Source organism: Megalodesulfovibrio paquesii, assembly GCF_054653055.1.
Genome location: NZ_BAAIGQ010000005.1, coordinates 279,110 through 726,621 on the forward strand (window position 1 = coordinate 279,110; position 447,512 = coordinate 726,621).

At 63.5% G+C, this 447,512-nt stretch carries 414 protein-coding genes, 3 tRNA genes, 1 pseudogene and 2 riboswitches (2 of these 420 running past the window's edge); of the genes and pseudogenes, 231 read left to right on the forward strand and 187 right to left on the reverse strand.

What is annotated here, in order from left to right:
* The 4 genes from ACYQ00_RS07770 to ACYQ00_RS07785 all read left to right on the forward strand — a co-directional run.
* A protein-coding gene (locus tag ACYQ00_RS07770) for a hypothetical protein (RefSeq protein ID WP_460031568.1) crosses the window boundary here: on the forward strand, positions 1 to 96 show its 3' end. 141 nt of this gene lie to the left of the window's left edge; only the last 96 of its 237 coding nucleotides appear in the window; the start codon falls outside the window, past its left edge; the stop codon is at positions 94 to 96.
* 27 nt (positions 97 to 123) lie between these two features.
* Positions 124 to 762 (forward strand): hypothetical protein, encoded by a 639-nt coding sequence (locus ACYQ00_RS07775; protein ID WP_460031569.1) that lies wholly within the window; start codon positions 124 to 126, stop codon positions 760 to 762.
* Positions 759 to 2,045, forward strand: a complete 1,287-nt coding sequence (locus ACYQ00_RS07780; protein ID WP_460031570.1) for a phage terminase large subunit — start codon at positions 759 to 761, stop codon at positions 2,043 to 2,045. Before ACYQ00_RS07775 ends, ACYQ00_RS07780 begins: the two co-directional genes overlap by 4 nt.
* Before the next feature lie 150 nt (positions 2,046 to 2,195).
* The gene (locus tag ACYQ00_RS07785) at positions 2,196 to 3,572 is read left to right on the forward strand and encodes a phage portal protein (RefSeq protein ID WP_460031571.1); all 1,377 of its coding nucleotides are present in this window, start codon (positions 2,196 to 2,198) and stop codon (positions 3,570 to 3,572) included.
* A gap of 98 nt (positions 3,573 to 3,670) precedes the next feature.
* On the opposite strand, the gene ACYQ00_RS07790 is transcribed toward ACYQ00_RS07785, so the two are convergent.
* Together ACYQ00_RS07790 and ACYQ00_RS07795 are read right to left on the reverse strand one after the other, a co-directional pair.
* A complete protein-coding gene (locus ACYQ00_RS07790; RefSeq protein WP_460031572.1) occupies positions 3,671 to 4,063 on the reverse strand; it encodes a Ros/MucR family transcriptional regulator in 393 nt (130 codons plus the stop codon).
* A 436-nt stretch (positions 4,064 to 4,499) separates the two neighbouring features.
* Positions 4,500 to 4,901 (reverse strand): Ros/MucR family transcriptional regulator, encoded by a 402-nt coding sequence (locus ACYQ00_RS07795; protein WP_460031573.1) that lies wholly within the window; start codon positions 4,899 to 4,901, stop codon positions 4,500 to 4,502.
* Between the two features lie 454 nt (positions 4,902 to 5,355).
* Here ACYQ00_RS07795 and ACYQ00_RS07800 point away from each other — a divergent pair, with 454 nt between their 5' ends.
* A complete protein-coding gene (locus ACYQ00_RS07800; protein WP_460031574.1) occupies positions 5,356 to 5,853 on the forward strand; it encodes a hypothetical protein in 498 nt (165 codons plus the stop codon).
* Positions 5,854 to 5,936: 83 nt separating this feature from the next.
* On the opposite strand, the gene ACYQ00_RS07805 is transcribed toward ACYQ00_RS07800, so the two are convergent.
* Genes ACYQ00_RS07805 through ACYQ00_RS07815 form a run of 3 tightly spaced genes read right to left on the reverse strand, consistent with a single transcriptional unit; the run spans position 5,937 to position 10,859 of the window.
* Positions 5,937 to 9,428: an ATP-binding cassette domain-containing protein gene (locus ACYQ00_RS07805; RefSeq protein WP_460031575.1), complete on the reverse strand. Its 3,492-nt coding sequence runs from the start codon at positions 9,426 to 9,428 to the stop codon at positions 5,937 to 5,939.
* Between the two features lie 10 nt (positions 9,429 to 9,438).
* Positions 9,439 to 10,005, reverse strand: coding sequence for a hypothetical protein (locus ACYQ00_RS07810; protein ID WP_460031576.1), 567 nt, complete (start codon positions 10,003 to 10,005; stop codon positions 9,439 to 9,441).
* The gene (locus tag ACYQ00_RS07815) at positions 10,002 to 10,859 is read right to left on the reverse strand and encodes a hypothetical protein (RefSeq protein ID WP_460031577.1); all 858 of its coding nucleotides are present in this window, start codon (positions 10,857 to 10,859) and stop codon (positions 10,002 to 10,004) included. The genes ACYQ00_RS07810 and ACYQ00_RS07815 overlap by 4 nt, the downstream gene beginning before the upstream one ends.
* A gap of 322 nt (positions 10,860 to 11,181) precedes the next feature.
* Here ACYQ00_RS07815 and ACYQ00_RS07820 point away from each other — a divergent pair, with 322 nt between their 5' ends.
* The 4 genes from ACYQ00_RS07820 to ACYQ00_RS07835 all read left to right on the forward strand — a co-directional run bounded on the left by ACYQ00_RS07820 (position 11,182) and on the right by ACYQ00_RS07835 (position 14,238).
* On the forward strand, positions 11,182 to 11,880 hold the full coding sequence (locus tag ACYQ00_RS07820) for a DUF6651 domain-containing protein (RefSeq protein WP_460031578.1): 699 nt from the start codon (positions 11,182 to 11,184) through the stop codon (positions 11,878 to 11,880).
* A gap of 36 nt (positions 11,881 to 11,916) precedes the next feature.
* The gene (locus ACYQ00_RS07825; RefSeq protein ID WP_460031579.1) at positions 11,917 to 13,071 is read left to right on the forward strand and encodes a major capsid protein; all 1,155 of its coding nucleotides are present in this window, start codon (positions 11,917 to 11,919) and stop codon (positions 13,069 to 13,071) included.
* Between the two features lie 49 nt (positions 13,072 to 13,120).
* A complete protein-coding gene (locus ACYQ00_RS07830) occupies positions 13,121 to 13,576 on the forward strand; it encodes a hypothetical protein (RefSeq protein ID WP_460031580.1) in 456 nt (151 codons plus the stop codon).
* Positions 13,577 to 13,761: 185 nt separating this feature from the next.
* Complete coding sequence (locus tag ACYQ00_RS07835; protein WP_460031581.1) at positions 13,762 to 14,238, forward strand: hypothetical protein; 477 nt, start codon at positions 13,762 to 13,764, stop codon at positions 14,236 to 14,238.
* Positions 14,239 to 14,311: 73 nt separating this feature from the next.
* On the opposite strand, the gene ACYQ00_RS07840 is transcribed toward ACYQ00_RS07835, so the two are convergent.
* On the reverse strand, positions 14,312 to 14,755 hold the full coding sequence (locus tag ACYQ00_RS07840) for a hypothetical protein (protein WP_460031582.1): 444 nt from the start codon (positions 14,753 to 14,755) through the stop codon (positions 14,312 to 14,314).
* Between the two features lie 197 nt (positions 14,756 to 14,952).
* Between ACYQ00_RS07840 and ACYQ00_RS07845 the strand changes: the two genes are divergently transcribed.
* The 17 genes from ACYQ00_RS07845 (at position 14,953) to ACYQ00_RS07925 (ending at position 32,316) form a co-directional block, all read left to right on the forward strand.
* On the forward strand, positions 14,953 to 15,357 hold the full coding sequence (locus ACYQ00_RS07845; RefSeq protein ID WP_460031583.1) for a hypothetical protein: 405 nt from the start codon (positions 14,953 to 14,955) through the stop codon (positions 15,355 to 15,357).
* Positions 15,354 to 16,784 (forward strand): hypothetical protein, encoded by a 1,431-nt coding sequence (locus ACYQ00_RS07850; RefSeq protein WP_460031584.1) that lies wholly within the window; start codon positions 15,354 to 15,356, stop codon positions 16,782 to 16,784. The genes ACYQ00_RS07845 and ACYQ00_RS07850 overlap by 4 nt, the downstream gene beginning before the upstream one ends.
* 11 nt (positions 16,785 to 16,795) lie before the next feature.
* Positions 16,796 to 18,676, forward strand: coding sequence for a serine/threonine-protein kinase (locus ACYQ00_RS07855; protein WP_460031585.1), 1,881 nt, complete (start codon positions 16,796 to 16,798; stop codon positions 18,674 to 18,676).
* Between the two features lie 2 nt (positions 18,677 to 18,678).
* Entirely contained in the window at positions 18,679 to 18,936 is a 258-nt protein-coding gene (locus ACYQ00_RS07860; protein WP_460031586.1) for a hypothetical protein, read from the forward strand.
* The gene (locus ACYQ00_RS07865) at positions 18,929 to 19,471 is read left to right on the forward strand and encodes a hypothetical protein (protein ID WP_460031587.1); all 543 of its coding nucleotides are present in this window, start codon (positions 18,929 to 18,931) and stop codon (positions 19,469 to 19,471) included. The genes ACYQ00_RS07860 and ACYQ00_RS07865 overlap by 8 nt, the downstream gene beginning before the upstream one ends.
* On the forward strand, positions 19,468 to 20,268 hold the full coding sequence (locus ACYQ00_RS07870; protein ID WP_460031588.1) for a peptidase associated/transthyretin-like domain-containing protein: 801 nt from the start codon (positions 19,468 to 19,470) through the stop codon (positions 20,266 to 20,268). Before ACYQ00_RS07865 ends, ACYQ00_RS07870 begins: the two co-directional genes overlap by 4 nt.
* Positions 20,269 to 20,275: 7 nt before the next feature.
* On the forward strand, positions 20,276 to 22,624 hold the full coding sequence (locus ACYQ00_RS07875) for a hypothetical protein (RefSeq protein WP_460031589.1): 2,349 nt from the start codon (positions 20,276 to 20,278) through the stop codon (positions 22,622 to 22,624).
* Positions 22,625 to 22,821: 197 nt separating this feature from the next.
* On the forward strand, positions 22,822 to 23,547 hold the full coding sequence (locus tag ACYQ00_RS07880; RefSeq protein ID WP_460031590.1) for a hypothetical protein: 726 nt from the start codon (positions 22,822 to 22,824) through the stop codon (positions 23,545 to 23,547).
* On the forward strand, positions 23,544 to 25,580 hold the full coding sequence (locus ACYQ00_RS07885) for a hypothetical protein (RefSeq protein WP_460031591.1): 2,037 nt from the start codon (positions 23,544 to 23,546) through the stop codon (positions 25,578 to 25,580). Before ACYQ00_RS07880 ends, ACYQ00_RS07885 begins: the two co-directional genes overlap by 4 nt.
* Positions 25,581 to 25,762: 182 nt before the next feature.
* A complete protein-coding gene (locus ACYQ00_RS07890; protein WP_460031592.1) occupies positions 25,763 to 26,344 on the forward strand; it encodes a hypothetical protein in 582 nt (193 codons plus the stop codon).
* Positions 26,345 to 26,429: 85 nt separating this feature from the next.
* Positions 26,430 to 27,281 (forward strand): hypothetical protein, encoded by an 852-nt coding sequence (locus ACYQ00_RS07895; RefSeq protein ID WP_460031593.1) that lies wholly within the window; start codon positions 26,430 to 26,432, stop codon positions 27,279 to 27,281.
* Positions 27,278 to 29,062 carry a hypothetical protein gene (locus ACYQ00_RS07900; protein ID WP_460031594.1) on the forward strand — a complete coding sequence of 595 codons (1,785 nt, stop codon included), beginning with the start codon at positions 27,278 to 27,280 and terminating at the stop codon, positions 29,060 to 29,062. Before ACYQ00_RS07895 ends, ACYQ00_RS07900 begins: the two co-directional genes overlap by 4 nt.
* Before the next feature lie 178 nt (positions 29,063 to 29,240).
* On the forward strand, positions 29,241 to 29,621 hold the full coding sequence (locus ACYQ00_RS07905) for a hypothetical protein (protein ID WP_460031595.1): 381 nt from the start codon (positions 29,241 to 29,243) through the stop codon (positions 29,619 to 29,621).
* Complete coding sequence (locus ACYQ00_RS07910) at positions 29,618 to 29,860, forward strand: hypothetical protein (RefSeq protein ID WP_460031596.1); 243 nt, start codon at positions 29,618 to 29,620, stop codon at positions 29,858 to 29,860. Before ACYQ00_RS07905 ends, ACYQ00_RS07910 begins: the two co-directional genes overlap by 4 nt.
* Before the next feature lie 27 nt (positions 29,861 to 29,887).
* The gene (locus ACYQ00_RS07915) at positions 29,888 to 30,340 is read left to right on the forward strand and encodes a hyaluronate lyase N-terminal domain-containing protein (RefSeq protein ID WP_460031597.1); all 453 of its coding nucleotides are present in this window, start codon (positions 29,888 to 29,890) and stop codon (positions 30,338 to 30,340) included.
* Entirely contained in the window at positions 30,340 to 31,668 is a 1,329-nt protein-coding gene (locus tag ACYQ00_RS07920; RefSeq protein ID WP_460031598.1) for a tail fiber protein, read from the forward strand. Before ACYQ00_RS07915 ends, ACYQ00_RS07920 begins: the two co-directional genes overlap by 1 nt.
* Before the next feature lie 165 nt (positions 31,669 to 31,833).
* A complete protein-coding gene (locus ACYQ00_RS07925; protein ID WP_460031599.1) occupies positions 31,834 to 32,316 on the forward strand; it encodes a hypothetical protein in 483 nt (160 codons plus the stop codon).
* A 129-nt stretch (positions 32,317 to 32,445) separates the two neighbouring features.
* On the opposite strand, the gene ACYQ00_RS07930 is transcribed toward ACYQ00_RS07925, so the two are convergent.
* Positions 32,446 to 32,577: a hypothetical protein gene (locus ACYQ00_RS07930; RefSeq protein WP_460031600.1), complete on the reverse strand. Its 132-nt coding sequence runs from the start codon at positions 32,575 to 32,577 to the stop codon at positions 32,446 to 32,448.
* A gap of 785 nt (positions 32,578 to 33,362) precedes the next feature.
* Here ACYQ00_RS07930 and tsaA (ACYQ00_RS07935) point away from each other — a divergent pair.
* Together tsaA (ACYQ00_RS07935) and ACYQ00_RS07940 are read left to right on the forward strand one after the other, a co-directional pair.
* Positions 33,363 to 33,893 carry a tRNA (N6-threonylcarbamoyladenosine(37)-N6)-methyltransferase TrmO gene (tsaA, locus tag ACYQ00_RS07935; RefSeq protein WP_460031601.1) on the forward strand — a complete coding sequence of 177 codons (531 nt, stop codon included), beginning with the start codon at positions 33,363 to 33,365 and terminating at the stop codon, positions 33,891 to 33,893.
* Between the two features lie 115 nt (positions 33,894 to 34,008).
* Positions 34,009 to 35,061, forward strand: a complete 1,053-nt coding sequence (locus ACYQ00_RS07940; protein WP_460031602.1) for a hypothetical protein — start codon at positions 34,009 to 34,011, stop codon at positions 35,059 to 35,061.
* Positions 35,062 to 35,192: 131 nt separating this feature from the next.
* On the opposite strand, the gene serB is transcribed toward ACYQ00_RS07940, so the two are convergent.
* The 4 genes from serB to ACYQ00_RS07960 all read right to left on the reverse strand — a co-directional run bounded on the left by serB (position 35,193) and on the right by ACYQ00_RS07960 (position 39,881).
* Positions 35,193 to 36,413 (reverse strand): phosphoserine phosphatase SerB, encoded by a 1,221-nt coding sequence (serB, locus tag ACYQ00_RS07945; RefSeq protein ID WP_460031603.1) that lies wholly within the window; start codon positions 36,411 to 36,413, stop codon positions 35,193 to 35,195.
* 59 nt (positions 36,414 to 36,472) lie between these two features.
* The gene (locus ACYQ00_RS07950) at positions 36,473 to 36,871 is read right to left on the reverse strand and encodes a hypothetical protein (protein ID WP_460031604.1); all 399 of its coding nucleotides are present in this window, start codon (positions 36,869 to 36,871) and stop codon (positions 36,473 to 36,475) included.
* Between the two features lie 209 nt (positions 36,872 to 37,080).
* Positions 37,081 to 37,494 (reverse strand): cytochrome c3 family protein, encoded by a 414-nt coding sequence (locus ACYQ00_RS07955; protein ID WP_460031605.1) that lies wholly within the window; start codon positions 37,492 to 37,494, stop codon positions 37,081 to 37,083.
* A 272-nt stretch (positions 37,495 to 37,766) separates the two neighbouring features.
* Positions 37,767 to 39,881, reverse strand: coding sequence for a two-component system sensor histidine kinase NtrB (locus ACYQ00_RS07960; protein ID WP_460031606.1), 2,115 nt, complete (start codon positions 39,879 to 39,881; stop codon positions 37,767 to 37,769).
* A gap of 161 nt (positions 39,882 to 40,042) precedes the next feature.
* Here ACYQ00_RS07960 and ACYQ00_RS07965 point away from each other — a divergent pair, with 161 nt between their 5' ends.
* The gene (locus ACYQ00_RS07965; RefSeq protein ID WP_460031607.1) at positions 40,043 to 40,870 is read left to right on the forward strand and encodes a dienelactone hydrolase family protein; all 828 of its coding nucleotides are present in this window, start codon (positions 40,043 to 40,045) and stop codon (positions 40,868 to 40,870) included.
* Positions 40,871 to 40,929: 59 nt separating this feature from the next.
* On the opposite strand, the gene ACYQ00_RS07970 is transcribed toward ACYQ00_RS07965, so the two are convergent.
* The 5 genes from ACYQ00_RS07970 to ACYQ00_RS07990 form a co-directional block, all read right to left on the reverse strand.
* A complete protein-coding gene (locus ACYQ00_RS07970; RefSeq protein ID WP_460031608.1) occupies positions 40,930 to 41,274 on the reverse strand; it encodes a hypothetical protein in 345 nt (114 codons plus the stop codon).
* 84 nt (positions 41,275 to 41,358) lie between these two features.
* On the reverse strand, positions 41,359 to 43,098 hold the full coding sequence (locus ACYQ00_RS07975) for a YeiH family protein (protein WP_460032495.1): 1,740 nt from the start codon (positions 43,096 to 43,098) through the stop codon (positions 41,359 to 41,361).
* A 277-nt stretch (positions 43,099 to 43,375) separates the two neighbouring features.
* Complete coding sequence (locus ACYQ00_RS07980; RefSeq protein ID WP_460031609.1) at positions 43,376 to 44,170, reverse strand: class I SAM-dependent methyltransferase; 795 nt, start codon at positions 44,168 to 44,170, stop codon at positions 43,376 to 43,378.
* 24 nt (positions 44,171 to 44,194) lie between these two features.
* Positions 44,195 to 45,499 carry an FAD-dependent oxidoreductase gene (locus ACYQ00_RS07985; RefSeq protein WP_460031610.1) on the reverse strand — a complete coding sequence of 435 codons (1,305 nt, stop codon included), beginning with the start codon at positions 45,497 to 45,499 and terminating at the stop codon, positions 44,195 to 44,197.
* A gap of 12 nt (positions 45,500 to 45,511) precedes the next feature.
* Complete coding sequence (locus ACYQ00_RS07990; RefSeq protein ID WP_460031611.1) at positions 45,512 to 46,984, reverse strand: NAD(P)/FAD-dependent oxidoreductase; 1,473 nt, start codon at positions 46,982 to 46,984, stop codon at positions 45,512 to 45,514.
* A 132-nt stretch (positions 46,985 to 47,116) separates the two neighbouring features.
* Between ACYQ00_RS07990 and ACYQ00_RS07995 the strand changes: the two genes are divergently transcribed.
* Positions 47,117 to 48,736, forward strand: a complete 1,620-nt coding sequence (locus tag ACYQ00_RS07995) for an FmdE family protein (RefSeq protein ID WP_460031612.1) — start codon at positions 47,117 to 47,119, stop codon at positions 48,734 to 48,736.
* Positions 48,737 to 48,911: 175 nt separating this feature from the next.
* Here ACYQ00_RS07995 and ACYQ00_RS08000 read toward each other — a convergent pair whose 3' ends face one another.
* Entirely contained in the window at positions 48,912 to 51,008 is a 2,097-nt protein-coding gene (locus ACYQ00_RS08000) for a molybdopterin-dependent oxidoreductase (RefSeq protein ID WP_460031613.1), read from the reverse strand.
* Positions 51,009 to 51,317: 309 nt separating this feature from the next.
* Here ACYQ00_RS08000 and ACYQ00_RS08005 point away from each other — a divergent pair, with 309 nt between their 5' ends.
* The 16 genes and pseudogenes from ACYQ00_RS08005 (at position 51,318) to ACYQ00_RS08080 (ending at position 65,631) form a co-directional block, all read left to right on the forward strand.
* Complete coding sequence (locus ACYQ00_RS08005; RefSeq protein ID WP_460031614.1) at positions 51,318 to 51,695, forward strand: NADH-quinone oxidoreductase subunit A; 378 nt, start codon at positions 51,318 to 51,320, stop codon at positions 51,693 to 51,695.
* A gap of 41 nt (positions 51,696 to 51,736) precedes the next feature.
* A complete protein-coding gene (locus tag ACYQ00_RS08010; protein ID WP_460032496.1) occupies positions 51,737 to 52,300 on the forward strand; it encodes an NADH-quinone oxidoreductase subunit B in 564 nt (187 codons plus the stop codon).
* A pseudogene (locus tag ACYQ00_RS08015) lies at positions 52,293 to 52,691 on the forward strand (NADH-quinone oxidoreductase subunit C); the annotation flags it as partial. The gene ACYQ00_RS08010 and the pseudogene ACYQ00_RS08015, both read left to right, overlap by 8 nt.
* Positions 52,692 to 52,841: 150 nt before the next feature.
* Entirely contained in the window at positions 52,842 to 54,014 is a 1,173-nt protein-coding gene (locus tag ACYQ00_RS08020) for an NADH-quinone oxidoreductase subunit D (RefSeq protein WP_460032497.1), read from the forward strand.
* Positions 54,014 to 54,997, forward strand: coding sequence for an NADH-quinone oxidoreductase subunit NuoH (gene nuoH / locus ACYQ00_RS08025; protein WP_460032498.1), 984 nt, complete (start codon positions 54,014 to 54,016; stop codon positions 54,995 to 54,997). Before ACYQ00_RS08020 ends, nuoH begins: the two co-directional genes overlap by 1 nt.
* Before the next feature lie 2 nt (positions 54,998 to 54,999).
* On the forward strand, positions 55,000 to 55,650 hold the full coding sequence (locus ACYQ00_RS08030; RefSeq protein WP_460031615.1) for a 4Fe-4S binding protein: 651 nt from the start codon (positions 55,000 to 55,002) through the stop codon (positions 55,648 to 55,650).
* Positions 55,647 to 56,180 carry an NADH-quinone oxidoreductase subunit J family protein gene (locus ACYQ00_RS08035; protein ID WP_460031616.1) on the forward strand — a complete coding sequence of 178 codons (534 nt, stop codon included), beginning with the start codon at positions 55,647 to 55,649 and terminating at the stop codon, positions 56,178 to 56,180. Before ACYQ00_RS08030 ends, ACYQ00_RS08035 begins: the two co-directional genes overlap by 4 nt.
* Entirely contained in the window at positions 56,177 to 56,518 is a 342-nt protein-coding gene (locus ACYQ00_RS08040) for an NADH-quinone oxidoreductase subunit NuoK (RefSeq protein WP_460031617.1), read from the forward strand. Before ACYQ00_RS08035 ends, ACYQ00_RS08040 begins: the two co-directional genes overlap by 4 nt.
* A 9-nt stretch (positions 56,519 to 56,527) precedes the next feature.
* Complete coding sequence (locus ACYQ00_RS08045; RefSeq protein ID WP_460031618.1) at positions 56,528 to 58,006, forward strand: monovalent cation/H+ antiporter subunit D family protein; 1,479 nt, start codon at positions 56,528 to 56,530, stop codon at positions 58,004 to 58,006.
* Positions 58,006 to 58,278 (forward strand): hypothetical protein, encoded by a 273-nt coding sequence (locus ACYQ00_RS08050; protein WP_460031619.1) that lies wholly within the window; start codon positions 58,006 to 58,008, stop codon positions 58,276 to 58,278. Before ACYQ00_RS08045 ends, ACYQ00_RS08050 begins: the two co-directional genes overlap by 1 nt.
* Positions 58,268 to 60,106: a Na(+)/H(+) antiporter subunit D gene (locus ACYQ00_RS08055; protein ID WP_460031620.1), complete on the forward strand. Its 1,839-nt coding sequence runs from the start codon at positions 58,268 to 58,270 to the stop codon at positions 60,104 to 60,106. The genes ACYQ00_RS08050 and ACYQ00_RS08055 overlap by 11 nt, the downstream gene beginning before the upstream one ends.
* Before the next feature lie 22 nt (positions 60,107 to 60,128).
* Complete coding sequence (locus ACYQ00_RS08060) at positions 60,129 to 61,679, forward strand: complex I subunit 4 family protein (protein ID WP_460031621.1); 1,551 nt, start codon at positions 60,129 to 60,131, stop codon at positions 61,677 to 61,679.
* Position 61,680: 1 nt separating this feature from the next.
* On the forward strand, positions 61,681 to 63,108 hold the full coding sequence (locus ACYQ00_RS08065) for an NADH-quinone oxidoreductase subunit N (RefSeq protein WP_460031622.1): 1,428 nt from the start codon (positions 61,681 to 61,683) through the stop codon (positions 63,106 to 63,108).
* Positions 63,109 to 63,216: 108 nt separating this feature from the next.
* On the forward strand, positions 63,217 to 63,726 hold the full coding sequence (locus tag ACYQ00_RS08070; protein WP_460031623.1) for a 4Fe-4S dicluster domain-containing protein: 510 nt from the start codon (positions 63,217 to 63,219) through the stop codon (positions 63,724 to 63,726).
* 101 nt (positions 63,727 to 63,827) lie between these two features.
* Positions 63,828 to 64,940, forward strand: coding sequence for a sulfite exporter TauE/SafE family protein (locus ACYQ00_RS08075; RefSeq protein WP_460032499.1), 1,113 nt, complete (start codon positions 63,828 to 63,830; stop codon positions 64,938 to 64,940).
* Between the two features lie 64 nt (positions 64,941 to 65,004).
* The gene (locus ACYQ00_RS08080) at positions 65,005 to 65,631 is read left to right on the forward strand and encodes a hypothetical protein (protein ID WP_460031624.1); all 627 of its coding nucleotides are present in this window, start codon (positions 65,005 to 65,007) and stop codon (positions 65,629 to 65,631) included.
* A gap of 59 nt (positions 65,632 to 65,690) precedes the next feature.
* Here the strand turns inward: ACYQ00_RS08080 and ACYQ00_RS08085 are convergent, their stop codons facing one another.
* From ACYQ00_RS08085 to ACYQ00_RS08165, 17 genes are all read right to left on the reverse strand, one after another.
* Positions 65,691 to 66,755, reverse strand: a complete 1,065-nt coding sequence (locus tag ACYQ00_RS08085; RefSeq protein WP_460031625.1) for a protein-tyrosine phosphatase family protein — start codon at positions 66,753 to 66,755, stop codon at positions 65,691 to 65,693.
* 2 nt (positions 66,756 to 66,757) lie between these two features.
* On the reverse strand, positions 66,758 to 69,262 hold the full coding sequence (locus ACYQ00_RS08090) for a PEP/pyruvate-binding domain-containing protein (RefSeq protein ID WP_460031626.1): 2,505 nt from the start codon (positions 69,260 to 69,262) through the stop codon (positions 66,758 to 66,760).
* Between the two features lie 84 nt (positions 69,263 to 69,346).
* Positions 69,347 to 69,706: a response regulator gene (locus tag ACYQ00_RS08095; protein ID WP_460031627.1), complete on the reverse strand. Its 360-nt coding sequence runs from the start codon at positions 69,704 to 69,706 to the stop codon at positions 69,347 to 69,349.
* A gap of 31 nt (positions 69,707 to 69,737) precedes the next feature.
* On the reverse strand, positions 69,738 to 71,852 hold the full coding sequence (locus tag ACYQ00_RS08100; protein ID WP_460031628.1) for an ATP-binding protein: 2,115 nt from the start codon (positions 71,850 to 71,852) through the stop codon (positions 69,738 to 69,740).
* On the reverse strand, positions 71,849 to 72,802 hold the full coding sequence (locus ACYQ00_RS08105; RefSeq protein ID WP_460032500.1) for a phosphate/phosphite/phosphonate ABC transporter substrate-binding protein: 954 nt from the start codon (positions 72,800 to 72,802) through the stop codon (positions 71,849 to 71,851). The genes ACYQ00_RS08100 and ACYQ00_RS08105 overlap by 4 nt, the downstream gene beginning before the upstream one ends.
* Before the next feature lie 132 nt (positions 72,803 to 72,934).
* A complete protein-coding gene (locus ACYQ00_RS08110; protein ID WP_460031629.1) occupies positions 72,935 to 75,715 on the reverse strand; it encodes a PEP/pyruvate-binding domain-containing protein in 2,781 nt (926 codons plus the stop codon).
* A 168-nt stretch (positions 75,716 to 75,883) separates the two neighbouring features.
* Positions 75,884 to 76,582, reverse strand: coding sequence for a hypothetical protein (locus ACYQ00_RS08115; RefSeq protein WP_460031630.1), 699 nt, complete (start codon positions 76,580 to 76,582; stop codon positions 75,884 to 75,886).
* A gap of 9 nt (positions 76,583 to 76,591) precedes the next feature.
* Positions 76,592 to 77,872 (reverse strand): sulfite exporter TauE/SafE family protein, encoded by a 1,281-nt coding sequence (locus tag ACYQ00_RS08120; protein WP_460031631.1) that lies wholly within the window; start codon positions 77,870 to 77,872, stop codon positions 76,592 to 76,594.
* Positions 77,873 to 77,922: 50 nt separating this feature from the next.
* Entirely contained in the window at positions 77,923 to 78,939 is a 1,017-nt protein-coding gene (locus tag ACYQ00_RS08125) for a response regulator (protein ID WP_460031632.1), read from the reverse strand.
* Positions 78,940 to 78,975: 36 nt separating this feature from the next.
* Positions 78,976 to 79,350 carry a response regulator gene (locus ACYQ00_RS08130; RefSeq protein ID WP_460031633.1) on the reverse strand — a complete coding sequence of 125 codons (375 nt, stop codon included), beginning with the start codon at positions 79,348 to 79,350 and terminating at the stop codon, positions 78,976 to 78,978.
* Positions 79,351 to 79,359: 9 nt separating this feature from the next.
* The gene (locus tag ACYQ00_RS08135; protein WP_460031634.1) at positions 79,360 to 79,638 is read right to left on the reverse strand and encodes a hypothetical protein; all 279 of its coding nucleotides are present in this window, start codon (positions 79,636 to 79,638) and stop codon (positions 79,360 to 79,362) included.
* A 205-nt stretch (positions 79,639 to 79,843) separates the two neighbouring features.
* Complete coding sequence (locus ACYQ00_RS08140) at positions 79,844 to 80,206, reverse strand: NifB/NifX family molybdenum-iron cluster-binding protein (protein WP_460031635.1); 363 nt, start codon at positions 80,204 to 80,206, stop codon at positions 79,844 to 79,846.
* 69 nt (positions 80,207 to 80,275) lie between these two features.
* Complete coding sequence (locus ACYQ00_RS08145) at positions 80,276 to 81,703, reverse strand: sigma-54 interaction domain-containing protein (protein WP_460031636.1); 1,428 nt, start codon at positions 81,701 to 81,703, stop codon at positions 80,276 to 80,278.
* A 146-nt stretch (positions 81,704 to 81,849) separates the two neighbouring features.
* Positions 81,850 to 83,016 carry an ABC transporter permease gene (locus ACYQ00_RS08150; protein WP_460031637.1) on the reverse strand — a complete coding sequence of 389 codons (1,167 nt, stop codon included), beginning with the start codon at positions 83,014 to 83,016 and terminating at the stop codon, positions 81,850 to 81,852.
* A complete protein-coding gene (locus ACYQ00_RS08155) occupies positions 83,016 to 84,173 on the reverse strand; it encodes an ABC transporter permease (RefSeq protein WP_460031638.1) in 1,158 nt (385 codons plus the stop codon). Before ACYQ00_RS08155 ends, ACYQ00_RS08150 begins: the two co-directional genes overlap by 1 nt.
* 10 nt (positions 84,174 to 84,183) lie before the next feature.
* A complete protein-coding gene (locus ACYQ00_RS08160) occupies positions 84,184 to 84,987 on the reverse strand; it encodes an ABC transporter ATP-binding protein (RefSeq protein WP_460031639.1) in 804 nt (267 codons plus the stop codon).
* A 3-nt stretch (positions 84,988 to 84,990) separates the two neighbouring features.
* On the reverse strand, positions 84,991 to 86,220 hold the full coding sequence (locus ACYQ00_RS08165) for an efflux RND transporter periplasmic adaptor subunit (protein ID WP_460031640.1): 1,230 nt from the start codon (positions 86,218 to 86,220) through the stop codon (positions 84,991 to 84,993).
* Between the two features lie 232 nt (positions 86,221 to 86,452).
* Here ACYQ00_RS08165 and ACYQ00_RS08170 point away from each other — a divergent pair, with 232 nt between their 5' ends.
* Positions 86,453 to 86,791 (forward strand): EF-hand domain-containing protein, encoded by a 339-nt coding sequence (locus ACYQ00_RS08170; protein ID WP_460031641.1) that lies wholly within the window; start codon positions 86,453 to 86,455, stop codon positions 86,789 to 86,791.
* Between the two features lie 84 nt (positions 86,792 to 86,875).
* Here the strand turns inward: ACYQ00_RS08170 and ACYQ00_RS08175 are convergent, their stop codons facing one another.
* Genes ACYQ00_RS08175 through ACYQ00_RS08200 form a run of 6 tightly spaced genes read right to left on the reverse strand, consistent with a single transcriptional unit; the run spans position 86,876 to position 91,652 of the window.
* Positions 86,876 to 87,703, reverse strand: a complete 828-nt coding sequence (locus tag ACYQ00_RS08175) for an ATP-binding cassette domain-containing protein (protein ID WP_460031642.1) — start codon at positions 87,701 to 87,703, stop codon at positions 86,876 to 86,878.
* On the reverse strand, positions 87,693 to 88,454 hold the full coding sequence (locus ACYQ00_RS08180; protein WP_460031643.1) for a GTP-binding protein: 762 nt from the start codon (positions 88,452 to 88,454) through the stop codon (positions 87,693 to 87,695). The genes ACYQ00_RS08175 and ACYQ00_RS08180 overlap by 11 nt, the downstream gene beginning before the upstream one ends.
* A complete protein-coding gene (locus ACYQ00_RS08185; RefSeq protein WP_460031644.1) occupies positions 88,451 to 89,479 on the reverse strand; it encodes an ABC transporter substrate-binding protein in 1,029 nt (342 codons plus the stop codon). Before ACYQ00_RS08185 ends, ACYQ00_RS08180 begins: the two co-directional genes overlap by 4 nt.
* A 51-nt stretch (positions 89,480 to 89,530) precedes the next feature.
* Positions 89,531 to 90,826 carry a patatin-like phospholipase family protein gene (locus ACYQ00_RS08190; protein ID WP_460031645.1) on the reverse strand — a complete coding sequence of 432 codons (1,296 nt, stop codon included), beginning with the start codon at positions 90,824 to 90,826 and terminating at the stop codon, positions 89,531 to 89,533.
* Positions 90,823 to 91,146, reverse strand: a complete 324-nt coding sequence (locus tag ACYQ00_RS08195; RefSeq protein WP_460031646.1) for a hypothetical protein — start codon at positions 91,144 to 91,146, stop codon at positions 90,823 to 90,825. The genes ACYQ00_RS08190 and ACYQ00_RS08195 overlap by 4 nt, the downstream gene beginning before the upstream one ends.
* Before the next feature lie 2 nt (positions 91,147 to 91,148).
* Complete coding sequence (locus ACYQ00_RS08200; protein WP_460031647.1) at positions 91,149 to 91,652, reverse strand: hypothetical protein; 504 nt, start codon at positions 91,650 to 91,652, stop codon at positions 91,149 to 91,151.
* A gap of 225 nt (positions 91,653 to 91,877) precedes the next feature.
* Here ACYQ00_RS08200 and ACYQ00_RS08205 point away from each other — a divergent pair, with 225 nt between their 5' ends.
* The 3 genes from ACYQ00_RS08205 (at position 91,878) to ACYQ00_RS08215 (ending at position 94,737) form a co-directional block, all read left to right on the forward strand.
* Complete coding sequence (locus tag ACYQ00_RS08205; RefSeq protein WP_460031648.1) at positions 91,878 to 92,102, forward strand: hypothetical protein; 225 nt, start codon at positions 91,878 to 91,880, stop codon at positions 92,100 to 92,102.
* Between the two features lie 257 nt (positions 92,103 to 92,359).
* Positions 92,360 to 92,539, forward strand: a complete 180-nt coding sequence (locus tag ACYQ00_RS08210) for a hypothetical protein (protein WP_460031649.1) — start codon at positions 92,360 to 92,362, stop codon at positions 92,537 to 92,539.
* A 404-nt stretch (positions 92,540 to 92,943) separates the two neighbouring features.
* The gene (locus tag ACYQ00_RS08215) at positions 92,944 to 94,737 is read left to right on the forward strand and encodes a serine/threonine protein kinase (RefSeq protein WP_460031650.1); all 1,794 of its coding nucleotides are present in this window, start codon (positions 92,944 to 92,946) and stop codon (positions 94,735 to 94,737) included.
* 129 nt (positions 94,738 to 94,866) lie between these two features.
* Here ACYQ00_RS08215 and ACYQ00_RS08220 read toward each other — a convergent pair whose 3' ends face one another.
* Positions 94,867 to 97,194, reverse strand: a complete 2,328-nt coding sequence (locus ACYQ00_RS08220) for an exopolysaccharide transport family protein (protein ID WP_460031651.1) — start codon at positions 97,192 to 97,194, stop codon at positions 94,867 to 94,869.
* A 4-nt stretch (positions 97,195 to 97,198) separates the two neighbouring features.
* Positions 97,199 to 98,095, reverse strand: coding sequence for a polysaccharide biosynthesis/export family protein (locus tag ACYQ00_RS08225; protein WP_460031652.1), 897 nt, complete (start codon positions 98,093 to 98,095; stop codon positions 97,199 to 97,201).
* A 112-nt stretch (positions 98,096 to 98,207) separates the two neighbouring features.
* Between ACYQ00_RS08225 and ACYQ00_RS08230 the strand changes: the two genes are divergently transcribed.
* Positions 98,208 to 100,727, forward strand: coding sequence for a glycosyltransferase (locus ACYQ00_RS08230; protein WP_460031653.1), 2,520 nt, complete (start codon positions 98,208 to 98,210; stop codon positions 100,725 to 100,727).
* 128 nt (positions 100,728 to 100,855) lie between these two features.
* Here the strand turns inward: ACYQ00_RS08230 and ACYQ00_RS08235 are convergent, their stop codons facing one another.
* The 6 genes from ACYQ00_RS08235 to ACYQ00_RS08260 all read right to left on the reverse strand — a co-directional run bounded on the left by ACYQ00_RS08235 (position 100,856) and on the right by ACYQ00_RS08260 (position 107,790).
* Positions 100,856 to 101,629 (reverse strand): hypothetical protein, encoded by a 774-nt coding sequence (locus ACYQ00_RS08235; RefSeq protein ID WP_460031654.1) that lies wholly within the window; start codon positions 101,627 to 101,629, stop codon positions 100,856 to 100,858.
* Positions 101,630 to 102,011: 382 nt separating this feature from the next.
* Entirely contained in the window at positions 102,012 to 102,740 is a 729-nt protein-coding gene (locus tag ACYQ00_RS08240; protein WP_460031655.1) for a phosphoribosylanthranilate isomerase, read from the reverse strand.
* On the reverse strand, positions 102,724 to 104,370 hold the full coding sequence (locus tag ACYQ00_RS08245) for an ATP-binding cassette domain-containing protein (protein ID WP_460031656.1): 1,647 nt from the start codon (positions 104,368 to 104,370) through the stop codon (positions 102,724 to 102,726). The genes ACYQ00_RS08240 and ACYQ00_RS08245 overlap by 17 nt, the downstream gene beginning before the upstream one ends.
* 87 nt (positions 104,371 to 104,457) lie before the next feature.
* On the reverse strand, positions 104,458 to 104,952 hold the full coding sequence (locus ACYQ00_RS08250) for an acyl-CoA thioesterase (RefSeq protein WP_460031657.1): 495 nt from the start codon (positions 104,950 to 104,952) through the stop codon (positions 104,458 to 104,460).
* Positions 104,949 to 106,811: a bifunctional lysophospholipid acyltransferase family protein/GNAT family N-acetyltransferase gene (locus ACYQ00_RS08255; protein WP_460031658.1), complete on the reverse strand. Its 1,863-nt coding sequence runs from the start codon at positions 106,809 to 106,811 to the stop codon at positions 104,949 to 104,951. The genes ACYQ00_RS08250 and ACYQ00_RS08255 overlap by 4 nt, the downstream gene beginning before the upstream one ends.
* A 151-nt stretch (positions 106,812 to 106,962) precedes the next feature.
* Complete coding sequence (locus ACYQ00_RS08260; protein WP_460031659.1) at positions 106,963 to 107,790, reverse strand: histidinol-phosphatase; 828 nt, start codon at positions 107,788 to 107,790, stop codon at positions 106,963 to 106,965.
* Between the two features lie 141 nt (positions 107,791 to 107,931).
* On the opposite strand from ACYQ00_RS08260, the gene ACYQ00_RS08265 reads away from it, so the two are divergent.
* The 3 genes from ACYQ00_RS08265 (at position 107,932) to ACYQ00_RS08275 (ending at position 110,085) form a co-directional block, all read left to right on the forward strand.
* Complete coding sequence (locus ACYQ00_RS08265) at positions 107,932 to 109,068, forward strand: sensor histidine kinase (RefSeq protein ID WP_460031660.1); 1,137 nt, start codon at positions 107,932 to 107,934, stop codon at positions 109,066 to 109,068.
* A 29-nt stretch (positions 109,069 to 109,097) separates the two neighbouring features.
* Positions 109,098 to 109,502 carry a hypothetical protein gene (locus ACYQ00_RS08270; protein ID WP_460031661.1) on the forward strand — a complete coding sequence of 135 codons (405 nt, stop codon included), beginning with the start codon at positions 109,098 to 109,100 and terminating at the stop codon, positions 109,500 to 109,502.
* A gap of 106 nt (positions 109,503 to 109,608) precedes the next feature.
* Positions 109,609 to 110,085 (forward strand): hypothetical protein, encoded by a 477-nt coding sequence (locus ACYQ00_RS08275; protein ID WP_460031662.1) that lies wholly within the window; start codon positions 109,609 to 109,611, stop codon positions 110,083 to 110,085.
* An 89-nt stretch (positions 110,086 to 110,174) separates the two neighbouring features.
* Here the strand turns inward: ACYQ00_RS08275 and ACYQ00_RS08280 are convergent, their stop codons facing one another.
* Entirely contained in the window at positions 110,175 to 110,939 is a 765-nt protein-coding gene (locus ACYQ00_RS08280; RefSeq protein ID WP_460031663.1) for a PP2C family protein-serine/threonine phosphatase, read from the reverse strand.
* A 187-nt stretch (positions 110,940 to 111,126) separates the two neighbouring features.
* Here ACYQ00_RS08280 and ACYQ00_RS08285 point away from each other — a divergent pair, with 187 nt between their 5' ends.
* From ACYQ00_RS08285 to ACYQ00_RS08310, 6 genes are all read left to right on the forward strand, one after another.
* A complete protein-coding gene (locus ACYQ00_RS08285; protein ID WP_460031664.1) occupies positions 111,127 to 113,193 on the forward strand; it encodes a SpoIIE family protein phosphatase in 2,067 nt (688 codons plus the stop codon).
* Between the two features lie 8 nt (positions 113,194 to 113,201).
* Complete coding sequence (locus ACYQ00_RS08290; protein WP_460031665.1) at positions 113,202 to 114,233, forward strand: alanine racemase; 1,032 nt, start codon at positions 113,202 to 113,204, stop codon at positions 114,231 to 114,233.
* A gap of 73 nt (positions 114,234 to 114,306) precedes the next feature.
* A complete protein-coding gene (locus ACYQ00_RS08295) occupies positions 114,307 to 115,497 on the forward strand; it encodes an ABC transporter substrate-binding protein (RefSeq protein WP_460031666.1) in 1,191 nt (396 codons plus the stop codon).
* A 93-nt stretch (positions 115,498 to 115,590) separates the two neighbouring features.
* On the forward strand, positions 115,591 to 116,826 hold the full coding sequence (locus ACYQ00_RS08300; RefSeq protein ID WP_460031667.1) for a hypothetical protein: 1,236 nt from the start codon (positions 115,591 to 115,593) through the stop codon (positions 116,824 to 116,826).
* 10 nt (positions 116,827 to 116,836) lie between these two features.
* Positions 116,837 to 118,033: a hypothetical protein gene (locus ACYQ00_RS08305; RefSeq protein WP_460031668.1), complete on the forward strand. Its 1,197-nt coding sequence runs from the start codon at positions 116,837 to 116,839 to the stop codon at positions 118,031 to 118,033.
* Positions 118,034 to 118,042: 9 nt separating this feature from the next.
* On the forward strand, positions 118,043 to 119,248 hold the full coding sequence (locus tag ACYQ00_RS08310) for a glycosyltransferase family 2 protein (protein ID WP_460031669.1): 1,206 nt from the start codon (positions 118,043 to 118,045) through the stop codon (positions 119,246 to 119,248).
* Here the strand turns inward: ACYQ00_RS08310 and ACYQ00_RS08315 are convergent.
* Together ACYQ00_RS08315 and ACYQ00_RS08320 are read right to left on the reverse strand one after the other, a co-directional pair.
* On the reverse strand, positions 119,226 to 120,815 hold the full coding sequence (locus ACYQ00_RS08315) for a hypothetical protein (protein WP_460031670.1): 1,590 nt from the start codon (positions 120,813 to 120,815) through the stop codon (positions 119,226 to 119,228). The two genes, ACYQ00_RS08310 and ACYQ00_RS08315, sit on opposite strands and share 23 nt — an antisense overlap.
* 1 nt (position 120,816) lies before the next feature.
* A complete protein-coding gene (locus ACYQ00_RS08320) occupies positions 120,817 to 123,327 on the reverse strand; it encodes an MFS transporter (RefSeq protein ID WP_460031671.1) in 2,511 nt (836 codons plus the stop codon).
* A 128-nt stretch (positions 123,328 to 123,455) separates the two neighbouring features.
* Here ACYQ00_RS08320 and ACYQ00_RS08325 point away from each other — a divergent pair, with 128 nt between their 5' ends.
* Entirely contained in the window at positions 123,456 to 123,896 is a 441-nt protein-coding gene (locus tag ACYQ00_RS08325; protein WP_460031672.1) for an ATP-binding protein, read from the forward strand.
* Positions 123,897 to 123,911: 15 nt separating this feature from the next.
* Here the strand turns inward: ACYQ00_RS08325 and ACYQ00_RS08330 are convergent, their stop codons facing one another.
* The 4 genes from ACYQ00_RS08330 to ACYQ00_RS08345 form a co-directional block, all read right to left on the reverse strand.
* Complete coding sequence (locus tag ACYQ00_RS08330) at positions 123,912 to 124,322, reverse strand: hypothetical protein (protein ID WP_460031673.1); 411 nt, start codon at positions 124,320 to 124,322, stop codon at positions 123,912 to 123,914.
* Positions 124,319 to 124,543: a hypothetical protein gene (locus ACYQ00_RS08335; protein WP_460031674.1), complete on the reverse strand. Its 225-nt coding sequence runs from the start codon at positions 124,541 to 124,543 to the stop codon at positions 124,319 to 124,321. Before ACYQ00_RS08335 ends, ACYQ00_RS08330 begins: the two co-directional genes overlap by 4 nt.
* A gap of 134 nt (positions 124,544 to 124,677) precedes the next feature.
* The gene (locus ACYQ00_RS08340; RefSeq protein WP_460031675.1) at positions 124,678 to 124,896 is read right to left on the reverse strand and encodes a hypothetical protein; all 219 of its coding nucleotides are present in this window, start codon (positions 124,894 to 124,896) and stop codon (positions 124,678 to 124,680) included.
* 207 nt (positions 124,897 to 125,103) lie between these two features.
* A complete protein-coding gene (locus tag ACYQ00_RS08345) occupies positions 125,104 to 125,871 on the reverse strand; it encodes a S24 family peptidase (protein WP_460031676.1) in 768 nt (255 codons plus the stop codon).
* A gap of 100 nt (positions 125,872 to 125,971) precedes the next feature.
* On the opposite strand from ACYQ00_RS08345, the gene ACYQ00_RS08350 reads away from it, so the two are divergent.
* Positions 125,972 to 126,223: a helix-turn-helix domain-containing protein gene (locus ACYQ00_RS08350; protein WP_460031677.1), complete on the forward strand. Its 252-nt coding sequence runs from the start codon at positions 125,972 to 125,974 to the stop codon at positions 126,221 to 126,223.
* A 156-nt stretch (positions 126,224 to 126,379) separates the two neighbouring features.
* Here the strand turns inward: ACYQ00_RS08350 and ACYQ00_RS08355 are convergent, their stop codons facing one another.
* The gene (locus ACYQ00_RS08355; protein WP_460031678.1) at positions 126,380 to 126,583 is read right to left on the reverse strand and encodes a hypothetical protein; all 204 of its coding nucleotides are present in this window, start codon (positions 126,581 to 126,583) and stop codon (positions 126,380 to 126,382) included.
* Between the two features lie 146 nt (positions 126,584 to 126,729).
* Between ACYQ00_RS08355 and ACYQ00_RS08360 the strand changes: the two genes are divergently transcribed.
* On the forward strand, positions 126,730 to 127,173 hold the full coding sequence (locus ACYQ00_RS08360; protein WP_460031679.1) for a hypothetical protein: 444 nt from the start codon (positions 126,730 to 126,732) through the stop codon (positions 127,171 to 127,173).
* Between the two features lie 7 nt (positions 127,174 to 127,180).
* On the opposite strand, the gene ACYQ00_RS08365 is transcribed toward ACYQ00_RS08360, so the two are convergent.
* The 12 genes from ACYQ00_RS08365 to ACYQ00_RS08420 form a co-directional block, all read right to left on the reverse strand.
* Positions 127,181 to 127,636 carry a Fur family transcriptional regulator gene (locus ACYQ00_RS08365; RefSeq protein WP_460031680.1) on the reverse strand — a complete coding sequence of 152 codons (456 nt, stop codon included), beginning with the start codon at positions 127,634 to 127,636 and terminating at the stop codon, positions 127,181 to 127,183.
* 67 nt (positions 127,637 to 127,703) lie between these two features.
* A complete protein-coding gene (locus tag ACYQ00_RS08370) occupies positions 127,704 to 128,525 on the reverse strand; it encodes a metal ABC transporter permease (protein WP_460031681.1) in 822 nt (273 codons plus the stop codon).
* On the reverse strand, positions 128,522 to 129,382 hold the full coding sequence (locus ACYQ00_RS08375; protein ID WP_460031682.1) for a metal ABC transporter ATP-binding protein: 861 nt from the start codon (positions 129,380 to 129,382) through the stop codon (positions 128,522 to 128,524). Before ACYQ00_RS08375 ends, ACYQ00_RS08370 begins: the two co-directional genes overlap by 4 nt.
* Positions 129,383 to 129,475: 93 nt before the next feature.
* Positions 129,476 to 130,414: a metal ABC transporter solute-binding protein, Zn/Mn family gene (locus tag ACYQ00_RS08380; RefSeq protein ID WP_460031683.1), complete on the reverse strand. Its 939-nt coding sequence runs from the start codon at positions 130,412 to 130,414 to the stop codon at positions 129,476 to 129,478.
* 95 nt (positions 130,415 to 130,509) lie between these two features.
* Positions 130,510 to 131,709, reverse strand: a complete 1,200-nt coding sequence (locus ACYQ00_RS08385; protein ID WP_460031684.1) for a PhoH family protein — start codon at positions 131,707 to 131,709, stop codon at positions 130,510 to 130,512.
* 214 nt (positions 131,710 to 131,923) lie between these two features.
* Entirely contained in the window at positions 131,924 to 133,096 is a 1,173-nt protein-coding gene (pstA, locus tag ACYQ00_RS08390; RefSeq protein ID WP_460031685.1) for a phosphate ABC transporter permease PstA, read from the reverse strand.
* A 22-nt stretch (positions 133,097 to 133,118) separates the two neighbouring features.
* Positions 133,119 to 134,369, reverse strand: a complete 1,251-nt coding sequence (gene pstC / locus ACYQ00_RS08395; RefSeq protein WP_460031686.1) for a phosphate ABC transporter permease subunit PstC — start codon at positions 134,367 to 134,369, stop codon at positions 133,119 to 133,121.
* A gap of 130 nt (positions 134,370 to 134,499) precedes the next feature.
* Positions 134,500 to 135,546, reverse strand: a complete 1,047-nt coding sequence (locus ACYQ00_RS08400; RefSeq protein ID WP_460031687.1) for a PstS family phosphate ABC transporter substrate-binding protein — start codon at positions 135,544 to 135,546, stop codon at positions 134,500 to 134,502.
* A gap of 381 nt (positions 135,547 to 135,927) precedes the next feature.
* Entirely contained in the window at positions 135,928 to 137,322 is a 1,395-nt protein-coding gene (gene gltA, locus ACYQ00_RS08405) for an NADPH-dependent glutamate synthase (RefSeq protein WP_460031688.1), read from the reverse strand.
* Between the two features lie 49 nt (positions 137,323 to 137,371).
* Entirely contained in the window at positions 137,372 to 138,220 is an 849-nt protein-coding gene (locus ACYQ00_RS08410; protein WP_460031689.1) for a sulfide/dihydroorotate dehydrogenase-like FAD/NAD-binding protein, read from the reverse strand.
* A gap of 177 nt (positions 138,221 to 138,397) precedes the next feature.
* Positions 138,398 to 140,575, reverse strand: coding sequence for a methyl-accepting chemotaxis protein (locus ACYQ00_RS08415; protein WP_460031690.1), 2,178 nt, complete (start codon positions 140,573 to 140,575; stop codon positions 138,398 to 138,400).
* Between the two features lie 119 nt (positions 140,576 to 140,694).
* A complete protein-coding gene (locus ACYQ00_RS08420; protein WP_460031691.1) occupies positions 140,695 to 142,125 on the reverse strand; it encodes a sensor domain-containing diguanylate cyclase in 1,431 nt (476 codons plus the stop codon).
* Between the two features lie 242 nt (positions 142,126 to 142,367).
* Here ACYQ00_RS08420 and ACYQ00_RS08425 point away from each other — a divergent pair, with 242 nt between their 5' ends.
* Positions 142,368 to 143,663, forward strand: a complete 1,296-nt coding sequence (locus ACYQ00_RS08425) for a class II fructose-bisphosphate aldolase (protein ID WP_460031692.1) — start codon at positions 142,368 to 142,370, stop codon at positions 143,661 to 143,663.
* 66 nt (positions 143,664 to 143,729) lie between these two features.
* The gene (locus ACYQ00_RS08430; protein WP_460031693.1) at positions 143,730 to 144,425 is read left to right on the forward strand and encodes a hypothetical protein; all 696 of its coding nucleotides are present in this window, start codon (positions 143,730 to 143,732) and stop codon (positions 144,423 to 144,425) included.
* Between the two features lie 77 nt (positions 144,426 to 144,502).
* Here the strand turns inward: ACYQ00_RS08430 and ACYQ00_RS08435 are convergent, their stop codons facing one another.
* The 7 genes from ACYQ00_RS08435 to ACYQ00_RS08465 form a co-directional block, all read right to left on the reverse strand.
* On the reverse strand, positions 144,503 to 144,838 hold the full coding sequence (locus tag ACYQ00_RS08435; protein WP_460031694.1) for a NifB/NifX family molybdenum-iron cluster-binding protein: 336 nt from the start codon (positions 144,836 to 144,838) through the stop codon (positions 144,503 to 144,505).
* 113 nt (positions 144,839 to 144,951) lie between these two features.
* Complete coding sequence (divK, locus tag ACYQ00_RS08440) at positions 144,952 to 145,305, reverse strand: DVU0259 family response regulator domain-containing protein (protein ID WP_460031695.1); 354 nt, start codon at positions 145,303 to 145,305, stop codon at positions 144,952 to 144,954.
* A 3-nt stretch (positions 145,306 to 145,308) separates the two neighbouring features.
* Positions 145,309 to 145,722, reverse strand: coding sequence for an acidic tetraheme cytochrome c3 TmcA (tmcA, locus tag ACYQ00_RS08445; RefSeq protein ID WP_460031696.1), 414 nt, complete (start codon positions 145,720 to 145,722; stop codon positions 145,309 to 145,311).
* 2 nt (positions 145,723 to 145,724) lie between these two features.
* Positions 145,725 to 147,062, reverse strand: a complete 1,338-nt coding sequence (tmcB, locus tag ACYQ00_RS08450; RefSeq protein ID WP_460031697.1) for an electron transfer complex ferredoxin TmcB — start codon at positions 147,060 to 147,062, stop codon at positions 145,725 to 145,727.
* Between the two features lie 17 nt (positions 147,063 to 147,079).
* Positions 147,080 to 147,739, reverse strand: coding sequence for a TmcC family electron transfer complex membrane anchor subunit (gene tmcC, locus ACYQ00_RS08455; RefSeq protein WP_460031698.1), 660 nt, complete (start codon positions 147,737 to 147,739; stop codon positions 147,080 to 147,082).
* A 23-nt stretch (positions 147,740 to 147,762) separates the two neighbouring features.
* Positions 147,763 to 149,022 carry an electron transfer complex subunit TmcD gene (gene tmcD / locus ACYQ00_RS08460; RefSeq protein WP_460031699.1) on the reverse strand — a complete coding sequence of 420 codons (1,260 nt, stop codon included), beginning with the start codon at positions 149,020 to 149,022 and terminating at the stop codon, positions 147,763 to 147,765.
* Between the two features lie 194 nt (positions 149,023 to 149,216).
* The gene (locus tag ACYQ00_RS08465) at positions 149,217 to 150,542 is read right to left on the reverse strand and encodes a sigma-54 interaction domain-containing protein (RefSeq protein WP_460031700.1); all 1,326 of its coding nucleotides are present in this window, start codon (positions 150,540 to 150,542) and stop codon (positions 149,217 to 149,219) included.
* 301 nt (positions 150,543 to 150,843) lie between these two features.
* Here ACYQ00_RS08465 and ACYQ00_RS08470 point away from each other — a divergent pair, with 301 nt between their 5' ends.
* From ACYQ00_RS08470 to ACYQ00_RS08495, 6 genes are read left to right on the forward strand one after another with little or no spacing between them, the layout of a single operon-like run.
* Complete coding sequence (locus ACYQ00_RS08470) at positions 150,844 to 153,186, forward strand: PAS domain S-box protein (RefSeq protein ID WP_460031701.1); 2,343 nt, start codon at positions 150,844 to 150,846, stop codon at positions 153,184 to 153,186.
* Positions 153,179 to 154,414, forward strand: coding sequence for a response regulator (locus ACYQ00_RS08475; protein ID WP_460031702.1), 1,236 nt, complete (start codon positions 153,179 to 153,181; stop codon positions 154,412 to 154,414). The genes ACYQ00_RS08470 and ACYQ00_RS08475 overlap by 8 nt, the downstream gene beginning before the upstream one ends.
* Positions 154,402 to 154,950: a hypothetical protein gene (locus ACYQ00_RS08480; protein ID WP_460031703.1), complete on the forward strand. Its 549-nt coding sequence runs from the start codon at positions 154,402 to 154,404 to the stop codon at positions 154,948 to 154,950. The genes ACYQ00_RS08475 and ACYQ00_RS08480 overlap by 13 nt, the downstream gene beginning before the upstream one ends.
* Before the next feature lie 3 nt (positions 154,951 to 154,953).
* Entirely contained in the window at positions 154,954 to 155,913 is a 960-nt protein-coding gene (locus tag ACYQ00_RS08485; RefSeq protein WP_460031704.1) for a universal stress protein, read from the forward strand.
* A gap of 2 nt (positions 155,914 to 155,915) precedes the next feature.
* Positions 155,916 to 156,326 (forward strand): response regulator transcription factor, encoded by a 411-nt coding sequence (locus ACYQ00_RS08490; RefSeq protein WP_460031705.1) that lies wholly within the window; start codon positions 155,916 to 155,918, stop codon positions 156,324 to 156,326.
* Positions 156,327 to 156,368: 42 nt separating this feature from the next.
* The gene (locus tag ACYQ00_RS08495) at positions 156,369 to 158,090 is read left to right on the forward strand and encodes a hybrid sensor histidine kinase/response regulator (RefSeq protein ID WP_460031706.1); all 1,722 of its coding nucleotides are present in this window, start codon (positions 156,369 to 156,371) and stop codon (positions 158,088 to 158,090) included.
* A 7-nt stretch (positions 158,091 to 158,097) separates the two neighbouring features.
* On the opposite strand, the gene ACYQ00_RS08500 is transcribed toward ACYQ00_RS08495, so the two are convergent.
* The 3 genes from ACYQ00_RS08500 to ACYQ00_RS08510 all read right to left on the reverse strand — a co-directional run bounded on the left by ACYQ00_RS08500 (position 158,098) and on the right by ACYQ00_RS08510 (position 160,904).
* The gene (locus ACYQ00_RS08500) at positions 158,098 to 159,705 is read right to left on the reverse strand and encodes a hypothetical protein (protein WP_460031707.1); all 1,608 of its coding nucleotides are present in this window, start codon (positions 159,703 to 159,705) and stop codon (positions 158,098 to 158,100) included.
* A 65-nt stretch (positions 159,706 to 159,770) separates the two neighbouring features.
* Positions 159,771 to 160,283 carry a hypothetical protein gene (locus ACYQ00_RS08505; RefSeq protein ID WP_460031708.1) on the reverse strand — a complete coding sequence of 171 codons (513 nt, stop codon included), beginning with the start codon at positions 160,281 to 160,283 and terminating at the stop codon, positions 159,771 to 159,773.
* Positions 160,284 to 160,448: 165 nt separating this feature from the next.
* Positions 160,449 to 160,904, reverse strand: coding sequence for a pyridoxamine 5'-phosphate oxidase family protein (locus ACYQ00_RS08510; RefSeq protein ID WP_460031709.1), 456 nt, complete (start codon positions 160,902 to 160,904; stop codon positions 160,449 to 160,451).
* 208 nt (positions 160,905 to 161,112) lie between these two features.
* Here ACYQ00_RS08510 and ACYQ00_RS08515 point away from each other — a divergent pair, with 208 nt between their 5' ends.
* From ACYQ00_RS08515 to ACYQ00_RS08540, 6 genes are all read left to right on the forward strand, one after another.
* Positions 161,113 to 162,084: a deoxyhypusine synthase family protein gene (locus ACYQ00_RS08515; RefSeq protein WP_460031710.1), complete on the forward strand. Its 972-nt coding sequence runs from the start codon at positions 161,113 to 161,115 to the stop codon at positions 162,082 to 162,084.
* A gap of 178 nt (positions 162,085 to 162,262) precedes the next feature.
* Entirely contained in the window at positions 162,263 to 163,117 is an 855-nt protein-coding gene (locus tag ACYQ00_RS08520) for a hypothetical protein (RefSeq protein WP_460031711.1), read from the forward strand.
* Between the two features lie 156 nt (positions 163,118 to 163,273).
* The gene (locus tag ACYQ00_RS08525; RefSeq protein WP_460031712.1) at positions 163,274 to 163,786 is read left to right on the forward strand and encodes a ferritin; all 513 of its coding nucleotides are present in this window, start codon (positions 163,274 to 163,276) and stop codon (positions 163,784 to 163,786) included.
* Between the two features lie 87 nt (positions 163,787 to 163,873).
* Complete coding sequence (locus ACYQ00_RS08530; protein WP_460031713.1) at positions 163,874 to 164,359, forward strand: ferritin family protein; 486 nt, start codon at positions 163,874 to 163,876, stop codon at positions 164,357 to 164,359.
* A 61-nt stretch (positions 164,360 to 164,420) separates the two neighbouring features.
* The gene (locus ACYQ00_RS08535; RefSeq protein ID WP_460031714.1) at positions 164,421 to 166,121 is read left to right on the forward strand and encodes a 2-oxoacid:acceptor oxidoreductase subunit alpha; all 1,701 of its coding nucleotides are present in this window, start codon (positions 164,421 to 164,423) and stop codon (positions 166,119 to 166,121) included.
* Between the two features lie 9 nt (positions 166,122 to 166,130).
* Positions 166,131 to 166,982 (forward strand): 2-oxoacid:ferredoxin oxidoreductase subunit beta, encoded by an 852-nt coding sequence (locus tag ACYQ00_RS08540; RefSeq protein WP_460031715.1) that lies wholly within the window; start codon positions 166,131 to 166,133, stop codon positions 166,980 to 166,982.
* 107 nt (positions 166,983 to 167,089) lie between these two features.
* Here the strand turns inward: ACYQ00_RS08540 and ACYQ00_RS08545 are convergent, their stop codons facing one another.
* The 4 genes from ACYQ00_RS08545 to ACYQ00_RS08560 are packed head-to-tail and all read right to left on the reverse strand — an operon-like array spanning position 167,090 to position 171,832.
* Positions 167,090 to 168,148 carry a polysaccharide deacetylase family protein gene (locus ACYQ00_RS08545; protein WP_460031716.1) on the reverse strand — a complete coding sequence of 353 codons (1,059 nt, stop codon included), beginning with the start codon at positions 168,146 to 168,148 and terminating at the stop codon, positions 167,090 to 167,092.
* Positions 168,145 to 169,218, reverse strand: coding sequence for a glycosyltransferase family 2 protein (locus ACYQ00_RS08550; protein ID WP_460031717.1), 1,074 nt, complete (start codon positions 169,216 to 169,218; stop codon positions 168,145 to 168,147). Before ACYQ00_RS08550 ends, ACYQ00_RS08545 begins: the two co-directional genes overlap by 4 nt.
* Positions 169,215 to 170,648, reverse strand: a complete 1,434-nt coding sequence (locus ACYQ00_RS08555; protein WP_460031718.1) for an oligosaccharide flippase family protein — start codon at positions 170,646 to 170,648, stop codon at positions 169,215 to 169,217. The genes ACYQ00_RS08550 and ACYQ00_RS08555 overlap by 4 nt, the downstream gene beginning before the upstream one ends.
* Complete coding sequence (locus tag ACYQ00_RS08560) at positions 170,645 to 171,832, reverse strand: glycosyltransferase (RefSeq protein WP_460031719.1); 1,188 nt, start codon at positions 171,830 to 171,832, stop codon at positions 170,645 to 170,647. The genes ACYQ00_RS08555 and ACYQ00_RS08560 overlap by 4 nt, the downstream gene beginning before the upstream one ends.
* A gap of 161 nt (positions 171,833 to 171,993) precedes the next feature.
* On the opposite strand from ACYQ00_RS08560, the gene ACYQ00_RS08565 reads away from it, so the two are divergent.
* A complete protein-coding gene (locus tag ACYQ00_RS08565; protein ID WP_460031720.1) occupies positions 171,994 to 174,165 on the forward strand; it encodes a polysaccharide lyase family 8 super-sandwich domain-containing protein in 2,172 nt (723 codons plus the stop codon).
* 100 nt (positions 174,166 to 174,265) lie between these two features.
* Here ACYQ00_RS08565 and ACYQ00_RS08570 read toward each other — a convergent pair whose 3' ends face one another.
* From ACYQ00_RS08570 to ACYQ00_RS08590, 5 genes are all read right to left on the reverse strand, one after another.
* Positions 174,266 to 174,910 carry a carbonic anhydrase gene (locus tag ACYQ00_RS08570; protein WP_460031721.1) on the reverse strand — a complete coding sequence of 215 codons (645 nt, stop codon included), beginning with the start codon at positions 174,908 to 174,910 and terminating at the stop codon, positions 174,266 to 174,268.
* Between the two features lie 105 nt (positions 174,911 to 175,015).
* Positions 175,016 to 175,177: a YqaE/Pmp3 family membrane protein gene (locus tag ACYQ00_RS08575; RefSeq protein WP_460031722.1), complete on the reverse strand. Its 162-nt coding sequence runs from the start codon at positions 175,175 to 175,177 to the stop codon at positions 175,016 to 175,018.
* A 106-nt stretch (positions 175,178 to 175,283) separates the two neighbouring features.
* Positions 175,284 to 175,808: a YeeE/YedE thiosulfate transporter family protein gene (locus ACYQ00_RS08580; protein WP_460031723.1), complete on the reverse strand. Its 525-nt coding sequence runs from the start codon at positions 175,806 to 175,808 to the stop codon at positions 175,284 to 175,286.
* Between the two features lie 22 nt (positions 175,809 to 175,830).
* A complete protein-coding gene (locus tag ACYQ00_RS08585) occupies positions 175,831 to 176,367 on the reverse strand; it encodes a YeeE/YedE thiosulfate transporter family protein (RefSeq protein WP_460031724.1) in 537 nt (178 codons plus the stop codon).
* 99 nt (positions 176,368 to 176,466) lie between these two features.
* Positions 176,467 to 177,135 (reverse strand): peroxiredoxin, encoded by a 669-nt coding sequence (locus tag ACYQ00_RS08590; protein WP_460031725.1) that lies wholly within the window; start codon positions 177,133 to 177,135, stop codon positions 176,467 to 176,469.
* A 219-nt stretch (positions 177,136 to 177,354) separates the two neighbouring features.
* Here ACYQ00_RS08590 and gltX point away from each other — a divergent pair, with 219 nt between their 5' ends.
* Positions 177,355 to 178,740, forward strand: coding sequence for a glutamate--tRNA ligase (gene gltX, locus ACYQ00_RS08595; RefSeq protein WP_460031726.1), 1,386 nt, complete (start codon positions 177,355 to 177,357; stop codon positions 178,738 to 178,740).
* A 327-nt stretch (positions 178,741 to 179,067) separates the two neighbouring features.
* Positions 179,068 to 179,175: riboswitch (cyclic di-GMP riboswitch) on the forward strand.
* Between the two features lie 251 nt (positions 179,176 to 179,426).
* Positions 179,427 to 180,683, forward strand: coding sequence for an EAL and HDOD domain-containing protein (locus tag ACYQ00_RS08600; RefSeq protein WP_460031727.1), 1,257 nt, complete (start codon positions 179,427 to 179,429; stop codon positions 180,681 to 180,683).
* 467 nt (positions 180,684 to 181,150) lie between these two features.
* Here ACYQ00_RS08600 and ACYQ00_RS08605 read toward each other — a convergent pair whose 3' ends face one another.
* Genes ACYQ00_RS08605 through ACYQ00_RS08620 form a run of 4 tightly spaced genes read right to left on the reverse strand, consistent with a single transcriptional unit; the run spans position 181,151 to position 184,764 of the window.
* A complete protein-coding gene (locus tag ACYQ00_RS08605) occupies positions 181,151 to 182,161 on the reverse strand; it encodes a hypothetical protein (protein ID WP_460031728.1) in 1,011 nt (336 codons plus the stop codon).
* A gap of 32 nt (positions 182,162 to 182,193) precedes the next feature.
* Positions 182,194 to 182,493, reverse strand: a complete 300-nt coding sequence (locus ACYQ00_RS08610) for a hypothetical protein (RefSeq protein WP_460031729.1) — start codon at positions 182,491 to 182,493, stop codon at positions 182,194 to 182,196.
* 19 nt (positions 182,494 to 182,512) lie between these two features.
* On the reverse strand, positions 182,513 to 183,460 hold the full coding sequence (locus tag ACYQ00_RS08615) for a polysaccharide deacetylase family protein (protein ID WP_460031730.1): 948 nt from the start codon (positions 183,458 to 183,460) through the stop codon (positions 182,513 to 182,515).
* Entirely contained in the window at positions 183,457 to 184,764 is a 1,308-nt protein-coding gene (locus tag ACYQ00_RS08620) for a zinc-dependent alcohol dehydrogenase (protein ID WP_460031731.1), read from the reverse strand. The genes ACYQ00_RS08615 and ACYQ00_RS08620 overlap by 4 nt, the downstream gene beginning before the upstream one ends.
* 322 nt (positions 184,765 to 185,086) lie before the next feature.
* Here ACYQ00_RS08620 and ACYQ00_RS08625 point away from each other — a divergent pair, with 322 nt between their 5' ends.
* The 3 genes from ACYQ00_RS08625 (at position 185,087) to ACYQ00_RS08635 (ending at position 188,623) form a co-directional block, all read left to right on the forward strand.
* Positions 185,087 to 186,304, forward strand: coding sequence for a radical SAM protein (locus ACYQ00_RS08625; protein WP_460031732.1), 1,218 nt, complete (start codon positions 185,087 to 185,089; stop codon positions 186,302 to 186,304).
* Between the two features lie 88 nt (positions 186,305 to 186,392).
* The gene (locus ACYQ00_RS08630; RefSeq protein ID WP_460031733.1) at positions 186,393 to 187,595 is read left to right on the forward strand and encodes a glycosyltransferase; all 1,203 of its coding nucleotides are present in this window, start codon (positions 186,393 to 186,395) and stop codon (positions 187,593 to 187,595) included.
* Complete coding sequence (locus tag ACYQ00_RS08635; RefSeq protein WP_460031734.1) at positions 187,595 to 188,623, forward strand: glycosyltransferase family protein; 1,029 nt, start codon at positions 187,595 to 187,597, stop codon at positions 188,621 to 188,623. The genes ACYQ00_RS08630 and ACYQ00_RS08635 overlap by 1 nt, the downstream gene beginning before the upstream one ends.
* Positions 188,624 to 188,719: 96 nt before the next feature.
* On the opposite strand, the gene ACYQ00_RS08640 is transcribed toward ACYQ00_RS08635, so the two are convergent.
* Positions 188,720 to 190,162, reverse strand: coding sequence for a lipopolysaccharide biosynthesis protein (locus ACYQ00_RS08640; RefSeq protein WP_460031735.1), 1,443 nt, complete (start codon positions 190,160 to 190,162; stop codon positions 188,720 to 188,722).
* A 417-nt stretch (positions 190,163 to 190,579) separates the two neighbouring features.
* Here ACYQ00_RS08640 and ACYQ00_RS08645 point away from each other — a divergent pair, with 417 nt between their 5' ends.
* The 7 genes from ACYQ00_RS08645 to ACYQ00_RS08675 all read left to right on the forward strand — a co-directional run bounded on the left by ACYQ00_RS08645 (position 190,580) and on the right by ACYQ00_RS08675 (position 198,696).
* Positions 190,580 to 191,845: an aminotransferase class I/II-fold pyridoxal phosphate-dependent enzyme gene (locus tag ACYQ00_RS08645; RefSeq protein ID WP_460031736.1), complete on the forward strand. Its 1,266-nt coding sequence runs from the start codon at positions 190,580 to 190,582 to the stop codon at positions 191,843 to 191,845.
* Positions 191,846 to 191,966: 121 nt separating this feature from the next.
* Positions 191,967 to 193,151 (forward strand): ABC transporter permease, encoded by a 1,185-nt coding sequence (locus tag ACYQ00_RS08650; RefSeq protein WP_460031737.1) that lies wholly within the window; start codon positions 191,967 to 191,969, stop codon positions 193,149 to 193,151.
* Between the two features lie 37 nt (positions 193,152 to 193,188).
* On the forward strand, positions 193,189 to 193,839 hold the full coding sequence (locus ACYQ00_RS08655) for an ABC transporter ATP-binding protein (protein ID WP_460031738.1): 651 nt from the start codon (positions 193,189 to 193,191) through the stop codon (positions 193,837 to 193,839).
* Positions 193,840 to 194,167: 328 nt separating this feature from the next.
* Positions 194,168 to 195,355 carry a TolC family protein gene (locus ACYQ00_RS08660; RefSeq protein ID WP_460031739.1) on the forward strand — a complete coding sequence of 396 codons (1,188 nt, stop codon included), beginning with the start codon at positions 194,168 to 194,170 and terminating at the stop codon, positions 195,353 to 195,355.
* Positions 195,345 to 196,265 carry an efflux RND transporter periplasmic adaptor subunit gene (locus ACYQ00_RS08665; protein WP_460031740.1) on the forward strand — a complete coding sequence of 307 codons (921 nt, stop codon included), beginning with the start codon at positions 195,345 to 195,347 and terminating at the stop codon, positions 196,263 to 196,265. The genes ACYQ00_RS08660 and ACYQ00_RS08665 overlap by 11 nt, the downstream gene beginning before the upstream one ends.
* A 168-nt stretch (positions 196,266 to 196,433) precedes the next feature.
* On the forward strand, positions 196,434 to 198,209 hold the full coding sequence (locus ACYQ00_RS08670; protein ID WP_460031741.1) for a hypothetical protein: 1,776 nt from the start codon (positions 196,434 to 196,436) through the stop codon (positions 198,207 to 198,209).
* Positions 198,210 to 198,228: 19 nt separating this feature from the next.
* The gene (locus tag ACYQ00_RS08675) at positions 198,229 to 198,696 is read left to right on the forward strand and encodes a hypothetical protein (protein ID WP_460031742.1); all 468 of its coding nucleotides are present in this window, start codon (positions 198,229 to 198,231) and stop codon (positions 198,694 to 198,696) included.
* A gap of 87 nt (positions 198,697 to 198,783) precedes the next feature.
* On the opposite strand, the gene ACYQ00_RS08680 is transcribed toward ACYQ00_RS08675, so the two are convergent.
* Positions 198,784 to 199,554 (reverse strand): glycosyltransferase family 2 protein, encoded by a 771-nt coding sequence (locus tag ACYQ00_RS08680; protein ID WP_460031743.1) that lies wholly within the window; start codon positions 199,552 to 199,554, stop codon positions 198,784 to 198,786.
* Positions 199,555 to 199,772: 218 nt separating this feature from the next.
* Complete coding sequence (locus ACYQ00_RS08685; protein WP_460031744.1) at positions 199,773 to 201,797, reverse strand: FapA family protein; 2,025 nt, start codon at positions 201,795 to 201,797, stop codon at positions 199,773 to 199,775.
* Positions 201,798 to 202,107: 310 nt separating this feature from the next.
* Here ACYQ00_RS08685 and ACYQ00_RS08690 point away from each other — a divergent pair, with 310 nt between their 5' ends.
* The gene (locus ACYQ00_RS08690) at positions 202,108 to 202,614 is read left to right on the forward strand and encodes a hypothetical protein (protein ID WP_460031745.1); all 507 of its coding nucleotides are present in this window, start codon (positions 202,108 to 202,110) and stop codon (positions 202,612 to 202,614) included.
* 18 nt (positions 202,615 to 202,632) lie between these two features.
* Positions 202,633 to 204,525, forward strand: coding sequence for a tetratricopeptide repeat protein (locus tag ACYQ00_RS08695; protein ID WP_460031746.1), 1,893 nt, complete (start codon positions 202,633 to 202,635; stop codon positions 204,523 to 204,525).
* 138 nt (positions 204,526 to 204,663) lie between these two features.
* Here the strand turns inward: ACYQ00_RS08695 and ACYQ00_RS08700 are convergent, their stop codons facing one another.
* The gene (locus ACYQ00_RS08700) at positions 204,664 to 205,530 is read right to left on the reverse strand and encodes a purine-nucleoside phosphorylase (RefSeq protein ID WP_460031747.1); all 867 of its coding nucleotides are present in this window, start codon (positions 205,528 to 205,530) and stop codon (positions 204,664 to 204,666) included.
* Between the two features lie 105 nt (positions 205,531 to 205,635).
* Here ACYQ00_RS08700 and ACYQ00_RS08705 point away from each other — a divergent pair, with 105 nt between their 5' ends.
* The 13 genes from ACYQ00_RS08705 (at position 205,636) to ACYQ00_RS08765 (ending at position 218,151) form a co-directional block, all read left to right on the forward strand.
* On the forward strand, positions 205,636 to 206,397 hold the full coding sequence (locus tag ACYQ00_RS08705) for a motility protein A (RefSeq protein WP_460031748.1): 762 nt from the start codon (positions 205,636 to 205,638) through the stop codon (positions 206,395 to 206,397).
* Positions 206,390 to 207,127 (forward strand): OmpA/MotB family protein, encoded by a 738-nt coding sequence (locus ACYQ00_RS08710; RefSeq protein ID WP_460031749.1) that lies wholly within the window; start codon positions 206,390 to 206,392, stop codon positions 207,125 to 207,127. The genes ACYQ00_RS08705 and ACYQ00_RS08710 overlap by 8 nt, the downstream gene beginning before the upstream one ends.
* Before the next feature lie 133 nt (positions 207,128 to 207,260).
* On the forward strand, positions 207,261 to 207,653 hold the full coding sequence (locus tag ACYQ00_RS08715) for a PilZ domain-containing protein (RefSeq protein ID WP_460031750.1): 393 nt from the start codon (positions 207,261 to 207,263) through the stop codon (positions 207,651 to 207,653).
* 160 nt (positions 207,654 to 207,813) lie between these two features.
* Positions 207,814 to 209,247 carry a biotin carboxylase N-terminal domain-containing protein gene (locus ACYQ00_RS08720; protein ID WP_460031751.1) on the forward strand — a complete coding sequence of 478 codons (1,434 nt, stop codon included), beginning with the start codon at positions 207,814 to 207,816 and terminating at the stop codon, positions 209,245 to 209,247.
* 63 nt (positions 209,248 to 209,310) lie between these two features.
* Positions 209,311 to 211,575, forward strand: a complete 2,265-nt coding sequence (locus ACYQ00_RS08725) for an acetyl-CoA carboxylase carboxyl transferase subunit alpha/beta (protein ID WP_460031752.1) — start codon at positions 209,311 to 209,313, stop codon at positions 211,573 to 211,575.
* A gap of 12 nt (positions 211,576 to 211,587) precedes the next feature.
* Positions 211,588 to 212,238, forward strand: a complete 651-nt coding sequence (locus ACYQ00_RS08730; protein ID WP_460031753.1) for a biotin attachment protein — start codon at positions 211,588 to 211,590, stop codon at positions 212,236 to 212,238.
* Between the two features lie 21 nt (positions 212,239 to 212,259).
* On the forward strand, positions 212,260 to 212,616 hold the full coding sequence (locus ACYQ00_RS08735) for a hypothetical protein (protein WP_460031754.1): 357 nt from the start codon (positions 212,260 to 212,262) through the stop codon (positions 212,614 to 212,616).
* 120 nt (positions 212,617 to 212,736) lie between these two features.
* Positions 212,737 to 213,381 carry a single-stranded DNA-binding protein gene (locus ACYQ00_RS08740; protein ID WP_460031755.1) on the forward strand — a complete coding sequence of 215 codons (645 nt, stop codon included), beginning with the start codon at positions 212,737 to 212,739 and terminating at the stop codon, positions 213,379 to 213,381.
* A gap of 44 nt (positions 213,382 to 213,425) precedes the next feature.
* Positions 213,426 to 213,941 carry a crossover junction endodeoxyribonuclease RuvC gene (gene ruvC / locus ACYQ00_RS08745; protein ID WP_460031756.1) on the forward strand — a complete coding sequence of 172 codons (516 nt, stop codon included), beginning with the start codon at positions 213,426 to 213,428 and terminating at the stop codon, positions 213,939 to 213,941.
* Positions 213,938 to 214,549 (forward strand): Holliday junction branch migration protein RuvA, encoded by a 612-nt coding sequence (gene ruvA / locus ACYQ00_RS08750; protein WP_460031757.1) that lies wholly within the window; start codon positions 213,938 to 213,940, stop codon positions 214,547 to 214,549. The genes ruvC and ruvA overlap by 4 nt, the downstream gene beginning before the upstream one ends.
* Before the next feature lie 3 nt (positions 214,550 to 214,552).
* Positions 214,553 to 215,518, forward strand: coding sequence for a Holliday junction branch migration DNA helicase RuvB (gene ruvB / locus ACYQ00_RS08755; RefSeq protein WP_460031758.1), 966 nt, complete (start codon positions 214,553 to 214,555; stop codon positions 215,516 to 215,518).
* A 1-nt stretch (position 215,519) separates the two neighbouring features.
* Positions 215,520 to 216,251, forward strand: a complete 732-nt coding sequence (gene thyX, locus ACYQ00_RS08760; protein ID WP_460031759.1) for an FAD-dependent thymidylate synthase — start codon at positions 215,520 to 215,522, stop codon at positions 216,249 to 216,251.
* A 442-nt stretch (positions 216,252 to 216,693) separates the two neighbouring features.
* Positions 216,694 to 218,151 carry a chromosomal replication initiator protein DnaA gene (locus ACYQ00_RS08765; protein ID WP_460031760.1) on the forward strand — a complete coding sequence of 486 codons (1,458 nt, stop codon included), beginning with the start codon at positions 216,694 to 216,696 and terminating at the stop codon, positions 218,149 to 218,151.
* A gap of 85 nt (positions 218,152 to 218,236) precedes the next feature.
* Here the strand turns inward: ACYQ00_RS08765 and ACYQ00_RS08770 are convergent, their stop codons facing one another.
* The 4 genes from ACYQ00_RS08770 to ACYQ00_RS08785 form a co-directional block, all read right to left on the reverse strand.
* Positions 218,237 to 219,046 (reverse strand): UPF0280 family protein, encoded by an 810-nt coding sequence (locus tag ACYQ00_RS08770; protein ID WP_460031761.1) that lies wholly within the window; start codon positions 219,044 to 219,046, stop codon positions 218,237 to 218,239.
* An 11-nt stretch (positions 219,047 to 219,057) separates the two neighbouring features.
* Positions 219,058 to 220,215: a hypothetical protein gene (locus tag ACYQ00_RS08775; protein ID WP_460031762.1), complete on the reverse strand. Its 1,158-nt coding sequence runs from the start codon at positions 220,213 to 220,215 to the stop codon at positions 219,058 to 219,060.
* Positions 220,216 to 220,309: 94 nt separating this feature from the next.
* Positions 220,310 to 222,436, reverse strand: coding sequence for a two-component system sensor histidine kinase NtrB (locus tag ACYQ00_RS08780; RefSeq protein WP_460031763.1), 2,127 nt, complete (start codon positions 222,434 to 222,436; stop codon positions 220,310 to 220,312).
* Between the two features lie 188 nt (positions 222,437 to 222,624).
* The gene (locus ACYQ00_RS08785) at positions 222,625 to 223,809 is read right to left on the reverse strand and encodes a trans-sulfuration enzyme family protein (RefSeq protein WP_460031764.1); all 1,185 of its coding nucleotides are present in this window, start codon (positions 223,807 to 223,809) and stop codon (positions 222,625 to 222,627) included.
* A 239-nt stretch (positions 223,810 to 224,048) separates the two neighbouring features.
* Between ACYQ00_RS08785 and ACYQ00_RS08790 the strand changes: the two genes are divergently transcribed.
* Both ACYQ00_RS08790 and ACYQ00_RS08795 read left to right on the forward strand, forming a co-directional pair.
* Positions 224,049 to 225,359: an O-acetylhomoserine aminocarboxypropyltransferase/cysteine synthase family protein gene (locus ACYQ00_RS08790; RefSeq protein WP_460031765.1), complete on the forward strand. Its 1,311-nt coding sequence runs from the start codon at positions 224,049 to 224,051 to the stop codon at positions 225,357 to 225,359.
* Positions 225,360 to 225,398: 39 nt separating this feature from the next.
* A complete protein-coding gene (locus ACYQ00_RS08795) occupies positions 225,399 to 226,649 on the forward strand; it encodes an HDOD domain-containing protein (protein ID WP_460031766.1) in 1,251 nt (416 codons plus the stop codon).
* Between the two features lie 242 nt (positions 226,650 to 226,891).
* Here ACYQ00_RS08795 and ACYQ00_RS08800 read toward each other — a convergent pair whose 3' ends face one another.
* From ACYQ00_RS08800 to ACYQ00_RS08860, 13 genes are all read right to left on the reverse strand, one after another.
* Positions 226,892 to 227,095, reverse strand: coding sequence for a cold shock domain-containing protein (locus ACYQ00_RS08800; RefSeq protein WP_460031767.1), 204 nt, complete (start codon positions 227,093 to 227,095; stop codon positions 226,892 to 226,894).
* Positions 227,096 to 227,671: 576 nt separating this feature from the next.
* Positions 227,672 to 228,166, reverse strand: coding sequence for a Crp/Fnr family transcriptional regulator (locus ACYQ00_RS08805; protein WP_460031768.1), 495 nt, complete (start codon positions 228,164 to 228,166; stop codon positions 227,672 to 227,674).
* Between the two features lie 147 nt (positions 228,167 to 228,313).
* Positions 228,314 to 230,107 (reverse strand): Na(+)/H(+) antiporter subunit D, encoded by a 1,794-nt coding sequence (locus ACYQ00_RS08810; RefSeq protein ID WP_460031769.1) that lies wholly within the window; start codon positions 230,105 to 230,107, stop codon positions 228,314 to 228,316.
* A 1-nt stretch (position 230,108) separates the two neighbouring features.
* Entirely contained in the window at positions 230,109 to 230,354 is a 246-nt protein-coding gene (locus ACYQ00_RS08815; RefSeq protein ID WP_460031770.1) for a hypothetical protein, read from the reverse strand.
* Between the two features lie 90 nt (positions 230,355 to 230,444).
* Positions 230,445 to 231,959: a monovalent cation/H+ antiporter subunit D family protein gene (locus ACYQ00_RS08820; RefSeq protein WP_460031771.1), complete on the reverse strand. Its 1,515-nt coding sequence runs from the start codon at positions 231,957 to 231,959 to the stop codon at positions 230,445 to 230,447.
* A gap of 39 nt (positions 231,960 to 231,998) precedes the next feature.
* Positions 231,999 to 233,525 carry a proton-conducting transporter transmembrane domain-containing protein gene (locus ACYQ00_RS08825; RefSeq protein ID WP_460031772.1) on the reverse strand — a complete coding sequence of 509 codons (1,527 nt, stop codon included), beginning with the start codon at positions 233,523 to 233,525 and terminating at the stop codon, positions 231,999 to 232,001.
* Complete coding sequence (locus ACYQ00_RS08830) at positions 233,522 to 233,911, reverse strand: cation:proton antiporter subunit C (protein ID WP_460032501.1); 390 nt, start codon at positions 233,909 to 233,911, stop codon at positions 233,522 to 233,524. Before ACYQ00_RS08830 ends, ACYQ00_RS08825 begins: the two co-directional genes overlap by 4 nt.
* Positions 233,912 to 233,929: 18 nt before the next feature.
* On the reverse strand, positions 233,930 to 234,757 hold the full coding sequence (gene mbhE / locus ACYQ00_RS08835; protein WP_460031773.1) for a hydrogen gas-evolving membrane-bound hydrogenase subunit E: 828 nt from the start codon (positions 234,755 to 234,757) through the stop codon (positions 233,930 to 233,932).
* Positions 234,754 to 234,999, reverse strand: coding sequence for a Na(+)/H(+) antiporter subunit B (locus tag ACYQ00_RS08840; protein ID WP_460031774.1), 246 nt, complete (start codon positions 234,997 to 234,999; stop codon positions 234,754 to 234,756). The genes mbhE and ACYQ00_RS08840 overlap by 4 nt, the downstream gene beginning before the upstream one ends.
* Positions 234,999 to 235,367 carry a monovalent cation/H(+) antiporter subunit G gene (gene mnhG / locus ACYQ00_RS08845; protein WP_460031775.1) on the reverse strand — a complete coding sequence of 123 codons (369 nt, stop codon included), beginning with the start codon at positions 235,365 to 235,367 and terminating at the stop codon, positions 234,999 to 235,001. The genes ACYQ00_RS08840 and mnhG overlap by 1 nt, the downstream gene beginning before the upstream one ends.
* Before the next feature lie 34 nt (positions 235,368 to 235,401).
* A complete protein-coding gene (locus tag ACYQ00_RS08850; RefSeq protein ID WP_460031776.1) occupies positions 235,402 to 235,704 on the reverse strand; it encodes an MrpF/PhaF family protein in 303 nt (100 codons plus the stop codon).
* A gap of 2 nt (positions 235,705 to 235,706) precedes the next feature.
* Positions 235,707 to 236,264 (reverse strand): Na+/H+ antiporter subunit E, encoded by a 558-nt coding sequence (locus ACYQ00_RS08855; RefSeq protein ID WP_460031777.1) that lies wholly within the window; start codon positions 236,262 to 236,264, stop codon positions 235,707 to 235,709.
* Positions 236,265 to 236,577: 313 nt separating this feature from the next.
* Positions 236,578 to 237,456, reverse strand: coding sequence for a universal stress protein (locus ACYQ00_RS08860; protein ID WP_460031778.1), 879 nt, complete (start codon positions 237,454 to 237,456; stop codon positions 236,578 to 236,580).
* Between the two features lie 91 nt (positions 237,457 to 237,547).
* Between ACYQ00_RS08860 and ACYQ00_RS08865 the strand changes: the two genes are divergently transcribed.
* Positions 237,548 to 238,156 carry a TrmH family RNA methyltransferase gene (locus ACYQ00_RS08865; RefSeq protein WP_460031779.1) on the forward strand — a complete coding sequence of 203 codons (609 nt, stop codon included), beginning with the start codon at positions 237,548 to 237,550 and terminating at the stop codon, positions 238,154 to 238,156.
* Positions 238,157 to 238,236: 80 nt separating this feature from the next.
* Here the strand turns inward: ACYQ00_RS08865 and ACYQ00_RS08870 are convergent, their stop codons facing one another.
* Positions 238,237 to 239,901 carry a glycosyltransferase gene (locus ACYQ00_RS08870; protein ID WP_460031780.1) on the reverse strand — a complete coding sequence of 555 codons (1,665 nt, stop codon included), beginning with the start codon at positions 239,899 to 239,901 and terminating at the stop codon, positions 238,237 to 238,239.
* A gap of 96 nt (positions 239,902 to 239,997) precedes the next feature.
* Here ACYQ00_RS08870 and ACYQ00_RS08875 point away from each other — a divergent pair, with 96 nt between their 5' ends.
* The 36 genes from ACYQ00_RS08875 (at position 239,998) to selD (ending at position 262,732) form a co-directional block, all read left to right on the forward strand.
* Positions 239,998 to 241,758 carry a glycosyltransferase gene (locus tag ACYQ00_RS08875; RefSeq protein WP_460031781.1) on the forward strand — a complete coding sequence of 587 codons (1,761 nt, stop codon included), beginning with the start codon at positions 239,998 to 240,000 and terminating at the stop codon, positions 241,756 to 241,758.
* A gap of 344 nt (positions 241,759 to 242,102) precedes the next feature.
* On the forward strand, positions 242,103 to 242,474 hold the full coding sequence (rpsL, locus tag ACYQ00_RS08880) for a 30S ribosomal protein S12 (protein WP_460031782.1): 372 nt from the start codon (positions 242,103 to 242,105) through the stop codon (positions 242,472 to 242,474).
* 27 nt (positions 242,475 to 242,501) lie between these two features.
* Positions 242,502 to 242,975, forward strand: a complete 474-nt coding sequence (rpsG, locus tag ACYQ00_RS08885) for a 30S ribosomal protein S7 (RefSeq protein ID WP_460031783.1) — start codon at positions 242,502 to 242,504, stop codon at positions 242,973 to 242,975.
* Positions 242,976 to 243,029: 54 nt separating this feature from the next.
* The gene (gene fusA / locus ACYQ00_RS08890; protein WP_460031784.1) at positions 243,030 to 245,099 is read left to right on the forward strand and encodes an elongation factor G; all 2,070 of its coding nucleotides are present in this window, start codon (positions 243,030 to 243,032) and stop codon (positions 245,097 to 245,099) included.
* A 53-nt stretch (positions 245,100 to 245,152) separates the two neighbouring features.
* Positions 245,153 to 246,346, forward strand: coding sequence for an elongation factor Tu (gene tuf / locus ACYQ00_RS08895; RefSeq protein ID WP_460031785.1), 1,194 nt, complete (start codon positions 245,153 to 245,155; stop codon positions 246,344 to 246,346).
* A gap of 6 nt (positions 246,347 to 246,352) precedes the next feature.
* The gene (gene rpsJ / locus ACYQ00_RS08900; protein WP_021761593.1) at positions 246,353 to 246,670 is read left to right on the forward strand and encodes a 30S ribosomal protein S10; all 318 of its coding nucleotides are present in this window, start codon (positions 246,353 to 246,355) and stop codon (positions 246,668 to 246,670) included.
* A 10-nt stretch (positions 246,671 to 246,680) separates the two neighbouring features.
* Positions 246,681 to 247,307 (forward strand): 50S ribosomal protein L3, encoded by a 627-nt coding sequence (gene rplC, locus ACYQ00_RS08905; protein WP_460031786.1) that lies wholly within the window; start codon positions 246,681 to 246,683, stop codon positions 247,305 to 247,307.
* A gap of 11 nt (positions 247,308 to 247,318) precedes the next feature.
* Positions 247,319 to 247,957, forward strand: coding sequence for a 50S ribosomal protein L4 (gene rplD, locus ACYQ00_RS08910; protein WP_460031787.1), 639 nt, complete (start codon positions 247,319 to 247,321; stop codon positions 247,955 to 247,957).
* A 66-nt stretch (positions 247,958 to 248,023) separates the two neighbouring features.
* A complete protein-coding gene (gene rplW, locus ACYQ00_RS08915; protein WP_460031788.1) occupies positions 248,024 to 248,314 on the forward strand; it encodes a 50S ribosomal protein L23 in 291 nt (96 codons plus the stop codon).
* A 2-nt stretch (positions 248,315 to 248,316) separates the two neighbouring features.
* Positions 248,317 to 249,147: a 50S ribosomal protein L2 gene (gene rplB / locus ACYQ00_RS08920; RefSeq protein WP_460031789.1), complete on the forward strand. Its 831-nt coding sequence runs from the start codon at positions 248,317 to 248,319 to the stop codon at positions 249,145 to 249,147.
* 33 nt (positions 249,148 to 249,180) lie between these two features.
* Positions 249,181 to 249,465: a 30S ribosomal protein S19 gene (gene rpsS / locus ACYQ00_RS08925; RefSeq protein ID WP_460031790.1), complete on the forward strand. Its 285-nt coding sequence runs from the start codon at positions 249,181 to 249,183 to the stop codon at positions 249,463 to 249,465.
* A gap of 29 nt (positions 249,466 to 249,494) precedes the next feature.
* Positions 249,495 to 249,830: a 50S ribosomal protein L22 gene (gene rplV / locus ACYQ00_RS08930; RefSeq protein WP_460031791.1), complete on the forward strand. Its 336-nt coding sequence runs from the start codon at positions 249,495 to 249,497 to the stop codon at positions 249,828 to 249,830.
* A 15-nt stretch (positions 249,831 to 249,845) separates the two neighbouring features.
* Positions 249,846 to 250,487 (forward strand): 30S ribosomal protein S3, encoded by a 642-nt coding sequence (gene rpsC / locus ACYQ00_RS08935; protein WP_460031792.1) that lies wholly within the window; start codon positions 249,846 to 249,848, stop codon positions 250,485 to 250,487.
* On the forward strand, positions 250,487 to 250,903 hold the full coding sequence (gene rplP, locus ACYQ00_RS08940; RefSeq protein WP_021761584.1) for a 50S ribosomal protein L16: 417 nt from the start codon (positions 250,487 to 250,489) through the stop codon (positions 250,901 to 250,903). Before rpsC ends, rplP begins: the two co-directional genes overlap by 1 nt.
* Positions 250,904 to 250,913: 10 nt before the next feature.
* Entirely contained in the window at positions 250,914 to 251,111 is a 198-nt protein-coding gene (rpmC, locus tag ACYQ00_RS08945; protein ID WP_460031793.1) for a 50S ribosomal protein L29, read from the forward strand.
* Between the two features lie 4 nt (positions 251,112 to 251,115).
* Positions 251,116 to 251,391, forward strand: coding sequence for a 30S ribosomal protein S17 (rpsQ, locus tag ACYQ00_RS08950; protein ID WP_460031794.1), 276 nt, complete (start codon positions 251,116 to 251,118; stop codon positions 251,389 to 251,391).
* Positions 251,392 to 251,401: 10 nt separating this feature from the next.
* Entirely contained in the window at positions 251,402 to 251,770 is a 369-nt protein-coding gene (gene rplN, locus ACYQ00_RS08955; RefSeq protein WP_460031795.1) for a 50S ribosomal protein L14, read from the forward strand.
* 9 nt (positions 251,771 to 251,779) lie between these two features.
* Positions 251,780 to 252,106, forward strand: coding sequence for a 50S ribosomal protein L24 (rplX, locus tag ACYQ00_RS08960; RefSeq protein WP_460031796.1), 327 nt, complete (start codon positions 251,780 to 251,782; stop codon positions 252,104 to 252,106).
* Positions 252,107 to 252,110: 4 nt separating this feature from the next.
* Positions 252,111 to 252,656 carry a 50S ribosomal protein L5 gene (gene rplE, locus ACYQ00_RS08965; protein ID WP_460031797.1) on the forward strand — a complete coding sequence of 182 codons (546 nt, stop codon included), beginning with the start codon at positions 252,111 to 252,113 and terminating at the stop codon, positions 252,654 to 252,656.
* 30 nt (positions 252,657 to 252,686) lie between these two features.
* On the forward strand, positions 252,687 to 252,872 hold the full coding sequence (locus tag ACYQ00_RS08970; protein ID WP_021761578.1) for a type Z 30S ribosomal protein S14: 186 nt from the start codon (positions 252,687 to 252,689) through the stop codon (positions 252,870 to 252,872).
* A gap of 24 nt (positions 252,873 to 252,896) precedes the next feature.
* A complete protein-coding gene (rpsH, locus tag ACYQ00_RS08975) occupies positions 252,897 to 253,280 on the forward strand; it encodes a 30S ribosomal protein S8 (RefSeq protein ID WP_460031798.1) in 384 nt (127 codons plus the stop codon).
* A 10-nt stretch (positions 253,281 to 253,290) separates the two neighbouring features.
* Positions 253,291 to 253,830 carry a 50S ribosomal protein L6 gene (gene rplF, locus ACYQ00_RS08980; protein ID WP_460031799.1) on the forward strand — a complete coding sequence of 180 codons (540 nt, stop codon included), beginning with the start codon at positions 253,291 to 253,293 and terminating at the stop codon, positions 253,828 to 253,830.
* A gap of 8 nt (positions 253,831 to 253,838) precedes the next feature.
* A complete protein-coding gene (gene rplR / locus ACYQ00_RS08985) occupies positions 253,839 to 254,180 on the forward strand; it encodes a 50S ribosomal protein L18 (protein ID WP_460031800.1) in 342 nt (113 codons plus the stop codon).
* A 24-nt stretch (positions 254,181 to 254,204) separates the two neighbouring features.
* Positions 254,205 to 254,705 carry a 30S ribosomal protein S5 gene (gene rpsE, locus ACYQ00_RS08990; protein ID WP_460031801.1) on the forward strand — a complete coding sequence of 167 codons (501 nt, stop codon included), beginning with the start codon at positions 254,205 to 254,207 and terminating at the stop codon, positions 254,703 to 254,705.
* Positions 254,706 to 254,747: 42 nt separating this feature from the next.
* Positions 254,748 to 254,927, forward strand: a complete 180-nt coding sequence (gene rpmD / locus ACYQ00_RS08995; protein WP_460031802.1) for a 50S ribosomal protein L30 — start codon at positions 254,748 to 254,750, stop codon at positions 254,925 to 254,927.
* Positions 254,917 to 255,366 carry a 50S ribosomal protein L15 gene (rplO, locus tag ACYQ00_RS09000; protein ID WP_460031803.1) on the forward strand — a complete coding sequence of 150 codons (450 nt, stop codon included), beginning with the start codon at positions 254,917 to 254,919 and terminating at the stop codon, positions 255,364 to 255,366. The genes rpmD and rplO overlap by 11 nt, the downstream gene beginning before the upstream one ends.
* A gap of 8 nt (positions 255,367 to 255,374) precedes the next feature.
* Complete coding sequence (secY, locus tag ACYQ00_RS09005; protein ID WP_460031804.1) at positions 255,375 to 256,691, forward strand: preprotein translocase subunit SecY; 1,317 nt, start codon at positions 255,375 to 255,377, stop codon at positions 256,689 to 256,691.
* A complete protein-coding gene (gene map / locus ACYQ00_RS09010) occupies positions 256,688 to 257,452 on the forward strand; it encodes a type I methionyl aminopeptidase (RefSeq protein ID WP_460031805.1) in 765 nt (254 codons plus the stop codon). The genes secY and map overlap by 4 nt, the downstream gene beginning before the upstream one ends.
* An 87-nt stretch (positions 257,453 to 257,539) precedes the next feature.
* Positions 257,540 to 257,653: a 50S ribosomal protein L36 gene (gene rpmJ, locus ACYQ00_RS09015; protein ID WP_021761569.1), complete on the forward strand. Its 114-nt coding sequence runs from the start codon at positions 257,540 to 257,542 to the stop codon at positions 257,651 to 257,653.
* Between the two features lie 12 nt (positions 257,654 to 257,665).
* Positions 257,666 to 258,037, forward strand: a complete 372-nt coding sequence (rpsM, locus tag ACYQ00_RS09020; protein ID WP_460031806.1) for a 30S ribosomal protein S13 — start codon at positions 257,666 to 257,668, stop codon at positions 258,035 to 258,037.
* Positions 258,038 to 258,105: 68 nt separating this feature from the next.
* On the forward strand, positions 258,106 to 258,495 hold the full coding sequence (gene rpsK, locus ACYQ00_RS09025; RefSeq protein ID WP_460031807.1) for a 30S ribosomal protein S11: 390 nt from the start codon (positions 258,106 to 258,108) through the stop codon (positions 258,493 to 258,495).
* Between the two features lie 28 nt (positions 258,496 to 258,523).
* Complete coding sequence (gene rpsD, locus ACYQ00_RS09030) at positions 258,524 to 259,150, forward strand: 30S ribosomal protein S4 (protein ID WP_460031808.1); 627 nt, start codon at positions 258,524 to 258,526, stop codon at positions 259,148 to 259,150.
* A gap of 15 nt (positions 259,151 to 259,165) precedes the next feature.
* Positions 259,166 to 260,209, forward strand: a complete 1,044-nt coding sequence (locus ACYQ00_RS09035) for a DNA-directed RNA polymerase subunit alpha (protein WP_460031809.1) — start codon at positions 259,166 to 259,168, stop codon at positions 260,207 to 260,209.
* A complete protein-coding gene (rplQ, locus tag ACYQ00_RS09040; protein WP_460031810.1) occupies positions 260,199 to 260,639 on the forward strand; it encodes a 50S ribosomal protein L17 in 441 nt (146 codons plus the stop codon). Before ACYQ00_RS09035 ends, rplQ begins: the two co-directional genes overlap by 11 nt.
* 99 nt (positions 260,640 to 260,738) lie before the next feature.
* Positions 260,739 to 261,644 (forward strand): selenium metabolism-associated LysR family transcriptional regulator, encoded by a 906-nt coding sequence (locus ACYQ00_RS09045; RefSeq protein ID WP_460031811.1) that lies wholly within the window; start codon positions 260,739 to 260,741, stop codon positions 261,642 to 261,644.
* 32 nt (positions 261,645 to 261,676) lie between these two features.
* Positions 261,677 to 262,732, forward strand: coding sequence for a selenide, water dikinase SelD (gene selD, locus ACYQ00_RS09050; RefSeq protein WP_460031812.1), 1,056 nt, complete (start codon positions 261,677 to 261,679; stop codon positions 262,730 to 262,732).
* Positions 262,733 to 262,791: 59 nt separating this feature from the next.
* Here the strand turns inward: selD and ACYQ00_RS09055 are convergent, their stop codons facing one another.
* The 3 genes from ACYQ00_RS09055 to ACYQ00_RS09065 form a co-directional block, all read right to left on the reverse strand.
* The gene (locus tag ACYQ00_RS09055) at positions 262,792 to 263,358 is read right to left on the reverse strand and encodes an HD domain-containing protein (RefSeq protein ID WP_460031813.1); all 567 of its coding nucleotides are present in this window, start codon (positions 263,356 to 263,358) and stop codon (positions 262,792 to 262,794) included.
* Positions 263,355 to 264,563 carry an MFS transporter gene (locus ACYQ00_RS09060; RefSeq protein ID WP_460031814.1) on the reverse strand — a complete coding sequence of 403 codons (1,209 nt, stop codon included), beginning with the start codon at positions 264,561 to 264,563 and terminating at the stop codon, positions 263,355 to 263,357. The genes ACYQ00_RS09055 and ACYQ00_RS09060 overlap by 4 nt, the downstream gene beginning before the upstream one ends.
* Positions 264,564 to 264,656: 93 nt before the next feature.
* On the reverse strand, positions 264,657 to 265,214 hold the full coding sequence (locus ACYQ00_RS09065; RefSeq protein WP_460031815.1) for a DUF2148 domain-containing protein: 558 nt from the start codon (positions 265,212 to 265,214) through the stop codon (positions 264,657 to 264,659).
* Positions 265,215 to 265,354: 140 nt separating this feature from the next.
* On the opposite strand from ACYQ00_RS09065, the gene ACYQ00_RS09070 reads away from it, so the two are divergent.
* Positions 265,355 to 266,323 (forward strand): chromate resistance protein ChrB domain-containing protein, encoded by a 969-nt coding sequence (locus ACYQ00_RS09070; RefSeq protein ID WP_460031816.1) that lies wholly within the window; start codon positions 265,355 to 265,357, stop codon positions 266,321 to 266,323.
* Here the strand turns inward: ACYQ00_RS09070 and ACYQ00_RS09075 are convergent.
* The 3 genes from ACYQ00_RS09075 to ACYQ00_RS09085 all read right to left on the reverse strand — a co-directional run bounded on the left by ACYQ00_RS09075 (position 266,310) and on the right by ACYQ00_RS09085 (position 268,457).
* Positions 266,310 to 266,630, reverse strand: coding sequence for a DsrE family protein (locus ACYQ00_RS09075; RefSeq protein WP_460031817.1), 321 nt, complete (start codon positions 266,628 to 266,630; stop codon positions 266,310 to 266,312). The two genes, ACYQ00_RS09070 and ACYQ00_RS09075, sit on opposite strands and share 14 nt — an antisense overlap.
* Before the next feature lie 60 nt (positions 266,631 to 266,690).
* Positions 266,691 to 267,386, reverse strand: a complete 696-nt coding sequence (locus ACYQ00_RS09080) for a nitrite/sulfite reductase domain-containing protein (RefSeq protein WP_460031818.1) — start codon at positions 267,384 to 267,386, stop codon at positions 266,691 to 266,693.
* Positions 267,387 to 267,458: 72 nt separating this feature from the next.
* A complete protein-coding gene (locus ACYQ00_RS09085) occupies positions 267,459 to 268,457 on the reverse strand; it encodes a diguanylate cyclase domain-containing protein (RefSeq protein ID WP_460031819.1) in 999 nt (332 codons plus the stop codon).
* A gap of 211 nt (positions 268,458 to 268,668) precedes the next feature.
* On the opposite strand from ACYQ00_RS09085, the gene typA reads away from it, so the two are divergent.
* The 5 genes from typA to ACYQ00_RS09110 all read left to right on the forward strand — a co-directional run bounded on the left by typA (position 268,669) and on the right by ACYQ00_RS09110 (position 273,908).
* Complete coding sequence (typA, locus tag ACYQ00_RS09090; RefSeq protein WP_460031820.1) at positions 268,669 to 270,510, forward strand: translational GTPase TypA; 1,842 nt, start codon at positions 268,669 to 268,671, stop codon at positions 270,508 to 270,510.
* 222 nt (positions 270,511 to 270,732) lie between these two features.
* On the forward strand, positions 270,733 to 271,461 hold the full coding sequence (locus ACYQ00_RS09095) for an amino acid ABC transporter ATP-binding protein (protein ID WP_460031821.1): 729 nt from the start codon (positions 270,733 to 270,735) through the stop codon (positions 271,459 to 271,461).
* A gap of 87 nt (positions 271,462 to 271,548) precedes the next feature.
* A complete protein-coding gene (locus ACYQ00_RS09100) occupies positions 271,549 to 272,364 on the forward strand; it encodes an ABC transporter substrate-binding protein (protein WP_460031822.1) in 816 nt (271 codons plus the stop codon).
* Between the two features lie 135 nt (positions 272,365 to 272,499).
* Positions 272,500 to 273,201, forward strand: coding sequence for an amino acid ABC transporter permease (locus tag ACYQ00_RS09105; RefSeq protein WP_460031823.1), 702 nt, complete (start codon positions 272,500 to 272,502; stop codon positions 273,199 to 273,201).
* A gap of 11 nt (positions 273,202 to 273,212) precedes the next feature.
* Complete coding sequence (locus ACYQ00_RS09110; protein WP_460031824.1) at positions 273,213 to 273,908, forward strand: amino acid ABC transporter permease; 696 nt, start codon at positions 273,213 to 273,215, stop codon at positions 273,906 to 273,908.
* 100 nt (positions 273,909 to 274,008) lie between these two features.
* Here ACYQ00_RS09110 and ACYQ00_RS09115 read toward each other — a convergent pair whose 3' ends face one another.
* Complete coding sequence (locus ACYQ00_RS09115) at positions 274,009 to 274,890, reverse strand: RDD family protein (protein ID WP_460031825.1); 882 nt, start codon at positions 274,888 to 274,890, stop codon at positions 274,009 to 274,011.
* A gap of 306 nt (positions 274,891 to 275,196) precedes the next feature.
* Here ACYQ00_RS09115 and ACYQ00_RS09120 point away from each other — a divergent pair, with 306 nt between their 5' ends.
* Complete coding sequence (locus tag ACYQ00_RS09120; RefSeq protein ID WP_460031826.1) at positions 275,197 to 276,786, forward strand: hypothetical protein; 1,590 nt, start codon at positions 275,197 to 275,199, stop codon at positions 276,784 to 276,786.
* Between the two features lie 136 nt (positions 276,787 to 276,922).
* On the opposite strand, the gene ACYQ00_RS09125 is transcribed toward ACYQ00_RS09120, so the two are convergent.
* The 6 genes from ACYQ00_RS09125 to ACYQ00_RS09150 all read right to left on the reverse strand — a co-directional run bounded on the left by ACYQ00_RS09125 (position 276,923) and on the right by ACYQ00_RS09150 (position 283,683).
* Positions 276,923 to 277,519, reverse strand: a complete 597-nt coding sequence (locus tag ACYQ00_RS09125; protein WP_460031827.1) for a flavin reductase family protein — start codon at positions 277,517 to 277,519, stop codon at positions 276,923 to 276,925.
* 463 nt (positions 277,520 to 277,982) lie between these two features.
* Positions 277,983 to 280,598 (reverse strand): AAA family ATPase, encoded by a 2,616-nt coding sequence (locus ACYQ00_RS09130; protein WP_460031828.1) that lies wholly within the window; start codon positions 280,596 to 280,598, stop codon positions 277,983 to 277,985.
* Positions 280,599 to 280,607: 9 nt separating this feature from the next.
* Complete coding sequence (locus ACYQ00_RS09135) at positions 280,608 to 281,384, reverse strand: hypothetical protein (protein ID WP_460031829.1); 777 nt, start codon at positions 281,382 to 281,384, stop codon at positions 280,608 to 280,610.
* A 23-nt stretch (positions 281,385 to 281,407) separates the two neighbouring features.
* Positions 281,408 to 281,617, reverse strand: coding sequence for a hypothetical protein (locus tag ACYQ00_RS09140; RefSeq protein ID WP_460031830.1), 210 nt, complete (start codon positions 281,615 to 281,617; stop codon positions 281,408 to 281,410).
* 396 nt (positions 281,618 to 282,013) lie between these two features.
* Positions 282,014 to 282,089, reverse strand: a tRNA-Ala gene (locus ACYQ00_RS09145).
* 16 nt (positions 282,090 to 282,105) lie between these two features.
* Positions 282,106 to 283,683, reverse strand: a complete 1,578-nt coding sequence (locus tag ACYQ00_RS09150; RefSeq protein ID WP_460031831.1) for a glycosyltransferase family protein — start codon at positions 283,681 to 283,683, stop codon at positions 282,106 to 282,108.
* A gap of 36 nt (positions 283,684 to 283,719) precedes the next feature.
* On the opposite strand from ACYQ00_RS09150, the gene ACYQ00_RS09155 reads away from it, so the two are divergent.
* From ACYQ00_RS09155 to ACYQ00_RS09165, 3 genes are all read left to right on the forward strand, one after another.
* On the forward strand, positions 283,720 to 284,319 hold the full coding sequence (locus ACYQ00_RS09155; RefSeq protein ID WP_460032502.1) for an SAM-dependent methyltransferase: 600 nt from the start codon (positions 283,720 to 283,722) through the stop codon (positions 284,317 to 284,319).
* A gap of 48 nt (positions 284,320 to 284,367) precedes the next feature.
* Positions 284,368 to 285,114, forward strand: coding sequence for a YebC/PmpR family DNA-binding transcriptional regulator (locus tag ACYQ00_RS09160; protein WP_460031832.1), 747 nt, complete (start codon positions 284,368 to 284,370; stop codon positions 285,112 to 285,114).
* A gap of 222 nt (positions 285,115 to 285,336) precedes the next feature.
* Positions 285,337 to 286,581 (forward strand): uracil-xanthine permease family protein, encoded by a 1,245-nt coding sequence (locus tag ACYQ00_RS09165; RefSeq protein ID WP_460031833.1) that lies wholly within the window; start codon positions 285,337 to 285,339, stop codon positions 286,579 to 286,581.
* Between the two features lie 133 nt (positions 286,582 to 286,714).
* Here ACYQ00_RS09165 and hisA read toward each other — a convergent pair whose 3' ends face one another.
* The 5 genes from hisA to ACYQ00_RS09190 all read right to left on the reverse strand — a co-directional run bounded on the left by hisA (position 286,715) and on the right by ACYQ00_RS09190 (position 291,091).
* Positions 286,715 to 287,446, reverse strand: coding sequence for a 1-(5-phosphoribosyl)-5-[(5-phosphoribosylamino)methylideneamino]imidazole-4-carboxamide isomerase (hisA, locus tag ACYQ00_RS09170; RefSeq protein ID WP_460031834.1), 732 nt, complete (start codon positions 287,444 to 287,446; stop codon positions 286,715 to 286,717).
* A 3-nt stretch (positions 287,447 to 287,449) separates the two neighbouring features.
* Complete coding sequence (locus ACYQ00_RS09175; RefSeq protein ID WP_460031835.1) at positions 287,450 to 288,175, reverse strand: hypothetical protein; 726 nt, start codon at positions 288,173 to 288,175, stop codon at positions 287,450 to 287,452.
* Positions 288,175 to 288,762 (reverse strand): imidazoleglycerol-phosphate dehydratase HisB, encoded by a 588-nt coding sequence (gene hisB, locus ACYQ00_RS09180; protein WP_460031836.1) that lies wholly within the window; start codon positions 288,760 to 288,762, stop codon positions 288,175 to 288,177. The genes ACYQ00_RS09175 and hisB overlap by 1 nt, the downstream gene beginning before the upstream one ends.
* 105 nt (positions 288,763 to 288,867) lie before the next feature.
* Positions 288,868 to 290,523 carry a hypothetical protein gene (locus tag ACYQ00_RS09185; protein ID WP_460031837.1) on the reverse strand — a complete coding sequence of 552 codons (1,656 nt, stop codon included), beginning with the start codon at positions 290,521 to 290,523 and terminating at the stop codon, positions 288,868 to 288,870.
* A gap of 1 nt (position 290,524) precedes the next feature.
* Positions 290,525 to 291,091 (reverse strand): HD family phosphohydrolase, encoded by a 567-nt coding sequence (locus ACYQ00_RS09190; protein ID WP_460031838.1) that lies wholly within the window; start codon positions 291,089 to 291,091, stop codon positions 290,525 to 290,527.
* A 324-nt stretch (positions 291,092 to 291,415) separates the two neighbouring features.
* Here ACYQ00_RS09190 and ACYQ00_RS09195 point away from each other — a divergent pair, with 324 nt between their 5' ends.
* From ACYQ00_RS09195 to ACYQ00_RS09210, 4 genes are all read left to right on the forward strand, one after another.
* Entirely contained in the window at positions 291,416 to 293,023 is a 1,608-nt protein-coding gene (locus ACYQ00_RS09195) for a PSP1 domain-containing protein (protein WP_460031839.1), read from the forward strand.
* 53 nt (positions 293,024 to 293,076) lie between these two features.
* The gene (metG, locus tag ACYQ00_RS09200) at positions 293,077 to 295,041 is read left to right on the forward strand and encodes a methionine--tRNA ligase (protein WP_460031840.1); all 1,965 of its coding nucleotides are present in this window, start codon (positions 293,077 to 293,079) and stop codon (positions 295,039 to 295,041) included.
* 74 nt (positions 295,042 to 295,115) lie between these two features.
* Positions 295,116 to 295,192, forward strand: a tRNA-Met gene (locus tag ACYQ00_RS09205).
* A gap of 141 nt (positions 295,193 to 295,333) precedes the next feature.
* Positions 295,334 to 295,410, forward strand: a tRNA-Met gene (locus ACYQ00_RS09210).
* 103 nt (positions 295,411 to 295,513) lie between these two features.
* Here ACYQ00_RS09210 and ACYQ00_RS09215 read toward each other — a convergent pair.
* Positions 295,514 to 296,917: a KAP family P-loop NTPase fold protein gene (locus tag ACYQ00_RS09215; RefSeq protein ID WP_460031841.1), complete on the reverse strand. Its 1,404-nt coding sequence runs from the start codon at positions 296,915 to 296,917 to the stop codon at positions 295,514 to 295,516.
* Positions 296,918 to 296,989: 72 nt separating this feature from the next.
* Positions 296,990 to 298,114 (reverse strand): non-hydrolyzing UDP-N-acetylglucosamine 2-epimerase, encoded by a 1,125-nt coding sequence (gene wecB / locus ACYQ00_RS09220; RefSeq protein ID WP_460031842.1) that lies wholly within the window; start codon positions 298,112 to 298,114, stop codon positions 296,990 to 296,992.
* Between the two features lie 277 nt (positions 298,115 to 298,391).
* On the opposite strand from wecB, the gene ACYQ00_RS09225 reads away from it, so the two are divergent.
* The 5 genes from ACYQ00_RS09225 to ACYQ00_RS09245 all read left to right on the forward strand — a co-directional run bounded on the left by ACYQ00_RS09225 (position 298,392) and on the right by ACYQ00_RS09245 (position 304,994).
* Entirely contained in the window at positions 298,392 to 299,627 is a 1,236-nt protein-coding gene (locus ACYQ00_RS09225) for a DUF2325 domain-containing protein (RefSeq protein ID WP_460031843.1), read from the forward strand.
* Positions 299,628 to 300,050: 423 nt separating this feature from the next.
* Entirely contained in the window at positions 300,051 to 301,046 is a 996-nt protein-coding gene (locus tag ACYQ00_RS09230) for a PhoH family protein (RefSeq protein ID WP_460031844.1), read from the forward strand.
* Entirely contained in the window at positions 301,012 to 303,462 is a 2,451-nt protein-coding gene (locus ACYQ00_RS09235; protein ID WP_460031845.1) for an HD family phosphohydrolase, read from the forward strand. The genes ACYQ00_RS09230 and ACYQ00_RS09235 overlap by 35 nt, the downstream gene beginning before the upstream one ends.
* Positions 303,463 to 303,495: 33 nt before the next feature.
* Positions 303,496 to 304,056: an rRNA maturation RNase YbeY gene (gene ybeY / locus ACYQ00_RS09240; RefSeq protein WP_460031846.1), complete on the forward strand. Its 561-nt coding sequence runs from the start codon at positions 303,496 to 303,498 to the stop codon at positions 304,054 to 304,056.
* A gap of 284 nt (positions 304,057 to 304,340) precedes the next feature.
* Positions 304,341 to 304,994 carry a flavodoxin family protein gene (locus ACYQ00_RS09245; RefSeq protein WP_460031847.1) on the forward strand — a complete coding sequence of 218 codons (654 nt, stop codon included), beginning with the start codon at positions 304,341 to 304,343 and terminating at the stop codon, positions 304,992 to 304,994.
* Positions 304,995 to 305,102: 108 nt separating this feature from the next.
* Here ACYQ00_RS09245 and ACYQ00_RS09250 read toward each other — a convergent pair whose 3' ends face one another.
* Positions 305,103 to 307,601 carry a glycogen/starch/alpha-glucan phosphorylase gene (locus ACYQ00_RS09250; protein WP_460031848.1) on the reverse strand — a complete coding sequence of 833 codons (2,499 nt, stop codon included), beginning with the start codon at positions 307,599 to 307,601 and terminating at the stop codon, positions 305,103 to 305,105.
* 209 nt (positions 307,602 to 307,810) lie between these two features.
* Here ACYQ00_RS09250 and ACYQ00_RS09255 point away from each other — a divergent pair, with 209 nt between their 5' ends.
* From ACYQ00_RS09255 to ACYQ00_RS09265, 3 genes are all read left to right on the forward strand, one after another.
* Positions 307,811 to 309,019: an AlbA family DNA-binding domain-containing protein gene (locus tag ACYQ00_RS09255; RefSeq protein WP_460031849.1), complete on the forward strand. Its 1,209-nt coding sequence runs from the start codon at positions 307,811 to 307,813 to the stop codon at positions 309,017 to 309,019.
* Between the two features lie 36 nt (positions 309,020 to 309,055).
* Positions 309,056 to 309,940, forward strand: a complete 885-nt coding sequence (locus ACYQ00_RS09260; protein ID WP_460031850.1) for an L-2-amino-thiazoline-4-carboxylic acid hydrolase — start codon at positions 309,056 to 309,058, stop codon at positions 309,938 to 309,940.
* A gap of 201 nt (positions 309,941 to 310,141) precedes the next feature.
* A complete protein-coding gene (locus ACYQ00_RS09265) occupies positions 310,142 to 311,920 on the forward strand; it encodes a methyl-accepting chemotaxis protein (protein ID WP_460031851.1) in 1,779 nt (592 codons plus the stop codon).
* 39 nt (positions 311,921 to 311,959) lie between these two features.
* Here the strand turns inward: ACYQ00_RS09265 and ACYQ00_RS09270 are convergent, their stop codons facing one another.
* Entirely contained in the window at positions 311,960 to 314,122 is a 2,163-nt protein-coding gene (locus ACYQ00_RS09270; protein ID WP_460031852.1) for an EAL domain-containing protein, read from the reverse strand.
* Between the two features lie 207 nt (positions 314,123 to 314,329).
* Positions 314,330 to 319,216, reverse strand: coding sequence for a CheR family methyltransferase (locus ACYQ00_RS09275; protein WP_460031853.1), 4,887 nt, complete (start codon positions 319,214 to 319,216; stop codon positions 314,330 to 314,332).
* Between the two features lie 228 nt (positions 319,217 to 319,444).
* On the opposite strand from ACYQ00_RS09275, the gene ACYQ00_RS09280 reads away from it, so the two are divergent.
* Genes ACYQ00_RS09280 through ACYQ00_RS09290 form a run of 3 tightly spaced genes read left to right on the forward strand, consistent with a single transcriptional unit; the run spans position 319,445 to position 322,634 of the window.
* On the forward strand, positions 319,445 to 319,951 hold the full coding sequence (locus tag ACYQ00_RS09280; protein WP_460031854.1) for a MarR family winged helix-turn-helix transcriptional regulator: 507 nt from the start codon (positions 319,445 to 319,447) through the stop codon (positions 319,949 to 319,951).
* 5 nt (positions 319,952 to 319,956) lie between these two features.
* Entirely contained in the window at positions 319,957 to 321,042 is a 1,086-nt protein-coding gene (locus ACYQ00_RS09285; protein WP_460031855.1) for an HlyD family secretion protein, read from the forward strand.
* Positions 321,039 to 322,634 (forward strand): DHA2 family efflux MFS transporter permease subunit, encoded by a 1,596-nt coding sequence (locus ACYQ00_RS09290; RefSeq protein WP_460031856.1) that lies wholly within the window; start codon positions 321,039 to 321,041, stop codon positions 322,632 to 322,634. Before ACYQ00_RS09285 ends, ACYQ00_RS09290 begins: the two co-directional genes overlap by 4 nt.
* Positions 322,635 to 322,816: 182 nt before the next feature.
* Here ACYQ00_RS09290 and ACYQ00_RS09295 read toward each other — a convergent pair whose 3' ends face one another.
* Positions 322,817 to 325,003, reverse strand: a complete 2,187-nt coding sequence (locus tag ACYQ00_RS09295) for a malate synthase G (RefSeq protein ID WP_460031857.1) — start codon at positions 325,001 to 325,003, stop codon at positions 322,817 to 322,819.
* Positions 325,004 to 325,353: 350 nt separating this feature from the next.
* On the opposite strand from ACYQ00_RS09295, the gene ACYQ00_RS09300 reads away from it, so the two are divergent.
* The 12 genes from ACYQ00_RS09300 to ACYQ00_RS09355 all read left to right on the forward strand — a co-directional run bounded on the left by ACYQ00_RS09300 (position 325,354) and on the right by ACYQ00_RS09355 (position 335,259).
* A complete protein-coding gene (locus ACYQ00_RS09300) occupies positions 325,354 to 326,229 on the forward strand; it encodes a DUF4115 domain-containing protein (RefSeq protein WP_460031858.1) in 876 nt (291 codons plus the stop codon).
* A gap of 100 nt (positions 326,230 to 326,329) precedes the next feature.
* On the forward strand, positions 326,330 to 327,166 hold the full coding sequence (locus tag ACYQ00_RS09305) for a substrate-binding periplasmic protein (protein WP_460031859.1): 837 nt from the start codon (positions 326,330 to 326,332) through the stop codon (positions 327,164 to 327,166).
* A 140-nt stretch (positions 327,167 to 327,306) separates the two neighbouring features.
* Positions 327,307 to 328,068 (forward strand): substrate-binding periplasmic protein, encoded by a 762-nt coding sequence (locus tag ACYQ00_RS09310; protein WP_460031860.1) that lies wholly within the window; start codon positions 327,307 to 327,309, stop codon positions 328,066 to 328,068.
* 136 nt (positions 328,069 to 328,204) lie between these two features.
* A complete protein-coding gene (locus tag ACYQ00_RS09315) occupies positions 328,205 to 328,645 on the forward strand; it encodes a DUF134 domain-containing protein (RefSeq protein ID WP_460031861.1) in 441 nt (146 codons plus the stop codon).
* A 58-nt stretch (positions 328,646 to 328,703) separates the two neighbouring features.
* Complete coding sequence (locus ACYQ00_RS09320) at positions 328,704 to 328,901, forward strand: hypothetical protein (protein WP_460031862.1); 198 nt, start codon at positions 328,704 to 328,706, stop codon at positions 328,899 to 328,901.
* Between the two features lie 99 nt (positions 328,902 to 329,000).
* Entirely contained in the window at positions 329,001 to 329,732 is a 732-nt protein-coding gene (locus tag ACYQ00_RS09325) for a DUF134 domain-containing protein (protein WP_460031863.1), read from the forward strand.
* 13 nt (positions 329,733 to 329,745) lie between these two features.
* The gene (locus ACYQ00_RS09330; RefSeq protein ID WP_460031864.1) at positions 329,746 to 330,657 is read left to right on the forward strand and encodes a nucleotide-binding protein; all 912 of its coding nucleotides are present in this window, start codon (positions 329,746 to 329,748) and stop codon (positions 330,655 to 330,657) included.
* Positions 330,658 to 330,661: 4 nt separating this feature from the next.
* The gene (locus ACYQ00_RS09335; RefSeq protein ID WP_460032503.1) at positions 330,662 to 331,588 is read left to right on the forward strand and encodes an ATP-binding protein; all 927 of its coding nucleotides are present in this window, start codon (positions 330,662 to 330,664) and stop codon (positions 331,586 to 331,588) included.
* Entirely contained in the window at positions 331,585 to 331,965 is a 381-nt protein-coding gene (locus ACYQ00_RS09340) for a NifB/NifX family molybdenum-iron cluster-binding protein (RefSeq protein ID WP_460031865.1), read from the forward strand. Before ACYQ00_RS09335 ends, ACYQ00_RS09340 begins: the two co-directional genes overlap by 4 nt.
* Positions 331,962 to 332,456, forward strand: a complete 495-nt coding sequence (tsaA, locus tag ACYQ00_RS09345; protein ID WP_460031866.1) for a tRNA (N6-threonylcarbamoyladenosine(37)-N6)-methyltransferase TrmO — start codon at positions 331,962 to 331,964, stop codon at positions 332,454 to 332,456. The genes ACYQ00_RS09340 and tsaA (ACYQ00_RS09345) overlap by 4 nt, the downstream gene beginning before the upstream one ends.
* Positions 332,457 to 332,484: 28 nt before the next feature.
* Positions 332,485 to 333,279 carry an iron-sulfur cluster assembly scaffold protein gene (locus ACYQ00_RS09350; RefSeq protein ID WP_460031867.1) on the forward strand — a complete coding sequence of 265 codons (795 nt, stop codon included), beginning with the start codon at positions 332,485 to 332,487 and terminating at the stop codon, positions 333,277 to 333,279.
* A 135-nt stretch (positions 333,280 to 333,414) separates the two neighbouring features.
* A complete protein-coding gene (locus ACYQ00_RS09355) occupies positions 333,415 to 335,259 on the forward strand; it encodes an ATP-dependent nuclease (protein ID WP_460031868.1) in 1,845 nt (614 codons plus the stop codon).
* A 71-nt stretch (positions 335,260 to 335,330) separates the two neighbouring features.
* On the opposite strand, the gene ACYQ00_RS09360 is transcribed toward ACYQ00_RS09355, so the two are convergent.
* From ACYQ00_RS09360 to ACYQ00_RS09375, 4 genes are read right to left on the reverse strand one after another with little or no spacing between them, the layout of a single operon-like run.
* Positions 335,331 to 336,473 (reverse strand): ABC transporter permease, encoded by a 1,143-nt coding sequence (locus tag ACYQ00_RS09360; protein ID WP_460031869.1) that lies wholly within the window; start codon positions 336,471 to 336,473, stop codon positions 335,331 to 335,333.
* Positions 336,470 to 337,423 (reverse strand): ABC transporter ATP-binding protein, encoded by a 954-nt coding sequence (locus ACYQ00_RS09365; protein ID WP_460031870.1) that lies wholly within the window; start codon positions 337,421 to 337,423, stop codon positions 336,470 to 336,472. The genes ACYQ00_RS09360 and ACYQ00_RS09365 overlap by 4 nt, the downstream gene beginning before the upstream one ends.
* Before the next feature lie 2 nt (positions 337,424 to 337,425).
* Positions 337,426 to 338,418, reverse strand: a complete 993-nt coding sequence (locus ACYQ00_RS09370; protein WP_460031871.1) for an HlyD family secretion protein — start codon at positions 338,416 to 338,418, stop codon at positions 337,426 to 337,428.
* Positions 338,419 to 338,428: 10 nt separating this feature from the next.
* Positions 338,429 to 339,031 carry a TetR/AcrR family transcriptional regulator gene (locus ACYQ00_RS09375; protein ID WP_460031872.1) on the reverse strand — a complete coding sequence of 201 codons (603 nt, stop codon included), beginning with the start codon at positions 339,029 to 339,031 and terminating at the stop codon, positions 338,429 to 338,431.
* A 243-nt stretch (positions 339,032 to 339,274) separates the two neighbouring features.
* On the opposite strand from ACYQ00_RS09375, the gene ACYQ00_RS09380 reads away from it, so the two are divergent.
* Complete coding sequence (locus ACYQ00_RS09380) at positions 339,275 to 340,231, forward strand: cache domain-containing protein (RefSeq protein ID WP_460031873.1); 957 nt, start codon at positions 339,275 to 339,277, stop codon at positions 340,229 to 340,231.
* A 68-nt stretch (positions 340,232 to 340,299) separates the two neighbouring features.
* Here ACYQ00_RS09380 and ACYQ00_RS09385 read toward each other — a convergent pair whose 3' ends face one another.
* Complete coding sequence (locus ACYQ00_RS09385) at positions 340,300 to 343,515, reverse strand: DEAD/DEAH box helicase (protein WP_460031874.1); 3,216 nt, start codon at positions 343,513 to 343,515, stop codon at positions 340,300 to 340,302.
* Positions 343,516 to 343,807: 292 nt separating this feature from the next.
* Here ACYQ00_RS09385 and ACYQ00_RS09390 point away from each other — a divergent pair, with 292 nt between their 5' ends.
* Genes ACYQ00_RS09390 through ACYQ00_RS09405 form a run of 4 tightly spaced genes read left to right on the forward strand, consistent with a single transcriptional unit; the run spans position 343,808 to position 350,267 of the window.
* Positions 343,808 to 346,012, forward strand: a complete 2,205-nt coding sequence (locus tag ACYQ00_RS09390) for a RelA/SpoT family protein (protein ID WP_460031875.1) — start codon at positions 343,808 to 343,810, stop codon at positions 346,010 to 346,012.
* A gap of 4 nt (positions 346,013 to 346,016) precedes the next feature.
* The gene (locus ACYQ00_RS09395) at positions 346,017 to 347,549 is read left to right on the forward strand and encodes an O-antigen ligase family protein (RefSeq protein WP_460031876.1); all 1,533 of its coding nucleotides are present in this window, start codon (positions 346,017 to 346,019) and stop codon (positions 347,547 to 347,549) included.
* The gene (locus ACYQ00_RS09400; protein WP_460031877.1) at positions 347,522 to 349,180 is read left to right on the forward strand and encodes a hypothetical protein; all 1,659 of its coding nucleotides are present in this window, start codon (positions 347,522 to 347,524) and stop codon (positions 349,178 to 349,180) included. The genes ACYQ00_RS09395 and ACYQ00_RS09400 overlap by 28 nt, the downstream gene beginning before the upstream one ends.
* A 4-nt stretch (positions 349,181 to 349,184) precedes the next feature.
* Entirely contained in the window at positions 349,185 to 350,267 is a 1,083-nt protein-coding gene (locus ACYQ00_RS09405) for a TIGR00341 family protein (RefSeq protein ID WP_460031878.1), read from the forward strand.
* Positions 350,268 to 350,393: 126 nt separating this feature from the next.
* Here ACYQ00_RS09405 and ACYQ00_RS09410 read toward each other — a convergent pair whose 3' ends face one another.
* From ACYQ00_RS09410 to recA, 6 genes are all read right to left on the reverse strand, one after another.
* Entirely contained in the window at positions 350,394 to 351,101 is a 708-nt protein-coding gene (locus ACYQ00_RS09410; RefSeq protein ID WP_460031879.1) for a substrate-binding periplasmic protein, read from the reverse strand.
* Between the two features lie 140 nt (positions 351,102 to 351,241).
* Complete coding sequence (locus ACYQ00_RS09415) at positions 351,242 to 351,976, reverse strand: substrate-binding periplasmic protein (protein WP_460031880.1); 735 nt, start codon at positions 351,974 to 351,976, stop codon at positions 351,242 to 351,244.
* The gene (locus tag ACYQ00_RS09420) at positions 351,973 to 352,395 is read right to left on the reverse strand and encodes a hypothetical protein (RefSeq protein WP_460031881.1); all 423 of its coding nucleotides are present in this window, start codon (positions 352,393 to 352,395) and stop codon (positions 351,973 to 351,975) included. Before ACYQ00_RS09420 ends, ACYQ00_RS09415 begins: the two co-directional genes overlap by 4 nt.
* 162 nt (positions 352,396 to 352,557) lie before the next feature.
* On the reverse strand, positions 352,558 to 353,322 hold the full coding sequence (locus ACYQ00_RS09425) for a DUF3800 domain-containing protein (protein WP_460031882.1): 765 nt from the start codon (positions 353,320 to 353,322) through the stop codon (positions 352,558 to 352,560).
* Between the two features lie 228 nt (positions 353,323 to 353,550).
* A complete protein-coding gene (alaS, locus tag ACYQ00_RS09430) occupies positions 353,551 to 356,199 on the reverse strand; it encodes an alanine--tRNA ligase (protein ID WP_460031883.1) in 2,649 nt (882 codons plus the stop codon).
* A gap of 69 nt (positions 356,200 to 356,268) precedes the next feature.
* Positions 356,269 to 357,366: a recombinase RecA gene (recA, locus tag ACYQ00_RS09435; protein ID WP_460031884.1), complete on the reverse strand. Its 1,098-nt coding sequence runs from the start codon at positions 357,364 to 357,366 to the stop codon at positions 356,269 to 356,271.
* 260 nt (positions 357,367 to 357,626) lie between these two features.
* Here recA and ACYQ00_RS09440 point away from each other — a divergent pair, with 260 nt between their 5' ends.
* The 3 genes from ACYQ00_RS09440 (at position 357,627) to ACYQ00_RS09450 (ending at position 361,142) form a co-directional block, all read left to right on the forward strand.
* Positions 357,627 to 358,487, forward strand: a complete 861-nt coding sequence (locus ACYQ00_RS09440; RefSeq protein ID WP_460032504.1) for a DMT family transporter — start codon at positions 357,627 to 357,629, stop codon at positions 358,485 to 358,487.
* Between the two features lie 471 nt (positions 358,488 to 358,958).
* Positions 358,959 to 359,939, forward strand: a complete 981-nt coding sequence (locus tag ACYQ00_RS09445) for a BMP family ABC transporter substrate-binding protein (protein WP_460031885.1) — start codon at positions 358,959 to 358,961, stop codon at positions 359,937 to 359,939.
* 45 nt (positions 359,940 to 359,984) lie between these two features.
* Positions 359,985 to 361,142: a diguanylate cyclase gene (locus ACYQ00_RS09450; RefSeq protein WP_460031886.1), complete on the forward strand. Its 1,158-nt coding sequence runs from the start codon at positions 359,985 to 359,987 to the stop codon at positions 361,140 to 361,142.
* A 67-nt stretch (positions 361,143 to 361,209) separates the two neighbouring features.
* Here ACYQ00_RS09450 and ACYQ00_RS09455 read toward each other — a convergent pair whose 3' ends face one another.
* Positions 361,210 to 362,967, reverse strand: coding sequence for a methyl-accepting chemotaxis protein (locus ACYQ00_RS09455; RefSeq protein ID WP_460031887.1), 1,758 nt, complete (start codon positions 362,965 to 362,967; stop codon positions 361,210 to 361,212).
* Positions 362,968 to 363,287: 320 nt separating this feature from the next.
* Between ACYQ00_RS09455 and ACYQ00_RS09460 the strand changes: the two genes are divergently transcribed.
* From ACYQ00_RS09460 to ACYQ00_RS09480, 5 genes are all read left to right on the forward strand, one after another.
* Entirely contained in the window at positions 363,288 to 364,466 is a 1,179-nt protein-coding gene (locus ACYQ00_RS09460; RefSeq protein WP_460031888.1) for an adenine nucleotide alpha hydrolase family protein, read from the forward strand.
* Positions 364,467 to 364,739: 273 nt separating this feature from the next.
* A complete protein-coding gene (locus tag ACYQ00_RS09465) occupies positions 364,740 to 365,738 on the forward strand; it encodes a DnaJ C-terminal domain-containing protein (RefSeq protein ID WP_460031889.1) in 999 nt (332 codons plus the stop codon).
* Between the two features lie 15 nt (positions 365,739 to 365,753).
* Positions 365,754 to 366,074 (forward strand): chaperone modulator CbpM, encoded by a 321-nt coding sequence (locus ACYQ00_RS09470; RefSeq protein WP_460031890.1) that lies wholly within the window; start codon positions 365,754 to 365,756, stop codon positions 366,072 to 366,074.
* 37 nt (positions 366,075 to 366,111) lie between these two features.
* Positions 366,112 to 368,727, forward strand: a complete 2,616-nt coding sequence (clpB, locus tag ACYQ00_RS09475) for an ATP-dependent chaperone ClpB (protein WP_460031891.1) — start codon at positions 366,112 to 366,114, stop codon at positions 368,725 to 368,727.
* Positions 368,728 to 368,828: 101 nt separating this feature from the next.
* On the forward strand, positions 368,829 to 369,224 hold the full coding sequence (locus tag ACYQ00_RS09480; protein WP_460031892.1) for a HEPN domain-containing protein: 396 nt from the start codon (positions 368,829 to 368,831) through the stop codon (positions 369,222 to 369,224).
* 139 nt (positions 369,225 to 369,363) lie between these two features.
* Here the strand turns inward: ACYQ00_RS09480 and ACYQ00_RS09485 are convergent, their stop codons facing one another.
* Together ACYQ00_RS09485 and ACYQ00_RS09490 are read right to left on the reverse strand one after the other, a co-directional pair.
* A complete protein-coding gene (locus ACYQ00_RS09485; RefSeq protein ID WP_460031893.1) occupies positions 369,364 to 370,392 on the reverse strand; it encodes a polysaccharide deacetylase family protein in 1,029 nt (342 codons plus the stop codon).
* 84 nt (positions 370,393 to 370,476) lie between these two features.
* Complete coding sequence (locus ACYQ00_RS09490) at positions 370,477 to 370,830, reverse strand: nuclear transport factor 2 family protein (protein ID WP_460031894.1); 354 nt, start codon at positions 370,828 to 370,830, stop codon at positions 370,477 to 370,479.
* A 186-nt stretch (positions 370,831 to 371,016) separates the two neighbouring features.
* On the opposite strand from ACYQ00_RS09490, the gene ACYQ00_RS09495 reads away from it, so the two are divergent.
* A complete protein-coding gene (locus ACYQ00_RS09495) occupies positions 371,017 to 372,012 on the forward strand; it encodes a zinc-binding dehydrogenase (protein ID WP_460031895.1) in 996 nt (331 codons plus the stop codon).
* Positions 372,013 to 372,035: 23 nt separating this feature from the next.
* Here ACYQ00_RS09495 and ACYQ00_RS09500 read toward each other — a convergent pair whose 3' ends face one another.
* From ACYQ00_RS09500 to ACYQ00_RS09515, 4 genes are read right to left on the reverse strand one after another with little or no spacing between them, the layout of a single operon-like run.
* A complete protein-coding gene (locus tag ACYQ00_RS09500) occupies positions 372,036 to 372,977 on the reverse strand; it encodes a helix-turn-helix transcriptional regulator (protein WP_460031896.1) in 942 nt (313 codons plus the stop codon).
* Positions 372,978 to 373,014: 37 nt separating this feature from the next.
* Positions 373,015 to 373,680 carry a thiamine phosphate synthase gene (thiE, locus tag ACYQ00_RS09505; RefSeq protein WP_460031897.1) on the reverse strand — a complete coding sequence of 222 codons (666 nt, stop codon included), beginning with the start codon at positions 373,678 to 373,680 and terminating at the stop codon, positions 373,015 to 373,017.
* 50 nt (positions 373,681 to 373,730) lie between these two features.
* Positions 373,731 to 374,543, reverse strand: a complete 813-nt coding sequence (gene thiM / locus ACYQ00_RS09510) for a hydroxyethylthiazole kinase (RefSeq protein ID WP_460031898.1) — start codon at positions 374,541 to 374,543, stop codon at positions 373,731 to 373,733.
* A 23-nt stretch (positions 374,544 to 374,566) separates the two neighbouring features.
* Entirely contained in the window at positions 374,567 to 374,863 is a 297-nt protein-coding gene (locus tag ACYQ00_RS09515; protein ID WP_460031899.1) for an MTH1187 family thiamine-binding protein, read from the reverse strand.
* A 251-nt stretch (positions 374,864 to 375,114) separates the two neighbouring features.
* Between ACYQ00_RS09515 and ACYQ00_RS09520 the strand changes: the two genes are divergently transcribed.
* From ACYQ00_RS09520 to ACYQ00_RS09550, 7 genes are all read left to right on the forward strand, one after another.
* On the forward strand, positions 375,115 to 376,242 hold the full coding sequence (locus tag ACYQ00_RS09520) for a type IV pilus twitching motility protein PilT (RefSeq protein ID WP_460031900.1): 1,128 nt from the start codon (positions 375,115 to 375,117) through the stop codon (positions 376,240 to 376,242).
* A gap of 87 nt (positions 376,243 to 376,329) precedes the next feature.
* Positions 376,330 to 377,502, forward strand: a complete 1,173-nt coding sequence (locus tag ACYQ00_RS09525) for a type IV pilus twitching motility protein PilT (RefSeq protein ID WP_460031901.1) — start codon at positions 376,330 to 376,332, stop codon at positions 377,500 to 377,502.
* Positions 377,503 to 377,526: 24 nt separating this feature from the next.
* Positions 377,527 to 378,138: a zinc-ribbon domain-containing protein gene (locus ACYQ00_RS09530; RefSeq protein WP_460031902.1), complete on the forward strand. Its 612-nt coding sequence runs from the start codon at positions 377,527 to 377,529 to the stop codon at positions 378,136 to 378,138.
* 65 nt (positions 378,139 to 378,203) lie between these two features.
* Positions 378,204 to 379,040 (forward strand): potassium channel family protein, encoded by an 837-nt coding sequence (locus tag ACYQ00_RS09535; RefSeq protein WP_460031903.1) that lies wholly within the window; start codon positions 378,204 to 378,206, stop codon positions 379,038 to 379,040.
* Positions 379,037 to 379,774, forward strand: a complete 738-nt coding sequence (locus tag ACYQ00_RS09540; RefSeq protein ID WP_460031904.1) for an MBL fold metallo-hydrolase — start codon at positions 379,037 to 379,039, stop codon at positions 379,772 to 379,774. The genes ACYQ00_RS09535 and ACYQ00_RS09540 overlap by 4 nt, the downstream gene beginning before the upstream one ends.
* Before the next feature lie 15 nt (positions 379,775 to 379,789).
* Complete coding sequence (gene tssH, locus ACYQ00_RS09545) at positions 379,790 to 382,672, forward strand: type VI secretion system ATPase TssH (protein WP_460031905.1); 2,883 nt, start codon at positions 379,790 to 379,792, stop codon at positions 382,670 to 382,672.
* A gap of 388 nt (positions 382,673 to 383,060) precedes the next feature.
* Complete coding sequence (locus tag ACYQ00_RS09550) at positions 383,061 to 383,243, forward strand: hypothetical protein (RefSeq protein ID WP_460031906.1); 183 nt, start codon at positions 383,061 to 383,063, stop codon at positions 383,241 to 383,243.
* A 176-nt stretch (positions 383,244 to 383,419) separates the two neighbouring features.
* Here ACYQ00_RS09550 and ACYQ00_RS09555 read toward each other — a convergent pair whose 3' ends face one another.
* Positions 383,420 to 383,785 (reverse strand): molybdenum cofactor biosynthesis protein MoaE, encoded by a 366-nt coding sequence (locus ACYQ00_RS09555; RefSeq protein ID WP_460031907.1) that lies wholly within the window; start codon positions 383,783 to 383,785, stop codon positions 383,420 to 383,422.
* Between the two features lie 63 nt (positions 383,786 to 383,848).
* On the opposite strand from ACYQ00_RS09555, the gene ACYQ00_RS09560 reads away from it, so the two are divergent.
* The 4 genes from ACYQ00_RS09560 (at position 383,849) to ACYQ00_RS09575 (ending at position 390,288) form a co-directional block, all read left to right on the forward strand.
* Complete coding sequence (locus ACYQ00_RS09560; RefSeq protein ID WP_460031908.1) at positions 383,849 to 386,635, forward strand: tetratricopeptide repeat protein; 2,787 nt, start codon at positions 383,849 to 383,851, stop codon at positions 386,633 to 386,635.
* A 107-nt stretch (positions 386,636 to 386,742) separates the two neighbouring features.
* Positions 386,743 to 387,024 carry a 30S ribosomal protein S20 gene (gene rpsT, locus ACYQ00_RS09565; protein ID WP_460031909.1) on the forward strand — a complete coding sequence of 94 codons (282 nt, stop codon included), beginning with the start codon at positions 386,743 to 386,745 and terminating at the stop codon, positions 387,022 to 387,024.
* A 322-nt stretch (positions 387,025 to 387,346) separates the two neighbouring features.
* A complete protein-coding gene (gene trkA / locus ACYQ00_RS09570; RefSeq protein WP_460031910.1) occupies positions 387,347 to 388,747 on the forward strand; it encodes a Trk system potassium transporter TrkA in 1,401 nt (466 codons plus the stop codon).
* Positions 388,748 to 388,788: 41 nt separating this feature from the next.
* Positions 388,789 to 390,288, forward strand: a complete 1,500-nt coding sequence (locus ACYQ00_RS09575) for a TrkH family potassium uptake protein (RefSeq protein ID WP_460031911.1) — start codon at positions 388,789 to 388,791, stop codon at positions 390,286 to 390,288.
* Positions 390,289 to 390,386: 98 nt separating this feature from the next.
* On the opposite strand, the gene ACYQ00_RS09580 is transcribed toward ACYQ00_RS09575, so the two are convergent.
* The 6 genes from ACYQ00_RS09580 to ACYQ00_RS09605 all read right to left on the reverse strand — a co-directional run bounded on the left by ACYQ00_RS09580 (position 390,387) and on the right by ACYQ00_RS09605 (position 395,607).
* Positions 390,387 to 391,058, reverse strand: coding sequence for an adenylate kinase (locus tag ACYQ00_RS09580; protein ID WP_460031912.1), 672 nt, complete (start codon positions 391,056 to 391,058; stop codon positions 390,387 to 390,389).
* A gap of 73 nt (positions 391,059 to 391,131) precedes the next feature.
* Positions 391,132 to 392,214 carry a tRNA lysidine(34) synthetase TilS gene (gene tilS / locus ACYQ00_RS09585; RefSeq protein WP_460031913.1) on the reverse strand — a complete coding sequence of 361 codons (1,083 nt, stop codon included), beginning with the start codon at positions 392,212 to 392,214 and terminating at the stop codon, positions 391,132 to 391,134.
* A 59-nt stretch (positions 392,215 to 392,273) separates the two neighbouring features.
* Complete coding sequence (locus ACYQ00_RS09590) at positions 392,274 to 392,609, reverse strand: hypothetical protein (RefSeq protein WP_460031914.1); 336 nt, start codon at positions 392,607 to 392,609, stop codon at positions 392,274 to 392,276.
* A 3-nt stretch (positions 392,610 to 392,612) separates the two neighbouring features.
* Positions 392,613 to 394,025: a glutamyl-tRNA reductase gene (hemA, locus tag ACYQ00_RS09595; RefSeq protein ID WP_460031915.1), complete on the reverse strand. Its 1,413-nt coding sequence runs from the start codon at positions 394,023 to 394,025 to the stop codon at positions 392,613 to 392,615.
* Complete coding sequence (locus ACYQ00_RS09600; protein WP_460031916.1) at positions 394,022 to 394,852, reverse strand: cytochrome C assembly family protein; 831 nt, start codon at positions 394,850 to 394,852, stop codon at positions 394,022 to 394,024. The genes hemA and ACYQ00_RS09600 overlap by 4 nt, the downstream gene beginning before the upstream one ends.
* Positions 394,849 to 395,607: a precorrin-2 dehydrogenase/sirohydrochlorin ferrochelatase family protein gene (locus ACYQ00_RS09605; protein ID WP_460031917.1), complete on the reverse strand. Its 759-nt coding sequence runs from the start codon at positions 395,605 to 395,607 to the stop codon at positions 394,849 to 394,851. Before ACYQ00_RS09605 ends, ACYQ00_RS09600 begins: the two co-directional genes overlap by 4 nt.
* Here ACYQ00_RS09605 and ACYQ00_RS09610 point away from each other — a divergent pair.
* The 3 genes from ACYQ00_RS09610 to ACYQ00_RS09620 all read left to right on the forward strand — a co-directional run bounded on the left by ACYQ00_RS09610 (position 395,606) and on the right by ACYQ00_RS09620 (position 399,721).
* Positions 395,606 to 396,973 carry a glycosyltransferase family 9 protein gene (locus ACYQ00_RS09610; protein WP_460031918.1) on the forward strand — a complete coding sequence of 456 codons (1,368 nt, stop codon included), beginning with the start codon at positions 395,606 to 395,608 and terminating at the stop codon, positions 396,971 to 396,973. The two genes, ACYQ00_RS09605 and ACYQ00_RS09610, sit on opposite strands and share 2 nt — an antisense overlap.
* Positions 396,973 to 398,268 (forward strand): CgeB family protein, encoded by a 1,296-nt coding sequence (locus ACYQ00_RS09615; protein ID WP_460031919.1) that lies wholly within the window; start codon positions 396,973 to 396,975, stop codon positions 398,266 to 398,268. Before ACYQ00_RS09610 ends, ACYQ00_RS09615 begins: the two co-directional genes overlap by 1 nt.
* Before the next feature lie 190 nt (positions 398,269 to 398,458).
* Positions 398,459 to 399,721 (forward strand): phenylacetate--CoA ligase family protein, encoded by a 1,263-nt coding sequence (locus ACYQ00_RS09620; RefSeq protein WP_460031920.1) that lies wholly within the window; start codon positions 398,459 to 398,461, stop codon positions 399,719 to 399,721.
* Between the two features lie 167 nt (positions 399,722 to 399,888).
* Here the strand turns inward: ACYQ00_RS09620 and ACYQ00_RS09625 are convergent, their stop codons facing one another.
* A complete protein-coding gene (locus tag ACYQ00_RS09625; RefSeq protein ID WP_460031921.1) occupies positions 399,889 to 400,230 on the reverse strand; it encodes an IscA/HesB family protein in 342 nt (113 codons plus the stop codon).
* A gap of 325 nt (positions 400,231 to 400,555) precedes the next feature.
* Positions 400,556 to 400,876 (reverse strand): IscA/HesB family protein, encoded by a 321-nt coding sequence (locus ACYQ00_RS09630; protein ID WP_460031922.1) that lies wholly within the window; start codon positions 400,874 to 400,876, stop codon positions 400,556 to 400,558.
* Between the two features lie 277 nt (positions 400,877 to 401,153).
* Between ACYQ00_RS09630 and pyrR the strand changes: the two genes are divergently transcribed.
* Positions 401,154 to 401,690, forward strand: coding sequence for a bifunctional pyr operon transcriptional regulator/uracil phosphoribosyltransferase PyrR (gene pyrR / locus ACYQ00_RS09635; RefSeq protein WP_460031923.1), 537 nt, complete (start codon positions 401,154 to 401,156; stop codon positions 401,688 to 401,690).
* Between the two features lie 94 nt (positions 401,691 to 401,784).
* Here pyrR and ACYQ00_RS09640 read toward each other — a convergent pair whose 3' ends face one another.
* On the reverse strand, positions 401,785 to 402,117 hold the full coding sequence (locus ACYQ00_RS09640; protein WP_460031924.1) for a hypothetical protein: 333 nt from the start codon (positions 402,115 to 402,117) through the stop codon (positions 401,785 to 401,787).
* Between the two features lie 173 nt (positions 402,118 to 402,290).
* Positions 402,291 to 402,469: riboswitch (cobalamin riboswitch) on the forward strand.
* 203 nt (positions 402,470 to 402,672) lie between these two features.
* Between ACYQ00_RS09640 and ACYQ00_RS09645 the strand changes: the two genes are divergently transcribed.
* The 6 genes from ACYQ00_RS09645 to ACYQ00_RS09670 are packed head-to-tail and all read left to right on the forward strand — an operon-like array spanning position 402,673 to position 409,063.
* Positions 402,673 to 403,764, forward strand: a complete 1,092-nt coding sequence (locus ACYQ00_RS09645) for a FecCD family ABC transporter permease (RefSeq protein WP_460031925.1) — start codon at positions 402,673 to 402,675, stop codon at positions 403,762 to 403,764.
* The gene (locus tag ACYQ00_RS09650) at positions 403,761 to 404,585 is read left to right on the forward strand and encodes an ABC transporter ATP-binding protein (RefSeq protein ID WP_460031926.1); all 825 of its coding nucleotides are present in this window, start codon (positions 403,761 to 403,763) and stop codon (positions 404,583 to 404,585) included. The genes ACYQ00_RS09645 and ACYQ00_RS09650 overlap by 4 nt, the downstream gene beginning before the upstream one ends.
* The gene (locus tag ACYQ00_RS09655; protein WP_460031927.1) at positions 404,551 to 405,423 is read left to right on the forward strand and encodes an ABC transporter substrate-binding protein; all 873 of its coding nucleotides are present in this window, start codon (positions 404,551 to 404,553) and stop codon (positions 405,421 to 405,423) included. The genes ACYQ00_RS09650 and ACYQ00_RS09655 overlap by 35 nt, the downstream gene beginning before the upstream one ends.
* Positions 405,420 to 406,154 carry a precorrin-2 C(20)-methyltransferase gene (gene cobI, locus ACYQ00_RS09660; RefSeq protein WP_460031928.1) on the forward strand — a complete coding sequence of 245 codons (735 nt, stop codon included), beginning with the start codon at positions 405,420 to 405,422 and terminating at the stop codon, positions 406,152 to 406,154. Before ACYQ00_RS09655 ends, cobI begins: the two co-directional genes overlap by 4 nt.
* A gap of 12 nt (positions 406,155 to 406,166) precedes the next feature.
* A complete protein-coding gene (locus tag ACYQ00_RS09665) occupies positions 406,167 to 407,495 on the forward strand; it encodes a glycosyltransferase family 2 protein (RefSeq protein WP_460031929.1) in 1,329 nt (442 codons plus the stop codon).
* Positions 407,471 to 409,063, forward strand: a complete 1,593-nt coding sequence (locus ACYQ00_RS09670; protein WP_460031930.1) for a glycosyltransferase family 2 protein — start codon at positions 407,471 to 407,473, stop codon at positions 409,061 to 409,063. Before ACYQ00_RS09665 ends, ACYQ00_RS09670 begins: the two co-directional genes overlap by 25 nt.
* 78 nt (positions 409,064 to 409,141) lie before the next feature.
* On the opposite strand, the gene ACYQ00_RS09675 is transcribed toward ACYQ00_RS09670, so the two are convergent.
* The gene (locus tag ACYQ00_RS09675; protein ID WP_460031931.1) at positions 409,142 to 410,278 is read right to left on the reverse strand and encodes a hypothetical protein; all 1,137 of its coding nucleotides are present in this window, start codon (positions 410,276 to 410,278) and stop codon (positions 409,142 to 409,144) included.
* Positions 410,279 to 410,533: 255 nt separating this feature from the next.
* On the opposite strand from ACYQ00_RS09675, the gene ACYQ00_RS09680 reads away from it, so the two are divergent.
* Positions 410,534 to 411,907: a TrkH family potassium uptake protein gene (locus ACYQ00_RS09680; protein WP_460031932.1), complete on the forward strand. Its 1,374-nt coding sequence runs from the start codon at positions 410,534 to 410,536 to the stop codon at positions 411,905 to 411,907.
* A 26-nt stretch (positions 411,908 to 411,933) separates the two neighbouring features.
* On the forward strand, positions 411,934 to 412,596 hold the full coding sequence (locus ACYQ00_RS09685; protein WP_460031933.1) for a potassium channel family protein: 663 nt from the start codon (positions 411,934 to 411,936) through the stop codon (positions 412,594 to 412,596).
* Between the two features lie 59 nt (positions 412,597 to 412,655).
* On the opposite strand, the gene ACYQ00_RS09690 is transcribed toward ACYQ00_RS09685, so the two are convergent.
* Genes ACYQ00_RS09690 through ACYQ00_RS09700 form a run of 3 tightly spaced genes read right to left on the reverse strand, consistent with a single transcriptional unit; the run spans position 412,656 to position 414,704 of the window.
* Positions 412,656 to 413,090, reverse strand: coding sequence for a PqqD family protein (locus tag ACYQ00_RS09690; RefSeq protein WP_460031934.1), 435 nt, complete (start codon positions 413,088 to 413,090; stop codon positions 412,656 to 412,658).
* Positions 413,068 to 414,102, reverse strand: coding sequence for a hypothetical protein (locus ACYQ00_RS09695; protein ID WP_460031935.1), 1,035 nt, complete (start codon positions 414,100 to 414,102; stop codon positions 413,068 to 413,070). Before ACYQ00_RS09695 ends, ACYQ00_RS09690 begins: the two co-directional genes overlap by 23 nt.
* Complete coding sequence (locus ACYQ00_RS09700) at positions 414,102 to 414,704, reverse strand: hypothetical protein (protein ID WP_460031936.1); 603 nt, start codon at positions 414,702 to 414,704, stop codon at positions 414,102 to 414,104. Before ACYQ00_RS09700 ends, ACYQ00_RS09695 begins: the two co-directional genes overlap by 1 nt.
* A 247-nt stretch (positions 414,705 to 414,951) precedes the next feature.
* On the opposite strand from ACYQ00_RS09700, the gene ACYQ00_RS09705 reads away from it, so the two are divergent.
* The gene (locus ACYQ00_RS09705) at positions 414,952 to 415,287 is read left to right on the forward strand and encodes a hypothetical protein (RefSeq protein ID WP_460031937.1); all 336 of its coding nucleotides are present in this window, start codon (positions 414,952 to 414,954) and stop codon (positions 415,285 to 415,287) included.
* 17 nt (positions 415,288 to 415,304) lie between these two features.
* Here ACYQ00_RS09705 and ACYQ00_RS09710 read toward each other — a convergent pair whose 3' ends face one another.
* A complete protein-coding gene (locus ACYQ00_RS09710; protein ID WP_460031938.1) occupies positions 415,305 to 415,556 on the reverse strand; it encodes a hypothetical protein in 252 nt (83 codons plus the stop codon).
* Between the two features lie 137 nt (positions 415,557 to 415,693).
* Positions 415,694 to 418,261 (reverse strand): alpha-glucan family phosphorylase, encoded by a 2,568-nt coding sequence (gene glgP, locus ACYQ00_RS09715; RefSeq protein ID WP_460031939.1) that lies wholly within the window; start codon positions 418,259 to 418,261, stop codon positions 415,694 to 415,696.
* A gap of 192 nt (positions 418,262 to 418,453) precedes the next feature.
* Here glgP and dut point away from each other — a divergent pair, with 192 nt between their 5' ends.
* The 3 genes from dut (at position 418,454) to ACYQ00_RS09730 (ending at position 420,708) form a co-directional block, all read left to right on the forward strand.
* Complete coding sequence (gene dut / locus ACYQ00_RS09720) at positions 418,454 to 418,930, forward strand: dUTP diphosphatase (protein ID WP_460031940.1); 477 nt, start codon at positions 418,454 to 418,456, stop codon at positions 418,928 to 418,930.
* A 25-nt stretch (positions 418,931 to 418,955) separates the two neighbouring features.
* A complete protein-coding gene (locus tag ACYQ00_RS09725) occupies positions 418,956 to 420,155 on the forward strand; it encodes an aspartate aminotransferase family protein (protein ID WP_460031941.1) in 1,200 nt (399 codons plus the stop codon).
* Between the two features lie 109 nt (positions 420,156 to 420,264).
* Positions 420,265 to 420,708, forward strand: a complete 444-nt coding sequence (locus ACYQ00_RS09730) for a VOC family protein (protein WP_460031942.1) — start codon at positions 420,265 to 420,267, stop codon at positions 420,706 to 420,708.
* Positions 420,709 to 420,946: 238 nt separating this feature from the next.
* Here the strand turns inward: ACYQ00_RS09730 and ACYQ00_RS09735 are convergent, their stop codons facing one another.
* The gene (locus tag ACYQ00_RS09735; protein WP_460031943.1) at positions 420,947 to 421,264 is read right to left on the reverse strand and encodes an RNA-binding regulator; all 318 of its coding nucleotides are present in this window, start codon (positions 421,262 to 421,264) and stop codon (positions 420,947 to 420,949) included.
* A 374-nt stretch (positions 421,265 to 421,638) separates the two neighbouring features.
* Here ACYQ00_RS09735 and ACYQ00_RS09740 point away from each other — a divergent pair, with 374 nt between their 5' ends.
* From ACYQ00_RS09740 to proC, 7 genes are all read left to right on the forward strand, one after another.
* The gene (locus tag ACYQ00_RS09740; protein ID WP_460031944.1) at positions 421,639 to 422,514 is read left to right on the forward strand and encodes a 50S ribosomal protein L11 methyltransferase; all 876 of its coding nucleotides are present in this window, start codon (positions 421,639 to 421,641) and stop codon (positions 422,512 to 422,514) included.
* Positions 422,515 to 422,643: 129 nt separating this feature from the next.
* Positions 422,644 to 423,303: an endonuclease III domain-containing protein gene (locus ACYQ00_RS09745; protein WP_460031945.1), complete on the forward strand. Its 660-nt coding sequence runs from the start codon at positions 422,644 to 422,646 to the stop codon at positions 423,301 to 423,303.
* The gene (locus ACYQ00_RS09750; RefSeq protein WP_460031946.1) at positions 423,300 to 424,625 is read left to right on the forward strand and encodes a murein hydrolase activator EnvC family protein; all 1,326 of its coding nucleotides are present in this window, start codon (positions 423,300 to 423,302) and stop codon (positions 424,623 to 424,625) included. Before ACYQ00_RS09745 ends, ACYQ00_RS09750 begins: the two co-directional genes overlap by 4 nt.
* 145 nt (positions 424,626 to 424,770) lie before the next feature.
* Positions 424,771 to 426,036, forward strand: a complete 1,266-nt coding sequence (locus ACYQ00_RS09755; protein WP_460031947.1) for a S41 family peptidase — start codon at positions 424,771 to 424,773, stop codon at positions 426,034 to 426,036.
* Between the two features lie 80 nt (positions 426,037 to 426,116).
* Positions 426,117 to 427,760: a divergent polysaccharide deacetylase family protein gene (locus ACYQ00_RS09760; RefSeq protein ID WP_460031948.1), complete on the forward strand. Its 1,644-nt coding sequence runs from the start codon at positions 426,117 to 426,119 to the stop codon at positions 427,758 to 427,760.
* Between the two features lie 132 nt (positions 427,761 to 427,892).
* The gene (gene ndk, locus ACYQ00_RS09765) at positions 427,893 to 428,312 is read left to right on the forward strand and encodes a nucleoside-diphosphate kinase (protein WP_460031949.1); all 420 of its coding nucleotides are present in this window, start codon (positions 427,893 to 427,895) and stop codon (positions 428,310 to 428,312) included.
* The gene (gene proC / locus ACYQ00_RS09770; protein ID WP_460031950.1) at positions 428,312 to 429,112 is read left to right on the forward strand and encodes a pyrroline-5-carboxylate reductase; all 801 of its coding nucleotides are present in this window, start codon (positions 428,312 to 428,314) and stop codon (positions 429,110 to 429,112) included. Before ndk ends, proC begins: the two co-directional genes overlap by 1 nt.
* A gap of 92 nt (positions 429,113 to 429,204) precedes the next feature.
* On the opposite strand, the gene ACYQ00_RS09775 is transcribed toward proC, so the two are convergent.
* From ACYQ00_RS09775 to ACYQ00_RS09805, 7 genes are all read right to left on the reverse strand, one after another.
* A complete protein-coding gene (locus ACYQ00_RS09775) occupies positions 429,205 to 429,918 on the reverse strand; it encodes a Smr/MutS family protein (protein WP_460031951.1) in 714 nt (237 codons plus the stop codon).
* 106 nt (positions 429,919 to 430,024) lie between these two features.
* The gene (locus tag ACYQ00_RS09780; RefSeq protein WP_460031952.1) at positions 430,025 to 431,272 is read right to left on the reverse strand and encodes an EAL and HDOD domain-containing protein; all 1,248 of its coding nucleotides are present in this window, start codon (positions 431,270 to 431,272) and stop codon (positions 430,025 to 430,027) included.
* 40 nt (positions 431,273 to 431,312) lie between these two features.
* Positions 431,313 to 431,957 (reverse strand): flagellar brake protein, encoded by a 645-nt coding sequence (locus tag ACYQ00_RS09785; RefSeq protein WP_460031953.1) that lies wholly within the window; start codon positions 431,955 to 431,957, stop codon positions 431,313 to 431,315.
* 125 nt (positions 431,958 to 432,082) lie between these two features.
* The gene (locus tag ACYQ00_RS09790; protein ID WP_460031954.1) at positions 432,083 to 433,291 is read right to left on the reverse strand and encodes an MFS transporter; all 1,209 of its coding nucleotides are present in this window, start codon (positions 433,289 to 433,291) and stop codon (positions 432,083 to 432,085) included.
* Between the two features lie 120 nt (positions 433,292 to 433,411).
* Complete coding sequence (locus tag ACYQ00_RS09795) at positions 433,412 to 434,578, reverse strand: YibE/F family protein (RefSeq protein ID WP_460031955.1); 1,167 nt, start codon at positions 434,576 to 434,578, stop codon at positions 433,412 to 433,414.
* Between the two features lie 75 nt (positions 434,579 to 434,653).
* The gene (locus tag ACYQ00_RS09800) at positions 434,654 to 436,186 is read right to left on the reverse strand and encodes an alkaline phosphatase (RefSeq protein ID WP_460031956.1); all 1,533 of its coding nucleotides are present in this window, start codon (positions 436,184 to 436,186) and stop codon (positions 434,654 to 434,656) included.
* Positions 436,187 to 436,304: 118 nt separating this feature from the next.
* Positions 436,305 to 437,582 (reverse strand): AI-2E family transporter, encoded by a 1,278-nt coding sequence (locus tag ACYQ00_RS09805; RefSeq protein ID WP_460031957.1) that lies wholly within the window; start codon positions 437,580 to 437,582, stop codon positions 436,305 to 436,307.
* A gap of 114 nt (positions 437,583 to 437,696) precedes the next feature.
* On the opposite strand from ACYQ00_RS09805, the gene ACYQ00_RS09810 reads away from it, so the two are divergent.
* The gene (locus ACYQ00_RS09810; protein WP_460031958.1) at positions 437,697 to 437,939 is read left to right on the forward strand and encodes a ferredoxin; all 243 of its coding nucleotides are present in this window, start codon (positions 437,697 to 437,699) and stop codon (positions 437,937 to 437,939) included.
* Positions 437,940 to 438,039: 100 nt separating this feature from the next.
* Here the strand turns inward: ACYQ00_RS09810 and ACYQ00_RS09815 are convergent, their stop codons facing one another.
* From ACYQ00_RS09815 to ACYQ00_RS09850, 8 genes are all read right to left on the reverse strand, one after another.
* The gene (locus ACYQ00_RS09815; protein ID WP_460031959.1) at positions 438,040 to 438,675 is read right to left on the reverse strand and encodes a peroxiredoxin; all 636 of its coding nucleotides are present in this window, start codon (positions 438,673 to 438,675) and stop codon (positions 438,040 to 438,042) included.
* Positions 438,676 to 438,923: 248 nt separating this feature from the next.
* Entirely contained in the window at positions 438,924 to 440,003 is a 1,080-nt protein-coding gene (locus ACYQ00_RS09820; RefSeq protein ID WP_460031960.1) for a hypothetical protein, read from the reverse strand.
* A gap of 501 nt (positions 440,004 to 440,504) precedes the next feature.
* The gene (locus ACYQ00_RS09825) at positions 440,505 to 441,509 is read right to left on the reverse strand and encodes an OmpA family protein (protein ID WP_460031961.1); all 1,005 of its coding nucleotides are present in this window, start codon (positions 441,507 to 441,509) and stop codon (positions 440,505 to 440,507) included.
* 309 nt (positions 441,510 to 441,818) lie between these two features.
* The gene (locus ACYQ00_RS09830; RefSeq protein WP_460031962.1) at positions 441,819 to 443,204 is read right to left on the reverse strand and encodes a dihydrolipoyl dehydrogenase family protein; all 1,386 of its coding nucleotides are present in this window, start codon (positions 443,202 to 443,204) and stop codon (positions 441,819 to 441,821) included.
* Between the two features lie 163 nt (positions 443,205 to 443,367).
* A complete protein-coding gene (gene gcvPB / locus ACYQ00_RS09835; protein WP_460031963.1) occupies positions 443,368 to 444,813 on the reverse strand; it encodes an aminomethyl-transferring glycine dehydrogenase subunit GcvPB in 1,446 nt (481 codons plus the stop codon).
* Positions 444,810 to 446,141 (reverse strand): aminomethyl-transferring glycine dehydrogenase subunit GcvPA, encoded by a 1,332-nt coding sequence (gene gcvPA / locus ACYQ00_RS09840; protein WP_460031964.1) that lies wholly within the window; start codon positions 446,139 to 446,141, stop codon positions 444,810 to 444,812. The genes gcvPB and gcvPA overlap by 4 nt, the downstream gene beginning before the upstream one ends.
* A gap of 27 nt (positions 446,142 to 446,168) precedes the next feature.
* Positions 446,169 to 446,546, reverse strand: a complete 378-nt coding sequence (gcvH, locus tag ACYQ00_RS09845) for a glycine cleavage system protein GcvH (protein ID WP_460031965.1) — start codon at positions 446,544 to 446,546, stop codon at positions 446,169 to 446,171.
* Positions 446,547 to 446,789: 243 nt separating this feature from the next.
* Entirely contained in the window at positions 446,790 to 447,203 is a 414-nt protein-coding gene (locus ACYQ00_RS09850; RefSeq protein ID WP_460031966.1) for a response regulator, read from the reverse strand.
* A gap of 224 nt (positions 447,204 to 447,427) precedes the next feature.
* On the opposite strand from ACYQ00_RS09850, the gene ACYQ00_RS09855 reads away from it, so the two are divergent.
* Positions 447,428 to 447,512, forward strand: partial view of a hypothetical protein gene (locus tag ACYQ00_RS09855; RefSeq protein ID WP_460031967.1) — the 5' end (the start) only. Its footprint extends 248 nt past the window's final position; only the first 85 of its 333 coding nucleotides appear in the window; the start codon lies at positions 447,428 to 447,430; its stop codon lies beyond the right edge, outside the window.

Consider the following 447,512-nt stretch of genomic DNA (forward strand, 5'->3'; position numbering starts at 1 on the left):
GAGCAGGTGCGCGGGCGGGTGTGGTGGTTTGCAGGGGCCTCCTCCGCGGCGGCGTTTGTTGTCTCCAGGCTGTGGCCCGCCGGTTTTGGCAAATGAGACCAATATCAGGAGGAAATGCGGGGCATGAGTCCTCAACATTCCCATGACCGCGAGTCGTCCCGCCAGTCGAAGCCAGGGGCCATGGCGGCTCCGGTCGCTGAGCAGATCGACACCGTGACCCGCGTACTGCAAAGCGGCGGCAGTCTGGACACGGCGGCAGCGGCGGCCAATGTGTCCAGAGAGACGCTCGATGCCTGGCTGACCCTGGGCGAGGAGGCGATCCGGCAGGCCCAGGCCGGCGGGAAGCGTGCCCGGCCCCCGCGCCGCAGCGGCGCCCGGGCGTTGCTGGAGCAGGCCTGCCAGGAACTGGCCACCCGGGCCCGGACCGAGGTGGCCCGCACCGAAGCCGCCTGTCTGGAAGCCATCCGCCGCAGTGCCGTGGAGGGCGAGACGGTGCGCGAGACCGTGCGCGTGGTGGGGGAAGATGGCAGCGTGCTCAAGGAAACAAGCACCACCAAACAGGCCGCGCCGCAGTGGAAGGCTGCCGTCTGGTGGCTGGAGCATGTCCTGCCCGGCATGTGGGGCGACAAGAGCGAACAGCCGGAAGGTGGCGGTCCGGTGTATCTGACCATCGTGCCCGATGAAACGTCAGAGGGGGACGGCGCACAGGACGGCGACGCCCAGCACGCGTTCACCGCGGAAGGCGATGACGAATCCGCATGAAAAAAAGTCCCTTGTACAAAAAGCTGACCGCCTTGCCGCATCAGCGGGCGGTACTGGCCTCGAACAAGCGGTACATCTTCCTGGGGGGCGGGGTGGGCTGCGGCAAGACCGAGGCCGGGTCGCTCTGGGTGGTCAAGCAGGCGCAGCAGACGCCGCCGGGCGTGCTGGGCTGCATCGCGGCCAACAGTTACACGCAGCTCACGGACTCCACCCTGCGCAATCTCTACCGTACCTGCGAGCGCGTGGGCATGAGCATCACCCCGGCCACGCTGCCCTTCGCCAAAACGGCCCTGAACATCGTCATGCCTGGCCCGGCGGCGCACAAGGTGGTGGTGCTGTGCCGCTCGCTGGAATCGTATCACCTGTTGGCCGGGGTGGAGTTCGGCTGGGTGTGGGTGGACGAGTGTTTTCTGGCCCGGCGCGAGGCCGTGGAAGTGCTCATGGCCCGGCTTCGGGATACCCGCATGCCCTGCCAGATGCTCTTCACCACCACCCTGGACGAACCCGGCAGCTGGATGCACTCGCTCTTTGTGGAGCAGTATGATCCTGAATTGATGGAGGTGATCTACGCCACCACTTTTCAGAACCGTCATTTGCCGCCGGGCTATGTGGACAGCCTCAAACGCATGTACCCGGCGCGGTTGTATGACCGCATGGTCCTGAGCAAATGGGTGGCCCTCTCGGCCCAGGCCATCTACCACAGCTTTGATCGTGGCAGGAACCTCTGGGATGGCGTGGCTCTTGCGCCCGAGCTGCCTCTGCTCTGGAGCCACGATTTCAACCTGGCGCCGGGCAAACCCATGAGCTCGGTGCTGGCCCAGCTCCGTCGCGGCGAGCATGGCATGGAACTGCACGTGCTTGACGAAATCGTCATGGAAACCGCGGATACCAATCACGTTATCGCAGAAATGAAGGCCCGGCCCTGGCAGGCTCTGGCTCGCGCCGGGGTGATTGTCTATGGCGACGCCTCTGGTCGTGCCCGGGACACCCGCTCCGGCATGACCGATTACTCACTCCTCGCCGCGGCCGGGTTTGCCCAGCAGAAAGTGCCACGAGCCAACCCGCCCGTGCGCGAACGCCACAATCTGGTCAACTGCCTGCTCTGCGATGCCGAGGGGCGGGTGCGGCTGAAGATCCATCCCCGCTGCGCCACCCTGGCCCGCGGCCTGGAACGCGCCGCCCTCAAGCAGGGCGCCCAGTACGTGGAGGACGACTCCCTCTACGAACAGCACGTCACCACCGCCCTGGGCTACCTGTGCTGCGCGGAGTTCAAACGTGGATGACCAAAATGAAGGAAGACGGGAGAAGGGAGGACGCGGCTCCCCTGGCCTCCGGAGTCCCGTCTTGTGTTGCCGGAACACCATTGCAGGGGGCCGGGGGAAGTCAGTTCCCCCGGTTCTTTGCCTTTCCTTTTTTTTCCAAGGAGTTCTTCAATGACACGAGAGGATCTCTTGCAAGTGCATCCGCAGCATGCGGCCATGGCGCCGCGGTGGCGGTTTTGGATTGCGGCGTACGAGGGGCTGGACGCCTTGCTGGCCCATGGGGTGCTGGGTCGCCATCCTCGGGAACAGTTGCATGAGTTCGAGGATCGGTTGCGCGAGGCCGTGGGCTTCAACTACTGCCGGTCCATCGTCAACTGTTTCAATTTTTATCTGTTCGAAAAGCAGCCCCGGCGGGAGCTGGGCCTGCTGGCCGAGGATCCGCTGTGGCGGACCTTTGCCTCAGACTGTGACCTGTACGGGACGGATTACGACAACTTCCTGCTGGAGCAGCAGAAATACGCCAGCATCTTCGGGCACGTGGGCATTCTGGTGGACAAGCCTGGCCGGGGCGCGGCCACGCGGCAGGAGGAGCGCGAGGCCCGGCTGCATCCCTATCTGGCGGCCTATCATCCTGAGGCCATTCTGGACTGGCGCTGGGAGCGCGACGCGAATCACCGGCCGTTTCTGGCCATGGTCAAGTTGCTGGAAGAGGACGGCACCGTGCTTGTCTACCGCACCGACGGTTGGGAACGTTGGCGGGTGGAGGAGGGGGCCGAACTGATCGGCGCCGGGGGCCATGGCCTGGGGCGGGTGCCGTTTGTGTGGCTGATGAATCTCACGGGCCGGGAACGCTGCATCGGGGTTTCGGACATTGCGGATGTGGCGCCGCTGGATGCGAGCATCATCCGGGACTTGTCTCTGGGCGGGGAGGTGATCAAGAACTGCGCCTTCCCCATGTTCCGTACGCCGCGGCAGCCGCCGGACGCCACGGGTCTGCGGGAGGAAGTGGCCACAGGGCCGCGGGCGGTGCTGGAATGGGATCCCGAGGCTGGGGCCGAGGCCCGGCCGGACTGGCTGCAGGCCGCAGCGCGCGAGCCGGTGGAGGCGATTCTGTTGTGGGTGGAGCGCAAGACGCAGGAAATCTACCGGATGTCCAACGCCGGCGGGCTGCACGGTGTGGATACCCAGGCCAAGAGCGGGGTGGCGCTGCGGCAGGAGTTTCAGCTGCTCAATGCCGTGCTGGCCTCCAAGGCGGCCAATCTGGAAGAGGCGGAGCGGGCCATCCTGGGCCATTGGCTGGCCTGGCAGGGACGGGGCCGGGATGTGGAGCAGATGCGCCTGGAACGGCCGCGGCACTTTTCCGTGGAGGATCTGGCCGCGGACCTGGACAATGCCATCAAGGGAGCAGGCTTTATCGAGAGTCCGACGTTTCAGCGGGAACTGAAGATGAGCCTGGCGCGGCGGCTGCTGCCCGGCGGGGAAGGAGTGCTGGGCTCGGTGCGCGAGGAACTGGAGCAGGCACCGGCCGGCAGTGTGGGGGAGGGATAGCCGGGGGGTGCAAATAAAGACGGCGTTGGAACGCGGCGCAAAGTCGGGTTCCAACGCCGTCGAAGCGAGGCAGGCAAAGTCCCGGGAACAGGAAGGGGCTAGCCCTTCATGCGTTTTTCCCAGAGCTTCATGTCTTTCATTTTTTTGCGACGTTCGCGCTGCAGGGCCTTGCAAACCAGTGGCTGGTTCTTTTGGTAGCCCCACTTGGCACGGTATTCGTCAGGGGTGAGGCCGAATTTGGCCAGCGTCTTCTTGGTGAGGATCTTGTAGGATTTACCATCTTCCAGGCAGGTGATGGTTTTTTCCTTGATGGCTTGCAGGGGATCGCCCGCAGCAATGGGCGCTTCAAAAGCGGGCATGTCACCAGCATGCATGCTCTTGATCCCTCTGGCCAGGGAGCGGACCATGGACGTAATTTCTTCTTCCGTCATGGTACGGACGCCAGCCTGGGCCCTGACGATCTCCAGAGCTTCCTTGATGTAACTTTCCACGAAGCGCCTCCAGAATGGGTATGGCGTATGATCCTGCGTAAGAGGTGTATACAGTGATGCGTGTGCAGTGTCAAGCGGAACTGGTGTTGCACTGCGTTCGCGCTGCAGATTTTTCATGTGGTGTTGCGGGGCTGTTGCTGTATGTCAAAGCGATGTTGCAATTAAAAATATTGATATAAAGTCTAGATAAAGTATAATAAGCGAATATGAAAGAGTAATTAGAAAGAGAATGCGGAAAAGTGAAACGCGCTGCGTCCTGATGGAGCGCAGCGCGTGGTGTTGCATCTGGCGAAGGGAGCTGGCGGGTCTGGCGTGGCCTGCCGGCGTCGGAGGCGGGTGTTTTGTCTTTGCGACCCTGTTGCGGCACTCTCCCCAGTAGTGCGGCCGTAAAGGAACACCGTCTCTGCGCGGCGGGACTGCAATCCGCCTGTGGCAGCTAGGAATGCGCCTGCTTCATGCGCTTTTCCCAGAGCTTCATGTCCTTCATCTTCTTGCGGCGTTCCCGCTGCAAGGATTTGCAGACCAGGGGCTGGCCCTTCTTGTAGCCCCATTTGGCACGGTATTCATCCGGAGTGAGACCAAATTGCGCCAGGTGGCGCTTGGTCAGGATCTTGTATGGCTTGCCGGATTCCAGGCAGACAATGGAATTCTCCTTGATCGCGTCCATGGGATCCTGGGCGATTCGTGGCGCAGCAAGTTTGACGTGGGTCCCCTCGCTGATGGTACGAATGCCGTGGCTCAGCTTCTGGACCATGGAGGTGATTTCCTCCTCGGTCATATTGCGGACGCTTGCCTGGGCCTTGACAATCTCCAGTGCTTCCTTGACGTAGCTCTCCATCCCTCATTCCCCTTGTAAAGTGCTGTTGCGGCAACAGTAAACGCACTATGTCCCAGAACAGGAGTCTTTGTCAAGGTGGTATGTCAAAACTGTGGTTCATCTGGTCTCTTGTGTGGCCAGGGTACTGTATTTTTGCTGGGATACAACAGTATGATAAATAGTCTAATAAAAGTCTAAAAAAGTTTTAACAGACTGACATGCAATGCAATTGCAGTCATTCTGCATTGCGCTGCCGATTGTAAAACTCCTGTAAGCTTCCTGCGGATTCCGGATTCGGCTTGCGTTGCCCAGGGGGGCGGCGTAGAATTCGGCCCTTGGCTGCATGCCTGCGGAGTGGTCTGCGGGCATGCCTTGTCCCGTCATCACGCCTACTGGCAGGAACCGTATGCATCATTTCCTCTTGTGGCCCCGCAGTGTTGCGGATCATCTGTTGCGGAAGCGCGTCCTGGTTGTCATGAGCTGTCTGGTTGCTTTGCTGGCGCTTACGGCTGCGCCGCAGGCCCGGGCGCAGTCGCGCGATCCGTTCACCCCGAGCATTCCCGAGGAGGCTGTGCGCAAGTGGTTTGCCACGGTTAAGCTCCCGGGATTCAAGCAGGTTAGTCTGTATCACGAGTTTCACCCCGTGGATGGCAGTCTGGTGGCCCGCTATGAAGGCGGAGGCAAGGTCGTCTATCTTTCCTTTATCGATAATGTCCGCAAAGATCCCACCTATGGTTTCCGGCGCGACGCCAAAACCATGGCCCAGGTAGGGGGCAAGCTGCCTCCTGCAAGCAAGGAGATCGCCGGCGCCAGATGGCATGGCAACGACAGCACCCCCTCGCCCGTGGTGGCGCTGGACGTGTCGCAGGATGTGAAGATTCTGCTGGTGGGTTATGAGCACGTGAGCCTGGACGAGTTGTACGCCCTGGCCGGGAGCCTGACGTTCGACATTCTGAAGCAAGCGCATCGCTAGCGCTGCTGCACAGGGAACGGCCCGCGGGGAACCTGCCGGAATGGCGGCGGGTTCCCCGTTCTTTTTTTGCGCAGATGGTGCGATCAGACCTTGCGCCAGAGGCGGGCCGGCCGCCAGCGGCCCGTGAGCAGGGCCTCACGCCAGTGCAGCAGCCCCAGGGTTGCCAGGTGCAGGATGAGGGAGAAGCTCAGGAGCATCAAGGCATTGTAGAGCGGTGTGGCCACCGAGGCCTCACGGGCTCCCGGCAGCCAGTGCAGAAAGGCCGGCAAGGGCTTGCGCCGTACGAAGAGGGGCTGGGAGAGATGGCTGCGGCCTTCGGCCTGGAGATCCTTGCGACGTTGCTCGCCCAGGCTCACGGCGTCGTGGATGTTCTTGTTGCCAAAACGATGCTTGGTGGATTGGCGGAAGGCTTCCAGCTCCTGCTGCAGGGCGGCTTCCCGGGCGAGGTACCAGGCCTCGCCATGGCGGAGGATGAGGTTGTCCCGCTGGTATTTGAAGGCCTTGAGGGAGGTGGTCATGATGTCGTGGGTGGTGTCGTAGCTGTTCAGGGTCTCCTGCATGACCACCAGGCCTTCATACGCCCAGCGCGAGGGCATGATCTGGCAGATTTCCGGCACCGGGGAGGCGTCCGAGAAGCGCAGGTCGCGGTTCATGCGTTCATATTCGATGAGCGCGCCGCCGAGGATGATTTGCGGGATGAGGGCCAGGGGGGCGGTATTCAGGGCGGCACGGGAAGTGAGCCTGGGCACGGAGGAAATGCACAGGCCCAGGGAAACGCCGCAGAGTGAAAGGCAGGTGAGGGCCAGGATGTGTTCCCAGTACAGTTCCTGTACTTCCAGAATAAGAAAACTGCAGAGCACAAACAGTATGTTCTGCACCACGGCAAAGCACATCAGCACCAGCAGTTTGGCCGACAGGTACGAGCGACGGGGAATGTGCAGCATGCGCTCGCGCAAAAAGAGTGCGCCATCGCCAATCACTTCATCCACACTGTTGGTCAGGGACAGGAACAACGTGGAGATGACAGCCACGAAGAGGAAGGAGGGGAAGAGATCGTTGGTGTACAGGGAATACGCGTTGCCGGGGGTGTACTTCATGATGAAGCTGGCCCCCAGGGCCAGGAGCGGCGCGGCCAGGAAGGTGATGCCCAGGTTGGCGCGGTCGCGCATCTTGTGACGGAAGGTGCGGCTGGCCAGGGTGCGGAACTGGGTCCAGCGTTCGGCGCTGCTGGCCACGCGGGCCGGGGGCAGTTCGTGCCGGGTGGGCAGCTGCACATTACGCACCCAGGAACTGACCACGGTGCGGCGGAAACGGCGTTTCCAGTACAACGGAGAGAACTTGCGCTCGCCCAACAAGGCCCCGTCTATATCACGCAGGCTTTCTTCCATGGCCTGGAGCAGGCTTTCGGGCTGCACTCGCTTGCAGTGGGGGCATTCCACCTCGCTTAAAATGCCTTCTTCCAACGAGATATCATGGTGTTGGAAATACTCCAGCGCGCGCGAGGGTGGGCCGAAAAAGGCCAGCCGGCCGCCGTGGTCCAGGATGCAGGCTTTATCGAAGCTCTTGTAAATTCTTGAACTTGGCTGATGGATGACGGCGACGACGATTTTGCCCGACAGGGCAATGTCCGCCAGCAGTTCCATGATGTTGTCCGAATCCGAGGAAGAGAGGCCCGAGGTGGGCTCGTCCAGGAAATAGACCGCCGCCCCGGCCAGCAGTTCCAGCCCGATGTGCAGGCGCTTGCGTTCCCCGCCGGAGAGCACGGCATCTTCCAGCGAGCCGACGCGGAAGTCCTTTTTGTCACGCAGCCGGATGGCCGCGAGCACGGCTTCCAGGCGGGCCTCGATTTCCGGGCGGGGCAGTTCGGGGAAGCGCAGCCGCGCATGGTAAAACAGGTTTTCCCATACGGTGAGGTTGGCCAGAAGCAGGTCTTCCTGGGGGACGTAGCCGATGTAATCGCGCAGGCGGGGGAACTGGTGGTGCAGGTCGAAGCTGTCCAGCTTCACAGCACCGGAGTCCGGTGTCAGCAGGCCGCACAGGGCTTTGAGCAGGGTGGACTTGCCACAGCCACTGGGGCCCATGATGCAGGCCATCTCGCCGTAATCAACAGAAAAGCTGATTTCGTCCAGGGCGGGTTTGCCATTGCCAAAGCGGTAGCTGACGCGATCGGCCACCAGATGGCGGAAGGTGAAGAGCCTGGTGCTGACGTGGCGGCCGTCGGGTTGGGGTGTGAGAAAGGCGTTATGGATGAAGAGGGTCTGGCCGGGCTCCAGATGCAGGCTGCCCACGCGGGCGTGGCCGTCCACATAGGCCTGATAGGGGCAGGTGTGGGGGTAGAACCGCCAGCCTTCATTTTCCTTGTACAGGCGGGCCACCCATTTATCTGGTAGGTTGTCCTGAATGAAGATGTCGCCCTTGATGTCGTTGGTCAGCAGCAGGTAGGGGGGGCCGCCGTCGGCGTCAGGGGACTCTTCCGGCAGGGCGGCTTCCTGGTTGCCATTGACGGAATAGAACAGTTCGCGGGGGTCCAGGCGAAAGCCGTTGCAGTGGACCACATCGTTCAGGGTCAGGTGCCGCCAGGTGTGCACGGGCTGGCCATTGCGGGTGATGACGCCGCTTTCCGCATTGATCAGGGAGAGAATGATGTGAGAGCCGTGGATATCCACGCGGGCCAGGGCATTGTCTGGCCGCTCGGCAGTGACGTGCAGCTCCACGCCGCGCTGAGCCAGGAAGAGGGAGGACTCCAGGGGGCGGACCTTGTTGCGGAAATGCAGGAGCAGGTCGTGGTAACGCAGGGGGTGATCCTCAATGCGCAGGCCGACGTGCTGGGAGATTCGGGTGGAAAAGTTGTGCCGCAGGTTGATGCCTTCGGCGGTGACTTTGTAGAGATCGTTTTTTTTGTGAATGCAGTAGGTTGTCTGGATCTTGTACACCACCAGATCCAGACCGGGGAAGGGCAGGTACACGTCGGCGGAGTCCGGATCGCCGGAGATATTCAGGGCCAGGATGTTGGAGCGTTCCAGCACACGGGCCGGGGCTTCGGTAAGGCCGAAGTGATGCTCGATGAAGGCGAGGTCCCGGCTGTCTATCTGCATCAGGGCGGCCATGGAACGCACGGCCCGCAGGGGCAGTTCCTGGGTGCGCTCGGAGGCGAGAAAGCCATAGAGGGTGAGCAGGCAGAAGATTTTTTCCGGATAATCCAGACGCTTGTTCAGGTGACGGGCGAAATCCTCGGCTGTTTCGCCCGTGGCCTCTGCGCTGGCCTGTTCGCGGCGGCGTTCCTCGAACCGGGCCAGAAAGAAGGCCGTGACATCGCGGGGGAAGAACGTTTCGAAAAAGCCGACGATGAAGGCGCGTTCCTGGGTGGTGACGGCACTGGCCGGGCCGTCTGCCCCGGCAATGAAGGCAAAGAGCCGTAGCACTTCCATGGCCAGGCTGTTTTCCAGGGCCTGGCGGGTGGCGGCGTCTGGCAGCACCTGTACGGAAGAGGGGCCGACCGGAACGTGCGGGGCAGGGGTGTCTTCGGGGATAAGGTCGGCAAGAGGGTGCGGTGGCAGGTCTGAAAAAGAGCTCATGCCGCGTGCGCTATTTGTAGCCGGAGACGAGGAACCACTCGGCGCCGTAGTCGTTGCAGTCTTCCACAGTCACCTTGAGGTGGTAGGCGCCGCTCCATTCAATGAGGTACTGCAGGGTGGCGGTGGTACCGTGGCGGGTGTCTGCGGTGACGAGCTGCCATTGCTCATCATAGAGCCGGAGGTCGATGGCATGGAGATCCGGATCGCCGGCGGCAAAGAAATAGTATTCCACGCCAGCGGAAAGCTGGGTGGTGTAGAAAAAGGACTGACCCTTGAAGAGGCGGCCGTTCTGCATCTCGCGCATCTGGAAGCCGTCTTCGTTGAGGGAGCGGACCACGGCGAAGGCGTACCGCAGCATGTCCTCGTTATGGGGGCGGCCCTGGATGGTGGGGGGTGTGTCGGGTTGAAAGGGCACACCGGCGTGCGCCTGGGCCAGGACCGCCCCAGGGGCATCCGCCTGCGAGGGCGCTGCCGGGGCCTGGGAGGGCGACGTCAGCAGCGGCAGGCTGAGGAGGAGCAGCAGGCCCAGGGCGACGGGGCGGTTGACGAGGCGCCTGGCAAGATGGCTGGCGCTCATGATGCGCCTCCTGCCTCGGTTGCAGGCGGTGTGGGTGGCGCGGACGCGCCGCCTTCGATGCCGCGGACCAGGGTGTCGCTGATGAGCGCCAGCTTGCGGATGTTTTCCGGAGAAATGGGCTGGCGGTAGCCGACGTTGATGCAGGCGTCTATTTCGTCCAGACGGGCGATGATGGCAGCCACGGCCGGGGTGCTGCGGGTTCTGTCCGGCAGGGCGTTCAGGCGCTTGCGGAAATATTGCAGCAGTTTGGGCTGATACAGCAGGGTGGAGGCGCGTTCGGAGTAGTGCTCGTCCAGGGTTTTGGCCGTGGCGCGCAGGCCTTCAAGCCAGCCTCCGGTGGAAACGAGGAGGGCTGTGTCCTTGTCGCCCATGCGTTCCATCTCGTGCAGCACTTCGTCGCGCAGGGAGTCGAGTTCGCCGTGGAGCTCCTCCCATTGCCCATTGCGGGACATCTCCTCGAAGGTCTTCCCTTTTTTGAGGATGGTCTCCTCCACCAGCAATTCTTCGGCCAGGGTCATGATGGCCGAGATCATCTTGCCCAGCTTGTCGTGGTCCCGGGCCTGGATGGCCAGGAAGCCATCGGCGGCGCGGATGCCCAGGTTCAGGGCGCGCTGGGCGTTGTCTGCATAGTCGTAGCGGGGGTTGAAGCTGGCCATGGCCGTCCAGTCCACGGGACCGGCTTTTTCCAGGGCCAGAAAGACTTCCGCTGGCGAGGGCAGCAGATAGTTCTCCCCAAAGGCCTGTTTTTCCCCGTCTGAAAGGGGGGGCTCCATGGCCGCGGCTGCCGGCCGGGGGAGCCAGCCTGCGCAGAAAAGGGCGGCGCACAGCGCCAGCCTGAGGAAAGATGCTCTCATGGGACGCGCTCCGTGGGCGAACACCGTGGGCGGAACGGGGAACAGAGGGACAGGGGGAAGAGGCCGCCGCCGCACCGGGATAATTCGCGCATTTCGCTTCAGTAAGCCATCTCCGGGATTCTGGCAATCTGGCCCGACCCATCCGACTGGCCCCGCTCTGGCCCCTTTCTGGCCCGTTCTGCTTGGCCCGGAGCATGGAGAGAAGCGGCGCAGGCGGAAGCGTTTCCCTCCTGCGGAGGGTGCAACGCTGCGGGTAGGGTGGCCTGAAGGTCATTGCTGCCGTCAACGTGGCCTGCACGCATCATACAGGAGGAACACTTGCATGTCTGAATACGTCCCCGCCCGGCCCGGTCCCGTGGGCCAGACTGGCGAACCGCCGCGCGACCCCGGCCTGGAGCTGGCGGCTCTGGTCCGCCGCCTGGAACAGCTGGAGCAGCGCCTGACTGCACCCGTTGAGGTGGATCCCGCGCAGCCCCCGGCATCCCCGGCACCGGCGACACCGTCCGCACCGTCGGCGGCTGTGCCCGCACCTCAGCCGGTATCCCAGCCCGTTTCCCTGGCCGTCCTGCAGGGGCGCGTCAAGGAGCTGGAGGCCGCCCTGGCTGCCCGCGAGGGGCAGATCAAGACCCTGCTTGTCTCCAACGTCATCCTCAATTCCACGTTTTTGCGGGAAAAAACCGTGCTGCCGGCCACCATCGCCCTGGAAGTCTTCGGCCGCATCTTTACCGTGGAAGAAGTGGATGGCACGCCCACGGCCGTGGCCCATGCGCCCGACGGCTCGCCCATCATGTCCCGCGAGGATCCGAGCCGCCTGGCCTCGCCGGACGAAGCCCTCGAACTCTACATCCTGCAGCATTATCCCGAGCGCGATGCCATTCTGCGGGCCAGTCATGCCGGCGCCGGCGCAGGCGGCAATGCCGAGCGCCAGTCCCGCACGGCCACGAGCATCCCCCGCAATGACGCCAAGGCCTTTGCCGCCAACCTGGAAGCCATCGCCCGCGGCGATGTTGCCGTTCGCTAATCCTGATATCCCCCTGCATTGCAAGGAGAATAATCCATGCCTATCGATTTGTCCGCCATCACTCCCAAGCTTCTGGCCCAGGGCGCGCTGACCCTGCGTCAGCACAGTGTCATGCCCCGGCTGGTGAATGCCGACTTTGGCGTGGAGGCCGCGCGCAAGGGGGCGGTGATCGACGTGCCCGTGCCCACGGCCATGAGCAGCGCCGCTGTGGAGCCCGCGGCCTCGGCCCCGGCCCTGAACGGCCCTGGCGCCTCCAGCGTGCCCATTGCCATGGACCAGTGGCGGGAAGCGCAATTCTATCTGACGGACAAGGACGTCCTTTCCGTGATGGATGGGGTTATCCCCATGCAGGCGGCCGAGGCCATCAAGGCCCTGGCCAACTACGTGGACGCCTACCTGCTCGGCCTGTACACCGGCGTGTCCCAGTGCGTGGGCACGGCCGGCAGCACGCCTTTTGCCGAGGACCTGGCGGCCATCACCGCCGCGCGCAAAATCCTCTCCGGCCGCAGCGCACCCAAGACCGACCGCCGCTTTGTCATGGATCCCGAAGCCGAAGCCAACGCCCTGATGCTGCGGGCCTTTCAGGACGCCTCCTTTGCCGGCTCGGCCGAGACCATCCAGGAGGGCGAAATCACGCGCAAACTCGGCTTCGACTGGTTCATGGACCAGAACGTGCCCCTGCATGTGGCCGGCAGTGTGGGCGGAGAGGCCGGTACGCCCACCACGCTCAAGGCCGGCGTGGTGGAGCCCGTGGGCGAGACGATCCTGGCCGTGACCTGCGGCACGGGCGCGGGCCTGGCCCTCAAGGCCGGGGATCTGCTCCAGATTGAGGATGATCCGGCTACCTATGCCGTGGCCGAGGACGTGAACATTGCCCCTGGCGTGGAGGGCGTGGTCCGTCTTGCCACCGGCCTGGAGCTGGCCACGAACGGCGGGGAGGCGCTGAGCGTGCTCCCCAGCCACACCGTGAATCTGGCCTTCCACCGGGATGCCATCGCCTTTGCCAACCGGCCCCTGGTGGATGCCGCCGAGGGCCTGGGGGCGATGATCCAGTCCGTCACCGACCCTGTGAGCGGGCTTTCGCTGCGGCTGGAGGTGTCCCGCGAATACAAACGCACCCGCTGGAGCTACGACATCCTCTTTGGCGCGGCCCTGGTGCGGCCCGAGCTGGCCTGTCGCGTGCTGGGCTAGCCCAGCCCAAACAGTCCAGACAGTCCAGACAGCCAATACGGGAGGACGCATGGCAGTGTCATTCGCCACGGATGTGGATATCGAGCTGGCCTTTGCCGCGGCGCCGTCGCTGCTTGTGCCGGGAGAGGCCGGGTACCACCGCCAGCGGGAACGGGCCACGGCACAGCTGCTGGAGGATCTGGCCCGGCGCTGGTATCGCCGCGAGGCGCGGCGACGGGGCCTCTCCTGGCTGGCCCACCCGCTGGAGCCCGAAGCCCTGGACCCGGAACAGCTGCGGGCCTGTTGCGTCCAGAAGACCCTGGAACTGCTCTTCGACGCCGCCCGGGCCGTCTCGCCCGAGGCTGACGGCTTTGAGCGCAACGCCCTGCGCTGCCGCGAGGCGTACGAGGCGGAGTTGTCCCGCGTGCTGCAGGCCGGGGTGCGCTATGACTGGAATCGCTCCGGCGGCGTTGACGCCCGCGACGGCATCCGTCCGCTCCAGCCCCTGCGGCTGGTGCGGAGCTAGTGTTGTGTCCTCTAACATGCTCCATCAACAGAATAGACGCAACACTGGGCCGCTGGCACAGCGGCCCCGGAGCAGCATGCTCCGTGAGTCAGCCGCAATCCCCGCATTTCGGCTGACGATCTTCCACGAAATCTGATGACATTCTTATCACCTTATTTCGTGGACATCACACTAGGGAGGTGGGCATGACGCAGGGGGAGCAGATCATCCGGTCATTGGAAGAGACTCTGGGCAGGCTGGCCGGGCTGCGGACAGTGCTGCGCCTCGACGCGCTCACGCCTGAAGCGCTGGCCGCCATCCCGGCCACGCAGCTGCCCTGCGCCGTGCTCGTGATCGGGCCGGCGGCCCTGGCCGGGCGCTGGCGGGGGAGTGGCGGGGAATATGCGCTCTGGGATCTGCCGCTGACGGCGGGGGTGCTGGAGCTGCTGCCGGCCGGTTCGCTGGCCTGGGACGGGCTGGATCATTGGAGCCGGCGGCTGGTCTCGGTGCTGGAGCAGGACGCCGGCTGGACGGCCCTGGTGGCGGAGGTCCGGCGCGAGGGGCCGCCCGGCGTCTTGCGAGTGGGGCGGGCGGGGTGCGTGCATCAGGCCCTGAGCCTGCGCCATGTCTGCCATTTCTGCCATGTCTGCCAGGGCTTGCCGGAAATGTCCGGTGCATTCTGACGCGGGCTATTGACTCATCGGCCAGCCACGCTAATCACGCCGCCCGTCCGGATTGTCCGGATGGGCGGCGTTGTTATTTGCGGGTGATTTTGCGGGGGGCGGCAGGTCGTCCTCCACCCACCTGCGAGGCAATCAGAAAGCCCATGGCGGACAGGCCCCAGATGGCGTTGAAAAAGAGCACCATGTATGGCGCGCCAGCCCCGGCGCCCAGGCCGAACAGGCCTTTGCCCATGTCTGGAAACACCTTGAAGAGCATGTACGCCGTGGGCGCCAGGGAAATGACCAGGGCCTTGGGCCAGGGGCGGGATTTCCAGAAGGGCAGGAGCAACAGCAGGCCCCACAATCCGCCGAAGAGCAGACGCGGCCCCAGCCAGGGCCAGGTCAGGGCCGGCGCCATGGCGAAATCCAGGGCCTGGTTGATGCCCAGGATGCCAAAGCCCCAGACGGCCACGCTGTTCACCAGGCCCCCGACCGCCCCGGACACGAGGCAGGCAAGGATACGGGAGAGGATGTTCATCGGCTGGCGCACTCCTCATTGGCTGCAATGCATGACGGCGGTGCTGCCGTCTTGCGCGGAAAAACCGACTGTAGCCGGTGACGAGCCATCTGCCAAGCCGCCCCGGGGTTCTTAGGCGGAAACGCTTCCCTCCTGCGGACCGGGCCGGCTGGCGGGTACGGTGGCTCAAGAGACGAACACCGCCAAGGAGCCTCGCCATGCAGCTGGATGATCTGTTTTTGCCCGAGCTTGAAATTCTGCCCGCCCCCAAGGCCTCCCTGCAGGCCGCCGTGCAGACAACAGTGCGGCGCACCCTGGACGGCCGCACGGTGATTCTGGAGCAGGGTCCCGCGCCCCGGGCCTTTGATCTCGCAGGTGGCGAGGATTCCGGCTGGGTTTCGCGTGGTTGCCTGGAACGCCTGCTGGCCATGGCCGCGCTGCCCGGCGCGGTCTATCGCCTTACCCCTTCCGCAGGTCCTGCGCTCCAGGTGCGCTTCCGCCACGAGGACGGGCCGGCCGTGGCTGGCGAGGCGGTGTTCGTCTCCATTCCCTCCTCCGGCATTCCCGCCGAGGACGATCCCATCAAAAACCTGCGCCTGAAGCTGATGGAGGTGACGGCGTGAGCATTCAAATTGAAGACATGATCTTCCGCAAGGCCCAGCGCATGACCGATACGGGCCTCAACGGCGGCCCCAAGGGACGCGAACAGGTGGTTCCCGGCGCGCGGCACAATCTCTTCCCGCGAGTGACCCGGGCCGAGCGCGAGACCGGTATCGTCCGCCATCGCAAGCAGTTTTTCGTCAACGAAAATCCGGACAGTGAAACGGCCTGGGGGGTGCTGCTCTTTCTGGAACATCCTTCCGCTGCCGAAGATGCCTTTGCCATCGCCCTGGGCACGCAGCAGGACACCCAGGAGCAGTTGTTGTCCGGCTCTCCGGTCTGGCTGGGCGTGGGCCGCCTGGCCCAGGGGCTCACGGGCGGGGAAACGGAAGTCCGGCTGCTCATGGAAGATGCGGGAACGGTCTTCGAGAATGGCGGTATCCTGCATCTTTCCAGCCGGTTCATGGTCCAGCAGACCCTGCATTCGGCCGTGCGCCCCGGCGATACCGTGCGTTATGAGGGCGGGGTCTGGCGCGGGGTGGATCGTCTGGATGCCGGCGCGGAGCTGGCCTATCCCTACGGGCTCGCCCTTGATGCAGACACGGTCCTCACTGTGACTTCGGCCAGCCGGGAGGAATGGCTGCACATCGCCGAACGGCTGCAGGAAAACGAAACGCTGGGCACGGGCGACGGGGCCAGCCATGCTCCCGCCCTGGGCTCGCTGGCCCATGCCTCGGACGGTATCTGCCGCATTCCCGGTAAGTTGCCCGTGCTCACGACGCGCTGCGGCGGGCAGGTCCGGACTGTGACGGTGCAGGCGAACGGCCTGTGCAGCGGCTATTGCACCGCCGGGACCCTGCAGCTGGACACCGGCGCCTGGACCATGCCCGTTTCCTGGACCACACCGCCGGACGATGGCGCGCCAGTCACCATCACCTATCGCGAACGGGCTTATCGGTATGAGGGCACACAGGCCACGGTGCTGCTCGACGAGCAGGTGGGCGGGGCCTACGACCCGGCCAACAGCGTGGGCGCGGGGTGCCTGCTGGTGGAAACACTCAGGGCCTCGGCCGACGGCTGGATCGTCTCCAGCGCCAGCGGCAGCTACGACCATGCCGGGCATCCGCCCGCGCTTCCGCATGATGGAGTGGAAGAGGACAGCTGGACCCTGACCTTCACCTCGGCCACGACCTTTTCCTGCAGCGGGCTGCTTCAGGGCGAGGTGGGCGTGGGCAATGTGGCCTCGCCGTTCTCGCCCATGAACATGCAGGCCGGTACGCCGTATTTTGTACTTGATGCCGCGGGGTTCTCGGGGATTTTCCAGGCCGGGGACGTCATTGCCTTTGCCACGCATCCGGCCGCGGTGCCGGTCTGGATGCGGCAGACCGTGCCTGCCGGTGCGCCGGAAGCCTCCCACAACCTGACCGTGCTCGGCTGGTACTGCGAGTAAAGGAGGCTGGCATGCTGCTGTTGTTCTCTCCGAAAACCGATCTGGTGGGCGGGCTCGCCTGGGATGCACCCCTGGGGCAGACGGCCCGGCAGGATCTGCGCACCGGGGCCGGCCTGCGGCGACAGGCGACTGCGGCCCTGGATCTGGCCGGGGGCAGTCGGGAAGCCCTGCCCCTGCGCCAGGCCCTGTCCCGCGGACAGGCAGCGCGGCGCGGCGCAGCGGCGCTTCCCTCGTCCATCCTGACGGGCGGGGTGCGCAGCCGGCTGGAAGCCTCCTTGGATTTGGCGGTTGGCAGGGCCTCGCGGCTGACCCTGGGATGGTCCAGGACCGCCAGCCGGCTGCGGACAATGCAAACGCTCGGTGGCCGGATTCCACGGGGAGTGCGCGGTAGGCTGCGCTGTCCGACAACGTCGCTGCCGCCCCTGGTGCGCACAGCCGAGACGCGGCGTCTCCTGTTGCATGGAGAGGATATCACCTCGCGTGTGGCGGCCTGCACCCTGACCCGCGATCAGGACGATCCGCATTTGCGGCTCACCCTCACTGGCGTGGACGTTGCGCTGGCGCCGGCCTTCGAGCAGGCCTGCGGACTCGCCCAAATCTCCCAGAACTCCCAAGTCGCCCAGAACTCCCAAGTCGCTCTGGTACTGGAGCTTGGCGATGCGCCTTGCCTGCGGCAGTGGCGATTCGTGATCATCGACGTCAGCGTGGAGGATCATCTGGCCGAGGTCCACGCTGCCGGGGAGAGCATTCTGTCCGACGCTCCATATGCCCCTACCACCGGCTTCGGCCCCCTGGACGGGCCGGCCAGCGCCCGGGAGATGGCCGCCGAGCTCCTGGCCCCGGCGTCCGTGGATTGGGAGATGGAAGACTACCTGCTTCCGGCCGCGGCCTCGCTGCAGGGCTCGCCCGTGGTGCTGGTGGCACGTCTCGCCGCGGCAGTGGGCGGGGTGCTGGAAGGTGACGGCACCGGGTTCCGGGTCCGGCGGCGTTTCCCCTTCGGCCCGGCACTCCTTCCCCGCGCGGCCGCTGGTCTGCAGGCCAGGGCGGACGAGAACCTGTTGCAGCTGACCATCACTGACGAACCCGGCGAGCCCTTCGGGGCGGTGCAGGTGGTTGGGGCCTCCCTGGACGTGCGGCTGCCACGCCTGGAGCTGGAGAGCGCTGCCTGGCCCCCGGCGCGGGATGCGGACGGCGGGCTGGCCGTGGTCCGGGCCTATTGGCAGGACGTGGGCCCGGAACGTCTGCGACTGACGCCCTGGGTCTCCTCCGGCCTGGTCCGGCCGCTGGGGCAGGCCGAGGAGGCTGTGTTGGAGCGGCTCGACTTTGTGCAGGGCATGGCCACGGCCTCGTGCCCTGTGCTGCGGCTGGAGCAGCCTCCCGTCTGGCTGCAGGGGGGAGACGAGCCGATTGCCGACGGCGACCTGCAGATCCAGCAGCGCAGCGAGATTCTTCAGGCGGCAGATGGCCGGCACGGGCTGGCGGATGTCCGATACATCACGGGCTTTGGCCGTTACCTGCTGCGCGGCGTGGCCAGGTCCGAGGCCTTGTTTGTCCTGGGCGTGGCGCCGGCAGACGCTGTTTCGGTCACGGTGCGCAGCGCCGCCCTGCCGGATCTCCCGGTACATCCGGAGATTCTGGAAGAGCCTTTGGCCGGCAGCCGCCGCGCTGCCGTCCTGGCCGGGGAAGCCTTTCTGCTGGAGCGCTGCCTGCCTTCACGGCGGGTGGAGGCGGCCATTCCCTTTGACCCGGCCATGGAAATCCACACTGGTGAGCCCTTTGCGGTGCAGGAGGCCAGGACAGGCCTGGAGCGCAGGTTTCTGTGCACGGGATGGACGTTACGCTGCGAGGGGCCGGCAACCATCCAGACCTTGCGGGGTCGCGCATGGCGATGAGCATGACAACCCAGACCACAGCAGTACAGGCCACTGCGGCCTCGGCGCGGCGCGGGGTGGTGGCGCGGGTGCTCGGCGCGGGACGGGTGGAGGCCCGGGTTGGCGAGGCGCGGGTGCAGGCCATGACGGACGCAGCCCTCGTCCCCGGGCAGCACGTGTTGGTCATGGACTGGCCCGGTGGTGCGGTGGCCCTGCCCCTGTCCGGCCTGGGCGGGGCGGAACACATGCAAGCCGATGAGGTGATTTGCAATCATGTCTGATTCCATTGCCAATGCCTGGCTGCGGGTTTCCCTGGCAGCTTCCGTGGACCATGCCGCCGCGCATCTGTCCCTGGCGCTGGACGACGCCATGCATCAGCGGCTCTACGGCGAAGTCCGCACCACCTTTCAATATGGCGAGGCCGTGTACCTGCGACTGCATGCCTGGCCGGCGTCCATGAGTCTGGCCTTTGCCCTGAGCGATGGCACGCTGGACTATGCCCTGCACGGCACGGAGACGCGCGTGGAACGGCTGGTCTTTGCCAATGGTCCTTCCGCTTCCCTGAGTCTGCCCGCCGTGGATGGCTCCCTGCAGGTGCGGCGCTGGCTGGGGGCAAGCCTGCCCGGCGCCCTGCGCTGCCGGGGAACCAGAGTCACGGCTGCCGCCCTGTCGGCGGACGCCCTGGCCGCGGCCGTGGCCGAGGTGGAATACCGCGTGGCCTGGCAAGGGCGGCGCTTTGTCCTGCCCGTACGAGAAGCAGAGGACTGGACCGTCTGCCTGGCCGTGCGCGGCACGGTGGAGGAGGGTATCCTGTGAGCACTTCCCAGACCAAATCCCAACAGCTGCAGCTGGGCCGGCGGGTGGCCGCTCCCGTGGTGAGCCTGGTGGAAGAGGAAGACTTTGCCCAGAGCGGCATCTTCCGCTGCTATGCGGACTGCGAGGCTGTGGTGCTTTCCAGCGCCGGGGAGCCGCCCCGGCTTTTGGGCCGGGACATTCCCGAAGACGTGGTGGAGTATCTCGAATTTGCCTTCACCACCCGCGCCGCGCTTTCCAGACCTCAGGCCGGGCCGGTGGAGATGGCCTGGGTGGGGCGGGACTGCGGGGAGATTACCGTGCGCCGCGGCGAGGCCGTGTTGCCCGCGCCGACCCTGGGCGTGGCCCGTGTCAGCTACCGGACGCGCTATTCGCGCTGGCGGCTGCCGGTTTCTTCCCTGGCCCTGGCCCATGTGCTGGTCATTGCCGTGTGCCGGGAAACGCTGGAGCGCCTGGGCTACACCCCGGATACGGCCCGCCGGCCCGAGAGCGCCGGCGAGACGGCTGTCCTGGAGTGGGACGCCGAAACCTCGGCCGCGCGGCTGGCGCTGGTGCAGGCCTCGGCCGAAAACGCCGCCGGACAGACGCGCTACGTGCTCACCGTGGTGGACTACTGCACCGGCGATCCCGTGCCCGGCGCGCAGGTCCTCACCACCTACGGCCGGGGGACGGCGGATGCCAACGGGCAGGTGGAGATCGGCCCCGTCCCCACGGGCGCCCGGGTGCAGTTGCGCGTCACAGCCGAGGGGTATCAGGATACCCAGCTGGATTCCTTGAATAACGAGCATTTCATCGCCTGAGGTCCGCATGCCCAGATTGTCCGTCTATTGCTGTCCGATGCAGGCCACGGCCGCTGGCGTGCGCGTGGCCTCCCGCGGGGAGTGCCCTGGCGCCGGGCCGGGGGTGGAGGTGGCGCCGGGGAAGGTTCTGGTCCGCCTGCGTTCGAAACAGCTGCCGCGCGGAGAGGTGATGATCCGCCTGCTGCCTGAGGATGAGACCGTGTTTTGCGACGCCGGCACGCCGACCCTGCGGTTTGGCCGGGCCATCCGCACCTCCGAAACCGAGTCCACGGTGGCGATGCTCGACGAGCTGGCCCTGCTGCTCAAGCACCCGGACCATTGCCGCTGGCTGGCCACCACGGCCCATGCATCGGGCCCCGAAACCCACGAGCCGCGCCGCATCGGGCCGCTTATCATTCCTGGCACCCCGGAGGGCAACGCCCGGAGCCGGCCGGTGCTGCCGGCGGCCAATGGGCGGTCCGTGGTCCACATCACCGGGGCGGAAGCCGTGCCCGGCGACCAGTTGCAGCTGGTCTGGGATTTTGGCGGCGGGGCAGAGGAAAAGGTGGTCACCCGTGTGCATGCCGGCGGCTGGCTGGAAACGCCCTGCCTGCGCGGCGGCCGCATTGTTGAAACGGCCGGGGAAATCGGCTCCGAAGACAGGCGGTTCCTCGTCCGCGGACATGGCCTGTGGACCATCTGCTCGGCCTCGGACCATGTGCCCTACGCCGTGGGGGACTGGGTGTTTTTCAGCCTCGTGAACTCGGCCTGCACCCGCGGCCAGTGGTGGGAGCGTTACATGACGTTGGATCTGCGCGACCTGAGCGGGGGATCGCAAACCCTGCCCGAAGAACAGCCCAGGCCGGCCCTGGAAGCTGGCATGGCGCCCCAGGGGCTCATCCTGCCCCTGGAATGCGGCGGCTTCTCCGCGCAAAGCCCGGCGTTCGAGCCCTATGCGCCGCCGGTTGTCTCTGGCTCACGCATGGGGGACATACTGGATTTGTGTCTCAGGCGTGGCACGGTCATTGAGGTCCGGTCCGATGGAACCCTGGCCGTGGAACTGCCCTGGGGGCGGGAGAACGGGTTGCCGGCGCATTATCATTGCCCCGGCGCGGCCACCATTGCCGGCGGGCATACGGCATTTCAACCTGAGGATGAAGTCCTGGTGGTCTCCACCCGTGGCCGGGAGCTGGCCCATGCCGTCATCGGCTTTGCCGACAAGCGGCCGCGGCCCTGTGCCGAGTATCTGGTCATCGCCACAGGCATTCCAGAACACAACGGCCGGCAGTTCTATCTGGTCTGGGACGCCCTTCTCGGCGGTCCGGCCGAGGACCTGCCCGACGGCCACGGCGGGCTGCTCTCTCCCCTGGTCTTTCCCTGCACGCGCGAGGTCATCCAGCACTGGCTGGACCAGAGCCGTGCTGTGCCCGTTGCGGATCAGATGCCCGGCCTCCTTGACGCCGAACGCCTGGGGTTTGTCGATTCTGTGAATGGACGCTACGACGACCGGCCCTCGCCGGCCCGGCAGTGCGCCGGCCTGTCCTGCAATCCGCCCGGTGGCTGCCTTGAGCTTCCCTTCACCGTGGGCGGGGACGTGCTGGGCGGCCATTGCGGCGCATGTCAGGACGAGGATCGCCAGCCCAATGCCTACGCCGGCCAGGACGTGGCCACCCTGACCCGCGAGACGAGCCACAGCCGGGTCGAGGAGGAAGACCATGTGTACGACTACCGGGCCTGGCGCGAGGAGCATCCTTATCTCCAGTGTGAGCGTCGGGCTGCCGGGCCGCATCCGGCCACGTCCCTGCGCTGTGTCTGGGGCGGGTTCGAAGCAGCCGTCCAGGTTTCCCGACGGTATGATGCCTGGCGCGAGGTGCGCTTTGCCACGGATTATTCCGAGAACAGCGTGATCTTTGAAGAGGCCGTCACCGACCGGATCGTTTTTCCCGGCATCGCGCATCGTTCGTCCTTTGAGTGGACCGACGTCACCCGCTCCAGCCGGCCCGCGGCCTCTGTTCCTGGTGGGGGTTCCGGGGCGCGTGAATGGGTGTGGAACGACCGCACCGTCACCGTGAACGGCTTTGGCCTGCGGACCCAGCGTTCCTGGCTCTTTGCCTACGTGCTGGTCAGTCGGCGCTGGCAGATCGCACCGTACGCGGGCACGGGCAAGGTACCTGCACCCGGTTTTGATATCAGCGTGGCCGCCGGCGCAGGCAGCGTGCTTGAGCATCCCCTGGGCGGCTCGCCCTTTGCCCTGCCTACGGACGCCACCCTCGAAGCCGCCCTCGCAGCACTGGTCCAGGCGGCCTTTGATGATGCGGACTTCTCTCAAGGCATCATCCACTCGGAAAACGCGTTTGTGTGGGAGGTCAGGGTGTGAGGAAGCGGGAATGAAGAGGAAACGTCAATCGGGGGAACACTGCCCCGACTTTTCAGGAACTGGCCCCCCAAACTTTCCGGAGAAGGGGCGAACACACAAAGGCGTCCGGTTCGGTAACCGACAATTGGAAGGGGTTTGGGGAAACTCAGTTTCCCCAAAAAGATCTTCTTCTCTCCCTCTCTGCAAGGAGCCTGTACATGGAGCACTCCATCACCCTCCCGGCCGTGCCCCCGGCCGATACTGCCGCCACACTGGCCCTGCGGTCCGCGCTCCAGCCTGACATGCAGCTTCGCGCGCGTGGTGTGCTGTTGCTGGACCGGGCCGGGCGGCAGGTGGAGGCAACGGCCGTGGTGCGGGACTGGGTGTTTGAGGACGACGTGGATTCCCTGGCCTGGCCCGGCACCGGGCTCCTGGCCTCCCGGCTGCGGGTGGGCGCGGCGCGGCGGTTGTGGTTGAACGCGCGGTTCCTGACCCCTGACGGGACGGCCACCGTCACGCCGCTGGTGCTGACCCCGGACGGCTCGCAGGTGGTGGGGCTGCTGGCCTCGCAGGTGGCAACGGCCGCGTTCCGGGAATCCACCCTCGGCGGGGCCTGGCGTTCCCGCCGGTTGGACTGGGCCACCTGTGGCGCAGCCTGCCTTGCCCTGCATGTGTCCGGCCTGACGGCAGGGGCTGGCGAATCACCCGGTGTGCAGCTTTTGGGCGGCGTGGCCCGGCCCACGGGTGCAGTGGCGCTTTCCGGCCCGCTGTTGGCCAAGTGGGCGCCCGTTCCCGAAACCGCCCCCAACCAGAACCAGACTACGCCAGACTGGGCCGGCGCCGCATCCGCCGCCAGCACCACAACGGCGACGGCCAGTGCGGCCGCAGCCGCCAGTGCTGCCAGCGCCACGCTGAAATTTACCGTGCCCGAGGTGCAGGCATGAGCATGCGACGTGTGGAACAGGTGGCCGAATCACAGTCCCTGACCCTGCTCAAGGCCACGGGGGCGACCATGGTCATGGCCGGGACCAAGCAGACCGGCGGCCAGGACACGGGCCGTCCGGCCCTGGTGGTGGCTGTGCCTCAAAAGCGTCCCCTGGCGGATATTCCCGAAGCCGCCCGCGTGCCCGGCACCGTGGCCGGCGTGGTCACGGACGTCATTGAATTGCCGCGCCCGGCAGCCAGGCCCAGACTGGGATGCCCCACGGCGGAAGGCCTGGGCTGTGACCGGGCCATCGAACGCCACCGGCCGCTCACGGGTGGGGTCAGCATGTTTCACACCCGCTGGCCCTGGGCGCTGGCCGCTGCCGGCACCCTGGGAGCCATTGTGCGCGATGCCTCCCCGGACGGGAATGGCGCGCTCATGGGTCTCTCCAACAACCATTGCCTTGGCCTGGCCTATGACCCGGCCTACGGCGTGCCCTGGTACGGTCTGCCGCAATCGGGACTCGCCCCCGCCGAACAGGTGGAAGTGCTGCAGCCAGCGGGGCTGGACCTGGGCAACCCGGCCACGGACCGCATTGGCACCGTGGCCCGGCTTCAGCCCTTGGCCTTTTTTGAGTCCACCAGCCTGACAGACCCAGGCGGCGTGCCCCTGGTGTATCTGGACAATCCGGCTGCCCTGCGCCGCTTTCCCCAGGCACCGGCCAATGCCGTGGACGCCGGGCTGGTCCGTCTGGACCCGGGCCTTGAGGCCGGGTGGGGCATGCTGGAAATCACCCCCGGCCCACTGCCCTTTGCCACCAAATCCGAGGTGACCTTGGGCCTGCCCATCTACAAGGCTGGCCGATCCACGGGCCGCGTGCCCAATGCCGCAGCCGGCATCCTGGGAACCATTGCCAGCCTGGCGGTCACGGTGGACGTGGATTACGGCGGCCAGTACGCCCGTCTTCCCGGCTGGGAGGAGGATGGTCCGCGTCTGGCCGGCCTCAACAGTGACACCCGGCCCTACAAGGAGACATTGGCCGCCACCCTGGCCGGGCAGATGCTTTTTGTGCCGGCCTCAGGTTCGGCCAGCACGGTCACAAACCTGCCCGGTGATTCGGGCAGCGTGGTTCTGGGCCTCATCGGCGGCCAGTTCAAAATCATCGGTCTGTACCATTCCGGCGTCAGCGAAGGCGCTGGCGCGGGCTACGGCTTTTTCACCCCCATCTGGACCGTGGCTAATCGCCTGAAGATCGAGGCCTGTGACTACCTCCTGTCCCCACCGGCTCCCGGCGAACAGGTTTTTTTCGGTGTGGCCTGCCAGATGAACGCCTCCGGCGGTCTGGTGACCCCAAGTGCACTGCGCCCCCCCGATGCCACGCCCGGCGCACCGGCCCCCCTGATCCCGGACACCATCTCCGCCCCGGCCGCCGGCTCCCTCACCCGTCTGGTGCGCCACGCAGGGGATTGCATGCAGATTAGCATGCCAGGCAAGACCCTGGCCCACAACGCAGCCCTGTTGCGCCTGGGCTCCTGGCCCGAGCCTCCTGCAACCTGCTCCTGGTTCGGCTGCCTCATCTTTGAATCCCTGGCCATCCCCCAGGGGGCACACCTTGTCAGTGCCTCCCTGGTGTTGACCATCGCGACAGACCCGGTGGCGGAATGCACTGCCGCCCAGGGCCTGGACCGTGCATTTTTCAATCCCGAAGGCGCGATCACCTGCCGGGTTCAGGCCGGTGCTGTTGACGATGCCGTCCGCCCCCGGACCTATTCCGCACTGAGCAACACCCCCCGCACGCAGACCTTCGTTTCCTGGACCATTCCCGCCGGACCACCCGGCAGCGCCACCCCAGGCCCCAGACCATTAGAATCATTCACATCTCCGGACCTGGCCGCCATGCTCCAGGAAGTCGTCAACCGGCCTGGCTGGCAGCCTGGTCACAGTCTCATGCTCCAGCTGACCACACAGACCACGGCCGACGTCTCCATGGTTGCCGTTGGATTGGGAGACAAGGCCCCGGTCCTGCGCGTGGCGTGGGGGGAAGATGTGTAGGGAGAAACGGTGAGGGAAGAAAGAGGAAGAGAGAATCGGGGGAACACCGTCCCCCCGAACCCCCCGGATGGGGGGTGAAGCGCCGGGCGTCAATGTGCCCATAACCCACAGTGGGAAGGGGTTTGGGGAAACTCAGTTTCCCCAGGAAATTCTGCCCCTCCCCTTCTTTAAGGAGCATCTCCATGGAACTTGGCACACGCATCCGCAGCGCTGTGAGCGGCGGGGATGTCATCGCCACCCGCTCGGCAGTGCAGGCCACGGCCACGGGCGATGCGCGGGTGATCCAGCTGGTGGACCTGGCGTCCCGGCAGCTGGCGGACTGGCAACGGCGGTTGCGCGCGGATGTCAGCGCGGATGATCCCACGGCCTTGGAAGCGGTCAATCTGCCGCTGGTGGCCGCTGGATCGGCCACGGCCTGGTTCGCGTCGGGGAGTGACCTCTCCGGCCTCATCCGCGTGGGCGACTGCGACCGGCTGGTGGTGGCCCCGAGCCACACTGCGGCCGGCGGCCAAGCCACCATTACGCCCGTGGTCTGCGAACTGGACGAAGGCGAGGAGTGGATGACCCCCGTGGCCCTGCTCGAACCCCAATCCAGCACGGCCACCGCCCTGCAGGACCGCAATTTCCGCTATATGGCCCCGGTCCTGGTCTGGGACACCCAGGGCGCGTCCGTGCTGGTGCTGCACGTCAGCGGCCTCTCCAGCGGCAACACCCTCCACCTCCACGGCGGAGCACTGGCCGAAGTGGGCGACGAGGACGTGTAGGGAGAAACGGCGCAGGAAGAGAAGAAACGGCTCTCGGGGGAACACTGTCCCCCCAACTCTCCCCCTCTTCAAGGAGCTTTTTCCCATGATCCAATCAATATCCCAGGCGCACCCGTGGGACGCGGGGCAGGTGGAGCGGCCGGTGGAAGCGGTCTGCGACTGGGCGCTGGTCGGGCCGCACCCGGACGTGACCGTGTCCCTCGACGGGGAAACGGCGCCCGGCGGCTGGAAGGGGCCGCGGGTGTGGTGGTGCTTCCGGGGGCTGCAGATCCCGGCCGGGGCGGTGGTGACGGCCGCCCGGCTGGAGGGGCTGGCCGTGCCGGGACGCGCGGCGTTCCGGGTGCAGCTGCCGGAAGGGGGCGATGCGGACCCGCCGGGCGGGGTGGAGGCCGTGCTTCAGGCCTGGGCCCAGGCCGGCACGGCGGCGGCAGAGAAGGCGGGCTTCACGCTGGCGCAGCAGAAAGCGGTGGATGCGTTTTGGTGGCAGGCCACCAACGGCGGGTGGCTTTCCCCGGAGACACCGGAGGGCATGGCGCAAATAATGGCCCAAGTGGCTTTTTTGTATGACGAGTTCATTGTGCAAGGGAATGATTGGATAGGGCCGGGTATGATGACGGAGGCCTTTGGCCCATGGGCCACGAGCTGGCCATACAATTGGACCGGATGGACGCCTGAGGGAGGGTGGGACCTGGACGTGCCGACGCCGACCTCAGACACCCCGCCGGACCTGACGCCACTGCTGCAGGAGCTGGTGGCGGCCGAAGGCTGGCAGCCGGGGAATGCCGTCTTGCTGCTGGCGGACGCGTCGGATGGCGAGAGCGAGGTGCAGGCCATGGTGACCGAGGCGGTGTCCGGGGATCCTCTGCATCCAGGTTGGCCGCCAACAGTGCATCCAGTGCCCCCGCGGCTGGTGGTGGAATGGGAGACAGGAATATGACGCAGCCTTCATTGCAGTGGCTCCCGGCCATGGACCCGCGGATTGAGGCAGAGAACACCTGCACCGTCCCCTTGCGGGATGAGGCCACGGTGCGCGTGGTCATCCCTGGCGTGCGCGTCAAGCGGTCCGGAAACCTGATCCGGCTGGGGCTGCAGGCCCTGCCCAAGGGGTTGCTTACTCCGGTGAGCGGCCACGGCTATATTCTGGGAAGGGTGGCCATCGGACATCAATCCCCTGCGGCCGCGGCCGGGGAACCCGGTGCGGAACCCTGGGACACGGATGGCCCGCCCATCCCCCTGAGCTTTGGCGGGGATGCCTCGGCCGTGGTCCGGGCCGGGGAGCCGCTTCTTTCCGATGCGGCGGCCTTTGCGCTGGAATCCGGCCGCACCCTGGTGCTCAGTCTGGTGTTGTCCGGGCATGGCTCGCAGACGGCCCGGCTGCCGGCGGTGGATGTGAACTCCCATGTCCCCGCGGTGTACATCGGGCCGGGCCGGGCCGCTCAGTCCGACGCCGCCCCGCGCGGGCTGGCCCTGGCCCCGGTGGTCTTCCAGCAGCTGCCTTTTCTGGCCGCCCTGGAGGTGGCCATGGATGAAGACGGGCTGCCCCTGACCATGCCGCCCCTGGCCCGGCGCACGCCAGACCTCCGGCAGTGGGATGGCCAGACGGACATTCCCGCCGGCACGGAAGTGCGCTGGCGCATTCCGGCCACGGCCATAGGCCATGCGGCAGCATTCGTCCGGCTCTGCCTGCAGCGCGGGGACGCGGCCTGGAGCGTGGCCGGTGCGGCCGTGGGGCTGGCCGCCGCAGACGAGGGCTGCGAGACTGCCGGCGAGATGGCGCCGGTGCTGTTCGATGGCGCGGCCGGGGTGACCGTGCCGGCGGCCGGCGAGGGCGACACCAGCCCCCTGCGATCCGATGCCGTGGGATTGAATATCCGGGAAGGCGATGCGCTGGTGGTGGCCCTGCAGTTTGATGCGGCGGCTGCCGTGCCCTGGCATGCGCGGGGGCTGGCGGATGCTCCCGCGGAGCAATGGCCCTGGTGGCATCGGCCTTCGGCAGCCTCGCCATGGACGCCCGGCAGTGGCGCGCCCCTGGCCCTGGCCGGCCTGGATGGAATGGGAGCACTGGCGGACGATCCCGCCCGGACTGTGCGCACGGTGTACGAGGTCCTCGGCGGCAACGCAGCCCCGGCCCGCAACTATGAAGTCACCACCCTGCCGGCCGGCAGCACCGTGCGGCTGCTCCTGCCCCGGCAGCAGCCACCCGGACTGGCGGGACTGGCGGGACTGGCGGGACTGGCGGGCCTGGAATCCGGCAGCAATCCCGTTCTGGCCAGCGCCACCCAGGCCCGGCTGACCCTCTTCTGGCATGACCTGCCCTGGACCTTTGGCCGACCGGACAGCGATGGCCACACCCGCTGCTGGAGCCTGGAGGCCCTGCGTCTGGGCTTTGCCGCCCGGCCCACGGGGGAGGGCAGCCCCTTTGCCTTCGAGGCCGGCACCGAACCCGCGACTGTGCCCTTTCCGGGGCGGGCGTTCCCTGCGGCCCCGCTGGTGGTGGACGGGCCGCTGGTTTCCGACTGGTGCGGCCTGCCCAGGCCCTGGACTCCGGCCGACCGGCTGCTGCTGGAACTGACCCTGCGTCAGCCCCTGGCCCTCTGGCCCGTCAGCGGCGGATATCAGGCCCTCTGGACCCTCTGGCCTGCCGCTCATCCCGTCACCACCGCGCCGGCCCCCTGGCCGGGCTGCCAGCCCTTTGTACGGACAGTGGAGGTGCGATGAAGGAAGAAAAGAAACGGTGGAAGAAGAATAATCGGGGGAACACCGTCCCCCCGAACCCCCCGGATGGGGGGTGAAGCGCCGGGCGTCAATGTGCCCATAACCCACAGTGGGAAGGGGTTTGGGGAAACTCAGTTTCCCCAGGAAATTCTGCCCCTCCCCCTCTTCAAGGAGCATCTCCATGCGTGAACAATTCCTCCTCGGCTCCCCGCAGGCCCCTGTCTTCCGGGGGGATGCGCGACGGTGGGCCATCACAGTCCAGGCCGGCACGCCCGCGCAGCCGGTGGACCTGACCGGGGCGCGGCTGGTCTTCACCGTGGCCGGCGGACCAGGGGAGACTCCATTGGTGCAGGTGCAGGTCACCGAACACGAGGACGCCGCGACCGGCAAAACGGCGGTGACGCTCACGCCGGAACAGACGACCGCCATCCCGGCCGGCAGCTGGGGATGTGAGCTGCGGGCGGTCTGGGACGGCGGGGAAGGGCCTCGCGTATGGGCGCGTGGGCGGATGGTGGTCGCTGACGCGCTGAGCGGCGACACGCTGCCGGAGGTGACGCCATGAGCGAGGCTACCATTTGCATCACGGAGGAGCCCATCGCCATCACCATTGGGGAGACGCTCGTGCAGAACGTCTTTCCTGGCGGGGTCACGGATCATGGCTCGCTCACCGGCCTCTTGGACAACGACCACCCCCAATACCTCCAGACCGCCGCCCGGCTGGCGGAATTCGACACCGAACAGGCCCGCATCGAGGCCCGGCAGTCCCTGGGGCTGCAGGTCATCGACGGCGGGACGTTTTAATCAACCTGACGCACACAGGAGCACACCATGCCTCGCATTCAGATGAAACGCGGCCTCAAGGCCAACCTGCCCACCTCCGACATGCTGGCCGGCGAACCGCTGGTGACCACGGATCGCGGCACCCTGCACGTGGCCACGGACGCCACGACAAAACTGCCGGTGGTGCCGGCCCTTGACGACCTGGCCACCCTGGCCGCCGTGGACGGCGCGGCGGATTTCCTGCTGCTGCACGATGCCGATGCCACGGGCCAGAAGGAAAAGAAGATGACTGTGGCTGCCTTCAAGACGGCATTGAACATCCCGGCGGACAGCACCGACGAGAAGGTGGCTGTGGTGTCTGGCGGCAGCTCCGGCTACCTCTACGGCACCGACGGCACCGACGGTGTGCTGCGCATGGGGCCGTCCATGGCCTGGACCAAGGACGCCGGCAACGCCTTTGTGACCCTGGCCGTGGACGTGGTGGACGGGGGCACGTTCTAGTGGCCGGCCTTCGCGTCAAGCGGGGAACCCGGGCGCAGCTGGAGGCCGCGGCCGCCGCGGCCCAGCTGCACGCGGGCGAACCCTATCTGGTCACGGATGAAGGCCGGCTGGCCGTGGGGCTTGGCGCGGACGGCTTCCAGGCCATGGCCCTGGAAACGGAACTGGCCGAAGCCGCGGCCTCTCGCGAGGTCTGGGATGTGTGGGTCTGGAACCACTGCCTGGACGTCGACGCCATGAGCCTGTGGGGCAGCGCCATCGGCGGTGGCGGGTTTGCCAGCCCCACCCTGGCCCTGACCCAACCGGAGCGCCATCCCGGCGTGCTCCTGCTGAAGAGCGCGGCCACGGCCAACAGCGGCTACCGGATCACCTCCCGCGCCCCGCACCTCTCCCTGTCCAGGCAGGCCTGCGTGCAATGCATCCTGGCCGTGTCCGGCCTGGCCACGGGAACCATCCGGGCCGGACTCCTCGACGCCACCAGCGCCAGCGATGTGACCGACGGCCTCTACTGGGAGATCAACGGCCTGACCCTGCGCGGCAAGACGGCGGCCAACGCCAGCCGCAGCCAGACGGCCACGGCCTGTACCTTGCTGGCGGATACCATGTACCGCCTGGAGCTGCGGGCCAATGCCGACTACACAGCCGTGACCTTTACCGTCTACGACCTGGACGGCGGCCTGCTCTGGACCGACACCCTGGCCACGAACCTGCCAGTAACCACGGACCCCGCGCACTGGAGCGCCTTGGGGCTCGTCGCCACCAACAGTGCCGCCGCGGCGGCGAACCTCTGCCACCTGGACTACCTGGGGGGCGGAACCTGGAACGGCTGGCTGCACCACTTGGGCCAGGGCCTGAAGGGCGAAAAGGGCGATCCCGGTCCGGTGGGCGACGCCGTCCCGGCCGGCGCGGTGCTGGCCTTCGCCATGCCCGCCGCCCCGGCCGGCTGGCTCAAGTGCAACGGCGCGGCCGTCAGTCGCACCACCTACGCCGCCCTGTTCGCGGCCCTGGGCACCACCTTCGGCGCGGGCGACGGCTCCACCACCTTCAACCTGCCCGACCTGCGCGGCGAGTTCGTGCGGGGCTGGGATGACGGCCGCGGGGTGGACGCCTCCCGCACGCTGGGCAGCGCCCAGGGGCATGCGGTGCAAAACCATACGCACCCAAGCAATGCCTATTGCCTCAACACCTCCGGGTATGAGGCCAATAACTATCTGCTCTTTGGGAAGGGCGGCAACTACGGCAGTTTCAACACCGGCACCATGGCCAGTGGCAACATGGCCGCCGAAACCCGCCCCCGCAACGTCGCGTTGCTGTACTGCGTGAAATACTGAGGAAACGGCGCAGGAAGAGAAGAAACGGCCATCGGGGGAACACTGTCCCCCCGAACCCCCCGGATAGGGGGGGTAAGGAAAGGCAAGTATTGCACATGAACCCAAAGTTGGAAGGGGTTTGGGGAAACTCAGTTTCCCCAAGAAACTCTTAAAAAGGAGCCTCTTGTGATCGTCTATCAATTGGACGCTGCCGGCTACTACCTCGGCGAGGCGGTGGCCGACGAATCGCCCCTGGAGCCTGGCGTATGGCTCATCCCGGCCGGCTGCGTGGAAACACCCCCGCCGGTGATCCCCGAAGGCCAGCGGGCACGCTGGGAGGCCGGGGAGAATGGGGAGGCCGGAGAGGACGGCGGGGCCTGGATCCTGGAGGCCATTCCAGAGCCGGATCCAGAGCCCGAAACGACCGCCCCAGAACCCGCAGACCGCTCGCGCATTCTGACGCGCGTGGAATTCATCCGCCGCCTGTCGCCCCAGGAATGGGCCACGGCCAAGACGAGCAGCGTCCCGGAGGTGATGTATTTCACTGACTTGGTGCTGGCAGCAGCGGAGATTGACTTGGACGACGCCCAGACCCGCGCCGGCCTTGATGTGGCCGTACAGGCGGGCGTGCTGACAGCGGATCGGGCCGCGCAGGTGCTGGCAGGGTGACGGCAAGGCCGTCCCCCCGGGATTGAGCAGAATCGTGGCGGAACGCTGGTGTTGCCACAGAGTTCGAGAACCCGCCAAAATCCATGCATTTTGGCGGACGGTCCTCCCCGAAATAAGATGATGAGCACATCACCTTATTTCGGGGAGGACACTCTCATTAATGGCGAGCATGACGTTGGAGGCTTTGATCATGGCTTTCACGGCGCCGGTGGTGATTGATTTGACCTTGCCGGGTAGCATGTTGCTGGCGCTGACTTGCATTGCGATTCCTCCTGGCCCCTGGGGGCGGTTGCAAGGCGGGTGGCTCCCTGACGTGGAGATACAGGGTTCCGCACAACGGAGGGAGAGCGAATGTCCATCCTGACGAGAAATCAGCGGTAGGTCAATTAATCTAGTAATAATAGTGCATTATCACGAATGTTCTGGAAGTCGTGATGTTTTCTCAAGCCGTTCGCAGTGGTACCTGCCACACTCTCTGCCCATCAGTCTGAAACCCTACCATTTGGTCGCCTCAAGACGTTAATGCGACAAAATGGTAGGGTTCTGGTCTGCCAGGTTGCCGAAATGGGGTGTTTTATGCTTTTTTTCAGTGTATTGTGCAAATGGCACGCTTCTGGCTATGTACGTTCCAGCGCTGCATGAACGAATCTCCTCCACACGCCTTGGTTTTCAGGACCTTCTCGCCGTTCTGTCGCGGACGGCGAGAAGCCTGAAACCCCTCAGACCAAACCGCTCCCTCCGTGATTCCAGGAGGATTCAGTCCTCCCAGGCACGATAATCAGGGGAATCGTGTGGTGATTGCCTGCGACCTCATTTTGGGTGCAGGGTGCATCGCAAACGACCTCCGGGAGGTGGATTATGTATGTGGTGGTCGCCGTGCTCGTCATCGTGTTGAATGTGTATCTGCATCGCCGGTTCGGAGCCCAGGTGGAGCCATGCTTATGGGATTCGGAGATCGGCGAGCCCCGCCCCTGAGGGCCAGCCCTTGCCCCGCGCCGCTCCAGCGCATTGCCCCGGGGAGTGCCGGGAATGGAATCGACCTGCTCATGAACATCACCTACATGCCCATTGGTTTTATCCGCTCACCGCATGCCTGTGTCACCGGCATGCCCATCCAGCCCACCGGCGCCCTGGGCGTGCAGGGGCACATTGAAGTCCTGCCAGGATTTGCCAAGGGCCTGGAAGATCTGGGTGGCTTCTCCCACGTCATCATCCTGTACCACCTGCACCAGATTTGCGGCTATGAACTCTCGGTAACGCCCTTTCTGGATACCAATTCCCACGGCATCTTCGCGACTCGCTCGCCCAAGCGCCCGAATCCCATAGGCCTTTCCGTGCTCAAGCTCACGGGCGTGTCCGGCCGGTGCGTGCACCTCGAAAATGTGGACATTCTGGACAACACCCCCGTGCTGGACATCAAACCCTACGTGCCCGATTTTGACCACTGGAACGCCGACCGCATCGGCTGGTTTCAGGGCAAATCCCCCAACGCCACAGGCACGCGCAGCGATTCCCGATTCGCCTGCCTCACGACTCCTGCGTGCACCATCCCGGAAAACGCTGGCGCAGAAGGCTGATCTCTTGTTCGCTTCCGTCTCGCGCTGATCCGCCCGTGCCACGTGACGCCATGCCCGCAATGGCATATGTTGCAGCCTCCTTATTCTTGCACAACTGAAGGTGTTGGAGGTTTGCATGGGCTTCACGGTGCCGATGTTCGCCAGCTTCTCGGAATGGTTGACGTTGTCCGGATGGCGACGCGCCCGGAGTCGCCGGCGCATCTGGGACATGGCGGAGGATCTGTTCCTCTCAGGCCCGCAGGAACTCCGGCTGGCCCGGCGCTGGCGGTTGCGGCTGGCCCTGGCCTGTCAGACGGCCGAGGCCAGGGTAGGGGCCGTGCTGGCCGATCTGGATGTGCATCATGTCTGTCGGGGGCAGTGGACCACGGAGCCCGCCGCCAATGCCCTGTTCGCCACGGCCGAGGAGCTGGAGGCCTTTCTGCTCTCCCCGGCCGCAGGCCTGCGCCAGTATTTCCTCGCGCACCAGACGCAGGAGGCCTTTTTTGCCATCACGGCCACGCCGGACCTCCGGACCTCTTTCGGAACCCGCATGCAGGGCGACATCCTGTTGCGTGACGAACGCGTGGAAACCCTGACCTTTCGCGACCATCGCCTCCTGGAGCCCCAGTCCTCGCTGTCGGAAACCCGTGCGGCCTTGCGCCGGGGCGGGTTGCGTTTTCTCGTGTCCGCCGCCCTGCATCACATCATTCAGGAAAAGCTGCACCGCAAGGAATTGGCCGAGACGCGCGCGGTGCTGGCAACCAAGCACAAGGCGCTTTCCCTGCAACTGCGCGCCATGCATGGCCTTATCGGTGCCAGCAAGGAAAGCCAGGCCGCGCTGGATGACCTGGCCACGCTGGTTGCCGAGCTGGACCACGATATCCGGGAAGTTGACGTGACCCTTGGCCGCCCGGAAGATGTCTTGCAGGAGGTGGATGGGTTCCTGCGCGCCCCGCGGCAGTTTCTGCATGTTGAAACCGTGCAGCTGCGGCTGACGCGTGATGGCGAGGTGGTGCCTCCGGAGACATCGGACGCGCCGGATTCGTCGGGAGAAAGCTGGCCCCTGACCTTTACCCGCTTTGCACCCGTTGACGGCCGGCCGCCACGGGCCATGTTCCTGTGCATGGCCAGACGGGAGGAGGTGCTGGGCAAAGAAGAGGAGCAGAAGGTGGAACCGCGGGAGAATTGAGTTCCACCGCGCCCCTCAAAAGCTACGAGCGGCCGCCGCCTTCCGTGAATGGAGGGCGGCGGCCGCTCATTTCTAAACATATCCAGGGGGGAGCCCCCCACGGCCAGAGGCGGCGGCCTTTCCGCCGGCGCTTAGGCCGACAGCGTGTCCTGATCGCGCAGGCCGAGGAGGTAGAGAATGGAATCCAGCCCCAGGGTGCTGATGGCCTGGCGTGCGCCTTCCTTGACCTTGGGTTTGGCATGGTAGGCGATGCCCAGGCCGGCGAGGTTGAGCATGGGCAGGTCGTTGGCACCGTCGCCCACGGCCACCACCTGCTGCAGACTGATCTTCTCGCGCTCGGCAATGGTTTTGAGCAGAAAGGCCTTGCGCTCGGCGTCCACAATCTCGCCCACCACCTCGCCGGTCAGCTGGCCGTCCCTGATTTCCAGCTCATTGGCAAAGACGTAGTCCACGCCGAGCATCTCCTTGAGATGATTCCCAAAATAGGTGAACCCGCCAGAGATGATGGCAATGGTGTAACCCAGGGACTTGAGGGTGGAGATGAGGCGTTCCGCGCCTTCATTGAGGGGGATGCGGGCGGCCACCTCGGGCAGGCAGGCCTCGGGCAGGCCCTTGAGCAACGAGAGCCGCTTGCGCAGGGAAGCCTTGAAGTCCAGCTCGCCGCGCATGGCGGCGGCGGTGATGGCCGCCACCTCGTCGGCCTTGCCGGCCTCGCGGGCCAGCTCGTCGATGAGTTCGCCGGCCACCAGGGTGGAATCCATGTCAAAGGCCACCAGACGGCGGTTACGGCGGAAGGCGTTATCCTGCTGAAAGGCAATGTCCACGCCCATGGCCCCGGCCACCGCCAGGAACTCGCGTTTGAGGGCAGAGGGGTCTTCGGGCGCCCCGCTGACCTTCAGCTCCACGCAGGCCCGGCCGGGCAGGGCCGCGTCGAGGTTCAGGGCCGCGGGATCGGAAAGCCGGGTGATGACCTCAATGTTCAGCCCGTGCCGGGCCAGGATTTCCGCCATGGCCTGGACATGCGCCGCCACAATGCGCCGTCCGAGCAGGGTGACGATGTGCCGGCGGCGGCCCTGGGTTTCGGTCCAGTGGGCGTAGTGCTCCTTGCTGATGGGCGTCAGCTTGCAGCTTACGCCCAGCTCGTGGGCTTTGAAAAGGATGTCCTTGAGCACCGGGGCGCGGTCGGCCTCGGGCGGCAGGCGCACCAGCATGCCCAGGTTCAGGGAGTCGTAAATAACCGACTGGCCCAGGTCCAGAATTTCCACATCATTCTGGGCCATGGCCTCGCACAGGCCGGCAAGCAGGCCGGGCCGGTCTTCGCCGGAAATGCGGATGAGGACGATGTCTTGCACGGCGGTAATGGTTCCGAGGCGTTAAGGGTGGGGCAGGATGCTGCGGGCCAGGAGCGGAGCTAGGCGGCTTCGCCCTTTTTCTTGTTCACCGGCGGGGTGTGGGTGGCAGCATACTCGCACAGGTCGTCGTAAATTTCCTGCACCACGGCAGCGGGCACGTCTTCCGCCCCGAGGAGCATGGGGAATTCCTGGGAGAACCGGGAGGCCCAGGGCTTGTGCTGCAGATCTTCCCAGGCGCCCCAGGTGCCATGGATGATCACGCCGCCCTGGGTCATCAGGGAAACGCTGAAGCTTTCGCCCGCCGTGGGATCCAGGGGTTCGACCGGAGAATCGTCAAAGAGGGGCCGGCTTTGGATGGAAAGAATGAACCATCCGCCAATCTGAATGTCATCGAAACGGCGGGTGGAGGGGTCTTCCGCATCAAGCACAACAAGCTGGGAACGAAAATCGGCTGCCATGGGCGTCTCCTGGGTGGAATGGTCGGGCTGGTGATACCGGGAACACGCCCGCCGGTCAAATGCCGGGCTACCTGTTGGCGCAGAGGCCCGGGAACACGCCCGGGAACCGCCACACCCAGCCCGCACAGAGCACCACGGCCGGCAGGACCGTGTGATCCTGCCGGCCGGGAATGGATTCGACAACACTGCGGGCAGGGCCCGCGGTCAGGCTAGCTGTGGCAGGCGGAGCCTTTGCAGCCGGTGAGCTTCTTCTTGAGTTCCTTGTCGTCGCCAGCCTTTTCCTTGTGGCAGCCAACGCAGGTGGGCTTGGCGGTGTCGCCCTTGGCATTGTGAACAACCTGCATCCAGGAGGTCTTTTCCTTGCTGGCCTTGTCCACATCGGCGTGGCAGCCGGAGTCGGTGCACTTGGCGTACTGCTTTTCACCGGCTTGGTGGTGGCAGTCTTCGCACTTGATGTCCTTGTGCGCGGAGTGGTTGAACGGAACAGCCATGTTCTTTTCGCCGCCAGCGACGAAGTCCAGCTTCATGCCGTCCGCAGGGGCATCCACGGCGTGCAGGGAAGGCAGGGCAACGGCGCAAACCAGGCAGGCGCCAGCCAGGGTGGCCAGGACAGTACGTTTCATGGGATTCGACTCCTTCTTTCAGTTATGGTGCTGCAATAAGGGTCGGCAGCAGTTGCCTGCTGGCCGTCCCGGGGCTTTCAGTGTCGCAGTCCGGGATGCAGTTTCCGCCTGGATTCTGCAATCAACCGAGAGCATTGCGCAAACCAACGGCGACGGCAAGGAGTGCGCGGCCAAAAAACTACGTCTTACGTAGCACGCCGGCGGGTCGTGCTGTCAAGGCCGTATGTTGGAAAAATGTCCTTGAAATTTGGGAATAACCGTCCGAACCGGTCTCAAAACGCCCCGACCGGCCCCTGCCAGACGGGCAGGGTGGCCTGGGCCAGCACTCCCCGGCCCGGGCCTTCCTGCTGGCTGGAGAGATTGGAGATCATCAGCTCCCCACAGTGCGCTTCCACTATGGCCCGGCTGATGGACAAGCCCAGGCCGGTGCCGTGTTCCTTGGACTTGGTGGTGAAAAAGGGCAGCATCACCTTTTGCAAACTTTCCGGCGCAATGCCGGTGCCCGTATCCTCCACCTGCAGGGCCACCCGGTCAGGTCCGGCAAATGTGGCGCGGATGCTGCATCGCAGGGCGGCTTCCGGTTCCTGTCGTCTTCGCTCCTGCAGGGCGTGGGAGGCGTTGGAAAGCAGATTCAGCAGCACCTGCTGCAATTCCCTGGCGCGCCCCCGGGCCAGGGGCAGTTCCGGGGCAATCAGCACCTCCACCCGCACCCCGGCTTTCTCCAGGCGATAGCGGGTCAGGGAAAGGCTGTCGGTGATGAGATCTTCCAGATTCACCGGTCCCAGGGCTTCCTGTTCCGATCTGGAATAGGACAGCAGGCTGCGGACGATGGCGGCCACTCGTTCCGCCTGTTTGATGATCAGTGACAGCAGTTCACGATGCGCAGGCGTCACCTCATCGAGCATCAGTTGGGAAAAGTTGATGATCCCATTGATTGGATTGTTGATTTCATGCGCCACCCCCGCAGCCAGCTCGCCAATGCTGGCCAGTTGCCCCGCCCGGACAGCCTCGGCTTCCAGGCGCTTGTGCCGGGTCACGTCCATGGCGATGAAACAGGCCGCCCAGATCTGCCCCCAGGCGTCGCGCAACGGAAAGCTCGTGGTCAGCAGGCTGGTGTAGCCTTCCCCGCCGATGACCTCCCGGGGCAGGGTTTCTTCCTGTGTCTGCGGCAGGCCGGTGGCGCGCACGGTGTTGCAGGTGCGCAGGATGTTCTCGGTGACGATTTCCTCAAACAGCGTCTGCACCCGTCTGCCTTCCACATTCTCCTCCACCAGACCGTACAAGGCGGTAAAGCGGGCGTTGTGCAGCACCACAGTGTGCCGTGCATCAACCACAAAAATGGCCGTGGGAGAGTTGTCCAGCACGCCCTGCAGGCGGCAGTTGGTATCCCGCAGAGCCGCTTCGGTGACGTTGCGCATGGCCATTTCGCGGCTCAGGCGGGCATTGAGTTCCTCAAGCTCGCGGGTGCGGGACTGCACGCGCAACTCCAGGCTTTCGTTGCCCTGGCGCAGCTGTTCCTCGGCCTGGATGCGGTGGGTGATTTCATTGACCAGCCGATCCACTGTTTCCTCCAACGACCGGGCCATGGCGTTGAGTCCGGCCTGCAAGGCGCCGAGCTGGTCATTCTGCAGCGGGCCTTCCACGCGGGCGTGCAGCTGGCCGGATTTGAGCCGCCGCAGGGCCTCGGCCGTGTTGCGAATGGGCAGAAACAACTGAAAATGCAGCACCAGAAGCAGCAGGCAGGAGGTGAGGAAAACACCCAGCCCGCCGCCAAGCAAGAACAGTTTGCCCATCTGGCTGGCCGCCAGGGAACTGTTGGCCATGCGCAGCTTGAGGAACGTATAAAAAAGGGGGGGATGCGCTCCGGCTGCCTGGAGTGGGGCCAGGCAGATGAGCCGGGGCTCCCCCTGCCCATCAGGGTCCGCATGCTCCTGCACCGTGCGTACGACCGCACCACGGCGGGCCTCGGCAAGCCAGGCTGGATCCGCGCCGGGCAGGGAGGAGAAATTCCGTCCGATCAGCTCTGGCTCCATGGCGTTGTACACGTGGCCATCGGCGCCAAGCACCAGGGTCATGACAGGTTCTTCCCCGAGCAAGGCCCTCAACGTGCCCGGGGCGGCCAGACTTTCCACGCTCAGGAGCCCCTGCCCCATAAGCGCGCTGACGGCGTTAATGCGCTCCAGAAACTGCGCATTGTAGCGCCGCTCCAGGTAGCCGTGCTGCCAGAACGCCACCAGGGCAAAGGAAACCAGCTCCACCAGCACAACCACCGCGCCAATTTTCACGCCCAATCCGCGCGAGATGGTGGCCCGGTCCCCAGCACGGGCCGAGGGCGAGGGGGGGGATTCATCTTTCGACACGGCAGGCACTTCCAACAAACACAACACGCATAACGACATCCTTGGCGGATGAATGCTGATAACGGTTCAGCTACATATCTCATCAAGTCGCCCCATGCCGCAAGGGTGTTGCGGGGGGAATGCGACAAGATTGACCCGGCCCTTCCTCGTGCCGTATGGGAATGGCAATGCCTAAAAAGGAGAACCCCATGACTCAGCAACCCTCCGCGCTCGCGCAGTCTGCGCGGGCCTTGGTCCGGCTGGCAGTGTGCTGCAGCCTGCTGTGGCTTGGTCTGCCCGGTACCGGCCATGCCGCCACGGTCGAAGAGCCGTTGGCCTATGCCCATGGCGACGTACAGCTGGAAGGCTGGCTCGGCTATGACAACGAAGCCACCGGCCCCATGCCCGGGGTGCTTGTGGTGCACGCCTGGAAGGGACTGGACGAGCAGAGCCGCAAGACCGTGACCCGGCTGGCAGCGCTGGGGTACGTGGTGCTTGCCGTGGACATGTATGGCAAGGAGGTGCGCGCAGCGGACGCCAAGGAGGCGGCGGCGCTTTCCAAACCCTTCCGGGAAGATCGCCTCCTCATGCGCAGCCGGGCCGAGGCCGGACTCAAGGCCCTCCTGGCCACGGGCAGGGTGGACCCGGCCAGGGTGCTGGCCCTGGGCTTCTGCTTTGGTGGCACCACGGTGCTGGAGATGGCCCGGGCCGGCATGCCGCTCCTGGGGGTTGCCTCGTTCCACGGGGGGCTGGCCACCTCGCTGCCGGCCGAACCCGGCGCGGTGAAAGCAAGTGTGCTTGTGCTGCACGGGGCCGTGGACCCGCACGTGCCAGACGCCGAACTGCTCGCCTTCAAGGATGAAATGGAAGTTGCCGGCGCAGACTGGCAGGCCCTGCTCCTGGCCCATGCCGTGCACAGCTTCACGGATCCGGCCGCCGGGAACGACCCTTCCCGCGGGGCAGCCTACAATGCCGTGGCAGCCAAACGGGCCTGGAAGGCCATGCTCGACTTGTTTGAGGAACTGCTGGGGGAATAGCCGCTCCGGGTGCTGCGAGCCGGGCCGGCGCGGCGCCTCCAGACTGCTCCCTTGCGCCGCTATTGCGAATCCGGCTGCGGCCCGACGGGACGGTATTTGATGCTGGCCCGGGCGTTCTGCTCGGCCCAGGCGGTTTCGGGCACGTCGGTATAGTAAATCATGTTCGACTGCATGCCCGTGCTGTCGATGAAGTCTGCCAGGGCCTGGGCTTCCGGGATTTGCCGGCGCAGCCATGGTCCCACGACGAACATGAACAGGACGATGGCCAGAAGGCAGCCAACCAGCCTGAGCCAGGCGACAAGGCCCGGGCCTTGATGTGCGGGGGAGCCGGATGCTCTTGGCCCGGATGCATTCGGCAGGGATGCTTCTGCCGGCGCGGTGGCAAGGCGGTGCGCCTGTTCCATGTCTTCTCTCCTTGTTCAGCAACAACAGGAACAGCCCGGAGCGCGGCAAGACCGTCCGCCACGCCCCGAGACTGTGAGTGGACGTTAGATGCTGGCCGTGATGTCCGGGAAGACGACGTAGAACATCAGCCAGGCCATGAACAGCGTCAGGGCCAGGTTGAAGCTCTGCCCGCACACGTACAGAATCACCGGCTTGCCGCCCTTGAAATAGTGCGCCAGCTCACGGAAGTTCGTGGCCAGGCCGATGGAGACAAAGGCCAGACAGAAGGCCCAGCCGCGGACATGGCTGGTCAGACCGCGCAGCACGCCATGGTCGATGGTGGCGTTGGCCACATCCGGCCCCAGCGCGGAAAAGATCAGCGAAAACACGATGGACGCCGTGAGGAAGCCCAGCACGAACTTGGGGAAGCGGTGCCAGATTTCCCAGAGGTTCACCTTGTGGCCGGGAATGCAGTCCACACGCGTGCACCAGTACACAGCCACCCCAAAGGCCGTGACGCCGATGAGCACGTTCTGGATCATCTTGATGGTGGCGGCGGCGTACAGGGCCTGCTCGGAAAGGAAGGCCCCGGCTGCAGCCACGGCGCCGGTGGAGTCGATGGTCCCGCCCATCCAGGCCCCGCCCAGCACGTGTGGCATGCCCGTGGCCTTGATGACCATGGGCATGACCACCATCATGATGGCCGTGAACACCAGGGAAATGCCGATGGAAAGGGTCAGCTCTTCCTTCTTGGCCCGGCAGGCGGCTGCCGTGGCGATGGCGGCAGAGACGCCGCACACGGACATGTCCGCGGAGATGACCATGTTCAGGGTCTTGGAGGGAATCTTCAGTATCTTCTGACCAAAGATGAAGGTGGCGATGAGGACGATGGGGGTGACCACCCAGGCCACGAAAATGCCCGGAATGCCGATGGCCACGATCTTGTTGAAGAGCACTTCCGCGCCCAGCAGTACCAGGCCGGTCTTGATGTAATATTCGGTCTGCACTGCCGGCATGATGAACTTGGGCGTGCCCACGGTGTTGGAGATGATCAGGCCCAGCAGCACGGCCCAGGCGGCATACTCAATCCCATAGTGCTTGATGGTGGCCTGACCGGCAATGATGTAGGCCAGGCAGGCGATGGCAAAGATGCACACAAAACCGGGAAGGAACTTGGGCGGGCTCACTCCCATGAAGGCCATGCCGATGGAAAAGAAAATCCCCAGCGCAATACATAGCCCGATGAGATTTGGAATTCGGTTATAGGCCTTGGCCGTGGTCTTGCTCTTGGCGCTGGAGGCCACCTTGGCGGACTTGCGCCAGTCGTCGATGCTGGCCTTGGCGGCGCTGTTGAGGGTGGCATCCTTGAACTGGGCTTCGGCCGCAGCCTGCTGCGCAGCCTTGGCCTTTTCCAGCATCTCCGTTTCCTTGGCCTTGGCTCCTTCAAAGTTGGGCATGGCCTTGGCGTTCTTCTGGTCTGCAATCTCCTTGGACTGCATCAGGCTGTCCAGGGGATTTGAAGTCCAGCTGCCGGGCGTGGCCAGGAAGCTGGCGATGCTTTTGGCAAAGGGGAGATCCGTGCCCTTGACCTTGGCCTTGGCGTCGTTGGCCTGATGCCACTCAACAGTCTTGAACGGCGCCCGCTGCGCTTCGGCAGCCATGATGGCGTTGTTCTTGTCGAAGGTGGCCTCCATGTTCTCCGGCGTGGTTCCGCGGAACAGGATCAGACCGGCGGCAAGCAAGGAAAACGCAAGCCAGATGGCCCAGTAGTCTTCCTTCTTCCAGAGATCAGACCAGCTCGATTTTGCTTGGTCGACGACCACATCGCTGTCAGCGGGTGGCATCGGGTTGCGTTGTGGATTTTCGGCCATGGGGTCCTCCTCGAGTATGGAAGGTGGTGATAATGTGGTTGCCACTGCAACAGTATCCTGCAACCCTTGGGAAAAAACGAACAAGACAGCAATGTGAGCAAAGCAAAAAAAGCGCAGCTCTTCAACAAAAAAAATGCCTGGAATGGCAGATAACCTACCACGGACGTGGAAAAACCTGCAAGCAGCGCGGAGTACTCCTGAAAAGGGGCTCCGAAGTGGTGATGCGGTTGTCGTTGCAATAAATAGGCAGCTATCTTCTGGCGATGAATCGATGGTTCACCGCCAGCAATTCCAGGGCATCATAGGGCCGGGCCAGCTGGGCCCGAATGGCTGGTGTCAGGAGCGAGGCATCGTCAAGTACCAGAGCATTCACGAGAGCGCGGGCCGGCAAGGTGGCGGCAAGACGCAGATACTCCCTGGCCGGGCGCATGTTCAGCCGCGTTGGGTCAAACATTTCCGCAATGTGGGCGTCCATTGCCTCCAGATCCTGGGGCATGCTGTCCTGGGTGTGCCGCAGGAACCAGTCGAGAATCTCATCCTGGGAGAGGCACAGGTGAATCCAGGGGAAGCTCTGGAACAGATTGGCCTTGTGATGCCCGTACCGGGAATGCCACAGCGGCCCGGAGGTTACGTGCAGCAACCCACCGGGCCGCACTGCGCGGTACAGCCCCGCGAAGGCGCCTTCCAGGTCGGCCACATGTTCCAGGGTGGCGTGGCTGAACACCAGGTCGCACGGGGGCAGGTCCGTTGCCTCTGATGCCTCAATGCCGATCTGATGATAGCGCACGCGTGGATGCCGGAAGGCCCTGCCGAGCCGGGCGGAAGGATCCACCCCATGCACCACCGCAGCGCCGGCCTGGAGAAACAGACCGCATTCGCGCCCGTCGCCACAGCCGGCCACCAGCACCGTGCGGCCTCGCACATCCTGCAGCCGCACTGCCTCCTGGGCGGCGATGGCGGCATAATCGTGCCCGTGGGCCGGGGTGATAGCCTGGCTGGACCGCAACTTCCCCAGCAGCCGCTGCCACAGGTGCTGCAGGTACATAGGCAGACACTCCGCGAAGGAGGATCAGAACGGCCCGTCGTCTGGATGTTCCAGGGTCACGGTCAGCCTGGAGCCGGCCCGCAGGACGGGCAGCATGGCCGGTGGCGGCTCCAGCACTTCCAGCTTGCCGGGGATGGCCTGGGGCAGAAACCGGTCTGCCACCTTGCGGCCGTCGGAGCGCAGGGCCAGCACCCCGGAACACGGTTTGTGAAAATCCACATAAAATTTGGGTGATTGTTCCCCCTGCTCAAAGACATGCCGCTGGGGCCAGACATATTTGAGAGGCGGAGAGATATGGACCGGCACCCCCGGCGCCGCTTCCAGCTCGCCGGCAATGTCCCTGGCCAGCAGGGTGGCCGCGGTTTCGCCCTGCTTGGAACAGACCCAGGAACTCTTGGCCAGGCCCAGCAGGTTGCCGCAGGCAAAGACCGGCGTGGGCATGTCTCCCTCGTACACGCGGTGGAACTGGTCCGTGGCCGGGCCGCGGGAGCCGGCGTCCACCTCCAGAAACCCGCCGGCCAGATACGGGGCCTCGGGCTTGAACCGTCCGGTGAGCAGCACCCCGTCGCACACCTGCAGGGTGCGCTTGCCCTGATGTTCCAGGACCACGGCCTCCACCTTGTTCCGGCCAATGATCCGCTCCACCCGCGTATCGGCCTGGAAGGTCATGCCGTATTTTTTGCACAGTCCTTTCAAGACCATGGCTGGTGCAGCCGGAGCCGGCCATTCATCCACCAGAATGGGCGGCTCCATGCCGGCCTTGTGCATGGTGACGATGGAGGCCAGGGAAACCCACTCCGAACCAAGCATCACCGGCCGGGAAAAGGGCAGCACCCTGGTCAGGGCCATGTGCCGCAGCAGCGCCCCGGAGGTCATGATTCCCAGCGGCCGCGAGCCGGCCAGGCGGCGCGAAAACTGCGAGGACTCCCAGGCTCCCGTGGCCAGCAGCACCCGCCGGGCCTTGACCGCAAAGGAGCCCTGTGGCCCCACGACCTGGATTACCGCATGGTCTGCACCATCCCGCTCGATGGAAAGCGCCTGCACGCCGCCGAGAATCTCCGTGCGCTTGGCGCCGGCGAGCATCTTTTTGGCATAGGTCGGCCCCTGCATGGGGCGCTTGTATTCCCGCCAGCCGAACGAATAATTGTCGATGTGCTGGGGGGCGCCGCCGGGTTCGACCTCCTTTTCCAGCACCACCACCTCCAGCTCGGCCACGCGGGAGAGCTGGGCGGCAGCGGCCAGGCCGGACACGCCACCGCCAATGATGGCCACGTCGAACTCATAGCGCGAGGGCTTGGCCGGAAAGCGGATTCGCTTCTTTTTTGCCATGATGGTAGTGCCTTATCCCTTCTTGCGCTCGGAGGTGTCCAGGGATTCGTAGGGCGGTTTGACCCGCAGGGGAGGCTTGGCCAGCCCGGCGAGCAGGGCGGTCACGTGGGCGCAGCCGTCACCCTGGCACAGTCCCATGCCGGCCCGGGTGCGGCGTTTGAGGCCTTGCAGATCGCCCGGGGGCAGGGGGGAGGTGAAGGTTGCTTCAATCTCGGCCTGGGTCACGCGTTCGCAGTGGCAGACGATGTCCCCAGGCGTGCGCTGCTGCCAGGGGCGCGGCAGGTGCCCGGCCAGCATGGGCAGGGCCGGCCATTGCGGGTTGGCCAGCGGCCGGGCCGGCTTGAATTCCCGGGCAAAGGCCTCCACGGCCATGGCCGCCGCGCCCAGGGCTCCGGCCATTCCCAGGGCGGCTGTGCGGGCAATGGTCATCCAGCCGCCGTCCTTGTCCACGTCAAACAGTGGATCCTGCTCGTTGCCGGCTGGCCGCACGCGGGCGTAGGAGGCCAGCAGTTCCTCCCCGGCCAGGGCCGGCAGGCGGGAGACGGCCAGGCGCTCCAGCCGGGCCAGTTGCCGGGACACGGTCTCCACATTGCTCCGGTCCTTGACAGTGGACGTGAACGGACCGGCCATGACGTTGCCGAATACGGACGGGAACAGCGCCACATCGCCCGAGCCGGGGCAGGGGAGGATGATGTGCCCGAGCAGCCGGGCGGCGTTCTTGGCAAAACACAGGTACTGTTCCTTGCGCGCGGCCAGGGAAAAGGAAGACGACGTCTGCGGGCGGGATTCGGCGGCAGCCCCTTCGTCCGCTGGCGCTTCGGGCGCGGCGGCCTGCAGTCGCAACGCATCCAGCACATCGGCCTGCATGCCGGCGCAGTTGATGACCACCCGGCCGCGCAGGGTGCCGCGGGAGGTGTGCAGAATCCACACGCCATCCTCGCGCACCAGCTGCTTCACCGTGGTGAGAAACCGGAATTCCGCCCCATGCAGCGCGGCCTGCCAGGCCAAAGCCAGGGGGGTGGACCAGGGGTCGATCACTGCCTCGTCCTCCACCAGCAACGCCGCCAGGATGCCGGGCGCAAGACCCGGTTCCAGGGCCTGCACGGTGGGGCCGTCCAGGAGTGATGCCGCAGTGCCGGCAGTCCGGGCCCTTTCCAGCAGCGCCGGCAGCAGGGCCTCCTGCTCCCGGGAATAGGCCGGCATGAGGGCTCTGGTGGGGAGAAGCGGCAGGCCGAATTTGTCCTTGATGGCGGCAAAGGTCTCGCGGCCGCGGCGCAGGCAGGCCAGCGCCGGGCTGTCCGCGGGCAGATCAAAGCCGCTGCGCAGGATGCCGGGGTCACCTTTGCTGGCGCCGCCGGCCAGAATGTCCGCCCCGGCCTCGGCCACGCAAACGTCCATGCCGATCAGGGTCAGGGCCCTGCCCACGGCAACGCCGGTGGCGCCGGCGCCTATGACCACAGCGTCATGGATGACTGGTTTTTTCATGGAAATACACTGGCGTTACAGGAGAAGGCGGTGTGGCCGAAAGTATCAAACCCTGCCGTAGCGGTGCGCGTCTTGTCAAGCTGGCCGCCGGCGGGTAAGGTGCGCTCTCCAAATAAACCCCAAGGGGGCGCAATGAAAATCGAACAATACACCTTCCAGGAGTTCAAGGAAAAGGCTGCCGCCTTCCATGGCTATCCTGCCCCCGGCCTGCTCATTGGCGGATACATGGTGGCCTGGAACAAATCCTTGCTTCCCGAAGGGACCATCTTCGATGCATTGGTGGAATCACCCAAATGTCTGCCCGACGCCGTCCAGCTCCTGACTCTCTGCAGCGTTGGCAACGGCTGGATGCAGGTGCTCAATCTCGGCCGCTATGCCGTGTCCCTCTATGACAAATACACCGGCGAGGGCTGGCGGGTCTATCTGGACGCGGACAAGCTTGCCGCCTGGCCCAACATCCACAGCTGGCTTTTCAAAACCAAACCCAAGCGCGAGCAGGATTCCGACGCGCTGTTCGGCGAAATCGAAGCAGCCGGGCACACCATCTGCTCGGCCCAGCGGATCTGTATTCCCGAACGCCTGCGTGGCCACAAGCACATGGGCCCGGTGGGGGTCTGTCCTGTCTGCCGCGAGCCGTATCCGATGCACGACGGCGCCGTCTGCCGTGGCTGCCAGGGAGAGGCTCTCTGGGAAATGGCCTCCATCATCGCCCCTGCGCCGGAACTGAAGGCCGTTCCCGTGGAGGAAGCTGTGGGCAAGACCGCCCTGCACGACATGACCGAGGTCATCCCCGGCAGTTCCAAGGGACCGGCGGTGCAGGCGGGGCAGGTGATCGGCCTGGAAGACGTCTGCCGCCTGCAACGCATGGGCCGGCGCAACATCTATCTGCAGGAACAGATTGAGCAGTTGGAAGGCTTTGTCCACGAGGACGTGGCCGCCATGACCTTTGCCACTGCCCTGGCCGGTGAGAATGTCGCCCCCGCGGCCGCGCCCTGTGAAGGCAAGATCAACCTGTCCGCCACCATTCCAGGATTGCTGACCATTGATGTTGCCGCCCTGGAGCGGTTCAATACCATTCCCAACGTGGCCTGCGCCTCTCGCCAGCAAGGCACCCTGGTGGAAGCCGGCAAGCCCTTTGCCGCCTGCCGGGCCATCCCCCTGTACCTGACCAAGGAAAACGTGGCCCGCGCCCTGGCCACCATCGATGAAGGGCCGGTCTTTGCCGTGCATCCTTTGCGCGCCGCCAAGGCTGGCGTGCTGGTGACTGGCTCCGAGGTCTTCCAGGGGCTGGTCCAGGACAAATTCGCGCCCCTGCTGACTCATAAAATGGAAGCCCTGGGCGGCTCGGTCGTCGCCTCGCGCATTGTCCCCGATGACCGCCAGGCCATTGCCGACGGGGTGCGCGAACTGCTGGATGCCGGCATTGACCTGCTCCTGACCACCGCCGGCCTCTCCGTGGATCCCGACGACGTGACCCGGCACGGCCTGCTTGACGCCGGCCTGACCGATGCCCTGTACGGCGCGCCCGTGGTTCCCGGCAACATGATTCTCATCGGCCGCATCGGTACGGTGCAGGTCATGGGCGTGCCTGCCTGCGCCCTGCACGCCAAAACCACGGCCGTGGATCTCCTGCTGCCCCGCCTCCTTGCCGGCCTGCCCCCCACCCGCGCCGACCTTGCCCGCATGGCCGAGGGCGGCTTCTGCCTCCAGTGCCGGACCTGCACCTTCCCGAAGTGCCCGTTTGGGAAATAGAGACGCAACAGCGAAGAAAAGCCAGGGGGAATAATTCCCCCCCCCCCGGCCCCCTTTATAGTGAAGGCCCCGCTGCCCGGTGCACGCACCAGCCAGCGGGGCCTTGCCTATTTGAAGGAGTGCCGGGGGCACTGAGTTCCCCCGGCGCTCTCAGCTGTCTCTTCTTTTTCCGCCGTTACGCCTTCTGCACGGTGATGAAGTGCTCCTGCATGGCGACGCCGCCGCCGGCGGGGTCTTCAATCTTCAGGCCGCCGATCATGAATTCCTGGTCGGCCACCCCCTTGCCAAAGGCCCGGGATTCGGGGGGCAGCTTGTGGCCAAACCCGTGGATCATGAACGCAGCCTCGGGGTGGATGAAGTCGGTGACAAAGGCTTTGGTCGTGCCCTCAACCTTCTTGCCATTCCCGCCCTGGATGCGCACCGTGTCGCCATCCTTCACGCCCAGTTCCTTGGCCCTGGCGGTATTCAGCCAGATGGTATTTTCGGACATCTTCTGGGAAAGCAAGGAGTTGTTCACCGTATGCCCCTGGGTGTGCAGGGCGCAGCGACCAAAGGCAATGCGGAAGGCATTGTCTCCCGCAGGCTTGGCCGGCGAGACATACGGCTTGAGGGAGGGCAGGCCCATGCCTTCCCACTTCTCATTGATGACTTCCAGCTTGCCCGAGGGCGTCTTGAACTTGAACTCGGCCATGTCCTTATAATGCGGCTTGTCGGCCAGGGCCACCTGGCCGCTCCTGGCAAAGTCCTCGCGGGTGACGCCGGTATCCTGCAGCTGATAGTCGTGCAGCGCTTCCAGGGAATCGAAGGCCAGCTTTTCAATGCCAAGGGCCTTGGCCAGCCCGCAGATGATTTCCCAGTCGGCCTTGGTGTCGTAGCGCGGTTCAATGGCCCGGGCCCGGTAGAAGATGGTCGGCTTGAGGCCAGACCCGCCGGCAATAATGGAATCGCGTTCCAGGTATGGCGAGATGGGCAGGATAACGTCCGCATACCAGGCCGAGTCGGACCAGGAGAAGGTATTGGCCACAATCAGGTCCAGGTTGTCCCAGGCACGGCGCATGGCGTCGGGGTCGGGCAGGGCCATGAGCGGGTCGTGGCGGTGAATGATATAGGCCTTGACCGGGTAGGGCTGCCCGGAAACCATGGCCTCGTACGCCTTGTGGATCAGGCCCGGGCCGGCGTCGATGTGCTTGAGCACGGAGCCGGCGCCATCGGCGCGGGGAATGGCCGGCTTTTCAAAGAGGTCCACGAACTTCTTCAGTCCCTTGCGGCCAACGTCTTTGGGCGTGTTGGTGATGGCCAGGCCGCCCTTGGCGCCGATGGAGCCGAGCAGGGCGTTAATGAAATACGCTGTGCGGGAGACGTAAAACGAGTCCGAATAGCGGGCGACCATCCAGCCAGGGTGCCAGATGACCGCCGGCGCAGCCTGCACCAGCTGCTTGACGAATTTGCGCAGGGCGGCAGCGCTGACGCCGGTTTCACCCTCGGCCCATTCCGGCGTGTACGGCTCGACAAACGCGCGCAGCGCCTCGAAATTGTTCACATGCCGATCCACATACGCCGCATTGTACTGCTTGGAGGCGATGAGCTCATTCAGCACGGCCAGGTTGAAGGCATAGTCCGTGCCGGGGCGGATCATGAAGAAGTTGTGGGCCTTGGATGCAGACACCGTGGCGCGGATGTCAATGACGGAAAGCTGGCCGCCGGCGTCCAGGGAATCCAGCACGCCATTGACTTCCTTGACGTTGATGGCTTCCAGGATGTTGCGCGTCTGCAGCACGATGTGCTTGGCGTTTTTGTAGTCGTAAATAAAGTCCTTGCGTCCGGAACCGGCAACGGAAAGCGCGGCGTGCTGGACGTTGCGGGCGCAGGAAGAATCATGATTGCAGTAGTTTGGTGACCCGATTCCACGCATGAAGGCCTGATGGAGATCGACAAAAGGGCCGCCGCGGTCAGACCACAGGACACTCTGCGGACCATGCTCCGCCATGATGGCCTTGAGCTTTTCCGCCACATGGGCAAAGGCTTCGTCCCATGTGACGCGGCGCCACTTGCCTTCACCGCGTGCGCCTTCACGGATCATTGGGTACTGGGGGCGTTCGCTGTCCTGCGTCAGCGCGTAGCCTGCCGCCCCGCGGGGGCACAGGGCGCCTCGCATGCCGGCGTCCTTGGGGTTGCCTTGGATGAAGCGCACTGCGCCGTCCTCCACTTCCACCATGATCGGACAGCGCACGGTGCACATGCCGCACAGGCTGTAAACATCTTTTCTGGCCATGAGTTTGTCCTCTGGGGGTGCCCGGGACAGGCGGTAGCGCCGCCCGCATGAGGGTCATTGAAGTATACGTGTTCGTATCAGGATGTACGATCAGGAGGCAAGAAAAGCCAGGGCTTTGTGAAATAATGGACACGAAAAGACTAACTTGCGGGGGTTGTTTTGAAATCGGAAAGAAAGAACATGGGAAATAATGAACAAACGCGTGATTTCTTGACATTTTGTCTACAAAGGTGTTTTGCAATCATAGGGAATAGGTAGGCGTCTGGGCGCGTGACGAGACGAACATGACCTAAAGAAAGGGGACGGCGCATGGTCTTCACATGGTTGAACATCGCCATTCTGGCCGCGCTGGGATTGGGTGTTGCCTTTGCCGGGGCACCTCTGGCGGGGTCGGTGCTACTGGCTCCCAGGGCATCAGGCGGGGATTTGCGTATGCCGTATGAGTGCGGCATGCCCCCGCACGGCTCGCCCTGGATTCGCTTCGGGATCAACTATTATTTCTATGCGTTGTTATTCCTGGCCTTTGACGTGGACGTTCTCTACCTCTTTCCCGTGGCCACGGCGTATGTGGCCGAGGCAGGGGTGGTGGCGCTGGTGAAGGTGTGTATCTTCCTGGTCGCGCTTGGGCTTGGCGTCCTGTATTTCTGGAGGAAGGGGGTCTTCACGTGGCCGAAAAAGATCGCCTAGATTCCTGGCTCAAGCCGGCCGAGACAGCCCAGGCCCCTGGCGTGCTGGAGGTCGGACCGGTCAAGCAGATCACCGACCTGTGCCGGGCCATGAGTCTGTGGCCCATGACGTTTGGTCTGGCCTGCTGTGCCATTGAGATGATGGCCGTGGGCATGGCCCGCTTCGATATTTCCCGCTTTGGCGCGGAAGTCTTCCGCCCCTCGCCGCGGCAGTCGGACCTGATGATTGTGGCTGGCACGGTCTCCAAAAAGATGGCCCCGGCCCTGGTCCGGCTCTACGAGCAGATGCCCTCGCCCAAGTGGGTGATGGCCTTGGGCAACTGCGCCATCTCCGGCGGGCCGTTCTCCTTCAAGGGGCAATATGGCATCGTGGAAGGCGTGGACCAGCTCGTGCCTGTGGACGTGTACGTGCCGGGCTGTCCCCCGCGTCCCGAGGGACTGCTCGAAGGCCTCTTCCAACTGCAGCACAAGATCACCGGCCGACGCTGGTGGCCGGTGCCCGAAGGCCTGGAGGTGGTGGAAGGTGTGGCGCCAGGAGCTGCGGCAGCGGTAACCCCGGCCGCCGCACAACCCGCAGCGGAACAGGAGCAGGGCGGCCATGCGTGAACAAGTGCTTGAAGCCCTTGCGGAATCTCCCCGGTTGGTAGACTGGCCCTGCGGTGGGCGGCAGGTGTTTCTGGAGCCTTCGGCCCTGCCTGCGGCCATGTGCCGGCTCAAGGCCGACGGCCAGCTGCTGGAAGACGTCACCGTCTCCGAATATGCCGAAGGCTGTGAGGCGGTCTATCACCTGAGCAACCCCGAGACCATGGAACGCGTGACGCTCCATGCCCTGGCCGGCGTCAATGGCGATGGCAAGGCCGCGTTCCCCACCGTCTCCCACATCTTCCAGGGCGCGGACTGGCACGAGCGCGAGGCCATGGACTTCTTCCCCGTGACTTTCGTCGGCCATGGCACCCCCCTGCCACTGCTGCTGGCCCCGGAACAGGCGGACGAGACGCCCCTTTCCCGCCCGGAAGACAAGCGCAGCTCCATCTTCGGCATCATGGAGTATTCCGGAGTGGTCGGCGCGCCCTCGGCCCTGCCGCTCATCGGCTGGGAGGGCGAGGTGCCAGCTCCGCCGCCCCTGGCCAAGGTCTTCACCGAAGGCCTGCCGCCCGAAGCCACCACGCCTGACGCGCCGGGGGATTATTACACCCGGCATTTCCAGGCCACGGGTGAGCCGGACCGGCTCATCCTTAATATGGGTCCGCAGCACCCCTCCACCCATGGCGTATTGCGGGTCATCCTGGAGCTGGATGGCGAATACATCGCCCGCGCTGAGCCGGTGCTGGGGTACATCCACCGCATGCACGAGCTCATGGGCCAGAACCGCAAGGCCGGGCAGTTCCTGCCGAATATGGGTCGTGTGGACTATCTGCACGCCCTGGGCTGGAACCACGCCCTGGTCCTGGCCGTGGAAAAGCTGGCCGGCATCGAGGTTCCCGAACGGGCCGAGTTGTTGCGCATCCTCACGGTGGAACTGAACCGTATCAGCTCGCACCTGCTGTGGTGGGGAGCCTATCTGCTGGACCTGGGGGCCTTCACGCCCATCATGTACGGCTTTGACGACCGCGAAACCATCATGGATCTGTTGCAACTGGCCACAGGTTCGCGCCTGACCTACTGTTACCATCGCTTTGGCGGCGTTTCCCACGAGCCCATGCCGGGCTTTTATGAAGGGGTGAAGGAATTCATCGACGGCTTCGACGCCCGCCTGGCCATGTACAAGGATCTCGTCACCGAGAACGTCATTCTCAGAAAGCGCGTGGAAGGGGTGGGCGAGATGGACCTGGACGTCTGCCGCCGCTACGGCTGCACCGGCCCGGTGATCCGCGGCTCGGGCCTGGCCTTCGACGTCCGCCGCGCCTGGCCATACTCGCTGTATTCCGAGCTGGACTTCAACATCCCCACCCGTACCGAGGGCGACGCCCTGGCCCGCTACCTGGTGCGTATGGAGGAGATGGTGGAAAGCGCCAGAATCATTAAACAAGTATTGGAACGCATCCCCGGCGCCGAGGGCGGGCACCTCCATGCCAAAGCCCCCAAACAGGACTTCACCCTGCCCAAGGGTTCGGCCCGGGCCATGGTGGAGGCGGCGCGCGGGCTGGTGGCCGTGGAGGTCATCAGCGACGGTGGCAAGACGCCGTACCGCATGCGCCTGCGCTCGCCGTGCTTCTCGAACCTGTCGTGCTTTGCGGAGGTCTCCCGTGGGACACTCCTGGCGGACGCCGTGTCCACCCTGGGGAGCCTGGACCTTGTGATCCCGGAGATTGACCGATGATGGCCCTCGCCGATCTGCAAATTCCCGGCGCGCTCGTGCGTCTGGTGGTGGCTTTGGCGGCGCTGGCGGCGTTTGTCGGCCTCAACGGCATGCTGCTGGTCTATCTGGAACGAAAGGTCGCCGGGCACATCCAGCGGCGGCCCGGCCCTTTTGAAGTCGGCCCGCATGGCATTCTGCAGGCTGTGGCCGACGCCCTCAAGCTGGTGGGCAAACAGCTGATCACACCCAAGGGAGCGGACTGGCTCCTCTTCTGGGGTGCGCCGGTGGTGTCGTTCATGCCGGTGTTCCTGCTCTTTTTGCCCATCGAATTCGGTCCCGGACTCTACGGCCTGGACATGAACCTGGGCCTGCTGCTGATCCTGGCCTTTGCCGGGCTGAACGTGGTGGCCCTGTGCATGGCCGGCTGGGGCTCGAACAACAAATGGGCGCTCCTGGGCGCAGCACGCGCCGTGGCCCAGAGCGTGGCCTATGAAATTCCGCTGCTTCTGGCCGTGTTGGCCATCGCGGCCATGGCCGGCACGCTGCACCTGGGCGAGATCGTGGCCCAGCAGGGCAGCTGGCCCTGGCAGTGGAACATGGTGCTGCAGCCTGTGGCTTTCTTCATCTATTTTGTCTGCAGCGTGGCCGAGACCAACCGCGCGCCCTTTGACCTGCCCGAAGCCGAAAGCGAGCTGACCGCCGGCTTCCACACGGAATATCCCGGCATGGGCTTCGGCCTGTTCTTCCTGGCGGAATATGCGGAAATGATCGTGGTCAGCGCCGTGGGGGCAACGCTCTTTCTGGGCGGCTGGAAAGGCCCGCTGGTGGATGGCGTCTGGTGGTTCCTGCTCAAGATTTACGCCTGGCTGCTGGTGATGATGTGGATCCGCTGGACGTATCCGCGCGTGCGCTTCGACCAGATTCTCAACCTGTGTTGGAAGTGGCTCATCCCCCTGGCGTTGTTGAATCTTTTGGCCACGTTCGTGGCATTGGCGGTGGTGTGATCATGTGCGCTTCCATGCTCAAACCGTTGGTTGAGGCCGCGCAGGGGCTGAAGAGCCTGCTGGTGGGCCTCAAAATTACCGGCAAGGAGTTCGCCAAACCCCAGCGCACGGTGCATTACCCCCGCCAGGTGGTGGGGGCAGAGGCCCTCAAGGGCTTCCGGGGGCACATCGAGCTTGTCCCCCTGGAAGACGACCCACACTCGGCGCGGTGCATCGCCTGCCTGCAGTGCGAGCGGATCTGCCCCTCGAACTGCATTCTCATCAAGGTGGATAAACCGGCCAAGCCGGCCAAGCCTGTGGCCGAAGAAACCGTGGATATGGACGCGGTGACGCCCAAAGTGAAGGCCGAGGCCGCCATGCCCAAGGACGGCGGCCGCAAGAAGCTGGCCAGCTTTCAGCTGGACTACACCTTGTGCAGCTTGTGCGGCTTGTGCGTGCAGGTCTGCCCGGTCACCAGCCTGAGACACTCGGAAAATCTGTACCTGGCTGGAGCAACGCGGGAAGAATTCGTGTTCGACCTGTTGGCCCGGTTGCGGCGACAGTCTGAACCACCACAACCAGGCGAAGGCCCCCGCGGTGGTGGCAAGCCCGAAAAACTGGCTCCGCGCAAGCCGTTCGTCAAAAAGGACGCACAAGGAGGGGAGGGCGCATGAACCTGGACTTCCTGACGGCGGACCTGACCGCCAAAGTGCTGTTCATCCTGTATTTCCTGGCGATTCTCGTCGGTGGGATCATGGCTGTGTGGGCCAGGAGTCTGGTCAAGGCCATGCTGGGGCTGATCAAGACACTCTTTGGTGTCTCGGGGATGTACCTGCTGATGCAGGCGCCCTTTGTGGCCCTGATGCAGCTGCTGATCTACGTTGGCGCGGTGTCGGTGCTGATCTTCTTCGCCATCATGCTGACCAGGGGCGAGGAAGACACCCGGCGTGTTCCCGGCCAGAGCCGGGCCGGCAAGACACTGCTGGCCATCCTGGCCGCGGCAGCTCCGGCGGCCTTGCTGGGAGGGCTTCTGATTCGCCACGTGCCCGCTCCCCTGGGGCTCCCGGTGGAGATCAGCCTGCAGGCCCTGGGCCGGCTGCTGCTGACCGACTATGTGCTGGCTTTTGAAGCCATTTCCCTGGTGTTGTTTGTGGCCATGGCCGGGGCAGTGATCCTCGGCTTTGAGCGGAGGCTGTCCAGATGAGCACGCTCTTCGGCAATCCCCTGTTGTGCTACCAGCTTGCGGCCCTGACGCTGCTGGCTCTGGGGCTGCTTGGCTTCTGCATGCGCAGGACGTTGGTGGGCATGCTCATCAGCGTGGAACTGATGCTCAACGGCGCGGGCCTGTCCATTGTGGCGGCCACGCAGCTCTCGCCGGCGACCGCGGAAAATGCCACCCAGGCCGGCCTGGGCCAGCTGGGCGCGCTCCTCATCATGGGCCTGGCTGCAGCCGAGGCCACGCTGGTGCTGGCTATCGTGCTGGTGCTGGCCAAACGCTTCGGCACGGCCTCCTCGGACGCCGTCTCGGAACTCAAGGGGTAGGGGGAAATCATGCAGACGCCTGCCTTGCTCCTGCCGCTTGTCATCACCCTGGTGGCGCCGTTTGTCATCTATCTCTTGCGTAAGAACATCAACCGGCGCGAGGGCGTGTCCTTCGCGGCCGCGGGCCTGGCCAGCCTGGCCGTGTTCCAGTTCATCCCCGATGTGTTGGACGGGCAGGTGCTGCGTTACACGCTGGTCACGCTGTATCCCGGCATCTCCATCTCCTTTTGCATGGACGGCCTGGCGCTGATCTTCGCCTGCATCGCCCCGTTCCTGTGGATTCTGGTGACCAGTTACAACATCGGCTACATGCGCGGTCTGAACGAGCACGCTCAGACGCGTTATTACTTCTGCTTTGCCGTGGCCATCTTTGGCGCGCTTGGCGTGGCCATGGCCGCGAACATCTTCACACTGTACCTGTTCTACGAAATCATCTCCATCTTCACCTATCCGCTGGTCGCGCATCATGAAGACGACGCAGCCTGGGCCGGAGCGCGCAAGTATTTCATCTACCTGATCGGCACCTCCAAGCTCTTCTTCCTGCCGGCCATGGTGCTGACCTATGTGCTGGCCGGCACCCTGGACTTCAACCTGCACGACGTGACCACGGGCATCTTCCCGGCCACGGCCAACCCACATCTGGTGCAGCTGACCTACGTGCTGTACATCGCCGGCCTGGCCAAGGCGGCCATCATGCCCTTCCACAACTGGCTGCCCTCGGCCATGGTCGCGCCCACGCCGGTCTCGGCCCTGCTGCACGCCGTGGCCGTGGTCAAGGCCGGGGTCTTCTCGGTCTCACGGGTGGTGCTCTCGGGCTTTGGACTGCAGGCCATGGACTCGCTGTTCCTGGGCATCCCCACGGCCTATCTGGCGGCCTTCACCCTGGTGGTGGCCTCCATCATCGCCCTGACCAAGGACGACCTCAAGGCCCGACTGGCCTATTCCACGGTGGCGCAGCTCTCCTACGTCATCCTGGGCGTGACCATGCTGGCCCCCCTGGCCGTGCAGGGCGGGCTGATGCACATCGCCCACCACGCCTTCTCCAAGATCACCCTCTTCATGGGCGCCGGCGCGATCTATGTGGCCACGCACCTGAAGCAGATCAGCAAGATGAATGGCCTGGGGCGGAAAATGCCCTGGACCTTCGGGGCCTTTGCCATTGCCTCGCTCTCCATGATCGGGGTGCCGCCGGTCTGCGGTTTTGTTTCCAAATGGTACATGCTGCGCGGGGCCATGCAGACGCACGAGGTCATCCTCATGTGCGCGCTCCTGGTCTCGACAATCCTGAACGCCGGCTACTTTGTGCCCATCATCTACACGGCTTTCTTCAAGAAACCCGTGGATGGCGAGGCCGAGGCAGCCCTGGCCCACTTTGGCGAGGCCTCGGCCACCATGGTGGTGCCCTTATGCCTGACGGCGGCGTTTTCGGTGGCGCTGGGGCTGTTCCCCGTCTTCCTGCAATTCATCAACACCTTGCGGGGGTTGTGATGGCCTGGGACGAGATGCAGAACTCCCTGGGGAGCTGGTTTGCCCGGCAACGCGCCAAGGCGGCGGCCTGGAAACTGGCCTTCTTCGTGGCCCTGGGCGTGATGGTGGCGGCCAATTTCTTTCTGCGGCCGGCGCACCCCCACTTTGGCTACGACGCCTGGCCCGGTTTCTGGGCAATCTTTGCCCTGGTCACGGCCGTGCTCATGGCTCTGGTGCTGAAGAAATTCGTGGCCAAACTCATCGGCCGTCGGGAGGACTACTATGACCGCTGAGTCCGGGTTCTTCTTCCATCCCGCGGCGCTCTTCGCCGTGGGGGCGGCCGGGGCAGCGCTGTTGCCTCGGGCCATCCACCGCTGGCTGCTGCCTGTCGTGGCTGCGCTGGCCTTCCTGGTCATGGTCGGCATCAGCCGTAGCGAGGGGGGGGCCAACCTGCACCTTCTCTGGCTGGGGCTGGACCTGAATCTGGCCCGTGTGGACCGGCTCTCCATCATTTTTGCCCACATCTTTGCCTTGCAGGCCATTCTGGGATGCATCTACGCCATGCACCTCAAGGACCGCTGGCAGCACGTGGCCAGCATGACCTACGTGGGCGGGGCCTTCCTCTGTGTCTTTGCCGGGGATTACCTGACCCTGTTCCTGGGGTGGGAGCTGATGAGCGTGGCCTCCACACTGCTCATCTGGTTCCGCCGCCGGCCACAGTCCACGGCCGCGGGCTTCCGTTACTTCCTGATGCACACCCTGGGCGGCCTGATCCTGCTGGCCGGCATCATGCTGCGCTATCAGGCCACCGGGAACTTCGATTTTGACCCCGTGGACCCCAATGCCATGCAGCTGTACGACTGGCTGGTGCTGCTTGGCTTTGCCGTCAACGCTGCGGTGGTGCCGCTGCACGCCTGGCTGCCGGACGCCTACCCCGAAGCCACGGTCACGGGTGCGGTGTTCATGAGCGCCTTCACCACCAAGACGGCGGTGTACGTCCTGGCCCGGGCCTTCGCCGGGGTGGAAATCCTCGGCATTCTCGGCGTGGTCATGTGCCTGTGGGGCGTGTTCTACGCGACCATGGAGAACAACGCCCGGCGCATCCTCTCCTATCACATCGTCTCCCAGGTGGGATACATGGTGGCCGGCATCGGCATCGGCACGGCCATGACCGTGAACGGCGCCTGCGCCCACGCTTACGCCCACATTCTCTACAAGGGCCTGCTCTTCATGGGCGCGGGCTGCCTGCTGCATGCGGCGGGCACGGCCAACCTGAGCGAGCTGGGCGGTCTGGCCCGGCGGCTGCCGCTGGTTTTTGTGCTCTACATGGCCGCGGCGGTGTCCATCTCCGGCATGCCCTTCTTCAATGGCTTCATCTCCAAAACCATGACCATCGCCGGCGCGGCCGAATCGCACCATACCTGGCTGGCCCTGGGCATGGAAATCGCCGCGGTGGGGACGTTCCTTTCCGTGGGCATCAAGCTGCCGTACTTCGCCTTCTTTGCCAAGCCGGACTCCAGCAGGGTACTGGAGCCGATTCCGGTAAACATGTATGTGGCCATGTTTGGCGGGGCTGCGCTCTGTCTGTTGACGGGCCTGTTCCCCAACCTGCTGTACTCGCTCCTGCCATTCCCCATGCATGGTGAACATGCTGCAGCCTACACTTCCTTTGTGACCGAGCTGCATCATGTGGAGTTTCATCCCTACGAACTGTTCAACATCCTTCAGGCCTTCACACTGCTCGGCTTTACGGGCCTGGGCTTCTACCTGCTGCGCAACGTGCTCACCCCGCATGCCCAGCGGAACATGGACTTCGAGTGGATCTACGTGCTTGTCGGCAAGGCCTTCTACCAGCTGATCAGCCGGCCGGCGGCCTGGATCGACAGCATCTGGAGCGAGGTGTACCGCACCATCGGCCTGCCGGGCCTGAAGGCCGGCGCCAGGGGCTCCAGCGTGTTTGACGTGAAGGCCATTGACGGCGTGGTGGACGGCACAGCCGAAGTGGTCGGTGTGACCGGACGGCTCGCGGCCCGGCTGCAGTCCGGGGATCTGCAACAGTATGCCGCCCTGGCAACGGTGTTCGCCCTTGGCGTCGCCGGCTGCCTGTGGTGGCTGGGATAGGGGGATGGTGATGGAACAGCATATGCTCGCCTCGTTCCCGTATCTCACGAACCTGATCTTTTTACCCATCGTCGGGGCCATCATACTGATGGTCCTCAAGGTGGACGACACGGCCTCCCGGTTTATCACCCTGTGCATCGGGATCGTGGAAACCCTGTTGGCCCTGACGCTCCTTGGCGGCTTCGTCATCGGCAATGCCGGCTGGCAATTCGTGGAGTTGCACCCCTGGATGCCCGAGGCCGGGCTGACGTATCATCTGGCCGTGGATGGGCTCTCCCTCTTCATGGTAGTGCTCTCCGCGGTGCTGCTGCCCCTGTGCACCCTGTGCTCCTGGACGTACATCTCCAAGCGGGTCAAGGAGTTCCATGTTTGCCTGCTGCTGATGACCGGGGCCTGTGTGGGCGTGTTCGTGGCCATGGATCTGGTCCTCTTCTATATCTTCTGGGAAGCGATGCTGGTGCCCATGTACCTGCTCATCGCCGTGTGGGGCGGGCCGCGGCGGCGCTACGCCTCCATCAAGTTCTTCCTGTACACCCTGGCCGGCTCCACGCTGTTGCTGGCGGCCATCGTGGCCCTGTACGTGCATGAGGGCACCTTCTCCATCCCGCAGCTGATGCAGGGGCAGTACGGGTTCGACTTCCAATGCTGGGTGTTCCTGGCCATGGCCCTGGCCTTTGCCATCAAGGTGCCCATGTTCCCCTTCCACACCTGGCTGCCCGCGGCCCACGTGGAAGCGCCCTCGGCCGGCTCCGTGCTGCTGGCCTCGGTGCTGCTCAAGATGGGGACTTACGGCTTCCTGCGGTTCTGCATCGGGCTCACCCCCATGGCCGCGGACCACTACGCGCCCATGTTCCTGGCCATCAGCATTGCCTCCATCCTTTATGGCGGCTTTGTGGCCCTGGGCCAGCAGGATATGAAGAAGCTCATTGCCTACTCCTCCGTGGCGCACATGGGCTTCGTCACCCTGGGCATCTTCGCCTTCACCCAGGCCGGGGTCGAAGGCGCGCTGATGGTCATGCTCAATCATGGCATCGTCACCGGCGGGCTGTTCATGATGGTTGGGGCCATCTACGAACGCAGCCACAGTCGCGAAATCGACGACAACATGGGCCTGGGCAAACACCTGCCAGCCTTCATGGGCTTTTTCGGGCTGTTCTCCCTGGCGTCCCTGGGCTTTCCAGGTCTGAACAGCTTTGTGGGCGAACTGCTGGTGCTCATCGGGACCTTTGAAATGAACACCTCCATCGGCCTGGCCGCCATTCCCGGAGCCATGCTGGCCGCGGCTTACATGCTGCGGCTGGGGCTGCGGATGGCCTACGGACAGCCAGCCTCGCCGGCAGGAAAGGGCTGGAGCGACCTGAACCTGCGGGAGTGGATTTACCTCGCCCCCCTGGCCGTGCTGACGCTCTATCTTGGTCTGGCGCCGGCCCTGGCTCTCAAGGTGGTCACGCCTTCGGTGGAAAAGCTCCTGGCCGACTACCGGGCCAAGACCTGCGTGATTCTGCAGGCCGAAGCAGAACCGGCATCGGCTGCGATCGAACTGTCCGGCAAGACCCAAGGGGAGGTCCGCTGACATGAGCCAGTACAACCTCGCACTCTGCCTGCCAGAGCTGGCCCTCTTTGGTGTGATGGCCATCCTCTTTGTGCAGTCCCTTTCGCCGGACGGCTCCAGGCGCTGCCTGTGCTGGCTGCCCTGGGGCGGCGTGGCGACCATTGCCGCAGCCCTGGCCGGTATCAACGATAGCGGCAGCCTGTTCTACGGCGCCTACCAGATCGACGCCCTCTCCCAGTTCTTCAAACTGGCCGTGGCCGTGGGCTTCACCATCGCGGCCCTGAACGCGGCCAATCCCCCGCAGCTGGATACCGCCAAGAAGCCTGATTTCTACTTCTTCCTGGCCTCTTCCGCCTGGGGGCTGATGCTCCTGGCCTCCTGCGTGGAATGCGTGACCATCTACGTGGCCCTGGAAATCTCTTCGTACAGCCTCTACGCGGTCGTTCCCCTTCGGGCCAAGGAACGCCAGGCCGCCGAGGCTGGCATCAAGTACATCCTCTTCGGCGCAGTGGCCACGGCCATTGCGCTCTACGGGCTCTCCTACCTTTGGGGCAGCCACGGCACCACCTACCTGGCCACCCTGGCCGGCAAGGATTTCTCCCTGGCCGGCGCCCCCCTGGCTGCGGCCGGGCTGGCCATGTTCCTCTGCGGCATGTTCTACAAGCTGGCGTTGTTCCCCTTCCATTTCTGGGCACCGGACGTGTACCAGGGCAGCGCCAACGAGACCTCGGCCTTCCTGGCCACCCTGCCCAAGCTGGGCGCTGCCGTGGTGCTGGTGCGCTTTGCCGCGCTCCTGACGCCGAACCTGGAAATCACGCTGCTCCTGGCGGTGCTCGGCGCCATCTCCATGACGTACGGCAATCTGGCTGCCCTGGCCCAGCGCGATATCAAACGCCTGCTTGGCTACTCCAGCGTGGCCCACGCCGGCTACCTGATGCTCGGCCTGGTCTCCGGCACGGCCGACGGGCTGGCCGCCGCGAGCTTCTATGCGCTGGTCTACATCCTGATGAACCTGACCATCTTCTGGGTGCTCTGCCGTCTGGCCCCGGACGGCAGGAACGTCACCCTGGAAGATCTGGACGGCCTCTCCCGGCGCGAGCCCGTGCTGGCCCTGGTGCTGGCTGTGAGCGCTTTCGCCCTGGTGGGCCTGCCCCCCACGGCGGGCTTTATGGGCAAGCTGATGCTGCTGAAGAGTGCCTGGGGCCACGGGTATAACTGGCTGGTGATCGTGGCGGTGCTGAACACGGCCATCGCCATCTACTACTACCTGTCCCTGGTGCGACATGCCTATACGCATGACGGCGAAACTGTGTCAGGCTCTCCGCGGGTCCGGCCCGTGGGCGAGGTGCTTTGGGGATTGGTCCTGGCCATCACCCTGCTGGCATTGGGAACCGTACCTGGAGTCTTTTTCGACCTGGCTGTGGCGGCAGGACACGCAGTGAAACCATAGTGGTTGGAAGTGGAGCGCGGGCAAAACCCCGCTCTTCCGGGGCGTTAATCACACTATTTTGGTAGACAAACAGAATTCGGATGCTCGATTCTGGATCAGGAGGAAGATATGGGCAAGAAAATCATTAAGTTCAACCCGAACCGCTGCATCAGTTGCTATGCCTGCGAGATGCACTGCAAGGCCAAGAACAAGGTGCCCGAGGGCGCGTGGCTGGGTAAACTGGTCAGCAAGGGTCCGGTGAACCGCGCCGGCAAGCCCAAACTGCAGACCATGTACATGACCTGCTTCCACTGCGCCAAGGCCTGGTGCGTGGCTTCCTGCCCCACGGGCGCCATGACCCGCGATGAAGACGGGCTGGTGTTTGTGCAGAGCGATCTGTGCGTGGGCTGCAAGGCCTGCATCCAGGCCTGCCCCTGGAGCATCCCGCAGTGGGACGATGCACAGGGCAAGGCCATCAAATGCGATTTTTGCCGGGATCGTCTTGCGGAAGGGCTGGAGCCTGCCTGTGTGACGGCCTGTTGCGCGCATGCCCTTGAATTTGTGGACGTAAACGAAAATTCCAACAAAAACCGCGAAGCCTATGCGCAAACAGTCCTTGCGCGCCAGGAACGCGCCTGATTTAGCCGGGAACACGCCTGAGGCCCCGCGGGGAATCCAGGGGAATCAGGAGTTTACTTATCACCAGACTCAAGTCGAGAAGGAGTGAAGTTGTGAAGCACATGAAACTGTTCGGATTGGTTCTTGTCGCTGCGATGGCCCTGTGCGTCGCCCTGCATGAACCCGCCATGGCTGACAAGCTGTCCGATGCCATCCAGCAGGCTGTGGAAGCCGGCAAGGTCGATCCCTCCCAGCCTGCCGGTTTTCTGGGCATTCCCGGCGGCCCGGTGATTGACTGGTGGAAGGGCCTGCTCTGGGCCATCTGGGTTGGCTGGATCTTCTCCACCGTTGGCGCGTTCGGTGGCGTTATGGCGGCCATCGGGCATATGACCGTGTTCGGCTTTGGCGGCTATGCCAAGAGCTTTGGCAAGGATCTGCAGCTGAACAAGATCGTGACCGACTCCATCCGTACCTCCAACCAGTATCTGGTGGGCACCTCTGCCGGTATCTCCACCTTCAACTACTGGAAGATGGGCCGGCTGGTGCTGCCCCTGGGTCTGGCCCTGGGCGTGGGCACCATCATCAGCTCCTATCTGGTGCCTGTGCTGACTGCCGGCAAGATCAACCTGAGCTCCTACCAGGGCTACTTCGGCCTCTTCGTGCTGATGCTGGGTCTGTATCTGGTGTATGAAGTCACCCCCGCGGGCAAAGCCAAGAAGAAGGCTGCCTCTGCTGCTGCCAAGGCCTTCCAGGAAAGCGTGAAGAAGGGTGGCGACCTGAAAGACCAGGGCGTGAAGATCACCACCTTCAGCGCCACCAAGTGCGTGTTCACCTTCTTTGGCGTGGAATTCCAGTTCAATCCCATCGTGCCGGTCATCGGCGCTTTTGTCATCGGCGCCATCGCCTCCTTCCTGGGTGTCGGCGGCGGCTTCCTGCTGGTGCCCTTCCTGACCTCCATGGCCGGCCTGCCCATGTATCTGGTGGCTGGCACCTCGGCCATGGGCGTTTTTGTGGGGATGATCACCTCCATCTTCTCCTATATGATGCAGGGCACGCCCATTGAATGGCACTTCATCGGTGCGGAAATGGTCGGTATTGTGATCGGCTCCATCGTGGGCCCCCGTACGTCCAAGTACCTCCCGGACACCGCGCTGAAGGTGCTCTTTATCATCCTCGCCTTCTACACTGGCGTGGATTACATCCTGCGCGGCTTCTTTGGCATGAAGCTTCTGTAACCAGCAATCCTGATGCAGGGGCCGTCGCGTGACGGCCCCTGCGTTATTTGGTAGGTATCATCGCATGAGTAGTTTTGCCGATCTGAACACCTTTCTGGATCCACACCTCATCTGGGCCTTCCGTCTGGTCCCGGATGCCCAGTGGGGATTTTTTGTGGGATGTGTGTACGTGGCCTTGTGCACCATCCTTCTTGGCGACGTGGCCATGGTCCTGGCATACCGCATCAACCGCAAACCATATCTGGCGCAGCGGCGTGAGATGCAGCGACACAACGACCTGAGCTTTCAGGCCCTGCTCGAAAAGGACAAAAAAGCCTTCAAGGCCTGCAATATCCTGGCAAACGAGTCCTTTGGCAAAAACTTTTTCCTGGGTGCGACCATGTTTTGCGCCTCCATCTGGCCCATGGCGATCGCCTTGGGGTGGCTGGATTACCGTTTTGGCCGGGTGGAGGATCTGACCGCACCATTCATCGGCGCGGTGCGGCCGGAGTTCTGGTTCATTCCGATTTATATTGGAACCCGCTTTCTTTTTTCCAAAATCAAGCATTACATTCCGCTGTATTCTCGCCTGCATGCGCTGGCCCGGGCCGATGAGGCCGCTCTGGAAAGCGAGCAGCTGCTGCGCGCCGCCGAGGCCAAGGCCGCCCGGCAGGCCGCTCCGGAAGCCACCCCCTGCGAAAAACCGGCCTGAGGCGGCGGCACGTTCCGCAGATCTTCCCAATTGCGGCCGTTGCCGGCTGCCGCGCCTGTCTATTGCGCGGCCAGACGCAGCTGGTGGAAGAACCGTTGCACGTAGCGGCCGGAGACAACCTCGGCAATGGAGAAGGCCAGGGGAGCGTCAGGCAGAAAGGACCCGGACAAGGCCAGAAAGGCCTGGCCGGAAAGCCGGTTGAGCGCGGGAGAGATGCGCTGCCAGAGGGATTCCGCCACCTCGGCGGGCATGCCGTAGGTGCGGCATTGCAACGGCCGCATGTAGAAAAGCATGCAGCGGCCGTGCTCCAGGAGCGGGCAGGCGAAGTCCATGTCCGCCAGGCAGCTTTCCCCCTGGGCGGCCCGCGTCTCCTGCGATTGCTGGCGGATCTGCCGTTCGTGTCGTGACGCCTGATTGGCCCGCTCCATCAGTGCCTGGCGGGTTTCGCTGGTCAGTTCCTCGTTGATCATCGTGGCCAGATCCACCGCTTCAATGAAGGTCAGCTGCACCGGGCGGGTACAGCAGCGGGAATGCTCGCGGCCGCAGCGGGGCAGGGTGGTGCAGGCGTCGGCGATGCTCTGTTCCACCTCAATGGCCAGTTCCTCGTAATCGTGAATAAAGGGATGCAGATCCACCAGCCGTTTGAACTCCAGCCGGGGTTCGCGGATGGTCAGCTTGCCTGCGGCCTTGCCATAGCGCTTGACAGCGCGCCACTGGCAGAAATTCGTCGGCTTGCTGCGCAGTTTGGCCAGGATGCGGTCGGCCATCTTGTGCCCCAGCCCGCGACGCAGGAGATAGGCATTGAGCACGGTGCCGGTGCGCCCGATACCGTGGCGGCAATGGATGTAGACCCGTTTGCCCAGGTAAATGGCCTCATCCAGCCAGGCCAGGGCGGCTTCCAGGGCGGCCATGTCCGGCGCTTCCTCGTCTGGGATGGGCAGGTAGTGGACTTCGAAGCCGTGGTCGCGTTCGATTTCGTGCAGGTCGCAAAACTCGCCGCACAGGTTCAGGATGGCGGAAACGCCTTCGTCGTGGAGCCTGGCCAGCTGGGCGTAGGAGAGCGGGGCCGCGCCCACTGCCAGCTGGTCCGACACCCAGACGAAGGGCGACTCGCGCCGCGCCATGGCTAGTCCCCTTGTTCCTGATCCACGGCGGCCAGGAACTCCTCCGCCAGGGTTCTGGCCTGTTCCGACGATTCCAGGGCAACGTCCATCAGCCGGGTCATGGCCAGGAGCCGTCCGAGAACCACCAGCCGCCGGCGCAGGGTGTTGCAGTCCAGCCCGGCCAGGCGGCCCTCGAACAGATCGCCCATGATCTGGATGGAGAAGCCCTGCGCCTCCAGCACATGGCGCAGGAACTCCAGACGCAGCAGGCGCTGATGATATTGCCCGCCGCCGCCCTTGAAGCGGACGGCCACATGGTTCTTTTCCCCACCCTGGACGCACAACGCGTCTACCACGCAGAAATGATAGCCAAACCGCAGCATGAGGTGCGCGTAGGCATCGTCAATGACGGCAAAGCTGGCCAGCAGTTTTTCATCCAGCAGCAGGCCGCCGCTGTGTCGGTCCAGAGCCTCCCAGTCGGCCATGGGCAGGGACGCGGCGGGGATGGGCGCGCTGGACATGCCCCACCACAGGGCCCACATGGGGGTGCTGGTGATGTCGTCGGGGAGTATCTCGGTCTTGTCCCGTGCGCCGGCAAAGAGCCCGTCGCCCAGGTCCAGCACATACATGGTCATGGGCAGGCGGGTGTGCAGCTTTTTGGCGCGGGCCATGCCGCGGGCGGACTTGCCCACCAGGGAGAACATCTCCTGCACCGCGCTTTCGTGGGCAAAGCGAACCACGTCATGCACCGAGCGGCAGCTCTCCGGCTTGAACTGCGGGGATTGCGGGTCGGTCAGGTTGAGGGTGGCCACGTGGGGCATGAGCTTTTCCAGCCGGGCCTGGGCCGCATCCACCAGGGATTTGCGCGGCAGCCCCGCGGCTTCCACCACTGCCTGTACCAGACCGGGAAACACGTGCCCATGCACGGCATCCAGGGTGACCGGCTCGCCTTCGGGGAGCCGGTCAAACACGTGCTCCCCGCCCACAATCACCGGCAGCCCGAATTCGCGGGCCACGGAGGCGAAGTGCGAGGCCCGGCTGCCGCGCAGGCTGATCACCCCGGCCACCTGGCTCATGATCTGGACCAGGGAAGGCGGCATGGACTCAGTGATCAGGATGCAGCCGGGCGGGGCCGAGCGGATGGCGGCCTCGGTGCGGGCGTGCACCACCGGCCCGCTGGCGCCGCCAGGGGAGACGGACACGCCGCCCGAAAGCAAAGGCTCTGGCAATTGCTCGGCAAGGGGGCGAGGCAGCGGGGCCTCGGTCTGGCCTTGCTGCATGGGACGGGTCTGCAGAATCCACGGCGCACCCTGACGGTCCACGGCCCATTCCACATCCTGCGGGCTGCCGAAATACTGCTCCAGCTGCCAGGCCATGCGCGCCAGACGGCGAATCGTCTCATCCGGCAATCCGGCAAAGCCGGCGGGGCGTTGCAGAATGGCCGGCGGATGCGCCGGCGGCGCGCCAGGGTCAATGCAGAACACGCCGGGAGAGAGCCGGCCGCTGACCAGGTTTTCCCCCAGGCCCGGCACGGCGTACAGCGCCATCATGCCACACAGGCTGGCCGAGCGGTCGGCATCCCGCGTGTAGCAGACGCCCGCATAGGCTGCGTCCACCATGGGCATGACCAGCACGGCCATGGGCGTTTCCATGTCTGACAGGCCGGTGAGGATCCGATAAATGAGCGCCCGGGGCGAATACTTGCCCATGACCACAGTGCGCCAGGCTTCGGGAAGATCCTCCGGGGCCACATCCAGGATGCTGTCGTACTGGCCGGCAAAGGAGTTGGCCGCATCCTCGGCCACGGCGCTGGAACGCACAGCCAGACGGGCCTTGGGATCTGGCAGGCGGGTTCTGGCAGCAAGCAGTTCTTCCAGCACGGCGGCCGGAAGTTCCGCCTGCCGCACCAGGGCCTGCATGGCCGCACTGGCGGCTTCAAGGCCTTCGGGATCGTCCAGACGCAGCCCGCGCAGGCGTTCGTCCAGCTCCTCCCGCAAGTTGTTGGCTTCCAGAAAATAATGAAAGGCGCTGGCCGTGACGACAAACCCCGGCGGTACCGGCAGGTCCGGGAGCTGTTTGGCCTGGAGGAGATTGGCCGCCTTGCCGCCCAGGCTCTGCCCGAGCGGGGCGGCGGGTGCACTGCCTGCCGCCGGCATAAGCGCGGCGGCATCCAGGGGGGCGACAAAAGGCGGCGCCGCATCCGGAGGGGCGATGTCCACGGCGAGTTCCAGATAAAAGGCGATCTTCTGGAAATACTCCATGAGCAGCACGCCCTTGGCGGGCGAAAGGGTGGTCAGGGCGGAGACGAGCTTGCGGCCGATATCCTCCAGCTCGTGCACCAGATGGACCACGCGGGTCCAGTCCACGGCGCGGCGGCCGTAGTGGATGTCTTCGAGTTCGGTGATGCGCTCCAGGCAGGTTTCATCCAGGGCCAGGAGCTCGCGAAACGCCTCATACCGGACGCGCAACAGCGTGCCCGGGGCAAAGACCTGATAGGTCCAGCGTTTCAGCAGTTCCTTGTTCAGCACGGGCTCAGGCGTAGCACGAAGCGTACTGATTTGGCGAGCCCCTAATGGGCGATCTCGTCAGCGCCGCAACGCACAGCGCGGCCGCTACCGGGCCAGCACCTCTTCCACCTTGAGCTCCAGCTCATCCTTGTCGATGGGCTTCACGCAGTATTCGTCCGCGCCAAGGCGCACGCTTTCCCGGGCCGTCTCCAGGGTGGGGTAGCCGGTGAGCATGATGACCTTGATGCCCGCATCAATTTTCTTCAGCTCGTCCAATACTTCCACCCCGGTCATTTTCTTGAGCTTTATGTCAAGGATGGCCAGCTGGGGTTTCTGCTTGGTGGCAAAGGCCAGGGCTTCCTCTTCTTCGGTAAAGCTGGTCACGGCGTGGCCCTTGCGTTCCAGAATGCGCTTGATGAGCACGCCGGCGTCGGCCACGTCGTCCAGCACAATGATGTTTGCCATGGTGCAATTCCTTGTAATCAAAGCGGTCAATTCACGTTGCCGTCACCGGGCGGGGCGCCTCGGCCTGGGCAGGGACGGGGGCCAGATCCGAATGGTCCAGGGGCAGTTCAATGATAAACTGCGAGCCGGGTCCGGCAGCCTCCGGGAGGGCGCCGGCCCTGGCATCTGCCGAAAACTCAGGGGCCGGACTCAGGACGCTGATGGCGCCGCCGTGATCCTTGATGATGCCAAAGGAGACGGACAGCCCAAGCCCCGTGCCCTGGCCCACGCCCTTGGTGCTGAAGAACGGATCGAAAATGCGCGGCAGGTTTTCCGGGGCGATGCCGTCCCCTGTATCAGAGAACGTGGCGATGACCACGCCGCGCTCGCTCTCCAGCCGGGAGGAGACCCGCAACAGTCCGCCGCAGGGCATGGCATCGCGCGCGTTGTTCAGCAGGTTGATCCACACCTGTTTGAGCTTTTCCGGATCGCCGTAGATGATGGGCAGCCGGTCGTCAAGCCGGGTCTGGATTTCCACCTTGTCCAGCAGAAAGGTATGGCGCACCAGGGTCACGGCTTCCATGAGGGAGTTATTGAAGCACATCTCCATCTTGGCGCTGGCGGCCTGACGGGAGAAGCCCAAAAGGTCGGCCACGATCTTGCGGCAGACCTTGGCCTGCTTCTCGATGATCTGCAGATCGCTCTTGAGGCTCGATTCGGCAGGCACATCCTCCTGCAGCAGCTGGGAATACCCGAGGATGACGCCCAGGGGGGTATTGATTTCATGGGCCACCCCGCCGGCCAGCTTGCCCAGGGATTCCATTTTCTGCGCCTGGATGAGCTGATCCTGCATGCTCTTGAGCTGGCTGACATCCCGGGCGGAACGGACCACGGCCACCACGCGGCCCTTGTCGTCCTTGACCGGCACGCGGACCACGTGGAGCCATTGGCTCTGCCCTTCATGGCTGCGGCGGATTTCTTCCTCCTCGCGCCGTCCGGTCTGGAAGATGCGGGCCAGGGCCTCGCGGTTGCGCCTGCCTTCGTCATCGGGCAGGAGGGTGGCGTCCTCCTGGCCGATGATGGCCAGTTCGGATTGTCCGAGCATTTCCGCAAAGGCCTTGTTCACAGCCATGTATCGGTGTTCCCTGTCCTGCAGGGCCACAAAGTCCGGGGTGGCGTCCAGGATGGTGCGCATCAGCTCCTTCTGGCGGGTCAATTCACGTTCTGCGGCGTGCAACTCGTCGAGGTGCAGACGCAGGGTGTAGGTCATGATGTTGAAGGTTTCGCTGAGCTGCTGGATCTCGTCGCCGGCGTTTTCCAGGTACACCTCGCAGTTGGCGCAGGCCTCGTCCGTGATGGGGGAGCACTTGCCTTCAAAACACTCGGGGTGGGCGGCCAGGTTGCCGGCAATATACCAGCAGGGCAGGGAGCCATCGCCATGTACCGGACATTTGGAGAGCGAGCATTGCTTCTCCTTCCAGCAGACCCGCGGCTTGGGCAGGGTGTCCGGCAGCTCCAGGCGGCCAGCCACCACCGAGGCGGCATGCTCCCGCAGCAGGTTGATGCGGCGGGTGACCCGCCGGGCATAAAGCGTGGCCAGGGCCACAGCCAGGATCATGGTCAAAAAGGCCACGTTGGCCACGGGATCGATCAGGGCGCGGATAACGTCTTCCACTCCGGACTTGGAGAGCCCCACCCGGGCCACGCCCAGGCGGTTCCCGGCCACCACCACCGGGGCCGCGAAGTCATACACCAGCATGCTGCCGGCATCGATGAGCTGAATGCGGAAGGTTTCATTGGGCAGCAGCGGATTGGCTGAAGGCAGCTCCACGGGAAAGCCGCTCTGGAAGGTATGGGCCAGCACGTGCCCTTCGGCGTCCATCACAAAGGCGTAAGCCACGTCGTGGCCGGAGCTTTTGAGCTCGTCCACATGGTTTTTGATCCGCAGCAGGTCCTGGGCCAGGAGCGGGTCGCGGATGCGCAGGGCCAGATTCTCGCACAGCATGCGGCCCCACTTCTTGCCTTCGCTGGTCAGGGAGCGGGAGGCCATCTCATGGAAGGTGGCCGTGATGGCCACGGAGACGAACAGCACAATGGCGCTGATGCCAAGACCCAGCTTGGTGGCGAAAGGCAGGCTGCGCGCGATGGCGCCGGGGAAGAATCTCATTCTGTTCCCTCCGTGGCCTGTGGCGGCGGACTGTCGAACAGGAGGTCCACATTCAGGCTGGAGACCAGTTCGCGCACCGGGGCATAGTCCGCATCACGCGCGGGAATCACGGCCTGGATATGGGCGACTTCCAGGATGGGCGCGTGCAGTGGAGATGTCATGGTCAAAGAAAACAGCGCCTTGGAAATCAGATCCACCACCTCGGCGGGCAGATCCTTGCGTGCGGCAAAGAGCCAGCCAGGGTACGCCTTGGAGCGGCCCAACACGGCAACGGTGGAGACATCAATGCGATCGGCCAGAAGATTCAGGGTGCCATCGCGGACCACGCCCACATCGTAGAGTCCGGCATGCACAGCCAGGACCACCTTCTCCTGCTTGCCACCCGGCCCAGGGGCAAAGGCCACCTCGGCAAAGTCCTCCTGGCGCACCCCATGCTCCAAAAACAGGCCCATGGGGAACAAATACCCGCCTGCAGAGGAGGGGTCAACGGCGATGAGCCGTTTGCCCCGGCAGTCCTCAACGGTCTTGATCGTCGGATTGTCCGCCCTGACGATGATCTCCCCGCGAAAGGCCGGAGAGCCAGTGGGTTCGATGATGCGGGCAAAGGCAAAGGCCCCACGCCGGGCCATTTTGAGGTAGGCGAAGGGATTCACATAAGAAATATCAATCTCCCCCCGCTGGACCATGGCGATGTGCTCGTCAAAGGTGGCCGGGAAGACCTGGCGGATGTGCAGCCCCGTGACCTCCCGCAGGTACTCCACCAGCCGGTGGTGTCGGGCATAGGAGATGGTGTGGGAGTACTGCGGCAGGTAGGCATAGGTCAGCCCACCCTGGGGCGCGTGGGGGGAAAGCTCCTGGCGACGGGAGAAATCCACCCGGAGCGCGACTTCATCGTCGCTGCAGCCGGCCAGGGCCAGCAGACCCACCAGGACCAGGCCGATGGCCAGCATCGCCCAGGGAGCGTTCCAAGACACAAGGAGGCGGCGGATGGTGCGACGAGGTGCGATCATATGGCGTGAAAATAGTCATGCCGCCCAGGGAGCGCAAGGCATTTCCGACAGGCAAGGAAGGTGATGCGGGCTTCAGTTGGCGGAAGGCAGGACGTCCGGGGAATGGGGCGAGGCAGCGGCGTCCGGAGCGGCCGCCGGCTGTGCCGCTGCAGCCTGCAGCGTGTGCGGCAGCGGTTCTCCGGCATACATGGCCCGGATGTCCTGCTGGATGGCGGTGCGGTAGCGGGCCACCATGTTCGGGTCGGCCATGACCATGTCCAGCTGGCGGGTGTGCATGAGCAGATAGCCCAGCACTTCCAGCTGGCGGAGCATCTTTTCCGGCGGCAGACAGTCCACTTTGGCGTTCAGGGCGTCGTCCACCAGATCGATGGAATAGCCGAACTCGGCAAGCAGCTCCCCGACCATCTTGGTCCGGATGGAACGCCGCTGCAGATCCGCCGCACCGCCGCGAAAGCGGAACAGGGCATAGGCATTGGACGGGTCCGGGGTCACCAGGGCTTCCACCGTGAGAAAGTGAAAGCCAAAGCGCGATTGGAGGCAGACAAAGTCTTTGGAAATAATGAAGTAATTCTTGTTTTGCATTGGCGAGCCGCGGCTCACATCCAGCATGGGGTTGGTGGTGGCCTCCATGAAAACGCTCATCAGCCCGCGCGAATCAATGGGCGGTGGTCCCTCCCATGGCTTGGCCATCATGCCCCGCCACAGGGCCAGCATGGGCTGGCAGACGATCTCTTCCAGGGTGACGATTTTCTTGACGATGGTCCGCGAGATCTTGCGGCCCATGTACACGCCTTCCACCACCTCCAGTTCCTCGCTGCGCGGCATGACGCCGCCGCCCAGGTCCAGCACCCAGAACTGCATGGCGTTCTCGGCCACCAGCCGGCGGCATTCGCGCATGTCGCAGTCATCCATCTTCTGGTCCAGGCTCTCGGCCTGCTCGAAGAGCTCCATCACGATCTTTTCGTGGCAGAAGCGGGTGATGTCGTGCCAGGTTTTGCAGGAGGCGGCCCGGAAGGTCGGTGCGTGCGGGTCCAGCATGGTCAGGGGGTCGATCTTTTCCCGCACCGCTTGCATGGCGGTGCGGCCGGGCGTGGCGCCCAGCAGCGGCTTGGGATTGGTGCGCGTGAGCACCTGACGCACCCGGCCGGGAAAAATCATGCCCAAGTCCGCATCCACGGTGACGAGTTTGCCAGGCGGCACATGGGTTCGCGCGCCTTCCAGGCCAAACACTGCCGGCACGCCCATCTCGCGGGCCACATTGGCCAGGTGTCCGGTCAGGCTGCCGTGTTCCGTGAGCACCGCCGCGGCCTTGGGCAGCAGCGCGGCATAGCGCGGGGAGGCGGTTTCCGCCACCAGCACCGCGCCCTCGGGGAACTGCAGCATGTCCGCCTCTTTTTGCATGATAAAGGCCGGCCCGTACGCTGCGCCAGGAGAGGCCGTGCGCCCGTCACGCAGGAGCGGCGGGAGGTTCGGCGGCATGTGCGGGGGCTGCATGTCCTTGGCCACTTCCAGGGGACGGCACTGCAGCACCGTGACCGTGTTGGACGGGCCGAAACACCACTCGATATCCACAGGATGGCCGTAATACGCCTCCATGCGCATGGCGGTATGGGCCACCTTGATGGCCTGGGCGTCGTCCAGGCTGGGGCGGGAGGCGTCTTCGGGGTTGACCTCCAGGCGGCAGACGCCTTCCTCCGGCAGGCAGATGAACTTGCGGTGCTTGACGGCCACCCGGCGCTCCACCACGCGCATGGGCTGAAAGCGGGAGACGAGAAAATGGTCTGTGGGGGTGGCGCCGTCCACCACGCTTTTGGGCAGACCCCAGTTGGAGGCGATGGTCACGGCGTCCAGCTCGGGAGCCAGGGGGTGGCGGGAATAGGCCACGCCGCCGCACAGGGCGTTTTCCTGGGTCAGCACGCCCACGGCCATGGCGGCCTCGGTTTCCCGGATGCCCAGGCGTTTGCGGTAGCACACGGCTGCCGGAGACCAGAGGCTGGCGATGACTTCCTTGATGGAATCAATGAGCGCAGGTTCGCGCACGTTGAGCAGGGTGCGGAACTGGCCGGCAAAGGACGCGCCCGGCGCATCCTCGCCCACGGCGCTGGACCGCACGGCCACGGCCACATCCTTGCCCTTGATGGACTGCAACCGGGCGAACTGCTTCCAGATGGCCTCTTCCAGCTCGTCGGGCAGGGTGGCATCCATGATCCGCTGACGGATGCGGCCGCAGGCAGCGTGCAAGGCCTGCGGAAAGAGCGGGGAAAGATTGCCGCACTCCAGGGCCACCAGATCGGTCAGGCCGATGGCATCGCGCAGCAGGGCGAACCCGTGCACGGTGATGGCGAATCCCGGCGGCACATTGAAAAGCAGCTGGCTGCGGATTTCGCCCAGCTGGGCCATCTTGCCGCCCACCACGGCGCCCATGTCCGCGCTCATTTCGGAAATGCGCAGGGTGAGGGGGCCATCCGGGGAGACCAGATTGGGCCGGATCTGGGCCTGTATCTCGCGCTGGATCTCCCGGAACCGCTCGGTCAGGGAGGCGTACTGGCCCGGAGCCATGGCCTGCAGCGCCCGGAGCATGGTGAAGACCTCGCGTCCGATGCGGACAATCTGGCCGTCCAGCCAGGCCATGACGTCCTGGGCAATGGGTTCGGGGAGGGAAGGGGAATCGCAGGCGTGGGCCAGGTCGGCCATTCCCGTGAGGGCGCGGGTGTTGGCCTCCAGGGCCAGACGGAACTGCTCGTAGCGGAACTGCAGGGTGCGGCGGCCCTCTTCCAGGGCGGTCTGTTTGGCGGCGGCGTTCTTGCCGCGCGCACCAAACAGGGAGGAGAGGCGTTCCAGGATGCCCGCCATCGTCTCACCATGCATCCGGTTCAAGGTTTCGAGGGTGCAATCCTGAGTGGGATATAGTCCACTTCCATGCGTCGGGCCAGCAGATTCTTGCCAAAAGGTTCCGGGGAGCAGGCAGCCGGAGCTGCTCGCCCCCCGGAATCAGGGTACGCGGGAAGACGCGTGGTGGAGTTAGGCTTCCTTCTTCTTGCCAGCCTTCATGGCGAAGCCCAGGCCATTGAAGGTGAAGAGCACGCCATAGCCAAACCACATGGTGTAGGCCACGTAGAAGGCCAGGGAGAAGATCAGGATGCCCAGGCGGTCCTTGACCTTCACGGGCTCGATGCCGGCGAAGTTATAGCCCACTTCGATGCTGCGGGTAAGCAGCGTGTTCATGGCCTTGGCTTCTTCCACCAGCTTGAGTTTCTTCAGGGGGATGTCCAGTTCCTTGGCAATATTCCACCAAGTGTACAAGGCCATCTTGGCGCTGACGCCGCTGTACTTGGCCGCAACATCGGCATCCTTCTGGTTGTACAGCAGTTCGGCGTCCACATTGGCGGCATGCATCATCTTGCCGTAGTCGCCTTTGATGGTCAGCTGGCCGCCGTTCTGGGTGGCGGTCATGCCGGTGGCCGTCAGGATGGTGATGGCCGGGGCCATGACCTTGTCCTTGAGGTCGATGGTCACTTCCACCTGTTTGCCATCGAACTTGTCCGCTTCCTTGCTCACGCGATCAAAGAAGTTTGTGGAGCCCTTGGAAAGGGAGTTGAAGAGGTTGTCCGAGGCTTCCAGGGTGTTCTTGCCGTCAAAGAGCGGGGTGAACATGAGAAACAGGACAACGAAGAAGCTTACCAGCAGGGAGATGCCGATGCCGAGTTCTTTCTTATGCATGGACATTGCTTATTCCTCACGCAGCTTGCCGAGGTTGGTCAGGAAGGTAAAGATGATCCAGCCGCCGAAGATGCCCACCGCGATGAAGAAGATCCATTGGCCCACCAGGTCGATGGAGGAAACCATGGCAGGAGAGAGGTCAATCCACTTCATCTTCACCAGCTTGGGCGGCAGGGCAAAGAGGCGGTTGGCAAAGCCGGCCAGGATGGCCGTGGCGTAAAAGCCGCGGATATAAATGCCGGGGACGATCTTGGTGGTCAGGGCGCCGATCTGGATGCCCAGCAGGGAGCCCAGCAGCATGCCCATGGCCAGGGTGTAGAAGATGTAGCCGTACAGGGCGTACTGGGTAAACGCCGCGAAGCCGGCGGTGAAGATGATCTGCAGGATGTCCGTGCCCACGGTGGTAAAGGAGGACACGCCCAGCACGTACACGAAGGCCGGGAAGGTGATGAAGCCGCCGCCCACGCCCATGATGGCAGCCACCAGGCCCACAAAGGCGCCGCAGGCAGCCACGAACACGCCGGAGATCTTCTTGCCGCCGGGGTAGAGATCTTCGTCGAACTTGATCATCGGGGGGATGTTCATGCCCTGCAGGGTGGCGGGCAGGCCCTTCTTCTGCTCATGGGAGGAACCACCTTCCACGTGGCCGTGGGAGTCCACCTTGCCGCCGGCACGCTTGAGCTTGAAGAAGTCCGTCAGGGAGTAGAAGCCCAGGAAGCCCAGCAGCACAACGTACACGCCGGAGATGAAGACTTCCGAGAGCAGGGGGTCGTAGTCGTACAAGGTGCGGTTGATTTCCCCGCCCACAAGCACGCCCACCAAAGAGCCCACCAGGAAGGCCACGGCCAGGGGCACGTTCACGTTGCCCAGCTTCTTGTGCACCACGGTGCCCATGATGGCCTTGGCAAAGATGTGGAACAGGTCCGTGCCCACGGCCAGAATGCCCTTGATGCCTGCGCTCATGAGGGCCGGGGTGATGATGAAGCCCCCGCCAGCGCCGATGCAGCCCGTGATCAGGCCGGCGCACAGGCCGATGGCGATGGTGACCAGGAAGATTTTGAGTTCATAAAAGGCGGGGCTGTAGGCCGTTTTGTCCCCGAGCATCTTGGGCAGGGTGTCATCCCCGGCGAAACACAGGCCATAAATGACCATGGGAATGATGGTGAGCACAGCAACAAGCAGCATCCGCTTTTTGCTGCGCAGGATATTCATGCTGGTTTCATACTCCCAGCGGGCATGGCGCTCGGTACCCGCCATGAGCATTTGGTACATTTGCCGCATTACGTTCATTTTCCGCTCCCGTTGTGAATTGTTTCACATGGCCTTTCAAAAATTTCTTGTCACATCGCCACTGTATGATCTCCCAGAGCACGCGGGTCCTCCGCCGACTCCTGGGAGGGGGTTGCCTGAATGGGGGCTGTGGTGCCCGTGGGCTCTGCGGGCGTCCCGCGGTGGGAGGAGGCGTCCTCCAGCCGTTCCACAAGATGTTCCACGTCCACGGGGTGCAGCAGACAGTCGAACGCGCCAAGGGACGTGCATTCCGAAAGGGCGTCCGCCTCGTGGGCTTCGGCCAGCAAAATGACTGCCACAGCAGGGTGATGCTGTTTGATCTGCCGCAGGGTCTCCAGGCACTGGCCAGGGTTGCCGGCGGCGTTGAGCACCACCACCTCCACGGTGCCCAGGTTGGGGGAGTTGAGGGCGGCGAGCACGCCTTCGCACCTGGAAATTGCCTGTACGGCCACCCGGCGGGGGGCCAGCTTGCGGGCCAGCCGGGCCAGCACGGGTTGATCCTCTCCCGCCACCAGCACGCGCACAACGGCACCGGCAGCCTCGACACGCGCCGGGGCCGGCAGGCTGGAAGCCATCACCGCATCCACGGTCTCGAAGTCGCCGCTTTCCGCATAGGCCACGGCCACCATGGCGTCCTCGATGCGGGCTCGCGCAGCGCGGCGGATGGCCAGGACCAGTTCGTCCAGATCAATCAGGGAGGCCCCGGACTCCTCTGCCTGCGGATCACTCTCGCGGGCCTTGGCCAGGGAATAAAATGCGCCCAGCTTGGCAGCCTCGTTCTTGATGGCGGGTTCTTCTGCCGGAAAGAGGGTGATAACGCGGATTTCCGGGTACAGGCTGCGAATCTTGTGCAGAATGGCCAGGCCATCGGCTCCCTGGGGGGTCAGCATCTCCAGATCCAGGATCAGGACGTCCGGCAGCTGCTGGGCGGCCGGATCCAGCCCCCCGGCGGACATGTCGCTCAGGAGCATGATGTCCTTGAGCAGCTTGTCCGACCGCAGCCGGGCGATGAGCGCCGCGGCAAGGGCGTCGTCCTGGAGGAGCATGAGCAGGGAGAGGGTGGGCATGGTCCTGTTCCTTGGCCTTGGTCGGTGCGGCGCTGTTCAGGAAGCCTGGCGGGCGGCGCAGGCAGCATTCAGCTTGTCCAGCAGTTCCTGCAGATCAAAGGGAACCTGGATGTCATCATACGCGCCATGCTTGCGCGCGGCCAGGGAGAGTTTGAAGTGCGCCTCCGGAGCCATGGCAATGATGGGGGTACGCGGGGAAACGGTGTGTATGCGATCCATCATGGCCAATCCCTCCTCTCCCAACTCTCCCAGCCCTAACAATGCCACATCCACATGTTCTTCAAAAGAATTTTCCACATCCCATCCAGCCGCTTTCACGATGTAGCCCTCGCTGCGCAGTCTGCGCTGCAGGTATTCCCGCAGGCCGGGGTTTGCCTCCACCAGGAGCACTCGCTTGGGTACTGCATCCATATCGCACCGTCACACAACAACGTGGCCGTACCAGACATGCGAGGAAGTCAGGCCCACATCCTGCAGCAGGGCCCCCAGGTTCTGCCGGGTGCGGCGGGTATCGCGCTGCAGGGCGCCCAGGATGTCCCGTTCAGCCACGACGTGTTCGCCTCGTTCTGCAAAGGCCACGGCGGCGTAAGCGTCTTCAAGGTCATCGTGGAGGGACTGCCGGGCCCGCCCGGAAGCCTGTGACTGCGCCTTGCCGGCAGCGCCGAACAGCGACTTGAGCGTCTGCATGAAACGAAGCATGGCGACCTCCTTGAGACATGCTTGCAGCATGGGGTTTCCCCAGCCGCGTATGACACAGAATTAACAAGAGCCGTGCCAAGCGCGACGGAGCAAGGAAAGACGCGGAGTTGGGGTCGCCAGGGGAGGCGGGGAATGTTTCAGTGGAGAACGATATGAAACAAATTGGTAAAAAAAGCACAAAACAAAAAGAAACAAAATAAAACAATCAGGCCCGGCTGCGGGGGAGTAAGAGCCGCTCATCCGAGGTGCCCGGCCCCAGTTCACCGCGGCCCCAGGCTTTGGCGGCATCTTCCGCCAGGGCGACAATCGAGTCTATCACCTTGATTTTTTTCCACTGCAGGTAATCGTAGAACTCTTCTTCAATGCCGCCGCACAGCACCACCTCCACTTCCTCCTTCAGGATCAGCTGGCAGAGGTCCTCGGCCGATGCTTGGGGAAGTACGATGATGGTGCTGGTGCGAATGCGTTCCGGCGATTTGGGATCCAGCTCGCCGATCCAGACTTCCGTGGCCAGGTCGAAACGCGGGGCGACTTCCGGGCCGTACAGGGGGATGAGCAGACGGGACATGGGCGCTCCAGAACCACTCAGCAGTGGCGGATAGGACAGGGCGGCCAGCCAGCTGACCGCAGGGATGGCTTATGAATCCAGGCCATATTGCTTCATTTTCCGCCACAGGGTGGAGCGGCCCCAGCCCAGAAGCTCGGCCGCCTTGCCTCGCCGTCCGCGGGCCTGGGCCAGGGCCTGGAGGATCATGCGTTTTTCGGTATCGGACCAGGCATCTCCCTCGTGTACCGCACTGCTGCGGGCTTGTGGCGGGTGGGCCGGCAAGGGGGAGTGCTCCGGGAGCCGGGAGAGGCCTGGTGGCATGAATCCCGACTGCTCCAGCAAATAGGTGGGCAGGTGGATGACTTCAATCCGGCTGCCACTGCAGACGTTGACGGCATATTCGATGATGTTGCGCAGCTCGCGGACATTTCCAGGATACGGGTAGTGCAGGAGAACATCCCGGGCTTCGTCGCTCAATGTCTGGACATGCTTCTTGAATTCCTCGTTGATGCGTCGCAGGAAATGGTCCAGCAACAGGGCCACATCCTCCTCGCGATCGCGCAGGGCCGGGATATGCAGCCGGACGACATTGAGCCGGAAGAACAGATCCTGGCGAAAGGTGCCCTGGCGGACCATTTCTTCCAGATTGCGATGCGTGGCGGCGATGAGCCGCACGTTCACCGGCACGGGCATGCTGCCGCCCAGGGGGGAGATGACGCGATCGTCCAGAAACGTCAGTAGCTTGACTTGCAGGGTCAGGGGCAGGTCGCCAATTTCCGTCAGAAACAGGGTGCCGTTGTGGGCCAGCTGGAACCGTCCCGGCTTGTTCTCCGTGGCCCCGGTAAAGGCGCCCTTGCGGTGGCCGAAGAGTTCGGATTCCAGGAGTGTCTCCGGCAGGGCGCCGCAGTTGACCTTCACGAACGGCCCCTTGGCCCGCGGTGAGGCCTGATGGATGGCCTCGGCCAACAAGTCCTTGCCTGTTCCTGTTTCCCCGGTCACCAGCACCGAGGAATCGGACGAGGCGATGGACGGCACCAGCTGGAACAGCCGCTCCATCTGCGGCGAGCGGCCAACAATGCGCCCGAAGGTGAAGCCGGCCTGCTGCCGGGTGGCCATTTCGGAGAAGGGGCGCAGGTCTTCGATGCATTCGATGTACCCGGCCAGACGACCGCGGGCAGTCAGGGCCGGGGATTGCGTGGCCCGCACGGGGATGCGCTGGCGCAGCTTGTTGATGATGTCCGCCTCGTGGACCACGGCGCGGTCCTCGGCCTGGAGACTGTCCAGAGGACAGCCACGCACACAGAGGCTGGAACGCAGCACGTGCCGGCAGGGCAGCCCCTCGGCTTCCTCCTGGGTGAAGCCGGTCAGGGCCTGGGCCGGCCGGTTCAGCAACAGGACGCGCTTCTCCCTGGAGAGCAGCACCACGGGCATGGGGATACTGTTCAGAAGGGGCAGCAGCTCCACGGGGGAGTCGTACAGCTGCTCGACCAGCGGAAGGGGAAGCGTCTCGTCAGCCATGGTTCCTCGACAGGTGAACGGGGCAGGGCCGGCCAGGCCAGATCAGGTCAGGCCAGCGGTGCTCCTCGTGGATGCCGCACGCATCGTCCCATCATCGGCACAACTTGTCCAGCCATGGCGATGGCCATGGCCATGGCCTGGCTCCATCACGCGTCTCTGAGCGCCTCCACAATGGAGAGCCGCGCCGCGCGCAGGGCCGGGAGCAGGCCGCCGGCCACGCCCATCAGGGCCGAAAATCCCACACAGAGCATCGCAATGCCCGGCGTGAGGCGGAAGGTGAAGGCCAGCTCGGAAAAGGTCTGGAAATTGGTGGTGGAAAAGGTGAACTGCGTCAGCAGGGAGGCCGCAAGCACGCCCATGGCCCCGCCCAGCAGGCCCAGCAGCAGGGCCTCCAGCAAAAAGGCGACGAGGATCTCGCCGCGGCCAAAGCCCAGGGCGCGCAGGGCGCCGATTTCGGCCACGCGGGTGGCCACGGCGGAATACATGGTGATCATGGCCCCGATCATGGCTCCCAGGGAAAAGATGGCCGTGAGCGAGATGCCCAGCACCCGCAAAAAGGTGGCCATCATCTCGGATTGTTTCTCATAAAAAGCCGTCTCGCGGAACACGTCCACCTGCAGGCGGGGATCCGCGGCAAGGCGGGTTTGCAACGCCTCCAGGGCGGCAGACTCCTTCAGCCGGAGCAGGACCGTGGAAAAGGCCTGCCGGCGGAAGGACTGCATCAGGACTTCCACATCCCCCCAGGCCTCGGAGGCGAAGCCGGAGCCGGCGGCATCGAACACACCCACAATGGGCCAGCGGGCCTGGGCAAAGGCCAGGGACTGCCCCAACTCCACACCGGCAAAGCTGCGGGCCACGGCCGCGCCAACAAGCACTTCCGTGGAGCCCGGCCGGGGCAGCCGGCCGCGCAACAGGCGAAACTCCGGCCGCAGGGCATAGGAGGCCGCCTCCACCCCGCGCACAGGCACGTTGGAGACAACCCCTGCGCCCTTCTTGGGCAGGCCGATGAGCACCAGCAGCTCCCGGGCGGCCAGGGGCAGGCCGTCCGGGGCGGAGGCCACCTCCGGCGCGGTGAGGACGATGCCCGCGGCCCAGCGTTCGATGCCGCTTTGCACTTCCGTCTCCGAGCCCTTGCGCAGGAGGATGGCGTTTTCCGGCGAGCCCGTGGCCACCAGGGTCTGCTGCAGGCCCTCGGCCAGCATGAGCGTGGCCGCAAAGACGAACACCACCAGCCCCATCCCTCCGGCGGTCAGGGCCGTGGTCAGCCGGCGGCGTTTGAGGTTGCGCCAGGAATAGGAAAGCGGCACGGCCATCAGCCCAGCCTCCGCAGCCCTTCGGCAATGCGCAGCCGGGCGGCGGAAACGGCCGGGAACACCCCGGCCAGCAGGCCCACCAGCGCGCCCAGTACCGCTCCCAGCTCAAAGGTCTGGGGTTTGACTTCCACATAGGGGAAATAGTTCGCCAGAAAATGCCCAAAGGCCCTGGCTCCGGCGGGGATGCCAGCCAGACCCAGCCCCGTGCCGGCCAGGGCCAGCACCAGGGACTCGCCGATAATCAGCAGGCCGATGGTCCGGCCGCCAAAGCCCACGGTTTTCATGGCCGCGTATTCCGCGGTCCGCTCCCTGGCGCTCATGGCCATGGTGTTCGCGGCCACGGCCAGGATGATCACGATCACCACATACGACACGATGCGGATGGCCACCAGGATGGCCTCGCTCATGGCCAGAAAGCCCTGGGTAAAGGCCTTTTCCGTTTCGGTCAGGGTCTCGGCGCGGGAGTTTTTGAACAGGCTGTCGATGCGGCGGGCCGTTTCGGCGGCCCGGGTCTCGTCGGCCACCTGGATCATGTAGAACCCTACCTCGCCGGCCTGGGGGGACCCCTGGCGCTTGAGGGTCTCGTCGAGATAGGCCCAGTGGAAGAGCAGTTGCGTCTCATCCACGGTGTTGCGCGCGCCCTGGTACACGGCGCGGATGGTCAGGGGCCAGTCGCCGGGGTAGATGGTGCCGCGCAGGGTGACGGTATCGCCAAGTTGCCAGCCGAAACGGTCCATGAGTTTCTGTCCCACCAGGGCGGCCTTGCGGTCCTTGATGAAGGCCAGGCGCTGTTCTTCAGGCACCAGGAATTCGGGGTAGATGGTCAGGTAACTGGCCGGCTCCACGCAGAAGTTGGCGAAAAAGTTCTTCTCGTCAATGTAAATGCCGCCAAACCAGTTGCCGTAGGACACGGCGCGGACGTTTTCCACGGCGCGGATCTTCTCGCGCTGGGAAAGCGGCAGGGGGAAGACCAGGCTGATGGCGTTGCGGGTGACCAGCCGATTGGCCGCCGCGGCCTCCACGCCGGCGTTCCAGGTGTCGATGACCGTGCGCAGGAGCCCGAAGGCCAGGATGGCCACCGCCACGCCGGCCACGGTGAGCAGCGAGCGCAGCCGGTGACGAAAGGCATTGCGGAACAGGAGCTTGAGGAGCAGCATGGCCGCCACCTCAGGCCGGGGCGGCGGGCGGATGCCCGTTTTCGTCCGTCCCGGATTGCCCAGTTTTGTCTGTCCCGGACTGTCTAGTTACGTCCGTCCCGGACTGGCCATTGGCTTCCGTCCACAATTCGCCCTTGTCCAGGTGAATGAGCCGGCGGGCGCGCTCGGCGGCCCTGGGATCGTGGGTGACCATGACGATGGTCTTGCCCAGCTCCCGATTGAGCCGTTCCATGAGGGTCAGCACTTCTTCGGCCGAAGCGCGGTCCAGGTCGCCCGTAGGCTCGTCGGCCACCAGCAGTTCGGGGTCCGCGGCCACGGCCCGGGCAATGGCCACCCGCTGCTGCTGCCCGCCGGAAAGCTGGCCGGGGTAGTGGTCCAGCCGGTCGGCCAGGCCCACGGCAGCCAGGGCGGCCCGGGCGTGCTCGTGGCGCTCGCGGCGGGGGAGATCCGTCAGCAGCAGGGGCAGTTCCACGTTCTCCTGGGCTGTGAGCACGGGAATGAGATTGTAAAACTGAAAGATGAAGCCCACATGCCGGGAACGCCAGTCGGCCAGCTCGGTTTCGGAAAACGCGGTGAGGTCCTCGCCACGAAAGAGAATCTCCCCGGCGTCGGCCTGATCGATGCCGGCGATGCAGTTCAGCAGGGTGGACTTGCCCGAGCCCGAGGGGCCCATCAGGGCCACGAAGTCACCGGGAAGGATATCCAGGGTGATGTCTGTCAGGACTGGAATATCCTGCTCGCCGCGGCGGTAGCTTTTGGCCAGGTTGCGGATACGCAGCAGGGGGATGGTTTCGGAGGCGGTGTTGTGGGGCATGGCTCACTCTTCCTGCACGCGCACGGCCATGCCTCCGGCAAGTTCCGGAACCGGAGCGAGGACGACCCGTTCGCCGGCAGTCAGATTGCCCGTCACCTCCACCAGCCCGCCCATGCGCTCGCCGAGCTGCACGGACACCTGCTCCAGGGTGCCGTTCTGGTAACGCAGGACCACAGTCTGATCCTGGGCCCTGCCATCGCGCAGGGCCTGGGCCGGGACGGTCAGGCGGGGCGTCTCCTCGCCTGGAGCCAGGGCGCGGGAAAGGAAGGCCACCCGCACGCTCATGTCCGGCAGCACCCGCGGGTCCAGTTCGCGGAAGCGGACTTTGACCAGAATGGTGGCCTTGGTCCGGTCCGCCGTGGGCACGATCATGTGCACCGTGCCGGGGAAGCGTTCGCCGGGCAGGGCGTCCAGTTCGATTTCGCAGGGCATGCCCTGGGCCACCTTGCCGATTTGCGATTCGCTGACATCCACCTCGGCCTGCAGGGAGCCCAGGTCCGCGATGGTCACCACCGAGGCCCTGGCGTTGGCCGCCGCGCCCAGGGGGGTGAGAATGTCGCCCACGTCGGCGTTTTTGGTCAGCACCACGGCGTCAAAGGGCGCGCGCAGGGTGGCGTAGCCCAGGTCCACCTCGGCCTGGCTGGCCCTGGCCCTGGCGGCCAGGATGTTTTTGTGGGCCAGAAAGATGGCCGCGCGGGCCACGCCCAGGCGGGTGTCCGCGGCGTCGTATTCCGATTGCGCCACCGAGCCTTTGCGCACCAGTTCGCGCAGGCGGCGCTCGTTGCGTTCCGCGTCCACAAGATCCGTCTGCAGTTCGGCCAGTCGTGCCTCGGCCGCCACCACCTCGGCCCGGGCGGCGTCCAGGGCGGCGGCGAGGTCTTCGGCCTCCAGGCGGGCCAGGACATCCCCGGCTTTCACGTGCTGGCCTTCCTCCACCCCCAGCCAGACCAGCTGTGAGGTGATCTTGGCTGCCACCGAGGATTTGCGGTCGGCCACGATGTACCCGCTGGCCGTGAGAGTGGAAAGCTGCTGGGAAGGATAGGTCTGGGCCACCGAGCCCAGCCGGACCATGGGCGGCCGCGGCCAGAACCACCAGCCCGCCGCACCGGCCAGAAGCAACAACACTACGAGCAGCCCCCAGGGGATCCGGCGGCGGCGACGGACACCAGGGCCGCCGCGGTCGATGCGCAGGGCGGACAGGGATTGCGCGGAGGGGGGAGCATCAGGAGTCATGGCTGGGGATCTAGCACCGATTCTTCGGCTTGCAAAGAAAAAGCGCTGATTGAAACAGGGGGTTGCGAAGGGTATGGCCGTGGGATGACCGAAACGGGAACGCCAAGTGGCAGACAGCGTCAGGAAATCCCGACCATCGCATTGACCCGCCCCCTCGTCTGCCTTACTCTTTCTGATTACGGGGCGCCAATTCTCCTGGCTCCCTCCGACCACCTCAAAGGAGTCCACCACAATGAAGACGTTCAGCCTTCTCTGCCTGTTGCTCCTGGTTGCCGCCGCCCCTGCCTACGCAGGCATGCCGGCCGGGCACGGGCACGGCATGATGAGTTTCGACAAGCTGGATGCCGACAAGGACGGCAAGCTCTCGCGCGATGAATTCAACACCATGATGCAGGGCAGCGCGCATCCGGACAACAAGGACGCCGCCTTCAAGATGATCGACAAGGACGGTGACGGCTCCATCAGCGGCCCGGAATGGGAAGCCTTTGCCGAGTCCCACGCCAAGGCCATGGGCAAGCACAATCAGGGCACACCGTATCAGGATCAGGAAAGCTGCAACAAGACGCAATAGTTGCAGGTTAGGACGTTTTTCCTCCAGGGTCGCAAGGATGGGGGAGTGCGGGGCGCTTTTCAGCAGGAAAAGCGCCCCGCTTCGTTATTGGGCAAAGTACTGCGCCCAGTCCCCCACCTTGCCGCCGGCGCGCAGACTGTGGCGCAGGGCGGCCAGGCCGTCTTCCTGGGCGGCCAGACGGTCCAGCAGGGCGGCTTCCTCGGGGCTGCGGCTCAGCACGGCAGCGATGGCGCCATTGGCGATGACCACGCGCCGGTCCGCCGAAAGGGCCAGCACCGGATCATGGGTGGCCACCACCACGATTTTCTCGCTGTGCAGCAGCAGGCGCATGGCCGCGCGCTTGTCCACGCCGGCGTTTTCGATCTCGTCCAGCAGGAGCACCGGAGACCAGCTGAGCAGGGCCGTGTCGGCAATCATCAAGGCCCGCGACTGACCGCCGGAAAGCTGGGTGAGCTGGGTGGTTGGATGAAAGGGCTCGCCGGCCAGGGCGTTGGCGGCGTCGATGACCTGCCGGGCGGCGGCTGCGGCCGCCTCGGGGTCACTGATGCCCCGGCTCTCGGCATGGGCGGTGACGAAGGCCAGCGCCCCCATGTCCAGGACAAAGTTCATGTTCTGGGTCAGCTGGGCCACCAGCCGGCCCTGGAGGGCAAACCGTTCCTCGGCTGTGGGCAGGCGGCCGTCCAGCAGCAGCCGGCGGCCGGAGGGGGTGTCGTCATCGGCCAGGGATTCGATATCCCCCAGGAGCCGGCTTTTGCCAGATCCCGTGGGGCCCAGCAGGGCCACCACCTCGCCGGCGCGCAGGGTCAGGCTGTGTTGTTCAGGCGCGCCGTTCTTGTCCCGGCCGGCCTGCACGGTGATGGAGCCGAGCCGCGTGGCGCCGCTGGTCTCTGTTTCGCCGGGGTTATTGAGCATCGTCCTCCTCCTGCAGCAAGGCGGCAGCGGTCTCCCGTACGGCGCAGAAGTCCGCCTTGCGCACGTTGCCCTTCTGGTATTTGGCGCCGATGCGTGTTTCGCTCAGGCAGTAGGAACAGACGGCCGCGGGCATGGAGAAGCGCAGTTTCATTTCCGTCACCGAAGCCACGGCCGGGGCCATGGCCAGGATCTGGGCCAGCTCCCGGCAGCCTTGACCGGTAAGGCCGTTGATGTGCCGGATGATGGCCCGGCTGTTCATCTGGCGGATGCGATGGCGGTAGACCTCGCGCTCGGCCTGGGAGACGAGGTCGCCCTTGGTCACCAGCACAAGATCGGCCAGCCGGAGCATGGGGCCGACCTTTTCCGGTGCGTCAATACCCATCAGATTGTCGATGATGCACAGGCCCATGGCCCCGCGCAGGTGGGGGGAACAGCGGTTGCAAAGCCCGGCTGTCTCGATGATGCAGCACTCCGCACCGGTGCGTTGCGCCCAGGCGAAGGCTTCTTCGAGGTTGGAGGCGAAGAAGTGGTCCGGGCACAGACCGCCGGAGAGCGCCACGGTCACGGGCACGCCGGCGGCCTGGTAGAGGGCGTCATCCCGGGTCTGCAAACAGTCGAACTTTATCACCGCCGTGGATACGCCAGCCTCGCGCAGCAGACCGCAAGCCTTGGCGATCACGGCCGTCTTGCCGCAGGCCGGCGGGCCGGCCACGGTGATGAGCCGCAGGGGCCGCCGGGAGTTGTCGTTCATTGATGCCCCCGCCCTTCCCTGAGCAGCTTGCGGAACACGGGGTGCAGCTCCTCGCGCAGGCGGTTGACGTCGAACTCTTCCACATAGTCCCAGCCCACCCATTTGAGGGATGCGCCCTCGGGCAGCGGGGAATCGTGCTCGGCCATGGGGACAAACCAGCGGGCGCTGTCGATTTCGGCAAAATCCTTGAGAAAGAACTGCAGCAGCGGGGCCAGACGCTCCTGCTCCGCGGCCTTGGCCAGGAAGTACAGGGGCGAGGCGCAGGCGCCGTCTTCGGGCCAGACCATGCGCACGTGGTCCAGGGGCCGGACGCTGGCGGCAAAGAAGGCCGGGATGAGAAACACCGCGCCGGCGCGGGGATCGTTGGTGCCGGCCACCTTGGCCATTTCCGAGGAGTGCAGCAGGCATTTGGCGTTGTCGGCCAGGGCCTGGAGGCCGGCCATGCCGAATTCCTTGTGGATGTTCATGACCACGGCGTCGGCCATGTCGTCCCCATCGCCGCACATGACCAGCAGGCCTTTGTATTTGGGATCAAGCACGTCGGCCCAGGTGCGTGGGGCGGGCACGTGGCCCAGCTTTTTGTCATCCACCAGGAAGATGTAGGGGGTGACGCCGTAGATGCTGTAGCGTCCCTTGGGATCGACAAGCCCGGCGCGGGCGTGCAGGGGATTCAGGCGCTCGGGCAGCACGGCCTTGAAGAGCCCGCCCTGCAGGTGGCGCTGGGTAAAGGTGCGCTTCCAGAAATCGCCAAAGCCGATGGAGGCGATGATGCCGGGCAGGCGCGCGGGATCCTGCTCCATGAACAGGGGGTCATACGGGTCCACGCTGGTGCAGCCCATGGGGATGCGCACCGTGAGGGGCCGGCCGGCGTCAGCCTCGGCTGCGGCGATGGCCTCCACGCGGTCCCGGGCCACGAGCTTGACCGGGCAGGGGCAGTAGAGCAGCAGGTCCGCGCCTTCGGCCTGGCGGGGCGCGTCGTCTTCCATCTCGGTGATGGAGCGGATGAGTTGATTCAGGTCTTGCATGAAACCCTCGAAAAGCAGGGTGGCGGGGGAGGGTGGCCTCCCCCTGCCGTGTCAGTTATTGTAGCCGGGAGGCAGCTCCTGCCAGCCGGTCTGGTTTCTGCCGATGGCGTAGCCCAGGTCAAAGGTCTTGCGCATGGCCACGGGGTCGAAGGGCTCGGAGGCCTGGGCCTCGAACTCCTCGGGAATGGCCATGTAGCGCATGTCCATGTCGTCGCGCTTGGCCAGGAGATAGGCATAAGCCAGCGCGCCCTTGGCCTGGGACTTGATGAGGGTGGAAATGGAACGCGAGGCGATGGGCGCCAGCCGCGGCTTGACCGGCTCGCCCACGGGGCCGATTTTGTTGTTGATCAGGATATGCACGTGCTTGTGCATGGCCTGGTAGTTGTCCATCTGCCCCATTTCCTCGGCCATGCGCCTGGGATTGAGGTAGCCGTCGTAGACGATGAACTGGGAGATGACGCCACCGTCCACATGCATTTCATCATAGAATTCCCCCTGGGATTCCACCGGGATGTACTGCGGCGGAAAGACCACGGGAATGGCCGAGGAGGCCAGCAGGACCTTGTGGAACAACTCCAGGGCCTTGGGATGACGGGAAGAGGCGATGGCGCCCATGTCCCAGACCACGTTGCGTTGGGCATCAAGGTTGGTGGTGGCGATGAACAGCCGGCGGCCTCTGGCGTGTTCCACAGCGATTTTTGCCAGCATTTCCTCGTTCACCCAGGTGCGCAGGATATGCTGCAGGGGTGTGGTGTCGGTGACGGAATCGCCAAAGACAATGCGGTACAGCCCTTTAAGAAAGAAAATATCTTTTGTTTTGAGTGTGGTGTACAGTTCTCGCAGGGGGGCGTCATAGTCCGGTCCCAGAAAGACAAAGGGCGCGGAAAGCGCGCCAGTGCTCACACCGGTCACCACGCGGAATTCCGGCCGGGTACCGGCGTCGGTCCAGCCGCAGAGCACGCCGGCGCCAAAAGCGCCATCAGGCCCACCGCCGGACAGGGCCAGGATGTCGATATCTCCCGGCAGCGGCGTGCCCTGCCTGGCATGCCATTCGCGGTTTTGCACGACGGATTTGGCGATGCTGTGCTGCAGGTCTGGGGAGAGCACATCGCCCCAGCCGCGCACGCCGGAAAACCCGGGGTCGTGCCTGGTGGCCATGACCCGGGTCTGGTTCAGACTCAGCTGATCAAGGGCCTGCTCTGGAATGGGGGCGCGCACTTTCAGGCTGCCGCAGGCAACGCAGCCCAGGCACAGGAGCGCTGCCAGACTCAGCCGCAAGGCGGCAGGAGACGCCGGGCGACGGCCCGGCGATACAGACGATACAGGGGGGCCGGGGGGTGCGCTCATGCGGGCAGCAACTCCAGGGAGAGGGTTTCATCGGCCTGCTGGGTCATGCGGTACAGGCCGCGCAAGGTCAGGTCCAGCTCCCGCAGCGCCGCTTCCTGTACCAGTCGGGTCTGCAGGGCGGCGGCCTCCTCGGGTGGCGTTTCCTCATTGAAGAAAAGGCTCACTGCGCCGGGATGGCCGGCATGGGTCATCAGCAAAAAAAGGTTGTGCTTGGTGAAGAGCAGATCCTCGTGCTCGTGGGTCACGTCCAGCTGCACCGCGGCGGCCAGGGCTTTTGCCAGGGCGATGGTGTCGGCGATGGTCTTGGGGCGGGCATCCATGGCTATTCCACCTTGTTGTCGGCTTCTTCCTTGGCCAGTTCATCCGCGGGGAGATTCCACCAGGCCTTGCCGTCGCCGGTTTTGCGGACCTTGAGCATCTTGTCGCCGACCACGAGCTTGTTCAGGAGAAAGATCTCCTTGTCGCCCAGGTCATTGTAGACGCCATAGATCTTGGCCTTGACGCCAGGAGCCACGATGCCCCAGCTGGCGCGGGTGGTGACGAAATCCTTGGGACCAATGTGGACCACAACCTTCTCGCCAGTGTCTTCGCGGGTGACCAGCAGGCCCACGCCCTCATCCATGCCGGGCATGGGGACGACATCGGTAACCTTATCGATAACCGTCATGAATTTTTCACGATCTGCAGCAATGTAGAGCTTGTTGTAGGGGCTGCCGTCCTCCCATCCCTTGAGGCGCATGTCGGCCGCGCAGGCCAGGGCAGCGGTCAGGGCCAGGGTGAGCAGGCAGGAGGCGGACATGAACAGCGCAAAGCGGGGTGCGGGCATGGGCAGTTCCTCCAAAAAAAGATTGGCATGCCGGGCAAGACGCGGCCGCCACGCATGGGCCGCCGGCTGCAACCCGGATCATCCCCTGATACCACAGAAACCGCAAGAGGCAACCAGCCAGAAGTATTTCCGCCCTGCGCCCGGGAGGGCATCGGAAGAGGCCGGCAACAGCGGAGGCGCCCGCCGGGCCTTGCCTGAGGAACCAATTGTGGTTACAGAGCGGGGATGGAGACCTTTACCCGCGAGTCAGCCATGATGATCGATGTGTCACGCATCAGTTATTGGGAATGGGCCCTGGCGGGCATTGCCCTGGTCTTTCTGATTGTCAGTATTTGGCGTCTTTGCGTGCGGAAAAAACGGCACGACGAACAGATATTGCATCATTTTAATATGAAAGAGTATAAGCGGCGGCAGCTCCAGCAGGACCCGGATTCCACCGGCAGCCGTTGACCGGCCCGGCCTTCCCGATTTCCCCCCTCTTTTTTCGCATGAGTCTGGCCCCCGGTCTGGGTTCTGGGCAAGCCCGCGGACTGGCCCAGGCACTGGTTCGGGCGCTCCTGACGCAGGAGATGCTTGACCAAATCAGGTATTGGGCGTAAAGATTAAAAAAAGTCTAGAAAAGGTCTTCTCCTTTTTTAGGCTTCCGTTGCGCGGTCACTTTTTCTGCGCTCACGATCCCCTTGCGCCCGCCTGTGCGGAGGCCTGCCATGCAAGACATTCAGCATCTTCTCGAACGTCATCGCAAAGACATGGAACAGCTGGAGCGGCTGCGCCGCGTTTCTGCCACCAGCCGGGCCCAGAAGCTCCAGGAGCTGGACAGGCTGTTGCAAGAGGCCATGGCCCTGCAAGAAGCCAAGGCGCAGCAGGAATCCCGCTTCGCCGCCTGATTGGTGCCCTCCCCGCAGCTTCTGCCGCCGCACTTCCTGTTCGCGCAGGCTGTTCCATGACAGCCTGACGTGATGTACTATGCTCTGCCCGGCACAAAAGGGTGGCCCGTGTCTGGCCTTTTCGTGTCGGTCCTGGCCCGGGCAGTGGAGCAGGGCAACCACGCTGTTTTTTTGGTTGCCTTGGGGCCAGCCGCTGGCTACATTGGCCCTAGACGGATGCCTGTGTGGCGTGGGCGACAGGGGGTGTCGTGCACTCCGCACCGGGTCGGATTCGCCCCTTCCGCAGGGCATTGTTTCCGAGGTGGTCGCCTGCAGCCCGGCAGGCGAAAGAAATGGGCAGGCAGCTTCCTTCCAGTAGAGATGTACCGCGCTCGCGTTGAGGCGCAGCAACGGATGTGACACACATGGCCGACAGGTCCCTGTACTGCAAAAACACGATCCTCGGATTTCTGCGCAAGAAAGAGCCGTTGTTCGGCGGCTGGAAAGTGGTGTCTTTTCTGGGCGCCGGGGCGTTCGGCTGCGTCTTCAAGCTGGAACGCGAGGATCTGGGGGCAAAATTCGTCTCTGCCCTCAAGGTCATTTCGCTGACCAAGAAAATCGGCGCCGAGGACGATTCGCTGGAATCCCTCCAGGACGCCATCAGCCTGGAAGCCAAGGAACTCCTGCATCTCTACAGCCTGGGTGGCCATCAGAATGTGGTGGGCTGGCACAACCACCAGATATTCAACATCCGCGATTCTGAATCCGTCACCGCCCTCATGGCCGTGATGATGGATTACCTGCCCAACAATCTGGCCAGGGAAATCCGCAAGGGGCCGATCCCCTGGCAACGGACCATGCAGATTCTGGCGGACTGCCTGCGCGGGCTGGCGCACATCCATTCCAAACAGGTCATTCACCGCGACATCAAGCCGGAGAACATCTTCATCAACGATGAAGGCATGGCCCGTATTGGCGATTTCGGCGTGGCGCGGCAGGTGTCGGACACCAGCCAGGCCGAAACCCGCGTGGGCACCCCCCTGTACATCGCCCCGGAAGTCATCAAGGATCCTTACGGGCATGGCTACGACTTTCAGGTAGATATCTACTCCCTCGGGCTGGTGGGCTATGAGATGCTCACCGGCCATCTGCCCTTTTTGGAGGAATCCAAGGGCAACAAGAACATGATGGTCAAGAAGCGCCTGTCCGGCGCCATGATCACCATGCCGGACTCCCTGCCGCGCGGCGTGCGGGACGTGATCCTCGGCGCGGTGCAGTATGACCCGAACCAGCGGTATTCCTCGTCCCTGGATTTCCTGGCCGCCGTGGAACGGGTGCTGGCCTCCGAAGGCCTGGATACCTTGCAGCCGTTGCCCATTGTGCGGGTGGTGCCGGCCGATCCTGGCGCCGAAGGCGAAAGCTGGAAGCAGGTGCCCGCGGGGCAGACCTCCGGCACGCACGCGCCATCCCATTCTGCTGCCAACGGCGCGGCGCATGTGAAAATTCCGCCGCCAGCAAACCCCGGAGCGCTGGGGCCGGGCACCAACTTTGCCAGCGCCGCGCGTGCGGCCATGGCGTCTTCGGCCAATCTGCAGGGTGCACCCAAGGACCCCTTGGCCCCGCCGCCGGCCCTGGCTTCGGTCATTCAGGCTGCGGACTCCCTTCCGCCGCCGCGTACTGCCCAGGCCTCCAGCCAGAAGGACGCGGAAGACGACGATTTTCCTCCCCTGCCCGGCAGGAGTGCCAGGCACAATGGAGGCCTGGCCTCCTCCTCTCTCAATGGCACCGCCGGCAGGACAGGCAACCGCTCGAAACCGGCAGGGGACTACGGCCAGGGGGAGACTCGGTCCATTTATGGCGTGGAAAACCCCTACGAAACAACAAGACGCCGTGCCGGGTTCAACAGCTGGGAAGTGGCGGCCTTCATGGCGGCGCTAGGCGGCGTGCTCTCCGTGCGTTTCCGGGAGGACGACGCCATCGCCTCCCTGGTGTTCCTGGGATTCTATGTGCTGGGCGGGCTGTACTTCCTGCTGGCCGTGCGGCGCAACAGGCTGCTTGTGCTGGCCTGCTTCGGGTTGTCTTTGGTGCTGCTGGGCAATTATCTGTCCATCGGCAGCCTGGAATCCATGCTCTCCGCCGTGGACCACGCCGTGCTCGGCATGTACGCCGTGGTCTTTCTGATTGCCCCGAAGGTGAACGAGTATCTCGGACGAAGCTGATCGCGGGCAGCCGCCTGATGCGGCCTATCCGGACTGAGCCACCATGGCAAAAGCGCGCTGCAAAGGCGCACTGCGAATGCGCACGGACGATTCCGCACGGACGATTCCGCTGTGACAGATGCGCCGTGCTCAGACGGCGTTGGGGCGGGAGCGACACGGCCACGGGAACGGGAGGCTGGCCTGCTCTTGCAGCAGGATTACGCCACGCACGGCGCTTCCCGCCAGCGTCAGATCCCGCGCGGCATCAGCCAGGGCATCCTTGGTGGTCCGGCCTTGCGATGCCACCAGAATCACGTCCTCCATAAGCGACGCCATCCGCAGCCCGTCGGCCGTGTCCTTCAATGCAGGCAGCAGGCCCAGAGGGCGGTCGAATCGCCCGGCCAGCTCGGCCAGCACCCCCGCCAGGGCATGCTTCGGAAGCGCATGGCTCTGCGCTGGATGCAGGTCGATGGGAAGCAGCGCGGCTCGCTCCAAGGGCGTCGGGAGCAGGCAGTCCGCCAGGGCAGCCTTGCCGGCCAGAAAGTCGGCCAGGGCGGGAGCGCGGGCCGGACCGGACCGGGCTGTGCTGGTGGTGAAGCACGCCTCCAGCCGGGACCGGGGCGCACAGAAATCCAGGAACAGCACGGCGTGCTGTTCCCGGGCAAACAGGCTCCCCAGCAACACCGTGGCCAGGGCGGCGGCGGCCTCATCGTGCATGGGCAGAAGCGCACAGCGTTTGGACCCGCTGGAGGGTGCCTGCAGCAAGGCGGAAGCCCCGGCAGCTGCCACGCCGGAAGCCCCGGCAGATGCTGATACGGGGGCGGCATCGGCACGGCGTGCCATCCTGCCGGATCTGTCCGGACGCGCCTCCTCCGGACATGCCTCCAGGGTGGCGGCCAGCCGGACCAGGGGCTGCCGCCAGGGATGCTCCGCAGCAAATGGCGAGGGCGCGTGGCGGGCCGGGAGCGCTGGCAACACTGCCAGACAGGGAGCCTTGGCTGCCGCCTCGGCATCGTCGGGCCGCAGCACAGTGGGGTCGAGATATTCCCGCAGGAAGGTTCCGGTCAGGGAGAAAAATCCGGCCAGAAACACGGCCAGCGCCGTGAAGAGCATCAAATTCGGCTGCTTGTAATCCGTGATATCTGGCGGAATGGAGGCGGCTTCCACCAGCCGCAGGTTGGAGATGGTCATGGTCCTGGCTGTTTCCACCTGATAGCGGATGTCCGTCAGGGTCTGGAAATATTCCTGCGCCCTGTTGGCCGCCAGCATGAGCAGGGCATACTTCGACTGCAATGCCGGCAGCTTGAGCAGCTTGGTCTGTAGTTTGGCCAGAACCTGATCATAGGCCTGCTGCTGCATCTCATAGCCGGCCACATCTGCGGCGCGCTGCGCAGCGACCTGGGAAAGCTCAAGGTACAACGGATCCTGGGACAGGGTCTCCCCATTGTAGACCTTGCCGGCTTCTTCCTTGATGATGTCCCGCGCCTGAGCGATCCGGGCCTGGATGTCCACGACGACAGGGTGTTTGTCCGTGAACAGCGTCTTGGTATTGGCCAGTTCCAGGTAGAGATCGCGCAGGGTCAGCTTCACGGAGTCAATGACCGGATTCCTCGCCAGCTGCTCCTGGGATTTCGAATATTTGGGTGTATTGGCCAGGAGGCGCTGCGACTCGGCCAGCATGGCCCTGCTGCGTTCGGTCTCCACGGAGGCCTCGTCGCGTTCTGCGGCCACGTTGGAAATCTGGGCAATCAGCCGCACCACTTCCTCTTCCAGGCTCAGACTGGTGTTCTTTTCCCGAAATTCCTGCAATTCCTTCAGGGTGCGTTCATATTCGGCCTTGGCCAGGGGCAGGCGGGCCTCAATGGAGTCGCCAAAACGATAAAACTCCTCGCGCTGGAGCTCTGCATCCCGGGCAATAAAGGCATCGGCCCAGGCATTGGCCAGACGCACGGAGTCGGCCATATCCGTGGTCTGCACGGTGATGGTGTACAAATCCGCATCCTGGTCTTCGTCAATATCCACGTATGGCCGCGGAATGAAGAATTGCAGGAAGCTTTTATTTGTCATTTCATCCCATTGGACAGGCTTGGTGGCGTTGAGCAGGCCTTCAAGCCCCAGCTTGGGAAAGAGCCACGTTGCGCCGGGAATCATGCGCGGCAGAATGGACCGGAATCGCAGACGCTGGGGCTGCAGCTGCTCTGCCACAGCCTGCATTACCGGCGCGGAGAGGGCCACCTGCTTGTAATTGGCCACCTCGGCGTCGGAGACGGTTTCCGTCAGCATGCTGGAACGCAAGCCCAGCGTGGTGAGCAGGGTGGTGGCCGAGGGGGATTTGTACAGCATCACCTTGGAAGTGGCCACGTACCGCGGCACCACCAGGACCGAGATGAGCATAAAGCCAAGGAACACCCCTGCCGCGAGGCCAAGGAACAGCCGGCGCCGCCGCCACAGTATTTCCAGAAGTTGCCTGAGTTCCACGATATTACTGCGTAGGCGTCACGGTGCCGCCAGAGTTGCTGAGGTTTTCGCCGGCGACATTGCTGATGTTGGAGCTGCTGCTGGAATAGTCCGGTGGCTCGCCGTAGTAGATGTCCAGGATGGCGTCCCGGACCTGGGGCATGAAGATGATGGCGCGTTCTGCCGAGGCGATGGCCTCCAAGATGTTGCGCAGGCGCATCATGAACCGTTCCACCTCGGTAAAGGTGGTCGGCGGGACAAAGACAATATCGCCTGCGGTCAGGTATCCGGAAAAGTTGAACACCTTTCCCTTCTTGACCGAACTGAGTTTCATGTTCGCCAGCATGAGCTGCAACTCGCCCTGGCCCTGTGCTCCGCGGATGACCAGAATATTATCCTCGCTGGCATCGGTGGTGAAGCCGCCGCAGCGGGAGACGGCCTCCCACAGCGTGACGTCATGATCCAGGGCCACGGGGCCCTCGGTGGCCACTTCGCCATAGACAAAGGCCGTACGATAGGACGATTCCATCAGATCCAGGCTGACTTGCGGATCCACCAGATATTCAGCCAGACGGGTGCGCAGCTCCTGGCGCAGTTCCTCAACAGTCTTGCCGGCGGCGGCGACCTTGCCGATGAGTGGAAAATCGAGTTGCCCTGTTTCATCAACCCGATATTCAAGGGAAAGATCTTCATGCCGCCAGATGCGCACAGAGAGCTTGTCCCCATAGGCCAGAGGGCCGGAAACGCGCATGGCCCGGGTGCCGTTGCCATCCTTGGGCACGGGCGAAAGCGAGACTGGATCCTTGGCGCCGTTGCACCCGGCGCACCACAAGACCCCCAGACACAGGGCCGCACAGACCAGCCACCGCCACGCGGACCAATATGGGAAGAATGAGGAAACAAATGGAGAGGGCTGGTTCATGGGCAATTGGTGTTGTATGGTTGCGCCGGCTCGGTTGCATGCCGAACCATGCTCTTGTAGAAGGTTTACTTTCCCATGGCAAGTCAACTCCTTACAGCAGGCCGACACCACCATGCGCATTCTTGTTCTCAACCCGCCGTATTTTCCCAAATTTTCCCGTCCGCAGCGCAGCCCTGCGGTCACCAAATCCGGCACGCTGTACTATCCCATCTGGCTGGCCTACGCCACCGGGGTGCTGGAGGAAGCCGGGTTCGAGGTGACTTTTCTGGACGCCCCGGCCGCCGGTCTCTCCCTGGAAGCGGTCCTGGAGCGTGCCCGCGCCGAGCAGCCGGCGCTCATGATCCTGGATACCTCCACCCCGTCCATCGCCAATGATCTTGAGGCGGCGCGGCAGCTTAAGGAGCTCGTCCCCACGGCAATGCTCTGCCTTGTGGGGGTGCATGTCTCGGCCCTGCCGGAAGAGACGCTGCACCAGGCGCCCTGGGTGGACGCCGTGGCCCGGCGGGAATACGAATACACGGTGCGGGAGCTTGCCCAGGCGGTGCAGGCCGCAGGCGGCCGGCCGGCGGCGGAGGTGCTGCAAGGCATCCAGGGTTTGACGGTCCGTCTGGAGCCCGAGGGCGCGGCCATCTTTGCCGCGCCGGACCGGCCCTATATCGAAGACCTCGACGCCCTGCCGCGCGTCAGCCGTGTGTATCGCAAGCACCTGCGGCTGGAGGATTATTTCAACCCCAACGCCCTGCACCCCATGGTCACCCTGACCACCAGCCGGGGCTGCCCCTTCCGCTGCAGCTTCTGCGTGTACCCGCAGACCCTGACCGGCCATGTGGTGCGCACCCGGAGCATCGCCAATGTGCTGGACGAGGTGGAGGAAATCCTGCGTGAATGCCCGCAGATCCGGTCCATCTTTTTTGAGGACGACACGCTCACGGCCAATCGCAGCCGCAGCCTGGAATTCGCCCAGGCCATCCAGGACCGCGGCCTCCGCTTCTCCTGGTCGGCCAATGCGCGCATGGATCTGGATCTGGAAACCATGCGGGCCCTCAAGGCCGCGGGCTGCCGCATGCTCTGCGTGGGCTTCGAGTCCGGCGTGCCCTCCACCCTGGCCTGCATGCGCAAGGGGCTGGGCGCCGACCGGGCCCGGCAGTTCATGGCCGACGCCCGCACCGCCGGCCTGCGCATCCATGGCTGTTTCATCATCGGCTTTCCCGGCGAGGACCGGGCCGCGGTGGAGCAGACCATCCAGCTGGCCCTGGATCTGAACACGGACACGGCGCAGTTCTATCCGGTCATGGTTTATCCCGGCACGCAAGCCTATGCCATGTATCAGGAAAAAGGGTGGATCACCACCGGGGACTTCACGGCCTGGCTTACGCCGCAGGGGCTACACAACTGTGTGACCCGCAACGAGCACTTCAGCCCCGAAGAGCTCGTGGCCCTCTGCGATCAGGCCCGTCGGCGCTTCTATTTCCGACCCGGCTTCCTATTCCGCAAGGCCATCGAGGCCCTGCGCGACCCGGACGAACGCCATCGGACCCTCAAGGCTGGCCGCGTCTTCCTCAAACACCTGCTGTTCGGCTCGGGAGCCGGTTCGGGCGGGGCGCCGGAACCGCTCCAGCCACGGGAGGACGCCGCGCCCTCGCTGGCCGCCTCGGTGATCATTCCGGCCTACAATGCCGCCGCCAGCCTGCCGCACACCCTGCGCAGCCTGGTCCGGCAGAAGTTTCCGCGGGAATCCTTTGAAATTATTGTGGTGGACGATGGCTCCACCGACGACACCGCCGCCCGCTGCAAGCCCTGGGTGGATGCCGGCACGGTGCGCTGGCTGCAGCATCTCGATGGCCGCAACCATGGCCCGGCCGCGGCTCGCAATCTTGGCGCGCAGCACGCTCGCGGCGAGGTGGTGGTGTTTACCGATGCAGACTGCCGACCCGAGCCGGAATTCCTGGCCAACATTTTGGAAAAATTCGGCAATCCCTCCGTGGACGCTGCCCAGGGCGCCTACCGGACCCTGCAGCGGCAGCTCACGGCCCGCTTCGCCCAGGCCGAGTTCGAGTCCCGCTATGCCCTGCATGAGGACGGCGGCCCCGTGGATCTGGTGGCCACCTACGCGGCCGCCTTCCGCCGCGCCGTGTTCCTGGAGGCCGGCGGCTTCGATGTCAGCTATCCCACAGCCAACAATGAGGATACGGAATTCTCCTACCGCCTCCTGGCCCTGGGAAAGCGGCTGGTCTTTGCGCCGGGCGCGCTGGTCCGGCACCTGCATCCGGCCTCGCTCTGGCAATACTGCCGCACGAAGTTCTGGCGGGCGTACTGGCGGATCAAGGTCTATCGCCGCCATCCGGAAAAAGCGGTGTCGGATCAATACACTTCAAAGACAGTGAAATACCAGACGCTTGCCGGAATGTTGGCCTGGGCGTTGCTGCTGGCCGGCTTGCTCTGGCCGGGCCTGCTGTGGGGCGCAGCGGCGGTGGCCGTGGGCATTGCCGCCTCGGCGGTGCCCTGGGCGCTCCAGGTGCTGCGCTTTGACGCGCTCCTGGCCCTGGCCCTGCCGGGATTCGTGGTCCTGCGGGCCATGGCTCTGGCCGCGGGTACCGGGTGGGGGTTGCTGATGGGATGGAGAAAGCACTGAGCCTGCCGGCTCGGCAGGCATCGGCATTCCGCTAGGAACAGGCACAGCCGATAAGGTGGGGGGGCCTGACGCAGCCACGCGGACGGCGGCGTCAGGCTTTCTCGTGGGCCATGGCCGTGGCGGGTGCGCTATGCGCGAAGTTCCGTGTGCACACAGCGGAGCAATTCATAGGATGAATCTGCATGGGAGAGGTGGAGGCGTTCAAGATCTGCCTGCGCCGTGTGGGCCACTTGGGACGTGGAGTACAGCGCTATGGGGATGTTCTCGTCAAGTGCCCTGATTTGTTCAGCCAGTTCCAGCCCGGCCCTGGGGTGGTAGACACCGTTTTCAATCCGCCCCATGTCGCTGATAACCATGGCGATGCCGCCCTTGGTGAAACGCTCCATCGCCGCGGCAGTGGTAAGCGCCGTTTCAACCTGCACACCAAAGACCTGCATGCCGCCAATGAGGACCGCATTGTTTTTCGGGTTGTCATCCACCCAGAGCAGACTGGTGATGGCCGCCTGGGTTTTTCCCAGCAGGTTGCGTAACGTGCTGACCTTGAACGCTTCGAGGGGGCCCTTTTTGCACGGCGTCTCTGCGTCCTCACCTTCTGGGGACTGTTCCGCCGCCTCGGCGTCCTGCGGTGCAGCCTGGCGCCCCTCCAGCTGCATGACCCTGGTTTCAAGTGCGGCAATACGCTGTGCCTGCTGAGAATCGTACTCCTTGAAAGATAATTTCTGACCGCCCACTTCCAGACTGAATTCCCGGCCGGCCAGGGAAAGGATGAGGTTTTTCAAGGCGTCTCGATGGTAGTAGATGAGGAACACGATGACCGCTGTCCAGAGCAACGGCGTCAGGCTGGAGATAAGTGCAGCAAATCCATCGCTGATTGCTTGAATCCCTTCGGCAAACTCTTTCACGGGATCCTCCTTCCATCAAGAAGAATAGTCGGTTATGGATAGTTGAAAACATATCACATTGCGCCAAAAAAAGCCATGCCCCGAAAAGGAGCATGGCAAAATATGTCGTCCGCCACGCGAATCAGTCAACGCGAAAGGACGGTGCTGAGAACCCGTTGCAGGCGGGCCGATCGCGTGGTTAGTGGTGGTGGTGATCCATTTCCTTGCCCAGGGCATCACCGAACTTCTTGATGTGCCACACGGCGAGCAGCGAGCAGCCAAGGCCGAAGAAGACAAAGAAAGTAGCCATGATGGACTCCTTTGCGAGGCGTTTGCGATTCCCTAGCGCATTTTTCCGGCAGGCGCAAGTTCCGATTCGCACAAGCGCAGCACGGGAGCCTGCTCAGGAGGCTCGCAGTCCGGCAAAGGCCAGACGGGCGCGGGCGGCAAAGGTCGTCAGTCTGGTCCAGTCCTTACGGCCGGCAGCGTCTTCCAGGCCGGTATGGGCGTCCACTCCGGCCAAGGGAATGCCGGCGTAGCGGAAGGCGGTCACGGCCGCGGTCACATTCTCCGGCGTGAGCCCACCCGCCAGGATCAACGGCCGGGGCGAGGCCGCGGCCAGCCGGGTGCTGATTGCCCAGTCGTGCACCAGCCCGGTGGCGCCCATGGCCCCGCTGGCCGGGTCGAAGGTGTCGGTCAGAAAGGCATCGGCCCAGGCGGCGTGGGCCTGCAGTTCGCCCCGCAGCGCGGTTTCGTCCCGCAGGCCGACGATCAGCGACTTCATCAGCACCACGTCGGGCAGTAGTTCCCGCAAGGCCAGTCCCGTCATGGGGGCCAGCGCACCGTGCAGCTGCAGATACTGTGCGCCGACTTCACGACACAGGGCCGCGGCCCGGGTGGCGTCGTCCTCATAGGTGATCACGGCAAAGGCCAGACGGGGATTGCGGGCCCTGGCGGCAGCCACCAGCGCGGCCGCCTCGGCTTCGGACAAATCCGGCGCATGGTGATTGAGCCGCAGCGGGAGGCCCACCACGTCCACCCCGGCGGCAAAACAGCGCAGGGCCTCGTCCAGGTCGAAGGCGCCGGCGGCCTGAATAAAGGCCGGCGGCAGCAACCTAGGCCGGGGCGTCATGCGACTGGGACTCCACGGGCTGGAACTCCGCCAGCAGATTGGCCGGGCAGGCCTCGCGCGGGCCGGCGTAGCGCACCCGGCCGCGCTCCAGGATCAGGAAATTGCCGAACACCGGCCGGCAATCGTCCAGGTGGTGGGTGACCATGAGGAAACAGGGCCCCTGCTGCCCCGGCTGCCCTGCTGCGGCGTGCTCCAGGGTGTCCAGAAAGAGGGTCCGGGCAGCGGGGTCCAGGCCGGCGCAGGGTTCGTCAAGGAGCAGCAGCGGCGGGTGGGGGGCCAGGGCCCGGGCCAGAAAGACCCGCCGGGCCTGCCCGGTGGAAAGGGTGGAGAGGGGCCGTTCGGCCAGTTCGGTCAGTCCCAGAAAAGCCAGCCACTGCGCCGCCTGCCCGCGCTGGGCGGGCGTGGGTATGTCCCAGAGGCCGATGGATCCGAAAAAGCCGCTGACCACCACATCCGCTGCGGTGTCATCGTAGGTGTAGGTGGCTTGCAGGCCTGGAGAAACGAGGGGCGCGGCACATCGGCGGTCCAGGGGTGTGTCCTGGCCAGCCATGCGGATGAAGCCGCCCACGGCCGGCGGCAGCTCGCCCTGGATCAGGCGCATCAGGGTGGATTTGCCCGCGCCGTTCCGGCCCAGCACCGCCCAGTGCCCCAGGGACGGTCCACCGGTTGCGACCGGCTGCGGCTGCCGGATGGTCCAGGAAATGTCATGCAGCACATGGGCCCGGTCCACATAGACGTCGGCATGGGAAATCTCCAGCAGGGGCGCCTGCGGGGGGATGCCCGGGTCCGTCGGCTTCATTGCCGGCGCCGTAATCGGCTGTGCTGCCGGTATGGCTGCCGGCAGCAAGGCGACGCACCGTGCGGCCTCCGGCGCCGCGGCCGGGGAGTGCAGGGAGAATTGGGGCAGAGGCGCCTGCTCGGCGATGCGGCCGTCGGCCAGACGCAGGCCATGGGTCAGGCCGCGGGGCAGCTCGTCAAAGCGGTGGGCGGCCAGCAGCAGGCTGAGGCCGTCCTGTTCGTCCATCAACCGCTCCAGCACGGCCACCATGCGTCTGCGGGAGGCAGGGTCCAGGCCCTCCAGGCCTTCGTCCAGCAGCAGCACGGCCGGCCGCTCCACCAGGGGCACCAGGGCCCGCACCAGGAGCAGCAGACGCAGCTCGCCCTGGGAATAGGACGAGAGCGGGCGGTCGGCCAGGGCTTCGGCCCCGCACAGAGCCAGGACGTGCTCCAGCCGGGCAGCTTCTTCGGGGCTCAGGGCACGGTTGCACAGGTAGGCATCGTCCAGGCCCGAGGCAGCCACCTCGCGACCGGCAATGCGCCAGCCCCGGCGCTGGTAGTGCTCCTGCAACGCCGGAGAGACCAGCCCCAGGCGGGCTCGCAGGCCGATGGGCGAAGGCTGCAGCTCGCCGTCAAAACCATAGAGCCGGGCTGAGCGGTCCAGGGGCCAGAGCTCGCCGCGCAGGAGTTGCAGCAGGGTGGACTTGCCGGCGCCGTTCTCGCCCACCAGCAGCCAGTGCTGGCCGGGGAGGAGATCCCAGGAAAGATCCTGGAGCACGTGCCGGCCGCCGCGCAGAACCGTGGCCAGACGAAGCGAGAGGAGGGGGGTGGGGTGTGCGGGCATGGCAGACATGGAAGGACATGGAAAGATGCGCAAGGCAGGAAAGAAAAAAGAAGCCGGGGGAACTGAGTTCCCCCGAGCCCCCTCCGGCTGGAGGCATTATTTCTGGGCGTGCTGGGCCTTTTTCTCAGCCAGCTGGCGGGCGCGTCGGGCTGCGGCGATCTCGGCGCGCTGGCGTTCCTCGTCGGTTTCCAGAATCAGCGGCGGCACGGGGATGGGGTGGCCGTCGCGATCCAGGGCCACGTAGGTCAGGATGGCCTCGGCGCAGCGCTGGGTACGACCGGTGATGAGATCCTCGCCCACAACGGAGACTGAGACGTCCATGGAGGTCCGGCCGCAGTACTCCAGCCGGGCGGTGAAGATGGCCAGATCGCCCACCCGCACGGGCCGCAGGAAGTCCATGCGGTCGATGGAAGCGGTGACCACATTGGTCCGGGCATGGCGCATGGCGGCCACGCCGCCGGTGGTGTCGATGTGCTTGAGGATGACGCCACCGTGGACGCTGCCGTAGGGGTTGGCGTCTTCGGGAAGCATCTGGTGGCTCATGACCACAAGGGAGTCGGCAACGCGTTTGCCATTGGGGGGCTGGCTCATGGGGTGGTGCACACTGGGGGGCGTTGCTTGGCGGCGTGGTAATCGTGGAGGTTGTAGACGTTGTCTATGCCCATGTACATGGCCAGGGTTTTGACGGGTGTCTGCACCAGATCCACATAGATCAAGCCGTCAAGGCAGTTGTTGAAGTCGGGGTCCACATTGAAGGAAAGGATTTTGCCGCCCAGTTTGAGGTACTGCTTGAGCAGCACGGGAATGCCCTTGGCTTCCGGTTCGATGTCCGAGACGACCTCGGCCACGTCATCCATGTTGGAGAGCACGGCGCGGAACTCGCGGATTTCGTGCAGCTTCATGCAGCGCAGGCGGGGAGGCTTGCGGGGCTTGACCAGCTTGGAAAACTCGGAAAGCGAGTTGTTCTCCCGCAGAAAACGTACGATCATCTCGCGGGACATGAGCGTGTAATCGTTGGAGATGGAAACCGGGCCAAAGAGGACCTTGTAATCCGGATGCAGGAGCACGTAATTGGCAATGCCCTTCCAGAGCAGGGGCAGGGCGACAATGCTGCGCTGGTACTCCGGCCGCACAAAGGAGCGGCCCATTTCCAGGGCCGGGCCCATGCGCTCGAAGAGTTGCGGCTTGAAGGAGAACAGGGTGGAGGTATACAGCCCCTCAATACCATGTTCTTCGATGATTTTGCTGGATTTCCCCACGCGATACGCGCCCACCACCTCATTGGCTTCCGCGTTCCAGATGAAGAGATGCGCGTAGTACTGGTCGTAGCGGTCCAGGTCGATGGACTTACCCGTCCCTTCGCCCACCAGGCGGAAGGTCACCTCGCGGAGTCGGCCGATCTCCTGCAGAATGGCCGGCACTTCCTGCGCCGAGGCCACATAGGCCTTGAACTTGCCGGTTTCGGCCAGCAGGTTTTCCGGCGGCAGGCGGGCCACCTCGGCGGCCAGCACGGCCGGATCCTGGCTTTGCTCAATGGGCGCGCTGCGCTTTGAACCGTTGTTGGGTGCCGGCAGCACTTTCTTTTTGAGTTTGGAGAGCAGCCGGAAGCGCGGCCGCCCGCCGGGCGAATCGGGCCGCTTGTCCAGCATGTAGGTCCGCAGGCGCAGGTAGGCCAGGAGCTGCTGCTCGGTCTCGTAGCGGGCAAGCTTTTTGGCCGGGATGAGGCTGCCCACCTGGACCTGAAAGGTCCGGCCCTCGCGCCGCACCAGTTCGCGCGGCAACAGCAGGGTGCGCAGCCGGGGGTGGATGAGCCCGGCGGCATTGAAGAGCAGCCCGTTGTGGCCGGGGAAGAAAATGGGCAGCACCGGCGCGCCGGTCTTCTGGATGATGCGGGCCACGGTGGGGTTCCAGGGCGGATCCATGATCCGGCGGCGGTGCACATCCAGGCTGGAGACCTCGCCGGCCGGGAAAATGGCCAGCATGTGCCCGTCGCGCAGGGTTCTGATGGACTGCTTGAGGGGCTGGATGTTTTTTTTCAGGGAGTCGCTGCTGCCGAAGTTGTCCACAAAGATGACCCGGTCGGTCAGCTCCGGGATGTGGCTGAGCAGATAATTGCCCATGACCATCACATCCGGCCGGATGCTCATGAGCAACGCGCCGAGGATGATGCCTTCGATGCCGCCATACGGGTGGTTGGCCACCACCACCACCGGGCCGGTGGCCGGAATCCGGGCGCGCGCCTCATCGGAAATCTGGATGGTGACGCGCATGGCCTCAATGACGTTGGCCCAGAAATTCGGACCAGAACAGGCGACGGCGCGGGAATGGATATCGTTCACGCCGGAAATCTGCGTCACACATTCGAGCAGCGGACCGAAAAGCTTGAGCATGGCGTGCGCCACCGGCTTGTCGGGGCTGGCTTCGAGGATATAAGGGCCTCGCTTCCTCATGGGGAGACGGTTGCTCCTTGGCGGGGGGATTTTGGTTGCCCGGGATCAACACACGCCGGACAAGTGCGGACGGCAAAGGTCTGCAGGGCGTTGGGCAACTTGTGGAAGGTACATCAACTGCCCCCGGTTGTGCAAGGGGGCTGGCGGGCGCCTAGAGCGGCAGGGTGCGCCGGCCCTCCCGGGGGCAGGGGATGGTCCAGTGGCGCAGGCCGTTTTCGCGCGCGTAGCCCGGCAAGCGGTCGAAGCCAAAGCCCACCTGGGCCGGGGTGTGGGCGTCCGAGGCCGGGCAGAAGGCGAGGCCGCGGTCCAGGGCCCAGCGCAGGACCGTGGGGCCGGGATAGAATTCCTTGCAGGGTTTGCGCAGGCCGGCGGTGGAGATCTCCAGGAGCATGCCGGTCTCGGCCAGGGCGTCCAGGGCCTGGCCCACGGCGGCGCGGCCGTCTTCGGAATCCAGGAACCGGGCATGGGTCTCGCGGCTGAAGATCTTCACCAGATCCACATGCGGGGCCACGGTATAGCGCCGGCTGCGGGCCATGGAGGCCACCAGCTCGTAGTACTGCAGATAGGCGTTGCGGCGGGCGTCTTCGTCCAGGGTTTCCCATTCCGCCTGGCTGAAATCAAAACCCCAGACGCCGATGAAGTGCACACCGCCCAGGGAGTAGTCAAAAGGGGCGGACTCAAGGAACTGCGCAAAAAACGGCTCCTGCCCGGCCACGTAGTCCACTTCCACGCCCAGGAGGATTTCCGCCTCGGGAAAGGCCCGGCGCGCGGCGAGTACTTCCTCCACATACACCGGGAACTGGCGCAGCACGTGTTCCTGAAACTCGTCGGCAGGGTAGCGGAAGCCTTCCGGCCGGGGGGCGTGCTCACTCATGCCGATTACCCGGACGCCGTGGTCCAGGCAGGCCCGGATCATGGCTGCCACGTCGTGGGTGCCGTGACCATGGCTGGTATGCAAATGAAAGTCCGCTGCAGGCATGGCCGGAGCATAGCAGGATTCGCCCTGCCGGTCATCCCCATTCCCTGCCGCGCACTCCGGGACCTTGCTTGACGCTGCCCGGGGTTTTGGCGAATATCCAAAGGAAGGTTCCGTCCAAGAACGGCGGAAGAGGGGGCGCACTTGTCCATCGACCATATTTTTGTGGACAACATCCTCGACAGCATGCCGCTGGGGTGCATGGTCATCAACGGGGCGGGCGAAGTGGTCTTCGTCAACGCAGCCCTGACCTCGGTGCTGGGTTTTTCCCGCGAGGCCCTTACCAGTGGCAACTGGGGCGAGCAGTTCTTTGCGCGGGCGGAAAACTACGAGTTCAACCAGATTCTCGTGGACGTCATCAACCTGGAGCCCACGCAGCTTCGCCGGGAAACGCCCTATCAGCATCCGGAATACCCGGAGCTGCGGCAACTGGCTGTGACGTCGTCCTTTTTGCGGGATGGCGACACCGTGGCGGGCATTGTGCTGCTGGTGGAAGACATCACCGAACTCCACTTGCGCCAGGTCCGGGAAAAGGCGCTATTTGAAAATCTGGCCGCCCTGCAGGAGGAGCGTTCGGAAAGCCTGCGTCGGCTGGCGCTTTCCGTGGCCCATCAGGTGCGCAATCCGGCCATGACCATTGGCGGCTTTGCCTCCCTGCTGCTCAAAAGCCCCCGCGTGCCGGAGCAGGCCCGGCAAAAGCTGGGCATTATCCGGGAAGAAGCCGTCAAACTGGAACGCACGGTGCAAGCAGTGGCCGACTACGCCTCCCTGCCCCAGCTGGAGCGCCAGAGTGTCTCCATGCCGGAGCTGGTGCAGGCCGTGGCCGAGGAGGCCCGCGGCAGTTGCGGTGAATTGACCACGGAACTGGAATGCACCGTCCACTGCGGAACCCATACGCTGATGATGGATCCGCACCAGATCCGCCGCGCCCTGAGAGCGGTGTACGCCAACGCGTTCGAGGCCGCAGTGGATGGACGCGTCACCGTGGCCACGGATATTCTGCCCGGGAAGGACGGGGTAACGGTGCGCATCAAGGACGATGGCTGCGGCATCGCCCCGCAAGACATGCCCTTCATCTTCGACCCCTTCTTTACCACCAAGCCCGGCAATGTGGGCATGGGCCTGTGCGAGGCCCGGCTGATCATGCTGGAGCACCAGGGCGAAGTGGCCGTGCACAGCGTGCCCGGCCAGGGCGCCACGGTGACGTTGCTGTTCCCCTACGCCTCGGCCTTGCCGGAATCCGCAGGCCCGTCAACCTCTTCAAAGCCGACGGCGGCATGAACGGGGGGCACCGGTCCATGCAGACACGCATGCGGCAGCTCGCCATCAGGCTCGCGTTGAGTGCGCTGCCGGCCCTGGCCTTGAGCGCGGGGGGGCTTCCCGTGCCCGGCCCGGGTATGGCCTGGGCCAATGCATCCAACACCCTGACGGTGCATGAAGGCGAAAACGGCACCCGCGGCCTGGAGCTGCAGGTTCCCAAGGAGGATCCTTCCAGGAACATTTATGAATTGCGCGAGGTGGAGCGCGGCCGGCTGGAATCGGCCATCATCAAGGCCCAGCGCAACCTGCGCGCCATGCAGGACTTTGACCGCCGGCGGGCCATGCTGGACATTCTGGAAGAACTGGAACGCCGGCTGCGCATGCTCAACCGCAATCCCAGCAAGTATTTCACCCTGTATCCTCCGCTTCCTGCGCCGCCGCCGGAAACAGAATGACCAGACCCCCCTCAAGTTTTCCTGCGGCTGGCCGAAAAAGCTGACAGACGCCAGTACAGGGACGAGAGCCCGGCGCAAGCAAGCCATTGACCCAGGGAGGGACGCCATGGGAGCCGTGATTGAAATCCAGGCCTTCAAAAAGGCACGCAACGCCGCCATCCAGGAAGCGCACTTGGAAAACCTGCGCGCCGCACCCATGGGCGAAGCCGGCGTGACGGACAAGGATATCTGGATGCAGGATTACACCACCCTGGCTGGCATGGTCCGCGGGGTGTCCAATGTGCGCCGCATCCTCGACGTGCATCTGCACTTTAACGAGGAATGGAAATACCACCTGCTGGACGTGCTGGAGAGCCTGACCTCCGCGCACCTGGGCCACACGGCCAGCGCCGCCGGCCCGGCCCGGCCGGTCTCCCAGACCGTGGCCAACTGCAAGGCCTGTCTTTCAGAGGATCTGACCGTGGCCAACCGGGGCGACCTGCTCCGGGCCATGGTCATTCTGGATCTGTTGGAATCCGGCGCCAAAACAGCGGCCAAGGCTGCCGGCAAGTCCACGGCCAGCAACGGCGAGCCCCTGCACTAAGCCCGCCTCTCCGAGCATGCACAAAGCCCCTGCCGGCAATCCGCCTGCAGGGGCTTTTCTTGTGGGGGCGTCTGATGGATTCTGGCGGCTCAGTCCTGCACGCAGGCCAGCACCACGCTGACATTGTCCCGGCCGCCCTGGCGCAGGGCCATTTCGATGAGCGCCTGGGCCACGTCTTCCAGATCCGGCTCGCGGGGGGAGGCGGGCAGGGAATTCAAGATGGTGGTGATGATGGTCTCGGGGGCTTCGTCATGCAGGCCATCCGAGCACAGGAGCAGGACGTCCCGCGTCCGCAGGGAAAAACTGCCCGTGTCCGGATTGAACTGGCGGCATCCCAGACACTGGTCCAGCCGGTTGCGCAGGGGGTGTGTGGCGGCCTTGGAGGGGTCGATGGAGCCATCCTCAAGCATGGACTGAAGAAACCGATGATCCTTGGTCACCTGGCGCAAGGCCCGTCCACGCAGAAGGTAGAGCCGCGAATCGCCCACATGGAGCCAATGGGCCGTCTTGCCGCACAGCAGCACGGTGGTGAGGGTGGAACCCATCCCTTCCAGGTCGGGAATGCTGCGGCCCATGCGCAAGAGGGCGTCATTGACCTGTCTGGCCCAGCTGGCCAGGGCCTGCGGCACCGCGGCCTGACACAGCTCGGCGCCATCCAGCAATTCCAGCTCGTCCATGGCCGTTTGCGCGGCCAGGCCGCCGGCCGCCTCGCCGCCCATGCCGTCTGCCACGGCCAAAAGCCGCCAGGAAGCCGAGCCCACGGCGCCGGCCATGTGCGGAAGGATGATGACGCGATCCTGATTTTCCAGACGCTTGAGGCCAACATGACTGCTGGCAGCATGAATGACACGCACGAGGATTGTCCAACGGTCCAATGGTGACAGGATCAGGGGCCACAGCCAACCGCCAGCATCCTACGGGCAAATGGACGGACCTGTAAAGGAACAGGCCGCCCCTTTTTTGGATTCCAGGCACTTCCCGCTCAAACAGGCGAAGTTTTTTGATTGCCGGAACTCGTGAGACTCGGATACATACGGAGGCATGTTCTCCTCAATCGGCGCGAAAATATTTGCCCTGGTGGCGCTGGTGCTGGCTCTTGTGGCTGGCGGCGTGGTCGTGCTTGTGCAGCAGGACGTCAGCAAGGCCATGCTCGCCGCCGAAGACCGGTCCATGGACAACGTCCTCAACCTGGTGGAGTTGAACATTGTCGGCCGTTACAACGGTCTGGTGCGGGACAAGCTCGCGTCCACGGCGGCGTTCAAGGAGCGGCTTTCCACCTGGTCCAGCATCCTGCTTTCAGGGCTCAGGCGTTTTGATCAGCTTGGGGTTCCTGGCGCGCAACAGGCCGCCCTGGACTGGGTCGCCTCCCTGCACCGGGGAGAAGCCTCCTATGTGGTCATCCTGGATCAGGACGACCGTGTGGTCAGTCATCTGGACGCCTCCCGCATTGGCCAGTCCCTGGCCAATGTGCGGGATATCAAAGGCCGGCGTCTGGTTGCGGCCATGCGGGAGGAAGTCAGCCGCTATGGCCAGGCCTTCGCCACCTGGCGCTGGCCGGCCGTGAGCCGGGAGGGCGAATCCCGCCGTTTCGGGCTGTTCGTGCCCTTCGAGCCCTGGGGCTGGCTGATTTGCATCAGCGTGGACATCGGCGTGGTCGAGGAAGCCATGGAGGCCCGCCGGCAGGAGATCATGGAGACCCTGCGCCAGCACATGCCCAACATCCGCTTTGCCCAGACCGGCTTTGTGTTCATTTTTGATGGCAACGGCACCCTGGTGGTGCCGCCGCGGGATCAGAAGGCGGATTACGCCACGGCCGTGAACCTGCGCACCGGCCGGCCACTGCTGGAGGATCTCCACGGGCAGGCGCTTTACGATGGCCCCGAACGCCTGCTCTTTGCCGTGCAGGAACCTGCCGGCCCGAATGGAGCGGCGGGTGTGGATGGACCGGGCAGGCCTGGGCCGGTCATGCAGGCCGATGTCGCCTGGTTCAAGGCCCTGGACTGGCACATCGCCGTCTGTGCGCCGCTGGAGGAAATCCAGGCACCGGCCCAGGCGCTCATTCAGCGGATTTCCCTGGTGGTGCTGGGGATTTTTGTGCTCAGCGTGCTCTTGGCCCAGCTGCTCATCCGCCGTCTGGCCCGGCCCATCCGCAAGCTGGCCGGCTATGTCGCCACCCTGCACGAGCAGGATCTGACCACCCCACGCGAAGGCGAATCGCCCATCGCCTCCCTGGCCCGCGCCCAGGGCTTCTCCAGGGACGAGGTCGCCCATCTGGCCCAGGCCTTTGTTTCCATGGAAGATTCCCTGCGCGAACGCGTCCGGGAACTCATGCAGCTCACAGCCTCCACCCAGCGCATCGAAAGCGAGCTGGGCATTGCCCGGGAAATCCAGCTGGGGCTGTTGCCGAAAATCTTCCCCCCCTTCCCGGACCGCAGGGAACTGGACCTCAATGCGCTCCTCGTCTCGGCCCGCGAGGTGGGCGGGGACCTGTACGACTTTGCCCTCCTGGACGAGCGCCGGCTCTTTTTCTCCATCGGGGATGTCTCGGGCAAGGGCGTGCCTGCGGCGCTGTTCATGGCCATCGCCAAAACCCTGGTCAAAGGCGCGGCAGAAACCCGCTCCGATCCGGCGCACATGCTGGCGCAGGTCAACAGCCAGCTTTCCCAGGACAATCCCAACTGCATGTTCGCCACCATGGTCATCGGGGTCATGGATCTGCAGACCGGTGAAATCCGGCTGGCCAACGCAGGCCACAACCCGCCCGTGATCATCGACGCCCAGGGCGTGCGCTATCTGCCCTGGCAGGGCAGCCCCGTGGCCGGATTCATGGAGGACGTGGAGTACACCAGCTTCAGCATTTCCCTGGCTGCAGGGGACATACTGCTGCTGTACACCGATGGCGTGACCGAGGCCATGAATCAACAGCTGGCCCTCTTTGGCGAGGACCGGCTGCTGGAAACCCTGCGGCAAGACGATCCTGCCACGGCCGAGGCTGCCATCAACGGTGTACTCAAGGCGGTGACGGCCTTTGCCGACGGCGCGGAGCAAAGCGACGACATCACCATGCTCTGCCTGCGCTGGCTCGGCCCGGCGACTGAAGACTCCTGAGACACGGCATGGCGCGCATTCTGGCGGACATGCAGATCCTGCGGGGGAATTTGCGCGCCCTGGCGGCCCGCTGCCAGGCCCTGGGCGTAACGCTCCTGCCCGTGCTCAAAGGGGTGGACGCCTGGTTGCCCCTGGCGCGGCTTTGTCAGGAAGAAGGGCTGGGGCAGGTGGCTGTGTCCACGGCCAATCAGGCCGCACGGCTTGTCGAAGCCGGGCTGCCCCGGCCGGTGATGCTTGACCTGCCGCCTTTGTCCCACTGCCGGGAACCGGCCCGTTTTGCCCGGTGCAGTTGCGTCAGCGGCCCGGAAACCGCTCGGGCGCTGGCGGCGCATGCGCGGGACATGCAGCTCCGGCATGAGGTGTTGCTGATGATCGATTTGGGGGACGTCCGCGAGGGATGCCGCCCCGATGAGGCCCTGGCCCTGGCCGGGGACATTCGGGCCCTGGCGCATCCCTGGTTCGGATTGCGGGGCCTGGCCACCAACTTCGGCTGCCTGAACACCGCGCCGCCCTCGGCGCAATGTCTGTCCCTCCTGACGGAACTGGCTTGCGCCATCGGCCGGCGCGAGGGAGAACCCGGGGTCGTTTCCGTGGGGGGTTCCATCTTGCTGCCTTGGCTGGCAGGGCATTGCCTGCCTGCCTGCATCACGGAGCTGCGGGTGGGCATGGCCCTGCTGCTCGGGCATTTTCTGGGGCAGGACTGCTGCGTGCCGGACCTTCGCCAGGGCGGGTTCCTGCTGGCGGCCGAGGTGTTGGAGGCACGCCGCAAGGAAGGACGCCGCCGCATCATTCTGGATTTGGGCGTGTTGAGCGTGGTGCCGGAACTGCTGGATCCCCCGGAGCCGGGGATGCGGTGTGTGGGCGCTTCGTCGGATTATCTGGTCTATGATGTGGAGGACTGCCCCCGGCAGTTCGCCGTGGGCGACGAGGTGCGGCTGCTGCCGAAGTACGACGCCCTGGCCCGGGCCTTTCACTCGCCGTCTGTAAAGAAACCGTATAATGTGGAAGGAGGGCGGCCGGATGGGGGAGGCGGCTCTTGACGTGGGGCAGGGACGGACTATGCTGTGCCCCAACGCCCATTCCCGCGATGCCCGAAGAACGAGGACACAAAGCATGCCGTCTTTTCACCTGTTGCTGCGTATCCAGCTGTGGTTGCTGATCGCTTTGCTGGCCGTTGTGGCGCCCGGATTCGCCCAGACCGATCCTGCCACCCTGGCCCCCGTGAAAAAAGCCGCCGGCGGCAAATTTCGCATAGGTTATTACGAAGGCGGGCCGTACACGCAGTACCCGGCCACGCTCAAGGCCACTGTGCAGGGTCTGGCCGCATTGGGCTGGTGCCAGCCGCTGGACTTCCCCACCTTTGCCGATCCGGATTCCATCCGGCCTGTCTGGAAGTTTCTGGCCGAGAATCTGCGGAGCGACTACATTGAGTTTCCCGCAGACGCGCTCTTTGCCGGGGACTGGAACGAGGAGACCCCGCGCGAGACCATCAAGCAGCAGGTCCTTGGACGATTGGTGCAGAAAAAGGACATCGACCTCATTCTGGCCATGGGAACCTGGGCCGGACAGGACCTGGCCAATACCGCGCATTCGACGCCCACCCTGGTGCTGAGCGCCAGCGACCCCATCGGCTCCGGCATTGTGCCCAGCGCCGAGGATTCCGGCCTGGACCACCTGAACGCCCGTGTGGACCCCACCCGCTACCAGCGCCAGCTGCGGCTGTTCCATGACATCATTGGCTTCAAGAAGCTCGGCGTGGTTTATGAGGATACGGTGGCCGGCCGGTCTTACGCGGCCCTGGACGATGTCAAGCTCGTTGCCCAGGAGCGCGGCGTGGAGCTGGTTTTTTGCACCACGGCCCTGGATGTGCACTCTGGCGAGGCGTTCCGCAACCTCCTGGCCTGTCACCAGGAGCTGGCCCCCAAGGTGGAGGCCATGTACCTGACGGAAAATGCCGGCATGCAGCTGGACAAGTTCCCGAAGTTGTTGGAGCCATTCTTCAAGGCCCGCATCCCCACCTTTTCCCAGTCCGGCAGCGAGGAAGTCCGCCACGGCGTGCTCTTGTCCATCGCCCAGGCCAGTTTCAAATATATCGGGGAGTTTCATGCCAGGACCATTGCCCAGGTCCTGCACGGCGCCACCCCCCGCAGTCTGCCCCAGCGGTTTGAAGAGCCGCCCAAAATCGCCATCAATCTGAAAACGGCCGAGATCGTGGGCTTTGATCCGCCAGTGGATATTCTGATGGCTGCCGATGAAATCTACGAGACCATCGCCGTGACGCCGCCGGCCGCCGCCGGCCAGTAAGCCTTCGCCGTGTCGTTGCGGCTCCCTGCGAGCCTCCCTTGTTTGGTGCACCTCTCTGCCCGGGCCTGCATGCGGCGCGGCAAGGAGCCGTGGATGAACGCTGTTGTGTTGCAATGCGACAGGGATGCAAGGCCTGCATCCCCGCTGCCGGGGCCCTCTCCCTGGCTGGACCGCACGCTGGATGCCCTGGAAGGCTGGCTGCGGCATCCCCTGGTCTGGGTGCTGGCCTGCTTTATTCTGTCCCGTCTGACCCTGGAAGCCATTGGCCTGGCCTCGCGTGAGGGATACAGTGAGCTGATCGGCAAATTGTACCAGTGGTTCATGGTCAAGCAGACCTGGCTGGACATCTGGGCTGCCTGGGACAGCGGCTGGTATGTGGACATTGTCGAACACGGCTACGACAAGTTTGTCCTCAAAACCCTGCCTGACGGCGCGCCGGAACAGCTGAATCTGGCCTTCTTCCCCTTGTATCCCCTCCTGGTCTGGCTGCTCAAGCAGGTGACGGGCAACGCCGTGGTGGCCGGGGTGCTCCTGGCCAACGCCAGCCTGCTGGGTGCCATGTGGCTGCTGTATGTGTACGGCCGCGAACGCTGGGACGAGACCCAGGCCCGCCTGGCGGTGCTGCTCCTGGCCTTTTATCCGAACACCTTCATTTTTTCCTGCATGTACACGGAGTCGCTCTTTCTGCTGCTGCTCATCGCCTGCATGCTGGCGGCCTCGCGCGGGCGCTGGATGTGGGTGGGGGTATTTGGCGGACTGCTCACGGCCACACGCGTGCCGGGCATGGCCGTAGGCCTGGCGCTGCTGTGGATGTGGATTGTGCAGAAGCGAGCCGGCAAGGCAACCTGGGGAGGCTTCTGCTGGATGTTCCTCGTGCCCCTCGGGCTGGTCGGCTTCTGCGTGTTCCTGCACTTCCACGCCGGGGACGCCCTGGCGTTCCTGAAGATTCAGCAGCAGTTCAGTCGCGTGTCGCAAACACCGCCTGAAGCAATCTGGAAAAGCCTGCAGCAGGGTGGCCCGGATGATCTGTACTTTACCGCATACTTTCTGGGCTCCCTGGCCCTGACCGGCGTGCTGGTACTCTGCCGGCGGACGGACGAGCTGCTCCTCAGTCTGCCCTTGATGCTGCTTCCTCTTTTTTCCGGGGAAATGAGCACCCCTCTGGTGGCCATTCCGCGGTACCTGCTGGTGGTGTTTCCCTTGTATGGCGCGTTAGCCTGGCTGGGGACGCGGCGGCCGCTGCTCTTTTGGGCGATTTTTCTGTGTCTGGCCACCTGGAGCGGCATGCTCATGGCGGCCTGGACCTCCAGCCTGAAATTCGTGATGTGAGGTGCGGAGGATGACTGCTGCACGCGCCGTGGCGCAGGAGGGAAGGCCCTCCGGATACAAAACCTGGTTGTGGATTGCAGGCGTGTTCCTGCTCTCGCGCGTGCTGCTGCTGGCCATCGGGCAGATGGCGCGCTGGGGCTGGGAACTGCACATGCTGGCCAACTATCAATGGTTCAGCAACAACCCCGTCTGGCTGCAGATCTGGGCCGCCTGGGATAGCGGCTGGTATTTGCGCATTGTGGAGCAGGGGTACGACAAGAGCCTGCTGCAGTTTCACGCCGATGGAACCCTGCGGCAACTCAACCACGCCTTTTTTCCACTGTATCCGCTGCTGACCTGGCTGTTGAACAAACTGCTGCACAATCCCGAGGCCGCCGGGGTGCTGCTCTCCAATCTCTGCTTTCTGGGGGCATTGCGGCTGGTGCATCAGTTTGCCGAGCAGCGCTGGGGGGAACGGTCCGGCAACCTGGCCGTGACCATCCTGTGCTTCATGCCGCACACGTTCATCTTTTCCGCAGTGTACACGGAATCACTGTTTCTGCTGCTGCTGCTGGGCTGCGTGCTGGCGGCGCACCGGGAGCAGTGGTGGCTGGCCGGGCTCCTGGGCGCACTGCTCGCGGCCACCCGGCTGGTGGGCGTGACCGTGGGCCTGGGCCTGCTGTGGATTTTCTTGGAGCAGCGCAAGGCGGCCGGCATCACCGGCTGGCGCATCCGGCGGTATGACCTGCGGCTGCTTTGGCTGGGGTTGGTCCCCATGGGCATAGTGGCCTTTGCCGTGCATCTGCATTTCCATTGCGGGGATGCCCTGGCCTTCATGAAAGCCCAGCAGGGCTGGTACCGTGTCTGGCATTTTCCGCTGTATGCCATCGGCAAGAGCCTGTATTTGGGAGATTTGTTCGAGAATGTCTATCTGGCCGTGGCCACCAGCCTGCATCTGCTGCTGGCCGCCTGTCTGGTCCTGCTCAGGCGCTGGGAGGACTGTCTCATCGCCCTGCCGCTCATGCTGGTGCCATTGCTGTCCGGCCCGGGGGACATTCCGCTTTCTTCCATGCCCCGGTACTTCATGATCGTGTACCCGCTGCTTGGTGTCATGATCTACATTGCCCGCCGGGCGCCGACCTTTGCGCGGCTCAACTTCGTCACCATGGTTCTGTGGAATGGCTTTCTGATGACAGCCTGGACCACGGGACTGCACATCGTCATCTAGGACATCGGTATGAACAGTTGTCATTGCGGCCAGACGCCGCGGCCTTCCATTTCCGTGGTTGCCCCGTGCTACAACGAGGCCCTGTGCCTGGAAGAATTCTACGCCCGCATGCAAAAGAGCCTCCTGGCCTGCGGGGCCGAGGATTATGAAATTGTGCTGGTGAACGACGGCTCCCGCGATGCCACCTGGGAAATCATCGACCGCATCGCCAGTCGGGATCCGCAGGTCGTTGGCGTGGACCTCTCCCGCAACCATGGGCACCAGCTCGCCGTGACGGCCGGCCTGGCCGTCTGCCGCGGCGAGTTTGTGCTGCTTATTGATGCCGACCTGCAAGACCCCCCGGAACTGCTGGGCAAGATGGTGGAAGTGCTGGAGCAGGGTGCGGACGTGGTCTATGGCCAGCGCGCCAAACGCGACGGCGAGACCTGGCTGAAAAAGGTCGAGGCCAAAGCCTTCTACCGTTTTTTGAACGCCATGACCGAGACCCCCATCCCCCTGGACACCGGAGATTTCCGGCTCATGCGTCGCCGGGTGGTGGAAGTGCTCAAGGCCATGCCGGAACGCCATCGCTTTTTGCGCGGGATGGTCAGCTGGGTGGGCTTCAATCAGGTCCCCCTGCTGTATAACCGGGACCCGCGCTACGCCGGCGAAACCAAGTACACCCTGCGCAAGATGATCGCCTTTGCCACGGACGCCATCACCGGCTTCTCCATCCGCCCCCTGCGGTTTGCCAGTTATGGCGGCGCGGTATTCTCGCTGCTGGGGTTTCTGCTGCTACTGTATGTGTTCGTCAGCTATTTCTTCGGGTTCGTGGTGCCCGGCTGGGCTTCCATCCTGGGGGTGCTGCTGGTGCTGGGCAGCTGCCAGCTGCTGGTGCTGGGCATGGCCGGTGAGTATATCGGCCGCATTTACATGCAGGTGAAAGGGCGGCCGCTGTTCATCATCCGGCGCATTGTGGGGGCGGCGGAGCTGCAGACCAGCGCCGCGGAGCACGCCCTGCCCTGGACCTATTCCTGCCTGCAGTGCGCCGAGCAGCAGGGTGGCCTTGGCGGTGATGGCGGTGAGGCCGGACAGTGTGATTCGATGCCTCCGCAGGCCTTGTACCACAGCGCCACCGTTGCCCGCTCCACCCGTTCCACCCGGCTTGCGCGCCCGAGGATCCCGGTGCGCTCCCGGCGATTGCCGGCTGGCGTCAAACGTCGTCTGGCCAGTTGACCTCTCGCAAGCCAGCATCCGGCGCCCAGTTCGTAACTGCTTGATGACTCAGCGCGTCCCGCCATCCGGCGGGGCGCGCCGTTGCGGGGAGCACCTCGCCGCAAGTCTGCACCAGCCCGGCCATGATGGCCTGGCCCAGCCGTAGGCGTCCCATCCGCTGCAGCTCGTTCGCAGTCAGGGGGCCGCCGGTCAGCACATCCGGCAGATGCGCCGGCGCGCAGGTTTGGCCCCGACGCAGGAACAGCAGGTGGACCCCGGCCAGGAACCAGTCGCCGCTGATGGCGGCCAGGCGGTCGCTCAAGCCGGTTTTGCCATGCTCCCGCAAGGCCCGGGAAGTTCCGGCGAGCATACGGGCCAGATACCCTGTCTGATAGACCCCGCCCACGCAGGCGATGCCCCGAGCCAGGGCCAGGGTCGCATAGCTGCTGAAAAGCGAGGGCAGCAGCTCGCGCCGGGCCAGCGCTCCCAGCACGGCTTCGGCCGCCCAGGGCCAGGCCAGGTGGCGGCCGGAGCGGCAGATCCCTTCCAATCGCCAGCCTTCCGTGCTGTTCCGAAGCCAGAGCGGCGTTTGCCGCCCCTTTTCGTCCGTGGCCCAGAAAAAGCAGGTGCCTGCCCCGGCCACGTCGGCGTGGCCGGGGCGCTCCAGACCCAGGGCGTCCAGTCGGGCCATGGCCTCCAGGCGCGCCAGGGTCCAGCAGCCGGGGCAGCCGTCCAGGGCGGCCAGGACCCGGTTGCGCAGCGCCTCGTCCCAGAACAGGGCATGAAGCAGGGACGCTGGCTGCCGTAGATCCAGGGCCAGCAGCCGGGAGGTGACTGCCTCCAGTTCCAGAAACGCCAGCGGCGGGGCCAGATCGCCGGCAAAGGCCTGCCGCCAGAGCCGGGCGTTCCAAGGGCCGGCCTGTTCCACAAACCGCGTGGCCGGTGCGGTGGCAGGGCCGTGAGCACAGGCATCCAGCAGGGGGAGCAGGGTGCGCCGCTGCAACGGGTGCAGGCGCGGATCGGCAATCGCCGCGCGGCGGGCGCGGTGCAGTTCCTCGAGGGTGGCTGCCGGGGCAGCCGAGACCATGGTTTGCCGGAGACGGACCGGGGAGAGTGGCAGCCTGACCGTGCGCCAGCCATCGCCACCGCCTGCGGGGGTGGCGAAATCCGTGCACAGCAGGCCGGCCGGGAAGGTACTGTTATTCATGGAGGGCAACCCTGTGGCCAGCACCACAACCGGGGTGCGGCGCCCTGCCAGAAGCTCAGGCAGGGCGAAGGCCAGGGTGGATTGCCAGGACTGGGCCAGGGTGTCCAGACCATGATGATTGCCGGTGAGCACCACCGGTCGGGCGGCCACGGTTTCCGCCGCGGCCGCGCCCAGGCCGGGGGCGAGATGGTCAGCCGCTTGGGCGAGAATGTCCAGAAAATCGCCACGGTCCTGCAGGGGAGACGGCAATGCCTGCCCCAGGCTGCGGACGTGCTCCTGCAAGGGCATGTCCCCGCGCTGTTCCAGCAGGCTGGCCAGGGCTGGCAACCGGGCCAGGGCTTCGGCAGCCAGAGAGTCGGCAGTCCACATGACGGGCGGCAACTCAGGCGGCCTTGCGCCGGGTTCTGGTCAGCAACCAGAAGAACACCGTGGCCACGGCCACGCCCAGCCCCACGGCGGCCACGCCATCGCCCACCCCCAGGGTGGCCACGGCCACGCCCAGGCACAACGGCCCGAGCACCTGGCCCAGGCGCTCCACGGCGCTGGTGATGCCCAGGGCCGCGCTTTCGCCCAGGGCCCGGGTTTCCGGCAGATCCAGGGCAAAGGCGCTCTGAGCGGAAAAGGCCAGGCTGGCGGAAAGCCCCAGCAAGGCCGTGGCCGCTGCTGCGGCGGCCAGCCCGTCCAGCACGGCGTACGCCCCCAGGCCCAGGGCGGCCAACAATCCCGAGGCGGCAATCCAAAGATGCCGTCGGGAGGAATGGTCAATGATTTTGGCCAGGGGCGGGGCGAGGTAGATCAGAAACACGCTGTACAGCATCAGCACGCGTCCCACGTCGGACTGGCTTGCTCCGCCGCGCACCAGGGCCAGGGGCAGCAGGTAATTCAGGTAGCCGATCAGCCCCAGAGCCCCGGGCAAAATGGCGCAGCAGGCCAGGGCCAGCACGGCCCGGCTGCGCAGAAAGCGCGAGAGGGCGCTGCTGTGGGTCGCATTTTGGGCAACCGGTTTCTCCGGGGAGCGTGGTGGAGTGGCTGCGGAATCAGACGCTGGAATCTGGCGGTGCAAGTCCTTGAAAAGAAGGGGCAACACGGCCGCCAGGGTCAGGAGCAGGCCCGCGGCCATGAAAAACACCGGCGCATAGCCGAGCCGTTCGGCCAACATGGCTCCGGCCGCGCCACCACAGAGACTGCCGGCATAGACGCCGGCAAAGAGCTGGGCCATGCCCCGGCCGCGTTCATCCGGCCGGGTGGCGGCCACCACGTAGCCCTGGGCGGCCATGAGGCCGAGCCCGTACCCCAGGCCGGTCACGCCGCGGGCGGCGATGAAGGTCAGGGGATCCTGGGCCAGGGCCGAGAACAGGGAACCCAGAGCCGCGCCGGCTAGACCGAGCATGCAGGGCCGTCGCCAGCCGATGCGGTCGATCCAGGCCCCGCAGGCCAGCACCGTCAGGCCCGCGCAGCCCATCTCCGCAGAAATGGGCAGTCCCAGGACCACGTCCTTGGCCAGCCCCAGCACGGGCTGGTAGAGCGACTCCATCTGCAGGGGAATGAAGGACAGACTGGCATCCATGGCAAACAGGAACACAAAAGCCACGGGCCGGATGGCGGCATACGCCGGCCGGGACATGCCGGCGAGCCGGGCAGACTGGGAGGCCGCACCGTTGCCGCCCAGGGCCAGCAGGGTCGTTTCCACCAGGAAGAGCAGGGCGATGATGCCCACGGTGGCGGCGTCCAGCACGATGTCCCGGGTGGCTTCCGCAAGGGTCTGGCTGTCGAGGGTCACGCGGACCATCCCCACGGTTTCGGGCCGCCCCTGTCCTCCGGCGGCGGTTCCTGGAGCCCCGGCATTCCCGGCGGTCCTGTCCGCACGCTCCAGGGGAATGTCCACCTGCAGGGCCGCATCGTCCAGGCGGTCTTCGGATGATTGCGTGGCGTTGCGGGCGTTGGCCAGAAACCGGGTCTGCCCGCTGGCATCCAGCACGGCCATGGTGTGGATTTCCGCATCATCGGCAATGAGTTCGGCCAGTCGGCGGTCCAGGCCGGGCATGCGGTCCAGGGAGAGCCCCTTGTCCAGCAGGCGCTCGATGTCGCGTTCGGCCACGCTGGCCAGGGCCACGGCTTTTTCCAGCACGATTTGCTGATGCAGGCTGCGGAAGTCGATGATGGTCAGCAGGGAATAGCACACCAGGGCCGCGCCGGTCACGGCGCACCCGGCCACCATGATACGCTTGTTCGCGGTGCCGGCTCCCTCGCCGGCTCCCCCGCTTGTCCCCCCGCTTGTCCCTTTGGCCGCGGCGGGCAACGTCAGGCCGAGCAGGGCCGCAGCCCCCACCAGACAGACGAGCATGTGCAGCAGCGCGCTGTGCAGGCCGGCGCGGATTCGTTCCTGAAACTTGGCCTCGGGGATGCCAAGCACCAGCCGGCCCGCCACCTCCCCGCTGGGACTGCGCACGGGAAGAATGAGCTGGCGGACGCTGGCATGGGAAACGGCCGTGGCGTTGCGGCTCCAGTCCTCGCCCAGCAGCACATCCAGGGCACTGCCCTGAGCCTGCGGCGGCAGGCTTTTGATGATTGTCCCCTCAGCATCGGCAATGCACAGGCTGCTGAGTTCCGGCAGGCTCTGCCGCACGGTGTGCATGCGGTCATCCATGCCAATCAGGCCGGTGCCGGCCTGCAGGGGCTTGCCGAAACGAACCGCCGCTTCCAGGGCCTGACGCAGGGCCTCGCCGGCCACCTCCGCCTGGGAGAGTACCGCCCGTGTCTGCAAGGATTCCAGTCTGGAAAGCGACAGCGCCGCGGCAAAGGCCATGGCCAGGGTCAACAGCACCAACAGCAGGGCGGCCAGCCGTCGCAAGGGCGCAGTGTGCTGAACTTTTGGGAAAAGCGGCTTGCTCATGAACCTGCCTTGTCGTATGCAAAGGGAGGCCATGGCATGCGCGGCCCGGCCCGCGTCGCACATCAGGTCTTGCTTAGGAGCAGCGCCTCTCCCTTCCATTCTTTCCGGCATCGTACTAAAATACTTTCATGTCCGCCACCATTGAGCGCCCAGCCGTCCTCGAATCCATCGAGGAGTTCAAGAGCTTCCTCAAAACAGAGGCAGTGGCTGGTGGCGTGCCCGAGCTGGAGATGGGGCGGGTGACCCTGGCGCTGGAAGAAGTGCTCACCAATATCGTCTACAACGCCTACCCGAAAAACGACGGCAGGATCAACCCGCGCCATACCATCCAGCTCGCCTGCAAGGCACAAGGCGGTCAGTTGCTAATGCGCATTGTGGACAAGGGCCGCCCCTACAATGCGCTGGGTGGCGCAGCCGGCGGCGAGATGCCGGGCGCCCCCGGGGAAATGGCCGCCATGGGCGGCATGGGCATTTTCCTGGTCCGCAAGATCATGGAAAAAGTCCAATACGAACGCATCGGCGACTTTAACGTGTTGAGAATGCTGTATAAAAGCAAGGCCTTGCGGTAGGCGCGCCGTTGTTTGTCATTTTCGCCGCCGCTGTGGCGTGCCCCTTGCGGCCGGCCCTTCCTGTCGCACTTCCTCACGGTTCTCCCGTGGGCTGATCAACCCTGCGCCAGCCCGAAGCCCAAGCGGCACGGCGCGGTCATCCAGGCCATAATCCCCGGCATCGTAGCCGAGCTCCGCACTCAGGGCCTCCAGGTGCTCAGGGCAGTAAAACCGGTTGGCGGTGTGTTTTCCGCACAGGCGGCACGGCCAGGTACGCTGCGGGGGCGGGATGCTGTCTCTTTCTGGAGATTCCAGCGCGGCCGCGCCCAGGAACCGGCAGGCGGGGCAAAGTTCGCCCGCGCCGGGCAGCCTGGCCAGACGGTGAGGCATGATGTGAAACGTGTTGCGGCAGCGCCGGCACGTGCGGGTCACGGGCAAGGTGCTCATGCCTTCTCTCCCGTGCCGCTGCCATGGGTGCGCGCCTCGGTGGCGTCTGGCGCGACTGCGCCAGGGGGGGGCGTTCGCGCGGTGGGCTGGTCGGGCTGACGGGCTTCATCCCTGGCTGCCTGCTCCTCCAGGGCCTGCTCCAACGGCAGCCAGCGGCTGCCCACACGGTGCAGAAACACGCCGGTGGCGTCGTCCCGTTTCAAGGTTGACAATCGAGCCATGCGAGCCCCGTGTCTCATGTCACTCTCCTTGGCAACTCGGTGCAAGGCGCAGAAGTGCGCAAGGCGAGTGATATCTTTTTAGAGATGAATGTCAAGAGCAAATGTATCTAAAAATATATTCATGAGTCAGCAGTTCATGACAGCAACTCCTGGCGTCCTCCTGGCTCCTCCATTGGGGTGGCTGCAAGCAGGGTGGCGATGTCGTCCACGCGACGTCCCATCAGCCCGGTAACGTACGCAGCCCCCTCGGCCCGGACGACCTTGCCCCCTTCACCATGACATCCGAACGAATCTTCAAGAAACTGCAGTGCTGCGGCAACAGCATACAGCTCGGCTATTGGATCCTGCCGCATCGAAACTTCCCTCCACCAAAACAGGTGAATCAAGATCGCGGCATGCCGGGTGGCAGCCGTTTAATTTATTTATCAATATAGAATATAATTTGTCAATTCGGATAACCCCGGTCACATCATCAGGCAGGCGCCGCAGCATTGGCGCTGCGGCAGCTTCGGGGCAGGAGGATGCAGCCTCCGGGAGGCGGGCGAGAGGGGGAAGGCCTGCTATTTCCGAGTCATGTCACTCCAGGCCCAGACCACCCGGCCGATGAGGGCCCGCGAGATTTCGCCATGGTACTCGGCCTGGAAATCATAGGTGCGAGGCGGATGCTCCACGGCATTGTCCGAGTAAAAGACCACGCGCAGCCGGCGGTTCTGGTGCTCGAAGATGACACGTTTAACGGCCAGGCCATAATCCGGGGCAGGATCCTGCACCAGATAGATATTGCCCGGGGGATGGGGCTCGCGGTGAATGTCGTTGCGGTCCACCAGGAGGATATCGCCGGGGTGAATGGTCGGGGCCATGGAGGTCTGCGCCTTGCCCACCCGCACGGCCACCAGATTCGACTTGCCGCGGATGGCCTCCTGCCAGCGCCAGACGATGACCCAGTCCCGCACCGTGTGCTCGGGGATGAGCCCTGGCCCGGCAGCCACGGCCTGTTCCACCAGGGGGACGGCCAGATAGTCTTCGCTGAGGGGGGCGTGCGGAGTGTTGCCGGACGGCGCCTCGCTTTCCCGCACACTCACAATGGTTGGCGGCTCAAAGCGCAGCTCCCGCGCCGTGGCCACGGGCCCGTCGGGAAACACCAGCTCCGCGCCCAGGCTCTCCAGCCAGCCCATGAAATCCTGGGCATTGGTGTTCTTGTGGCTGTTCAGCACCTTGTACACTGTGGCCCGCGGGGCGTTCAGGCGTTCCGCCAGGGCGCCAGGGCCGCCCAGGGTGCGGGCGTGCTGGGTCAGCCAGTCCAGGGCGCGTTGGTACAATGCAGTCATGTCACCGGCATAGCACAAACAGGCCAGGCTGGCGAGTCTATTCTTGGACCGGCCTTTGACATTTGATCTCTTATTAGATACAACAAGTCAGGAGGTCGAAATGGCCAAACTTGTGCTGGCGGGGCTGGAAACCATGGCCGAGGAGATGGGGTGTTCCAAGAAAACCCTGTACCGGTGGATACGGGAGCGGGGGTTCCCGGCGTTCAAGCTTGATGGCACCTGGCGGGCCCTGCCCGGCGAGGTGGAACTCTGGCTGATGGAACAACGGGCGCAACAGGAGGGACGCCAGGACCCGTTACGAATGATGCAGCAGAAGACCCAACAAAAAGTCCAACAGTGCGTGGCACAATGACGCGGGGCACCAGGGCCATACCGCGGCAACAGTTCGGCCCGATCCTCCGGCGCTGCGGCGCACAGGAGGATCGGGCCGAAAGGAAGTGAGCGCCGCGATGTGCTTTTACACTGTGAGCACGTACGCGTTTCGCGGCAGGTGGTCTGCTCTGGATTTTCAGATGCTGGCCAGGACGTCCTCAAGATCCATCTGTCTCGAATCTTCCTTTTCGGATGCTGCGTCGAGCTGGTCACACCGGCTGCCGAAGCTGCGAATGGCGTCAAAGTCAGAATCATTTTCGGACGGCCCGGGGAAATACAGCGCGGTACGCTGCTGCAGGGATTGGCGCCGTCGTGCAGCTGCCTGGCGGGTTTTCAACATGCCTGCCTCCAGGAGAATAGAGTTTCAGAGTTGCTTACTGCGTACCACATGTGCTTGCCTTGCGTCCAGGCGGCAATGCTCCGGACGCACAATCGTCGTGTTGTGGCCGCAGGGTTGTCACCAAAGCGGATGTGCCGGGAGGGGTGATGATGTATCATATTGAAAATAAAAATTCTTTATGCAAAAAAGGCCTGGCGGTATTGCTGCTCAGCTTGATTGCCTGGCCGGGAAGCGCGCACGCAAAATGCCCAAGTGTTGGTTATCTGGTGCTGGGGCGTTTGGCGATCATACGGCAGGGGGCGTTGGATGGTGCCAGGGTGACCGTTTTTCTCGACGAACACACCCGCGGCAACTCGACTACGGCTTCGGCGGATGGTCGCTTTATGGTCGAGGTACCGTTCAACACCTACAGTGGGGTAAGTCTGCTGTTAACAGACCAATGCGGCAAGAAACCCGCCACAGTAACCATCATGGTGGAACACCCGCGCATCACCCCGACGCGGGCGATCTTTCGGACGAATCAACTGCGCTCGACGGCGGATCCGCTCGAGCTGGAGATTCCGGCCTTCGAGTTGTGGAATCGCGACTGAGGGGGCGCTACTTGTGCAGGGGATTCAGGCCATGGCTGCAGGCGCCGCAAACGCCTTCCAGCCGTAGCTCAACGTCTTCAATGTGGCGCTCGCCATCAAGCTGGCAGGCGGCCAGGGCCTCACGCACATCCCGGACTGCCAGTTCGTCCAGGCATTCCATTTCGCCGCATCGCTTGCAATAAAAGTGCACATGCGGGGCATCGTGCGCACCATGGCGCAGGCAGTAGCGGGCGGCATTGTCCTTCTCGCCGGCGTGGACCTTGGAAATGAGCCCGCGTTCCATGAACAGGTCGAGATTGCGGTACAGGGTGACCTTGTTGATATGATGGCGTTGGCGCACCTCGTCCAGCATTTCCCGGGCGGACACAGGACGGTGCGCCTGGGCCAGGACGTGCAACAGTTCCACGCGCAGGGGCGTGGGGTCAAGACCTGCGTGGTGCAGGACAGTCAGGACATCAATCATGGAGTGGACTATAGGAACGGCCGGGAGGTCGGTCAAGTGGTTCCGCGCATGGGGATGCCACGGAAGGTCAGGCGGTGCGCTGCAGAGCGCTGCGCAGCCAGCCGCCGGCCTGGACGATGAAAAAAGTCGAGGCTGCCAGCGCAATTATGGCCGCCCCAGCCGTGACATCCAGGGAATACGAGGCCCACAGCCCGGCCAGACTGAACGCCATGGCGTACCCGGAGGCCCGCGCCATCATCCCGGCCAGGGACTTGCTCCCGTGTTCCGCCAGGCATGAGGGGATGGTCAGCAAGGCGATAACCAGGATCAACCCCACCACCTGGATGATCATCACCACCGAGACGCCCAACAGGGCCAGCAGCAGATAGTGCAATCGGTCCACGGGCACGCCGGCGGTGCGGGCGTATTCCCTGTCGAAAGACATGCACAGAAAATCCCGATAATTGCATGCCACCACCAGCAGCAGGGCGGCATCCAGGGCGGCCATGGCCCACACGTCTTCCCCTGGCACAGCCATGATGGAGCCGAAGAGGTAGCTCATCAGATCCACATTGTAGCCGGGTGAAAAATCCAGCAGCAGGATGCCCAGGGCCATGCCTGCGGCCCAGAGCACGCCAATGATGGTGTCCGAACGATCGGTGCGGCGCATGGTCAGCTTGCCCATGAGCATGGAGGCCCCAAGGGTGAAGCCCACGGTGGTTCCCATGACCGGCCAGCCCAGGAAAAAGGCCAGGCCCACCCCGCCATAGGCCGTGTGCGCAATGCCGCCAGCCAGAAAAACAAGACGGTTCACCACCACCAGAGAGCCGATGATGCCGCAGGCCAGACTGGCCAGGGCGGCCGCGGCCACGGCGTGTTGCATGAAATCGTAGGACAAGGCTTCCATCATGCGCTTGGATCCTGTTCGCCAGCCTGCGCCGGGGAGGGGCCGGGGGTGCGGGGCGTGAGGGGCGTGAGATGCTGGTACGGCGCGGGGGTCTGCAGCATGCGGGCAATGCTGGAAAGATAGCCGTCCACAGGGCACTCCGGATCATGCACCCCGTACAGCAGGGAGAGCATTTCCGGGGTGATGACCGGGGAAGCTGCTGTGCGTTCGCCACCAATGCGGGTCTGCAGCAGCCGGCGATTCACCGCGGCCACGCGGGTAACCCGGGCGCTGGCGGCGATGATGTCGTGGCTGACCACCAATACCGTGGCCTCGCCGGTGAGGCTGCCCAGCAGTTCAAACAAACAGTGCTTGCCGCGAGGGTCGATGTTGGCGGTGGGTTCGTCAAAGACCAGCAGGGCCGGCCGGGCCACCAGCGCCCTGGCCACCAGGGCCCGCTGCTGCTGGCCGCCGGAAAGCTCATCGAACCGGGAACGCGCGCAGTCCGCCAGACCGACGCGTTGCAGGGCCTCCAGGGCGCGGTCGCTGCGCTCGGCGCGGGAAAGTCCATCGGTGCGCAGGCCCATGAGCACTACCTGCTCCACGGTGATGGGCAGGCCCTTGTGCACCACGGTCTGCTGGGGCACGTAGCCCACCTCGCCAGGGCCAAGGGGCGGGGTGCGGCCCAGGATCTTCACCGTGCCACGCCGGGGGGTGAGCAGACCCAGAAGACACTTGATCAGCGTGGTCTTGCCGCCGCCATTGGGGCCGAGCACGACCACGAATTCCCCGCGTTCGATCTGCAGGGAGACGTCATCGAGAATGGTATCGCCGTTGTAGGCGAAGCTCACATGGTTCAGGTCGATGACGAAGTCTTGCATGGTGTGTCAAAGGCGCGGCGCCTGGGGTGAGAGGGAACGGGAATGGCCACCGGGCAGGGTGACCATTCCCGAACATATTGCGTATGGTGTTCGCTATTGCAGGGCAGCCTTGAAGGCATTGGCCACACTGCGCATGTTGGTCAGCCAGTCCTGGGCCAGGGGGTCGGCCGGGGCCACCTGGGCGCCCACCTCGCGGGCTATGGTTTCTGCCGCTTTTTTAGAAAACTGCGGCTGCACGAAAATCACCTTCACCCCGTCATGGCGGGCTTCGTCAATCAGTTCCTTCAATTCACGCGCGCTGGGTTCCCGGCCTTCCAGCTCCACCGGCACCTGCTCCAGCCCGTAATCCCTGGCGAAGTAGCCCCAGGCAGGGTGGTACACCATAAAGCGGCTGCCCTGCTTGTCGGCGAAAAGCCGGGTCAGTTCTTCATCCAGGGCCTGCACATCCTTGAGAAAGGCTTCCAGGTTTGCCTGATAGGTCGCGGCGTTGGCCGGATCCTTGCGGCTCAGGGCGGCGGCGATGCCCTTGGCCATCTGCATCACCAGCCGGGGCGAGGTCCAGAGGTGCGGATCCAGTTCGCCGGCTTCATGGTGGTGCCCTGCGTGCTCCTCGGCCTCGGCATGTTCCTTGCCTTCGGCCTTGCCGTGTGCATGCCCGTGCGCCTCGGCATGTTCATGCCCGTGCTCGTGTTCAGCCAATGCAATCTTTTCGATGCCTTCGTCAAGGTGGATGATTTCCAGCGAAGGGGTGGCGCCGGCAATTTTAGGCAGCCAGCGTTCTTCCCAGGGCATGCCGACGGTGAAGTACAGGTCGGCCTTTGCCAGGGATTGCATCTGTTTGGGGGTGGGCTCGTAGCTGTGGGGATCCTTGCCGGGAAGCACCATGGCTTCCACGGACGCCAACGGCCCGGCGATGCGTTCCACAAACTGCACCTGCGGGGCAATGGTCACCCCTACGCGCAGGGCCGCCTGGGCCGCTGCGGGCAACACCAACACCAAGGCCATGATACTGCACACAATCAATCGACGCATGATAGTCTCCTTGCTCAAATGCAACCAAGTTGCACAATCATGCTCCAAAGCCGGGGCCGAGGCAAGGGAGAAGATTGGCGGCCGGGCCGGCACCCTCAGAGTTTGCTTTTGAGCACCAGATCGGTGATGGGCCCGCGGGAGCGGTCGCCCTTGAGCACGATGTGCGCGTAATTGCCAAAGCCCTTGAATTTGCGGACCAGCCAGTTGAGCCCGTTGTTGGATTCGGAGAGGTAGGGGTTGTCCACCTGGCTGGTGTCGCCCAGGCAGAAGCATTTGACGCCCTCGCCCATGCGGGTCAGCAGGGCGCGGACTTCCGTACGCGAGAGATTCTGGGTTTCGTCAATGATGACGATGGCATTTTCGATGTTCATGCCCCGGATGTAATTGAGAGGCAGGATTTCGAATTTCTTGGTGTTGTAACGCAGGGTTTCCTCGGCGGGGTTGATGAAGAGCTTGTTGGCCGGCCGGAGGGCGTGGAGCTTGAGGAGCAAGTCTTGAATATATTTAACATATGGCTCCATCTTTTCCTTGATGTCCCCTGGCAGGTAGCCCAGCTTGGCACCGAGTTCGATGGTGGGCTTGACGACGAAGATTTTCTCAAAGGCATGCTTTTCCAGCACCAGATACAGGGCAGAGGCCAGGGCCAGGAAGGTTTTGCCATAGCCGGCCTCGCTCTGCACGCTGACGAGGTCGATGCCGGGATGCTGCATGAGCATGAGGGCCAGATTCTGGTACACCGTGCGGGGTCGGACATTCCAGACGCAGCAGGTGTAGTTCATCGGCTCTTCGCCCAGGGGGCCATGAAACACGGGCTTGCCCTCGCGCCAGGTGAAGCTGTTGGCCAGGGGCTGCGTGTCTGGCGGACAGAAGCCGGTGTAGAGCTGGGATTCGGATTCGAAGGGCTTGGAGTCCTTGAACTCCTCGCTTTTGATGTTGGCCAGGGAGGCCTGCAGGCGAAGGATACGGTCGTTGGTGACCAGGATGGGATCGTCGATTTCAGGAGAGTCCTGAATTTCCTTGAGGATGTAGTTGTCGACAATCTCTTCGGTAAAGGGAGAGATGGAGGAATCGTTGCGGATAAAGTGGATGGAGTCCCGGTTCTCCAGGAGCACGTCCACCACCTTGGCCACAATGTGCCGCAGGCGGTTGTTGGTCTTGAGCTGATTGAGTTCGATGAGGACGTGGTAGGGGATGAAGATGTTGTTGTCGTCGCCGTTGCGCAGGCTTTGGATGGAGAGGGGGTTTTCAATAAGGACGTTGGTGTCGAGGATGAAATTTTTCTTTTTGCCGTTCATGGGACACGCCTGGGGGATGGAGGTTCCCCGTCGCCCGGAGGCGACGGGCGTGGAAACGGCATGGCGTCGTCCCGCGGGACGCGCCCGCCTGACGAGGCCACGCTAGGCCAGTTAGCAGCAATCGTAAAGAGGCCAGCGCGCAGGGGCGAGGTGCTGCGGCGAGAAACATAAGAAAGGCGGGTGGATGGGAAATCAGAATCGTCTTGATGACGGTTCACCACCGTTTTTCGAAGCGGTTGCGCAGGTAGATGGCCAGGGCATTCATGGAGAGCAACACGGCCAGCAGCACCAGAATGCCCGCCGCCGTGCGTTCGCCAAAGGCGCGCTGGGAGTCCGAGGCCCAGGTGTAGATCTGGGCCGGCAGCACGGTGGAGGCCTCGGTTATGGTGGCCGGCGCTTCGGGAATGTAAGCCATCATGCCCACGACGAGCAGGGGGGCAGTTTCGCCGATGGCGTGGGCCAGGCCGATGATCGCCCCGGTGAGGATGCCGGGCATGGCCAGGGGCAGGACCAGATTCCACATCACCTGCCAGGGCGTGGCCCCCAGGGCCAGGGCGCCGTGGCGCAGGGTTTCGGGCACGGCGCGGATGGCTGCACGGGTGGAGATGATGATCACCGGCAGGGTCATCAGCGCCAGGGTGATCCCGCCCACCAGCGAGGAGGAGCGCGGAATGCCCAGAAAGTTGATGAAGATGGCCAGACCCAGGAGGCCGTAAATAATGGACGGGATGGCGGCCAGGTTGTTGATGTTCACCTCGATGAGCTGGGTGAAGCGGTTGTCTGGCGCGAATTCCTCCAGATAAATGGCCGAGGCCACCCCTACGGGGAAGGAGAGCAGCAGGGTAATGCCCAGGACGTAGAGCGTGCCCACCACCGCGGCTCTGATGCCTGCGGCCTCGGGAATTTTGGAGTCGCCCTTGGTGAAGAAATCCCAGTTGAAGACCAGCCGCGTCTTGCCGGCGGCCTTGAACTCCTCCACCAGCTGCACCTGTTCGTCGTCCAGGCGGTGGGCCTTGCCCTTGAGCAGCTGGTCCACGTCGGCCGAAGCCAGCACCCACTCCTCGCTGGTGGTGCCCAGCAGCGCCGGGTTGGCCTGCATGCGCAGGGGCAGCTGGCGCAGGAACTCATGGCTCACAAAGGTTTCGTATTCCTCGGCCACCGCAACGTTGGGCATTTCCTGCACGTCCTCGGTGTAGGAAAGCTCCATCTGGAGCTGGCCCTGGCGGAAGGCGGGCATGGCCATTGTGCCAATATCAAACAAAAAATACACCAAAAAGGCGGCCGCCAGCAGGATGGCGATGCGGGTGCACCACTGGAAGCGCTTTTCAAAGGCCAGCCGCCGCCGCGTGGCGGCCTTGAGGCTCTGGTCGGTCTGAAACACGGACATACGCGCAGTTCTCCGGCCCGGCTTATTCGTAGTGCTGCTTGAAGCGGCGTACGACGTACAGGGAGATGATGTTCATGATCAGGGTCAGGAGCAACAGCACAAAGCCCAGGGCAAAGGCCGAGAGAGTCAGCGGGCTGTTGAATTCCTGGTCCCCGATGAGGGCGTCCACGATGCGCACGGTGACCGTGGTCATGGATTCCAAGGGATTGGCCGACAAATTCGGATGCAGGCCCGCTGCCATGACCACGATCATGGTCTCGCCCACGGCGCGGGACACGGCCAGCAGAAAGGCCGAAACGATGCCTGGCATGGCCGCCGGCAGCACCACCCGCAAAATGGTTTCGCTCTGCGTGGCGCCCACGGCCATGGAGCCCTCGCGCAGGCTCTGCGGCACAGCGTTGATGACGTCGTCGGACAATGAGGAGACAAAGGGGATGATCATCACCCCCATCACCAGCCCTGGCGCCAGGGCATTGTTGTACACCGCATTCAGCCCGATGGCTTCCGCCACATGCACTACCAGCGGCCCCACGGTGATGGCCGCAAAATACCCGTAGACCACCGTGGGAATGCCAGCCAGGATCTCCAGGGTGGGCTTGGCCACCTTGCGGGCAAAGGACGAGGCGTATTCGGACATGAAGATGGCCGCCAACAGCCCCACCGGCACGGCCACCAGCATGGCCACCCCGGTGATCATGAACGTGCCGGCAAAGAGCGGCAGGGAGCCGAATTTGGCCTCGGATACCCCCGCCATGTCCCGCCCGGCCCCTTGCAGAAAGGCCGTGTCCGGATCCCAGGTGGTGCCGGTCAGGAACTCCCAGACCGAGACGAATTTGAAGAACTGCAGCGTCTCAAAGACGATGGAGAGTACAATGCCGATGGTCGTCAGCACCGAGATGCACGAGCACAGCAGCAACACGCGCATGATGGCTTTTTCCACGGCATGGATGGCCCGGAACTCCGGCGTGATCTGCGAGAGTGAATACACCAGCCCCAGCACCGCCACCCCCAGCACGGCCACGACCGTGACCAGGGGCGGGATTGCCAGCAGACCGAATTTTTGCAGCAGTACAGTCAGGCAATAGAGCCCGAAGGCCGGCATGCCCACCCAGACCACGGCGTACCAGCCGTAATAGCCCGGAGCGGAGTGAAACCGTTGCCCGGAGAGGGCCTGGGCATCCGGCCGGGCCCGGCGCATGCCCAGCACATAGGCAAAGAGAAGCAGGGGAAGCACGCCCAGAAGCGCGTACTGCAGGAGGTCGGCACTGTCCAATGCGATTCCTCGGTGGCTTGCCCGACCCTGCGCCATGGTGCGTGCGCAGGGTGGGGGTGAGTCTGGCGGACCGGAAGGGTGGGGGGGTAAGCCGTCAGCCTTCCGGTCCGTGGGAGCTGCGGAAGCAGCGTTACTTCAGGTCTGCCGGGTCCAGACGCTTGAGACTGGTCACGTCCTTGCGGGCCTTGTCCAGCATGTCCTTGGGCAGGGGGATGAGCCCGATGCGCTTGAGCAGGCCGCGGCTGCCGATCATCTTGTCGCTCATGAACAGATCCACGTATTCCTTCAGGCCGGGAACTTTCCCGATGTGGTCGGCCTTGATGTAGAAATACAGCGAGCGGGAGATGGGATACTCGCCGCTGGAGACGGTTTTGGGCTCTGGCTTCACGCCGTTGATCAGCGCGCCCTTGATGCGGTCCTTGTTCTCTTCCAGGAAGGAGTAGCCGAAGATGCCGAAGGCGTTCTTGTCCTGGACGAGTTTCTGGACGATGAGGTTGTCGTTTTCACCGGAGGGCACGTAGGCTTCGTCCTGACGGATGGCGGAGTACTCGCCGGCTTCCTTGCCCAGTTCCTTTTCGTATTCCGGGAACTTTTTGACGGCCTTGTGCATCACCAGCTCGGCAAAGGCGTCACGGGTGCCGGAAGTGGCGGGCGGACCGTAGATGAGGATCTTGCGGTCGGGCAGGGTGGGGTCAATTTCCTTCCAGTTCTTGAACGGGTTGGGGACCAGCTTGCCCTGGGAGGGAACCTTTTCCGCCACGGCCAGGAAGAGCTGCTCGGGCGTGACGTTGAAGTCGGCGTCCTTGCCATTCTGGGCAACGGCAATGCCGTCGTAGCCGATGATGGCCTCCACGACCTTGGTCATGCCATTGGCATAGCAGGTTTCCAGCTCGCTCTTTTTGATGCGGCGGGAGGAGTTGGTGATGTCCGGCGTTTCCGAGCCCATGCCGGCGCCAAACAGTTTGTGCCCGCCGCCGGAGCCGGTGGATTCCACCACAGGGGTGCGGAAGCCGGTGGTCTTGCCAAGTTCTTCAGCCACAAAGCTGGAGAAAGGGAAAATGGTGGATGAACCTACGATGCGGACCTGGTCGCGCAGGGGCTGTTGAGCCTCGGCGGCGCAGAACCACAGCGCCAGGGCAACCGTTGCGCAAAAGGCGGCCGTGAGCATGGAACGCATGAAAATCCTCCTGTTAGGGCCATCACTGCTTTCCGGGATGCAGGCGGAAAGCGCGTGCAATGCCCGCCACCGTATGCTCCCACTGTTACATGCGGGTGATTGGTGCGTGACCGTTTCAGGGCAGGTGTCGCAAGGCCCGTTTTGCAGGGACAGGCGTTGCAAGGCCCGGCGTGAGGTCGGAGATGGCCGATCCAGGTGTACGAAAGAGGCGTTACAGTTCCATGACGACATGCTGCCACAGGGCGCAAAAAAACCGGCCCGGGCCGGTAGGACACAGCCGCGCAGGGCAGCCGCGGTGCAATGGCAGGGGGCTTACGGTGTGTGACGCGGAACGAGGGCGGGCACCGTTTCAGGAACACGGCGCCCGCCCCGCATCGGGTGTCAGTCTCTGGCCGCGTCCTCGCCCAGCAGGCGGCGGGCGATTTCCTTGGCAGCCCGGCGGCCCGCGCCCATGGCCGAGATGACCGTGGCCGCGCCGGTGACGATATCGCCCCCGGCAAAGACCATGGGCATGCTCGTCTCGCCGGTTTCGGGGTCGGCGTCGATGTAGCCGCGTTTGGTGCGGCGCAGTTCGGGGGTGGAGTCCAGCAGGATGGGGTTGGGGCCCGCGCCCACGGCGATGACGGCCATGTCGCAGGCCAGCTCCTGGAACGCGCCCTCGACAGGCTTTGGAGAGCGCCGGCCGGAGGCGTCGGGCTCGCCGAGTTCCATGCGCTGGATGACCATGGAGGTCAGCCGGCCCTGGTCGTCCCCCTTGAACTCCACAGGTGCGGAGAGGATTTCCAGAATCACGCCCTCTTCCACCGCGTGTTCCAGCTCTTCATGCCGGGCGGGCATTTCGCCCTGGGTGCGGCGGTAGACGATGCGCACTTCCTCCGCGCCCAGGCGCAGGGCGGTGCGCGCGGCGTCCATGGCTACGTTGCCCCCGCCCAGCACGGCCACGCGGCGGCCAGGGAAGGTGGGCGTGTCCCAGTTGGGGAAGTCGTAAGCCCGGCCCAGATTGGCGCGGGTGAGGTACTCGTTGGCGGAGAAGACGCCGATGAGGTTTTCGCCCGGCACGCCCAGGAACTTGGGCAGGCCCGCGCCCACGCCGATAAACACGGCCTTGTAGCCCTGTTCAAAAAGTTCCTTGACCGTAAAGGTCTTGCCGGCCACCCAGTTGGGCAGCAAATCCACGTGCTGTTCCTTGAGCGCGGCCACTTCCGCCGCCACAATGCTCTTGGGCAGGCGGAACTCGGGGATGCCGTAGATGAGCACCCCGCCCACCTCGTGCAAGGCCTCGAACACCGTCACCTTGACGCCATGGGCGGCCAGATAGCCGGCCGCGGTGAGGCTGGATGGGCCGGAGCCGATGCAGGCGACCTTGAGTTCCTCGTTGATCATCGGGCACTCGGGCTTGCCGGTGATCTGGTCGCAGGCGGAAAGGGCCATGTAGGTATCGGCCACGTAGCGTTCCAGCCGGCCGATGGCCACGGGTTCGCCCTTCTTGCCCAGCACGCAGTTGCCCTCGCACTGGGTTTCCTGGGGGCAGACCCGGCCGCAGACCGCAGGCAGGCTGTTGGTGGACTTGATGACTTCGTACGCCTTCTGGATGTCATTCTTTTGCAGATGGCCGATGAAGTCGCGGATGGGCACTTCCACGGGACAGCCCTTCACGCACAGGGGTTTTTTGCACTGGATGCAGCGCGAGGCCTCGATGAGGGCCTGGTCCTCGGCATAGCCCAGGGCCACCTCGGCGAAATTTTTAATGCGCGCCAGAGGCTCCTGCGTGGGCATGGCCACGCGTGGGATGGATATTTTTCCTTTGCCGGCGGGGGTATGCTCGCTACTTGCCATGGCGCTCTTTGAATGCCTCGTAGGAGAGGGCTTCCTGGGGTTTGAACGCGGCGAGCCGCTGGCGGAGCTCGCCGAAATCCACCTGATGGCCGTCGAATTCCGGGCCGTCCACGCAGGCGAACTTCACCTGCCCGCCCACGCTCACGCGACAGGCCCCGCACATGCCGATGCCATCCACCATGATGGAGTTCAGGCTCACGGTGGTCTTGACGCCAAAGGGTCTGGTGGTCCGGGAGACGGCCTCCATCATCGGCACGGGGCCGATGGCCACCACTTCCTTCACGGTCTCGTCCGTTTTGAGCCGTTCCTCCAGCACCTGGGTGACAAACCCTTTGTGCCCGTAGGAGCCGTCGTCGGTGGCGATGAGCACTTCATCGCAGAAGTTCTTGAGTTCATTCTCGAAGAGCAGCAGATTCTTGCTGCGCGCGCCGATGATGGCCACGGTGTGGTTGCCGGCGCGTTTGTGGCCCTTGGCAATGTGGTGCATGGCCGCAATGCCCGTGCCGCCACCCACGCAAACCACAGTGCCGACCTTTTCAATGTGTGTGGCCTGGCCCAGGGGGCCGCAGAGGTCGTGCAGGGCGTCGCCTTCCTCCAGGGTCTCCAGTTCGGCGGTGCTCTTGCCCATGACGAGGTAGACCATGGTGATGGTGCCGGCCTCGGGGTCGGCGTCGGCAATGGTCAGGGGGATGCGCTCGCCCTGGGGGCCGACGCGCAGGATGACGAAGTTGCCGGGTTGCGCCTTCCTGGCGATGTGGGGGCACGAGATGACCAGCTTGCTCGTCTGCCCGGGAATCAGCCGCTCTTTTTTGACAATGGTGCAAGGCGTCTGCTGCATGGGGGCTCCTGGGGAGAGAATTCCCTCTTATAATGGCACAACCCAAAGTTTGGCAAGGCCGCCGTGCCTTTGAGCTCGGGCCGCAACCCAATGCACGGGGGCCGCAACGCGCATCGCCGGGGCCGCACCATGGTGCGGCCCCGGCGATGGAATGTGGCAGGAGGGGCAACGCGCGACTCAGCGTTCGTCATCAGCCTGCAGGCTCTCGATGAGCCCGCGCAGAATCTGGGCCTGTTCGGCCAGCTGGTGCACGGCTTGGGAGGATTGGTCCATGGCTCCGGCCACGGTGGCGGCGATGCGGTTGATATCATCGATATTCTTGGTGATTTCGTCGCTGGCGGCGGACTGTTCTTCTGCCGCGGCCGCAATGGAGCGGACCTGGTCCGTGGCCGTGTCGATGAGGCCGACGATCTGCTGCAGCGCCCCGCCCGAGCGGCCGGCCTGCTGCGTGGCCTCGTCGATCAGCCGGGAGGCGACGTCAAAGTTGGCGATGTTGGTGCTGGTACCCTGCTGGATGGCGGCAATGGCCGCGCCCACCTCACGGGTGGCGCTCATGGTCTTTTCCGCCAGCTTGCGGACCTCGTCGGCCACCACGGCAAAGCCGCGCCCGGCATCGCCTGCGCGGGCGGCTTCAATGGCTGCGTTGAGGGCCAGCAGATTGGTCTGGTCGGCAATATCATTAATGACCACCATGACCTGGCTGATGCCCTCGGCCTGTTTGCCCAGGGCGTGCATGTCTTTGGTCAGGCCCTGGGCCTGGCTTTTGACCTGATCAATTCCATCTACCACCTGGGAAACCACCTGCGCACCGGCGGCGGCTTCCTTGCGGGCGTGGTCGACGGTTTCCGCCGCCTGCCCGGCATTCCGCGCCACTTCCAGCACGGTGGCGTTCATTTCTTCCATGGCTGTGGCCGTCTCGCTCAGGCGGACGGACTGATCCTGCGTGCCGCGGCTGGATTCGCGCACCTGACCGGTCAGCTCTGTGGAAGCCGAAGCAATAACTGCCGCCACGCCTTCGAGTTTGGCCGCCGCCGCCAGCATGCCTTCCCGGCGGGCCTGGTCGGCCTTGGCCCGGGCCGCCTCGGCCAGCGCCACCGCCTGTTCGGCCCGGGCCGCCTGGGCTTCAGCTTCTGCGGTTTTGGTGTTGGCCACGGCGATTTTGCCTTTCAGGGACTCCACCATCTCGCGCAGGGCGTCGGCCAGCACGCCGATTTCATCACGCTGGCGGATGTCGATGGGGCGGTCCAGATCCCCGGCGGCCACGCCCTGGGCCGCTGTCATGATCCGCCGCAGGGAGGTGACGATGGGCCGGGTGACGGCAAATACCAGCACCACCAACAACACCAGCCCACCCAGGCTGATCCAGAGCAGCTGCCGTTGGAGGCTTTGCGCACTCTCCTGCATCTTGGATTTGGGCAGGGTCACCAGGAAGCTCCAGGGGCCTTCCGCACCTTCCAGGAGAATGGGGGTCATGCTGTAGAGCATGGTCTGCCCGGCAACGGATGATTCCTGATCGTATTGCAGCGCGGTGCCCTGGCGCAGGGCATTCTCAAAGGCGGTCTTCTGTTCTGCGGGGACGAAGTCCTTGGCGTTTTTGCCGATGAGGCTCTTGTCCGGGTGGGCGACGATCATGCCTGAGTTGGCGAGCAGCATGCCGTAGCCGGTGTCGAAAATGGAAATGCGGGCCGCCAGGGACTGGAGGTTTTCCAGGCTCAGGTCCACGCCGGCCACGCCATTGCCTTTGTCCTGCATGGGTGCGCAGACGCTGATCATCATGCGGTCCTGCCCGGCCACCTCATAGACGGTGGGCTCGGTGACAAAGAGCTTGCCCGTTTGCAAGGGCAGCCAGTACCACTTTTCCCCTGGGTCGCGGCTGGAGGCCAGGACTGAGGTGGTGGTGGTTTCCTCAATGCCGGTTTTGCCACGGATAACATAGGGCAGCATACGGCCGGAACCCTCGTGCAGGGCGTTGGCGTTGACGAATTCGGCATCGCGGCCGTCGAACTCGTTGGGCTCCCAGGTGGTCCAGGCGCCAAAAATGTTGGGGAAGCTGCTCAGGGTGCGGTGGAGCAGGGCCGCCACGGCCGCGCGATCCGGTTGGGGCCGGGCATGTTCGGTGCTGACACCGGCGGCCATCGTCTTGCCAATGGCGATGGTGGTATCCAGAACCCCCTGGACCATGTTCGCATACCGTGCCCCGATTTCCTGGGCCAGTTGGGCGGCGTTCTCGTTTGATTGCCCGTCGATCTGCTGGCGGACGGTGAGGGTGAGCGCCATCAGGACAATGACGGCAGCCACGCTGACCGGTATCAATAGCTTGTATTGCATTTTCAGGTTGTGCAAATGAAAGGTCATGGGCAATCCCCGGCTGGATGAAAACGTGGAACTCGTTGCGAACGTCCGCCTTCCTTAATCTAATTCAATTAGTTACATGTTAGGCTCAGTTTTCCGAGGAGGCAAGTGACACTTGCGTGTCAGCTGCAGGAGCCTCCCTTGCGCCGCGCCTTTTCGGCATACATGGCCTCGTCCGCCGCGGAGAGCAGGGCATCCAGGGTCATGCCGGGCATGTACATGGCCACGCCGCAGCTGACTTCGATGGGGCCGGAGGGCAAGGCGGAGGAACGAACCGCCAGTGTTTGCCGCAACCGCTCCACCAGGGCATCGGCCTCGGTTTCGGTACACTCGGTCAAAAGCAGGAACTCGTCGCCACCAAAGCGGAAGAGGGCGTCCGTGGGGCGGATGCCGGCCCGCACGATGCCGGCCACGGCGCGCAGGGCGCCGTCTCCGGCCAGATGCCCGAATTTGTCATTGATATCCTTAAAATTGTCCAAATCCATGCCAATGGCGGCAAAGTTGCGGCCCTGGCGGGCAAAGCGGGAAATGGCCCGCTGGAAATAGGTATCCAGCGAACGACGGTTCAGGCAGCCGGTGAGTTCGTCGTGCATGGCCAGAAATTCCAGCCGGCCCTGAAAGAAATTCACGGCCAGGGCCACGATGGCAATAATGACCAGGGAGGCCACCGCCCCCACGCTCAGGGTGGTCATGAGGTTCTTGCGGGCCGCACCAAGCACGTCGCGCTCGTCCTGCTCCACAATGAGGAACCAGTTCAGCTCGGGAATGTAACGGGAAGTCAGCTGGGTGGCGCCGTCTTCATTCTCGTAGCCCAGGTCCACATGGTCTTTGCCGGCATCCAGGATGGCGCCGGCAATCTGGCCAATGCCGGGCAGGTCGTGGATGTTCACCTGCTCCACCAGCCGGGTGTCCATGTGCGCCTGGATCATGCCGCGTGGATCAACAAGATAAATTCGACGCAGGTATCTGGCCTGGGTATCCCGGATGATGTTGGCCACGGCATCCATTTTCAGGCCCACGCCAGTCACGCCCAGGAGCTTGCCCTTCGAGTCCAGCACGCGAAAATTGATGAAGATGGTCAGGGTGTTGTCAGCAGCCTGATTGGTGTCCACATCCAGGTCGTATTCCTTGCCGGTGTGGATGAATGCGTAGTACCAGACATCGTGCGCGTCCGCCTCGGAGATGGTCTTGAGCACGCCGTTGAAGTGGTAGTACTTCATGGTCTTGGCAGAGACGAAAAACGTGCTGAAGAAGCCGTACTTTTCGTGAATGCCATTCAAAAAACGCTGGATCTGCCCTTCGTCCTGCTCGCCCTGCTCGGCCCATTCCTTCAGGAAGTTGTCATTGGCCATGAGGGAGGAAACATGCAGGGGTTGCATGAGGTTTTTGAGTATTTCTGAGTAGATGGTGTCGCGCGTCAGCGGCAGGGCCGAGGTGGTCAGCTCCTTCAGGGCGGCCGAGCGCGAGACGGTATAGTTCACAAGGCTGGTTGCTGCAAACGCAGCCACCAGCACGGTGGAGAGCAACAGGATGAGCCTGGTTTTGATCGACATGCACCGCTCGTTACAAGGTATGTCACAAGGTCGCAGGCCAGGATGGTCTTGTGAGCATATAAGAAATTATGACGGAGGAGAGAGTCCGGTCAAGCTGTTTTGCCCAGCCGAGAGCTCCGTGACGAGATCGGTATGCGTCTGGCCATTGCCGTTCTCTGCGGTTCAAGGTATGCTCAATGCTGTCGTCTCGTCAACAAATCCAAACCTCTCTGGCACTCACTACCCGCAAGGAGGACGGCCTCATGCCCGTTTTTGGCCAGCCGCCGCATCCACAGTTTGACACCGCCCTGAAAGTGGGCCGCCCGCCCAACGTTCAGGCGCTTTTCCCCAACTCCCGCGCCCTGATCGTCAGTGGCAAGGTGGTGGACCGGGCCATGCTCGCCAAGGGCCACGCCATGACCATCGCCGCCAACGGCCGCAGCCATTTCGTCATCCGCGGCGTGCTCCTGGCTGCCCAGCGGGCCAACGCCGCCGTGATTCTCGAAATCGCCAAAAGCGAGGGAGGCGCGGCCCACTACTGCGCCACCACCATGTGGAACCTGGCCCAGCAGGTGGACGCCATGTGCAACGAGCTGGGCATTACCGTGCCCGTGGCCGTGCATACCGACCACTACGGCATCAAGAACCCTGCGGACCTCGAAAAAGCCAAAATCGAGATCCCCACACTCTTCGAAGCCGGCGTGACCTCCATCGCCATCGACGCCTCCCACCTGCCCGATGACGAAAACCTCCTGGCCAACATCGCCCTGAAAGGCTACGTTCCCACCTGGGCCGGCTATGAGACGGAAGTTGGTGAGATTAAAGGTAAATCAGGCCTGTCCACCCCGCAGGAGGCCCTTTTCCTCATCCAGGGCCTGAACGCCCACGGCATCCACCCCGATTGGATCGCCTTGAACAATGGCACCACCCACGGCATCGAAGCCTCCGAGGCCGGCATTCAGGTGGAACTGACGGCGGAAATCCACGCCGCCCTCGCACCGTACAAGCTTTCCGGCGCCCAGCATGGCACCTCGGGCAACAGCTCGGCCAAGCTGAAGGAAATCGCCGCCAAGACGGCCACCACCAAGGCCAACGTGGCCACGGCCCTGCAGATGCTCTCCTGGGGCGTGCAGGTGAATGAATACGGCAACGCCGTACTCGACGAGGCCAAACGCCTGATCAAGGAACCCGGCAAGGGCATTACCGAAGAGCTCTGGGCCGATCTGGTGGCCTACGCCGACTCCAAGGGCCTGAAGGCCGGCGACTACAAGAAGCTGAACCTGCCCTTCGAATGCCGCATGATGGGCCAGCCCAAGGACGTACGCGACCGCATGGCCGAGGCTGTAGCTGGCTTTGTGGAAGAATTGCTGGTGGATGTCTTCAACGCCAAGGACACCGCCCCCCTGGCCGTCGAGGCCATCCTGGCCGCCAACTCCTACGACCTGGGCCCCAAGGTCGGCGTGATCGAAAACGCCGCTGACTGGACCGAGGAAAAAATCCGCACCAAGGCCAAGGGCATCGAATCGGATAAGGGGCCTGAGGGTGATTTTGACGATTAGATACGATGGATACGAAGCGGGGGGGCTGAGCGCCCCCCCCGCCTGTTATGTGCAGTGTGCGAAAAAGTGAATGGCATTAAAAAAATGGATACACAATTAATTGCAAATATCGTGATGGCCGCGTGTGCTGCGATCGGAGTAGTAACAACCGGATTGTTGATCATGCTGAATTGGCGATTGGTGAATGAGACGCGACGATTGCGCGAAATTCAAACGGAACCTGAATTGGACGTTTATATTATACCAAATCAAAGATATATAAATATTGTGGAGTTGGTGGTTCGAAATTCAGGTGGCCCTGCGGCAAATGTTAAATGGTCGATAAACATTGATGAGGCTGTTGCGAGCGAAAAAGGGTTGAAGATTCGTGAAGTGGCAATGTTTTCAAAGGCTGGCTATATTCCAGCGCGTGAAAAATTCGTTTTTTTTCTTGGAAATGCGATGGAGCTACTTAAGAAACCGGTTTTGCCGGTTTTTACAATTCGGGTTGAATATGATAATTATTTAGGCAAAAATAAGACTAAAAAAGAATTCCACATTGACGTATCGCAGTGGGAAGGACTGATAGTAATCGGGAAAGACCCTGCCTGTGAGATTGCAGATAACTTAAAGCAACTGTCGCAGACAATAGATAAAATTTCGAGGGCCAATCCTACTCCACTCTTGTTTAGAGTTCAGTCTGAAACTAGTTTTCAAAAAGAACAAGACAAAAGGAAAAAGGAAGTAGTGGAACAATTCGAAAAGCAACAAAGAATGAGTTGAGTAGATAAGAAGTTTTTGGGAAGGAGAGCGCGAGAGGGAACCCTTTTGCAAAAGGGTTCCCTCTCGCTTTTTTGTGCTTACTTCCGCCGTTTCCCCGGCATGGACAGACGTTCCAGGCGGCCGGCGAGCCAGTGGTCCAGGACGCGGTTTACGTCGCCGGCAATCCAGGGGGAAAGCCGGATGCCCGCACGGTGCAGGTGCTCGGCGTAATGTTCGCTCACGGCGCCGCAGACCAGGGTGCGAATGCCCGCGGAATGCAGGGTTTCGGCCAGGGCGATGGGGCCGCCCTTGGGCATGGGGACGAATCCTCGCGAGTCGAGCTCTCCGGCGCGGGACTCGTAGAACTGCAGTTCCGAGGCTGTCTCCAGCAACGAGGCCAGTCGTTCCCCATACGTGGCCAGACACACGCGCATGCTCCCTTGCCCCTTCTGCCCTGTGCGGCGCTGCTCAAGAGCCGCCGCCCGTTGCACACCCGTCAGTCACACATCCGGCTGTTACACGCCCGAATTGTGCAGACTGCCGGGGTTCAGCCGATGGTGTCCTTGACGATGGCGATGACCTGTTTGGGGTCAAAGGGTTTGTTCACCGTGGCCACAGCCTTGCGGATGGCCAGATGGATGCCGGAAAGCCCGCTGATGACGATGACCGGCAGCTCCTTGAACTCAGGTTTCTGGGAGAACTTGCGGTAGAACCGCGGCCCCCATTCCTCGGGCATTTCCAGGTCCAGGGTCAGCAGGTCGGGCTTTTCGCGTTCCAGCACCTCCATGGCCTGGCTGCCGTCAGAGGCGGAGCAGGTCTGGTAGCCATGGTCCTGGAACAGCGTGGTGAGAAACTCCACGATGGCCGGATCATCGTCCACAACCATGATTTTCTTCGGCATGGCTTACTCCTTGGCGGTCGGGGCATGGCACTCGCCGCAGGCGAGGGGGCCTTTGCCGGTTTGTTCATGACAGCCCACGCACTGCAAGTGGAAGGCCCGCCGCAGCGGCGTCTTGTGCTTCAGCTTGGGCTCGGCCGCGGGGTTGGCGGCGTGGCAGTCCGCACAGGGCGTGCCTTCGGTGGTGTTGGTGGGGTCCATCTTGCCGTCGGTATCGCCGTGGTGGCACACGCCGCAGTCTTCGAGCTTGGCCTTTTCATTGTGTGCGTCATGCTCGAACTTCGCCGCTGGCCGTTGCGGGGTGGGGAAGGGATCGCGGCTGACCACCAGCATGTCGGACTGGCAGAACGCCGGCAGGGTCCAGAGCACCAGGGCCAGCCCCAGCAGGAGCAGGAGCAGGGGAGAGTTGGCGCGACGCATGGCTATTCCCCTCCCGCAGCCGGATCGGCCGGCCGTTCCATGTGCTTGTAGATGATGTCGCCCAGGAAGTAGATGTGCATATCCAGCTCAAAGTGCTTGATAATGTCTTCCAGGCCGCCGTGGCAGTTGTGGCAGGGGGCGATGAGCGTGTGCACGCCCGTGGCCTTGAGCTGTTCCGCCTTGATTTTGTTGCCGATCACGCGGACCTTTTTGAATGGCGGGCCGCAGTTGATCACGCCGCCGCCGGCGCAGCAGCAGTAGTTGTGCTCGCGGTTGGGGGTCATTTCCACCACTTCTTCGGCAATGTGCTTGACCACTTCGCGCAGCTTGTCCATGAGGCCGCGGCCGCGGATGATGTTGCAGGGGTCGTGGATGGTCACGGCGCCGGGGTGTTTGCTGGCCATGCGGATTTTGCCGCTATCCAGCAGTTCCCAGAAGAACTCGATGGAGTGCACCACCGGCACTGGATGCATCTTCCAGCCCAGCCAGCGGTTGGCCTGGTCGTACACAGCGCGGAAGGCGTGGCCGCATTCGCCCATGACAATGCGCTTGACCCGCAGGCGCTGCGCGGTTTCGTAGTGGGCGCGTTCCACGCGGGACATGACTTCGGCATCCCCGCTGAACATGGCCATGTTGGAGTTGTCCCAGCCCGGGGTGGCGGGCATGGTCCAGTCCAGCCCGGCGACGTTGAAGATGGCCGCCGCCTGATAGATGAGCTGGGTGCGGAACTTTGGTTCCGGCGCGATGACGGAGTACATGAAGTCCGCGCCTTCTTTCTCCAGGGGGATGCGCAGGCCGGGGAATTCTTCCCGGGCTTCATCTTCCTGCCACATCAGGGAGTCGATCCACTCGTCATCCTTGACCCACATCTGGTTCATGGTGGCGGCGTGGGAGTGGGCTGTGTCCTGAATGTACTGTGGCGTGACGCCCAGCTTGTGGCAGATACGGCGCACCACGCTGATGATGTAGGCCGTATCGATGCCCAGCGGGCAGTAATGCATGCAGCGGCGGCAGAGGTTGCATTCCGTATAGGCGATCTGGGCGAACTGCTGCAGCTGTTTTTTGGTGACGTCGCCATCAGCCTTGAGGATTTCCCACATGGTCTGACGGACCTTGCCCACGGGGGAGTAGCTGGGGTCGCCTTCGTGGGACATGTAGTAATGGCAGGCCTTGGCGCACAGGCCGCAACGCATGCAGGTTTCGGCATAGGTTTTCAGGCGCGCGCCGGTTTCGCTGTTCAGCACGGCCTTGATGATGGAACGAATGCGGGACTGCTCCAGGCGGTCCAGTCCGCGCTGGATGCCGGCATCGTCTATGAGCCGGTCGGCAATGGTGCTCATGTCAAGAACTCCTTATATTACCAGTCCTTGGCGTGACGAACGCCGCCGAACTCGCTGCCCATATACGCACGGCTGAAGAGCCCGAAGAGCATGTGCGAGAGCCTGGTGAAGGGAATGGCGACGAGCATCAGCTCGCCGGTGAGGATGTGCAGGGTGGTCATGACCAGGTTCGGACCCACATGATGATAGGCCAGGACGCCGGTGAGGAAGGGCAGGCAGGCGATGATGAGCACCAGCCAGTCCTGCCCGCTGGTCACAAAGCGGACTTCAGGCTTGAGGAGCCGGCGCAGGGCGAAAAATGCGCAGCAGGCCACCACCAGCATGGCCACCACATCCGTGATGACTTCCGGCGGCGACCACCAGGAGAAGCCGTGGAACTGCTCCACCAGCACCACATGACCCAACACCACCAGGGGCAGCAGAATGAGCCCGATGTGGAAAACGAAGGTGGCGATGGTTTCCAGAGGGTTTTCCCGCCAGCCCAGCGCACCGAACGGGGTGAACCAGTGCGCCAGGGACCTGAGGCCGAACTTCCAGCTCATGTAGGCCAGGGCCTGGCCGTCTTTTTGCTTGGCCAGATTGTACATGCGTACCAGACGATACACGGAGCCGAAAATGAAGATGGCCGCCGCCGCCCAGGCCAGGGGACCTACGGCAAGGGCATACAATTTTTCCATGAAATTCCTCCCTTGTCCTGCGCCTAGGCTTTGAAGGACGAGATATGGTCCACGATGCGCAGGCAGGCGCCGCCGGACAGGGCCCGAATGAGCACCTTCTCGCCGCTGGGGTCGAAGACCGGAGGCCAGACCTTGTCGAACCACTCCTTGTAGACCTTGTCGTCCAGGACAATGGTCTGCCGGCCGTGCTTCTCCACCGCCGCGGCCACTCGCTTGCCATCCGGCGAGAACACGGGCGGCCAGGCCATCTCGTAGCGGCCGGTCCAGGGCTTGCCATCCACCACCACGCGGAAGCGGGTGTTGTTTTCGCTGGCCAGGCAGGCCGCGCGGCCCGTGGCGCTGAGGACCAGATCCGTGACCACAGGCCAGGTCTGGTTCCAGGGCGTACCATTCACGGCCACGGTGAATTCGCCGAATTGTGGCGCCACGATGGCGGCCAGGGTCTTGCCATCGGCAGAGAACTCGGGATGCCAGAGCTGGTGGAAGGCCGGCTCCCAGCGGAAGCCGTTGCGGGTGGCCAGGCCCCACTTGCCGCCGGTGCGCGCCGGCACCAGCACTTCGCCCGTGGTGGGGTCGAAGAACGGTTCCCAGACGCACTGATAGGTGGTCGTCCATGGACGGCCTTCTTCAATGACGCCGTAATCATAGAGCGAAAACCGCGCGGCCGCGGCCACGCGCTCGCCGGCAGCGTCAAAGGTCGGGCCCCAGCAGTTGACGAAGTTCGTCATCCAGGACTCGCCATCCACCGCCACGGAATACACGCCTTTCTGATAGCCTTCGATGTCCGCCTGTCCCAGGGACACGGTCTGGACCACGGCCGCGGAGTGCGCGCCGTCCTTGCTCAGGGCGAAGTTGTTGGCGTTTTCAAACAGGGTTTCCCAGGGCTGGTCGTCCACGGCCATGCCGTATTCGCCATCCTGCTGCACGCAGATGGCCAGGCGGCTGCCGTCCTGACTCCACATGGGGTTCCAGATGAAGCCAAACGTGTTTTCCCAGGGCTGGTCGTCCACGGCCGCGGTCCATTCGCCATCGGTCTGGACAAAGGCCATGAGCCTGCCGTCCGGAAGGAATCTGGGCATCCAGACCTTCTCGAACACGTTTTCCCAGGTCTGGCCGTTGACGCAAAGCGTCGCACCGTCGTCTGAGACGGCGGCCATGGCCACACGCTCGCCGTCGGGCGAGACATATGGTTCCTCAAGCCAGTTGAAATCTCGGGCGCAGGCGTGCACATCGCACAGACTGCGTGCGCCTGTTTCAAAATCCCAGGCATCGCTTTGGGGCATGATTTGACTCCTTGGGCGCTTGCTATTCCCGCTGCGGCAGGTTGGTGGCCTTGAACGCGCAAGAGCACAGGCCGTACCAGCGGCCCGGCAAGCGAGGCGCGATGCGGGGGCGACAACGAAACGCGCCGCCCCCGGGAGGAGGTGGCGCGTTTTTTGGGCGCAAAATGCGTCTTTTTGGGGAAAATCAGGGCGCGTTATGCGTCGGCACCCGCGCGCAGGATGCGCCGGAGGGTGTCTTTTGAGATCCCAAGCTCCCGGCAGGTGGCCATTTTCTTGCCCCCATTGCGCTGCAGGGCTTCCATAGCAGCCTGATATCTAATGGATTTTAATCTCCCATCCTGCTTGAGGGAAATATGGTGCGAGTCTGCCGGAAGCAGGTATTCTGGCAGGTGGTCCACCTGGATGTAGCCCTTGCGGCAGAGAATGAATGCATATTCGATGATGTTCTCAAGCTCACGCACGTTGCCGGGAAATCGGTGACGCATGAGCAGCTGATAGACATCCTCAGAGACACCGTGAATGTCCGTTCCTTTGATGCAGTTATTGCGGTTGACGAAGTGGGAGATCAGCAACGGGATGTCTTCCGGCCGCTCTGCCAGCGAGGGGAGACGGATCTGCACCACATTAAGGCGGTAGAAGAGGTCGTCCCGGAACCGTCCTGCATCCACCATGTTCTGCAAATCCTTGTTGGTGGCGGCAATCACCCTGGCCTCGGTGCGCAGGCTTTTGGTGGAGCCCAGGGGCTCGAAGGTCCGTTCCTGGAGCACGCGGAGAATCTTCACCTGCAGCTGCAGGGGCATGTCCCCGATTTCATCCAGAAAAATCGTCCCTGTTCCAGCCATTTGAAAGCGGCCAGGTTTGTCGGACTTGGCATCGGTAAAGGCACCAGCCTTGTAGCCAAACAGCTCAGACTCCAGCAGATTCTCAGGAAGCGCCCCGCAGTTCACCGCCACAAAGGGCCCCTGCTTGCGGGCCGAGAGGTTGTGAATGGCCCGGGCAAAAAGTTCCTTGCCCGTGCCGGATTCGCCAAGCAGCAACACCGAGGCATCGCTTTCGGCAATCTGAGGTAATATCTGGAGAATCCGGATCAGCGACTGGGATTTGGTGACGATGTCATCCAGGGTGTAGCGGCCTTCCAGCTTCTGGCGCATGAGCTGTATGGCTGTGATATCCCGGAATGTTTCCACACCGCCCACAATGTGGCCCATGGCGTCGCGCAGGGGCGCGGCGCTGATGGAGACCGAGAGCTTGGAGCCGTCCGGCTTCACAATGTAAATGGATTTATTGCATAAATTACGCTCCGTTTCCAGACATTCCCGAATGGCACACGCGCCGTCGCAGATGCTGGAATGAAACACCTCCCAGCATTTGCGGCCCATGGCCTCCAGGCTGGAAACCCCGGTAATCCGCTCTGCTGCCCGGTTGAAAAAGGTGATGTTCCAGTCCAGATCGACGGTGAATACGCCGTCGGCAATGGAGTTCATGACGGCATCACAAGAAATGTGGTTGGGAAGGGTCATGCTTCGCTCCCTCTCAATCGCTGCCGGCCCCGCAGGACGAATAATACGCCCGCACGGGAAAAGGCAAGGTGAACTCCAAAAGGCTTCCATAAAACACACCAGACAGGGATGAAACTGCTGGTTTTGGCCTGAAAGGACGCATTTTGCGCCCGGTTGCAGACGCGTCTTGATCCCACTGGACCAGAAACCGCGTCGTTGCTTGGCTGGCGCTGCTGGCACGCAACGTGCTCAGGCAATTACCATGGAACGGTGTATTCCAGAATCGTTCCACCCGTGCACAGCCAGGAGCAGGGAGCGCCCCATGTCCGCGTTCGTGTCCATGTTCTCGTCCATCAGCCGGAGCCTTGCCGGCAAGCTCGTCGTCTCCAACGGCGTGCTGTTGCTGGGCAGCGTGGCCTTGCTGACCTGGGCGGCCATGGTCAATCAGCAGGAGTTGGGCAGCCGGGCGGCTCAGGACGGGGCAGAGCGGCTCTCCACCACCGTCAAGCTGGGCCTGCATTACGCCATGATGCTCAACTCCCGTGACGACATCGCCCAGATTGTGGCCAATATTGCCCGCCAGCCCGAGATTCTGGCCGTGCGCGTGTACAACAAAGACGGCGCCATCAAGTTTTCCAACAGGCCTGAGGAAGTGGACACCGTGGTGGACATGACCCGCGAGGCCTGTGCCCCCTGCCACACCCATGCACCGCCCCGCACCAGTCTGAGCGTCCTGGAGCGCACCCGCATGCGCGAAGACGGCGAGGTGCGGAGCATCGGCATGCTCACCCCCATCGAAAACGAGCCAGGCTGCAGCGAGGGCTGCCACTTTCACCCCGTGGATACCAAGATCCTCGGTGCCATTGATCTGGTGCTCTCCCTGCAGAATTCCGATGAGGAAGTGCAGGCCCTTGGCCGGCGCATGCTGCTTTTTTCCGCCGGCGTGTTCCTGGCTGTGTCCGCACTGCTGCTCTTTTTTATGGGCCAGTATGTGAACCGGCCCATCCGGGCCCTCATCCAGACCACTCGTGGCATTGCCCGCGGTGAGGAACTCCCCGTGCCCGTGACCCGCCAGCGTGATGAAATCGGCCAGCTGGCCCAGGCCGTGGCGGACATGGGCGCAGCCATCGCAGAAAAGCAAAAGGATCTCAACCGCCAGCGTGACGAATACCAGAACCTCTTTGCCAATGTGCCCTGCTTCATTACCGTGCAGGACCGCAATTTTCGCCTGCTCAGATATAATAGGGAATTCAAGGATCATTTCCACCCCAGGCCGGGGCAACCGTGCTATAAGGCATACAAAGGCCGCAACGAAAAGTGCCCGGACTGCCCGGTGGAGACCACCTTCCAGACAGGCCGGTCGGCCACCAGCGAGGAAAGCGGGCTGGACTCTCAGGGCAACCTGCGCCATTGGTTGGTAACCACCGCGCCCCTGCGCGACGAAAAAGGTGAAGTGGTGGCTGCCATGGAAATGAGCCTGGACATCACCGCCCGCAAGGAACTGGAACGCGAGGCCAAACGCCTGGAAGAAAAGTATCAGGCCATTTACCGGACCATTCCCAGCCCGGTCTTTCTGCTCGACCTCACGGGCCTGACCGTGCTGGACTGCAACAAAAGCGCGGAAACAGTGTACGGCATCACCCGCAAGGACATGCTCGGCCGCTATTTTCCGGATTTCTTTTTGCCGGAATCCCGCGATCGCATGGCTGCGGAACTGCAGGTCTGCAAGCCCATTGAGCGCGCGCCGCAGCTGGTGCCGGACGGCCGCACCCTGTATGTGGCCATGCTGGCCACCCCGGTGGAGATTGGCGGCTCACGCGTGCTGCTCATTACCGTCACGGATATCACTCGCCGTCTGGAGGCCGAGCAGCAGCTGGTGCATGCCGGCAAGATGGCCACCCTGGGCGAGATGGCTGCCGGCGTGGCCCATGAGCTGAATCAGCCGCTGACGGTGATCAAGGGTGCGGCCTCCTATTTCCTGAAGAAAATCCGCCGCGGCGAGACCGTGGCCCCGGACGTGCTGGCGGACTTGTCCCAGGAAATGGACAGCCACGTGGACCGCGCCACGCGTATTATCAATCATTTGCGCGAATTCGGGCGGCGGCCGGAGATGGAGCTCAACGAGGTGGACGTGGGCGACGTGCTCGGTCGCTCGCTTGAGATGTTCCGGCAGCAGCTGGCACTGCGGCAGATTACCGTGGAGCTGGACGTCTCTCCCAATGTGCCCAAGGTGATGGGTGATGCCGGCCGGCTGGAGCAGGTCTTCGTGAACATGCTCATGAACGCCCGCGATGCCATTGAGGAAAAATTCCAGGGCGAGCGCGGCCGGGCGGCATTGGGGCCGCTTGGCGCCGGGGATCCCGAAGAAAAGCGCATCGCCATCGTTGCCAGGGACTGCCACGGCTGGGTGCACATCCGCGTGTCAGATACCGGCGGAGGCGTGCCGCCCGGGGTGCAGGCCCGTATTTTCGAACCATTTTTCACAACCAAGGCCACGGGCAAAGGGACGGGTCTCGGCCTGTCCATCAGCTATGGCATCGTGCAGGATTGCGGCGGGGAGATCTTCCTGGAGCGTACGGGGCCGGAAGGCTCCACCTTCCTGGTCATTCTGCCTTCGAGTGATGCTGCGGCCTGTATGTTGCCTGAGGAGGGGACGCATGGTTGATCTCACGTCGGAAAAAACCGTCCTGCTGGTGGACGATGAAGAGGGCATCCGCAAGGTGCTGTCCCTCATCCTGCGCGACGCTGGGTACGAGGTCCATCTGGCGGTGTCCGGTGAGGACGCCCTGAACAGGCTGGCGGAAGTGCAGCCAGCCATTGTGCTCACGGACATCAAGATGCCCGGCATGGATGGCATTGAGCTGCTGTCGCGCATCAAGGCCCAGGATCCGGATATTGAAGTCATCATGCTCACCGGGCATGGGGATCTGGATCTGGCCATCCAGTCCATCAAGCGCGAAGCCACGGACTTCGTCACCAAACCCATCAATGAGGATATCCTGGATATTGCCCTGACCCGCGCCCGCGAGCATCTGGCCATGCGCCGCCAGCTCCGCGAATACACGGAACATCTGGAGCGTCTGGCCCTGGAGAAAAGCCGGGAGCTGGCCGCCGTGGAGCGCTTTGCCGCCGTGGGGCAGACCGCGGCCTCCCTGGCCCATGCCATCAAAAATATCGCCTCCGGGCTTGAGGGGGCCATCTTCCTGATGGAACAGGGCCGCCAGGGCGACAAGGCCATGGAAACCCAGGGCTTCAGCATGCTCAAGGACAATGTGGCCGAAGTGAAACACCTGATGCAGGATTTGCTGCAGATGGGCTCGGAGCGCGTGCCCCTGCGCGCGCCCTGCGATCCGGACCAGCCGGCCCTGGAGGTGGCCTCCCTGCTGCGCCACAAGGCTCTGGAGGCCGGGGTGGAACTGGTGGTGGATGCCAATGCCGGACGCGAGCCCATTCTCATGGACGCCAAGGCTATCCACCAGTGCCTGATGAATCTGGTCGGCAATGCCATAGAGGCCGCGGCCATTCCGCAAAAAGGTCCCCGCAGCCTGGAAGGCCGCACCCAAAACCCACGACGGGTCCATCTGTCCACCAGCCGCCAGGGGCGGTTCATCTGCTACCGCGTGGCAGATACCGGCCCCGGCGTGATGGAAGAAGCCCGCGAACGCCTCTTTGCCGCCTTTGCCACGGGCAAGGCCACAGGCACGGGCGTGGGCCTGATGGCCACCAAGCGCATCGTGGAAGCCCACGGCGGCAGCATCGAGCTGGAAAACGCCGGCCCCCAGGGCGCAACTTTCGCCCTGTGCCTGCCCGCGGCCAGCCCCAAGGGGCTGCTGGCAGCCACCTCCCTTGTGGCAGGGGCGGCAAGGTCAGGGAGGGACGCATGCAGCGAGTGAGTGTGGCCTGCGACGGCTCCCTGCTGGTGGACGGCCACCCCAGCGCACAGGATCCCCTGAGCCTGCTGGGCGAGGCCGTGACCCTGGCGGAAGGCTTCACCCTGGGCAGCTGGTTCCGGATGATTCAGTTGCACCGGGATTTTGCCCGCCTCAGCCAGTTTCTGCCGGCCCTGCTGCAAGGGCTCGAAGGGCGGGAGAAGCTGCCGCCGATCCTGCCCGGCGAGGTGGAAGGGCTCATGCTGGTGCGCACCGTGGAGCTGGTGGGCCATCCGCCCCCGGAACGATTGGACATGTACACGTCGCTCGTCGGCGTTCGAAATGATCACCCCAGCGAGGAGGTTCCCATCAAGCACATTCCCCCTGCGTCCCTGTGGGACGTGCCGTTCCGCCTGGGCCGTTGCCGGCACATGGTCCTGGGCGACCGCTTTGCAGAGTTCGTCTTCGAAACGGTCTTTACCCTGTTCGAGCTGATCGAGGCCGTGGCCTGGCAGCTTTCCTTCCATGGCGCTTCCGCGGAATGCGCCCTCAGGAGGTGACATATGTTCGAGAAGATCCTGTTCGCCACCACCGCGTCCCCCACCTGTGACGATGCCGCCAAGGTGGCTTTTGAACTCTCCAAGAAGAACAAGTCCGAACTGACGGTTTTTCACGTCTTCGGCATCCCCACCCGCGGCTTCTCCACCTTTGCCACGGACGTGCGCACCGGCGGGGAAACCGAGGCCCAGGACCAGAACTATGTGGATCTGGTCAAGGAGGAGATGACTCATACGTATGAAAAGCTGATGGAAGGCCACCCCGGCTGCACCCTGGAAGCCGTGGTGGGCGATCCGGCCATGGAAGTGCTGCGCACGGCCCGCAAGATTGGCGCAGACCTGATCATCATGGGCGCGCACACCCGCGCGGACGATGTGGGCGCCACCCGCCACCGCGCCGTGGCCGGCTCCACCATGCAGCGCGTGGCCCGCACGGCCCGCTGCCCGGTGCTCATCGTCAGCCGCCCCTGCATCACCTGCTGGAGCTACTTCGCCAATATCGTGGTGGGCGTGGATTTCTCCAAGCAGTCCGATCACGCGTTTGCCTTTGCCCGCAACGTGGCCGCAGACATCGGCTGCCGCCTGCACCTCTTCCATGCCATCGACGTGGCCAAGGAAGGCGGTGCCGTGGCCCCGGACCAGGCCACTGTGGAAAAGAAGATCGAAGCCGCCCGCAAGAAGATCGAGGAAAAATACGTCAACAAGATGGAAGGGTTCGACAACTACGTCATCCAGATCTGGGAAGGCGAGCCCTACGTGGAAATCCTCAAGTACGCCCGCGAGGCCAAGGCCGACCTCATCGCCATGGCCCACCACAGCAAGGATGTTGATCCTGAACAGGCTCTTATGGGCTCCACCCTGGAGCAGGTCGTGCTGCGCTCCAACTGCCCCGTGGTCAGCGTGAATCATCCGGACAAGGTGGATGTTTCGCCCTACGGCTACCGGCAGGAACCGGTCGAGGCCTAGCCATGGCCAAGGTGCTGGTGGTGGATGACGAGGCGCACCTGCGGGTCTTCGTCAGCGCCGTCTTCCGCTCGGCCGGCCACGAGACCGCCACAGCCCGCGACGGCGCAGAAGGGTTGAAAAAGGCCAGGGAGATGCAGCCAGACTGCATCTCCCTGGATTTGATGATGCCGGAGCAAGGCGGGCTCAAAATGCTCCAAGGGCTCAAAAACGACCCGACCCTTGCCCGCGTGCCCGTGCTGGTGCTTTCTGCCGTATCCGAACAGGCCTTCCGCCACGCCCTGGCGCTGGTGGAGGCGGGGCTGGGCCGGTCCCTGCACGATGGTGATGCTGGCGGCGCGCCCGTGTTGCACGTGCACAAGCCGCCAACCCCCCAAGGATTGCTGGACGCCCTGGCCTCTCTTCTGGCACAGTGATTCCATCTCTTCAGAACGGGGATTTTGCCCGAAGGAGCACGGATGCAGCAGTGTCAGACGGCCAGCGAGTCCATCTTGCTGGTGGACGACGAAGCCGGCGTGCGCAAGGTGCTGGGCCTGACCCTGCGGGACATGGGCTTCACGGTTATAGAAGCGACCAATGGCGACGAAGCCCTGGCGCATTTTGCGCCGTTGGGCGCACAATCTGCCGTGCCACCGCCTCCGGCCATCGTCGTCACCGACGTGCGCATGCCTGGCAAGAGCGGGCTGGAGGTGCTGGAGGCCGTCAAGGCCGCAGCCCCGGAGACGGAAGTCATCATCGTCACCGGTCATGGGGACATGGATCTGGCCATCCGCGGCCTGCAGCTGGGCGCGGCGGATTTTCTGCCCAAGCCCGTGGGCGAAGGCGCGCTGGAAGTGGCCATTGCCCGGGCCCTGGAGCGCATCGAAACCCGCCGTCAGCTCCACGAATACACCTGCAATCTGGAAGCCTTGGCCCAGTCCCAGGCCGCCCGGCTGGTGGAGATGGAGCGTCAGCTTGCCGCCCGGCAGGTGGTGGAGGGCCTTTCCCAGGCCTTCAGCGGGGTGGCCGCGGACCTGCAGGATGGATTGTCCGTCCTGGATGAGCTGCCCTGCTTCGTCTCCCTGCACGACCGGGAAGGCCGCATCGTCAGCGTCAACCAACGCTACCGCGAACGCCTGGGCGATCCGCACATCGATGGCCCGCACCCCCGGGACAGCTGGGCCATTTATAAGGATGGGGCCTCCCGCAGGCGGACCCTGCCCGTGCCGGCCACCTTTTTTGCCGACTCCCCCCGCCGCGTGCACGAGGTGCTCCTCTGCAAGGACGGCAACGAGATCCCCGCCGTGGTGCACACCGCGCCCATCCGCAATGCCGCCGGCGAGACCGTGCTGGTGATGGAGCTGGCGGTGGACATGGGCGAGCTCAAGCGCCTGCAGACCGAGCTGGCCGCCACCCGCGAGCATCTGGCCTCCCTGGGCTTGGTGGTGGCCTCCCTTTCGCATGGGGTCAAGGGCCTGCTCACGGCCCTGGATGGCGCATTATACGCCATGGAGTCCGGCCTGGAGCGCGAGGACCAGACCCGCATCCGCCGCGGTTTCGACCAGACCAAAGACGTGGCCAGCCGGATCAAGACCCTCATTCTGGACATCCTTTTCTGCGCCAAGCGTCGCGAGCCCGAGCGCCAGACGCTGGACCTGCGCCGCTTTGGCCGCGAGACCCTGAATATGGTCCGCGAAAAGGCCGAGCGCCTGGGGGTGGGCCTGATTCTGGACGTGCCGGCAGCCTCCTCGGACGGCGCGACCGGGGCAGACGATGCCGAACCTCCGGCCACCTTTGCCGCCGACCCGACCCTCCTGGGCGCGGCCCTGGTCAACCTCCTGGAAAACGCCATCGAGGCCTGCGCCAGCCTGCAGCAGGCCGGCGGGGCAGGCGAAGCCAATGCCCGCGCCTGCGCCGTGACCCTGCGCTGCGACCGCCAGGGCGACACCGTGCATATCGAGGTGGAAGACAACGGCCCCGGCATGGACGAATCCACCCGGGCCAAACTGTTCCAGGTGTTTTTCTCCACCAAGGGCAGCAAGGGCACGGGCCTGGGGCTGTTCATCACCCGCCACGCTGTCCAGGCCCACGGCGGCACCATCTGCGTGGATTCGCTCCCCGGCCAGGGCAGCCGCTTCCACATCGACATCCCCCAGACCAAGGAAGCCCGCCCCCAGCACCCGGTGTGCGAGGAGGCGTGAGGGGGACTTAGCTGGAGGGAGACGTTTCCGACTCGCTTTGAGGAGGAGAGGCTTCCGGACAGGCGCGCCGCATGAAGTCGGCCCACCACGCGGGATCATGGTCGCGGAGGGGCTGAAGGTCGGGGTCGGTGGCGAGGTGGGAGCAGGGAGATTGCTTCAAGGCCAGCAGGCTGTTGTCGAGTTCAATCTCCAGCAGGCGTTTTGCCTCATCATGATTCCCAAGCTGTGCTTCGGCGCAAGCCAGGGGGTAGCGAGAGCCCTTTGGTTCTAGGTTTAGGGATAGCATGAACCATCTTTTCGCCTCTTCAAGAAGCTGGATCCTTGAGGGTTCATCCTCGGCCAGTTGTGGTGAGGCGAGAGATAAAAGTGTGCTACCATAGTTGCCAGCAGCGAGATGATCTTGTTGATTTTTCGCGTATGCGCGTTGATATTTGAATTGTGCCTCCTTAAAATACTCTTTTGCGCGATGGAGATTTCCTTGTGACATATACGTCTGCGCTAATTCGGCAAGTGCATTGCCCCAATTAAAGTACGCTTTAGATTTCCACTCTTCTGACCTTGATGAGACATCATAGTGCATAATTGCGTTAGAAATTAGCTTTCGGCCTTCTTCTGGGTTGGATGGCAGTAATATATGAGCTTTCTTTGAGAGGATAATGCCAATACTGAGATTCGTCTCAGGGTCGTTTGGTTTAATGTTAAATGCTTCTAGTAAAGACTCAAGTGCTTGCTGAAGGAGGTTATACCGCTCTTTCTCATCTGCAGTTGGTGTCTCATCCGCGATTTTTGAAAGGACAACCCCAAGATTGTAAAAGGCCTCGTGAAAACGTTTGTTGATAGAGATGGCTCGTTCATATTGTTCTTTTGCCGTCTTTAATAGTTCCATACGCTGGGGCAGATGGCGGGAAAGATCAGCTAAGTACGTGTAGCAAACCCCCAAGCCCAAAAGGGCTCGTTGAGATTTTGGCTCTATCTCAAGCGCCTTTCCCCATGCTTCTCTGGCAGTATTCCAGTCTTCTCTTGCCTGCGCTTGGATAGCTTGGGCGACGTGTTTTGCGTATAGATCCTTATTCTGATTGGCTACCAAAGCCAGATCTTTCGCATCCTCTGGCGTGAGCTCAGCTATGGCATCTAGCTGTAAAACTTTCGATTTGGCAGCTTCGGTATATTGAAGCAAGGTTTGTTGCGCTTCTTCATTAATACTGTGAAGATGCTCCAGAAGCTTTTGGGCTTTAGCTTTTGAATTGTTGTATAGTAATTGGGTTTCTCGTAATTTGTTAGGTATGACAATCAGGGTTACTACTGTGAATACAATTGCTACACCAGCGAGCCAAAGATTTAGCAGTGTTGCTTTAAAATCAACGTATTTTTCAGCGTATTCAATTTGAGTCTTTGTGGCAACCGTCTCCCTCCCAAGCCCCGCCACCTTTCCTTCCACCTCCGCCAGCCCCTTCTTTAATTCCTCCACCTTTTCTTCCAACAGCTTCAGGCGCACCTGATCTTCCACGCTCAAGACCATGATCGTGGGGGCTGTCGTGGCATTCTCGGCGAACCCAGCCGCAGAGCATGCACCGGTGAGCAGCAGGGCCAGTGTCAGCAATCGCAGTCCGCGCATGGGGGCTCCGGGGTTGAGGGGGGCGAGGGAAGCCTAGCGGAGGGCGATGGGAAATGCAATGGTGGTTATTGAGGCTTCTTTTTCGCAGCGGCGGCGCGTGTGGGGGGGGCGGGGCGAGCGACGGGAGGGTGAGGGGTTGAGCGTGGTGTGCCGGGTCTTGGCTGCAATCCCAAGAATTCGTCGAAAAAAGAAAACACCCGCAGCTCCCGCATGCTGTCGTAAAGTTCCAGGCCCATCAGAAAGGCCATGGCGCAGAAGATCAGTCCGAAGAAGATGAAGAAGCCGATGTCGAAGCGCTGGGCGTGGCGGATGGTGGCCAGCCAGTGCATTTTGTAGGCGCCGTACAGCCCGGTGCCGATGACGTAGCCGCTGCAGATGATGCCCGTGGCCACCCGGCCGGCGCGGTGCATGGCGTAAAACTGCATGGCCGTGGTCAGAGGAAAGATGCTCAGGGCCAGCACCATGCAGGAGAGCGGATCCCAGTCCAGATGGTCATAGACCAGCACCCCGAGCAGCCAGGCGAAATACCCGTGTGGCACGAGGATGAGCAGGGCGGGGATGATGGCGATGACGTTCATGGGACCTGCGCCTGGAACCTCGGGATGCCATCACGAGAACGGGTGCGGTCATGCGCACGGGCTTCGGGAGTGCGGCGGTTCATGGGGCCGTCATGCCACGAACCATGCGCAGGGACAAGATTTTTCGTGGAATGCCCAATGGTTCGCTGTGCGGGTGTCGAATCCTCATTCCTCCAGCTGCAGAAAATGCGCGGTTTCCACGTCGTCCAGGAGCTGCAGAGAGGTCATGCGCAGGCGCAGCAGCACAGTCTCCGGACGTCGGGCAAAGGCCTCCAGCCGCGGATGGCGGGCGAGAAAGCGGTGCAGCAGGGCCGGGACCTCATGCGGCGGGGGAGGGGCAAGCAGGACGCTCACGGTCAGGGCCTGCACGGCCTCGCGCGGCGCGGTGGTCCGGGTGTCCACCAGCACGCTGGCATGAGGATTTTGCTGCAGATAGGCAACCTTGCGGGAGCCGGCGGGAGAGACAAGCAGCAGGTGCCGGGTGTCCTCGGCCAGGGTATAGGCCATGAGCGAACAGAGAGGGGTGCCCTCTGACGCGGCCGGGCACGTGGCCAGCACGGCAAGATCCTGTTCGGTCAGAAGGTGCAGGCAACGGCTGAGCAACGAGGGGTGCTGTGGCATGGGGCGCTCCTTGCGCGGATGGGTTCATCTCCCAATGCCTCAGGCCGGGCTGCGAGGCAACGGGTTTGCGCATCGCAAGCAAGCGTGCTATGACCGGAACTCTTGTCAGTGTCTGCAGGACCTCAGCGCGGGGCCGCGCCCCGCGGGCGGCCGCTCCCTGTGGCCTGCCTGTTCTGCATCATCTTGCACCCTAGCCGGAGGAATTTGCATGGGCGCCGTCAGCCAGTTCATGGAGACTCACTACAAACACTTCAACGCCCGGGAAACGTTGGCAGCCGCCAAGGCCTGGAAGGCGCTGCTGGACAAGGGCGGGAAGATGTTCATCACCCTGGCCGGCGCCATGAGCAGCGCGGAGCTGGGCATCTCCCTGAGCCAGATGATCCGCGCCGGCAAAGTCCACGGCATCAGCTGCACCGCCGCAAACCTTGAAGAAGATCTGTTCAACCTCTTCGATAACAACAGCTACGAACTGGTGCCCAACTGGCGCGAGCTGACCGCCGAGATGGAACGCGACCTGCGCGACCGCGGCTTCAACCGCGTGACCGACACCTGCATCCCCGAAACGGTGATGCTCAAGGCCGAATCCACCCTGCTGGACATCTGGACACAGGCCGACAAGAACGGCACCCGCAAGTTCGTCTGCGAGTACTTCTTCGACATGCTGGACCGGCCCGAAATCAAGCAGCATTTTGCCATCCCGGCCGAGCATTCCTGGGTCCTGGCGGCCAAGGAAATGAACGTGCCCATCTTCTCGCCCGGCTTCGAGGACTCCACCCTGGCCAACAAGTTCACGGCCATGGTCATGGACGGCCGGTTGTCCAACCACCAGATCATCAAGAGCGGCACGGAAATCATGGAAGCCCTGGCCAACTGGTACTCCGCCCAGGCCGAGGCCGGCACGCCCGTGGGCTTCTTCCAGATTGGCGGCGGCATCGCCGGGGACTTCCCCATCTGCACCGTGCCCATGCTCATTCAGGATCTGCACAAGGAAGACACCCCCTTCTGGGCCTACTTCTGCCAGATCAGTGATGCCGTGACCTCCTACGGCGGCTACTCCGGGGCCAACCCCAGCGAAAAGATCACCTGGTACAAGCTGGATGTGGATACTCCGCGGTTCATGATCAACTCCGACGCCACCATCGTTGCGCCGTTGATTTTCGCCTACCTGCTGGACTGGTAAGCCACCGGCTCCACGCCGCACCCAGACGCGTTTTCAGACGCCCGCCTCCACCACGGAGGCGGGCGTTTTTTGCGCGATCTCCTGGCCACGGCCGGTGATTGACGGGTGCAGCCGTTGCGCGTATTTTTTGACAATGATGTCTCCTCCCTCGCCAAAGGTGGTGATATTGCGCCATGGTATGCGCCGCCTGCTATGTCTGGCGGCCCTGGCCTGCCTTGCGGCAATGGCCTGGGGCGTGGCGTATGCTGAGGCCGGCAATGCGGGAGGCGAGGCCGGCAGGTCCAGTACGGCCAACCGATCCAGTACGGCCGACCAGTCCAGTCCGGCTGGTACAGGCGAGGCGGCGCGGCTGCCAGTCATCAGAATTCTGTATTATATCCGCCCGCCATACTACATAGAGGATAGCAGCGGCGGAGTGGGGGGGCTGGTCGTCTCCCCCCTGCTCAAGGCCCTGGCCCTGGCCGGCTGGCCCACACGCTGGGAGGTGCTGCCCGCTCCGCGCCAGCTGGAGCGCATCCAGACCAATGCCGACACCACCTGCGCCCTGGGCTGGTTCAAGACGCCGCAGCGCGAGGCGTTTGCCCGCTTTTCTGACGAAATTTACCGCGACAGCCCCGTGGTGGCTCTGGCCAGAGTGGATGCGCCCGGCCTGGCTGACGAAATGGAACTCGCCAGCCTGATGGCGGACCAAACCCTGACCCTGCTGGTCAGGTTCAGTTTTTCTTATGGTTCCTTTGTGGATGGGCTCATTTCCCGGCTGCAGCCCAGACGTATAGTCAGCGACGAGGAGAACATCGGCATGCTGCGCCAGCTCCTGGACGGGCAGGGCGATTATCTGCTCATTGCCCCGGAAGAGGCGGAGCATATTTTCGCCATGGGCGTCTTTGCCCGCAGTGAGTTCCGCATCATCCACTTTCTGGACGCCCCGTCCGGCAACAGCCGCCACCTCATGTGCACCCTGCAGACGCCCAGCGCCTTTCTGGATCGCGTGAACCTGGGCCTGCAAGGGGTGCCGGCCCTGCCCTCGCCATAGCCGGTCTGTCTGCTCCACAAGGCCGTCTGGTTCATGACCGCCCTGCCAGCAGCAGGCGTGTTGCCCGGCGCAACCGCTTGCGCTTGTGGCAAATTCATGGTTTACACTGGGGTCATCACCCCTTCTTCGCCCACGATCCCTTTCCAGGAGCCACCTATGCTGACACAGAAAATGAATGATGCCCTCAACGAACAGGTCAAATGGGAGCTGTATTCCTCCTACCTCTATCTCGGCATGGCCTCCTGGTGTGCGCAAAAAGGGCTGCCGGGTTTTGCCAACTGGATGCGCATGCAGGCCCAGGAAGAGCTCTTCCACGCCATGAAGTTCTACGACTACATCCTGGCCCGCGGCGGCGCGCCGGTGCTGGCGGCCATCGACGCCCCCACCCAGGAATGGGAAACACCGCTGGCCGTGTTCGAGTATGCCCTCGACCACGAATACAGCGTGACCAAGCGCATCAATGATCTCATGGACGTGGCCTACGGCGAACGCGACCATGCCTGCACCATCTTCCTGCAGTGGTTTGTCTCCGAACAGGTGGAGGAGGAAGACTCCTTCAATGATATCCTGGCCAAGCTGCGCCTCATCGGCAGCCAGGGCGAGGGCCTGTTCATGATGGACAAGGAGCTCGCCACCCGTCCGGCTCCCACGCCCCCTGCCGCAGCCTAACCCTGCGCTCGCCTTGCCGGAGAGGGCGGCAGCATCAGCCCTCTCCGGCAGCTTTTCACATTGCATCAACCAATCGGAGCAGTCGCGATGTCCGACGCCTCGACCCCATTGCACCAGACCCTGTGCCAGGCCATGGATCTCTGCACCCGTGCGGTGGAGCTGTATCTCAAGGCTGCCGGCGCCTGTCCGGAACCGGCCATTGCCGCCGTGTTTGAACGCATTGCCGAGCTCAAAACAAACCGGCTGAAGAAACTCGACGCCATGCTGGCCGCCCTGGCCGTGCAGGACGTGCCAGCCGTCTGCACCCTGGATGAGGCGAGCCTGACGCAGGCCGAAGCCGTATTCTCCACCGCGCATGCCTCCTTGCCCAAAACCTGTCCGGCCTCGGCCCTGGAGGCCATTGACGCCGGGCTGGCCCTGGAATTGGAGATCAAGGCATTTTATGAAGCCAGACTCAAACAGGCTGAATATGCCGACGAAACCCGGCTGCTGGAACGGCTGATCCAGGAGTCCAACAGCCAGTACATCATGCTCAGTGAGTTGCAACACTATTACGACGATTCCATGAGCTGAGGCCCGGCCCGTGGCGCACGGGCCGAGGCTTCCGTTTCACGTCAAGTCGCAGGGAGACGCCATGCAGTTGACCGCCGCAAACATCCTCATCGGCGGCGAGGCCGGGCAAGGCCTCGTCACCGTGGGGCAATTGTTGACCAAAGCCCTGGTCCGGGCCGGCTACGATGTGGTCGTCACTCAGGACTACCAGTCGCGCATCCGCGGCGGGCACAATACCTTTGCCATCCGCACCGCCGTGCCTGCCAAGGATTCGGGGACGCCGCGCATCGGCTGCGGCACGGCCGCCGTGGATATCCTGGTGGCCCTCAATCAGGAAACCATCAGCCTGCACGCCGGGGAACTCGCCCCTGGCGGCCTGCTCCTGCTCGGGCAGTCCATGACCGCGGACGGCCTCAATGCCCTGGCCGTGCCGTATAAGGAACTGATTCCCAAACCTATTTTCGAGAATGTCGCCGCCCTGGGCGTGCTCTGCGGGCTGCTTGGCCTGGAGCGGAGCATCCCGGCCGGGCTGGTGAGCGAGCAGTTCCACAAGAAGGGGCAGGAGATCATCGACCAGAATCTGGAAGTGCTGACCAACAGCTTTGACTGGATCGACAGCCAGACCCACGGCTTCGGCCCCCTGGCCAAAGCGCCGGCCCGCGACACCCAGCTGGCCCTGAATGGCAACGAGGCCGTCGCCCTGGGTGCCATGGCCGCGGGCTGTACCTTCTGCTCCTACTATCCCATGACCCCTGCCACCTCCGTGCCCATGATGCTGGCCGCCCATGCCGAGACAATGGGGCTGGTGGTGGAACAGGCCGAGGACGAAATCGCCGCGGTGAATATGGTCCTGGGTGCGAGCTATGCCGGCGCACGGGCCATGACCGCCACCTCTGGCGGCGGCTTCGCCCTGATGGTGGAGGGCGTGTCCCTGGCCGGCATTACCGAAACGCCCCTGGTGGTCTTTCTCTCCCAGCGGCCCGGCCCGGCCACGGGCCTGCCCACCCGTACCGAACAGGCCGACCTGAATCTGGCCCTCTACGCCGGCCACGGCGAGTTCCCCCGTGCGCTCTTCGCCCCCGGCACCGTGGAGCAGTGCTTCCACCTCACCGTGCATGCCTTCAACCAGGCGGAAAAGGCCCAGACCGTGGCCTTTGTCCTATCCGATCAATTCCTTGCCGATTCCGTGCGCAACGTGGAACCTTTCGACCTCAAGGCGCTGCCCGCGCCTGTGCTGCCAGATCGCTCCGACGACAACCCCGAAGCCTACGAGCGTTACGCTGTGACCGATTCCGGCGTCTCCCCCCGCCGCCTGCCCTGCCTGGGCAAATCCCTGGTGGTTCTTGATTCTGACGAGCACACCCCCGATGGGCACATCACCGAGGATCTCCAGGTCCGCATCGTCATGCACGAGAAGCGCATGCGCAAGCATGACCTGCTCCTGGCCGATGTCATCGCCCCGGACTACGACGGTCCCGACACCCCGGAACTCCTGCTCCTGTGCTGGGGCTCCACCCTGGGCGCGGTGCAGGAAGCCGCGGCCACCCTGCGCGGGCAGGGCCACAGCGTGGGCGTGCTGCACTTCACCCAGCTCTGGCCCCTCAGGCCCGAGCAGTTCCTGCCCCTGTGCCAGCGCGCCGGGCGGACGGTGATGGTGGAAGGCAACTTCGCCGGCCAGCTGGCCAACTGCATCCGCATGGAAACCGGCTATGGCGTCGATGCCCGCATCCTGCGCTACGACGGCCTGCCCTTCACCGCCCAATACATCCTGGACCGCCTGTAGGAGCCTGCCATGCTGAATACCGAAATCTACGGCGAGTTCGAGACCGCCTGGTGCCCCGGCTGCGGGGATCACGCCATCATGAAATCCTTGAAGAAAGCCCTGGCCACCCTGGAACTTGCGCCCCACCAGTACGTGCACTGCTCGGGCATCGGCCAGGCCGCCAAAACCCCGCATTACCTGCGCTGCAACTGCTTCAACGGCCTGCATGGCCGCAGCCTGCCCCCGGCCCAGGCCATCAAGCTGGCCAATCCCGAGGCCACGGTGCTCGTCAGCTCCGGAGACGGCTGCTCCTACGGCGAGGGCGGCAACCACTTCCTGGCTGCCATCCGCCGCAATGTGGACATGACCGTCATCGTCCACGACAACCAGATCTACGGCCTGACCAAAGGCCAGGCCAGCCCGACCACCATCGAGGGCTCCAAAACCAAAAGCCAGCCCTGGGGCGTGACCAACCAGCCATTCAACCCCGTGGCCGTGGCCGTGACCATGAAGGCCAACTTCGTGGCCCGCAGCTTCTCGGGCATGATGGATCACCTGACGGACATGATCGTCGCCGCGGTGCGCCACCCCGGCTTCTCCCTGGTGGACGTGATGCAGCCCTGCGTGTCTTTCAATAAGATCAATACCTTCGCCTGGTACAAGGAACGCTGCAAGCCCATCCCCGATTCCCACGATCCCACGGACTGGGACGCCGCCATGCAGCTGGCCACCACCTTTGGCGAGACCATCCCCATGGGCATCCTCTACAAAAACGACCGCCCGCCACTCCATACCCGCTACAAGGCCCTGGCCCAGGGGCCGCTGTGCAACCGCACGCCAAACCTGGAAGGCCTGGCGCGGATCATGGAAGGCTTTGCGTAGGAGAGGGGGAGCCTCTGAGGAACCTCTTTCTGATGAAGGGGTTCCTCAGCCTTCCATTCGAGGGGGCGCGGGGGAACTGAGTTCCCCCGTTCTTTTTTCCCCTTTTCCTATCTCCCCGTCATCAGCACCCATTGAAACAGTGCCTGCTCGTAGCCCTTGGGGCCGGCGGTTTTCTTTTCGTAGAGATTCACCCGGCGCACGCGCATGAGGTCCAGGGATTCGTCGTTGAAGCCGCGTTCCAGGGTGGCGGCGCTGGTGTAGCCGGCCTCCAGGGCGGCCTTGCGCACGGCAAGGGTGTGGTCGCCGTTGGGATAGGCCAGGGCGCGGACGTCCTGGCCCAGGGCCTCGCGCAGGGTCTGGCGGGAATCGGCCAGCTGGGCGGCGCGGACCTCGGGCGCTGCGGCCGGAAGCAGGACATGATCCACGGTGTGGGAGCCGAAGGCGATGCCGTGCTGCGCGGCGCGGGCCTGCATGGCGCGGACGTCGTCCCAGGTGAGCATGGCGGCGGAGTCCGGCAGGGTAGGGTGCCCGAGGAAATCCAGCAGCGCCACGGCCATGCGCTCGCCCACGTCGGCGCCCAGGCGGGGAGCGGCCTGTTTGCAGGCGGCGATGAGGGTCGGCGCTGTCGGGGTGGGGAGGGTGTCCCAGAGCGTCATCAAGTCCGGAGGCAGGGCCGGCGCTTCGGAACGCGTGGCGAGCTGGGCCATTGCCATGGTCAGCCGCTCCTGCCAGAAGACCCGGGGGGCATCCGGCATGGAGCCCGGCGTTGATCCGATATGCCCGGTGCTCAGATAGACCAGGGCCGGCAGGCGGTGCTGCTCCAGGATGGGCAGGGCCGTGGTCAGGGTGTCCTTCCAGCCGTCGTCAAAGGTGATGGCCACGGCGCGGCGGGGCAGGGTCCTGCGGGCCAGACGTTCCAGGCCGTCTTCCAGCGGCAGCACGGCGCACTCAGCAGCCAGAAGAGCCATCTGTCGGGCAAAGGTGTCCTCGCTGATGACGATGTGCGGGGAGCTGGGACAGCCGGCCAGCTGGGCAGCGGGCAGCACGCGATGGTAGCAGAGCACCAGCAGGGATTGCGCGCGCCGGGCCAGGCGCGGCACACCCAGGCCGGCGGCCTGGCCGCCCAGATGTTTCAGCCGGCGCTTGAGGGAGGCGAGGGCGCTCATGGGTTCAGGTACTCCCGGACCCTGTCTTCCCAATGGTCCTTGGTTTCGGCACGGCGGGCCAGGGCCTGGAGGGTGCCGAGCATCCGGGCCAGCACGCCCAGCATGTCCAGCACGGGGATGCACAGGATCACGGCGATGCGTTGGGCGGCGCGGTCGGCCTGCTCGATCTGCGGATGCGGCCGGGTGCACCAGGTCTTGAAGGACTTGACCGCCTGCAGCGCCGTCAACACGAACAGCAGGGCCAGAGCCAGGGGGCGCGCGGCGGGGAGGAACAGACTCAGGACCAGCAACAGGGCCAGACCCAGGTACTTGGCCACCTCCGGCCAGTTGCGGAGAAGCATTTCCCAGGTGCGCAGGCTGCGGCGCTGGCCGCGGACACGGCGTTCCAGCACCCGGCCCAGCCCGGGACCGAGCTGCCAGAGGACCACAGCCTCCTCGGCAAAGGCCAGGCGCGGCGTCTGCTGCGAGACCTTGCGCACAAAGAGCGGGTCCGCGCCAAAGCGCAGCCAGTCCGCAAATCCGCCGGCCCGTTCCCAGATTTCCCGACGGTAGCAGACAGAATCCCCGCCCGCGGCATGGGCGATGAAGGAGGGCGCGTCCCGGGGCGTGTCCGGGGGGGCGGCGCTGCGGATACAAGGACCGCGAAAGGTCACGGCACCGTAGATGGAGCCGAGATCAATGCGGCGGCCGAAGATCGTTTTCCAGATGGGCATGATCCGACTGTCACCGGTGACGTAGTCGGCCTCGCCTTTGAGGATGGGCGCGCGGATGGCGTCCAGCCAGCCGGGGCAGGGCAGGTTGCCGCCATCGCACTGGGCGATGAGGGGGGCGTCCGTGGCCCGGATGCCGGCGTTGCGGGCCGCACCGGGAAAGGCCCCAGGCGCGCGCACGGGCCGGACCTGCGGATGCGTGGCCGCAAAACAGCTGACGAACTCCCAGGTGCCGTCATCAGACCCGGCGTCCACAGCCACCAGCTCGTCCTCTGGTCCCAGCTGGGCGTAGAGCGTGGTCAGCAGCGCGGCCAGACCGGTCAGCTCGTTTTTCATGGGCACGATGACCGCGGTTTTCATGAGCGTTCCTTCTTGCCACCCAGCTTTTTGCCAATAAACCCGGCGAGTTGACGGCGGATGACGGCGAAATCGTTACGGGTCAGGAGCAGCATGGAGGCCGGGCGCGCGCCGGTGATGCGCATGAAGCAGATCAGGCACGTCACAGCGGAAAAGGTATAGCAAATGCTGGAGGTTAATGCCGCGCCGGCAATGCCCAGCAGGGGGATGGCGATGAGGTTCAGCCCCAGGTTCAGAAGCATGGACCCCACGTTGATCCAGGAGAGCAGCCCCGGCCGGTTCAGGCTGTACAGGTCGGCCTTGATCAGCTGGTAGATCGCCAGGGCCATGATTCCCGGCAGGAGCAGGATCAGGGAGGGCAAAGAAGGCAGAAAGTCCCGCCCGTAGAGCACCAGGATGATGGGCTTGGCCAGCAGGGCCGTGACCAGGAGCATGGGCGTGACCACGGCCACGGTGTATTTGATGATGGTGGCGGAAAAGGCCCGGGCCGTGGACTGGTCCTCGTCCAGGGCCATTTCCATGCGCAGGGGCATGAAGGGCATGGACACGGCCTCGGGCAGAAAGAGCAGCATCTCGGCCAGGGAGACGGCCGCGGCGTACTGGCCAAGATCCTCGGCCGGGAGAAAATGCGCCAGCAGCAGCAAATCCACCCGTCTGGTCACCGCGCCGGCAAACTGGCTGATGTTGCCGCGCAGGCCGTAGCCGATGGCCTGGCGCGCCAGGGAAAAACGCAGCCCCAGCCCGCCGGACTGCCGGGCCAGACGGTACACGGTCATCACACTGACCACCAGCATGGACAGCAGCCAGGACCAGCAGGCCGCGGCCAGGGCGTCCCCCAGGAGGGGCCACAGGACCAGCAGCACCACCATGGGGGCCACGGAGGTCATCAGGGAGATGAGATTCAGAAAATGAATGTCCCGCGCGGCCATGAGCAGGTCGTTGCACAGGCGTTCGGAAAGCGTCAGGGGAATGCCGAAGAGGATGAAGAAACCGATGGCCTGGATGGCGGCGCGGTTGGCGGCCATGAAATTTTCGCCCAGGTGATGCAGGGCCAGGGCCAGACAGGCCAGGACCGCGCCCTGGACAATGGCGTAACAGACGGCATTGCCGGTCAGGTGCTTGAGGGATTCCTTTTTGGTGGCCCCAAGGTACAGGCTGCCCAGGCCAAAGCCGAGATTGCCAAAGCTGACGAAGAGGCCGGGGATGGTGTTCAATAAGCCATAAATGCCGCGGGCTTCCGGGCCAAGGATGCGGGTGAGCAACACATTCTTGCCCACGCGCAGGGCCAGCTTGGCCACGGTGGCCAGCAGGGTGGAGAAGGCGAAGCCTTTGAGCCGGTTGAGGGAATGCTCCAGCGAGGAGGGGGCTGGCTCGGCCGCGGGGTGACCTTGTTGCGACTGCGGATCTGGCGGTGGGGCGACAGGGCTGGTCATCGGCGTCCTGCCAGGGTTTCGTACAGGGTGGTCATGGCTTCAACCCGGCCAAGGAACGAGAACTCGCGCTCCACGCGGGCCCGGCCGGCTTCACCCAGGCGGCGGGCCAGGGCCGGATCGTCCAGCAAAGAAAGGACACGGTCGGCCAGACGCGTCTCGGTCACCCCGTGTGCTGGATCGGATGGCACGAGGAATCCCGTTTCCCCCTCCACCACCAGATCAGGCACCCCGCCCACGGCGGTGGCCACCACGGGCAGGGCCATGGCCATGGCTTCCAGCACGTTGTTCGGCATGCCTTCGGTGCGGGAGGAGTTGACCAACACTGTCAGCCGGCTCATGAGGCCGCGGATGGCATCTTCTTCCAGGCGGCCCAAAAAAAGGGTCCGCTCGGCGAGGCCCAGTTCGCCGGCCAGCCTCCGGGCATTTTCCAGGGCCGGACCTTCGCCGGCCAGGACGATGCCGACCTCAGGACGTTTACGGGCCACCAGGGCAGCCATGCGCAGAAATCGGTCCGGAGCCTTTTCGTCGGATAATCTTCCCACATAGCCAATCCAGGGCCGGTCCGGGGCCAGATTGGCCGGGGCGGCCAGGGCGGGGTGCTCACGCTGGGCGTGGCCTGCGGCGGGAGTCCAGCGGTCGGTATCCACGCCATTGGGCACATAAAGCACGCGGCGGGCGCGAGCCTTGAGGGCCGCCTGTTCCAGGGGTCGGCTCACGGCCACCACCGCCTCCAGATGCCGCAGGCAGTAGCGGTCCATCGCAGCGTAGAAGGCGCTCTTGCGGGAGCGGGGGGCGGTCCAGCCATGCAAGGTGGTGATGACCCGGATGGGCCGGGGCAGCAGACCGGATAAGAGGCCAGATAACTGGCGTGGCAGCAGACTCAGAAGCGTGCCATAGGCGTCACCCTTGGGCTCGTGGCAGTGCAGGATATCAATGCTGTTGCGGTGGAGGAACCGAACCAGTCCCATCAGCTGCCGTGGGTCGATGAAGGCCCCGCCCGGCAGCCGGGCCAGGTGCGTGCCTGTGGCTTCGGCGCGCACGGAGATGCCTTCCAGGGGGTCGCCAGGCTTGTGCAGGTACAGGCAGTGCAGCTTTGCACGGGCGGGGTTGATCAGCGCCGCCTCGGTGAAGATGGTCTTGTCCGGTCCGCCACCGCCGCCCGAGGCGCTGCGCAGGTGCGCCACGGCGACAGGGCCTGGATTCATCTTTGGAATGGAAGGAGGAGCATCTGCCGGCATGAATCACACGTCTGGATTTGAGGATGACGCCGCATGGGCCCGTCGGGTATGCTTTCCCGTACCACACCCCGGCCTGGACAGCAAAGAAAACACGCCAGGAGGCTGCGATGATACGATCTCATTTCCCGCTTGCCCTGCTGCTGAGCCTGTGCGCCTGTCTGGCGTCTGCCCTGCCTGCGATGGCGTCGGAGGATTCGGATCGGGTCCGTCAGCAGGTGCTGGAAGCCCTGTTGCAGGAGGAGGGCGGTGTGAAGCCGCAGGATGTGGAATGGCTGCTCAAGAACATGAGCGCCTCGGGCCGCTGGCCGGACATCGACTATCAGGATGTCAGCGCTGCCCGCTGGAAACCGCGTGAGCACCTGGAGCGTGTGCTCCATCTGGCCGGAGCCTGGGCCACGCCCAAGGGAGCGTTCACCAACAGCGCAACCGTGCTGGATGCCTGCCGCCGGGGCCTGGGTCTGTGGCTGGACAAGGATTATCAATCCAAAAACTGGTGGTACAACGAGATTTCCGTGCCCAAGCGCATGGGCTCCATCATGCTGCTCCTGGAGCCGCAGCTGGAGCCCGAGACCCTGCACCGCGGCCTGGATATCGTCAACCGCGGCTGGGCCCGGCCTGATCCGGAAGACTGGGAGGCCAACACCAACCAGGTGGACAGGGCCTTCATCCGCATCCTCCAGGGTTGCCTGACCCGCGACGCCGCCATGCTGGGCGAGGCCTTTGCCTCGGCCTCCTTCACCCTGACCCAGGACCCGGCCCAGGCCCGCAAGACTGGCGGCATCCAGCCGGATCTGAGCTTTCAGATGCACGGGCCGCAGCTCTATACCGGCGGCTATGGCCTGCAGTACCCTGCCTATGTCCTTGAAATTGCCCGCTTTGCCCGTGGCACGCAATGGGCGCTCACTCCGGTCCAGCTGGACACGCTCCTGCGCTACATGCTGGACCATCAGCGCTGGGTGGTCCGGGCCCGGTGGCTGGATCCGGCCACCCTGGGCCGCAACATCTCCCGCCCCCAGGCCGATGACGCCTCCATCCTGGACCGCGGGCTGGAACTGGCCAGCCTGTTCAATCCCTCCCGGCTGGATGAGATCAATGCCTTTCGCGAGGAGATCAAAACTCCCGGCCGCGGCGGGCCGGTGGGCAACCGGCAGTTCTGGTGCTCGGATTACATGACCCACCGCCGGCCCGGCGTGCTGGCCTCGGTCAAAATGGTCTCCTCCCGGACCAGGGGGACGGAAACCGGCAACAACGAGAACCTCAAGGGCCAGCACCTGTCCCAGGGCAGCTTCTTTCTGTTGCGCCGGGGAGACGATTATTCCGGCCTCTTTCCGGTCTGGAACTGGCGGATGGTGCCCGGCGTCACTGCAGCGCAGGATCCGGGTCCCTTTAGCCAATACAAATGGGGCCGAGGCTCGGAAGGGGAAACGGACTTTGCCGGTGGGGTCAGCGATGGCATGAACGGCCTCGCAGCCATGGATTTCCGCTCCGAAGGTTTAGCCGCGCGCAAGAGCTGGTTCTTTTTTGATGACCTGGCCCTGCTCCTGGGCGCGGGCATTTCGCATCCTGGCGGGCCGGTGTTCACCACCATCGACCAGCGCCGCCTGAGTGGATCTCTTGTGGGCACAGACCCCGCGGGCAAACCCCTGTCCCCTGCCCCGGTCACGCTGACAGCCCCCAGCCAGTCCGCACGCTGGGTCTGGAACGGCGGCGTGGGCTGGTTGTCCATGGACGACTCGCCCCTGCAGGTCCGGGCTGCGGTGCAGGAAGGCGACTGGCAGGACATCAACCAGAGCTACGACTCCATCCCCGCGAGCGAAAAGGTCCTGAGCCTCTGGAAGGATCATGGCGTCAGCCCCCGGGAGGCCACCTATGCCGTGCTCGTGGGCCTGGCCCAGGACGAGGCCGCCTTCCGCACCCTGGTCAAGTCCCCCTCCGTCCAGGTGCTGGCCAACACCCCGGCGCTCCAGGCGGCCGCCTGCCCGTCCAGAAATTTGACTGGCGCGGCCTTCTATGCCCCCGGAGAGCTGACCATCCGCCCGGGTCTGATCCTGCAGGCGGTCCAGCCGTGCCTGGTCTGGCTCGTCGAAAGTCAGGACACCATGGCCGTAAGCGTGGCCAACCCGCGCAATCAGGGCCTGACGGCCGAACTGCGGCTCTCCTTCCCGCTCGTTGGCGAAGGCGCAACGCCAGAGGGCGGCCAGACCCGTCTGAGTCTTCCCTTGCCGGAACACGAGCTGGCCGGCAGCACGCGGACCGAGGTGTACAAGAAGGGCAGGTAAGCGCCGCAGCGGCTCCAGGCCTGCAGACCGCCGTGTGGCCAATGCCAAGGGGGATGCCGTGATCACGGCATCCCCCTTGGCTGGTCTTTTCGCGTGTCCCCTACGAGCAGCGGGGTGCGAGGGGCTCAAACGCGGAGGATTCGGCGAGGTAGCTCATGAGGTCGCCGGTGCGCAGGTCGAAGTACCAGCCGTGCAAAAAGAGGGTGCCGGCCTCCACGCGGGATTTGATCCACGGGAAGGTCAGCAGGTTTTCCAGGGAGACCAGGATGGCAGCCTGTTCACAGGCCTGCTGTTGCAGCTCGGCAGGCTTGTCAGCCAGATCGGCCAGGGTCTGCTTGCGGGCGCGGTCGGCAATGCCGACCCAGTTGCCCAGGAACTCGGTGTGGCCGCCCTGCTCGGGCAGGGCCATGAGGGTCTGGATGCCGCCACAGCAGGAGTGGCCAAGGACAATGATGTGCTCGACCTCCAGACGGGTCACCGCATGTTCCAGGGCCGCGCTGACGCCGTGGTGGCTGGCGTCCGGGCCATATGGGGGCACAAGATTGGCCACGTTGCGGACCACCAGCAGCTCGCCGGGCTGGCTGCCGGTGAGGATGGCCGGGTCCACGCGGGAATCGATGCAGGCAATAACCAGGGTGCGCGGCTTCTGGCCGGCTTTCAGGGTGTCGTAGAGGCTGGAATCATCGCAAAAAAAGCGTTTCTGGAACTGCTTGAAGCCTTTGATGAAGCGGGCGATGTCATGCATGGGTAGGGTGGGGCGAAAGGTTCGGCGCGCAAGGATGTGCAGCAGACCATCTTGTACAGATAACAGCCGTCCGCCGCAAGTCCTCCAAAAAAAGGCAGGAATGGGCTAGTATTTGGCGATGACCCAGATGGCGTGCACCAGACCGGGGATGTAGCCCAGCAGGGTGAGCAGGATATTGAGCCAGAAATGCTTGCCGATGCCCACCTGCATAAACACGCCCAGGGGCGGGATGATCACCGAAAGGACAATGCGGAGAAAGTCGGCCATAAGAGCTCCTGATTAGGATACGGGAACGCCTCCCTGCGTGCCACAGGGAAGGCAATCGTATTCCTTACATCCACTCGCCGAGGCTGGCAAATGACATTCGAGCAAGCTACAGCCGCCGTCCCTCGAAAAACCGGAACAGGAATCCCGCCCCCACGGCCAGCAGCACGACGACCGGCCAGGGGCCCGTGCCCAGGAGCTGGCCCAGCGTCAGCTTGCCCAGATCGCCCCAGGCCAGAATCGTGCGCTGGAAGAATGGATAGAGTTCCGCAAAGATGCCGGCACCCACCAGCATGCCCAGAATGGCCCAGAGCCCGTCGAGCCGGCCTTCGCCCAGGGCCCCGGCCGCCGTGCCCGGGCAATAGCCGCACAGCCCCCAGCCCAGCCCGAACAGCAGCCCGCCGCCAATCACGCCACCCACGTTGAAGCTCTTGATGGAAAACTGCACCAGCCCGAACAGATCCAGCAGATGCAGGCCCACAGCCCCCACCACCACGGTGGTGAGCATGAACTTGACGATGGTCATATCCTTGAGCCGCAGCGCGCCCAGCTGCTTGTCGTAGCGCTGCACCCGGCAGCGTTGCAACAGCACGCCAAAGAGCACGCCGGTGACGAGTCCCCATACCAGATCCATGATGCGCCTCCCTCTCCTTGCCCTATTTGCCGCGATACAGCAGCCGGGCCGTCACCAGCCCGCCCAGGAAAAAGCAGACCAGGGCCACAAAGCCGGAGACGGCCAGCTGCACCGTGCCCGAAAGCCCGTGCCCGCTGGGGCAGCCGCCGGCCAGACGCGCCCCCATGATGGCCAGCACGCCGCCGAAAAACGCCACCACGGCGCGCAGCCCCGGCGTGTTCCCGAAGCGTTCCGTCCAGGTGGGTGGCGTCATGGTGAGGCGGAAGCTGCCCTCCAGCCTGGAGGAGAGGAGCGAGCCCAGGAACACGCCCACCACAAAGAGCCACTGCCAGTCGAAAACGGGCGCTTCCTTTTTGAAATAGAGGTTCTCGGCCACATGGCCGGGGGAGAAAAGTTGCTCCAGCATGGCCGTGGCCCGGACAAATGTGGTGGACGCACCGAAATACTTGTCAATGAACACCACCGACACAATGAGCAGCAGGCCGGCCAGCGCTCCGCCCAGGTAGGGATTCATGGGCAGGGGCTCGACGGGGAATTTGGGGCGGGCGGATTGGGGCATGAGGCCTCCCTTACAACGTTGCATCATTCAGCGCGGGGGCGTGTCGGACAGCCCCCGCGCCAGCAGTATGGTTGGGGTGATGGCTGAAAGGGCGCCGGCCTATTCGGCCGCGGGCTCGGGCAGCTTCTTGTGGCAGAACCACCAGTCGTAGCACTCGAACTCGCCGCTCAGGCGTTCCTTGGCAGCCTTGCGGTCCTTGGCCGGGGGCACGATGACCTCGCAGCCAATGAGTTCGTTGTCCGGCCAGCCGGCAGGCACGGCCACCATGTTCTTGTCCGAAGCCTGCAAGGCCTTGAGCGCGCGCAGGATCTCGTCCATGTTCCGGCCGATTTCCTGCGGATAGTAGATCATCAGGCGGATGACGCCCTCGGGATCCACAATGAACACCGCGCGCACGGTGTTGGAGCCCTTGCCAGGGTGGAGCATGCCCAGGGACTTGGCGATGTCGCCCATGTCATCGGCAATGACCGGGAAGTCGATGCTCACGCCGAGCTTTTCTTCAATCCAGTCGATCCATTTGATATGCGAGAAGATCTGGTCGATGGACAGGCCGATCAGCTCGCAGTTCAGGGCCCGGAATTCGGCCGCCCGTTTCTGAAAGGCCACGAATTCCGTGGTGCACACCGGGGTGAAATCCGCGGGATGGCTGAAGAGCACAAACCAGCGGCCTTTCATGTCGTGCGGGAGTTTGATGGGGCCCATGGTGGTCTGGGCCTTGATTTTCGGAAGTTTTTCGCCAAGAAGGGGAATGCCGTGCGTTTCTTCCATGATACCCTCCGGAATCATTGCACATGAGGTTTTGCCGGGACCATAGCAGATTTGGCGCATTGCGCAACGGGAAATTCGATGACGCATGCCCGGCCCGCGCCCGGCCAGAACAGGGCTGCTGCCGGCATTTGACAGACCCGGCCCTTCGGACTACCACCGCCCTGCATCGGCGTTCGTTTTTTCATCCCATCACACGATCCGAACCCCCCAGCACGCACCATGACGACCACTCGCTTTGCTCCCAGCCCCACGGGCGCGCTGCATATCGGCGGCGCACGCACGGCCATTTTCTCCTGGCTCCTGGCCCGCAACCAGGGCGGCCAGTTCCGCCTGCGCATCGAAGACACGGACCGCGAGCGCTCCCTGCCCGAGCACACCGCCGCCATCCTGGAAGCCCTGGAATGGCTCGGCCTGGACTGGGATGGCGAGACCGTCTACCAGGTTCAGCGCGAGGAACGGCACAAGGCCGTGGTGCAGCAGCTCCTGGACACGGGCAAGGCCTACTGGTGCGAATGCAGCCCCGAGGAAGTGGACGCCATGCGCGAGGCTGCCCGCGCTGCCGGCAAAAAACCCAAGTACGACGGCCGCTGCCGCTGCAAGAACCTGGGCCCCGGCCCCAACCGCGTGGTGCGTTTTCGGGTGGATGACGGCCCCCGCGTGCTGGTGGAAGACATGGTCAAGGGCCATGTGAGCGTGGAGCGCGAGGAACTGGACGACATGATCCTCCTGCGCAGCGACGGCGCCCCGGTCTACAACCTGGCCGTGGTGGTGGATGACCATGACATGGGCGTGACCCACATCCTGCGCGGGGACGACCACCTCTCCAATACCCCCAAGCAGATCCTGATCTATCAGGCCCTGGGCTGGGAGCTCCCCCGCTTCGGCCATGTGCCCCTCATCCACGGCGCCGATGGCAAGAAGCTCTCCAAGCGCCACGGGGCGCGCGCCGTGCTGGAATACCGGGAAGAAGGCTTCCTGCCCGAGGCGCTGATCAATTATCTGGTCCGCCTGGGCTGGGCCAGTGGGGACCAGGAAATCTTCACCAGGGAAGAGCTGATCGCCCAGTTCACCACGGACAACCTCTCCCCCTCGGCGGCGCGGTTTGATCCGGAAAAGCTCCTCTGGCTTTCCGGGCATTACATCAAGGAAGCCTCGGTGGAACGTCTGGCCGGCCTGTTGCCGCAATATTTCGAAGCCCAGGGCCTGCCCGTGCCCGGCCCCGCGGCCATGGCTGACATTGTCCGCCTCTTTCAGCCCCGGGCGCGGACCCTGGTGGAGCTGGCCCAGGCGGCGGCGTTTCTCGTGGTGGCTGATGCGGATCTGGCTTTTGACGAGGCCGCGAAAAAGAAGTGTCTCTCCCCGCCGCCGGCAGCGCTCTTCGAAGGCCTGCTGCCCCGGCTGGAAGCCTGCGAGCCATTCAGTGCCGAGGCGCTGGAAACCCTGCTCAAGGACTATGTGGCCGAGGCCGGCGTGAAGTTCAAGGAACTTGGCCCGCCACTGCGCGTGGCCCTGACCGGCGGCACCAACAGCCCGGACCTCTCCCACACCATGGCCGCCCTGGGCAAGGTCCGTTGCCTGTCCCGCATCCGCCGGGTTCTGGCCTGACACGCTGGGCCTGACACGCTGGGCCTGACACGCTGGGCCTGACACGCTGGGCCTGAGGATTCCTGGCCTGACTCCCGCGGCCCACCTGCCGGGCAGAGGAGGGAGCCCCCCTCAGCCTGGCACGTGGGCCGCTGCGGTGTTGCCTTCATACTTCGGACGCTTTGGGGCGGCGGCGCAGGAATGGCCTGTAAGGGAGGGGGTATCCCGCAAGGCGTTGAGCTGTCGATTCGGGAATACCCTCATATTCCTCTCCAGACTGCGGGAAAACGCGCCAAATGTGGCGCATGACTTGACTTTACGGGATGAATCGCTACAATGCGATTGATCGATTGAAAAAGCCAAACCTGTCGCGAGGCAGGGACGGAAAGCCACGGGCCTCCAGGATATGTACCTGTTTTGCGGTGCATCTGGATGCGAGGCAGCCGGGTTGCCGAAGTGAGGTCGTCCAGGGGCGTCCACAAGACTCCCCCTAAGATCCGGAGGAACACACCTCCATCTCTTGGAATGCGGAGGGGGTCCGCATTCCGTCTCCGGCTCCCACCTGCGCTTTCCATTGGCAAGGCTGCTGTGTCTGCATGGCGATGCAGCATGTGCGTGTTGTCTGCTCTTCGGGCTCCAGCCTCTGCTGGCGTACGACGAAGCGGCGCACCGCCGCATGCAGGGGACGAAGAGAGGAGGGTAGGATCATGGCGGAAAAACTGGACGATACCGCAAGCATCGGCGAGCACTTGTTTTTCAGCAAGCAGCCAATCTTTTCCAAAAATCCCAAAGTCTGGGGCTATGAGCTGATTTACCGCGACAGCCCCTGGCTGTTGCAGGGCGGCTCCACGCGGGCCCAGCAGCTTTCCAAGCGCATGGCCGCCAACGCCTATGCCCTCAATCTGCGCGGGCGCGTCGGCGCGGCCAAGCTGATGGTCCCGTTCTCCGAGGCCTCGGTGCTCGAAAAGGCCCCCGCCGGCCTGCCGGCCAGCCACACGGTCATTGAGCTCAAGGAGTCCCCGAGCATCTCCCAGGACGTGCTGCGCGCCGTGGATACCCTGCGCGACGACGGCTACCTCCTGGCCCTGGACGATTTCGAAGGCCTGCCCGGCTGCGAGGGCCTGCTGGAACGCGCGGACATCCTGCGCATCGACGTGCGGGACAAACGGCCCATCCGCATCCTGGAGTCCATGAACAAGGTCGAGGCTGGCAAGGCCCTCCTCGTGGCCAAGGGCGTGGATACCATCGAGCTGCACAAGCTGGCCAGGGCCCTGGGATTCAAGCTTTTTCAGGGCGCCTATTACAAAAAGGCCGAGGTCAAGCCCGACCGGACCCTGACTGCCAGCGAGGCCTCTCGTCTGGAACTGTACAAGGTCATCGCCGGCCGGCCGGACTTCCCCAAGCTGGCCCAGTCCATTGCCATGGACGCCAGCATTTCCTACCGGCTGCTGGTGTTTCTGAATTCCGCCTATTTCAGCTTCCCGGTGGAGATCACCTCCATCCAGCACGCCGTGGTGCTCCTGGGCTGGGAACAGATCAAGAACTGGCTGCGCGTGGCCATCCTCACGGACCTGACGCCCTCGGAAAAGAGCCACGAGCTGGTGCGCATCGCGGCCCAGCGGGCCAAGTTCTTCGAGCTGGCCTCCAGCCGCAGCGGCTACCCGGCCGACTTCCAGGACTCGCTTTTCCTCCTGGGTCTGTTCTCCCTGCTGGACGCCATGCTGGACATGCCCATGACCGAGGTCATCAAGGCCCTGCCCATCAGTGACGACATCAAGGCCGGCATGCTTCGGGAAAAGAACGTGTTTGCCGTGTGGCTGGAACTGGCCAAGGCCATTGAGGACACCCAGTGGGAACGGGTGGACAAAGTGGTCAAACTGCTGCGCATGGAGCCGTCGGTCATTGCCGGGGCGTACTATGATTCCCATGTGCTGGCCAACTCCTTCTTCGAGATGAGCCAGTAGCGCCACCTCCTCGTTTGCAAGGGCCGGGTATCCCCGCGTATCCCCGGGTACCCCGGGTATCTGGCCCTGCACATATTGATGACGGGCTCCCCCTCCCCTCACCTCCCGTCATCTCGCGGCGGCGCCACCCCCCTCAGGTGCCGCCGCACCACTTTTCCGGGTACCCAGACCTTTTGCCCAGACGTTTTTCAGCGAGACATTGTGGGGCAACATACGGCACGGGGACGCCAGGCCTGCAAGGCTGGCGTCCCCGTGCGCGTGTGGACTGTGGAAGAAGGGCGAGCGCGGGAGTTGTCCCCCGGCTGCAAGGCTAGTGTTGCGTCCTAACTGCAGATATGTTTTGAGGACGCATCACCGGGCCGCCGGAGCCGCAGGCTCCGTGAGTCAGCCAATATCCCCGCATGTTGGCGGACGATCCTTCACGAAAGCCGATGCGGTTCTTGGCATCGGCTTCCGTTGTCATGAAACTAGTCGCAGGGCGTCTGGTCGGCGAAACCGCAGCCTTGCGATTGATTGGCCGGCAGGGATTGCAGCAGGCCGGGCAAGGCCAGGCCTGGCAGGGTCGGGCCAGACTGCTGCGGCACGCTGCCCGCGCCGCTCATGGGCGTGGTTGCCGGGCCGGAGCCGGTCGAAACATGCGGCTGGGCCAGAAGCTGCATAATGCCCGGTGCGGTGGCCTGCAGGAAGGGGACGGTCTGGCTACCGGCGCGCAACACGGCGACTTTGTTGCGCATGCTCATCCACCAGATAGCCAGGGTCTCTCTGATCCCGGCGCGGGATTCCGGGGCCGGGGTATCGTCCACCAGTGCGCGCAAGAGCTCCGGCAGGGCCGTGCCGTGCTGTTGTCCGAGGCGGAGGGCCAGGAGGCGGCGTTCGTCTTCCGGCGTTTTGGCGATGGGGAGGAAGGCGGTCTGCCGCAGCAGTTCCGGCTGGACCAGCAACCGCAGGACTGCGGTCCGGCATTCCGGGCAGGTGGGGGAGAAGTACAGCTGCAAGGCCGGATCCTCCAGCTGCGCCAGGGGCATGGGGGCCACGGCGCCGCGCCCCAGTCCGGAAACGGCGGCGGTGAAGCACAAAGCCCAGATGATCAGGACGCGCCGCAAGCGCAGGGCGGATTCCCGGCCCGCCCAGGCCGCCAGCGCCACGCCGCCAAGCAGCGCGGCCACCACCAGACACGTCAGGCACGGTGCGGTCAGGGCCAGGATCACCAGCAGGACCGCGTCAAAGACCAGCCCGACAGCCAGGCACCCGTCGGCCGCCAGCCGGATCAGGGGCTGGCGGCGGCTCGCAGAGTAGAGCGCTGCCAGGGTAAAAAAGCCGGCCGCGCCGATCCAGTACAAGCTCAGCCCGGCAATGGACGCGCCCTTGAACAGGGCGCAGCCGGCCGTGGTGCAGAAGGCGGTTGTGAGATCCAGGGCAGACACGGCGCAGAACACCGCGCCAACCAGGGCCAGAAGAATAGCCAGATACACACGCATGCGACAAGCCTTTGTGAGCGCCGCGAGGCGCTTCAGGCCTCGGGCTGGTCCAGCCAGCCGTTCAGCACTTCCACCAGCTTGCGGGCATGGTCCCGACTGTTGATGGACATCTTGGCCTGTTGCTGCCAGCGACCGTCGCGCTTGCGGTAGCGGCGGATGCCATACTTTTCGCCACCATAGGCTTCCTTTTTCGGATCCCATTCGCGATAGCGGAAGACCACGGTGCACCAGCCACCGCTGGAGCTGACCAGGGCCTTGTCCAGCTCCTGGACGACCTCGATGCCGTTCTCTTCATAAGTTATGGAAATATCATCCAATGGATTGGAAGCCATTGCGGGTTCTCCTTGGGGATCAGGCTGCGCCGATGCGGTCCTTGGGCAGCAATTCGGTCAAGGTCACGCCCTGGACAGGGCCCGTCTGCGTCAACCAGGTCAAAAAGTCGCGGATTTTTTCCACCAGCCGCAACACGGCTTCTTCATTGGGGAAGTGCGGGCTCTGGCCGGGCATGAGTTCCGAGGAATGCAGGAACATGGTCAGCACCTGGCCCTTGCGGCGGCGGTGGATGCGCGCGGCCCAGCGCATGGAGGCCGCGGGGTACCACACCGGCTGAATGCCCACCGCGCCCACGGCCGAGAAGTTGGACAAAATGGCCTGCCGCGCCCGCCGGGGCAGGGCCTTGGCCAGGGAATGCACCACCCGGGGCGAGGAGGGCCAGATGGGCACCATGGTCAGGGGCACCTCGAACAGCGGCCGGCCGGCGGGGTCTGCTGGCTGCAGCCAGTAGGGGTCGGCCGGGGCGAGAAACCGGTCCGGCACGTGGCGGATGTGCCGCAGCGGGGCGATGGAGGCGTCCACCTCGATGCCATACTGGGGCAGCAGGGTCTGCATCTGGCGGCCAAAGTCCCAGCGGCCCATGCGAAAGGAGGTGGGTGTCACGCCCAGGCCGGTCTGCAGGGCTTCCAGCAGGGTTTCGAACTTGGCCCGCAGGAGCGGTTCGGGAATGTCGTCCGAGGGCACGGGCTCGGGCCTGCCCAGGTCTTCAAAGGGCGGGGTGGACCAGGGGTGCAGGTGGGCGCCGATTTCGGCACCATACTCGTGTTGCCAGCGCTTGAGGATGTCCCGGCAATGCGGGTCGTTGGCCACCTGCCAGGAGACAAGCAGGGTCAGGGGGAAGCCCATATCCTTGGACAAAAACTCCAGACGGGAGAGGTGGTCCAGATTTTTTACCGAGGCGTTGCGCTCGTAGCTTCCGGAGAACAGACCTTCCTCTTCCACATCAATGCTGAGAACGAGCTTCATGCTGCGGCCTCCCGCGCCGTGGCGACGCTGTGCGGACCGCGAGCCGACTGGCCAGCAGGAATCTGGCTGGAATTCGTGTGTCGCATGTCGAACGCCACTTTCATGCTCTGATTGGTTTTCTTGTCAAAGACGCAGGTAAAGGCGTCCTTCCAGGATTGCAGGGGAAAGGTGTGCGTCAAGAGTCCTTCCGCGGGAAAATGTGGGCCGGCCAGCAGTTCCAGGGCCAGGGCATAGGTCCGCACCATCTGGCCGCGGTGGACCCCTTGCCCGTAGCAGGCAGTGCCGGTCATGGTCAGCTCCCGGAACCACAGGCTGGAGACGTCTGCCTTGGAGAGCGTGCCCGCCGTACCCACCATCACGTAGCGACCTCTGGCCCGCAAGGCAAGCAGGGACTGCTGCACCGACCCTGAGGAGCCCACGCAGTCGAAGACACGGTGGCAGCCGCCTTCCAGGTTGCCGCCGCCCAGGGTGGTCTTGAGCAGCCGGGCACCCAGGGCCGCACCCAGGGCGGAAAGATTCGGGCCCATGAGCACCTGATCGGCCCCGCCGGCCAGGGCCAGATCGCGCTGAAAGCCCCGCCGGGCCACCACCACGAGCCGCGCCCGGCTGCCCAGGGCCCGCAGGCTGCGCAGCAGGCATTGCCCGATGATGCCCATGCCCAGGATGAGCACGGTTTCGTGATCCTCGGGGAAATTGTCCAGCACCGGCTGCAGGGCCGAGGCCAGGGCGTCCGTCAGGATGGCCTGTTCATCAGGCATGGCCTCGGGCACAGGATGCAGCATGGCGCGGTGGGCCATGCACAGTTCGGCCATGCCCCCGCCCAGGGTGGCATTGTAGCCCAGCACCACGCCTGGCGCGATGTCGCCCTCGGTGTAGCGCTCGCAGAGGTTCGTTTCGCCGCGTCGGCAGGGCTCGCAGGGAGCAAGCCCCCGCACGGCGCAGTGCAGCACCGGCTCAATGACCACCCGCTGGCCCGGCAGGAAGGAGGAGTCCGCCGGCGGGGTGACGATTTCCGCCAGCACCTCATGCCCCAGCACCGCCGGGAAAGAGGCATACGGCTCCAGGAGCAGCGATTCCCTGGCCCGCAGCAGATTGAGATCCGACCCGCAAATGCCGCACATGCGCACCCGGCACACGGCGAATTCGTGGGCCCGGGAGCCAAAGGCGGCGCGGTCCGGCTCCGGGGCGTCTTGTGCCAGGGCCAGCGGGGCCAGGGCCGGGAAGAACCGGCGCGGCGCCAGCCGGGAGGCGAGCATGCCCGCAAGGTAATGCGGGACGGACTTTCGGTAAATGAGTGCGCGCATGATTTCGGGATCCAGTCAGGTCCTGCGGACGACAAAACAGGTGATTGTGCGGCTCTGATACCCAATTGGGGCCAGGGAGACAAGTCTTCCCGTCGTCATGGGCCACTTCCCGGCATGATCTTGACGTCTTCCCAGCCTCTGGGCACATCCGCACTTGCCCGAACCGCCAGCATGCTGTACAGGATCAAGCCGACACAGTATTGTGCGGCTGTTTCTGGGCTGCCTGTTTCCGGGTTGACACGGCCCCGGCATCCCCGGTACCCAACCCCTTCCCCGTATTTTCCCCTTTTTTCGATTCCACCTGCAACGGACGGTATTACGCATGGGCAGACGAAGCGGCGTCGGTTCTTCCTCCATTCTCAAGCTCTCTTTCCGAATCGCCAAGCATCCCTGGATCGCCAGCAAGCTCGCCAAGCTCCAGGTGGAAAAATGGCTCTTCAATCAAATAGCCTCTCCCTCCACCAAGGACGGCATGGCCCGCCAGGTGCGCCAGGTGTCCATCCGCATCACGGATATCTGCAACCTGCGCTGCATCATGTGCGGCCAGTGGGGCCCCACGGGCTTTCTCCACGGCAAGGACCTGCGCGAGCTCAAGCGCGAGGAAGTGACCCCCGCGCGCTACATCGAATGCCTGGAAGACCTCGTCGCCCATGGGCACAATCCCATCGTCTACCTCTGGGGCGGCGAACCGACCATGTATGACGGCTGGTTGGACGTGCTCAACGCCTGCAAGCGCCTCAGGCTGCCCACGGCCATTGCCACCAACGGCACCCGCCTGGCCAAGCATGCCCAGGAAATCGTGGATTCGAACATGTTCCTGCTCCAGATTTCCATCGACGGGCCGGACAAGGAAATCCACAACCGCATCCGCCGCGGCGTTGGCAGCGCAGACAGCTACACCGCCATCCAGGAAGGCATCGCCGCCGTGCGCGAGGCCCGGGCCAAGGCCGGCAAGGACCTGCCCCTCATCGCCTCACTGACTACCGTGTCCAAGGAAAACTACCAGCACCTGACCGGTATCTACGAAGCCTACAAGGACAAGGTCGATCTCTTCGTCTTTTATCCTGCCTGGTGGATCGACGAGGAAAGCGCCGACGCCCACGCCAAGGACTTCGAACGCCGCTTCGGCTTCGAACCCACCCTGCACCGCGGCTGGGTTGGCGGCTGGAAACCCTCGGACTACACCGAACTGGACGCCCAGCTCCAGAAGCTCAAGGAACTCGGCAAGCAGCCCGGTTCCCCGCCGGTCATCCTCATCCCGGACATCTCCGGCGAGGACAACCTGCACAAGTACTACACCGATCACAAGGCAACCTTCGGGTTTGATCAGTGCATCTCCATCTGTCAGGTGGTGGAAATTGACTCCAACGGGGATATCTCCCCCTGCCGCGACTACCACGACTACGTCGTCGGCAACATCAAGGATCACACCATCACCGAGCTCTACAACTGCGAACGCTTCCGCACCTTCCGCAAGTCCCTGGCCCAGGACGGCCTCATGCCCGTGTGCACCCGGTGCTGCGGGTTGATGGGATACTAAAAAAGCAAGAGACAAGACGGACCGGGGGAACTGAGTTCCCCCGAGCCCCCTCCAACTGGGGTGAGGTGTGGAACAAGCGCGAGCCTCAATGACGGCAAGGCCCGCCCGCCTGGTCTTGCTGTTGCAGGATTTGAACGTGGGTGGCACCCAGCGCCAGACACTGGAGCTGGCCGCCCGGCTGGACCGCACCCGCTTCGCCCCCGAACTCTGGACCCTCATGGCCGGCCGGGCCATGCTGGAACAGGGGCAGGCCACAGGCCTTTTGCCAGGGTTGGGCAGCCTCCCCGTCAGGCAGCTTTCGCCGCTGCCGTTTGTCGGGCCGGATGCAGTCCTGCGCCTGGGCTGGGAGCTGGCCCGCCGGGAGGTGGATATCCTGGTCCTCCTCACTGCCGTGCCCAACGTCTGGGGGCGGATCTGGGGCCGGCTGTGGAAGTGGCTTCTCAAAAAGCCCCTGGCCATCGTCGCCACCTGCCGCGGCGGCGGCGCGCCCGTCCGCCAGCACGAGGCACGGCTCTGGCCGCTGGCCGACCTGCACCTCTCCAATACCCACGCCATCAGGCAGGTACTGATGGCCGACTGCGGCCTGCCGGCCGGGCGCATCGAGGTCATCCACAACGGGGTGGATTTGTCACGCTTTGCGCCCAGGAAGCCGGAGGCGGCGGCTGCTTCGCGCACCGGACCGGTCATTCTGCATCTGGCCCGTCTGGTGGAAGACAAGGACCATCCCACCAGCCTGCGCGCCTTTGCCCGGCTGCTGCAGGTTGTGCCCACGGCCACCCTGCGGCTTGTGGGCGACGGGCCACGGCGGGCCGGGCTGGAAGCCCTGGCCGGGGAACTGCTGCCAGGGGAATTGCGGCGGCGCGTCCTCTTTGAAGGCGAGCGGCAGGATGTGGAAACCGTGCTGCGCGAGGCGGATGTGCTGGTGCTTTCGTCCATCCGCGAGGCCATGCCCAATGTGATTCTGGAGGCCATGGCCACGGGCCTGCCTGTGGTGGCCACGGACGTCGGCGGGGTGGGGGAGATGGTGGTGGAGGGCGAGACGGGCTTTCTGGTCCCCCCTGGTGATGACGCGGCCCTGGCCGAGCGGCTGATCCGGCTGGCGGGCGATTCCGTTGCGGGCCAGATAACGGGCCAGATAATGGGCCAGGCCCTGCGGCGGGCCATGGGGCAGGCCGGCAGGGCGCGGGTGGAGGCGCATTTTTCCTTTGAAAGCATGACCCGCGGGCACGAGGCGGTCTTTGCCCGGCTGCTCGAACGCACGCACACAACATTTTCCGGGAGGGCAGGCTGATGGCGCGTATTGTCTACGGCGTCATGGGCGATTCGCGGGGGCACCTGTCACGCTCCCTGGCCGTGGCCGGCGAGTTGTCCGGGCATGAGATCATTTTTGCCGGCGGCGGACTGGTCGAGACCGTGCGGGAACAAGGCTACCGGGCCATCCCCCTGCCCATGCTCGGCACCATCCTGAAAAACGGCGCCGTGGACACGCCGGCCACCCTGGCCAACACTGCCAAAGAGCTGCTGCGTCGCGGCAGCACCCTGGCCGCCCTGCGCCGGGAGCTGGAAGCCCTCAAGCCGGATCTGGTTGTTTCGGATTACGAATATTTCACCCCCCTGGCTGCCCGGCAGCTGGGCCTGCCCTGCATCTCCATCGACCATCAGCACGTGGTCACCCATACGGTGTACGCCACGCCCCCCGGCCAGGCATGGAACCGCTTCTGCACCTCCCTGCCCATCAGGCAGTTGTTCAGCAATGCCGAGCGGTTTCTGGTCAGCTCTTTCTTCGCCCCGCCGGTACGGCCCGGTGCCAGGGTGGAAATCTTCGGCCCGGTGCTCCGGCCCCAGCCCCTGCAGTTCACGGCTGGCACGGGCGAGCATGTGCTGGTCTACCTGCGTGGAGCGTCCCTGGAGGCCGTGACGCAACTCCTGGCCGGCCGGGAGCGGCGATACGTGGTCTACGGGTTCGGCGAGGTCAGCGGCCCGGCCAACTGCCTCTTCAAGAAGCCGTCCGTGGAAGGATTCCTGGAGGATCTGACCACCGCCGCCGCCGTGCTCTCCAATGGCGGGCATTCCCTGCTCTCGGAATCCTTCCACTTCGGCAAGCCGGTCTGCTGCGTGCCCACGGGTATGTTCTATGAGCAGTATCTGAATGCCTGGTTCGTCGAGCAGCTGGGCTACGGCCGGCTGATGCCGGACATTGCCCGCCGGGACATTCTCGACGACTTCGAGACCCGCATAGCCACCTTCGCCGCGACTCTGGCCGGCAAGTCCTTCCACGGCAACGCGGCCCTGGCCGCACGCGTGCAGACGTTGCTGTAGCGCACAGGGGTTCGTTTCCTTCGGGGGAAGAGGCTTTTTGGGAAGCAAGAGGCCGACGGACACTATGTTGGAGAAAAAATGTCCGCCGGCCTCTTGCTAGATGGTCTTTGCGGTCAGTTCGTCCAGGGCCTTGCGCCAGCGCCAGGCCAGGAAGGCGATGGGCAGCACCGCCAGAAGCTCGGCCGCCTCGCGGAACAGATGATCCAGGCAGAAGATGTAGATGGCCAGGCCCAGCAGGGTGGCCATGATCAGGTGCAGCAGGGAGCGGCCCGGGATCATGCGCAGCCGCCACTGGCAGAAGCCCACAGTCATCATGCAGACGACGACCTTGGTGAGCAGAATGGCCAGGGCCGTGCCCAGAAGCGGGTAGGGCGGGATGAGGAGCATGCACAGCACGAAGTTGAGCGCCAGGCCGAGGAGATAGAAAATCAGCAGCAGGCGCTCGCGCTGGATGGAAATCATCAGGTAATGGGCCAGATTGTGCAGGAATGCCGCCAGGATGGTGCCCACGAGATAGTGCTGCATCCAGATGGCGTCCGGGAAATTGTTGCCAAAGACCAGGGGGATGAGCCGGTCGGCCTCCACGGCCAGCAGAAAGGACGTGGGAATGGCCACGGCAATGAGCCAGCGGGAGGTATTGCGGGCCAGCCGGCTGAACTCCGGTTTGTTGGTGACCCAGAGTTTGACGAACAACGGGAAAAGCACCCGCCGCAGCAGCGTGCCGGAAACGAGCACGGCCACGAAGTCCACCACCTGCCAGGTGACGCTGTACTGGGCCACGCCCTGGGAACCGCCGTACTTCTGCAGGAAGAAGACGTTCATTTTGTTGTAAAAAATGGCCGCCACCGCCATGACGGTGTAGGTGATGCCGCCGCGCCAGGTCTGCCAGATGACCTTGAGCTGACGCATGCGGAACTTGGCCCGGGAACGTCTGAGGGTGGCAAAGACCGCACCGACCGAGGCGGCGGCGGTCTCGATGAGTTTGAACCAGGAAACCACCAGGGCCGACGCGCCCAGGAGCAGGGCGGCAATGCCATAGCCGAAGCTGAGTACGCTGGCCACGGCGCGCCACTTGCTTTCCACGTCCTGCCGGTCCAGCAGCTGGCAGGCCACGTAATAGGAGCTGGCCATGGCCTCCAGGCCCACGCCCGTGGCCACGATGATCACCAGCATGGCCAGATTGAAGGAATACTCCTGCCACAGGATGAAACCAATCATCCCCAGCCAGGAAACGCCCAGGAGCAGACTCTTCACCACCGTGATTTGCTTGAGGATGGTGGAGGGATAATCCGCCTTGCGCGCCAGGAGGGTGGCCAGATGCTGGTTCAGGCCGAACTCGGCGATGAAGAGCAGGATGGCCCCCATGTTCAGGGCCAGCATGAACTGCCCGTACACATCCGGGGAATACATGCGGGCCAGCAGGATGAGGAACAGGGACTGCAAGGCCTCACGCAGGCCATGCGCGCCCAGCAGGTACGCGCTTTTTCTGACGATGCTGTGGGACGCCTTGGGGGGCGAAGCCTGGGAGGGTGTGGACATGCGTGGTGTGGAGCGAAAACGCGGGGCGTAATGTGGCGCCATGCTGGCGGAAGGATGTTCACATACCAGTTCCTGGGCCGGCTGCAAAGGGGCAGGATGGCCCGGACCCGCTTCGGTCAGAAAACAGTTGTTTGAAATGTCCTTGTATGAATGCTTACGCTTGACGCACGTGGCCTGGACAGTCTAGAAAAATACAAAAAAAGTACTTCACCGTCGCCGTGCCTCCAGGACGGCGTCACGCAAGGGTGGTTTCCGGTTGACGGGTGCATCAAAAAATATCATGACTCCCTTGCCAATCGAAGCAGGGCATCGTAATGCATGCCCTCTTCACGTGGCAATCGTCCGACGGCTCTGCGACCGCCTGGGGGGCGGCGCGTGGCGAACCTCCAACTCCTCCCGCCTGCATACGGATCATCAATGAAGCTTTCCAAGCGTTTCCAGGCCTTCACTCGTCTGATTCAAAGCCCCATGGCCAAAGAGCATTATGCTTACTTTCAGCCCATTGACCGCTCCTTTGGCACAGAAGTGGAGGTGCATGGACAACGCCTGATCATGGCCGGCTCCAATGATTACCTGGGGCTCACCCATGACCCCCGCGTGCAGGAAGCGGCCATTGCCGCAGTCCGGCGCTGGGGGACGGGCCCTGGTGGCTCGCGGTTCCTTTCCGGCAACATGACCCTGCACGAGGAGCTGGAGTCGCGTCTGGCCGCATTCGTGGGCAAGAAGTATGCAGTGGTGCATACCACGGGCTTTTTGACCAACCTTGGTGTCCTTGGCAGCCTGATGCAAAAGGATGACGTGATTCTTTTCGACAAGGAAAATCACGCCAGCATCCAGGAAGGCTGCAACCACACCGGCGCGCGGATCATGTATTTTGAGCACAACTCCCGGGAATCGGCCGAACGCCGGCTGGCCCAGGCTCGCGAAAACCACCCGGATTCCGTCTGTTTCCTCATCACCGAAGGCGTGTTCAGCATGTCCGGGGATGTGGCCAACATGCCGGAGCTCATTAAAATCAAGCGCGCCAACCCGGAACTCGTGTTTTATTTGGATGACGCGCACGGCCTGGGCGTGCTGGGGCGCGGCCACGGCACCGCCATGCACTTCGGCGTGGTAGACGACGTGGATTTCATCATGGGCACCTTCTCCAAAGCCATGGCCTCCATTGGCGGCTTCATCGCCTCGGATCACGAAGACGCCCTGACCTTCGTCAAAAACAACTCCAAGACCCTCATCTTCTCGGCCGCCCTGGCTGCGGCCAATGCCGCCACCGTCCTGGAGTGTTTGAATATTTTGGAGAAAGAGCCCGAGCGCGTGGACCGGCTCTGGGAAATCACCCGCAAAATCCGCAACGGATACCGCGAGATCGGCCTGGTCTTTGGCGACAACGAATCGCCCATCATTCCCATCCACGTGGGCGACGAGTTCAAAGCGTTGCGCATTTCCAAGGAACTGTTCAAGCGGGGTGTCTTCGCACTGCCAGCCATCTACCCGGCGGTGCCCAAGGGCAAGGCCTTGATTCGGACTGCCTTTATGAGCACCCACACCGACGCGCAGCTGGATAAGGTTCTCGAAGCCTTGGGAGCCCTGGCCAAGGAATACGGCATCCGCATCCAGGATGGAGCGGTGGAGACTTCGTTGCATGAAGCAGGCGATGCCGGCGCCGAAGCGGTGGCTTCCTGAGCCGCAGGGGCGAGTCAACAAACCGGAGAGTGACGGCACGCGGGCGAGCATGACGTCATGTGTCAGGCTCTTCCACGAGTGTTACCTGCGATCGTCGATTCCGGTCGCTTTGTGATGAAATATGTTGCAATTTCAGGACTTAATACGCATCAGCCTGCGTCAGGTCATCCGCCAGCAAAAGCGCTACCTTGGCGTGTTGCTGGCCATTGCCCTGGGCTCCGGGCTGATGATCGTCATCCTGACCATGGGTGACGAGGTGAAAAGCAACTTGAACAAGGACCTGGACCTCCTGGGCGGCGCCACCATCATCAAGGTCTTTTTTGATGACGCCCAGCTCAGCCGCCTGGATGTGCCCGAATATTTTGCGCCGGATACACGGGAAGTGGTCGACAAGTTGCCAGGTGTGAACGGGACCACCATGGTCCATATGGCCGGGGCGTACGCCTCCTTCGGCAACCGGGACACCGACGTGATAGTCTTTGGTGTTGACGAAGACTACTGGCGGGTGAACGGGCTTGGCACCAAGGCGGGCGAATTCTTCGGCAAGGAAGCGCTGGAGAAACGCCTGCGGGTGGTGGTCCTGGGCGAAGAACTGGCCATGCGAATCTTTGGCCGGCTGGACGTGCTGGGTGAGTGGGTCATCATCAACCGGATGATGTATCTGGTGGTGGGCCTGCTGGACGCCGGCAGCATCGCCGACCGGGGCAAATGGGGCTACATCCCCCTGACCACCATGCAGGACTTCTGGCCTAAGGTGAATCCGCAACGGATGTACGTCCGTTGCGACACCTGGGACGATGTGCAACCCGTGGCCGAAACCGTTCTGAACACGGTCCGCAACCGGCAAAAAGCCGAGTTTTTGCGGGTGGAAGTGGCTGCCGAAGCCCTCAAGCACATCAAGCGCATTGTGTGGTGGGTGGAGTTGTTCGTCTATTTCTCCAGCGTGGCCACCCTGGTGCTGGGCGGGTTTGGTATCTGGAACGGTATGATGACCGCCGTCAAGGCCCGCACGCGTGAAATTGGCCTCAAAAAGGCCATGGGCGCCGAAGATATGGATATCATGCTGCAGTTCATTACCGAGGCCGTGATGCTTTCGTTCATCGCGGGCATTCTGGGGGTGGGACTGGGCTATGGCGGCGTGGAACTGGCCACCTGGATGCTCAAAAGCCAGGCGCCCAGGGATTTGTTGTACCTGTATTCGTTCATGAGCATCATCTTCACTGTGCTGCTTGGGCTTGGTGCGGGATTCTTCCCGGCGCTTCGAGCCAGCCGCATGGACGTGGTGAGCGCAATCCGCTATGAATAAGGTTGAGATGATCGAACCAGTCATTCAAGTGCGGGGCATGACCAAAGCCTACTCCAACGGGAACCAGGTCATTTCGATCCTCAATGGGATTGATCTGGACGTGCTCCCTGGCGAGATGGTGGCCATCATGGGGCCTTCGGGGATGGGCAAGTCCACCTTCCTGTTCATCCTTGGAATGCTCTTGCCCCCAAGCGGCGGCTCCTATAAGGTTAAAGGCCAAGAGGTGGCCCGGTTAACGCGTTCCGAGCAGGCCCAGTTTCGGCGAACCTTCGCGGGCTTTGTGTTTCAGAGCTGCAACTTGTTCGAACACACGAAGGTGTTTGAAAATCTTGAGTTCCCGCTTATCTACGCCGGGGTGCCGCGTAAAGATCGGGCTGAAATGATTGATGAAGCCCTGGCCAAAGTAAACATGATGCATCGCCGCAACCACCCTGCCAACCGTCTTTCCGGCGGGGAACAGCAGCGCGTTTCCATTGCCCGCGCCCTGGTGAACCGGCCGAGCATCATCTTTGCCGATGAACCGACCGGCCAGCTTGACCTCAAGCACAGCCGGATGGTAATGGAGCATTTTCAACGATTTGTCGCTGAGGATCATACGGCGATGGTTGTGGTGACGCACGATCCGGGGGTTGCGGAACAATGTACCCGCACCCTGCATCTGCGTGATGGAAATTTGTATGAGCAGTAGCTTCCACCGCCCCGAAGGTTTGTGCCTGCGGGGCCGCACTGGCAGGCTGCCATGGGTGGCGCTGTCATGTGGATTAGCCCGGCAACATAGATTGGGCAAGCCCTGAGGAGCCAGCAACGTGCACTCGTCCACCTTCCCCTACAGCGTATCAGGCATTGCCGACTTGGCGAGGCGCAGCAACAGGCTGTGCACCCGGTTTGCGCGCGTGGCGCTTCTTGCGCTTGTCGTGCTGTCGTGCCTTGGGGTGCATTCTGTTCAGGCAGCCGGCAAGGACTCCGATCGACAGCTGGCGACCCTTCCTTCGCACCCGTTGTCGTACAAGGAATGCGTGAGCCTTGCGCTGCAGAACTCGCCGTATTTTGTGCCCTCCGGCGTGGAAATCCAGGTCCGGCGTCTGGATGTCTGGGACAAGCGCATGGATTTGCTGCCAGACTTTTACGTCAATACCGGCATCCGGCTGAACAACCCCGACGGGCGCGATTCCTCGCCTTTCTCCGTGTCTTTTTCCTTCGGGAACTATGATCCGCTGGAAGCGTATCTTTCCATCGATGCCTACAAGACCATGGTTCAGCGTGCTGCCCTGGAGCATGTCAAAACCATTGACGAAGGCCTCTACACCCTGGCTCAGATTTATCTGAGCATGAATTTGTGGAACCGGGTGTCCCTTATTCACGATGAAATTATCGATAACGCGCGACAGCAAAAGGCGTTTGCCACACAGTGGTATAATGCCGGGTATGGCTCCACGCTGGACGTGATGCAGGCTGAGCGGCAATACGAAAACGCCGTGAGCCAGAAGCGCAAGAATGAAGCCATTCACATGCGGTCCCTGGATCGACTCAAGGGCTTCCTCGGTGCGCCGCAGGATCAGCCCCTGACACTGAATCTTGAAGACACTGTCAAGCAGGTGACCGGCGAGTTCAACCCCAGAGTGATCACCCTTGAAGCCGCCAAAAGCAACAACCTGGATATGCAGATGCGCCAGCTGGACAGCGAGCTGCAGGCTTACCGGGTGACCATGGCTTACGCCCGCTTTTTGCCGGACTATTCCTTCAACATTTCCAGGGAATATTCTTCCTACTCCAACTCAGACGAAGTACTTGTCAGCATCGGGCTGAGTATTCCTGTGTTGGACTGGGGTGAGCGGTACCGCGGTGTTATCCGTGAAAAAAAACGCGTGGTGCAAACCAAAGCCAAAGATCGAATCAAGACCCTTGATTTTGAAAACGAATTTGTCGAGGCCCAGAACGAAGTGGCCAGTGCAGCCGACGAATTGAAGGTTATGGCCAGTTCCAAGGAAATCGCCAGTCTGGAACGTCAACGTGCTGAAATCATGTACCGCTCCGGCTCTCTCGGGTTTCCCGAATTCTCCGTCGCGGTTGAACGTGACTTGAGCGCCCGGCTGGCCGCACTGTCCAAGGAATACGATTACGACCTCGCCGTGCTCAAGCTGCGGTACAAATCCGGAGACTTCCACGCGTCCATGCTGGATGTCGCAGTGTACAATGAAGAATAGAGCCACCCTCGGACTGCTGGTTTTCCTGTTCGCCATCGCGGCCTTGCCCGCCTGGGCGCAGGAACAGAACAGTTCCTCTCTCATGAAGACCGCCCAGGACATTGTGTTCCAGGGCAAGGTGTACAGCTCCCTGACTCGCGATGCGACCATCCTCTTTGATGGGGAAGTGGAAGAGCTGCGGGTTCGCCCCGGCCAGGCCGTGAAGCGCGGGGAAGTGCTGCTGACCTACCAGCTGACTCCGGAAGTGATGTCATCCTTGCGTTCCCGGGTTTCCACCACCTCCATTTCAGAGCTGGAAGCCAGACTGGCCAGCATTGATGCGGACATCCTTTCGGGCAAAACCAAGATGAAGGAGCTGCAGTCCCTGCGCTCCGGGAATTTCATCCCTGAATCCCGTCTGGATGAGCCCAAAAATGCTCTCGCAGCTCTGCAGGCGCAGCGCCAGCCCATTGAGAAAATGCTGGCCCTGAAGAAGCGGCTGCTTGAGGATGACGTGAAGCAGCTGCAGGCGCTTTTGGGCGATGTGATCTCTCTGGACAAGATTCCGTCTGTGGTGCAGCTGAAGTCCCCCATTGACGGGCATGTGACCACGCTGGCGCCCAATGTGCGGCCAAACAGCCTGCTGCGCGCCGGGACCGTGGCCATGTTCATTGGCGTGATGGACCCCATGCTGGTGCGTGCGCAGGTGTTTGAAACAGAAGCGCTACGCATCAAGCCAGGTGACAAGGCCACCATGACCCTGCCTTCCTTGCCGGGCAAAACCTTTGACGTGGTGCTGAGCCGTGTCAACCTGACGCCTTCGACCCAAGGCATTGACCAACCGACGTTCTACGAAGTGGAACTGACGGCACCCAACCCGGAGCTCCTGCTGCGGGAAGGGCTCAAGGTGTTTATCACGTTTGCCAAGTAGCTTGCAGGCAACGCGCGCTCTGCGTAGTGCGTGTGGCTGCTTTGCACAGAGCGGCAGGCATCTTCATTGCGCGCGGCGGGAGGACATTCCTCTTCCCGCCGCGTTGCTGCTGAAACATCCCGATGCCAAAGGCCTGACCGGTTCATCCATTCCGGAGCGCATACGCGTATGACGGCTGCACCGAACGCCCGCCGGCCAGCGTGGCAAGAACTCATTCTTGTGCTGAGTATGACTGCGCTGGTCTTTGCATGGGCGCATCGCCAAGCCTTTCTTTCCTCATATGTGGTCAACGATGATGTACGCCAGCAGATTGCCTGGATGCAGCAATGGCGGGATCCGGCGTTGTATCCTGATGATATGTTGACTGATTTTGCGCGCCATTACGTAAGTTACGGCGTGCGGGGCCTGTATGCGGCTGCAGATCTCATCGTTGAGCCGGTGCTTTTCACCAAGATTCTGACCGGCACCTTGTACCTGACCATGGCCGGCTTGCTGTTTGCCATAGGCCGGCAGCTGGCCGGAAGCCCCACAGGGTGGGGCCTGGTGTGCGTTTACTGGGTCATCCCCTTTTTTTTGCAGAATATCTCAGGTGGCCTGGCGCGGGCGTTCAATGGTCCGTTGCTGGCCCTGTTCTGTCTGAGCTGGATGAAAGGCCGCGGCAATTGGATGGCCTGGGCGTTGTTGCTCCAGGCGGTGTTCATTCCCTACATGGCTGTATTGAGCGCCATGGCTGCTGGCATGGGCTGGCTGGCAGCGCGGCTGGCAGGCGTCGCCGGCCCCCCCTTTCCGCGGAATATGTGGCACTGGCTGGCCCTGGCGGCCAGCGCGGCAATCGTGTGGCAGTTCAATCATGCACTGGATCTGGCCGGGTACGGACCGTTGGTGGATCGGTTGCACATGGCCGACCGCCCGGAGTTCACCGCCGCCGGACGACTGCACATCCTGCCGGTGCCTTCCGTGCTGCAGGAGGCCATTTGGGGGCCGCTGGAACGCCTCCTGCCCACGTCGGCGCTGGGAGTTGCCGGCGGGGTCCTGGTGACGCTGCTCTTCGGCACGGTCGCGGTATGGGGCGGCCTGCGCGCGCCTTGGCGTTGCCTGCGCCCGCATCTGCCGCTGCTGGCCTGTCTCGGTGGCGCCTCCGTGCTGCTCTATGCTGTGGCGCGAATGTTCCTGATGCAACTCTTTGTTCCATCACGTTATCTTGAATATTCCGTCGCGCTCGCGCATTGCCTGATGCTAGGACTGTGCCTCGCGCCGGTGATGGCACGCAGAAAGGTCGGGGTTGCGCTGGTGGTCTGTCTGGCCCTGGCCGGGGCGGGGCGTTTGGAAGGGCAGGGCCTGTACGACTATTCCCGTGACACCGCGCTCTACAACGCGGTGCAAGCCCTCCCCAAGAACGCCACCCTGGCCGGGCATCCGTTTCTGATGGATAACGTACTGCTTTTTGGCAAGCGCAAGGTGCTCGTTTCCTTTGAACTGGCGCATCCCTGGTGCGTGGGGCTCTGGAAACGTCTGGCGCCACGGCTGGACGATTTTTTTGCGGCGTATTATGCTCAAGATGCGGCTGTGGTGCGCGCGTTTGCGTCGGCCTACGGTGTGGATTGGATCGTGGTGGATCGCCGGCATTTTGCGTCAGAATTTTTCAACTGGCCGGTGCGGGAAATACCTGTCTGCCAGGCCGGCAGGTTTGGCCCGTTGCGCGGGGTGTGCGAGGCCGTGACCAACGCCACGCTTCCCCTGGCAGATCCTTTGCCGGATGTGTACGCAGTCACCCCGCCATTTTTCGCACCGTATCGTGAACAAATCCGCACCAATGTGAAGAAAGTCCGGACCTTTGCCCTGCTGGACGAGGACGAGTTTCCCGGCATAGCGGTGGATGCGCACATCCGGTTGGTTCCTTTGGGAAATGCGGGTGAACTTGCAGCGAAACACGATGCACACTGAATCTGGAGTGGCATACAGCATGAATCACAAGACTTTCATTCGGTTGGCCCTGTTTTGCGGCCTGTGTCTTTGCAGCCTGCCCGGCAGCAGATTGCCGGCCTTGGCCGGTCAGGCCGTAGGCCATGGGGCGCCCACGCAGGTGGTGGCAGAGTCGGAAGCCCCGCCTGCGCTGCCAGATATCAGCGGCGTATGGGAAGGCGCGGTGCTGATGTCCACCATCCGGGCAGAACTGGTGCAGGATCCCACGCCTATCAACAATGAGGCCAACGCGTTCAGCGGTGTGGTGACCATGCAGAGCGGTTCGCAGAACGTACAGTATCATGTCTTTGGGTTTGTTAATACGCAGGCCGTGGCCGGGGTCCATCCGCCCAGTGGGGCGCAGTTCATGGGCTCGCTCTTTTCGCCCAATGAACTGCGCGGGACGATCACGCTCAAGTCCGGCCAGCAGATCAGCCTCACAGCCACCCGCAAGGGCGCGTCGGAATAACCGCTACGTCTTGTTGTACGCAAAAAAACAGGCCCGCCTCCGAAAGGAAGCGGGCCTGTTTTTTTGTGTGGTTGTCTGGTTGCCGGGCTAGGCCAGTTTGGCGTGATCCAGTTCGGCGGGGAAGAGGGCGGACTGGACCCACTTGAGCTTGGAAAGGCGGAACAGCAGGCCGGTTTCCAGGCACCCGAACCCGTAGATGCAGCTGCGCTTGAAATTGATGGAAGAGCTCTCAGGCTCATAGCGGGTGGGGCAGCTGATTTCCGCCACCTGTGCGCCGGTGTACAGAATCTGGGCCAGCATCTGGTTGTCAAAGACGAAGTCATCCGAGTTGGCAGCCAGGGGCAGGGCCTGGAGCAGCTCGCGGGAGAAGGCGCGGTAGCCGGTGTGGTACTCGGAAAGCTTGGCGCTGAGCAGCAGGTTTTCGGCCAAGGTCAGGAAGCGGTTGGCCACGTATTTGTACATGGGCATGCCACCCTTGAGGGAGTAGCCGCCCAGGATGCGCGAGCCGAGCACGCAATGGTACAGGCCGTTGCCAATAAGCGAGGTCATGGCCGGGATAAGCTTGGGCGTGTACTGGTAATCCGGGTGCACCATGATGACGATGTCGGCGCCATGTTCCAGGGCCAGGCGGTAGCAGCTCTTCTGGTTGCCGCCGTAGCCTTTGTTCTTTTCATGAGCGTGCACATAGGTGGCTGGCAGTTCTTTGGCCACGGCCACAGTATCGTCCCGGGAGCAGTCGTCCACCACAATGACCAGATCGACCACTTCCTGCTGCATCACTTCTTCATAGGTTTTTACAATGGTCTGCGCCGCGTTATACGCAGGCATGACCACCACCACTTTCTTGTCTTTGTACATTGAGGGCCTCGTGCAGCCATTCCGCGGGGAACGGCTCTGGGGTGAAGTATTCGAGGTGTCGAGATACCAGGGGGTTCCGGCTCTATGCCTGCCTTGGGCTACGCCCGTGCACGCAGAAAACGGCGCCAGTGTCCGAATACACGGCCACGGCGCGCGCCACATGGCTGTACACCATGGCGTGGCCGGGGGCAAGTCGTGAATCCCCTCGCGGCTGCGAATTACAGAGACAGCATGAGCAGCTGCTTTTCACTTGGATCAAAGTAGACTTGGCAATGCTGGACAGCATGGGCCACGCGATGCGTGACGCCGCCAGCATGAATGATGACGCCAGGCCAGAGCGTTTTGTTCACTTTGAGCCTGGTGGCCAAATAGGCAGCGCGACGTGCCTCCCGCTCTTCAAGGATGGCCCGATCAATCTCGGCCAGCTCCAGTGCGGCGTTTTTGCGGGTCTGCAACAGGCGGGCGATGGTCGGCTGTTTGTCTGGTGGGGTGCGTTTGAGGATGGCGGCGTCCGAGTCCTTGCCCAGGCTGGCCGAGATCTTGTCGATGATGCATTCCAGCTCGTGCTTGCGTGCGGTCCGTTGCTGGTCCCGCTGGGATTCGCGGCCAAGGTGGATGATCGTTTCCACGCCAAGATCGGATCCCACCTCCTGCGCAGCCACGCCTTGCGCGGCCTGGATGACGCCGCCCACGATTTTGCCCCGGCCCTCCGTGGCCAGGACACGGCCATCGGTGGAGACGTTGCAGTTGGTCAGCTCGTGTTTGATGAGCACGTCCCCGCCGGCTTCGATGGTGGCATTCATGGCAAAGACGGCGGCCACATCGCCACCCGCCTTGATGAAGCCACTGGTCTCCATCATCACCCCGCCACGCACCGACACGGACCCGCCGGCAACGAGCCTGGCACTTTCCACCACCTGATCCACCAGAATATTGCCGGGAACTTCCACGGAAAAACCAGACCACACCGCGCCGCGGACATGGACGGACCCCTTCTCCAGGGTGATGTTGCCCACGCTGATATTCAAATCGCCTTCAATGACATACACATCCGTCACGGCAATGGTGTTCCGGGCATAGACCACCACGCCCTTTTCCGTTGCGACGTAAGTTGCGCCATCTGGCTGAATTTTAACATTTTCTTTGGCGACAATCTGGCAGGGCGCGCCATCCTTGGAGGGCAGGGCGCGGCCGCGTACATCCTGGCCGGCCACCCCGGGCACTGGAGGGTGCAACACCCCGAGGATCGAACCTTGTTCCACCGCCCGGATGGTGCCGCGGGCTCGGAAGTCAATGCGACCGGTCTTATCTTGCACGCCAACCACGCTGCGCTCGTCCTGGGCCAGGAATTCAAAGAACCCGTCCTGGCCATGCACCGGGAGCTTGCCTTTGCACAGTGGAACGTTCTTGGTGGGGTGGTTGGTTTCCCGGGCCTTGGCCCAGGCCGCCTCATAGGTGATGGCGTCAATCCTGGCGGTGATGCCCAGGGTGCCCAGCACCTCCTGCATGCGCTCGCGGGTGAGGACGTTTCCGGTACTGTCACGATGATGCACCACGCCGGTGACCTGCATGGCGTCGTCACTTACCGTCACCCATGGTTTGACCTGAAGCGAGGTGCCTTGCAGGTCGATCAGCCCATAGGTTTCACTGCGGACGGTGAGCGTCCGCTGGTCCAGGCGGCAGTTGCTGTCTGGCGGGAACTCGATGGACTTGCCGGGCCCTTCCACTGCCGCGGGAATGGGTGTTCCGGTGACGGTCATGCCGGCCTTGGCCGCAGCTTTGGCGGTGACGGTGCCAAACTCCACATGCGGCAGCACCGGGTAGTTCCAGTCGCCAATGGGAACAACGGTGGCATCGCGGGCATCTTCCGGCTGCCGGCCACGGACGAGGACAGTGCCGCGGATATCCTTGCCGGCCTGGGCTTGCTCCAAGCACAGCTGCAGGGTGGTGGGCACAGGGGGCACCCGGACGCCGGCCTTGGTGAGCGCCTTGACAAAGGTGCCGGCGCTGATGGCCGCACCATTGCCAAACGCCGGGGAATAGCCGGCCACGACGGCTTCCATCTGGTCTTCGCTGAGGGCAATGTCAATGCTGGCGTCGCCGTGCACCTGGCAGGCTTCATAGCTTCCCGGGGCTTTCAGGGTCAGCTGGATATGCTGTTTTGGGGCGTCGAACGCAAGGCACGCCTTCTCCATGGCCTCTGCTTCATTGTCAGTAGCAATGGTGATGCACTGGTGGGGCATGCGAGCCTCTTGATGAGTTCGCCGGCTGGAAACAGCCTGCAGAAAGCGCGGAGCGCCTTCCACACCCAGCATGGCGTGTGGAGAAAGAAAAAGGCCTTTGCTCAAAGTGCCGTGTTGGCCTGTATTTTTCAATGGTTAGTATATCAAACCGCCACACTGCGCAAGCCTTGAGGCGGACAAGTGCACAATGGCGCGGCGAATGCGGCGCCGTGGGCTTGCGCATCGACGCATCGCCGTTCTATAGATGGGCGCTGACGGGCGCCAGGGCGCCTCGTCCCCATCACCCACACTTCCCCGCAAGGAGATTCTCATGGAAAGCGCCGCTGAGAAAGTGGTTCCCTTCAAGCAGGAGCAGGCCGCCCAGGAAGAGCCCGTGCATGAGGCTGATGCCGTCCACGAGGAGGCCTTGGAAGAAGACGTCGCAGAGGCTGCGCTCCAGCCCGCCCCGCAAAAGACCCAGAGTGACATGGGCCGCATGGCGCTGCTTATTTCGCTTACGCTGGTGCTGGTCATGGCGGTGAGCTACTTTTTCCTGGCCCGGGACATCAAAGGGCTGACCAGTGAAGTGCAGGCCCTGAACGCGGTGCGCTCCCAGGTGTCCGATCTGGATGCCAAGCTCGGCAGCGTGGAGCTGCGCATGGCGGCCCTGGAATCCCTGCCCGCCCGCACCCGCCGTCTGGTGGTCCGGGCCATGATCCAGGAAATGGCCAGCAAGGCGGATTTCCTGGCCAAGGATGTGGACAGCGAAGCCGAAGCCGCCAAGCTGCAGGAAGCCATCTCCCTGCTCAAGCAGGTCGAGCAGGGCATGGCCCAGTAGGGCCTGCGGACTCTCGGCATGCGCAATCACGAGACACTGCCGCTGTCGACCGGATTGTCTGTGGAGCGTGCTCCGCGGCAATCCGGCCGGCTTGCCTGGCGGCTGGCCATGGCGTTTCTGGTCAGTGCCATCCTGGTGCTGGCCCTGGCCCTGGGAGGGTGCAAGACGACTTCCAAACAGGCGGCCCAAACCAGCTCCCTGCAACCGCCGCCTCCTTCCACAGATACGGAACGCCTGGGCGACCAGTACATGGCCAACAACATGGCCCAGGCGGCCATCCCGCAGTTTGAAAAAGCCCTCGCAGCCGGCGCGCCCAAAGCCTCTGCTTCGTGGCGGCTGGGCAATGCCTATTTTGCCCTGAAAAAATGGCCCGAAGCGCTCGAAGCGTTCCGGATGGCCATCGCGGCGGATCCCCGCATGGCCATTGCGCATGAGGGGGCCGGCTACGCCAGCTTTGAACTGGGACGCTTTGATGAGGCAACCCTTTCTTTTGAGCAGGCCGCCGAGCTGGCGCCCACCCACTGGGTGCCGCACGCCTTTTTGACGGTGCTCTACAGATTGCAGGACAAACGATCCCAGGCCATGGCGGAGAAGGACAAAACCCTGGCCCTGGCCGGCGAGGAGAACAAGCTGATGGCCGGCGACACCATCCGCCGAGCCTTGAATCGCGCCCTCGCGTTGCGTGAACGGGGGCAGGATGTGGACCCCGCCGCGCCGGTACAGGATCTGGCCCAGCTGGAAGCCCGGGATGCCGGGGCAGGCGCGCCTGCAGCGCGCACAGTGCCGCGAAAAACCCCGGATACCATCCTGGATCCCTTGTCTTCGGACATGGAAATTCTGGACCTGGATACCCCTCCCTCCAACCCTGCGGCGTATTCCATCACCCATCTGCCCAGCCGTGCGGCATCGCAGGAGAAGTCCGGAAAGCCGGAAAAGGCTCCAGCGGCTGCAGCCGCGCACCCGGAACCGGCTGGCAATGCCACGGACCTGCGCCCGTCCCCGGCCGCCTCTGGCAATGCCACGGCGGCCAGGCCCGTTGCGCCTGCCGCGGCGACCGGCAATGCGACTGCCGCATCGGCTGGCGCCAACGCCACGGCCGGCAGCGGCACCCGCACCGCGGCTGCGCCAGCATCGACAGTCGAGTCAGCCAGAAAATTCGCATCGGATCATGGCAATGCGACTGCCGGCAATGCGACTGCCACCTCCGGGGCCTCTGGTGTCGGAGCCGCGGACAAATCTGTTGCGTCTCGCTCCGCTCCGGCAGAGGCATCTTCCCCGCAAGGCAAGTCCGGTGCAAAAGAGAGTTCCGCTGCTAACGCCACTGTTGCGCCATCATCCCGGACGATGGCGCCAGCCTCCCCCCCCGCGGCAGCGCCAGTCAACGCCACGCCTGCGTTGCCCCCCTCTGGCGGTGAGTATGTCGTCTCCACGCCAGTGTTGCCGGCGTCTCTTGCCAAAGCTGCGAATAAACAACAAAAAGAGCAACCTCCTACTCCCGCGCCAGCAAGTCTGCCAGCCGCGCAGGCGTCCACTGCGCCGGTCGGGACATCCGAGAAGCCCGAGAAGCCTGCCAGCCCTTCTGCCGCCGTATCGAACGGCGCCAACAGCCAGCCCGCCCGCCGCAGTTCGCCCACGCCGGGTCCGGGGGAGGCTGCGGTCTATTCGTTGCTGGAAAGTTCCTGGAAATCCAAGGATCGGGCTGTTCAGCGCGCCAACGAACTGCGTCAGCGCGGCGTGGACGCCAAACTGATGGAGGCGGATCTGGGCGCCAAGGGCCTGCATTATCGGGTCATGATCGGATCGCGGCAGCATCGCGAAGATATCGTGCCTATCAAGTCCGAACTGCACAAGCGCTTTGGGCTTGGCGAGCTGGTGATTCTGCGCGTGCGGCCTGGAGATCTCATCGAGTAGTCTCCGCCATGCCGGCCTTGCGCCGGCCGCGTGCCGACCTTGCGCCGACCTTGCGGCGGTTCCTGTGCAATCACGGGAGCTGCCGCGCGGCCGGTGCGTCGCTCGGTGCTACCGGCCGGCATGCACCCCTGGGGCGGATCAGCCGCGCGAATCGGCCTGCGGCAGCGGACCTGCAGCACCGAGCACAGGGGCCACCTCCAGGATGATGTGTGCCAGATCCCTGGAGGCGGCCTTGGCGACGACGATGATGTCTTCCAGGCTGGCCGGGGCCATGTTGCCTGGCAGGTTGGTGTTGGTCAGCACACTGAGCACCGCGGTTTCCATGTCCAGATGGCGCGCTGCAATGACCTCCAGCACCGTGGACATGCCGATGGCATCCGCGCCCAGGCGCTTGTACATGCGGGTTTCGGCCGGAGTTTCCATTTCCGGGCCGTGCACGCCAATGTACACGCCACGCCGGAGCCGGATGCCGCAGCGCTTGGCGGCATCAAGGAGCAGATGCTGCATGGCGGGTGAGTAGACGGCGGTCATGTCAGGAAACCGGTCGCCCCAGGCCTCTGCGTTGGGGCCCATCAGCGGTGAGTGGCCGGTGTGGTTGATGTGGTCGGCCACCAGCATGAGGTCGCCAGCTTCCCAGGTGCTGTTCAGGCTGCCTGCAGCATTGGTCAGCAACAGCCGCCGGACTCCCAGGCCATGCAGCACCCGCACGGGCAAGGCCACCTCGCCGGCCGAATGGCCCTCATAGAGATGCAGGCGGCCGCATTGCAGCCACACGTGCGTGTTGCGGAGTTTTGCCAGGGAGAAACATCCCTGATGTGAGGTGACCGTGGCAGGGGGAAAACCCGGAATGTCTGCAAAATCAATTTGATGAATGACTTCAACGCCGTCCATGGCCTCGGATAAGCCTGTCCCAAGAATAACAGCCCAGGCCGCGCGAGGTGTGTTGGAAGGCAAATTGTTGAAAACATAATCGAGTGCAAGCTTTACTTTTTCCGTATTTTGCATAGGATTCACCGTGGAAGCGAGGGGAGGCGCCTCGCCGAGCGGCGCCAATTACAGGCGAAGGCAATGAACATGGAACTTCTCACCGGCGGACCATAGGCCCCTCCCATGGATTTTGCAACGCTCTTCGGTATCATAGTGGGGTTTGCCCTGGTGGTGTCGGCCATCTTGATGGGCGGCTCCATCTCCATCTTTCTGGACGCGCCTTCAGCCATGATCGTGTTTGGAGGCACTTTTGCTGCAACCCTGGTGACCTTCCCGCTGGAAGAGGTGATGAGCGCCTTTTCTGGTGGCATGCGGGTTTTCATGGCCCGCCGGGTCAAGCCGCAGGAAGTGGTGAGCACCATGGTGCGCATCGCCGAAATCAGCCGCCGCGAGGGGCTGGTGGCGCTGGAGCGCATCAAAACGGAAAACGCCATCCTGAAAAAAGCCTGCCAGCTCATCGCTGACAACGCGGATCCCATGCTTATTCGGGATACGGTCATGATTGAGATTGCGACCATGAAGCGCAAGCACAACATCTCCATCGCCGTGTTTAAGCGTCTGGGCTCCTTTGCGCCGGCCTTCGGGATGATCGGGACCCTCATCGGGCTGGTGCAGATGCTGACCAATCTGCAGGATCCGAAATCCATCGGACCGGCCATGGCCATTGCCATCGTGACCACCTTTTACGGCTCCATTCTGGCCAACCTGCTCTTTGTGCCCATGGCGGGCAAGCTCAAGGCCCGTACATTGCAGGAAGAAGTGCAGCTGAACATCATTTTTGAAGGTGCAAAATCCATTCTGGAGAACAACAACCCCAGACTGGTCTATGAAAAGCTTTCTTCCTTCATTCCTCCCGAAGAGCGAGTGAGCAACACCAATGGATGAAGATCGCGATTCCTTGCTGGCGCCGCCAGATGAAGAGGACGAGGAGATCCCCGAGTGGATCGTTACCTATGCGGACCTTTTCACTCTGCTGTTTGCCTTTTTCGTGTTGCTGTTCGCCATGTCCACCCTGGACGTGCAACGCTTCACCGATTCGTTCACGTCCGTGCGTCGTGCCCTGGGCAAGAATGAGAGCGGCGTGTTCACCACCAAGGTGCAGTCGGAGGAGGGCGCCATCCTGGAAACCGTGATGCTGCAAAAGCAGATCATGGCCCAGCAACGTCAGGTGTTTTCCGAAATCCGCACCTTCCTGAACCGCAAAGGGGTGGAAGGACTGGTCAGCTCGGTCTTTGATGAAGGGCACATCACCTTGCGCATGCCGTCGGATGTGATGTTTGCGCCCGGGTCTGCCGAGATCAGCGCCGAGGGGCGCAAGGTCATTGCCGAAATGCGCGACATCTTCATCCAGCATGTTGATCAGACCATTAATATCAAAGGGTTCACCGACGATGTCCCCCCTGCGCCGGGCGGTCGCTTTCAGGACAACTGGGAGCTTTCGTCCATGCGCGCGGTCAATGTGCTGCGCATCCTGCTGGAGCAGGGCGTGGAGCCCAAGCGCATGACGGCCACGGGGCTGGCCGAGCTGGAGCCCATTGTGCCCAACACAAACACAGAAAACCGGGCCATGAACCGGCGCGTGGAGTTCGTGTTGGAACGAAAGGTCGGCAAGTAGGGCCTGAAAGCCGCTTGCCTGCCGCGGCCCTTTGGGGTATCAGCAGCCATCCGCCAGGGCTGGAGTTGGTGGCGCGTGGCTTCCTTTCAGTCTGGATTCCATCCTCAACACATTCCTTGAGGTCGGGGCGGTCATGGAGCAGGACGATTTTTCCATAGAAATGCCGGAAGAGGGCGAGAACAAGCGCAAGGCGTACCGTGTCCGGGCCACGGGCCTGGAGCTGTGGATCCCCAAGTTGAACATGTCCGTGGCTGTGAGTGACATCTCTGCCTCTGGCATCGCCTTGCACGAGGTGCCCGAAGGCGCGCTGGCCTGGGGAGAAGTGTTTGCCTGCGACTTGTTGTTGAACAAGAAGCTGTACATTGCCGGGCTCTTCGCCAAGGTGCGCCGCCTGTTCGCCAATGGCGAGGCGGGCTGTACCTTTGAGGAGCTGGACCCGCGCAAGGAAAGCCGGCTGGACAAGCTGGTGCTGGAAGTGCAGAAGCGGCTCATTGCCCTCAGGCACGTTCAGGAAGAAGACCGCTAGCCTCCGCCTGCCTTGCGCCCCTGCCGTTCCGGCAGGAAGACGGCATGCCCCCATGCCGTGCTGCCGCCGCGTATCGCGGCGGTTCATGTCTCGAAAATACAACCGAATTGCGCGTGACCGGCCCTCATGCCGCCGGTCCGGCAGAGTGGAGCGAGAATTGGTGGATACGCACAAGGTCCTTGTGGCCAATCGTGGGGAAATCGCCGTCAGGATTATTGAATCCTGCAAAAAGCTCGGGGTGGAATTCGTCTGCGTGTACACGCCGGTGGATGTGCATTGCGGACACGTGGCCCTGGCCAGAAAACTGGGCGGGGATGAGGCCGTCTGCCGCATCAGTTCCTATACGGACGCCAACGAGCTCATGGCTGTGGCCGACGCCACTGGCGCCACGGCCGTGCATCCCGGGTACGGTTTTTTTGCCGAGGATTTCCGCTTTGCCCGCCGGGTGACGGAACGCACCCGGAAGCTGATCTTCATCGGCCCTTCCTGGCGGGTGATCCGCGAGCTGGGCGACAAGATCAACACCAAGCGGCTGGCCCGCGCCCTGGGCGTGCCCACTGTTCCCGGTTCTGACAAGCCCATCTATGATGAGCTTGAGGCCGAGGAAATTGCCGAGAGCCTCTTTGCCTTTCAGGCGGAGCAGGGGATCGAGCGGCCCATGGTCCTGGTCAAGGCTTCGGCCGGTGGCGGAGGCATGGGTATTGAAGAAGTCCATGATATCGACCTCTTCCGCGCTGTGTATCGCCGCATCCGCAACTACGCCAAACGCCAGTTCGGCGACGAAGGCGTGCTCATCGAACAGCGTGTGCACACCTTTAACCATCTGGAAGTCCAGGTGGCGGCGGACAGGCATGGCCACGTGGCCCACTTTGGCACCCGCAACTGCACCGTGCAGTCCACGGGCCGGCAGAAGCGCATTGAAATCGCCCCCGGCTTCGATCCTTCCACCATTGCCTATAACTTCGACGCGGCCAAGGTCCTGGAAGAGATCACCCAGCACTCCCTGACCATGGCCCGCGAGGTGAAGTACGACAACGTCGGCACCTGGGAATGGATTGTCACACCCACGGGGAACCCGTTCCTCATGGAAGTGAACACCCGCATCCAGGTGGAGAACGGTGTCTCGGCCATGATCAGCCGCATCAAAAAGAAGAGCGGCCTTGAGTCCAATGTGGATATCATCGCCGAGCAGATCCGCATGGGGCTGGGCGAACCCATGGGTTACACCCAGGACGACATCGTCTTTGAAGGGGTGGGCATTGAATACCGCATCATTGCGGAATGCCCGGAGAACAAGTTCACGCCCTGGGTCGGCCGCATTACCAGGTTCGAAACCCCCAGGCGGGACTGGGTCCGCCTGCACACCCAGGTGCCCACCTGGTCCGACCCGGACACCGCCTACGACATCCCCACGGAATACGACCCCAACCTCGCCCTGGCCATCATCTGGGGGGCGGACCTGGCCGAGGCCAAGGCCAGGGGCAAGGAGTTCCTCAAGCACACGGTGCTCGAAGGCCGCGACAACGCCGGCGGCGCCATGCAGTCCAACCTGGCCTTTCTGAGCGCCAGGACAGACAGCATCCTGGAATTCTAGCCCTGTTCACGCGTTGCCTTCCGGCCTCGCCCATCACGCACAGCACGTCATACAGAGCCGCGCATGGATACCGATAAAAAACTGCAAATCCTGGCCGATCGCCTGCGTTACATCCAGGACATCCTCGGCCATCGAGAAAACGACCATACCCGCCTGCTGGCCTCCGAGCTGGCGGAAATCCAGACCCTGGAGCGCAACTGGACTCAGGAACGCCGCATCAAGGCCCTGGAAACCCTGGAAGAGCTCTTCGAGTTTTCTGAAAAACAGCTCGAACAGGCCCTGACGCCCATGGATCGCGTGCGTATCGTGCGCCATCCGCAGCGTATCTGCCTCAAGGATATTCTGGAAAACGTCTACGACAACTATACCGAGATCGGCGGGCAGGACGAATACTCCATCGACCCCTCCATCGTCATCGCCCGGGCCTACATTACCCGCCGCTCCCGAGGCAAGGCCGTGCACCAGCCGGTCATGGTCATCGGGCAGGAAAAAGGCCATGGGCAGGAATTCCGCAATGGCGGCTCGGTCAAGCCCTGGGGCAACGCCAAGGCCTTGCATTACATGAAGGTGGCTGAAACGGAGAACATCCCGATTCACACCTACGTGTTCACCCCTGGCGCCTACCCCATCGAGGACTATCCCGGCGCGGCCCAGCAGATTGCCAAGAATCTGTATGAAATGTCCGCCCTCAAGGTGCCGGTGGTGGCGGTGTTCTCCGAAGGCGGGTCCGGCGGGGCCGAGGCCATTGCCCTGGCAGACATGCGGCTGATGCTCTCCCACGGCTACTATTCCGTCATCTCCCCCGAGGGTGGGGCAGCCATCGAAGGCCGCCTGCGCGATGGTCAGCGCGCCACGCCGGAGCTCATCGAGGCCTGTGCCAAGAATCTGAAGATCACCGCCGACGACAACGTCCGCTTCGGCTACATCGATCGCATCATCCAGGAGCCTCCGCTGGGCGCTCGGCCCGAGCATTATGACTTCTTCAAGATGCTGCGCCAGGAAGTGGTGGCCGCCACGGACGAAGTCTACCTCAAGTTCAAAGGCATCAAGTTTTTCCGGGCCATGGGCGTGCGCCGCATGGAGCGCCGCCGCAAGCAGGGTTCCTACACCGCCGAGAACTTCTACGTGCGCTGGGCGCTCAACACCGGCGCCAAGGAAGATCTCCTGGCCCGGCGCTATGCCCGCCACGCCCGCATGAGCCGGTGGGCCTCCCGGGACACCCGGCCGGCAAAGCAAAAGTTCATGGCCGGCGTGCAGGACGTGGGCTGGAGCGTCTACTCGTTCTTCAAGTACGATTTTCTGCGCAAGCATCAGAAGGTCGTGGTGCACACGCTGGAAGAGGTGGGCGCGGAGGTACAGTATGTGGTGGGCAAGCTGCTCTCGCCCTGGCGGGCCATCCGCGCCATGTTCAACTCCAAGCCCGGCCTGAACCATGGCAAGGCCAAGGAACTGACCGAGCTTTCCTACTGGGAAGACCCCGCTGCCGGCAGCGGCTGGCGCTGGGTGAGCCCCAAGGCCAAGGAAGACAAGGCCATCACCTGCCCCAATGCCGTGAGCCACGGCTGCCTGGACCTCTGGGCCCCGGATCTCTACGGCGATCAGGCTGGTGTATGCAGCTACTGCGGGCACCACTTCCCCATGGAGCCGCAGTGGTTCGTCAACAACATCTGCGACCCTGGCTCAATCTATGAGTTCAACGCCGAAATCGAGGCTGGCAACCCCCTGGGGTATCCCGGTCTGGACGCCAAACTCGATGAGGCCAAGAAGCGCACGGGTATGAAGAGCGGCTGCCGCACCTTCGAGGCCCGCATCGACAATACCCGCGTGGTGGTGGCCATGCTCACCGGCACCTTCCGCGGCGGCTCTGTGGGCGCGGCCGAAGGCGAAAAGTTCTTCCAGGCTGCCGAACGGGCCTTGAAGAAGCGCTTCCCCTTCATCGCCTACGTCCACGGCACGGCCGGGATCCGCATCCAGGAAGGCACCAACGGCGTCATCCAGATGCCCCGCTGCACCATGGCTGTGCGCCGGTACATCGATGCCGGCGGGCTGTACATGGTCATCTACGATACGAATTCCTACGCCGGTCCGGTGGCCAGCTTCCTGGGTTGCTCGCCGTACCAGTTCAGCGTGCGCTCGGCCAACATCGGCTTTGCCGGTCCAGGGGTCATCAAGGAAACCACCGGCCTGGACATTCCGCCGGACTACCATCGCGCGTACCGGGCGCTCTCCCGCGGGCATATCCAGGGCATCTGGGACCGTCGGGAACTGCGCGGCAACTGCATTCAGGCTTTGCTCACCATGGGCGGCCGCAACCTGTACTACCGCTAGGAGGCCAGGAGCATGCTCGACGTTACCGCCCTCCTGGAAGAAATCAAGGCTTCTCCCTTCGAGGAAATAGACATCCTCACGCCGCACACCGGCGTGCTCAGTTTCCCGGATATCTCCCCCGGCGCCAAGGTCCACGGGCCGCGAGGCATGTGGAAGGAAACCCCCGGCACCGCGCTGGCCTCTTTGGAGCGCGAGCGCAATACCAAGCCTATCCGGGCCTGCCAAAGCGGCGACCTGGCCTGGCTGGCCACGGATCTGGCTGGCAGCTTCGTGGAAGCCGGCACGCCCATCGCCCGCATCCGGCATTATCTGTCCAAGGAAGAAGTCCTGCAGATGATCCTCAAGCAGGCCCTGTACCTCTTCCGCGCACCGGACCGGGCCAAGTATTACTTCACCCCGGAAGTGGACCTCAAGGTCAAGGCCTCGGGCTCGCGCTCGGTGACTGTGCATGAAGGCCTGGAATTGTTCATCATGTCCCGCATGAAGCGCGAGGCGCCGGTGAGCTACCAGGGGCCGGAGGGGGTCATCTACGCGGTCTACTTCCAGCACAACCAGAACGTGGACGCCGGCGAGCCGCTGGTGGGCGTCTGCCCGCCGGAGCAATTGCCGCTCATTGAGGACGTCATCGTCCGCGTGCAGACCGAATGGCAGGAGCAAGGCTAGGCGCAACACGGGAGGAGGGCAATGGGCAAGTATCTGCAAGTCATCGTCACGGCCTACACGTACAAACCTGAAGACGTGGAGCGGGCCTGGCCCCGGCTGCATCATCTGGCCTGGGGCGCCGTGCCGGCCACGGGACCGCAGCCGAAAAAAGGCGTGCTGGAACTGGTAGACGCCCTTGACGAAGCCCTCGCTTTTGGGAAGCACCCCAAAGAGGTGAAGGCCGCGTTGGAAAAACCGCTCGCCGTGGCCAAAAGCCGCAAACGCAGCCTGGAAAATGCCCTGGCCGACTGGAAACCTGCCGAGGCCAACGCCTTCTCCAACCAGCTGGAAGACGCGCTGGCCGAACTGGAGCCCATGGCCACGCCAGTGCCCGATTAGCACCTCCAGCCTGCCGGCTGAGTTGACGCATCGATAATTCTGTTCCGGACGGGACAGGGAGTGCCGGGGTTGGCGCCTCCCACCCCGGCCGAGAGCGGCATGCCCGCAAAGGAGTTCCCCATGGCGCCCACCCTCAACAAGGTTATGCTCATCGGCCGCCTGGGCCGGGATCCGGAATTGCGCTACACCCAGCAAGGCAAGCCCGTGGCCAACTTTTCCATCGCCACGGACGAGTCCTATATGGACCGCGACGGCAACCGCGTGGATCGCGCCGAGTGGCACGATATCGTTGTCTGGGACCGCTCAGGCGAAAACTGCGCCAACTACCTGCGCAAGGGCTCCCTGGTGTTTGTGGAAGGCCGCCTGCAGACCCGCAAGTGGCAGGACCAGCAGGGCAGCCAGCGCAAAAGCACGGAAGTGGTGGCCGAGCGCGTGCAGTTCCTGGACCCCAAGGGCGCCCGCGAGCAGTATGACGGCGCCGGCCCTGCCATGGACGCCGACGACGGCGGCTTCCCCCCGCCTCCCGGTCAGCGCGGTGGCGGACGGCCCCAGCAGGGCGGCGGCTACCAGGGCGGTGGCGGGTATCAGGGTGGCCCAGGCGGCCCAGGCGGCGGCTATCAGCAGGGCGGCGGACGGCCGCAGCAGAATCGTCCCCAGGGCGGCCAGCCCCAGCGCCGGCCCCAGCCCGCGCCTCAGCAGCAGGAGGAAGACCTCGGCCCGGCCTTTCCCTCCGAAGCCAGCGGCATGGACGATGTGCCCTTCTAGTCTATTATAATGAGACAGGGTCGTCACTTCGCGGGCAGCGCCGCATGATCCGCGTTCTCGGCATCGACCCCGGCAGCCGCGTGGCGGGGTATGCCGTGGTGGAGGAGTGCTCCGGCAAGGCCACCCTGGTGGAAGCCGGCACCCTCCGGCCAGACCCGTCCGCGGCCATGTCCCTGCGCATGTCCCGGCTCTTCCGGGGGGTGACTGATCTCATCGACCGTTTCTCGCCGGACGAGGCGGCCATGGAGGAAATCTTCACGGCCAAGAACGCGGCCACGGCCCTGATCCTGGGGCAGGCGCGGGGGGCCATCCTGGCGGCCTGCGGTCTGCATGGCCTGGCTGTGGCCGGCTATGAGCCCTCGGTGGTCAAGAAAACCCTGGTGGGCACGGGCCGGGCAGACAAGGAACAGGTGGCCTTCATGGTCCAGCGCGTCCTGGCCTGCCGTGGGACCTTTGCCAAGGACGCCACGGACGCCATGGCCGTGGCCGTCTGTCATTTGAACCACCGCCGCTTCGCCCGTCTGGCCGCGCACACTGAGAGAACGAGGGTTGAGCCATGATCGCCTACCTCCAGGGCGTCGTTCTGCACGTGGATGAGGAATCCTGCGTCATCCTCACCTCCGGCGGCGTGGGCTACGAGCTGGTGTGTCCCACCCCGGTACTGGCCGGCCTGCGCCTGGGGCACGAGGCGTCCCTGCACGTCCAGACCATCGTCCGGGAAGACGCCCTGGAGCTTTTCGGCTTCCAGGACCGTGACACCCGCGACTGCTTTGCCCTGCTCATCTCCATTGCCCGCCTGGGCCCCAAGACGGCGGTGAACATCCTGGCCGTGTTCAGCCCTGAGGACCTGCGCCGCCTGGTCCTGGAGCAGGAAGCCAGCGCCCTGACCGTGGTGCCGGGCATTGGCAAGAAAAGCGCGGAGCACATCTTTTTTGAGCTGTCCTACAAACTCAAGGCCCCGGCCGGCCGCAAGGGCAAGACCGCGGCGACTTCTCCTGTTCTTGCTGGAAAATCAGCAGTGTACAGGGATACATTGACGGGCCTGACCAATCTGGGCTACGTGGAAGAAGAGATCCGCCCCGTGCTGGACGCTGTCCTGAAGGAGGAGCCGGATCTGGACGTTACCGCCGCCCTGCGCGCCGTGCTCAAGCGGCTCGTGAAGAAGTAGCCCATGGAAATCGCCTGCCAAGACGACCACATCCGCCCGCAACGGCTTGAGGATTTCATCGGCCAGGAAGAGCTTCGGGCCAATCTGGCGGTGTACCTGCAGGCTGCCCGCGAGCGCGGCCAGGCCATGGACCACACTCTCTTTTATGGCAACCCCGGCCTGGGCAAGACCACCCTGGCCCGGATCATGGCCTCGGAACTGGGTGTGAATCTGGTCTGCACCTCCGGCCCGGTGCTGGAACGCGGCGGGGACTTGGCCGCCATCCTGACCAATCTCTCCCGCAACGACATCCTGTTTGTGGACGAAATCCACCGCATGCCCGCGGCCGTGGAGGAAATTCTCTACCCGGCCATGGAAGATTTCAGCCTCGATCTGATCATCGGCCAGGGCCCTGCGGCCCGCACGGTGAAGATCGATCTGGAGCCCTTCACCCTGGTGGGGGCCACCACGCGCCTGGGCCTGCTCACCTCGCCATTGCGCGACCGCTTTGGCGCGTTGCTGCGCCTGGAGTTTTACAGCCCTGAGGAGCTTGCGCGAATCGTGCAACGGGCCTCGCGCATCCTGCAAACCACGGTGGAGGAAGACGGGGCGCTGGAGATCGGCCGCCGTTCCCGCGGCACCCCCCGCATCGCCAACCGCCTGCTCAGACGCGTGCGCGATTTTGCCGTCGTGCAAGGATCGGACGTTATTTCCAAGGATATCGCCAGTGTGGCTTTGGAGCGCATGGATGTGGACGAGCACGGGCTGGATCAGATGGACCGCAAGCTCCTGGAAGTGCTCATCCATCATTATGGCGGCGGCCCGGCGGGGGTGAAGACCCTGGCCGTGGCCGTGGGCGAGGAAGTGCGAACCATCGAGGATATTTACGAACCGTTTCTCATCCAGCGCGGTTTTTTGAAGCGCACCCCGCGCGGCCGCGTGGCCACCGCGCGGGCGTACAAGCACCTTGGCCTCTTGATGGGAGCCTGACATGCCCGCTGCCTCCCGTTCGGTGCGGCTGCTCGCCGTGACGCCGGACGCGCTGTCGTTGATTTATGCCGCCTTCCGCCAATGCTACCACGCCGGTTTCGTGGGCGAGATGTGGCCGCGTCTGGTGGCCGGGGAGATCGAGCGCGAGAAGCAGGCCGCCTTTGTGCGCCAGGTGCTCGAATCCGGACACGACAGCCCCGTGGAGCACGTGAGCTTCACCTTTGCCATCGAGGGGGTCTCGCGGGCCTGCACGCACCAGCTGGTGCGCCACCGCATTGCCTCCTATTCGCAACAGAGCCAGCGCTACGTGGACGAGACGGACTTCGACTACATCCTGCCCCCGGCCATCGCCCGCAACCCGGCGGCGCTGGCGCGCTTTGAAGCCTGCATGGCAGACATCGCCAGCGCCTATCAGGAGCTCAAAGCCTTGCTTGAGGAGGCCGGCCGCGGGGCCAAGGCCAAGGAGGACGCGCGCTTTGTCCTGCCGCAGGCTGCGGAGTCCAAAATCGTGACCACCATGAACTGCCGGGCGCTCCTGCACTTTTTCTCCCTGCGCTGCTGCAGTCGGGCCCAATGGGAGATTCGCGGCCTGGCCAACGAAATGCTGGCCCTGTGCCGGGAGGCACTGCCGGAGCTGTTCACGGCGGCAGGGGCTCGCTGTGAACAGCTGGGGTATTGCCCCGAGGGAGAACGCTTTACCTGTGGGCGGTATCCATTGCGGCAGCCATCTTGAACAGGCAGAGATTGTTACACTTTTCTCAATGATGCGGAACTCTCCATTTTTTCATGAAGTCGCGTTGATTTTCCCAGGAAATCCGGCAGATGGAAGCTGTTCTCAATGACGCTTGGGCAGGTTTTGCTCAAGCGTCTTTTGGTGTCAACCCCTAAAGCTCGATGAAAAAAAGTATCCATGTCTGAAAAACAGCGTAAAATTAAGGGGGGCATGTGGAAAACTTTTTTTCACAGCTGTGTAAATTGAACCCGTGGTTCTGTGAAAACCCTTGCCGCACGAGCGTTCAGGGGGATGGCGGTTGCAAAGGCTTTTGCTGGATGACCTTGGAATTTCAGATGGTTAACTGAAGTGTTCCCTATGGAAAGCAACCCGATGTAACTTCCTTCTCCAGAGTTAATTCGCCCCTTGCTCGAACCACCTCAGCCTTGTAGACCTCTACCCCATGAACACGCATTGGGACCAGATTCGTCAAATCCTGCAGAAAACGGTTAATCCTGGCCTGTTCCAGGTCTGGATTGCTCCCCTCACGGCCGTTCCCGGCGGCCAAACCTTGCGCCTGAAAGCGCCGAATGAGTTTGTTGCCGTCTGGGTTCGTGACCGCTTGCTTGATCAGATCAGGCAGGCGGCAGTAGCAGCACTTGGCACCCCGGTGGACGTGGTGGTGATGGCCGAGCCTGTCATCGAAGTTGGCGATACCTTGCCAGCTGCCACGGCCTGCTCCGGGGGCAGCGCGCTGCCGTCTGCTGCCGTCCGGCCTGCGCCGTTGCCTCGCGCGGCGGTCCCTTCGTGTTCTCCCGCCACCGGTTCGCGGCAGCTCGGACTGCCTCTGCAGTCCCCCATGGACACCATGGGCGCAATTCGACCCCGCCCCTGCTGGCAATTTTCCTTCGACGACTTCGTCGTCGGCCCCAGCAACCAGCTGGCCTATGCCGCGGCCCGCGCCTTGTGCGACAAGACCCTGGAATCAGAACAGGTGTTCTTGTCTTCCACCCCTGGTCTGGGCAAGACGCATCTGCTGCAGGCCGTGGGGAGGACCGTCTGCTCCTATTCCAATCGCCAGCAGGTGCGGGTTGAATACCTGACGGCCGAGGAATTCGGCCGGCTGTGGGTGCAATCGCTCCGCAGCAATGAGGTGGAGCGTTTCAAGGCCCGGTTCCGGGATGGGGTGGACATTCTGCTCCTGGAGGATGTCCACTTTTTCCAGGGCAAGGAAAAGATGCAGGATGAGCTGCTTTCGACCATGAAGGCCCTGCACAACCGCGGCGCCAAGGTCATCATGACCTCGTCCTTCCTGCCGCGGGAGCTCAAGGATGTGGATACCACGCTGGCATCGCGATTCTGTTCTGGATTCCTGGCGGTTATCGAAAAGCCAGGCTTTGAGACCCGCAAGCGGATCCTGGAGCAGAAGGCCAAAAGCTTCCACGTGGCCCTGCCGGACAACGTGACGGAACTGCTGGCCGAGCGCATCAATGCCGACATCCGCCAGCTGGAAGCCTGTCTGCAGAACCTCATCCTCAAGGCTCGGCTGCTCAACCACAAGATCACTCTGGAACTGGCCTGCGAAGTCCTCAGCCACTACGAGCCGGACATTCCGCAGTTCTCCATGGACCGGATCATCGACTTCGTCTGCGATGCGTTTGAGCTTTCGCCCAAGGAGCTGCGTTCCAAAAGCCGGCAGCGTCAGATCGTGCAGGCCCGCAATGCTGCGTATTTTCTGGCTCGCAAATACACCGAGCTCTCGTTGCAGGACATTGGCGACCGCTTCAACCGCAAGCATTCGACCGTGATCAAGGGCATCACCAACATCGAGCGCGAGATGTCCCTGGAAACGCCGGTAGGCCGTCAGCTGGCCCGCACGGTGGAACTGGCCAAAGCCTATTGCCGCACCGGCGAGCGCTAACTGGCCGTGGATGTTCTCCACAGTTTATAAACATAGTCTAGAGATAGTCTAACACCCTGATAGTCAAGGCTTTTTAAGTCCGGTCTCAGCAGCCCGTCAGCTCCACTTTTCCCCAGGCCCCGATCCGTCCCTGGCACACGGCCAGCACGCCCTCCACCCGCATGGGAGGCGGCAGTTCCGCCAGCGTTTGCGCGTGCCGGAGGACGGCGGGGATATCCTGGCCGGAGCGCAGGCGGTTGGCCAGGGCTGTGGCTGCGGCGTCGGCCATGGCTGCCGAGGGGCTGCGCACGGCCACCAGCTCGGCCCTCCCGAAAGACAGGGAGTGCCCGATGGTGGCCGAGGAACTGCAGATGGAGCAGGGCAGATCGTCCGGAGCCAGGGCAAGGCCCAGTCCGGCCTTTTTTTCGTCCCGCTGGCCCTGATGTGTCTGGCTGGTCAGCCTGGATGGATCCGGCAGCACGGCCACCACCCGCGGCGTGTCGGCCAGTAAAAACAAGTCCCCGCCATTTTCCACCAGGGCTGTGCGGCAGCCGGCCGCGGCCAGGGCGCGGGCCACGTGTTCGGCCACCACGCCGGCCACGGCGGCCATGGGGCCCACCCCGCACAGGGTGGCCGCCTCGCACATGGCCTGGATGAGCGCAGGAGCCCCCTCAGCCGCACGCAAGGGGGTCAGGGCGGGCTGGAAGGCGGGGTCCAGGTCGATGGCTGTCTGGATCATGGAACGGGCCGCACGCAGGCTCTGGGAGGCCAGGGCGGCCAGATCCACGTCGGGCAGCGCCGAAGCGACGATATGCAGGTCGCTCTGGGCCTGGACCAGCTGAAAGGCGACCTCTCCGGCCTGCGAGCCGGTCAGCCGGCGGTAGCCGCGATGCGGATCCTGATGGGCCGGAGGCATGCCGGGGCCACCTAAAACACGATGATCACCCGGCCGCGAGGCAGGGGCGAGTAGGGGCGCGAGGTCAGACCCCGCAGTTGGCTGGCAGCCTCGGGGGTCAGCAGGAGGGCGTCTGTCCGGCCGGGGAGCAGCCCCTGGGCCTTGACCACCAGGGGGCGGTCGCCGGCGGCCTTGCTGCTCATGGCCGGGAACAGGTCGCGATAATAGCGGACAATGCCCTCGCTGGAGATGACCTCGGGTGTCAGCAGATTGGCGGGGTAGAGTTCGCCGGCGTCGTCATGCAGGGAGGGCGCCAGGGAGGGCTCGAAGCCGGCCCCGCGGGCGTCCACGACAATGCCCGTGGGCAGATCCTCGGGGATGGGTTCCGGAGCCGGCGGCGCGGCCGGCACGACGATCCGGGGTACCTGGACGGACGGCGGCTCGGTGGCGGACTGCGCAGGGGCGGCGCTGTCCTCACGCCGGACCAGCCCGCGAACCTCGGGGGCGAGGAAGGGCGTGTCGCCATCGGTGTCATTCCGGGTCAGGCCCTCGCTGGCAGGGGGCGCGGACTGATTGCCTGCGAGCGTGGCGCCGGGTGGCAGCTGGATGGGCGCATGCACGGCGCCGGGGATTCGGCTGTCCGGGGTGGCGGCGGGCGGCGCGGGCGGAAGGAGCACCTCCAGGCCGATGAGCCGCAGCTCCACGCTGACGCGGGCCTGGGCGCTGCCGTCGGGCATGTCTTCCACGGCTTCGATGATGGAACGCGGCAGCAGGCCTTCCACCTGGCTGCGCACGATATCCTGGGTGGCGGTTTTTTCCGCCAGACGGGTCTGGCCCTGCAGGCGCACGCCTTCGAGCACTTCCAGGAGATTGCGGCGGGCATCGAGCACGGCGGCGCGGCGGGCGAACTGCCGGCGGCGCTCAGGCTCGGCGATGCGCGCCGGGGCAAATCCCTGGCCTGAGGCCACGGCCTTCTTTTGGATCCAGTCCACATGTCCCATGGGGCCGATGCGCTCCAGCCCGCCTGCGTCAATGCTTGCCCCTGCGCCAGGAACCGTCCCTGCGCCAGGAACCGTCCTTGCGCCAGGAACCATCCCTGCGTCTGGCCGCGCAGCAAGGCCCTGCCGGGCCAGGAACGGGGCGAGCAGGGTCAGGGCCAGCAGGCCGGTCAGGAGGAAAAATCGACGCACAGGGCTCATGCGCAAGGAGTATGCAGCAATCGAGCCAGAAACGAAAGGGGCAGGCCGTGGATTTGGCCCGCCCCTTTCCCGAATACGCATCGGTTCAGGACAGTCCCGGCGGGGCGCAGCAGACGGCGTTGCGGCCGCGTTGCTTGGCCAGGAACAAGGCCTTGCCGGCTTCGGCCAGGATGTCGGCATAGGCCAAGGGCAGGTCGGGCAGGCTGGCGGCCACGCCCAGGCTGGCGGTGAGGACGTCGTCGGGCGTCTGTTCATTGCAAACAATGCCCAGGGCCAGGACGGCCTTGCGCAGGTTCTCGGCCAGGTGCACGGCCTCGTCCAGCCCGGTTCCCGGGAGGATGACGGCCAGCTCGTGGAAGCCGTGGCGGATGACCATGGCTGTGGGCGTGCGGGCCAGGACCCTGTCCATGGCCGCTGCCACGCTGTCCTGCACGCTGTCGGCCCAGGCCTGGCCTCGGGTACGCAGGCAGGGCTCGAAGCGGTCCAGATCCAGCAGCAACAGGGAGACAACCATGCCGTGGGCATGCCCGCTGCGCAGGGCCCGGGTGAGCAGGTCCTCGAACAGTCCGGCGGCCAGGACCGGGACCGCGGGCTCAAAGCAGTACCGGACGGGGTCCTGTTCCATGCCGTTGAGGCCGTTGCCATGATCGGTCGATTCCTGGCCGGCGGCCTGGACGGCGCGCGTGAGTGGATCCGGCCTTTCGCCCTGCCCATTCCCGCCACGAGGCAGGCTGATGGTGACGACGACTTCTTCTCCGCCAGGGTGTTGTCCGGACTCGGCATTGCGTTCCAGAGCCACCTGCATGGTGCCCTGCATGGCCGTGATCAGGCGATGGCTGGTGGGCAGGCCGTCGTTGAAGCCGCCTTCGTCAAAGGGGAGCATGACCATGTCCGGATTGACGGGCCGCTCGGGGTGCATGGGGTGGCGGCATTCCAGCCGCACGCTGCCGGACACGGCAACGGTGCGCAGCCGGAATTCCCCCCCGGGCGGGGTGGCCTGCAGGGCATTGCGCAGAATGTCCACCACCACTTGTTCCAGCACCTGGGGGTCCCCCAGGGCGGGCGGCAGATGCTCATCCAGATCCATGGCGCACCAGACCCGGCGGGCGTCGATTTCCGGGGCCACGCGGTGCCGGGCGTCGGCCAGGATGACGTTCAGGGAAACGTCCACGGGCCGCAGGGGCACGGGTTTGAGGTAGTCCCGAATCCGATTGAGCAGACTTTCCAGCCGCTTGGATTCGCGCAGGATGATGCCCACCTCCGGCGTGTCCGGCGTCTTCTTGTCCAGACGACGGGCAAAACCGGCGATGGACATGAGCGGGTTGCGCACCTCGTGGGCCACCTCGGCGCTGATGGCGCCCAGGGTTTTGAGCCGGGCGCTCTGGACCAGGGCCTGCTCCAGGTGGATGCGGTCCGTCAGGTCCACGAAGATGCCGTCCAGGCGGCGGATCTGGCCGGCATCGGTGTCGCACTCCAGATACGGGATGGTGCGGATGATGCCGTGGATGATTGAGCCACGCTGATGCAACAGCCTGCACTCGATAGACCCCGGCTGGCCGGTGGCAAAGCTGCGGGCCAGGAGCTGGGTCACGGCGTCGCGGTCCTGGGGGTGGACGCGCTCCAGCATCCAGCGCGGCACGGCCATGGCCTCCTCGGGGGTGAAGCCGAGCATCTCCTCCACGGTTTTATTGATGAAGCACAGCTCCATCTCGGCATTGAGGGCGTAGATGAGCAGGGGGATATTCTGGATGAGCGCGGCGTGTTGCAGTTCGGCCCGGCGCACGCGCTGTTTCAGGTCCCAGCGGTCCCGGACTCGGGCGATGATCAGCTTCAGGTCTGCCGGAGTAAATGGCTTTTGCAGAAAGTCATAAGCCCCCAGGCGCACGGCGCGGACCACCGTGTCAAAGGGGGCGCCGGCAGCCATGACGATGCAGTCGCCCACCTGGCCGGTCTGCTTGAGGGTGGCGGCAAGATCCAGCCCCAGGGCATCGGGCGGGCGGACATCGATGAAGGCAAGGTTGAATCGGCGGCCCTCAATCTCGTGGGGCACGTCGTGGTGCTGACGCAGGGCCAGGGTCTCGAACCCGGCCTGTTTCAGGGCGTGGCAGATGGTGGCCGAGACGTTCGGATCGTCATCGACGACCAGGGCGGTGAACAACGGGGGGAGCTCGCAACCACGAGCCGAGGATGGAGAAGACATGGGCAGGGACATCAGCAAACGCCGTGGAAAGACATCATGGATGCCCCTCCATACCCTCAAGCTGCTCCGATGGCAATTGGGCGGAATGCAAAAGAATTGTATGTGCAATGCCAGGGCATTGGATTTCCCGGCAGCGTCGGGGGCGCATCAGGCCGGGGAGACGGAAGCTGAAGCCGGCTCCCCGGCGCGGCATAAGGATGTTAGATTCCCAGGGCTTGGTCCAGGTCGGCCATGATGTCTTCCGCATCCTCGATGCCCACGGAGATTCTGACAAGCGTGTCCGCAATGCCGGCGGCCTTGCGCGCCTCCGCGGTCATCTTCACGTGGGAGGTTTCTGCCGGCAGGGTGGCCAGGGATTCCACGCCCCCCAGGCTGATGCCAGGGGTAATAACCTTGAGCCGGGTCAGCATGGTCCGCACCTCGGCCGGGGTCAGTCGGGGCTCGAAGGAAAGCATGGCCCCGAAGCCGCGCATCTGGCGGGAGGCAATGTCATGGCCTGGGTGGGTGGGCAGGCCGGGGTGGTTCACCCGCTCCACACGAGGATGCTGGTCCAGAAACTCGGCCACGGCCATGCCATTGGCATTGTGCCGCTCCATGCGCAGGGCCAGGGTTTTCAGGCTGCGCTCCAGCAGGGCGCAGTCCTGCATGCCCAGGGTGCAGCCCACGCCCACAACCCAGTTGAACATGGCGTCGAACCGCTCGCCAGAGCCGACCACCACGCCGCAGGAGAGGTCGGAATGCCCGCCCAGGTATTTGGTGCCGCTGTGCACCACCACGTCAAAACCCAGGGAAAGGGGCGTCTGGTTGATGGGCGAGGCAAAGGTGTTGTCGATGACGCTCGTTGCCCCGCAGGCCTTGGCCACGGCGGCCACGGCGGCGAGGTCCACAATCCTGAGCAGGGGATTGCTCGGAGATTCCAGATAGATGACCTTGGTCCGGCTGGTGCAGGCCGCGGCAATGGCCTCAGGATCGCTGGAACGGACCAGGGTGTAGTCCACGCCATGGCGGGGCAGTTCGTTCACGGTAAGCCAGTGGGTACAGCCGTAGAGATCTGCCTGCAGCACCACGTGGTCCCCGACTTTGGTCAGCCCCAGCAGCGGCGCGCTCACGGCGGCCATGCCTGTGGAAAGGGCCATGGCCCGGACGTTGCGGGCAGGATCCGGCTCCAGGCCCACGCTCTCCAGGGCGGCCATCTTGTCTGCCACGGCCTGCTGCACAGGAATGTTCATGTACCGCGGGTAGCACACCGAGGGGGAGAGGTCATTGGGATGCAGGAAGGAAGAGGAGGCGTGAATGGGCGTGTTCACCGCGCCCACGCGCAGGTCGCGCTGGGTGCCGGCGTGGACGCATCGGGTGTTCAACCCGGCGGAAGACAGGCTGCTCATGATCAGAATCCTTGCGACGGCCACATGTTCAATGAAGTGATGCAGTGTAACGGGCAGGGGTGACAGAAGGACAAGGCCGGGGCCGTCTCCGAAGGACCTCTACCGCCATTCCCGGCGGGGATCAACTTGAAGTGGTTGCCTTTTTTCGACGCAGTCTCTATGAATGAATGATGGCGCGCTTGTAGCCGTTACTCGGCCTGTTGCGCGACCGGGGTATCGCCTATACAGGAGGAGATTGTATGGCTGGCAAGACATCCTGGAACCTTGAGACTCTGGCCCTGCATGCCGGGCACACTCCGGATTCCGACACCGGCTCCCGGGCCGTGCCCATTTATCAAACCACCAGCTACATGTTCCGGGATGCCCAGCACGCTGCGGATCTGTTTTCCCTCAAGGAAAACGGCTACATCTATACCCGCATCATGAACCCCACCACCGATGTGCTGGAACGCCGCCTGGCCGCCCTGCACAACGGTGCGGCGGCGCTGTGCACGGCCTCTGGCATGTCGGCCATTTTTTACGCCGTGCTGGCCATTACCGAAGCCGGCCAAAATATCGTTTCCGGCTCCAACCTGTACGGCGGCACAAATACGCTGTTCAAATACACCCTCAAGCGAATGGGTATCGAGTGCCGGTTCGTGGACTCCTCGGACCCCGAGAATTTTGCCAGGGCCATCGACGAAAACACCCGACTGCTCTACACCGAAAGCATCGGCAACCCGCGGTGCAATGTGGATGATCTGCAAGCCATCGGCCGCATTGCCGAGGCCCACAGGATTCCCTTCATTCTGGACAACACCGTGGCCCCTCCACCCATCTGCAATCCCTTCGACTTTGGTGCGCACCTGGCCGTCTACTCGCTGACCAAGATCATCGGCGGGCACGGCACCAGCATTGGCGGGGCCATTGTGGAGGCCGGCACCTTCGACTGGGGCGCGTCGGGCAAGTATCCCGAAATCACCCAGCCGGATCCCACCTATCACGGGCTGAATTTCTGGGACGCCCTGTGCCAGCTGGAAGGTACGCCCTGCACAGCCTTTTGCCTGAAGGTGCGTACGGGCCTTTTGCGCGATATTGGTGCGGCCCTGGCGCCCATGAACAGCTTCCTTATTTTGCAGGGGTTGGAAACCTTGCCCCTGCGCGCCCGCGTGCATTGTGAAAATGCGCAGCGCGTGGCGGAATTTCTGGAAACTCATCCCGCGGTGAGCTGGGTCAATTACGCCGGGCTGCCCAGCCATCGCGACCACGCCAGAGCCGCGCGGCTGTTTCCGCTGGGACCCAGCGCGGTCTTCGGCTTCGGGGTCAAGGGCGGGCTGGCCGCGGGGCGGAAATTCATCGAGTCGGTCCAGCTCTGTTCGCACCTGGCCAATATCCTGGACGCCAAAACCCTGGTGGTCCACCCGGCCAGCACCACGCATTCCCAGCTTACCTCCGCGGAGCTGGCAGCCGCTGGCGTTCCTGAGGATTTGATCCGCATTTCCGTGGGCCTGGAGCACGCTGACGACATCCTGGCAGATTTGGACCAGGCCCTTCGCGCCTCCCAGCAGTAACGTGCCCTGACGAGACCCAAGACCGACGAGGAAGGCCACATGGGCGTCATCAACGCGCAGGACATCAGGCCAGGCATGGTCCTGGAAAAGGACCTCATTCTCCCCAATGGCCGGCGGATCCTTTCCGAAGGCGCCGTCATCGAGGACAAACATCTTCGCATTTTCAGGGCCTGGGGCGTGACCGAGGCCGCCGTGAGCAACATCAGCCGGGAAGAGGCGCTGGCGCAATCCATGAACGGGCTGGAGCCCCTGGCCCTGCAATACGCGGAACGCATGTGCGAACTGTACTTTCCTTCGCGCGCGGAAGAAGATGCGGTCTTTTCGGAAATCAAACGGCTCACGAAACTGGCTCTCGCCCGCCGGCTTATGCAGGGCAAGGAACCACCGCGGCCCGGGGTCATCTGCACGGATGACGGCCCGGCCGAGCTTGTGCCTGGAGAAACCAACCCCAAGCAAGTGGCCGATGGGCAGGTGGAGTTGGCTTCGTTTCCGGAAATCTGTCAGCTGATCCAGGAAGTGATCCAGGATCCGCGCGCCTCCAGCACCAAACTGGCAGAAATCATCAGCCGGGACACCAGCCTCTGCGCAAACCTGCTCCGGCTGGTCAACAGCCCCCTGTACGGCTTTCCCACCAAGGTGGACTCCATCCCCCGCGCCGTCACCCTCATTGGCACCCGGGAACTCTGCACGCTCACCTATGGCGTTGTGGCCGTCCGATTTTTCAAGGGAGTGCCGTCGGCGTATCTGGACATGCTGCGCTTCTGGAAGCATGCCGCAGCCTGTGGTGTGTTCTGCCGTATCCTGACCAATTTCGTGGGCGGGCTGGACGAGGAGCGCGCGTTCGTGGCCGGACTGCTGCACGACCTGGGCCGCCTCATCCTGATCAGCAAATACCCAAAGGCCTCGGCCAAGGCTTTGGCTCTGGCCCAGGAGCAGAACATTTCCCTGCATGAAACCGAGCTGGAAGTGTTTGGCTTCCATCACGCCCGCGTGGGCAGCCACCTGCTCAAAGCCTGGCACTTTCCGGATGCCCTGCGGGATATGGTCAGCTTTCATCATGAGCCGCTCAAGGCGCATCAGGTGCAGGAGGCGGCTTTGCTGCACCTGGCCGATGTCCTCAGCGTGGCCATGGATCTGGTACGCGGCGTGTCCCCCCGGCCCATCCCCCAGCTGGAACCCGGAGTCTGGGAAGCGGTGGGCCTGCCTCTGTCGGCCCTGGAAGCAGCGTTCACGCAGTTTGAGCGACAGTTCAAGGAAGTCGTCAATGTACTGTTGAGCAACGACAGCTGAGGCCTTGCCGTGGCCTGCCCGCCGCTACGGGAGCGTTATGGAAGGGCAGGGGATGGCGCTTCGGAGGTCGAGAGATCTCCAGGTGTGCATGCGCGGCGCCCTTCTCGCGGGGGGGGCAGAGGGAGAGCAGGGCACCAACTTGCGGACAAAACAGAACCGGGCTTCAGCGAGTCGCGGTACGCTGAAGCCCGGTTGGCAGCTGTCGATTCGAGTCAACAGCCAATCATCATAAGATACCTTAGCTAGACACGGACGACATTGGCCGCACGAACGCCTTTTTCGCCCTGTTCGATATCGAACGTCACCCGCTCACCTTCGTGCAGGGTTTTGAACCCATTGCCCTGGATGGCGGAAAAATGCACGAAAACGTCATCGCCTTCTTCGCGCTGAATGAAACCAAACCCCTTCTTTTCATTGAACCACTTCACCACGCCTTGGAAACTCATACCAACTTCCTCCATCAGTTGAACACAATCGCCCAGTCACATCATAAGAAGGCCGGCGGGCGCCCGGCACGTTCTGCTAGCTAGTAAGCGATACATGCTGCGCGTTTTGCAGGCGCACATCCATGGCATCGCTGGTTCCCCCCCTGACCAGTTTCCGGCGTGTCAACGACGACGTTGGCGGGTGCGAGGGGCGCTTGTGAAAAAACAGAACAAGCGCTCGTTCCGTCTGCTCTTCAGGCAGCGATTACTTCCTTCCCGCAAAAATGGCAAGAAAATTTCACGCAGCCGAAAAAAAAACTGTCAGCGATGGCAGTTGGCTAGCGCATATTTGTCAAAACGGCGTCAAGAAAAAATTCGGTCCCCAAGTGAGAGGAAAGCACTGCTAGTGATTTAATTCACAAGTGTTGAAACGAATTATCAGGGGTTTTCCTCGAACTCTCGGCATGTTTTGGAAATCAATGCTTCGTGAGGCGACGCATTGTTTGTGAAAACAACCGCTAGAATTCGCCCCTTTTCACCAAAAAAAAGCCGGTGCGTGATGACGCACCGGCTTCACGGAAGCTGCGTGCCGCAGCATTATTCGTCGCGTACTATGGCAGCGCGGAGGTCAGGATGCAGCGACAGCAGCTGCAGCAGTTGATCCGTCCGGGTGAACAGCCTGTCCACCAGGCTTCCGCACATGGCCTTGTACAGATGAAAGCCGAACTCGTGGTCGCTTTCCATCAGCTGCCGCATGGACGCACTTTCAATGGCAATGCACTCCGTGTCACCCTGGCTGGTGGTATCGCTTCGGTAGGTCGCATCCGGCAACAGCGCGGCCCAGCCAAAACAGGAGCCCGGCGAAATGACAGAAACGGTGGCAGAGATATCTCGCCCGATGGCCTGCTCAGAAAGCACTTCTCCCCGCTGGCAGATGAAAAAATGATGCGCTGGTTCGCCAAGCGAGCAGATCCGTTCGCCATCGCCATAACGCCGGTATTCGGAGATGGGAATCAGTCGGGAGAGCATCTCGACGCCAACGTTGCGAAGCATCGGAATCTGGAACAAATCAACTGTGATGGGGCTTGCCATGCCTGTCTCCTGGAAGAAAGTCTGGCAGCATGGGAGGCGCAATGCCGCACATGCTTTCCGTAGAGAATCTTCTTTTGCTGTCAATCATAACGGATATTCGGCAGCGCAGTGCCACCGTCACTGTCAGTCACTGGTCTGCAACTACGATCAAACCAGCAGCGCCAGCACCACGACGCACAGAAACGCAACCGTAGCAAAGGCGGTCAAGCCGATGGGCACGGCGCCAACTTCGAGTGCAGGGCGGATGGCGTCGCGCGCTTTGTTGCGTTCAGCCTCGGGCAGAAACACCAGCGAAGGGATGGCGACGATCCGGGCAAGTCGCCACACCAGTTGATCATGCACCCTGGCCACGGCCACAACGATGCCGTCCGTAAATCCTGCTTCACATGCAGTATTCAGCCGGTTCCAAAAGGCATCCATTGCCGTATAGAAGATCGCGGCCGCGCGGCGGTACAGCAGATCCACGTCAAGATTCAGACCATCCACATTGGCTGGCAGCAAGCCCTTGGCAACCAGCACCCAGAAGGCAAGGCCGGTGCACAGCAGGACCTGAAACTGCGAGACCAGATGCCCGGCTGAATACAGATGATATTCCATGGCGTTGGGCAGCATGGCATACAGATCCCCAGGGAAAAGTCCCACAGCCAGGCTTACTGATGCGGTCAGCAGCATGCCGAGGCGCATTCCCCAGGGAACTTCCTCCACCGTGAAGCCCTGGTAGCTGGTAGGCGCTTTTCCTGGCCCAAAAGCCACCCACACCACCCGCAACCCGGCAAGAAACACGCAGGCGGAAGCAAACTGCAACACAAGCCACACGCCAGCCAGATGGGCTTCCGCCGTGGCGCTGATGATCAGAGACTTTCCGGCAAAGCCGCAGAAGAAGGGCACAGAGATGGATGCCACGCCTAGGCAGGCGCAGGCGAAGGTCCACGGCATCTGCCGGGCCAGGCCCCCCATGGCGCTCAACCGGGTGGCATTGCAAGTGCCTGTCTTGGCAAGCACCGCCCCCATGCTCATGAACAGCAGTCCCTTGTACAGGATGTGCACAAAGGCGTGCGCTGCCACGCCGTTAAGGGCCAATTCACTGCCAATGCCGATGCCAATCATCATGAACCCGACTTGGTTGATCAGGCACCAGGAAAGCGCGCGGCGCAGATCATTTTCAATCATGGCGTACAGCAAGGGGAAGATGGCCATGACGACGCCAATCCAGATCAGCGATTCCTCGCCGGCAAAGGCGCGCGCCAGGGCGTACACTGCTCCCTTGGTGGTGAATGCGGTGAGAAACACCGAACCGGTCGGGCTGGCGCTGGGATAGGCATCCGGCAACCATGCATGCAGCAGCGGCCAAGCGGCATTCACCCCAAACCCCAGGAAAATCAGCAGTCCGCCGGGCGAGTTCAGCCCGATGTGGCCGAAGGCAAGGGATTCGGCGCTGTGCACGTGGAGAACAATGCCGGCCAACAGCAACAGCCCGCCCACAGCGTGCACCATGAAATACCGGAACCCAGCCCCACGCGCCACGGCGTCCCCGCGGGACCAGATGATCACTGCCGCGCAGACGGTCAGGCTTTCCCAGAACAGAAAGAAAGAAAGCATATCGCCGGCAAAGACGACTCCTTGGGCGGCTGCGGCATACAGTAGTGCGAACACGCGCTCTGTGCTGCTTGTCGATCCCCAGGCAAAGATGACGCCAAGAATGGCAGCAAGATGAAAGATTATCCCAAACACAAGAGCCAGGGAGTCAATTCTGGCCAGAACAATTTCCTGCCCAAGAAAAGGAACGCTGAAGTGCGAACCCATGGGCAGCAGCAGCAAGTTGACCAGTGACAGCACGGCAAACGCGACGGCAAGCGCGGACTTCACGGGCCGGGCAGTAAACAGCGGCAGCGTAAGTGCGCCCAGCAGCAACAGCATAAAGGGCGGAAGCAAGAAGGGCATGTCAGTTCCCGTCCTTGTCGTAATAGTCAGCAGGACGTTTTACCAGCGGTCGCAGCACAAATCCCGCCACCACACACAGGAGGATGCAGACAACAAAGGCGTACACTCCAAAGAAACCGGGATACGCTTCCCAGGGGAAGTGGGCGTGCATATCCACACCCAACCCAGCCAACACAGAGAGGATGGCCAGACTCAGCAAGACAAGGAAGGGCTTGCCGAAAGCGTTCGGCGAAGGTGCGTTGCTCATGCCAGCTCCTGAAAGACAAAGCGTCCAGCCGGGGGAACCGGCCTTGTGGCGACCGCTCGCCAATGTGCTGCAAGATGACCACTCATGCCACTACATCCCAGTAATCTGCGCCGCCGCCATCTGGGCCAGTTGCAAAAATGGTTGCGGGTAGATCAGCAGCAACACGCTCACGACAGCGGTGATTGTCGGCGGCGTCACACAAAAGCCTTGGTAAGGCAGGAATTCATCATGAAAGTGGATGGGGGCGGTCGGTTCCTTGAAAAACGCGCGATAAATGATGGGCAAGAAATACGCGGCATTCAGCAACGAGCTGCCAAGGAGGACAACCATAAAGCTGATCTGATCCGTGTCCAGCGCACCTTGCAGGATGTACCACTTGCTGATGAAGCCACCGCAAGGGGGCAGGCCGATAATGGACAGTGCACCCAGGAAAAAGGCGCCCATGGTCACCGGCATGGCCCGGCCCAGGCCATCCATCTCACTGATTTTCGATTTGCCGGTCGCCACGAAGATGGCTCCAGCGCACATGAAGAGTGTGATTTTGCCAAAGGCGTGCAGCGCAATGTGCATCAGGCCGCCCGTGAGGGATTTGGGAGACAACAAGGCCGCACCTAGCAGGATGTAGGACAATTGCCCGATTGTCGAAAAGGCCAGCCGTCGCTTGAGGCCATCCTGCGACAAGGCGATCAGCGATGCGGCGATAATGGTCACCGAGGCAATGATGGCCACGAGGTTGCCGAGATCAAAGGCCGAAAGAATGTCCACGCCGAACACATGCGTGATGACGCGAAACACCGAGAATGCGCCGACCTTGACCACAGCCACCGCATGCAGCAGGGCAGAAACCGGAGTGGGCGCGACCATGGCTGCAGGAAGCCAGCTGTGCAGCGGCATCACCCCTGCCTTGGCAAACCCGAACACAAAGGCGAGCAGCAACACGGTGGTCATGCCCGCAGTCAGCGCCACGCCGGTGCCACCTGCCTGTGCAGCCATGTGGCCCGGGCGCAGCACGGCATCGGAAAGAATGCCTGTCGGGGTAAACTCCAGGGTGCCGGAGATGCCAAAGATGGCCACCATGGCCGGCAAGGCCAGCGCAATGGAGCCGCCAACAATGTAGCCCAGGTATTTGCGACCAGAGCGCCGGGCTTCGGCATCCTGATGGTGCGTGACCAATGGCCAGGTGGCAAACGACAGCAACTCATAGAACAAGTACAGCGTGAACAGGTTGGCCGCAAAGGCTACCCCAATGGTGGCACAGAGGGCCATGGCAAAACAGCAGTAATAACGTGTTTGCGCATGTTCGTTTTCTGTGCGCATGTAGCCGATGGAGTAGCAGCTGGTCAGAATCCAAAGCGAGGAAGAGACCAGCGCAAAGAGCATCCCCATGGCATCCACCTTGAATGCCAGGGAAAGGCCGGGCGCAAAGGAGGCCACATGGCAAAAAGGCTCCTGGCCGGCCAGCACTGCAGGGAGCAGGGACAGGACCAGAAGGAATTTGAGGAGAGCCGCGCCGAAGGTCCAGGCCTCGCGGATATTCGGCGTGCGTGCGGTGGCGATGCCGGCGATGGCCAAAAGGCTGACCAGGACCGCGGCCAAAGGGATCATGGAGGGTACAAGCGCCGGAGCAGTCATGGATCTATCTTCCTAGAGCAGCGTCGGCGGCAGGGCCGAGTCGATGAGGTCCACAAGCCACGGAGTGGCGAATCCCAGGGCAATGCAAGAAGCCGCAGCCACTATGAGCATGGCAACCATGGAGAATGGAGCTTCCTGGAACGTAGGCGCTGCATGCGTTTCGCCGTGCCCGTGCCCCAGCTCATGTCCGTGGTCGCCATGGCCATGACCGGCCTTGAGCGGTTCAAAATATCCAATTTCAAAAATTCTGAAGAACAGCACCACGTTCACCAGACTGGAGAGTAACAAGGCAATGACATAGGCAGTCTGCCCTTGTTCAATTCCTGCGCGTAACAGGTACCATTTGCTGTAAAAACCGCAGGTTGGCGGCACGCCGATCATGGCCATAGCCCCCACAGCCATGGCACCCATGGTGACAGGCATTTTTCCGAAGGCACCTTTGAGCTCGGAGAGCTGTGTTCTGCCGAGCTGCTGTGTCAGACAGGCCGCAGCAAGGAAGACCGTGACGGTCATCAGGGCATCGCCTACCAAATGCAGGGCGGCGCCCGTAAAGCCCAACCGTGTCCCAAGCCATGCCCCGCCGACCATGTAGCCGACTTCGGAGAGGATGATGCACGTGAGCATTCGTTTGAAATCCTTGGCCGCCAGCGCCATGATCGCGCCGACGATGATGGCGGCGGTGCCGCACCAGACCAGGATTTCAGGCAATGCGGGAAGGCTGTACGCCAAATCAGGGGTAAAGACAGTGAGGATCATTCGCAGCACCACATACACCATGACCTTGGTCGTCATGGGGCCGAGCAGGCTTGATGCTGCGGAGGAGGCGTGTGTGTAGGCATTGGGCAGCCAGGCATGCACCGGAAAGCAGGCCATTTTGATGAGCATGCCCAGGACAATGAGGGCGATGGCTGCAAGCACCGTGGGTTCATGGGCGATGGGCTGGATGCGCTGCGCGATATCCAGCATGTCCAGGCTGCCGGTTTTGATATACAGAAAGCCGACCCCGAGGAGGTAGAAAGAGGCCCCGATGGTGCCGATAAGCAGATAATTGAGCACGGAATGATAGGCCCGCGGCCGGCCCACCGCGAGCAGGGCATAACCGGACAGGGCAGTGATCTCAAGCAGCACGTACAAGTTGAATGCATCCGCTGTGATGCTCATCCCCAGGTGGCCGCAGAGCGCCAGCTGGGCCAGTGCGTAAAACGCGGGCTCTTTGCCGAAAAGCTCGCGCTCCACCGAGGGTTTGGTGCCTGCGATCACGAAAAACGCCACAATGCTCATCACTGTCAGGACGGCGGCATTCAGGCCGTCAACCCTGTAGGTGATGCCAATGGGCGCGGACCAGCCGGCAAGTTTGTACAGGATGGGGCCTTGCTCGAGAACATGAACCAGCAGGAACAGGCTCATACAGGAACAGACTACCGTGGTGAACAAGGCGAAATAGAACGATCGCTTGCCGCCCAGCCACCCGTGCAGGGTGGTGATGAAGGCCATCAGGAGCGGCACGGTGACCAAAAGGGCCGGGAAGTGTGGGCTCATTTCCGCAACTGTTCCAGGATTTCAGGTTCTTCCAGGGTCTCGTGCTCGCGATAAATCTTCTGCACCAGGGCCAACGCAACACCAAGGGTGGCAACGGAAACGACGATGGCAGTCAGCATCAATACGTGGGGCAGCGGATTCAGGTAATCCGCTGCATTCACATGCAGTTCACCACCATGTGCGCCGTGAGCGTCGATGATTGGCAATGTTGCACCGGCTTTTACGGCGATGGAGATGTAAAAGAGCATGATGGCGGTCTGGAAGATGTTCATTCCCAGAATCTTCTTGGGCAAGTTCCGTTTGCCAATCATGGCCCACAAGCCGATGCACATCAAAATGATGAAGCCGGCATAATTGTATTTCGTGGAGAGGATGTCCAAGAGCATGTCTAACACGACGTCCTCCTACAACCCTTCGTCGCAGCGGCCGGCGCTGGACAGGAAGTTGTACAACAGGATCATGGTGGCCATGACGGTGAAGCCGACCCCCACTTCGACCACAAAGATACCGAACGAACGCGAGGCAATGGCATCGAGGCCGTACAACGGAGCCAGCGAACTGTAATCCAGGAAGTTTCCACCATACATCACGGCGAGCGCGCCTGTGCCAGCGTAAATCAATACCCCGAGGGCAACATACACGAACATGCGGCGCTCGGTATATCGGTCACAGGCAGACTGCAGATCATGGGAAATGGCCAGCAGAATCCAGGCTGCCCCAAGCACCACGCCGCCTTGGAAGCCGCCGCCGGGGCTGTGGTGCCCGTGGACGATGATATAGAGCCCGAAGATTTGCAGGAAAGGAATCATCAAACGGCATACTTTGGCCGTGATGAAGTCGTACCGCTGGCTGACGGACTCCACACGCTTGAAGCTGGAGCCGATGGGCATGTTGATGGGCCGCTTGGTGCGGATCAAAATACCCGTTTCAAGATGACGGTACAGGCGCTGGCCGGAAATTTCGCAGCCAAGTACCCGCAGGATGAAGTAGCAGGCCATGGCAGCCGTGAACACCACAGCGGTTTCGAACATGGTGTCGTAGCCCCGGTAGTCAGCAAGCAGGGCGGAAACGATGTTCGGAACGCTGGTGTCCGGAATGGCGTTCTCGATGTAGTACGGCGATACATGCAACGAAGCCGGGGAGTTGGGGTCGCCCCAGTCCGGAAAGTTCGTTGCCACGAACAGCATGGTCGCGCCAAGCAGCAGGCAACTGATCCAGGCGAGCGCTTTCAATCCGTTGTCCTCCTGGAAGTGCGGAAGATGGCCGCAATGAACAACACCGTGGAAACGCCGGCACCAACTGTGGCTTCAGTAAAGGCCACATCCACCGCGCCCATGATGGCCCACAACAAACACATCATGAAGCTGTATGCCCCGAAGAAGAGAGCGGCAGAGAGGTTATCCTTGATGGATAGAGCAGCGATGGCGCAGATGATCACCAGGGTGAGCACCAAATTATCAATCTGCCAAAACATCAGTGACCCTCCTGCGCCTTTTGCTCAGCATCCTTGGGCAAACGCTGGCGTTTTGTCCAGAAGGCGTGCCCGCTGGCGAGGCCCGCGTCCACGATGGCATGCGTGGCCGTGGGGCTGGCCAGGAAAACGAACACCATGATCAGCATGATTTTAAGCGCAGTCAGCACGGTGCCCAGGTTGAAATGCTGCAGTTCGAGTATGGCGCAACCAGTCAGCATCAACAGTGCGCCTAGGCTGTCCAGCTTGCCGGCAGCGTGCAGACGGGAGTAAAAGTCCGGGAAACGAATGATGCCTACGGTGCCACCAAGGTAAAACACCAGCCCGAGCAGCGTAAGGGCAACAAAGACGATGTCGATTGCAAGTTCCATGCAGGGCTCTCTTTGCAAAATGCCTGTGGCTCGACTACCGCTTGGGAGAAGAGAGGTAGCAGACTTCCCGGTTTTGCCCGCGCCGCTTATGAAAGTACTTGGCCGCTGCGATGACGGCGATGAAGTTCAACATGGCGTAGGCCAGGGAGATGTCCACAAACATCTCCGCACGTCCATACAAAAAGCCGATGAGCACAAGCAACACAGTGGTCTTGGAGCCGATGGCGTTTACGGAAAGGATGCGGTCCAACACTGTGGGCCCGGCAATGCCGCGGTATGTTGAGGCAATCATCAGCAGCACCAGGAACACGCCAGAATACAAAATAAACTGCTCCATGGCTACTGTTCTCCAAACAGCTTGGCGATGCGTGCCTGCATCTCGTTGGTTTCCGTTTTGAGCAACCCTTCTGCAATGGCTTCATCAATGGCGTGGACGGTAAAAATGCCGTCGTAGTCCACTTCCACAGTGATGGTGCCGGGGGTCAGGGTGATGGAATTGGCAAGGGTGACCATGGCCAGGCGGCTCCGCAGGGTGGTCTTGAAGGTGATCAAATGCGGATCAATGACCTTCTCCACATCTCTGGCAAAGCACATCTTCAGCACGTAAATGTTGGCTTTCCATATCTCTACGAAAAGATAAATAAAATAGGCTGGGAAGCCGAGCCAGATGCGCCAGGTTTCCTGCAGACGCACTGACGTGGGCGTGGAGAACAGCAGGTCGTGCGATCCCCAGGCGACGATGAGGCTGGAAATCACCCCCATGGTCAGGTGGAATGAGTCGAAAAAGCCTGAGAGAATACACCACGTGATCATCATCAGGATGAACGTCAGCACAAAGCCGGTCACGTTGCAGGCAGAGCCATTGGCGCTGTCTCCTCCGTGATGATGTTCATCCATGCGCTCCAACGCGCTCGATCCGGTAACGTGACTGGTGCCGGCTGCATGATGCGCCGACGACGTGGTGCCAATGGAAGATGCGTGATCTGTCACAGAGTCTGCCCCGTAGCATGGACCAGGGATAAGGGCGCATCAATAGAAAGGCATGATTGCGCACACCTGGTGTTCAGCGTCAAAAAAACACGCGTTATGGTAGCAGAAAGGTTGTCTTGGCCCGCCTTAATGGCTGGAAATTCTTGTAGCTTAAACACCGCAACATGACAAGAGGGTGACGCGGATTTTTGCCGCACTGGGCTTTCTGCAGCGCTCAGGGTCATTTGCTGATCCATAACGAAAAATCCTCAAACGATTTGAGGATGTTTTCGGAAACAGACGGGCCAGACTGCGCAGGTAGGGAATCCGATTTGGAAACAGCGCGGCGTCCCAGGGCCACAACGGCATATTTCCCCGCTCTGGCCTGTTGCAGGATGGCCTGCGCAGGGGAATCCCCCTGGGGCGCCAGTTCCTGGATGCGCGATTCGTGGACGCCGTTTTCGGAGAGTGCCTGCCTGGCCTCCCGGAAGAGGCCCTCCCTAGGACCTGCGGCATTGGCAACGTGAAACAGGTGAATCTCCTGTCCTGGCACCTCGGCACACATGAAGCCCACATGATCCGCCATGCGCAGGCTGGCGTCGGACCCGTCCAGGCACAGCAGCACATGCCTGGTGAACCCGGTTTCGGGGCGCCGGCAGATCCACACCGGAAAGTCAATGCGTTCCCACAGGATACGGCTGGTGACAGAATCGTCGAACAGCGTGTCGAACCAGGAGACGCAGCGCTTGCCAAGGACCACGGCGTCGTACTTGCCGGCATGCCCTTCCTGGATGATATCATGGACTATGCCAAAGCGGGAGAACACGGCCTTGGTGGCGATGTGTTCGGGAGGGCAGCCTTGGCGCATCAGCCATTCCTGCGTATGCTGCAGGGCGGCGCGGGCTTCGGGAGAACGCAATTCCTCCACCGGCGTTTCCAGGGGCTTGCCGGTTTCCAGGATGCTGGGAACAAAGCGATAGTCGGAATCCATGGGCCGGGCGGCCACGTAGAACAGCGTGATCCGCAAGCGGCACAGATCCTCAAAAAAATGGCGGATGAAGCGAACGTTTGAAGCCGCCTCGCGATCTGCCGAGACGGTCAGCAGCAGGTGACGTTCCATGCGCGCTCCGATTGGTTGGAGTAGCCAGAATCTGCGCAGCCCAGGGAAGAAGCTTGCACACAGCGCGACTATTGCGTACCACACCCTCGCCATGACGCCAAAACACAAACTCCCCGAGTGCATCACCCCGGAGCGTGCCGCCAAGGTCCGCCGCGTGGCCACAGCCCGGCAGCACGACCTGACCCTGGTTCTGGCCAACATCCATGACCCGCACAATGTCTCGGCCGTGTACCGCAGCTGCGACGCCTTTGGCGTGAGCAAGGTGCATCTGTATTATACGGATACGGCCTTTCCCGTGCTGGGTCGAAAAACCTCGGCCTCGGCCCGCAAATGGGTGGGCACAGAGCGGCACTCCGACCCCAAAGCCATGGTCGAAGGCTTTCGCGCCCAGGGCATGCAGGTGTTGTGCACGGCCTGTTCGGAAAAGGCAAGGCCGCTGACGGATTACGATTTCACCCGTCCCACGGCGGTCATCATGGGCAATGAGCACCGCGGCGCAGACCTGGAGCTCCAGGCCCTGGCCCCGGACGAGGTCTATATCCCCATGATGGGCATGGTTCAGAGCCTGAACGTGTCCGTGGCCGCGGCCATTCTGCTCTACGAGGCCTGGCGCCAGCGCATGGCCAAAGGCATGTACGAGACCAGCAGCCTGGGCGAGGAAGGCCTGGAGCAGCTGATCCGCGAGTGGAGCGCGCGGTAGGGCGGGTGCGGGCAACGCCGGGAAAATATTGCTATATCGGTATGTTGGTGCTGTGGTGTACGGGTCGCACCGCGCCCAGCTCACTTGTCCAGCGCTTCCAACCTGTTCAACACCCGGGCCAGATGGTCCAGGGTGCGGGCTGCATCCTCCTGCGCCAGCCGGAGCACGTCCTCATCTCGAAACTGCAGTTCCATGGCCGCCTTGTTGGCTCGGATGCGCGCTTCCTGGAAGGGTGTTTTGGCCTGGGACAGGCTGGAATGCTGCAGATGCCGCACCCGCAGGCCACCGCAGCAGACTGCGGGCAGGCCGGCCAGGGCACCATGCAGATCCCGGGCTGCATCGTCGAACTGGCTGGGGGAGAAGGCGATGTCGAAGCGGGAAACCCTGAATGAAGGATGCCGCAACGCGGCCTCGGTGAGCAGGTGGCAGCAGCCGGTGACCGTGGCGCAGGGGCGTTCGTAGGCGAACAGGCCCAGGGCGGCTTCGCCCAGGCCATTGTCCAGGATGTGGATGCGCTCGCGCAGATCCGCAAAGCCCGAGGGGCAGAGGGCTGGTGGCAGCAGGTGAAAGTCCGCGGCCTGCAGGGGATAGGGCGGGCGCGGGCCGACGATCTGACAACCCACGACGCCGGCCCCGGAGTGACGGGCCGCAGTTTCCAGCATCGCCCACAGCCAGTGCGGCGGGACGATGGCGTCGTCATCCAGAAACGCCACCTGCCGGGCCGCCTGCACGGCCGGCTGCACCAGCAGCCAGTTGCGGGCCGCGGGCGCGCCGATGTTCACGGGCAGGGTCAGGATATCCACGGGATGCGGGGCGCGGCGGGCGTACTCCTCAATGACGGCGGGGGTGGCGTCGCTGCTGCCGTTATCCAGGAGGAGGACCCGGGCCTCGCCGAGGTCGCTCCCGGCCAGGGCGTCCAGGGCCTGGGTCAGGGGCCGGGCCTTGTTCCAGGTGTACAGGCAGACGACCGTGTGGCGGGACATGGCCAGGGTCTGCGCCGTGGCGCTGCCCCGCAGGGGTGCCTGTGCCGAGTGGTGCAAGTGGGGCAGGTGGAGCAGGTCATGCAGGACGCAGGCCAGATTCACATGCCAGGGCATGGCCCGCCAGGCCGGGAGCAGGGAGCGGGCCGCACCGTCGGGGTCGCCGGCCTCGCGTAGCAGGAATGCCCGGGCCACAGCCGCCCAGGCGGCAAAGGCAGGCGCTGCGTCCAGCGAATCCAGCACGTGCAGCAGGGTCGGAGCCGTTCCCTGCGCAGAATATTCCGCATCATATAATAAGGCCTGCGCCAGCAGGCGGTCGCCCAGGCCCGAGGGGTGCCGGGCCAGGGGCGGGGGCAGGGTGCGGTCCACCAGTTCGCGACAGCGGGCCGGCTCGCCCTTGTCCCAGGCGGCTTGCCAGGCCGCATCCAGGGTGTTGAGCAGGGGCTTGAATTTGATCAGGCTGGCCAGCGCGGCGCGGGTCCCGGCGGGCAGGAAGGGGGAAAGCCGCTCCAGGGAGAGCAGCGTCTCCAGCAATCCTGCATGCAGCGGGCGTTGCTGCCACATCCAGAAGGCCATGCCTGCGGCCGGGCCAAGAAAGCGCGAGTCCTCGCCCGCGGCGGAGACAGCCTGTTCCAGGGCATGCTCGGCGCACACCCGGCCCTGGCTGCCGTATTTCCAGAGGAGGATCCGCCGGGCCAGAACATCATAAAAGGATGCGCCGGGCCAGGCAGGGGAGGGGAGCAATGCAGCAGAATGGATGGACATGACTTGCGAAAGCCTCGCGCTCGGGCTAGGGGTGCAGCAGGCATTTGACATCTGGGACGCAATCCACCGTCCTGTCAAGCAGAGGACTGCATCATCATGGCGTCGGCTCCATATCGATTCCCTTTTGGCGACTGTCCCGCTCCCGTGCTGGAGCGGCTGCTGCATGGCGTTTCCGGACGGTTTCATCTTGAACGCACCGGCCGGCTGGCCCTGTCCCTGGCCATGGACGGCCAGTCCCTGCGCAGGGACCCGCAAGGGGTGGCCCTGGCCCGGCTGGGCGCGGAACTCCTGTCCCTGGCCTGGGAGCATGACCCCCTGGATGGGTCGCTGGCCCGGGATGCCCTGACCGCCGCGGGCATGTTTCCCGATCTGCCCCTGCTGCGCGAAACGATGGTTGCCGCGGTGCATCATTTCGAGACGCCCGCCGAGGCCCAGACCCTGCGCCAGCTGCAGCAGGCCGGGGAGTTCGACGAAGTGCGTGACCTCTGCACCCGCCAGCTGCAGGATGCCCCGGGCAGTTCGTTCTGGATGCGCGAAGCCACCGGCTTGGCGGTGTACCTGGGCGAGCTGGACTGGCTGGACGGCCTCTTGCAGCAGTTTCAGGACCACGCCCCGCGCCCCATGGTCTGGCTGGTGCAGCGCATGCGCGGGGAAGTGCAGTTTTTTCGGGAGGATTTTGAAGGGGCGCGGGCACTGTTCGCCAAGGCCCTTGCCCAGGCGCATGGGCAGGCTCAGGGCAGGGAAGGCTGCGAGTGCGAGGCCTTGTGCCAGCTGCGTCTGGCCGAGAGTTTCTGGCGGCAGGACCGGGCCGACCGCGCTGCCCCCCTCTGGCAGCAGGCGCTCAACGCCCGACCCTGGCTGGTCAGCCAGCTGCTGATGGTGCACGACCGGCTGACCGGCGTGGCCGATGCCCTGGAGCCGCCGGATGTGCCCGTGGCCGTGTGCCTGTACAGCTTCAACAAAGCCAAGGATTTGAACCTGGCTCTGGAGGCGCTGGCTGCCAGCCGATTGCACAATGCCCGGCTGCTGGCCCTGGACAACGGCTCGGCCGATGCCACGGGCGGGGTGCTCGCCGCCTGGCGGGCGAAATTCAAGGACAGGCTGACCACCATCCGGCTGCCGGTGAACATCGGCGCCCCCGCGGCCCGCAACTGGCTGCTGGCCACGGAAGAGGTCCGCAGCTGCGGGGATGTGATCTTCCTGGATGACGACGCCACCGTGCCCACGGACTGGCTGGAACGCCTCTATGCTGCCAAAAAGCGCTATCCCGCGGCAGGAGTCTGGGGCTGCAAGGTGGTGGATGCCGAAACGCCCTGGCGCATCCAGAGTGCGGACTTCCAGCTGACCGAGCCGCCTCCCATGCCCGAACCCGGCGGCTTTGCCCCGGCCTATCCGCGCCGCATCCGCCTTTCCGGCGTGCATCACGAGGCCATGGACCTGGGGCAGCATGATTATCTGCGCCCCTGCGCCTCGGTCACGGGCTGCTGCCATCTTTTCACCCGTGAGAGTCTGGACCGCGTGGGCGTCTTTGACCTGCGCTTCAACCCCACCCAGTATGATGACCTGGAACACGACCTGCGGCTGTGCAGCCAGGGGCTCTTCCCGGTCTACCAGGGCGCGCTGGCCGTGTCCCACAAAAAGGCCAGCGGCAAGAGCGCCCAGAAGAACCGCCGCTCCATGGCCAGCTCCCTGGGCAATCTGTACAAGCTGGAAATGGATTACGAAGAGGATGACGTGCAGCGCTTGCGCGAGCAGTGTCTGGCCATGCTCCTGGACGATCTGCAGGCCAAGGCCGCGACCCTGGAGGGGTACGGGCTGCGCACTGTGCGCGAGGCCTGGGTGTCATCGGAAAGCTAGTCTCGCCAAGAGCTTCGTCTCGTTGCGGCCCTCGAAACGCCAGACTGGCAGCGACACCCGGAAGGCCAGACTGCCGGAAGCGTCGGCGTATTCGGATGCCCGGTCCCGAGCGCGAGATCTTTTGGTGATCCATCTGGCGCTCTGGGAAATATTGTGGTAGGGTCGCTGACCCAGCACGGCAGCAGATTATTTGTTGCTCGAACCAACCTTCACCCTTGACAGTGTCGGGCAGGTTGGATAGAGGTGTTGGGCTTTGCGTCGCTTCATGACGGCGCGTCACCTTACGGCTTGGTCTCTAAGCCGGGGGGTTCTTTTTATTTTTGGAGCTTTTACGGAGGAAGGCAATGCCTACCATTAACCAGTTGATCCGCAAGTCTCGCCTGGAAGTGAGCAAGCGCAAGAAGACCCCGGCATTGCAGGCCTGCCCCCAGCGCCGCGGCGTCTGCACTCGCGTGTACACGACCACGCCCAAAAAGCCGAACTCGGCCTTGCGCAAGGTTGCCCGTGTGCGTCTGACCAATCAGATTGAAGTCACGGCGTACATCCCTGGCGAAGGTCACAACCTGCAGGAGCACTCCGTGGTGCTCATCCGCGGCGGCCGCGTCAAGGACCTTCCCGGTGTCCGCTACCACATCGTGCGCGGCACCCTGGATACGTCCGGCGTTAATGATCGTCGCCAGAGCCGTTCCAAGTACGGCGCCAAGCGGCCGAAATAGCCATCTTCTTCAAGCAAGGAAGCCCCCATGCCTCGCAAGAAAGGTTCCACACCCAAGCGCAGCATTCAGCCTGATCCGGTGTACAGCAGCCGCATGGCTGCCAAGTGCATCAACCGCCTCATGCTCAGCGGCAAGAAGGCCAATGCTGAAGCCATTTTCTACAAGACGCTGGAAGTGCTCGCCGAGCGCACTGGCGAACAGCCCATGCGTGCCTTTGAGCGCGCCCTGGACAACGTCAAGCCGCACATGGAAGTCAAGCCCCGCCGTGTGGGCGGCGCCACCTACCAGGTGCCCATGGAAGTGCGCCCCGAACGTCAGGTTGCCCTGGCTCTTCGCTGGCTCATCAATTACGCCCGCGCCCGCGGCGAGAAGGGAATGGTCAACAAGCTCTCCGGCGAACTGACCGACGCCTTCAACAATCGTGGCGGCGCTGTGAAGAAAAAGGAAGACGTCCATCGCATGGCGGACGCCAACAAGGCTTTTGCCCACTACCGCTGGTAGTGCGAACCGGCCTGAGCTGACCTCGGCAAGACAAGGCAAGTCAAGGAGCACCCTGTGTCACGCGTCGTCCCTTTGAATCGGCAGCGCAATATCGGCATCATGGCCCACATTGATGCTGGGAAGACCACCACGACCGAACGCATTCTGTATTACACAGGCGTTTCGCATAAGATCGGCGAAGTTCATGACGGCCAGGCCACCATGGACTGGATGGTTCAGGAGCAGGAACGCGGCATCACCATTACGTCTGCCGCCACCACCTGCAACTGGAAAGACCACCGCATCAACATTATCGACACGCCCGGCCACGTGGACTTCACCATGGAAGTGGAGCGCTCCCTGCGCGTGCTCGACGGCGCCATCGCCGTGTTCGACGCCGTTGCCGGGGTGGAGCCCCAGTCTGAAACCGTGTGGCGGCAGGCGGACCGGTATCGCGTGCCCCGCATCTGTTTCGTCAACAAGATGGACCGCATCGGCGCCAACTTCCAGCGTTGCGTGGACATGATCCGCGACCGCCTGCGCGCCAAGCCCGTGCCCATCCAGTTCCCCATCGGCAGCGAAGACAACTTCCGCGGCATGGTGGACCTGATCGCCGGCAAGGCCATTCTCTTTGACGACGAGTCCAAGGGCTCCAAGTTCAGTGTCGAAGACGTGCCTGCCGAGTTCAAGGACGAGTTCGACGCCCGTCGTCTGGAACTCCTGGAAGCCGTGGCGGAAGAAGATGAATCCCTGATGGAGAAGTACCTCGGCGGCGAAGAGCTGACCCCCGAAGAGCTGACTGTGGGCGTGCGCAAGGCGACCATCGCCATGATCTGCACCCCGGTGCTCTGCGGCTCGGCCTTCAAGAACAAGGGCGTGCAGCCCCTGCTCGACTCCGTGGTGGACTTCCTGCCTTCTCCTCTGGAGATTGCAGCCATCAAGGGCACCAACGTGCACACGGGCGAAGAAGTCGAATGCCCCTGCGACGATAACCTGCCCCTGGCCGCCTTGTCCTTCAAGCTCATGTCCGACCCGTATGTCGGGCACCTGACCTTCCTGCGCATCTACTCCGGCGTCATCGAATCCGGCATGGGTGTTGTGGTTGGCGCTTCGGGCAAGAAGGAACGCATCGGCCGCCTCCTGAAGATGCACGCCAACAAGCGTGAGGAAATCAAGTGGGCTGGCGCGGGCGATATCGTGGCTGCCGTGGGCCTGAAATACGCCGCCACCGGGGATACCCTGTGCGACGAAAAGCGGCCCATTGCTTTGGAATCCATGACCATTCCTGAGTCGGTCATCGAAGTCGCCATTGAGCCCAAATCCAAGGCCGACCGCGACTCCCTCTCCGACTCCCTGGCCAAGCTGGCCAAGGAAGACCCTTCCTTCCGCGTCAAGAGCGACGAGGAAACCGGCCAGACCCTGATCGCTGGCATGGGTGAACTGCATCTGGAAATCATCGTTGACCGTCTGGTGCGGGAATTCGGCGTCAACGCCAACGTGGGCAAGCCTCGCGTGGCCTACCGCGAAACCATCACCAAGCCAGCCAAGGTGGACCACAAGTACGCCAAGCAGTCCGGCGGTCGCGGCCAGTACGGCCACGTGGTGATCGAGGTCGAACCGAATCCCGAGGGTGGCTACGAATTCGTGGATGCCATCAAAGGCGGCGTCATTCCCAAGGAATACATCCCCGCGGTGGACAAGGGCATCAAGGACGCCATGAAGAGCGGCGTCATGGCCGGCTACCCCGTGGTGGACCTCAAGGTGTCGCTGGTCTTCGGTTCCTACCACGAAGTGGACTCCTCGGAACAGGCCTTCTACATCGCCGGCTCCATGGCCTTCAAGGAAGCCTGCCACCAGGCCTCCCCGGCCCTGCTGGAACCCTTCATGGCTGTGGAAGTGGTCACCCCTGAGGAATACCTTGGCGACGTGATGGGCGACCTGAACTCCCGCCGCGGCCGCGTCACCACCATGGAAGCCCGCCCAGGCGCCCAGGTGGTCAAGGCGGAGGTGCCCCTGGCCCAGATGTTCGGCTACGCCACGGACCTGCGCTCCAAGACCCAGGGCCGCGCCACGTTCACCATGCAGTTTGATCACTACGAAAAAGTTCCGGCTCAACTGGCCGAAGAAATCACTAAGCGCAAGTAGCTCGGGCGCCACAAAAGCACGACCCGTTCTCTGCGAGACGAGGAGACTATACAATGGGCAAGGCAAAATTCGAACGGTCCAAGCCGCACGTCAACATCGGCACCATTGGCCACATCGACCACGGCAAGACCACGCTGACGGCCGCCATCACCAAGGTGCTGTCCATGAAGGGCCAGTCCCAGTTCGTGGCCTTCGACCAGATCGACAAGGCGCCTGAGGAAAAGGAACGCGGCATCACCATCGCCACGGCCCACGTGGAGTACGAGACCGCCAAGCGCCACTACGCGCACGTGGACTGCCCCGGCCACGCCGACTACATCAAGAACATGATCACCGGCGCAGCCCAGATGGACGGCGCCATCCTCGTGGTGGCCGCCACGGACGGCCCCATGCCCCAGACCCGTGAGCACATCCTGCTCGCCCGTCAGGTCGGCGTGCCCACGCTGGTGGTGTTCATGAACAAGGTGGACCTGGTTGACGACGCCGAACTGCTGGAACTGGTCGAACTGGAAGTGCGCGAGCTGCTCTCCAAGTACGGCTTCCCCGGCGACGACATCCCGGTCATCCGCGGTTCCGCCCTGGGCGCGCTGCAGTCCGACACCGCCGACGACGCGGCCAACAACTGCATCTACGAACTGATGGACGCCTGCGACAGCTTCATCCCCGAGCCTGTGCGCGACGTGGACAAGCCCTTCCTGATGCCCATCGAAGACGTGTTCTCCATCTCCGGCCGCGGTACCGTGGTGACTGGTCGTGTGGAACGCGGCGTGGTGAAGGTTGGGGAAGAAGTGGAAATCATCGGCATCAAGAACACGGTGAAGACCACCTGCACGGGCGTGGAAATGTTCCGCAAGCTGCTGGATCAGGGCCAGGCCGGCGACAACATCGGCGCGCTGCTCCGCGGCATCAAGCGTGAAGACGTGGAACGCGGTCAGGTGCTCGCCAAGCCGGGCTCCATCACCCCGCACAAGAAGTTCAAGGCCGAAGTGTACGTGCTCTCCAAGGAAGAAGGCGGCCGGCATACGCCCTTCTTCACCGGCTACCGTCCGCAGTTCTACATCCGCACCACGGACGTGACCGGCGTGATCAAGCTGGCTGAGGGCGTGGAAATGGTCATGCCCGGCGACAACGCGACCTTCGAGGTCGAGCTCATCCACCCCATCGCCATGGAAAAAGGCATGCGCTTCGCCATCCGCGAAGGCGGCCGCACCGTGGGCGCCGGCGTGGTGTCCGAGATCATGGAGTAACCTACGATGTCCACTGTTTCCAGCGATCGCATCCGCATCAAACTGAAGGCCTACGACTACCGCATTTTGGACAAGGCGGTGGCCGAGATCGTGGATACGGCCCGCAACACGGGCGCCGGCATTGCCGGCCCTGTGCCCCTGCCGACCAATATCCACAAATATACGGTCCAGCGCTCTGTGCACGTGGATAAAAAGTCCCGCGAGCAGTTCGAAATGCGCATTCATAAACGGCTCCTGGACATCATGGAGCCCACGCAGCAGACCGTGGACGCCCTGGGCAAGCTTTCCTTGCCCGCTGGCGTGGACGTCGAGATCAAGCTGTAGGAGAACGACCATGTCCATCGGCATTTTGGGTCGCAAGCTCGGCATGACCCGTATCTACAACTCCGACGGCACTGCTGTCCCCTGCACCGTGCTCGCTGCAGGCCCGTGTCCGATCACTCAGATCAAGAACGTCGAGAAGGATGGCTACAGCGCCCTGCAGATCGGCTTCGACACGGTGGAGGAGCGCAAGCTGTCCAAGGCGGAGCGCGGCCACCTGGCCAAGGCAGACAAAGGCCTGTACCGCCACCTGCGCGAACTGCGGCTTGACGATGTGAGCGACTATGAACTCGGCCAGGATCTCACCGTGGAACTCTTCTTCCCCGGGGAGAAGGTCAAGGTGTCCGGCACGAGCAAAGGCAAAGGCTTCCAGGGCGTTATGAAGCGCTGGAACTTCGCAGGCGCGCCTGACTCCCACGGCCACGAAAAAGTGCACCGGTCCGGCGGCTCCATCGGCTACCGCACCCGGCCCGGCAAGATCTTCAAGAACAAGAAGATGGCCGGCCACATGGGCAACCGTACGGTGACCATGATGCAGCTGGAAGTGGTGGACGTGCGCCCCGAAGACAACGTCATTCTCATCCGCGGCGCTGTGCCCGGTCCCCGCAACGGGATCGTCATGGTCCGCAAGCTCAAGTAGAGAGGCGCGTCATGGCCGTTGTGAAAGTATACGATCAGACCAAGGCGCCCGTTGGTGAACTGACGCTGGCTCCCGAAGTCTTTGAAGTGGAAGTGCGTCCCGAGATCCTGCATCTCGTGGTTCGTGCGCAGATGGCAGCCAAGCGCGCCGGCACTCACGCCACCAAGACCCGGACCTTCGTCTCCGGCGGTGGCAAGAAGCCCTGGCGTCAGAAGGGCACCGGCCGGGCCCGCTGCGGGTCCAACCGGTCTCCGGTGTGGCGGCACGGCGCCGTGGTGCACGGCCCCCAGCCTCGCAAGTACGACTTCAAGGTGAACAAGAAAGTGCGCGGCCTGGCCATGCGCATGGCCCTGTCCGCCCGCCTGAAGGACGACAGCCTGCTGGTGCTGAACACCATTGATATGCCTGAAATCAAGACGAAAACATTTTCTCAGATTCTGGGAACACTCGATCTGAAAAAATGCTTGATTGTTTTGGGGAAAGAAGATAACAATCTCGCTCTTTCGGCACGCAATCTTCCTGGAGTGACGGTGGTCTCCCAGGAGCGGCTGAATGTTCGCGACATCCTTGTCCACCCGCAGCTGGTGCTGCTGCAGGATGCCGTTTCCCAGGTGGAATCGCGCTTCCTGGGTGAAGGGCAGGGCGAGTAACAAGATCCGGAGAACGCAACGCGGCGGCGAGACGTGCCGCCGCGCAGGCATACGAGGGACGTTGTGATGAATTATACGCAGATTCTGCTTAAGCCTTTGATCTCGGAAAAGGCCACGCTGGCCAAGGAGAGCGCCAATCAGGTGATCTTCTTCGTCCACCCAAAGGCCAACAAGATCGAGGTCCGCAAGGCGGTGGAAGAGGCCTTCAAAGTCAAGGTCGAGGGCGTGAACATGATTCGCCAGCGTCCCCGTCTCCGTACCAAGTTCGGTCGCGCGGTTGGCAAGGAGTCCGGCTTCAAAAAGGCCTATGTGACCCTGGCCGAGGGCGAAAAAATCGAGCTGTTTGAAGGGGTCTAGTCATGGCTATTCGTACCTTGAAGCCCACTTCCGCCGGCCGGCGGTTCCAGACCATCTCTGAGTTCACCGAGATCACTCGGCAGGGCCCTGAGAAGTCTTTGACCGAAGGTCTTACTGAGAAGGCCGGCCGCAACAATAATGGACGTATTACTGCTCGTCGTCGTGGTGGTGGCCATAAGCGCCTGTACCGCATCATCGACTTCAAGCGCACCAAGTTCGATGTGCCCGCCAAGGTGGCCCACATAGAATATGACCCTAACCGCAGCGCCCGTATTGCGCTCCTGCATTACGCGGACGGTGAGAAGCGCTACATCCTCGCCCCCCTGGGCCTGAAGCAGGGCGACACCGTGATGGCTGGCGACGCCGTGGACATCAAGCCCGGCAACGCCCTGCCCATGCAGAAGATTCCTGTGGGCACGGTCATTCACAACGTGGAACTGCACCCCGGCAAGGGCGGCCAGTTCTGCCGCGCTGCTGGCACGTATGCGCAGCTGGTGGCCAAGGAAGGCAAGTACGCCCTGCTGCGTCTGCCCTCCGGCGAAGTGCGCAAGGTGTTGGCGCATGGTCTGGCCACGGTGGGACAGGTCGGCAACATTGACCACGAGAACGTGTCCCTGGGCAAGGCCGGCCGCAATCGGTGGCTGGGTCAGCGCCCCAAGGTTCGCGGCGTGGCCATGAACCCTGTGGACCACCCCATGGGCGGCGGCGAAGGCCGCAGCTCCGGCGGTCGCCACCCCTGCACCCCCTGGGGTTTGCCGACCAAGGGCTACAAGACTCGCGACAAGAAGAAGGCGTCTTCCAAGCTCATCGTCAAACACCGTCGCGCGAAGTAATCATTTTTAGTCGAAAGGGTATTGGAGGAGCGCATGCCTCGGTCACTGAGCAAAGGTCCTTTTGTGGACAACCACCTGGTTTCCAAGGTGGATCGGGCCAACGAATCCGGCGATCGCCGCGTCATCAAGACCTGGTCGCGCCGTTCCACCATTGTGCCTGAAATGGTTGGGCTCACGTTTGCGGTGCACAATGGCCGCAAATTCATCCCGGTCTTTGTGACCGAGAACATGGTTGGGCACAAGCTGGGCGAATTTTCCCCCACGCGAACCTACCACGGCCACGCCTCCGATAAAAAGGCCAAGGCCGGCAAGAAGTAGCCTGGCGCTAGCGCCTGGGAGCAGGGATCATGGAAGTCAAAGCGACCGCAAAACACATGCGCATCGGCCCCCGCAAGGTGCGGCTGGTGGCACGAAATATCCAGGGGCGCCCGGTCGAGGATGCGCTCAACATCCTCAAATTTACCCCCAAGAAAGCAGCGGAAATGCTGACCAAGGTTGTCTCTTCCGCTGTGGCCAACGCCGAGCAGCTTCCCGGAGTGGATGTGGACTCGTTGGTGGTCAAGCAAATTATTGTGGACCAAGGCCCCTCCTGGAAGCGGCATCTCACCCGCTCCATGGGTCGCGTGAACAAAATTCTGAAGCGCTCCAGCCACATCACGGTGATTGTGGCGGAACAGGAATAAGGCGAGGAGACGGCCGTGGGTCAGAAAGTCCATCCATACGGGTTCCGGCTCGGCTACAACAAGAATTGGTTGTCGCGCTGGTATAGCAAGAAGGAATACCCTGCCTTCGTGTACGAGGATCACCAGATCCGCAAGTTTGTGAAAAAGCTGCTCTATCATGCTGGAGTGGCGAAACTGGAGATCGAGCGTGCCGGCGGGAAGATTCGCATCATCATCCACACTGCGCGTCCGGGCATTGTCATCGGCCGCAAGGGTGTGGAGATCGAAAAGCTGCGCGGCGATCTGAAGCAAAAGTTCGGGCACGAATTCTCCATCGAAGTGAACGAGATTCGCCGTCCGGAAATTGACGCCCAGCTGGTGGCCGAAAACATCGCCCTGCAGCTCGAACGCCGTGTGGCGTTCCGCCGGGCCATGAAGCGGACACTGTCCCTGGCTCGCAAGTTTGGTGCCGAAGGCATCCGCGTTGCCTGCTCCGGCCGCCTGGCCGGTGCTGAAATCGCCCGCCGCGAATGGTACCGTGAAGGCCGTGTGCCCCTGCACACCCTGCGTGCGGACCTGGATTTCGGTGTGGCTCGTGCCAACACGACCTACGGCGTCATCGGTGTGAAAGTGTGGATCTACAAAGGCGAGATCCTTGACCAAGAGGCGGTGCAATAATGCTTTCCCCAAAACGCGTCAAATTCCGCAAGATGCAAAAAGGCCGGCTGCGCGGCATGGCTCTTCGCGGCAATTCCGTGGCGTTCGGCGACATCGGCCTGAAGGCCCTGGAGCACGGGAAGCTGTCCAACCAGCAGATCGAAGCAGCCCGTGTGGCCATGATGCGCCACATCAAGCGTGGCGGCAAGGTCTGGATCCGCGTCTTCCCGGACAAGCCTGTGACTGCCAAGCCTGCGGAAACCCGGCAGGGTTCCGGTAAGGGCGCCCCGGTGGGCTGGTGTGCTCCGGTGAAGCCCGGCAAGGTGCTCTACGAAATCAAGGGTGTGGATCTGGAGCTGGCCAAGGCTGCGCTGACCCGCGCGGCGCACAAGCTGCCCATCAAGACCACCATCGTCGTCCGCGAAGAAGCGGTGTAGGAGGACGATCATGGATGTCAAGGAACTGCGCGGCCTGACGGCCGACGATTTGCGGGCAAAGCTGACTGGCTTTCGGGAAGAGCTCTTCAATCTGCGCTTTCAGCATGCCACGGCTCAGTTGGAAAATACTGCCCGCATCCCCCAGGTGAAGAAGACCATCGCCCGGATCATGACCGTGTTGAAGCAAAAGGAAACGGGCAAGGAGTAAGGCCATGAGCGACGTGGCGCAGACTGAGAAGCAAGGCAACAAGCGGATGCTCGTCGGAAATGTGGTGAGCGACAAGTGCGACAAGACCATTGTCGTGCAGGTTGACACCCTGGTGATGCATCCTTTGTACAAGAAGTACATCAGCCGCCGGAAGAAGTTCATGGCGCACGATGCCAACAATGAATGCCAGATCGGCGACAAGGTGCAGATTGTGGAATCTCGTCCTCTCTCTGCCCGCAAACGCTGGAGCCTGGTGAAAGTCCTCGAAAAGGCTGTGTAAGGAACGCGCCATGATCCAGATTCAATCCAATCTTGATGTCGCCGACAATTCCGGCGCCAAGCGCGTGGCTTGCATCAAGGTGCTCGGCGGAGCCGGGCGCCGCTACGCCTCCGTGGGCGACATCATCGTGGTCTCGGTCAAAGATGCCATGCCGCATGCCAAGGTGAAAAAGGGCGACGTGATGAAGGCTGTTGTGGTGCGCACCAAGAAAGAAGTGCGCCGCAACGACGGCTCCTACATCCGCTTCGACACCAACTCTGCGGTGCTTTTGAACAACCAGCTCGAACCCGTGGGCACCCGTATCTTCGGCCCCGTGGCGCGCGAGCTCAGGGCCAAGAACTTCATGAAGATTGTTTCTTTGGCCCCGGAAGTGCTCTAGGAGTTCGCCATGCTCGCCAAGTGCCGCATCAAAAAAGACGACAAGGTGATGATCATCGCCGGCAAGGACAAGGGCAAGATCGGCAAGATCCTGCGCATCCTTCGCAAAAAAGAATCTGTGCTGGTGGAAAAGGTGAACATGGTGCGCCGCCATACCAAGGGCAACCCGTACCGGCAGCAGGCCGGCGGGATCCTTGAAAAGGAAGCGCCCCTGGACATCTCCAACGTGCAGCTGATGTGCCCTGCGTGCACCAAACCCACGCGTGTGGGCTACAAGCTCATGGAAGACGGCAAAAAGGTGCGCTTCTGCAAGAAGTGCAACGAAGTGATGGAGTAGGGTCATGGGCCAGTGTCATTTGGAACAGATTTACCACGAAAAGGTGTCCCCCGCGCTCCTCAAGGAGTTCGGCTACTCCTCTTCCATGCAGATTCCGCGCATCGAGAAGGTGTCTGTGAATATGGGCCTTGGTGAAGGTGCCCAGAACCACAAGCTCATCGATGACGCTGTTTCCGAACTGTCTCGCATCGCCAGCCAGAAGGCGGTGGTGACCCGGGCCAAGAAGTCCATCGCGGCGTTCAAGCTGCGCGAAGGCATGGCCATTGGTTGCCGCGTGACCCTGCGTGGCGCCCGCATGTGGGACTTTTTGGACAAACTGATGAACTTCGCCCTGCCGCGCGTGCGCGACTTTCGGGGCGTGAGCGACCGTGGCTTTGATGGCCGCGGCAACTTCACCATGGGCATCAAGGAGCACACCATCTTCCCGGAAATCGAAATTGACCGGGTCGAAGGTGTCAAAGGCATGAACATTACCATCGTCACCACCGCCTCCTCGGACAAGGAAGGCAAGGTCCTGTTGGACCTCTTGGGCATGCCCTTCAAGAAGTAAGGCCCTCAAGAGAAGCAAGGAGAGTTCCCCGTGTCTCGCACGTCACTCGAAGTCAAGGCCAGGCGCAAGCCCAAGTTCTCGTCCCGGGGTTACAACCGTTGCCCCATCTGCGGCCGTCCGCGCGCGTTTTTGCGCCGCTTCGGCATCTGCCGCATCTGCTTCCGCAACATGGCCCTGGCTGGCGAGCTGCCCGGGGTTCGCAAGTCCAGCTGGTAGCCTGGTGTTCGCAAGGAACGCGCCATGAACATTTCCGATCCCATTTCCGACATGCTGACGCGCATCCGCAACGCTTTCAAAGCGCTGCACAAGGATGTGCTCATCCCGAACTCCAAGATCAAGGCTGCCATGGCAGTCATCCTCAAGGAAGAGGGGTACATCGAGGATTGCGCAGTGGAAGGTAATTCCCTGCGTGTCACCCTCAAATACCATCGCGGCAAGCCGGTGGTGACGGGCCTCAAGCGCGTCTCCACGCCTGGTCGCCGGGTGTACGTGGCTGCGGATGAAATCCCCCGCGTGCAAAACGGCCTGGGCATCTGCATCCTGTCCACGAACAAGGGTGTGCTCGCTGGTGAAGCTGCGCATTCCCAGCGCGTGGGCGGCGAACTGCTCTGCGAAGTCTGGTAGGAGAACGCACATGTCACGCATCGGCAAACTCCCCATTCCCATCCCTGGCGGGGTGGAAGTGACGGTGGGCCCCAAGACTGTTGACGTCAAGGGCCCCAAGGGGACCATCTCCACCCCCGTGCATCCTTCGGTGGCTTACACTGTGGCTGACGGCAAGGTGACTGTGTCCCGCAACGATGAATCGCGTCTGGCCCGGGCCCAGCATGGGCTGCGCCGCACGCTGCTGGCCAACTGCATCCACGGCGTCAAGGAAGGTTTTTCCAAGACCCTGGAAGTGATCGGCGTCGGCTACAAGGTGGCTGTCAAAGGTCAGGCCCTGGAACTGGCGTTGGGTTTTTCCCACCCGGTGCTGCTGGACCTGCCCAAGGGCCTCGAAGCCAAGGTCGAAGGCAACAAGCTGACCCTCTCCGGCGTGGACAAGCAGGCGGTGGGCGAGTTTGCCGCCACCATCCGCCGCATTCGTCCGCCCGAACCGTATAAAGGCAAAGGCGTCAAGTACGCGGAAGAAACCATCCGCCGCAAGGCCGGCAAGTCCGGCGGCAAGAAATAGGTGCAGCCATGAGCATGGACAAGAACAAAATGCGGCTCAAGCGCAAAATGCGCATCCGCAAAAAGATCAACGGCACCCCCGAGCGTCCCCGCCTGGTTGTCTTCCGTTCCAACAAGAGCATCTATGCTCAGCTGGTGGACGATCTTGCCGGGAAAACCATTGCTGCCGCCTCTTCCATCAAAATGACGTCCCTTACCAAGGACGTGGCCACGGAAGTGGGCAAGGAAGTGGCGCGCAAGGCCAAGGAACTCGGCATCGAGAAAGTGGTCTTCGACCGCAATGGCTATTTGTACCATGGTCGGGTCAAAGCCCTGGCCGACGGCGCCCGGGAAGCGGGCCTCGTTTTCTAGGCACGCGAATTCAGGAGCATAACGGTGAGCGCACAGGAAACCAACGAATCCGGTTTTATTGAGAAGATCGTCTACCTGAACCGCGTGGCCAAAGTTGTGAAGGGCGGCCGCCGCTTCAGCTTTAGCGCCCTGGTCGTGGTGGGTGACGGCAACGGCAAGGTCGGCGCCGGCCTGGGCAAGGCGCAGGAAGTGCCCGAGGCAATCCGCAAGGCCACGGAACGCGCCCGCAAGACCATGAAGACGATCCCTCTTCTCGACGGGACGCTGCCGTATGAGACGACTGGCGTCTTCGGGGCCGGACGGGTGCTGCTGAAGCCTGCCTCCAAGGGGACAGGCATCATCGCAGGCGGCCCGGTGCGCGCTGTGATGGAAGCAGCGGGCGTCACCGATATCCTGACCAAGGCCATCGGCACGAACAATCCGCATAACGTCCTCAAAGCCACGTTCGCCGGGCTGACCTCCCTGCGCGATGCGGAAACCGTGGGCAAGCTGCGCGGCAAGACGCTGGAAACGCCCCGCAAGTAACCCGGTCAGCAACCATATTGAAGCACAGCGAAGGATGCCGTCATGCTCGCTATCACCTTGAAGAAAAGCCCCATCGGCTGCAAGCCGGCGCAACGCGCCACCTTGAAGGCCCTGGGACTTCGCAAACTTAACGATACCCGTGCCCATGCGGACACTCCCGTGATCCGCGGCATGATCAATCGCGTGGTGCATCTCGTGGAGGTGGAATCTCATGCGTCTTAACGATCTGTATCCCTTCCCCGAGGAACGCAAGGAACGCAAGCGCATTGGCCGTGGTTCCGGCTCCGGCTGGGGCTGCACTGCCGGCAAGGGCAACAAGGGCCAGAAGGCCCGTAAGGGTGGCACCAAGCGCCCTGGCTTCGAAGGCGGCCAGATGCCTCTGGCCCGCCGCCTGCCCAAGCGCGGTTTTAAAAACTATCTGTTCAAAACGGTCTGCGCCCCCCTGAATCTCGGCCGCATTATCGAAGCCTTCCCCGGACAGGCGGAAGTGACTCTCGACGATATGTATGCTGCCGGGCTGTGCAAGAAGGGTGCGGTGGTCAAGGTGCTTGGCGATGGTGAAATCACCGCCGCCGTGACCATCGAAGCCCATCGCTTCAGCGCACAGGCCAAGACCAAGATCGAAGCCGCCGGCGGCAGCGCCAAGGCGTTGGAAGGGTAGGTAGACGCATGGCTATGACAGGTGTGGAGAATCTGGCGCGGTTGCCTGAACTCAAAAGGAAACTGCTCTGGACGTTTCTGCTGCTGGCCGTGTACCGCGTGGGCATTCACGTCCCGGTACCCGGTGTGGACGCAGGCGCGCTCCAGGACTTTTTCGCCAGCATGAAAAATACCCTGTTCGGGTTATTCGACATGTTTTCTGGCGGCGGACTCTCCAACCTGTCCATCCTGGCTCTCGGGATCATGCCGTATATCTCGGCCTCGATCATCATTCAGTTGCTGACGGTGGCCGTGCCTGAACTCAAGCGGATGCAGAAGGAAGAGGGCGCGGCCGGCCGCAAAAAAATCACCCAGTATACCCGCTACAGCACCGTGCTGATCACCCTGTTCCAGGGTTTCGGCATCGCTGTGGGGCTGGAAAGCATGGCCTCGCCCACTGGGGCGCCGGTCGTGCTGGATCCAGGCTGGAGTTTCCGCCTCATCACGGTGATTACCATGACAGCCGGCACCATCTTTGTGATGTGGCTGGGCGAGCAAATCACCGAAAAGGGGATTGGCAACGGCATTTCCCTGATTATTTTCTCTGGGATTATTGCCGGCTTTCCCCGGGCCATCATCAACACCTTCCAGTTGATTCGTACCGGTGAAATGAGCGTGCTCGTTTTGCTGCTTGTGGCGGCGATGATGGTGGCGGTGCTGGTGTTCATTGTGTTCATGGAGCGAGCCCAACGGCGAATCCCCATCCAATACGCCAAACGCATGGTGGGGCGGCGGATGATGGGCGGCCAATCCACGCACTTGCCGTTGCGGGTGAACACTGCGGGCGTCATTCCCCCAATTTTTGCCTCCAGCGTGCTGATGTTTCCGGCCACCATTGGCCAGTTCTCCACCTGGGAGCCGTTGCAGCACATGGCCGCCTACATTGCGCCCAACACCGTCTTGTACAATGTGTTGTTTGTGGCCATGATTGTCTTCTTCTGCTTTTTTTACACGGCGATTATTTTTGATCCCAAGGATATCGCCGAGAATCTGAAAAACCAGGGTGGCTTTGTCCCGGGCATTCGGCCTGGCACGAAGACGCAGGAATATATCGACCGTGTGCTGACCCGCATCACGCTGTGGGGTGCCATTTACATCTCTGTGATCTGCGTGCTGCCCATGATCATGATCCGCCAGTTCAACGTGCCGTTTTATTTTGGCGGCACCAGCCTGCTCATCGTGGTGGGCGTGGCCATGGACTTCATGGGCCAGATCGAATCGTACCTCATCTCCCGGCAATATGAAGGCCTGATGCAAAAGGGACGGGTTCGGGGCAGACGACAGTGAAGAAATATCGCGGCATCTTCCTGAAGAATGAGCAAGAAATTGCCCATCTTCGGGAAGCGAACCGCATGGTCTGCGCAGTTCTGGATGAACTTGGCAAGGCCGTGCAGCCAGGCATAGAAACCATGGCCCTTGAAGAGATCGCCATGCGGATGTGCCGGGAGTTTGGGGTCCAGCCTGCCTTCAAAGGGTACCACGGATTCCCCTATTGTTTATGTTGTTCTGTGAACGAAGAAGTGGTACATGGCTTCCCTTCCTCACGTGTGTTGAAGGAAGGCGACATCGTCAGCCTGGACATGGGCGTCGTCCATAACGGTTTTTATGGCGATTCTGCCCGGACCTTCCCGGTGGGGGCGATATCCGAATCTGCAACGCGGCTGCTGCAGGTCACGGAAGCGTCTCTCATGCGCGGAATCGAGATGGTTCGCCCAGGCAACCAGCTGTACGATGTGTCTGCCGCCATTCATGAACACGTGCGGCAGGCGGGGTTTGATGTGGTCCGCCGCTTCGTCGGGCACGGCATCGGGTGCCGGCTGCATGAAAAGCCGGAAATTCCGAACTTCGTGCCTAAAGGCATGCCAGGAGTGCCCCTGAAAGTGGGCATGGTCCTGGCGATCGAACCCATGGTGACCATGGGGGCGAGCGAGGTGGAAATCCTCGATGACAATTGGACGGCGGTCACAAAAGACCGCAGCCTCGCAGCGCATTTCGAACACTCGGTGGCAGTGACCGACGACGGTCCCTACATTCTGAGTGTTCCTTAAGAAAAGCGCGACGGGCGACAGGAAGCCAACGAGGCGCCCTGAGCGCCGCGAATGTTTACAACGAGACGCAGCAAAAGGAGCAAGGCCATGAAGGTGCGGCCTTCTGTCAAGAAGATTTGTCCCAAATGCAAGGTCATCCGGCGCAAGGGCGTGCTGCGCATCATCTGCGAAAACCCCCGCCACAAACAGCGGCAAGGCTAAGGAGAGAGTACGATGGCGCGCATTGCAGGCGTTGATTTGCCCCGCTCCAAGCGGATGGACATTGCGCTGACTTACATTTTCGGCATCGGCCGTCATACGGCGCTGCAGATCCTCGACGCCACCGGCGTAGACTGGACTAAGCGCTCCGATGACCTGACGCCTGAAGAAGTCAACGAAATCCGTAAGGAAATCGAATCCAATCATAAGGTCGAAGGCGACCTGCGCCGTGAAATCACGGCCAATATCAAGCGGTTGATGGACATCGGCTGCTACCGCGGTTTGCGGCACCGTCGCGGCCTGCCCGTGCGTGGCCAGCGCAGCCACACCAACGCCCGCACCCGCAAGGGGCCGCGTCGTGGCGCAGTGGCCAAGAAGAAGAAGTAGGCCCCTGTCCTTTGACGGTCGCATCCATTCATGCAACCAGATGATCGAGCATACAGGTAGAGAGCATCATGGCCAAGCCAAAGCGCACAGTTAAGAAGAAAGAGAAGAAAAACGTTCCGGTTGGGCATGCCCACATCCGCGCAACGTTCAACAACACCATCATCACGTTCACCGACGTCAAGGGTAACGTGATCAGCTGGGCTTCCGCCGGCGGTTCCGGCTTCAAAGGTTCGCGCAAGTCCACCCCTTTCGCCGCGCAGATTGCTGCTGAAACAGCAGCTCGCAAGGCACAGGATCATGGCATGCGTACCGTGGGCGTGTATGTGAAGGGTCCGGGCTCCGGCCGCGAATCCGCCATGCGTGCCATCAACAACGCCGGCTTCAAGGTGACTTTCATTCGTGATATCACGCCCATCCCGCACAATGGCTGCCGTCCTCCGAAACGGCGTCGTGTCTAAGGGATTTGAGGAATAGGAGAGAGATTACATGGCCCGCTATACAGACGCCAAATGCCGCCTTTGCCGCCGCGAAGGCGCCAAGCTCTTCCTCAAGGGCGACCGCTGCTACACTGACAAGTGCGCTTACGAGCGCCGTCCTTACGCCCCCGGCCAGGCCGGCCGGCTGCGCCGCAAGATGAGCGACTATGCCGTGCAGCTGCGTGAAAAGCAGAAGGTCCGCCGCATGTACGGTATTCTTGAAGACCAGTTCCGTGCGTACTTCAAGAAGGCTGACATGATGAAGGGTGTTACCGGCACGAACCTGTTGTCCCTCATCGAACGCCGCCTGGATAACGTGGTGTACCGCATGGGCTTCGCGAATTCTCGCGACCAGGCCCGCCAGCTGGTGCGTCACGGCATCTTCCAGGTCAACGGCCATCGGGTGGACATTCCTTCCTACAGCTGCAAGCCTGGCGACGTGGTTCTGGTGGCCGAGGGCTCCCGCAAGATTCCGGTGATTCTGGAAGCGCAGGACGTCATCGCCCGCCGTGGCTGCCCCGCCTGGCTCGAAGTGGACGGCGCGAACTTCAAGGGCACCGTGAAGGCCCTGCCTCAGCGCGAGGACATCACCTTCCCCATCGCCGAACACCTCATCGTCGAACTCTATTCCAAGTAAGGAAGGCCGCCGACCATGCTCATCAGACAAGGCGAACGGCTCATCAACACCCGGAACTGGCAAGAACTCGTCAGGCCCGAGCAAATCGTGCGCGACGGCAAGTCCGACGTGCTGTATGGCAAGTTCGTCTGCGAACCCCTGGAACGTGGCTTCGGCACCACCATCGGCAATGCGCTTCGGCGCGTGTTGCTGTCGTCGCTGCAGGGCGCCGCACCGGTGGCCATGCGCATCGAAGGGGTGCAGCACGAATTCACCACCATCCCCGGCGTGATGGAGGACGTGACGGACATCGTCCTCAACATCAAGCAGGTGCGTTTCGCCATGAGCTCCGACGACCCCCAGCGCATCCACCTCCAGGCGGATCAGCGCGGAGTCGTCACGGCTGCTGCGGTGAAAGAGACGCACAACGTCGCAGTCCTGAACCCCGAACAGCACATCGCCACCCTGACGGAAGATATCCCGCTCAACATGGAGCTGGAACTTCGCATGGGCAAGGGCTATGTGCCGGCGGAAATGCACGAGGGCCTGTCCGACGAAATCGGCCTGATCAAGCTCGACGCCAGCTTCTCCCCGGTGCGCCGCGTGGCCTACACCGTGGAACAGGCTCGCGTGGGCCAGATGACCAACTACGACAAGCTCATTCTGGAAGTCTGGACCGATGGCAGCGTCTCTCCCGAAGACGCCATCGCCTACTCGGCCAAGATCCTCAAGGATCAGCTGACGGTCTTCATCAACTTCGATGAAGAGGTTTCCCAGGAAGATGGCATCGGGTCCTCCCTGTCTTCCGACCTGAATGAAAACCTCTTCAAGTCCATTGATGAGCTGGAGCTTTCCGTCCGCGCCACCAACTGCCTCAAGAGCGCCAACATTTCGCTCGTGGGCGAGCTGGTGCAGCGCACGGAAAACGACATGCTCAAGACCAAGAACTTCGGTCGCAAGTCCCTGGACGAGATTCGTCGCGTGCTGCAGGACATGGGCCTGGAATTCGGGGTGAAGGTGGACAACTTCGAGCAGCGCTACCAGGAATGGCTCAAGAGGAAAGAGCAACATGAGGCATAACAAACGCGGACGCAAACTCGGCAGAACTTGGGAACACCGCAAGGCGCTGCTGCGTAATATGGCCAAGGCCCTGATCACTCATGGCCGCATCCAGACCACCGAAGCCAAGGCCAAGGAGCTGCGCCCCGTGGCCGACAAGCTCGTGACCCTGGCCCTGCGCAACGACCTGCACTCCCGCCGTCTGGCGTACAAGGTGCTGGGCAACCACGGGCTCGTCAAAACCCTGTTTGACGAAATCGGCCCCCGCTTTGCCGCGGGCGGTGGCGGGTACACCCGCGTGGTGCGCATGAGCCAGCCCCGCACCGGTGACTGTGCGCCCATGGCCATCATCGAGTTCACTCGCTACGAAGGCGATACTCCGGCTGCCAAGGCCAAGAAGGAAGCTCCGGCAGCGGCCCCCGCTCCCGAAGCCGCCACTGCCGAGGCCTAAGCCTGCCGTACGCATCCTCCAGGCAAGCCCCGACCAATGTTCGGGGCTTGCTTTTTTTTGAACAATGGTATTGATATTTTCGATGGGGAGGATCGCAATATGGATTTTCGGAGATTGGAAGCCTTCTGCAAGGTGTATGAACGCCGCAGCTTTTCCCGCGCCGGGGAAGAGCTGTTTTTGTCCCAGCCCACCATCAGCGCCCATATTCAGACCCTGGAAAAGGAACTTGGCGCCAGGCTGTTCGATCGTATGGGCCGCTCTGTGCTGCCTACTCCGGCTGGCAATGCCCTGTATTCCAGAGCCACGGACATTTTTCGCATGGTGGAGCTGGCCAAGGCGGAAGTGCATGGGCTGATGCACCGGATTACCGGGGAAGTGACCCTGGGCGCATCCACCATCCCGGCAGGCTCGCTGCTGCCCTCGGCGCTGGCGGGCTTTGTGAAATCCTATCCCGATGTCTCCATCCGCATGGAAACCGGGGATTCTGCCGAAATTACCGATGCGGTGGCCGAGGGGCGGTGCATGCTTGGCGTGGCGGGCGCTCGTCCGGACCGGTCGGATCTGGTGGCCACGTTTCTGCGGGCAGACGAACTGGTGTGCGTGGCAGCGCCGGAGTTTCCCCGGGTGCGGGAATCATTGTCCCTGGAGGAACGGCTGAGTCAGCCCTGGGTCATGCGCGAGCCCGGCTCAGGCACGCGATTGGCCATGGAGCAGGCCCTGTCCAGGGCAGGCAAGGATGCCCGCACCGTCCGGCTTGCCATTGAGGTCGCCTCCACGCAGGCCCTGTTGGCCTGTGCGGTTGCCGGCATGGGGCTGGCCATCACCTCTCGTCTGGCTGCGGCGCAGCACCTGCTCCGCGGCGAGCTGGTGGAGACCCCGCTGCCAGCGCTACGCATGGAACGGGAATTCTGGTGCATTACGCACAGCCAGCGGGTGTTGTTCCCCGCCGCGCAGTCCTGTCTGAACTACCTGATGACACATTGCGGCGAACCCCCTGCCGCCTAACCGGGCTTTCCTTCGCCCCTTTTTGAGGAACCATGACTGCCACCCCGCGACTGACCCTGACTGCGCCTGCCGCCGGCTGAGCCGCCAAGATTCCTCCAGGGGACCTGGAGGTGGTGCTCGCCGGGCTCAAGGCCCCGCAGAACCCGCGCATTCTGGCCGGCGCCACCGGTAACGAGGATGCTGTGGTGCTGTCTTTCCCGTCTGGGCAGGCGTTGATCCAGACGGTGGATTTTTTCACGCCCATTGTCGATGACCCCTGGCGGTTCGGGCAGATTGCCGCGGCCAACGCCCTTTCGGACGTCTACGCCATGGGCGGGGTGCCATGGTCGGCCATGAACATCGTCTGCTTCCCGGCAAAAACCTTGGATCTTGGCGTGTTGCAGGCCATGTTGCAGGGCGGCCTGGAAAAGGTGCTGGAGGCTGGCGCGGTGCTGGCCGGCGGGCATTCCGTGGATGATCCGGTCATCAAATTCGGACTGGCCGTCTCGGGGCTGATCGAGCCTGGCCGCATTGCGCGCAACGGGGGGCTCCGGCCCGGGGACGCCCTGATCCTGACCAAGCCTCTGGGAACGGGGGTGTTGGCCACGGCGGTCAAGGCCGACTGGGACGGGCGGGACCAGCTGGAATTGTTGTTGTATCGCTGGGCTGGCCGACTGAACAAGGGCGGGGGAGAAGTCATCCGCACCCTGGGGCTGGCTGCAGCCACGGACGTCACCGGTTTTGGCCTGGGCGGGCATGTGCTGGAAATGGCCCGGGCCTCGCGCGTGGATATCGTCCTGGAGCAGGCCGCCATCCCCTACATTCCCGAGGCGGTGGAGCTGGCGGGCATGGGCCTGCTTCCGGAAGGCAGCCACAATAACCGCCGCTTTTGCGAGAGCGCCCTGGACTGTGCCACCGGGCTGGACGCGGTGAAGGTTGATCTGATTTTCGATGCGCAGACCTCCGGGGGGCTGGTCCTGGGGGTGCCACCGTCACAACTGCGCGAGGCTGTGACCAGGCTCGAAGACTGCGGCGAACTGGCCGCCGTCATCGGCGAGGCCGTCCCCCTCGCCGCGCAGGATGCCTGCCCCATGCTGCGCATTCGGTAGCGCGTGAAGGGTGGGGCGTCCCGTTTTCCCCTGCCAACGGTATCCCCACCCGGTTCTGCTCAGTTTTTTTGCGCGGCTCTGAATTCCCCGGCCAGGGCGAGGATGCGGGCGGTGGTGGCGGGATCCTTGCCCAGGGCAGGGTGACGCTCCAGGATGGATTCCAGCTGCTCGAGGGCTTCGGTCGGGCTGGCGGCCTTGCCGGCTTCAAGCACATCCATGAGTTTGTCTGCCAGGACGACGAGTTTTTGCTCCAATGTCTCGGGCCGGTAATCGCCCGGGGGCAGGCCGTAGCGTTCGGCGTCTTCGGGGGGCACGCCGCTGCGAACATGCACTTCCATGGTCCGGCAGACGTGTTCCTCCAGGCCCAATTCGCGACCGATGCGTGCGCCGATGACGCCGTGCAACACGCCGCCATCCTGCACCTTGCCCAGGTCGTGGAACACGGCGGCGCGGCGGACCCGCTCACGGTCCACGGCCTCGTCCTCCGGGCCCTGCCGAAGCTGGTCTGTCATCCAGAGCGCCACCGTGGTGACACGTTCACTGTGCTGGAGAACCTTTTCCGGCAATCCCAGCTTGCGCAGCAGGGCAGTCTCTTCTGCAGTGAGAGGCGTCGGGGCGTGGCTCATGGGGTCCTCCGGGGGCTATAGGTGGGGATGCCCTTCCATAACACAGGCAGGGCCGCCAGCAATACCACCCCCATGAGGGCAAAGGCGGTCCTGAAGCCCAGGGCGCCCACCAGCAGACCCGAAAGGATGGGGCCAGAGGCGTGGCCCACGTCGAAAATGGTCCCGAAGGTTCCCATGGCCGCGCCATAGTGTTGTTTTTTGCAGATGTCCGCCACCAGGGCCGCAGAGGAGGAGGTCACAAAGGCCTCGCCCAGGCCGAAGACCAGCGCCGCCAGCAGCAGCGTCCAGAAGCCGCCCAGCCAGGGGATGGCCATGAACGAGAGGGAGCAGGCGATGAGTCCCAGGGCAATGACATGCTTGCGTCCATACTGGTCAGAAATCCGCCCCATCACGGGCTTGGCCAGCATGGTGACTACGATCTGCGCGCCCCAGAGCAGGCCGGCCTGGAATTCATTGAGCCCGGCCACGGTGACGGCGTAGATGGGCAAAAAGGCCTCCAGTGCGCCCATGGTCATGTTCTGAATACCTTCCATGGACGAGGCCACCACCACCCGGCGGTCGGAAAGCACTTCCCGGATGCCAGCCTTGAATTTTGCCCAGCGCGCCGGCAGGCCGCCAGTATGCCCGATGCGTTCCTCGCCCTTGAGAATGCGCCAGCCCAGCACCAGGGAGGCCACGCCCAGCACGCCGCTCACCAGATATACCGCGCGGAAGGCCCACAACCCCGGTCCTGCCTCGCCCCCAAAGAGCGTATGCAGGATGAATCCTCCCACAGGCGCGCCCAGGAGCGTGCCGATGATGGTCACGGAGGAGAACCAGCTGAGCATCTCGCCTTTTTTCTCGCCAGCCAGGTCCGCCACCACGGCCATGACCACCGGGCCGTAAATGGCCGTGGCCAGGCCGTGAAAGAATCGCACGGCCACCAGCGCCCAGTAGCTGTGGATGAACAGATAGGCAAAGGGCAGCACGGCAAAGACCCACAGCCCGGCCAGCATGGTCTTGCGCCGGCCTATGACGTCGGACAGGGCCCCCGAGGGCAGCTTGAAGAAAATGCCCGTGACCGTGGAAATGCCCACAGCCAGCCCCACGGCTTCCGGCCCGGCGCCCAGGAACAGGGCAAACAGGGGCAGCACCGGGTTGCGGGCCAGGGCATAGGAGAATCGGGCCAGAAAACCGACCCCGTACAGGGAATTGATGGCGTTCATCGGGCCTCTGGCAGGAAATCCCACCAAGAAGTTTGGGAAAGGGGAGCGCGAGGGGAAGAACCCTTGCCAACGGGTTTTCCCCTCGCATCTTCCTTAATGCTTGGCGGCGGCCACGGCGCGGTCGTGGAAGGGGGACTTGCCATAGACGCCCAGGGGAATGCCCATGACCACTTCGGCGTTGATGTAGCCCAGGGCGCGGGCCGTGGCGCCCACTCGCTGCTGGACGCGGTTGTCGATGGACAGGATGCTGGCCGACTTGGCCGCAGAGGCCAGGGCCGCGCCCACGTCCATGAGCCGCATGGCGCAATGCGGGCCAGCGTAGCCCATTTCCTTGTCCTGCGCCTGGCGAGCCTGGACGAATTCCTTGCAAGTGGCAAAGCCGCAGGCTCCGCAGTCGTAGCCCGCAGCGGTGAACTTGGACAGGCCGATGAGCAGCACGGCCTCGGCCTGGGCGCAGTTGGCGGCGTCGCGGTTCCAGAAGGCCTCATTGGTGGACTCCGGCGCATAGGCGGCCATGCGTTCGGCAATCTTTTTCAGGTCTTCGGGGTTGTCGATGATGATGATCTCCAGAAAATCCTTGCCCCCGGCCTTGGGGGCGGTGCGGGCGGCAGCAGCCATGAGCTGGGCGGCGAGGGAAGCGGCAGGGTGCATGAAGGCTCCTTTGGTGTGATGCCAATTGTTATGTTTATTGGGATTATTTACTTTCAATTGCTATATACGCATGTGGGCTTGCCGTGTCAATTGGCATGTTGTACGTTGCCTTGATCTGGCAATTGATCGAAGGAGTGACCATGACCCATCCCTGGCTGCTGTGCATTCACAATATCCCTCCCAAGCCGGCCTATTTGCGGGCAAAAGTTGCCAAGCGGCTGGCAGGGCTCGGGGCTGTGGCCCTCAAGAACGCCGTCTACGCCTTGCCGGATACGGCCCAGCATCGCGAGGATTTGGGCTGGCTGGTGCGGGAAATCGAGGACGGCGGTGGCAAGGCCTTTGTGGTGGAGGCGGCCTTTGTGGCCGGCCTGGAAGACGCCCAGGTGCGGGCCCTGTTCCAGCAGGCCAGGGAGCAGGACTATGCGGCCCTTCTGGCCCAGGCCAGGGGAGTGGAGCAGGGGCTGGCGGCGCTGGCGCCGGACATCGCCGCACGCAACCTGGCCGAATTGCGCCGACAACTGGCTGAGATTCGGGCCGTGGACTTTTTCAACGCGCCGGGGGGCGATGTGGTGGAGGGGCTGGTGGCAGGCATGGGGGCCCGGCTGCGGGAGCAGGGGGAACGGGCCGTGCTGGCGGCCGGGGAGGTGGCGCGGTCACTGGAAACCTTCCAGGGCAAAGTCTGGGTCACCAGGGCCGGCGTGCATGTGGACCGCATGGCCTCGGCCTGGCTCATCAGAAGATTCATCGACCCAGACGCGGCCTTTGCCTTTGTGGAAACGGCCACGCACTCGCCGGCCCCGGGGGAGGTGACCTTTGACATGCAACAGGCCGACTTCACACATGAAGGCGAGCGTTGCACCTTTGAAACCTTCATCCTCCGCCTGGGCCTGCACGACGACGCCCTGGCCCGTCTGGGCGAAATGGTTCACGACATCGACCTTCGCGAGACGCGCTACGGCCATGCGGAAACCCCCGGTCTGGCCGCGGCCCTGGCCGGCATTGCCCTCAGGCATGCCGGGGATCAGGACCGCTTCCAGGCCGGGGGCGTGGTGCTGGATGCGTTCTATGAGGCGTTGCGGCTGAAGGTGCCCGGCATCAATAGGAAATGATCTTGTCCGCCTTCTGCATCTGTTCGTACAGGAACTTCATATTGGAAAGCTCAACGTGTTCTATTGCGTCCATCCCGTGGACGCCCATGCATTTGCCTCAGGCGGCGAGGACGCCCTCGCTCAGGACAAAAAGCTTGGCCTGCTCGGCAATGGGAAACTCCGGACTGTCGCCTTCATAGAGTGAGACGGCAGAGCCATTGAGAAAAACGCACACATCCTCGCCCTCGTTGAGCAAGAAGTTGCCAAACCGCAGGGCATTCCATTTGATTTCAGGGTCGTTGCTGGACAGGATCAAGAGCACGTGCATGGTCGATACTCCAAGAGTGTTTGCATCGACATACTCTATGAAAGCAGTGGGGTAAAGGGATTAGCCAAGCGGGGGCACTCCCAGCGCCTCGCAGATGGCCGGCAGCCCTTGTTGCTGGATAAACCGGGCCACACGGACCTTGCCCACGCAGGTGGCGGCATAGTGGTCCAGGAATCGGCGAACCACATCCAGCGTCTGCGCATCCGGCAGATTCCTGGCCAGCAGATCGGCCACGCGGGGTTTGGTGCCGCTGTTGCCACCGACATACACATGCCAGCCATTGCGCCGGCCCACCAGGCCGATGTCCCGGACCTGGCTTTCCGCGCAGCAGAACGGGCAGGCAGACACCCCCAGCTTGACCTTGGCCGGAAACTGCCGCCCAAAGACCAGCGCCTCCAGCTCCTTACCCATGGCCAGGGAGTCCTGGACGGCATGGCTGCAGTGCGCGGTGCCTGGGCAGGCCTGCACGTAATTGCGGCAGAAGGTCGTGCCTGAAGACCCAAGGGCTTCCCGCAATGGCTCAAGCTGTCCCTCCGGGATGCCCAGGAGGATGAAGCGCTGCCCCGAGGTGATCTTCAGCGTTTCCACGCCATGGGTCGAGGCTGCGTCGGCAATGCGACGCAGTTCGTCCGGGGTGATCAGCCCCAGGGGCGCGCGGGGTTTGATGGCCCAGGTGGCTGGATCGCGTTGCCGGATGGCGCTCTGCGTGGGGGCCTGTTCGCAGGAGGGGAGGGGAGATGTGGCAGGATGTTGCATGGCGGCTCCTTTCTTGCTGCATGTATCGGAGCCGAACGTAAGGCAGAGGCGGGCGGTTGGCCTTGATGCATGTCAAGGGTGTGCAGGAACCGTTGCCACTTGTTCCGCCAGCTTGATGCAGTTGCGGCCGGCGTGCTTGGCGGCGTAGAGGGCGTTATCCGCGGCGCGGATCAGGGCGGTTGCGTCGGTGGCAGGATCGGGGAGCACGCAGGCCACGCCGATGCTCACGGTAACCAGAGGATGCACCGGGCTGCTGGCGTGCGCAATTTCCAGCTCGGCCACCAGATCCTGGATGTGCCGGGCAATGGCCAGGGCGCCGTCGGGTTCGGTGTTGGGCAGCAGGGCCACAAATTCCTCACCACCAAAGCGGGCGGCGAGATCCGCCGGGCGGTTCATGGAACCGGCCACGGCCTTGGCCACGGCGCGCAGGCAGGCATCGCCCTGCAGGTGGCCGTAGGTATCGTTATAGAGTTTGAAGTGGTCGATGTCGATCATGAGGAGGGAGAGGGGCGTCTGCTCGCGCCGGGCGCGCAACCATTCCGCGGCAAAGACCACGTCAAAGCGGCGGCGGTTGGCAATGCCCGTCAGGCCGTCCAGGTTGGAAAGCAGTTCGAACTTGTTCTTCAGGGCTTCCAGTTCACGTTCGCGGGCCTTGCGGTTGTCCGTCTCCTCCTTGAGCCGCAGGGCGGCCTTGACCCTGGCCCGCAACTCCAGAAGATTGATGGGTTTGGTCAGATAATCGATGGCCCCGGCGTTGAAGCCCTGCTCCAGGGTTTCCTTGTCGTCTGACGCGGAAATGAGGATGACCGGGATGTCCTGCAGGCGGGGGTCGTCCTTGAGCAGACGGGTGGCCTGAATGCCGTTCATGTCCGGCATGTTGATATCCATGAGGATGAGATCAAACGCCGGCTGTGCGGCAGGGGAATCAGCCGCTTCCGATTTTTCCAGCAGAGCAAAAGCGTTGCGCACGTTTGGCGCCACCACGATCCCTTCATAGCCCGCCTTGGCCAGACAATGCTCCAGCTGCAGGGCGGCAACAGGGGAATCGTCTACAATCAGGATGCGTCGCATGGAAAACCCGGGGAAGAGGGTGGTAAGATTCCGTAATATCGCATAGTTGAGGGGTCGAGTCAATGGGTTTGCACAAAAGGGGGAAGACGGCTCGGAAATCCTCGGGACAAAGTCCTAGGCAAGCGCGGCAGATCCTGGTAAAGAAGTCGCGCACATTCGACCTTAGTCTCCCACATTTCTTCCATCCGTATCTCTTGCAGGAGCACACCCCATGCAGGCTTCGCGCCGCAATGCCGCCATTCGCAATGTTGCCATCATCGCCCACGTCGACCACGGCAAAACCACTCTTGTGGACGCGCTGTTCAAACAATCCGGCCTGTTCCGCGAAGGCCAGGCCGTGGACGACCGGCTCATGGATCGCCTGGAACTCGAACGCGAGCGCGGCATCACCATCGCGGCCAAGAACTGCGCCGTGACCTGGAACGACATCAAAATCAACATCATCGACACCCCCGGCCACGCCGACTTCGGCGGCGAGGTGGAACGCGCCCTCTCCATGGCCGATGGCGCCATCCTCCTGGTGGACGCCGCCGAGGGCCCCCTGCCGCAGACCCGGTTCGTCCTGCGCAAGGCCCTTTCGGCCCATCTGCCGGTCATCGCGGTCATCAACAAGATCGACCGCAAGGACGCCCGCGCCGACGAGGTCCTTAATGAGATTTATGACCTCTTCATCGATCTGGACGCCGAAGAGGAACAGCTTGAATTCCCGGTGCTGTATGCCATCGGCCGCGAAGGGCTGGCCAAGCGCAGCCTGGAGGGCGAAGAGACCGACCTTTCCGCGCTCTTCGAAACCATTCTGACCCACATCCCCCCGCCAGTCTGCGAGCCGGACAAGCCTTTCCAGATGCTCGTTTCCGACCTGGGCTACTCCGATTATCTGGGCCGTCTGGCCATCGGCAAGGTCTTTTCCGGCATGGCCAAGGCCGGGGCGGAACTGGCCTGCATCCCCGAATCCGGCCAGCCCAAAAGCCTGCGCGTCACCAAGCTGCAGCAGTGCCACGGCCTGGGCTTTGTGGACGCCACCGAGGTGCAGGCAGGGGACATCGCCGTCCTGGCCGGCATCGAAGACGTGATGATCGGGGACACCATCTGCGCCAAGGATACCCCCGTGGCCCTGCCGCGTATTCGCGTGGATGAACCCACCGTGGCCATGCAGTTCATGCCCAACAACTCGCCCTACGCCGGCCGCGAAGGCCAGCATGTGCAAAGCGCCAAGATTCGCGAACGGCTGGTGCGCGAAACCTTGCGCAACGTGGCCATCCGTCTGGAAGAAGGGGAAGGCAAGGACGCCATGCTCGTCAAGGGCCGCGGCGAATTCCAGATGGCCATCCTCATCGAAACCATGCGCCGCGAAGGATTTGAACTCACTGTGGGCCGGCCGCAGGTCATCCTGAAAACCATCAATGGCCAGCTCCACGAGCCCATCGAAAAGCTGTACGTGGACTGCGACGAAGCCTTCATGGGCGTGGTGACGGAAAAGCTCTCCCAGCGCAAAGGCCGCATGACCAACCTGGTGAACAAGGGCACCGGCCGCGTGCGCATCGAGTTCTCCATCCCCTCCCGCGGCCTCATCGGCTACCGCGACGAGTTCCTCACCGATACCAAGGGCACCGGCCTGATGAACTCCATCCTGGATGGCTACGAGCCCTACCGCGGCGAGTTCCCCACGCGGTTTACCGGCTCGCTGGTCTGCGACCGCCAGGGCGCGGGCGTGGCCTATGCCCTCTTCAACCTGGAGCCGCGCGGCGAACTGTTTGTGGAGCCTGGCAATCTGGTGTACGAAGGCATGGTGGTGGGGGAGCACAACCGGGAAAACGACATCAACGTCAACCCGACCAAGGAAAAGAAGCTGACCAACATGCGGGCCTCGGGCAAGGATGAAAACGTCATCCTGACCCCGGTTCGTCCCATGACCCTGGAGCGGGCCTTGCACTTCATCAAGGAAGACGAGCTGGTGGAAGTAACGCCGCAGTCCATCCGCCTGCGCAAGGCCGAACTCTCGGCTGCCAAACGGCACATGCTGGAAGGCGCCAAGAAGAAGGCCGACAAGTAACCGCACGCAGTATTGGCATCTCGATATGGATGAGACAGGGGGCGGGGCAACCCCTGCCCCCTGTCTTGACTTCGTCACAATTCCCGTCCATACCATTTTGAAGCCAACGGACAGCGATTATTTTACAAAATTGTCAGCAGCCCTGGCTGCATCCCAGGCCAGGTGACGATTTCCGGATCGTCCAGCCCTGGGGCATGATTCCCAAGGAGAAAGGCCCGTCCCATGGCCATGATTGAAATCAAAGCCTTGAACAAATGGTACGGCGAGTTTCACGTACTCAAAGACGTCTCCGAGACCGTGGAGCAGGGAGAGGTGCTGGTCATTTGCGGCCCCTCCGGCTCGGGCAAGAGCACGCTCATCCGCTGCGTGAACCGACTCGAAGAGTACCAGAAAGGAACCATCCTCATAGAGGGCAAGGACATCCACGATCCTGACGTGGACGTCAACGAATTGCGAACCCACATTGGCATCGTGTTCCAGCAGTTCAATCTGTACCCGCATCTGACTGTGCTCAAGAACATCACCCTTGCGCCCATCAAGGTCAAAAAAGTACCCCGGGCCGAGGCCGAAGAGGTGGCCCTCTCGTTGCTGGAACGCGTGGGCATCCACGATCAGGCTCGCAAGTACCCGGCCGAACTTTCCGGCGGCCAGCAGCAGCGCGTGGCCATTGCCCGGGCCCTGGCCATGAAGCCCAAGATCATGCTTTTTGACGAGCCCACCTCCGCGCTTGATCCGGAAATGATCAACGAAGTCCTGAACGTTATGAAAGATCTGGCCCGCGACGGCATGACCATGCTGTGCGTGACCCACGAAATGGGCTTTGCCCGCGAAGTGGCGGACCGGGTGATCTTCATGGATGGCGGGCAGATCATTGAAGAAGGCGCTCCGCAGGACTTCTTCTCCAATCCCCGGCACGAGCGCACTCAGGCGTTCTTGCGTGAGATTTTATAAGGCGCGGCCGGTGCGCGCAGCGTCCGCTGCGGCGGCTGGCCAACGGCGGCTTCGGACCGCCCGCACGTTTACGATCAGGAGGCTTCGATGCGCAATGTGATGAAACCGGTGGTTCTGACCCTGGCCACGCTCGTGGTGGCAGTGCCGGCTGTTGCCGGCAAACCGGAGAGCATCAAGGCGGCCGGCGTGCTCAAGGCCGGCGTCAAGGACTCCCAGGTCCCCTTCGGCTATGTGGATGAAAAGACCAGCAAGATCGTGGGCTTTGAAATCGATCTCATGCAGGCCCTGGCCGACAAGCTGGGCGTGAAGCTGGAAACCAAGCCCGTGACCTCCTCCACCCGCATCCCCATGCTCACCCAGGGTGACATCGACATCATCGCCGCCACCATGACCCACAAGAAGGAACGCGAAGATCAGGTGGACTTTTCCATCACCTACTTCCAGACCGGGCAGAAACTGCTGGTGAAGAAGGACGGCGGCGTGAAGTCCGCGGCCGATCTGGCCGGCAAGAAGGTCGGTTCCGCCAAGGGGTCCACCTCCGAGCAGAACGTCAAGAAGGCCCAGCCCGAGTGCACCGTGGTCTCCTTTGAAACCTACCCCGAAGCTTTCCTGGCTCTCAAGCAGGGCAAGGTCGTGGCTGTGACCACTGACGAATCCATCCTGCTTGGTCTGAAGAACAGCGACGAAAAGCCCGGCGACTATGAAATCGTGGGTGACTACATCTCCCCCGAACCCTATGGCCTGGGTATTGTGGAAAACGATTCCGACTTCCGCGACTTCGTCAACCTGACGCTGATGGAACTCTGGGAAACCGGCCAGTTCCAGACCATGTACAACAAGTGGTTCGGCAAGGACACTCCGAACTACATCCCCCTGAACTGGAAGCTGGAACTCTGGCCCTAACCGGCGCCAGAGGGATCACCTTTCAGGCTGCACTGCATTGTCGCAGGGCCGGAACACGCTTTCCGGCCCTGCCTCACCGTCCGCCGGGGCCCGTACTGGCTGCTGCCGGCGTACTGACTGCGAACGAGGCACGACTTGTCCTACACGTTTGACTGGGGGCTCGTGGTATCCGGCGAATACGGCCAATGGATGCGCGAGGGCCTGATCACCACCCTGCAGATTTCCGGCATCTCCATCGTCGCCTCGCTGCTGCTGGGCACGCTGGTGGCGGTGCTGCGTCTGTCGCGCATCAAGCCGCTGGTCTGGGGCAGCGCGGCCTTTACGGAATTCTTCCGCAACACGCCGCTGCTGGTCCAGATTTTCTTCTGGTACTTCGGCTCATATTCCGTGCTGCCGGACTTCGTGAACCAGTGGCTCTATCAGCAGAATTTCGAGTTTGCCGCCGGTGTCATCGCGCTCACGGTGTACACGGCCGCCTTTATTGCAGAAGATATCCGCTCCGGGGTGTTTGCCATTCCCAAGACGCAGCTGGAGGCCTCCCGGGCCACGGGCCTGTCCTTCCTGCAGGCCATGCGGTTTGTCATTCTGCCCCAGGCGTTCCGCATCATCATTCCGCCGCTGATTTCCCAGTTTTTGAATCTGGTGAAGAACTCCTCCCTGGTTATGGCCGTGGGGGTGATGGAACTGACGTACATGGCGCGGCAGATCGAGTCGTACACCTTCCATGGCCTGGAATCCTTCACCGTGGCCACGCTGATGTACCTCTCCATCTCGCTGATTATTTCTTTCGCGGTCAACATGTACAATAAACGCGTGCTCAAGATCGTGCCGCGATAGGGAAGAGTGGAATGCGCTGGGACGTCGTCACCAACAACTTGCAGTATCTTTTGCTGGGAGCCTGGCCCAATGGGGAGCTGGGCGGCCTGGCCATGACCATTGTGCTGGCCCTGGGCGGGATCTTCGGGGCGTTTTGGCTGGGGCTGTTTGTGGGGCTGTTGCGCATGTCGCCCTCGGGCTGGTTCAGGTGGCCGGCCTTGGCCTACATCGAAATCATCCGCGGCACGCCGCTGTTGATGGTCATTTTCTGGTTCTATTTTCTGGCTCCGGCGCTCCTGGGGCACAGCCTGCCCGGTGCGCAGAGTGCGCTCATTGCCTTGATCGTGTTCACCAGTGCCTACATTGCCGAGATCATCCGCGCCGGCGTGCTTTCCCTTCCCAAGGGCCAGCTGGAAGCCGCCCGTTCCACCGGACTGACCCGGGGCCAGGCCATGCGCCACGTCATTCTGCCGCAGGCCCTGTTCAACATGATCCCCTCCTTTGTGAACCAGTTCGTCAGCCTGACCAAGGATACCTCCCTGGCCTTCATCATCGGCGTGAACGAACTGACCAAGGCTGCCACCCAGGTCAACAACCGGACCATGAACGCGCCAACGGAGATCTTCATCGCCATCGCGCTGCTGTATTTTGGCATCTGCTACGTGCTCACCGCCTTCTCCCGCCGGCTGGAAAAAAAGATGGCCCGCTATCAGGCCCGGGGGCGGTAGGCGGGATCAAAGAAAATCGGGAGAAAGCCTGACGAGGCATTTCTCCCGAGCCGGTTCCCAATGCGCCTCCTTCTGCGTGAAGCAGGCCGGGCATCCTGAATTATGAACTCCCTTGCTGCGGCAGCCGCTGCAGGGCCTGCGTCAGTACGTCTTCCAGGAAAATGAGCTGTTGGTATTGCACCGGTGCAGGCAACTGCAGGGCCAGGGCGATGTTGCCGCTCAGGCGCGAGGCCAGGGCCTCTTGCTGCGGTTGTGTCAGGCGGTCCCAGCGTTCCAGCAGCATGATCATGGCTTCCAGGTCTGCACTGCGCAGCCGGTCCAACCGGGCTGCCTCCACGGGGAAGCGTAGCGCCTCCGCCGGCCGGGCCAGCAGATGCTCGCACAGGCGGACTGGCGAGCGCTCCCGATGCCGGCCCTCCTGCACCACCACCGTCCCGGCGAGCATGTCCCCCAGTCGTTGATTGCGTCCGGAAAACACGGGCACCAGCCAGAGCAGCACCAGTTCATCGAACACACGGCACAGGGTGCGCACGAGTGCGGCGGAAAAGGTCAGGGGCCGGCCGTCTGCCATGACTGCCCGCACTCCCAGCAGCCGTTTGCCCACCGTACGGCCACCCATCCAATACTCCTGCACAAAGAAATAGAGCAGACCGGTGAGGACCCAGGCCAGCGTCACCCAGCCGGCCAGGGTGGCGAGCATTCGCACGGGGACGTCAAAATCACCGAAAAACGCCTCGCCCAGCATTTCGAAGGTCAGCTCCAGGGCCAGCTCCTGTTGGATGGCCAGTAGAAAAGCCCCGCCGGCCAGTATCCAGAAGAGCATGGCGTGGAGCAGAGTATCAATCCACCAGGCGAAGAATCGGGAGCCCAGGCCGGCCAGCATGCCGGCCTGGAGAAAAGCTGGCGCATTGTCAGAGCCTGGAGTGGAGCAGGCTGTCAGCGTTGCCATATTGGGGGCGGGTTCGGCGATACTGGGATGCATGATGGCCCTGTACCCAAGATCGCCCGTCCCTGCAAGGCGAGGGGCAGGCGGGACGGGCAAGGTCCAGCGGTGGAGCCCGCGGGATGAGAATTCGGAGTTTTTCAAGACAAAATCATGAAACAATCTATATTAAATCAACATTACAGATAGTTCAAAAAAGTATTGACGAAATACGGTGACACATTGATAGTGCAACATCATTACATCGTGGATATCGCCAGAGGAGCAGGGAGACGTGGGTGGTAAGGGGGCCGATGTCCGCGCTTGCGTTCACCGGGGACTATTTATGTGACATTGGAGGGGATCATGCGTGTGGTGAAGCTTTGCTGTGTGCTGCTGCTCCTTGGCTTGCTCGCGGGCTGTGGCAAATCCATGGAAACTGCCCGTCAGCTCGCAGCGCCGAACCTGTATCAGGAAGTAAAGTATGAAAACGCCGCCCAGGTGGGCCCGACAGTGGCCGTGGTGCCGGGGACCATATCGACCTACAGCTACGAGTTCATGACGCGCATCAAGCCGGAAACCTTGCGGGAATATGGCGAGCTGGAGCTTGGCAAGGCCAATTTCCGGGTGATGGAACGGTCCTCGCTGGACAGTATCTACCAGGAGATTGCCCTGGCGGCGAACATGGGCGACGGGTCCATGGCGGCCACCTTTGCCAGGCACGATCTGACGCCGCCGCAATGGGTCGTCATGTTCAACATTGCGGACGTGAAATTCGAAACCACTGATTTCAGTTATGCCGACAAGGACTCCACGCGGTTTGCCGGGGCGCTTGTGGGCAGCTTCTTTGGCAGCGCGGCCCTTGGCCAGGGGGTGATCGGCTCCATCAGCAATGCCAAGGAGACGCGCCACTGGAATATTACCATGGCCTATCGCGTGCTTGATGGCGCGACTGGGCGCAAGCTCCATGAAGGGAATTTTACCGAGCAGGCCACCATCATGCGGGAGCTGACCGGCTTTTTGGGGGTGGACTCCTCCCTGGCGGGCGGGCTGACCCTGAGTACCGTGACCCAGCGTCTGGTCCAAAAGGCCGTGCAGGACATGGACAGGCAGCACAAACTCCCCTTTCTGGCCCAGGCGGCCACCCAGCCGGAACCCCAGGCCCCGCCCCCCTCGGGCAAGCGCGGCAAGTCCCCCAAGACTGCGCAAGCCGGCAAGGGCGGCAAGGCGGGGAGTGTGGAGCAGACTGCCCGGCTCGCGGCACTGCAGGCTGAACAGGCCCGGCCGCAGGTGGCCTGTTCCCGGCAGCGTCTTGGCGGCTTCATGTGCGATATGCCCGATGCCTGGTCCTTCAGCGCGCCGCCCAGCGCCCTGGAAGTGGCCCTGACCAAAAAACCGCAACTCAAAAAGATGATTGAAAGCAGCCAGCGTGGCAAAAAATCCGACTTCATGGATGCCATCATCGCCTTTGAGATCTTGCGCACGGCCGGTCCGCTGGTCACATTGAGTGAACCAAGTTCCCCCTTGGCGCGCATGGGCAAGATTCTTGCCGTGGATGGCAGCGGGGTGGAGGGCCGGGTGCTGGTGCTTCCGGGAGCGGGGAGTGAGTTTTCGCCAGAAAAGCTGACCGAGGCGGTGGTCGGCCATATGCGCGATGCCGTGGTCGTGGAACCTCTGGCCGTGGAAACCGTAGCCGCAGGTGCAGGCCAGCGCAGTATTGGCGTGTACAAGTACATTAAGGTCGACCGTCGCCGGGAGGCTGTGGAACAGGAATACGGCATCGACGAAAACTCGATGATAAAGGACAAGATCATCTCCACGCCGCATTACTATAATATGGCCATGTCCGTCATTCCTCGCGGCAACGATCTGCTCATGGTCATCATCATCGCACCAGAGTCCCGTTTCCTGGAGCATCTGGAAGGCGTGAAAGCGGTGGTGGCTTCGGCGGAATAAGGCCGGGCAAGGGCTGCGGATTGTGCAACGCCGGGGCGCACGGTTGGCGCCCCGGCGTCCTGTGTGCTGCCCTGCGGGTTTTCAAATCCGGCATGCCCCTGCCCGGTGCAGCATGCGGGTGACTGTGCGGAATCCCTCAGCGGCCCTGGCGTTCTTTTTTTAGGTCGGCGCCGATGCGCCAGCAATCGCCCACGGGCTCGGGGCGCAACCCCCAGTACTTGCGGCTGTTCATGTCGAAGAGCAGGGGCCGGATTTTGGCCAGATCCAGCTTGCCGCCGGTCAGTGCCTCCTCGCGGGCGTGGGTTTCCATGATCTCGCCGATAAAAACGTGATACCCTTTGACTTCATAGGTATCCACCAGTCGGCATTCCATGCACACCGGGCATTCCTCGATCATGGGAGCCCCGGGAAGCTCCCCGAAAAACAAGGTGAACAGGCTGGACTTGTCCTCCTTGGCGCCACTGACCACACCGCAGTAATCGGTTTCGCGGATCATGGCCTCGGAGGGAACATTGACGCTGAATTGCCCGTGCTCGCGGATGCCTTGCGGGGTGTAATGCCGTCTGGCCATCGCCACGGAGATGAGCTCCCGCGAGCCTTCCGCCCCGGGGCCATAATTCAGGATGCCGATGTGTGCGATGGTGTTGAAGTTGGGTTTGCCATTGACCATGGCCCCCACCAGCACGGTGGGTGTGGGGTACAGGGCATTGACGCCGCCAAGTTTGGTTCGCATGGACCCTCCCAAAAAGCAGACAAGGTGACGGCAGGGGCCAGGAAGCAGCCCTGCCAGTGTGCATGGTGGATGCAGGTCGGATCAACACGCTGTGCCGTCTCGGATGATGGCGCGGATGTCCGCCCACCACAAGAGCCCATGACGCCACATATGCTCCGGCAGGCCCGGCCATCGCGCCCACGGCACGTGGCACGGCTCGTCTTGACCATATGCACGCATGGATTCCGGGATGGCATCCTGCCAGCACGCGAGGTGATCAGTATGAAATATGGAAGAAATCCTGAAGCCGGACAAGGGCAAAAACTGTCGTTTATTTGCCTAATCCTCTAACACTCGCCCCCCCAGGCCGGGGGCGTGGGGCGTTTGTGTCAGCGGTGTTGGTTCGCTGCAACAGCAGGACGCGACCGGCGGCGTCCTCGATGAAGGCCCGGCGCCGGGACGGGGAAGGGCGGAGGCAGCACTTTCATCGCCCCATCCCATCCAGCAGCTGGCGCAGTTCCTCGCCCGAGAGTTCCTGGCGGGCTACCAGGGCTGTGGCGATGTGTTGCACGGTGTGGCGCTGGTCCCGGATGGTGTCCCGGGCCTGGGTGTAGGCGTCGGCCAGGAGCTGCTCGGCCTCGCGGATGTCGTCGCGGGTGGGCGTCTCCCGCCAGCAGAGGCGTTGGTCGCTGCCCAGGCCCAGCCGGCAGACCATGTCCAGGGCCAGGGCCATGGCCCGGGCCAGGTCGCTGGCGCTGCTGCCGCCCGCGCCGGCGCCCACGGCTTCGGGGCCGTAGAAGACCTCCTCCGCCGCCCGGCCGCCCAGGATGGTGGTGATGAGGGCCAGATAGTCGGCGCGGGTGCGCACGGAGGTGTCCGGATCGGGCTGGGCGGCCATGAAGCCCAGGGAGCCGTCGGGCCGGGGCACGATGGACATGTAGGCCACGCCGCCCAGGGCGCCGTTGGAAGTGAGCCGGAGCACGGCGTGCCCGGCCTCGTGGATGGCCACACGCCGCAGGCTCTCCCCGCGCAGGGGGCGGGCAAAGTCGTTTTCCAGCGGGCGGTTGTAGAGCTCGGCCAGCAGATCGTCCTGGCACAGGGGCCGGCAGGCCAGCCTGGCCCGGCGCAGGGCCCCGCGCACGGCCAGGCTCACGTCGGCACCGGTCTTGCCGAAGGCCGCCTCGGCCAGGGGGCGTAAGGTCAACGTGGCCCTGACGGTTTCGGGCACTTGTTGACGTTCCAGATAGTAGGCGAAGATCTTCTCCAGGGCGTCCATGGTGGGCAGGGAGACTTCCACCACCCGATCCAGCCGGCCAGCGCGGCGCAGGGCCGGGTCCACCCCGGCGACGTGGTTGGTGGCGGCAATGACGAAGACCTTGTCCCGATCCGAAAAGCCCTGCAGCTCAGCCAGCAGGGCATTGACCACCTGGGTGTGGTAGGCGGCGTTGGAGCCGCTGAAACTCTCGCGGCTGCCGATGGAATCCAGTTCGTCAATGAACAGGATGGAAGGCGCAAACCGCCGCGCTTCCTGAAAGTCCCTGGCCATGGCCGAAAGGTGGTCGTTCAGGTAGCCGGCCATCTGCCAGGCCGTGGCCGACGACTCCAGAAAGTGCACGCCACAGTCCTTGGCGATGGCCCGGGCCAGGGAGGTCTTGCCGCAGCCGGGAGGCCCCACCAGGAGCATGCCCCGGTCCACCATGGACCAGGCGATGTCCCCGGCCAGGGCGGACCGGATGTCGGCGATGAGCTGCTCCGCCCGCACCTTGGCCTCGCCCAAACCGCAAAGATCTTGAAGGGATGGTCCATGTTGCGGGGTGAGCCGGGTCAGGCGTTCCTCCACCCGCTGCGCCAGCAGGGCGAAGGCCTTGGCCGGATCGGTTTCCAGGCGGGCCACCCGGGCCAGATCCACGGGCAGCACGTAGCGAATCCAGGTGGGCGGATCCTCATGCTGTGGCGGATCGGCCTCGAAGATGGCAGCGAAAAGCCGGCCAAAAATCTCCCAATCGACGCGCGGCAGGGCAATATCCCACTCCGTCAGGGCGTGGATGGCGTCTGGCAGGGCCTTCATGGAGGTGCAGGTGATGAGCACGGCATGCTCGCCGCTGGCCAGGTCATGGGCCACACGCTCGGCATCAGCCAGGCGTGGGTAGGCGGTCATGGACAGAACCACCAATGAGGCCCGGCTGGGACAGGGCAGCTGCAGCACCGGCTCGGTGGGGCCCAGGATGGTGGCGTTGACCAGCGGCAGGCGGACATCCTGTTGCAACAGACGAAGCAGCGGCTGCTCGGCAAAGGGGATGTCCGTGGTCAGGGCCACCACTTCCCGGTCGGCCATGCGCGCCGCCAGCCAGGAGAGGCCGCGCCCCAGGGGGACGCGGGGCGCGCCTGTTTCCACCGGCAGCAGGCCTTCGCGCTCCAGGGCCACGTCCAGCAGCACGGCCATGGCCCGGCCCAGGGGATCGGCGATGTGGCGGCGGGGCGGCGGGGCAGTTGGGGCGCTTGAGGATGTCTGGACGGGCGCAGACTGGAAAGCCCGCTCCACCTCGCCTCCAAACACAGCCACCGGGGCATACCGGCCGTCAGTGCGTTCCTTGAGGTACAAGAGAATCCCAGCCGCGGGCTCCTCCTCGTCCATGACCAGGAGCGGCACAAGATTGTATGCATCCGAGGCGAAATCCTTCAGCAACACCGTCACCTGTCGTGCGCCCCGGTCCGCGGTGTCGGCCTCCTGGGGCAGAAAATAGCGGATGGCGGCATCAGGACGCTGACCAGACAGGGAGGTCTCCGGCTCCAACGCCTCGGGATAGTAGCGGGCCAGGGGCGAATACAGCAGCAGCCAGGGATGACGCCGGGCGGCGGCCCGGAAGTCTTTTGGCATGAGGAAGGGCGTTTTTCGACCTTGAAAGTCAAGAATGCGATCCAGGACCATCCGGCTTTGCCCGGCGGCGGCCTGGGTCACCTCCTCCCGCGCCGTCAGCAGGGCCTCCAGGGCGAACTGGCCCTTTTCGTCCACTTCAAGGGTACGATAAATGGGCGCCACGGCGGCCGGCAGGCCGTTTTCCACAAAACACTGCAGCAGCGTGCATTCCTGGGTGCTCACGGGGGGATCCTAAAGGGCTGGGGGGGAGGGGAGCTGATGCAGATCCGGGTGAAAATCCGGCGGCACGGGCAGGTCTTCCAGCAGCACGTCCTCGTCGCGCAGGGCCAGCTGGCCCAGGGTGAAGGGCTCGGGCGCGCCCAGTTCCTCGTTATAGAGTTCCATGGGCATGGGCGCGACGACGATGTCTGTGCGGAAGAGGGCGTCCTTGAAGAGCACCGTGGCCGTGAAGCGGTAGAAGTTGTCTTCGTCCAGGCCATGGAAGGTCAGGGGAATGAGCCGCTCGTGGACGGCGTCCTTGTCCGCCTGGGTGGCCTGGGGCAGCCAGGTGATGTCCTCGGGCCGCTCCACGATGTTGAAGGCCCCGAGCTGCCCGCGCACGAAGTGGAAGAAGAATTTCACATACGAGGGCAGGGTGGCCGGTTCCAGGCGGATGGGCAGGCGCTCGTTGAAGGCGTAGATGGGCGCGTTGGTCCAGTCCAGCAGGGTGGCCTCGCCCTCCATTCCGTCCGGCCCCAGGAGCAGATGCACCACCCGCGGCGTGGCTTGCAACGCCTCCAACACCTCGGCATCCTCACGCGCTTCCATCCCGTCCGCGGCTTCCGCCGCCTCCGGCATCACCGCCGCCACCGGTACGGCCAGCAGCCGGCAGCCCGGATAAAACGACGGCGAGGCCGCCAGCACCGGCGCCTCGGGCCGGAGCACAAGGTCATCCAACAGCGGCGCGCAACGATCCACCAGCGCCGCAGTGTCCTCCGGCGCGAGGGGGGAGAAGGTCAGGTCGTGCATGGGATGGTCCTGGGAGATGGGGGTTACCGGTTGGCGGCCTCTTCGATGGCAGCGCTCCTCAACGCAGGCCAGGGCGGCCGCAGCTCGCATCGGAGCCGGTCCGGCCACTTCTCGCCAGGGCGGATGTCCTGGACATCAAAGAACGGGGTGAAGGAGTCGTCAGGAAAGAGACCGTTGTATTCACGCAGCAACACCTCCACAAGCTCGCGAAACCGTCCGGCTGCATTGTCCATGCGGGCACGCTCCCGGCGCGTAAGGGTATGCAACCCGTGCATGAGGCCAGAAAATGAGATATGCCTGGGGGAATGGATTTGCAAGACATTCTCAGGCGCTGCGACGCGTTGCGGCCCCAGGGCCACAGGCGCCGTGAGTCAGCCAAACTCCCGGCATCCGGGCTGACGATCCTCCACGAAATCAGATGGGTATTCCTATCCTCAAGAGAATGTCTGATCCCAGCTCGATTTTCACGTTGAGGCATCAGGGATTGTTTGCATGTAGTATAATGTTTTTATGCTGCTATACCAGCCTGATAGAATATAAAACTCAAATGGTGCAAAAAAAAGCGCATGGAGCTGTTCGCACACCAAAAAAAGGGCCTGGATCTGTGACCCAAGCCCTTGAAATACTTGTGGTGGAGACGAAGGGATTTGAACCCTCGACCTACGCGTTGCGAACGCGCCGCTCTCCCAGCTGAGCTACGTCCCCACTGCAAAGAACGGTCTTATATGCCCTGCGGCGACGAATGGCAAGCGGATTGTCTGGGCCGGGGGGGGTTGGAAGTGCAGGTGTCCAGGATGGTGGCCAGGCGGTGGGTGTAACGGTGACGGGAGGTGATTTCCTCGCGCCAGGCCCGGCGCAGGGCGGCGGTCTCCCGTGGCTGGGCGGACAGGAGGTTGACCAGGGCCGGGATATCCGCGGCCTTGGAAAAGCGGATGGGGCGGACGAGATCTTCAGGAAAGAGGGAAAGCCCGGCGTGGGCGTCGGTGACCAGCAGGCCGCCGGCCAGCCAGACGTCGAAGTGTCGCTGGGTGCAGCCGGCGGGGAGCAACAGGTTCGTTGAGTTGAGCACCCAGGCGGCGTCGCGGTACAGGCGGGCCAGGGGGCCGTAGTAGTCCACGGGCGGGTGAAGGCGCAGGGTGGGATGCCCGGCAAGGACCGTGGCCCAGGCGTCATCGCCCATCACCGTGAGTGACCCGGCCTGCAGGGCCGCCTGCAGACAGCGCTGTCGCCAGAGCAGGCTCGATTCGGCCGCGCCCAGGCCGGCCTGGCGGATGGCCGGGCCGGGCCAGCGGTCAGTGATATGTAATTGATTGATCCACCACCACAAATCAGGGCGATCTCCCGCTTCCAGCATGGCCTGGGCTGCCTCAAGCAGACCGGGCGGCAGGCGCTGGCTGGCGAAAAAGGCGTCCCGGCCAGGGAAGGCAGTGCGTCCGACGAAGAGCCCGTGCTCTGCCAGCGCTGGATCTGGCGCGCCCTGGGGCGCAAACCCTTCGGGCCAGCCGGCCAGGGGCAGATGGACCACGTGAGTCGCGCCCTGACGTTGCAAATCCTCCACAAAGGTATGATCCGTGACGAACAGATGCGCCGCTTTCCACCAGGGGCCTTTGCAGCGCGAGAGGATGTGCCAGGGCGTGTCCACGCACCAGATGGCCACGGGCACGCCGGCGGCGCGCAGGAGATGAAACGCCTCACCCCAGGGGTCCAGGCCACGGGCATTCACGCTCAAGAACAGGGAGGGCCGGGTCTGGCGCAGCAGCAGCTGCACGGAGTCTGCCGGCGGGGCCAGGGCAAAGCCGAGCCGGGCGATGGCGTCCGCCAGTTCGCGGTGGAGCAGCTCCTGCTCCGAGCCGGGGAGGGCGATGGTGGGCACAGTGGTGGCGGGAGGTCCTGGGGGCAGATTCTGAGAGAGCCGCTCCAGCGTGAGCCGGGCCAGAATCGGTTCCCAAAAGGAGGGGAACAGCCGTGCCGCGGGGCGATATCGCAGTATGCTGGCCCCGGCGGGGATGGATGCCGGTTCGACGGGCGTCCAGTGTGCGGGCCAGGCCTCGCGCCAGCCCGCGGGCATCTGACGCAGGAAGTCCGCACTTTCCACCACCGCCGCAGGCATGTTCCGCAGCGCGGCCGGCAGGGCTTCCAGGGCGGCCTGGGGATTGGGGCCCAGGCTGAGCAGCAGCAGCGGTCCCGGCCCGGCCAGGAATTCGTACTGGTCCGGCGTGTCCAGCAGGGTCCGGGGTGCGCCCAGCTCGTCGAGGATGCGGTGGCGCGCGGGGCGCGGTGGACGTTGCAGTTGCGGCATGGGATGAGTATGGAGAAGCCCAAGGACGATCGCAAGATGAAAAAATATCAGGACCACTACTTCAAGAAGGCCAAGCAGGAGCAGTACCCGGCGCGCTCGGTGTACAAACTCAAGGAAATCCACAATCAGCTCAAGATCTTCGAACGCGGGCAGCGGGTCATGGACCTGGGCGCGGCCCCAGGCTCCTGGACGCTGTACGCCGCGGAACAGGTCGGTCCTTCGGGCTTTGTGCTGGGCGTGGACCTGCAGGAAACGGGCACGGGCTTCCCGCCGCAGGTGATTTTTCTACAGGATGACGTGTTCGAGCCCTCGCCGCGGCTGCAGGAACTCATTGTCGCCAACGCGCCCTTCGACGTCATCATCTCGGACATGGCCCCCAAAACCACGGGTGTGAAGTTCGCGGATCAGGCCCGGTCCCACGATCTGTGCCTCGCAGCCCTTGCCTTGGCCCGGTCCCATCTGGTACATGGCGGACGCTTTGTGGTAAAAGTTTTCATGGGGCCGGATTCCAAGGCCCTGCAGCAGGACATGCAGCAGTCCTTTAAGACCGTGAAAATCCACAAACCGAAAAGCTCACGCAGCGAATCGAAAGAAATTTTTTTCGTGGGACTGGATTTTCAGGGCGCACCGGCATGACTGCCGGCGCGTCCTTTTGTGCAGCCTTTTTTATTCTGAGGAGCAGCGATGGCCGGCCATAGTCAGTTCAAAAACATCATGCACCGCAAGGGCCGTCAGGACGCCAAACGCGGCAAGGCCTTCACCAAGGCGGTCAAGGAAATCATCATCGCCGCCAAGACCGGGGGCGATCCCGCGGGCAACCCCCGCCTGCGCGCCGCCCTGGATGCCGCCCGCAAGGTGAACCTGCCCAAGGACAAGATCGACACCGCCATCAAGAAAGGCACCGGCGAGCTGGAAGGTGGCGATCTGCAGGAAGTGACCTACGAAGGCTACGGCCCCGGCGGCGTGGCCCTGATGATCGAAGCCGCCACGGACAACCGCAACCGCACCGTGGCTGACGTCCGCCATATCCTGGCCAAGCATGGCGGCCAGATGGGCGAAGCCGGCTGCGTGGGCTGGATGTTCAACAAGAAAGGCGTGTTCGTCTTTCCCAAGGAAAAGTATACCGAAGACCAGCTCATGGAGATCGGCCTTGAGCATGGCGCCGAAGACGTGGTGGACGACGGCGACGCCTGGGAAGTCCACAGCACCCCGGACACGTTCGATGCCCTGCAGGCCGCTTTTGAAGCCGCCGGCATGGAAGCCGAACGCGCCGAGCTTTCCATGGTGGCCCAGAATACCGTGGAGGTGGATGTGGAAACCGGTCGCAAGCTCATGCGGCTGGTGGACGCCCTGGATGACAACGATGACGTGTCCAACGTCCATTACAACTTTGACCTGCCCGAAGAACTGCTGGCCGAGATGGCCGGGTAGGGCGCGGGACGATGATGACGGCCTCGGGGGAACCCCTTTCTGATGAAAGGCTCTTCCCCCGATCCCCGTTCCTGCGCATGCGGCTGGCGCCGTACACTGTGATGGCGCTACCGGAAGCGGGAATGGGACGTGGGAAATGTTGCAGACGGGGGCGAGGCCCCCATTTTTTGCGCGCGAAGACGGCAATTCATACCAACCATATAGCAGGGAAGGAGACGCGCCATGGCAGAACTGTCGGATCCGGTGGCCTATCGGTTTCGTCTGCAGGATGCGCCGCTTGGGGCGCAGATGCTCTTTGTTGCATTCGGCGCACTGGTGCTCGTGCCACTGTTGACGGGCCTTGACCCCAATGTGGCCCTGTTCACGGCCGGAGCCGGGACACTGCTGTTCCAGGCGGTCACCAAGGGCAAGGTGCCGGTGTTTTTGGCTTCTTCCTTTGCCTTCATCCCGGCGCTTATTTTTGGCGTCAAAACCTGGGGCATTCCGCCCACCCTTTGCGGTCTGGCAGCCAGCGGGGTGGTGTATGTGCTGCTGTCCATGGCCATCAAGGTCCGCGGCCCCGAGGTGCTGGAGCGGTTTCTGCCGGCCGTGGTCACCGGGCCGGTCATCATGGTCATCGGCCTCAAGCTTGCGCCAGTGGCCGTGAACATGGCCCTGGGCAAGGCCGGTGATGGTTCCATCCAGCTGGTGCCGGAAACGCCGGCCCTGTTCGTGTCCATGGTGGCCCTGGTCACCACCATGCTTGTATCCATCCTGGGGCGGGGCTGGTTCAAGCTGCTGCCCATCCTGTGCGGTGTGGCGGCGGGGTATGCCACGGCGCTGCTGTTCAACATGATCAGCTTCGATGTGGTGCGCAACGCGGCCTGGCTGGCCATGCCGGCCTTTGTGGCGCCGGTCTGGAGCTGGGAGGCGATCCTGTACATCCTGCCCATCGCCATTGCGCCGGCCATTGAGCATGTGGGCGACGTGCTGGCCATCGGCCAGGTGGCGCACAAGAATTTCGTGAAGGATCCCGGTATCCACCGCACCCTGCTCGGGGATGGTCTGGCCACCACCCTGGCGGCCATGCTGGGCGGGCCGCCCAACACCACCTATTCGGAAGTTTCGGGGGCCGTGGCCCTGACCAAGGCCTTCAATCCGGCCATCATGACCTGGGCAGCCATCACGGCTGTAGTGCTGGCCTTTGTGGGCAAGCTGGGGGCGCTGTTGCAGACCGTGCCGGTGCCGGTGATGGGCGGCATCCTGATCATCCTCTTCGGCGCCATCACCGTGGTGGGCATGAATGCGTTGGTGCGGGCCAAGGATGACCTGTTGAATCCGCGGAACATGGTCATCATTGCCGTGATCCTGGTGTTCGGCATTGGGGACATGGGCCTGGGCATCGGTGATTTCAGTCTCAAGGGCATCGGCCTGGCCGGCGTGGCTGGCATTGTGCTGAATCTGATCCTGCCCCGCCGGCACGAATAGGCGCTCCCTCTTTTTCCTAAAAGATTCGGCCGGGAATGACGTGGACGCGTCATTCCCGGCCGTTTCTATTGTCCCCTTTTTGGAGGGGCGCGGGGGAACTCAGTTCCCCCGTCTGTCTTTCATTTCTTTTTCCCTACACCTGCTTGAGCCAGGCCAGGGCCTCGGCCACGTCCAGGGTGCCTTCGTAGATGGCGCGGCCGGAGATGACGCCTTCCAGCCCGTGGGAGGCGAGGGGGGCGAGGGTTTTGAGGTCGTCCATGGTGGAGACGCCGCCGGCGGCCAGCACGGGCAGGGTGGTGGCGTGCACCAGGGCTTCCATGGCCGGGTAGTTCACGCCGCTGTGCATGCCGTCGCGGCTGATGTCGGTATAGATGAGAAAGGCGGCGCCGTCGGCTTCCAGGCGGGGCAGGACGTCCATGACGGTCAGGCCGGCGTCTTCGACCCAGCCTTTGGTCTTGAGGCGTCCGTCGGCCGCATCCAGGGAGACGCCGATCTGGCCGGGGCAGGCCTGACAGAGGGCCTTGAAGGCCTCTGGCTCCTTGAGGGCCATGGTGCCGATGATCAGACGGGTGACGCCGGCGTCGAGATAGGCCCTGGCTGTGGACAGATCGCGAATGCCCCCGCCCAGCTGGAGCCTGGGCGCGCCGGGCAGGGCGCAAATGGCCTCGATGATGCCGCGATTGCGGGGAGCGCCGTCAAAGGCGCCGTCCAGGTCCACCAGATGCAGCCAGGAAACTCCCAGGCTGATCCAATGCCGGGCCATGGCCACGGGATCGTCAGAAAAAACGGTGACCTGATCCTTGAGCCCCTGCTTGAGCCGCACGCAGCGGCCGTCCTTGAGGTCGATGGCGGGGAAGAGCTGCATCGTCTAGAGCCCCATGCGCGCCACGGCCTGCTTGATGCCTTCCCGGCCCAAATCCGTGGCCAGCACGAACTGCCCATTGCGGGAGAAGAACTTGCCCACGGTCAGCAGGTTGGCGGACAGGGGGACCTGGGATTCGGCGTAGCGGTAGTGGCCCACAATGGAGTGCTCGCGCACGTCCACCACAAAAAAGTCCAGCACCACGCCGGCCGGGCGGTCGGAACCCATGGGGCCGCCGCGGCGCTCCACCCAATACGCCACCTGGGGTACCAGCAGGTGCGAAACCCCGGCGCAGCTGCCAATCTGCACCCAGCGGTCCAGGGCGCGGGCATGCTGGGCCGCCGGCACGGGCACGGCGCTCATGCAGCCGGCCACCTGCTCGCTGGGAGCCAGCACGTGCATGGAGGACTGCAGTTCAAAATTCAGCTGCTGCAAGGCAGCCTGGGGCGCGGTTTCGCTGCCGGGAGGAATATCCCCGAACAGGATTTCCTTTTCGAAAAAGACCTGGGTGAAGGGCGCCACAGCCACGGCGCTCACGCCCATCTCGGCCAGGGGGGAGACCTGGGCCGTTTCTGCAGCGCCGCCCCTGGCGGTGGCGGGATTGCCAGGGGTGGTGGGGTTGGCGGGCTTGGCCTTGCAGCCTGCGGCGCCCACAACCAGGGCCGCGGCCAGGCAGCAGACGAGGCACAACACGATGCAACGCGGCTGGCGGATGCGAGTGATGGTTTCCATCAATCCAGACTCCCTTTCGTGCTGGATACGCCGCTGCGTTCGATGCGGACAGCCTCATTGAGGGCCAGTCCCAGCCCCTTGCAGGCGGACTCCAGCAGGTGATGGCCGTTCAGGCCGTAACAATAGTGCAGGTGCAGGTTCAACTTGCCTGCCACTGCGAAAGACTTGAAAAATTCCCGCCATACATCCTTTTCCTGCCCGGCGATGACGGCGGGCAGGGGGGCATCGTCATAGACGATCCAGGGGCGGCCGGAGAGATCCACGGCCACCTCGGCAATGGCTTCGTCCATGGGCACCTTGGCGTTACCCACGCGGCGGATGCCTTTGCGGTCGCCCAGGGCCTGCAGAAAGGCCTGGCCAAGACAGAGGCCGAGGTCTTCCAGGGTATGGTGGGCGTCCACTTCCAGATCGCCGGTGCAGGTCAGGTGCAGGTCAAAGCCGGCCCAGAAGGTGATCAGGGTCAGCATGTGGTCCGCAAATCCCCAGCCGGTGGAGACGTCCGCCGTGCCTGTCCCGTCCAGGGTCAGGCGCAGGCTGATCTGCGTTTCCTTGGTGTTGCGCTCGATATGGCCGTGACGTGTATGCATTGGCTGAGATATGCCTGTTTTTTGTGGAGTGGTCAAAACAAACTGCCGGGACACAGCAGGAATCCGCAACGTTAACCGTTTGAAACAGCAGGGTTGACGCCCCGCTCACTGCTTTTGCGGCGGCGTCGGGGGCGGTGCCTGGGGGCTGGATGCCTGGGGGCTGGATGGTTTGGGTGCGGATGATTGGGCTGAAGCCGCAGAAGCGGGCGGCCCATGCGGCGGACCCGTCCGGGGCATGGCCGGCTGTCGTGCTGACCCTGGGCGCAGGGGCGACTGCCGGACCGATCCCTTGTGCCCCCGCAGGGCCCTGAGCAGGGCGGCCAGCAGCAGGCGAAAATCCCCCCGCACGGTGCGGGTGAGGGTGTATTGCTGTTCCAGGACGCGCTTTTGCGTAAAACTCAGCGGGATGCCCGGCAGGCGGACCCAGGGGGTGATCAGCCCCACAGGCGCAAAAAAACGCACCCGCTGCCAGGGTTCGCGAAGCAGCCCGGCGGAGCGCGGCGGCAACGGCTCCACCCCCACCAGCCGCAGCCGGCCGGTCAGCACGTCCCAGAGCGAGGGCAGGTGGCGGACCAGGAAATGGTTGGAACTGAACGTCCGCATGCGGAAGCGCCTGAGCCGCATCTTGCCGTCCGCGGTTTCCCGAGCCTCGCCGGAGACGGTGGCCATGTAGATCAATCGCTTGCGGGGCTGGGCCAGATGCATGGCGTACATGCCTGCCAGCACGGGCGAAAAGATGAGCAGGATGAGCCCGGCCAGGGCGCGTTGGGCCAGGGCATTGACGGTGTCCAGGGGCGGATGGGCCGGCTGCGCGCCGAGAAAGTGTGGATCCGCCGCCAGGGCCACAGCCTGGTCCGGCATGCGGAAGAGCAGACCGGCCTGAATCACCGCCCGCTCCACGCGTTGCAGCGGGCCGATGATGCAATCCCCCAGGGCCACGGTCTCACGCAGGGCCGCTGCCCGCTCCACCACCGTGCCGGGAGCCAGGGTCACGCCGGGGCCGATCTCGGCATCGCGGCAGATGTGACAGTGTTCGCCCAGGAGGACGGGGGCCCGAAGCCGGGCCGTGGGGTGGATGGTGCAGTGCCGGCCCACGTACACGCCGGGCTCCAGCCGCAGGCCGGGGCGGTCTGCGCCGTCCAGCTCCTTGCGCAGGATGCGCATGGTGCACTTGTGCAGGTCGGCCAGGCCTTCCAGAGGGGCCACGGGCACCGGGGCTTCGCACAGCCCCACCCGGGCGCCGGCGTCCCGCAGGGCCTTGGCCAGGGTGGTGAAGTCGTCGCAGGGCAGGGTGGCCGGCAGGCCGAGCACGGCCTGGTTGCAGCAGAACAGTTTGGGCGCGGCGCCAGGCTGTTTCTGCCCGCTTTCCGGAGCCACCACGGTGCAGGCATTGTGGTACCGGCGGTGTTCTTCCAGAAGAAGCCGCGCGGAGGGGCCAACCAGATGCGGAAAGGGCAGCACCAGAAAATCTTCGCCCAGATGCCCGCGCAGGCGGGTCAGGGTTTCCATGAGCGTGCCCTCGCCGCGGGGCAGCCATTCCACGGCCAGGGTCTCGGGCAGCCGGCCGCGGACCAGTTCCATGGCTTCGAGATCTCCGGGCCCGTGCAACAGATGGCAGCGGCGGATGCCACCAGCCGCCAGGCCTTCCAGCATGCGCAGCAGCAACGGGCGGTTGGCCAGCGGCAGCAGCCAGAACGGAGACTGTCGGGAAATGGACGCCGGCAGGGGGACGCGGGGCGCGAGAAAGACGCAGGCGTCCATATCAGGGTTCCACGCCGATGCCGATGCGGCAGGCCAGGCCGGCCATGGCTTCGATGGACAGGGCCAGGAATTCGTCCAGCGAGAGGCCCAGCTGCTCGCATTCCCGGATGCGGTCCCGGCTCACATTGGCAGCAAAGGCTTTGTCTTTCATCTTCTTTTTGAGGGAGGAGGCCTTCATCCCCTCAAAGCCCTGGGGCCGGACGTAGGCCGTGGCAAAGACCAGCCCGGTCACGGCCTCGGCGCAGCGCAGGGCGTAGTCAAACGTGCTCTGCGGGGCAATGCCGGTATATTCCTCATTGTGCGCCAGGATGGCCTGCAGGGCCTCGGGCGGCAGCTGCCCACCCAGCATCTCCACGGCCATGGGGCCATGCCGGGCGGGATCCTGCTTGGTGAGGGGGAAATCCAGGTCGTGCAGGAGGCCAGTGCGGGACCACGCTTCCTGATCGCAGGGCGCAAGACGCGCAGCCAGGGCGGCCATCACGGCCTCGCTGGCCTGGGCGTGGTTGAACAACGACTGGTCCGGGTCCTGGGCCTTGAGCAGGTGCAGGGCGTCGTCTCGACTGAGCATGGGGAACTCTCCGTGGTGTTCTTCTTGTGTCAGACGGCGAAAAAATGCAAGCGTTGCGATGGGGTTTGCCCGCCCGGAGGCGACGCGCTTGCCGTTTGGTCCAAAATGCAGTACTCGCGGCGGATGGTCCCAGACGAGACGCATATCCCTCCCCCCGATTCGGCCCCGCCGCCCGCACAGGACGCCCCTGCCGTTCCCGACGCCAACGCATCAGACGCTGCCGAGGCTCTGCCTGTGGAGACGGTGTCGGTTCTTGCGCCCGAGACGAAGCCGGCGAGCGAGCCTGCTGCGGGTGAAATAATTAATGAAAACACGCAGCCAGCCATGATGGTGCCTCCTTCGGGGCACACAGCGCAGGCAGCGCCGCACCTGGAGCCAGACCGGCCAGCCCCGAGCCTGGAAAACGAGGTGGCGCTCATGCCGGCAGCGGAACTGGCCGTGACGGAACTGGCCGCCAAAGCCGGGCCGCAGCATCCGGACAGCCAGGGCGATCCGCTTCCGCCGGTGCTGCCGGAGGCGCCTCCGCCTGTTCCGGGCGAGGGCGTGGTGGGGCTCAAGTTCCGCGAGCACGGGCAGTTGTATTTCTTCCAGGCCGCCGGTGTCGAAGCCGGCCCGGGCGACCATGTGCTGGTGGAGACCGAGCAGGGCCTGTCCATGGGGCTCGTCTCCCTGGTGCTGGCCGGCCGGGAGCAGATTCCACCGGATTACGCCAAGGATCTGGTGGGGCAGGAGCTCAAGCCGCTGCTGCGTCTGGCAAGCCCCGGGGATCTTGATCGCCACGCCGAGAACCTGGAGCGCGGCCGCGAGGCCTGGCATGTCTGCCGCCGTCTGGTGCGCGAACACGATCTGGACATGAAGCTCGTGGACGTGGAAGTGCTGCACGATCAGTCCAAGATCCTCTTCTATTTCACGGCCCCCAACCGCATCGACTTCCGCGAGCTGGTCAAGGATCTGGTCAAGGAATTCCACACCCGCATCGAACTGCGGCAGATCGGCGTGCGTCACGAGACGCAGATGATCGGCGCCATCGGCAACTGCGGTCTGGTCTGCTGCTGCCGGCAGTTCCTGCGCAAGTTTGCCCCCGTGACCATCAAGATGGCCAAGGAGCAGAACCTGTTCCTGAACCCGACCAAGATTTCCGGCATGTGCGGCCGGCTGCTCTGCTGCCTCTCCTTTGAGCAGGAGAATTACGAGCACTTCCACAAGCAGTGCCCCAAAATCGGCAAAAAGTACCTGACGACCATGGGCGCGGTGAAGGTGCTGCGGGCGAACTTCTTCCGCAACTCCCTGAGCGTGTATGTGGAGGGCGACGAGGAAAAGGAAATCACCCTGGAAGATTGGGAGGCCATGGAGCCCCGGCGGCCGGATCCCAATCAGCAGAATCAGCAGCATCAGCAGGAGCAGCAGGCCAAGGCCGGCAAGGGTGACCGGCAGGGACGCGCGGACCGATCGGACAGGCCGGAGAAATCTGACAGCAGATCCGACAGGCCGGAAAAGGGCGAACGTGCCGAACGCCCAGATCGGGCAGATCGCCCAGATCGGGCAGATCGCCCAGATCGGGCAGATCGGGCAGAGCGTCCAGATAGGGCGGATAGGGCAGATCGTCCGGCCCGGCCCCGTCCGGACAAGCCCCGCAAGGAGCGCGCCCGTGAGGAGCGCCGCCAGGAGCTGGCCGCCCAGCAGACCCGCGAGGCGCTGGCCGCAGGCAAACACGACACGCCAGCCCCCGAAGCGGCCCTGGCCGGAGAAGCCGCCGGGCTTGCCCCGCAGCGTGCCGACGCCGAGCAGAGCCCGCCCCAGAGCGCCGATGGCCAGCCCCGCAAGTCGTCCCGCAGTCGCCGCCGCAAGCGCAAGCCGCGGCACAAGCGCAGCGGCTCCGCCGGTGGCGATGGCGGCAGCGCCGGTGGCGAGTCGTCTTCTCCATCTGAATAGTCGCCGGACCGCAGCCGGTTTTCCCTTCACCTTTCTTGCATTTGGATTCCATCATGGCCGATTGCTTCTACATCACCACACCTATCTATTACGTTAACGCCAAGCCGCACCTGGGCCACGCCTATACCACTCTGGTGGCCGATGCCATGGCCCGCTACCAGCGCGCTCTGGGCAAGGAAACCTTCTTCCTGACCGGTACAGATGAACATGGTGACAAGATCGTCGAAGCCGCGGAAAAGGCCGGCCAGACGCCGCGGCAGTATGTGGATGAGATCAGCGGACTCTTCCAGAGCCTCTGGCCTCAGCTTGGCATCAGTAACGACGCCTTCATCCGCACCACCGAACCCCGGCACATCAAGGTCGTTCAGGCCTTTTTGCAGAAGATTCACGACGCCGGCGATCTGTACTTCGGTGAGTACGGCGGCCACTACTGCACCGGCTGCGAGCGGTTCTATACCGAAAAAGAACTTGTGGACGGCAAGTGCCCCCAGCACCTGACCGCACCCACCTTTATTCAGGAAAAGAACTGGTTCTTCCGCATGAGCCGCCATCAGGCCTGGCTCATCGACCATATCAAGGCCAATCCGGACTTCATCCGCCCCCGTCGGTACCGCAACGAGGTCCTCAGCCTCCTGGAATCCGGCGCGCTGGAAGACCTCTGCATCTCCCGCCCCAAAACCCGCCTGACCTGGGGCATTGAGCTGCCCTTCGACACCAATTACGTCTGCTACGTCTGGTTCGACGCGCTGCTCAATTATCTCACCGCCCTGGAATGGCCCGACGGCCCCGGCATGCGCTACTGGGACGCCGCCCAGCACCTCATTGCCAAGGACATTCTCAAGCCCCACGCCATCTTCTGGCCCACCATGCTCCACGCCGCGGGCATGCCGGTCTACAAGCACCTGAATGTCCACGGCTATTGGCTCGTCCAGGATACCAAGATGTCCAAGAGCCTGGGCAACGTCGTCGCCCCCCTGGACATGGCCGCCAAGTACGGGCTGGACGCCTTCCGCTACTTCATCTACCGCGAAATGCACTTTGGCAGCGACGCCAGCTTTTCCGAAGACGCCCTGGTGGGCCGCATCAATGCCGACCTGGCCAACGACCTGGGCAACTGCTGCAACCGCGTGCTCTCCATGACCCAGAAATTCTGCGGCGGCGTTGTCCCCACCTGCGGCCCGCTGACGGAAGATGATCAGGCCCTGGTGGACCTGGGACTGAACGCCGTGACCAACTTCCAGCAGCTCTTCGGGCAGATGGAGTTCTCCAAGGCCCTGGAAGCGCTCTGGGAACTGGTGCGGGCCTGCAACAAGTTCGTGGATCAGGCCAAGCCCTGGGCCCTGGCCAAGGCCGGGGATCAGGCCCGGCTGGATACCGTGCTCTATGTGCTCCTGGAGGCCCTGCGCAAGGTGGCCCGCCACCTGCTGCCGGTCATGCCCACGGCCGCCGCAACCCTGCTGACCCAGCTGGGCTGCGACCCCGAGGCCCTGCCGCCCCTGCAGGGCGAGGTGGAAGGCTGGAACGGCCTTGTCCCCGGCGTCACCCTGGCCGCCGTCTCCACGCTCTTCCCCCGGGTGGAGCCCCCGGCCCCGGCCGAGCCTTCCGAGCCGTCCGGTCCTGCGCCCACCGCAGCGAAGCCGTCGGCCAAGGAAAAGAAGGCCGCCAAAAAGAAGGAACCCGCCGCGCCGCCCGCGGAAATCGAATTCGAGGACTTCCAGAAGCTGGACCTGCGCGTGGGCACGGTGCTGCAGGTGGACAAGCACCCCGACGCGGACAAGCTCCTGCTGGTCAAGGTGGACCTGGGCGAGCCCGAGCCGCGGCAGGTGGTGGCTGGCATTGCCGCCTTCTTCACGCCCGAGACCCTGGTGGGCCGTCAGGTGGTGGTGGTGGCCAACCTCAAGCCCCGCGAGCTGCGTGGCCAGGTTTCCCATGGCATGATCACGGCCGTGCGCACGCCCGAAGGCATGGAACTGCTGACGGCCAGCGGCCCCGTACCTGCCGGCAGCCGGGCGAGCTGAGATAACTTTTTTCAGAAAACTGAAAATAGTGGTTGACGGCTGGCAGGAAAGCACATAGAAACAACCTTCCTTGACGCGGGGTGGAGCAGCTCGGTAGCTCGTCGGGCTCATAACCCGAAGGTCATCGGTTCAAATCCGGTCCCCGCTACCAAGATCGCAAGGGCCTGTCGGCTCGACCGACAGGCCCATTTTCTTTGCGAAATTTGATGACGCAGGCCAATGGCCCCGCCCGCAATGCCGGAGCGGCCCAGCCAGACGCCAGCACCCACATGGCGCATCGCGCCACCAGTGTCGCGGGGTGGAGCAGCTCGGTAGCTCGTCGGGCTCATAACCCGAAGGTCATCGGTTCAAATCCGGTCCCCGCTACCAGACAGGACAGGGGCCTGCAGTTGAAGAGACTGCAGGCCCTTTTTCTGTTGCGTGCCAAGGCTGTATTGGGTTCGGAGGTGTTTGGCATCTGTCTCGTCTGTTGTTAACCTGGGTTTATGTTGGCAGCCAAGCTGACCATTTCGGCGAGCTTAGTGTAAAATGCTGGACCGTTAGATCGGTGCGCGAAAGACAAACTAAGTAGCTCATGATGCAATTGAATCGCATGATTTCTCAATGTTGGGTGTAAGGATTCATTCTTGGATATTATTTGAAAGTGTTCAATGTTCTTCTTAAATCGTTCAAAGTCGGGATCCGCTGCGACCAGCGCAGCGTACAGCTGGTCTTTTTCCTCGGAAGTGCCACTCTTGGTGGCGCTGATTGCTGGAGGCAGTGTTGCCAGGATTTCCTCTGGCCCAATGGTGTTGTGGAGAACACGCTTGAAGAGTTCCTGATTGGACAAATGAAGGACAATGAGAAGAATAATCAGCACAGGTTCAAGAGAATTCTCTTGCTGTTGGGGATCGGTCAAAACTTTAAGTCGTGTTAGACATCTTTCTGTAGAGCGAAGTGAAAGCTCAAAACTCTCTACAATGTACGTGAGGTAATTGATGTATGATTCTCTCCGATGTCGCCGGGCCATTGTGGAATTCTCGTGATCGGGGAAGATGTCAAGATTGTTGACGGTCTGAGTGATGAAGGCTTCCAGGCTCACCGCCGGGAGACTGTATTCAAGGTCAAAAAATCGCCGTAAATATTCGGCGGCCTCAATGTCAGCCCCATACACCGCCTTGGTGCTGGCGACGAGTTGCTTCTTGTCGATGGACACCACAAAAATAAGGTTCGGAACGTCGAAGAGATGTTTGACGCGCTCCAACAGTTCGATCGCAAACGTCGGGCGGCAGCGGTCTAGCTCATCGATGAAAAAGACGAGGTTGGTATTGCTTTTCTTTTCGGAAAGGTTTGCCACGGTTTCTGATAGCGCCTTCCGAAATTCATCGAGTAAATTCTGCTTCTTGGTGAACTCATCGATAATATTGTCCGCGGCAGTTCCGCAAAAATTTGCGGCTATTGTTTCAACTTCTTTGCTGCAATCAAGCATTCCATAAGTGGCTGCCTTGACGATGGCGACGGCACCATTTTTTGCTAAATTGGTAACAATCCCTTTGAGTTTCCCGAGGTGCGCTTGTACACCACTTTCTAATTCCTGGTCGCCAAGTGCAACTTTGTCGATTTGAGCAACCAAAGCAACCAGCGGGTCAGTAACATAGTCGACTTTCCAGGCATTAAAGTATGTGCATTGCACTCCTTGGTTTTGAAGATTCGCCTTGAGCATTTGAACAAATGTAGTTTTCCCAGTGCCCCACGGGGAGTCCAAAGCCATGACGAAAGGTCCATCCAGTTTCTGGATGAGGTCGGCCAGGAAAGTGACGTGTGGCTCCCGTTTCAAAGCGTCATTGGCAAAGGGTTTTTCACAGGTGACTTCGAGCTCTTTTACACGATAACTCATAGTTAGTCCTTATGTGATTTTAAAATATGATATCTATTAGCATTGGAATGTCAATAAAGAAGTTTTAATGCGTTAAAGAAGTCTATTCACTGTCTCCGCCACCCGCCCCGCCGCCCGCCCATCCCACAGCGGAATTTCTATCCTTCCCCGTCTCCCTCGCCCCCCCCGTTCCTCCCGCAACACTTCTTCCGCCGCCGCCTGTATCTCCTCCGCGCCCCCCGGCACAAGTCTGTTGGTGCCCAGCTCCAGGGTGATGGGGCGTTCGGTGCTGGGGCGGAGGGTCAGGCAGGGAACGCCCAGGGCCGTGGTTTCTTCCTGCAGGCCTCCGCTGTCGGTGAGGACCAGGGCGGCGTCCTTCCAAAGGGTCAGGAACGCCGCATAGCCCAGGGGCGGCAGCAGGCGGACGCCGGCGGCAGCCAGGGGCGCGAGCAGGGCGGCCGCCTCCAGCCGCTGGCGCGTGCGCGGGTGCAGGGGGAAGCACACCGGCAGGCGTGCCGCCAGGGCCATGAGCGCGCGAGCGAGGTCCTGCAGGCGGGCCGGCTGGTCCACATTGGAAGGGCGGTGCAGGGTGACCACGACGTAGGGGCTGCCCGGCAGGGCTTGGAGCTCGGGGCAGGGCAGGGCGAGGGGCTGGGATTGGAGCAGGGCCAGTTGCTGGAACAGCGTGTCGATCATCAGATTGCCCACCAGGTGAATCTGCTCCGGCTGCTTGCCCTCGGCCAGGAGATGCTCCACACCGCTGGGCTCGGTGACGAAGCACTGGTCGGCCAGGGCGTCGGTGAGCAGACGGTTGATTTCCTCCGGCATGCTGCGGTCAAAGCTGCGCAGACCGGCCTCCACGTGAGCCACGGGAATGTGCAGTTTGGCCGCGGCGAGGGCGCAGGCCAGGGTGGAATTCACGTCACCCACCACCACCACCTGCTTTGGCTGCTCAGCCAGGCAGACCCGCTCGAAGGCGACCAGTATGGCCGCGGTCTGTTCCGCATGGCTGCCCGAACCCACGCCCAGGGCATGGTCCGGGGCGGGCATGTCGAACTGGCGAAGAAATTCTCCTGAAAGGGCAGCGTCATAGTGTTGCCCGGTGTGCACGAAGCAAGGCCGCACCCGGTGTGTGTGACGGGTCCGCAACTCGCGCAACAGTGGCGCGAGCTTCATGAAATTGGGGCGGGCGCCTCCCACCAGCAACACAGTGCGCATTGGCGAGTATCCTTAAATAGAATGGATGCGACTCCGACAGGCTCCTGATTGCGCAAGACTAGATCCGCCAAGGGCATCCCGGCAAGCGCATCTTTTGGGGGGAGGCAATTATTGAGCAATGGCGGGAGTTGCGAGTGAGTTGTGAAAAACTGGAGCATTTTTTAAAAAAAGTCTGTTGACAATGAGAATGAATTTCAATACCAAACTAGACACGGACGGCGGCGCTCCCGCGCTGCCTCCGGCAACAGGAACCAACACCGTCAATGCAGGAGATCCCATGCTGCTCCTCGATCATCTCTCCCCGTCGGGCCCGGTGCAGGCGTCCATGTCCGAGCGGCGCGCCTTGTGGGAACTGCCGGATTTGCAGTGCGCCGTGGTGGGCACCTGTCTTACCTTGCAAGAATGCCGCCGGCTGGCGCGCAGGGGAGGGCTGACCCTCCCGGACGATGCCACGGACTATATGTTTCATTCCGCCCTGGTCCGGTTCTGCCGTGAGGAGAGCCGCACGGCCAAGCTGGTCCAAAAACATCTGGACCGCAAGTACATGCGCCATGTGCGTCAGGCGCTTCAGACGCTGGACGACAAGGAACGCCGGGCATATTGGAAAAAATGCGTGGCCAGCGGGGATATTCCCGGCCCGTTCTGGGCGCTGGTGACGCACCCGTATCTGGGCCAGGAGCTCTTTTCCGAGGTCTTCGGCCAGGTGCACATGCTCTCGCATCTGGTGGGGGCTTCCAACCGGGCCGATATCCGCCGGCTGCAGGTCCAGGAAACCAAACTGGCCGAGGTGGAAGAAACCCTGGCCACGGTCAAGCGGGCCTACCGGGCGCGGATTCGGGATCTGGCCAAGCGCAATCGCGAGCTGGCTGCCGAGAAGAAAGCCCCTCGCACCGGCGGCAGCTCCATCGCCTTCCAGCAGTTGTTCGAGTCGCTGCGGCTGGCGCACGAGGAACGCGCCCAGGCGTTGAAAATTGTGGAATCCCTGGAAAAGCGCCTTGCACACACCGAGGCCATGCTGGCCGAGAAAGGTGTGGAGAACGAGGTGCTGGAAAAGGAACTGGCCAGGGTGCTGGAAATGCAGGCCAGGCAGCGGTGCCCGCGCGAGGGCCTGGAGCCGGAGGCAGAGGGCATTGAAGGGCCGCGGCTGGGATGTCCGGATCAGATCGATCGCTCCCTGAATGGCAAGTGCATCCTGTATGTGGGCGGCAGGTCGGGCATGGCCGTGCACTATCGGGAGATGGTCGAAAGCCTGGGCGGTGAGTTTGTGCACCACGACGGCGGTCGCGAGCATGCCATTTCCCGCCTGCATCAGATTCTGCCCAAGGCCGATGCGGTGCTCTGCCCCATGGACTGTGTCAGCCACGAGGCCTTCCACTGCGTCAAACAGGCCTGTCGCCAGTGCATGAAGCCGTGTCTGGCCATGCGCAGCGCCTCGCTTTCCTCACTTTCCAAAACCCTGGAAGGTCTTCTGGACGCTTCCCGCCACGAATCCCAAGGAGAACAGTTGTCATGACCTGGGTTCCGAGCATTTCCTCACAGCAGCGGCCACGGACTTTTCTGGATAAATCACTGAAGCCCTTTCTGAGGGCTTCGCAGGAATCTCCCCGTCCCGCAGGGGAGCAGCCGGCCTCGGCAGATGGTCCTCTCTCCTCCCGGTCCAGCTGAGGAGGTCGGCGCGCCGCGGGCGCCGGGGAACTGGTCACTCTCCGGCGCCTGCAAATCCGGCGCAAAGCACGCGTAAGAACACGGTGTGCAACACGCGGACTTGACTTGTATGAAAAATGCTCCATACTCCAATGGATGCAGCATGAGGAGCATGGAGCCGGTGGCTGCAACGCATCACCATTCCCTCGCCGGCGGAGCAGGCCCGTTTTCGGGAGACTGTTTTGGCGCAAAATGCGCTGGAAACATCCCGAACATCGGGCTCGAGGCGTGAATGCAGGCGACTGAAGCCATTGAGCAAAGCCTGGAATTCGACGATCCCGCCCTGGCCCGAGAACTGTTCGGGCCGGGAAATTCCCATCTTGACGCCCTGGCCGCCAAGGCGGGTGTGGAGCTGCACAGTCGCGGCACCACGCTCACCGTGCGCGCCTGGGACAAGGTGCTAGCGGATCGCGCGGCCAATTGCATGGTCCAGCTGTACCGGCTGCTCAAGGCCGGGCATCCCCTGAACCGTCGCGATTTTTCCTTTGCCTGGGACACGCTGGTGCGTTCGCCGGGCACGGATCTCGTGCGCCTGTTCAAGGAGGCCGTCCTGGTGGCCTCGCCCAAAAAGACCGTGGCCCCCAAGACCCTGAACCAGCGCGCCTATGTGCAGGCCCTGCACGAGCATGACATGGTCTTTGCCATCGGCCCTGCCGGCACGGGCAAGACGTACCTGGCCGTGGCCCTGGCTGTGGCGGCTCTGATGCGGCGGGAGATCCGCCGTCTGGTGCTCACGCGCCCCGCCGTGGAGGCAGGGGAGCGGCTGGGCTTTTTGCCGGGCGATCTGACGGAGAAAATCAATCCCTATCTGCGGCCCCTGTATGATGCGCTGCATGACATGCTCGAAGCGCGCAAGGTGCAGGAAATGCTGGAGACAGGCGTGATCGAAATCGCACCCTTGGCCTTCATGCGCGGCCGCACCCTGAACGACAGCTTCATCATCCTCGACGAGGCGCAGAACACCACGCCCGAACAGATGAAAATGTTTCTGACCCGCCTGGGCTTCGGCTCCAAGGCGGTCATTACTGGCGACGTCACCCAGATCGACCTGCCGGCTGCGGGCCACAGGGGGGTGCGGTCCGGTCTTGTCCAGGCCCGGGAAGTGCTCAAGGGCGTGGACGGCGTCGCATTTGTGCAGTTTGAAGAGGCGGATGTCATCCGCCATACTCTCGTGGCCCGCATCGTGAAAGCGTATGAACGTTTCGAAAATGCCCAAGACCAGCCTTAGCGCGCTACTGGCCCCCGGCGCATTGGCCCGTCTGGCCGATGGGCTGTGCACGCACGTCGGCATGCTGGCTTTTATTCTGTCCCTGGGGGCCATGAGCCTGCTCGTGGGCGTGCGCCACACGCCCGGAGTCAAGGTGTTCGCCGAAGGCGAAATCGCCACCCAGGACGTCATGGCCAGCCAGGACATGCTGGTGGAGGATCGCAACTCCACCCTGGAGAAAATCCGCCGCATTGCCGAAAACCAGCCCCCCATTTTCGACCTCTCCCGAGACGCCGCCACGCGCATGGCCTCCAGGCTGGAGGCGGTCTTTGCCGTCCTGAACAACGCGACCATGGAAAGCATGGAAGACGCGCGCTGGCAGGCGGCGGAACTGATCAACCGCGAGCTTTCCCGCACCAGCTTCCATCTGTTGCGGGATGCGGAATTGCAGAGCTTTATTCGCAACGATGTCCGGCAATGGCTTGCGGACAAGCTGCAGGAAGGCGTGGTCCTGGATTCGCGCATGCTGGAGAAATTCCCGGCGGGCATCGTGGTCCGGCAGGCGCCTGACGGTGTGGCGGGCATTGTCGGCGCCGCGGAGGTGCTGCGCTCGGATCTAACCCAGATTCGCGACGTGGATGATCTGGTCCGTGAGCTGGAGCAGTACCTGCGGCGGGATCTGAACAAGAGCCTGCGCATCCGCTCCGCCATCATGGAACTGGTGGAACCGCTCATCGGCTCCTCCCTGGCCCTGAACCCCGAGGCCACCCGCGAGCGCATCGATACGGTGATGCGGTCTCTGGAGCCGGTTTTTTACCACATCCGCCGCGGCGAGATGGTCGTTCGCCAGGGCCAGCGGGTCGGGCCGCAGGAACAGCTCAAGCTGCAGGCCCTGTACACCCAGGTGCCCGACCACTTCGATCCCCTGCGCCCCCTGGGCGTGTTCCTGCTCAGCCTGCTTTTTGCCGGCGGCATGATCGTTGCACCCAAGGGACGCTTCTTCCGCCCCGTGACCAACCGGGACGCCCTGCTCATGACCGGACTGGTGCTGCTCTTTGCCTGCGGCACCAAACTCCTGGCCGCCATTGAGGCGCCCCTGAGTGAACGGCTGGGCTTGCTGAGTGGCGATCTGCTACCCCTGGTGGCGCCCCTGGCTGGTGCCGGCGGGGTGCTGGCGCTGTATTTTTCCGCGGCGTCCTGCGTCTCCGCCGCCATTCTGCTGGCGTTTCTTTGCGCGCAGATGGCCGGGGGCGGGCTGGAACTCTTCTGCTTCTACTTCCTCGCCTCCATCTCCATGAGTCTGCTCATCAAGCATACGGAGACGCGAACCGAGGTCCTGCGCAGTGTCCTGCCCCTGACCGGCCTGCTGCTCCTGGCCTGGATAGGCATGCACCTGCTCAGGGCGCAGACCATGGATGGAATCTGGGCCGGCGTCATCTTTGTGGTGGCCCACGGGCTGCTCTCGCTGCTCTGCGTGCTGGCCCTGGGCCCCATAGCAGAAATGCTCCTGGGCTACACGTCGCGCTTCCGCCTGCTGGAGCAAATGAGTCTGGAACAGCCGCTGCTGCAGGAACTGATGGTTTCTTCTCCGGGCACCTACCATCATTCCCTCATTGTGGGGAACATGGTGGAGGCCGCGGCCCGGGCCATCGGCGCCAACCCGTTGCTGGCCAAGGTGGCGGCCCTGTATCACGATGTGGGAAAAATCAAAAATCCTCAGTATTTTATTGAAAACCAGATGGGTTGTCGCAACAAGCACGACAAGCTCGCCCCCTCCATGAGCGCCCTCATCCTGGTGTCCCATGTCAAAAAGGGCGTGGAGCTGGCCAAAAAGCACAAGCTCTCCCCCGAAATCATTGATATTCTGCAGCAGCACCACGGCACCAGCCTCATCCGCTTCTTCTTCGCCAAGGCCCAGGAACAGGCCGAGGCCAAGGGCGGCGAGCCGGTCTCCGAAGCGGATTACCGCTACCCGGGCCCCAAACCCCAGACCAAGGAAGCCGGCCTGGTACTCCTGGCCGACGCCATCGAAGCCTCCGGACGGACTCTGGTGGAGCCCACCCCGGCGCGCATCAAGGCCCATGTGGATACCATTATCCGCAGTATCTTCACTGACGGGCAGCTGGATGAATCCGAATTGACCCTCAAGGATCTGACCCAGGCCAGCAGTTGCTTTGTGCGGATTTTGAACGGCATTTTCCATACCCGCATCGAGTATCCCGAAGCCCGCAAGGATGCCAAACCCTGCGCTTCCGGTCCGCTGCCCGGCGCGGTGGCCCACCCCGGTGCCCAACACGGTGCGCATGGCGCTCCCCCGGCGGGCCCGTCCTCCGGCCCCCTGCCGCTGGTCGGCCCCACACGGCCCCCGGAAGCCCGCGGGGAAATGCATGCCGAAGTCCCGGAAATGGGCGATGTCATCAAAGGCCTGCTACAATAATACCCATCGCGCCAGACCCCATAAGGAGACGCCATGATCACCCTCACGCGCAACACGCCGCGCGGCTACCTCGTGACCACCTCGCGCGTGGAGATGGACGCCTTTGTCACCTGGTTGCTGGAGCGTCTGGGGCTGGGCGGGAGCCTGGTGGAACTAGACCTTGTGGATGACGCCACCATCGCAGAATTGAACAGTGAATTCATGGGGATGTATGGCCCCACCAACGTCCTTTCCTTCCCCGACACCGACGACCTGCACTGCGAGGCTCCGCAGATCGTCGGCGAGGATTTCCTGCCCGAAGACTACGCCGACGATGGCCGGGACTGTCTGGCCAATCAGGGCGATCCAGCCAGTGATGATGACGGTGAGGACGGCGAGCCAGATCCCGACCGGCCCATGCGCCTGGGCGCGGTGGCCATCTCCCTGGACACCTGCGCCCGCGAAGCCCGGCTCTATGGCCAGTCCCCCCGCGAACATTTCTACCGCCTGCTGTGCCACGGCATTCTCCATTGCGCCGGTCTGGAACATGGCGAGGAAATGGAACTGATCACCGACGAGGCCCTGGACGAAATCCGCACCTGGGAAGCCGTGTAGCTGATTGGATGCCGCGCCACAGCTGGAGGCGTTCGGCCCCGGCGCAAGGCGTCCTGTGCGGCATCAGGATGGAATCTGGGCGGAATCTGGCCGGAATCTGGCCGGGGTGGGGCGTTCGTCCTCCCCGCAGGCAGGGAGCGTCGGCCCGTTGCACGTCGCATTCAGCTTCCGGAACGTCCATACGGTCAGCAATGTAAGCCATTGCGGCGCGGGTGTGGTTGTGATACGAGACGGATCGTATTGAAAAGATCCCTTCGTGTTCACCTTCACCCAAGCGAGCCAGCATGAAAGCCATTGCCATAAACGGAAGTCCCCGGAAAACCTGGAATACTGCCACGCTGTTGCAGCACGCTCTGGACGGCGCCAGGGAAGCCGGCGCACAAACCGAGCTGATTCACTTGTATGATCTGCAGTACAGCGGCTGCACCAGCTGTTTCGCCTGCAAGAAGATTGGCGGCAAGCACTATGGTCATTGTGCTGTCAAAGACGGAATCACTCCTGTGCTGCAGGCCATTGAGCAGGCGGATGTGCTGATTCTGGGCACGCCGGTGTACTTTGGGGCGGAGACGGGCGAGATGCGGTCCTTCCTGGAGCGGCTGATGTTCCCCTTCCTGACGTACACGCCGGACTACGCCTGTATCTTCCCCGGCAAACTGCAGGCCGGGCTGATCTACACCATGAATATTCCGGACGAGATGATCCCCACCTTCCAGTATGAGCCCATGCTCGACCGGGTCAAAGGCTTCATGGAACGCGTGTTCGGCAACTGCGAACGCCAGATCTGCACGGATACCCTCCAGTTCACGGACTACAGCAAATACCTCTCCACCCGCTGGGATCCCGCGGCCAAGGCCAAACGTCGCGAAGACGTCTTTCCCCAGGACTGTGCCGCAGCCAAGGCCATGGGCAAGGCGCTGGCCGAGCGGGCCGGGGCATAGCCGGCCAGGTATCGGACCGAGAACCGGAACGAGCATCGCGACGGGCTGTCTTGCTGCACCAAGGCAGCCCGTCGGGCCATACTGCGGAAGTGAGGAGGGTGCCAGCCGTCATTCCACAGGCACATTCCAGATGGTGCTGCAGTATTCGCGGATGGCGCGGTCCGAGGAGAAGTAGCCCAGCCGGGCGACATTGAGAATGGACATGCGGGTCCAGGCGGCAGGGTCGGCGTAGGCAGCGGCAGCGCGGTCCTGGCAGTCCATGTAGGAGGCGAAGTCGGTCAGCACAAGGTATTCGTCCCGGTGCATGAGGTTGTCCACCAGGGGGCGGAAGAGGCCAGTGTCTCCCCGGGAGAACAGGCCCGAGGCGATCTGGTCCAGGGCCTCGGCCAGTTCCGGATTGGCGGCCAGCTGGTCGGCGGGGGAGGTGCCGGTGCGGCGCAAGGCCTGGACTTCTTCGGTGGTCAGGCCGAAGAGGAAGAAGTTCTCCTCGCCCACGGCCTCGCGCATTTCCACATTGGCACCGTCCAGGGTGCCGATGGTCACGGCGCCGTTGATGCCGAACTTCATGTTGCCCGTGCCCGAGGCCTCCTTGCCGGCCAGGGAAATCTGCTGGGAGAGGTCCGCGGCGGGGTAAATGACTTGCCCGCTACGCACGTTGAAGTTGGACACAAAGGCCACCCGCAGGCGACCGGCCACGGCAGGATCGGCATTGACCACCTCGGCCACGCGGTTGATGAGCAGGATGATCTGCTTGGCCAGAAAATAGCCGGGCGCAGCCTTGCCGCCGAAAATGACGGCCCGGGGGACGAACTCCATGCCCGGATTGCGGCGCAGGCGGTTGTACAGGGCAATCACCCGCAGCACGTTCAGGTGCTGGCGTTTGTATTCGTGGATGCGCTTCACCTGCACATCAAAGAGCGCTGCGGGATCCAGTTCCACATGCAGAAACCGTCTGGCCAGATCGGCCAGACGGGTCTTGTTGGCCTGTTTGGCGGCGCGCCACTCGGCCTGAAAGACCGGGTCGTCGGCATGTGCCTCCAGCTGGATGATTTCCTCTTCAAAATGATCCAGCCAGCGCACGCCAATGCGGCGGGAGATGCAGGCCGCCAGGTGCGGGTTGCACAGGGCCAGCCAGCGCCGGGGAGTGACGCCGTTGGTGACGTTGGTGAACTTCTCCGGGCTGACCAGGGCGAAGTCCCGCAGGACATCCTGTTTGAGCAGGTCCGAATGCAGCTTGGCCACGCCGTTGATTTTCTGGCTGCCCACACTGGCCAGGTGGGCCATGCGCACGGAGCGGGAGCCGGTCTCGTCGATGAGGGACACGCGGCGGGGCAGGTCCGGATCCTCAGGATGGGCAGCCCGGACCGCATCCAGGAAACGGCGGTTGATTTCGTAGATGATCTCCAGGTGCCGCGGCAACGCGCCGGCAAAGAGCGGCACGGGCCATTTTTCCAGGGCTTCGGGCAGCAGGGTGTGGTTGGTGTAGGCAAAGGTCCTGGTGGTCACACTCCAGGCGGTGTCCCAGTCCAGGCAGTGCACGTCCACCAGCAGCCGCATGAGTTCGGCCACGGCGATGGCCGGGTGGGTGTCGTTGAGCTGGACGGCGAAGGTCTCATGGAAGGTATCCAGTGGCCGTCCAAGGCTTTTATGAATGTGCAGCATGTCCTGCAGGGAGGCCGATACGAAAAAGTACTGCTGGCCAAGACGCAGCTGCTTGCCCTGGTAGGGGTCGTCGTTGGGGTAGAGCACCTTGGAGATGGTTTCGGAAAAGATCTTGTCATGCACGGCGTTGAAGTACGCGCCGGTATTGAAGGCCTCGAAATCAAAGGCCTCCACGGCCTCGGCCCGCCAGAGCCGCAGCAGGTTGCAGTGCTTGCCGCCATGACCGGCCACGGGGATGTCATGCGGGCAGGCAGCGATGGTCCGGGCGGGAGTCCAGCGGGCGCGCAGTACCCCGTCGGCGTCTGATTCCAGATGGGATTCCCCGCTCAGGCCCACTTCATACCGCTGGTCAACGTGGGCCAGTTCCCAGGGAAACCCGTGCCTGAGCCACTTGTCAGCCAGCTCCACCTGCGCGCCGTCCTCGATGGCCTGGCGGAACATGCCGTATTCATAGCGGATTCCATAGCCGATGGCCGGCACGCCCAGGGTGGCCAGGGAGTCCAGGTAGCAGGCGGCCAGGCGGCCCAGGCCGCCGTTGCCCAGGCCGGGCTCGGGCTCGTGGAAGATGATGTCGTCGAGATTCTGCCCCAGGGAAGCCAGCCCCTCCCGCATGGGCTCGGTCAGGTTCATGGTCAGCAGATTGGCGCCCAACTGCGGGCCGATGAGAAATTCCGCGGAAAGATAGGCCACACAGCGCACGGAGCGCGCCGCGGCGATGCGTTCGATGCCGGCCACCCAGGCCTCGACCATGCGGTCCCGCACGGCCAGGGACACGGCGACGTACCAGTCTTCCACCCGCGCCGTTTCCCGGACCCGGCCGGTGGAGTAATACAGATGATCCAGCACGGCCTGGCGCAGCCCTTCGGGGCTGCAATCCGTGCGGGAAGGGCTGCACTGGGACTGGTTTTTGGAACGGGGCGCGGTTGCGTGGCGCTTGCTGGCCATGGCATCTCCTTCGGGGGAACGCCGGTGTCGGGGCGTTACCGGGCCAAACGGGGAAAAAGGATACACTGTCCTTATCCATACCCCGCTTGCGCAGCAGGTGTAAACCAACAACGCCCGCGTCCGCGTATGTTTTCGAGGACATCTTGATTTCCCGGTCGGTTCGCGCCTATGACAGTGGCAGACTCGCCTCTGAACAAAAAGGACTGCTTATGGCGCCGATGGTGGACATCGTCAAACGGGAGACCGGCTTTGCCCTGCATCAGGATGGCGCCGTGGCCCGCACCCCGGCTGGCCGGGAGCTTGCTTCCCCGAGCCTGCGGCTGCTTGAGCTGGTGGTGCGGGACGCCTGTGAGGCCGATCCCGACACGCTGACCGCGCGCGAGTTGCTGGAGGCGCAACTGGACGAGGTGGAGCCGGCTGCCGAAGAGGTCCGCCAGAACCTGCTGCAGGCGCTGGCCACAGACCCTCTGGTGGCGCGGCGGTTTCCCGGCATGGCTGGCGCTGCCGCCCCTGCGGCGTCTGCGTTGCTGCTGGAGGTGGACCTGCCGGCCATGTTTCTGCAGTTTGGCGGGTTGGTGGAAGCCTTCGACAAGGCCGTGGCCTTTCTGCTGGAGCATGATCTGGTGGAATACCCGGCCGTGCTGCGGGATTTCGAGAGTTTTTCCCGCGCCGTGGCCGCGGTGCTGCAGGAGGCGCCCCCGGAGCGCCTGGCTGTGCTGGGACGATTGACGAATCGCCATCAGGTCGGTGTGCTGCTGCCCATCCTCCTGAGCATCAACTCCCTTTCCCCCTCGGAATACGCTGGCGTGGCCGCGTGCCTGCGGTTGGATTGTTCAAAGGCCGGGCCTGCCGCCGAGGCCCTGGCCCGCTACCGCGCCCTGCGCCGCGACGCCTGGACCGTGCGGGAGTACCTGAGTGCCGCCCCGGCGCCGCGCCGGCTCTCCCTGCGCCAGCTCATTGCCGAAGGGGAAAGCTATCATCTGGAATTCAAGTCCACCCTGCGGCTCAATCTGCAGACCAACAAGCACGACACGGCCATCACCCATGCCAGCCTGAAGACTCTGGCCGCCTTTCTCAATTCCGGCGGCGGCACGTTGCTCATCGGGGTTCGCGACGATGGTTCCGTGCACGGCCTGGCCGCGGACGGCTTCCCCAATCTGGACCGCTTCGGCCTGCACTTCTGGCAGGTGGTGGAGTCCGGCCTGGGGGGTGGAGTGTGCCCGTATGTGGCCACGCATTTTGAGGAAACGCCCGAAGGCACGGTCTGTGTGGCCACCTGCCGGCAGAGCCCCGCGCCGGTGTTTCTGCAGGGCAAATCCGGGGAGGATGAGTTTTTCATCCGCGTGGGCTGTTCCAGCCGCAAGCTCGGCGTCCGGGATGCCCTTGAATATATCTCCCTGCATTTCAAGAAGACATGATTCCACATCAGTAGAATTTTTTCAGGAGCAAGGGCTGTGCAACATGCTGATTGTGTTCCCTCGCGCCGACGTTTTCTTCGGGCCGGTCTGATCGGCTGCTGCGGGCTGCTGTTGCCGCAGTGGATACTGCCGCCGCGGGCCATGGCCCAGACAGGGCCGCCAGCGGCCCTGCCCAGCCGGCGGGTGGCCGAGTTCGAGGCCATGTGCCAGGGCATGGAGCAGATGCTGACTCCCCGCCTGGGCGCGGCTGCCGCGCACGACGCCACCACGCACATGGGGGTGGTGTTTCAGGAATTGCTGCCCACGCTGCCGGTGCTGCCCCCGCAGCCGGGGGAGGGCGGCGCGCCTAATCGTAACCAGGAATATCTGGTGCAGGCGGCCTGGCTTATCGCCATGTCCAAGGGCATCAAGGCCCATGGGCTGTGTGCGGCCGATGCCGGCCGGCTGCTCTATGACCTCTGCGATGCCGAGCTGGCCGCCACGCCGGCGGTGGTGCTGGCGCAGCGTGGGGAAGAGTACTTCAGCCCTGCCCATTACCAGGCGTTGCGGGATTGGGCCGCGGCCACGCAGCTGCGCCGTTCCCCGGATGACTGGGTGGCCGAGGTTGTCTTTGGCGATCCGGCCAGGGGGGACGATTTTGACGTCGGCCACAATTACAGCCAGTGCGGGGCCCTGCTGCTGTTCCGGGCCCATGGGGAGGCCGAGGTGGCGCCGTACTTCTGCCTGAACGATTTTCTCTCCTCCCGCTACGAGGGCACGGGCCTAAGCCGGGCCCACACCCTGGCCCAGGGGGATGCGTTATGCGATTTCCGCTACAAGCGTGGCCGGGAGGTGGGGCAGTCCTGGGACACGGAAACGCCGCGCTTCACGCACACGGAAAGCCCCTCCTCGCGGGCTGGAGGTATTCAAAGTCCGGTATAAAATGCCATCTGTCTTTGGGGGAGATTGCAGGGAAATTTGGGGGGACTGTAGGGAAATTTGTGTGACGCTCTTCTTATTGCTCCATTTAATTGATATGCTCAATCCATGCAGGGGGACCAACGCGCCGACAGGCTCCATGAGCCCGCCAGGAATGTACTGGATTCGTGCTCTTAACCAATAGCGCAACAGGAGACCTTGCCCATGCACCTTACTATCAAACTGCGCCTTGTTCTGCTTGGGGCAATGATTGCCGTGGCGTTGGGCTTCACGACGTGGAATACGTACCACGCCAGTGAGCAGGTTTCCATCTCCTCCCAGGCCAATGCCTTACGTCTGAAGCAGCTTGATATGACGGAGCAAATGCGCAGGACACTGCTGGAGCTGACCCTGGCGGCCATGGATGCCATCGTGGACAAGGCGGAAGGGGCGGTCAGCGCCGAGCGCATGCAGCTGATGCGCGACAGCGCCGCCATGCTCACGCAGAATCTCCCAGCATTGCGCAACAGTGCCGATACACCGGAAGAGAAGCGCGCCGCAGAGCAGCTGGCCGCCGAGCTGCCGCCCCTGGTGCAGGCCGTGCAGGAGGAGCTGCCGCGGGTCATCCGCAAGCACGGCGGGGCGAACACGCCGGAAGCGGAGGCAGACTATGCAAAGATTGATGATGTGATCGATGCAAACGCAGATGGCGCCCTGGTGCACCTGCAGGTCATCGCGGATTCCATCAGGCAGGAGCTGGACGAGGCCGGTGCCGCCCTGCAGGCGGATGTGGCGAGTGCCGCCAGAGCCAGCCTGTGGGTTGGGCTGGGAGCCTTGCTGGTGGTGGGGGTGTTCTTTTTCCTGACCGCGCGCAGCATCCTTGGACCTCTCGATGCTGCCGTCACCTTTGCCACCACTGTGGCCAGTGGCCAGCTGGAGCATCGGCTGGAGGTGCAGTCCCGGGACGAAATCGGGCGTCTGGCCGATTCCCTCAGAACCATGGTTGCCAGCCTCAGGACATCCCTGGAGCAGGCCCGGCTTCAGGGCGAGGAGGCCCGCAGGGCCGCGGAGACCGCCGCCACGGCAAGCCGGCAGGCAGAGGCCGCCCGGCTGGCGGCAGAGCAGGCCAAGGCCGAAGGGCTGCTGCAGGCTGCGTCCCGGCTGGAGTCTGTGGTGGCCATCATCTCGACCGCCTCGGTGGACCTTGCCTCCACGGTTGAGCAGGCCAGCCGGGGCGCAGGGGTGCAGTCCAGCCGGGTGACGGAAGCCGCCACGGCCATGGAGGAAATGAACGCCACCGTGCTGGAAGTGGCCAAAAATGCCTCCCAGGCCGCAGACACCACCGATGCCGCGCGACACAAAGCCCTGGAAGGTGCCGAGGTGGTCAACAAGGTGGTGGCCGGGGTGACCGAAGTCAGCGAACACGCCCTGGCCCTCAAGGCGGACATGGGCGAGCTGGGCGAGCAGGCCAAGGGCATCGGGCAAGTCATGGACGTCATTTCCGACATTGCCGACCAGACCAACCTGCTGGCCCTGAACGCGGCCATTGAGGCGGCCCGGGCCGGGGACGCCGGCCGGGGCTTTGCCGTGGTGGCTGACGAGGTCCGCAAATTGGCCGAAAAAACCATGCAAGCCACCCGCGAGGTGGGGGCGGCCATTCATGGCATTCAGCAGGGGGCCACCAAGAACGTGGCCAATGTGGAAAAGGCCGTGGCCACTGTGGCCGGGGCCACCAGCATGGCCAACGCCTCGGGGCAGGCCCTGCGAGAAATCGTCACACTGGTGGATCAGGCGTCGGATCAGGTCCGTTCCATCGCCACGGCCTCGGAGCAGCAGTCCGCCGCCAGCGAGGAGATTGCCCGGAGTATCGAGGTGGTGCAGGGCATCTCCGCGGAAACGGCCGCCTCCATGCACCAGAGCGCCGAGGCCGTGGCCCGGCTGGCGGATCAGGGAAGGCGCCTGGATGCGCTCATGCAGGAACTCAAGCGAGACGGCGCCCGCTAGCGGGCTGCGGGCAGGCAGAAACGCTGGCAGGAGACGGCCTCAAATGGCCGCCCCCTGCCGGCGCAGAATGAATGCCAGACAGTCTGCGCCAGGCAGCGGCTGGCTGAAGAGATAGCCCTGGAAGGTGGTGCAGCCCAGCGCCCGAAACCGCTCCAGCTGTTCAGGCTGTTCCACACCCTCCACCACGGTGCCGATGCCCATGGCCTGGCTCAGTTCCACAATGCTGCGCACGATGTGGTCGTTCACGCCACCCTCCACTCCCTGGGTCAGGGAGCGGTCAATCTTGACCGTGTCCACCGGAAAAGCCCGCAGGTACCGCAGCGAGGCATGTCCCATGCCAAAGTCGTCGATGGCCACATGCACGCCATGCTGTTGCAGGTGCTTCAGCGATTCCATGGCGCGGGTGTCCGGCTCCAGGACGGATGATTCGGTGATCTCCAGCTCCAGCTGCGAGGGTACGATCCGGCTCTGGTGCACAATACGCAGCACATGGGCCGGAAAATGCGGATCCATCAACTGCCGGGGCGAGACATTCACGGCCACGCGCAAGGCATCCGGCACACATTCCACCCATGCGGCGCGTTGCAGGCAGGCCTGGGTCAGCACGAAGAGCCCCAGGCGGTCGATAAGCGCCGTATCCTCGGCCAAGGCCACGGCAATGGGCGGGGCGATGTGCCCGTACGCCGGATGCCGCCAGCGCAGCAGGGCCTCCACACCCGAGACGCGCCCGTTGCCGTTGAGCTGGGGTTGGTAGACCAGGAACAACTGGCTTTCCGAATGCTCGGGGGTGGTCAGGGTGCTGTGTAGATCGTTGGTCAGGGCCTTGGCCAGCCGGCCGGCCTCCCCGGGCAGATCCACGCATTTGTGACCCCCACGCCCGGTTTCGTACCGGGAGGCCGCCCGCTGCAGCACATCCAGCACCCGCAGCCCCTGCCGTTGGGACAGGGTGTCCGCCAGACGCACAAAGGGCAGGTACACTGCCACCCCAAGCGCCAGATTCGCAGTCTGCATCAGCGCCCCGGCCACCGAACCGGTGGCGGCATAGCCGGCGATGATGACCGGCGTGGTCCAGGAGATGCTGGCCGTGGTGTGCGGAATCAGACCCAGGGCCGTGGCCAGATACGCCGTCAGGGTCTGGAGCAGGGGGGTGGCCAGAAAGGGGATGCAGTAAATGGGATTGAGCACCAGGGGAATGCCAAAGAGCAACGGTTCGTTCACGTTGCACAGGGCGGGCAGCAGGGCGATGCGGCACAGCTTGCGGGTGCTGCCGTCCCGGCTGGCCAGGAAGATGGCGAGTATCAGGCTCAGTGTGGAGCCGGAACCACCCATGCGGGTAAAGGCATCGAAAAAGGTCTTGGTCAGGATGAAGGGTGGCGTCTGGCCCTGGCTCATGGCTGCGGCATTGGCCAGGTCCGCCGGAGTGAGGATCTGTTCCGCCACGCCGTACAGCAGATTCGGCCCGTGCGCCCCCACCATCCAGAACAACTGGGAGAGGGTGGTGTAGCCCAGGCCAAAGCCCAGCCCGTCCTCGGCACCTGCGAAGGGGAGAAAAAGCAGGCCCTGCGTGGCGCCATACAGATCCGGCACATGCAGGGCGTTCAGCCCCAGCCTGAGCAGCCCGAACAGGGCAATGGTGGCAGCGCCGGCCGGCATGACCGTGAACACGTCTCGCACCACGGGGTCGTGTCCGGCCGTGCCCAGGGGCAGCTGGAGCAGGGAAATCCTGGTCAGGCGCAGGAACACGGTGCTGGCCACGCCACTGACCAGCAAGGCCAGCACAAGGCCACGGTGCATGGAAAAGGCCAGTTGCAGGGTCGCCTTGTCCTGGGGGCGGAGCAGGACGAAAAAGCAGGAGAGCACCACCATACAGGCCATGACCGGGCTGACGAATGGCCCGGCGCGGCGCTGGTTGGAGATCTGGGCCAGGATGCCGCTGAAGGCGCACAGCAGGGCCAGGGACGCAATGCCAAAGGTGCCGGCGAGCAGCGTGTCGCAGAGGTCCCTCCAGGCCGGGCCCAGCAGGGCATCCAGGCCATGCGGCACCCCGAGCGGGGCCTCGCGAACCATCAACGCCACCGCGCCCACCAGCACCAGCGGCAGCACCATGGCCAGGCCGCGCTGCACCGTCAGCAATGCCGGGCGGCTGCCGTGCCGGTCTGCGTAGTCGAGAGCCCCGAGCAGGAATCTGGTCATGGAATTCATGATTGCGCCTGCCGGCAGGGGTGCATTGGGGCGCTCACAGTGGCGGACAGGGAGGGCGCCCCCGCTTGTGCCTGCCACAGTGCCAGGGCCGGAGCGCCATGATCCGGGCGCGGCAAACGCAACCTCTGACGCATGCTGGCCATTACCGCGGTCGTTGGCGCCGGGGTGAGGTTGCTGGGTGGATCACAAAGGAGGGCATGCGGTGGCTCATGACGAGGAGGGTTGCGTGGCCTGCAGGATGGCGTGCAGTTCATCAAACGTCACGGGCTTGGCCAGAAAGCCGTCCATGCCCACATCGAGGAATTGTTGCTTGTCTTCGGGCATGGCATATGCAGTCAGGGCGATGACCCGGCAGTTGCGGACGCGCGAATCCGCATCGGCCCGCAGGGCCCGGGTGGCGTCCAGCCCATTCATGCGTGGCATCTGAATATCCATGAACACCACATCATAGGCCGCGCTGCGCACTTTTTCCACTGCCTCCACCCCGTCCATGGCCTCATCCACGGTACAGCCGGATTTCTTGAGCATGGTGGTCATGAAGAGCCGGCTGACGCTGTTATCCTCCACCACCAGCACATGAAGCGGGGTGTCGCCGAGCGGGGCGGGATCGGCCGTGCGACGTTCCTCCTGCGGCAGCGCGGGGCTGGCCTGGCAGGGCAGCTCCAGCGTGAACAGGCTGCCCAGGCCCAGGGAGCTTTGCAGGGTGATGTCCCCGCCCATGAGCCGGGCCAGCCGCTGGGAGATGGAAAGCCCCAGCCCCGTGCCCTGGCTGGAGCGGGTCAGGTGTGGTTCCACCTGATAAAAGGTCTTGAAGATGGCCTCGTGCTGGCCAGGGATAATGCCAATGCCTGTATCGCGCACGGCAAAGCGAATGCGGGAGGTTCCGGCGAACGCCCCCGGAGAGGGCGGGGTTTCCGCGGCCGGGCTGATGATGCTCACATGCACGCTGACACTGCCGCGCTCGGTGAACTTGAGCGCGTTGTTCATCAGGTTGTTGAGGATCTGGGCCAGCCGTTTCCCATCCACCTCGATGGATTCAGGCACGTTGTCGTCAACAAGGCATTGCAGCGCAATGCCCTTGCGATCCGCCTCGGGCTGGTGCATGGCGGTGAGCCGTTGCAGCACCTCCTGCACCTCGGTGCGGAAGGAGCGGATTTTGATCTGGTTGGACTCGATCTGGGAGATGTCCATCAGATCGTCGATGAGAGACTGCAGGTGCCGGGAGGCCTCGATGATCATGTCCGCCTGGTCTTGCAGTTCCTTTTCCAGGGTGCTGATCTGCACCAGCTGGGCCATGCCCATGATGCCGTTCAGGGGCGTGCGCAGTTCGTGGCTCATGTTGGCCAGAAATGCGGTTTTGGCGCGGTTGGCTTCCTCGGCCTGGAGCCGGGCTTCCTTGAGGTGCTGCTCCATGTGCACGCGTTCGGAAATGTCCAGAAACGCGGCCACGGAGCCGGTGATTTCGCCGGTGTTGTCCCGCAGGGGCACGGCATTGCCGATAAGGTGCCGGACCTCGCCATCGTCAAAGAGGAGATCCTGTTCAAAGTCCAGCAGGGGCCGGCCTTCCCGGGCGGCGCGCTGCAGGGGCTGCATGGCCAGGGGGAGCTCCTGGCCGTTCTGGAAGATGCGTGGCGGGGGGCCGCCACTGGTCGGGAGCTGGCGCATGAGTTCATACGCCGCACGGCTGCCCTCCAGGCGGCTGCACTGGGGGTCGTGGGCGATCCAGACGGCGGCGGGCACCTGCTCCATGACGGCGGCCAGCTGGTTTTCCCGACGGATGCGCTCGGAGAGGTCCATGCCTGCGGTCAGGATGTGCGGTTCGCCGCCCAGGACGATGAGTTCCGCGGAGATGAGGGTGTTCAACACGGCGCCGCGCTTGGTGCCGATGCGCAGTTCCTTCTGGTGCAGGGCGCCGTTGGTCCGCAGGGCGTGCACAAAGGCGGTCCGCTCCTCGGGCGAAGGGATGATGCCCACCTGGGTGGAGCATTTTCCCATGAGCTCCTGCCGGGTATAGCCGGTCATGGCGCACAGGGCGTCGTTCACCTCGACGATGCGCCCTTCCTCCAGGGTGGAGATGAGCATGAAGGACGGGTTGGCGCGAAAGGCCTTTTTGAAGCGGTCCAGGGTTTCGGACAGCTCGCGCTGGATGCGGCGCTGTTCCGTGACCAGCTGGGCCATGACCATGCCGGCTTCGGGCTCCCCGGCCTCATTGCACACGGGCAGCACCCACACATCAAGGGTCTGGCCGTGGCAAAGCAGATCCTGCCGCACGCTGCGCCCGGCCAGGGCCTGCCTGAACAGCGGCTCCAGCAGGGTCGCCAGTTCGGGGTCCTGCATCTCCGGCAGGGTGTGGCCTTCCAGCTGCGGGAGACCAAGGACGGGCAGCACCTCCCCGGCAGCCACCAGAAACCGCAGGTCCTGATCAAAAAGCAGGACCACTCCATTGGGAAAGTGGTCCAGCAGGGTGCGCAGCCGGGCCCGGCTGGCAGCCAGCTGGCGGGTGCGCTCCTGCACCAGCAGCTCCAGGCGGTCCCGATGCTGCCGCAACTCGTCTTCCATGCGCTGCCGGTCGGTGATGTCCACAAAGGTCAGCACCAGACCATCCATTTCTCCAGCCATGTTGTAATACGGGAACATGCGGGAGAGGAAACTGCGCCGCGGCTGGTCCGGTCCGCCACTGGTGTGCACCACCTGTTCCACCCGGCCCCTGGTGGCCTGCACGGCCTCGGCCATGGTGGCGATATCCAATCCCTGGATCTGGCTGGCAAAATGTTGCAGGGGGCGGCCGGAGTCGCCTTCCTGCACATGAAAGATGCCCGTGGCCGCCGGGGTGAATTGCCGGATGATCAGGGAGCAATCCAGGAACACGGTGGCAATATCCGTGGCCCGGAAGAGGTTTTCCAGGTCGCTGCGGGAGCGGTCCAGCTCCAGGATATTGGCCTGCAGCTCGGTGTTGACCGAGGTCAGCTCCTCATTGAGGGCCTGCAGTTCCTCCTGGGAGGTTTCCAGCTCCTCGTTGGAAGACTGCAACTCCTCGTTCATGGAGAGCAATTCTTCGTTGGAGGCCATGAGCTCCTGGTTGGAGGCCTCCAGATCCTGCACGGCCAGACGGAGTTGCTCGCTGGTGATGCGCAGCTCCTCCTCCAGGCGGCTGATGAGTTCATCGTGGGCGTCACAACAGACGGGGCAGATTTCGGGATCGTCCATTGCAGCGCCATCTTCGGCCGGCATGGGCGCGGGGCGAAGGCGTTCCACGAAGGACAGCATCAGACACTGCTCCTGCACAGCCTCCGTGCGCAGGGGATGCACCTGGATGTCGATCAGGCTTTGCGGCCGTTCCGGCATGGAGAGGCCTTGCAGCACAATGGACCGTCCCTGCCGCCGGGCCTGGCGCAAGGCATTGCGCACGGGCAGCTGCAGGGACGGGCGCACCAGCCGGGCGATCTCGCTGGTGAACTTGCCCTGCGGCAGCTCCAGGAAGGGGGTGAGATCCCCCTCGGTGTGCAGCAAGGCGTCATGCTCATCCACCAGCAGGCTGGGCGGGGTAAAGGTTTTGAGCAGCGTGCGCTGGAAGAGCTGGGCCAGATCCACCTGGGGCGGGGTGGCGGCCAGCTTGCGGACAACAGTCTCTTCCAGGGGCGCCCCTTTGACCAGCAGCGGATACTCCGGCGGCGGCGTAGGGATTTCCCGACGCAGAAACACCTTCCACTTGGGATGCACCGGGGTGAAGAGCCGGGCGTGCTCACCCAGGCTCTCGGCCACCCCCAGCACCAGATGCCCACCGGGGCGCAGGGAATGGTGGAACAGGGGAAGCAGGGTGTTCTGGGCTGAAGGGGTAAGATAGATCAGCAGGTTGCGGCAGCTGATGAGGTCCAGCCTGGAAAAGGGCGGTGTGGAGAAGAGATCGTGCCGGGCAAAGACGATCATCTTGCGCAGGGGCGTGTTGACCGAATAGTCGCCATTCTGAAAGAGGAAATAGCGGTGCAGCAGCGCACCGGGCAGCTCGGCCACGGCGCTTTGCGGGTACAGGCCGGCCCTGGCGCGGGCGATGGCAGTGTCATCCACATCGGTGGCAAAAATGGAGATCTTCCTGCGCACGGCATGGCGGCGCATGTACTCCTGCAGCAGCATGGCGATGCTGTACGCCTCCTCGCCCGAGGCGCAGCCCGGCACCCAGAGGCGCAGGTCATCACTGTCCTTGTTGCCGGAAAACAGGGCAGGGAGCACCTCGCGTTCCAGCAGGGAAAAGACGTCCGGGTCGCGGAAAAAGCTGGTCACGCTGATGGACAGTTCCCGGGCCAGGGCCATGCCCTCGTCGGCGTCGTGTTCCAGAAGTTCACGATAGGCAGCCAGGGTGCCTGCATCGCGCAGGCGCATGCGCTTGTCGATGCGGCGGATCAGGGTGGTGCGCTTGTAGTTTTTGAAGGCCAGACCCGTGTGCTGCTCCAGCCACGGGAGCATGGAATCCAGGAGGGAAGCGTCGGGGCCGTCGCGCAGGGTCTGGTCCTGGCGCAGGTGCGGGGGGTGGCGCAGGATGTCGAGCAGCCGCAGGGCCAGCTGGGCCGGCGACAGGACGATATCTGCCGCACCGGCGGCCAGGGCGGCCAGGGGCATGCTGTCGAAGCGGGCCGTGGCGGGCTCCTGGACCATGGCGATGCCGCCGGCCACGCTGATTTCCTTGAGCCCTTGCGCCCCGTCGCTGCCGGCGCCGGAAAAGATCACGCCCACCGCCTCGCCTTCGGCATCCTTGGCCAGGGATTTGAAATACTCGTCAATGGGGTGATGCAGGGTCCGCTGGGCTGAGGCGCGCTGCAGGCGCAACACGCCGGTGTGCTGGGTAAGCACCGTCCCCGGGGGGATGATGTGGATGCGGCCGGCTTCCAGAGGCATGCCGTCTTCGGCCAGGACGGCCGGCAATTTCGTATGACGGGTCAGCAGATCCGCAAGCAGGGGGTGGTGCTGGGGATCCTGATGCATCACCAGCACGAAGGCGCAGGCCACGGTTTCCGGAATGGATTGGAAAAAATCCTCCAACGCCTCCAGTCCGCCAGCTGAGGCGCCCAGACCCACGGTGCGGCAGATTACAGTGCTCAAGGACGCGTCATCCTCTGCAGGTTGAAACCAATGACGCGGGCAGTGAACGCGCGCGATGGCGCACCATAGCCGCAGCGAATGAAAAAATCCATATCTCCAAAGGGCTGAGGATGTCACGTATGCATCTTTTTGAAGAGGGAGGTCATGAATGTTTCAAACAGTTTTGGCTCCGACATTTCTCTTGACAAAACTTAGCCTGCAAATGATTAGCGTCCAAAAGGTGGAGCCATGATTCTCAAAGAAATGCCAAGTTACCAGACCTTGCTGAAAAAGGCGGCCTCGTTTCCGGATATGGATATCCTGGTGACCGAGGCCTATCTGCATGTGTTGCGCACGGGATGCACCCTGCATCGCGTGGCCGAACGCCATTTGGCCACACGCGGGCTCTCGTACGGCCGTTTCCTGGTCATGGCCCTGCTGAGCCACGGGGAAGAACCCCTGCCCGTGTGCCGGTTGGCCGAACTTTCCAGTGTCTCGTACCCCACCATCTCGGCCTTGCTCTCCGGCATGGTCCGCGATGGCCTGGTGGAGCGCGTGGAAGACGCCAAGGACCGCCGTGTGGTGCGCATTGCCCTCAAGGAAGAGGGCCGGGCGCTGCTTTCCAGCGTCATGCCGGACATCCTCCGGCTGCATGGTCTGGCCCTGGCCAACCTGACCCCGGAAGAGCTCAAGACATTAATCTCCCTGCTTGCCAAGGTTCGCCTGGACGCAAGCGACTGCGACCAGGAGTTGTAATCCCCATGGCTGACAATACGCAGCAGGCCGCGCCGGCCACCGGCGCGCCGCGTTCCTCTGCTCCAACCCGCAAGTCCTCCGCCAGATTTCTCCTTCTGCTGCTTGTACTGGCTGGCCTGGCTGGCGGTGGCTGGTGGTGGTGGAAGGAGCGGATCTACGAAACCACGGACGACGCCTTCATCGCCGGGCATGTCGGCGCCATTGCCCCCCAGGTGGACGGCCGCGTGCTGGAAGTGCTGGTAACGGACAACCAGGAGGTGGCCGCCGGCCAGGTGCTGGTGCGCATTGACCCTGCGCCGTTCCAGGTCAAACTGGATCAGGCCCGCGCCAACCTGCACGAGGCCCGGCAGAAGCTGGAGGAGTCCCGCTCCCAGCTGACCGCGGCCAGGGCCGCCGTGGAATCGGCGCGCTTTGAGGCAGATTCCAACGAGGCCGAAGCCCGCAACGCCCATACCGATCTCGTACGCTACCGTCAGCTGGTGCGCACGGGCGCTGTTTCCCAGCAGGCTCTGGACAATGCCGAAACCCTGGCCCGCACCACCACGGCGGAGCTGGAGTCCTCCCGCAAGCGCGTGAACACCGCCCAGGCCCAGGCCGATCTGGCCGCTGCCCAGATCCGTACGGCCGAGGCGGCCATCGAACGCTTCAAGGCCCTGGTGGCCCAGGAAGAACTGGATCTGGCCTATTGCGAAATCAAGGCCCTGCAGGGCGGCAGGGTGACGAACAAGAATGTGGAGGCCGGGGATTACATCCAGGTGGGGCAGGCCCTGTTCAATCTGGTGCTCGACGAGCTGTGGGTGGAAGCCAACTTCAAGGAAACCCAGCTCACGGACATGCGCCCCGGCCAGCCCGTGCAGATTCTGATCGACGCCTACCCCGACCTGAAAGTCACCGGCCGGGTGGACAGCATCCAGGCCGGTACCGGCGCGGCCTTCAGCCTGCTGCCGCCCCAGAATGCCAACGGCAACTACGTCAAGGTGGTCCAGCGCGTGCCGGTCAAGATTGTCTTTGATCCACCCCTGCCCGGACACATGCCACTGCTTGGCGTGGGCATGTCCGTGGTGCCCAAGGTGCAGGTGCGCCAGCAATGAGCGCTGCGCCCGCCCCGGCTCAAGGCTCTGGCGCGCAGCCCTGGCAGCCCTCCGTGAACCTCTGGCTCATCGCCGCCTCGGTGATGCTGCCCACGATCATGGAGGTGCTGGACACCACCATGGCCAACGTGGCCCTGCCGCACATTGCCGGCAACCTCTCCGCCACCCAGGACGAAGCCACCTGGGTGCTGACGAGCTACCTGGTTTCCAACGCCATTGTCCTGCCCATGACCGGCTGGCTCTCCATCCACATGGGCCGCAAACGCTTTCAGTTGCTCTGCGTGGTTGGCTTCACCCTGGCCTCCTGCCTGTGCGCCCTGTCCACCACGCTGCCCATGCTCATTGTGGCCAGAATTCTGCAAGGTGCGGCCGGCGGCGCGTTGCAGCCCCTCTCCCAGGCCATCCTTCTGGAAAGCGCCCCCCCAGGCAAGCGCGGCGTGACCATGGCCATCTACGGCCTGGGCGTGGTCGTGGCGCCCATCATCGGCCCCACCCTGGGCGGCTGGCTGACGGACAATTACTCCTGGCGCTGGATGTTCTTTATCAACCTGCCCATCGGCATCCTGGCATTCTTCATGTGCCAGGCCTTTGTGGAGGATCCGCCCTATCTGGCGGAGGCCAAAAAGCGCGGTGGCGGCGTGGACTACATTGGCTTCGGCTTTCTGGCACTCTGGCTCTCCACCCTGCAGGTGGTGCTGGACAAGGGCCAGCAGGAAGACTGGTTTGCCACGCCCTGGATCGTCTGGTTCTCGGGTATCTCCGTCCTGGCCTTTCTGGCGTTTGTGGCCTGGGAGTTTCGCGTCAAGTCGCCCCTGGTGAACCTGCGGGTGCTGGCGCATCGCAACTTTGCCATTGGCACGGCCCTGATGACCTGCATGGGCGTGATCCTGTACGCCACCGTGACCCTGCAACCTCTGTTTCTGCAGTCGCTCATGAATTATTCGGCCCTGGAGAGCGGCCTGACCCTGAGCCCCCGCGGCCTGGGTGCCATCACGGCCATGGTGCTGGTCAGCCGGCTGATATCCAGGATAGACCCGCGCAAGCTGATCATCTTCGGCTTCGCCATCCTCATGCTGACAGCCTACGAGTTCTCGGGCATCACGCTGCAGATCAACCAGGGCTTTATTGCCTGGCCCAATGTTATCATGGGGCTGGGGATGGGCTTTGTCTTTGTGCCGCTCTCCACTGTGTCCATGGGCGGGCTGCCCGTGGAGCAGATGGGACATGCCTCGGGCATTTATAACCTGATGCGCAACCTCGGCGGCAGCGTGGGCATTTCCGTCGTCACCACCATGCTCTCCCGCGGGGCACAACGCCATCAGGCCCTGCTCAGCCACAATTACAGCGCCACGGACTCGCAGTTCCAGGAGTTCTTCACCCATCTGGTGCAGTACTTTTCCCAGCACACACACCTCGTTCAGGCCAAACTGCAGGCCATGGCCGTGCTGCAAAGCCTCCTGGTGCAGCAGGCCACGCTGCTTGCCTATATCGAATGCTTCCAGTTCCTGGCCCTGACCTCGGCCATCTGTGTCCCCGGCGCGCTGCTCCTGCGCCGGGCCAGGCGCGGCGCGGCCCCTGTGGCGGCGCACTAACATGAAACAGCAGGATGAGAATCCGGGGGAACTGAGTTCCCCCGGGCCCCCACCAATAGTGTGAGCGGCGCTTCCGGTTCGTGCACGAACCGGAAGCGCCGCTCACACTATCAGGGGGTCCAGGGGGGATTATCCCCCCTGGTGTTTTCCAATTTCTTTGTTCTTATCCCGCCGTTCTATTCTTACCTTCCCGCCTTCGCCTCACGGCGGCGGGCGTGGAGGATGGGCTCGGTGTAGCCGTTGGGCTGGGCGCGGCCTTTGAGGATGAGGTCCCGGGCGGCCTGGTAGGCCACGCTGGTCTCAAGGTTGGCGGCCATGGGGCGGTAGAGCGGGTCGCCGGCGTTCTGGGCATCGACCACGGCGGCCATGCGGGCCAGGGTTTCGAGGAGTTGTTCGCGGCTGCAGACGCCATGCAGCAGCCAGTTGGCCAGGTACTGGCTGGAGATGCGCAGGGTGGCGCGGTCTTCCATCAGGCCGACGTTGTTGATGTCCGGCACCTTGGAGCAGCCGATGCCCTGGTCGATCCAGCGGACCACGTAGCCGAGGATGCCCTGGGCGTTGTTATCCAGTTCGCGCTGGATCTGTCCGGGGGTGAGGGCGGCGCGATCTTCTTCGGACAGGACCGGAATCTCCAGCAGTTCGTCCAGCCGGGCGCGGCGGGCGATGGCCAGCTGGCCGAGCAGCTCCTGCTGCCGGGCGGCCACATCCACCAGATGATAATGCATGGCGTGCAGGGTGGCCGCCGTGGGGGAGGGCACCCAGGCGGTGTTGGCGCCGCTCTTGGGATGGGCGATTTTGGTGGAGACCATTTCAGCCATGCGGTCCGGTTTGGCCCACATGCCCTTGCCGATCTGGGCCTTGCCATGCATGCCGCAGAGCAGGCCCACGTCCACATTCCAATCTTCGTAGGCGGCAATCCACGTGGCCCCGCGCATGGCATCCTTGGGCACCATGGGACCGGCCTCCATGCTGGTGTGGATCTCGTCGCCCGTGCGGTCCAGGAAGCCGGTATTGATGAAGACGATGCGATCTTTGGCCTGGCGGATGCACTCCTTGAGGTTCACGGTGGTGCGGCGTTCCTCGTCCATGATGCCGACCTTGAGGGTCAGGGCCGGCAGGCCCAGGGCGGCTTCCACGGCGGCGAAGATCTGGCAGGCAAAGGCGACCTCTTCCGGCCCGTGCATCTTGGGTTTGACGATGTACACGGAGCCGGCACGGCTGTTGGTGACGCTGCCGAGGTGTTTGAGGTCGTAGAGGGCCAGCAGGCCGGTGACCATGGCGTCCAGCATGCCTTCGGGGATCTCGTCGCTGTCGAGGAGCACGGCGTCGGTGGTCATCAGGTGGCCCACATTGCGCAGCAGCAGGAGACTGCGGCCGGGCAGGGTCAGGGTGGCACCATGGGGGGTGGTGTACTGGCGGTCCGGGTTCAGGCGGCGTTCGATGGTTTGGCCACCCTTGGGGAAACTGGCGCTCAGGTCGCCACGCATGAGGCCGCGGATGGCGGCGTAGGCCTGGGCCTTGTCTGGCCCGTCCACGCAGGCCACGGAGTCTTCGCAGTCCAGAATGGTGGTCAGGGCGGCTTCCAGCACCACATCCTTGACGCCGGCCGGGCTGGCCTGGCCGATGGGGTGGGTGGGATCAATGTGCAACTCGCAGTGCAGGCCATGGTTGACGAGGAGGATGACGGCCGGCACGTCCTGCGCGCCCTGATAGCCGGCGAACTGGGCCGGGTTTTTCAGCGCCGCCACCTGGCCGTCTTGCAGTGTGATGTGCAGGCCGCCATCGGCGATGGTATAGCTCGTCGCCTGACTGTGGGAGCCGGCAGCCAGGGGAAAGGCCTGATCCAGGAAGGTGTTCACATAGCGGACCACGGCCGCGCCACGGGCCGGATTGTACGGGCCGCGTTTGGTCTGGCCATTGTCTTCGGGAATGACGTCGGTGCCATAGAGGGCGTCGTAAAGGCTGCCCCAGCGGGCGTTGGCGGCGTTGAGGGCGTAGCGGGGATTGGTGACCGGCACCACCAGCTGCGGGCCGGCGATGGTGGCGATTTCCGGGTCCACCTTGCCGGTTTCAATGGCAAAATCCGGGCCCTCCGGCACGAGATAGCCGATTTCCTGCAGAAAGCGATGGTAGGCCTCCGGCTCGAAGGGCTGGCCCTTGCGCTCCAGGTGCCAGGCGTCGAGTCTGGCCTGCAACGTATCGCGAACAGCCAAAAGTTCCCGGTTGCGCGGGCCAAGGCTGCGCACCAGACTGGCCAGCCCGGTCCAGAACTGTTCCGGCGTTGTGCCGACATCGGCGCAGACATCGGTTATCAACGTGGCCAGCGGGGTGGAGATATCCAGACCATACGCGGAGGTGCGATCAATCATGCAAAGCTCCTTCTCGGCGAGATGAACGGAAAGGGCAGCGGTTGCGTCACCGTAGCCTATCCCGGGGCATCCGCCAACCTGCGATATAGGCGGTCTGACAGGGCGGGGAATTCTGCGAAAGGTCTGGTAACGGCAACGTTGCAGGACGCGACGGGATGAGGTACCCTCGCCTGAGGCATCCTGGAGTACAGTGTTCAACCTCAGCTCTTCAATAAGGTTAGCTCATGCCCGAATTGTCCACGAGTCGGCGCGTCCAGCGGTCCCGGGGTCGTCATGTTCTGACGTGTCTGCTTCGGTTGGCGCGAACAGTGTTGTGCGTGTCGTGCATGCTCAGCGTGGCGTCCTGTCTCATGTTTGAAAAGCTCCCAGAGGCAGTGCAGTACACCGTGGTGGAGCCGGGTATCCGCAAAACAGAGCCGCTGGATCCGGAACTGGAGACGACCGGGCGTTTTGAACAGTATGATGCCGAGACAGATGCGTGGTACGAGGCGGAACGCAACGCGGCTGGCGTCTGGCAACGGACCCCGGCTGGCGAAAGCGCTTGGCGCAGCCGCATGGAAAAGCTGAACAAGAACGCAGAAGCCACCCAGGAGCCGCAGGCCGTGGCGTCCGCAGCGCCTCCCCCGGCGCCTGCCCCGGAACTGGCGCCCGAACCGGCCCCTCGCGCTGCCCCTGTCACGCCTCCGGCTGCCACAAAGCCCAGGCAGGTGCCTGCCCCGACCCCTGCTCCTGAGCCAGCTCCTGAACCGGCCCCTGAACCGGCCCCTGCTCCGCCGCCTGCGCCTCCTGTGGTGCGCGCCCCGGCCAGGACCGATGCAGACACCGCCTCCCTGGCCGCTCCTGCGGCGTCCGATGCCGTTGCGCCCGCCGAAGCCGCGCCCGCGTCCCCGGCTTCGCAGCAGGCGCAGGCCTCTGCCCCAGCGTCCTACGCAGCGCCAGAACCCGTCTCCGCTGCCGAGCCGGACGCGCCACGCCTGGATCAGGGCCCCAAGGCTGCCGGCGGCGTGCAGCTTTCCGCGCACGGCAGCACCTGGGTCACCGCCATGGTGGACGGTGCAACGCGCAAGGACTTTTTTCTCAATGCCGGGCAGACCCTGGAATTGAGCTTTAATGCGTACTGTCTGTTGACTGTGGGGGACGCCGGCGTGGTGACCCTGCACTACAACGGGCAACCCTATCCAATGTACCTGCGCAGCGGCCAGGAAGTCCGACTGCCACCCCAATGAGCATACCGGCGCTGCAGTATCGCGCACACCCCGAGGGACGAATGCGCCTGTACGGTGCTGTCCTGTGGGCTTGGCGACCCTGTCTTGTATAATGTACCGCATGAACGCTGTGCCGGCACTGCGAGGGCTCGCTCGCCTGGGGGCCATGTTCCTGCTGGTGTTCGGCGGCATTGTCTGCCTGCGGCTGCTGGGGCCGCAGGCGCAGGGCCCCACGGCCACGGCAGGCGCCTCCCTGCGCGTGGTCAGACTGGCTTCGGTGGAGTGGCCGCCGTACACCAGCGCCACCTTGCCGGGCAACGGCGCCACGGCCACGGTCCTGCGCAAGGCCCTGGAAGCGTCGGGCATGGAACTGCGTATCGAGTTCATGCCCTGGGCCAGGGTGCTGGAAACCGTCCGGAAGGATGCCTCATTCGTGGGATTTTTCCCGGAGTACCTGTCCGCAGACCGGCTGGCGGAGTTTGTGTATTCTGCTCCCATCGGCGCGAGCGAGCTGTGTTTCATGGAGCGTACCGGGCATCCTGTGCCCTGGGAGACGCTTGAGGATCTGGCCGGCCTCTCCATTGGCGTGGTGCAGGGCTATGTCAATGCCGTCCGGTTCGATGCGCTGGTTGCGGCCGGGCAGTTGCGCACGGAGGCCGTGGCGGATGATCTGACCAATATCCGCAAGGTCCTCTCCGGGCGCTTGCCCCTGGCGGTCATTGACCCGCTGGTGCTGCGGCACCATCTGCACACAGATCCGTCCCTGGCGCCCCAGGCCGGCAAGGTGCGGGCCCAGGAACGAATTCTGGAGCACAAGACCCTGCACGTCTGTTTCCGCAAGGGGCCAGAGGGCGAGACCCTGCGCCAGGCCGTGGACGCAGCCCTGGCCGGAATGGACGCCCTGGCCGAACAGCGCGCCGCGGTGACGCTCCTGCTGCAATCCCCGCCTCGACAATAGGCGCTCCACCCAATCGTCACACGGACGGTCCAATCTCCATATGCCCGGCATGCGGCCATAACATCGGCCCTGTACGAGAGCAGAACTGGCAGATGGAAACTGGCGGCAACCCACTGTGACTGCAGGGAGGAGGGACTCTCATGATCCGTATGGTGCTGGCCGCGGCATGCGCCGTGTTGCTTTTGGCAGGAACCGCCCAGGCTCAGGGCAAGATCGTCAAACTGACCTCCCTGGAATGGCCGCCTTACACAGGCCCAGGCCTGCCGGGGCAGGGCGCCTCGGCGGAAGTGGTGCGTCAGGCCTTCCAGGCCATGGGCTACACGGTGGAGATTGAGTTCCTCCCCTGGAACCGGGCCGTGCAGACTGCCAAGGAAGACCCTGCTTTCATTGGCTATTTCCCCGAGTATCCTTCCGAGGAAGTGGCCAAGGAATTCATCTTCTCCCAACCCATGGGCGTGGGCCCCCTGGGGTTGGTGCAAAAGGCGAATGCGCCTGTTGCCTGGAGCACCGTGCAGGACCTGTCGCAGATCACCGTGGGCATTGTGGCCGGCTATGTGAACCCGCCTGCCGTGCAGCAGATGATCGACGCTGGAACCTTGAAGGTGGAAGAATCCGCGGACGATATCACCTCCATCCGCAAGGTGGCCATGGGCCGCATGGATGCGGCGCTTATCGACAAGTTCGTGTTCAACTATCTGCTGGCCGCGGATCCTTCCCTGGCGGAACTCAAGGCCAATGTGGCGTACAATGCCAAGGATATCATGGATTGGGATCTGCACGTCTGCTTCCGCAACGATGCGGCAGGCGAAGAGATGGCCCGGGTCTTCAACGAAGGACTGACCAAGATCAACTGGCGCGCAGTGCAGGACCAGCAGATCAAAACGATTCTCGAAGCACGCTGAGTGGTGCCGGCTGGGAATGGATCGGAACGCCGCCCGTAAGGGCGGCGTTTTTTTGTGCCTCCGCTTTTAGATTTACCCCTTGACGTGTATCCAAATTATGCCTATTTTGAGCATACGCTCATAAAGGAACAGTGACATGCCCAGACCAAGAAAATGTCGGCGTATCGGCCAGCAGCCGGCCGCCACCGTGTTCAAGCCCGAAGGGGGCACCCGGCAATGCCCGGCTGGCCTGCTTCGCGGGGTGGTTCTGCCCCTGGACGGCCTGGAGGCGCTGCGTCTGGTGGATGCGCTGGGCCTGGATCAGGAGGCCGCGGCGGCGCAAATGGGCGTCTCCCGGGCCACCCTGGGGCGAATTCTGGCCCAGGCCAGGTGTCTGGTGGCCAGGGCGCTGAGCGCTGGATGGGCCATCCGCATCGAAAGTGCGGAGCAGGAACACATGATCAGTGGACCCGGTGAACCCGGCGAGATTGAAACGCAGGCCACGGACGATGAAACGCCCATGCCCTGCACCAGACGGCCCTGCTGCAAAAGACAGCGCGGGCGGTTGCATCAAATGGAGGATGACCATGAACGGTAGAGGAAATGGCGGAAGGTGTGGCAGAGGCCAGGGGCGTGGAATGGGCCAGGGAATGGGCATGGGCCAAGGCCAGGGACAAGGTATGGGCCAGGGCCGCGGCGTAGGTCCCGGCGGTGTCCGGGTATTGGAAGGCCAGCCCGGCCTGCAGCAAGACCAGTTGCCTGAAGAATGGCAGGCCCAGCAGCAGGGCGCCGGCCTGCCCATGCAGCGCCGTCGCAGAGACGGCTCCTGCCTGCGTCGGGCAAACAGAGGCTAGAGGTTTTATCTGAGGAATATTCCCCAACTTGCAGGTTGGGGATTGACAGGGGCGGCCGCGAGGCATACCTGCTCGTTTGAGCAAAACGGAGATAACACCGTGCCCAGACCGAGACAATGCCGCCTGGTGGCGGCCGCACCCTGTACTGTCTGCTTCAAGCCGCAAGGGCGCCCGCTGACCGAACTCCTGGAGATCTACCTTCCAGTGGATTGCTTCGAGGCTTTGCGGCTGGCCGATTACGAAGGCCTGACCATGGAGGACGCCGCCGCCCGCATGGGTGTTTCCCGGCACACCTTTGGCCGCATCCTGGCCCAGGCCCGCAAGGTGCTGGCCACGGTGCTGGTGGAAGGCCACGCCCTGCGCATCGAGGGCGGGGAATACCAACTGGCCTCGGCAATGATGGAAGCCGCGAATCCAGCCGCCCCGACAGACAGTGCAACCCGTTTGGACAGCGCCACGAGCGCAAAGGAGCAATCCATGCAACGCATTGCAGTAACAGCGGATGGTCCCGGCCTGGACGGCCTCGTGGATCCCCGTTTTGGTCGTGCCGCCGGTTTTGTGGTAGTGGATTCCGCCACCTGGGCCGCGGAGTATGTGGATAATGGCGCATCCCAGACCCTTTCCCACGGCGCTGGCATCAATGCCGCGCAACTGCTGGCCAAATCTGGTGCGGGAGTCCTCCTCACCGGCTATGTCGGCCCCAAGGCCTTTCAGGCCCTGCAGGCGGCGGGCATCAAGATTGGCCAGGATTTGGAAGGAGTGACCATCCGCCAGGCCGTGCAGCGATATCTGGATGGTCAGGTTCCCATGGCCTCCGGACCCAACAAGTAGCCAGGGCGGGAGTATGATTCTCGCCATCGCCAGCGGCAAGGGCGGCGCGGGCAAAACCACCGTTGCCGCCTCACTCTTCTCGGTATGGGACCGGCCCTGCGTGGCTGTGGATCTGGATGTGGAAGCGCCCAATCTGCACCTCTTTCTGCAGCCGGAGCTTGCCACAAGCACCACCGTCTCCATGCGGGTACCGGTGGTGGAGACCAGCCGCTGTACCGGCTGCGGAGCCTGCGCCGAACTGTGTCGCTTCAAGGCCCTGGCCATGTTGGGCAGCACGGTGACGGCGTTCTCCGAGATGTGTCACGGCTGCGGCGGCTGCTTTGTGGTGTGCCCGGAAAAGGCCCTGTCCGAAGGGACGCGGGAACTGGGCGTGTTGGAGGAGGGGCGGGTGCAGGACGCATCCGGTGTGGCGCAGCCGTTCCTCATGGGCCGGCTGCGCGTGGGCGAGGCCATGAGCCCGCCCCTCATGCGTGCGGCCAAGCGGCGCCTGGGTGCGTTGCTGCGCGCCATGGGGCCGGGCACGGGGGATGCCATCCTGGATGGCCCCCCGGGTGTGAGCTGTCCGGCCATGCAGGCCGTGCTGGACGCGGACGCCGTGCTGCTGGTGGCCGAGCCCACTCCCTTTGGCGCGCACGACTTTGCCCTGGCCCTGGAAGCCTTTCTTCCCCTGGGCCGGCCCATTGGTGTGGTCATCAACCGGGCTGGCGTCGGCGGGCCGGGCGAGGATCCTGTGCGGACCATCTGCGAGGCACAATCCATTCCCGTGCTGGCGGCGATTCCCTTCGAGCGCGCCATTGCCGAACATTACTCCCGGGGCGGCCGGGTGAGTGAACTCTCGGAAACCTATGCGGAATTGTTCCGTAACCTGCGGGACGCCATCCGCACCCGCCTTGCCGCCGCATCCGCGGGAGGCCGCCATGACTAACATCCTGCGCGAAGTGGTTGTCCTGAGCGGCAAGGGTGGCACGGGCAAGACCTCCGTCACCGCGGCCTTTGCCCATCTGGCCCGCAAGTCCATTCTGTGCGATCTGGATGTGGACGCGCCGGACCTGCACCTGCTGCTCCAGCCGTCCATCCTGGAAACAGAGGATTTCATCTCCGGCGAGGAGCCGCACATCGACCCCCAAGCCTGCACCGGCTGCGGGATTTGTCGTGACTCCTGCGCCTATGAAGCCATTGCGGAGCGCGATGGCCAGTTTGTCATTGATCCCTTCCGCTGCGAAGGCTGCATGGTCTGCCAGGCGGTGTGCCCGGCTCGGGCCGTGAGCACCACCCCGCGGCATTGTGGCGTGCGGCATCTGAGCTCCACGCGGTTCGGCCCCATGGTGCACGCCCGGCTCTTCCCCGGGCAGGAAAACTCTGGCCGGCTGGTGGCGCTCTTGCGCAAGCAGGCCCGGGAAGTGGCCGCGGCCCACTGCTGCAGCCTGATCATCAGCGATGGTTCGCCCGGTATCGGCTGCCCGGTGATCAGCTCCCTCACCGGCGCGTCCATGGCCGTCATTGTCAGCGAACCCACGCCCTCGGGCCGGCACGACCTGGAGCGTGTGGCCGCCCTGTGCGCCCATTTCCGAATCCCCGCGGGGGTGATCATCAATAAGTATGATCTCAACCCTCAGGCAGCCATGGAAATGGCCGTCTGGTGCCGGGGGCAGGGGCATCGGGTTCTGGCCTATCTTCCCTTTGACGACCTCGTGGTCCGGGCCATGCGCCAGGGCAGGGCAGTGACGGAGTGCCCGCCCGCGGCCATCACGCCGCCCCTGGCAGAGGCCTGGAATCATGTGGAAACCATGTTGGAAACCATCTTGCCCGCCGGCGGGAACCCCCGCGCAGGCGGCCTTCAGGAGCGTCTGAAATGAGTGCGATCCGCATCGCCGTTCCCTCCAACTTGCCCGGTGGCCTTGAAGCCGCCGTGGGCGAACACTTTGGCCATTGCGATATCTACACCATCGTCACTGCCGATAACGGGCAGGTCACGGCCGTGGAAACCCTGGAAAACGTACCCCATGTGCAGGGTGGCTGCATGGCGCCGGTCAATCATCTGGCTTCCAACAACGTGCAGGCCCTCATCGCCGGCGGCATGGGCATGCGTCCGCTGATGGGCTTCCAGCAGGTGGGCATTGCCGTGTACCACGGCGGCGGCGCCCCCAGCGTGGGCTACGCCGTGCAGGCCCTGCTCGACGGCGCGCTCAAGCAGTTCCAGCCGGAATTCACCTGCGGTGGCGGTTGTTCGTGACCGAATTCGCCTTCTCGGCCATCGGCGTGCTGAAAACGCCGCACACCCGGCCTGAATCCATGCCCATCCAGCCTGCAGGCGCCCGCGGCGTGCCTGGCGAGGCCCTCCTCGCCCCGCATCTTGCTGCCGGGCTCCTGCACCTGGAGGGGTTCAGTCACGTGATTTTGTTGTATGTCTTCCACGAGGTTGGGCCGCGCAAGCTGCAGGTGACCCCCTTTCTGGACGCCCGGGCCCACGGCGTCTTCGCCACCCGTGCCCCCTGCCGGCCCAACCCCATCGGCCTGTCCGTGGTCCGGCTGCGCGGGGTCGAAGGCGTACGCCTGCTCCTGGAAGACGTGGACATGCTGGACGGCTCCCCCCTGCTGGATGTAAAACCCTTTGTCCCGTCTTTCGATGTTCCCACGCCTGATTCGGTGCGCCTCGGCTGGCTCGCCGAACGCCACGATGGCGCCGGGGCCGCGCGCTCCGACGACAGATTCCAGACCCCGTAACCGGGCGGCGACAAAGGATCGAACCCCCATGTCACATCGCCATATGACCGAGGAAGAGCTGGCCTCCCTGCCGGGCCAGTTTTTGGAAAAGCTCGTCTCCCAGCGCCATCTGGGCATGCTGCCCGATCCCGATGGCATTGCCGAAATGACCGGCTCCTGCGGAGACTCCATGCTCGTGCAACTGCGCATGGCCGGCAGCGTGATCCAGGAAATGCGCGCCCTGGTCCGCGGCTGCGCCTACACCACGGCCTGTGCCACGGCCCTTGGCGATATGGTGGTGGGCAAGAGCGCCGAGGAAGCCCTGTGGATTGAGCCGGACCAGCTGGCCGAGAGCCTGGGCGGCCTGCCCGACGATCATCACCACTGTGCCCGCCTGGCACTCAACACCCTGGGCGAGGCCATCTCCTCCTGGCAAGGCCAGGTGCTTACACCCAAGATGCCAAAACAAATCACCCCCACCATCCTGATGGTCACCCCCCGCCTGCCGGATATCGCGCCCTTCCTCCAGGGCCTGGGCTCCAGCGGCAAGGCCCTGCGGCACGTGGAAACCGGCGAGGCCGCCCTGGCCTTCGTCTCCAACTCCCCGCCGCAGCTGGTTATCTTTGATCACATCCTGCCCGATGGCGACCCTCTGGCCTTTGCCGGCAAGCTGCTGCGCATCAATGCCATGGTCAACGCCGCCGTCCTGGACCCCCGCAGCGAGGACGAGTTCCACGAAGCCTCCGAAGGCCTGGGCCTCCTGGGCCACCTCCCCCTCATGCCCGACGACGCTGACGGCCGCGCATTGGCGCAGAAGCTGGCGACAGTGCTGGGAGAGAAGTAGGGGAGAAGAGAGGGGAAAAGAACAGAGAAGATGCGGGGGAACTGAGTTCCCCCGCGCCCCCTCCGGTTGGGGGACTATGGGGCCGGCCTGTCTCGCAGACGAGACAGGCCGGCCCTGTGGCGTATGGGGGATTGCATGCGGCCTGTTGAAGAAATGTCAGGCTCAGGATATTATTGCCCCATGAACAGACCTGGTATCAAATTCAAGAACTACCTCTGCTTTACCGACAAATATGCTGGCTTCGACGAGTTGAAACACATCAACGTCGTCATCGGGAAAAACAACAGCGGGAAGTCGCGGCTGTTGGATGTGCTGAAGGGACGTGCGGCATTAAAGGAGAACCAAGTAGCTTGGAGGTATTCATACAGTACTTCGGGAGATGGTCTTTTAGCAATTTTGAAGAGCAATAGCACCATTAATGCAAGTAGCATTGAGTCATTCCTGAAGAGCCTTAAGGTGGTTGATCTTGAATGGACATACTGGAACGGGATGTTTGACGTTTTCCCCATTAGTACATCTGTAAATGTCGCAGATGAAGATCAAAAATATAGCAAGTTGCGCGATTTGTTTGGTGGCCGATTGAAATTCAAAGTGGAAGAATTTGAGCTTGGACCTATTATTATGGTAGGTGCGGAACGCAATATTATCCCAGAATCGCACAGCTATCTGGAGAAACGTAGATGGAGCAAGGCTTTTAGGCCTGACGGTTCTGGATTGACAAACGTCATGCAGAACATAATGCGCAAGCATTATGAAGGAATAAGGCGCTTTAAAGAACGCTTATTGCAGTTGATTAATGGGATAGTCAAAGACAACTTTGTGATAATAGATATTGATGTCCATCAATTGGAGGATGACTCTGGGATTGAAGGGAGGTGGGAAATATTTGTAGATAATAGCAATGGCATTCGAATTCCTTTGTCACGATCAGGAAGCGGTCTGAAGACCGTTTTGCATACCGTGTTGGCTCTTCATTTGGATGAACTGCTAGGCATTCATAAGCCAGAGAAACAGGTTTATTGCTTCGAAGAACTCGAAAACAACCTCCACCCCTCGCTCCTTCGCCGATTGCTGAAGCATATCGAAGAATTCGCCTTGAAACACGACGTCCCAATTTTTTTTACCACGCATTCTCCTGTCCTTTTGGATGCCTTTGCCGGCGCGCCGCATGCCCAGTTTGTGCTGGTGCAGCATGATGGCACGCGGGCGACCACCAAGACGGTGACGGATCATTTCGGGAAGCTGGAAGTGGTGCAGGAGCTTGGGTGCAAAGCCTCCGATCTGATGCTGGCCAATGGCATCATTTGGGTGGAAGGCCCGTCGGACCGCATCTATGTAAACAAGTGGATTGAATTGTACGCAGGGGGAGTGTTCCGCGAAGGACGGGACTACCAGTGCGCCTTTTATGGCGGTGCGTTGTTGACGAGAACGCAGTGCGCGGAACCAGAATGTCAGGATCAGGACAAGACGAATTTCATGCCTGTCAACCCCAATATGATGGTCATTTGCGATGGAGACAGGACGAGCAAGACCGGGAAGGGAGCGCAACTTAAAACACATGTGCAACGCATGGAGCAGGAACTCAAGCAACTTGGATCGACACATTTCTGGGCGACTCAGGCAAAAGAGATCGAGAGCTACATCCCCGTAAGTGTGTTGAAGACGATATGGAAGAAGGAAGAGTTGCCACCCATCGGGCAATACGAGCCATTCTTCTTGCCTCAGGGAAAATCACGCAAGGCCAGTTATGCAGTCACGCACCTTGCGTTGCCCAAGGGAAAACGAAAGTCCGAGGGTGAGCCGGCGTATTGCCGTGCACACACCCTGGACAAGGTCTCCCTGGCCTTGGATGTTGCAAGCCGCCTGACCTCCACAGCGGAACTCGAATCGCTTTTCGACTGGAAGAAGCACATGACCAAGGTGTGCGAGACACTCGCCGCGTGGAATCAGATGTCCTGGCCGCCGGAGTCTTTGTCCTGATTCCTGTACCCCCGCCGGAGGGGGCTTGGGGGAACTCAGTTCCCCCAATCATCTCCTATCTTTTTGTTCTCCTAATCCAACGTCTTCCGGTACCGCTTCAGCGCGATCAGCAGCACCACCACCAAAAAGCCGGCCAGGGGGGCGAGTTCGGGGGCTATTTCCGCCAGGGTGGCTCCCTTGAGGATGATGCCGCGGACGATGCGCAGGAAGTGGGTGTTCGGCAGCACGCTGCCGATGGTTTGCGCCCAGCCCGGCATGCCCCGGAAGGGGAACATGAAGCCAGAGAGCAGGATGGACGGCAGGAAGAAGAAGAAGGCCATCTGCACGGCCTGCAGCTGGTTGCTGGCGATGGTGGAGAAGGTCACGCCCACGGCCAGGTTGGCGGCGATGAACAGGAACGAGACGGCCAGCAGCAGCGGGATGCTGCCGTGGATGGGGACTTCAAAGAGAAAGGCCGCGGCGACGAGGATCAGGCCCATCTGGATGTAGCCCACCACAATGTACGGGACGATCTTGCCCAGGAGCACTTCCAGGGGGCGCACGGGGGTGCAGAGCAGGTTTTCCATGGTCCCGCGCTCGTGCTCGCGGGTGATGGCCAGGGAGGTGATGACCACCATGGTCATGGTCAGCACCACGCCCATCAGGCCGGGGACGATGTTGTAACGGGTCTGGATTTCCGGGTTGTACAGCCGGTGGACGATGGTCTGGGCCGGCGCGGAGGAGGCCTGCAGGGAGACCAGGGGGCCGGCGAGGTCGCGGTTCAGGCTTTGGCGGACGATGGTATCCAGCGCACCCATGGCAAAGGAGGTGGCGGCCGGGTCTGCGGCATCGGCCTGCAGGAGCAGGGAAGGCTGCTCGCCGCGCAGCAGGTCGCGCGCAAAGCCGGCCGGGATGGTCAGCACGAACTGCACCTCACCCAGCTGCAGGAGCTGGTCCCCGCTGGCCGCATCGTTCAGGTGATGGGTGATGTCGAAATACTCGCTGTGCTGCAGCCCGGCCACGATGGCCCGGGAGAAGGGCGAGTTGTCGAAGCTGAGCACGGCCAGGGGCAGGTGGCGGGGGTCGTTGTTGATGGCATAGCCGAAGATGATCAGCTGCATGAGCGGGATGCCGACCATCATGCCGAAGGTCAGCTTGTCGCGGCGCATCTGGACGAATTCCTTGACCACCATGGCCCAGAACCGTCCCAGAGAAAAGCGGCGGGAAGAGTTCATGCGGCCTCCTGCTGCGGCGAGGCTGCCTGGCCCTGCTGCGAAGCGGTCATCAGGCTGATGAAGACTTCCTCAAGCGAGGTGTCCACCTCGGCAAAGCGGTGCGGGCCGTGGAAGAAGGGCTCCAGGGATTGGCGGAGCTGATTCGCATTCACGCCCGAGACGTGCAAGGTGGAGCCGAAGGGCGCCACCTGCTCCACGCCGGGCAGCTTGCGCAGACTGGCGGCCAGACCGTACAGATCCGGCCCGCTGACTTCCCAGGTGTGCAGTTTGGAGGAGGCCACAACCTCCTGCACGGTGCCCTGGGCCAGGAGATTGCCATAGGCCAGATAGGCCAGGCGGTGGCAGCGCTCGGCTTCGTCCATGTAGTGGGTGGTGATGAGGGAGGTGACGCCCTCGGAGGCCAGGACGTGCACGGCGTCCCAGAAATCGCGACGGGCCTTGGGATCCACGCCGGCGGTGGGTTCGTCCAGCAGGAGCAGGACCGGCCGGTGGATGCAGCTGGCGGCCAGGGCCAGGCGTTGTTTCCAGCCGCCGGAAAGGGTTCCGGCCAGTTGGTCGATGTACGGCCCGAGCTGCATGAAGGCGATGGCCTCGGCCACGGCCTTGCGCCGGTTGGCCACATCATAGATGCGGGCCATGAACTCCAGGTTCTCGCGCACGGTCAGGTCCGTGTAGAGGCTGAACTTCTGGGCCATGTAGCCCACCTGGCGCTTGATGGCCTCGCTTTCGGTGCGCACGTTCAGCCCCAGGCAGGTGCCCTCGCCGGCGTCGGGGGTCAACAGGCCGCAGAGCATGCGGATGAAGGTGGTCTTGCCTGAGCCGTTGGGACCGAGGAAGCCGAAGATCTCACCCCGTTTCACCTGCAGGGACAAGGAATTGACCACGGTCTTGTGCCCGAAGCGCTTGGTCACGCCCTGGACGTCGATGATGATGTCAGCAGCGGAAGTCATGCTCAACTCCCTTGTGTGTTCAGGCGCACACGCACATCCACCGGCTGGCCCGGGTGCAGATTCCTGGCCGCGGAGGCCGGGAAGCGCGCTTCGATCATGAACACCAGCTTGGCACGGAACTGCTGGGAATAGATCACCGGCGGCGTGTACTCGGCCTGGGGGGAAATGTAGCTGACCCAGCCGGGCACAGGGTTCGGCATTCCATCCACCAGGACGGCCACAGGATCGTTGACGTGGAGGCCGGCCAGTTCCGTCTCGGGGACGAAAAAGCGGCATTTGATGTGCTCCGGCGGCAGGATGGAGAGCACCGGACTGCCCGCGGCCACCCATTCGCCGGGGTAGTGGATGAGATCGAACACGGTGCCGTTGACCAGGGACACCTGCCGCTTCTGCTCCAGCTGCCAGCGGGCCTGTTCCAGTTCGGCAGTGGCCATGCGGGCCTCGGCCAGGGCGGCGGCGCGCTGGTCCTCACGGGAGCCAAGATGCCCCGTGGCCAGCTGGGCTTCCAGGTCGGCCACGGCGGCCTCGGCGTTGCGAAGGCTGGTGCGGGCCTGATCCAACTCCTCCTGGGCGATGACACCGCTCTTGCGCAGGGCCTCGCGCCGGGTGCTTTCGGCCCGGGCCAGCTCCAACTGGGCCCTGGCCTGACGATGGCGGGCCCGCAGCTGGTCCAGTTCCTCTTGCCGCAATCCTTTTTCCAAGTCCGACACGGTGTTGTGGGCGCGTTGCACATTGGCCTCGGCCCGGGCCACGGCCTGGGCCTCCAGATCATCTTCCAGGACGAAGAGCAGGTCGCCGGGCGCGACGATAGCGCCACGGGTGAGGGGCAAAGTCTTCAGCCGTCCGGCGTACTGCGAGGCCACATAGACGAATTCGCCTTCCATGTAGCCCTGGTAGAGGCCGGGTTCGGGTTCCTGGCAACCGGCAAGGAGCCCGGTGGCCAGCAGGCAGAGCACGCGGAGGGGACGAAGGGGGATGAGGAAGGGGTGGCGCATGACACTCTCCCTATGCGGTGGGGGGCAGGAGTCTGGACAGCAGAAAATCGGCCATGGCCTCGGGGCTGGTCTTGCCCAGCTCCGCCGGCACGCCGGGCACGGTGCTGGCCACCCGCTGCCGCAGGGGCTCGGTGAGGAAGTACAGCATGGTCCCCCCGGCCATGGCAAAGTAAGCCGGCACGGGCTCGATGCCCAGGGAGCGCATGGCGTTGGAAATGACAAAGAAAATGCGCCCCCAGGACAGCAGGGCCGTCTGGGGCAGGCTGGCTGCGCCCGAGGCCAGCTCCCAGGCCATGATCCGCGGCAGACCGGGATTGGCCTGGAAGTGCCGGGCCATGGCGTGGGCGATGCTCGTGAGGCGTTGGCGCGGGTCGGGGCTTATGGCGGCGGCCTCCATGGTCGTGACGGCCTGTTGAAACAGGCGTTCCACCACGGCCTCGTACAGGGCCGTCTTGTCGCCCACATGATAGTACAGGGTGGCCTTGTTCACGCCGGCGGCCTTGGCAATGGCGTCCACCCGCGCCCCGGCCAGACCCTCCTGGACGAACACGGTGGCGGCGGCGTCGAGAATGGCCTCTCGCGGGGAGCTGGTGGGAGAGTCTGAGTCAGTCATGGTTTACCATCCGTTTGGTTTAACCATGTGGTTAAGTCAACCGGTTGGTAAAGTCAACACCTGATGAGGGAATGTCCGCACCAGAAGACTCGAAATATTGACGTGAAAAATCGGTAATGGTAGGCGAAAACCACAGGCCATCTTCTGATGGCGGACAGGTGAGGGGAGCGCAGGCGAGGGGCGGCTGAGGCTGCTTTTTTTACGCATGCCGCAACTTTTCATAAAGGTATTTGAGGATACGTCATGGCATCAGTGAGTCGTATGAAGTTGTTGTCCTTCCTTGTGGGCACTGCCCTGTTTGTCGGGCTGGGCATCACCGGGGCCTGCTATTTCATTTTTACGGACTATTTCAATAAACACGCTGAGGAGGAAATAAGCTCCAAGGCCTACGCAACCACCGAATATTTGGCCGACCAGGAACGCACCGTGGCTGCGGCAGCTTACCTTGGGGCGACCATGCAGGACCTTGGGGCGGCCGTGGTGGCTCGCGACCATGAAAAAGCGCAGGCCCTGGCCAAGCAGATTTGGACCGAAGGCGGATTGAATTCGGCCTCCGTCACCGACACCACGGGATGGGTGCTGGCGCGAGGCCATTCCGATAGATGGGACGACAACATTATCGACCAGGCCAACGTGCGTGGGGCCCTGGCCGGCAAGGTGACCACGGGGGTGGAGACTGCCACGGTGGTCAAGTTCTCCGTGCGCGCTGCTGCACCCATCAGGCTGGACGGCAAGATCGTCGGCGCGCTGGTGGTAGGGCGGCATTTGTCCATGGGCGACGCGTTGGTGGACAGGCTCAAGACCATGCTGGGAGTGGAGTGCTCCATCTTTGAAGGGGAAACACGGGTCTCCACCACGCTGATGAACAATGGCCAGCGTGCTGCGGGCGAAATGCTGAACAATCCCAAGATTGCCGAAGTGGTGCTCACCCGCGGGGACAAGTTCGTGGGCCGCAACATGATCATGGGCCAGGAGTACAATGCCGCCTACATGCCCATCAGGGATGGCGACGGCAAGATTTCGGGCATGATTGGCATCGCCGTGAGCAGAAAAGCCATCCAACAGGCCACCCAGGACATCTTCCTGCCCGTGCTCATGGCTGTGGCCGCGCTGCTGCTGGCTGCGTTGGTGATAGGCAGTCTGGCCTGGTCCTCCTCGCTGCTGGAGGAGTCCACGCGGTCGTTCATGGGAAGAGACTAACAGAAAACAAACAGCCCCGCCGTGCGGTGTTGCTTGCGCGGCGGGGCTGATGGTTGCGTGCAGCTGGTCTACACCTCGAACAGCATCTCCAGATCGTCGCGGGTCAGGCTTTTCCAGGCATCCTGGCCGGGGATGACGGATTCGGCCACGTCGCGTTTGCTTTCCTGCAGCTTGAGGATCTTCTCTTCCACCGTGTTCTGGCAGATGAGCTTGTAGGCAAAGACCTGGCGGGTCTGGCCGATGCGGTGGGTGCGGTCCGTGGCCTGGTTTTCCACGGCCGGGTTCCACCAGGGGTCGTAGTGGATGACGTAGTCCGCGCTGGTCAGGTTCAGGCCCGTGCCGCCGGCCTTCAGGGAGATGAGGAAGATGGGGATTTCCGGCGAGTTGTTGAAGCGATCCACCTGATCGAAGCGGTCCTTGGAGGCGCCATCGAGGTAGGCGAAAGGCATCTTCTGGATGTTCAGCCAGCTGCGGATGATGTGCAGCATCTGCACGAACTGGGAGAAGACCAGCACCTTGTGGCCTTCCTCGATGATGTCCGTGATCATGTCCTTGAAGGCGTCGAACTTGCCCGAGGGCAGGTTGGTGGACACGCCGGGCATGTCCAGCTTGAGCAGCCGCGGGTGGCAGCAGATCTGGCGCAGCTTGAGCAGGGCGTCCAGGATGGACATCTGGCTCTTGGCCAGACCCTTTTCGTCCACGTCCTGCAGCACCTGTTCCTTGAGCTTTTTGGCCAGGGCGGCGTACAGCTCCAGCTGTTCGTCCATGAGGGCGCAGTAGTAGACGTTCTCCACCTTGGGCGGCAGGTCCTGGGCCACTTCCTTTTTGGTGCGGCGCAGGATGAAGGGTTTGACGCGCGAGCGCAGGTAGTCCAGCGTTTCGGGGTCGCCATCCTTGATGGGTTTGACGATGCCGCGCTGGAAGCTGTGCTGCGAACCCAAAAAGCCGGGCATGAGGAACTCGAAGAGGCTCCACAGCTCGAAGAGGTTGTTTTCGATGGGCGTGCCCGAGAGGCAGATGCGCTGCTTGGAAGCCAGACGGCGCACGGAGCGGGCGGTGATGGTGTTCGGATTCTTGATGTTCTGGGCCTCGTCCAGGATGACCGAGTTGAACTCTTCCTTCTGCAGCTCTTCCAGATCGCGGCGCAGCAGGGCGTATGTGGTCAGGACCAGATCGGACTCGCGGATGAGCTTGAACATGCCCTCGCGCCGCGCGCCATAGATGGTCAGGCGCTTCAGGTGGGGGACGAACTTCTCGGCCTCGCGCTCCCAGTTGGGCAGCACCGAGGTGGGCACCACGATGAGGTTGGGGCCGGTCTGCCCTGTTTCCACCACGTGGGCGATGAAAGAAAGGGTCTGGATGGTTTTGCCCAGGCCCATCTCGTCGGCCAGGATACCGCCAAAGCCGTATTCGCGCAGGAAGTTCAGGTACGAGAGGCCCTGGACCTGATAGGGCCGGAGGCTGGCATTGAGCTTCTTGGGCGGATTGACGGGCATAACCTCCTGGAAGCTGTGGATCTTTTCCTTGAGGGAGCTCCAGAAGGGGTCGGTCACGGCGTCGGGAATATCTTCCAGGATCTTGTCCAGCACCGGGGCTTCGAACTGCTTGAACTGGCGCTTGGGCGGCTTGTCCGGATCAAAGCCCAGGGCGCGCAGCTTGTGCTCCAGCTTTTTGAGCCAGGCCTCGGGCAGGGAGGTGTAGGAGCCGTCCTTGAGCTGCACGTAGCGTTTGCCCTGGCTCCAGGCGGCCCAGATTTTGTCGATGGGCACGCGCTGGTCGTCGTACTGGATTTCCAGGTCCAGGGTGAACCACTTTTCCTCTTCGTCGGACTTGACCTCGGCCACCACCTGGGGCTGGGCCAGACGGACCTTGTAGCGGGTGAGGTTCTTTTCGCCGTAAATGCGGTACTGCTGGACCAGGGTGGGGTAGGCATCCAGAAGGAAGGAGATGGCTTCCTCGGGCTCCAGGAACCACATGCTGGGGGAACGGGGCTGGAACTGCATGTCTTGCAGGGTCTGGGCCAGATGGGCTTCCTGGTCCTGATCGCGCCGCAGGAGGAAGGACTTGCCCTCGTAGGTGACGGAGCCGGTCATCAGGTCCGGGTTGGGGCCGGGCAGGGAATGCTCGCCGTACTGGGTTTCGTAAATGTTCTCGATGTGCAGGGTGAGCAGGCTGCCTTCTTCGTCCAGGTAGAGCTTGGGATTGTAATTGGCCGGGACAAAGAGGGGCTCCATGTGGGCCAGGAAGGCTTCCTGGTCGTACAGTTCCTGCACGGGCAGGCGGGTCCAGACGCGGTCGAGGAACTCGGAGATGTCTCCCTGCGGCACCACGGGCGGAGAGAGGACCAATTCCTGGACCAGCTGGGATTCCAGGCCGGTCTGCACGGGGTAGAAGCCGCGGTTCCAGCAGACCCAGATGGGCAGCTGGCCGTAGAAGTGGGCTTCCTTGCCCAGGATGGAGAAGGGGGGCTTGCCATCTCGGCCCAGGAAGACGTCCAGGGTCAGGCCCTGTTCTTCCAGCTGGGGCTTGAGCATCAGCCGCATGGGTTTGGTCTCAATGCGGCAGGGCTGGTCCGTATCCCGCCAAAAGAGGTAATATTCGCGGCGGATGGAACGCAGGAGCCAGGTGATGAGCCCGTCTGGCACCTCCACGCGGTGGCCGTAGTAGTCGATGTACTGGCCAATGAGCTGGGCCACGCGGGGCAGCTGCGGGGCGCCCTCGCTCCATTCCGGGTTGCGGATGATCTGCTCCAGGGTCACTTCCTGGTGCACGGTGGAGAGGCCGGATTTGTTCTGGCGGGCGCGGAAGAAGGCAATCTGCAGGCGGCCCGGTTCGGGGAAGAAGCGGTAAATGAGATAATGGCGGCCGGGTTCGGCTTCCGGCTCCGTGGCAAAGAAGCTGCGGAAGGCCTGGCGCCATTCGGTTTTTGGCAGCGGGGGCGGGGCGTCATCTTCGTCGCCGGCGCTTTCCAGGGAGTGCAGGAACTTAAGCGCCGTGGCGCCCACATGGCGGCACACCCCGGAAAAGGAGTCCGGACAGTTGCAGAAGTAGTTGACGCGCCGGTCCTTCAGGTTGATGGTGACTTCCGGAGAATAGATTTGGAAATCATCCCCTTGGACGTTGCCCTCCACTTCCCAGAAAGGATCACCTTTTTTGAGGCTGATTTTCTGCACGCCGCCGCTGGCGACGATGAACTGGGAGCCTTCCAGGATGTACTCCGGGATGGAATCCTTGATGAATTCCTGCAAAGTGCTTCGCAGAAGGGCTTCGTTGCCAGCATCCATGCCGCAGAGGGCTCCTTGATCTGTTGGGGGGATTGAAAATCTATGGAAAAATTCTGTTGACGCGCGCGTGAGGGCGGCAGTCTGACCACTGGGACCCTACGCGATTTGCATCAACGTGACAAGGGAGGCTTGGCTTTTTGCCCGCCTTCCTCCATACTTTAATTGCTCCCGCTGTTGTTGTACTGCGGGCGTGTTGCGCAGTACAAGGGGTTTTACCCTATTTACGAAAATTGGCAACCACCTCCACTCTTCTTCCACCGCCCCGGGCGCGCTTCCTGACCCGAACAATTCCATGATCCGCATAACAGAAATTCTCGAAAAAACAGCCGGCTATATGCCGGATGAGGGCAGGGCGCTCATCCAGAAGGCGTATGTCTACTCTGCCGCCGCCCACCAGGGACAAGTGCGCGCCTCTGGCGAACCCTACCTGCTACACCCACTGGAAGTTGCAAATATCCTTGCCGAAATGAAGCTCGATGAGGCCACCATCGCCGCCGGGCTGCTGCACGATACCGTGGAAGACACCCTGGCCACCATCGAGGAAATCGATTCGCTCTTTGGCGAGGAAGTGGCGGATATCGTGGACGGCGTGACCAAACTCGCCAAGCTTGCCTTCGACTCCAAGGAACAGGCCCAGGCCGAAAGCCTGCGCAAGATGATCATGGCCATGGCCGAAGACATGCGCGTGCTCATCGTCAAGCTGGCGGACAGGCTGCACAACATGCGCACCCTGGAGCACATGCCCCCGGAAAAGCGCCAGCGCATTGCCCAGGAAACCATGGACATCTATGCCCCCCTGGCCAACCGTCTGGGGTTGCATAGGATCAAGGTGGAGCTCGAAGACCTTGCCTTCCGCTACCTGAAGCCGGACGTCTTCACCCAAGTTGCCGACGGCGTCAAGAGCCACCAGACCCTCGGCAAAGATTACATGATCAACGTGACCTCCAAACTGGAGGCCATGCTGGCCGAAAACGGCATCCGCGGACGGGTCCACGGCCGCACCAAGCATCTGTATTCCATTTACCGCAAGATGGAGCAGCAGCACCTGACCCTGGATCAGGTGTACGATCTCATCGCGTTCCGGGTCATCGTCAATACCATCAAGGATTGCTACGCCATGCTCGGCCTGGTGCATGCCGAGTGGCGGCCCATTCCCGGCAAGTTCAAGGATTACATCTCCCTGCCCAAGGCGAACATGTATCAGAGCCTGCACACCACGGTGATCGGGCCGCTGTATGAGCGCATTGAAATCCAGATCCGCACCGAAGAAATGCACCGCTACGCCGAACACGGCGTGGCCGCCCACTGGTTGTACAAGGATTCCGGCAAGCTCAAGGCCAAGGATCTCAGCCAGTTCTCCTGGCTGCGGGAGATGCTCGACTGGCAGAAGGAGGAGAGCGACTCCCGCGAGTTTCTCCGCTCCCTGCGCATCGATCTCTTCAAGGACGAGGTCTACGTCTTCACCCCCAAAGGGGACGTCAAGGAACTGCCAGAAGGCGCCACCCCCGTGGATTTTGCCTATCAAATCCACACCCAGGTGGGTGACCGCTGCACCGGCGCCAAGGTCAACGGCCGCCTTGTTCCGCTGACCACGGAGCTCAAGAACGGCGATGTGGTGGAGATCTTCACCGACTCGCAGCGTCGCCCCAATCGGGACTGGCTCAAATTCGTCAAAACCGCCAAGGCCCGCACCCGCATCAACTACTACATCCGCACCGAGGAACGCGTCCGCTCCATCGCCCTGGCCAAGGAAATGCTGGAGAAGGAAGGCCGCAAACTGGGGGTGAACTTCGGCAAGCTGCTCAAGGACAAAGCCCTGGAACCCCTGGCCGCGGAAATGACCTTCAAGAGCGTGGACGACCTGCTCTCCGCCGTAGGATATGCCCGCATCACCCCGGGAAAAATCATCAAACGCTTCCTGCCCCAGAAGGAGGAGGACAAACCCACCCCCAAGGCCGCCCCTGGGGAAAAACGCCCGGAAAAGGGGCAGTCCAAGTCTGCGGAAGCCACAGCGGAAGAGCTGCGCCAGACCCGGCCGGGCGAGGCCATCATCATCGATGGCGTGGACGACGTGCTGCAGCGCTTTGCCTTGTGCTGCAACCCCCTGCCGGGAGATGCCATAATCGGCTACATCTCCCGCGGCAAGGGGCTGACTGTGCACCGCGCGGACTGCCCCAATGTGCAGGGCCTGGAAACGGACCGGCTCATCGCCGTGTCCTGGCCGGGCGAGGTGGAGGCCGCGTTCCCGTCCCGTATCCGCATTCTGGCCCGCAACAAGCCCGGCGTGCTGGCCAAGGTCAGCAGCGTGCTTTCCCAGGAAGGAGTGAACATCGAGTCCGGCAACTTCCATTCCAGCGTGGACGGCACCACGGAAATGATCTTCACGGTCACGGTCAAGGAGGCGACCTTGCTGTACAAGGTGCTGGACAAGGTCAATCACCTGGACGCAATCGTGGAAGCTGTCCGCCTGACGACCCCTGTGGGGACGGTGGGGTAGCCCCATGCCGCCGGGAGCATGGGAACACTCGCCCCTGGCCCTGGGCCCGCCGCAGGAGCGTGCGCAGCCCGGCCGCGGCCTGCAGGCCGCGCTGGCACTGCTTGGCCTGGCTGCCCTCACGGCCGCCTGCGGCCTGTTCCTCTCCCTGCCCTGGTGGGTGTTCGCCTCCGTGGCCGGCGGGCTGGGGCTGGTCGGCGCATCGCTGGTCCGGCCCAAGATTGGCTGGTGCTGTCTGGTGGCTGGTTATTACGTGGCCACGCCGAGCATCTTTTTCTATCCCGATGGCAACATTGCCTCGATTTTTCTGCCGCATGTCCTGGCGCCCGTGGTTATGCTGGGTACCTTTCTGGAGGCCGTGGCCCAACGGCGTTCCCTGCGTCCCGGTTCCGGGCTGATGCCGCTGCTGCTGCTGACCCTGGGCCTGCAGGGACTGGCCTGGTTCTGGTCCCGGGCGCCGGAGTTCGGCCTGTTCAATGTTGGAGCCATGGTTGCCAATGTGCTGCTTTTCTGGTGTCTTGTCGTACAACTGCGCACCGTGGCGGATTTGCGCCTGCTCTGCTGGGCCCTGTTTGTGGGCGGGCTGGTCTGCGGCGGCGGGGTGGTGGCCTCCCAGTGGTGGGATTCGGACTACAAGTTCTGGTTCAACCGGTACTGGGGCCTGGGGTTCACGGTGTTTGCCGGTCGCAATGGCGGCTTTGTGGCCAGCAACCATGCCGCAGCCTATCTGTTCACCGCCGGTTGCGCCGCTGCTGCGCTGTGGGTCACGGCCCATCACCGTCTGGCCCGTCTGGTTCTCATGCTGGGGGCGGGCTTTTTCCTCTACGCCATCGTGCTCACCCAAAGCCGCGGGGCGCTGATGGGCATGTTCGCCGGCGCATTCGCCGTCATCTTCTTGCATCCCGGACTGCGGCAGCGCTTCATCAGACACGCCCTGACCTTTCTGGTCTTTGTCATGTGCTGCGTGGTGATTGCGGAACCGGGCTACCTGGATCGCCTGCTCATTGGTTTCGGGTATTCCGGTGAGTTGATCTTTAGCGAGAAACCGGAAAACGCCAATGAGGAGATGGAGAACATCAGCGGCATGGCAGCGCGGTTTCGCATGTGGAAGGATGCCCTGCAGGTGATGCAGCAGGAACCGGAGACGTTTCTGGGCGGGCTCGGTCCGGGCAGCTTCGTGCATCTGACCAAAGAGCCGGAAGTGCATTCCCTGTGGCTCGCGTTCTTTTTCGATCTGGGCCTGCTTGGCGTGGCCCTGCAGGTGCTGATCTGGATTTGGTTGATCAGTCACATCAGACGGCTGGTGCGCACGCCCCTGCCGCCGGACGCGGCGCCGTATGTGTGGTCGTTGCTGGTGGTCTGCATTGGCGAGCTGGGCGTGCATGCGCTCATTGACCATGATCTGACGTCCATGGTTTCCCGCTTTAGCTTCCTCTTTTTCGCATTGACGGCCGGACTGGTCAAGGTGGTGGATTCATTGACCTTACCCGGCATACAGGAGGGCAGGCATCCATGCGCGCGAGAAACTGCATCCGGCTGAGGGCCTTGTCCGTGTTGCTGGCGGCGGCGACCCTGCTGCTGACCCAGGCCTGCGCCGACGGGCCACGTTCGGCCAGGGCCGGGCAGGGGCAGAGTGCGCAGCCTGCACCGTCCGGGCAGGTGCCCGTGCGGGCGGTGGGGGGCGTGCAACGCGCGGCAACGGCCGCCACCACGCCAGCATTCCCAACACAGGGGGCGGTTCACCTGTCTTGGGCCGCTCCCTCGGCTTCCCTTTCTCTGTTGGTGCCCGAGGAGACCACCGGCGAACAGGTGGATGCAGCCCGGTTCTTCCAGCCGCACCCCGTGCCCGTGACGGGCGGACAGGTGGCCGTGGTGGTGGGGGCGGATCCGGTGTGCCTGGAAGCCGTGCCCAGCGAGGAAACGCCGCGCCTCCCGGCCGCGCGCAATCCCTTCGGGGCCAGCCCGGCCAGCCCCAAGGATGGGCCGGATTTCTCCCTGGCGCAGGATCTGGGCCTCGGCTGGCACCGCGGGGCCACGGCCTGGTGGGTGGCCCTGCAGCCCCCGCAGGATCTGGCCGCAGGCCGCTTCCAGTTCGCGCCCCTGGACGCCAAACTCGCCGCCCTGCCGTCCTCCATGGAAGCGGTGGTCAATATCATGCTTCCCGAACGCCGGACCGCGCCGGACCGCTGGGAGGTGGCGCCCAGCCGCGAGGCCTATGCCGCCTTTCTGAACGCGTTGCTGCAGCGGTATGGCAGGCGGGTGCAGTACTGGCAATTCGAGAACGAACCAGACCTCGGCCCTGGCGCGGCGGATCTGCCGGGCTTTGCCCGCCTGCACGCCTTCACGGCCCAGGCCATTCGCCGGCAGCAACCCTCGGCCCGGCTGCTGCTGGCCGGCTTTACCGGCCTGGGCGGAGAAGAGGCCCTCGACCGTCAGCTGGCCGCCGTGGCCGGACAACTCGGGCCGGCGGATGCGCAGATCTTCGACCTGCATGTCTACGGCGGCGTCGGCAACTGGCAGCGGCTGGACGGCCTCTATGGCCGTCTGCGCGCCCGGCTGGATGCCACCGGCCACCGCGACGCAGTCATCTGGATGACTGAAACCGGCACCTGGACAGGCTCCCCCAGCCTGCCCGGCCCGGGCCAGGGCCCTGCACCGGGCAAGGGGGGTGGCCAGGCTTTGGGTCAGGGAGGTGGCCAAAATCCTGGCCAGCCCGCCGGGATGCTGCCTGGCCCGGGATCCGGCTCAATGCCCGGCTCAATGCCCGGAGGCCCTATGCGGGGGGGGCAGCACGCCTTCGCCCCCGCACCACGACAGCTGCCCTATCAGTCCGAGCGTGATCAGGCCCGCGAACTGATCAAGCGGCACGTGCACGGATTCTCCCTGGGCATCGAGCGCATCTTCTGGGCCTATGGCCTCAAAGAAGGCTATCACGACCGCGGGCAACTCTTCGACAACACCGGTCTGGTCTACGACGGCCGCGGCGAGGGTGATCCTGGCGAGAACATCCCCAAGCTGGGCTACTTCGCCTACAAGCGCCTCATCCGGGCCATGCTCGGCCGTGACGGCCCCGTGCAACGGCTCGATCTCGGGCCGCAGGCGGATCCGGCCATCCGGGCCTACCAGTTCCAGCGTGGCGGCGCACCGGTGATCGTCCTCTGGCGGGAGTGACACCATGGCCCTGCGTTTGCTGGAAATCGTCGTGCATGTGGATGTGGCCCGGCACATCATGGAGACGCTGGACCAGGAAGAGCCCACCCCGCCGCACTGGCTTTCTTTTCTTGATGGGGAACTGGCCCAGGTGCGCGTGGTGCTGGACATGGAAAGCCTGGAACAGGTGACGGATCTGATTGAGCAGCGGCATTATCTGGACGAGGCCTCTCGCATCCTGGTGCTGCCCCTGGAAGCCGTCATCCCCCGGCTCATCAAACCGGAACCGGAGGGCGACACCGCCGCCGACCCGGCAGCAGAAGCGGCGAATGCTGACGGGCCTCCCAGCAACGCGGCGGCGAACGGCAAGGACAGCAAGGAAAAAGCCGCCCGACGCCTGCACCGCGAGGAACTCTATTCCTCCCTGTACGATCAGGCCCGCCTGTCCCGCAACCATCTGCTGCTGGTGGTGCTTTCGGCCCTGGTGGCGGCCATGGGACTGGTGCGCAACAGCGAGGTGGTGCTGGTGGGCGCCATGGTCATCGCGCCCATGCTCGGTCCGCAGCTGGCCCTGGCCTTTGCCGCCTCCCTGGGCGATGCCCCGCTCATGCGCCATGCCGCCCGGACCACGGCAGCCAGCATCGCCCTGGCCCTGCTTGCCACCACCGGGCTGGGGATGTTTCTGCAGGTGGATCCCGGCCTGCCCAGCGTGGCCCTGCGCACCAGCCCGAGCCTGGGGGATCTGGCCCTGGCCCTGGCGGCTGGCGCGGCCGGGACCCTGTGCTTTACCATGGGGCAGGCCACGGCAGTGGTGGGGGTGATGGTGGCCGTGGCCTTGATGCCCCCCCTTGCTGCCGCCGGGCTGCTGGTTGGGGAAGGGGAGTGGCGGGCGGCCTTGGGAGCCCTGGCGCTGACGGGCGCCAACATCATCGGCATCAACGCCGCCGGCGTGGCCGTGTGCCTGTATCAGGGCGTGCGTCCCGGGGCTTGGTGGGAGCAACAGCAGGCAGCCCGGACTGCGCGCCGGGCCTTGGCGCTGTGGGTACTGCTCCTGGCCGCGATGGCCGCGGTGCTTACCTGGATGTACCGCCCGCTCCCTGCGCCATAAGACTCCGCCATCCGTGACGCAGCCTCATGCCGCCCCCATGCTCAAACGGCAGCGGCCGCCTGCCCCTGGAGCGCCTCAGGGGGAGGCGGCCGCGAAGGGACAGGCGGCAAGGCTGCAAGAGTGCGTCTATTTGATCGAGCCCTCGGCGCGCAGGGCCTTGAGTTCACGGGCAAAGGCCTCGGCCCATTTTTGGGCAGTCTCGCCCTTGGCCTTGGAAAAGGCCACGAACATGTCGCCTTCGGAAATAACCAGCGGTTGAATTTCAAAGGCCTCGGCCAATCCCAGAGGGCCGGCCACCGTCTCCAGCACCAGCTGGTTGATGACCACGGCATCGGAACGACCGGCAGCCAGCTTTTTCAGGAGCATGTCATTGTTGGTGGCTTCTTCCTTGGTGAATTCCGTGGACGCATCAAAGGGGTCGCCATACGTGTAGCCACTGACGATGCCCACGGTTTTGCCAGCCAGGTCGGCCATACTGGTGATTGGCGCCGCGCCTTTTTGCGTGACCAGCACATTGCGCTCCTGGCTCAGACGCTCCTCGGGATACACCAGGAACGCTTCTCGTTCCGGCGTTTTGAACAGGGAAAAGATGGCGTGGGCGTCTCCTTCCTGAACCATCTGCGTGGCCCGGGCCCAGGGCACGTCCACAAAGTGCGGCTCGCAGTCGAGTCTGGCGCAAAGCTTGCGGATGGCTTCCACGTCAAAGCCTTTGAATGCACCGGCTTCGGTATATTCGTAGGGCTCGTAGCTCTCCATAACGAACGTCAGCGGCTCGGCGGCCATGGCCGAAAGAGGGAACACCAAAGCCAGGATTGTCAATATCACCGTACGCATGTCAGTCTCCTCACGCAGGGAAATGGGGGGAAAGCCCGTGGAATACCCCACGATCGTGACGAGTTGTCTGCCGTTGTGCGACAGATGGGTGGCAGCGCAGCCCGCCTGCAACACCGCTGCAGGCAAGGGGGGCTGGCCTGCTAAGGCTGCAACGGCGGGAGGATGCCTTCTGCCCTGAGTTCCCGAACGGCCCTGGAAATGGCCGACCGCCAGTGCTGGCTTTTCGCGCCCCTGGCCTTGGAGAAGGCGATATAATAGGGGGATTCATTGACCACCATCGGCTGGATCGGCAGTCTGGCAGCCTCGGGGTGCTGCTCCTGCAGGTGCGGGAGCATGCGCAGGTTGACCACGGCGTAATCCAGACGGCCGCCCAGACACTTGCGAAGCATGGTCGCGACGTTGGGAGATTCGTCCCGCGCGAACAGCGGACTGGTGGAAAAGTGCGGGGAGTAGGCAAAATCCTTCACCACCCCCACGATCCGCCCCGTCAGATCCTCAAGCTGTTCCACCGTTGGCGCCGCCTTGTTGCAGCCCAGCAGACGGTTGCGGGTAACCCCCAACGGTTGTTCAGTATACTCAAGGTACTGCTCGCGGTCCGGTGTTTTCAGGGCCGTGAACACGGCGTCGCCCCGGCCTTGGCGGACGGTTTCCAGCACCCAGGGCCAGGGGGCAATGACAAACTTTGGTTCGCAGCCGGCACGCCGGCACAACTGCCGCACAGCCTCTACAGCCTCGCCCACGACCTGATTGTTTTGCTCGTAACAAAACGGGTACAGCTGATCGGCATAAAAGGTCAGGGACTCGCCAGCCCGCGCCGGCGCGCACATCGCCAGCAGGCCGGTCGCCAGGGCAAGACAGACGAGCAGGCGGCTCATTCCAGTACCAGCAAATGGGCGCGGGCCGCGGCACGGGATGGGCCGGAGAGGGCGGCAACACAGCCGCCCAGCTCTCCGAGCACGGCGTCATATTTGTTGGAAAGCAGGCCAAAGCGCCGGGGCCGGGCAGTCAGTTCCTCATGCAGGGCGCGCAGGGTGGCCAGCAGGGTCGCGGCTTCGTGCCAGACGCCCTGGGACGCCAGATGGGAGCCGTCGTCGATGAGCAGGTCCAGCTCGTCCAGGTCGGCCTGGGCATCAGTGCGGTCAAAAAAGCTCGAAAGCGTGGCCACGCCAAGCTCAACGCACATCCCGTCCAGCTTGCCGGCAAAGGCAGCCAGGGCCGTCAGCCCTTCGGCAAGGCAGACGACCTGTTCCGGCTGCCCGGCATGCAGCATGTTAAGGCGGAGCGAGGGCGGCATCACCCCATCCTGGCTCGAATGTTGGCATCAGCCCTGGCCGGGGGGCGGGGAAGGCAGGCAGGGCAGTGCGGAACTCAATCTCTGAAAGATACAACAAAATCCCCCCATACTGTCAAGCCTAGGGGGATTGGGGGAAAAACGGGGTGGGCGGATCTGTCTAGTTCAGGGTTGCCTTACGCCGCCAAGCCTCCTGGACATGCAGGCAGGGCAGGTGCATTGCGGGTTCAGCGTTTGCTTGTGTATCAGTCCATGCAACTTTTCCTGGTCGGAGTCAAAGCAGCTTTCGATGACGTTGAAATAGGTCAGGTCTTCTGCATTGTAGCGCCTGAAGACGGCATAAGCGATGTGGTCTGCAAGCTGAATACATCTGGAGGCTTTTGAATTGACGAAGAGCGGAACCTCTTGAATATTGCTTGTTACTCCCCATCGAGTCCCGATATTCCTGAAGTTGAGGGCCAACTTCTGCAATGTTGTTTCATGTGCGCTTTCGTCGAGGATAATAAGACCGGAATGCTTCTCGTTATTTTTATGATACACTCTGTTAAGGAACAGATTGAATCGGCTGCACAGGTCTTCAAACGCCAAGGCCACAGGGTCCTCTCCTGGATAGGATGCCTTGTGGACGGCGCAGGCAAAGATTGCACAGTCCTTTATCTCTCGTTTTCCAATCGCCAAGACCTGTTTCAAGACATCACGGCGGGCCTCTCGATCCATGCCTTTCCATGGAGCCTTGCGGCCAGGGAAAATTTCTGCCGCGTGAAACTCCACCGTATCCGCATTGCCAGGTGAAATGGATTCAGCCAGTTCTTCTAGATGTTTATTGAGCCAATAAATTTTCTTCTCGTGGGCACAAAGCCCAGCCAGGACAAAATAGGCTTCGTTTCGATTGTCAGGGGATCCCGAATCGTCCAAATAGAGCAGGTACATGAAATCGATAAAGCAGAACCCCCTCACGCTGTCAAGCGCAAGGGGGTATTTCGATCAGGGCCGGGTGAAGCGTCTGCTTCAACGAACCGCGCCTGCAGCCCTCCCAACCAAAGTTCAGCCGAGCAGGGGTATTCCCTGACGAACCGCACCTGCGGCCCTCTCAACTGCTGGCCAAAATGTACACCATTCAGAGGGAAAGTCAACTCGGATCCGTGCCGTGTGGGGGCTCTACGCCCCCACCAGTTCCTTCAACTTGGCGATGGCCTCGGCGATTTTGGCTGGTTCCGTGCCGCCGGCCTGGGCCAGATCCGGGCGGCCGCCGCCGGAGCCGCCGACCACGGCGGCCACGTCCTTGATCAGGGATGGCGCGGTAAAGCGGCTGTGCAAGTCCTTGGATACGTAGAGAATGAGCGGGGCCTTGCCTTCGGCTTCCGCGGCGAGCAGGGCCACGCCCGAAGGCAGTTTGGAGCGGACGTCGTCCATCAGATCGCGCAGGACCTTGACGCTGGGCGCCTCGACCTTGGTGGCCAACACCTTGACGCCGCCGATCTCCTGCAGGCCGTCCATGAGCGAACCGCCGCCGCCGGAGCCGGCCGTGGCGGCCTTGGCGGCCAGCTTTTCGTTGTCCTTTTTAAGGGCCTTGACCTCATCCAGCAGGGTCTGGACCTTGCGGGCCGTCTCGCCCGGCTGGGACTTGAGCTGCCCGGCGACTTCCGAAAGCTCCTGACGCTGGGCCATCAGGTGGCGCAGGGCGTTCCAGCCCGTGGCGGCCTCGATGCGGCGCACCCCGGCGGCCACGCCGGATTCCGAGAGGATGACGAAGCTGCCGGCCTGGCCCGTGGAGTTCAGGTGCGTGCCACCGCACAGTTCCACGGACACGCCCGGCGCTTCCACCACGCGGACCTGATCCGTGTACTTTTCGCCAAACAGGGCCATGGCGCCCCTGGCCACGGCGTCGTCATAGCTCATGGTGCAGACGCTGACGGGAATGTTCTTCAGAATCGCGGCGTTGACCTGCTCTTCCACCTGGGCGATCTCTTCCGCCGTCAGGGCCGAGATGTGCGTGAAGTCAAAGCGCATCCGGTCCGGGCCGACGAGGGAGCCGGCCTGCTTGACGTGCTCGCCCAGCACGCGGCGCAGGGCGGCCTGCAGCAGGTGGGTGGTGGTGTGGTTGCGGGCCGTGGCCAGCCGCTCATTCTCGGCCACATCCAGGGTCACGGGCTGGCCCACAGCCACCGAACCGGAAGTCACTTCGATGACGTGGACGGTCAGTTCGGGCGAGGGGCGCAGGGTATCGGTTACCGTAGCTGCGCCCGTGGCGGTGCAGGCCTGGCCCACGTCGCCGGTCTGGCCGCCGGATTCACCGTAAAAGGGGGTGGCGTCGGCCACGAGATAGCCCTTGGCGCCGGCGGAGAGGGTTTCGACGGGTTGGCCGGCGTCGTCCAGCAGGGCGGTGAGGGCGCTCTGGCGGGAGAGGCTGTCGTAACCCACAAAGGCGCTGGAGATGCCGCGTTCCAACAGGGCGCGGAACTGGCCGGCCAGGCCGGCCTCGCCGGAGCCTTTCCAGGCGGCCTTGGCGCGGGCTTTCTGGTCCTGCATGTGGGCGTCGAAGCCTTTTTCATCAATAAAGAATCCACGGCGTTCGGCCACGTCCTTGACGATGTCCAGGGGGAAGCCGAAGGTGTCGTAGAGCTTGAAGGCAAAGTCGCCGGCAATGGTCATGTCGCCTGCGGCGCTGCGGGCGGCCATCTCGTCTTCCAGCATGGCCAGGCCCTTGTCCAGGGTCTGGGAGAAGCGGTCTTCCTCTTCCTTGACCACGCGGAGCATGAAGGCGGCGCTCTCCTGAAGCTCGGGGAAGGCCGTGCCCATCAGGCGGGTGACCTCGCCGCAGACCTTGTGCAGGAAGGCGTCCTTGAGCCCGATGAGGGTGCCGAAGCGCAGGGCCCGGCGGATGAGCCGGCGCAGGACATAGCCGCGGCCCTCGTTGGAGGGCAGGATGCCATCGGCAATGAGGAAGGCCGTGGCCCGGGCGTGGTCGGCGATGACGCGCAGGGCGGTGTCGCCGTCCTCGGTAGCGCCGTAGCGGGTGTCGGCCAGGGAGGCGGCAAAATTGATGATGTCCTGGAACAGGTTGATGTTGAAGTTGGATTGGACGCCCTGGCAGACGGCGCTGATGCGTTCCAGGCCCATGCCGGTATCGATGGAGGGCTTGGGCAGGGGGACGCGCTGGCCATCGGGCAACTGATCGAACTGCATGAACACGAGGTTCCAGATTTCCAGGAAGCGGTCGCAGTCGCAGATGCCGATGCCGCAGTCCTCGCCGCAGGACATCTGTTCGCCCTGGTCGAACATGATTTCCGAGCAGGGGCCGCAGGGGCCAGTGTCGCCCATGCTCCAGAAGTTGTCCTTCTCGCCCATTTTGAAGATGCGGTCCGGGGTGATGCCGGTCACTTCCTGCCACAGCGCGCCGGCTTCGTCGTCGTCGCGGAAGATGGTCACATAGAGCCGGTCCTTGGGCAGGGCGAGTTCCTTGGTCAGGAATTCCCAGGCAAAGCCGATAGCCTCGCGCTTGAAGTAGTCACCAAAGGAGAAGTTGCCCAGCATTTCAAAGAAAGTGTGGTGCCGGGCCGTGCGACCGACGTTTTCCAGGTCGTTGTGTTTACCGCCCACGCGCAGGCATTTCTGGGAGGTGACGGCGCGGCGGTACTCCCGCGTCTCCTGCCCCAGAAAGACGTTCTTGAACTGGACCATGCCGGCGTTGGTAAAGAGCAGGGTGGGGTCATCCTTGGGCACGAGACCGGAAGAGGCAACGGGCGTGTGTCCTTTGGAAGCGAAATAATTGATGAAGCGGCTGCGGATTTCGTCGGCGGTGAACACGGTGTGGGGCTCCTGGAAGTGCACTCGAATACGCGGTGAAAGGTGGGACGGCAAAAACGCCTGGCCCGGCTAGTCGGGCATGGTGTCGTCGTCAAACTCGTCCTCGGCCAGGGCCTCTTCGGCCGGGGGAGTGTGCCGCGGCGGGCCTTCCATGCCGAAGTGGGCCAGCAGCTGATCCTCCACCTGCTGGCGGATGTCCGGATGTTCCTGCAAAAAGACGCGGACATTCTCCTTGCCCTGGCCCAGGCGCTCGGTGCCAAAGGCGAACCACGCGCCGCTCTTGTCCACGATTTTGGCGTCCACACCCAGGTCGATCAGCTCGCCCTCGCGGGAAATGCCCTGGCCGTAAAGGATATCGAAGAGGGCCTCGCGGAAGGGCGGGGCGACCTTGTTCTTGACCACCTTGACCTTGACGCGGGAGCCGTAGACTTCTTCCTTGTCCTTCAGGGTCTGGATTTTGCGGATATCCAGGCGGATGGAGGCGTAAAATTTGAGGGCGTTGCCGCCGGTGGTGGTCTCGGGGCTGCCGTAGCCCATGGTGCCGATCTTCATGCGGATCTGGTTGATGAAGATGATGGACGTGCGGCTCTTGTGGATGGTGCCGGTCAGCTTGCGCATGGCGTGGCTCATGAGCCGGGCCTGGCCACCCACCTGGGTCTCGCCCATCTGGCCTTCCAGTTCCGCCTGGGGGATGAGGGCGGCCACGGAGTCCACCACCACCAGATCCACGGCGTTGGAGCGCACGAGCATGTCGGCAATGTCCAGGGCCTGTTCGCCGTAGTCGGGCTGGGAGATGAGCAGTTCGTCCGTCTTCACGCCCAGGCGGCGGGCGTAGTTGACGTCCAGGGCGTGCTCGGCGTCGATAAAGGCGCAGGTGCCGCCCAGTTTCTGGCATTCGGCAATGACGTGCAGGGCGATGGTGGTCTTGCCCGAAGATTCCGGGCCGTAGATTTCACTGACCCGGCCGCGGGGAATGCCCCCCACGCCCAGGGCCAGGTCCAGGCCGATGGACCCCGTGGGGATGACCGGGATGGCCACGTGATGCTCGTCGGAAAGTTTCATCACCGAACCGGCGCCGTATTTGCGCTCGATGGTGGAGAGGGCAGTGGTCAGGGCCTCCAGGCGGGCGGCCTGAGGATCGACGGGTGCGGCGGGTTTGCGCGCCATGTGGGATGCTCCATACAAAAAGGAAAACAGGTGGAAGGAGGCATAGCAGAAGGGTGCGGCAGGGGCAAGGCATGAGTGCGGTGATTGTCTTGCTGTGTGATTTTGGCGCGTTCCCGCATCTTGCCTTGCGGGCGGCGCTGACGTAGGCAGGCGCGATCCGAGTGCATGCACCATCAGCAAGGAAGCCTCACGTGTCCCGCAGCATTGTATGCCCTTCGTCCTCCCAGTCTGCCCCGCCCGTTCAGGCCGCCCGCACCACCCTGGCCGCCCTGGCCCTGGCGGCCACGGCGCTGCTCTGGAGTTCCGGCGGGCTGGCCATCAAGCTGGTGGGCTGGCACCCCATGGCCATCACCGGCCTGCGCAGCGCGCTGGCGGTGGCCACGCTGGCAATGGTGCTGCACCGCCGGCTTGGCTGGGCGAAAGGTCCGGCACGCTCGTGCCTCGGGCGTTTTTCCCGCCTGCAGTGGGCCGCCGCGGCCAGCTACGCCGGGCTGCTGGTGACCAACGTCCTGGCCACCAAGCTGACCACCTCGGCCAACGCCATCCTCCTCGCTTACACCGCGCCCGTGTATGTGGCCCTGCTGGCCCCGCGATTTCTGGGCGAGCGGACCAGGGCGGCGGACTGGGGGTTCGTGGCGGTGATCCTGGCAGGCATGGTCCTCTTTTTTCTGGACGGCCTCTCCCCGGCCGGGTTGTGGGGCAACGTGATCGCCATGGGCACGGGGCTCTGCTACGCGCTCTTCACCCTGTGCATGCGGGCGCAGCGGGAGGCTCCGGCCATGGCCGCGGTGGAGGCCGTGCTGCTCGGGCATCTGCTCACGGCCCTGTGCGGGCTGCCGTTCTGCTTCGGGACTCTGCCGGATGCCGCGGGCTGGGCCGGGCTGGTGTATCTGGGGGTGGTCCAGCAGGGCCTCTCGCTCCTGCTCTACACCTGGGCCGTGACCCGCCTGGGCGCGCTGGAGACCATTCTTCTCATGACCCTGGAACCCATCTGCAACCCGCTCTGGGTGGCTCTGGGGCATGGCGAGCGGCCTGGTCCCTGGGCGCTGGCCGGCGGGGCGGTGGTGCTGGCGGCGGTCACGGCCCGGGGGATTCGCGGCGCGCTCGGGCGAGCCTCCTGAACAGTGCCCCCGGATTTTTTCCGGATTGCAGCCGCCAGAGGGAACGCGCAGCAGGGGGCAGCCTTCCCCCCCAATAAAAAATATCGTGTTGCGAAGAGACGGCCGCAGTCGGCATGGACCATGAATGACACGGCACGGCGCAACTTGGCGCTGCGATGAGAGCGGGCTTCAATTATTGCTCAACGCTGCGCTCTGGGGTATGTTACGGCTAGTGTTGCGTCCTCTAAAATGATCCATACAGAATAGACGCAACACTGGGCCGCTGGCACAGCGGCCCCGGAGCAGCATGCTCCGTGAGTCAGCCGATATCCGCGCAGTTCGGCTGACGATTTTCCACGAAATCTGCTGACATTTTTATCACCTTATTTCGTGGACATCACACTAGGTGCAGTGGAGTATTCGCATTTTTCCCGGAGCGGGACGGTCAGCCAGTTGGGGGGGGAGATGGTGTTGCCGGTCGCAGTGACGAGCATGCTCGGAATCGCAGTCCTGATCGCTGCGACGGTCTCCAGCGTTCGGGGTGAAGGGTTTCGGCCGGTGCTGATTTATCAGGGCAACATTGGGGAAAATTCCTTCAATCTGAACATCCACGAAGGCGTGGCCCGGTTTTTCCGAACCAGCGGCGTGCGTTGCGAGGAGCTGGTGGTCGGCTTCGACCCGGACAGCTACAACCGCCAGCTGGAATCTGTCGCCAGGCAGGGGTACAACCCCATCGTGCTTGTCTATGGGAGCCATTTTGACCGGCTCCAGAAATTTATCAAACAATATCCAGATATTCGGTTTATCGTCCTAGGCACGGTGGAAGACGAGCCGAATCTGTTCTCCATGGATTTTGCCGAGCACGAGGGCTCGTTTCTGGCTGGCGCCCTGGCCGCCATGACTACCAAGACAAACGTCCTGGCCTTTGTCTCGGTGTCGGATTTGCCACTCATGCGGCGTTTTGCCTGCGGCTTTGAACAAGGCGCCAAACATGTGAACCCGGACGTCACCGTGCTGACCGGCTTTACCGGCTCGTACCCGGGCGCCTGGTTTGACGGCAACGCCACAGCGGCCCTGGCCAATCAGTTCATGGACCAGGGGGCGGACGTGGTCTTCCAGGTGGCCGGGGCAGCCGGGCCGGCGGTGCTGGAGGCGGCAGCCCGGCGCGGCAGGCTGGGCATTGGCGTGGATCGCAACCAGAACGGGCTGTACCCCGGGCACGTTCTGACGTCGATGATCAAACGGACCGACAAGGCGATCTTTGCCGCCCTGATGCTTGCGTGGCGCGGCGTGTGGCGGGACAATATCAAAACCTTCGGCCTGGCGCAGGAGGGGGTGGATCTTGTGTTTGATGAGCACAATGCGGCTCTGGTGCCCTCGACGTTGCGCAGCCGCATCGACACGCTGAAATCCAGGATTGTGCTTGGGGAAATCCGGGTGCATGACTATGTCAAAGACCTGCGTTGCCCCTGATGGCCTGCAACAGCCAGGACGCCGCATGGTGTGCGGAGGTGCGGAATGATGCGCCGACTGCACGGCCTGGCGCCGATGATCGTCGGAGCGCTGATCCTGGGCGTGCTCATTCCTCTGTCGGCTGGCTTTGTGTTCTCAATGGCCGTTGGCCAGGAACGTATTGAAGCAGATCTGCGGCATTTTCATCAGACCATCGTGGATTCCCTGTCCCTGAGTGTGGAGGATGCCTTGCTGTCTTTTGCGCCCAATGAGGCGGAAAACGCGGCCCAGGTGATCTTTCATGATCCGCGGGTTCTGCAGATTGCCGTGTATTCCTCACTGTACGACATGTTCCTGGTGCATGTGTCCAAGCCCGCAGCAAACGTCGCCCGGCCGTTGACCTTGCGCAAGGATCTGGTTCGCGATGGCGAGGAGCTTGGCTATGTGGAAATCGTCATCGACCGGGCGTTTTACGAGGCCTTCTTCAAGCGGGAATGGCGGGTGCTGCTCCAGCTGTTCGCGGCAATGCTCGCCTGCGGGCTGCTGATTCTCATGCTGACCTTTTATGGCAAGGTGCTGCGTCCCATTGCCAGACTGAAGGCCCAGGCCGAACGGCTTTCGGCCGGCGAGCTGCACACCCCCTGCCTCTGGAAAGGACGGGACGAGCTGGCGGTGCTGGGGCAAACCCTGGAAAAAATGCGCCAGGAACTGCTGGCCAGCTTTCAAAGCATCCAGGAACTGGCGGTGAAGGATGAATTGACAGGATTGCCAAACAGGCGCGCCTTTTTTGCCGAGGCCAGCAAGGCGGTGGAGCTGGCCCGGCGGTATGAGCTGCCCCTGACCGTGGCCATTATTGACGTGGACCACTTCAAACGGGTGAATGACACCCTGGGCCATGCGGTTGGCGATCAGGTGTTGCAGGAGGTGGCCCGTTGCATTGGGCAGATGACGCGGCAGACCGACCTCTTTGCCCGCATCGGTGGCGAGGAGTTCGCCATGTGCATGCCCCAGACGACAGAGCCAGACGCCGCATTCGTCCTGGAGCGGGTTCGGACGGCGATGGCCGGGCACCCGTTTCCGCATGGCCTGCAGATCACAACGAGCATCGGCGTGGCCGGGCTGCAGTCCGGCCAGACGCTGGAGCTGCTCCTGGCGCGAGCGGATGCGGCCCTGTACCAGGCCAAACATGCGGGGCGCAATCGCGTCGTGCTGGCGACGGACTGATGGCCTGGCTTCAGCCTTGCCGGCGGCGCCAGATCTGAGGCGCCGCCGGCCGCACAGCAAGGCCGGATCAGGCGCGCCCCCCCTCCGCCTTCATGGAGGCAATGAGATTCTTCAGGATGCCGGCCTGTCTGGCCAGTTCGGCCACGGCTGAGGAGCTTTGGCGCATGGCGTCGGCGGTTTCGGCGGCAATCTGGTTCACGCCCTCGATGCTGCGATTGATTTCCTCACTGGTGGCGGACTGTTGTTCCGCGGCCGTGGCAATGGACCGGACCTGGTCCGCGGCCAGATCCACCAGGGAGACGATTTCCGTGAGCGCCTGCCGGGAGTTTTCGGCCAGGGCGTTCATTTCGTCGATGGCCTTGGCGGCCTGGCCCACGTTATCGATGTTCTTGCGCGCGCCCTGCTGGATGCCATGGATGGCCGAGCCGACTTCCTTGGTGGCGCTCACGGTCTTTTCCGCCAGCTTGCGGACTTCGTCGGCCACCACGGCAAAGCCGCGGCCGGCGTCCCCGGCGCGGGCGGCCTCAATGGCCGCGTTCAGGGCCAGCAGGTTGGTCTGGTCGGCAATGTCGCTAATAACATTGAGGATCTGTCCGATGCCCTCGGCCTGGGAGCCCAGGGTTTCCATGTCGTGCATGGACTGGTTGGAGTTCGCCTTCACCTGCCCGATGAAATTGACCACCTTGCCGACCACCTGCGCGCCTTCGTCGGCCTTGCGGCGGGCCTTGACCGAGGTTTCCGAAGCCTCGCTGGCATTGCGGGCCACTTCCAGCACCGTGGCGTTCATCTCTTCCATGGCGGTGGCCGTCTCGCCGACGCGGGCGGACTGCTGATCGGCCCCGGCGCTGGACTGTTCAATCTGGGCGCTGAGTTCCTCGGAGGCGGAGGTGACCACCTCCACCACGCGTTCCAGCTGTTGCGCGGCCTGGAGCATGCCCTCGGCCTTGGCGCGCTCGGCCTGGGCCTTGGCGGCCTCGGCCTCGGCCATGGCCTTGCGGGCCTGCTCGGCCCCGCGAGCGGCTTCCTGGGATTTCTCATCGGCCTCGGCAATCTTGGTCCGCAGGGTTTCCACCATTTTGATGAAGACGCCGTAGACCCCGGTGCCCGAGGGCGGATCGAAGCGGACGTTCAGATTGCCGCCGGCAATCTCGTTGGCCACGCGCTGCAGCTGGCCCGGGTCTGCGCCCAGCTGGCCGAGCACGTTGCGGACAAGCCAGAAACTCAGCCCCGCCGCCACCACCACGGCCAGGACCAGGACGATGTAGGTGTATTGTTTGCCGCGATGGTAGGCCGCCCGGGCGGCAGTGGCCGTGGTGGCGCCACTCTGGGTGTTGATGGCCGTCAATTGCACCAGGGTCTCTTGCGCGGCGTGCAGCGCTTTTTGGGAGTCCCCGGAAACCAGATCGGCGAGACGGTCATACATGTTTTTCTTGGAGAGTTCGAGCACCTTGGCGCTCACGGCCAGGTAGGCGTCCCACTGGGTGCGAAAGGTCTGGTACAAGGTTCGTTCTTCGGAGGTTGAAAGGAGCGTCTCGTATCGGCCAAAGGTCTGCTGCAGCTCGGTGGTGGCGTTGCCGAGGCGCTCCTCAATGGAACGTCTGCTCATCTGATCACTGGTCAGGCCGTGCAGCAGTTCCAGCCTGCGATACAGCGAGGTCAGCTCGCTGACGTCGCCGATGGTCTCGATACTGGGCAGCCTGTTGTCAGCCAGCTCCACGGTGGAGTCGTTGATGGCGCTCATCTGCGTGATGGCCAGAAAGGCGACCCCGCACAGCAGGAAAATGAGCAGGGCGAAGCTGAAGATGAGCTTGGTGGACAGTCTCATGAGCGCTCCCGGTATGAAAATGACAACAGGTTGCGTATTCGGCAAAAAAACAAAACCAAATACCGGCGATGGCCGCACGCAGTGTGGCGCACTGGGCACATTACCATAAAACGCAATGCCTGAGAATGCACCCTGGCAGCAGCTGCATACAGAAACAGCAGAAGGGAATGAGTGGCCGCCGAGGGATAATCACTCATTACCAGCGCCATCTAGGGAATTTTTCTATATTTTGCAAGACGACATACCCTTGGAACGCGTCGCAGGAAAGAGGGATTGGCAATTTTGGCAAAAATATCGAAAGATCACTCCTGGCCTTGCAAATGCCAGCCTGGTCCGGCGTGCTTTTCTCCGGCCCCGGCCTGTGGCATGATGAAGAGATGAGCAGCGCATCCTTTGTCTCTTCCACTCCCCCGCATCTCCTGGCCCTCTTCTCCGGCGGGCTTGATTCCGTGCTGGCCGCCCGTCTGGTGCAGGCCCAGGGCCGTCGTGTCACCGGGCTGCATTTTATCAGCCCCTTTTTCGGCAAACCGCAGCAACTCAATAGCTGGCAGGAAGAGTACGGGGTGGACATTCTGCCCGTGGACGTGAGCGAGGCCTACGTGCGCCTGCTCCTGGACGGCCCGGCCCACGGCTATGGCAAGAACCTCAACCCCTGCGTGGACTGCAAGATTCTGATGCTCACCAAAGCTCGCGAACTGCTGGCCGAACTGGGCGCGCAGGGCATTGTTTCCGGCGAGGTCCTGGGACAGCGGCCCATGAGCCAGCGGCGTGACGCCCTGGACATCATCTCCCGCGAGGCCGGCGTGCGCGACCTGCTGGTCCGCCCCTTGTGCGCCAAAAAACTCCTCCCCACAGCAGTGGAGGAAGCCGGCATCCTGGACCGCGACCGGCTCATGGACCTCTGGGGGCGTGGACGTTCCGGCCAGCTGGCCCTGGCCCGGCAGTTCGGCATCACCCGCATCCCCACCCCGGCCGGCGGCTGCCTGCTGGCGGAAAAGGAAAGCGCGCGCCGCTACTGGCCCGTGCTGCGCCGCCTGCCGTCTCCCACGCCGCAGGATTTCCACATTGCCAACGCCGGCCGGCAGTTCTGGCATGGGCCGCACTGGCTGGCCATCGGCCGCAACAAGGAAGCCAACGAGCGGCTGGAAGCCCTGGCCGGGCCGCGGGATCTGGTCTTCAGCCTGCGGGATATGCCCGGTCCCCTGGGCCTTGGCCGGCAATGGCCCGGCCTCGTGTGGACGCCGGAAACGGTTCGCGCAGCCGCGGCGGCGGTGCTGTCCTTCTCCACCAAGGTCAGGCAGCTGGGCAAGGAGGCCGCGGTGCTGGTGGCCGAGGGCGGCCGTGAAGGGGCTCGCCAGGAAGTCCTCCTGGCCCGCCCCATGGAGCCCGCGGCCTGCGGCTGGGAGGATCCGGCCTACGAGACCTTCATTGAAGAGAAGCGGGCCTGCTGCAAAATCGCCGGTCAGGTGGACGGGCAAGGCGAGGACGACTTCAACTGAGCCAGCGGCAGGCCTGCCCGGTGCCGGGCACGGCCAGGCGGTCCGGTCCCGGTTTAGCCTGAATTCCTCAACGCCTTTCTGGCTTGTCTCTTTTTTTCGGTGTACTATTGTCTCGTGCGCGGTCAGATTCGCCAGCCTGCCGGCCCCAAGGCCAGGGCTGCGCATCATCCCGCCGGCGCACGGGTATTTTGCCGTCAGAGGATTGACAGTCCCGATCCGCTGGTTACGGTTCATGTTCGATGGGGCAAGACCCCGCAGCAGCGGAGGAGCACAGTGGAATACAAGGACTATTACCAGACCCTCGGCGTTTCCAAGAGCGCGTCCAAGGACGAGATCGCCAAGGCGTTCAAGAAGCTGGCCCGGCAGTACCACCCGGACTTGAACCCGGACAACAAGACCGCCGAAGCCAAGTTCAAGGAAATCAACGAGGCCTATGAAGTCCTCAAGGATGAGGAAAAGCGCAAGCTTTACGACCGCCTTGGTCCCAACTGGCAGCATGGCCAGGACTTCCAGCCCCCGCCAGGGTTTGAGAACATGCACTTCAGCTTCCGTGGCGGCCCGGGTGGAGCAGGAGGCCCTGGTGGCATGGGCGGCTTTACCAACATGGGCGGCAGCGATTTCAGCGACTTTTTCGAGACGCTTTTCGGCGGCGCCGGTGGGATGGGCGGTATGGGCGGCCGCAGCTACCGCAGCGCCGGCGACCCCTTTGGCCAGGGCCGTCCCCGGCGCGGCGCGGACTCTGAAGCCACCCTGGAGCTGACCCTCGAAGAAGCCTGGCGTGGCGGCCCCAAGACCATCACCCTGCAGGAACGCGTGGCCGGCCAGGCGCCAAGCCTCAAAACCCTGCAGGTGACCATCCCGGCCGGCATCAAGGAAGGGGCGCGCATCCGCCTGGCTGGCCAGGGCAATCCCGGCGCGTACGGCGCACCCGCCGGCGACCTGTTCCTCAAGGTCTCCATGCTGCCGCACCGTCAGTTTTATCTGGACGGCAACAACGTGGTGTTGGATCTGCCCCTGGCTCCCTGGGAGGCGGCCCTGGGCGCGAAGGTCCGCGTGCCCACCCTGGATGGCTCCGTGGAACTGGCCGTGCCCGCGGGCGTGGATTCCGGGCGCAAATTCCGCCTCAAGGGCAGGGGCCTGGGCAGCGGGGCGGACAAGGGGGATCAGCTGGTCAAGATCCGCATCAAGTCCCCCAAACAACTGACCGCGGAACAGCAGGCGCTTTGGGAGCAGCTCGCGCGCGTCTCGCAGTTCGAGCCCCGCGAGGAATAAGGAGGAGGGTTCCGCATGGATATCGAGCGCTTTGCCGGCGGTCCCCCCGCCAAATCACAACTGATGGCCTGGGCCGAATTTCTGGAAGCCACCGCCGTACACCCCAGTCGTATAGGCGAACTGATGGAGCTGGGCTGGATCTGTCCCCAGCGCACCACCAGCGGGGACTACCTGTTCCTGCTGCGCGACGTGTACCGCATCCGCAAGCTGGAGCGGTTGCTGCTTGATTTCGAGATGTCCACCATCGCTGGCGTCATCGTGGTGGACCTGCTGGAGCGCGTGGAGACTTTGGAATCCCGCGTCCGGCATTATGAGAAACTCATCAATATGCCGTAACAATGGCAGGACTTTTTTTGGAAGGAGTCAAAACATCATGGATTTGAACACCTTCACCAAAAACTCCCAGGCCGCCCTGGCAGCGGCCCAGCAGGAGGCCGTGCGTCGCGGTCAGCAGCAGGTGGATGTGGAGCATCTGCTCCATGCCCTGGCCACCCAGGAGCAGGGTCTGGCCCCGCGCCTCCTGGAAAAGGCCGGCTTTGACCCCGTGGCCTACGCCGCCGCCGTGGAAGCTGAACTGAAGAAGCTTCCCAGCGTCTCCGGTCCTGGCGCGCAACCCGGGCAGATCGGCATTACCGGCCGCTGCTCCCAGGTACTGGTCAAGGCCCAGGATATCGCCAAACGCATGCAGGACGAATACGTCAGCGTGGAGCATCTGTTCCTGGCCATCCTGGAAGAAGGGCCGAACACTGCCGCCGGCCGGGTGAACAGGCAGTTCGCCCTCACACCGGACAAGATTCTGGCCGTGCTGACCCAGGTTCGCGGCAACCAGCGCGTCACCTCGGACAACCCCGAGGCCTCCTACGAGGCCCTCTCCAAATACGGGCGCGATCTCGTGGAAGACGCCCGCAAGGGCAAGCTGGACCCGGTCATCGGGCGCGATGAGGAAATCCGCCGCTGCATCCGCATCCTCTCCCGCCGCACCAAGAACAATCCCGTGCTCATCGGCGAGGCCGGCGTGGGCAAGACGGCCATTGTCGAAGGCCTGGCGCACCGCATCCTCAAGGGCGACGTGCCCGAAGGTCTCAAGGACAAGACCCTCTTTGCCCTGGACATGGGCGCGCTCATCGCCGGGGCCAAGTACCGCGGCGAGTTCGAGGAACGCCTCAAGGCCGTGCTCAAGGAAGTGGAGCAGAGCCAGGGCCGCATTGTGCTCTTCATCGACGAGCTGCACACCATCGTCGGCGCGGGCAAGGCCGAAGGGGCCATGGACGCCGGCAACCTGCTCAAGCCCATGCTCGCCCGTGGGGAACTGCACTGCATCGGCGCCACCACCCTGGACGAATACCGCAAGCATATCGAAAAAGATCCGGCCCTGGAGCGCCGCTTCCAGCCCGTGGTGGTGGATGAGCCCAGCGTGGAGGACGCCATCTCCATCCTGCGCGGTCTGCGGGAACGGTTCGAGGTCCACCACGGCGTGCGCATTGCCGACGCCGCCCTGGTGGAGGCCGCGGTGCTCTCCCATCGCTATATCACCGACCGCAACCTGCCGGACAAGGCCATCGACCTCATTGATGAAGCCGGGGCCATGATCCGCACGGAAATCGACTCCCTGCCCACGGAGCTGGACGCCATCAACCGCAAGATCATGCAACTGGAGATCGAGCGCGAGGCCCTCAAGCGTGAAAAGGACGAGGCCTCCCGCGACCGCCTGGGCAAGCTGGAGCAGGAACTCGCCGATCTCAAGGAAGACCAGACCGCCCTGATGACCCGCTGGGAGCACGAGAAAAGCGGCATCAACGACGTGCGCAGCATCAAGGAGCAGATCGAAAAGACCCGCCGGGACATCGAAGAGGCCGAACGCGTCTACGACCTGAACCGTGCCGCCGAGCTCAAATATTCCGTGCTTCTCAACCTCGAAAAGCAGCTGGCCGACGCCGAAACGGGCGGCAGTTCCAAAGACGGCGCCAACAGGCTCCTCAAGGAAGAAGTCACCCCGGACGACATTGCGGCCATCGTCGCCCGCTGGACGGGCATTCCCGTTTCCCGCCTGCTAGAGGGCGAACGCGAGAAGCTCCTGCGCCTGCCCGATGAGCTGCATGAACGCGTTATCGGCCAGGATGAAGCCGTGCAGGCCGTGGCCGACGCCGTGTTGCGCGCCCGGGCCGGGTTGAAGGATCCCAACCGTCCCATTGGCTCCTTCCTCTTCCTTGGCCCCACGGGCGTGGGCAAGACGGAGCTGTGCAAGACCCTGGCCCAGGCCCTCTTCGACACGGAAGAGAACATGGTCCGCCTGGACATGAGCGAGTACATGGAAAAGCACACCGTGGCCCGGCTCATCGGCGCGCCTCCAGGGTACGTGGGCTACGAGGAGGGCGGCCAGCTGACCGAAGCAGTCCGCCGCAAGCCGTATTCCGTGGTGCTTTTTGATGAAATCGAAAAGGCCCATCACGACGTCTTCAACACGCTCCTGCAGATTCTGGATGACGGCCGCCTGACTGACAGCCAGGGCCGCACCGTGGACTTCAAGAACACCATCATCATCATGACCTCCAATATCGGCGCGCACCGGATGCTGGAAGGCATCGACGCCGTGGGGCAGTACAAGGAGGGCGTGCGTGAGGCCGTGCTGGGCGAGCTGCGCAGCCACTTCCGGCCGGAATTCCTCAACCGCATTGATGAAATCGTGCTCTTCAAGCCGTTGATGCAGGAACAGATCAAGCGCATCATCGACCTGCAGCTGCGGGGCCTCAGGCGCCGGCTGGAAGACCGCAAGATCGATATCACACTGGACGAGGACGCCAAGTCTGCCATCGCCGAGGCGGCGTACGATCCCATCTACGGCGCCCGCCCCCTCAAGCGCTACCTGACCCAGCGCCTGGAAACCCCCCTGGCCCGCGAGCTGATCATGGGCAAGTGGAAAGACGGCGACAGCATTGTCGTGACCATGCAGGACGAAAACCTGGTGTTTGCCAAGCAGGTCCTGGCCTGACCCGAGACTTGATCAAACGCAAAGTTTGTGGAATACGGCAAGGCCCGGCTTTTTCATGGCCGGGCCTTGTTTTTTCTCAGCACTGCAGGCAGTATCGGCAAATGTCACAAGATTCACAAGTTCCGCCGTCCCTCCCGTCTCAGGAACTTTCCCTGGGAAAAATGTACTTTGAAGACGCCCGGCTCCTGGCGCACGCCCGGCGTTGGGAGGCCTGCCTGCAGCTCCTGGCCGTGGCCTGCCGCCACGCCTGCCGGGCCGTGCTGGCCAGCCACGGCATGCCCATGATCGATTACGTTGCCCTGCAAGACCGCGCCCTCCCAGGAGAAATCGTCGCTTGTGACGTGGCCAACGTCCTGGCTGAAAACGTGGCCACCGTGCTCAACCACGCCCGCACCGCCGGCTACCCCGACCAGCCCCCCCTCGACCGCGATGTGGTGAAAACCAGATTTTTCACAACTCAGGAGATCCTGGACTACGTGCAGGGATGTCTGGGGTAGGGAGAGACGGGAAGAAGAGAAAAGAGAAAGAACCAGGGGGGATAATCCCCCCTGGACCCCCTGTTTGTTAGAGCGGCGGTTTTCATGCGATTCGCATGGCAACCGCCGCTCTCACTATTTGGAGGGGGCGCGGGGGAACTCAGTTCCCCCGCTTTTCTTTTGTCTTTTCGCCTTTCTCATAATCCCCCGGCCGTTCTCCATAACAACTCTTGGCCGTTTCCGGCGCGCCCAAGGTGAGCAGTTCCGAAATGGTGACGCAGCGGAAACCCTGCCGGGCCAGCTCCGGCAGCACGCGGCGGAGCATGGCGGCGGTGCCGTGGCTGTTGCCGTTGGCGTGGCCGATGACGATGCTGCCGGGTCTGGCCCGGCGCAGGACCTCGGCGGCCATGCGCTCGGGGTTGGCGTGGGGATCGGGATCGCCGGTGACGATGTCCCACTGGATGGCCGGCAGTCCCAGTTCGGCGGCCAGGGCCAGGGCCGCGGCATTGCAGAAGCCAAAGGGGAATCGCAGCAGGCGGATGGAGGGCGGGACGTGGGCCAGGCTCTCCAGGGCAAGCCCGGCGGCCTCGGCCCGACGGGTCAGTGTTTCGTACAACAGTTCGTACTGGGCCTGGGTGTAGAGCAGCTCGTTGCGGGCGGTGTCGCCCGAGATCTGGCGGGGGTCGCGATGGGTCCAGCCGTGGTTGCCGATCTCGAAGCGTGGGTCGGCCATCAGTTGCAGGGCGCGTTCCGGGTGATCGGCCAGCCAGGAGCCGGAGGCAAAGAAGGTGGCTGAGGCGTTGTGTTCGCGCAGGACGTCCACCACCTCGCCATCATAGCCGGTGATGCGGCCGGCGGTTTCGCAGAGGTCGAAGGTCAGGGCGATAGGCTTGTCGGTCGGATCGGCAACGCGTACCCGGCGGATGGACCCGCTCAGGGGAGAGTCCGGGGCCAGGGGAGGCTGCAGGCGCAGGGGCGCGGTACGCTCGGGCGGGGGGATGCGTCCGCCGCGGGGCCGGCCCTGGCGCTCTGCCGGCGTGGAGGCCAGCTGCTCGGGAGCAAAGAGTGTTTCAAGCAGGGGCTGCGCCTGCAGCGGCGCGGTCTGAAGCAGGCAAAAGGGCAGGGCCAGGCAGGCCAGGGTGATGCAGCGGCGCATGCGGCACAGCAGAGTAAACGTGGCAATCGGCATGGGCAGGTCCGGAGGCAGGAGGTTGCCGAGGCGCATGGAGCGGATGCAGTGCTCCACGCGCCGTCAGCTATGGCACGGTGGTCGCTAGAAGTCGATCTCCAGCCGGGCGATGCGCCCCTTTTCCAGGGTGAACGCGAATTGCAGATTCACAGGACTTCCGGGAAAGGTGCCGGAAACTCTGGCGGTCACGAGGGTCCGGCCGTTTTCAGCTTCCTCCTTCATGGCCAGGGGCTCCATGCGCGGGGCGTATTGGACGTTGGAGGCTTCCTTCCATTGCCGGATGGCTTCAGGGCCCCGGAACTCCCGCTGTTCATCCACCACGACGCCGTCCGGGGCGAAACAATCGGCCACGGCCTGGGCGTCATGGGCGTTGGCGGTGCGGAAATAGGTTTCGATGACTGGGGGCAGAGGGACGGGGGCGCTGCTTATGCTGGTCATGCAGATCTCCTTTGTGACATGGTGGGGCGCAAGACGCCCGGTGCAACCCAACGTATGCGACCTCCGCTGACATCAGTCTGTCAGCAGCCGATCGCAACACATGGCGCGACTGCTCCTGACAGGCTGTTGTCAAACGCGCCATGCAGGATGGTCGGGTTTCACTCACCGCATTTCCAAGGAGGCGACATGTTTGCAGTGTACTGCGAGACCCCGAACCTCGAGAATCCCCTGGCTGCGTTGCGACTGGGCGAGCGGCCCGAGCCGGAGCCCCGATCGGCCCACCAGTCAGGATGGGTCCGCGTGCGGGTGACCCACGCCAGCCTGAACCGGCATGATCTCTTCACCCTGCAGGGCATCACCGGCCACGCCACGCCCATCCCCTTTCCCATGATTCTGGGGAACGACGCCGCGGGGGTGCTGGAGGATGGCACGGCCGTGGTGCTGTACCCGGTCATCACCGACGAGGCCGACTTCGCGCACGACTGGGGAGACGAGACGCTGACGCCCTCCTGGCGGATTTTCAGCGAACGGGAGCAGGGGACCTTTGCGGATGTTGTCCTGGCGCCGCGGCGCAATGCCATTCCCCTGCCCCCAGGACTCTCGCCCCTGCACGCCTCGGTGCTGGGCACGGCCTGGCTGACGGCCTGGCGGATGCTGTGCACCAAATCCGGCCTGCAGCCGGGGCAGACCATGCTGGTGCAGGGCGCCTCGGGTGGCATGGCCACGGCGCTGGTGCAGCTGGGGCGGGCCATGGGCATGGAAGTGTGGGCTGCCAGCCGCAGCCGGGAAGGCCGGGAGCTGGCACTGCGGCTCGGCGCGCATCAGGTGTTCGGGGAACAGGCCCCGCTGCCACGCAAGGTCCACGCCGTGTTCGATAATGTCGGCCGGGCCACCTGGGCGCATTCGCTGGCTTCGGTCCGGCGGGGCGGAACCATCGTCACCGTGGGGATCACCTCGGGCGGGCAGGTGGAGATGCCATTGTTGCCGGTCATCGTGGAGCAGCTGACCATCACCGGATCGGTCATGGGCTCGCTGGCGGAGATGCATGCACTGGTGGACTTCATCGCGCTGCATGGGATCGAACCGGAAATCTGCAGTGTCCTGCCCATGGAACAGGCGGCGGAGGCCTTTGCCCTGATGGCTGCGGGCCGGTTGCAGGGCAAGGTGGTGCTGACCCGGTGATCTGCAGCGCTGCCGGCCTGGCGTCAGGGCAGGCGGTGATGTGCGGCGGCAGCCTCGGCGTGGGCGATGATCCGTTGCCGGAGCTGCGGCGGATCAAGCACAGTCGCGCCCGGTCCGAAAGAAAGCAGCCAGGCGGCCAGCTGGTCCCAGTCCACGGCCTTCAGGACAAGATCCATGTGATCGGCGCTGGCCGGGTGTTCCCCTTCGATACCCAGCCACCATTCCCTGCGAGCCCGATCTGTGGAGGCTGCGGAAAAGCGGACGACTGCCCGCAGGGCCGGTGCGGGCATCTGGTCGCGAATGTAGGCCAGGGAGGAGAAGCCTTCGCGGGGCGGAAAGCGTTCGTCTAGCAGCTCGAGGTTGCGCATGCGGTCGGTGCGGAAGTCCCGGTAGGCCTGCCGCTCTCGGCACCAGGCGATAAGGTGCCAGCGATCCAGGTAAAAGAGCAGGCCGTGGGGCTCCACCGTGCGGACGGAGGCAGTGGTCTTGCCATATCCCTGGTAGAGGAAGCGCAACACCTGCCGCTGGGCCAGGGCCTGCTGCAGGAGGGCCAGATCGGCTTGCGGCGGGCTCGGCAGGGCCGCGGCGGTGCCCAGGCCATGCAGCAGCCGCTCCAGCTGCAGCCGGGAGGCCGGGGAGAGCACGGCGTCGATCTTCATCAGGGCGGCATCCATGTGGGCCAGCAGGGTTGGGTCTGCGGCCCGTTGGAGCAGCATCCGGCTGGTGGCCAGGGCCCCGGCCTCGGCGGCAGTGAAATTGACGGGGGGGAGATGGTAGCCTTTGACCAGGGCATAGCCGACCCCGGCTTCGGCGGCCAGGGGCACGCCGGCCTCGCCCAGGGCGCGCATGTCCCGGTAGATGGTCCGCACGCTCAGGCCGAAGTGCCGGGCCATGTCCTCCGCCGTGGCGGCGCGCCGGGACTGCAGGTAGAGAATCAGGGCCAGGAGCCGATCCAGCCTGTGCATATGTCCGCTCCTGGCCAGCGTTTCGGGAAGGCCGGCCTCACGCCCGCGCCGCAGTCACAACATCCAGCAGTTCCCGGGCCGCGGCCGCCGGGTCCGGGGCGCTGACGATGGCGCTGACCACAGCCACGCCGTCGGCACCAGCGCGGATGACGTCCGGGGCGTTTTGGGCGGTGATGCCGCCGATGCCCACCAGGGTCTGATGGCTCTGGCGACGCAGGGCGGTCAGCTTTTCAAGCCCCCAGGCCTCGCCGGCGTCGGCCTTGGTGGCGGTGGGGTAGATGGGGCCCACGCCCAGATAGTCCGGCCCCAGGCCTGCGCCGCCCAGCACCTGATCCAGATCCGGCACGGCCAGGGCCTGCTCCATGGTGTCAATGGACAGGCCGATGATGGCCTCCGGGCCGAGGATGCGGCGGACATCAATGAAAGGAATGTCGGACTGGCCCACGTGCACGCCGGCCGCGCCGATGGCCTGGGCCACGTCCACGCGGTCGTTGACCAGCAGCGGGATGCGGTGGCGGTCCAGCAGCTCCTTGAGCGCCCGGCCCAGTTCCACGAAGTCGCGCGCGTCGGCATCTTTTTCGCGGATCTGCACCAGGGTCACGCCGCCCTGCACGGCGGCGGCCACCACGTCCAGCAGGTCGCGCCCCAGACACAGCGCGCGGTTGGTGACCAGATAGGCCCGATAGTCAAGACGCGGTCTCATGCTGCTCTCCTTCTTTCCAAACGGGGTTCCTGGATTGCTGTTTGCGGACCTCAGGCCACAGACTCCATGCGCAGCCGGACAGCGATATCGGCGAGCTGCATCAGATAGAGGCAGTCGTAAAAATGCAGCTGCAGGGTGCCGGGGCCGGCGGATTTTTCCGCGGCCATCTCCCCGGCAATGCCCATCACGGCCATGGCGTGGCAGGCGGCCAGGAAATAATCTGGCTGCACCCCGGCAAAGGCGGCGCACACCGCAGTGGCCGTGCAGCCCAGGCCGGTCACGCGGGGCATGAGGACGTGGCCGTTGAAGATCCGGCAGGCGCGTGTGCCATCGGTCAGAAAGTCCACCTCGCCGCTCACGCAGACCGTGCAGCCGCATTTTTGGGCCAGACGCTGGGCGGCATCCTCGGCTTCGGAGGTCTGCTGCAGGGAATCCGGACCCTTGGCGGTGCTGCGTTCGCCCACGCAAAAGAGAATTTCGCTGGCATTCCCGCGGATGATGGCCGGGGTGTGCCGGCGTAGGAGGGTGGTGGTCAGATCCCGGCGAAGCGCCGTGGCGCCGGCGGCCACGGGGTCGAACACCACGGGCACACCGTGGGCCCGGGCCGATTCCCAGGCCGGGGGAATGGCTTCCAGATAGGCGTCCGTCACGGTGCCGATGTTGACCACCAGGGCCTGGCACAGGGAGGTCATCTCGGCCACTTCCTTGCGGGCGTGGGTCATGGCCGGCGAGGCGCCCAGGGCCAGCAGGGCGTTGGCCGTGGTGTTGGCGACCACATAATTGGTGATGGAAACGACAAAGGGGCCGCGGCGGCGGATGGCCTCCAGATCGGCGTGGATGGCGGCAGGCGTGAGGGCGGACATACGGGGGATCCTGTGCTGGAAGGTTAGACGAGGCGGGATTCCACAGCCTGCACCTTGCCCGTGAGCCGGCCCACGGGGCCCTCGCGGGAGTCCACCGCCATGTTCATGTACACGCGGGAACTGTGGGCACGCAGGGCGTCGTGGCAGGCTTTCACCACGGCCATGACCTCGTCGTATTCGCCCTCGATGGCCGTGCCCATGGGGCAGAGCTGGCTGGGCAGGCCGCTTTGCCGGATAAGGCCCACGGCCCGGGCAACGGCGTCGGCCAGGTCCGGGCCCTGGTCCAGGGGGAAAATGGCCAGATTGACAATGACGCTCATGAGGCACCTCCGGAAAGAACAACAGGCTGATCAATAAATCAACCTTCCGTACTCCTTCCCCGCCGGCATGACAAGATGGGATTGCCATGGACAACACCGCTCACCCCAGTCCGAACCGGGCAAACAGTTTGACGAAAACCCGGCAGACAGGCTATGCGGAAGAGGGGAAACGTCCAGACTGGACATGCAGCATTGCACGCACGTCCAGGGCTTGGCGCTTGCATCACCGCCAACAGCGAGGCCTTCGGAGCATGGCTCAGATAGACGCGTTCTTCAAAATGCTGCACGAACACGGCGGCTCGGACCTGCACCTCTCCGCCGGCTCCCAGCCCATCATCCGCCTGCAGGGCGAACTGCAGCGGGTGAAATACAAAACCATGGATCACGAGGGCCTGAAAAAGCTGCTCTACGAGATCACGCCGGAAAACAAGATCAAGGAATTCGAGGAAACCGGGGATATCGACTTCAGTTACGAAGTCCCGAACCTGGCCCGCTACCGCGTGAACTTCTACCTGCAGAGCCGCGGCATTGCTGCCGCCTTCCGTGAAATTCCCGAGACTATCCTGACCACCGAGCAGCTTGGCCTGCCCAGTCTGCTTAATCAGCTGGCCCTGCTGCCCAAGGGGCTGGTGCTGGTGACCGGGCCCACAGGCTCGGGCAAATCCACCACCCTGGCGGCCATCATCGATTACGCCAACCGGATCCGCAAGGACCACATCCTTTCCATCGAAGACCCCATCGAATTCGTGCACCAGCCCAAGAACTGCCTGATCAACCAGCGCGAGGTGGGCCGGGATACCAAAAGCTTTGCCAACGCCCTGCGCGGGGCCCTGCGCGAAGACCCGGACATCATCCTGGTGGGCGAAATGCGCGACCTGGAAACCGTCAGCCTGGCCCTGGAAGCCGCGGAAACCGGCCACCTGGTCTTCTCCACCCTGCATACCATTTCGGCCTCCAAGACGGTGGACCGCATCATCGAGGTCTTTCCCGGCGAGCGGCAGGGGCAAATCCGCAGCGCCCTGGCCGAATCCCTGCGCGCGGTCATTGCCCAGACACTCTTCAAACGCATCGACCGCCCCGGCCGCGTGGCTGCCCTGGAGATCCTCATCTGCGTGCCCTCGGTGCGCAACCTGATTCGCGACAACAAAACCTATCAGCTGAACTCGGTCATCGAAACAGGCAGAAACTATGGCATGCAGACCCTGGATGACGAGATCATGAAACTCTTGCGCCACAACATCGTGGACGCCAACGACGCCTACAACCGTGCCGTGAACAAGCATAAATTCAAGGATTTCCTTACCAGACCGCCCGAAGACTTCACGGAAATGGCCGGCCCGGAGTCCGGCGGAGGCGAAAGCAAGCTGCGCAACCGCTAGGGGACGCAAGCACATCGCACTTGTTGACGCAGACGGATGTTCCGCGTCCACACAACTGCCGTATCTTCCACACGGCGAGGCCCTGCCATGCTCAGAGCGCAACTGGATCACCTCATCGCCCAGGTGCTGGATTTCCAGCCCGAAACCTCGGACATTCACTTCGCCGCCTTCAAGCGGCTGCAGGCCGAGGTGCACGGCAAGCTCATGGACGTGCCCCTGCGGCCGGACCTGGGCGTGCTCTCTCCCTTTCAGACCGAAGCCGTGGCCCTGGCGCTCATGGCCCAGAACATGCGCGTGTACCGCGATCTGGTGGAGCGCGGTTCCTGCGATCTGGCCTACGCCCTGCCCGGCAGGGCCCGTTTCCGTGTGAACATTTTCAGCCAGTCCGGGTCGTTGTCCATCGTCATGCGCCAGCTTTCCAGCCAGATACCCACCATCGAACAGCTCAAGCTCCCGCTCCTCTTCAAGGAGATGAGCAAGGAGCGCTTCGGGCTCATCCTGGTCACCGGGGCCACGGGGTCAGGTAAGTCCACCTCCCTGGCCGCGCTCATCGATGAGATCAACGAAACCCTGCCCGTGCACATCGTCACCCTGGAAGACCCTGTCGAATACAAACACAATCACAAAAAGGCCCTGGTGAACCAGCGGGAACTGGGGTTGGATTTCGACGACTTCACCTCCGGCCTGCGCGCGGCCCTGCGTCAGGCGCCCAAGGTGATTCTGGTGGGGGAAATGCGCGACCGCGATACTGTGGAAATTGCGCTTTCGGCCGCGGAAACCGGCCACCTGGTGCTGGGCACCCTGCATACGGCCGATACCGGCCAGACCGTGAACCGCGTCATCGGCATGTTCGAGCTGGCGGAAGAGCGGCTGATCCGCAACCGTCTGGCCGAATCGCTCAAATACGTCGTCTCCCAGCGGCTGTTGCCGCGCGTGGGCGGGGGGCGCGTGGCGGCCTTTGAAATCCTGCGCAAGAACCTGCGCATCACGGAACTCATCGTCAACGGCGAAACCGAAGACAAGACCTTCTACAAGGTTCTCCAGACCTCGGATGCCTATGGCATGATTACCTTTGACCAGTACATCATGGGCCTGTTCACCAAGGGCCTGATCACCGAAGAGACGGCCATGCTGGCCGGCTCGGACAAGGCCGTGCTGGGTCAGATGATCGACAAGGTCAAGAGCGCCCGTGGCGAAAAGGTGACCGACATCGAAGGCCTGACCATCGACGAAGACTACAGCGCCAAGATCGAATCCTGATCCAGGCCCAAGGGAGCGAGCGCCATGCGAATCACCTGCACCAGCTGCAACCGCGAACTGAGCGTGCCGGACGACAAACTGCCCGACGCGCCACGGTTCAAGATCAAATGCCCGCAATGCAAAAAGGAAATCGTCGTCGAGCGCATGGACAAGGTCGATCCGGCCTATTCCAGCACCTCCTACGATTTCAGCGGGATGGTGGAACCAGAGGTCTTTCCGCCCGGCTCCAAGGTGGCGTTTCTGCTCATCTCGGAGCGGTCCTGGCGCAACGCCGCCTCGGCCTGGCTCAAGGCGGAAAAGTATTACCAGTCCACGGCGTCCAACGCCAACGAGGCCATGCTCAAGCTGAGGCTCAATGAATATCAACTCGTAATGATTGAAGATCGTGACGAGTATCAGGGCGTGCTTGGGGAGATTGCCAGCTGGCCGGGCCTGCGCCGGCGCACGGTGAATCTGGTGCTCCTGGGCAACGACGCCGCCAGCCTGGACCCGCAAATCTCCTTCCGCCGCTCGGTGAACAGCTACCTGAATCTGGCCGATGCCGTCCGCGCTGCCGAACTCATGGACAGCGTCCTCAAGGGCTATGAACTGTACTACGGCTACCTGCAGATGGCCCATGAGCAGGTGATGGGGTAGGGAAGGCACTGGCGTACCGCGGCATGCCGGGTCAGGCAAGAACGCAACACAACCACTCATTCTTCATGCACCTCACCCGTCTGCACTTTTTCGGCGCCGTGTTCCTCTGCACCCTGCTGTTGGGCGTGTTTGGCTTTGGGTATGTGGAAGATCTTGATCCGCTCAATGCCCTGTATCTCACGGTCATCACCATGAGCACCGTGGGCTATGGCGACGTCACGCCCACGAACCCGGTGGGCAAGGTGCTGGCCATGCTCGTGGTGCTGGGCGGGGTCAGCTCCTTTGTGGGCGTGGTGGAAACCGTGGTAGAGAACGTGTTCTCCATCAAGGAAAAACGAGCCAAGCGCCAGAAACGCAACATGATCCGCGGGGTGCTCTTTGCCGATCTCGGTCAGGCGCTGCTCAGGGAAATTGCCGCCGCCGACCCCAAGGCCCGGGAGCTGGGGGAAAAACTGGCCATTGACGCCGCCTGGACCGAAGAAATGTTCTCCAAAAAGCGCAAGTACCTGGAGGGGATCGTCTTCACCGTGGATCCGAAACGGCTTGACTTGCCGCGTCTGCGTGCCATGCTGGAACCCAAGTCGGACCTCCTGTTGCGGCTCATCGAAAACCCGAGCGTGGTGGAGGCCGAGCAGTTTGCCGATCTGCTCCAGGCCCTGTACCACCTGCGCGACGAGTTGATGAGCCGGCCCACCGATCCGGACAATCCCATGGTGCTGGCGGCGCTGCCCGAGGCCGACCGCCTGCATCTGGCCGGAGATGTCCAACGGGTGTACGCCATGCTCGCCCGCCAGTGGCTGGTGTATGTGCAGTACCTCAAGCGGCGGTACGCCTTTTTGTACTCCCTGGCGGTGCGAAAAAACCCGTTTAACCCAGAGGCGTCCGTGGTCATTCAGACATGAAGGTCACCTACCTGGTTCATGACTGCTTTCTGCTGGAGTGGGGCGGTCGCGTGCTGTTGTTCGATTACCCGGAGCCGCGTTTCCGGCCGTCGGGAATGGATGCGCTGGTGCGGCAGGCGGTGACCGGCGCGTATTGCGTGTTTTTCATCTCCCATAGCCATCCGGACCACTGCTCCCTGGATCTGCTGGACCTCAGCCCATGGTGCAAAGAGGCGCACTATGTGTTTTCCGACGATGTGCCGGACATGCTGCCGGAATTCCATCCGGACACGCTGCCCGGCAGCTGTGCGGTGGTGGAACCGGACTGGACCTGCGAGGTGAACGGGATGCACGTGCGGGCCCTGGAGAGCACGGATCTGGGGGTGGGCTTTCTCATCTCCTGGCAGGGGCGGCGCGTCTGGTTCAGCGGGGATGCCGCCCACTGGGACTGGCCCGTACTGGACCAGGCCTCCAGACATTTCGGGCGTGAGCAGTTCGACGCCATACTGGACGTTCTGGCCGCAGCGCCGTTGCATCTGGCCCTGGCCAACGCCGATCCGCGGCTGGAGAACTTTTCCGGCGCCTGCGCATTGCTAAAACGAGCCAATCCGGCGTATTTTGTTCCCATGCACGCTTTTGGGGATCCTCGCCGGCTGCGCTTGTTTCACGAAACAGCCCGCCGGGACCACGGTCGCACGGCTGACACATGCTTTTGCTACGAAACGATTGGGGATAGCTGGTCCATCCCCGATTAAGTCAATCGAGGCAGCATGATCGTCGATGTCAAACTGCTCCTGGAACGCTGTTCCCCCCAGCTTACCGAAGCCATGCAGGAGGCTGCCTCCCTGGCCGCCGGGCAGGCGCATGGCGAGGTGCTGCCAGAACATCTCTTCCTGGCCATCTGCAGCACCCCGGAAACGGATCTGCTGGCCATCCTTGATGCCTGGCGTGTGGATACCTATGCCTTTGCCGGGCTGCTGGAACGCAGCCTGGAGCAGCTGCCCTCCCAGCGGGCCGGCCGTCCCGTCATCTCCCGCGAACTGGTGGATCTGCTGCAGCAGGCCTGGCTGGTAGGCAGCCTGGAATTTCAGGCAGAGAAAATCCGCTCCGGCTTCGTGCTCCTGGCCCAGGCCAGGGCCTTGCGTCAGGATCCGAACCGGGCCATGCAGCATCCGCGCAACGCCTGGATGCGTCCCATCCGGGCCATTGCCCTGGACTCCCTGCGCCAGCGGTTCCGGGAAATCGTGGGTGGCAAATCCCGCGAACAGGATGCCGACGTGCCCACGCCAGATCCCGAGGCCGCCATGCCCGGCTCCGGCGAGAGCCTGCAAAAATACTGCGTGGACCTGACCGAGCGCGCCCGTCGCGGCGAGGTGGACCCGGTCTTTGGCCGCGAGGACGCCATGCGCCGCATTGTGGACATCCTGGCCCGCCGCCGCAAAAACAACCCTCTGCTGGTGGGCGACGCCGGTGTGGGCAAAACCGCCGTGGTGGAGGGCCTGGCCCTGCGGCTGGTGGAGGCCGAGTCGCAAGGCTTCGAGGCCTCGGGCCTGCCGGCCATGCTCAAGGGCGTGCGCATCCTGGCCCTGGACATGGGGGCGCTGGAGGCCGGCGCCGGGCTCAAGGGCGAGTTCGAGGAGCGGCTCAAGGCTGTGGTGGAGGATTTGAAGGCCCTGGCCACCCCGGCCATCCTCTTTATTGACGAAGCCCATACCCTTATTGGCGCGGGTGGCCGGCCCGGCTCGGACGCCGCCAATTTCCTCAAGCCCATCCTGGCCCGCGGGGAACTCAAGCTGGTGGCCGCCACCACCTGGAGTGAGCACAAACGCGTGTTCTCACGCGATGCCGCCCTCTCGCGCCGCTTCCAGCCCGTGCCCCTGGAAGAGCCCAGCCCGGACACCACCGTGGAGATCCTGCGCGGCCTCAAGCCCAGGTACGAGGCTGATCATGGCGTCACCGTGCGGGATGACGCCGTGGTGGCTGCGGCCAAGTACGCCAGCCGGTACATTGCCGACCGCTTTTTGCCGGACAAGGCCGTGGATTTGCTGGACACGGCGGCGGCGCGGGTCAAGGTCAGCCTGACCTCCAAGCCCGCGGCCCTGGAGCAGGTGGAGCAGCACATTCTGGATCTGCGCCGCCGCATCGAGGCCCTCACTCGGGACAAAAGCCACGGCCTGAGCGTGGATGAAGACGCCCTGACCCGCGCCTGGCATGAACTCAAGGAACTCAAGACCCAGGCCTGGAGCTGTGCCGAACGCTGGCGCGCCGAGCAGGAGCTGGTCACCCAGCTCATCGAGGTGCGCAGCCGGCTGCAACAGGAGCGGGCGGAAATGGGCATGCCCCGGGAGGCGACCCGTCAGGAAGCCATGCAGCTGTTGCGGCAGCTCAACGAAACCCAGGCCGGCGCGCCCCTGGTCCGGCATGAGGTGGACCCGGAGATGGTGGCTCAGGTGGTGCACGAGTGGACGGGCATTCCCCTGTCCAGCATCCTGCAGGACCAGTATGCCGCCGTGCTCCGGCTGGAGGAGGCCCTGCGGGCCAGGGTCAAGGGGCAGGACCACGCCCTGGAAATCATCATCAAGGAAATCCAGGCCGCCACCTCGGGCTTCAAGGACGAGGCCTCGCCCGTGGCCGTCTTTTTGCTGGCTGGTCCCAGTGGCGTGGGCAAGACCGAGACCGCCCGTGCGCTGGCCGAACAGCTCTTTGGCGGCGAGCAGTCCCTGGTGCTGCTGAACATGGGCGAATACAGCGAAAAGCACAGCGTCAGCCGACTCATCGGCTCCCCGCCGGGGTACGTGGGCTATGGGGAAGGCGGTGTGCTGACGGAAGCCGTGCGCCGCCGGCCGCATTCCCTGGTGCTGCTGGACGAGGCGGAAAAAGCCCATCCCGAGGTGCTCAACCTCTTTCATCAGGTCTTTGAACAGGGTGTGCTTTCCGATGCGGAGGGCCGGCCCGTGGATTTCCGCAACGTCCTGTTCATCCTCACCTCCAACGCCGGGGCCGAGGTGGCGCTGACCGAGCCAGGCCTGCGCGAGCTGGGCCTGCAGCAGCGCGCCGAGCGCCTGCGGGCCGCGGTGTGGAACTCCTTGCGCGAGGCCTATCCGGCGTCGCTGCTCTCGCGCATGACCGTGGCCGTGTATGCGCCCCTGGAAACCGAAGCCCTGGCCGCCGTGGCGGAACGCAAGCTGGCCCGGCTGGCAGCCCAGGCCCTGGTCAATGGAACCTTTGTCCTGCAAATCGCCCCGGAAACCCCCATGGCTCTGGCCGCACGCTGCTGGGATCCGGAAAGCGGGGCCCGCAGCCTGGACCGCCTGCTGCATGCCGAGGTGTTGCCCAGACTGGCCGCGGCAGCCCTGGCCGGCAAGGCCGCGGGGCTGGGCCGTTGCACCCTGACCCTGGCCGTGGACGAGGAAGGGCGGGTGCGGGTGCTGCCGGGCTCGCAGCTGGGGCTGGCAACACCGGCCGCAGACACGGCCTTGCGGACTCGCTTGTCCGATGCGCCGGACACCCCATTTGACCCGGCAGACAGCATGCCCGCGCAGGAAGGCGACTACGTGGAGCTGGCCGGGGCGCTCGCCCGAAGTGGTCTGCGCGACGGGATGGCCGATGCGTCCCCAGAGCGCGACGCCGGCATGGAGCCCCGCGCACCCTGATCCAGGCGGCCAGGCCGCACGAGCGCGCACTTTCCGGCAGGCTACCCTCCGCGGCCAGAGACGCACTGCGCGAGTGCCGAGGGTTTATCCCTAAGATATTTTCCCCTGGCAGAATGGGTCAATAAACAGAAATGTCGTTGTAACCATTGGAAAAAGAGCGCCTGCACCCTGGCGGTGTCTGCAGTGCGGCGGCGTGGCAGCCAGGAAAAGCGTCCCGGCCGGCTTGCCTCGCCATGGCAATGCAGGCATGGTTATCTGGAAGTCCGATCCGCGCCAGGCAGGGTCGCCATGGCGGTGACGCATGCTGCCGCGCGCTAGCGCACCACACGGCCTTACTCACGCGGCCTCATTCCGCGGCCCTGCGCCACACTGCGCACAGGAGGCTACCATGACGATTCGCCCAGAAGAAGATCCCGGGTATTTCGATGAGTTTGTGAGCGAAGAGGTGCGGGTCAAACTGCACCAGCAAAGCCAGGGAGTGAAGCGCAGCGCCGAAACGCCTGATGAAGACGTGCTCCCGCTTGCAGAGCTGGAGGAGGAAGAGACGCCCCCGTCGCCCGATGATGCCTGAACCGCCTCCCGCAGTGGGCGCCCTTGTGCGAACACGCCTGCGGGCGGATTGGGCAGCATGCTTTCTATAAGGCACGGTTGTTGCTTGCAACAATGCGGGGAGCCAGTCTTTTGTCAGGCGTCAGGCTTGATACCTTGGACGCCTTGCGGATGCCGGGCCGGCCCCCCGCGGCGGACTCAGGATTGCAGATGTTCCTGCTTGGTCACGGCTTCGGCCTTGACGCGGTCCAGGAGCTCGGTCATGGCCGGGATGACGTGCTCGCGGATGTCGCCCGCCACGATGAGATAGAGCACGTCGTCGCCGGGCTGCAGCGCACCGTCGTGGCATTCCACCACCACGCGGAAAATGCCGGGACGCTGCTCGATTTCCTGGCGCAGCTGCTCCATGCGTTCACGGTTGGCGGCAATATCCACGGTGGTCACGCTGCCGGGTTCCTTGCGGGACCACCCGCGCACGACGCCGTTGTGCACAAGTATCATGCCGACATTGTCGGCAAACCCTGGAGTGGCTTTGAGCGCTTCTATGGCTTTTGTAATGTCCATGATGCTTCTCCTGCAAGCGAGAGGTAAAGGTGGCCTGCGTCCCAACGCAGCCATGCCGAGGCGATGATGGAACGCAATCAACTCATCGATCTGGTCAAAAAACTGCCAAACCTGGCCAACACCCGCATGCTTGGACACGGCCACGTGGTGTGGGTGTCCTGGCAGGGGGAGCCGGCCTCGGCCATGGGCCAGACCTTTCTGGACTACGGCGGCATCCGTCTGGCCACGGACCGGCATCAGTCGCTCTGGTTTTTCTTCAATACGGATGTCTTTCTGGCCCTGGCCCGTCTGGAAATCTGGGCCCGGCTCAACCCCATGCCGGTGTTCGTGCAGGTCATGCCGGGCAACCTGCCTGTGGGGTACAAGCTCGAAGTCTCCCTGAACCTGGACAGCGCCCTGGGCAAGCAGCATGCGCCCGAAGTGGACGAATTCACCGTCCTGGTTCACCCGAAAAGTGTGGAGGCAGCCAAAAGCATTCCGGGGTTGGTGTTCAAGGATGCCCCCAAAACCGGCGGGCTGGCCCCGCAGCTCTGGAAGCGCATGGAGGCGGACCAGCGCCTGCCCTATACCACCTCCATGGGCTGGTACGTGGTGCTCAAGCCCCTGGGCAATGCCCTGGACAAGGCCTTTCAAAGCGGCTGGCGCGAGTATTTCTTCAAAATCGAGCCGCTGACCAAACGGTTGAAGGTGCAGTACATCACACAGGATTTCTTCCTGATGCTGCCCCTGAGCAACCTACGTGAGCTGCGCCAGTGGTGCAAGGAATACCTGCTCATGGTGGCCCAGGCCAAGCAGGAGGGCAGTGCCTACTGGCCTTGCGTTCAGAGTATTGTGGAGAAAAAAGGGCTGAATTTCAATACGGAGCTGTACAAGAAGATTCTCCTTGATTGGGATCAGCTGGCGCCGGATTTTCCGCACATGTCGTACCGCACAGCCCTGCTCATGGGCGAAGGCTTTCACATCAACGACGTGCGGTTCAAGGTGGACGAGGGCACGCTGGACGACTGGTGCAACGTCTCCCTGGAGGCAAGCGAACTCGGGCAGGAGAACACCTTGCACGTGGAACTGCCCACCCGGCTGGTGGTCGGCCCGCATGGGCATTGTTTTTACTGCGGCCAGCGCAGCCACCCCATGCAGGAATGCCCCAGCCGGCACCTGGAAGAACTGGACTCTCAGGTGTGGGAGCAGCTGACTCTGCTGGATTTTTCAGCCATTGAAAAGGGGTTGAACGAGGTGGATGGCCTGTTGGCCAAGGATGCCGACGCCCTGAACAACCTGTTGCGACAGGAGACAGTGCCCGCGCTGCTGGTGCGGGCAATGTTCGAGATTGGCTCGGTGTTTCAGTTCCGCATGCAGACCTCCATCTGGCGGGCGGTGGGGCGCGAATACCCCCGCGGCCTGCAGCAGCTGGGCCCAAAGACGAATGATGCGCACTGGGAGGGGCTCTCCCTGTTGCAGCATGGGGATCTGGTGAACCTGGACCGCCTGATCACCAAGGAACTGTTCAAAAACCCGCGCAGTTTGCCGTTGACCATGCTTCGCGGCTTCTCGGCCCTGGAGCGTGGAGACATGCTGCGTGCGGCCAGCGTGTTTGGCGAGGCGGAAAAACTGGCCAGCACGCCCGTGCAGCAGAGTTCCGTCGTTTTTCTGCAAGGCAGGGTGCTGGAAGTGCAGGGCAAACTGCAGCAGGCCTCGAATTTTTACAAGCGGGCTCTGCAGGTTTCGCCCCGCTGGCTGGATGCGGCGTATCGCCAGAGTGTTTGCCAGGTCAAAATGGGCTTTGCAGAACAGGCCTTTACGTATTTTCAGGACGTCATCACCCGCAACCCCAACTTCTTCAACTACGTGCTGCTGGATCCGGAACTGGAACGCGGGCACATGCAAATGCTTGTGGCTCTCTCCGGCCTGTGGGCCCAGGCCCAGCAACGTGCTGCGGAAGAGCGGGCCCTGGCTGAAGATCTCCGTGATGATCTGGGCAAGTGGTTCCCCGAGGGGCACCCGTATCAGGCGGAGATGGCCGCGCGCATCACGGAAATGATGAAGCTGACCCAGGTGGAGAACTACGTGGCCTACGCCAGACTCTCGCAGCAGCGGGTGGCGCTCTCCAAGGAAATGATGCTTCAGGTGGAAGAGGAAAGCCGCCGGATCAAAAAGCGGTTTACCAACTATCTGGAGCGCCTCAAGGTGGTGCGGCACGAGTCCAGCTGGTTTCCATTTCCCAAATTGCTGGTGGAATTCAACAAGGAATTCAACTTCTGCGCCAAGAGCATCAACTGGTCGCATACCCAGCACTTCCAGGTGGCGGAGAACTTCCGCAAGGCTGCGGATCTGGTCGAAACCGTGGAGGACAAGCTGGATGATCTGGAAGACCGGCTCAAGACACTGAAGATTGTGCGGGACTCCACGCTGTTCGTCATCCTCATGTTCAAATCGTTTTTGTGGCTGGGGCTTGGGAGCATGATTGTTTCCCTGCTGGCCCTGCCGTTGTTGAGTTTTTATGGCGGCAAGGTGGGCATGGGCTGGGCTGAACAGCTGACCTTCCGGCAGCAACTGGAGCTGCAGGGCGGGATGTTCGTGGTGCTGGCCATCATCTCCCTGGCTGTTGCCGCCTTGCGCACGGCGCTGATTTTTGACAAGCGCAAGGAGCGGCTGTTCCGCGAGGCGGAGGCCCAGGCGCGCACGGCGGAATCCCGCGCCAATCCCGGGGCGCGTGGCGGGGGGCGGGGCAATGCGGCAGCCTCTGCCTCCGCTGCGGCAGCCCGAGGCAGAGGGGCTGGGCAGGGCAAGGTCACGGCAGCCAAGCCAGGGCCGGTCAAACCTGCAGCGCAAGGCAAGGTTGGCCGTCGCTGAGCGCTTTTTTGTGAGACACGGCACTTTTTGCTTGACTCGCACCGGTGGTTTATCTATTTAACACCTCTTTCGACATCCATCCAAGCGTCCCTGTGGAGGTTTGACGCATGGCCAATCATGAGTCGGCGCTTAAGCGCCACCGCCAGAGCCTGAAGGCCCGTTTGCGCAACCGCGCAATGAAAACCCGCATCAAGAACGTCGTCAAGGCTGTGCGCCTGGCGGTGGAAGAAAACAACATGGATGCAGCCACCCTGGCCCTGAAAAAGGCCACTGCCGTGCTGGACAAGGCTGCCACCAAAAAAGTGATTCACTGGCGCAATGCCTCTCGTCGCATTTCCCGTCTGCAGGGTGCCGTCAATGGCATCTCTGCTGGCGGCGAAGGCGCCTAGTCTCCCGGCGTGAGTCTTTCGCGTTGTCGGCTGCAGGGATGCCTCATCTTGGGGTGACCGGGCCGGCAGTGGCTGGTGCTGCGCGCGAAAGGCGCGAGGGGTGCAGAGGTTGTCTGCGTCCGGTTGCGTGGTCTGCGCCTTGGGTGCAGGCGGCAAAGGCAGTATTTGAGCACATCCGCCGCTGGGCGTGTTCCCGCGGCGGATGTGCTTTGCTGTCTCTGTTGCAGCTGTTGCGCAGTCTTTCCGGTGCGTTGTCGCCTGCATTGCGCAGGGGGAACCCCTTGGGCTGGATTAAATTCCTGCCTTGAGATACGGTCCGGCCATGGGACTTTTTCGCAAGAAGCTGTCCGCCGAGCCCATGCGCATCATCATTGTCGGCGCAGGGGAGGTGGGGTATCACATTGCCCACCGACTCTCGCAGGAAGACAAGCAGGTCGTGGTCATCGATGTGCGGGCCGAGGCGCTCAAACGTCTGGCCGACATTGCCGATGTCCAGACCATCCAGGGATCTGGCTCCAGTCCGCGCGTCCTGGATGAAGCCGGCATCCACGATGCCAGCATCGTCCTGGCGGTGACGGATTCTGACGAGATCAATCTCGTCGCGTGTTTTTTCGCCAATTTGCTCTCACCCAAGGCCCTCAAGCTGGCCCGGCTGCGCAATGACGAATACACGCTGTATCGCGACGCCTTTTCCAGCGAGCTCCTGAACATCTCCACCATCATCAATCCTGAGGTGGAGGTCATCAAGACCATTGAAAACATGATCGCCGTGCCCGGGGCACTGGAGTTCATGGAGTTTGCCGCAGGCCGGGTCAAAATGGTCGGCGTGCGGGTTGGGGAGGGGCCGCTCACTGGCGTGCGCTTGCCCGAGCTGCGTTCCCGCATGGGGGACCTCACCTTCATCATTGCCGCCCTGGTCCGCGGCGAGCGCGTGATCATCCCCACGGGCAAGGATTCCATCCAGCCTGATGACCTGGTCTATTTTGTCTGCCAGGAGCGCGACCTCGCTGCCGTGAGCCGGGCCTTTGGCATGACCCGCCACACGGTCAAGGACGTGCTGATCATCGGCGGTGGCGCCACGGGGTTGCGGCTGGCCACTCGCTTTGAGGACAAGGGATTTCACGTCAAGCTGGTGGACAAGAACGCCGACCGCTGCGAGGTGCTGGCGGAAAAACTGAACAGCACCATCGTGTTGCACGGCGATGGTACCGACCAGGAGCTGCTCTCCGAGGAGAATGTCTCGGAGATGGATCTGGTGGTCTCCGTCACCGGTGACGAAGAAACGAACATCCTTTCCTCGCTGCTGGCCAAGTCCATGGGTGCGGGCAAGACCATCACCCGCATCAACAAGACGGCGTATCTGCCCTTGTTGCGGGCCATTGGCATCGAGCACAGCTTCAGCCCGCGGATTTCGGCGGTGAACTCCATCCTGCGCTACGTGCGGCGGGGAAAAATCCTCAGCTCCCTTTCCATCAAGGGCGACCAGGCCGAGGCGCTTGAGGCCGTGGTGCAGGAAAACTCCAGGCTCGTGGGCATCCCGCTCAAGGAGCTGGATTTCCCGGCCGGCTCACTGATTCTGTGCATCCTGCGGGAGGAAGACGTCTTGCTGCCCCGCGGGGACACCCGGCTCCTGCCGCAGGACCGCGTCATCCTCGTGGCCCTGCGCACGGCCATGCCCATGGTGGAGCAGGTGCTGGCGGCGACGGGAGGCGCCAGCTCCTGATGCTTGGCGAGGTGCTGCAAGATCAAAGGCCTCTGCGTCGGATGAAGTCCGAAGGCATGAACCATGCCGGGGGAAAGCACTACCGGACCCTCTTTGCCGTGGGGGCCATCGTGTGCTGCGTGGGGCTTTCCATGGTGTTGCCCCTGGCGTGGGGGCTTGTCCAGGGCGATGCCGGCACGCTGCCGTTGTTGTACAGCATGCTGGCCACTCTGGCCGCCGGCGGATTGTTGCTGCTGGCCTTTCGCAACAGCCCGCGCCAGGACGCCCGCGGCAAGGATATTCCGCTCACCCACCGCGAAGGCATGGCCATTGTCAGCCTGGGCTGGGTGGCCGCAGGGCTGTGCGGGGCCTTGCCCTATCTCTTTGGTGGCGTCTGCCACACCGTCACGGACGCGGTGTTTGAGGCCGTGTCCGGCTTTACCACCACTGGCGCGTCCATCCTGACGAATATTGAAGCCGTGCCCGAGAGTTTGCTGCTCTGGCGCAGTCTGACGCATTGGCTGGGCGGCATGGGCATCATCGTGCTCTCCCTGGCCATTCTGCCGTTTCTGGGCGTGGGGGGGATGCAGCTGTACAAGGCGGAGGCGCCGGGCCCCACGCCAGACAAGCTCAAACCCCGCATCAAGGACACCGCGGCCATCCTGTGGAAGGTGTATGTCGGGATGTCTGCCATACAGACCGTGCTGCTCATGCTGGGCGGCATGTCCTTTTTCGACGCCCTGTGCCACACCTTCGGGACCATGGCCACGGGCGGTTTTTCCACGCGCAACAGCTCGGTGGCCGCATATGAAAGCCCCTACATCTATTGGGTCATCACTGTTTTCATGTTCCTGGCCGGGATGAATTTTTCCCTGCATTACAAATTGTTGCTGGGACAGGCTCGCGAGGTCTGGAAGGATGGCGAGTTGCGGTTTTACGGTCTGGTGGTGGCCGGCTGCACCCTCTGGATTGCCTGGAACATCTGGGGCACGCACTATGCCACCCCTTTCGAGGCCCTGACCCAAGGCGCGTTTCAGGTGGCTTCCATCATCACCACCACCGGCTTTGCCACGGCGGATTTCGAGCAATGGCCGCCGCTTTCCCAACTGCTGCTTGTGCTGCTGATGTTCGTGGGTGGCTGCGCGGGTTCCACGGGGGGCGGCATGAAATGCGTGCGCCTGCTGTTGATGCTCAAGCACTGTTCCATGGAGCTCGTCCGGCTGGTGCATCCGCGGGCGGTGCGGCATGTGAAGCTGGGCCGCCGCAATGTGCCCGACGAAGTGCTTTCCGGGGCCTGGGGGTTCTTCGGGCTGTACATGTTCTGTTATGTGGCGACATCCGCAGCCCTGGCAGCCATGGATCTGGATATCGTCACCAGCTTCACAGCCACGCTGGCCTGCATCAGCAACGTGGGCCCAGGATTCGGCACTGTGGGCCCAGCGGAGAACTTCTTCCATCTGCCCGCCCTGGCCAAGGTGCTGCTCACCTGGTGCATGCTCCTGGGGCGCCTGGAGATATATACCGTGCTGATTTTGTTTGTGCCGGAGTTCTGGCGGAAATAAAAAACGCGTCCCCCGCTGTGGCAGGGGACGCGCAATGCATGCACGGGAATCACAGGAGGCAAGGCGCGGCGCGCTTCGGCCCCCGGGAATCGCAGACCTTACGCCAGCTTGGCCAGCAGGGTGTCCTTGATGGAATCGATGCTGCCTTCGCCGTCCAGCTCGATGTACACAAAGCCTTCCTTGGCGGCGAGGTTCTTGTAATAGTAGGCAGCGGCCAGGGTGCCATCCACGGTGTTGTAGTAGATGTCGTGGCGCTTGTTGATGGCGGCTTCGTCCTGGTCGTCCGCGCGGGCGGAAAGAGTGCCACCGCACACGCGGCACACATCGCCATTGGGCTTGATGGGCTCAATGAAGATGTTGTTGGGGTGGTTGGGGTTGTTCTTGCAGATGCGGCGGCCCATGATGCGGTTCTTGGCCACTTCGCGCGGCAGGAGGATTTCGATCACGTAATCGAGCTTCATCCCCTTTTCCTGCAGGGCTTCAAAGAGCTTCTGTGCCTGCACGGTGTTGCGGGGGAAGCCGTCCAGCAGCCAGCCGTCCTTGCCCTTGGATTCCAGGGTCTCCAGAACCATGGGGATGGTGATGTCGTCGGGCACCAGGTCGCCGCGATCGATGAACGCCTTGGCTTTCTTGCCGAGTTCGGTGCCGCCGCCAATGTGTTCGCGGAAGATGCCGCCGGACTCGATGTGGGCCAGCTTGTACTTGTCTTTCACAAGGTTGCCCTGGGTGCCTTTGCCGCTGCCGTTGGGCCCGAAAATCAGGATATTCACGCGTTCTCCTCCTTGCGGGAAATTGTGGAACACTTAGACCCGGATGAGGTGCCTTGTCAATGTGAATTTGTTCTCAAGGTCTATCTGCTGCTGGGCAGGGCGCTTTGAACTCCACGCCAGCTCGCGTCACCCGGGCAACGACGCTGCCGGGAAAATCGATGCGCGCCCCGATGCGGCCGGCGCTGAAGGCAGCTTCCAGGGCAAAGAGGGCGTCCATCTGCGGGGGGCCCTGGCCCAGACGCTCCAGGGCAGCCTTGTAGCACCGCAGGCGAATGGCCGGCGCGACTGTGTGAAGCGCAGGTGACGAAAGTCGCAAGCCATTCGCAATGATTTCGCATGTTGCGAACACCGGCTGCATCGCAAGGGCGAGTTGCGTTTCATCCAGCCGGGCCTGCCGCCAGAGGGATTCCACCTGGGCGAGATACGAGGGGTTTTCCCTGAGCATCGCCGGGAGAATCTCCTTGCGAACTCGGTTGCGAAGGAAGTGTGGATCGTCATTCATGGGATCGTTGCGATACGGCAATCGCAACATTGTGACAAAATCATGAAGCGCTGCGCGTGGTTGCAGCAGCACTGGCCGCAGAATGCGCCGGGTTGGATCCAGGGCGGCCATGCCGCCCAGGGCCGGCCAGCCCGTGCCGCGCAGCTGCCGCATAAGCTGGTCCTCGGCCAGATCATTCAGCTGATGCCCCGTGACGATCCAGGCCGCCCCCAGTTCCTCGCGCACGGTTTCAAGGAATTCCAGCCGGGCCATGCGGCCAGCCTCTTCCAGCCCGATGCGTTGCCGCGAGGCCAGAGCGGTGACATCCATTCGTGCACAACGGCAAGGGAGTGCCAGGCGGGAACAGAGGGAGCCTACCAGGGCGGCATCCTCGCTGGCGTCGGCCCGCAGGCCATGGTCCAGGTGGGCCGCACAGAGGGAAAAGCCTCCGCGCACGCGCAGGGCCTGCAGCATGGCCAGGAGGGCCACGGAATCCGGCCCGCCGGAACAGGCCACCAGCAGCCGGGCACCGCGCAAATCCAGCGTTGCGCCATCGCCCTGGCCATGGCCCAGCCCCTCGCGTAGAAATCGCTCCACGGCCAGGCACTGATGCGCCAGACGCGGCGGCAGATCCTGCAGGCGGAGGGAGGGGAGAGGGGCGGCAGCCGACAGCATGGTGCAGACTAAAACACTACCAGGCGCGGCAGCTCCCTCCCGGAAGCCACCGCGACAGGCTAGACGGGAATATCGAGTTCTTTCAGGAGATTGTCAAAATAGTTGACCATATGCTCACGCTGGGCCGGGGTGCAGTAGGCAATGCAGGAGCAGCGGATGGGCCCACGGCCGCGGACCAGCAGCTCCAGACGCAGATAGTCTTCCCCGCACTCCAGGGCCAGGCTGTGGGGGCCGCATTCGGCGTCGTGGGTCTGCTGCTCTTCGGTCAGCAGAGCTTTGGGCAGGGGCAGCCAGAAGAGATCTTCCAGGGAGCTGTCGCACCCCATGTCCTTGCAGCGTTTGGCCACGCGCTTCACGTGGTCCGGGTCGAGCTGTTCCACCAGATAGACGCGCATGGGCTAGTCTCCGGGTTTCACATGATTGCATGCGCCGCAGCTTTCAGACGGGGTTCGGCGGTCCTGATGGGCGTCGGGCGGCACGGTTTCGTCATCCAGATTGAACATGCGCCGGGTGATGTCGATGTAGCGGCGGGCGCTGTCTTCCTCCTCGGCGCGACGCTTGAGGAAGGTGATGGGCTGGCTGTACAACTTGCGCACCAGGGAGTCCACCAGCATCTCCAGGGCGTCTTCCACCTCGGCTTCTTCGGGAGCATGGCCGTTGGCGCGGATGCGCTTGAGGGTCTTGGCCAGTTCGCGACGGCCCAGCTCCCGGCCCTGCTCCAGCAGATCCTTGATGGTCGGTGTGATATCCAAGGACTTCAGCCAGATGCCGAACTTGACCGCCTCCTGGGCCACAATGCCCCGGGCTTTGACCGCCTCGCCCTGGCGTTGGGCCAGGTTTTCCTCCACCACTTCCTTCAGGTCGTCGATGTCGTAGAGATACACGTTGTCCAGATTGTTGACGTCGGGGTCGATGTCTCGCGGGACGGCGATATCGATGAAGAACATCGGCCGGTTACGCCGCTTTTTGAGCACGGGCTTCAGGTCCTTGGCGCTCAGAATGGTCGAGGGCGCGCCCGTGGAGCTGATGATGATGTCCACCTCGTGCAGCCGTTCGAAGAGCAGGTCAAAGGGCACAGCCTCGCCGCGGAACTGCTCGGCCAGGTGCACGGCCCGCTCCAGTGTCCGGTTGGCGACGAAAATCTTGTTGATGCCCGAGGTCAGCAGGTGCGTGGCTGCCAGTTCGGCCATCTCCCCCGCGCCAATGAGCATGGCCCGGTGGTCGTGCATTTCCCCGAAAATCCGCTTGGCCAGCTCCACAGCGGCGTAGCTGATGGACACGGCCGAGCCGCCGATGGCCGTCTCGGTGCGCACGCGTTTGGCTGTGGAAAACGCCTTGTGCAGCAGGCGGTTGCAGATGACACTGGTGGCGTTCTGCTCCACGGCCTTGCGGTAGGCCTCCTTGAGCTGGCCCAGGATTTGCGGCTCGCCCAGGACCATGGAATCCAGGCTGCAGGCCACGCAGAACAGATGCTCCACGGCCTCCAGATGTTCATGGATATACACATAAGGCCGGAGTTCCTCGGCCGAGGCGCCCTTGAGCCCGGCCCAGCGCTCCAGCACGGCTTCCACGGTCTGGAGTCCCGGCCCCACGGCCAGCACTTCCACGCGGTTGCAGGTGGAGAGCACGACCACTTCCTTCAAATCCCGGCCCACGGGAAAGAGCGGCGGCGGCGGGGCGTCCGGATCCGGTTCCACCGCCGGAAGATCCTCGGGCGGCGGCGGGCAGACCCCGGCCAGGGCGAACTTTTCCCGCACTTCCACGGGGGCGGTCTTGTGGTTGAGGCCGATGAGGTAAATGGACAGGGTCATGGACGCTCCATCAGACCGTGGTGGCTTTGCAAAAAGAAGTTGATCCCGGCGATGGAAGCCACGGCCAGGGCAAAGAGCAGCATGGCCATCTTTGCCGGCCGCCTGCCGCGCCAGTCCAGGAACAGTCGGCCATAAAACAACCAGGCAAAGAGGGCCCAGATGATCAGGGAGGCGAACTCCTTGGGATCCGCAGAAAGCACCTTGCCCCAGGTCAGCCGGGCAAAGGTGAAGCCCGTGAGCATGCCCAGGGTGAACAGCGGAAAGCCCAGGCAGACAGCCCAGTGGTTCACCCGGTCCAGGGAGGCCAAGCCGGGCAGATCCTGCAGAAACCCGGCCATGCGGGCCTTGGTTTTGATCTTGCGCTCCTGATGCACAAAGAGCAGCCCCGCCCCGCACGCCACAGCCAGAAGGGCGATGCTCCCGAACAGTGCGCCGATGTGCAGGGTGAAAAAGACCCCGAACAGCCCCTTGGGCAGCTGCACCGTGTCCTGGGCGTGGGTCAGAGAGGAGGCAAAGAGCAGCAGCGCCACGGGCGAGACCAGCAAGGCTAGAAAATCCCAACGCATGCGGTGCCAGAGCGCAAAGGACACAGCCAGCACACACCAGGAGAGCATTTTCAGGTACACCCCGGCCGTCCACTCGGGAATGGTCTCCGTGGCAAAGTAATGCCCCAGCAGCAGGGTGTGCAGCACAAACCCGCCAAAGGCCACCCGCACCGCCATGCGCCGCATCCCTGGCCGGCGGCGCAGGGCCCCGAACAGGGAAAGGCAGGTGGCAGCGAGATAGGCCAGGACGATAGCGAGATATGTAATGGTGAACAAACTCATGCGGATGTCTCGGCTTGTTGACGGTCCGATTGTTCGGCCGGTCGGTTTTCCAACAGCGCGGTGGACCGACTGGCCGCCTGGGCGAGCAATGATTGCACCCGCAGGCGCAGGGCCTCGGGCAGCAGCGGCCGGGCCAGGGCCAGGGCCGCCTCCACATTCCCTCCAGCCAGGGCGGCCGCCAGATCTTCCCGCAGCAGGGAGCGGAACACGGCGGCGTTTTCCGCCGGTGGCCGCCCCAACCGCAGCAGCTCCGGCCGCAAGAGCCCCAGAAAGCACGCCAGGCCGGCCCATTTGTCCAGGGCTGCGGCCAGCTCCCGCTTGACCATCCGGGCCAGGGCCGGGCTTTGCCCCTGGGTGGAGAAGGCTGCCAGCAACTCGCCGGATACCGCCAGGGAGGGCACAATGCAATCCCCGCTGGCTGGCGCGTCCACCACATTGCACAGGATGCCTCGCTCCCGGCACAGCCCGGCGATGCGTTGGTTTTCCTCCCGGCTGCCTGTGGCGGCAAAGACGAGAAAGGCATCGTCCAGATCCGCTGCCTCCAGGGCGCGGCCGGCGTGGACAATCTGCCCACTCGCGAGCAGAGGGGCGATCTCCAAGGCAAAATCGGCATCCAGCGGCCCAGTGTCAAGCAGCAAAATGGACCTGGGTCCGGTCGGGATGAGCCCGCGGCACTTGCGCCGGCCCACATCGCCCAGCCCGGCCACAATGCAGCGACGGCGGGCAAGGTCCAGGAACAGGGGGTAGTAGCGCATGGCGAGTCAGTATCAGAGCCGGGCCGCGCTGTACATCCGTTCTGCCGCACGAGACCGGCTTGAAGACTACGGGCTCTTGCGATACGGTGCGGCAATGCCGACACTTCCGCCCCCGCCAGCACTGATTCTGCAACTGGCCCGCTTCGGCGATCTTGTCCAGACCCGCCGTCTCGTCGCCTCCCTCGCGTCCCCTCACGCAGGCCCTCAGGCTGATGCGGGCCGGGAGGTGCATCTGCTTGTGGATCACTCCCTGGTCCCCCTGGCCCGGCTGGTGCATCCCGAGTGCGTGGTCCATGGCATTACCGCCCACGGCCTGGCCGCGCCGCAGGCCGTGATTCCCGAACTGCAGCGGACGGTGGGGGCCCTGCGGGCCATCCCGTTCGAGACGGTGTATGTGCTCAATTTTTCGCCCCTGGCCGAGGCCCTGGCAGCGGCGTTTCCCTCCGCACAATGCCGGGGGTATGCCTGGCACCGCGGCCAGCTCCTGCGGGCGCCCTGGCTTTCCCTGGCCTTTCGCTGGTCCGGCCGCCGCGCCATGGCCCCCTGCAACCTGGCCGATCTCTGGGCGCATCTCCATGAGGACCCCATCGCCCCGACCCTGGTGAATCCTCCCGCCGCGGCCAAAGGCGGCGGTGTGGGTGTGGTCATGGCCGGGCGAAATGCCCGGCGCTCCCTGCCCCCTGCGGTCCTGGCCGGCTGTGTGGCCGCGCTGGTACATCGTCTGGGCAAGTCCGCCCCCATCCATCTGCTGGGCAGCGCGGCGGAGGCCCCGGCGGCCAAGGCCCTGCGCGAGGCCCTGCCGCGGGCCCTGCAGTCCCAGTGCCAGGACCAGACCGGCAAGACCGACTGGGCCAGACTCCATGACCTGGTCGGCAGCCTGGATTGCGTCCTCACTCCGGACACGGGCGTGATGCATCTGGCCGCCCGCCTGGGCGTGCCGGTGACGGCCACGTTTCTTTCTTCGGCCTGGGCCTGGGAAACCGGCCCCTACGGCCAGGGCCACACGGTCTGGCAGGCCACGCGGGACTGCGCCCCCTGTCTGGAGTCCCAGCCCTGCCACCAGCAGGTGGCCTGCCTGCAGCCGTTTTCGGATCGGGCCTTCCTGCGTCTGCTGTCCATGGACAAGGGCGAGCCGCCGGCCGGTCTTGTCCGTCTGGAATCCACCCTGGACGCCCTCGGCTGCAACTTTGTCACCGTGGCGGGCACGGATCCCCAGGCCGCAACCCGCCGGCTCTGGCGCGAGACTGTCATGGCCGACCGCCACTGCGGCGAAGGCTTTGGGGCGGGCATGGCCCGGGTGGCCGATCATCTTTATCATGAGCCGGATTGGGCGCTGCATGCCCGCGGTGTTACGGAGGCTGTCTGATGGCTGCTCCTCGCCCCTTGCGGGTGCTTGTGGTTCTGCCCATGTACGGCGGTTCGCTGCCCGTGGGGCGCGCTGCCACCCGCGGCCTGCGCAGCCTGGGGCATCTGGTGGAGGAGTTCGAGGCCCCGGAGTTTCACAGCGCCTTCACCGCCCTCAAGGGCCTGCGCGTGACCCTGGATCGCCTGGAACATCTGGAGAACAGTTTCTTGCAGCTCGTCTCCCAGGCCGTGCTGGCCAAGGCCGAGACCTTCCGGCCGGATCTGGTCCTCTCCCTGGCCCAGGCACCGCTTTCCCGGCAGGCCCTGAAGCGACTGCGCAGCTCGGGCATTCCCACAGCCATGTGGTTTGTGGAAGACTTCCGGCTTTTTACGTACTGGCAGGCCTTTGCGCCGCTCTATGATTTTTTCTTCGTCATCCAGAAGGATCCCTTCCTTGCCGCGCTTGGAGAAATCGGCGCGGCCAACGCCTGCTATCTCCCGCTGGCGGCGGACCCGGAATTCCACAAGCCCCTGGAGCTTTCGCACCTGGAGCAGCGCCAGTTCGGCAGCACGGTCTCCTTCCTGGGCGCGGGCTATCCCAACCGGCGGGTGGCCTTCAAGCATCTGCTGGGGCAGGATTTCAGGATCTGGGGCAGCGACTGGGAACACTCCGCCGCCCTCAAACAGGTGCTGCAACGAGACGGCGCGCGCATCTCGTCCGAAGAGTCGGTGAAGATTTTCAACGCCACGGCCGTGAACGTGAACCTGCACTCCAGCATCAAGGTCGATCCGCCCGTGCAGCCCGGGGACTTCGTCAACCCGCGCACCTTTGAGCTCGCCGCCTGCGGGGCCTTTCAGGTGGTGGACCAGCGGGCGCTGCTGCCCGAGCTCTTCGCCCCGGACGAGCTGGCCACCTTCTCCACCCTGGAGGAGATGCTGGACCTCATCGCCCGCTACAGCAAGGACCCCGAGGCGCGCCAGACCATGGCCGCCAAGGCCCGCAGCCGGGTGCTGGCCGAACATACCTATGCCACCCGGATGAGGCAGCTTCTGGATTTCGTTGCCGAACGCCGCCCCGGCTGGCCAGAACCCGCCGCGACCTCGACGGCAAGCCCGGCCGCGGACCCCCTGGCCGGTCTGCCGCCGGATCTCGCCCTGGCCCTGCGCCAACGCCTGGACGCCCTGGGCGCACCGCCGGACGCCCCCTTCAGGGACGTCGTCTGGCGGCTCCGCCAGCAGCCCGGCGAGCTCGGCAGCCTGGACACCGCCCTGCTGTACCTCGATGCGTTGCAGCGGCAGTATGGGGGCGAGGGCTAGGAAGGAAAAGACATGCCAGGGGGAATAATCCCCCCCCTGGCCCCCCTGTTCTTTTTTGCGCCCCTGCCCCCGGCGCGGCGGGGCAGGGGCGCAAAAAACAACCGGAGGGGGCTCGGAGAACTCAGTTCCCCGAAAAAAAAGCCGTTTCTGATCGTCGTAATCCGTTCATTCCACCAGCGAGGAGCGCGTGATGGCACGAGAGGACACGATACGGCACGAGGGCGAAGCCGTTGCCGGCGCGGCACGGCAGGCCGTCGCCTGGCCCAGGGTGCAGGCCGTGTTGCAGGCGGCCTGGACGCATTCGGCGGAGTTTCGCAGCCGCATGGCCGGAGCCGGGCTGGCGATGCAGGACATCCGGTCCTGGGAGGACTTTGTCCGCATCCCCCCGATCCGCAAGAAAGCACTGATGGACTGGCAGCAACGCGAAGGCCTGGGCTCGCTCACCTCCGTGGAGCTGGGCCGGCTGTCGCGCATTTTCATGTCTCCGGGACCGCTGTTCGATCCAGAGGGTCGCAGCGCAGACTTTTGGGGCTGGACAGATGCCTTCCACGCCGCCGGCTTTCGGGCGGGGGATGTGGTGCAGATGACCTTCGGTTATCATCTGACCCCTGCCGGCCTGATGCTGGAAGAACCCCTGCGCGAGCTTGGCTGTGCCGTGATCCCGGCCGGTCCGGGCAACACCCAGACCCAGATCGACCTGCTGACCCGCCTGCCCGTGACCGGGTTTGTGGGCATGGCCAGCTATCTGAAAGTCATCAAGGATACGGCCAGGGCGCAGGGGGTGGATCTGGCCACGGCCTTTCAGCTCAAGGTGGCCTTTGTGGCCGCCGAGCGGCTGCCCGAGGCCCTGCGGCAGGAACTGGAAGCGGAATTGGGCCTGCTCGTCCGCCAGGGGTACGGCACTGCGGATGTGGGTTGCATCGCCTATGAATGCCGGCAGCTTGCGGGGATGCACCTTGCCTGCCGGGCGCATGTGGAAATCTGCGACCCGGCCACGGGCGCGCCGCTGCCGGCCGGGGAGACCGGCGAGGTGGTGGTGACGCCTTTTCCGCTGGAATATCCGCTTGTTCGTCTGGCAACGGGCGATTTGTCCAGGCTGGAGGATTCGCCTTGCGCCTGCGGCCGGGGGGCGCCGCGGCTTCTGGGCATTCTCGGCCGGGTGGATGACACGGCCAAGGTCAAGGGGCAGTTCATCTACCCGCACCAGGTGGCCCAGGCCCTGGCCGGCTATCCGGAAATTGTCCGCTGGCAGGTGGTGGTGGAGAACCCCGGCGGCAAGGACTGTTTGACGCTGGTGCTGGCCGGGCCGGCGGATACGGCCCTGGACGCCGTGGCGGCAAGCTTTACAACCCAGTGCAAGCTGCGCCCGCAAATCCGTCTGCTTGCCCCGGACGCCTGCGGCGAGGAGCTGCCGGAGCACGCGCCGCGGCTGGTGGACAAGCGCAGCTGGTGAGGCGATAGTGTATTATTTCAATTAATTTCAGTGACTTTATTGGCCGCGGCATGCGGAAATGCAAGCGAGCGAGAGGGGAGCGCCCAAGGCTGGGGCTCCCCTCTCGCGCTGCGCGATATGACTGCGCAATATGGCTGCGCAGCGATGGCCGTTACTGGCAGCCGCAACTACTGGCAGCCGCAACCGCTGCTGGAGCCGGTGCCGCAACCGCCGGAGCTGCAGCCACCGCCGCAACCGCCGCCGAGTTCCAGGCTGGAGTCCACGGAAAAGCCCATGTGGGAAACGTCAATGGTCAGGGGCTTGGCCTGTTCGTACAGCTGTTTGTCCATGGCCAGGGTATAGGCGCCCTGGGTCACCACGGCGTCGGCGTCATTGGCCTCATCCAGGGCCAGGGCCAGCCGGGGGCCGGAGCAGCCGCCGGGAGCCAGGTAAATGCGGATGGTGCTTTTGGGTTTATCGGCAAAGTAGGCGTCCAGCTCAGCCACGGCGTTCTCGGTCAGGTGAATCATAGAGTCCTCCAATGAGATGAATTTGAGGATTCTATGCACTCTGGCGCAGACGTCAACCCGCAGGGGCCAGACGGCGCGAAAAAAACGCCGTTGCGGCCGGGAACTACCCGCACGCCACGGCGTTTTTTAATCCGTCAGAAAAGACGAGAGGTTCTCGTGTTGCGTCCTCCGAAATGATCTATACAGAACAGACGCAACACTGGGCCGCTGGCACAGCGGCCCGGAGCAGCATGCTCCGTGAGTCAGCCGATATCCGCGCATTTCGGCTGACGATCTTCCACGAAATCTGATGACGTTCTTATCACCTTATTTCGTGGACATCACGCTAGACGCTGCACGAACCGCCGGAGCAGCTGCCGGAACTGCAGCCACCGCCGCCCAGTTGCAGGCTGGATTCCACGGAGAAGCCCATGTAGGAGACGTCGATGCGCAGGGGCTTCGCCTGATTGAAGAGTTCGCGTTCCATAACGATGGAATAGCTGCCTTGGGTGAACACCTCGTCCTTGTCGTTTGGCTCATCCAGAGCCAATGCCAGCCGCGGGCCGGCTCAACCGCCAGGTGCGAGGTACACGCGGATCGGGCTCTTGGGCTTGTCCGCGAAGTACGCGTCCAACTCCCGGATGGCGTTGTCCGTCAGTGTAACCATGATGCCTCCAGAATGAAGTATGAATTGTAGAGGCATCTAAGACTGCTGTGCGCAAATGTCAACGAAATGCGGTCAGATAGATAATTTCTTTCCATGTCATAGGCAGGAGAGAGGGCATTCGCTGCTTCCGGCATGGCGTGAGGGCATTGCTTTTTTTGTGGAAATGGTGTTCTATAACATTTTAGAATGGGATTGTGTTTTCAACACAGCGCCATAGGGAACCGTCTGCTGTTGCAGCCTGATGCAGCGGCAGGTGTGATGCAGGGAGCCTGATGCCATGTCCGCTTGTCACGATCTGATGCTTGCCCAGGATATCGCCGTCGCGCTGGAGCGGATGGCGCGCGAAGTGATGGCCCGTCACGACGGCTGCAGCGATCTTGCCATCATCGGCATCCAGCGCCGTGGCGCGGATCTGGCGGTGCGGCTCAAGCAGCTGCTGGACGCGCGCATGCCGTGCCCGACCCCGCTGGGCAAGCTGGACATCAACCTCTATCGCGACGACTGGACCACCCTGAACGTGCAGCCGACCATCAGCGATACGGATATTTCTTTTGATATTGACGGCCGGGCTGTCGTGCTGGTGGACGATGTGCTGTATACCGGCCGTACCGTCCGCGCCGGCATGGAGGCGCTTCTGGACTTTGGCCGGCCGCGCAAGATTGAGCTGCTGACTCTGGTGGACCGGGGGCATCGCGAGCTGCCCATTCAGCCGGACTATCTCGGCCTTGCCGTGCAGACCAAGCGCAAGCAGCATGTGAATGTGTTGCTGACCGAACGGGATGGGGAAGACCGCGTCTGTCTGGCAGAGCAGTAACAAGCCACCCGGTTCGAAAAAACGCACAGTGGCGGGAGACGGGTGCGCATGCACGCCCGTCTCCCGCCATATCACATGCGCTCTGGGGTGAGGCTCAGTTGCAGCCGCAGGCTTTGGCCACGGCTTCGCTGATGGTCAGCCCGGAGCCGCTGCCAGTAGCCTGTTCGGAGACGGCGCAGGAGTAGGAATCCGTCTGGGAAAAGGCGTTGCAACAGACTTGATAGCCGTTGTTGCGGCAGTTGCCGCAGACCAGTCCCGTCTCTTTGCTGAAGCGGGAGTTGTCAATATAGCAGCCGCGCTTGAACAGGTTCTGATTGTCGCGATGCACGGTGAAGGCATCGGCGGCGCCGCAGAGGCTCAGGCTCAGCAGCATGGCCGCAGTGCACAGAATGACGCGCGGGCCGCTGCACAGGCTCAACAGGTTCATGGCAATCTCCTTGCAGGCTCAAGATGCCGCTTTGGCAGTGCGACAATGGGTGAACTATAGACAACATCTAGAAAAATCAATTATTATTCTAGGTTATTGGTACATGGAAAGGCCGGGTCTGTCAAGGTGTGGTCGCTCGATTGACAACGTCACGGCAAAGGACGTAGCTTCAACCCCGTTTCTCGTCGTCAGGTGCCATTGGCTTGATAGGGAATCCCGTGTAAACCGGGAGCGGACCCGCCGCCGTAACCCCACAAAAAACCTGTTCCTTTTACGCGCCACTGGGAGCTTTCCTGGGAAGGCCGGGGCAGGTGGGGTGAGCCGGAAGACCTGCCTGAAGACGCAGCCAACTCGCGACGGCAACGGGGCTTATTGCCGACCGCGACCTGCCCGGTTCGCACGGGGTGCGCATTGCTGCCGCGATGCGCTGTTGCCTCCCTTGCTTCCTCTCTGCCGGACAGATTTGTTCCCCGCCCCGGACGCAATTGGTGAGCGTGTTGTTTTTCGCGCCCTTGTGGGCAACCTTGCCCGTGTACTGCGACCTGCGGAATGCCCATGCCTAGGGGATGGTGGATTCTCCTGGCTGTGTGCGCGGTGCTGTCCGTGCTGGCGTCCTGCACTGTCGGGCCCTGGGCCCTGGGCTTGGGGGACGTGGTGACGGCCGTGGGCGGAGCGGCGGGACTGCTGGATGCCTCGCAATTGCCCGAAGCCGTGCGGGCCGTGGTGGTGGATTTGCGCCTGGCCCGGGCCGTGCTGGCCCTGGGAGTGGGCGCGGCCCTGGCCATGGCCGGAACGACCTTCCAGGCCGTTTTGCAGAATCCGCTGGCCGATCCGTTTACCCTGGGCGTTTCGGCCGGGGCGGCCCTGGGGGCCACCCTGGTGCTGGGGCTGGGCATCACCTCGGACAGCCTCGGGCCAATGGCGGCGCTGGCTGGCGGATGGACAGCGGATCTGCGGCTCTCGGCCCTGCCTGTGGCCGCGTTGGCCGGGGGATTGGCCACCCTGGCCGCGGTGCTGGTGCTGGGCCGGCAGGCCGGGGGCAGCGGAGGGCTTTCCCGCGAGACACTGGTGCTGGCCGGCGTGGTGGTTTCCAGCGTGCTGGCCGCCTGCATCGCCCTGGTCAAAGCCGTGCATGAGGAAGCGGTGGGGGCCATGGTCTTCTGGATCATGGGCAGTCTGCAGGGGCGCGGGTGGGGGCACCTCTTGCTGTTCCTTCCATTTTTCGTCATCGGCGCGCTGGTCATGGCCCGCTATGCCCGGGAGCTGGATCTGCTGGCCCTGGGCGAGGAACAGGCCCTGCTGCTTGGCGTGGATGTGCAGAAAGTCCGGCTCCTGCTGCTGCTGGGAGCCACGCTGGTCACGGCGGCGGCGGTGGCGGTATCGGGAATCATCGGTTTTGTGGGGCTGGTGGCGCCGCATGCCTTCCGGCTCTGGCTTCGGCCACGCTCGCGCACCTTGCTGGCGGCCTCGGCCCTGGGCGGCGGTATCCTGCTGGTCTGGTCCGATGTCCTGGCCCGGGCGCTGCTGGCCACGGACACAGGGGGCATGGAACTGCCCGTGGGTGTCATTACGGCGCTGTTGGGCGGGCCGTTTTTCTGCGTGCTGCTGGGACGCCGGGGCCGGCACCCCGGCAGGGGGCAGGCATGATTCACGCCCAGGGTCTGGCCTGCGGGCACGGCGGCGCGGGCGCGGTGCTCCAGGGGCTGGATCTGCAGATTCGCCCCGGCGAGCTGGTGGCCATCCTTGGGCCCAACGGCAGCGGCAAATCCACCTTGCTCAAAGCCATGACCGGATTGCTTTCGCCCATGGAGGGGGAATTGCTGCTGGCTGGCCAGCCTGTGCATCTGATGCCGCCGGCCCGGCGGGCCCGTCTGGTGGCCTGCCTGCCGCAGCGCCTGGAAGCCCCGCCCGGCTGCAGCGTGCGCGATCTCGTCCTCATGGGCCGCCACCCGTACGCCAATTTCTGGACCGGCCCCTCCCGCGAGGACCGCGAGGCCGCCGTGGACGCCATGATGCAGCTGGATGTGCTGCACCTGGCCGACCGCGACGCCACGCGTCTTTCCGGCGGCGAGCTGCAACGGGCCTGCATCGCCCGGACCTTGTGTCAGCAGACGTCGGCCATTCTGATGGACGAACCCACCGCCAGCCTGGATCTGGCCCACAAGGCCAGACTGCTGCAGGTGCTGCAGACCCGCCACGCCGCCGGGGCCACGGTGGTCTGTGTGTTGCACGATATCAACCTGGCGGCTTTGCATTTTCATCGTCTGCTTTTCCTCAAACGCGGCCGGCTGGTGCTGGATGGGCCGCCGCTGCAGGTGGTGCGGCAAACCGCCTTGGAATTTATTTATGAAACACCATTGGTTATCATGGAACACCCGCTCCTGGGGTTGCCTCAGGTGGCTCTTGCTCCTGGGGATGTGCCTGCGGCCCTGCGTGGCCTGGACCCAGGAACCGACCGCCGCCACTGATCCGCTGGCCCAGGCGGTTCTCGTCACGGACGATCGCGGCCGGGATGTACGCCTGAACCAGCCGGCCCGCCGCATCGTCTGCCTGCACGGCGGCCTGACGGATGTGCTGCTGGCGCTGGGCAAAGGGGATCTCATTGTCGGGCGCACCACGGCTGACGACGCAATTCCGGCCCTGGCCGCGGTGCCGGCGGTGGGCACGCACCTGCGGCCGAATCTGGAGTTGATTCTGTCCCTCCAGCCGGATCTGGTCCTGCAACATGCCGGTCGGGAGGAAGCAGGCGAGCCACTCAAGGCCCTGGAGTCCCTCCAGATTCCCTCAGCAGCCTTCGAGATGGACGATTTCCCCGCCCTGTTCACGGCCATGTCCCGCGTAGCGGAGCTGGTGGGCGCCGGGGCAGACGGCGGGCAGCGGATCCAGGCCCTGCAGAATCGCCTGGAGGCCGTGCGCCACCGTGTGGCCGGCACGCCGGAAGCGGATCGCCCCGGCGTGCTGGTGGAGATCCGGTATCCCAACCTGCTGGTGGCCGGCCGAGGCTCCCTGGCCAGTCATATTGTGGAAGCTGCCGGCGGTCGTCCGGTGGTGACCGAGGACAGCCGGCATGTCCGCCTGAGCGAGGAAGCCCTGCTGCGATTGAATCCCCAGGTCTGCCTGCTCCAGCGCGGACCCATGAACCCCAACCCGGAGCCGTATGTGAATCGTCCGCATTTTCAGTTGCTTGATTGTGTGAAACAGCAGCGCACCCTGGTAGTGGAAGGCCGCCGCTTTGCCCGCACCGGCCCGGCTGCAGTGGACGCCGCGGAGGAACTGGCGGCCTGGCTGCAGGGAGGCGGGGAATGAGCGTGGCGGGTTCTGCAACGCAGTCACCCTGGGGCGTGCTGCATGGGCTGGGGGTGGGCCCGGGGGATCCAGAACTGCTGACCCTCAAGGCCGTGCGGCTCCTGGGGCAGGTGGAGGCGGTGTTTGCCGCGGCCTCCACCAAGAATGACTTTTCCCATGCCCTGGAAATCGCCCGGCCGCACCTCAGGCCCGGCACGCCGGTAACGCGACTGCCCTTTCCCATGACCTCGGATCAGGCCGTGCTGGACGCCGCCTGGCAGGCCAATGCGGACGCTGTGGCCGAGGTCCTGGCTCAGGGCAGGGACGCTGCGTTTCTCACACTTGGAGACCCGCTGTTGTTCTCCACCTTCGGCTATCTGGCCCGGACCCTGCGGACGCGGCATCCCCTGGCCCGGCTGGCGGCCACACCGGGGATCACCTCCTTCCAGGCGGCGGCAGCCACGGCGGTCATCCCCCTGGCCGAGGCCGGGGAGTCCCTGCTGGTTCTGCCCGGCGTGGCCGGTGGTGCGGCCCTGCGCCAGGCCATGGAGGCCTCGCCCAATGTGGCCGTGCTCAAGGCCTACAAGAATTACGGAGAGTTGAAGAATGCCGTGGCCGAAGGAGGCTGTCGGCCGGGCTCGGCCGTGTTCACCCGGCTGGGGCTGGAGGGCGAGCAGTGGAGCCGTGATCTGGACAGTCTGGGCGATACACCGCATTATCTGACCCTCATGCTCGTCAAACGCAGGGAGTAGGGGAAGGAGTTCATGCCAGGGAGTCCGCCAGCCGTCGCGCTCAGTGTCGTCATTCCGGTCTACAACAACTGGGCCTGCACCCGGGCCTGCCTGACTTCCCTGGCCGCGCAGGTGCCCGGGAACTGGTACGAAGTGCTGGTGGTGGACGACGGCTCCACGGACCAGACCCCCGCCGAGTTGCCGGCCCTGGGGCCGGCCTTGTTCGGCCCGCGATTCCGGCTCCTGACCCAGCCGCAGAACCGGGGCTTTGCCGCGGCCGTGAACCGGGGGGCGCAGGCGGCGCAGGGTGACTGGCTCTTTTTGCTGAACAACGACACCGTGTTCGTGGAGGATTGCCTCAGCCCCTGCCGCGCGGCGCTGGAGGCGGATCCGGCCCTGCTGGGCGTCGGCCCCACGCTGCTGTATCCCTTTGACACTGCCGCCGGCGAGGCCCGGCTGCAGCACCTGGGCGTTGCCGTGGCGCACTCCATCAAATGCGTCCACCCGTATCATCTGTACCCGGCCGGGCATGTTGTTGCCAGTAGATCAAGGAAGTTACAGGGCATCACCGCGGCGGCGGCGGGCCTCTCCCGGCAACGGTTTCTGGAACTTGGCGGGCTCCACGAAGGCTACGTCAACGGCATGGAGGATGTGGACTTCTGCGCCAGGGCCGTCGGACATGCCGGCGGGTATTTCACGGTCCTGCCGAATGCCCGGCTGATTCACGCCGAGCACCAGAGCCCCGGTCGCTTTGCCAGGGAGCGCGAGAACAGCCGGCTCCTGCGCGAACGCTGTGGCGGTCTGTTGCGGCCGGATCTGCACCTGCTGGCCGCGGCGGACGGCTACCGGCTGGGCTTCACGCCCTGGCTCGATCCCGTATTATTTCCCGGTCCTGAGCGGCTGCGACAGGTGAACGAAGCCTGGAAGGCCGATCCCCACCCCGAACGGGTGGAGGAGTTATTGACCCTGGAACCGGCCTGGGAAAAAGGCTATGGCATCCTGGCCGGCTGGCTGGAGCGGCGGGGGGATACGTCGGCCGGCCATGCTACCAAGGCCGCCCAGGCTGCCCAGGCTGGCCAGCCTGCCCAGGCTGCCAGGGCCGCCCTGGCTGTGCGGGTCCGGCAGGGGGCCTTTGCCCCTTCCCTGGCCGTGCTGGAGGAGATCCAGCGCCTGGCCAGAACCTGCGGCGACACTGCCCGGCTGCAGACAGCGCGCGCCCAGCTGGCCGCAGTGCGCGAGGTCATGGCCGACGGGCTGGGCCTCAGGCGTCTGGCCGAAGCGGAACATGCCCGGGCCATGGCCTGCGGCGACACTACCTTGCAGGAGATTTGGGAGCAATGGATGCGATCTTTCCCGAACTGACGGGCTATTGGCGGGGCCTGCCGCCGGCCCTGGCCCGCCGGTTGATGCTCAATGCCACCGGCCAGACCCAGCTTCTGACCTGCGCCTCCCTGGCCATGCAGGCCGCGGAAGCAGGCCAGCCGCAGTGGACGGCCCTGGCTGCGGAGTTGCTGGTGGCCGCCTGGCTGGCCGATCCCCTGCACGGCCCCACGGCCCGGCACGTGGCCGCCCTGCCGGCGGTGTTCGTGCATCCCGAACTGGCCAAGGCCGCCAAAATCATCGCCGCAGCCTTCCGCCCGCCGGACCGCACCGCCCGCCTGGAGGCCCTGGAAACCGCCGGGGACTGGGACGGCATGCGCGCCATGCTCCTGCGGGAGCTGGGCCTGACGCCGGGCAACTGCTTCTGGCGCTGGCACGGCTGGCACCACGCCCTGGCCCGCGAGGACGAGGCCACGGCCTGGGAACTGCTGGAAGGGCTGAAGGCCTTTCCGCCCCTGGCCCCGGTGGGCAAGTGGCTGGAGGCGGAGTTTGAATACTGTCTGGGGAACTCCTCCTCCGCTGCGGCCCTGTTGCAGCGCCATGCCGAGGTTCTCGGCCCCTGGCACCTGGAGCGGCTGGGCCATGTGCAGATTGCGCTGGGCGATACGGAGGCCGCGGGCCGATCCTTTGCGCAACTGCTACAGCGTCAGCCCTGGCGGGTCAGCACGGCATTGTGCCTGCGGGATTTGCGCAGCGGTCTGGCCCGGGCGGTGCGGCTTCCCGAGGCGGCCACGGCGGTCTGTCTGTATTCCTTTAATAAAGCCGAGGAGCTGGACGCCACCCTGGCCAGTCTGGCCGAAAGCGAGACCGGCGGGGCCATCGTCCGCATTCTGGACAATGGCTCCAGCGACGCCACCCCCCAGGTCTGCGCCGCCTGGAAGGACCGGCTGGGCGCGGCCTGCGAGATTGTCCGCCTGCCGGTGAACGTGGGCGCGGCCCCGGCCCGCAACTGGCTCCTGGCTCTGCCCGAGGTCCGGCCCTGCGAGTTCGTGGCCTTTCTGGATGATGACGTCACGCTGCCCGCGGACTGGCTGGGCCGGCTGCACGCCGGGCTGGCCGCCTTTCCGGCGGCCGGTGTGGCCGGGGCGCGCGTGCTGGAGGACGCCAGCCCCCGCCTGTTGCAGCAGACAGAGCAGTTCTTCAAGGAAGACGAGCCCTTCGCCATGGCCGATCCCCAGCGCCATGCCCTGGATCTGGGCCAGTTCCGCTACTGCCGGCCGTGCCTGAGTGTGACCGGCTGTTGCCATCTCTTCCGCCGGGCGGCGCTTGCGGCGGTGCCGGCCTTTGACATCCGCTACAGCCCCACACAGTATGATGACGTGGATCATGACCTGACCCTGACTGCCGCCGGCTTCCCGGTGCTCTACCAAGGTCATCTGGCCATCCGCCACAAGAAGCGTTCCGGCCGGGGGCTCCTGGCCAGTGCGGCGGAATCGGCCAATGCGGCGGCCAATTTCCACAAGCTGGCCGGCAAGTGGTCCGGCCAAAAGGAGGCCCTGCAGGCCGCGGCCCTGGGCTGGACCGCGGCTGCGTTGGGAATCCCGGCATAGGATGCTTGCGGGGGTGGGCTCTCGAAGGAGCGCCCTGGAGCAAGTTCCTCCCCGCCTCTCCTGACCAGTTGTGGGAGCTTACAGCGGCTTTTCGTAAATGCGCCAGGTCTGGCCGCGGGGGGCCTTGTAGGCCCGCATGGCCCGGATCATGGGCAGGTTGGTCTCCACGATGAGGGAGCAGTCCCACCACTCCAGGCTCGGCGTGTCCAGAAGCTGCAGGTAGGTGGCGGCGATGAAGGCGTGGTGCAGGCTCTGGCCCTGGTACTCCTCCTTCACCCCCATGATGATGGTCCGGACGTGCTTCACCGGGCTGAAGAAGGCGGCCTTGGCGATGTGATAGAGCCCCTTGGGGCTCAGGCGGCCATCGGCGGCCTTGATGGCGTAGTTGATGTCCGGAATGGTGATGATGAAGGCGGCCAGCCGGTTCTGGTCATCATAAAAGGCGCGCATGAAGCGGGTGCGCAGCATGGGCCGGAGCTCGGCCAGCACGGCCTTGAACTGTTTGGGCGTGAACGGCACGTGCCCCCAGTTGCGTTTCCAGGTTTCATTGAAGATGACCCGGACCTCCTCGGCCCGCTGGATGACTTCTGCAGGCGAGGGCTTGCGGAAGGTCAGGGTGGTCTTGTCCAGCGCGTCCTTGAGCCGGCGCTCGGCCACGGGGCGCATCTCCTCGGATGGCTTGCCGCGGAAGGCGTACCAGTCCACGGCCTTGCCCAGGCCTGCGCCCTCCATGAGGGCGGGGTAGTAGGGCGGATTGTACACCTGCATGATGGCCGGCACATAGTCGTAGCAGTCCAGCAGGATGCCCACTTCGTCATAAATCCCAAAGCCCATCGGCCCCAGGATGCGCGTCTTGCCGCGCTGCCGCAGCCAGGCGCCGGCCGCCTCCACCAGGGCGGTGGCGGCCTCCTGATCGTCCTTGCAGATAAAAAAGCCAAAAAACCCGGTGCCGGGTTCGTGGAACTCGTCATAGTTGCGGCTCACATGCGCCGAGAGCCGGCCCACGGGCTCGTCGCCCCGCCAGGCCACAAAATACTGCACCTCGCCGAACTCGAAGAACGGGCCCTTGCTGGGATTGAGCAGATCCTTTTGCTGGGCGCGCAGCATGGGAACCCAGCAGGGGTCATCCCCATGGATTTTCCAGGGCAGATCCAGAAACGTGGTAAAGCCGGGGGTGCCGAATTCGACGGGGGTGATGCGCAAGGACTGATGCATGGTGGGTCTTGGTGGATGAAGGATGAACGGGGACGCCGGCAGACGCGGCGGGCTGCACCATACGTCCTGCCCGGCCCGATGACAAGCCGTGAGGGAGGGTGGGGAATGACCTTCCCGGCCGCGGCAGATGCGCCAGATGACCTGCTGGCGGGCAGGCTGGACAGCACGTTGCTTCAGTGGCATAGGGCGCTGAACACGCGCCCGCTGCAACCCGCCCCTGCATGACGCGCAACGGCTCCATCGGCAAGGCCCGGCATGCGTTTCTCCCTAGCGTCCCCCCTGATACTGCCCATCCTCTCCTTTGCCGCCGCTATTGTGGTGGGAGGGGTGATTCTCTCCAGCCCGCTGAGTGAGAACGGCGGGGATGTCTCCCTGCTGGACGGCATGTTCACGGCCACGTCTGCCGTCTGCGTCACCGGTCTGGCTGTGGTGGATACGGGCACGGCCTTCAGCCGTTTCGGGCACATGGCCCTGCTGGCTCTGATCCAGGCCGGTGGCCTGGGCATCATGACCTTTGCCAGCCTGGCCTTCTACCTCTGGCGGCACAAGATTTCCATGACGGACCGCATTGCCGTGGGCCAGAGCCTGCTGCACGACCAGGGCTTCCACCTGGGCCGCTTTCTCATTACGCTCTTTGCCGGGGTGTTTCTGATTGAAGGCCTGGGCGCGCTGGCGCTGCACCTGGCAGACCCGGTGGGCTTTCCGGCCTTCGGGGCGGTGTTCCACAGCATCTCGGCCTTCTGCAACGCCGGGTTCGGGCTGTACGCCAACAGCCTGATGCCCTGGCGGGACAATCTGGCCGTGAACACGGTCATCATGGTGCTCATCATCCTTGGTGGGCTCGGCTTTTCCACATTGACGGAGCTCGGCGCCTGGGTGGCCCGCAGGGTGCACTACCGCAGGATGGCCCTGCAGCCCCGCCTTTCGTTCCATAGCCGCGTGGTGATGCGGATGACGGCCTGGCTCATCTTCGGCGGTGCGGCCATGATTCTGTTCCTGGAAAAAATGACCGATATCCGCATCGGCGCCCTGAGCACGGAGCATCTGGTCCTGGCCTCGCTCTTTCAGTCCGTCACCTGCCGGACGGCCGGCTTCAATACCGTGGACATTGCCGGACTCTCCTCCATCACCTTGCTGTTCATGATGTTTTTGATGTTCGTGGGCGGCTCGCCGGGCTCCACGGCCGGGGGCATCAAAACTACCACCTTTCGCGTGCTCCTCGGCTTCATCGGCTCGCAGCTGCGGCGGCGGGAACAGACCGTGGTCGGCAACCGGGCTGTGGACGCCGACAGCCTTAACAAGGCCATCACCCTGACCATCGTCTCCAGCCTCGCCGTGATGACGGCAGTGATGCTGCTCTGCCTGACCGAAGCCGCTGTGCCGGGCGCAAGCGCGGCAGGTGCGGGGCGCGAACGGTTTCTGGACCTGGCCTTTGAGGCGTTCTCTGCCTTCGCCACCGTGGGGCTCTCCACCGGGGTCACGCCCACCCTGAGTCCGGCAGGCAAGCTGGTGATTATGCTTCTGATGTTCACCGGCCGGCTGGGGCCCATCGTGTTCCTCTCGGCCATGCAAAGCTGGCAGCGCAGCCCGCGGTATCGCTGGGCTGAAGAACGCTGCATGATCGGCTAATCACCCCTCAGCAGGAAAGAGCGACCATGGCAGCAAAGCAAGGTTTGGAAATTGGCATTGTCGGGCTGGGCAAATTCGGCTCCGCCCTGGCCGAGCGGCTGCTGGAAATGAAAGTGACCGTGATTGGCGTGGACCGCTCGGAAAGCCGGGTCACCGCCATGCGGGATATCCTGGAGCACGTCTACCAGGCCGACGCCACGGACAAATCGGCCCTGCGCCAGCTGGGATTCGGCGACCTGACCCATGTGGTGGTCTCCAGCGGGCACTCCATGGAGGCCAGCGTCCTGGCTACCCTGAACCTCAAGGAACTCGGGGTGCCACAGGTCTGGTGCAAGGCCATCAGCGAGGAGCATGAGAAGATCCTGCGCAAGCTCGGGGCAGATTTTGTCGTGTTTCCGGAACAATACGTGGCCAAGCAGATTGCGCATCACATCGCCGTGCCCGGGCTCGTGCACTACTTTCCCCTGGGCAGCGGTGTGGCCCTGCAAGAGGTGGTGGTGGACAAATGGGCCGGCAGCACCCTGCGGGACCTGAACCTGACCAACCGCTTTCAGCTCCAGGTGGTGGGCGTGAAGCACGCCGATGAGAAAGACTACACCTACATCCCCAAGGCCGACCGTCTCCTCAATGCCGGAGACATGCTGCTCATCCTCGGCGGCGAGCACCGGCTGGAGCGGATAGAAAGCTGAGAAAAGAATAAAAACACGAAGCAACTGGAGGGGGCTCGGGGGAACTCAGTTCCCCCGATTCATTTCCTGGTCCGGCCCTTCTTCTTTCCTTCTTCCCGCACCAGCATCAGCAACAGACCGCGCTTGCCCAGCTCGCGCAGAAAAGCGGTGACGGCCAGTTCGGATTCCCGCGGCTGCAGCCGCCAGGAGGCGCCGAATTCCCGGCAGATGTCGGCCACGCTGCGTTGGCCGTCGATGAGCCGCCAGGTCCAGGCGCCGAGCTCGTCCAGTTCCAGGGCCTTGGTGCCGGCCGGGGGCAGGGTGGCCCGCGTCAGCGCCGCCAGGCGTTTGACCCAGGGGCGATGGGCCAGGGGAAAGACCAGACGCGTCCGGCCTTCCTCGGTTACGATGGTTTCCACGCCGTCATTGGGCACAGGGATGGCGGCCAGGGCTTCTTCACGCGAGAGGGCCGCCGCGACCGGCCGGGCGGGGTTAGGGGAGCGTCGAAATCGCATACCGGGTGCACAGCTCCAGGAGCAGGGCCTCGTCCCGGGCAGGAGCGCCGCGGGCCAGCAGGGCCAGGATGTTGGTGTCGGTTTCGTCCAGCCAGAGCTTGAGCTGCAGGTCGCGGCCGGAATCACCCAGAAATCGCCGTTTCCAGGCGCTCTGGGGGAGCGAGGACGAACGCCAATGCAGGCAGCGGGCCTTGGGATCGCCCTGCAGGGAAGCCGCGGCCAGAGGCAGGGCGCTGTGGAAGGACGCCGCCCACTGGGCCAGGTTCTTGCCGTGCAGAAGGATGGATGCCGGAGCCAGGCGGTCGTAGGTCAGGCTCCCCTCGGGGGCGCGCAAGATTCCCCGGGCCGGACCGTCAAATTGCATATGAAAATGGCCGGGTTGAAAGTGGAAGCGCGCCAGGGTGTAAGTGTGCGGGGCAACGAGTCGCAGGCCGAAGGCCCGCCAGGGCTGCAACGGGCCGGCCGGGGGCAGGGTCGCGGCTGCGAGCAACTGTCGGAGCGCCTCGGGCATCGCGTCCCCCTGTTCCGCCGGAGCAAGCCCGGGCGGCGCGTGCAGGAGCAGGAAGGCCGAGTGCGTGGCGGACACATCGCACACGGCACCCATGCCGCGCCTTGAGCCTGTGTCTGGGCCTGTTTTTTGGCCGGAGCCGGAGCGATCGAAGGAAAAGACAAGACTGCCAGGCAGCTGCGGTGCAGGGACCTCGGAAAAATGCAGCGTGGCGCCAGGGAGAATCCGGCGCAGGCGGCGGCGCAGCGTGGATTGCGTGATCGGCCCGCGCGGACGCCAGGCAATCTCCAGCCGGGGCACGTGCCCGTCGTCGGCGCGCAGGTAGTGTTTCTCCAGCACCGTGACGTCCCAGTCCGCCGGCACATCAAAGCAGAGTCCCTGCCAGGCCCAGTGCGTGGGACTGGGGTCGGCGCAGGGATCCTGTGGCAGGGGCGCCTGCCGGGCGGTTGAGGCCGCCGGCGGGTGCAGAGGGGGAGAGGCTGCTGCCGAAAGGGCGGAAGCCATCAGGGACGAACGGGCAGGAAGCGATCCAGCTCCTTGGGGGAAAGGGGCGCAGGGGCCGGCGCCTCGGTCTTGCCTTGCCGTTGCTGCTGGCACTGGTATTCGGCCTCCCAGAGTGTGCGGTGGCGCATCTTGACGGAGGTGCCGGGCCGCATTTCCGGATCCTTGGACCAGGTGAGCACCACCTGGGTTTCCTCGTTGCCTTTCACAAAACGCCATTTCCAGGCAATGACGGTCTTGAAGGCGTCTCCCTGGTATTCCGAGGGTTTGCCAAAGGCTTTCTCGTAGCGCTGGTAGAGCGCGTTGAAAGTGCCCTGGTCCGGGTCGTCCAGTTTGAGCTTGAGCCCCACCACGGCGCCGGGGTTGGCGCAGTTGCCGTAGGAAATGCTGCCGCCGCGCACGCCGGGAAACAGGGCGCTTTTGAGGTCCACCTCGTTGACGTAGAGGGCATCACGGTCCCGCGCGTCGGTGGCGTTGTCGATGAGTGCAGCGTAGGTGGAAATCGGTTCCCCAAGGACAATGCCGAACAGCTTGGCCGGCAGTTGCGCATGGGCCGTTCCGGGCAGCAGCAAGAGCAGCAGGGCGGGGAGGAGCAGAGTTCGCATGACGTCAGGATAGCCATTTCGCGGAATTTTGTCCATGTGGATATGCCGCAGCGCAGTGCGTCCCGACTCCTGCCTTGCTAATTGTCGGCGGGACCACTACAGTATGCGCCGTTGCTTCAGCTGCCATTTCATCAAGGGGTTCCGCATGCGCCTGCTGCTTGCCGCTGTCTTGGTCATGAGCTGTGTTTCAGTTGCTAACGCGTTTGATTCGTTGGATATTCCAAAAGAGGCCACCCGGATTGACGCCATGCATCCTATTCCGGAGTTGCGGGAGTACTCCCTGGTGGAAGAAAAGGACATGGCCTGCATGCAGGAGATGGCCATCGCCCAGTGCACCCGGAAAGTCTATTCCAACACCAACCAGCGCCTGATGGTGGTTTCCATGGGGGGGGCGCCGGCATATTATTGGTTTTATGATCCGGCCAGCAAAAAGATTTCCAGCGTGCCCTTCGAAGGGACCAAGGAAGATGGCTTTCTGAGCAAGGATTCCAGCCCGCGTACTCCGGAAAACCCCAATGCCGGGGATTTCTTCTCGAACAGCAACAAGCAGGGCGGCGGCAACATGAACCTGTTCAAGTTCTGAGCGGCACGCCAAGCGGACTACAGCTCATCCACTTCCAGGGTGATCTTGCCAAAGGCATCCATGGAAATAACCAGCCTGCTGGCCGGATTGGCCGGGTTGGCCAGGATGCGCGAAAAGCCCAGGCCATCCGGCGAGAACCAGCCCCCCAGCTCCAGGGTCCGTTCAGCTTCGGGCAAATCCTTGTTGGCGGTGATGGTGTTCAGCACCATCAGCAGTTCTTCCAGATGCAGGTCTGGGATATCATTATCCAAAAAAGCATTGATGCTCACGCGGAACCCTCCGTGGTGGCCGCTTGATGAGGAATGATGCCAAGGACAGAATGATGCAGTTCGGCCCGCCGCGCAGGATGCGGCGGGCCGTATTTTTTTGTTGTGCTGGCAGCCCCGGTGTGGAGACCAGCCTTCCCCTAATTACCCCACTTGATGAGCCCCAGGGCGTGCGGGTCCAGCAGCAGGGGGTGGCGGGGGAGGATACGCACCGTGAACCCAAAGCGGCCGGCCTCTTCCGGCTGAGCCTGCCCCTCGAACTGCTGCCAGCCATTCACGGGCTGGCCCTTGGGCAGCATGGGGAAGGTGTGCCGGGCGGTGAAGCGGCCATCCGTATCCAGGGGGCCTGAGTAAATCTCCACCAGCAAATGCTCGGCCTTGATATTGTTGAGCAACACCTCGCAGGTCACGGTCACGGTATCGCTGACCCTGAGGGCGACGGGGGCGTCGGTCTGGATGTTCTGGACCTGCAGGCCGCTCCAGCGGGTCATGATGTCCATGCGCCAGGTGGCCAGCTCCGAGGCGGCCTTGTAATTGTCCTGGCGGAGTTTGTCGAAGTTTTCGCAGGCCGGGATGTAGGCCAGCTTGGTGTAATCCTCCACCATGCGATGGGCGCTGTACAGGGGCACCAGCTCCTTGAGGGAGGCCTTCATGCGCCGCACCCAGTGCTTGGGCAGGCGGGAGTGGTCGCGGTCATAGAACAGAGGGATGACGTCGTTTTCCAGGATGTTGTAGAGGGTCTGGCTCTCCACGAAGTCCTGGTATTCGTCGTCCTCGTACTCCTCACCCTGACCGATGGCCCAGCCCACGGAGTTGTCGGGCTTGTAGGCTTCGTCCCACCAGCCGTCCAGGGTGGAGAGGTTGAGCACGCCGTTCACCAGGGCCTTCATGCCGCTGGTGCCGCAGGCTTCCAGGGGCCGGCGGGGCGTATTCAGCCACACGTCCACGCCCTGGACCATGTGGGCGGCGGTGTCCATGTCGTAATCCTCCAGGAAGACCATGCGCATGCGGGTGTCTTCCTGCTGGCAGAACTGGACAAGCTCCTGGATGAGCTTCTTGCCGCCCTGGTCCGCCGGGTGGGCCTTGCCGGCAAAGACAAACTGCACCGGGCGGCTGTTGTTGGTGACCAGGGAGAGCAGGCGTTGCTTGTCGCGCAGGAGCAGGCCGGCGCGTTTGTAGGTGGCAAAGCGGCGGGCAAAGCCAATGGTCAGGGCGTCCGGGTCCAGCACCTCGCTGGCCAACTCCAGGAGCCGCCGGCCCACGCCCTTGGATTCCATCTGCTTTCTGAGCTTCAGGCGGACAAAATCCACCAGCCGCGCACGCAGGCGCTCGTGGGTGCGCCAGAGTTCCGAATCGGAGATGGTTTCGGCCAGGCTCCAGGCGCGGGTGCAGTCCGGATCTTCGCGCCAGTTCCCGCCCAGGTAGCGGTCGTACAGCAAAGCCATGTCCGGGGCCACCCAGCTGGGGGCGTGCACGCCGTTGGTAATGGCGCCGATGGGCACGTCTTCCAGGGGATACTGGGGCCAGACGCGCTGCCACATGCTCCGGGACACATGCCCGTGCAGCTGGGAAACGCCATTGTTGAATCGGGAGAGCTTCAGAGCCAGTACGGTCATGCACAGGTGTTCGCTGTCATCGCGGGGGTCTTCGCGGCCCAGGGCCATGAAGACCTTGAAGGCCACGCCCATATCCCGGGCATATCCTTCAAAATAGCGCTGGATCAGATCCGGCGGGAAACGGTCGTTGCCCGCAGGCACGGGGGTGTGCGTGGTGAAGACAGACGTGGAGGCCGAGAGTTCCAGGGCGGCTTCCAGGGAGAGGCCCTCGCGCTTCATATAGTGGCGGATGCGCTCCAACCCGGCAAAGGCGCTGTGGCCCTCGTTCATATGGATGACCTTGGGCGTGAGGCCCAGGAGGCGCAGGGCCTTGATGCCGCCGATGCCCAGGAGAATTTCCTGCCACAGCCGCATCTCCAGCCCGCCGCCGTACAGGTTGGCGGTAACAGCACGCAGGTGCTCAGGATTCTGCGGAATGTTCGTGTCCAGCAGGTACAGGGCAATGCGGCCGACCTGGGCTTTCCAGATTTGTGCATAGAGTGTCTGCCCGGCCAGATCCACATCCACCACCGTGGGATGGCCAAAGGAATCCTTGATGAGGCGAACGGGCATCTGCTCGAAATCATTAACAGGATACCGCTCCTGCTGCCAGGCGTCCGGCGTGAGGTACTGGCGGAAATAGCCTTTGAGATAGAAGAGCCCGATACCGCACAGGGGGGTGTTCAGGTCGCTGGCGGATTTCAGGTGGTCCCCGGCCAGGATGCCCAGGCCCCCGGAATAAATGGGCATGGACAGGGAAAAGCCATATTCCAGGCTAAAGTATGCCACGGCCGGCTGGCCGGGCTCTGCAGGCGGAAAAGGCACCCCCCCGGTGGTGCGGGTGGTGTACTGCTCCAGGCTGGATTTGGCTTCCTTGAGGCGTTCCAGATAGTTCTCGTCCACAGCCACGGACTGCAGAATGTTCTGGGGGACGCGGTTCAGGAACAGCACCGGGTTCTTGGCCGTTTCGCGCCAGAGGCGAGGATCGAGCTGCGCGAACAGTTCTTCGATTCTTGGGTTCCAGGAGAACCAGAAGTTGTACGCCAGCTCCCGTAAGGGTTCCAGGGGCTGGGGAAGGTTGGGAGCGACGCTGAATACGCGCAATGGCTGCATGACCTTTCCTCTATACGGGCTGGATGGTGCTTGCCGGTGACGACTTTCCGGCGTACAACGCGACCTCTGTCTCTGCGAAGTGCAGGCTAGCACACACATGGCAGAAATTCCGCTCGACGGCAACGCCTTCCATCAACTATCAGAGGGAACTTGCCCGCGCATGGCGGCGCGATGACGTTTCGGAGAACAGCAATGGTTTCAGCCTCCCCTCCCTCCCAGCTCAAGCTGACCCTCACCCCGCTGGGGGCGCAGCTTTACGGCCAGCACGGCCCGCGGCCTGCCACCCAGGGCAGTGCGGGCATGGATCTGCGCGCCTGCATCCCGGCGCCAGTACTGCTGCAGCCTGGGGAGCGACGAGCGATGCCGGCCGGCATCGCCATGGAGCTGACCGAAGCCGGCCTGGCCGGTTTTGTCTTCTCCCGCTCCGGGCTGGGGGCCAGGCACGGCCTCGTGGTGGCCCAGGGCGTGGGGGTGATTGATCCGGACTATCGCGGCGAAATCGTGGTCTTTCTGCTGAATACGTCGCAGGAGCCGCGCACCGTGGAGCCCGGGGAACGCATTGCCCAACTGGTGATCATGCCGGTCCGGCTGCCGGAGATCGTGATAGCGGAAGCATTGAACGAGACCACCCGCGGCGACGGCGGCTTTGGCCACACCGGCTCGCGGTAAGACATATTTTTTAAGGAGCATGATCATGGACGCACGGATCAGCAACCTCAAGGCCAGGGAACAGGCCTCGATCTGCCGGACCTACGGCCGCTACCCCCTGGAAATCGCTTCGGCCAAGGATTGCCGGCTCTTCGACTTCGAGGGCAAGGCGTATGTGGACCTTCTGGCCGGGGTGGCTGTGGTCAACTGCGGGCACTCCCGTGAGGATCTGGCCCAGGTGGCCTATGAGCAAATGCTGCGCCTGGTGCATACTTCCAACCTGTGCTACACCCTGGAGCAGGTCAATCTGGCCGAGGCCCTGACCCGGCTTTCCGGGCTGGGCAAGGCCTTTTTCTGCAACTCCGGCGCAGAGGCCAACGAGGCTGCCGTCAAACTCGCCCGGCGCTACATGCGCACCGTGAAGAGCCGGGACGCGTACGAAATCATCACCCTGGAAGGCTCCTTCCACGGCCGGACACTGGGTATGATCACCGCCACAGGGCAGGCCAAGGTCAAGGAATATTATGCCCCCCTGCCCGAAGGCTTCACCACCGTGGCCTGGGACGACCTCGCCGCCATGGAGGCCGCCATCTCCGAGCGCACGGCCGCGGTCTTGGTGGAAGTGGTGCAGGGCGAAGGCGGCGTACGGCCGGCCACCCGGGAGTATCTGCAGGGCGTGCAGGCGCTTTGCCGCAAGCATGACGTGCTCTTTATGGTGGATGAAATCCAGACCGGTCTGGGCCGCACGGGCCGCTTCTTCGCCTTCCAGCATCACGACCTGAGCCCGGATATCGTGACCATGGCCAAGGGCATGGCCAACGGTCTGCCCCTGGGCGCCATGCTGGCCTCGGACGAGGTTGCCGCCGGCTTTGCCCCCGGCAGCCACGCCACCACCTTTGGTGGCGGGCCCGTGGTGACGGCCGTGGCCCTGAAGGTTCTGGAAATCCTGGAGAGGGAACGGCTGGTGGAGCGCAGCGCCAAGCTGGGCGAACGCTTCAAGGCCCGGTTTCTGGAAATCCGGGACAAATACCCCAATAAGGTGGTGCAGGTGCGCGGCCTGGGGCTGATGCTCGGCATTGAGCTGGCCTCTTCTGCCGGACCCATCTGGACCAAGCTGCTCGAGGCCGGCTTCCTGTGCAACGTCACCCAGGATCGCGTACTGCGGTTGCTGCCGCCCCTGACCATCAGCGAAGCCGATCTGGAAGCCTTTGCCAAGGCCCTGGAAGAGATCCTGGCCGACGCATAACCCCGCCTGAGTCTCGATTCAGGAAAAGCCCCCAATACAGTCGGGGAGACGCGGGCCGTGTCTCCCCGACTGTTGCTTTCTGGAGCACTGCAACCGGAGGACCCCACGCATGCAACCTCGCATCAGCATGATCACCCTGGGCGTGACCGACCTGGAACGCGCCACCCGGTTTTACGAGGAAGGCCTGGGGCTGCCGCGGCTCCCCTTTGCCGGCGCCATCAGCTTTTTCTCCTTGAACGGCACATGGCTGGCGCTGTTTGACCGTGACGAACTGGCGGCCGATGCCGGCGTTCCTCCGCCAGCTCCCCTTGTGCCGGGCAGGTGCAGCGGCGTGACGCTTTCCCACAACGTGGCCAGCAAGGAAGAAGCCGACGCTGTGCTGGCCCAGGCTGTGGCTGTGGGAGCCATGCTGATCAAGCCTGCCCAGGACACGGACTGGGGCGGCTACTCCGGCTACTTTGCCGATCCTGACGGGCATCTCTGGGAAGTGGCCTGGAACCCCCATTTCTGGGTTGGCCCGGCGGATGAAGAGCGCCAGACCGCGGCCTCATAATCATTCCGGAGAACCAGCCTCCATACACAGGGCCGCCGGCAAGGCGGCCTTGTGCGTTTCTGGGGTGTCCAGGCATGCTGGCGGAACTAACTCCCCACTCCCCCGACAGGGGCAAGAGCCGGGGGGATTGGACCAGTCCGGCAACGCGAATGGCCCGGGCGGAGGGCGCAAAAAAACGCCGCACCCCCGAAGGGATGCGGCGCGGATGGTCGTGCTGAACGCCTGGCGGCGTGAGAGCCTACCAGTTGTTGCGACGGGGAGGACGGCCACCGCCGCCGCCACCACCGCCGAAACCGCCACCGCCGCCGGGGCGGGGGGCGCGTTCCTGGGCTTCGTTGATGCGCAGGTTGCGGCCGCCGAAGGGCTTGCCGTCCAGCGCTTCAATGGCAGCCTTGCCGCCTTCGTCGTCCATTTCCACGAAGCCGAAACCGCGCATACGGCCGGTTTCACGGTCGGCGATGAGGCTGACGGAACGGACTTCACCGTAGGGGGCAAAGTAATTCTTCAGTTCGTCTTCCTGGGCGGAGAAGGGCAGGTTGCCAACGTACAATTTCATGAATCAACACTCCTCAAGGTTTATCCAGCGATTCAAATGGTTCAGGGCAGATCGGTCTAAACCTGTCGGAGCGCATCAAAGGGGGTGCGCATCGTCGCATCATCCATCATCGATCGCAACTGCCGCCACGGTCCAGGACGCAACACAAATCATGCCGCTTGAAGCTAATTTCGTGTTATAGTATCATAGACAAGCAAGGTCAATATCCAAGGCACAGTTTTTCGGTGTATCGCAAAAAAAATATTGCGCATTAATTCAATCTGTTGCATGGACCAACACGGTTTGCCGCATTGTCATGGCCGTGTTGATTGGTGCAACAGGCCGTCCTGGCCGCACTTGCCGCATTGCATTTTTCACAAAGGATCTCTGCTCCCATGTCCGATTCCACTGCTACTGTGCTGCATCGTCTTGATATAGTATGTTCTCCTACGGATGCGGAACTTGCCCAGGGGTTGCTTGCCGCATCCTGGGACATGGGCTGGGAGGAGTTACCCGAGCCCGATGCCGTGCGCTTGCGTCTGCACCATCCAGACCACCAGCAGTTGCAGGGGATTGCGACCATGCTGCGACAGGCGTTGCCTGACGCGGTGTGCACCTTTACGGAAACCCCCCACCGCAACTGGGCCCTGGCCTGGCGTGAATTTTTCACAGCGGTGCTCTGTGGCGATGATTTTGTGGTGCTGGCCCCCTGGATGCGCGGGGAACACCCGTATCGTGACCGCCACCCCATTGTCATTGATCCGAAAATGGCCTTCGGCACCGGACACCACCCTACCACGGCCATGTGTCTGGAGGCCCTCTCGAGCCTGCATCGGGCCGGCCGGCTGCCGCAGGGCTTCCGCTTTTTGGATCTGGGCACCGGCTCGGGGATTCTGGGCATTGGCTGTGCGCTGCTGGGCGGCAGTGGCATCGGCCTGGATATCGACCCCGAGGCCTACGACAACTGCGTGGAGAACATCGAGAACAATGCCGTGGCCGACCGGTTTGCAACCTACACTGGCGGCCTGGACGCCTTGCAGGGACTGGCGGGCGACGAGCGCTATGACCTGGTGCTGGCGAACATTCTGGCCGAGCCACTCATTGAGCTGGCTCCGGATCTGCTGCCCCGGGTCAAGGAGGGTGGGGTGCTGGTGCTCTCCGGCCTGCTGGTGATTCAGGTGGAGGCTGTGACCAGGGCCTACACCGCCCTGGGCCTGGGCGCGCCGCGGGTTTTGGAGACGGGCGAATGGGCCGCGCTGATCTGGTCTTAATGTGATTCTGAGCGGGGGGCCGGGCCTGGGCTGGATCAGGTCTGCCTGTGGTTGCCCCGTTGGGGCAAGTGTGGTAGATTTTTTTTAGACATTTGGATTGACCACAACACAGGCCTGGCCGTCCAGAACATGACCGAATCCGCCGCACATCTCCTGGCCATGCACCGGGCCATGCTGGAGGCCCTGGGGCCTTCCGGCTGGTGGCCTGCGGAGTCGGCCTTCGAGGTGCTTGTGGGGGCGGTGCTGACCCAGAACACCAACTGGAAAAATGTCGAAAAGGCCATCGCTGTGCTCAAGGCCCGGGAGCTGCTCTCCGGCCCGGCGCTTCTGGCCCTGCCCGAGGAGGAGCTGGCTGCCTGCATCCAGCCCGCGGGATACTATCGGCTCAAGGCTGCCCGGCTGCGCAATCTGCTCCTCTGGCTGGAGACCCGGTGCCGTTTCGATCTGTCCCGCCTGAGCCTCGAAGCCGCCGCAAATCTCGACGCCTTGCGCCATGATCTGCTGACAGTCAAGGGTGTTGGCCCTGAAACGGCGGATTCCATTTTGCTGTACGCCTTGCAGCAGCCCAGCATGGTGGTGGACGCCTACACCGCGCGTATTTTTCAACGACACGGGCTGGTGCCCGAAGACGTCACATACCACGAGTTGCGGGAATACTGCATGGACCGCCTGCCCCAGGATGTGTCGTTGTACAATGAATTTCACGCCTTGCTTGTTCGCGTGGGCCACGCCTGCTGCAAGAAGCGCGCACCCCTGTGCGCCTCCTGCCCTCTGGAGGCCCTGCGATGAGCGCGTGGCGGGGTGTGCTGTGGGCCTGCGTCCTGTGCCTGACGCTCCTGACGGGGCAAGGGCAGGCTGCGCCGGCCAAAAAACCCAAGGCCCCCCCCCAGAAGCCATCTCCGGCTGCGCCCCCCACTGCGGCAGCCCCGGCCACGCCCGAGGCCCAGGAAAAAGAGCAGGAACTGGCCCGGCTCACGGCCGAGGAGCGCGCCCTGCACAAGGATCTGGCCAAGGCTGCGGATGAGATTGCCGCCCTGGAAAAGGAAGTCCGCGCTGCGGAAACCGGGTTGAACAAAGCGCTGGACGAGGAAAAGCGCCTGCGCCGTCAGCTGGGGGTGCTGGAACGCAAGGAGCAGGCCAAGGGCAAGGATCTGGCCGCGCTTCTGGCCGGTCTGTGGCCGGTGCATGTGCAGAACCTGGCGCATGCCGGCGGAAATCTGGAATCCTGGGATGAGGCGGACCGTCAGTTCACCTGGCTGGCCCGCGTGTTCGACGTGGCCGCCCAGGGCATCACGGAACTGGAAGAACTCAAGGCGCCCATGGAAGAAGGCCTGAACGCCCATCAGGCCGTGCTGGAAGACGCCCGCAGCCGGCTTCGGGACGTCAACGGGCGCAAGGATGAGCTGGTGGCCAAAAAGGTGGCCTTCGATACCCGCATGGCTGCCTTGCGCAAGGAAAAACGCTCGGCTGAAGAGGATTTGAAATCCATCCTCGCGGCCGTCAAGTCGGTCAATTATACCCTGGAACAAAAACTGGAAGCCGAGACGACCGCGCCTCCCTTGCCTTCCCTGGACGATGAGCCCCCCGCCGCACCGGAGCAGGAGCTGGCCAAGGGGCCGGAAAAACCGGCGCTGTCTGCACCGCCGGCAGCCGTAGGCAAGCCGGAAGCGCCCGCCGCGGCGCCAATGCAAATCCCCCGGGGGCTGACCCGCCTGTCCATGGACAAGCTCAAGGGGCGCCTGCCCTGGCCCGTGGCTGGTGGCGAGGTGGCCAAACGTTTCCGGCCAGAGGCCAACCCGCCCGTGCGGGGCGTGGCCGTGAAGGTGGCTGACGGGGCAAGCGTGCACGCCGTGGCCGCAGGCAAAGTGGTGCATGATGATACCCTGCGCGGGTTCGGCCGGGTGGTCATTCTCATGCACGGTGATGATTATTTCAGCCTGTACGCCTACCTGGCGGAAAGCAAGGTCAAAATGGGCCAGGAGCTGGCCATGGGCGACGTGGTGGGGCGCAGTGGTTTCTATCCGGACATTAAGGGTCCGGGCCTCTATTTCGAATTGCGTTTTCACCAAAAAGCCATTAACCCGGAAACTTGGCTGGCGGCACGCAAGTGACCCGTGTCTGCCGGCAGAGCTGGCCCGCCCCAGGAGGGTGGGCGTATTCGACCCTCACCAGCGCGGCCAGGACGCGCCCGTCTTCCCAGCCGGCGCGGCCCCGCGCGGATGCCGTTGCCCATCATTGCATACGGAGGCGTAATTCATGCATCCTCGTTTGATTTGTTGCACGCTGCTGCTCACGCTGTGCGTGGCCGTTCCCCCCGTGTATGGCCAGGGCAAGGCGGAGAATCGATACGATCCCCTCAAACGGTTCAGCCAGGTGCTGGACATGGTGGAGACGTACTACGTTCGCGACGTGAACCGGCAGGAGCTGGTGGAAGGCGCTGTCAGCGGCATGCTGGAAAAGCTGGACCCGCATTCCTCCTTCATGGACAAGGAAGCCTTCTCCGAAATGCAGGTCAGCACCTCCGGGGAGTTTTCCGGGATTGGCATTGAAATCGGCTCCAAGGACGGCCGGCTCATCGTCATTTCTCCCATCGAAGACACGCCCGCCTTCCGCGCAGGGTTGCGCACGGGCGATATCATCATGGAAATCGACGGCAAGTCCACCCAGGGCATGACGCTGGTGGATGCGGTCAAGCTCATCCGCGGCCCCAAGGGCTCGGAAGTGCTGCTGACCATCCTGCACAAGAACACCCGCTCGCCGGAAAAGGTGTCCATCCTGCGGGACACCATCCCCATCATCAGCGTCAAGAGTGAAACCCTGGACGAGGGCATCCTCTACCTGCGGCTCAACAAGTTCAATGAGCACTCCACCGAGGAAATGGAAGCCGCCATCGCCGCCTACCGCAAAAAGGGCAAGCCGCTCAAGGGCGTGATCCTGGACCTGCGCAACAACCCTGGCGGATTGCTGGATCAGGCAGTGAGCATTGCCGATCTGTTCCTTTCCGATGGCATGATCGTCTACATCCAGGGCCGCGACAAGCGCAACCGCAAGGACTTCACCGCCTCGCGTTCTGGCGAAGACATCACCGTGCCCATGGCCACGCTGATCAACGCCGGTTCGGCTTCGGCCTCGGAAATCGTCGCCGGCGCGCTGCAGGATCACAAGCGCTCGCTGCTTATCGGAGAGCCGACTTTTGGCAAGGGCTCGGTGCAGACCATCATCCCCCTTTCAGATGGAGCCGGGATGAAACTGACCACGGCCCTGTACTATACCCCCAGCGGCCGGACCATCCAGGCCGAAGGCATCAAGCCCGACATGCATGTGCCCCTGGCCACGGACGACATGAACGCCATGATCGACCTGCGGGAAAAGGACCTGACCCGGCACCTGGAAAACGGGGGCAAGGGCAAGGACGGCGGCCAGACCAAGTCCAAGGCCCAGGAAATGCTGGAGCAGGACAACCAGCTGCGCCTGGCCTTGCAGTTCGTCAAGAATCCGCCGGCGGGGTTCGGCCCCAAATAGGGGCGCACGCCATTCCATTCCAAGCGGCGGGCCGGGGTTTTCCCGGCCCGGCCCGCTTCATGGCCTGAGGATTCCACCACATGCGTCTGCCATTGCTCCGCGCCTTGCCGTCGGTGATGCTGGCCGTGGCGCTGGTCTGCAGCGCGGCTGCCGGGGGTCTGGTCCTCGCCGCATCGCCGGCGCAGGCGGCCAATGCCTCGGGCACCGCCCGTCCTGGCGTGTTTGGCGAGGCCCGCATTATCGTTCCTTCCACGCCGCCTGCTTCATCTCCCGCAGACCCGGACGCTGCCTCTGGTACCGGCTCTGGTACCGGCGGCTTGTATCCCCCACCTGAGGCCTCTGCCCCGGCTCCCGCCATCTCACCCTGGCAGCAGGCGACCATACTGGCACCGGGCAATGAAAGGGGCAACGAAACGGGGAATGGTACTGGGAATGAAACAGGCAGCGCGCCAGCCTCTGCACTTCGCAACGCAACAGGAAATGAAACTGCTGCGGTCCAGGGCCTTGCCGCCACGCCTCCGCCTCTGCCGGTCATTTCCGCTTACCCTCTCTTTCCCCGACCCACCGCCGCCCCGGCCATTCGACCTGCGCCCGTGGAGAAATCGCCGGACACCCCCACTCGCATCGTTCGTCCGGTGGTGCATCCCGACGCCTTTGAAGAGGCCCTGGGCGCGCCCCTGGAGCTGACCGTGCGGCAGGTGGACGCCGCTCTGCTGGAGGCCATGCAGCAATGCGGCATTCCCGCCGATCACCTCGGCGTGGTGGAGGTGGGGGCCTCAGTGGGGCCTTCGCGCAATGTCTTCCAGCGCCTGACCTTGCGCTTGACCGGCGATGCTGCCGTCAGTGAACAGGCCCTGCGGGCCCGGTTGGTGGAACTGTTGTCCCGGCAGGCCCCGCACGCCGCGCTGGAGGTGGTGCGCCCCGGGCTGTGGCGGATTCAGGTCATGGGCCGGCTGACGCACGAGCTCATTCTTTCCACCAGCGGCGCGCCATTGCCCACACCTCCGCCCAAAGGCGAGGGCCGGCTGGCCATCGTCATTGACGACATGGGCGCCAGCCTGACCCAGGCCCGGGAACTGCTGGCCGTGGACGCGCCTGTGGTGTTTTCCATCCTGCCTTACACCGAACACGCCGCGGAAGTGGCCCACATGGCCCACGCGGCCGGCCGGGAGGTGATGGTTCACCTGCCCATGGAACCGGTCAATCCGCGCATTTCTCCAGGCCGGGACGCGCTGCGGGTGGGGATGGATGCCGGCACCATCAGCCGGTTGACCCGGAGCAATCTTGCCGGCGTGCCCCATGCCGTGGGCGTGAACAACCACATGGGCTCCCGTTTCACGCAGCAGGCGGCGTTGTTGCGGCCGGCGCTGGAAGTGATCAAGACTGAACGGCTGTTCGTGCTGGATTCCGTGACCCACGAACGCTCCTGCCTGGCCCAGAATGCACGCGACATGGGCCTGACCACCTATCGGCGCGACGTGTTTCTGGACGTGGTCCGGGACGCCTCGGCCATTCTGCTTCAGATCCGCAAGGCAGAACTCCTTGCCGCCCAGCACGGGCAGGCTGTGGCCATCGGCCATCCCTATCCGGAAACCTTCGAGGCCCTGCGTCGCTGGGCGCACTCCCGCCGGGCCGGGGTGACGGTTGTCCGGGTGGAAGACCTGGAACCCTTGCGGGGCTCCATTCCCGACACCAATGCGGTGGATTACAGCATCCCTGAATGATCCGGGGTGAAAAGCCCTGCCTCCCGGCGGGAAAAGTCGCTGCCTCCTGGATTGTCACCGTCCTGGCATTGCAAATCGCCGCAATTCCAGGTAGAGGCACGAGACACGAATATCTTTGGAGGAATCAACCACATGATTCAGAGAACCTTGTCCATCGTCAAGCCTGACGCCGTTTCCCGCAACCTTGCTGGCGCCATTCTGGCCATGATCCAGGCCTCCGGGCTGACGATCAAGGCCACCAAGATGATCCAGTTGACCCGCGCCCAGGCCGAAGCCTTTTACGCCGTGCACAAGGAGCGCCCCTTCTATGGCAGCCTGTGCGACTTCATGACCTCCGGCCCGGTGGTGGTCAGCGTGCTGGAAGGCGAAAACGCCATCCAGGCCTACCGCGACCTGATGGGCGCCACCAATCCCGCCAATGCCGCCGAAGGCACCATCCGCAAGCAGTACGCCCTGGATGTGGAAAAGAACGCCGTGCACGGCTCGGATGCGCCCGAGACCGCCGCGCAGGAAATTCCCTTCTTCTTCAGCGCATTGGAGCTTGTTGGCTAATGGAAAAGACGCTGGGCTGCCTGGGCTGCGGCAACATGGGCGGGGCCATTCTGCGCGGGCTCTCCGGCACGCCGGGGCTGACCCTGCGCTGCTTTGATGCAGACAAACAAAAAGTGGCCGACCTGTGCGCCGATGGCGCCATTGAGGCCGCCTCCAGCGTGCACGACCTGGCCGAGGGCGTGGACTATCTGCTCTTGGCCATCAAGCCCCAGCAGATGCACCGCGTGCTGGACGACCTGGGCCGCCGGCTGGCCCCCAGCCAGACGCTCATCTCCATTGCTGCGGGCATCACCCTGGAGAAGCTCAAGGAGTGGTCCAGCGGCGCCTGTCCGGTGGTTCGGGTCATGCCCAACACGCCGGCCATGGTCCAGGCCGGCATGTTTGCCGTGTGCCTGGATGATCCGGACCTGAAGGAATCGCACAAGGAGTTCGTGGCCGGCGTGTTTGAAAAGCTGGGCCGCGTGTTTATTCTGGACGAATCCAGGTTCGATGCCTTCACCGCCCTGGCCGGCTCCGGCCCGGCCTATGTCTTCTACCTGATGGAAGCCATGGTGGAAGCCGGGGTGACCATGGGCTTTCCGCGGCCGCAAGCCACGGACATGGTCCGCTGTCTGTTCGCAGGTTCGTCCAAACTGGCTCAGGTCCGGCCCGAACATCTGAGTGTGCTGCGGGAGATGGTCACTTCCCCGGCGGGGACGACCATCGCCGCCACCAACAGCTTTGACCGCAATGCCGTGCGGGCGGCCATCGTGGAAGGTATCCTGGCTTCGGAGGCGCGTAGCAAGGAGCTGGGTGGCTAACCCGCGCTGCATCTCTCGTTTCGTATGCATGCAAAACGAGCCGGCCGCCCGCGCGACCGGCTCGTTTTTTGCGTATTCTTGCCGGACCCTGATCAGATCTCATCGTCGGTCAGCGTGCGTTCCCAAACGATCTTGCCCTTGGTTTTGTTGAATTTGCGCAGCAGGACGTACACCGCGCCGGCGCCACCGTGCTTGGGCAGGGCGGTGCAGAAGGCCAGGACCACACGTTTGAAGGGGTCGCGGGTCAGCCAGCCCTGGACGCGGTCCTTGATTATGCCCTGACCCTCGGGCGAGTTCTTGCCCCGGCCGGTAACCACGAGCACGCAACGCTTGCCCTGCAGGTAATTGTGGCGGATGAAGGCCACGAGGGAATCAAAAGCCTGCAGGGTGTTCTGCCCGTGCAGGTCCAGGTGGGCCTCGGGGCTGTATTCGCCATTGCGCAGGCGCTGGAGGATGCGGCGATCCAGCTGGGCGATGTAGCCCAGGAGGTATTCGTCCAGGTGCTCCAGGGTGAACTCCGCCTCGCCGTTGACCAGGGCCTTGAGGGAGCGCCGGGCTTCCTCATCCGGGTCTGGTGGCGGTGGTGGTGGCGCGGGCGGGGCCAGCTCGCGAGCCTTGCGGGCCGCGCCGCCCAGGGGAGCGACGTCCTGCATGGCGCGTTCAAAAAGGGAGCCTTCCTCGGGTGCGCCTGAGGGGTCAGCAGCGGCGATGCGCGGTTCGTGGACCGGCTTTTCCTGCGCGCGGCGTTTGGGGAACTGCCGGCGGTCCAGCTTGGCAAAGGGGTTGTCTGCAGGTGGTTTGGCCATGGGTAGAACATAGGCGGATGCCGCCGGAGGTCAAGTCCTGGTTACAGCGCGACACGGATTCCTCGGCGGCCTGCGCGGGTAACAGGGGAAATGAAGCAGGTGGAGGCTACTGGAGTTGCGCGCCCTGCAACAGCTCCGCCGCCCAGACCGAGGCCTTGTTGTAGGCCACAGCAGCCTTGACCGGCGAGAGCCCGAACTGTCCCAGGGTGCCATGCATGTCGGCCCAGCGCCCGTCTTCCACTGCCTCGCTCAGCCGAATCCAGTTGGAGGCCTCATGGCTGCCCAGCAGGGTGCTGCGCACGGCATCGTCCAGGGGTGAGTTGTCCAGAATGTCCTGCATGGGAATTTGCAACAATGCATCCAGCTTGGAAAAGAGCCCCACCAGCATCATCGCTTCCTTGGAAAGGGGCGGATGCGGCGTGCTTTCGGCCAGCAATTCGAAGAACCGGGCGCGCTGCACGCTCATGTAGTACAGCTCCTCCGCTTCAGAGGTGCCGTTCATGTCTGCCAGCAGCACGGCCATGAGCCATTGCTTGAGCGGCCGTTGGCCCAGCAGGGTGATGGCCTGGGCAATGGACTCCACTTTTTTGGCTCTGGCCATGTAGGCGGAATTGATGAACTGCAGGAGCCTGAGGCTGAGGGATGGGTCCGCACCGATGATGCGGGCCAGGGCGGAGAAATCGAAATCGTCATGCGAGACTTCGTTGATCAGCTGCATCTTGGCCGCGGCGGCGGGCTGCAGTTTTCTGCCGGGCAGCACCTGGGGTTTGGCAAAGTAATAGCCCTGAAAGTAATGGAACCCGGCGCTGCGAGCCATCTGGAAGGTCCGTTTGTCCTCCACCTTTTCGGCCATGCGCAGCCCTGGGAATCCGGCAAGCCGCTGCATCATCTTGATGATGTCGCCATCCTCCCGGCCGCGTAGATCCAGGGAGATGATGTCCGCCAGTTCGATGAGCGCGGCATAGGAAGGCAGGGCGATGGCAATGGCAAAACCGGTTTCCTTGAGCCTGGCGCAGGCGGCAAGCACGGTACGGTCCGGGGTTTTGGCGTCCATGACCTGCACTATGGTCTGGGCAGGGTCCAGGGCCAGGACGGTTTCGTTGCGCAACAGGTTCGAGGAAAGGGTGACAAGCATGGGCATGTCGGGCCGCACGCCATGTCTGGCCAGGGCATAGCCATCGGCAATGATCTGCGCGGTTGCCTTGTCCGGGTCATCGAAGACAGCCGTGGTGGCCTCCGCGCTGTCACGGAACAGGAGCTTGTAGGCAAAGAGTTTGCCAGTCCGGTCGTAAATAGCTTGTCTGGCAACAAAAAAAGAGTGAAACGCCTCATGTCCCGAGTCAATGATATCCACAACAGCCTGCCTTTAATGCTTGGTCCGGCACGGCATGAACTCAGAGTGGGCCGACCTTGGAGAACTGGTTGAGGGTGGCGATGTAGCGTTGCACCGCCTGGCGTACCGGACTGTCTTCGGTGTACAGGAACTTGAGGCCCATACGCAAGGTGTCAATATCCTTTTTGAAGCTGACAACCTCTGCCTCGATGACGTGGCGCTCCTGTGTGCCGGGGGCGAAGTCCAGGTACACAATATTGCCTGGATCCAGCGTGGGCCAGCCGATGCAGGCGCCGCGCGAGGCTGTGTAGCCGCAGCCGCCCTCAGACAGATCGACAATCAGGCCGGAAAGGGTGTGCTGCTCCGCCACCACCTGGGCGTCCAGATACACGTCCACCCGCTCGGTTTTGCGCAGATTCACCGTCTCCACACTGTGGGGGTAGGACAAAAAGATCATGGGGCATGGGCGCAGGGCATGCGTCAGGGGATGACACATGAAGCCATAGATCTTGCCCCGGCTCATGTACCGGACCACCAGGCCGGTTCCGGCAACCACCTTTTCACGAATGCCGGGGACGCCGGGCATTTGAACAATGATAAACGCATCCTGCTTGCAGCCGAAATACTGGCTGCGGAACCGGTTTGGATCGCCAGCAAACTGCATGATCAGTTCCTGGCCGATCAGTAATTCATAAAGCCACGCCACAGGGTACCTACTATATCCTATAGTGAGTTGCTGAAGTATTGCAACAAAAGGCCAAACCTGAGGGCTCTATAGATGAAAATGGCGAAAATTACAATTATTCCAGCAAAGAAAATGAGTCAGTATTATTACGGATGCAGGCGCGCTGCGTTGGGGGATTCTTCTAGTAGCCGCACCAGGAGCAAGCCCAGAGCCAACACCGCGCCGATGGCATAAAATCCCAGATGGAACCAGTGCCTGTCGCCCATCCATCCAAGGAGCAGTGGCACCACGCCATTGCCAAGGAGAATTGCCGCCGGCACGATGAGCGAGACCGCCAGGCTGCGATCCTCTTCTGAAAATAATCTGGAGATATAGGCAAATCCCGCAGGGAAAAAGATCACGGAACTGAGCGGCTGGGCGATGACCGCGACGACCAGCCATCCGCCATGCGCGTATCCCAGCGCTGCCGTGGTCAGGCCGGAACAGACCAGATACAAGGCGATGGTTTGCCGTGCGCCAAGACGGTCCGTGGCCACGCCGGCGAACAAGACCATCACCGGCCCGCTCAGGCGGGAAAGGGCCAGCAGTTCATTGGCTTGGCTGTGCGTGTACTGATGTATTTCGTGGAGGAACAACGGGAGCATGGCATAGGGGCCCATGCTGGCGCCCACGGCGGCGGCAAACAGCAGCAGCAGAGCCCAGAAGGAAGGGCGGATCACCAAACGACGCACATGGGCCACCCGCAGCGGCGCACCGCGAAATCGTCCGCCCCGGCCCCAGTTGAAATAAACCAGGGAGGCCAGCATCATGATGGCGCCAAACAGTTCCAGCACCATCCGCCAGTCCCCCACGCGCAAGACGGCTTCGGCGAACAGCGGCATGAGGATGAAGCTGAGATTGGGCGCAACCTCGTGGATGGACATGGCCCGACCGTAGTGCCTGGGGCCCACCAGGGAGGTCAGGGTGGCCAGGCCAGAGGGGAGATACCAGCCACCGAACACCCCAAAGAGCAGCAGGGCCAGGTACAGCAGCCACTCCGCATGGCACAGGCCGGAGAGGAGCATGGTGGCCCCCATGCCCAGGGTGGAGACGCAGACCAGCGTCCGGTGCTGCATGCGGCTGGCCACGGCGGCGGAAAAAAACAGCGAGACGCTGTACCCGAAGGAGAACACCAGCAGCATCCGCGCCGCCTGGGCATGGCTGAAGCCCATCTCCGCCTCAATGACCGGGAACAGCGGCGGAAAAATCACCCGCGCGCCAAAATTCAAAAAGAACATCCCGGCCACGGCCAGCAGCCAGGGCAGGCTCGAACGCAGCGAGGGGCTGGGCGGTGGGGCGGTCTCGTGGTGTGGCATGCAGGACTCGGTAACTGGTTCCCCGGCAGGTCCCGATGAAAAGGGTCCGTCCGGGGCTCAAGTCCTACAAAAATACCGCGGAAATGCAAGATGAAACAGCGCCTGGGCGCGCCTGGTGCCTCAGGTGGAAGTCTCCCTGACTGGCCTGGGATGCACAAACATTAGCGCGCCGACAATGGCCGTGAACGGCGCCACGGTGACCAGTCCGAAGCTGCCCACCAGCGTCTTGAGCACTTCGGCAGATACATAGAGCAGATTGAACTGGTTGGTCAGCGGCACCCCCTGGGCCATGAAGGCCATCAGCAGGCTGACGTAGCCGCCGGAATAGGCCAGCAAGAGGGTGGTGGTCATGGTGCCGACCACGGCCCGGCCCACGTTCAGGCCAGAGCGCAGGGCCTCCCGCCGGGTGATGGCCGGGTGGCTGCGGACCACCTCATCCATGGCCGCGGCCACGTCCATGGCCAGATCCATCACGGCGCCCGATGCGGCGATGAACACCGAGCCCACGAACAGCTTTACCAAGTCAAGATGCCCGAACCCGGAATAGAGCATGGTTTCCGCAAAGGGCAGCACCGCGCCGTGCACCTTGAATTGCAGGGTAAAGTAATAGGCCAGGCATGCGCTGCACAGGATGCCCAGAAGCGAGCCCAGCAGGGCAACGGCCCCTTTTCGGGAAAGCCCGGCTACCAGCATGATGATGGACGTGGTCAGAAATGTGACCACGCCGATGGACAACCAGAATGGATCCCAGCCGTCCAGGAGTTTGGGGACCAGGATTTTCCAGAGCACCAGCGCGGTGAGGGCAAAGGAGATGAGGGCCTTGAGCCCGGTCCATTGCCCATACAGCAACAGCAGGACGATGAACAATCCCAGCAGGACCATCTCGAAGCCCAGGCGGTAATGATCCTGCGGATTGGCCAGCAGGACCTCTCCATTGGCGTCTATGGTCAGTACCATCAGCACAACGTCCCCGGGCTGGTAGAGCTTGTCCAGATCCATGCGGCCTTGCAGGGCGTTATGGGCCCGGAACTGCCGGCCGGCGAACCGGCCTTCCAGAGCCTCCACAATGACCCCCTGGTCCCCCTGGCGCAGGATGCCGAACCGCTGGACGTGGGTGTCGTCCACACTGATGATGCGCCCCCGGATGCGCTCGGAATCGCCATCCTGGCCGCGGTGTTCGTAGCCTGTGGGCAGAAAGTACAGGGCCAGGGTGATGACGGAAAACACGGCCACCAGCACAATTTCGCGGCGGCATTCCTTGTGGCGGAGCAAGCAGGGCAAGGGCATGGCGGTCCTGAAAAAGCGGGCGGCAAGGCCGAATGCCTCGCCGCCCGGTTGCATGTGGGAGGATGCGCAGGAAGGTTACTTGGCAGCCACGGCAGCCGGCACCACCTCAGGCGAGGCTGCGGCGGTGGACTCCATGACCACGGGCTTGCCGGGGTTGCCCATCACTTCCATGGTCTTCAGGGCGATGTCGGCCAGGTGGTAGGCGCCGGTGAATTTTTCCGAACCAGGGCCCATGGCGGAAACCGAGATGGGCACGCCGGTGTGGGAGAAGGAGGTCCAGGAGAGGCCGGCCTTCTGGTTCAGAATGTGGGTCACCGCCACGCCCAGTGGGTTGTAGCCACCGTACAGGGCGTAGGTTTCTTCCTTCTTGAGTTCCTTCTTGTCCAGCTTGGTGGCTTCGAAGGCGTCCTGGAGCTGCTTGATCTGGTACTCGGAAAGGACCATCACGTCCTTCTTGGGGTCGCCTTCGAACTTCAGGCCAAAGTTCTCGGTAATGAGGGCCTTGGCGGCGTCGAAGTCGCCGGAGAAGTCTTTGAAGGTTTCGTCATCGAACTTCTGGAAGGAGATTTTCTGGGAGCCGAGCACTTCAAAGTCGGTGTCGTACTTGGTGCCGGCATACCCCAGGGTGAGGCCGCCGCATTCATGGTCGCCGGCCACGAGGATCAGGGTGTCGTTGGGGTGCTTCTTGGCGAAGTCAACGGCCTTCTGGACGGCTTCGTCAAAGATCTGGGTGTCCTTGATGGCCGAGGCGGCGTCGTTGGCATGGCAGGCCCAGTCGATCTTGCCGCCTTCCACCATCATGAAGAAGCCCTTGGGGTTGTCCACCATTTCAATGGCTTTCCCGGTGAATTCGGCAATGTTGATGTCTTCACCGCGGGTGTCGATCTGGTAGGGCAGGGCGCCGGCATCCTGACGCCAGTTGTTCCAGGCGATCACCTTGCCGTCGGAGGGCTTGAGGGCCATGAATTCTTTCTTGTCGGTGATGAGCTTATAGCCCTTTTCCTTGGCCAGGGCCACGGCATCGCCCAGGGGCTGGTAGCTGGGGTCTTTCTTCTTGGCGCTGGCGCCATCGGGATCACGCATGTCCCCGCCGCCAAAGAAATCGAAGCCGGAGTTGGGCAGGGCCATGTCGATTTCATGGTAGCCGCCACGGCTGGGCACGTGGGCGTAGAAGCAGGCCGGGGTGGCGTGGTCGATGGACACAGAGGACAGGATGGCGACCTTCATGCCGTTTTCCTTGGCCATTTCCGCCACGGTTTTCACGGGCTTGAGGTTGGCGTTCACGCCGATCTTTTCCACCAGGGTCTTCACGCCGGAAGCCAGGGAAGTGGCGGCGGCGCCGGAGTCCGTGATGAAGCGGTCCACGGCGTCGGTGGCGGCAATGCCCTGCACGGGGAAGGTGTTCATGACCAGGGGCTTGCCCTGGAACTGTTCCGCAACAGTGCGCTGCGGAAAGCCCATGCCGTCGCCGATGAACAGGAAGATGTACTTGGCTTGCTGCTTGGCAGACGCTGCAGCAGGAAACGCCACGCAGGCGGCCAGGGCCGCCATGCATGCGACACGGGCCAGGCGGGCCAGGCGGGTCGGGCCACAAGAGCGTGCGATCATGGGATTCTCCTCCAAAGGCAAGTTAATTCTAGTCCAGGACAAACACCGCCTTTTTGCCCTGGGATTGTGGAGAATGAGTGACAGCCTCGTGAAGATGTTGCGGCAGCGCAACAGGGGTTCATTCCGGGAAAATGGGATCCTCGGGTTCCGGGCGGTTGAATTCTTCCTGGTAGATACTCAGCATGACCATGGCAAAGCCCAGCACCAGCGGGCCATAGAGTAACCCGCGAATCCCATAGGCCTGGAAGCCCCCCAGCAGGGCCAGGAAAATGTAAAATGGGCTCATGTCCGCCTCGCCCTGCATCAGATACGGCCGGGCGAAATTGTCGATGGAGCCCACCACCACCGCGCACCAGACGCCCAGGAACAGCGCCAGTTCCCAGGAGCCCATGAGCAGCAGATAGCCCACGGCCGGGATCCAGATCAGCGCCGTGCCCACCACGGGGATGAAGGAAGAGAACCCGAGCATCACGCCCCAGAAGACGGCCGGAATGCCCGCAATGGCAAAGCCGATACCGCCGGCAACTCCCTGCATCACCGCCGTGGCGATGGAGCCAAAGAGCACAGAACGAGCCACGGCCCGGACTCGGACGATGATGCGGTCTTCCTGATCCTCACGCAGGGGGGAGAGGGCCTTGATTCTGTGCACCAGCGCCCCGCCATCCCGGGAGAGGTAAAACACCAGGAACATCATGATGAAGAAATTGGAAAGCAGGCCGGCCACGTTGCCCACCAGCCCCGCGCCCTGGGCCAGAAACCGCTCGGAGACGCTCTTGAATATGGCCAGCAGATTGCTCTCCACATCAAAATCTTCCAGCTTGACGTAGGGGAGGTGCGCCTCCACCCAGGCGCGCCAGCGTTCCAGGACGTCGCCGGTGGAGTAGGCATCCAGACCGCCCTGGTCCACCCACTCCTTGACCTTGACGCTGAAGTCCAGCCCCTGCTGCACCATGGCCGCCATCACCAGATACAGTGGCAGTATGATTACCAGACAAATCAGCCCCACCACGCACAGGGCTGCCAGGCTGCGGCGTCCCTTGAAGCGCCTGGAAAGTCGCTCCTGCACTGGCGAAAAAAGCGCCGCCAGCACCGTGGCCAGGATGATCTGCGTCAGGAACGGTTCCAGCACGCCATAGGCCATATACAAGGCATAAAACAGGACAATCAGCAGAAAAGGGCGGATGCCGCGATGAAAGAACAGCTGCAGCCACCCCTGGCTTTGGTGCACTTCGCAGGGTGACTCTTCTACGGCGGGAGGAGTGGCTGCGGGCACGGGCACGGCGGCGGAAGGATCAGCGGCCGCTGCCGCAGCCGTATCGCGTATGGGGTCGGAAGTGTTGCTGCCCTCGGTTGCGGGAGAGGGCTCGGCGGCGGAAGGCGGTTCGTGTTGGTTCACGGTATGTTGCTCCTGGCAAACTTGAAAGAAGACCCGCCCTTGCCTCTGCCGGCGGATGGGATATTGTACCAGAAGGATGCTGCAAGACCAAGACGCCAACCAAGGAGAGTCCCCATGCCCCGTCCTGCCGACACCCTGAACATGCGCCGCCTGACCATGGACCTGGGCGACTGCACCGCCTGCGAGGCCTGCACCAGCCTGGCTCCGGAGTATTTCGGCTGGGACGAAAACATGGAACGCCCGCGCCAGCTGCAGGAGCTGGTGCCTCGGGAGTTGGCCCAGGAGCTGGTCAGCTTTTGCCCGCAAGGCTGCATCTGCTTTGATGACGAGGAAAGCTCCGGCCCCAGAGGCTACTGACGCTGCCGGGCACGGCGCAGTCCCCTCAAAAAAACCGGCGGAAGGACCCGCAGTTCCTCCCGCCGGTTGCATGCGCAGGGCACAGGCAGAGTGTGCAGCCCTACTTGAGGGCCTCGTCCACTTTGCCCACCAGCTTTTCGGAAGGCGTCAGGGTTTTGGCGCCGGGAACCCACTTGGCTGGACAGGCTTCGGCAGGGTGGTCGATCAGGTAGACGTTGGCTTCCATCTTGCGGACCAATTCGTCGGCATTGCGGCCCACATTGTAGAAGTTCACCTCGCTGCTCACCAGCACGCCCTCGGGGTTGATGATGAACGTGCCGCGCAGCGCCAGTCCCGACTCTTCATCATACACGCCAAAGTACCGGGACACTTCCCCCGTGGGGTCGGCAGCCATCTTGTAGTTCACGTCCTTGAGCAGCCCTTCGGTCTGCCGCCAGGCCAGATGCACGAACTTGGTATCCGTGGAAACGGAAAGCACTTCGCAGCCCATGCGCGTCAGGGCTTCGTGCTTGGTGGCCAGGTCCGCCAGCTCGGTGGGGCAGACAAAGGTGAAGTCGGCCGGATAGAACACCAGCACGCACCATTTTTTCTGTTCCTTGAGCGTCTCCAGGCTCACCGTGCCAAAGGCGCCTTCCTTGGGGTCAAACACATCCATGGTGAAGGGGAACACAGGGGCGCCAATGCGGGCCACTTCCTCGCAGTAACAGCCTTCTTCTTCGTAGGGATGACAGCTCATGAGTTCTCAACTCCTTGTGAGAAACAATGTTCGTCGTAGGGGATAATACCTGGGAGCTGGTACAAATACTGTCCAGCATGGATGTATTTCTAGTCAAAGCAGTAGCAGGCGTCAACCAGTTGTGGTCATTTTTTTCTATTGATTCCTAATTTCATTTAGTCAGGCTGATTTATGTAGTTCTACAGGTGGATTAGGAAATAAAAAAGGGGTCTTGGAGACCCCTATAAAAACATACGGCGGCTGCGACCTCAGAACTGCCACTTTTTGTTGGCGTACCGGAACAGCTCGCGCACCTTGACCGAGTTGATCAGCTTGAAGGCCCCGGCCTTGGCGGCCTGGGCCGAATCCCCCTCTGCCTCAAACAGTTGCTCCGAGTACTGCAGGACCCCGACAAACGGGGTGTGGTCGTAACCAGAGGTTTTGACCAGCAGTTGCACGGAGTCCTGGTCCACGGCCATGTATTGCGCCACGTATTTGAGCCCCCGCTTTTCCACTTTGATGTTGCTGAGGGTGCCCTTGTCGTAGCTGGATTCCACCTTCTTCACGAACATGGTGCAGAACTGACGGAATGAATCATGCGCGGATTTGCCTTCCGGCGTGGCCAGCACCGTGGGATCCTGCGTCTGCTTGGAGGCGGAGGGTTGGGTGATGGTGCTGGTTTTGGGAGGGGCTACCGGGGCTGTAGGGGCGGGCGGAGGGGTCAGCGCGGCCACCTGCTGGCCAGGAGCCGTGCCGGGCGTTGGTTTGGGCGTCACCGCCGCTTGCCCCAAGGCAGAGGGGGTGGCAGGCGCGGAGCCAGCGGGCGCCGGCGGTGTCTTTTGTGGTTCGGGGGCCTTGGTGATGGCGGCCTGATTGAACGCGCCGGCAGTGGCTGAGGCTGCGGGCGCCTTGGCGCCGGGCGAGGCAGGGGCGGAAGGGGTCTTGGCCGCAGGGGGGGTGTCAGGAGTCTGGGAAATCTGGGCCTGCTGCAAGGCGCCGGTAATGGGCGTGGCCGGCGGGGGGGCTGTTGACCCGGAAGGCGCGCCAGCCACTGCGGCGGGGGGTGTGGCCGACGCAGGCGGCACATAGGCCGCGTTGGCCTTGGCGCGTTCGGCCTCTTCTTCCTTCTTGCGGGCCAGCTCGCGTTCTTTCTCCAGCGCCCGGGTGCGCTTGAGGGCGGAGGCGAGCCATTTTTCCAACGCCGGCGCGGTAAAGCCCGCAGTGTCAAAGGGCAATCGCTGTTCGGCCTGGGCCTGGACACGGGGCGCCAGGGAGGAGACGCTCGGCAGGTACAGAGCGAATCGTGGCAGCCAGTCTCCTGACGAGGTAACGCCCCAGGTTATTGGCAAGGCCTCCTGTGCCGGCGGAGGGACAAGCTTCCACTCGGTGACAGTGCCCTTGGGCAACACAAGGGAGCGTTTGCCAGAGGCAGGTTTGGCGGAAGTCACTGCCGCGGTGGTCAACACGCAGGCAAGTGAACAGACCAAACATGCGCCAATGAAGGTCACACTGCGGGATGGCTTTGGATTCATGGCGATTCCCATGCGTTCACGCGGTAAAAAACTGGCGGAAAACGGATGCCGGCGCGGTGTTCCAGGCGGCAGGCATTCGGCAGATGCGGGCAGCGAGGCCTACCGACTGGCGGCAACAAGCATCAACCCTGCTCTTTGGTCCGGACCTTGGCTCCAAGCGCGTCCTGGACCTTGGTCCGAAGAACTTTGGCGCAGTCCTTGTCTTAGTACTCGGGGTAACGTCCGGCGCGCCAAGTGTATATATATAAAAAAACGGCGGCGCGTCTAGACGCGCCGCCGAGGTAAGACTAGAAGTCCGCGATTTGGCAGGCAATAAACCTACTCGGGGAGCACGCGGATTTCAACGCGACGGTTCAGACGGCGACCTTCGCGGGTCTTGTTGTCATGCTTGGGCTTAAGTTCGCCGTAGCCCACAGCGCGCAGCTTGGAAGCGTCCACGCCCTTGCCGGAGAGGTACTTCACGACGGAGGCGGCGCGGCGTTCGGACAGGCCCTGGTTGTACTTTTCGGTGCCGATGTTGCAGGTGTGGCCGGCAACTTCGTAGTTGCAGTCGTTTTCCTTGATGATGTTGGCAGCTTCATCCAGGATGGGCATCATTTCCTTCTTGATGTTCGACTTGTCGAAATCGAACTGGATGGAGCGGAACATGATCACTTCGCCGTCGCACACGTTGACCAGGTCATACAGAGCGCACTTGACGAAGTTTTCCAGCGCGGTGGCATCGCTGCGCAGCTGGGTGCCTTCCACGACGCCGCAGGAGCAGTCGTTCAGAGCAGCGATGGCTTCCAGCACGGACTTGCCGTATTCGGAGTCGGCGAAGGACACGACGTGGAAGCACACGTTGGGGTAGGTGTTGTAGATGGCCGTGGCTTCGGCAACAGGGTCAATGCCCTTGTTGTGTTCGCCGTCGGACAGCAGGAAGATGGCGGTCTTGCCGGACAGGCTGTCAAGCACGGGCCGCAGTTCCATCAGGCCAGGGCCCATGGGGGTCAGGCGCTGGAAGATGGGGTATTCGGTCTTGATTTTTTCAATACCGGCGCTCATGGCGGTCTTGTCGTAAGCGCCCATCTTCACATATTCTTTGAAGGGAGCAAAGGTATCCAGACCGGCATTGTAGCCCAGATCGGGGATGGCGTCGTTCATGGCAGCCATCACCTGCTTGGACATGACGATCTTGGTGTCGCCCTTCACTTTCTTCATGTGCATTGCCATGGAACCAGAATGGTCCTGGAAGAAGATGAAGTTATCCACTTTGGGGACTTTCTTCCACTTAGCCTCAGCCGGCATGGCGATGGCGAGCACACAGGCGACCATCAGCAACATGCTAAGAAAAGAACCCTTGATACGCATCATAACCGTAACCTCCACAAAACTGTTGGCGGATGGTTTCCCCACGCCTTCCATCAGCTTCAAGCTGGCGAAAGGCCCTCCACTCGTCCACTGCATGAAACTGAGCATACACGAGTTACTAAAATTTTGTAAACCATCCGTTGAAAAAAAGTGCATCTGACCGGCCAACATGCCCAAAAAATTACTCCGTCTCCCGAGGGCATTTTCAGGCAGGGCGGCCTGAATTAATCTTTGGTCATCCGCAGTGCCCACACCCCACCACTACCAAATCCTCTGGAGATTTCAAGCACTCATCCCGCCTGGCCGGAACAATGTTGTCCGGGGGGCTGTCAGTGCAGCTTCCAGCGCTTCATCCAAGGTGGGATGCGCAAACACCAAATCCTGTAGTTTGTCCTGCGTCATGCCTTGATTTACAAGGGTTTGTGCCAGTGTTACCAAGTGGGACACGTTCCAGCCCATGGCCGTCACCCCGGCCAGATGGCCACCTGCCCAAAAGCATTTGATGATCCCGGCGGAGGCGCCATGGGCCTGGGCCAGGGGATTGGCGGCCAGCATTGCCCGGGACTCGGACACCTCTGGCTCGTTCTCCAGTTCCTGCAATGTCTTCCCCACGCGCATCACTTCGTGTGTGCCGTAGATGCAACCTGGCATGCTGGGGAAGGGGTACGGCGTCTCAACTTCATCCATAATATTCCGGACTGCATGCCGGGCCTGATGCATGGCCGCATGGGCCCACAGCGCACGCCCGTTGACATCGCCCACGGCAAAAACTGTTTCAGAAGCTCTCAACATCTCGTCTATATTAATAAATCCGCGTTGATCCGTGTCAATGCCCGCATTTTGCAAATCCAATTCTCCGGTGTTTGGACGCCGGCCCAGGGCCATGAGGGCGAGTTCGGCCTCCAGCACGGTGCCGTCTTCCAGTTCGCAGCGGGCAGTCTCACCAACAGTCTGCAAGGTAATGGCTTTTTTGCCGAGATGGATGCTCCAGCCTTCGCGCCCGAGGGCGGTTTTGAGCTGGGCGCTGATTTCCGGATCTTCCAGCGGGGCCAGGCGATCTGCAGCCTCGACGATGGTCACGGCCGTGCCCAGGCGGGAAAGCCATTCTCCCAGCTCCAGGCCAATGGCCCCACCACCAAGGACGATGATGGATTTCGGAATGTTGGTGATTGAGAGCAGGGCGTCGGAGTCCAGCACGCGGTTGCCGTCGGCCTCCAGGCCTGGAAAGCCGGCGGGGCGCGTGCCCGTGGCCACGATGGCCTGTCGGAAAATTACCTCCACGTCGCCTTCAGAGGTTCGCACCGCGGCCTGCGTGGCATGGACGAATCGCGCCGGGCCCTTGAGCAGTGTGACGCCCAGGCCGGTCAGCTCTTTTTCCACCGCGGCGCGCGAACCGGCCACGAGCTGGTCCTTGCGCTTCATCAAGGCTTTGAGATCAAATTCTATTTCCCCTTTGCACAGGCGACGTTTCTGCTGCGATTTGAGCTCGGCTGCCGCGGCAGTCGCCCCCAGGAGCACCTTGGTGGGAATGCAGCCGACATTGAGGCACGTGCCGCCCAGGAGATGCTGTTCGGCCAGGGCCACCGAGAGGCCGCGGGTTGCGGCGTCCCTGGCGGCCACATGCCCGGCCGGGCCGCCGCCGATGATCAGGAGGTCGAAGGAGCGCATGAGAGATCCTGCGGGGATGGATGAGGCATGAAGCAGGGGAACTGCGTTCCCCCGCGCCCCCTCCAGTTGAGGGGAACCGCACTGAAGCAAGGATGGCGGAACGGGATACAGGTGGAAGCCTTATTGCGAGATTTCCAGCTGTATCCCGGCGTGTTACCTTATACTACGCGTCGTCCACAAGGACCATGTCCCGCGCGGCCTTGGTTTCGTCCAGCCGGCCCACGGGGGTGGTGTGGGGGGCGTGCTGGAGGGCGGCGGGGTCCTGCTCGGCCTGGATGAGCAGATCGATCAGGTCGTCCACAAACTGGTCCATGGTTTCGCGGCTCTCGGTTTCCGTGGGCTCAAACATCAGGCATTCCTTGACGATGAGCGGGAAGTAGACCGTGGGGGCGTGGTGGCCTTTGTCCAACAGGGCCTTGGCCAGATCCAGCGCCCGGACGCCATGCTTGGCCTGGGCCACGGCTGTGGCCACGAACTCGTGCATGCACAGGCGGTCGTGCGGGATTTCAATGTGCGATTCCAGGCGCTTGCGCATGTAGTTGGCGTTCAGGACCGCGTATTCGCTCACCCGGGTCAGGCCCTCGCGGCCCTGGCGCAGGATGTAGGCATAGGCCTTCAGGAACACGCCGAAGTTGCCATAGAATGGAGCCATGTAGCCGATGGACTTGGGGTAGTCATAGTCCAGGAAGAAGCGGCCGTCCTTGAGTTTGACCACGCGGGAGATGGGCAGGAAAGGCACGAGCCGTTCGGCCACACCCACCGGGCCTGCGCCGGGGCCGCCAGCGCCGTGCGGGGTGCCGAAGGTCTTGTGCAGGTTGAGATGGACCACGTCGAAGCCCACGTCTCCCACGCGCATCTTGCCGAGGATGGCATTGAGGTTGGCCCCATCGTAGTAGAGCAGGGCGTCCCTGGCGTGGGTGAGGGTGACGATGCGGTCCAGATGCCGCTCAAAGAGCCCCAGGGTGTTGGGGCAGGTCATCATCACGGCGGCCACGTCGTCATCCAGGGCGTTTTCGAGGTGCTCGGGATCGATCATGCCATCCACAGAGGCGATGTTGACCACATCGTACCCGGCCAGGGCGGCGGTGGCGGGGTTGGTGCCGTGGGCGGAGTCCGGGCAGATGACCTTGGTTTTTTTATTGCCTTTGTCCCGGTGATAAGCCGCAATGCTCATGACACCGGTCAGTTCGCCGTGGGCGCCGGCCATGGGATGCAGGGTGAAGGCGGCCATGCCGGTAATTTCGCAGAGCAGCTGCTCGGTTTCGTACATCACTTCCAGGGCGCCCTGGGTGAAGTGCCCGGCCCCGCGCAGCTGGGCCATGAGCGGGTGCAGCCGGGTGAAACCGTCCAGGGCGGCCACGTATTCCATGAAGCGCGGATTGTACTTCATGGTGCAGGAGCCCAGGGGGTAGAAGTTGGTGTCCACGCCAAAGTTGCGACGGGAAAGCTCGCTGACGTGGCGCATGACGTCGAGTTCGGACACCTCGGGCAGCCGGGCGGCGTTCTGGCGCAGGAGGCTGGCGGGCAGGTGCGCGGCGGCTGGAGCGGCCGGGGCGTCGGGCATGGTCCCTTCGCGGCCGGGGACGGACTTGGCGAAGATGGTTTTCACAGCATCCCTCCAACCATTTCAGCCAGATGACCGATCTGCTCCCGGCTGGTTTTCTCGGTGCAGGCCACCAGCAGGACGTTGTCCATCCCGGCGTAATAGCCGCCAACGGGGAAGCCCGGCACCAGGCCGCGGCTGGCGCATTTGTCCACCACCTCATGGGCGTTGCGCGGCAGCACCACGGCGAATTCATTGCCAAACGGAGCATCGGAGAGCATCCGGACCCCGGGCAGGGCGCTCAGGCGTGCGGCCGCGTAATGGGCCTTGTCCACGGCGTCTTCGGCCATGCGGGCCAGCCCCTGGGGACCAAGGACGCAGAGGGTCACATATGCCCGGAAGGCGCAGAGGGCCTGGTTGGAGCAGATGTTGGAGGTGGCTTTGGCGCGACGGATGTGCTGTTCGCGGGCCTGAAGGGTCAGCACATAGCCCGTGCGGCCCTGGTGGTCCACGGTGCGGCCGACGATGCGGCCGGGCATTTGCCGGACCAGATCCCTGGTGCAGGTCATGATCCCCAGATACGGGCCGCCGAAGGAGAGGGGCAGGCCCAGGCTCTGGCCCTCGGCCACAGCCACGTCTGCGCCCATCTGCCCGGGCGTTTTAAGGATGGACTGCAGCACCGGATAGCCGGACAGCACGCTGACCGCCCCCTTGCTCCTGGCGTGGGCAAAAAGCGTGGTGTAGTCGTGGATGGTCCCGAAAAAGGTGGGATTCTGCACCACCACGGCTGCGGTGCGTTCATCCACGGCGGCCAGGAGCGCTTCCAGGCTGGAGGCGCCGGCCTGATGCGGCACCGTGGCCAGCTCCAGATGGAGATTGGTGGTGTAAGTGGCCAGCATGGTACGGTAAATGGGAGAAAGGCTCTCATCCACCACGATGCGGGAACGCTTGGTGGCCCGTACGGCCATCATGCAGGCTTCGAACAGGGCCGAGCCGCCATCGTACACACTGGCGTTGGCGCAATCCATGTCGAAGAGCCGGCTCACGGCAGTCTGGTATTCAAAGATGGCTTGCAAGGTGCCCTGGGAGGCCTCGGCCTGGTAGGGCGTGTAGGCAGTGAGGAATTCGCCGCGGGAGGAAAGCGCGTCCACGATGGCCGGGATGTGATGGTCGTAAAACCCGCCGCCAAGAAAGCTGACCACGTCGGTCTTGTTGGCGCGGGCCAGTTCTTCCAGCCGGGCGCACACGGCCCGCTCGCTCATACCTGGAGGAATGTTGAACGACTTCGGCCGCATGGACGCAGGAATATCCTGGAAGAGCGCTTCCAGCGACGAAACGCCCACCACTTCGAGCATCGCCTGGGTCTGCTCAGGTGTATGGGGAATGTATGGCATGTGGGGTGGCCGGTCCTTTGGTTTGGATTATTCCTCAAGCAGGTCGGCGTATTCTTCAGGGGTCAACAACCCTTCGGAGGGTTGTCCGCCGGTCACCCGCACGCGGACCATCCAGCCTTCGCCGTAGGGGTCTTCGTTGATGACCTCGGGCGTGTCAGCTAATTCTTCATTGATGGCAATGACTTCGCCATCAACAGGAGAATAGATTTCGCTGGCGGCCTTGACCGATTCCACGGAGCCCATTTCTTCGCCCGCAGTCAGGGTATCGCCAACTTTGGGAAGCTCCACGAAGGTGAGGTCGCCGAGCTGGGACTGGGCAAAATGCGTGATGCCCACCACAGCTTCATCCTCCTCCATACGGATCCATTCATGCGTTTTGGTATACAGCAGTTCATCAGGAATCATACATTCCTCCAGGGTAGGGAAAGAAACGGGAACGCGCGCCAAGCCGTCTCGGGCTTGGGGCAACTGGAATGGCTATGTCCCGGCCCATGACGACTCATACGTGCGCATGGGCGTGACTGCAAGCCATCCGGGCAGGCAAATTGAGTGTTTTTTGCATGGAAGCGGGGGGCGAAACGCACCGGACACAACCGCCGCACCGGAAAAAACCGGGTGCGGAGGTGAAGTACAGACGGCGTGTGCGTCTTACTCGGCCATGGGGGCCAGTGTCAGGCCCAGGGCGGCGATTTCTTCCAGCAGCATTTGCTTGCGGATGGGCTTGACGATGTAGGAGGTGGCGTCGCCGAGAAAGAATGCGTCGTGCACTTCGCGGTTGTCGTCAAGGCCGCTGATCATGATGACCTTGGCCTGCTTGCAGCCTTCGCCCAGGAGCTCGCGCTCCACTTCGCGAATTTCGCGCAGGGCCTTCTGGCCATCCATGTTGGGCATGAGAATGTCCAAACATACCAGATCATACGGCTCGCGTTCCTTGCAGGCGGTGCGGAACGCCTCCACACCTTCCTCACCGTCCACGGCAATGTCCACATAGCCGAAGGGGTGGAGGATTTTCTGCAAGAGCTTGCGGCTGTCGAAATCGTCGTCCACAATCAGAAACTTCATGCACCCGGCTCCGGATGGAAGTGTGCAAAAAATGAGGCAGGACGAATAGTAACCACGGATTAACGCAGGCGTCAATTGCCAATACGGCCAAATTGGTGATAGCCTGCACAGTTTGCGCACAATGGCCGGCCTGCTTGCAATTGCCTGCGCCAGGGGCTACACCAAACGGCGGAATATGCACTTCATTTGTCAACTTTTTTGCCTAGATCCAGAAAGATATCATCATGAACAGCGCTCTTGCCGCCATCCTCGGGGCTGCTTCCGGTTGGGATTTCTGGCCTTTTGATGCCGCGTATCCCATGGGGTTCT

What these genes read in the sequence shown, in the direction of transcription:
- ACYQ00_RS07775 (WP_460031569.1), top strand. Translation starts at nt 124, where the DNA reads ATGAGTCCTCAACATTCCCATGACCGCGAGTCGTCCCGCCAGTCGAAG.
- ACYQ00_RS07780 (WP_460031570.1), top strand. Translation starts at nt 759, where the DNA reads ATGAAAAAAAGTCCCTTGTACAAAAAGCTGACCGCCTTGCCGCATCAG.
- ACYQ00_RS07785 (WP_460031571.1), top strand. Translation starts at nt 2,196, where the DNA reads ATGACACGAGAGGATCTCTTGCAAGTGCATCCGCAGCATGCGGCCATG.
- ACYQ00_RS07795 (WP_460031573.1), bottom strand. Translation starts at nt 4,901, where the DNA reads ATGGAGAGCTACGTCAAGGAAGCACTGGAGATTGTCAAGGCCCAGGCA.
- ACYQ00_RS07800 (WP_460031574.1), top strand. Translation starts at nt 5,356, where the DNA reads ATGAGCTGTCTGGTTGCTTTGCTGGCGCTTACGGCTGCGCCGCAGGCC.
- ACYQ00_RS07805 (WP_460031575.1), bottom strand. Translation starts at nt 9,428, where the DNA reads ATGAGCTCTTTTTCAGACCTGCCACCGCACCCTCTTGCCGACCTTATC.
- ACYQ00_RS07810 (WP_460031576.1), bottom strand. Translation starts at nt 10,005, where the DNA reads ATGAGCGCCAGCCATCTTGCCAGGCGCCTCGTCAACCGCCCCGTCGCC.
- ACYQ00_RS07815 (WP_460031577.1), bottom strand. Translation starts at nt 10,859, where the DNA reads ATGAGAGCATCTTTCCTCAGGCTGGCGCTGTGCGCCGCCCTTTTCTGC.
- ACYQ00_RS07820 (WP_460031578.1), top strand. Translation starts at nt 11,182, where the DNA reads ATGTCTGAATACGTCCCCGCCCGGCCCGGTCCCGTGGGCCAGACTGGC.
- ACYQ00_RS07825 (WP_460031579.1), top strand. Translation starts at nt 11,917, where the DNA reads ATGCCTATCGATTTGTCCGCCATCACTCCCAAGCTTCTGGCCCAGGGC.
- ACYQ00_RS07830 (WP_460031580.1), top strand. Translation starts at nt 13,121, where the DNA reads ATGGCAGTGTCATTCGCCACGGATGTGGATATCGAGCTGGCCTTTGCC.
- ACYQ00_RS07835 (WP_460031581.1), top strand. Translation starts at nt 13,762, where the DNA reads ATGACGCAGGGGGAGCAGATCATCCGGTCATTGGAAGAGACTCTGGGC.
- ACYQ00_RS07840 (WP_460031582.1), bottom strand. Translation starts at nt 14,755, where the DNA reads ATGAACATCCTCTCCCGTATCCTTGCCTGCCTCGTGTCCGGGGCGGTC.
- ACYQ00_RS07845 (WP_460031583.1), top strand. Translation starts at nt 14,953, where the DNA reads ATGCAGCTGGATGATCTGTTTTTGCCCGAGCTTGAAATTCTGCCCGCC.
- ACYQ00_RS07855 (WP_460031585.1), top strand. Translation starts at nt 16,796, where the DNA reads ATGCTGCTGTTGTTCTCTCCGAAAACCGATCTGGTGGGCGGGCTCGCC.
- ACYQ00_RS07860 (WP_460031586.1), top strand. Translation starts at nt 18,679, where the DNA reads ATGACAACCCAGACCACAGCAGTACAGGCCACTGCGGCCTCGGCGCGG.
- ACYQ00_RS07865 (WP_460031587.1), top strand. Translation starts at nt 18,929, where the DNA reads ATGTCTGATTCCATTGCCAATGCCTGGCTGCGGGTTTCCCTGGCAGCT.
- ACYQ00_RS07875 (WP_460031589.1), top strand. Translation starts at nt 20,276, where the DNA reads ATGCCCAGATTGTCCGTCTATTGCTGTCCGATGCAGGCCACGGCCGCT.
- ACYQ00_RS07880 (WP_460031590.1), top strand. Translation starts at nt 22,822, where the DNA reads ATGGAGCACTCCATCACCCTCCCGGCCGTGCCCCCGGCCGATACTGCC.
- ACYQ00_RS07885 (WP_460031591.1), top strand. Translation starts at nt 23,544, where the DNA reads ATGAGCATGCGACGTGTGGAACAGGTGGCCGAATCACAGTCCCTGACC.
- ACYQ00_RS07890 (WP_460031592.1), top strand. Translation starts at nt 25,763, where the DNA reads ATGGAACTTGGCACACGCATCCGCAGCGCTGTGAGCGGCGGGGATGTC.
- ACYQ00_RS07895 (WP_460031593.1), top strand. Translation starts at nt 26,430, where the DNA reads ATGATCCAATCAATATCCCAGGCGCACCCGTGGGACGCGGGGCAGGTG.
- ACYQ00_RS07900 (WP_460031594.1), top strand. Translation starts at nt 27,278, where the DNA reads ATGACGCAGCCTTCATTGCAGTGGCTCCCGGCCATGGACCCGCGGATT.
- ACYQ00_RS07905 (WP_460031595.1), top strand. Translation starts at nt 29,241, where the DNA reads ATGCGTGAACAATTCCTCCTCGGCTCCCCGCAGGCCCCTGTCTTCCGG.
- ACYQ00_RS07910 (WP_460031596.1), top strand. Translation starts at nt 29,618, where the DNA reads ATGAGCGAGGCTACCATTTGCATCACGGAGGAGCCCATCGCCATCACC.
- ACYQ00_RS07915 (WP_460031597.1), top strand. Translation starts at nt 29,888, where the DNA reads ATGCCTCGCATTCAGATGAAACGCGGCCTCAAGGCCAACCTGCCCACC.
- ACYQ00_RS07930 (WP_460031600.1), bottom strand. Translation starts at nt 32,577, where the DNA reads ATGCAAGTCAGCGCCAGCAACATGCTACCCGGCAAGGTCAAATCAATC.
- tsaA (WP_460031601.1), top strand. Translation starts at nt 33,363, where the DNA reads ATGAACATCACCTACATGCCCATTGGTTTTATCCGCTCACCGCATGCC.
- ACYQ00_RS07940 (WP_460031602.1), top strand. Translation starts at nt 34,009, where the DNA reads ATGGGCTTCACGGTGCCGATGTTCGCCAGCTTCTCGGAATGGTTGACG.
- ACYQ00_RS07950 (WP_460031604.1), bottom strand. Translation starts at nt 36,871, where the DNA reads ATGGCAGCCGATTTTCGTTCCCAGCTTGTTGTGCTTGATGCGGAAGAC.
- ACYQ00_RS07955 (WP_460031605.1), bottom strand. Translation starts at nt 37,494, where the DNA reads ATGAAACGTACTGTCCTGGCCACCCTGGCTGGCGCCTGCCTGGTTTGC.
- ACYQ00_RS07965 (WP_460031607.1), top strand. Translation starts at nt 40,043, where the DNA reads ATGACTCAGCAACCCTCCGCGCTCGCGCAGTCTGCGCGGGCCTTGGTC.
- ACYQ00_RS07970 (WP_460031608.1), bottom strand. Translation starts at nt 41,274, where the DNA reads ATGGAACAGGCGCACCGCCTTGCCACCGCGCCGGCAGAAGCATCCCTG.
- ACYQ00_RS07975 (WP_460032495.1), bottom strand. Translation starts at nt 43,098, where the DNA reads ATGCCACCCGCTGACAGCGATGTGGTCGTCGACCAAGCAAAATCGAGC.
- ACYQ00_RS07980 (WP_460031609.1), bottom strand. Translation starts at nt 44,170, where the DNA reads ATGTACCTGCAGCACCTGTGGCAGCGGCTGCTGGGGAAGTTGCGGTCC.
- ACYQ00_RS07985 (WP_460031610.1), bottom strand. Translation starts at nt 45,499, where the DNA reads ATGGCAAAAAAGAAGCGAATCCGCTTTCCGGCCAAGCCCTCGCGCTAT.
- ACYQ00_RS07990 (WP_460031611.1), bottom strand. Translation starts at nt 46,984, where the DNA reads ATGAAAAAACCAGTCATCCATGACGCTGTGGTCATAGGCGCCGGCGCC.
- ACYQ00_RS07995 (WP_460031612.1), top strand. Translation starts at nt 47,117, where the DNA reads ATGAAAATCGAACAATACACCTTCCAGGAGTTCAAGGAAAAGGCTGCC.
- ACYQ00_RS08000 (WP_460031613.1), bottom strand. Translation starts at nt 51,008, where the DNA reads ATGGCCAGAAAAGATGTTTACAGCCTGTGCGGCATGTGCACCGTGCGC.
- ACYQ00_RS08005 (WP_460031614.1), top strand. Translation starts at nt 51,318, where the DNA reads ATGGTCTTCACATGGTTGAACATCGCCATTCTGGCCGCGCTGGGATTG.
- nuoH (WP_460032498.1), top strand. Translation starts at nt 54,014, where the DNA reads ATGGCCCTCGCCGATCTGCAAATTCCCGGCGCGCTCGTGCGTCTGGTG.
- ACYQ00_RS08030 (WP_460031615.1), top strand. Translation starts at nt 55,000, where the DNA reads ATGTGCGCTTCCATGCTCAAACCGTTGGTTGAGGCCGCGCAGGGGCTG.
- ACYQ00_RS08035 (WP_460031616.1), top strand. Translation starts at nt 55,647, where the DNA reads ATGAACCTGGACTTCCTGACGGCGGACCTGACCGCCAAAGTGCTGTTC.
- ACYQ00_RS08040 (WP_460031617.1), top strand. Translation starts at nt 56,177, where the DNA reads ATGAGCACGCTCTTCGGCAATCCCCTGTTGTGCTACCAGCTTGCGGCC.
- ACYQ00_RS08045 (WP_460031618.1), top strand. Translation starts at nt 56,528, where the DNA reads ATGCAGACGCCTGCCTTGCTCCTGCCGCTTGTCATCACCCTGGTGGCG.
- ACYQ00_RS08050 (WP_460031619.1), top strand. Translation starts at nt 58,006, where the DNA reads ATGGCCTGGGACGAGATGCAGAACTCCCTGGGGAGCTGGTTTGCCCGG.
- ACYQ00_RS08055 (WP_460031620.1), top strand. Translation starts at nt 58,268, where the DNA reads ATGACCGCTGAGTCCGGGTTCTTCTTCCATCCCGCGGCGCTCTTCGCC.
- ACYQ00_RS08060 (WP_460031621.1), top strand. Translation starts at nt 60,129, where the DNA reads ATGCTCGCCTCGTTCCCGTATCTCACGAACCTGATCTTTTTACCCATC.
- ACYQ00_RS08065 (WP_460031622.1), top strand. Translation starts at nt 61,681, where the DNA reads ATGAGCCAGTACAACCTCGCACTCTGCCTGCCAGAGCTGGCCCTCTTT.
- ACYQ00_RS08070 (WP_460031623.1), top strand. Translation starts at nt 63,217, where the DNA reads ATGGGCAAGAAAATCATTAAGTTCAACCCGAACCGCTGCATCAGTTGC.
- ACYQ00_RS08075 (WP_460032499.1), top strand. Translation starts at nt 63,828, where the DNA reads ATGAAACTGTTCGGATTGGTTCTTGTCGCTGCGATGGCCCTGTGCGTC.
- ACYQ00_RS08080 (WP_460031624.1), top strand. Translation starts at nt 65,005, where the DNA reads ATGAGTAGTTTTGCCGATCTGAACACCTTTCTGGATCCACACCTCATC.
- ACYQ00_RS08085 (WP_460031625.1), bottom strand. Translation starts at nt 66,755, where the DNA reads ATGGCGCGGCGCGAGTCGCCCTTCGTCTGGGTGTCGGACCAGCTGGCA.
- ACYQ00_RS08095 (WP_460031627.1), bottom strand. Translation starts at nt 69,706, where the DNA reads ATGGCAAACATCATTGTGCTGGACGACGTGGCCGACGCCGGCGTGCTC.
- ACYQ00_RS08100 (WP_460031628.1), bottom strand. Translation starts at nt 71,852, where the DNA reads ATGAGATTCTTCCCCGGCGCCATCGCGCGCAGCCTGCCTTTCGCCACC.
- ACYQ00_RS08105 (WP_460032500.1), bottom strand. Translation starts at nt 72,802, where the DNA reads ATGCTGGCCATCGGCCTGGTCCTGGTGGGTCTGCTGGCCCTGGCCGGC.
- ACYQ00_RS08110 (WP_460031629.1), bottom strand. Translation starts at nt 75,715, where the DNA reads ATGGCGGGCATCCTGGAACGCCTCTCCTCCCTGTTTGGTGCGCGCGGC.
- ACYQ00_RS08115 (WP_460031630.1), bottom strand. Translation starts at nt 76,582, where the DNA reads ATGCATAAGAAAGAACTCGGCATCGGCATCTCCCTGCTGGTAAGCTTC.
- ACYQ00_RS08120 (WP_460031631.1), bottom strand. Translation starts at nt 77,872, where the DNA reads ATGAACGTAATGCGGCAAATGTACCAAATGCTCATGGCGGGTACCGAG.
- ACYQ00_RS08125 (WP_460031632.1), bottom strand. Translation starts at nt 78,939, where the DNA reads ATGCCCACCCTCTCCCTGCTCATGCTCCTCCAGGACGACGCCCTTGCC.
- ACYQ00_RS08130 (WP_460031633.1), bottom strand. Translation starts at nt 79,350, where the DNA reads ATGGATGCAGTACCCAAGCGAGTGCTCCTGGTGGAGGCAAACCCCGGC.
- ACYQ00_RS08135 (WP_460031634.1), bottom strand. Translation starts at nt 79,638, where the DNA reads ATGCTTCGTTTCATGCAGACGCTCAAGTCGCTGTTCGGCGCTGCCGGC.
- ACYQ00_RS08140 (WP_460031635.1), bottom strand. Translation starts at nt 80,206, where the DNA reads ATGTCCCGTCTGCTCATCCCCCTGTACGGCCCGGAAGTCGCCCCGCGT.
- ACYQ00_RS08145 (WP_460031636.1), bottom strand. Translation starts at nt 81,703, where the DNA reads ATGGCTGACGAGACGCTTCCCCTTCCGCTGGTCGAGCAGCTGTACGAC.
- ACYQ00_RS08150 (WP_460031637.1), bottom strand. Translation starts at nt 83,016, where the DNA reads ATGGCCGTGCCGCTTTCCTATTCCTGGCGCAACCTCAAACGCCGCCGG.
- ACYQ00_RS08155 (WP_460031638.1), bottom strand. Translation starts at nt 84,173, where the DNA reads ATGCTGCTCCTCAAGCTCCTGTTCCGCAATGCCTTTCGTCACCGGCTG.
- ACYQ00_RS08160 (WP_460031639.1), bottom strand. Translation starts at nt 84,987, where the DNA reads ATGCCCCACAACACCGCCTCCGAAACCATCCCCCTGCTGCGTATCCGC.
- ACYQ00_RS08165 (WP_460031640.1), bottom strand. Translation starts at nt 86,220, where the DNA reads ATGACTCCTGATGCTCCCCCCTCCGCGCAATCCCTGTCCGCCCTGCGC.
- ACYQ00_RS08170 (WP_460031641.1), top strand. Translation starts at nt 86,453, where the DNA reads ATGAAGACGTTCAGCCTTCTCTGCCTGTTGCTCCTGGTTGCCGCCGCC.
- ACYQ00_RS08175 (WP_460031642.1), bottom strand. Translation starts at nt 87,703, where the DNA reads ATGCTCAATAACCCCGGCGAAACAGAGACCAGCGGCGCCACGCGGCTC.
- ACYQ00_RS08180 (WP_460031643.1), bottom strand. Translation starts at nt 88,454, where the DNA reads ATGAACGACAACTCCCGGCGGCCCCTGCGGCTCATCACCGTGGCCGGC.
- ACYQ00_RS08185 (WP_460031644.1), bottom strand. Translation starts at nt 89,479, where the DNA reads ATGCAAGACCTGAATCAACTCATCCGCTCCATCACCGAGATGGAAGAC.
- ACYQ00_RS08190 (WP_460031645.1), bottom strand. Translation starts at nt 90,826, where the DNA reads ATGAGCGCACCCCCCGGCCCCCCTGTATCGTCTGTATCGCCGGGCCGT.
- ACYQ00_RS08195 (WP_460031646.1), bottom strand. Translation starts at nt 91,146, where the DNA reads ATGGATGCCCGCCCCAAGACCATCGCCGACACCATCGCCCTGGCAAAA.
- ACYQ00_RS08200 (WP_460031647.1), bottom strand. Translation starts at nt 91,652, where the DNA reads ATGCCCGCACCCCGCTTTGCGCTGTTCATGTCCGCCTCCTGCCTGCTC.
- ACYQ00_RS08205 (WP_460031648.1), top strand. Translation starts at nt 91,878, where the DNA reads ATGGAGACCTTTACCCGCGAGTCAGCCATGATGATCGATGTGTCACGC.
- ACYQ00_RS08210 (WP_460031649.1), top strand. Translation starts at nt 92,360, where the DNA reads ATGCAAGACATTCAGCATCTTCTCGAACGTCATCGCAAAGACATGGAA.
- ACYQ00_RS08215 (WP_460031650.1), top strand. Translation starts at nt 92,944, where the DNA reads ATGGCCGACAGGTCCCTGTACTGCAAAAACACGATCCTCGGATTTCTG.
- ACYQ00_RS08225 (WP_460031652.1), bottom strand. Translation starts at nt 98,095, where the DNA reads ATGAACCAGCCCTCTCCATTTGTTTCCTCATTCTTCCCATATTGGTCC.
- ACYQ00_RS08230 (WP_460031653.1), top strand. Translation starts at nt 98,208, where the DNA reads ATGCGCATTCTTGTTCTCAACCCGCCGTATTTTCCCAAATTTTCCCGT.
- ACYQ00_RS08240 (WP_460031655.1), bottom strand. Translation starts at nt 102,740, where the DNA reads ATGACGCCCCGGCCTAGGTTGCTGCCGCCGGCCTTTATTCAGGCCGCC.
- ACYQ00_RS08245 (WP_460031656.1), bottom strand. Translation starts at nt 104,370, where the DNA reads ATGTCTGCCATGCCCGCACACCCCACCCCCCTCCTCTCGCTTCGTCTG.
- ACYQ00_RS08250 (WP_460031657.1), bottom strand. Translation starts at nt 104,952, where the DNA reads ATGAGCCAGCCCCCCAATGGCAAACGCGTTGCCGACTCCCTTGTGGTC.
- ACYQ00_RS08255 (WP_460031658.1), bottom strand. Translation starts at nt 106,811, where the DNA reads ATGAGGAAGCGAGGCCCTTATATCCTCGAAGCCAGCCCCGACAAGCCG.
- ACYQ00_RS08260 (WP_460031659.1), bottom strand. Translation starts at nt 107,790, where the DNA reads ATGCCTGCAGCGGACTTTCATTTGCATACCAGCCATGGTCACGGCACC.
- ACYQ00_RS08270 (WP_460031661.1), top strand. Translation starts at nt 109,098, where the DNA reads ATGCGGCAGCTCGCCATCAGGCTCGCGTTGAGTGCGCTGCCGGCCCTG.
- ACYQ00_RS08275 (WP_460031662.1), top strand. Translation starts at nt 109,609, where the DNA reads ATGGGAGCCGTGATTGAAATCCAGGCCTTCAAAAAGGCACGCAACGCC.
- ACYQ00_RS08285 (WP_460031664.1), top strand. Translation starts at nt 111,127, where the DNA reads ATGTTCTCCTCAATCGGCGCGAAAATATTTGCCCTGGTGGCGCTGGTG.
- ACYQ00_RS08290 (WP_460031665.1), top strand. Translation starts at nt 113,202, where the DNA reads ATGGCGCGCATTCTGGCGGACATGCAGATCCTGCGGGGGAATTTGCGC.
- ACYQ00_RS08295 (WP_460031666.1), top strand. Translation starts at nt 114,307, where the DNA reads ATGCCGTCTTTTCACCTGTTGCTGCGTATCCAGCTGTGGTTGCTGATC.
- ACYQ00_RS08300 (WP_460031667.1), top strand. Translation starts at nt 115,591, where the DNA reads ATGAACGCTGTTGTGTTGCAATGCGACAGGGATGCAAGGCCTGCATCC.
- ACYQ00_RS08305 (WP_460031668.1), top strand. Translation starts at nt 116,837, where the DNA reads ATGACTGCTGCACGCGCCGTGGCGCAGGAGGGAAGGCCCTCCGGATAC.
- ACYQ00_RS08310 (WP_460031669.1), top strand. Translation starts at nt 118,043, where the DNA reads ATGAACAGTTGTCATTGCGGCCAGACGCCGCGGCCTTCCATTTCCGTG.
- ACYQ00_RS08320 (WP_460031671.1), bottom strand. Translation starts at nt 123,327, where the DNA reads ATGAGCAAGCCGCTTTTCCCAAAAGTTCAGCACACTGCGCCCTTGCGA.
- ACYQ00_RS08325 (WP_460031672.1), top strand. Translation starts at nt 123,456, where the DNA reads ATGTCCGCCACCATTGAGCGCCCAGCCGTCCTCGAATCCATCGAGGAG.
- ACYQ00_RS08330 (WP_460031673.1), bottom strand. Translation starts at nt 124,322, where the DNA reads ATGAGCACCTTGCCCGTGACCCGCACGTGCCGGCGCTGCCGCAACACG.
- ACYQ00_RS08335 (WP_460031674.1), bottom strand. Translation starts at nt 124,543, where the DNA reads ATGGCTCGATTGTCAACCTTGAAACGGGACGACGCCACCGGCGTGTTT.
- ACYQ00_RS08340 (WP_460031675.1), bottom strand. Translation starts at nt 124,896, where the DNA reads ATGCGGCAGGATCCAATAGCCGAGCTGTATGCTGTTGCCGCAGCACTG.
- ACYQ00_RS08345 (WP_460031676.1), bottom strand. Translation starts at nt 125,871, where the DNA reads ATGACTGCATTGTACCAACGCGCCCTGGACTGGCTGACCCAGCACGCC.
- ACYQ00_RS08350 (WP_460031677.1), top strand. Translation starts at nt 125,972, where the DNA reads ATGGCCAAACTTGTGCTGGCGGGGCTGGAAACCATGGCCGAGGAGATG.
- ACYQ00_RS08355 (WP_460031678.1), bottom strand. Translation starts at nt 126,583, where the DNA reads ATGTTGAAAACCCGCCAGGCAGCTGCACGACGGCGCCAATCCCTGCAG.
- ACYQ00_RS08360 (WP_460031679.1), top strand. Translation starts at nt 126,730, where the DNA reads ATGATGTATCATATTGAAAATAAAAATTCTTTATGCAAAAAAGGCCTG.
- ACYQ00_RS08365 (WP_460031680.1), bottom strand. Translation starts at nt 127,636, where the DNA reads ATGATTGATGTCCTGACTGTCCTGCACCACGCAGGTCTTGACCCCACG.
- ACYQ00_RS08370 (WP_460031681.1), bottom strand. Translation starts at nt 128,525, where the DNA reads ATGATGGAAGCCTTGTCCTACGATTTCATGCAACACGCCGTGGCCGCG.
- ACYQ00_RS08375 (WP_460031682.1), bottom strand. Translation starts at nt 129,382, where the DNA reads ATGCAAGACTTCGTCATCGACCTGAACCATGTGAGCTTCGCCTACAAC.
- ACYQ00_RS08380 (WP_460031683.1), bottom strand. Translation starts at nt 130,414, where the DNA reads ATGCGTCGATTGATTGTGTGCAGTATCATGGCCTTGGTGTTGGTGTTG.
- ACYQ00_RS08385 (WP_460031684.1), bottom strand. Translation starts at nt 131,709, where the DNA reads ATGAACGGCAAAAAGAAAAATTTCATCCTCGACACCAACGTCCTTATT.
- pstA (WP_460031685.1), bottom strand. Translation starts at nt 133,096, where the DNA reads ATGTCCGTGTTTCAGACCGACCAGAGCCTCAAGGCCGCCACGCGGCGG.
- ACYQ00_RS08400 (WP_460031687.1), bottom strand. Translation starts at nt 135,546, where the DNA reads ATGCGTTCCATGCTCACGGCCGCCTTTTGCGCAACGGTTGCCCTGGCG.
- gltA (WP_460031688.1), bottom strand. Translation starts at nt 137,322, where the DNA reads ATGCCCACGCAGGAGCCTCTGGCGCGCATTAAAAATTTCGCCGAGGTG.
- ACYQ00_RS08410 (WP_460031689.1), bottom strand. Translation starts at nt 138,220, where the DNA reads ATGCAGCAGACGCCTTGCACCATTGTCAAAAAAGAGCGGCTGATTCCC.
- ACYQ00_RS08415 (WP_460031690.1), bottom strand. Translation starts at nt 140,575, where the DNA reads ATGACCTTTCATTTGCACAACCTGAAAATGCAATACAAGCTATTGATA.
- ACYQ00_RS08420 (WP_460031691.1), bottom strand. Translation starts at nt 142,125, where the DNA reads ATGTCGATCAAAACCAGGCTCATCCTGTTGCTCTCCACCGTGCTGGTG.
- ACYQ00_RS08425 (WP_460031692.1), top strand. Translation starts at nt 142,368, where the DNA reads ATGCCCGTTTTTGGCCAGCCGCCGCATCCACAGTTTGACACCGCCCTG.
- ACYQ00_RS08435 (WP_460031694.1), bottom strand. Translation starts at nt 144,838, where the DNA reads ATGCGCGTGTGTCTGGCCACGTATGGGGAACGACTGGCCTCGTTGCTG.
- divK (WP_460031695.1), bottom strand. Translation starts at nt 145,305, where the DNA reads ATGCCGAAGAAAATCATGGTTGTGGACGATGATCCGGCCATCGTGGAG.
- tmcA (WP_460031696.1), bottom strand. Translation starts at nt 145,722, where the DNA reads ATGCGTCGCGCCAACTCTCCCCTGCTCCTGCTCCTGCTGGGGCTGGCC.
- tmcB (WP_460031697.1), bottom strand. Translation starts at nt 147,062, where the DNA reads ATGAGCACCATTGCCGACCGGCTCATAGACGATGCCGGCATCCAGCGC.
- tmcC (WP_460031698.1), bottom strand. Translation starts at nt 147,739, where the DNA reads ATGGAAAAATTGTATGCCCTTGCCGTAGGTCCCCTGGCCTGGGCGGCG.
- tmcD (WP_460031699.1), bottom strand. Translation starts at nt 149,022, where the DNA reads ATGCCCCAAAGCGATGCCTGGGATTTTGAAACAGGCGCACGCAGTCTG.
- ACYQ00_RS08465 (WP_460031700.1), bottom strand. Translation starts at nt 150,542, where the DNA reads ATGACCCTTCCCAACCACATTTCTTGTGATGCCGTCATGAACTCCATT.
- ACYQ00_RS08470 (WP_460031701.1), top strand. Translation starts at nt 150,844, where the DNA reads ATGTCCGCGTTCGTGTCCATGTTCTCGTCCATCAGCCGGAGCCTTGCC.
- ACYQ00_RS08475 (WP_460031702.1), top strand. Translation starts at nt 153,179, where the DNA reads ATGGTTGATCTCACGTCGGAAAAAACCGTCCTGCTGGTGGACGATGAA.
- ACYQ00_RS08480 (WP_460031703.1), top strand. Translation starts at nt 154,402, where the DNA reads ATGCAGCGAGTGAGTGTGGCCTGCGACGGCTCCCTGCTGGTGGACGGC.
- ACYQ00_RS08485 (WP_460031704.1), top strand. Translation starts at nt 154,954, where the DNA reads ATGTTCGAGAAGATCCTGTTCGCCACCACCGCGTCCCCCACCTGTGAC.
- ACYQ00_RS08490 (WP_460031705.1), top strand. Translation starts at nt 155,916, where the DNA reads ATGGCCAAGGTGCTGGTGGTGGATGACGAGGCGCACCTGCGGGTCTTC.
- ACYQ00_RS08495 (WP_460031706.1), top strand. Translation starts at nt 156,369, where the DNA reads ATGCAGCAGTGTCAGACGGCCAGCGAGTCCATCTTGCTGGTGGACGAC.
- ACYQ00_RS08500 (WP_460031707.1), bottom strand. Translation starts at nt 159,705, where the DNA reads ATGCGCGGACTGCGATTGCTGACACTGGCCCTGCTGCTCACCGGTGCA.
- ACYQ00_RS08505 (WP_460031708.1), bottom strand. Translation starts at nt 160,283, where the DNA reads ATGAACGTCATCGCCATCATCCCCGCCCTGCTCATCCTCGTGCCACAC.
- ACYQ00_RS08510 (WP_460031709.1), bottom strand. Translation starts at nt 160,904, where the DNA reads ATGCCACAGCACCCCTCGTTGCTCAGCCGTTGCCTGCACCTTCTGACC.
- ACYQ00_RS08515 (WP_460031710.1), top strand. Translation starts at nt 161,113, where the DNA reads ATGGGCGCCGTCAGCCAGTTCATGGAGACTCACTACAAACACTTCAAC.
- ACYQ00_RS08520 (WP_460031711.1), top strand. Translation starts at nt 162,263, where the DNA reads ATGCGCCGCCTGCTATGTCTGGCGGCCCTGGCCTGCCTTGCGGCAATG.
- ACYQ00_RS08525 (WP_460031712.1), top strand. Translation starts at nt 163,274, where the DNA reads ATGCTGACACAGAAAATGAATGATGCCCTCAACGAACAGGTCAAATGG.
- ACYQ00_RS08530 (WP_460031713.1), top strand. Translation starts at nt 163,874, where the DNA reads ATGTCCGACGCCTCGACCCCATTGCACCAGACCCTGTGCCAGGCCATG.
- ACYQ00_RS08535 (WP_460031714.1), top strand. Translation starts at nt 164,421, where the DNA reads ATGCAGTTGACCGCCGCAAACATCCTCATCGGCGGCGAGGCCGGGCAA.
- ACYQ00_RS08540 (WP_460031715.1), top strand. Translation starts at nt 166,131, where the DNA reads ATGCTGAATACCGAAATCTACGGCGAGTTCGAGACCGCCTGGTGCCCC.
- ACYQ00_RS08545 (WP_460031716.1), bottom strand. Translation starts at nt 168,148, where the DNA reads ATGAGCGCCCTCGCCTCCCTCAAGCGCCGGCTGAAACATCTGGGCGGC.
- ACYQ00_RS08550 (WP_460031717.1), bottom strand. Translation starts at nt 169,218, where the DNA reads ATGAAAACCGCGGTCATCGTGCCCATGAAAAACGAGCTGACCGGTCTG.
- ACYQ00_RS08555 (WP_460031718.1), bottom strand. Translation starts at nt 170,648, where the DNA reads ATGACCAGCCCTGTCGCCCCACCGCCAGATCCGCAGTCGCAACAAGGT.
- ACYQ00_RS08565 (WP_460031720.1), top strand. Translation starts at nt 171,994, where the DNA reads ATGATACGATCTCATTTCCCGCTTGCCCTGCTGCTGAGCCTGTGCGCC.
- ACYQ00_RS08570 (WP_460031721.1), bottom strand. Translation starts at nt 174,910, where the DNA reads ATGCATGACATCGCCCGCTTCATCAAAGGCTTCAAGCAGTTCCAGAAA.
- ACYQ00_RS08575 (WP_460031722.1), bottom strand. Translation starts at nt 175,177, where the DNA reads ATGGCCGACTTTCTCCGCATTGTCCTTTCGGTGATCATCCCGCCCCTG.
- ACYQ00_RS08580 (WP_460031723.1), bottom strand. Translation starts at nt 175,808, where the DNA reads ATGGATCTGGTATGGGGACTCGTCACCGGCGTGCTCTTTGGCGTGCTG.
- ACYQ00_RS08585 (WP_460031724.1), bottom strand. Translation starts at nt 176,367, where the DNA reads ATGCCCCAATCCGCCCGCCCCAAATTCCCCGTCGAGCCCCTGCCCATG.
- ACYQ00_RS08590 (WP_460031725.1), bottom strand. Translation starts at nt 177,135, where the DNA reads ATGGAAGAAACGCACGGCATTCCCCTTCTTGGCGAAAAACTTCCGAAA.
- gltX (WP_460031726.1), top strand. Translation starts at nt 177,355, where the DNA reads ATGACGACCACTCGCTTTGCTCCCAGCCCCACGGGCGCGCTGCATATC.
- ACYQ00_RS08600 (WP_460031727.1), top strand. Translation starts at nt 179,427, where the DNA reads ATGGCGGAAAAACTGGACGATACCGCAAGCATCGGCGAGCACTTGTTT.
- ACYQ00_RS08605 (WP_460031728.1), bottom strand. Translation starts at nt 182,161, where the DNA reads ATGCGTGTGTATCTGGCTATTCTTCTGGCCCTGGTTGGCGCGGTGTTC.
- ACYQ00_RS08610 (WP_460031729.1), bottom strand. Translation starts at nt 182,493, where the DNA reads ATGGCTTCCAATCCATTGGATGATATTTCCATAACTTATGAAGAGAAC.
- ACYQ00_RS08615 (WP_460031730.1), bottom strand. Translation starts at nt 183,460, where the DNA reads ATGAAGCTCGTTCTCAGCATTGATGTGGAAGAGGAAGGTCTGTTCTCC.
- ACYQ00_RS08620 (WP_460031731.1), bottom strand. Translation starts at nt 184,764, where the DNA reads ATGCGCGCACTCATTTACCGAAAGTCCGTCCCGCATTACCTTGCGGGC.
- ACYQ00_RS08625 (WP_460031732.1), top strand. Translation starts at nt 185,087, where the DNA reads ATGGGCAGACGAAGCGGCGTCGGTTCTTCCTCCATTCTCAAGCTCTCT.
- ACYQ00_RS08630 (WP_460031733.1), top strand. Translation starts at nt 186,393, where the DNA reads ATGACGGCAAGGCCCGCCCGCCTGGTCTTGCTGTTGCAGGATTTGAAC.
- ACYQ00_RS08635 (WP_460031734.1), top strand. Translation starts at nt 187,595, where the DNA reads ATGGCGCGTATTGTCTACGGCGTCATGGGCGATTCGCGGGGGCACCTG.
- ACYQ00_RS08640 (WP_460031735.1), bottom strand. Translation starts at nt 190,162, where the DNA reads ATGTCCACACCCTCCCAGGCTTCGCCCCCCAAGGCGTCCCACAGCATC.
- ACYQ00_RS08645 (WP_460031736.1), top strand. Translation starts at nt 190,580, where the DNA reads ATGAAGCTTTCCAAGCGTTTCCAGGCCTTCACTCGTCTGATTCAAAGC.
- ACYQ00_RS08650 (WP_460031737.1), top strand. Translation starts at nt 191,967, where the DNA reads ATGTTGCAATTTCAGGACTTAATACGCATCAGCCTGCGTCAGGTCATC.
- ACYQ00_RS08655 (WP_460031738.1), top strand. Translation starts at nt 193,189, where the DNA reads ATGACCAAAGCCTACTCCAACGGGAACCAGGTCATTTCGATCCTCAAT.
- ACYQ00_RS08665 (WP_460031740.1), top strand. Translation starts at nt 195,345, where the DNA reads ATGAAGAATAGAGCCACCCTCGGACTGCTGGTTTTCCTGTTCGCCATC.
- ACYQ00_RS08670 (WP_460031741.1), top strand. Translation starts at nt 196,434, where the DNA reads ATGACGGCTGCACCGAACGCCCGCCGGCCAGCGTGGCAAGAACTCATT.
- ACYQ00_RS08675 (WP_460031742.1), top strand. Translation starts at nt 198,229, where the DNA reads ATGAATCACAAGACTTTCATTCGGTTGGCCCTGTTTTGCGGCCTGTGT.
- ACYQ00_RS08680 (WP_460031743.1), bottom strand. Translation starts at nt 199,554, where the DNA reads ATGTACAAAGACAAGAAAGTGGTGGTGGTCATGCCTGCGTATAACGCG.
- ACYQ00_RS08685 (WP_460031744.1), bottom strand. Translation starts at nt 201,797, where the DNA reads ATGCCCCACCAGTGCATCACCATTGCTACTGACAATGAAGCAGAGGCC.
- ACYQ00_RS08690 (WP_460031745.1), top strand. Translation starts at nt 202,108, where the DNA reads ATGGAAAGCGCCGCTGAGAAAGTGGTTCCCTTCAAGCAGGAGCAGGCC.
- ACYQ00_RS08695 (WP_460031746.1), top strand. Translation starts at nt 202,633, where the DNA reads ATGCGCAATCACGAGACACTGCCGCTGTCGACCGGATTGTCTGTGGAG.
- ACYQ00_RS08700 (WP_460031747.1), bottom strand. Translation starts at nt 205,530, where the DNA reads ATGCAAAATACGGAAAAAGTAAAGCTTGCACTCGATTATGTTTTCAAC.
- ACYQ00_RS08705 (WP_460031748.1), top strand. Translation starts at nt 205,636, where the DNA reads ATGGATTTTGCAACGCTCTTCGGTATCATAGTGGGGTTTGCCCTGGTG.
- ACYQ00_RS08710 (WP_460031749.1), top strand. Translation starts at nt 206,390, where the DNA reads ATGGATGAAGATCGCGATTCCTTGCTGGCGCCGCCAGATGAAGAGGAC.
- ACYQ00_RS08715 (WP_460031750.1), top strand. Translation starts at nt 207,261, where the DNA reads ATGGAGCAGGACGATTTTTCCATAGAAATGCCGGAAGAGGGCGAGAAC.
- ACYQ00_RS08725 (WP_460031752.1), top strand. Translation starts at nt 209,311, where the DNA reads ATGGATACCGATAAAAAACTGCAAATCCTGGCCGATCGCCTGCGTTAC.
- ACYQ00_RS08730 (WP_460031753.1), top strand. Translation starts at nt 211,588, where the DNA reads ATGCTCGACGTTACCGCCCTCCTGGAAGAAATCAAGGCTTCTCCCTTC.
- ACYQ00_RS08735 (WP_460031754.1), top strand. Translation starts at nt 212,260, where the DNA reads ATGGGCAAGTATCTGCAAGTCATCGTCACGGCCTACACGTACAAACCT.
- ACYQ00_RS08740 (WP_460031755.1), top strand. Translation starts at nt 212,737, where the DNA reads ATGGCGCCCACCCTCAACAAGGTTATGCTCATCGGCCGCCTGGGCCGG.
- ruvC (WP_460031756.1), top strand. Translation starts at nt 213,426, where the DNA reads ATGATCCGCGTTCTCGGCATCGACCCCGGCAGCCGCGTGGCGGGGTAT.
- ruvA (WP_460031757.1), top strand. Translation starts at nt 213,938, where the DNA reads ATGATCGCCTACCTCCAGGGCGTCGTTCTGCACGTGGATGAGGAATCC.
- ruvB (WP_460031758.1), top strand. Translation starts at nt 214,553, where the DNA reads ATGGAAATCGCCTGCCAAGACGACCACATCCGCCCGCAACGGCTTGAG.
- thyX (WP_460031759.1), top strand. Translation starts at nt 215,520, where the DNA reads ATGCCCGCTGCCTCCCGTTCGGTGCGGCTGCTCGCCGTGACGCCGGAC.
- ACYQ00_RS08765 (WP_460031760.1), top strand. Translation starts at nt 216,694, where the DNA reads ATGAACACGCATTGGGACCAGATTCGTCAAATCCTGCAGAAAACGGTT.
- ACYQ00_RS08770 (WP_460031761.1), bottom strand. Translation starts at nt 219,046, where the DNA reads ATGCCTCCGGCCCATCAGGATCCGCATCGCGGCTACCGCCGGCTGACC.
- ACYQ00_RS08780 (WP_460031763.1), bottom strand. Translation starts at nt 222,436, where the DNA reads ATGTCCCTGCCCATGTCTTCTCCATCCTCGGCTCGTGGTTGCGAGCTC.
- ACYQ00_RS08785 (WP_460031764.1), bottom strand. Translation starts at nt 223,809, where the DNA reads ATGAGCAGCCTGTCTTCCGCCGGGTTGAACACCCGATGCGTCCACGCC.
- ACYQ00_RS08790 (WP_460031765.1), top strand. Translation starts at nt 224,049, where the DNA reads ATGGCTGGCAAGACATCCTGGAACCTTGAGACTCTGGCCCTGCATGCC.
- ACYQ00_RS08795 (WP_460031766.1), top strand. Translation starts at nt 225,399, where the DNA reads ATGGGCGTCATCAACGCGCAGGACATCAGGCCAGGCATGGTCCTGGAA.
- ACYQ00_RS08800 (WP_460031767.1), bottom strand. Translation starts at nt 227,095, where the DNA reads ATGAGTTTCCAAGGCGTGGTGAAGTGGTTCAATGAAAAGAAGGGGTTT.
- ACYQ00_RS08805 (WP_460031768.1), bottom strand. Translation starts at nt 228,166, where the DNA reads ATGGCAAGCCCCATCACAGTTGATTTGTTCCAGATTCCGATGCTTCGC.
- ACYQ00_RS08810 (WP_460031769.1), bottom strand. Translation starts at nt 230,107, where the DNA reads ATGCCCTTCTTGCTTCCGCCCTTTATGCTGTTGCTGCTGGGCGCACTT.
- ACYQ00_RS08815 (WP_460031770.1), bottom strand. Translation starts at nt 230,354, where the DNA reads ATGAGCAACGCACCTTCGCCGAACGCTTTCGGCAAGCCCTTCCTTGTC.
- ACYQ00_RS08820 (WP_460031771.1), bottom strand. Translation starts at nt 231,959, where the DNA reads ATGATCCCTTTGGCCGCGGTCCTGGTCAGCCTTTTGGCCATCGCCGGC.
- ACYQ00_RS08825 (WP_460031772.1), bottom strand. Translation starts at nt 233,525, where the DNA reads ATGAGCCCACACTTCCCGGCCCTTTTGGTCACCGTGCCGCTCCTGATG.
- ACYQ00_RS08830 (WP_460032501.1), bottom strand. Translation starts at nt 233,911, where the DNA reads ATGCTCTTGGACATCCTCTCCACGAAATACAATTATGCCGGCTTCATC.
- ACYQ00_RS08840 (WP_460031774.1), bottom strand. Translation starts at nt 234,999, where the DNA reads ATGTTTTGGCAGATTGATAATTTGGTGCTCACCCTGGTGATCATCTGC.
- mnhG (WP_460031775.1), bottom strand. Translation starts at nt 235,367, where the DNA reads ATGGAACTTGCAATCGACATCGTCTTTGTTGCCCTTACGCTGCTCGGG.
- ACYQ00_RS08850 (WP_460031776.1), bottom strand. Translation starts at nt 235,704, where the DNA reads ATGGAGCAGTTTATTTTGTATTCTGGCGTGTTCCTGGTGCTGCTGATG.
- ACYQ00_RS08855 (WP_460031777.1), bottom strand. Translation starts at nt 236,264, where the DNA reads ATGGATGAACATCATCACGGAGGAGACAGCGCCAATGGCTCTGCCTGC.
- ACYQ00_RS08860 (WP_460031778.1), bottom strand. Translation starts at nt 237,456, where the DNA reads ATGGAACGTCACCTGCTGCTGACCGTCTCGGCAGATCGCGAGGCGGCT.
- ACYQ00_RS08865 (WP_460031779.1), top strand. Translation starts at nt 237,548, where the DNA reads ATGACGCCAAAACACAAACTCCCCGAGTGCATCACCCCGGAGCGTGCC.
- ACYQ00_RS08870 (WP_460031780.1), bottom strand. Translation starts at nt 239,901, where the DNA reads ATGTCCATCCATTCTGCTGCATTGCTCCCCTCCCCTGCCTGGCCCGGC.
- ACYQ00_RS08875 (WP_460031781.1), top strand. Translation starts at nt 239,998, where the DNA reads ATGGCGTCGGCTCCATATCGATTCCCTTTTGGCGACTGTCCCGCTCCC.
- rpsL (WP_460031782.1), top strand. Translation starts at nt 242,103, where the DNA reads ATGCCTACCATTAACCAGTTGATCCGCAAGTCTCGCCTGGAAGTGAGC.
- rpsG (WP_460031783.1), top strand. Translation starts at nt 242,502, where the DNA reads ATGCCTCGCAAGAAAGGTTCCACACCCAAGCGCAGCATTCAGCCTGAT.
- tuf (WP_460031785.1), top strand. Translation starts at nt 245,153, where the DNA reads ATGGGCAAGGCAAAATTCGAACGGTCCAAGCCGCACGTCAACATCGGC.
- rpsJ (WP_021761593.1), top strand. Translation starts at nt 246,353, where the DNA reads ATGTCCACTGTTTCCAGCGATCGCATCCGCATCAAACTGAAGGCCTAC.
- rplC (WP_460031786.1), top strand. Translation starts at nt 246,681, where the DNA reads ATGTCCATCGGCATTTTGGGTCGCAAGCTCGGCATGACCCGTATCTAC.
- rplD (WP_460031787.1), top strand. Translation starts at nt 247,319, where the DNA reads ATGGCCGTTGTGAAAGTATACGATCAGACCAAGGCGCCCGTTGGTGAA.
- rplW (WP_460031788.1), top strand. Translation starts at nt 248,024, where the DNA reads ATGAATTATACGCAGATTCTGCTTAAGCCTTTGATCTCGGAAAAGGCC.
- rplB (WP_460031789.1), top strand. Translation starts at nt 248,317, where the DNA reads ATGGCTATTCGTACCTTGAAGCCCACTTCCGCCGGCCGGCGGTTCCAG.
- rpsS (WP_460031790.1), top strand. Translation starts at nt 249,181, where the DNA reads ATGCCTCGGTCACTGAGCAAAGGTCCTTTTGTGGACAACCACCTGGTT.
- rplV (WP_460031791.1), top strand. Translation starts at nt 249,495, where the DNA reads ATGGAAGTCAAAGCGACCGCAAAACACATGCGCATCGGCCCCCGCAAG.
- rplP (WP_021761584.1), top strand. Translation starts at nt 250,487, where the DNA reads ATGCTTTCCCCAAAACGCGTCAAATTCCGCAAGATGCAAAAAGGCCGG.
- rpmC (WP_460031793.1), top strand. Translation starts at nt 250,914, where the DNA reads ATGGATGTCAAGGAACTGCGCGGCCTGACGGCCGACGATTTGCGGGCA.
- rpsQ (WP_460031794.1), top strand. Translation starts at nt 251,116, where the DNA reads ATGAGCGACGTGGCGCAGACTGAGAAGCAAGGCAACAAGCGGATGCTC.
- rplN (WP_460031795.1), top strand. Translation starts at nt 251,402, where the DNA reads ATGATCCAGATTCAATCCAATCTTGATGTCGCCGACAATTCCGGCGCC.
- rplX (WP_460031796.1), top strand. Translation starts at nt 251,780, where the DNA reads ATGCTCGCCAAGTGCCGCATCAAAAAAGACGACAAGGTGATGATCATC.
- rplE (WP_460031797.1), top strand. Translation starts at nt 252,111, where the DNA reads ATGGGCCAGTGTCATTTGGAACAGATTTACCACGAAAAGGTGTCCCCC.
- rpsH (WP_460031798.1), top strand. Translation starts at nt 252,897, where the DNA reads ATGAACATTTCCGATCCCATTTCCGACATGCTGACGCGCATCCGCAAC.
- rplF (WP_460031799.1), top strand. Translation starts at nt 253,291, where the DNA reads ATGTCACGCATCGGCAAACTCCCCATTCCCATCCCTGGCGGGGTGGAA.
- rplR (WP_460031800.1), top strand. Translation starts at nt 253,839, where the DNA reads ATGAGCATGGACAAGAACAAAATGCGGCTCAAGCGCAAAATGCGCATC.
- rpmD (WP_460031802.1), top strand. Translation starts at nt 254,748, where the DNA reads ATGCTCGCTATCACCTTGAAGAAAAGCCCCATCGGCTGCAAGCCGGCG.
- rplO (WP_460031803.1), top strand. Translation starts at nt 254,917, where the DNA reads ATGCGTCTTAACGATCTGTATCCCTTCCCCGAGGAACGCAAGGAACGC.
- secY (WP_460031804.1), top strand. Translation starts at nt 255,375, where the DNA reads ATGGCTATGACAGGTGTGGAGAATCTGGCGCGGTTGCCTGAACTCAAA.
- rpmJ (WP_021761569.1), top strand. Translation starts at nt 257,540, where the DNA reads ATGAAGGTGCGGCCTTCTGTCAAGAAGATTTGTCCCAAATGCAAGGTC.
- rpsM (WP_460031806.1), top strand. Translation starts at nt 257,666, where the DNA reads ATGGCGCGCATTGCAGGCGTTGATTTGCCCCGCTCCAAGCGGATGGAC.
- rpsK (WP_460031807.1), top strand. Translation starts at nt 258,106, where the DNA reads ATGGCCAAGCCAAAGCGCACAGTTAAGAAGAAAGAGAAGAAAAACGTT.
- rpsD (WP_460031808.1), top strand. Translation starts at nt 258,524, where the DNA reads ATGGCCCGCTATACAGACGCCAAATGCCGCCTTTGCCGCCGCGAAGGC.
- ACYQ00_RS09035 (WP_460031809.1), top strand. Translation starts at nt 259,166, where the DNA reads ATGCTCATCAGACAAGGCGAACGGCTCATCAACACCCGGAACTGGCAA.
- rplQ (WP_460031810.1), top strand. Translation starts at nt 260,199, where the DNA reads ATGAGGCATAACAAACGCGGACGCAAACTCGGCAGAACTTGGGAACAC.
- ACYQ00_RS09045 (WP_460031811.1), top strand. Translation starts at nt 260,739, where the DNA reads ATGGATTTTCGGAGATTGGAAGCCTTCTGCAAGGTGTATGAACGCCGC.
- ACYQ00_RS09055 (WP_460031813.1), bottom strand. Translation starts at nt 263,358, where the DNA reads ATGAGCCACGCCCCGACGCCTCTCACTGCAGAAGAGACTGCCCTGCTG.
- ACYQ00_RS09060 (WP_460031814.1), bottom strand. Translation starts at nt 264,563, where the DNA reads ATGAACGCCATCAATTCCCTGTACGGGGTCGGTTTTCTGGCCCGATTC.
- ACYQ00_RS09065 (WP_460031815.1), bottom strand. Translation starts at nt 265,214, where the DNA reads ATGCACCCTGCCGCTTCCCTCGCCGCCCAGCTCATGGCTGCTGCCGCC.
- ACYQ00_RS09070 (WP_460031816.1), top strand. Translation starts at nt 265,355, where the DNA reads ATGACCCATCCCTGGCTGCTGTGCATTCACAATATCCCTCCCAAGCCG.
- ACYQ00_RS09080 (WP_460031818.1), bottom strand. Translation starts at nt 267,386, where the DNA reads ATGCAACATCCTGCCACATCTCCCCTCCCCTCCTGCGAACAGGCCCCC.
- ACYQ00_RS09085 (WP_460031819.1), bottom strand. Translation starts at nt 268,457, where the DNA reads ATGCGACGCATCCTGATTGTAGACGATTCCCCTGTTGCCGCCCTGCAG.
- typA (WP_460031820.1), top strand. Translation starts at nt 268,669, where the DNA reads ATGCAGGCTTCGCGCCGCAATGCCGCCATTCGCAATGTTGCCATCATC.
- ACYQ00_RS09095 (WP_460031821.1), top strand. Translation starts at nt 270,733, where the DNA reads ATGGCCATGATTGAAATCAAAGCCTTGAACAAATGGTACGGCGAGTTT.
- ACYQ00_RS09100 (WP_460031822.1), top strand. Translation starts at nt 271,549, where the DNA reads ATGCGCAATGTGATGAAACCGGTGGTTCTGACCCTGGCCACGCTCGTG.
- ACYQ00_RS09110 (WP_460031824.1), top strand. Translation starts at nt 273,213, where the DNA reads ATGCGCTGGGACGTCGTCACCAACAACTTGCAGTATCTTTTGCTGGGA.
- ACYQ00_RS09115 (WP_460031825.1), bottom strand. Translation starts at nt 274,890, where the DNA reads ATGCATCCCAGTATCGCCGAACCCGCCCCCAATATGGCAACGCTGACA.
- ACYQ00_RS09120 (WP_460031826.1), top strand. Translation starts at nt 275,197, where the DNA reads ATGCGTGTGGTGAAGCTTTGCTGTGTGCTGCTGCTCCTTGGCTTGCTC.
- ACYQ00_RS09125 (WP_460031827.1), bottom strand. Translation starts at nt 277,519, where the DNA reads ATGCGAACCAAACTTGGCGGCGTCAATGCCCTGTACCCCACACCCACC.
- ACYQ00_RS09135 (WP_460031829.1), bottom strand. Translation starts at nt 281,384, where the DNA reads ATGCACGACCTGACCTTCTCCCCCCTCGCGCCGGAGGACACTGCGGCG.
- ACYQ00_RS09140 (WP_460031830.1), bottom strand. Translation starts at nt 281,617, where the DNA reads ATGGACAATGCAGCCGGACGGTTTCGCGAGCTTGTGGAGGTGTTGCTG.
- ACYQ00_RS09150 (WP_460031831.1), bottom strand. Translation starts at nt 283,683, where the DNA reads ATGCCGCAACTGCAACGTCCACCGCGCCCCGCGCGCCACCGCATCCTC.
- ACYQ00_RS09155 (WP_460032502.1), top strand. Translation starts at nt 283,720, where the DNA reads ATGAAAAAATATCAGGACCACTACTTCAAGAAGGCCAAGCAGGAGCAG.
- ACYQ00_RS09160 (WP_460031832.1), top strand. Translation starts at nt 284,368, where the DNA reads ATGGCCGGCCATAGTCAGTTCAAAAACATCATGCACCGCAAGGGCCGT.
- ACYQ00_RS09165 (WP_460031833.1), top strand. Translation starts at nt 285,337, where the DNA reads ATGGCAGAACTGTCGGATCCGGTGGCCTATCGGTTTCGTCTGCAGGAT.
- hisA (WP_460031834.1), bottom strand. Translation starts at nt 287,446, where the DNA reads ATGCAGCTCTTCCCCGCCATCGACCTCAAGGACGGCCGCTGCGTGCGG.
- ACYQ00_RS09175 (WP_460031835.1), bottom strand. Translation starts at nt 288,175, where the DNA reads ATGGAAACCATCACTCGCATCCGCCAGCCGCGTTGCATCGTGTTGTGC.
- hisB (WP_460031836.1), bottom strand. Translation starts at nt 288,762, where the DNA reads ATGCATACACGTCACGGCCATATCGAGCGCAACACCAAGGAAACGCAG.
- ACYQ00_RS09185 (WP_460031837.1), bottom strand. Translation starts at nt 290,523, where the DNA reads ATGGACGCCTGCGTCTTTCTCGCGCCCCGCGTCCCCCTGCCGGCGTCC.
- ACYQ00_RS09190 (WP_460031838.1), bottom strand. Translation starts at nt 291,091, where the DNA reads ATGCTCAGTCGAGACGACGCCCTGCACCTGCTCAAGGCCCAGGACCCG.
- ACYQ00_RS09195 (WP_460031839.1), top strand. Translation starts at nt 291,416, where the DNA reads ATGATGGTGCCTCCTTCGGGGCACACAGCGCAGGCAGCGCCGCACCTG.
- metG (WP_460031840.1), top strand. Translation starts at nt 293,077, where the DNA reads ATGGCCGATTGCTTCTACATCACCACACCTATCTATTACGTTAACGCC.
- ACYQ00_RS09215 (WP_460031841.1), bottom strand. Translation starts at nt 296,917, where the DNA reads ATGAGTTATCGTGTAAAAGAGCTCGAAGTCACCTGTGAAAAACCCTTT.
- wecB (WP_460031842.1), bottom strand. Translation starts at nt 298,114, where the DNA reads ATGCGCACTGTGTTGCTGGTGGGAGGCGCCCGCCCCAATTTCATGAAG.
- ACYQ00_RS09225 (WP_460031843.1), top strand. Translation starts at nt 298,392, where the DNA reads ATGCTGCTCCTCGATCATCTCTCCCCGTCGGGCCCGGTGCAGGCGTCC.
- ACYQ00_RS09230 (WP_460031844.1), top strand. Translation starts at nt 300,051, where the DNA reads ATGCAGGCGACTGAAGCCATTGAGCAAAGCCTGGAATTCGACGATCCC.
- ACYQ00_RS09235 (WP_460031845.1), top strand. Translation starts at nt 301,012, where the DNA reads ATGAACGTTTCGAAAATGCCCAAGACCAGCCTTAGCGCGCTACTGGCC.
- ybeY (WP_460031846.1), top strand. Translation starts at nt 303,496, where the DNA reads ATGATCACCCTCACGCGCAACACGCCGCGCGGCTACCTCGTGACCACC.
- ACYQ00_RS09245 (WP_460031847.1), top strand. Translation starts at nt 304,341, where the DNA reads ATGAAAGCCATTGCCATAAACGGAAGTCCCCGGAAAACCTGGAATACT.
- ACYQ00_RS09250 (WP_460031848.1), bottom strand. Translation starts at nt 307,601, where the DNA reads ATGGCCAGCAAGCGCCACGCAACCGCGCCCCGTTCCAAAAACCAGTCC.
- ACYQ00_RS09255 (WP_460031849.1), top strand. Translation starts at nt 307,811, where the DNA reads ATGGCGCCGATGGTGGACATCGTCAAACGGGAGACCGGCTTTGCCCTG.
- ACYQ00_RS09265 (WP_460031851.1), top strand. Translation starts at nt 310,142, where the DNA reads ATGCACCTTACTATCAAACTGCGCCTTGTTCTGCTTGGGGCAATGATT.
- ACYQ00_RS09270 (WP_460031852.1), bottom strand. Translation starts at nt 314,122, where the DNA reads ATGAATTCCATGACCAGATTCCTGCTCGGGGCTCTCGACTACGCAGAC.
- ACYQ00_RS09280 (WP_460031854.1), top strand. Translation starts at nt 319,445, where the DNA reads ATGATTCTCAAAGAAATGCCAAGTTACCAGACCTTGCTGAAAAAGGCG.
- ACYQ00_RS09285 (WP_460031855.1), top strand. Translation starts at nt 319,957, where the DNA reads ATGGCTGACAATACGCAGCAGGCCGCGCCGGCCACCGGCGCGCCGCGT.
- ACYQ00_RS09290 (WP_460031856.1), top strand. Translation starts at nt 321,039, where the DNA reads ATGAGCGCTGCGCCCGCCCCGGCTCAAGGCTCTGGCGCGCAGCCCTGG.
- ACYQ00_RS09295 (WP_460031857.1), bottom strand. Translation starts at nt 325,003, where the DNA reads ATGATTGATCGCACCTCCGCGTATGGTCTGGATATCTCCACCCCGCTG.
- ACYQ00_RS09300 (WP_460031858.1), top strand. Translation starts at nt 325,354, where the DNA reads ATGTTTGAAAAGCTCCCAGAGGCAGTGCAGTACACCGTGGTGGAGCCG.
- ACYQ00_RS09305 (WP_460031859.1), top strand. Translation starts at nt 326,330, where the DNA reads ATGAACGCTGTGCCGGCACTGCGAGGGCTCGCTCGCCTGGGGGCCATG.
- ACYQ00_RS09310 (WP_460031860.1), top strand. Translation starts at nt 327,307, where the DNA reads ATGATCCGTATGGTGCTGGCCGCGGCATGCGCCGTGTTGCTTTTGGCA.
- ACYQ00_RS09315 (WP_460031861.1), top strand. Translation starts at nt 328,205, where the DNA reads ATGCCCAGACCAAGAAAATGTCGGCGTATCGGCCAGCAGCCGGCCGCC.
- ACYQ00_RS09320 (WP_460031862.1), top strand. Translation starts at nt 328,704, where the DNA reads ATGGGCCAAGGCCAGGGACAAGGTATGGGCCAGGGCCGCGGCGTAGGT.
- ACYQ00_RS09330 (WP_460031864.1), top strand. Translation starts at nt 329,746, where the DNA reads ATGATTCTCGCCATCGCCAGCGGCAAGGGCGGCGCGGGCAAAACCACC.
- ACYQ00_RS09340 (WP_460031865.1), top strand. Translation starts at nt 331,585, where the DNA reads ATGAGTGCGATCCGCATCGCCGTTCCCTCCAACTTGCCCGGTGGCCTT.
- ACYQ00_RS09350 (WP_460031867.1), top strand. Translation starts at nt 332,485, where the DNA reads ATGTCACATCGCCATATGACCGAGGAAGAGCTGGCCTCCCTGCCGGGC.
- ACYQ00_RS09355 (WP_460031868.1), top strand. Translation starts at nt 333,415, where the DNA reads ATGCGGCCTGTTGAAGAAATGTCAGGCTCAGGATATTATTGCCCCATG.
- ACYQ00_RS09360 (WP_460031869.1), bottom strand. Translation starts at nt 336,473, where the DNA reads ATGAACTCTTCCCGCCGCTTTTCTCTGGGACGGTTCTGGGCCATGGTG.
- ACYQ00_RS09365 (WP_460031870.1), bottom strand. Translation starts at nt 337,423, where the DNA reads ATGACTTCCGCTGCTGACATCATCATCGACGTCCAGGGCGTGACCAAG.
- ACYQ00_RS09370 (WP_460031871.1), bottom strand. Translation starts at nt 338,418, where the DNA reads ATGCGCCACCCCTTCCTCATCCCCCTTCGTCCCCTCCGCGTGCTCTGC.
- ACYQ00_RS09375 (WP_460031872.1), bottom strand. Translation starts at nt 339,031, where the DNA reads ATGACTGACTCAGACTCTCCCACCAGCTCCCCGCGAGAGGCCATTCTC.
- ACYQ00_RS09380 (WP_460031873.1), top strand. Translation starts at nt 339,275, where the DNA reads ATGGCATCAGTGAGTCGTATGAAGTTGTTGTCCTTCCTTGTGGGCACT.
- ACYQ00_RS09385 (WP_460031874.1), bottom strand. Translation starts at nt 343,515, where the DNA reads ATGGATGCTGGCAACGAAGCCCTTCTGCGAAGCACTTTGCAGGAATTC.
- ACYQ00_RS09390 (WP_460031875.1), top strand. Translation starts at nt 343,808, where the DNA reads ATGATCCGCATAACAGAAATTCTCGAAAAAACAGCCGGCTATATGCCG.
- ACYQ00_RS09395 (WP_460031876.1), top strand. Translation starts at nt 346,017, where the DNA reads ATGCCGCCGGGAGCATGGGAACACTCGCCCCTGGCCCTGGGCCCGCCG.
- ACYQ00_RS09400 (WP_460031877.1), top strand. Translation starts at nt 347,522, where the DNA reads ATGCGCGCGAGAAACTGCATCCGGCTGAGGGCCTTGTCCGTGTTGCTG.
- ACYQ00_RS09405 (WP_460031878.1), top strand. Translation starts at nt 349,185, where the DNA reads ATGGCCCTGCGTTTGCTGGAAATCGTCGTGCATGTGGATGTGGCCCGG.
- ACYQ00_RS09410 (WP_460031879.1), bottom strand. Translation starts at nt 351,101, where the DNA reads ATGCGTACGGTGATATTGACAATCCTGGCTTTGGTGTTCCCTCTTTCG.
- ACYQ00_RS09415 (WP_460031880.1), bottom strand. Translation starts at nt 351,976, where the DNA reads ATGAGCCGCCTGCTCGTCTGTCTTGCCCTGGCGACCGGCCTGCTGGCG.
- ACYQ00_RS09420 (WP_460031881.1), bottom strand. Translation starts at nt 352,395, where the DNA reads ATGCCGCCCTCGCTCCGCCTTAACATGCTGCATGCCGGGCAGCCGGAA.
- ACYQ00_RS09425 (WP_460031882.1), bottom strand. Translation starts at nt 353,322, where the DNA reads ATGTACCTGCTCTATTTGGACGATTCGGGATCCCCTGACAATCGAAAC.
- recA (WP_460031884.1), bottom strand. Translation starts at nt 357,366, where the DNA reads ATGGCGCGCAAACCCGCCGCACCCGTCGATCCTCAGGCCGCCCGCCTG.
- ACYQ00_RS09445 (WP_460031885.1), top strand. Translation starts at nt 358,959, where the DNA reads ATGCTCGGAATCGCAGTCCTGATCGCTGCGACGGTCTCCAGCGTTCGG.
- ACYQ00_RS09450 (WP_460031886.1), top strand. Translation starts at nt 359,985, where the DNA reads ATGATGCGCCGACTGCACGGCCTGGCGCCGATGATCGTCGGAGCGCTG.
- ACYQ00_RS09455 (WP_460031887.1), bottom strand. Translation starts at nt 362,967, where the DNA reads ATGAGACTGTCCACCAAGCTCATCTTCAGCTTCGCCCTGCTCATTTTC.
- ACYQ00_RS09460 (WP_460031888.1), top strand. Translation starts at nt 363,288, where the DNA reads ATGCCAGCCTGGTCCGGCGTGCTTTTCTCCGGCCCCGGCCTGTGGCAT.
- ACYQ00_RS09470 (WP_460031890.1), top strand. Translation starts at nt 365,754, where the DNA reads ATGGATATCGAGCGCTTTGCCGGCGGTCCCCCCGCCAAATCACAACTG.
- clpB (WP_460031891.1), top strand. Translation starts at nt 366,112, where the DNA reads ATGGATTTGAACACCTTCACCAAAAACTCCCAGGCCGCCCTGGCAGCG.
- ACYQ00_RS09480 (WP_460031892.1), top strand. Translation starts at nt 368,829, where the DNA reads ATGTCACAAGATTCACAAGTTCCGCCGTCCCTCCCGTCTCAGGAACTT.
- ACYQ00_RS09485 (WP_460031893.1), bottom strand. Translation starts at nt 370,392, where the DNA reads ATGCCGATTGCCACGTTTACTCTGCTGTGCCGCATGCGCCGCTGCATC.
- ACYQ00_RS09490 (WP_460031894.1), bottom strand. Translation starts at nt 370,830, where the DNA reads ATGACCAGCATAAGCAGCGCCCCCGTCCCTCTGCCCCCAGTCATCGAA.
- ACYQ00_RS09495 (WP_460031895.1), top strand. Translation starts at nt 371,017, where the DNA reads ATGTTTGCAGTGTACTGCGAGACCCCGAACCTCGAGAATCCCCTGGCT.
- ACYQ00_RS09500 (WP_460031896.1), bottom strand. Translation starts at nt 372,977, where the DNA reads ATGCACAGGCTGGATCGGCTCCTGGCCCTGATTCTCTACCTGCAGTCC.
- thiE (WP_460031897.1), bottom strand. Translation starts at nt 373,680, where the DNA reads ATGAGACCGCGTCTTGACTATCGGGCCTATCTGGTCACCAACCGCGCG.
- thiM (WP_460031898.1), bottom strand. Translation starts at nt 374,543, where the DNA reads ATGTCCGCCCTCACGCCTGCCGCCATCCACGCCGATCTGGAGGCCATC.
- ACYQ00_RS09515 (WP_460031899.1), bottom strand. Translation starts at nt 374,863, where the DNA reads ATGAGCGTCATTGTCAATCTGGCCATTTTCCCCCTGGACCAGGGCCCG.
- ACYQ00_RS09520 (WP_460031900.1), top strand. Translation starts at nt 375,115, where the DNA reads ATGGCTCAGATAGACGCGTTCTTCAAAATGCTGCACGAACACGGCGGC.
- ACYQ00_RS09525 (WP_460031901.1), top strand. Translation starts at nt 376,330, where the DNA reads ATGCTCAGAGCGCAACTGGATCACCTCATCGCCCAGGTGCTGGATTTC.
- ACYQ00_RS09530 (WP_460031902.1), top strand. Translation starts at nt 377,527, where the DNA reads ATGCGAATCACCTGCACCAGCTGCAACCGCGAACTGAGCGTGCCGGAC.
- ACYQ00_RS09535 (WP_460031903.1), top strand. Translation starts at nt 378,204, where the DNA reads ATGCACCTCACCCGTCTGCACTTTTTCGGCGCCGTGTTCCTCTGCACC.
- ACYQ00_RS09540 (WP_460031904.1), top strand. Translation starts at nt 379,037, where the DNA reads ATGAAGGTCACCTACCTGGTTCATGACTGCTTTCTGCTGGAGTGGGGC.
- tssH (WP_460031905.1), top strand. Translation starts at nt 379,790, where the DNA reads ATGATCGTCGATGTCAAACTGCTCCTGGAACGCTGTTCCCCCCAGCTT.
- ACYQ00_RS09550 (WP_460031906.1), top strand. Translation starts at nt 383,061, where the DNA reads ATGACGATTCGCCCAGAAGAAGATCCCGGGTATTTCGATGAGTTTGTG.
- ACYQ00_RS09555 (WP_460031907.1), bottom strand. Translation starts at nt 383,785, where the DNA reads ATGGACATTACAAAAGCCATAGAAGCGCTCAAAGCCACTCCAGGGTTT.
- ACYQ00_RS09560 (WP_460031908.1), top strand. Translation starts at nt 383,849, where the DNA reads ATGATGGAACGCAATCAACTCATCGATCTGGTCAAAAAACTGCCAAAC.
- rpsT (WP_460031909.1), top strand. Translation starts at nt 386,743, where the DNA reads ATGGCCAATCATGAGTCGGCGCTTAAGCGCCACCGCCAGAGCCTGAAG.
- trkA (WP_460031910.1), top strand. Translation starts at nt 387,347, where the DNA reads ATGGGACTTTTTCGCAAGAAGCTGTCCGCCGAGCCCATGCGCATCATC.
- ACYQ00_RS09575 (WP_460031911.1), top strand. Translation starts at nt 388,789, where the DNA reads ATGAAGTCCGAAGGCATGAACCATGCCGGGGGAAAGCACTACCGGACC.
- tilS (WP_460031913.1), bottom strand. Translation starts at nt 392,214, where the DNA reads ATGCTGTCGGCTGCCGCCCCTCTCCCCTCCCTCCGCCTGCAGGATCTG.
- ACYQ00_RS09590 (WP_460031914.1), bottom strand. Translation starts at nt 392,609, where the DNA reads ATGCGCGTCTATCTGGTGGAACAGCTCGACCCGGACCACGTGAAGCGC.
- hemA (WP_460031915.1), bottom strand. Translation starts at nt 394,025, where the DNA reads ATGACCCTGTCCATTTACCTCATCGGCCTCAACCACAAGACCGCCCCC.
- ACYQ00_RS09600 (WP_460031916.1), bottom strand. Translation starts at nt 394,852, where the DNA reads ATGAGTTTGTTCACCATTACATATCTCGCTATCGTCCTGGCCTATCTC.
- ACYQ00_RS09610 (WP_460031918.1), top strand. Translation starts at nt 395,606, where the DNA reads ATGGCGAGTCAGTATCAGAGCCGGGCCGCGCTGTACATCCGTTCTGCC.
- ACYQ00_RS09605 (WP_460031917.1), bottom strand. Translation starts at nt 395,607, where the DNA reads ATGCGCTACTACCCCCTGTTCCTGGACCTTGCCCGCCGTCGCTGCATT.
- ACYQ00_RS09615 (WP_460031919.1), top strand. Translation starts at nt 396,973, where the DNA reads ATGGCTGCTCCTCGCCCCTTGCGGGTGCTTGTGGTTCTGCCCATGTAC.
- ACYQ00_RS09620 (WP_460031920.1), top strand. Translation starts at nt 398,459, where the DNA reads ATGGCACGAGAGGACACGATACGGCACGAGGGCGAAGCCGTTGCCGGC.
- ACYQ00_RS09625 (WP_460031921.1), bottom strand. Translation starts at nt 400,230, where the DNA reads ATGATTCACCTGACCGAGAACGCCGTGGCTGAGCTGGACGCCTACTTT.
- pyrR (WP_460031923.1), top strand. Translation starts at nt 401,154, where the DNA reads ATGTCCGCTTGTCACGATCTGATGCTTGCCCAGGATATCGCCGTCGCG.
- ACYQ00_RS09640 (WP_460031924.1), bottom strand. Translation starts at nt 402,117, where the DNA reads ATGAACCTGTTGAGCCTGTGCAGCGGCCCGCGCGTCATTCTGTGCACT.
- ACYQ00_RS09645 (WP_460031925.1), top strand. Translation starts at nt 402,673, where the DNA reads ATGCCTAGGGGATGGTGGATTCTCCTGGCTGTGTGCGCGGTGCTGTCC.
- ACYQ00_RS09650 (WP_460031926.1), top strand. Translation starts at nt 403,761, where the DNA reads ATGATTCACGCCCAGGGTCTGGCCTGCGGGCACGGCGGCGCGGGCGCG.
- cobI (WP_460031928.1), top strand. Translation starts at nt 405,420, where the DNA reads ATGAGCGTGGCGGGTTCTGCAACGCAGTCACCCTGGGGCGTGCTGCAT.
- ACYQ00_RS09665 (WP_460031929.1), top strand. Translation starts at nt 406,167, where the DNA reads ATGCCAGGGAGTCCGCCAGCCGTCGCGCTCAGTGTCGTCATTCCGGTC.
- ACYQ00_RS09670 (WP_460031930.1), top strand. Translation starts at nt 407,471, where the DNA reads ATGGATGCGATCTTTCCCGAACTGACGGGCTATTGGCGGGGCCTGCCG.
- ACYQ00_RS09675 (WP_460031931.1), bottom strand. Translation starts at nt 410,278, where the DNA reads ATGCATCAGTCCTTGCGCATCACCCCCGTCGAATTCGGCACCCCCGGC.
- ACYQ00_RS09680 (WP_460031932.1), top strand. Translation starts at nt 410,534, where the DNA reads ATGCGTTTCTCCCTAGCGTCCCCCCTGATACTGCCCATCCTCTCCTTT.
- ACYQ00_RS09685 (WP_460031933.1), top strand. Translation starts at nt 411,934, where the DNA reads ATGGCAGCAAAGCAAGGTTTGGAAATTGGCATTGTCGGGCTGGGCAAA.
- ACYQ00_RS09690 (WP_460031934.1), bottom strand. Translation starts at nt 413,090, where the DNA reads ATGCGATTTCGACGCTCCCCTAACCCCGCCCGGCCGGTCGCGGCGGCC.
- ACYQ00_RS09695 (WP_460031935.1), bottom strand. Translation starts at nt 414,102, where the DNA reads ATGGCTTCCGCCCTTTCGGCAGCAGCCTCTCCCCCTCTGCACCCGCCG.
- ACYQ00_RS09700 (WP_460031936.1), bottom strand. Translation starts at nt 414,704, where the DNA reads ATGCGAACTCTGCTCCTCCCCGCCCTGCTGCTCTTGCTGCTGCCCGGA.
- ACYQ00_RS09705 (WP_460031937.1), top strand. Translation starts at nt 414,952, where the DNA reads ATGCATCCTATTCCGGAGTTGCGGGAGTACTCCCTGGTGGAAGAAAAG.
- glgP (WP_460031939.1), bottom strand. Translation starts at nt 418,261, where the DNA reads ATGCAGCCATTGCGCGTATTCAGCGTCGCTCCCAACCTTCCCCAGCCC.
- dut (WP_460031940.1), top strand. Translation starts at nt 418,454, where the DNA reads ATGGTTTCAGCCTCCCCTCCCTCCCAGCTCAAGCTGACCCTCACCCCG.
- ACYQ00_RS09725 (WP_460031941.1), top strand. Translation starts at nt 418,956, where the DNA reads ATGGACGCACGGATCAGCAACCTCAAGGCCAGGGAACAGGCCTCGATC.
- ACYQ00_RS09730 (WP_460031942.1), top strand. Translation starts at nt 420,265, where the DNA reads ATGCAACCTCGCATCAGCATGATCACCCTGGGCGTGACCGACCTGGAA.
- ACYQ00_RS09735 (WP_460031943.1), bottom strand. Translation starts at nt 421,264, where the DNA reads ATGAAATTGTACGTTGGCAACCTGCCCTTCTCCGCCCAGGAAGACGAA.
- ACYQ00_RS09740 (WP_460031944.1), top strand. Translation starts at nt 421,639, where the DNA reads ATGTCCGATTCCACTGCTACTGTGCTGCATCGTCTTGATATAGTATGT.
- ACYQ00_RS09745 (WP_460031945.1), top strand. Translation starts at nt 422,644, where the DNA reads ATGACCGAATCCGCCGCACATCTCCTGGCCATGCACCGGGCCATGCTG.
- ACYQ00_RS09750 (WP_460031946.1), top strand. Translation starts at nt 423,300, where the DNA reads ATGAGCGCGTGGCGGGGTGTGCTGTGGGCCTGCGTCCTGTGCCTGACG.
- ACYQ00_RS09755 (WP_460031947.1), top strand. Translation starts at nt 424,771, where the DNA reads ATGCATCCTCGTTTGATTTGTTGCACGCTGCTGCTCACGCTGTGCGTG.
- ACYQ00_RS09760 (WP_460031948.1), top strand. Translation starts at nt 426,117, where the DNA reads ATGCGTCTGCCATTGCTCCGCGCCTTGCCGTCGGTGATGCTGGCCGTG.
- ndk (WP_460031949.1), top strand. Translation starts at nt 427,893, where the DNA reads ATGATTCAGAGAACCTTGTCCATCGTCAAGCCTGACGCCGTTTCCCGC.
- proC (WP_460031950.1), top strand. Translation starts at nt 428,312, where the DNA reads ATGGAAAAGACGCTGGGCTGCCTGGGCTGCGGCAACATGGGCGGGGCC.
- ACYQ00_RS09775 (WP_460031951.1), bottom strand. Translation starts at nt 429,918, where the DNA reads ATGGCCAAACCACCTGCAGACAACCCCTTTGCCAAGCTGGACCGCCGG.
- ACYQ00_RS09790 (WP_460031954.1), bottom strand. Translation starts at nt 433,291, where the DNA reads ATGCCACACCACGAGACCGCCCCACCGCCCAGCCCCTCGCTGCGTTCG.
- ACYQ00_RS09795 (WP_460031955.1), bottom strand. Translation starts at nt 434,578, where the DNA reads ATGCCCTTGCCCTGCTTGCTCCGCCACAAGGAATGCCGCCGCGAAATT.
- ACYQ00_RS09800 (WP_460031956.1), bottom strand. Translation starts at nt 436,186, where the DNA reads ATGATCGCACGCTCTTGTGGCCCGACCCGCCTGGCCCGCCTGGCCCGT.
- ACYQ00_RS09810 (WP_460031958.1), top strand. Translation starts at nt 437,697, where the DNA reads ATGCCCCGTCCTGCCGACACCCTGAACATGCGCCGCCTGACCATGGAC.
- ACYQ00_RS09815 (WP_460031959.1), bottom strand. Translation starts at nt 438,675, where the DNA reads ATGAGCTGTCATCCCTACGAAGAAGAAGGCTGTTACTGCGAGGAAGTG.
- ACYQ00_RS09825 (WP_460031961.1), bottom strand. Translation starts at nt 441,509, where the DNA reads ATGTTGCTGATGGTCGCCTGTGTGCTCGCCATCGCCATGCCGGCTGAG.
- ACYQ00_RS09830 (WP_460031962.1), bottom strand. Translation starts at nt 443,204, where the DNA reads ATGCGCTCCTTCGACCTCCTGATCATCGGCGGCGGCCCGGCCGGGCAT.
- gcvPA (WP_460031964.1), bottom strand. Translation starts at nt 446,141, where the DNA reads ATGCCATACATTCCCCATACACCTGAGCAGACCCAGGCGATGCTCGAA.
- gcvH (WP_460031965.1), bottom strand. Translation starts at nt 446,546, where the DNA reads ATGATTCCTGATGAACTGCTGTATACCAAAACGCATGAATGGATCCGT.
- ACYQ00_RS09850 (WP_460031966.1), bottom strand. Translation starts at nt 447,203, where the DNA reads ATGAAGTTTCTGATTGTGGACGACGATTTCGACAGCCGCAAGCTCTTG.